The sequence below is a fragment of the Nitrospirillum amazonense genome, from assembly GCF_029594735.1.
In the GTDB taxonomy this organism is placed as follows: domain Bacteria; phylum Pseudomonadota; class Alphaproteobacteria; order Azospirillales; family Azospirillaceae; genus Nitrospirillum; species Nitrospirillum amazonense.
Genome location: NZ_JARPAF010000002.1, coordinates 1 through 452703, shown reverse-complemented (window position 1 = coordinate 452703; position 452703 = coordinate 1). Strand labels below are relative to the sequence as shown.

At 68.1% G+C, this 452703-nt stretch carries 416 protein-coding genes, 7 tRNA genes and 2 riboswitches (1 of these 425 only partly in view); of the genes, 249 read left to right on the top strand and 174 right to left on the bottom strand.

From position 1 onward, the window contains the following. Window positions 1-1018, bottom strand: the 5' portion of a protein-coding gene (locus tag P5F91_RS08160) for a S9 family peptidase (protein ID WP_145611104.1). It extends 959 nt beyond the left edge of the window; only the first 1018 of its 1977 coding nucleotides appear in the window; the start codon lies at window positions 1016-1018; its stop codon lies off the left edge, out of view. Between the two features lie 258 nt (window positions 1019-1276). Between P5F91_RS08160 and P5F91_RS08155 the strand changes: the two genes are divergently transcribed. Next, window positions 1277-2353 carry a lysine-2,3-aminomutase-like protein gene (locus tag P5F91_RS08155; RefSeq protein WP_277906981.1) on the top strand — a complete coding sequence of 359 codons (1077 nt, stop codon included), beginning with the start codon at window positions 1277-1279 and terminating at the stop codon, window positions 2351-2353. 9 nt (window positions 2354-2362) lie between these two features. Here the strand turns inward: P5F91_RS08155 and P5F91_RS08150 are convergent, their stop codons facing one another. The 4 genes from P5F91_RS08150 to P5F91_RS08135 all read right to left on the bottom strand — a co-directional run bounded on the left by P5F91_RS08150 (window position 2363) and on the right by P5F91_RS08135 (window position 5314). Further along, on the bottom strand, window positions 2363-2683 hold the full coding sequence (locus P5F91_RS08150) for a hypothetical protein (RefSeq protein ID WP_145610733.1): 321 nt from the start codon (window positions 2681-2683) through the stop codon (window positions 2363-2365). 2 nt (window positions 2684-2685) lie between these two features. Next, the gene (locus P5F91_RS08145; RefSeq protein WP_277906980.1) at window positions 2686-3432 is read right to left on the bottom strand and encodes a DUF599 domain-containing protein; all 747 of its coding nucleotides are present in this window, start codon (window positions 3430-3432) and stop codon (window positions 2686-2688) included. A 92-nt stretch (window positions 3433-3524) separates the two neighbouring features. Beyond that, window positions 3525-4193 (bottom strand): maleylacetoacetate isomerase, encoded by a 669-nt coding sequence (gene maiA, locus P5F91_RS08140; RefSeq protein ID WP_277906979.1) that lies wholly within the window; start codon window positions 4191-4193, stop codon window positions 3525-3527. A gap of 29 nt (window positions 4194-4222) precedes the next feature. After that, complete coding sequence (locus tag P5F91_RS08135; RefSeq protein ID WP_277906978.1) at window positions 4223-5314, bottom strand: fumarylacetoacetate hydrolase family protein; 1092 nt, start codon at window positions 5312-5314, stop codon at window positions 4223-4225. A gap of 301 nt (window positions 5315-5615) precedes the next feature. On the opposite strand from P5F91_RS08135, the gene P5F91_RS08130 reads away from it, so the two are divergent. Continuing rightward, on the top strand, window positions 5616-6092 hold the full coding sequence (locus P5F91_RS08130; RefSeq protein ID WP_145610736.1) for a MarR family winged helix-turn-helix transcriptional regulator: 477 nt from the start codon (window positions 5616-5618) through the stop codon (window positions 6090-6092). A 166-nt stretch (window positions 6093-6258) separates the two neighbouring features. On the opposite strand, the gene P5F91_RS08125 is transcribed toward P5F91_RS08130, so the two are convergent. Both P5F91_RS08125 and P5F91_RS08120 read right to left on the bottom strand, forming a co-directional pair. After that, window positions 6259-8454 (bottom strand): xanthine dehydrogenase family protein molybdopterin-binding subunit, encoded by a 2196-nt coding sequence (locus P5F91_RS08125; protein WP_277906975.1) that lies wholly within the window; start codon window positions 8452-8454, stop codon window positions 6259-6261. A 2-nt stretch (window positions 8455-8456) separates the two neighbouring features. Continuing rightward, a complete protein-coding gene (locus P5F91_RS08120; protein ID WP_040849287.1) occupies window positions 8457-8921 on the bottom strand; it encodes a (2Fe-2S)-binding protein in 465 nt (154 codons plus the stop codon). A gap of 532 nt (window positions 8922-9453) precedes the next feature. Here P5F91_RS08120 and P5F91_RS08115 point away from each other — a divergent pair. The 3 genes from P5F91_RS08115 to P5F91_RS08105 all read left to right on the top strand — a co-directional run bounded on the left by P5F91_RS08115 (window position 9454) and on the right by P5F91_RS08105 (window position 12578). Beyond that, window positions 9454-10518: an amino acid ABC transporter substrate-binding protein gene (locus tag P5F91_RS08115; protein ID WP_145610738.1), complete on the top strand. Its 1065-nt coding sequence runs from the start codon at window positions 9454-9456 to the stop codon at window positions 10516-10518. Between the two features lie 164 nt (window positions 10519-10682). Next, window positions 10683-11933 (top strand): dicarboxylate/amino acid:cation symporter, encoded by a 1251-nt coding sequence (locus P5F91_RS08110; RefSeq protein WP_145610739.1) that lies wholly within the window; start codon window positions 10683-10685, stop codon window positions 11931-11933. Between the two features lie 444 nt (window positions 11934-12377). Then, the gene (locus P5F91_RS08105; protein ID WP_145610740.1) at window positions 12378-12578 is read left to right on the top strand and encodes a hypothetical protein; all 201 of its coding nucleotides are present in this window, start codon (window positions 12378-12380) and stop codon (window positions 12576-12578) included. A gap of 198 nt (window positions 12579-12776) precedes the next feature. On the opposite strand, the gene P5F91_RS08100 is transcribed toward P5F91_RS08105, so the two are convergent. The 4 genes from P5F91_RS08100 to hslV form a co-directional block, all read right to left on the bottom strand. Further along, entirely contained in the window at window positions 12777-13013 is a 237-nt protein-coding gene (locus P5F91_RS08100) for a hypothetical protein (protein WP_277906974.1), read from the bottom strand. A 365-nt stretch (window positions 13014-13378) separates the two neighbouring features. Further along, the gene (locus P5F91_RS08095; RefSeq protein ID WP_277906973.1) at window positions 13379-16324 is read right to left on the bottom strand and encodes a TonB-dependent receptor plug domain-containing protein; all 2946 of its coding nucleotides are present in this window, start codon (window positions 16322-16324) and stop codon (window positions 13379-13381) included. A 626-nt stretch (window positions 16325-16950) separates the two neighbouring features. Next, entirely contained in the window at window positions 16951-18261 is a 1311-nt protein-coding gene (gene hslU, locus P5F91_RS08090) for an ATP-dependent protease ATPase subunit HslU (RefSeq protein WP_277906972.1), read from the bottom strand. 8 nt (window positions 18262-18269) lie between these two features. Beyond that, window positions 18270-18830: an ATP-dependent protease subunit HslV gene (gene hslV / locus P5F91_RS08085; protein WP_277906971.1), complete on the bottom strand. Its 561-nt coding sequence runs from the start codon at window positions 18828-18830 to the stop codon at window positions 18270-18272. A 139-nt stretch (window positions 18831-18969) separates the two neighbouring features. Here hslV and hisB point away from each other — a divergent pair, with 139 nt between their 5' ends. The 8 genes from hisB (at window position 18970) to hmpA (ending at window position 24741) form a co-directional block, all read left to right on the top strand. Further along, entirely contained in the window at window positions 18970-19593 is a 624-nt protein-coding gene (hisB, locus tag P5F91_RS08080) for an imidazoleglycerol-phosphate dehydratase HisB (protein ID WP_145610744.1), read from the top strand. A gap of 31 nt (window positions 19594-19624) precedes the next feature. Beyond that, window positions 19625-20290, top strand: coding sequence for an imidazole glycerol phosphate synthase subunit HisH (hisH, locus tag P5F91_RS08075; RefSeq protein WP_277906970.1), 666 nt, complete (start codon window positions 19625-19627; stop codon window positions 20288-20290). A 53-nt stretch (window positions 20291-20343) separates the two neighbouring features. Next, on the top strand, window positions 20344-20937 hold the full coding sequence (locus tag P5F91_RS08070) for a GNAT family N-acetyltransferase (protein ID WP_145610746.1): 594 nt from the start codon (window positions 20344-20346) through the stop codon (window positions 20935-20937). An 8-nt stretch (window positions 20938-20945) separates the two neighbouring features. After that, window positions 20946-21686: a 1-(5-phosphoribosyl)-5-[(5-phosphoribosylamino)methylideneamino]imidazole-4-carboxamide isomerase gene (hisA, locus tag P5F91_RS08065; RefSeq protein ID WP_145610747.1), complete on the top strand. Its 741-nt coding sequence runs from the start codon at window positions 20946-20948 to the stop codon at window positions 21684-21686. After that, window positions 21686-22447 carry an imidazole glycerol phosphate synthase subunit HisF gene (gene hisF / locus P5F91_RS08060; RefSeq protein ID WP_277906969.1) on the top strand — a complete coding sequence of 254 codons (762 nt, stop codon included), beginning with the start codon at window positions 21686-21688 and terminating at the stop codon, window positions 22445-22447. Before hisA ends, hisF begins: the two co-directional genes overlap by 1 nt. Window positions 22448-22451: 4 nt before the next feature. Next, the gene (locus tag P5F91_RS08055) at window positions 22452-22808 is read left to right on the top strand and encodes a phosphoribosyl-ATP diphosphatase (protein ID WP_277906968.1); all 357 of its coding nucleotides are present in this window, start codon (window positions 22452-22454) and stop codon (window positions 22806-22808) included. Between the two features lie 124 nt (window positions 22809-22932). Next, window positions 22933-23295 (top strand): histidine triad nucleotide-binding protein, encoded by a 363-nt coding sequence (locus P5F91_RS08050; protein ID WP_277906967.1) that lies wholly within the window; start codon window positions 22933-22935, stop codon window positions 23293-23295. 231 nt (window positions 23296-23526) lie between these two features. Further along, a complete protein-coding gene (hmpA, locus tag P5F91_RS08045) occupies window positions 23527-24741 on the top strand; it encodes an NO-inducible flavohemoprotein (protein WP_277906966.1) in 1215 nt (404 codons plus the stop codon). Between the two features lie 67 nt (window positions 24742-24808). Here the strand turns inward: hmpA and P5F91_RS08040 are convergent, their stop codons facing one another. The 3 genes from P5F91_RS08040 to dnaK all read right to left on the bottom strand — a co-directional run bounded on the left by P5F91_RS08040 (window position 24809) and on the right by dnaK (window position 28708). Further along, on the bottom strand, window positions 24809-25390 hold the full coding sequence (locus tag P5F91_RS08040; protein ID WP_145610752.1) for an LOG family protein: 582 nt from the start codon (window positions 25388-25390) through the stop codon (window positions 24809-24811). Window positions 25391-25472: 82 nt separating this feature from the next. Further along, window positions 25473-26615, bottom strand: coding sequence for a molecular chaperone DnaJ (gene dnaJ, locus P5F91_RS08035; protein ID WP_145610753.1), 1143 nt, complete (start codon window positions 26613-26615; stop codon window positions 25473-25475). Between the two features lie 173 nt (window positions 26616-26788). Next, window positions 26789-28708, bottom strand: a complete 1920-nt coding sequence (gene dnaK, locus P5F91_RS08030; RefSeq protein WP_145610754.1) for a molecular chaperone DnaK — start codon at window positions 28706-28708, stop codon at window positions 26789-26791. 681 nt (window positions 28709-29389) lie between these two features. On the opposite strand from dnaK, the gene P5F91_RS08025 reads away from it, so the two are divergent. Next, window positions 29390-29596 (top strand): hypothetical protein, encoded by a 207-nt coding sequence (locus P5F91_RS08025; RefSeq protein WP_040849273.1) that lies wholly within the window; start codon window positions 29390-29392, stop codon window positions 29594-29596. Window positions 29597-29759: 163 nt separating this feature from the next. On the opposite strand, the gene P5F91_RS08020 is transcribed toward P5F91_RS08025, so the two are convergent. The 3 genes from P5F91_RS08020 to P5F91_RS08010 all read right to left on the bottom strand — a co-directional run bounded on the left by P5F91_RS08020 (window position 29760) and on the right by P5F91_RS08010 (window position 33008). Beyond that, complete coding sequence (locus P5F91_RS08020) at window positions 29760-31154, bottom strand: hypothetical protein (protein WP_145610755.1); 1395 nt, start codon at window positions 31152-31154, stop codon at window positions 29760-29762. Window positions 31155-31315: 161 nt separating this feature from the next. After that, entirely contained in the window at window positions 31316-32164 is an 849-nt protein-coding gene (locus P5F91_RS08015) for an ABC transporter permease (protein WP_145610756.1), read from the bottom strand. A 4-nt stretch (window positions 32165-32168) separates the two neighbouring features. Further along, window positions 32169-33008 carry an ABC transporter permease gene (locus P5F91_RS08010; protein ID WP_246134384.1) on the bottom strand — a complete coding sequence of 280 codons (840 nt, stop codon included), beginning with the start codon at window positions 33006-33008 and terminating at the stop codon, window positions 32169-32171. Between the two features lie 156 nt (window positions 33009-33164). Between P5F91_RS08010 and P5F91_RS08005 the strand changes: the two genes are divergently transcribed. Then, the gene (locus P5F91_RS08005) at window positions 33165-33773 is read left to right on the top strand and encodes a regulatory protein RecX (RefSeq protein WP_145610757.1); all 609 of its coding nucleotides are present in this window, start codon (window positions 33165-33167) and stop codon (window positions 33771-33773) included. A 26-nt stretch (window positions 33774-33799) separates the two neighbouring features. On the opposite strand, the gene P5F91_RS08000 is transcribed toward P5F91_RS08005, so the two are convergent. Next, window positions 33800-36316 (bottom strand): mechanosensitive ion channel domain-containing protein, encoded by a 2517-nt coding sequence (locus tag P5F91_RS08000; protein ID WP_277906965.1) that lies wholly within the window; start codon window positions 36314-36316, stop codon window positions 33800-33802. 327 nt (window positions 36317-36643) lie between these two features. On the opposite strand from P5F91_RS08000, the gene P5F91_RS07995 reads away from it, so the two are divergent. Both P5F91_RS07995 and P5F91_RS07990 read left to right on the top strand, forming a co-directional pair. Then, the gene (locus P5F91_RS07995; protein WP_277906964.1) at window positions 36644-37366 is read left to right on the top strand and encodes a sulfite oxidase-like oxidoreductase; all 723 of its coding nucleotides are present in this window, start codon (window positions 36644-36646) and stop codon (window positions 37364-37366) included. A gap of 111 nt (window positions 37367-37477) precedes the next feature. Then, window positions 37478-37999: a glutathione peroxidase gene (locus P5F91_RS07990; RefSeq protein ID WP_277906963.1), complete on the top strand. Its 522-nt coding sequence runs from the start codon at window positions 37478-37480 to the stop codon at window positions 37997-37999. A 50-nt stretch (window positions 38000-38049) separates the two neighbouring features. On the opposite strand, the gene P5F91_RS07985 is transcribed toward P5F91_RS07990, so the two are convergent. Then, window positions 38050-40077, bottom strand: coding sequence for a sensor histidine kinase (locus P5F91_RS07985; RefSeq protein WP_277906962.1), 2028 nt, complete (start codon window positions 40075-40077; stop codon window positions 38050-38052). 236 nt (window positions 40078-40313) lie between these two features. On the opposite strand from P5F91_RS07985, the gene P5F91_RS07980 reads away from it, so the two are divergent. Next, window positions 40314-40580 (top strand): DUF1289 domain-containing protein, encoded by a 267-nt coding sequence (locus P5F91_RS07980; RefSeq protein ID WP_277906960.1) that lies wholly within the window; start codon window positions 40314-40316, stop codon window positions 40578-40580. Between the two features lie 14 nt (window positions 40581-40594). Here P5F91_RS07980 and P5F91_RS07975 read toward each other — a convergent pair whose 3' ends face one another. The 5 genes from P5F91_RS07975 to rsmI all read right to left on the bottom strand — a co-directional run bounded on the left by P5F91_RS07975 (window position 40595) and on the right by rsmI (window position 44581). Then, window positions 40595-40807, bottom strand: coding sequence for a hypothetical protein (locus P5F91_RS07975; protein ID WP_040848069.1), 213 nt, complete (start codon window positions 40805-40807; stop codon window positions 40595-40597). 277 nt (window positions 40808-41084) lie between these two features. Then, window positions 41085-42035, bottom strand: coding sequence for a glutathione synthase (gene gshB / locus P5F91_RS07970; protein WP_277906959.1), 951 nt, complete (start codon window positions 42033-42035; stop codon window positions 41085-41087). A 118-nt stretch (window positions 42036-42153) separates the two neighbouring features. Next, the gene (locus P5F91_RS07965; protein ID WP_246134386.1) at window positions 42154-43047 is read right to left on the bottom strand and encodes a SirB1 family protein; all 894 of its coding nucleotides are present in this window, start codon (window positions 43045-43047) and stop codon (window positions 42154-42156) included. A gap of 141 nt (window positions 43048-43188) precedes the next feature. Beyond that, entirely contained in the window at window positions 43189-43578 is a 390-nt protein-coding gene (locus P5F91_RS07960; RefSeq protein ID WP_277906958.1) for a YraN family protein, read from the bottom strand. Next, the gene (gene rsmI, locus P5F91_RS07955) at window positions 43565-44581 is read right to left on the bottom strand and encodes a 16S rRNA (cytidine(1402)-2'-O)-methyltransferase (protein ID WP_277906957.1); all 1017 of its coding nucleotides are present in this window, start codon (window positions 44579-44581) and stop codon (window positions 43565-43567) included. Before rsmI ends, P5F91_RS07960 begins: the two co-directional genes overlap by 14 nt. 37 nt (window positions 44582-44618) lie before the next feature. On the opposite strand from rsmI, the gene P5F91_RS07950 reads away from it, so the two are divergent. Further along, window positions 44619-45968 carry a penicillin-binding protein activator gene (locus P5F91_RS07950; RefSeq protein ID WP_145610765.1) on the top strand — a complete coding sequence of 450 codons (1350 nt, stop codon included), beginning with the start codon at window positions 44619-44621 and terminating at the stop codon, window positions 45966-45968. 19 nt (window positions 45969-45987) lie between these two features. Here P5F91_RS07950 and P5F91_RS07945 read toward each other — a convergent pair whose 3' ends face one another. From P5F91_RS07945 to P5F91_RS07935, 3 genes are all read right to left on the bottom strand, one after another. Next, window positions 45988-46284, bottom strand: coding sequence for a hypothetical protein (locus P5F91_RS07945; RefSeq protein WP_145610766.1), 297 nt, complete (start codon window positions 46282-46284; stop codon window positions 45988-45990). Between the two features lie 153 nt (window positions 46285-46437). Continuing rightward, a complete protein-coding gene (gene znuB / locus P5F91_RS07940) occupies window positions 46438-47229 on the bottom strand; it encodes a zinc ABC transporter permease subunit ZnuB (protein ID WP_088870477.1) in 792 nt (263 codons plus the stop codon). Beyond that, window positions 47222-48052, bottom strand: a complete 831-nt coding sequence (locus P5F91_RS07935) for an ATP-binding cassette domain-containing protein (protein WP_277906956.1) — start codon at window positions 48050-48052, stop codon at window positions 47222-47224. The genes znuB and P5F91_RS07935 overlap by 8 nt, the downstream gene beginning before the upstream one ends. A gap of 167 nt (window positions 48053-48219) precedes the next feature. Here P5F91_RS07935 and P5F91_RS07930 point away from each other — a divergent pair, with 167 nt between their 5' ends. The 4 genes from P5F91_RS07930 (at window position 48220) to P5F91_RS07915 (ending at window position 53529) form a co-directional block, all read left to right on the top strand. Beyond that, window positions 48220-49182, top strand: coding sequence for a zinc ABC transporter substrate-binding protein (locus tag P5F91_RS07930; protein ID WP_277906955.1), 963 nt, complete (start codon window positions 48220-48222; stop codon window positions 49180-49182). Window positions 49183-49231: 49 nt separating this feature from the next. Continuing rightward, complete coding sequence (dapB, locus tag P5F91_RS07925) at window positions 49232-50032, top strand: 4-hydroxy-tetrahydrodipicolinate reductase (RefSeq protein WP_277906954.1); 801 nt, start codon at window positions 49232-49234, stop codon at window positions 50030-50032. Then, window positions 50032-50976 carry a DMT family transporter gene (locus P5F91_RS07920; RefSeq protein ID WP_277906953.1) on the top strand — a complete coding sequence of 315 codons (945 nt, stop codon included), beginning with the start codon at window positions 50032-50034 and terminating at the stop codon, window positions 50974-50976. Before dapB ends, P5F91_RS07920 begins: the two co-directional genes overlap by 1 nt. Window positions 50977-51078: 102 nt before the next feature. Next, the gene (locus P5F91_RS07915) at window positions 51079-53529 is read left to right on the top strand and encodes a patatin-like protein (RefSeq protein ID WP_145610770.1); all 2451 of its coding nucleotides are present in this window, start codon (window positions 51079-51081) and stop codon (window positions 53527-53529) included. Window positions 53530-53662: 133 nt separating this feature from the next. Here P5F91_RS07915 and P5F91_RS07910 read toward each other — a convergent pair whose 3' ends face one another. Both P5F91_RS07910 and P5F91_RS07905 read right to left on the bottom strand, forming a co-directional pair. Further along, window positions 53663-54154: a DUF2244 domain-containing protein gene (locus tag P5F91_RS07910; RefSeq protein WP_145610771.1), complete on the bottom strand. Its 492-nt coding sequence runs from the start codon at window positions 54152-54154 to the stop codon at window positions 53663-53665. A 96-nt stretch (window positions 54155-54250) separates the two neighbouring features. Beyond that, window positions 54251-55015, bottom strand: a complete 765-nt coding sequence (locus P5F91_RS07905) for an SDR family oxidoreductase (protein ID WP_145610772.1) — start codon at window positions 55013-55015, stop codon at window positions 54251-54253. A 136-nt stretch (window positions 55016-55151) separates the two neighbouring features. Here P5F91_RS07905 and P5F91_RS07900 point away from each other — a divergent pair, with 136 nt between their 5' ends. Further along, entirely contained in the window at window positions 55152-56063 is a 912-nt protein-coding gene (locus P5F91_RS07900) for a LysR family transcriptional regulator (RefSeq protein ID WP_277906952.1), read from the top strand. A gap of 167 nt (window positions 56064-56230) precedes the next feature. Then, window positions 56231-56872 carry an endonuclease III gene (gene nth / locus P5F91_RS07895; RefSeq protein WP_145610774.1) on the top strand — a complete coding sequence of 214 codons (642 nt, stop codon included), beginning with the start codon at window positions 56231-56233 and terminating at the stop codon, window positions 56870-56872. 70 nt (window positions 56873-56942) lie between these two features. Here nth and P5F91_RS07890 read toward each other — a convergent pair whose 3' ends face one another. Further along, window positions 56943-57782: a bactofilin family protein gene (locus P5F91_RS07890; protein WP_277906951.1), complete on the bottom strand. Its 840-nt coding sequence runs from the start codon at window positions 57780-57782 to the stop codon at window positions 56943-56945. Between the two features lie 81 nt (window positions 57783-57863). Then, window positions 57864-58568: an EI24 domain-containing protein gene (locus P5F91_RS07885; protein WP_145610775.1), complete on the bottom strand. Its 705-nt coding sequence runs from the start codon at window positions 58566-58568 to the stop codon at window positions 57864-57866. 94 nt (window positions 58569-58662) lie between these two features. On the opposite strand from P5F91_RS07885, the gene P5F91_RS07880 reads away from it, so the two are divergent. The 6 genes from P5F91_RS07880 to P5F91_RS07855 all read left to right on the top strand — a co-directional run bounded on the left by P5F91_RS07880 (window position 58663) and on the right by P5F91_RS07855 (window position 64434). Beyond that, window positions 58663-59643: an adenosine kinase gene (locus P5F91_RS07880; protein WP_277906950.1), complete on the top strand. Its 981-nt coding sequence runs from the start codon at window positions 58663-58665 to the stop codon at window positions 59641-59643. A gap of 192 nt (window positions 59644-59835) precedes the next feature. Beyond that, entirely contained in the window at window positions 59836-60369 is a 534-nt protein-coding gene (gene ppa / locus P5F91_RS07875) for an inorganic diphosphatase (RefSeq protein WP_004271346.1), read from the top strand. Window positions 60370-60532: 163 nt separating this feature from the next. Next, window positions 60533-60748, top strand: coding sequence for a hypothetical protein (locus tag P5F91_RS07870; protein WP_145610777.1), 216 nt, complete (start codon window positions 60533-60535; stop codon window positions 60746-60748). A gap of 45 nt (window positions 60749-60793) precedes the next feature. Next, window positions 60794-61084, top strand: coding sequence for a type II toxin-antitoxin system RelE/ParE family toxin (locus P5F91_RS07865; RefSeq protein ID WP_277906949.1), 291 nt, complete (start codon window positions 60794-60796; stop codon window positions 61082-61084). 164 nt (window positions 61085-61248) lie between these two features. After that, window positions 61249-63972 (top strand): bifunctional acetate--CoA ligase family protein/GNAT family N-acetyltransferase, encoded by a 2724-nt coding sequence (locus P5F91_RS07860; protein ID WP_277906948.1) that lies wholly within the window; start codon window positions 61249-61251, stop codon window positions 63970-63972. A 165-nt stretch (window positions 63973-64137) separates the two neighbouring features. Beyond that, window positions 64138-64434, top strand: a complete 297-nt coding sequence (locus P5F91_RS07855) for a hypothetical protein (protein WP_145610780.1) — start codon at window positions 64138-64140, stop codon at window positions 64432-64434. Window positions 64435-64560: 126 nt separating this feature from the next. Here the strand turns inward: P5F91_RS07855 and xth are convergent, their stop codons facing one another. The 6 genes from xth to P5F91_RS07825 form a co-directional block, all read right to left on the bottom strand. Further along, window positions 64561-65361: an exodeoxyribonuclease III gene (gene xth / locus P5F91_RS07850; protein ID WP_277906947.1), complete on the bottom strand. Its 801-nt coding sequence runs from the start codon at window positions 65359-65361 to the stop codon at window positions 64561-64563. Window positions 65362-65429: 68 nt separating this feature from the next. Then, entirely contained in the window at window positions 65430-66200 is a 771-nt protein-coding gene (locus P5F91_RS07845) for a gamma-glutamyl-gamma-aminobutyrate hydrolase family protein (protein WP_277906946.1), read from the bottom strand. Window positions 66201-66413: 213 nt separating this feature from the next. Next, window positions 66414-67055, bottom strand: coding sequence for a LolA family protein (locus P5F91_RS07840; protein WP_277906945.1), 642 nt, complete (start codon window positions 67053-67055; stop codon window positions 66414-66416). A 129-nt stretch (window positions 67056-67184) separates the two neighbouring features. Continuing rightward, on the bottom strand, window positions 67185-69911 hold the full coding sequence (locus tag P5F91_RS07835) for a DNA translocase FtsK (protein WP_145610785.1): 2727 nt from the start codon (window positions 69909-69911) through the stop codon (window positions 67185-67187). Between the two features lie 152 nt (window positions 69912-70063). After that, window positions 70064-71362, bottom strand: a complete 1299-nt coding sequence (locus P5F91_RS07830) for an aminotransferase class I/II-fold pyridoxal phosphate-dependent enzyme (RefSeq protein WP_277906944.1) — start codon at window positions 71360-71362, stop codon at window positions 70064-70066. Between the two features lie 195 nt (window positions 71363-71557). Further along, entirely contained in the window at window positions 71558-71896 is a 339-nt protein-coding gene (locus P5F91_RS07825; RefSeq protein ID WP_004272636.1) for a P-II family nitrogen regulator, read from the bottom strand. 396 nt (window positions 71897-72292) lie between these two features. Here P5F91_RS07825 and P5F91_RS07820 point away from each other — a divergent pair, with 396 nt between their 5' ends. The 4 genes from P5F91_RS07820 (at window position 72293) to P5F91_RS07805 (ending at window position 78225) form a co-directional block, all read left to right on the top strand. Further along, window positions 72293-73543, top strand: a complete 1251-nt coding sequence (locus P5F91_RS07820) for a UbiH/UbiF/VisC/COQ6 family ubiquinone biosynthesis hydroxylase (protein ID WP_145610787.1) — start codon at window positions 72293-72295, stop codon at window positions 73541-73543. A 122-nt stretch (window positions 73544-73665) separates the two neighbouring features. Continuing rightward, the gene (locus P5F91_RS07815) at window positions 73666-76122 is read left to right on the top strand and encodes a penicillin acylase family protein (RefSeq protein WP_186454744.1); all 2457 of its coding nucleotides are present in this window, start codon (window positions 73666-73668) and stop codon (window positions 76120-76122) included. 207 nt (window positions 76123-76329) lie between these two features. Next, window positions 76330-77454 (top strand): hypothetical protein, encoded by a 1125-nt coding sequence (locus tag P5F91_RS07810; protein WP_145610789.1) that lies wholly within the window; start codon window positions 76330-76332, stop codon window positions 77452-77454. A 72-nt stretch (window positions 77455-77526) separates the two neighbouring features. Further along, window positions 77527-78225 carry an RluA family pseudouridine synthase gene (locus tag P5F91_RS07805; protein WP_145610790.1) on the top strand — a complete coding sequence of 233 codons (699 nt, stop codon included), beginning with the start codon at window positions 77527-77529 and terminating at the stop codon, window positions 78223-78225. 4 nt (window positions 78226-78229) lie between these two features. Here P5F91_RS07805 and P5F91_RS07800 read toward each other — a convergent pair whose 3' ends face one another. Genes P5F91_RS07800 through P5F91_RS07770 form a run of 7 tightly spaced genes read right to left on the bottom strand, consistent with a single transcriptional unit; the run spans window position 78230 to window position 83190 of the window. Next, window positions 78230-78526 carry a putative quinol monooxygenase gene (locus P5F91_RS07800; protein ID WP_145610791.1) on the bottom strand — a complete coding sequence of 99 codons (297 nt, stop codon included), beginning with the start codon at window positions 78524-78526 and terminating at the stop codon, window positions 78230-78232. 21 nt (window positions 78527-78547) lie between these two features. Beyond that, entirely contained in the window at window positions 78548-79018 is a 471-nt protein-coding gene (locus P5F91_RS07795; protein WP_277906943.1) for a DUF2269 family protein, read from the bottom strand. Then, window positions 79018-80331 carry an SDR family oxidoreductase gene (locus P5F91_RS07790; RefSeq protein ID WP_277906942.1) on the bottom strand — a complete coding sequence of 438 codons (1314 nt, stop codon included), beginning with the start codon at window positions 80329-80331 and terminating at the stop codon, window positions 79018-79020. The genes P5F91_RS07795 and P5F91_RS07790 overlap by 1 nt, the downstream gene beginning before the upstream one ends. A gap of 37 nt (window positions 80332-80368) precedes the next feature. Then, window positions 80369-80815: a thiol-disulfide oxidoreductase DCC family protein gene (locus tag P5F91_RS07785; protein WP_145610793.1), complete on the bottom strand. Its 447-nt coding sequence runs from the start codon at window positions 80813-80815 to the stop codon at window positions 80369-80371. Between the two features lie 43 nt (window positions 80816-80858). Continuing rightward, on the bottom strand, window positions 80859-81521 hold the full coding sequence (locus P5F91_RS07780) for a phytanoyl-CoA dioxygenase family protein (RefSeq protein ID WP_277907864.1): 663 nt from the start codon (window positions 81519-81521) through the stop codon (window positions 80859-80861). Continuing rightward, window positions 81521-82786: a PQQ-dependent sugar dehydrogenase gene (locus tag P5F91_RS07775; protein ID WP_145610794.1), complete on the bottom strand. Its 1266-nt coding sequence runs from the start codon at window positions 82784-82786 to the stop codon at window positions 81521-81523. Before P5F91_RS07775 ends, P5F91_RS07780 begins: the two co-directional genes overlap by 1 nt. A gap of 50 nt (window positions 82787-82836) precedes the next feature. Next, window positions 82837-83190 (bottom strand): winged helix-turn-helix transcriptional regulator, encoded by a 354-nt coding sequence (locus P5F91_RS07770; RefSeq protein WP_277906941.1) that lies wholly within the window; start codon window positions 83188-83190, stop codon window positions 82837-82839. Between the two features lie 95 nt (window positions 83191-83285). On the opposite strand from P5F91_RS07770, the gene P5F91_RS07765 reads away from it, so the two are divergent. Beyond that, the gene (locus P5F91_RS07765; protein WP_145610795.1) at window positions 83286-83612 is read left to right on the top strand and encodes a nuclear transport factor 2 family protein; all 327 of its coding nucleotides are present in this window, start codon (window positions 83286-83288) and stop codon (window positions 83610-83612) included. After that, window positions 83609-84391 (top strand): SDR family oxidoreductase, encoded by a 783-nt coding sequence (locus P5F91_RS07760; RefSeq protein WP_145610796.1) that lies wholly within the window; start codon window positions 83609-83611, stop codon window positions 84389-84391. Before P5F91_RS07765 ends, P5F91_RS07760 begins: the two co-directional genes overlap by 4 nt. A gap of 4 nt (window positions 84392-84395) precedes the next feature. Here P5F91_RS07760 and P5F91_RS07755 read toward each other — a convergent pair whose 3' ends face one another. Beyond that, window positions 84396-85250, bottom strand: coding sequence for an aldo/keto reductase family oxidoreductase (locus P5F91_RS07755; RefSeq protein ID WP_186454745.1), 855 nt, complete (start codon window positions 85248-85250; stop codon window positions 84396-84398). A gap of 101 nt (window positions 85251-85351) precedes the next feature. Between P5F91_RS07755 and P5F91_RS07750 the strand changes: the two genes are divergently transcribed. Then, complete coding sequence (locus P5F91_RS07750) at window positions 85352-86260, top strand: LysR family transcriptional regulator (protein WP_145610798.1); 909 nt, start codon at window positions 85352-85354, stop codon at window positions 86258-86260. 58 nt (window positions 86261-86318) lie between these two features. Here the strand turns inward: P5F91_RS07750 and P5F91_RS07745 are convergent. Both P5F91_RS07745 and P5F91_RS07740 read right to left on the bottom strand, forming a co-directional pair. Beyond that, window positions 86319-86410, bottom strand: a tRNA-Ser gene (locus P5F91_RS07745). A 93-nt stretch (window positions 86411-86503) separates the two neighbouring features. Further along, window positions 86504-87250 (bottom strand): YggS family pyridoxal phosphate-dependent enzyme, encoded by a 747-nt coding sequence (locus P5F91_RS07740; RefSeq protein ID WP_145610799.1) that lies wholly within the window; start codon window positions 87248-87250, stop codon window positions 86504-86506. A 198-nt stretch (window positions 87251-87448) separates the two neighbouring features. On the opposite strand from P5F91_RS07740, the gene P5F91_RS07735 reads away from it, so the two are divergent. The 5 genes from P5F91_RS07735 to holA all read left to right on the top strand — a co-directional run bounded on the left by P5F91_RS07735 (window position 87449) and on the right by holA (window position 93638). Next, the gene (locus P5F91_RS07735; RefSeq protein ID WP_186454746.1) at window positions 87449-88594 is read left to right on the top strand and encodes a porin; all 1146 of its coding nucleotides are present in this window, start codon (window positions 87449-87451) and stop codon (window positions 88592-88594) included. 109 nt (window positions 88595-88703) lie between these two features. After that, entirely contained in the window at window positions 88704-89246 is a 543-nt protein-coding gene (locus P5F91_RS07730; protein ID WP_246134389.1) for a DUF3576 domain-containing protein, read from the top strand. Window positions 89247-89371: 125 nt separating this feature from the next. Next, on the top strand, window positions 89372-91975 hold the full coding sequence (gene leuS, locus P5F91_RS07725; RefSeq protein WP_277906940.1) for a leucine--tRNA ligase: 2604 nt from the start codon (window positions 89372-89374) through the stop codon (window positions 91973-91975). After that, a complete protein-coding gene (gene lptE / locus P5F91_RS07720) occupies window positions 91968-92534 on the top strand; it encodes an LPS assembly lipoprotein LptE (RefSeq protein WP_277906939.1) in 567 nt (188 codons plus the stop codon). The genes leuS and lptE overlap by 8 nt, the downstream gene beginning before the upstream one ends. A gap of 72 nt (window positions 92535-92606) precedes the next feature. Further along, on the top strand, window positions 92607-93638 hold the full coding sequence (holA, locus tag P5F91_RS07715; RefSeq protein WP_145610803.1) for a DNA polymerase III subunit delta: 1032 nt from the start codon (window positions 92607-92609) through the stop codon (window positions 93636-93638). Window positions 93639-93715: 77 nt separating this feature from the next. Here holA and P5F91_RS07710 read toward each other — a convergent pair whose 3' ends face one another. The 7 genes from P5F91_RS07710 to P5F91_RS07680 form a co-directional block, all read right to left on the bottom strand. Continuing rightward, window positions 93716-94597, bottom strand: coding sequence for a ParB/RepB/Spo0J family partition protein (locus P5F91_RS07710; protein WP_145611118.1), 882 nt, complete (start codon window positions 94595-94597; stop codon window positions 93716-93718). Beyond that, on the bottom strand, window positions 94590-95408 hold the full coding sequence (locus tag P5F91_RS07705) for a ParA family protein (RefSeq protein WP_145610804.1): 819 nt from the start codon (window positions 95406-95408) through the stop codon (window positions 94590-94592). The genes P5F91_RS07710 and P5F91_RS07705 overlap by 8 nt, the downstream gene beginning before the upstream one ends. Then, window positions 95398-96006 (bottom strand): 16S rRNA (guanine(527)-N(7))-methyltransferase RsmG, encoded by a 609-nt coding sequence (gene rsmG / locus P5F91_RS07700; protein WP_145610805.1) that lies wholly within the window; start codon window positions 96004-96006, stop codon window positions 95398-95400. Before rsmG ends, P5F91_RS07705 begins: the two co-directional genes overlap by 11 nt. Further along, entirely contained in the window at window positions 96003-97895 is a 1893-nt protein-coding gene (gene mnmG, locus P5F91_RS07695; protein ID WP_145610806.1) for a tRNA uridine-5-carboxymethylaminomethyl(34) synthesis enzyme MnmG, read from the bottom strand. The genes rsmG and mnmG overlap by 4 nt, the downstream gene beginning before the upstream one ends. A 110-nt stretch (window positions 97896-98005) precedes the next feature. Further along, the gene (gene mnmE, locus P5F91_RS07690; RefSeq protein WP_277906938.1) at window positions 98006-99346 is read right to left on the bottom strand and encodes a tRNA uridine-5-carboxymethylaminomethyl(34) synthesis GTPase MnmE; all 1341 of its coding nucleotides are present in this window, start codon (window positions 99344-99346) and stop codon (window positions 98006-98008) included. Between the two features lie 11 nt (window positions 99347-99357). Continuing rightward, on the bottom strand, window positions 99358-99732 hold the full coding sequence (locus tag P5F91_RS07685; protein ID WP_145610808.1) for a (2Fe-2S) ferredoxin domain-containing protein: 375 nt from the start codon (window positions 99730-99732) through the stop codon (window positions 99358-99360). Continuing rightward, window positions 99729-99983, bottom strand: a complete 255-nt coding sequence (locus P5F91_RS07680) for a DUF6489 family protein (RefSeq protein WP_040843426.1) — start codon at window positions 99981-99983, stop codon at window positions 99729-99731. Before P5F91_RS07680 ends, P5F91_RS07685 begins: the two co-directional genes overlap by 4 nt. Before the next feature lie 181 nt (window positions 99984-100164). Here P5F91_RS07680 and P5F91_RS07675 point away from each other — a divergent pair, with 181 nt between their 5' ends. The 3 genes from P5F91_RS07675 to P5F91_RS07665 all read left to right on the top strand — a co-directional run bounded on the left by P5F91_RS07675 (window position 100165) and on the right by P5F91_RS07665 (window position 104131). Beyond that, window positions 100165-102225 carry a thioredoxin domain-containing protein gene (locus tag P5F91_RS07675; protein ID WP_277906937.1) on the top strand — a complete coding sequence of 687 codons (2061 nt, stop codon included), beginning with the start codon at window positions 100165-100167 and terminating at the stop codon, window positions 102223-102225. A 131-nt stretch (window positions 102226-102356) separates the two neighbouring features. Then, the gene (locus P5F91_RS07670; protein ID WP_277906936.1) at window positions 102357-103052 is read left to right on the top strand and encodes a dienelactone hydrolase family protein; all 696 of its coding nucleotides are present in this window, start codon (window positions 102357-102359) and stop codon (window positions 103050-103052) included. A gap of 104 nt (window positions 103053-103156) precedes the next feature. Further along, entirely contained in the window at window positions 103157-104131 is a 975-nt protein-coding gene (locus P5F91_RS07665; protein WP_145610811.1) for a quinone oxidoreductase family protein, read from the top strand. Window positions 104132-104133: 2 nt separating this feature from the next. Here the strand turns inward: P5F91_RS07665 and dnaQ are convergent, their stop codons facing one another. From dnaQ to P5F91_RS07640, 5 genes are read right to left on the bottom strand one after another with little or no spacing between them, the layout of a single operon-like run. After that, window positions 104134-104847: a DNA polymerase III subunit epsilon gene (gene dnaQ, locus P5F91_RS07660; RefSeq protein ID WP_277906935.1), complete on the bottom strand. Its 714-nt coding sequence runs from the start codon at window positions 104845-104847 to the stop codon at window positions 104134-104136. A gap of 9 nt (window positions 104848-104856) precedes the next feature. After that, window positions 104857-105501 carry a dephospho-CoA kinase gene (coaE, locus tag P5F91_RS07655; protein ID WP_145610814.1) on the bottom strand — a complete coding sequence of 215 codons (645 nt, stop codon included), beginning with the start codon at window positions 105499-105501 and terminating at the stop codon, window positions 104857-104859. A gap of 21 nt (window positions 105502-105522) precedes the next feature. Further along, window positions 105523-106374 (bottom strand): shikimate dehydrogenase, encoded by an 852-nt coding sequence (locus tag P5F91_RS07650; protein WP_277906934.1) that lies wholly within the window; start codon window positions 106372-106374, stop codon window positions 105523-105525. Further along, entirely contained in the window at window positions 106371-107000 is a 630-nt protein-coding gene (locus P5F91_RS07645; protein ID WP_145610816.1) for a Maf family protein, read from the bottom strand. Before P5F91_RS07645 ends, P5F91_RS07650 begins: the two co-directional genes overlap by 4 nt. 9 nt (window positions 107001-107009) lie before the next feature. Further along, complete coding sequence (locus P5F91_RS07640; protein ID WP_050897886.1) at window positions 107010-107942, bottom strand: pyruvate, water dikinase regulatory protein; 933 nt, start codon at window positions 107940-107942, stop codon at window positions 107010-107012. 496 nt (window positions 107943-108438) lie between these two features. Between P5F91_RS07640 and hemE the strand changes: the two genes are divergently transcribed. The 6 genes from hemE to P5F91_RS07610 all read left to right on the top strand — a co-directional run bounded on the left by hemE (window position 108439) and on the right by P5F91_RS07610 (window position 114170). Then, window positions 108439-109500, top strand: coding sequence for a uroporphyrinogen decarboxylase (hemE, locus tag P5F91_RS07635; RefSeq protein ID WP_422394473.1), 1062 nt, complete (start codon window positions 108439-108441; stop codon window positions 109498-109500). 83 nt (window positions 109501-109583) lie between these two features. After that, on the top strand, window positions 109584-110693 hold the full coding sequence (hemH, locus tag P5F91_RS07630; RefSeq protein WP_277906932.1) for a ferrochelatase: 1110 nt from the start codon (window positions 109584-109586) through the stop codon (window positions 110691-110693). A 40-nt stretch (window positions 110694-110733) separates the two neighbouring features. Then, a complete protein-coding gene (gene hemJ, locus P5F91_RS07625; protein WP_145610819.1) occupies window positions 110734-111162 on the top strand; it encodes a protoporphyrinogen oxidase HemJ in 429 nt (142 codons plus the stop codon). Between the two features lie 392 nt (window positions 111163-111554). After that, window positions 111555-112817: a transcription termination factor Rho gene (rho, locus tag P5F91_RS07620; RefSeq protein WP_004271485.1), complete on the top strand. Its 1263-nt coding sequence runs from the start codon at window positions 111555-111557 to the stop codon at window positions 112815-112817. 275 nt (window positions 112818-113092) lie between these two features. Continuing rightward, window positions 113093-113698: a response regulator transcription factor gene (locus P5F91_RS07615; RefSeq protein WP_145610820.1), complete on the top strand. Its 606-nt coding sequence runs from the start codon at window positions 113093-113095 to the stop codon at window positions 113696-113698. After that, window positions 113688-114170 carry a hypothetical protein gene (locus P5F91_RS07610; RefSeq protein WP_277906931.1) on the top strand — a complete coding sequence of 161 codons (483 nt, stop codon included), beginning with the start codon at window positions 113688-113690 and terminating at the stop codon, window positions 114168-114170. Before P5F91_RS07615 ends, P5F91_RS07610 begins: the two co-directional genes overlap by 11 nt. Before the next feature lie 70 nt (window positions 114171-114240). Here the strand turns inward: P5F91_RS07610 and secB are convergent, their stop codons facing one another. Then, the gene (gene secB, locus P5F91_RS07605; RefSeq protein ID WP_050897888.1) at window positions 114241-114768 is read right to left on the bottom strand and encodes a protein-export chaperone SecB; all 528 of its coding nucleotides are present in this window, start codon (window positions 114766-114768) and stop codon (window positions 114241-114243) included. Between the two features lie 265 nt (window positions 114769-115033). Further along, window positions 115034-115111: riboswitch (SAM riboswitch) on the top strand. Between the two features lie 59 nt (window positions 115112-115170). Between secB and metZ the strand changes: the two genes are divergently transcribed. The 11 genes from metZ (at window position 115171) to P5F91_RS07550 (ending at window position 128801) form a co-directional block, all read left to right on the top strand. Further along, on the top strand, window positions 115171-116379 hold the full coding sequence (metZ, locus tag P5F91_RS07600; RefSeq protein ID WP_277906930.1) for an O-succinylhomoserine sulfhydrylase: 1209 nt from the start codon (window positions 115171-115173) through the stop codon (window positions 116377-116379). A gap of 193 nt (window positions 116380-116572) precedes the next feature. After that, window positions 116573-117187 (top strand): hypothetical protein, encoded by a 615-nt coding sequence (locus P5F91_RS07595; RefSeq protein ID WP_050897889.1) that lies wholly within the window; start codon window positions 116573-116575, stop codon window positions 117185-117187. Between the two features lie 360 nt (window positions 117188-117547). Beyond that, window positions 117548-120385 (top strand): [protein-PII] uridylyltransferase, encoded by a 2838-nt coding sequence (locus tag P5F91_RS07590; RefSeq protein ID WP_145610823.1) that lies wholly within the window; start codon window positions 117548-117550, stop codon window positions 120383-120385. Window positions 120386-120562: 177 nt separating this feature from the next. Continuing rightward, window positions 120563-122119 carry a murein biosynthesis integral membrane protein MurJ gene (murJ, locus tag P5F91_RS07585; protein WP_145610824.1) on the top strand — a complete coding sequence of 519 codons (1557 nt, stop codon included), beginning with the start codon at window positions 120563-120565 and terminating at the stop codon, window positions 122117-122119. 114 nt (window positions 122120-122233) lie between these two features. Next, window positions 122234-123232 carry a tryptophan--tRNA ligase gene (gene trpS / locus P5F91_RS07580; protein ID WP_145610825.1) on the top strand — a complete coding sequence of 333 codons (999 nt, stop codon included), beginning with the start codon at window positions 122234-122236 and terminating at the stop codon, window positions 123230-123232. 149 nt (window positions 123233-123381) lie between these two features. After that, the gene (locus P5F91_RS07575; RefSeq protein WP_145610826.1) at window positions 123382-124305 is read left to right on the top strand and encodes a sulfite exporter TauE/SafE family protein; all 924 of its coding nucleotides are present in this window, start codon (window positions 123382-123384) and stop codon (window positions 124303-124305) included. Next, window positions 124302-125048 carry a TIGR02186 family protein gene (locus tag P5F91_RS07570; RefSeq protein WP_246134391.1) on the top strand — a complete coding sequence of 249 codons (747 nt, stop codon included), beginning with the start codon at window positions 124302-124304 and terminating at the stop codon, window positions 125046-125048. Before P5F91_RS07575 ends, P5F91_RS07570 begins: the two co-directional genes overlap by 4 nt. A gap of 42 nt (window positions 125049-125090) precedes the next feature. Further along, entirely contained in the window at window positions 125091-125603 is a 513-nt protein-coding gene (locus P5F91_RS07565) for a universal stress protein (protein ID WP_145610827.1), read from the top strand. Window positions 125604-125975: 372 nt separating this feature from the next. Continuing rightward, window positions 125976-126530 (top strand): NifU family protein, encoded by a 555-nt coding sequence (locus P5F91_RS07560; RefSeq protein WP_004271492.1) that lies wholly within the window; start codon window positions 125976-125978, stop codon window positions 126528-126530. A 465-nt stretch (window positions 126531-126995) separates the two neighbouring features. After that, window positions 126996-128063 carry a glucosaminidase domain-containing protein gene (locus P5F91_RS07555; protein ID WP_145610828.1) on the top strand — a complete coding sequence of 356 codons (1068 nt, stop codon included), beginning with the start codon at window positions 126996-126998 and terminating at the stop codon, window positions 128061-128063. A 147-nt stretch (window positions 128064-128210) separates the two neighbouring features. Then, window positions 128211-128801, top strand: a complete 591-nt coding sequence (locus P5F91_RS07550; RefSeq protein WP_145610829.1) for a malonic semialdehyde reductase — start codon at window positions 128211-128213, stop codon at window positions 128799-128801. Between the two features lie 37 nt (window positions 128802-128838). Here P5F91_RS07550 and ddpX read toward each other — a convergent pair whose 3' ends face one another. Then, window positions 128839-129420, bottom strand: a complete 582-nt coding sequence (ddpX, locus tag P5F91_RS07545; protein WP_277906929.1) for a D-alanyl-D-alanine dipeptidase — start codon at window positions 129418-129420, stop codon at window positions 128839-128841. A 62-nt stretch (window positions 129421-129482) separates the two neighbouring features. Between ddpX and tsaB the strand changes: the two genes are divergently transcribed. Then, window positions 129483-130250 (top strand): tRNA (adenosine(37)-N6)-threonylcarbamoyltransferase complex dimerization subunit type 1 TsaB, encoded by a 768-nt coding sequence (gene tsaB / locus P5F91_RS07540; RefSeq protein WP_277906928.1) that lies wholly within the window; start codon window positions 129483-129485, stop codon window positions 130248-130250. Further along, entirely contained in the window at window positions 130250-130738 is a 489-nt protein-coding gene (locus P5F91_RS07535; protein ID WP_246134392.1) for a GNAT family N-acetyltransferase, read from the top strand. Before tsaB ends, P5F91_RS07535 begins: the two co-directional genes overlap by 1 nt. A 42-nt stretch (window positions 130739-130780) precedes the next feature. Here the strand turns inward: P5F91_RS07535 and P5F91_RS07530 are convergent, their stop codons facing one another. Then, on the bottom strand, window positions 130781-131002 hold the full coding sequence (locus P5F91_RS07530; RefSeq protein WP_277907863.1) for a sulfurtransferase TusA family protein: 222 nt from the start codon (window positions 131000-131002) through the stop codon (window positions 130781-130783). A 120-nt stretch (window positions 131003-131122) separates the two neighbouring features. On the opposite strand from P5F91_RS07530, the gene P5F91_RS07525 reads away from it, so the two are divergent. From P5F91_RS07525 to trmB, 11 genes are all read left to right on the top strand, one after another. Continuing rightward, a complete protein-coding gene (locus P5F91_RS07525) occupies window positions 131123-131536 on the top strand; it encodes a Ros/MucR family transcriptional regulator (RefSeq protein WP_088870415.1) in 414 nt (137 codons plus the stop codon). Window positions 131537-132074: 538 nt separating this feature from the next. Continuing rightward, the gene (locus P5F91_RS07520; protein ID WP_145610832.1) at window positions 132075-132890 is read left to right on the top strand and encodes a GNAT family N-acetyltransferase; all 816 of its coding nucleotides are present in this window, start codon (window positions 132075-132077) and stop codon (window positions 132888-132890) included. A 50-nt stretch (window positions 132891-132940) separates the two neighbouring features. Continuing rightward, a complete protein-coding gene (locus P5F91_RS07515; RefSeq protein ID WP_145610833.1) occupies window positions 132941-133810 on the top strand; it encodes a lysophospholipid acyltransferase family protein in 870 nt (289 codons plus the stop codon). A gap of 179 nt (window positions 133811-133989) precedes the next feature. After that, on the top strand, window positions 133990-135435 hold the full coding sequence (gene miaB, locus P5F91_RS07510; RefSeq protein ID WP_277906927.1) for a tRNA (N6-isopentenyl adenosine(37)-C2)-methylthiotransferase MiaB: 1446 nt from the start codon (window positions 133990-133992) through the stop codon (window positions 135433-135435). A gap of 5 nt (window positions 135436-135440) precedes the next feature. Then, on the top strand, window positions 135441-136466 hold the full coding sequence (locus P5F91_RS07505; RefSeq protein WP_186454768.1) for a PhoH family protein: 1026 nt from the start codon (window positions 135441-135443) through the stop codon (window positions 136464-136466). Beyond that, the gene (ybeY, locus tag P5F91_RS07500) at window positions 136463-137059 is read left to right on the top strand and encodes an rRNA maturation RNase YbeY (protein WP_145610834.1); all 597 of its coding nucleotides are present in this window, start codon (window positions 136463-136465) and stop codon (window positions 137057-137059) included. Before P5F91_RS07505 ends, ybeY begins: the two co-directional genes overlap by 4 nt. Before the next feature lie 3 nt (window positions 137060-137062). Next, a complete protein-coding gene (locus P5F91_RS07495) occupies window positions 137063-137989 on the top strand; it encodes a hemolysin family protein (protein WP_145610835.1) in 927 nt (308 codons plus the stop codon). A gap of 39 nt (window positions 137990-138028) precedes the next feature. Continuing rightward, a complete protein-coding gene (lnt, locus tag P5F91_RS07490; protein ID WP_145610836.1) occupies window positions 138029-139708 on the top strand; it encodes an apolipoprotein N-acyltransferase in 1680 nt (559 codons plus the stop codon). A 251-nt stretch (window positions 139709-139959) separates the two neighbouring features. Beyond that, window positions 139960-140430: a helix-turn-helix domain-containing protein gene (locus tag P5F91_RS07485; RefSeq protein ID WP_040844755.1), complete on the top strand. Its 471-nt coding sequence runs from the start codon at window positions 139960-139962 to the stop codon at window positions 140428-140430. 136 nt (window positions 140431-140566) lie between these two features. After that, window positions 140567-141727, top strand: coding sequence for a methionine adenosyltransferase (metK, locus tag P5F91_RS07480; protein ID WP_277906925.1), 1161 nt, complete (start codon window positions 140567-140569; stop codon window positions 141725-141727). A gap of 91 nt (window positions 141728-141818) precedes the next feature. Next, window positions 141819-142529: a tRNA (guanine(46)-N(7))-methyltransferase TrmB gene (gene trmB, locus P5F91_RS07475; RefSeq protein WP_277906924.1), complete on the top strand. Its 711-nt coding sequence runs from the start codon at window positions 141819-141821 to the stop codon at window positions 142527-142529. Window positions 142530-142673: 144 nt separating this feature from the next. On the opposite strand, the gene P5F91_RS07470 is transcribed toward trmB, so the two are convergent. Together P5F91_RS07470 and P5F91_RS07465 are read right to left on the bottom strand one after the other, a co-directional pair. Then, complete coding sequence (locus P5F91_RS07470; protein ID WP_277906923.1) at window positions 142674-143741, bottom strand: serine hydrolase domain-containing protein; 1068 nt, start codon at window positions 143739-143741, stop codon at window positions 142674-142676. Continuing rightward, the gene (locus tag P5F91_RS07465; protein ID WP_277906922.1) at window positions 143735-144379 is read right to left on the bottom strand and encodes an alpha/beta hydrolase; all 645 of its coding nucleotides are present in this window, start codon (window positions 144377-144379) and stop codon (window positions 143735-143737) included. The genes P5F91_RS07470 and P5F91_RS07465 overlap by 7 nt, the downstream gene beginning before the upstream one ends. Before the next feature lie 126 nt (window positions 144380-144505). Here P5F91_RS07465 and P5F91_RS07460 point away from each other — a divergent pair, with 126 nt between their 5' ends. From P5F91_RS07460 to mtnA, 5 genes are all read left to right on the top strand, one after another. After that, the gene (locus P5F91_RS07460) at window positions 144506-145807 is read left to right on the top strand and encodes a glycosyltransferase family 4 protein (RefSeq protein WP_277906921.1); all 1302 of its coding nucleotides are present in this window, start codon (window positions 144506-144508) and stop codon (window positions 145805-145807) included. Next, window positions 145804-146802 carry a glycosyltransferase family 9 protein gene (locus P5F91_RS07455; protein ID WP_145610842.1) on the top strand — a complete coding sequence of 333 codons (999 nt, stop codon included), beginning with the start codon at window positions 145804-145806 and terminating at the stop codon, window positions 146800-146802. The genes P5F91_RS07460 and P5F91_RS07455 overlap by 4 nt, the downstream gene beginning before the upstream one ends. 159 nt (window positions 146803-146961) lie before the next feature. Continuing rightward, a complete protein-coding gene (gene thrS, locus P5F91_RS07450; protein WP_145610843.1) occupies window positions 146962-148950 on the top strand; it encodes a threonine--tRNA ligase in 1989 nt (662 codons plus the stop codon). Between the two features lie 173 nt (window positions 148951-149123). Beyond that, window positions 149124-149660, top strand: a complete 537-nt coding sequence (infC, locus tag P5F91_RS07445) for a translation initiation factor IF-3 (protein ID WP_322957800.1) — start codon at window positions 149124-149126, stop codon at window positions 149658-149660. A 177-nt stretch (window positions 149661-149837) separates the two neighbouring features. After that, a complete protein-coding gene (mtnA, locus tag P5F91_RS07440; RefSeq protein ID WP_277906920.1) occupies window positions 149838-150962 on the top strand; it encodes an S-methyl-5-thioribose-1-phosphate isomerase in 1125 nt (374 codons plus the stop codon). Window positions 150963-151179: 217 nt separating this feature from the next. Here the strand turns inward: mtnA and mtnK are convergent, their stop codons facing one another. The 3 genes from mtnK to P5F91_RS07425 all read right to left on the bottom strand — a co-directional run bounded on the left by mtnK (window position 151180) and on the right by P5F91_RS07425 (window position 153920). Next, window positions 151180-152517, bottom strand: a complete 1338-nt coding sequence (gene mtnK, locus P5F91_RS07435) for an S-methyl-5-thioribose kinase (protein WP_277906919.1) — start codon at window positions 152515-152517, stop codon at window positions 151180-151182. A 93-nt stretch (window positions 152518-152610) separates the two neighbouring features. Then, window positions 152611-153324, bottom strand: coding sequence for a class II aldolase/adducin family protein (locus P5F91_RS07430; protein WP_277906918.1), 714 nt, complete (start codon window positions 153322-153324; stop codon window positions 152611-152613). Next, window positions 153324-153920 carry an SH3 domain-containing protein gene (locus P5F91_RS07425; RefSeq protein WP_277906917.1) on the bottom strand — a complete coding sequence of 199 codons (597 nt, stop codon included), beginning with the start codon at window positions 153918-153920 and terminating at the stop codon, window positions 153324-153326. The genes P5F91_RS07430 and P5F91_RS07425 overlap by 1 nt, the downstream gene beginning before the upstream one ends. 206 nt (window positions 153921-154126) lie before the next feature. On the opposite strand from P5F91_RS07425, the gene P5F91_RS07420 reads away from it, so the two are divergent. The 10 genes from P5F91_RS07420 to P5F91_RS07375 all read left to right on the top strand — a co-directional run bounded on the left by P5F91_RS07420 (window position 154127) and on the right by P5F91_RS07375 (window position 166605). Further along, window positions 154127-155116 (top strand): 2-hydroxyacid dehydrogenase, encoded by a 990-nt coding sequence (locus tag P5F91_RS07420; protein ID WP_040846616.1) that lies wholly within the window; start codon window positions 154127-154129, stop codon window positions 155114-155116. A gap of 407 nt (window positions 155117-155523) precedes the next feature. Further along, window positions 155524-156018, top strand: coding sequence for a ribosome maturation factor RimP (rimP, locus tag P5F91_RS07415; RefSeq protein WP_040846615.1), 495 nt, complete (start codon window positions 155524-155526; stop codon window positions 156016-156018). Window positions 156019-156095: 77 nt separating this feature from the next. Further along, the gene (gene nusA, locus P5F91_RS07410) at window positions 156096-157595 is read left to right on the top strand and encodes a transcription termination factor NusA (protein ID WP_004272990.1); all 1500 of its coding nucleotides are present in this window, start codon (window positions 156096-156098) and stop codon (window positions 157593-157595) included. Between the two features lie 14 nt (window positions 157596-157609). Continuing rightward, window positions 157610-158287: an RNA-binding protein gene (locus P5F91_RS07405; protein WP_246134394.1), complete on the top strand. Its 678-nt coding sequence runs from the start codon at window positions 157610-157612 to the stop codon at window positions 158285-158287. A 73-nt stretch (window positions 158288-158360) separates the two neighbouring features. Then, window positions 158361-161105, top strand: a complete 2745-nt coding sequence (gene infB, locus P5F91_RS07400) for a translation initiation factor IF-2 (protein WP_277906914.1) — start codon at window positions 158361-158363, stop codon at window positions 161103-161105. Window positions 161106-161299: 194 nt separating this feature from the next. Further along, window positions 161300-161779 carry a 30S ribosome-binding factor RbfA gene (rbfA, locus tag P5F91_RS07395; RefSeq protein ID WP_145610849.1) on the top strand — a complete coding sequence of 160 codons (480 nt, stop codon included), beginning with the start codon at window positions 161300-161302 and terminating at the stop codon, window positions 161777-161779. Beyond that, window positions 161769-162710 (top strand): tRNA pseudouridine(55) synthase TruB, encoded by a 942-nt coding sequence (truB, locus tag P5F91_RS07390; RefSeq protein ID WP_145610850.1) that lies wholly within the window; start codon window positions 161769-161771, stop codon window positions 162708-162710. The genes rbfA and truB overlap by 11 nt, the downstream gene beginning before the upstream one ends. Before the next feature lie 15 nt (window positions 162711-162725). Continuing rightward, window positions 162726-162995, top strand: coding sequence for a 30S ribosomal protein S15 (rpsO, locus tag P5F91_RS07385; protein WP_145610851.1), 270 nt, complete (start codon window positions 162726-162728; stop codon window positions 162993-162995). Between the two features lie 294 nt (window positions 162996-163289). After that, window positions 163290-165419: a polyribonucleotide nucleotidyltransferase gene (pnp, locus tag P5F91_RS07380; RefSeq protein ID WP_277906913.1), complete on the top strand. Its 2130-nt coding sequence runs from the start codon at window positions 163290-163292 to the stop codon at window positions 165417-165419. A 565-nt stretch (window positions 165420-165984) separates the two neighbouring features. Beyond that, entirely contained in the window at window positions 165985-166605 is a 621-nt protein-coding gene (locus tag P5F91_RS07375) for an outer membrane protein (protein WP_186454747.1), read from the top strand. A 100-nt stretch (window positions 166606-166705) separates the two neighbouring features. Here the strand turns inward: P5F91_RS07375 and P5F91_RS07370 are convergent, their stop codons facing one another. From P5F91_RS07370 to P5F91_RS07360, 3 genes are all read right to left on the bottom strand, one after another. Beyond that, window positions 166706-167314 carry a YcbK family protein gene (locus P5F91_RS07370; RefSeq protein ID WP_145610854.1) on the bottom strand — a complete coding sequence of 203 codons (609 nt, stop codon included), beginning with the start codon at window positions 167312-167314 and terminating at the stop codon, window positions 166706-166708. Then, complete coding sequence (locus P5F91_RS07365) at window positions 167311-167982, bottom strand: response regulator transcription factor (protein ID WP_145610855.1); 672 nt, start codon at window positions 167980-167982, stop codon at window positions 167311-167313. The genes P5F91_RS07370 and P5F91_RS07365 overlap by 4 nt, the downstream gene beginning before the upstream one ends. Before the next feature lie 121 nt (window positions 167983-168103). Next, window positions 168104-169000: a hypothetical protein gene (locus P5F91_RS07360; RefSeq protein ID WP_277906912.1), complete on the bottom strand. Its 897-nt coding sequence runs from the start codon at window positions 168998-169000 to the stop codon at window positions 168104-168106. Window positions 169001-169537: 537 nt separating this feature from the next. On the opposite strand from P5F91_RS07360, the gene ribA reads away from it, so the two are divergent. The 9 genes from ribA (at window position 169538) to P5F91_RS07315 (ending at window position 179164) form a co-directional block, all read left to right on the top strand. After that, window positions 169538-170734: a GTP cyclohydrolase II gene (gene ribA / locus P5F91_RS07355; protein ID WP_277906911.1), complete on the top strand. Its 1197-nt coding sequence runs from the start codon at window positions 169538-169540 to the stop codon at window positions 170732-170734. A 164-nt stretch (window positions 170735-170898) separates the two neighbouring features. Beyond that, window positions 170899-172749 carry a hypothetical protein gene (locus P5F91_RS07350; RefSeq protein ID WP_277906910.1) on the top strand — a complete coding sequence of 617 codons (1851 nt, stop codon included), beginning with the start codon at window positions 170899-170901 and terminating at the stop codon, window positions 172747-172749. Window positions 172750-172810: 61 nt separating this feature from the next. Beyond that, window positions 172811-173374: a L,D-transpeptidase family protein gene (locus P5F91_RS07345; RefSeq protein WP_145610859.1), complete on the top strand. Its 564-nt coding sequence runs from the start codon at window positions 172811-172813 to the stop codon at window positions 173372-173374. Continuing rightward, entirely contained in the window at window positions 173371-174123 is a 753-nt protein-coding gene (locus P5F91_RS07340) for a glycerophosphoryl diester phosphodiesterase (RefSeq protein ID WP_277906909.1), read from the top strand. Before P5F91_RS07345 ends, P5F91_RS07340 begins: the two co-directional genes overlap by 4 nt. Window positions 174124-174356: 233 nt before the next feature. Then, window positions 174357-175730 carry an NAD(P)H-dependent flavin oxidoreductase gene (locus tag P5F91_RS07335; protein ID WP_145610860.1) on the top strand — a complete coding sequence of 458 codons (1374 nt, stop codon included), beginning with the start codon at window positions 174357-174359 and terminating at the stop codon, window positions 175728-175730. A gap of 307 nt (window positions 175731-176037) precedes the next feature. Further along, window positions 176038-176442, top strand: coding sequence for an iron response transcriptional regulator IrrA (gene irrA, locus P5F91_RS07330; RefSeq protein WP_145611130.1), 405 nt, complete (start codon window positions 176038-176040; stop codon window positions 176440-176442). A 181-nt stretch (window positions 176443-176623) separates the two neighbouring features. After that, complete coding sequence (locus P5F91_RS07325) at window positions 176624-177043, top strand: rubrerythrin family protein (RefSeq protein ID WP_145610861.1); 420 nt, start codon at window positions 176624-176626, stop codon at window positions 177041-177043. 87 nt (window positions 177044-177130) lie between these two features. After that, window positions 177131-178507, top strand: coding sequence for a (Fe-S)-binding protein (locus P5F91_RS07320; protein ID WP_145610862.1), 1377 nt, complete (start codon window positions 177131-177133; stop codon window positions 178505-178507). Window positions 178508-178549: 42 nt separating this feature from the next. Then, complete coding sequence (locus P5F91_RS07315) at window positions 178550-179164, top strand: DUF3501 family protein (RefSeq protein WP_145610863.1); 615 nt, start codon at window positions 178550-178552, stop codon at window positions 179162-179164. Between the two features lie 64 nt (window positions 179165-179228). Here P5F91_RS07315 and P5F91_RS07310 read toward each other — a convergent pair whose 3' ends face one another. Then, the gene (locus tag P5F91_RS07310) at window positions 179229-179645 is read right to left on the bottom strand and encodes a hypothetical protein (protein ID WP_145610864.1); all 417 of its coding nucleotides are present in this window, start codon (window positions 179643-179645) and stop codon (window positions 179229-179231) included. A 211-nt stretch (window positions 179646-179856) separates the two neighbouring features. On the opposite strand from P5F91_RS07310, the gene P5F91_RS07305 reads away from it, so the two are divergent. Further along, window positions 179857-180534 (top strand): NAD(P)H-binding protein, encoded by a 678-nt coding sequence (locus tag P5F91_RS07305; RefSeq protein ID WP_145610865.1) that lies wholly within the window; start codon window positions 179857-179859, stop codon window positions 180532-180534. A gap of 1 nt (window position 180535) precedes the next feature. On the opposite strand, the gene P5F91_RS07300 is transcribed toward P5F91_RS07305, so the two are convergent. Next, window positions 180536-181054 carry a pyridoxamine 5'-phosphate oxidase family protein gene (locus P5F91_RS07300; RefSeq protein WP_277907862.1) on the bottom strand — a complete coding sequence of 173 codons (519 nt, stop codon included), beginning with the start codon at window positions 181052-181054 and terminating at the stop codon, window positions 180536-180538. Between the two features lie 193 nt (window positions 181055-181247). On the opposite strand from P5F91_RS07300, the gene P5F91_RS07295 reads away from it, so the two are divergent. From P5F91_RS07295 to P5F91_RS07270, 6 genes are all read left to right on the top strand, one after another. Beyond that, window positions 181248-181952, top strand: a complete 705-nt coding sequence (locus tag P5F91_RS07295; RefSeq protein WP_277906908.1) for a response regulator transcription factor — start codon at window positions 181248-181250, stop codon at window positions 181950-181952. Window positions 181953-182101: 149 nt separating this feature from the next. Beyond that, window positions 182102-183895 (top strand): stimulus-sensing domain-containing protein, encoded by a 1794-nt coding sequence (locus tag P5F91_RS07290; protein ID WP_246134395.1) that lies wholly within the window; start codon window positions 182102-182104, stop codon window positions 183893-183895. A gap of 173 nt (window positions 183896-184068) precedes the next feature. After that, window positions 184069-185277 (top strand): tryptophan synthase subunit beta, encoded by a 1209-nt coding sequence (gene trpB, locus P5F91_RS07285; protein ID WP_145610866.1) that lies wholly within the window; start codon window positions 184069-184071, stop codon window positions 185275-185277. After that, on the top strand, window positions 185274-186110 hold the full coding sequence (trpA, locus tag P5F91_RS07280) for a tryptophan synthase subunit alpha (RefSeq protein ID WP_277906906.1): 837 nt from the start codon (window positions 185274-185276) through the stop codon (window positions 186108-186110). The genes trpB and trpA overlap by 4 nt, the downstream gene beginning before the upstream one ends. Before the next feature lie 109 nt (window positions 186111-186219). Then, a complete protein-coding gene (gene accD / locus P5F91_RS07275) occupies window positions 186220-187137 on the top strand; it encodes an acetyl-CoA carboxylase, carboxyltransferase subunit beta (RefSeq protein ID WP_088872364.1) in 918 nt (305 codons plus the stop codon). A 30-nt stretch (window positions 187138-187167) separates the two neighbouring features. Beyond that, the gene (locus P5F91_RS07270) at window positions 187168-188454 is read left to right on the top strand and encodes a bifunctional folylpolyglutamate synthase/dihydrofolate synthase (protein WP_277906905.1); all 1287 of its coding nucleotides are present in this window, start codon (window positions 187168-187170) and stop codon (window positions 188452-188454) included. A gap of 10 nt (window positions 188455-188464) precedes the next feature. Here the strand turns inward: P5F91_RS07270 and P5F91_RS07265 are convergent, their stop codons facing one another. Both P5F91_RS07265 and trxA read right to left on the bottom strand, forming a co-directional pair. Continuing rightward, window positions 188465-190792, bottom strand: a complete 2328-nt coding sequence (locus P5F91_RS07265; RefSeq protein WP_277906904.1) for a TonB-dependent receptor — start codon at window positions 190790-190792, stop codon at window positions 188465-188467. A 213-nt stretch (window positions 190793-191005) separates the two neighbouring features. Then, a complete protein-coding gene (trxA, locus tag P5F91_RS07260; protein WP_088872363.1) occupies window positions 191006-191332 on the bottom strand; it encodes a thioredoxin TrxA in 327 nt (108 codons plus the stop codon). A gap of 745 nt (window positions 191333-192077) precedes the next feature. On the opposite strand from trxA, the gene P5F91_RS07255 reads away from it, so the two are divergent. Together P5F91_RS07255 and P5F91_RS07250 are read left to right on the top strand one after the other, a co-directional pair. Continuing rightward, entirely contained in the window at window positions 192078-193094 is a 1017-nt protein-coding gene (locus tag P5F91_RS07255; RefSeq protein WP_145610869.1) for a hypothetical protein, read from the top strand. After that, a complete protein-coding gene (locus P5F91_RS07250; RefSeq protein WP_277906903.1) occupies window positions 193091-194482 on the top strand; it encodes a hypothetical protein in 1392 nt (463 codons plus the stop codon). Before P5F91_RS07255 ends, P5F91_RS07250 begins: the two co-directional genes overlap by 4 nt. Window positions 194483-194531: 49 nt before the next feature. Here P5F91_RS07250 and P5F91_RS07245 read toward each other — a convergent pair whose 3' ends face one another. From P5F91_RS07245 to tsaE, 6 genes are all read right to left on the bottom strand, one after another. Then, window positions 194532-195233: a glutathione S-transferase gene (locus P5F91_RS07245; RefSeq protein WP_277906902.1), complete on the bottom strand. Its 702-nt coding sequence runs from the start codon at window positions 195231-195233 to the stop codon at window positions 194532-194534. A gap of 81 nt (window positions 195234-195314) precedes the next feature. Further along, entirely contained in the window at window positions 195315-198839 is a 3525-nt protein-coding gene (gene addA, locus P5F91_RS07240; RefSeq protein ID WP_277906901.1) for a double-strand break repair helicase AddA, read from the bottom strand. Further along, entirely contained in the window at window positions 198836-201868 is a 3033-nt protein-coding gene (addB, locus tag P5F91_RS07235; protein WP_277906900.1) for a double-strand break repair protein AddB, read from the bottom strand. The genes addA and addB overlap by 4 nt, the downstream gene beginning before the upstream one ends. A 4-nt stretch (window positions 201869-201872) precedes the next feature. After that, window positions 201873-202670: a nucleotidyltransferase family protein gene (locus P5F91_RS07230; protein ID WP_145610874.1), complete on the bottom strand. Its 798-nt coding sequence runs from the start codon at window positions 202668-202670 to the stop codon at window positions 201873-201875. A 4-nt stretch (window positions 202671-202674) separates the two neighbouring features. Further along, window positions 202675-203718 (bottom strand): aminoglycoside phosphotransferase family protein, encoded by a 1044-nt coding sequence (locus P5F91_RS07225; RefSeq protein ID WP_145610875.1) that lies wholly within the window; start codon window positions 203716-203718, stop codon window positions 202675-202677. Beyond that, window positions 203715-204254 (bottom strand): tRNA (adenosine(37)-N6)-threonylcarbamoyltransferase complex ATPase subunit type 1 TsaE, encoded by a 540-nt coding sequence (tsaE, locus tag P5F91_RS07220; protein ID WP_246134397.1) that lies wholly within the window; start codon window positions 204252-204254, stop codon window positions 203715-203717. Before tsaE ends, P5F91_RS07225 begins: the two co-directional genes overlap by 4 nt. A 268-nt stretch (window positions 204255-204522) precedes the next feature. On the opposite strand from tsaE, the gene P5F91_RS07215 reads away from it, so the two are divergent. Beyond that, entirely contained in the window at window positions 204523-205566 is a 1044-nt protein-coding gene (locus P5F91_RS07215; protein ID WP_145610876.1) for an NAD(P)/FAD-dependent oxidoreductase, read from the top strand. A gap of 140 nt (window positions 205567-205706) precedes the next feature. Here P5F91_RS07215 and P5F91_RS07210 read toward each other — a convergent pair whose 3' ends face one another. From P5F91_RS07210 to P5F91_RS07190, 5 genes are all read right to left on the bottom strand, one after another. Further along, entirely contained in the window at window positions 205707-206054 is a 348-nt protein-coding gene (locus tag P5F91_RS07210) for a HepT-like ribonuclease domain-containing protein (protein WP_145610877.1), read from the bottom strand. A gap of 2 nt (window positions 206055-206056) precedes the next feature. After that, the gene (locus tag P5F91_RS07205; protein WP_145610878.1) at window positions 206057-206344 is read right to left on the bottom strand and encodes a nucleotidyltransferase family protein; all 288 of its coding nucleotides are present in this window, start codon (window positions 206342-206344) and stop codon (window positions 206057-206059) included. A gap of 10 nt (window positions 206345-206354) precedes the next feature. After that, window positions 206355-206636 (bottom strand): BrnA antitoxin family protein, encoded by a 282-nt coding sequence (locus P5F91_RS07200; RefSeq protein ID WP_246134398.1) that lies wholly within the window; start codon window positions 206634-206636, stop codon window positions 206355-206357. Between the two features lie 90 nt (window positions 206637-206726). Then, complete coding sequence (locus tag P5F91_RS07195) at window positions 206727-209288, bottom strand: ABC transporter permease (RefSeq protein ID WP_145610879.1); 2562 nt, start codon at window positions 209286-209288, stop codon at window positions 206727-206729. Window positions 209289-209295: 7 nt separating this feature from the next. Beyond that, window positions 209296-210006, bottom strand: a complete 711-nt coding sequence (locus tag P5F91_RS07190) for an ABC transporter ATP-binding protein (RefSeq protein WP_145610880.1) — start codon at window positions 210004-210006, stop codon at window positions 209296-209298. Between the two features lie 76 nt (window positions 210007-210082). On the opposite strand from P5F91_RS07190, the gene P5F91_RS07185 reads away from it, so the two are divergent. The 5 genes from P5F91_RS07185 (at window position 210083) to P5F91_RS07165 (ending at window position 214027) form a co-directional block, all read left to right on the top strand. Further along, on the top strand, window positions 210083-210742 hold the full coding sequence (locus tag P5F91_RS07185; protein WP_145610881.1) for an arylesterase: 660 nt from the start codon (window positions 210083-210085) through the stop codon (window positions 210740-210742). Between the two features lie 70 nt (window positions 210743-210812). Next, a complete protein-coding gene (locus P5F91_RS07180; protein ID WP_277906899.1) occupies window positions 210813-211850 on the top strand; it encodes an aldo/keto reductase in 1038 nt (345 codons plus the stop codon). Window positions 211851-211875: 25 nt separating this feature from the next. Continuing rightward, window positions 211876-212442: an RNA 2',3'-cyclic phosphodiesterase gene (thpR, locus tag P5F91_RS07175; RefSeq protein WP_145610883.1), complete on the top strand. Its 567-nt coding sequence runs from the start codon at window positions 211876-211878 to the stop codon at window positions 212440-212442. A 96-nt stretch (window positions 212443-212538) separates the two neighbouring features. Next, a complete protein-coding gene (pyrF, locus tag P5F91_RS07170) occupies window positions 212539-213258 on the top strand; it encodes an orotidine-5'-phosphate decarboxylase (RefSeq protein WP_145610884.1) in 720 nt (239 codons plus the stop codon). A gap of 127 nt (window positions 213259-213385) precedes the next feature. Next, window positions 213386-214027, top strand: coding sequence for a phosphoribosylanthranilate isomerase (locus P5F91_RS07165; RefSeq protein ID WP_145610885.1), 642 nt, complete (start codon window positions 213386-213388; stop codon window positions 214025-214027). Between the two features lie 69 nt (window positions 214028-214096). Here P5F91_RS07165 and katG read toward each other — a convergent pair whose 3' ends face one another. The 4 genes from katG to P5F91_RS07145 form a co-directional block, all read right to left on the bottom strand. Then, on the bottom strand, window positions 214097-216340 hold the full coding sequence (gene katG, locus P5F91_RS07160) for a catalase/peroxidase HPI (protein ID WP_145610886.1): 2244 nt from the start codon (window positions 216338-216340) through the stop codon (window positions 214097-214099). A gap of 228 nt (window positions 216341-216568) precedes the next feature. Continuing rightward, a complete protein-coding gene (locus P5F91_RS07155) occupies window positions 216569-217456 on the bottom strand; it encodes a hydrogen peroxide-inducible genes activator (protein ID WP_145610887.1) in 888 nt (295 codons plus the stop codon). Window positions 217457-217696: 240 nt separating this feature from the next. After that, complete coding sequence (locus P5F91_RS07150; protein WP_004274531.1) at window positions 217697-217924, bottom strand: hypothetical protein; 228 nt, start codon at window positions 217922-217924, stop codon at window positions 217697-217699. A gap of 63 nt (window positions 217925-217987) precedes the next feature. Then, a complete protein-coding gene (locus P5F91_RS07145; RefSeq protein ID WP_145610888.1) occupies window positions 217988-219079 on the bottom strand; it encodes a patatin-like phospholipase family protein in 1092 nt (363 codons plus the stop codon). 505 nt (window positions 219080-219584) lie between these two features. Here P5F91_RS07145 and P5F91_RS07140 point away from each other — a divergent pair. From P5F91_RS07140 to P5F91_RS07100, 9 genes are all read left to right on the top strand, one after another. After that, the gene (locus P5F91_RS07140) at window positions 219585-220049 is read left to right on the top strand and encodes an HPr kinase/phosphorylase (RefSeq protein ID WP_277906897.1); all 465 of its coding nucleotides are present in this window, start codon (window positions 219585-219587) and stop codon (window positions 220047-220049) included. Next, a complete protein-coding gene (gene rapZ, locus P5F91_RS07135; RefSeq protein ID WP_145610890.1) occupies window positions 220046-220960 on the top strand; it encodes an RNase adapter RapZ in 915 nt (304 codons plus the stop codon). Before P5F91_RS07140 ends, rapZ begins: the two co-directional genes overlap by 4 nt. Then, on the top strand, window positions 220957-221358 hold the full coding sequence (locus P5F91_RS07130; protein WP_088872337.1) for a PTS sugar transporter subunit IIA: 402 nt from the start codon (window positions 220957-220959) through the stop codon (window positions 221356-221358). The genes rapZ and P5F91_RS07130 overlap by 4 nt, the downstream gene beginning before the upstream one ends. A 3-nt stretch (window positions 221359-221361) precedes the next feature. Then, entirely contained in the window at window positions 221362-221664 is a 303-nt protein-coding gene (locus tag P5F91_RS07125; protein ID WP_145610891.1) for an HPr family phosphocarrier protein, read from the top strand. Between the two features lie 7 nt (window positions 221665-221671). Further along, the gene (gene ptsP / locus P5F91_RS07120) at window positions 221672-223465 is read left to right on the top strand and encodes a phosphoenolpyruvate--protein phosphotransferase (RefSeq protein ID WP_145610892.1); all 1794 of its coding nucleotides are present in this window, start codon (window positions 221672-221674) and stop codon (window positions 223463-223465) included. A 227-nt stretch (window positions 223466-223692) separates the two neighbouring features. Beyond that, window positions 223693-223986: a FitA-like ribbon-helix-helix domain-containing protein gene (locus P5F91_RS07115; RefSeq protein WP_145610893.1), complete on the top strand. Its 294-nt coding sequence runs from the start codon at window positions 223693-223695 to the stop codon at window positions 223984-223986. Further along, window positions 223983-224423 (top strand): type II toxin-antitoxin system VapC family toxin, encoded by a 441-nt coding sequence (locus tag P5F91_RS07110; RefSeq protein ID WP_145610894.1) that lies wholly within the window; start codon window positions 223983-223985, stop codon window positions 224421-224423. The genes P5F91_RS07115 and P5F91_RS07110 overlap by 4 nt, the downstream gene beginning before the upstream one ends. Window positions 224424-224603: 180 nt before the next feature. Further along, the gene (gene ahcY, locus P5F91_RS07105; protein WP_277906896.1) at window positions 224604-225899 is read left to right on the top strand and encodes an adenosylhomocysteinase; all 1296 of its coding nucleotides are present in this window, start codon (window positions 224604-224606) and stop codon (window positions 225897-225899) included. A gap of 182 nt (window positions 225900-226081) precedes the next feature. Further along, a complete protein-coding gene (locus tag P5F91_RS07100; RefSeq protein WP_277906895.1) occupies window positions 226082-228547 on the top strand; it encodes a sensor histidine kinase in 2466 nt (821 codons plus the stop codon). 156 nt (window positions 228548-228703) lie between these two features. On the opposite strand, the gene grpE is transcribed toward P5F91_RS07100, so the two are convergent. Both grpE and hrcA read right to left on the bottom strand, forming a co-directional pair. Further along, a complete protein-coding gene (grpE, locus tag P5F91_RS07095) occupies window positions 228704-229276 on the bottom strand; it encodes a nucleotide exchange factor GrpE (protein WP_145610897.1) in 573 nt (190 codons plus the stop codon). Between the two features lie 162 nt (window positions 229277-229438). Then, window positions 229439-230473 (bottom strand): heat-inducible transcriptional repressor HrcA, encoded by a 1035-nt coding sequence (hrcA, locus tag P5F91_RS07090; protein WP_277906894.1) that lies wholly within the window; start codon window positions 230471-230473, stop codon window positions 229439-229441. Window positions 230474-230647: 174 nt separating this feature from the next. Here hrcA and rph point away from each other — a divergent pair, with 174 nt between their 5' ends. The 4 genes from rph (at window position 230648) to P5F91_RS07070 (ending at window position 234152) form a co-directional block, all read left to right on the top strand. Further along, window positions 230648-231367 carry a ribonuclease PH gene (gene rph / locus P5F91_RS07085; RefSeq protein ID WP_145619820.1) on the top strand — a complete coding sequence of 240 codons (720 nt, stop codon included), beginning with the start codon at window positions 230648-230650 and terminating at the stop codon, window positions 231365-231367. A 156-nt stretch (window positions 231368-231523) separates the two neighbouring features. Then, window positions 231524-232123 (top strand): RdgB/HAM1 family non-canonical purine NTP pyrophosphatase, encoded by a 600-nt coding sequence (gene rdgB, locus P5F91_RS07080; RefSeq protein ID WP_277906893.1) that lies wholly within the window; start codon window positions 231524-231526, stop codon window positions 232121-232123. Then, window positions 232111-233280 carry a radical SAM family heme chaperone HemW gene (hemW, locus tag P5F91_RS07075; protein WP_277906892.1) on the top strand — a complete coding sequence of 390 codons (1170 nt, stop codon included), beginning with the start codon at window positions 232111-232113 and terminating at the stop codon, window positions 233278-233280. The genes rdgB and hemW overlap by 13 nt, the downstream gene beginning before the upstream one ends. A 104-nt stretch (window positions 233281-233384) precedes the next feature. Further along, window positions 233385-234152 carry a hypothetical protein gene (locus tag P5F91_RS07070; RefSeq protein ID WP_277906891.1) on the top strand — a complete coding sequence of 256 codons (768 nt, stop codon included), beginning with the start codon at window positions 233385-233387 and terminating at the stop codon, window positions 234150-234152. Between the two features lie 98 nt (window positions 234153-234250). Here P5F91_RS07070 and P5F91_RS07065 read toward each other — a convergent pair whose 3' ends face one another. The 4 genes from P5F91_RS07065 to P5F91_RS07050 form a co-directional block, all read right to left on the bottom strand. Then, a complete protein-coding gene (locus P5F91_RS07065; protein WP_145610904.1) occupies window positions 234251-234817 on the bottom strand; it encodes a cysteine hydrolase family protein in 567 nt (188 codons plus the stop codon). Continuing rightward, window positions 234814-236340 carry a YifB family Mg chelatase-like AAA ATPase gene (locus P5F91_RS07060; RefSeq protein WP_277907860.1) on the bottom strand — a complete coding sequence of 509 codons (1527 nt, stop codon included), beginning with the start codon at window positions 236338-236340 and terminating at the stop codon, window positions 234814-234816. The genes P5F91_RS07065 and P5F91_RS07060 overlap by 4 nt, the downstream gene beginning before the upstream one ends. 102 nt (window positions 236341-236442) lie before the next feature. After that, window positions 236443-236889, bottom strand: coding sequence for a hypothetical protein (locus P5F91_RS07055; protein WP_277906890.1), 447 nt, complete (start codon window positions 236887-236889; stop codon window positions 236443-236445). Between the two features lie 57 nt (window positions 236890-236946). Beyond that, the gene (locus tag P5F91_RS07050) at window positions 236947-237879 is read right to left on the bottom strand and encodes a replication protein RepA (RefSeq protein ID WP_145610909.1); all 933 of its coding nucleotides are present in this window, start codon (window positions 237877-237879) and stop codon (window positions 236947-236949) included. A gap of 992 nt (window positions 237880-238871) precedes the next feature. Between P5F91_RS07050 and P5F91_RS07045 the strand changes: the two genes are divergently transcribed. Next, window positions 238872-239891, top strand: a complete 1020-nt coding sequence (locus P5F91_RS07045; protein WP_145610910.1) for an RICIN domain-containing protein — start codon at window positions 238872-238874, stop codon at window positions 239889-239891. Between the two features lie 169 nt (window positions 239892-240060). On the opposite strand, the gene P5F91_RS07040 is transcribed toward P5F91_RS07045, so the two are convergent. After that, complete coding sequence (locus tag P5F91_RS07040; protein ID WP_186454751.1) at window positions 240061-241314, bottom strand: histidine-type phosphatase; 1254 nt, start codon at window positions 241312-241314, stop codon at window positions 240061-240063. 41 nt (window positions 241315-241355) lie between these two features. Then, the gene (locus P5F91_RS07035; protein WP_246134399.1) at window positions 241356-243563 is read right to left on the bottom strand and encodes a TonB-dependent receptor; all 2208 of its coding nucleotides are present in this window, start codon (window positions 243561-243563) and stop codon (window positions 241356-241358) included. Between the two features lie 243 nt (window positions 243564-243806). Here P5F91_RS07035 and P5F91_RS07030 point away from each other — a divergent pair, with 243 nt between their 5' ends. Beyond that, window positions 243807-244418 carry a winged helix-turn-helix domain-containing protein gene (locus P5F91_RS07030; protein ID WP_277906889.1) on the top strand — a complete coding sequence of 204 codons (612 nt, stop codon included), beginning with the start codon at window positions 243807-243809 and terminating at the stop codon, window positions 244416-244418. Window positions 244419-244508: 90 nt separating this feature from the next. Continuing rightward, the gene (locus P5F91_RS07025; RefSeq protein ID WP_277906888.1) at window positions 244509-245177 is read left to right on the top strand and encodes a winged helix-turn-helix domain-containing protein; all 669 of its coding nucleotides are present in this window, start codon (window positions 244509-244511) and stop codon (window positions 245175-245177) included. A 47-nt stretch (window positions 245178-245224) separates the two neighbouring features. On the opposite strand, the gene P5F91_RS07020 is transcribed toward P5F91_RS07025, so the two are convergent. From P5F91_RS07020 to P5F91_RS07010, 3 genes are all read right to left on the bottom strand, one after another. Next, the gene (locus tag P5F91_RS07020; protein ID WP_145610914.1) at window positions 245225-245833 is read right to left on the bottom strand and encodes a response regulator transcription factor; all 609 of its coding nucleotides are present in this window, start codon (window positions 245831-245833) and stop codon (window positions 245225-245227) included. Beyond that, window positions 245820-247793 (bottom strand): two-component system sensor histidine kinase NtrB, encoded by a 1974-nt coding sequence (locus P5F91_RS07015; protein ID WP_277906887.1) that lies wholly within the window; start codon window positions 247791-247793, stop codon window positions 245820-245822. Before P5F91_RS07015 ends, P5F91_RS07020 begins: the two co-directional genes overlap by 14 nt. 150 nt (window positions 247794-247943) lie before the next feature. Then, window positions 247944-248495 (bottom strand): thioredoxin family protein, encoded by a 552-nt coding sequence (locus tag P5F91_RS07010; RefSeq protein ID WP_145610916.1) that lies wholly within the window; start codon window positions 248493-248495, stop codon window positions 247944-247946. A gap of 174 nt (window positions 248496-248669) precedes the next feature. Here P5F91_RS07010 and P5F91_RS07005 point away from each other — a divergent pair, with 174 nt between their 5' ends. Beyond that, a complete protein-coding gene (locus P5F91_RS07005) occupies window positions 248670-249785 on the top strand; it encodes a winged helix DNA-binding domain-containing protein (protein ID WP_277906886.1) in 1116 nt (371 codons plus the stop codon). Between the two features lie 49 nt (window positions 249786-249834). Then, a complete protein-coding gene (locus P5F91_RS07000) occupies window positions 249835-251517 on the top strand; it encodes a Na/Pi cotransporter family protein (RefSeq protein WP_277906885.1) in 1683 nt (560 codons plus the stop codon). Here P5F91_RS07000 and P5F91_RS06995 read toward each other — a convergent pair whose 3' ends face one another. From P5F91_RS06995 to P5F91_RS06985, 3 genes are all read right to left on the bottom strand, one after another. Then, complete coding sequence (locus tag P5F91_RS06995; protein WP_145610918.1) at window positions 251518-252771, bottom strand: serine hydrolase domain-containing protein; 1254 nt, start codon at window positions 252769-252771, stop codon at window positions 251518-251520. Then, complete coding sequence (locus tag P5F91_RS06990; protein ID WP_277906884.1) at window positions 252771-253259, bottom strand: MarR family winged helix-turn-helix transcriptional regulator; 489 nt, start codon at window positions 253257-253259, stop codon at window positions 252771-252773. The genes P5F91_RS06995 and P5F91_RS06990 overlap by 1 nt, the downstream gene beginning before the upstream one ends. 80 nt (window positions 253260-253339) lie before the next feature. Continuing rightward, window positions 253340-254056, bottom strand: coding sequence for a helix-turn-helix transcriptional regulator (locus P5F91_RS06985; protein WP_277906883.1), 717 nt, complete (start codon window positions 254054-254056; stop codon window positions 253340-253342). A gap of 113 nt (window positions 254057-254169) precedes the next feature. Between P5F91_RS06985 and P5F91_RS06980 the strand changes: the two genes are divergently transcribed. Together P5F91_RS06980 and P5F91_RS06975 are read left to right on the top strand one after the other, a co-directional pair. Then, window positions 254170-254931, top strand: a complete 762-nt coding sequence (locus P5F91_RS06980) for a glutathione S-transferase family protein (protein WP_277906882.1) — start codon at window positions 254170-254172, stop codon at window positions 254929-254931. Window positions 254932-254996: 65 nt separating this feature from the next. Beyond that, window positions 254997-256796 (top strand): multicopper oxidase domain-containing protein, encoded by a 1800-nt coding sequence (locus P5F91_RS06975; RefSeq protein ID WP_277906881.1) that lies wholly within the window; start codon window positions 254997-254999, stop codon window positions 256794-256796. 70 nt (window positions 256797-256866) lie between these two features. On the opposite strand, the gene P5F91_RS06970 is transcribed toward P5F91_RS06975, so the two are convergent. The 3 genes from P5F91_RS06970 to P5F91_RS06960 are packed head-to-tail and all read right to left on the bottom strand — an operon-like array spanning window position 256867 to window position 258853. Then, on the bottom strand, window positions 256867-257271 hold the full coding sequence (locus P5F91_RS06970) for a VOC family protein (protein WP_277906880.1): 405 nt from the start codon (window positions 257269-257271) through the stop codon (window positions 256867-256869). Window positions 257272-257284: 13 nt separating this feature from the next. Next, window positions 257285-258298: a polysaccharide deacetylase family protein gene (locus P5F91_RS06965; RefSeq protein WP_145610924.1), complete on the bottom strand. Its 1014-nt coding sequence runs from the start codon at window positions 258296-258298 to the stop codon at window positions 257285-257287. A gap of 15 nt (window positions 258299-258313) precedes the next feature. Then, window positions 258314-258853, bottom strand: a complete 540-nt coding sequence (locus P5F91_RS06960) for an ester cyclase (RefSeq protein ID WP_145610925.1) — start codon at window positions 258851-258853, stop codon at window positions 258314-258316. 107 nt (window positions 258854-258960) lie between these two features. Here P5F91_RS06960 and P5F91_RS06955 point away from each other — a divergent pair, with 107 nt between their 5' ends. Next, window positions 258961-259851, top strand: a complete 891-nt coding sequence (locus tag P5F91_RS06955) for a LysR family transcriptional regulator (protein WP_186454752.1) — start codon at window positions 258961-258963, stop codon at window positions 259849-259851. Between the two features lie 88 nt (window positions 259852-259939). Then, a complete protein-coding gene (locus tag P5F91_RS06950) occupies window positions 259940-261136 on the top strand; it encodes a sulfotransferase family protein (protein WP_277906879.1) in 1197 nt (398 codons plus the stop codon). On the opposite strand, the gene P5F91_RS06945 is transcribed toward P5F91_RS06950, so the two are convergent. Together P5F91_RS06945 and P5F91_RS06940 are read right to left on the bottom strand one after the other, a co-directional pair. Then, window positions 261133-263040 carry a glycosyltransferase family 9 protein gene (locus P5F91_RS06945; RefSeq protein ID WP_277906878.1) on the bottom strand — a complete coding sequence of 636 codons (1908 nt, stop codon included), beginning with the start codon at window positions 263038-263040 and terminating at the stop codon, window positions 261133-261135. The genes P5F91_RS06950 and P5F91_RS06945 overlap by 4 nt on opposite strands. Window positions 263041-263629: 589 nt before the next feature. Continuing rightward, window positions 263630-263706, bottom strand: a tRNA-Arg gene (locus P5F91_RS06940). 235 nt (window positions 263707-263941) lie between these two features. Between P5F91_RS06940 and gpt the strand changes: the two genes are divergently transcribed. Further along, complete coding sequence (gene gpt, locus P5F91_RS06935; RefSeq protein WP_040845989.1) at window positions 263942-264430, top strand: xanthine phosphoribosyltransferase; 489 nt, start codon at window positions 263942-263944, stop codon at window positions 264428-264430. A 216-nt stretch (window positions 264431-264646) separates the two neighbouring features. Here the strand turns inward: gpt and P5F91_RS06930 are convergent, their stop codons facing one another. Further along, complete coding sequence (locus tag P5F91_RS06930; RefSeq protein ID WP_277906877.1) at window positions 264647-265066, bottom strand: hypothetical protein; 420 nt, start codon at window positions 265064-265066, stop codon at window positions 264647-264649. A gap of 177 nt (window positions 265067-265243) precedes the next feature. Next, the gene (locus tag P5F91_RS06925) at window positions 265244-265846 is read right to left on the bottom strand and encodes a TrmH family RNA methyltransferase (RefSeq protein WP_342780916.1); all 603 of its coding nucleotides are present in this window, start codon (window positions 265844-265846) and stop codon (window positions 265244-265246) included. 92 nt (window positions 265847-265938) lie between these two features. On the opposite strand from P5F91_RS06925, the gene P5F91_RS06920 reads away from it, so the two are divergent. Continuing rightward, window positions 265939-267072, top strand: a complete 1134-nt coding sequence (locus P5F91_RS06920; protein WP_277906876.1) for an asparaginase — start codon at window positions 265939-265941, stop codon at window positions 267070-267072. An 86-nt stretch (window positions 267073-267158) separates the two neighbouring features. On the opposite strand, the gene P5F91_RS06915 is transcribed toward P5F91_RS06920, so the two are convergent. After that, entirely contained in the window at window positions 267159-268553 is a 1395-nt protein-coding gene (locus P5F91_RS06915) for an ammonium transporter (protein WP_277906875.1), read from the bottom strand. A 498-nt stretch (window positions 268554-269051) separates the two neighbouring features. Continuing rightward, window positions 269052-269291, bottom strand: coding sequence for a hypothetical protein (locus tag P5F91_RS06910; RefSeq protein ID WP_040843696.1), 240 nt, complete (start codon window positions 269289-269291; stop codon window positions 269052-269054). A 156-nt stretch (window positions 269292-269447) separates the two neighbouring features. Between P5F91_RS06910 and P5F91_RS06905 the strand changes: the two genes are divergently transcribed. The 3 genes from P5F91_RS06905 to P5F91_RS06895 all read left to right on the top strand — a co-directional run bounded on the left by P5F91_RS06905 (window position 269448) and on the right by P5F91_RS06895 (window position 271647). Next, complete coding sequence (locus P5F91_RS06905) at window positions 269448-269915, top strand: acyl-CoA thioesterase (RefSeq protein WP_246134400.1); 468 nt, start codon at window positions 269448-269450, stop codon at window positions 269913-269915. Then, complete coding sequence (locus tag P5F91_RS06900) at window positions 269912-271303, top strand: class I SAM-dependent RNA methyltransferase (protein ID WP_145610930.1); 1392 nt, start codon at window positions 269912-269914, stop codon at window positions 271301-271303. The genes P5F91_RS06905 and P5F91_RS06900 overlap by 4 nt, the downstream gene beginning before the upstream one ends. A 152-nt stretch (window positions 271304-271455) precedes the next feature. Then, window positions 271456-271647 carry a hypothetical protein gene (locus tag P5F91_RS06895; RefSeq protein ID WP_040848183.1) on the top strand — a complete coding sequence of 64 codons (192 nt, stop codon included), beginning with the start codon at window positions 271456-271458 and terminating at the stop codon, window positions 271645-271647. 241 nt (window positions 271648-271888) lie between these two features. Here P5F91_RS06895 and P5F91_RS06890 read toward each other — a convergent pair whose 3' ends face one another. After that, on the bottom strand, window positions 271889-272989 hold the full coding sequence (locus P5F91_RS06890; protein WP_338424066.1) for an NUDIX hydrolase: 1101 nt from the start codon (window positions 272987-272989) through the stop codon (window positions 271889-271891). Between the two features lie 282 nt (window positions 272990-273271). Here P5F91_RS06890 and P5F91_RS06885 point away from each other — a divergent pair, with 282 nt between their 5' ends. The 16 genes from P5F91_RS06885 (at window position 273272) to gyrB (ending at window position 293894) form a co-directional block, all read left to right on the top strand. Further along, on the top strand, window positions 273272-278131 hold the full coding sequence (locus P5F91_RS06885) for an NAD-glutamate dehydrogenase (RefSeq protein ID WP_145610931.1): 4860 nt from the start codon (window positions 273272-273274) through the stop codon (window positions 278129-278131). Between the two features lie 291 nt (window positions 278132-278422). After that, window positions 278423-279745 (top strand): bifunctional phosphopantothenoylcysteine decarboxylase/phosphopantothenate--cysteine ligase CoaBC, encoded by a 1323-nt coding sequence (gene coaBC, locus P5F91_RS06880; RefSeq protein WP_277906872.1) that lies wholly within the window; start codon window positions 278423-278425, stop codon window positions 279743-279745. After that, window positions 279745-280224 carry a dUTP diphosphatase gene (dut, locus tag P5F91_RS06875; protein WP_186454754.1) on the top strand — a complete coding sequence of 160 codons (480 nt, stop codon included), beginning with the start codon at window positions 279745-279747 and terminating at the stop codon, window positions 280222-280224. The genes coaBC and dut overlap by 1 nt, the downstream gene beginning before the upstream one ends. Window positions 280225-280241: 17 nt before the next feature. Further along, window positions 280242-280697 carry an RrF2 family transcriptional regulator gene (locus P5F91_RS06870; protein WP_004273531.1) on the top strand — a complete coding sequence of 152 codons (456 nt, stop codon included), beginning with the start codon at window positions 280242-280244 and terminating at the stop codon, window positions 280695-280697. A gap of 15 nt (window positions 280698-280712) precedes the next feature. Continuing rightward, window positions 280713-281684, top strand: coding sequence for a cysteine synthase A (gene cysK / locus P5F91_RS06865; protein WP_145610934.1), 972 nt, complete (start codon window positions 280713-280715; stop codon window positions 281682-281684). Window positions 281685-281858: 174 nt separating this feature from the next. Continuing rightward, window positions 281859-282671: a HesA/MoeB/ThiF family protein gene (locus P5F91_RS06860; protein WP_277906871.1), complete on the top strand. Its 813-nt coding sequence runs from the start codon at window positions 281859-281861 to the stop codon at window positions 282669-282671. Then, window positions 282668-283090, top strand: coding sequence for a DsrE family protein (locus P5F91_RS06855; protein ID WP_277906870.1), 423 nt, complete (start codon window positions 282668-282670; stop codon window positions 283088-283090). Before P5F91_RS06860 ends, P5F91_RS06855 begins: the two co-directional genes overlap by 4 nt. A 26-nt stretch (window positions 283091-283116) precedes the next feature. Continuing rightward, entirely contained in the window at window positions 283117-283974 is an 858-nt protein-coding gene (mutM, locus tag P5F91_RS06850; protein ID WP_277906869.1) for a bifunctional DNA-formamidopyrimidine glycosylase/DNA-(apurinic or apyrimidinic site) lyase, read from the top strand. A gap of 111 nt (window positions 283975-284085) precedes the next feature. Then, the gene (locus P5F91_RS06845) at window positions 284086-284463 is read left to right on the top strand and encodes a hypothetical protein (RefSeq protein ID WP_211106942.1); all 378 of its coding nucleotides are present in this window, start codon (window positions 284086-284088) and stop codon (window positions 284461-284463) included. A 262-nt stretch (window positions 284464-284725) separates the two neighbouring features. Continuing rightward, window positions 284726-284989: a 30S ribosomal protein S20 gene (gene rpsT / locus P5F91_RS06840; protein ID WP_088872298.1), complete on the top strand. Its 264-nt coding sequence runs from the start codon at window positions 284726-284728 to the stop codon at window positions 284987-284989. A 951-nt stretch (window positions 284990-285940) separates the two neighbouring features. Then, window positions 285941-287458 (top strand): chromosomal replication initiator protein DnaA, encoded by a 1518-nt coding sequence (dnaA, locus tag P5F91_RS06835; RefSeq protein WP_277906868.1) that lies wholly within the window; start codon window positions 285941-285943, stop codon window positions 287456-287458. A gap of 159 nt (window positions 287459-287617) precedes the next feature. Beyond that, on the top strand, window positions 287618-287899 hold the full coding sequence (locus P5F91_RS06830) for a DNA glycosylase AlkZ-like family protein (RefSeq protein WP_277906867.1): 282 nt from the start codon (window positions 287618-287620) through the stop codon (window positions 287897-287899). Next, window positions 287854-288663, top strand: a complete 810-nt coding sequence (locus tag P5F91_RS06825; RefSeq protein WP_277906866.1) for a DNA glycosylase AlkZ-like family protein — start codon at window positions 287854-287856, stop codon at window positions 288661-288663. Before P5F91_RS06830 ends, P5F91_RS06825 begins: the two co-directional genes overlap by 46 nt. Window positions 288664-288854: 191 nt before the next feature. Beyond that, a complete protein-coding gene (gene dnaN, locus P5F91_RS06820; protein ID WP_145610940.1) occupies window positions 288855-289979 on the top strand; it encodes a DNA polymerase III subunit beta in 1125 nt (374 codons plus the stop codon). A 52-nt stretch (window positions 289980-290031) separates the two neighbouring features. Next, complete coding sequence (gene recF, locus P5F91_RS06815) at window positions 290032-291270, top strand: DNA replication/repair protein RecF (RefSeq protein WP_277906865.1); 1239 nt, start codon at window positions 290032-290034, stop codon at window positions 291268-291270. A 101-nt stretch (window positions 291271-291371) separates the two neighbouring features. Continuing rightward, window positions 291372-293894, top strand: coding sequence for a DNA topoisomerase (ATP-hydrolyzing) subunit B (gene gyrB, locus P5F91_RS06810; protein ID WP_277906864.1), 2523 nt, complete (start codon window positions 291372-291374; stop codon window positions 293892-293894). Window positions 293895-293973: 79 nt separating this feature from the next. On the opposite strand, the gene P5F91_RS06805 is transcribed toward gyrB, so the two are convergent. The 5 genes from P5F91_RS06805 to P5F91_RS06785 form a co-directional block, all read right to left on the bottom strand. Beyond that, entirely contained in the window at window positions 293974-294390 is a 417-nt protein-coding gene (locus tag P5F91_RS06805; protein WP_145610944.1) for an organic hydroperoxide resistance protein, read from the bottom strand. A gap of 221 nt (window positions 294391-294611) precedes the next feature. Further along, window positions 294612-295697 (bottom strand): NAD(P)H-dependent flavin oxidoreductase, encoded by a 1086-nt coding sequence (locus P5F91_RS06800; RefSeq protein WP_145610945.1) that lies wholly within the window; start codon window positions 295695-295697, stop codon window positions 294612-294614. An 87-nt stretch (window positions 295698-295784) separates the two neighbouring features. Further along, window positions 295785-296018 (bottom strand): tautomerase family protein, encoded by a 234-nt coding sequence (locus P5F91_RS06795; protein ID WP_145610946.1) that lies wholly within the window; start codon window positions 296016-296018, stop codon window positions 295785-295787. Between the two features lie 24 nt (window positions 296019-296042). Continuing rightward, the gene (locus P5F91_RS06790; protein WP_277906863.1) at window positions 296043-296756 is read right to left on the bottom strand and encodes an SDR family NAD(P)-dependent oxidoreductase; all 714 of its coding nucleotides are present in this window, start codon (window positions 296754-296756) and stop codon (window positions 296043-296045) included. Window positions 296757-296905: 149 nt separating this feature from the next. After that, on the bottom strand, window positions 296906-297835 hold the full coding sequence (locus P5F91_RS06785) for a LysR family transcriptional regulator (RefSeq protein ID WP_277906862.1): 930 nt from the start codon (window positions 297833-297835) through the stop codon (window positions 296906-296908). Window positions 297836-297972: 137 nt separating this feature from the next. Between P5F91_RS06785 and P5F91_RS06780 the strand changes: the two genes are divergently transcribed. Together P5F91_RS06780 and P5F91_RS06775 are read left to right on the top strand one after the other, a co-directional pair. Next, a complete protein-coding gene (locus P5F91_RS06780; RefSeq protein WP_211106943.1) occupies window positions 297973-298491 on the top strand; it encodes an isoprenylcysteine carboxyl methyltransferase family protein in 519 nt (172 codons plus the stop codon). Window positions 298492-298583: 92 nt separating this feature from the next. After that, entirely contained in the window at window positions 298584-299237 is a 654-nt protein-coding gene (locus P5F91_RS06775; protein WP_145610950.1) for an exopolysaccharide biosynthesis protein, read from the top strand. 14 nt (window positions 299238-299251) lie between these two features. On the opposite strand, the gene P5F91_RS06770 is transcribed toward P5F91_RS06775, so the two are convergent. Further along, the gene (locus tag P5F91_RS06770; RefSeq protein WP_145610951.1) at window positions 299252-300343 is read right to left on the bottom strand and encodes a hypothetical protein; all 1092 of its coding nucleotides are present in this window, start codon (window positions 300341-300343) and stop codon (window positions 299252-299254) included. 282 nt (window positions 300344-300625) lie between these two features. Between P5F91_RS06770 and P5F91_RS06765 the strand changes: the two genes are divergently transcribed. Then, complete coding sequence (locus P5F91_RS06765; protein WP_277906861.1) at window positions 300626-303076, top strand: ATP-binding protein; 2451 nt, start codon at window positions 300626-300628, stop codon at window positions 303074-303076. A 123-nt stretch (window positions 303077-303199) separates the two neighbouring features. On the opposite strand, the gene P5F91_RS06760 is transcribed toward P5F91_RS06765, so the two are convergent. Next, a complete protein-coding gene (locus P5F91_RS06760; RefSeq protein ID WP_277906860.1) occupies window positions 303200-304330 on the bottom strand; it encodes a type III PLP-dependent enzyme in 1131 nt (376 codons plus the stop codon). A 942-nt stretch (window positions 304331-305272) separates the two neighbouring features. Here P5F91_RS06760 and ccmA point away from each other — a divergent pair. The 11 genes from ccmA to upp all read left to right on the top strand — a co-directional run bounded on the left by ccmA (window position 305273) and on the right by upp (window position 314904). Continuing rightward, a complete protein-coding gene (gene ccmA / locus P5F91_RS06755) occupies window positions 305273-305932 on the top strand; it encodes a heme ABC exporter ATP-binding protein CcmA (protein WP_145610954.1) in 660 nt (219 codons plus the stop codon). Continuing rightward, entirely contained in the window at window positions 305932-306588 is a 657-nt protein-coding gene (ccmB, locus tag P5F91_RS06750; RefSeq protein WP_145610955.1) for a heme exporter protein CcmB, read from the top strand. Before ccmA ends, ccmB begins: the two co-directional genes overlap by 1 nt. Window positions 306589-306715: 127 nt before the next feature. Then, window positions 306716-307432 carry a heme ABC transporter permease gene (locus tag P5F91_RS06745; protein WP_145610956.1) on the top strand — a complete coding sequence of 239 codons (717 nt, stop codon included), beginning with the start codon at window positions 306716-306718 and terminating at the stop codon, window positions 307430-307432. A gap of 112 nt (window positions 307433-307544) precedes the next feature. Then, window positions 307545-307778 (top strand): heme exporter protein CcmD, encoded by a 234-nt coding sequence (gene ccmD, locus P5F91_RS06740; RefSeq protein WP_277906859.1) that lies wholly within the window; start codon window positions 307545-307547, stop codon window positions 307776-307778. After that, complete coding sequence (ccmE, locus tag P5F91_RS06735) at window positions 307775-308266, top strand: cytochrome c maturation protein CcmE (protein ID WP_145610958.1); 492 nt, start codon at window positions 307775-307777, stop codon at window positions 308264-308266. The genes ccmD and ccmE overlap by 4 nt, the downstream gene beginning before the upstream one ends. A 24-nt stretch (window positions 308267-308290) precedes the next feature. Continuing rightward, the gene (locus P5F91_RS06730) at window positions 308291-310291 is read left to right on the top strand and encodes a heme lyase CcmF/NrfE family subunit (RefSeq protein ID WP_277906858.1); all 2001 of its coding nucleotides are present in this window, start codon (window positions 308291-308293) and stop codon (window positions 310289-310291) included. Between the two features lie 10 nt (window positions 310292-310301). Further along, on the top strand, window positions 310302-310847 hold the full coding sequence (locus P5F91_RS06725) for a DsbE family thiol:disulfide interchange protein (RefSeq protein ID WP_044562582.1): 546 nt from the start codon (window positions 310302-310304) through the stop codon (window positions 310845-310847). Beyond that, window positions 310844-311335, top strand: a complete 492-nt coding sequence (locus P5F91_RS06720; protein ID WP_277906857.1) for a cytochrome c-type biogenesis protein — start codon at window positions 310844-310846, stop codon at window positions 311333-311335. The genes P5F91_RS06725 and P5F91_RS06720 overlap by 4 nt, the downstream gene beginning before the upstream one ends. Then, entirely contained in the window at window positions 311332-312957 is a 1626-nt protein-coding gene (gene ccmI / locus P5F91_RS06715; RefSeq protein WP_277906856.1) for a c-type cytochrome biogenesis protein CcmI, read from the top strand. The genes P5F91_RS06720 and ccmI overlap by 4 nt, the downstream gene beginning before the upstream one ends. Window positions 312958-313158: 201 nt before the next feature. Continuing rightward, window positions 313159-314025, top strand: a complete 867-nt coding sequence (locus P5F91_RS06710) for a diguanylate cyclase (RefSeq protein WP_145610963.1) — start codon at window positions 313159-313161, stop codon at window positions 314023-314025. A gap of 228 nt (window positions 314026-314253) precedes the next feature. Next, the gene (upp, locus tag P5F91_RS06705; protein ID WP_040848149.1) at window positions 314254-314904 is read left to right on the top strand and encodes a uracil phosphoribosyltransferase; all 651 of its coding nucleotides are present in this window, start codon (window positions 314254-314256) and stop codon (window positions 314902-314904) included. 163 nt (window positions 314905-315067) lie between these two features. On the opposite strand, the gene P5F91_RS06700 is transcribed toward upp, so the two are convergent. Beyond that, a complete protein-coding gene (locus tag P5F91_RS06700) occupies window positions 315068-316357 on the bottom strand; it encodes a hemolysin family protein (protein WP_145610965.1) in 1290 nt (429 codons plus the stop codon). A gap of 291 nt (window positions 316358-316648) precedes the next feature. On the opposite strand from P5F91_RS06700, the gene groES reads away from it, so the two are divergent. The 3 genes from groES (at window position 316649) to P5F91_RS06685 (ending at window position 319791) form a co-directional block, all read left to right on the top strand. Next, window positions 316649-316936, top strand: a complete 288-nt coding sequence (groES, locus tag P5F91_RS06695) for a co-chaperone GroES (protein WP_040848135.1) — start codon at window positions 316649-316651, stop codon at window positions 316934-316936. 105 nt (window positions 316937-317041) lie between these two features. Continuing rightward, window positions 317042-318673 carry a chaperonin GroEL gene (gene groL, locus P5F91_RS06690; RefSeq protein WP_145610966.1) on the top strand — a complete coding sequence of 544 codons (1632 nt, stop codon included), beginning with the start codon at window positions 317042-317044 and terminating at the stop codon, window positions 318671-318673. A gap of 215 nt (window positions 318674-318888) precedes the next feature. Beyond that, on the top strand, window positions 318889-319791 hold the full coding sequence (locus tag P5F91_RS06685; protein WP_277906855.1) for an alpha/beta fold hydrolase: 903 nt from the start codon (window positions 318889-318891) through the stop codon (window positions 319789-319791). A 144-nt stretch (window positions 319792-319935) separates the two neighbouring features. On the opposite strand, the gene P5F91_RS06680 is transcribed toward P5F91_RS06685, so the two are convergent. Next, a complete protein-coding gene (locus tag P5F91_RS06680; protein WP_145610968.1) occupies window positions 319936-320181 on the bottom strand; it encodes a DUF1150 family protein in 246 nt (81 codons plus the stop codon). 86 nt (window positions 320182-320267) lie between these two features. Then, the gene (locus P5F91_RS06675; protein ID WP_145610969.1) at window positions 320268-320738 is read right to left on the bottom strand and encodes an Hsp20 family protein; all 471 of its coding nucleotides are present in this window, start codon (window positions 320736-320738) and stop codon (window positions 320268-320270) included. 698 nt (window positions 320739-321436) lie between these two features. Between P5F91_RS06675 and P5F91_RS06670 the strand changes: the two genes are divergently transcribed. Then, the gene (locus P5F91_RS06670; protein ID WP_145610970.1) at window positions 321437-322027 is read left to right on the top strand and encodes a hypothetical protein; all 591 of its coding nucleotides are present in this window, start codon (window positions 321437-321439) and stop codon (window positions 322025-322027) included. A gap of 217 nt (window positions 322028-322244) precedes the next feature. On the opposite strand, the gene folE is transcribed toward P5F91_RS06670, so the two are convergent. Beyond that, a complete protein-coding gene (gene folE, locus P5F91_RS06665) occupies window positions 322245-322880 on the bottom strand; it encodes a GTP cyclohydrolase I FolE (protein WP_186454773.1) in 636 nt (211 codons plus the stop codon). Between the two features lie 191 nt (window positions 322881-323071). Continuing rightward, a complete protein-coding gene (apaG, locus tag P5F91_RS06660; protein WP_040848143.1) occupies window positions 323072-323464 on the bottom strand; it encodes a Co2+/Mg2+ efflux protein ApaG in 393 nt (130 codons plus the stop codon). A gap of 482 nt (window positions 323465-323946) precedes the next feature. Here apaG and P5F91_RS06655 point away from each other — a divergent pair, with 482 nt between their 5' ends. The 11 genes from P5F91_RS06655 (at window position 323947) to P5F91_RS06605 (ending at window position 335054) form a co-directional block, all read left to right on the top strand. After that, complete coding sequence (locus P5F91_RS06655; protein ID WP_277906854.1) at window positions 323947-324570, top strand: GNAT family N-acetyltransferase; 624 nt, start codon at window positions 323947-323949, stop codon at window positions 324568-324570. Between the two features lie 142 nt (window positions 324571-324712). Beyond that, a tRNA-Gly gene (locus P5F91_RS06650) sits at window positions 324713-324786 on the top strand. A gap of 213 nt (window positions 324787-324999) precedes the next feature. Continuing rightward, window positions 325000-326178, top strand: a complete 1179-nt coding sequence (locus P5F91_RS06645) for a tyrosine-type recombinase/integrase (protein WP_277906853.1) — start codon at window positions 325000-325002, stop codon at window positions 326176-326178. 18 nt (window positions 326179-326196) lie between these two features. After that, the gene (locus tag P5F91_RS06640) at window positions 326197-326904 is read left to right on the top strand and encodes a transcriptional regulator domain-containing protein (protein WP_277906852.1); all 708 of its coding nucleotides are present in this window, start codon (window positions 326197-326199) and stop codon (window positions 326902-326904) included. A gap of 389 nt (window positions 326905-327293) precedes the next feature. After that, complete coding sequence (locus tag P5F91_RS06635; protein WP_277906851.1) at window positions 327294-327542, top strand: helix-turn-helix transcriptional regulator; 249 nt, start codon at window positions 327294-327296, stop codon at window positions 327540-327542. A gap of 110 nt (window positions 327543-327652) precedes the next feature. After that, window positions 327653-328090, top strand: a complete 438-nt coding sequence (locus tag P5F91_RS06630) for a helix-turn-helix domain-containing protein (RefSeq protein ID WP_422394472.1) — start codon at window positions 327653-327655, stop codon at window positions 328088-328090. A gap of 280 nt (window positions 328091-328370) precedes the next feature. Then, complete coding sequence (locus P5F91_RS06625) at window positions 328371-328652, top strand: hypothetical protein (protein ID WP_277906849.1); 282 nt, start codon at window positions 328371-328373, stop codon at window positions 328650-328652. A gap of 433 nt (window positions 328653-329085) precedes the next feature. Continuing rightward, window positions 329086-329754, top strand: coding sequence for a hypothetical protein (locus tag P5F91_RS06620; RefSeq protein WP_277906848.1), 669 nt, complete (start codon window positions 329086-329088; stop codon window positions 329752-329754). Next, window positions 329751-332924: a DEAD/DEAH box helicase gene (locus P5F91_RS06615; protein ID WP_277906847.1), complete on the top strand. Its 3174-nt coding sequence runs from the start codon at window positions 329751-329753 to the stop codon at window positions 332922-332924. Before P5F91_RS06620 ends, P5F91_RS06615 begins: the two co-directional genes overlap by 4 nt. A gap of 413 nt (window positions 332925-333337) precedes the next feature. Next, complete coding sequence (locus P5F91_RS06610; RefSeq protein WP_004272069.1) at window positions 333338-334060, top strand: Bax inhibitor-1/YccA family protein; 723 nt, start codon at window positions 333338-333340, stop codon at window positions 334058-334060. Window positions 334061-334190: 130 nt separating this feature from the next. Beyond that, window positions 334191-335054, top strand: coding sequence for an SAM hydrolase/SAM-dependent halogenase family protein (locus tag P5F91_RS06605; protein WP_277906846.1), 864 nt, complete (start codon window positions 334191-334193; stop codon window positions 335052-335054). Window positions 335055-335232: 178 nt separating this feature from the next. On the opposite strand, the gene P5F91_RS06600 is transcribed toward P5F91_RS06605, so the two are convergent. Further along, entirely contained in the window at window positions 335233-336018 is a 786-nt protein-coding gene (locus tag P5F91_RS06600; protein ID WP_277906845.1) for an HAD-IB family phosphatase, read from the bottom strand. Window positions 336019-336082: 64 nt separating this feature from the next. On the opposite strand from P5F91_RS06600, the gene P5F91_RS06595 reads away from it, so the two are divergent. Then, window positions 336083-337108, top strand: coding sequence for a nucleoside hydrolase (locus tag P5F91_RS06595; RefSeq protein WP_422394456.1), 1026 nt, complete (start codon window positions 336083-336085; stop codon window positions 337106-337108). 253 nt (window positions 337109-337361) lie between these two features. Beyond that, a complete protein-coding gene (locus P5F91_RS06590; RefSeq protein WP_145610990.1) occupies window positions 337362-337925 on the top strand; it encodes a hypothetical protein in 564 nt (187 codons plus the stop codon). Here the strand turns inward: P5F91_RS06590 and P5F91_RS06585 are convergent. Then, window positions 337922-338506 (bottom strand): helix-turn-helix transcriptional regulator, encoded by a 585-nt coding sequence (locus P5F91_RS06585; protein ID WP_277906844.1) that lies wholly within the window; start codon window positions 338504-338506, stop codon window positions 337922-337924. The two genes, P5F91_RS06590 and P5F91_RS06585, sit on opposite strands and share 4 nt — an antisense overlap. An 88-nt stretch (window positions 338507-338594) precedes the next feature. Continuing rightward, window positions 338595-339008: a bactofilin family protein gene (locus P5F91_RS06580; protein ID WP_145610992.1), complete on the bottom strand. Its 414-nt coding sequence runs from the start codon at window positions 339006-339008 to the stop codon at window positions 338595-338597. Between the two features lie 446 nt (window positions 339009-339454). On the opposite strand from P5F91_RS06580, the gene P5F91_RS06575 reads away from it, so the two are divergent. The 3 genes from P5F91_RS06575 to hslO all read left to right on the top strand — a co-directional run bounded on the left by P5F91_RS06575 (window position 339455) and on the right by hslO (window position 342620). Continuing rightward, entirely contained in the window at window positions 339455-340612 is a 1158-nt protein-coding gene (locus P5F91_RS06575) for an aspartate aminotransferase family protein (protein WP_277906843.1), read from the top strand. 14 nt (window positions 340613-340626) lie between these two features. After that, window positions 340627-341553 (top strand): ornithine carbamoyltransferase, encoded by a 927-nt coding sequence (gene argF / locus P5F91_RS06570; protein WP_145610994.1) that lies wholly within the window; start codon window positions 340627-340629, stop codon window positions 341551-341553. 101 nt (window positions 341554-341654) lie between these two features. Beyond that, window positions 341655-342620: an Hsp33 family molecular chaperone HslO gene (gene hslO / locus P5F91_RS06565; RefSeq protein WP_277906842.1), complete on the top strand. Its 966-nt coding sequence runs from the start codon at window positions 341655-341657 to the stop codon at window positions 342618-342620. Here the strand turns inward: hslO and P5F91_RS06560 are convergent. Then, complete coding sequence (locus P5F91_RS06560) at window positions 342602-343534, bottom strand: DMT family transporter (RefSeq protein ID WP_277907859.1); 933 nt, start codon at window positions 343532-343534, stop codon at window positions 342602-342604. The genes hslO and P5F91_RS06560 overlap by 19 nt on opposite strands. Window positions 343535-343658: 124 nt before the next feature. On the opposite strand from P5F91_RS06560, the gene msrA reads away from it, so the two are divergent. Beyond that, window positions 343659-344168, top strand: a complete 510-nt coding sequence (gene msrA / locus P5F91_RS06555; protein WP_277906841.1) for a peptide-methionine (S)-S-oxide reductase MsrA — start codon at window positions 343659-343661, stop codon at window positions 344166-344168. A 64-nt stretch (window positions 344169-344232) separates the two neighbouring features. Here msrA and P5F91_RS06550 read toward each other — a convergent pair whose 3' ends face one another. The 4 genes from P5F91_RS06550 to P5F91_RS06535 all read right to left on the bottom strand — a co-directional run bounded on the left by P5F91_RS06550 (window position 344233) and on the right by P5F91_RS06535 (window position 347173). Beyond that, window positions 344233-346086, bottom strand: coding sequence for a M14 family metallopeptidase (locus tag P5F91_RS06550; RefSeq protein ID WP_186454756.1), 1854 nt, complete (start codon window positions 346084-346086; stop codon window positions 344233-344235). A 133-nt stretch (window positions 346087-346219) separates the two neighbouring features. After that, window positions 346220-346295 (bottom strand) — tRNA-Ala (locus P5F91_RS06545). Window positions 346296-346545: 250 nt separating this feature from the next. After that, window positions 346546-346621: transfer RNA gene (locus P5F91_RS06540), tRNA-Ala, on the bottom strand. 147 nt (window positions 346622-346768) lie between these two features. Next, entirely contained in the window at window positions 346769-347173 is a 405-nt protein-coding gene (locus P5F91_RS06535; protein WP_145610996.1) for a TIGR02300 family protein, read from the bottom strand. Window positions 347174-347448: 275 nt separating this feature from the next. On the opposite strand from P5F91_RS06535, the gene P5F91_RS06530 reads away from it, so the two are divergent. From P5F91_RS06530 to P5F91_RS06510, 5 genes are all read left to right on the top strand, one after another. Beyond that, window positions 347449-348783, top strand: coding sequence for a 3-phosphoshikimate 1-carboxyvinyltransferase (locus P5F91_RS06530; protein ID WP_277906840.1), 1335 nt, complete (start codon window positions 347449-347451; stop codon window positions 348781-348783). Between the two features lie 96 nt (window positions 348784-348879). After that, window positions 348880-349554, top strand: a complete 675-nt coding sequence (cmk, locus tag P5F91_RS06525; RefSeq protein ID WP_145610998.1) for a (d)CMP kinase — start codon at window positions 348880-348882, stop codon at window positions 349552-349554. Between the two features lie 147 nt (window positions 349555-349701). Then, a complete protein-coding gene (gene rpsA / locus P5F91_RS06520; protein WP_004272478.1) occupies window positions 349702-351426 on the top strand; it encodes a 30S ribosomal protein S1 in 1725 nt (574 codons plus the stop codon). A gap of 429 nt (window positions 351427-351855) precedes the next feature. Continuing rightward, complete coding sequence (ihfB, locus tag P5F91_RS06515; RefSeq protein WP_040845205.1) at window positions 351856-352137, top strand: integration host factor subunit beta; 282 nt, start codon at window positions 351856-351858, stop codon at window positions 352135-352137. A gap of 116 nt (window positions 352138-352253) precedes the next feature. Continuing rightward, window positions 352254-352628 (top strand): lipopolysaccharide assembly protein LapA domain-containing protein, encoded by a 375-nt coding sequence (locus tag P5F91_RS06510; RefSeq protein WP_186291181.1) that lies wholly within the window; start codon window positions 352254-352256, stop codon window positions 352626-352628. A 164-nt stretch (window positions 352629-352792) separates the two neighbouring features. On the opposite strand, the gene bla is transcribed toward P5F91_RS06510, so the two are convergent. Together bla and P5F91_RS06500 are read right to left on the bottom strand one after the other, a co-directional pair. Continuing rightward, entirely contained in the window at window positions 352793-353734 is a 942-nt protein-coding gene (gene bla, locus P5F91_RS06505; RefSeq protein WP_211106945.1) for a subclass B3 metallo-beta-lactamase, read from the bottom strand. A 113-nt stretch (window positions 353735-353847) separates the two neighbouring features. Beyond that, a complete protein-coding gene (locus tag P5F91_RS06500) occupies window positions 353848-354612 on the bottom strand; it encodes a tRNA-uridine aminocarboxypropyltransferase (RefSeq protein WP_277906839.1) in 765 nt (254 codons plus the stop codon). 217 nt (window positions 354613-354829) lie between these two features. Here P5F91_RS06500 and P5F91_RS06495 point away from each other — a divergent pair, with 217 nt between their 5' ends. Together P5F91_RS06495 and P5F91_RS06490 are read left to right on the top strand one after the other, a co-directional pair. Beyond that, window positions 354830-355249, top strand: a complete 420-nt coding sequence (locus tag P5F91_RS06495; protein WP_277906838.1) for a metallopeptidase family protein — start codon at window positions 354830-354832, stop codon at window positions 355247-355249. A 94-nt stretch (window positions 355250-355343) separates the two neighbouring features. Further along, window positions 355344-355742, top strand: coding sequence for an MAPEG family protein (locus P5F91_RS06490; RefSeq protein WP_277906837.1), 399 nt, complete (start codon window positions 355344-355346; stop codon window positions 355740-355742). Here P5F91_RS06490 and P5F91_RS06485 read toward each other — a convergent pair. The 3 genes from P5F91_RS06485 to P5F91_RS06475 all read right to left on the bottom strand — a co-directional run bounded on the left by P5F91_RS06485 (window position 355739) and on the right by P5F91_RS06475 (window position 358241). Continuing rightward, window positions 355739-356281 carry a DUF3299 domain-containing protein gene (locus tag P5F91_RS06485; RefSeq protein ID WP_277906836.1) on the bottom strand — a complete coding sequence of 181 codons (543 nt, stop codon included), beginning with the start codon at window positions 356279-356281 and terminating at the stop codon, window positions 355739-355741. The two genes, P5F91_RS06490 and P5F91_RS06485, sit on opposite strands and share 4 nt — an antisense overlap. An 80-nt stretch (window positions 356282-356361) precedes the next feature. Next, entirely contained in the window at window positions 356362-357582 is a 1221-nt protein-coding gene (locus P5F91_RS06480; protein ID WP_277906835.1) for an ABC transporter permease, read from the bottom strand. Beyond that, a complete protein-coding gene (locus tag P5F91_RS06475; protein WP_145611006.1) occupies window positions 357579-358241 on the bottom strand; it encodes an ABC transporter ATP-binding protein in 663 nt (220 codons plus the stop codon). The genes P5F91_RS06480 and P5F91_RS06475 overlap by 4 nt, the downstream gene beginning before the upstream one ends. A gap of 188 nt (window positions 358242-358429) precedes the next feature. Between P5F91_RS06475 and P5F91_RS06470 the strand changes: the two genes are divergently transcribed. Next, on the top strand, window positions 358430-358963 hold the full coding sequence (locus tag P5F91_RS06470) for a low molecular weight protein-tyrosine-phosphatase (RefSeq protein ID WP_088872233.1): 534 nt from the start codon (window positions 358430-358432) through the stop codon (window positions 358961-358963). Between the two features lie 135 nt (window positions 358964-359098). Beyond that, window positions 359099-361753 carry a DNA mismatch repair protein MutS gene (gene mutS / locus P5F91_RS06465; RefSeq protein ID WP_277907858.1) on the top strand — a complete coding sequence of 885 codons (2655 nt, stop codon included), beginning with the start codon at window positions 359099-359101 and terminating at the stop codon, window positions 361751-361753. A gap of 15 nt (window positions 361754-361768) precedes the next feature. On the opposite strand, the gene P5F91_RS06460 is transcribed toward mutS, so the two are convergent. After that, entirely contained in the window at window positions 361769-362254 is a 486-nt protein-coding gene (locus P5F91_RS06460) for an FxsA family protein (protein WP_145611008.1), read from the bottom strand. A gap of 164 nt (window positions 362255-362418) precedes the next feature. On the opposite strand from P5F91_RS06460, the gene P5F91_RS06455 reads away from it, so the two are divergent. The 8 genes from P5F91_RS06455 to purB all read left to right on the top strand — a co-directional run bounded on the left by P5F91_RS06455 (window position 362419) and on the right by purB (window position 367889). Then, window positions 362419-363150 carry a Tim44/TimA family putative adaptor protein gene (locus P5F91_RS06455; RefSeq protein ID WP_145611009.1) on the top strand — a complete coding sequence of 244 codons (732 nt, stop codon included), beginning with the start codon at window positions 362419-362421 and terminating at the stop codon, window positions 363148-363150. Window positions 363151-363265: 115 nt separating this feature from the next. After that, window positions 363266-364492, top strand: coding sequence for a murein transglycosylase A (gene mltA / locus P5F91_RS06450; RefSeq protein WP_186454757.1), 1227 nt, complete (start codon window positions 363266-363268; stop codon window positions 364490-364492). Continuing rightward, complete coding sequence (locus tag P5F91_RS06445) at window positions 364489-365067, top strand: Smr/MutS family protein (RefSeq protein ID WP_145611010.1); 579 nt, start codon at window positions 364489-364491, stop codon at window positions 365065-365067. The genes mltA and P5F91_RS06445 overlap by 4 nt, the downstream gene beginning before the upstream one ends. Continuing rightward, window positions 365064-365417 (top strand): helix-turn-helix domain-containing protein, encoded by a 354-nt coding sequence (locus tag P5F91_RS06440; RefSeq protein ID WP_004274464.1) that lies wholly within the window; start codon window positions 365064-365066, stop codon window positions 365415-365417. Before P5F91_RS06445 ends, P5F91_RS06440 begins: the two co-directional genes overlap by 4 nt. Before the next feature lie 176 nt (window positions 365418-365593). Next, window positions 365594-366016 carry a Fur family transcriptional regulator gene (locus tag P5F91_RS06435; protein ID WP_004274465.1) on the top strand — a complete coding sequence of 141 codons (423 nt, stop codon included), beginning with the start codon at window positions 365594-365596 and terminating at the stop codon, window positions 366014-366016. An 11-nt stretch (window positions 366017-366027) separates the two neighbouring features. Further along, complete coding sequence (locus P5F91_RS06430) at window positions 366028-366237, top strand: hypothetical protein (protein WP_145611011.1); 210 nt, start codon at window positions 366028-366030, stop codon at window positions 366235-366237. A 16-nt stretch (window positions 366238-366253) separates the two neighbouring features. Next, on the top strand, window positions 366254-366469 hold the full coding sequence (locus tag P5F91_RS06425; RefSeq protein ID WP_145611013.1) for a DUF6434 domain-containing protein: 216 nt from the start codon (window positions 366254-366256) through the stop codon (window positions 366467-366469). Between the two features lie 124 nt (window positions 366470-366593). Next, window positions 366594-367889: an adenylosuccinate lyase gene (gene purB / locus P5F91_RS06420; RefSeq protein ID WP_145611014.1), complete on the top strand. Its 1296-nt coding sequence runs from the start codon at window positions 366594-366596 to the stop codon at window positions 367887-367889. Between the two features lie 204 nt (window positions 367890-368093). Here purB and P5F91_RS06415 read toward each other — a convergent pair whose 3' ends face one another. Next, on the bottom strand, window positions 368094-368414 hold the full coding sequence (locus tag P5F91_RS06415) for a DUF1476 domain-containing protein (protein ID WP_145611015.1): 321 nt from the start codon (window positions 368412-368414) through the stop codon (window positions 368094-368096). Between the two features lie 156 nt (window positions 368415-368570). Between P5F91_RS06415 and P5F91_RS06410 the strand changes: the two genes are divergently transcribed. The 3 genes from P5F91_RS06410 (at window position 368571) to purS (ending at window position 370592) form a co-directional block, all read left to right on the top strand. Next, entirely contained in the window at window positions 368571-369356 is a 786-nt protein-coding gene (locus tag P5F91_RS06410) for an NRDE family protein (RefSeq protein WP_277906834.1), read from the top strand. A 155-nt stretch (window positions 369357-369511) separates the two neighbouring features. Beyond that, window positions 369512-370270 carry a phosphoribosylaminoimidazolesuccinocarboxamide synthase gene (purC, locus tag P5F91_RS06405; RefSeq protein WP_145611017.1) on the top strand — a complete coding sequence of 253 codons (759 nt, stop codon included), beginning with the start codon at window positions 369512-369514 and terminating at the stop codon, window positions 370268-370270. Window positions 370271-370352: 82 nt separating this feature from the next. After that, window positions 370353-370592, top strand: coding sequence for a phosphoribosylformylglycinamidine synthase subunit PurS (gene purS / locus P5F91_RS06400; RefSeq protein ID WP_145611018.1), 240 nt, complete (start codon window positions 370353-370355; stop codon window positions 370590-370592). A gap of 39 nt (window positions 370593-370631) precedes the next feature. Here the strand turns inward: purS and P5F91_RS06395 are convergent, their stop codons facing one another. Then, window positions 370632-371255: a TetR/AcrR family transcriptional regulator C-terminal domain-containing protein gene (locus P5F91_RS06395; protein ID WP_145611019.1), complete on the bottom strand. Its 624-nt coding sequence runs from the start codon at window positions 371253-371255 to the stop codon at window positions 370632-370634. Between the two features lie 85 nt (window positions 371256-371340). Between P5F91_RS06395 and P5F91_RS06390 the strand changes: the two genes are divergently transcribed. Further along, window positions 371341-372555 carry a TCR/Tet family MFS transporter gene (locus P5F91_RS06390; protein ID WP_145611020.1) on the top strand — a complete coding sequence of 405 codons (1215 nt, stop codon included), beginning with the start codon at window positions 371341-371343 and terminating at the stop codon, window positions 372553-372555. 22 nt (window positions 372556-372577) lie between these two features. Here the strand turns inward: P5F91_RS06390 and P5F91_RS06385 are convergent, their stop codons facing one another. Next, window positions 372578-373102 (bottom strand): MarR family winged helix-turn-helix transcriptional regulator, encoded by a 525-nt coding sequence (locus tag P5F91_RS06385; protein WP_277906832.1) that lies wholly within the window; start codon window positions 373100-373102, stop codon window positions 372578-372580. A 156-nt stretch (window positions 373103-373258) separates the two neighbouring features. Between P5F91_RS06385 and P5F91_RS06380 the strand changes: the two genes are divergently transcribed. Continuing rightward, a complete protein-coding gene (locus tag P5F91_RS06380; RefSeq protein ID WP_277906831.1) occupies window positions 373259-375028 on the top strand; it encodes a redoxin family protein in 1770 nt (589 codons plus the stop codon). Between the two features lie 63 nt (window positions 375029-375091). Here P5F91_RS06380 and radC read toward each other — a convergent pair whose 3' ends face one another. After that, window positions 375092-375835, bottom strand: a complete 744-nt coding sequence (gene radC, locus P5F91_RS06375) for a RadC family protein (protein WP_277906830.1) — start codon at window positions 375833-375835, stop codon at window positions 375092-375094. A 270-nt stretch (window positions 375836-376105) separates the two neighbouring features. On the opposite strand from radC, the gene P5F91_RS06370 reads away from it, so the two are divergent. Then, entirely contained in the window at window positions 376106-376591 is a 486-nt protein-coding gene (locus tag P5F91_RS06370) for a hypothetical protein (protein WP_145611025.1), read from the top strand. A gap of 73 nt (window positions 376592-376664) precedes the next feature. Here P5F91_RS06370 and map read toward each other — a convergent pair whose 3' ends face one another. Beyond that, window positions 376665-377510, bottom strand: a complete 846-nt coding sequence (gene map, locus P5F91_RS06365) for a type I methionyl aminopeptidase (protein WP_088872221.1) — start codon at window positions 377508-377510, stop codon at window positions 376665-376667. Window positions 377511-377758: 248 nt separating this feature from the next. Between map and P5F91_RS06360 the strand changes: the two genes are divergently transcribed. Continuing rightward, window positions 377759-378529: a competence/damage-inducible protein A gene (locus tag P5F91_RS06360; RefSeq protein WP_145611026.1), complete on the top strand. Its 771-nt coding sequence runs from the start codon at window positions 377759-377761 to the stop codon at window positions 378527-378529. A gap of 105 nt (window positions 378530-378634) precedes the next feature. Then, window positions 378635-378721, top strand: a tRNA-Leu gene (locus tag P5F91_RS06355). A gap of 23 nt (window positions 378722-378744) precedes the next feature. Here P5F91_RS06355 and P5F91_RS06350 read toward each other — a convergent pair. Beyond that, window positions 378745-379005 (bottom strand): hypothetical protein, encoded by a 261-nt coding sequence (locus P5F91_RS06350; protein WP_145611027.1) that lies wholly within the window; start codon window positions 379003-379005, stop codon window positions 378745-378747. Window positions 379006-379176: 171 nt separating this feature from the next. On the opposite strand from P5F91_RS06350, the gene P5F91_RS06345 reads away from it, so the two are divergent. Continuing rightward, complete coding sequence (locus P5F91_RS06345; protein ID WP_145611028.1) at window positions 379177-380277, top strand: patatin-like phospholipase family protein; 1101 nt, start codon at window positions 379177-379179, stop codon at window positions 380275-380277. 246 nt (window positions 380278-380523) lie between these two features. Here the strand turns inward: P5F91_RS06345 and P5F91_RS06340 are convergent, their stop codons facing one another. Beyond that, on the bottom strand, window positions 380524-380946 hold the full coding sequence (locus P5F91_RS06340) for a YccF domain-containing protein (protein ID WP_145611029.1): 423 nt from the start codon (window positions 380944-380946) through the stop codon (window positions 380524-380526). Between the two features lie 229 nt (window positions 380947-381175). Here P5F91_RS06340 and P5F91_RS06335 point away from each other — a divergent pair, with 229 nt between their 5' ends. Then, window positions 381176-382453, top strand: a complete 1278-nt coding sequence (locus P5F91_RS06335; protein ID WP_145611030.1) for a PQQ-dependent sugar dehydrogenase — start codon at window positions 381176-381178, stop codon at window positions 382451-382453. A gap of 146 nt (window positions 382454-382599) precedes the next feature. Further along, window positions 382600-382887: a hypothetical protein gene (locus tag P5F91_RS06330; protein WP_145611032.1), complete on the top strand. Its 288-nt coding sequence runs from the start codon at window positions 382600-382602 to the stop codon at window positions 382885-382887. Window positions 382888-382989: 102 nt separating this feature from the next. On the opposite strand, the gene P5F91_RS06325 is transcribed toward P5F91_RS06330, so the two are convergent. After that, window positions 382990-383643 (bottom strand): HAD family hydrolase, encoded by a 654-nt coding sequence (locus P5F91_RS06325; protein WP_145611033.1) that lies wholly within the window; start codon window positions 383641-383643, stop codon window positions 382990-382992. 231 nt (window positions 383644-383874) lie between these two features. Here P5F91_RS06325 and P5F91_RS06320 point away from each other — a divergent pair, with 231 nt between their 5' ends. Both P5F91_RS06320 and P5F91_RS06315 read left to right on the top strand, forming a co-directional pair. Then, window positions 383875-385965, top strand: a complete 2091-nt coding sequence (locus P5F91_RS06320; protein WP_277906829.1) for a S9 family peptidase — start codon at window positions 383875-383877, stop codon at window positions 385963-385965. Window positions 385966-386056: 91 nt separating this feature from the next. Next, window positions 386057-387124, top strand: coding sequence for a COX15/CtaA family protein (locus P5F91_RS06315; RefSeq protein ID WP_246134403.1), 1068 nt, complete (start codon window positions 386057-386059; stop codon window positions 387122-387124). Window positions 387125-387201: 77 nt separating this feature from the next. On the opposite strand, the gene P5F91_RS06310 is transcribed toward P5F91_RS06315, so the two are convergent. Both P5F91_RS06310 and motA read right to left on the bottom strand, forming a co-directional pair. After that, window positions 387202-387804, bottom strand: a complete 603-nt coding sequence (locus P5F91_RS06310) for a DJ-1/PfpI family protein (protein ID WP_277906828.1) — start codon at window positions 387802-387804, stop codon at window positions 387202-387204. 360 nt (window positions 387805-388164) lie between these two features. After that, window positions 388165-389025: a flagellar motor stator protein MotA gene (gene motA / locus P5F91_RS06305; protein ID WP_145611036.1), complete on the bottom strand. Its 861-nt coding sequence runs from the start codon at window positions 389023-389025 to the stop codon at window positions 388165-388167. Window positions 389026-389212: 187 nt separating this feature from the next. After that, window positions 389213-389322: riboswitch (TPP riboswitch) on the top strand. On the opposite strand from motA, the gene thiO reads away from it, so the two are divergent. The 4 genes from thiO (at window position 389290) to P5F91_RS06285 (ending at window position 392066) form a co-directional block, all read left to right on the top strand. Continuing rightward, window positions 389290-390510 (top strand): glycine oxidase ThiO, encoded by a 1221-nt coding sequence (gene thiO / locus P5F91_RS06300; protein ID WP_186454758.1) that lies wholly within the window; start codon window positions 389290-389292, stop codon window positions 390508-390510. Its footprint overlaps the riboswitch before it by 33 nt. Next, a complete protein-coding gene (thiS, locus tag P5F91_RS06295; RefSeq protein ID WP_277906827.1) occupies window positions 390507-390710 on the top strand; it encodes a sulfur carrier protein ThiS in 204 nt (67 codons plus the stop codon). Before thiO ends, thiS begins: the two co-directional genes overlap by 4 nt. After that, on the top strand, window positions 390703-391476 hold the full coding sequence (thiG, locus tag P5F91_RS06290; RefSeq protein ID WP_277906826.1) for a thiazole synthase: 774 nt from the start codon (window positions 390703-390705) through the stop codon (window positions 391474-391476). Before thiS ends, thiG begins: the two co-directional genes overlap by 8 nt. An 8-nt stretch (window positions 391477-391484) precedes the next feature. Then, window positions 391485-392066, top strand: coding sequence for a thiamine phosphate synthase (locus P5F91_RS06285; RefSeq protein WP_277906825.1), 582 nt, complete (start codon window positions 391485-391487; stop codon window positions 392064-392066). Between the two features lie 49 nt (window positions 392067-392115). Here P5F91_RS06285 and polA read toward each other — a convergent pair whose 3' ends face one another. The 6 genes from polA to P5F91_RS29860 all read right to left on the bottom strand — a co-directional run bounded on the left by polA (window position 392116) and on the right by P5F91_RS29860 (window position 400086). Then, entirely contained in the window at window positions 392116-395118 is a 3003-nt protein-coding gene (gene polA / locus P5F91_RS06280) for a DNA polymerase I (RefSeq protein WP_277906824.1), read from the bottom strand. Window positions 395119-395276: 158 nt separating this feature from the next. Continuing rightward, window positions 395277-395353, bottom strand: a tRNA-Arg gene (locus P5F91_RS06275). A gap of 100 nt (window positions 395354-395453) precedes the next feature. Continuing rightward, complete coding sequence (locus P5F91_RS06270) at window positions 395454-395822, bottom strand: hypothetical protein (protein ID WP_277906823.1); 369 nt, start codon at window positions 395820-395822, stop codon at window positions 395454-395456. A gap of 193 nt (window positions 395823-396015) precedes the next feature. After that, entirely contained in the window at window positions 396016-396339 is a 324-nt protein-coding gene (locus P5F91_RS06265; protein WP_277906822.1) for a heavy metal-binding domain-containing protein, read from the bottom strand. Window positions 396340-396448: 109 nt separating this feature from the next. Then, window positions 396449-399175: a M1 family metallopeptidase gene (locus P5F91_RS06260; RefSeq protein ID WP_277906821.1), complete on the bottom strand. Its 2727-nt coding sequence runs from the start codon at window positions 399173-399175 to the stop codon at window positions 396449-396451. 665 nt (window positions 399176-399840) lie between these two features. Continuing rightward, window positions 399841-400086 carry a hypothetical protein gene (locus P5F91_RS29860; protein WP_422394455.1) on the bottom strand — a complete coding sequence of 82 codons (246 nt, stop codon included), beginning with the start codon at window positions 400084-400086 and terminating at the stop codon, window positions 399841-399843. On the opposite strand from P5F91_RS29860, the gene P5F91_RS06255 reads away from it, so the two are divergent. Together P5F91_RS06255 and greB are read left to right on the top strand one after the other, a co-directional pair. Beyond that, window positions 399989-402136, top strand: coding sequence for a methyl-accepting chemotaxis protein (locus P5F91_RS06255; RefSeq protein WP_277906820.1), 2148 nt, complete (start codon window positions 399989-399991; stop codon window positions 402134-402136). The genes P5F91_RS29860 and P5F91_RS06255 overlap by 98 nt on opposite strands. A 152-nt stretch (window positions 402137-402288) precedes the next feature. Continuing rightward, window positions 402289-402828, top strand: coding sequence for a transcription elongation factor GreB (greB, locus tag P5F91_RS06250; protein ID WP_277906819.1), 540 nt, complete (start codon window positions 402289-402291; stop codon window positions 402826-402828). 9 nt (window positions 402829-402837) lie between these two features. On the opposite strand, the gene P5F91_RS06245 is transcribed toward greB, so the two are convergent. From P5F91_RS06245 to secA, 3 genes are read right to left on the bottom strand one after another with little or no spacing between them, the layout of a single operon-like run. Next, window positions 402838-403359 (bottom strand): hypothetical protein, encoded by a 522-nt coding sequence (locus P5F91_RS06245; protein WP_277906818.1) that lies wholly within the window; start codon window positions 403357-403359, stop codon window positions 402838-402840. Window positions 403360-403382: 23 nt separating this feature from the next. Continuing rightward, on the bottom strand, window positions 403383-403643 hold the full coding sequence (locus P5F91_RS06240) for a hypothetical protein (RefSeq protein ID WP_088872201.1): 261 nt from the start codon (window positions 403641-403643) through the stop codon (window positions 403383-403385). Window positions 403644-403694: 51 nt separating this feature from the next. Continuing rightward, a complete protein-coding gene (gene secA, locus P5F91_RS06235) occupies window positions 403695-406463 on the bottom strand; it encodes a preprotein translocase subunit SecA (RefSeq protein ID WP_145611160.1) in 2769 nt (922 codons plus the stop codon). 498 nt (window positions 406464-406961) lie between these two features. Here secA and P5F91_RS06230 point away from each other — a divergent pair, with 498 nt between their 5' ends. The 4 genes from P5F91_RS06230 (at window position 406962) to P5F91_RS06215 (ending at window position 412062) form a co-directional block, all read left to right on the top strand. After that, window positions 406962-407909: a peptidylprolyl isomerase gene (locus tag P5F91_RS06230; protein ID WP_246134404.1), complete on the top strand. Its 948-nt coding sequence runs from the start codon at window positions 406962-406964 to the stop codon at window positions 407907-407909. A 238-nt stretch (window positions 407910-408147) separates the two neighbouring features. Then, the gene (argJ, locus tag P5F91_RS06225) at window positions 408148-409380 is read left to right on the top strand and encodes a bifunctional glutamate N-acetyltransferase/amino-acid acetyltransferase ArgJ (protein ID WP_277906817.1); all 1233 of its coding nucleotides are present in this window, start codon (window positions 408148-408150) and stop codon (window positions 409378-409380) included. A 186-nt stretch (window positions 409381-409566) separates the two neighbouring features. Continuing rightward, window positions 409567-410007 carry an 8-oxo-dGTP diphosphatase MutT gene (gene mutT, locus P5F91_RS06220; RefSeq protein ID WP_211106958.1) on the top strand — a complete coding sequence of 147 codons (441 nt, stop codon included), beginning with the start codon at window positions 409567-409569 and terminating at the stop codon, window positions 410005-410007. A 141-nt stretch (window positions 410008-410148) separates the two neighbouring features. Beyond that, a complete protein-coding gene (locus tag P5F91_RS06215; protein ID WP_186454760.1) occupies window positions 410149-412062 on the top strand; it encodes an amidohydrolase in 1914 nt (637 codons plus the stop codon). 70 nt (window positions 412063-412132) lie between these two features. On the opposite strand, the gene P5F91_RS06210 is transcribed toward P5F91_RS06215, so the two are convergent. Further along, window positions 412133-413050: a methyltransferase domain-containing protein gene (locus tag P5F91_RS06210; protein WP_145611051.1), complete on the bottom strand. Its 918-nt coding sequence runs from the start codon at window positions 413048-413050 to the stop codon at window positions 412133-412135. Between the two features lie 101 nt (window positions 413051-413151). Here P5F91_RS06210 and P5F91_RS06205 point away from each other — a divergent pair, with 101 nt between their 5' ends. The 3 genes from P5F91_RS06205 to P5F91_RS06195 all read left to right on the top strand — a co-directional run bounded on the left by P5F91_RS06205 (window position 413152) and on the right by P5F91_RS06195 (window position 415149). After that, window positions 413152-413910: a ComF family protein gene (locus P5F91_RS06205; RefSeq protein WP_246134405.1), complete on the top strand. Its 759-nt coding sequence runs from the start codon at window positions 413152-413154 to the stop codon at window positions 413908-413910. A gap of 100 nt (window positions 413911-414010) precedes the next feature. Continuing rightward, window positions 414011-414292: a glutaredoxin 3 gene (gene grxC, locus P5F91_RS06200; protein WP_088872197.1), complete on the top strand. Its 282-nt coding sequence runs from the start codon at window positions 414011-414013 to the stop codon at window positions 414290-414292. Window positions 414293-414297: 5 nt separating this feature from the next. Further along, window positions 414298-415149, top strand: a complete 852-nt coding sequence (locus P5F91_RS06195) for a carbon-nitrogen hydrolase family protein (protein ID WP_277906814.1) — start codon at window positions 414298-414300, stop codon at window positions 415147-415149. Here the strand turns inward: P5F91_RS06195 and P5F91_RS06190 are convergent. From P5F91_RS06190 to hppD, 3 genes are all read right to left on the bottom strand, one after another. Next, window positions 415137-415595, bottom strand: coding sequence for a PIN-like domain-containing protein (locus P5F91_RS06190; RefSeq protein ID WP_277906812.1), 459 nt, complete (start codon window positions 415593-415595; stop codon window positions 415137-415139). The two genes, P5F91_RS06195 and P5F91_RS06190, sit on opposite strands and share 13 nt — an antisense overlap. Beyond that, the gene (locus P5F91_RS06185) at window positions 415592-416293 is read right to left on the bottom strand and encodes a DUF433 domain-containing protein (protein WP_277906811.1); all 702 of its coding nucleotides are present in this window, start codon (window positions 416291-416293) and stop codon (window positions 415592-415594) included. The genes P5F91_RS06190 and P5F91_RS06185 overlap by 4 nt, the downstream gene beginning before the upstream one ends. A gap of 173 nt (window positions 416294-416466) precedes the next feature. Beyond that, on the bottom strand, window positions 416467-417612 hold the full coding sequence (gene hppD / locus P5F91_RS06180; protein ID WP_277906810.1) for a 4-hydroxyphenylpyruvate dioxygenase: 1146 nt from the start codon (window positions 417610-417612) through the stop codon (window positions 416467-416469). 138 nt (window positions 417613-417750) lie between these two features. Here hppD and P5F91_RS06175 point away from each other — a divergent pair, with 138 nt between their 5' ends. Both P5F91_RS06175 and phhA read left to right on the top strand, forming a co-directional pair. Then, a complete protein-coding gene (locus P5F91_RS06175; protein WP_040848442.1) occupies window positions 417751-418242 on the top strand; it encodes an Lrp/AsnC family transcriptional regulator in 492 nt (163 codons plus the stop codon). Window positions 418243-418389: 147 nt separating this feature from the next. Beyond that, window positions 418390-419262 (top strand): phenylalanine 4-monooxygenase, encoded by an 873-nt coding sequence (gene phhA, locus P5F91_RS06170; protein ID WP_145611054.1) that lies wholly within the window; start codon window positions 418390-418392, stop codon window positions 419260-419262. A 19-nt stretch (window positions 419263-419281) separates the two neighbouring features. Here the strand turns inward: phhA and P5F91_RS06165 are convergent, their stop codons facing one another. After that, on the bottom strand, window positions 419282-419962 hold the full coding sequence (locus P5F91_RS06165) for an SDR family NAD(P)-dependent oxidoreductase (protein WP_186454761.1): 681 nt from the start codon (window positions 419960-419962) through the stop codon (window positions 419282-419284). Window positions 419963-420003: 41 nt separating this feature from the next. Further along, a complete protein-coding gene (locus P5F91_RS06160; RefSeq protein ID WP_277906809.1) occupies window positions 420004-423477 on the bottom strand; it encodes an SIS domain-containing protein in 3474 nt (1157 codons plus the stop codon). 211 nt (window positions 423478-423688) lie between these two features. On the opposite strand from P5F91_RS06160, the gene P5F91_RS06155 reads away from it, so the two are divergent. After that, window positions 423689-424036: an arsenate reductase family protein gene (locus tag P5F91_RS06155; RefSeq protein ID WP_145611056.1), complete on the top strand. Its 348-nt coding sequence runs from the start codon at window positions 423689-423691 to the stop codon at window positions 424034-424036. Window positions 424037-424102: 66 nt separating this feature from the next. Here the strand turns inward: P5F91_RS06155 and P5F91_RS06150 are convergent, their stop codons facing one another. Continuing rightward, window positions 424103-426061: a sensor histidine kinase gene (locus tag P5F91_RS06150; protein ID WP_145611057.1), complete on the bottom strand. Its 1959-nt coding sequence runs from the start codon at window positions 426059-426061 to the stop codon at window positions 424103-424105. Window positions 426062-426423: 362 nt separating this feature from the next. Between P5F91_RS06150 and P5F91_RS06145 the strand changes: the two genes are divergently transcribed. From P5F91_RS06145 to P5F91_RS06135, 3 genes are all read left to right on the top strand, one after another. Beyond that, window positions 426424-428655 carry a sensor histidine kinase gene (locus P5F91_RS06145; protein ID WP_186454762.1) on the top strand — a complete coding sequence of 744 codons (2232 nt, stop codon included), beginning with the start codon at window positions 426424-426426 and terminating at the stop codon, window positions 428653-428655. Window positions 428656-428690: 35 nt separating this feature from the next. After that, window positions 428691-429209, top strand: a complete 519-nt coding sequence (locus P5F91_RS06140; RefSeq protein WP_004273874.1) for a hypothetical protein — start codon at window positions 428691-428693, stop codon at window positions 429207-429209. Between the two features lie 260 nt (window positions 429210-429469). Beyond that, entirely contained in the window at window positions 429470-430744 is a 1275-nt protein-coding gene (locus P5F91_RS06135; RefSeq protein ID WP_145611060.1) for a dicarboxylate/amino acid:cation symporter, read from the top strand. Between the two features lie 110 nt (window positions 430745-430854). Here the strand turns inward: P5F91_RS06135 and P5F91_RS06130 are convergent, their stop codons facing one another. The 4 genes from P5F91_RS06130 to htpG form a co-directional block, all read right to left on the bottom strand. After that, window positions 430855-431292: a hypothetical protein gene (locus P5F91_RS06130; RefSeq protein ID WP_277906808.1), complete on the bottom strand. Its 438-nt coding sequence runs from the start codon at window positions 431290-431292 to the stop codon at window positions 430855-430857. A gap of 101 nt (window positions 431293-431393) precedes the next feature. After that, on the bottom strand, window positions 431394-432143 hold the full coding sequence (gene mepK / locus P5F91_RS06125) for a peptidoglycan L,D-endopeptidase MepK (RefSeq protein ID WP_246134408.1): 750 nt from the start codon (window positions 432141-432143) through the stop codon (window positions 431394-431396). 203 nt (window positions 432144-432346) lie between these two features. Continuing rightward, window positions 432347-434311 (bottom strand): L,D-transpeptidase family protein, encoded by a 1965-nt coding sequence (locus P5F91_RS06120; RefSeq protein ID WP_277906807.1) that lies wholly within the window; start codon window positions 434309-434311, stop codon window positions 432347-432349. 353 nt (window positions 434312-434664) lie between these two features. Then, entirely contained in the window at window positions 434665-436566 is a 1902-nt protein-coding gene (gene htpG, locus P5F91_RS06115; protein ID WP_145611062.1) for a molecular chaperone HtpG, read from the bottom strand. 203 nt (window positions 436567-436769) lie between these two features. Here htpG and P5F91_RS06110 point away from each other — a divergent pair, with 203 nt between their 5' ends. Then, window positions 436770-437480, top strand: coding sequence for a protein-L-isoaspartate(D-aspartate) O-methyltransferase (locus tag P5F91_RS06110; protein WP_211106947.1), 711 nt, complete (start codon window positions 436770-436772; stop codon window positions 437478-437480). Here P5F91_RS06110 and P5F91_RS06105 read toward each other — a convergent pair. Then, a complete protein-coding gene (locus P5F91_RS06105) occupies window positions 437477-438487 on the bottom strand; it encodes a hypothetical protein (RefSeq protein WP_277906806.1) in 1011 nt (336 codons plus the stop codon). The genes P5F91_RS06110 and P5F91_RS06105 overlap by 4 nt on opposite strands. A gap of 161 nt (window positions 438488-438648) precedes the next feature. Next, a complete protein-coding gene (locus tag P5F91_RS06100; protein WP_145611064.1) occupies window positions 438649-440037 on the bottom strand; it encodes a DUF2125 domain-containing protein in 1389 nt (462 codons plus the stop codon). Window positions 440038-440327: 290 nt separating this feature from the next. On the opposite strand from P5F91_RS06100, the gene P5F91_RS06095 reads away from it, so the two are divergent. The 4 genes from P5F91_RS06095 (at window position 440328) to P5F91_RS06080 (ending at window position 445174) form a co-directional block, all read left to right on the top strand. Beyond that, window positions 440328-442964, top strand: a complete 2637-nt coding sequence (locus tag P5F91_RS06095) for a helicase-related protein (protein WP_145611065.1) — start codon at window positions 440328-440330, stop codon at window positions 442962-442964. Window positions 442965-443003: 39 nt separating this feature from the next. Further along, complete coding sequence (locus P5F91_RS06090; RefSeq protein WP_277906804.1) at window positions 443004-443357, top strand: RNA-binding S4 domain-containing protein; 354 nt, start codon at window positions 443004-443006, stop codon at window positions 443355-443357. 123 nt (window positions 443358-443480) lie between these two features. Beyond that, complete coding sequence (locus tag P5F91_RS06085; RefSeq protein WP_186454763.1) at window positions 443481-444776, top strand: M48 family metallopeptidase; 1296 nt, start codon at window positions 443481-443483, stop codon at window positions 444774-444776. Further along, on the top strand, window positions 444773-445174 hold the full coding sequence (locus tag P5F91_RS06080) for an MmcQ/YjbR family DNA-binding protein (protein WP_277906803.1): 402 nt from the start codon (window positions 444773-444775) through the stop codon (window positions 445172-445174). The genes P5F91_RS06085 and P5F91_RS06080 overlap by 4 nt, the downstream gene beginning before the upstream one ends. Here P5F91_RS06080 and P5F91_RS06075 read toward each other — a convergent pair. Continuing rightward, complete coding sequence (locus tag P5F91_RS06075) at window positions 445171-446058, bottom strand: LysR family transcriptional regulator (protein WP_277906801.1); 888 nt, start codon at window positions 446056-446058, stop codon at window positions 445171-445173. The genes P5F91_RS06080 and P5F91_RS06075 overlap by 4 nt on opposite strands. A 208-nt stretch (window positions 446059-446266) precedes the next feature. Between P5F91_RS06075 and maiA (P5F91_RS06070) the strand changes: the two genes are divergently transcribed. Then, the gene (gene maiA / locus P5F91_RS06070; protein WP_277906799.1) at window positions 446267-446905 is read left to right on the top strand and encodes a maleylacetoacetate isomerase; all 639 of its coding nucleotides are present in this window, start codon (window positions 446267-446269) and stop codon (window positions 446903-446905) included. Here maiA (P5F91_RS06070) and P5F91_RS06065 read toward each other — a convergent pair. Then, window positions 446902-447669 carry an MOSC domain-containing protein gene (locus P5F91_RS06065; protein ID WP_277906798.1) on the bottom strand — a complete coding sequence of 256 codons (768 nt, stop codon included), beginning with the start codon at window positions 447667-447669 and terminating at the stop codon, window positions 446902-446904. The two genes, maiA (P5F91_RS06070) and P5F91_RS06065, sit on opposite strands and share 4 nt — an antisense overlap. Before the next feature lie 234 nt (window positions 447670-447903). Here P5F91_RS06065 and clpB point away from each other — a divergent pair, with 234 nt between their 5' ends. Further along, window positions 447904-450546, top strand: a complete 2643-nt coding sequence (gene clpB, locus P5F91_RS06060) for an ATP-dependent chaperone ClpB (protein ID WP_145611072.1) — start codon at window positions 447904-447906, stop codon at window positions 450544-450546. Window positions 450547-450630: 84 nt separating this feature from the next. Here clpB and P5F91_RS06055 read toward each other — a convergent pair whose 3' ends face one another. Further along, window positions 450631-452058 (bottom strand): peptidoglycan DD-metalloendopeptidase family protein, encoded by a 1428-nt coding sequence (locus tag P5F91_RS06055; RefSeq protein WP_145611074.1) that lies wholly within the window; start codon window positions 452056-452058, stop codon window positions 450631-450633. Window positions 452059-452703 lie beyond the last annotated feature (645 nt).

Here is a 452703-nt window from a genome sequence, read left to right as displayed (position 1 = left end):
TGACCGCCTGGTCGGGTCCCAGCAGCCGCACGCCGGTGATGCCGACGAAAGGCAGGTCCAGATCATGCGCCTTGCCCGTCTTCAGCTCGATGACGGCCAGCCTGTCCAGGCCCTGGCTGCTGTAGCGCGCCACCGCCTGGCCCCGGCCCGTCAGGGCATAGGTGGTCAGGCCCAGGTTCCACAGGGGACCACCGAACTCCGCCGTCTTGGCCAAGACGGGGCGGGTGGCGCCGTCGTGCCAGGCGTACAGGTTCCACCAGTCGCTGCGGTCGGAGATGAAGTAGAGGGTGCCGTCGGCATCCCACTGCGGTTCCAGCACCGATTCGTCATGGCCGCCGGCCACCGCCGTCGGGTTGCCCAGACCCTGGGGCGTGACGTCGGCAACGTAGAGCGTGGTGGTGTCCCAAGGCATGTTGGGGTGGGACCAGGCGATCCAGGCCAGGCGCTTGCCATCGGGGCTGGGGCGCGGATACGCCACGAAGTCGGTGCCGCCGAACAGCACGGTACCGGCATCACCCGGCCGGTCCACCGCCAGGCTGACGATGGCGTTCTTGGCCTCCCCCGGGGCGCTGTGGTCCTCGCGGACGCAATAGAGGTGGCCGGGCGCGCCCGCCACGCAATCGGCATAGCGGTAGCCCTCCGGCGTCAGCGGCTGCGGCGCGCCGCCCGCCTCGGGCACGGTGTACAGGCGCTGGTCGGCGAAGTTGCTGAAGTACAAGCGGCCGCCGGCCAGACCACCGCCAACGGCCAGCAGGGCGCCGCCGCCATATTCATGGACGCGGGTGCGGGCGTTGACCTCCGGCCCCGTCAGCTCGCGGATGCCGCCTTGGCCGTCGGGGGTCACGATGGCGTAGCGGCCCTTTTCCGCGGGGCGGCTTTCCAGCCAGTAGGGCACACCGCCGTCCACCATCAGGTCACCCAGGCGGATCTCGCTGCCGGCCAGGCGGGCGGCGGTGATGGGCGAGGCCCAGGTGCCGTAAGCGGCGGTCTTCTTCTCGGCGGCGGTCGCGTCGGTCATGCCAGTCACCAATCCCATCAGCATCGCCGCCACCGCGGCCCGTTTCAGCCCCATGCCCCTTATTTTCATTCGCCCTGGCCCCATCTGCCTGGTTATCAAAGGGATGCCCCCGCATCGCCGGGCAGTGTGCCCCAAGCGCGGCGCCCGCGCCAACGCCGATGCGGGGGGCCCATGCGGGCGGGCCGCTTGACGACGAGGCGCCCAAGGTCGATCTAAGCCCCTGTTCCATCATTCCACGCACCGCCAGGGAGAGGCCCCATGGGCATCGCCGTTCGCCAGCTCGCCCCGCGCAAGGCCCCCATCCGCACGGCGGATGGTCTGGTCCAGGCCGGACTGGCCGAGGCGTCGGCCCTGCCTGTGCTGGAACAGGTGGCGGCCAGCTTCGCCGTCTCCGTCACCGACCAGGTGGCCGGCCTGATCGACCCCACCGACCCGAACGACCCCGTGGCCCGCCAGTTCATCCCGGCGGGGGAGGAGCTGGAAACCACTCCCGGCGAGCTGGCCGACCCGATCGGCGACGGGCCGCACAGCCCGGTGAAGGGCATCGTCCACCGCTATCGCGACCGGGTGCTGCTGAAGGCCGTCAACGTCTGCCCGGTCTATTGCCGCTTCTGCTTCCGGCGGGAGATGGTGGGCCCGGGCAGCGAGACCCTGGATGGCGCGGAGCTGGACGCCGCCCTCGCCTATATCGCCGAACACGAGGAGGTGTGGGAGGTCATCCTGACCGGGGGCGACCCGCTGATCCTGTCGCCCCGCCGCCTGGCCGAGATCGTCACCCGTCTGGATGCCATCCCCCATGTCGGCATCGTCCGCTTTCACACCCGCGTGCCCGTGGTGGACCCCGACCGCGTGACGCCGGAGCTGGTCGCCGCCCTGAAGGGCAAGCGCATCGCCAGCTGGCTGATGCTGCACGCCAACCATTGGCGCGAGCTGGACGACACCGCGCGCGGCGCCATCGCCCGCCTGGTCGACGCCGGCATCCCGCTGCTGTCGCAGACCGTGCTGCTGAAGGGCCTCAACGATGACGCCGAGACCCTGACCCGCACCTTCCGCGCCCTGGTCCAGGCGCGGGTGAAGCCGCACTACCTGCACCAGGGGGACCTGGCCAAGGGGACGGGCCATTTCCGCACGACGATCCAGCGCGGCCGCGCCCTGATGCGCGAGTTACGCGGCGATGTCTCCGGCCTGTGCCAGCCCACCTATGTGCTGGACATCCCCGGCGGCCACGGCAAGGTGCCCCTGACCGCCGACTATCTGGTGCCGGATGGTGAAGGCGGCTGGACCGTCACCGACCCGCGCGGCGGCCGGCACGCCTATAGCGAAGAGGGTGAGTAGGGTCTGGCGCTAACCGGCATCCCCGAATAGCCCCGCATACCACCAAGCTGTGGGCCGGCGGAGCCATTCACGGTTGGCATCCGTCTCGAACTTGGCCAACTGCCGTGCCTTGACACCGTAGCGATGGCATAAGGCGAGCAGCTGCATCAGTTCATCGTCGTTGGGTGCGTGCTTGAGTTGGACGACAAGGCCGCGCGCGCCGTCACCGAAGAACTTCCCCACACAGGTGATGCTGGCCAGCCAGTGAAAGAACACCCGTTCGTCGCTGTCATCCAGGTAATGAACCCCGCTGTCCATTTGGGTCAGGGTCAGGAAATCGTCTTTCATCATCCTCAGCCCCCTTCCGGCGGCTGCGGCTGGCGGCGTTCCGGCAGCACCATGCGCACCGCCGTGCCGAAGCGGCGCACGGCGTGGAAGGCGCGGGAATGGAAGTGGCGGCGGACCAGCACCACGATCACCAGGGTCGTGGAGGCCATGAAGGCCAAGGGGTGGACGAACCAGCCCAGGGCAGCGAAGCCGAAGTAATAGGCCCGCACCCCGGCGTTGAAGCTCTGCACCGCCAGGGACAGCAGGGCCGCCGCCGCGTCCGCCGCCTCTTCCACGTCCACACTGGGCGGATGGTTGGTGGCGTCAGGCATGGCGCCGATCAGGGCGCAGGTATAGTTGTACTGCCGCACCGCCCAGGTGAACTGGAAGAAGGCGTAGACCAGCACGCCCAGCAGCAGGAACAGCTTCACCTCGATCAGGGCGCCGGATGCAGTGCTGGCCACGTGCATCTTGTCCACCAGGGCCGCCAGCCGGTCGGCGTTCACCAGGGCGCTGAGGTCGCCGGCGATCAGCAGCACGGTGGTGGAGGCGAAGAAGGAAACGCTCTGGATCAGATGGCCCAGCAGCTGGCCGTCCAGCAGGCGGGTGTCGCGCGCCTGCATGTTGCGCATCCACACCTCGCGGACCGTGCGCATGTGCAGGTTCAGGCTGGCCGGCGCCCCCGGCAGGCGGAAGATGACATTATAGCCGCCCCACAACACGAAGAAGGTGGTGAGGGCCAGAAGGTCCAGCGGCGCCAGGTCAAAGGGCATGGGCGGGGCTGCGATCGGAGAGGGATGGAAGGCCCCGCATCATGCCTTGAGCCCGCCCGCCAGGCGAGCGGAAGCTTGAGGCCTTCGCGCCGTCAGGCCGCGGGCGGCGCGTCGGCCTGGCGGTCGGGTGCGGCGTCGGCGAAGGCCGGCAGCGCCAGGCAGGCCTGGTCGATGGCCACCAGGGTGGGGCAGGCGGACAGGTCGGCGTTGAAGCGCCGGGCGTTGAACATCTGCGGCACCAGGGTCAGGTCGGCCAGGCCGGGCGTGTCGCCGAAACTGAAGCGGCCGGCATGGGGCTTCACCATCGCCTCCACCGCCGCCAGACCGGTTTCCATCCAGTGGCGCACCCAGCGGCCGGCCCGTTCCTCATCCACGCCCATCTCACCCTTCAGGTACTTCTGGACCCGCAGGTTGTTGATGGGGTGGATGTCGCAGGCAATGGCCAGGGCCACGGCGCGCGCCTGGGCCCGGACGATGGGGTTGGCCGGCAGCAGGGCGGGGGTAGGGTGAACCTCGTCCAGGTATTCCACGATGGCCAGCGACTGGGTCAGCAGGTGGCGGCCGGTCGCGTCGTCCACCGTCAGGGTGGGCAGCTGGCCCTGCGGGTTCAGGGCCAGATAGTCCGGCTTCAGCTGTTCCCCACCGTCGCGCAGCAGGTGCACCGGCACCTGCTCGGCCGTCAGGCCCTTCAGGTTCAGCGCGATGCGCACGCGGTAGGCGGCGGAGGAGCGGAAGTAAGTATAGAGGGCGAGCGAGGCCATGGGGCAGGCGGGTCCTGGAAGGGGAATGGTCAGAGGACGGGGGCCGGAACGGGCTCGGGCGCCACCGGCTGGGGCCGGTATTCCGCCACCGTCTGCTCGATGGCGCCGAAGATGCTGGCGCCGGCGGCGTCCCTCATCTCGATGCGCACGCTGTCGCCGAAGCGCAGGAAGGGCGTCTTGGGCTGCCCCTGCAGCAGGGTTTCCACCGTGCGCACCTCGGCCAGGCAGGAATAACCCACGCCGCCTTCCGTGATGGGCTTGCCCGGGCCGCCGTCCGGCCCCCGGTTGGACACGGTGCCGGAGCCGATGATGGTGCCGGCGACCAGCGGCCGGGTACGCGCGGCGTGCGCGATCAGCTGGCCGAAGTCGAAGGTCATGTCGATCCCGGCGTTGGGCCGGCCGAACGGCTGCCCGTTGATGAAGGACAGCAGGTCCAGGTGCAGCTTGCCATCGCGCCAGGCGTCGCCCAGGGCGTCCGGCGTCACCGCCACGGGGGCGAAGGCGCTGGACGGCTTGGATTGGAAAAAGCCGAAGCCCTTGCCCAATTCCGCCGGAATCAGGCCGCGCAGGGAAACGTCGTTGACCAGCATGACTAGGCGGATCAGGCCGCGCGCATCCGCCGCCGACACGCCCATGGGCACGTCGCCGGTGACCACCGCCACCTCCCCCTCCAGATCGATGCCCCAGGCCTCGTTGGCCATGAGGATGGGATCGCGGGGCCCGAGGAAACTGTCGGACCCGCCCTGGTACATCAGGGGATCGGTCCAGAAGCTGGGCGGCATGTCGGCGCCGCGCGCCTTGCGCACCAGTTCCACATGGTTGACGTAGGCCGAGCCGTCCGCCCACTGATAGGCGCGGGGCAGCGGCGCCATGCAGGCGGCCTCGTCGAAGGCCTCGAACGGGGCGATGCCCTCATCCAATTCGGCCGCCACCTCGGCCAGGCGCGGCGCCACCTCGGCCCAGTCGTCCAGCGCCTGCTGCAGCGTGGCGGCGATGCCCGGCACGGCGCGGCAGCGCGCCAAGTCGGCCGACACGACGACCAGGATACCGTCGCGGCCCACCTTGGCCTGCAAGGCGGCGTCCAGCGTGCGGTCCAGCGATTTCAGGGTAGCCAGCTTCATGGGGGGCCTTTCCTATCGATCCTTTCGCCCTTACGGGGTCGGCAGGAAAAGGGGCGCCCTCAAGGCGGCCGGCCATTCCAGGGGACGGCGGCGCCTTGAGACCACGAAAAACGGGGCTGTTTCCTCCCAACCCGTCTTCCACCCCCGGGGGCGCTGCCCGTTAAGGACAACCCCAATGACAGGATGGACAGCGGTCGGTTTTATCGTTTCAAATGAAACGTTATAAGTACAGTAGGCCGCGCGGGTTTCCCTGTCAAGCCGCCCCGCCACCGCCACCAACCTGTCACAGGGTGAGCCCCCCATGCCCCCCGATCTGCAGCTGAACCGCTTCCTGCCCTACCGGCTGAACATCCTGTCGAAGAAGGTCAGCCTGGCGCTGGCCACGCGGTACCAGGAACGCTTCGGCCTCAGCATTCCGGAATGGCGGGTGTTCGCCACCCTGGGCCAGGAACAGCCGCTGTCGTCCAACGACATCGTGGAGCGCACGGCCATGGACAAGGCCAAGGTCAGCCGGGCGGTGAACCGCCTGGTCGCCGCCGGCCTGCTGGACCGCCAGCCCCACCCCCGCGACCAGCGCCTGCTGCGCCTGTCGTTCAGCCACAAGGGCCGCGACCTTTACGCACAGGTGGCGCCAGAGGCTCTGGCCTGGGAGGGCCAGCTGCTGTCGGTCCTGACCGACGCCGAGCGCGCCCAGCTGTGGGCACTGATGGAAAAGCTGGAACAGCGCGTGGCGCAGGAGATCCCGGAGTCGGTGCCGCTGTCGGATAGTTTGGATTAGTTTTTTGTGTCCTCAGGCGCCGGCAGGCCCATCCGGGCCTTTGGCTGTCCTCAGTTTCCAGTCCACTGCGTTCCCCGGAAACTTCCGGCGGATGCAGTCGCATCCTACAGTGACGTGGGACTAGTCCCACGTCACCGCTTGGCACTTAAGTGTTTGAGAATAGTACTTAGACGCTAACCGACCCGGCGAAGGGCAGGTCGCGGATGCGCTTGCCGGTCAGGGCGGCAATGGCGTTGGCCACCGCCGGCCCCAAGGGCGGCACACCCGGTTCGCCGACACCGGTGGGCGGGTTGGCGCTGGGGACGATATGCACCTCCACCTTGGGCATCTCATCGATGCGCAGGCAGCGGTAGGTGTCGAAGTTGGACTGGTCGACCACGCCGTCCTTCATGGTGATGGCGCCGTACATGATGGCGCCCACGCCATAGCCGATGCCGCCCTCCATCTGGGCCTTGACCACGTCCGGGGTGACGGCAATGCCGCAATCGACGGCGCAGACCACGCGCTCCACCTTGATGCGGCCCTTGTCATCCTGCGACACCTCGGCCACGTGGGCGACGACGGAACGGAAGCTTTCCGCCACCGCCACGCCCCGCGCCCAACCCTTGGGCAGGGGCTTGGTCCACTCGGCCTTTTCCACCGCCAGGTTCAGCACCGCCAGGTGGCGCGGATGCTTTTCCATCAGCTTGCGCCGGAAGGCCACCGGATCCTGCTTGGCCTCCGCCGCCAGTTCGTCCAGGAAGGTTTCCACGGCGAAGGCGGTGTGGGTGGACCCCACCGACCGCCACCACAGCACCGGCACGGGCGAGGTGGTGGTGTGCAGGTCGACCAGGCGGTTGGGGATGGTGTAGGGGATCTCCGCCGCCCCCTCGACCGAGGTGGCGTCGGGCTTGCCCGGCTGCTCGAACGGGCCGCCGGCCATGATGCTCTGACCAACGATGCGGTGCTGCCAGGCCAGTACGCTGCCGTCGGCACCCAGCTTGGCCTCCATGCCGTGGACATACAGGGGGCGGTAGCGGCCGCCGCGGATGTCATCTTCCCGCGACCAGATCAGCTTCACCGGCCGTCCGGCCAGCTTGCCGCCCTGCACCTTGGTGTCCGACAGCGCCTTGGCGATGGCCACGCCCTCGACAATGTAGTCGGACTCGATGTTGGCGCGGCGGCCGAAGCTGCCGCCGGCGTAGACGGTGTGGATGGTCACCTGCTCGGGCTTCAGGCCGGCCGTCTTGGCGGCGTTCATCTGGTCGATGGTCTGGAACTGGTCGCCCGCCCAGATCTCGCAGCCTTCCTTGCCCAGCTTGACCACGCAGGTCAGCGGCTCCATGGGCGCGTGGGCCAGGTAGGGGAAGGTGAATTCCGCCTTCAGGGTCTTGGCACCCTTCACCGCGTCGACATCGCCTTCCTTGGTCACCAGTTGACCGGGCTTGGGCAGCAAGGCCTTGTAATCGGCGATGATGGCGTCGGTGCCGCGCTTCTCGGCGTTGGTTTCGTCCCAGGTGACCTTCAGCGCCTCACGCCCCTGGTGCGCCGCCCAGTAGGAGGTGGCCAGCACGGCCACGCCGCGCGGGATCTCCACCACCTCGACCACGCCCTTCACCGCCTTCGCCGCCTTGGCGTCGATGGCCTGGGCCTTGGCGCCGAAACGGGTCGGGCGCTGCACCACCGCCACCAGCATGCCCGGCTGGACGACGTCGATGGCGAAGATGGCCTTGCCGGTGGTTTTCTCCGCGCTGTCCTTGCGCGGCAGCTTGGTGCCCACCAGGGTGAAGTTCTTCGGATCCTTCAGGGGCACGTCGGCGGGCACGGGCAGGGTGGCTGCCTTGGCCGCCAGTTCACCGAAGCCGGCCTTGTGCGTGCCGGAGGAAACCACGCCCTTGGACACGGTGATGTCCGACGCGGGCACGCCCCAGGTCTGGGCGGCGGCCGCCACCAGCAGGGCGCGCGCCGTGGCGCCGGCCTGGCGCAGCTGGGTCCAGGAATTGTAGACGGAGGTGGACCCGCCGGTGCCCTGGATGGGGCCGAAGGCGGTGTTGTTGTACAGCTTGGCGTTGGCGGGGGCATGTTCCGCCCGCATCTGCGCCCAGTCGGCGTCCATCTCTTCCGCCACGATGGCGGTCAGGCCGGTGAAGACGCCCTGGCCCATCTCCAGATGCTTGATCAGCACGGTGACGGTGCCGTCCGGCGCCACTTTTACGAAAGCATTGGGGACGAAGGCGTTGGTCGCAGCGGCGGCCTGGGCCCGGCGGCTGGTGCCGGTCCAGGTGAAGCCCACCATCAGGCCCACGCCGGCGCCGCCGGTGACCTGAAGGAAACGGCGGCGGGACGTGCCCTCGGGGCTTTGGGTCATGTGTCCATCGGGCATGATCAGATCTCCAGCGCCTTGGCCGCCTCGTGGATGGCGGCGCGGATGCGGACATAGGTAGAGCAGCGGCAGAGGTTGCCGCTCATGGCGCTGTCGATGTCCTGGTCGGTGGGCTTGGCGTTATCGGTCAGCAGGGCGACGGCCGACATGATCTGGCCCGACTGGCAATAGCCGCACTGGACCACGTCCAGCTTGACCCAGGCGTCCTGCACGGCCTTGGCCACCTTGCCCTCGATGCCCTCGATCGTGGTCACCTTGGACCCGGCGATGGACCCGATGGGGGTGGAGCAGGCGCGCACGGGCTGGCCGTCGACATGCATGGTGCAGGCGCCGCACTGGGCGGCGCCGCAACCGAACTTGGAGCCCGTCTTTCCCGCGATCTCGCGCACCGCCCAGAGGAGCGGCATGTCGGGATCGGCGTCAACCGACCAGGGCTTTCCGTTGAGGGTGAGTTTGATGGGCGGCATGGATCTCAATCCCGGGGGTTCGTCGTGTGGGGCATCCCCATTCCGGATGGCTGCACCAGGCGGCACCCGGCACAGTCCCGGTCTATCCGATGCGGGCGGACAGGCGGCAAGACACGCCTTACGGAATACGGACGCGGAACGGCGGGCAACTCCATGCCCGCCGGAAGTCATGGATGTACCACGATCGTGTAGAAATGGCCAACTTGGCCAAATGGTGGACTTGCGAAATCGTCGGTTTCTTCCCATATGGTGGGCTGGCGCGACGCGAGACCGTGTTCATTACTTGTGTCCCTCCGTTATTTCCAGTCAAATATAGCGTCTGTTTCGACGCGACGAATGATCAACCCCATTGTTATGGCCGGCGGAATCCATCGTGGGAGCACTAGGCGCCCGCGCGGGGCTTTTGTATCTTGTGATGACCCGTGACGACCCCTTGGCCACCAAACGGTTAACGCCCAAGGCCGGTCGCGCGGGAGCGGGACTTCGGGGTGACGTGGGGCGGGTCATGGGGCACAGGATGCGGCGCGGCTGGATGCGCCCGGCGAAGACTGTGGTGCTGGGCGTGGCGCTGGGCCTGGCCCTGGCGGCCGGCGTCCTGACAACGCCCGCCCAGGCGGCCACCCCCGGTCCCGCCAAAAGCGGCGGCACGCTGGAGCAGGTGCGCCAGCGCGGCACGCTGCGCTGCGGCGTCAACACCGGCCTGCCGGGATTCGGGGCACCGGACAGCCAGGGGGAATGGACGGGCCTGGACGTGGATATCTGCCGCGCCGTGGCCGCCGCCGTGCTGGGCGACGCCCGTAAGGTGCAGTTCATCCCCCTGAGCGGCCGCCAGCGCTTCAGCAGCCTGCTGTCGGGGGATATCGACCTGCTGTCGCGCAACACCACCTGGACCCTGAGCCGCGATGTGCAGGGCATGGACTTCGCCCCGCCCGTCTATTACGACGGCCAGGCCTTCATGGTGCGGCGGTCCTTCCGGGCGCGCAGCGTGCGCGAGCTGAACGGCGCTACCATCTGCGTGCAGCAAGGCACCACCACCGAACTGAACCTGGCGGATTACTTCCAATCCACGGGCATGAGCTACAGGCCGCTGGCCATCGAGGACTTGAGTGAGTTGGTGGCCGCCTTCTTCAGCGGCCGCTGCGACGCCTATACCACCGACGCCTCAGCCCTGGCCGCCACCCGCGCCGCGCAGACGGTCAGCGCCGACGATTATCTGATCCTGCCGGAGCTGATCTCGAAGGAGCCGCTGGCACCCGCCGTGCGCAAGGGCGACGAGCAATGGTTCGACATCGTGAGATGGACCGTCTTCGCCTTGATCGAAGCGGAGGAGCGGGGCGTCACCAAGGCCAACGTGCGCGACAACCTGGGGTCCGCCGCGCCAGGTGTGCAACGCCTGCTGGGCGTGCAGACAGGGGCCGGCCTGGGCAAGTCGCTGGGCCTGGACGATGAATGGGCCGTGCGTATCGTTTCCCAGGTGGGCAACTATGGCGAAGTGTTCGAGCGCAATGTCGGCCGCAATTCCGTGCTGCGCCTGGACCGCGGGCTGAACGCCCTGTGGAACCAGGGCGGCCTGATGTACGCCATGCCCATACGGTGATGGGAAACATAGCGATTCCGGTAGGGACCGCCCTTCCCGGCGAAAGCCGCCGTTGTATCGGCGCCGGTTTCAAGGCAAGTAGACAGCAACAGAAAATTTGACCGCGCCAAAATCGCCCCGGGTACGTCGGGGCGGCGGCACCGGCCATCGGGGGATAGGTTTCAATGCAGCAAAAGCGCTTCACGCTGTTCGTCCTGGGCGCGATGGTCGCCGGCATCGCGGTGGGCGCCGTGGGGCACAACCTGCCCGCGGCCGACGGGGCCTCGCTGGCCAGCACGCTGTCCATCCTGACGGACATTTTCCTGCGCCTGATCAAGATGATCATCGCGCCCCTGGTTTTCTCCACCTTGGTGGTGGGCATCGCGCATATGGAGGATGTGGCCGCCATCGGCCGCGTGGGTGTGAAGACCCTGGGCTGGTTCCTGCTGGCCGGCATCGTCTCGCTGATCCTGGGCCTAGTCATGGTGCAGATCCTGGAACCTGGCGTGGGCATGGCCCTGCCGGACCCCACGTCCGGCGGCAAGGCGCCCGACGCCGCCGTCTTCACCCTGAAGAACTTCATCGAGCACACGGTGCCGCGCTCGGTGATCGAGGCCATGGCCAACAACGAGATCCTACAGATCGTCGTCTTCTCCATCTTCGCGGGCATCGCCATCGCCTCGGTGAAGGAGAAGGTGCCGGTGGTGGTGCACCTGGTGGAACAGATCGCCACCGTCATGCTGAAGGTGACCAGCTATGTCATGATGTTCGCGCCCGTCGCCATCTTCGCGGCCCTGGCGGCCACGGTGACGACGCAGGGTCTGCAGGTGCTGGGCAGCTACGTGAAGTTCGTGGGCGGCTTCTACCTGGCCATGGCGCTGCTGTGGGTCGTGCTGCTGGCGGCGGCGGTGCCCTTCATCGGCGGCCGGGTTCGCGAGCTGGTCAGCGCCATCCGCCAGCCCGTGCTGCTGGCCTTTTCCACCGCCAGCTCCGAAGCCGCGTACCCGCGCACGCTGGAGCGCATGCAGGCCTTCGGCGCCGCCCGTAAGATCGTCAGCTTCGTCCTGCCGCTGGGGTATTCGTTCAACCTCGACGGATCGATGATCTACTGCACCTTCGCCACCATGTTCATCGCCCAGGCCTACGGCATCCACATCAGCATCGGCCAGCAGGTGGAGATGCTGGGCCTGCTGCTGCTGACCAGCAAGGGCATCGCCGGCGTGCCGCGCGCCTCGCTGGTGGTCATCGCCGCGGCCCTGCCTTTCTTCCACATCCCGTCGGAGGGCATGGTGCTGGTGCTGGCCGTCGATCACCTGCTGGACATGGGCCGCAGCGCCACCAACGTGGTGGGCGTGTCGGTCGCCGCCGCCGTCATCGCCAAGTGGGAGGGCCTGCTGGGCCCCGGTCATTTGGCCGATGGGGAAGAGGACATCTGACGCCGCCGCCATCTCCGAAGCCATGGGCTCCGGACATCATCGGCCCCGGAAATTATGGGGTGGCGGAAGGCCGCACCCCCACCAACGGCGAGCCCCCGGGTCCGCCGTTCGCGTTTGAGGTACCACGGGGCTGTGCGGCTAAGCGCCTGGCACGCCTGCCCTTTCCTTGGCCCCTGCGGCAGGGCGCCCTACCCCCATCGGCGGGCGACGATTCCCAGCTTCCGGCATCGTACAACCCACTGTACGGCAAGGGTATGCCGGATGGCCGCTGACATCGGCGGCCACAAACCCGACATGCCCCTGTCATAGCCGTCTGCCATGCTCATATATGCCCCATGGCGACGGATGGCTCATGCCCCGCCCCTTCTGAAGTGGGGACGGGGCCTGGAACCTCGAAGCCTGGAGCAGGCTTGGACAAAGCCCAAGAAGGGAGGGTGAGACACGATGATGGTGCACCACGAACCCCGCCTGACCGACATGCTGGAGGACCCGGTGGTCCGCCTGGTGATGGAGCGCGACGGCGTCTACCGCGATGATGTCCTGAAACTGATGGCCAGCGTGGCCCGCAAAGCCACCAAGCCCGCCGTGAAGGCGGCCGCACCCAAGGTTTCCGCAGCGGAACCGGCCCTGGCCGGCCACGCGTGAAATCAACCCTGCCGATCGGCCTTTTACATGGTTGATCTGACGATTGCCGCCCCCGGGGAGAAGATGCCGGGGTGCGGCCAGCGGAAATAGATGGAATTGGCAGGCGCCGCCTGTCCCCAAGTCCATGAATAAGATAAGCCACAAATGAAAAAGGCGGCCGCAAGGCCGCCCGGCGAACAATCAAACCCGTTTCAGGCGTTATTGTTCGACCGGGGCCCCTGACATCTGGGCCGGTACCTTGGCCGGGGCGGCGTTGCTTTCGCCTGAGGACGACCAAGCCGCCAGCAGGATCATGCCCACGGCGGTCAACGCCAGCAGCAGCCAGCGGCCGGCGCTCTTGTCGCCGGCGGTCTTATCCCTAGTCTTGATCTGTGGCAGTGGCAGGTCCGCCACCGTCTCCGTTGCATCGCCGTTCATCTTACCCCCGGATGTCATGTTCCTGGGTTGATCCTGTACGGGAACAATAAAGTTACCCGCAGGGGCCATGAAACCCCTCTTAAGGTATAAATAGTCTATCTTTTCATTAAAGGGATTCTCTGTGTCATAGATCACACACTTCGATCCCAAGGGAAATTTAAGTCGAATTATCTGTTAATGGATTAAAAGGACAAGACACCGCTGTCTGATGCCAGGATGGCGATGCCATGGCCCCGGCGATCCGGGCGCGGCATGGGCGGCGGCCAGGCCGAAAAAAAGGCGGCATGCCGGAAACCGGCAGCCGCCTTCAAGTGAGATATTGAGGGAAACATCCATTCCGACGGTGCCGACCCTGGGCGGGGCCGGCATCGCTGGAGCGGTTTTTAGAACTTCACGCGTACACCACCGTAGACGAAGCGGCCGATCACGTCGTACGTGCCGGCAGCTGTCTCGGTGCCCGTAACGTCGCCCGGCAGACCCGAGTAAACGGGGGGCGGCGCCACATCGAGCAGGTTGTGCGCGCCCGCATAGAGTTCGACCGCGCGATCGAACAGGGCATAGCTCACCTGGATATCGTTATAGATCTTGGCGCCGATGCCAGTGGTCAACGGCCAATCGTAGCTCTTCAGGAACTGGTCGTCGAACCGGGCCGGGCCAATGTAGCGGACGGTCCAGTCGAAGTTCAGGTTTTCCCAGCTATAGGTCAGGTCGACGGTGGCGCGGTGGCGCGAAGCCCCGATTTCGCCGGCGAACTGGTCATGGTCGGCGCCCGGCAGCGGAACAGTATAACCCTGGAACAGCATGGTGTAGCTGGCGTGGACACCGGCGGTGCCCGCCAGGCCCAACTTGTCCAGGTCGTAGTTATAGGCGGCGGTGATGTCGATGCCGCTGGTGACCAGTTGTCCGACGTTCTGCAGGTTGGAATTGATGTACTGCAGGGCGCCGTTCTGGTCGCGGGTGATCAGGCCGCAGAACTGGCCGGTGTGGCCATCACCGGTGCGATAGCACTGGTCCAGCGCGAACTGGCGCGGAACCGATTCCACCGCGTTGTCGACAACAATGCCGAAGTAATCCGCGGTCAAGCTGAGGTTGGGGATGAAGCTCGGCGAATAGGCGGCACCGGCGCTGATGTTCTTGCTGCGCTCGGCACCCAGATTGGGATTGCCCGAGTTGAAGCCGCTGACCCCCTGCAGTTCCGCCTGGGTCGGCGTGAAAGAGCCTTGGGCGTTGATGCGGGCCAGGATCGACGGAATGGACCGGCAGGTGGCCCCCAGCGCGCCGCCGCCGCTGGCGGTGATGCCCGAGCAGGGGTCGACCAGACCGGTGGGGAAGGTCTGCGTGCCGGGGTCGTACAGCTCGTTCACGTGCGGCGCGCGCACCGACACGGAGTAATGGCCGCGGAAGTGCAGGTCGCTGATGGGGGCGTATTCGCCGCCGGCGCGCCAGCTGTTGATGTCACCGACGCTGGAGTAGCTGGCCATGCGATCGGCCATGTCGATCGACAGGCTGTGGATCAACGGCAGATCCTTCAGCACCGGGATGTTGGCTTCGGCGTATTCCTCGGTGACGTGGTACGCCCCCTCGACATTAGGCGCCTTGTTGCCGCCATTCAGGCCCTGCTGGGTCAGGACGTCGTTGTCGGACGCACTGGTTTCCACCCGGTGTTCCACACCGAAGGCGACACCCAGGGGACCGGCCGGCAACTGGAACACGTCGCCGGAGATGTTGGCCTGGGCGACCTTCTGCGTGACCCTTGCGTTCAGCGTCTGGTCGGCGCGGACATAATCCGCCGCCGCCTTGCTCATGGAATTGAAGCCGAACAGGTTCAGCGGCACGCAGCCGGCGGCGCGGGCGCTGGCGTTGCGGCACTGGATGGTGCCGTTGCTCAGCTGTTCCACGTCCAGCGCGTTGGCGAAGTTCAGGATGTTGACCTGGCCGGTCGACACCTGCGACTGCGTGGTCTGGCCGTAGTTGTAAGAGGCATCCCACTTGAAGTTGCTGAAGGTCGGGACCAGCGTCTCGATCTTCGGGATCGTGCCCTCAAGGCCCAACACGGCGCGGAAGGTCTGGCGATCGTTCTTGGAGCCGCGGTTGTCAATGTCGGACAGACGCTTGGTGAACTGGATGTCCTTCAAGCCGTCGCCATTGCTGTCCTTGGCGGAGGCCAGGATGGCGGCGGGTACCAGCGGATTGTTCCGGACGACGCCGTTGCTGTCGCGGTACTGCACGTTCCACTGCCCCAGGGCGGTGGGATCGGTGAAGATCTGATTGGACGCCAGGGGAAAAGGCTCAAGCCGCGACTGGGTGTGGGTTTGGGCGTAGTTCAGCTCGGTGAACGCCTTCACCCAATCCGTGATCTCGTAATCCGCGCTGGCGGCGCCGGAATAGCGGGTGGTGGGAATGGCGATGGTGCGGTAGGCGCTGCGGTTGAAACCATCAGGCTGGCGGCCCAGCGCGCTGTTGCCGTTGGTGTAGAAGCCGGTGACCAGGGTGCCGTTGGGCAGGTAGGTATAGGAGGTTTTACCCGCCGTGAAGCGGCCCTGGGGCGCATAGGACGACAGATAGGGGGTGGTGATCTGGAAGGCATGGTCCAGCTCGCCATCCAGCACGCCTGTCGATTCCTGGTCCACGGCGGAGCCGGCGCGGTTGCGGGAATAGACCGCCCCCTCTTCGGAATAGCCGAAGTAGGCCAGGGCATGGCCACGGCTGCCGATCTTGCCGCCCATGGTCAGCGTGGCGTCTTTGGTGATGCTGTCGCTGTGGTCGGAGATGCCGTAGCGGACATCCGCCGCCACGCCCTCGAAATCCTTCTTCATGATGATGTTGACCACGCCGGCGATGGCATCGGAACCGTAAATGGCCGAGGCGCCGTCGGTCAGGACTTCGATGTGGTCGATCAGTGCCGTCGGAATGCTGTTCAAATCGACGGCGGTGCTGCCCGGCTCACCCGCCACGAAACGGCGGCCGTTGACCAGCACCAGGGTGCGGTCCTCGCCCAGATTGCGCAGATCAACCGTGGCGATGCCGGAATTGGCGATGTCGAAGTTGGAGTTGGACCGCGAGAAGGTTGGCGAACCGAAGGTGGGGTTCTGCAGCAGGGCGTCCTGGATGTTGACGATGCCGCGGCTGGCGATGTCCTCGGAGCTGATCACCTGGATGGGCGCGGCTTCCGTATTGACGGAACGCGCGATGCGGGAACCGGTGACGACGATTTCCTGCAAGTCATCATCGGCCGCATGGGCAATGGTCGCCGTCATGGTCAGCGTAGACAAGCCAAGGGCGGCACCCGCCAGCAAGGCCTGGCGGGTCTTAAAATGTAATCCCCTCATTAAATCTATCTCCTGTTCGGATTTGTTATTTGATCTGCCTATGCCGATATGGCGTTTTCCCCCACCAAACGGCAGATATCGCCCCAATCCTTTTGTTCATTGGGGGGCGATAACAGATTGAAACAGTCCGTGAGCGACGCGCCGGGCGTCAATCAGGAAAGATTGCTGTATTGCAACTGATGGCAGTTATGTATCATTTTTGATACAGGTTAGTTATAAAGTTTCGTCAAAGTTTTTGTCTTTATATAAAAATTACATGCCTTGGCCAGCCAAGTGCGGCGGCATCCGGTCCTTACCTATGATATGCCTTTAGACTTAGTTTTACCCCCACCAAAAGGCCGACTCGGAGAGTGCCCTTTTCTGACCGGCCAGTTAGGTTTTTTTCCGCCGAGCTGGCAAGGCCGCGACACTTTGTCGCTCTACACCTTGTTTTTACAATGAAATGCCGATGCCCGACGTCGGCTGTTATTCCTACGCCGCGAGCGACGGCGCCATATCCTGGAGGCCCGGCGGCCGCGGCATCGGCGGCACCCGCCTAGCACTAAATTAGTAGTCGCTGCGCCGCCGGCGCAGCAAAAAGGGCGACCCGCAGGGGGCCGCCCTTCCCTGGTCATCACGGTTGGCACTTACAGGATGAATTTGCTGAGGTCGGCGTTCTTGGCCAGGTCCGACACCTTTTCCCGCACATAGGCGGCGTCGATGGCCACGGCGCTGCCGGCCTGGTCGGCGGCGGTGAAGCTGATCTCCTCCAGCAGGCGTTCCAGCACCGTGTGCAGGCGGCGGGCGCCGATGTTCTCCACCGTGCTGTTGATCTGCACCGCCAGGCGCGCCAGCTCGTCGATGGCGTCGTCGGTGAAGCTGAGAGCCACCTCCTCGGTCTTCAGCAGCGCCACGTACTGCTTGATCAGGCTGGCCTCAGGCTCCGTCAGGATGCGGCGGAAGTCTTCCTCGGTCAGGGGCTTCAGTTCCACGCGGATGGGCAGGCGGCCCTGCAGCTCGGGCAGCAGATCGGACGGCTTGGCCACGTGGAAGGCGCCGGACGCGATGAACAGGATATGATCGGTCTTCACCGCGCCATGCTTGGTGTTGACCGTCGTGCCCTCGATCAGGGGCAGCAGATCGCGCTGCACGCCTTCGCGGCTGACGTCGCCGCCGCCCCGGTTTTCGGAACGGGCGGTGATCTTGTCGATCTCATCCAGGAAGACGATGCCGTTCTGCTCCACGGCGTGGATGGCTTCGGCCACCACCGTCTCGTTGTCCAGCAGCTTGTCGGATTCCTCGGCCATCAGCACGGTGTGGCTTTCGGCCACCGTCATGCGGCGGGCCTTGGTACGGCCGGCGAAGGCTTTGCCGAAGATGTCGCCCAGGTTGATCATGCTCATGCTGCCGCCGGGCATGCCGGGGATGTCGAAGGCCGGGGCGGACGCGGCGTTGTCCTGCACCTGGATTTCGATCTCCTTGTCGTTCAGCTGACCCTCGCGCAGCATCTTGCGGAACTTCTGCCGCGTCTCGGACGACGCCCCCTCGCCCACCAGGGCGTCCAGCACCCGTTCCTCGGCGCGCAGTTCCGCCTTGGCCGCGACCTCCTTGCGCAGGCGCTGGCGGGTCAGGTTGATGGCGATCTCCACCAGGTCGCGGACGATCTGTTCCACGTCGCGACCGACATAGCCGACCTCGGTGAACTTGGTCGCCTCCACCTTCAGGAAGGGGGCCTGGGCCAGCTTGGCCAAGCGGCGCGCGATCTCGGTCTTGCCCACGCCGGTCGGGCCGATCATGAGGATGTTCTTGGGCAGAACCTCCTCCTTCAAGCCGTCCGGCAATTGCTGGCGGCGCCAGCGGTTGCGGAGCGCGATGGCCACGGCGCGCTTGGCGTCCTTCTGGCCGACGATGTAGCGGTCCAGTTCCGAGACGATTTCGCGGGGGGAGAACGAGGTCATCGCCGGGCTCACAGCTTTTCCAGGGTGATGTTGCGGTTGGTGTAGACGCAGATGTCGGCAGCGATGCCCAGCGCCTTGCGGGCGATGGCCTCTGCGTCCATGTCCGGCAGGTCGATCAGGGCGCGGGCGGCGGCCAGGGCGTAGGCGCCGCCGGAGCCGATACCGATGATGCCGTCCTCCGGCTCTAACACATCGCCGTTGCCGGTCAGGATCAGGCTGGCCTGGCGGTCCGCCACCGCCATCATGGCCTCCAGCCGGCGCAGGTAGCGGTCGGTGCGCCAGTCCTTGGCCAGTTCCACGGCGGCGCGGGTCAGCTGGCCCGGATACTGTTCCAGCTTGGCCTCCAACCGTTCGAACAGGGTCATGGCGTCCGCCGTGGCTCCGGCGAAGCCGGCCATGACGCTGCCGCCAGCCAGGGGGCGGACCTTGCGGGCGTTGGATTTCATCACCGTGTTGCCCACCGACACCTGACCGTCGCCGGCCACCACCACCTGCCCGTTCTTGCGAATGGAAAGGATGGTGGTGCCGTGCCACTGGATGGGGTCGTGGGTCTTGCCGTAGTCGGACATGGGAAGAGGTTCCGGTTGGAAACGGGAAATAGGATGAGGGCCCACGGTATGTGGGATGGCGATGATGCGGGTCAAGCCATGCGCCAGAGTCTATGCTCCGCCCCTTTCACGGTAACAGCCTTGCTGCTAAGTAGTGCTTATGGACAGGAACGAACCAGCAGGCGCCCGCAGCAGCACTGTGGAGCGCAAGACCAAGGAAACGCAGATCAGCGTGACCGTGGATCTCGACGGTACCGGCCGTTACGACGTGTCGACCGGCATCGGCTTCCTTGACCATATGCTGGAGCAGCTGTCGCGCCATTCTCTCATCGACCTGACGGTGCGCGCGGTGGGCGACCTGCACATCGATTTCCACCATACGACCGAGGATACCGGCATCGCCATCGGCGAGGCCGTGGCCAAGGCCCTGGGCGACCGGCGCGGCATCAACCGCTATGGCCACGCCTACATCCCCATGGATGAGACGCTGACCCGCGCGGCCATCGACCTGTCCAACCGGCCCTATCTGATCTGGAAGGTTCATTTCACCCGCGACAAGCTGGGCGAGATGGACACGGAACTGTTCAAGGAATGGTTCCAGGCCTTCGCCTTCGCCGCCGGCGCTACCCTGCACATGGAAAACCTGTACGGGGAGAACAACCACCACATCGTGGAGAGTTGTTACAAGGCCCTGGCCCGGGCCCTGCGCGCCGCCATCGAGATCGACCCGCGCAAGGCCGACGCCGTGCCCTCCACCAAGGGTGTGCTGGGCGGTACGCTCTGATCCTTTCTTTCCGTCACAGGGTCCGCCTGCCATGACCGCGACCTCTTCCGCCTCCGTGGCGCTCATCGACTACGGCTCCGGCAACCTGCGCTCCGCCGCCAAGGCGGTGGAACGGGCGGCGCAGGAGGCGGGGCGTCATGGGCTGGCGGTCACCGTCACGGCCGACCCGGACGCCATTGCCCGGGCGGACCGCGTCATCCTGCCGGGCGTGGGCGCCTTCGCCGACTGCATGGGCGGCCTGCTGGCGGTGGACGGGCTCAAGGACGCGCTGGAAGAGGCGGTCATCCGCCGCGGCCAGCCCTTCCTGGGCATTTGCGTCGGCATGCAGCTGATGGCGCGCGAGGGTCGCGAACATGGCGTGCACCCAGGCCTGGGCTGGATCGATGCGGTAGTGGAACGATTGACCCCGGCCGATCCCGCCCTGAAGATTCCGCACATGGGCTGGAACGAGCTGGTGCTGGACCAGGCGGACCATCCGCTGCTGGCCGGCATCGAGGCCGGATCCCATGTCTATTTCGTCCATTCTTACGGCCTGAAGGTGGGCGACCCCGCCCTGCTGAAGGCCCATGCCGACTACGCCGGATCCATTCCCGCGCTGGTGGGCCGCGACAACCTGGCGGGCACCCAGTTCCATCCGGAGAAAAGCCAGGCCACGGGCCTGAAGCTGATCGCCAATTTCCTGGCCTGGACACCCTGATCACCCCCTGTCCTACGCGTTATCGTTCCCGCCGCCACGCTTCGAGGTTCCCCATGTCCGGTGCGCATCAGCCGGCCGCCCCCAGCGCCCAGATCACCGTGGAGGTGGTGGAACGCATCCGCCCCGGCGACATGGACGACCTGTGCGACGCCGCCGACCTGGCCATCCGCGACGGCGGCGGCTTCGGCTGGGTGGCGCCCCCCGTGCGGGAGGCCATGGAGCGTTATTGGAAGGGCGTGATGGTGGTGCCGGAGCGCACCCTGCTGGTGGGCCGCCTGGACGGGGTCATCGCCGGATCGGCCCAGCTGGTGCGCCCCACCCGCAACAATGAGGCGCAGAGCTTCGCCTGCACCCTGACCACCAGCTTCGTCGCTCCGTGGGGGCGCGGCCATGGCCTGGCCCGGGCGCTGACCCTGGCGGTGGAGGAGGAGGCGCGCAAGGCCGGCTTCCGTATCCTGAACCTGGACGTGCGCGCCACCCAGGGTGCCGCCATCGCGCTGTACCGCGCCTTGGGCTACATCGAATGGGGCCACCATCCCCATTATGCGCGGGTGGACGGGCGGGATATCCCGGGCCTGTTCTTCTACAAGGATCTGACGGAACCCAGCCGGCAGGAAGACCGGCCTCAAGACAGCAAGCGGGATTAGGGCGAACCATGATCATTTATCCGGCCATCGACCTTAAGGACGGCGCCTGCGTGCGCCTGGTGCGCGGCGACATGGACCAGGCCACGGTGTTCAACACCGACCCGGCCGACCAGGCGGCGCGCTTCGCGGCGCAGGGCTTCGAGTGGCTGCATCTGGTCGACCTGAACGGCGCCTTCGCCGGCCGGCCGGTCAATGGCGACGCCGTGGCCGCCATCCTGAACCGGGTGAAGCTGCCGGTGCAGCTGGGCGGCGGCATCCGCGACATCGCCACCATCGAGGATTGGCTGAAGCGCGGGGTGGAGCGGGTGATCCTGGGCACCATCGCCGTGCGCGACCCCGAGCTGGTGAAGCAGGCCTGCCGCCTGTTCCCCGGCCGTGTGGCCGTAGGCATCGACGCCCGCGACGGCCGCGTGGCGGTGGAGGGCTGGGCCGAGGCGTCCGACATCACGGCCCTGGACCTGGCGCTGAAGTTCGAAGACGCCGGCGTGGCCGCCATCATCTACACCGACATTGACCGGGACGGCGCCCTGGGCGGGGTGAACGTGGAGGCGACGGCCGACCTGGCCTCCCACCTCACCACGCCGGTGATCGCTTCGGGCGGGGTGTCCAGCATCGCCGACTTGGCCGCGCTGAAGCGGCAGGAGGACACGGGCATCACCGGCGTCATCTGCGGCCGTGCCCTGTATGACGGGCGCATCGATCCCGTGGCGGCGCTGAGCCTGCTGAACCGCCCCAGGGAGATGCTGTAATGCTGAAACGCCGCATCATCCCCTGCCTGGACGTGAAGGACGGACGCGTGGTCAAGGGCGTCAACTTCGTCGACCTGGTGGACGCCGGCGATCCCGTCGAGCAAGCGCGTCTGTATGACGCCGCCGGGGCCGACGAGCTGACCTTCCTGGATATCACCGCCAGCCATGAAGGCCGCGACACCATCTTCGACGTCGTGCGCCGCACGGCGGAACAGGTGTTCATGCCCCTGACGGTGGGCGGCGGCGTGCGCACGGTGGAGGACATCCGCAAGCTGCTGCTGGCCGGCGCCGACAAGGTGTCGATCAACAGCGCCGCCGTCAGCCGGCCCGAATTCGTGCGCGAGGCGGCGCAGAAGTTCGGCGCCCAATGCGTGGTGGTGGGCATCGACGCCAAGCGCGACGCCAACGGCCGCTGGGGCGTGTACACTCACGGCGGCCGCAAGGAAGCGGGGCTGGACGCGGTGGAGTGGGCCCGGCGCATGGCGGAATACGGCGCCGGCGAAATCCTGCTGACCTCCATGGACCGGGACGGCACCAAGAGCGGGTTCGACCTGGAGCTGACGCGCGCCGTGGCCGATGCCGTGCCCGTGCCGGTGATCGCCTCTGGCGGGGTCGGCACGCTCGACCATCTGGTGGACGGCGTCACCCAGGGCCATGCCTCGGCCGTTCTGGCCGCCAGCATCTTCCACTTCGGCACCTATTCCATCGCCCAGGCCAAGGCCCACATGGCCGCCGCCGGCATTCCCATGCGCGGGGTGTGATGCCATGGCGGCCAAGACAAAGAGCGACCCGCCGGCCAGCCACCTGGCCAACCACCTGAAGGATCTGTACGCCACCATCCTGGCCCGCAAGGGCGCCGATCCCGAAACCTCGCACACCGCCCGGCTGTTCAGCCGCGGCACCGCCAAGATCGCCCAGAAGGTGGGGGAAGAGGCGGTGGAGGCGGTGATCGAGGCCATGCGCGGCGACCGCGACAAGCTGGCCTCGGAATCCGCCGACCTGCTCTATCATCTACTGGTGTTGTGGGCCGATGCGGGGCTGACACCGGACGACATCTATGCCGTGCTGGCCGCCCGCCAGGGCATCAGCGGCATCGAGGAAAAGAAGAACCGCAAAGCATAACACGCCATAAAACTGGGCTATATCAGGCTGGCGACCGCCAGCCCCGCAGTGAGCACCGAAGGGCGAGCGAGGATAAGCCAAGGCCAAGGACGTGGCCGCCCGGCGCTTGAGGGAGAAACCAAAAATGTCCTATGACACGAACAATATCTTCGCCCGCATCCTGCGCGGCGAGATCCCGTGCAAGAAGGCCTACGAGGACGATCATGTCCTGGCCTTCCACGACATCCACCCGCAGGCCCCTACCCACATCCTGGTGATTCCGAAGGGGGCTTACGTCAGCGCCGCCGATTTCGGCGCCCAGGCCAGCGATGCCGAGATCGCCGCCTTCACCCGCGCCGTCAGCCGCATCGCCGCCGAGGCGGGGGTTGAGGGCTCGGGCTATCGCCTGATCTCCAACCACGGGCCCGACAGCCACCAGGAAGTGCCGCACTACCACGTCCACATCCTGGGCGGCCGCCCGCTGGGCCGGCTGGTGACACCGCTTTAACCTTTACCACCAGCGATGGTGAAGGCCGCCGGAAGCGATCCGGCGGCCTTTTTCGTATCCGCCCGCGCTGGGTCAGGCCGGGCGCAGCGCTTGCGTTTAAAGATGTATTTGACATGCATTAATAAGACTGGCAGGAATTCATTCATCGAGAATGAATGATTAGTCGCCTTGCCGGCCCGCCACCCCTTGCCTGGGGAAGACCGGCCGCCCTTCCCCAGACAGGAGCACGACATGCTGAAGCCGCTTAGCCCGGAAACCATCACCCTGGTCAAGGCCACGGTGCCGCTGCTGACCGAACACGGCCCCGCCATCACCAAGGCCATGTATCGCCGCCTGTTCCAGGACGACCACATCCGCGCCCTGTTCAACCATGCCAACCAGGGCGAAGACGGCGCCCAGGTGCATGCCCTGGCCGCCGCCATCCTGGCCTACGCCCGCAATATCGAGAACCTGGGCGCGCTGACCCCGGTGGTGGAGCGCATCGCCCACAAGCATGTCGGCTATCACATCCTGCCGGAGCATTACCCCTATGTGGCGACGGCCCTGCTGGCCGCCATCAAGGAGGTGCTGGGCGACGCCGCGACCAACGCGGTGCTGAACGCCTGGGGGGAGGCCTACTGGTTCCTGGCGGAGGTGCTGAAGGCCCGCGAGTCCGTGGTGCGCGACGGGATCGAGTCGCAGCAGGGCGGCTGGAGCGGGTGGCGCAAGTTCACGGTGGCCGACAAGGTGCGGGAAAGCGCGGTCATCACCTCCTTCATCCTGCGGCCGGCCGATGGCGGCGTCGTGCCGCGCCACAAGCCGGGGCAGTACCTGACCTTCCGCTTTCCGCTCGCGGACGGGACCGAGGTTAAGCGCAACTACTCCATCTCCTGCGCGCCGCAGGATCGGCAGTACCGCATCTCCGTGAAGCGGGAGGCCAACGGCAACGGCGGCTCACGCCACCTGCACGACCATGTCCAGGTGGGCGACATCATCGAGGCGACGCCGCCCGCCGGCGACTTCTTCCTCGATGAGGCGCCAGCGCGGCCCGTCATCCTGCTGTCGGGCGGTGTGGGCCTGACCCCCATGGTCAGCATGGTGGAGGAGATCGCGGCCAGGCACCCGGGCCTGGAAACCCACTACATCCACGGCGCACTGAACGGCACCACCCACGCCATGGACGCCCATGTCCGGGCACTCGCCGCCCGCCACCCCACCATCAAGGTCGCCACCTTCTACAGCGATCCGCACCCGCAGGACCGGCTGGGCGTCAGCCACGATGGCGAAGGCTTCATCAGCATCGACTGGCTGCGGGAGAACACGCCCCTGCACCAGGCGGACATCTACCTGTGCGGGCCCAAGCCCTTCCTGCGTACGTATCTCAGCGGCCTGGCCCTGGCCGGCGTCGCCGCCGACCGCGTCCATTACGAATTCTTCGGCCCGGCCGATGACCTGATCGCCGCCTGACGTCGCGGGCAAAAGGAAAAGGCCGCCGGGATCATTTCGTGGCGGCCTTATTCTTTCCCGTGTCCTATCAGCGCTCGTCCGCCTTGATCCATTTGGTCACGGCCGGCGGCTCATAGGCGCGCAGCTTGTCCAGGAGATCCTCCGCCGTGTCGGCCGTTACCAGCATGTCGCGGTGGTTCTGCTTCATGAAGCCGGAGGCCACCACGCCATCCAGGAAGGTGGTCAGGCCATCGTAGAAGCCGGCGACGTTATAGATGGCGCAAGGCTTCTGGTGATGGCCCAGCTGGGCCCAGGTCCAGACCTCGAACAGTTCCTCGAAGGTGCCGATGCCGCCGGGCAGGGCGACGAAGCCGTCCGACAGCTCCGCCATCAGGGCCTTGCGCTCGTGCATGGAGGCGACGACGCGCAGGTCGGTCAGGCCGGCGTGGGCGATTTCCTTCTTCTTCAGCGATTCCGGGATGACGCCGATGACCTGGCCGCCCGCCTCCAGGACGGCATCGGCCACAGCCCCCATGAGGCCGACAGAGGCGCCGCCGTAGACCAGCCCGATGCCGGCGCCGGCCAAAGCCCGGCCCAGGCCGCGCGCGGCCTCAAGATGGCGAGGGTCGAAGCCGGGGCTGGAGCCGCAGAAGACGCACAGACGCTGCATGATTTTCCCCAAAAGAAAACGCCGGCGCGTCACCCCCAAAAACCTGGGACGGAGGCGGCGCGCCGACGCGATTCAACAACCCTTATTCCTTCAGGTCGGCCCACAGCTCCTTCACCTTGGCGAAGAAGCCTTCCGATTCGGGGTGGGTGCCGCCCTTCTCTTCCCCCGCCTTCTCGAACTCGCGCATCAGCTCCTGCTGGCGCTTGGTCAGGTTAACCGGGGTTTCGACCAGGGCCGTCACATACATGTCGCCGCGCTGGGTGCTGCGCAGGACGCTCATGCCCTTGCCCTTCAAGCGGAACTGGTGCCCGCTCTGCGTGCCCGGCGGGATGGAGACGCGGGCGCGGCTGCCATCGATAGTCGGCACCTCGACCGTGCCGCCCAAGGCCGCCGTGGTCATGGGAATGGGCACCCGGCACTGGATGTTGGCGCCGTCGCGGATGAACAGCGCGTGCGGGGCGATGGCCAGGAAGATGTACAGGTCGCCCGGGGGAGCCCCACGGGCCCCGGCCTCGCCCTCGCCCGTCAGGCGGATGCGGGTGCCGTCCTCGACACCGGCCGGGATGTTGACCTGCAGGGTCTTTTCCTTGCGCACGCGGCCGTGGCCGCCGCAGTTGCGGCAAGGATCCTTGATGACGCGGCCGGCGCCGGAGCACGCCGGGCAGGTGCGCTCGATGGTGAAGAAGCCCTGCTGCGCCCGTACCTTGCCAGCACCGTTGCAGGTGGGGCAGGTGACCGGCTGAGTGCCCGACTCGGCGCCGGTGCCGTTGCAGACGTCGCAGGCGACGGAGGTCGGCACGCGCACGTTCGTGGAGGTGCCCTTGAAGGCGTCTTCCAGCGAGATTTCCAGGTTGTATCGCAGGTCGCTGCCACGGCCTGGGCCCTGCCCGCCACCCCGGCGGCCGCCCATGAAGTCGCCGAACATCTCTTCGAAGATGTCTGCGAAGCCGCTGCCGAAATCGAAGCCGCCGGCGCCGCCACCGGCCCGGCCGCCGCCGTTCTCGAAGGCGGCATGGCCGAAGCGGTCGTAGGCCGCCCGCTTCTGCTCGTCCTTCAGGACCTCGTACGCTTCGCTGACTTCCTTGAATTTCTGCTCGGCCGCCTTGTCACCCTGATTGCGATCGGGGTGATATTGCATGGCCAGCTTGCGATACGCCTTTTTCAGGTCGTCGGCCGAGGCGGTCTTCGCCACGCCCAGAAGTTCGTAATAATCCTGCTTCGCCATGTTTGGCCCTAAGCCCTTTCAGGGAATTGCCGGAACCCGGGCCCCACCAGGCCCCGAGGGGCCTGCGGCCTGACGGACAGGCCCCTGATGGGGCTCAGGCCCGCCCCCCGGATTTCACCGGAGAACGGGCCCGATACCTAGTCAGTCATTGCCCGGATCGTCTTAAGAAAGACTTAGGCGGACTTCTTTTTGTCTTCGTCGACTTCCTCGAAGTCGGCGTCGACGACCTTTTCCGACCCTTCGCCATGGGCGGCGCCGTGGTCTTCACCGCCGGCGGCCGAGGCGTCCTGGCCGGACTTGTACAGCTCTTCACCCAGTTTCATGGAGACCTGGGCCAGGGCTTCGGTCTTGGCCTTGATGTCGGCCGCGTCCTCACCCTCCAGCGCCGTCTTCAGCTCGGCGATGGCCTTCTCCGCGGCAGCCTTCTCGGCGGCCGGCAGCTTCTCCGCATTCTCCTTCAGCGTACGCTCGGTGGAGTGCATCAAGCCGTCGGCCTGGTTGCGGGCTTCCACCAGTTCCTTACGCTTCTTGTCCTCGGCGGCGTGGCTCTCGGCTTCCTTGACCATGCGCTGGATGTCGGCGTCCGACAGGCCGCCGGAGGCCTGGATGCGGATCACCTGCTCCTTGCCGGTCGCCTTGTCCTTGGCCTGGACGTTGACGATGCCGTTGGCGTCGATGTCGAAGGTGACCTCGATCTGCGGCACGCCGCGCGGGGCCGACGGGATGCCGACCAGGTCGAACTGGCCCAGCATCTTGTTGTCCGCCGCCATCTCGCGCTCACCCTGGAAGACGCGGATGGTGACGGCCGTCTGGTTGTCCTCGGCCGTGGAGAAGGTCTGGCTCTTCTTGGTCGGGATCGTGGTGTTGCGGTCGATCAGGCGGGTGAACACGCCGCCCAGGGTTTCGATGCCCAGGGACAGCGGGGTCACGTCCAGCAGCAGGACGTCCTTCACCTCACCTTTCAGCACGGCACCCTGGATGGCGGCGCCGACGGCCACCACCTCGTCCGGGTTCACGCCACGGTGCGGCTCGCGGCCGAAGAACTGCTTCACCGTCTCGATGATCTTGGGCATGCGGGTCATGCCGCCGACCAGGATCACCTCGTCGATCTCGCTGGCCTTCAGGCCGGCGTCCTTCAGGGCCGCCTTGCAGGGCTCGACCGTGCGGGCCACCAGATCCTCGACCAGGGCTTCCAGCTTGGCGCGGGTCAGCTTGACGTTCAGGTGCTTCGGACCGGTCTGGTCCGCGGTGATGAACGGCAGGTTGACTTCCGTCTGCATGGCGGAAGACAGCTCGATCTTGGCCTTCTCGGCCGCTTCCTTCAGGCGCTGCAGGGCCAGACGGTCCTTGCGGAGATCGATGCCGTTCTCCTTCTTAAACTCGTCGGCCAGATAGTCGATGATGCGGGCATCGAAGTCCTCGCCACCCAGGAAGGTGTCGCCATTGGTGGACTTCACCTCGAACACGCCGTCGCCGATTTCCAGCACGGAAACGTCGAAGGTGCCGCCGCCCAGGTCGTAGACCGCGACGATGCCGGAACCCTTCTTCTCCATGCCGTAGGCCAGCGCCGCGGCCGTGGGCTCGTTGATGATGCGCAGCACTTCAAGACCGGCGATGCGGCCGGCGTCCTTGGTCGCCTGGCGCTGGCTGTCGTTGAAGTAGGCGGGCACGGTGATGACGGCCTGGGTCACCTTTTCGCCGAGGTAGTTCTCGGCCGTTTCCTTCATCTTCTGCAGGATGAAGGCGGACACCTGGCTGGGGCTGTACTTTTCGCCATGGGCCTCGACCCAGGCGTCACCGTTGTCGCCCGAAATGATCTTGTAGGGCACCAGGCCCTTGTCCTTCTGGGTCAGCGGGTCGTCGTAACGGCGGCCGATCAGGCGCTTGATCGCGAACAGCGTGTTCTCGGGGTTGGTCACCGCCTGGCGCTTCGCCGGCTGGCCGACCAGGCGTTCCCCGCCCTGGGTGAAAGCGGTCATGGACGGCGTGGTGCGCGCGCCCTCGACGTTCTCGATCACCTTGGCCGACGTGCCTTCCATGACGGCCACGCAGGAATTGGTGGTGCCGAGATCGATACCGATGACTTTGCTCATAATTCTAACCCTTCCAATGTGGCAGACGCGCGACGGCCCTTCCGGCACCGGAGCGGTCCCCCTGTTAAAACGGGACACGTTCAACACGATCATGGCGCGGCACCCGGTGGCGCCCGTCATGGCACGGCCCTCCCCATCCTGAAACGGGAGCGACCGCATCGCCACGCAGATATAGGCAGGGCGGCGCCCGGCTGCAACCGGCTTTGCGGCGCCAAGCCCCGCTAAAAGCGCCCATTCCACCCCTGGCATATGTCCCGCTATCCCATAGCGCGTAAGCGGCATCATCCGCCGCCTCGCCAGCCCTGGGGGTGGTGTTGGCTCCCCCCCACCACCGCTTGGCGCGGGAAGGTCGGCTGGCGGCTACCCGATTTTCCATCCATCAAGTTACAATTTGTCAGAAATTGCCGGCGCCAAGTGAATGTCGTGTGAATACCGGCGTAATCCGCCGGATATGGAATTAACATGGGATTAACGAGCCGATTTACAGCCGGTTATTGCTGCAAAATTATAACTTATTGCCTTGTACAACCAGATTGGCAGGGCGCGAGGTAGGATGGTGTATCGCTAGTTGAGATTTTATTCTTCCTGTTGACTTGGCGCCCCAGATCTGTGCTGTAATTACTTCAGGGGTCGCTTGGACCCCCGGGCGAGGGGTCGCCCGCATCCTTGGGGCACAAAGTCATGACCGACACGCGCCGCACTACCGCCATTGCCATCAAGCATTGCCTCGACAATCTGGCGCTGGACGCCCGCCGCAATAACATGGGGGAACTGGTCCACCTCCTGGGCCTGGCCTCCCTGGCCGCGGAAGACGCCGCCAAGGCCGCGGACAGCCGCACCGTGGGCCTGCAATCGCTGCTCGACCGCACCCCCCAGGGGCGCTGCTGACAGAACGCTGCTGACAGGGTCATAAGCCCCCTCTGTGAACGGGGCGGGGCGGATGGATCACGCATGGAACGGATGACCGGAACGACGGCCGTGCGGGCCGCCTTTCGGGTTCATCCGTTTTTTTTTGGCGGAGTTTTGAAAGAATGGCCGCCGACGCGCCGCGTCAGTTCTTGGCGGGGTCGTCGCCCTTGCGGCGGCGATAGCCGTCATCCTCTTCGTCCGAGTCGAGGGGACCATCCCCGTCCTCGTCGAAGTCATCCTCGTCATCCAGCAGGGCGTCGCCCTCATCCCAGCTGCCGGCGTTCCAACCGCCGGCGGGCCAATCCGGCGCCATGCCGGGCGGCAGGCCGTCGTCACCGTTGCCGGAGGCGTCGCCGACGGGTAGCGATTCATAGCCGCCAATCTGGGCGCGGCGGATTTCCCGTTCCAGCATGGCGACCGCATCCGCCGCCAGGGGTGAGCCCTGCAGCCCCTCAGGCAGGCCGTAGGAGAAGACGGCCAGGGTCGCCCGTCCGCCCACCACGGCGCCGCGCAGCCACAGGTGGCAGCGCCGGCGGCGCCCATCCTCCACCGCTGTATGGGTGAAGCGGGCCAGCACCTCGTCATCCGCCAAGGTATCGACGCTGCCCATGCCCACCTGGCCGTCCGGCCCGTCGGCGAACTGGGCGGCGATACGCCGCAGCAGCACGGCCGGGGGCAGGCCGTCACCTTCCTCCGACGTGATGGCTTCCCAGTCCAGGCCGGCGGCGAGCGCCGATTCCAGGGCGGACTCCGGTTCCATGTCGTCAGGCGGCGGATAGTCGTGCACCACGACCCGCAGGGTCTCGTCAGCCTCGGCGTCGTCCGGGCGGCGGAAGTGGCTGGTCTCGGGCCCGCCCAGGTCGTCCTCATCCTCGTCGCTGGTCCGCCAATCCCAGGGAAGGCGGAAGCGCAGGACATCGGCATGCACGATGTTGCGCATGGTGACGGCACTGACGGGGCCCTGGTCGGCGGGTCCGAACTCCATGCGGCCAATCTCGTCGCCGAGGCGGTCCAGCAGGGCGCCGAGGCCGGGCACCCAGAATTCCTCGCCCGGCACGTACAGTTGCAGGGTGGCGACGCGCACCCGGTCGGGCGGACGGAAGTCCGCCATCTTCCACACGAAGATCTGCGCCTCGGGAACGCGGGCGGCGGCGGCCTGCTCCAGTGTCTGGCCCGGCTGCGGCGGCGCCGGCAGGGCGGCGCAGTAGGCGATCCAGCGGCGGTCGCCCGACGCCATGGCGGTCACGCCCGGCGGCAGCAGATGGTCGCGATCCAGGTACTGCAACGCGTCTTCGGCATCCACGCCGTATTCATTGGCGTAGGTGGTGACGGAAACCAGCAGGTCCAGCGGGTGACCGCCCACGGGCCGTCCGTCGGTGGCCGCCCACAGCACCGGCGACTGCAGGGCCAGGCCGCCGTCGTCACGGTAGACGCGGGTCCACGTCGCGGGCAGGCAGATGCGCACGGCCCCGCCATGCACGGCCATCCACTGCCAGTCGCCGCTGGCGAGGTCTATGTCCAAAGTCCGCTGTCCCATGGCGCGGCACTCTAGGCAAGCCGGCCCGTGGTTGCAAACCCTCCGCCAGCAGGCCAGCCAGTACAGTTGCGCCCCTAGCACATGGCTGGAGCGGTCATTCCGCTAAAATCCCCGCCGCGCCAAGGACTTATGGTCCCAGGCCCGTGTTCTTTCGGGGAATATCAATTCCGCAGGCGGTAGCCGCGGTGCAGCAGGGTACCGGCGATGGCCAGCAGCGCGACGTTCACGGCCACCAGCACCAGGACGGCCAGCGCCGCCTGGTCCTGCCCCTGCCCCAGGAAGCCGATACGCACGCCATCGATGGCGTAGTAGATGGGATTGGCCTGGACGATGGCGCGCAGCACCCCCGGCATGCCCGCCACCGGAGCGAACAGGCCGGACAGGAAGATCAAGGGCGTGAAGACGAAGGTCATGGCCGCCGACAGATGGTCCCACTTCACACTGATGAGGCCGGTCAGCACGCCGAAGGTGGCCATCATGGACGAGCCCAGCACCACGAACAGCAGCACCAACGCGGGATCGGCCATGGGCGCCTGCCAGAAGACGAGGAACCCCACCCACACGGCGGCCCCGCTGGCCACACCGGCGGCCATGGCGGAGAGGACATAGGCGGCCAGCATCTCGGCCGCGCCCACCGGCGCCATCAGCTGGTCCAGGATGGCGCCCTCCATCTTCGCGTAAAGGATGGAGAAGGAGGGGATCTGCACCGACTGTGTCAGCAGGGACAGGGTCACCAGGCCGGGCACCAGGAAAGCCAAGATGGCATCGCCCTCGGGCGTGCCGCGCTTGTCGCCCAGGCCGAAGGCGAAGACGGTGAAGTAGAGGGCGGCGGACAGGCCGGGCGCCACCAGGAACAGCATGGCCAGCTTGCGCAGGCGCTTGATCTCCCGCCCCAGCAGGGTCAGGAAGCCCAGGGTGTTGAAACGGCCATGGTGACGGCGGCGGTCGGGCCGGTAGGCCCCGGCCGGCAACGGCGTTTCGGCACCCACCCCGTCCACCGGCATGTCCATGGCGTCAGGCCTTCAGCTTGTAGCCGGTGGAAACCATGCGCAGGGCCACCAGCCAGAGGACGAGGTTGATGCCCAGCATCACGGCGATGCCGGTGCCCAGCGTGCCGTCGGTGCGGCCGATGAAGCCGTAGCGGAACCCGTCGATGAAATAGAAGAAGGGGTTCACATGGGCCACGGTGTGGAAGAAGCGCGGCGCGCTGTCCAGCGTGTAGAAGGTGCCCGACAGGAAGGACAGGGGCGTGATCACGAAGTTGGTGATGGCCGCCATGTGGTCGAACTTATCCGCCCAGATGCCGCCGATGAGGCCCAGCAGCGACAGCAGCATGGAGGCCATCACGGCATGGAACAGGACGTAGAAGGGCGCGTGCAGGCCCAGCGGCACCACCAGCTGGATGACGATCCAAGTAACGAGACCCACCATCAGCCCACGCACGATGCCGCCGGTGACGAAGGCGGACACGAACTCGAACGGCGACAGGGGCGGCATCAACACATCGACGATGTTGCCCTGAACCTTGGACACGAGCACGGAGGACGAGGTGTTGGCGAAGGCGTTCTGCGCCATGCCCATCATGATCAGGCCCGGGCCCAGGAAGCGCAGGAAGGGCACGTCGCCCACCATGCGCACCACGCCGCCCAATGCCAAGGCGAACACGGAATAGAACAGCAGCGTCGTCACCACCGGCGCGGCGATGGTTTGCACCCAGACCTTCAGGAAGCGCCGTATCTCCCGCTTCGTCAGGGTGGTGAAGCCCACCCAGTTGATGGCGCCCAGGGCCCGGGGAGCCGGGACGGGCGTCGCGGCGGCGATGCCGGACAAGGGGGACTGCTGCAGCATGGTCATGGATTTAAGGCGCCCGTGCGGAAGGGTCCGGGGATGTGCCCCGGCAAGGCTGGGCCCGACCTTAACGCCGCGCCCCCCATCCGGCAATATGAGCGGCATCACAGGGGCCGGCACAACGATGGCGTGGCGGCGTTCCTCGGGGCTACCATGGCCGGCATGACCGACGATCTTTTCGACCCGCCCGCCCGCCCTGCCCCTCGCCAGCCCGCCCAGCGCCGGGGCCCGAGGCGGGTCAGCGCCGCCTATCTGGAGCGCGCCGCCCTGCATTACCTGGAGCGCTTCGCCGCCTCCACCGCCGCGCTGCGCCGCGTGCTGATGCGCAAGGTGGACATGTCGGCAGCCGCCCACGGCACAGACCGGGCGCAAGGGGCGGAGTGGGTGGAGGCGCTGATTTCCCGTTACCAGCAGAGCGGCCTGCTGAACGACCGCGTCTACGCCGAGGGCCGCGTGGCCAGCCTGCACCGCCGGGGTGGATCCACCCGCACCATCCGTCAGAAGATGGCGGCCAAGGGCGTGGACGCCGATCTGGTCGATGCCGCCTTGGGCGAACTCGCCCGCGATCTGGGTGATGCCGAGGAAGGCTCGACAGACCTGCGTGCCGCCCACGCCTACGCCCGCCGCCGCCGGCTGGGCCCCTTCCGACCTGAGGCGGAGCGGGAGGCCAGGCGCGACAAGGACCTGGCCACCCTGGCCCGCGCCGGCTTCGATTTCGACACCGCCGCGCGTATCGTGGACGCGGCCGATCCGGACGAAATCCTCGGGTGACGCCGCCCCTCTAACCGGGAAGGGCCTCAGACCGGGAAGGGGATGCCCTCGGCGTCGAAGCGCAGCTTCAGGCGGCGGTTGAACTCGCGGCCCACGGCCAGCTGGCGGCGGGGGCGGGTCTTGATGCGGAACTTGATCTTCACCGCCTTCTCGGCGAATTCGCTGACGCCCAGGATTTCCAGGGGCGCCAGGATGGCGGGGCCGAACAGGCTGTCGCTTTGCAGTTCCTCGCCGATCTCGGTCATGATCTGGGTGGCCCGGTTCAGGTCGGTGGCGTAGGCGATGCCGAAATCGGCGGTGAAGTAGCTGTAGTCCTTGGTCAGGTTGGAGATGCCGGTGACGGCGCTGAACGGCACGGTATGGACCGCACCGCTGTCGTCGCGCAGGCGGATGGTGCGGATGGTCAGTCCTTCCACCGTGCCGGTGTAGCCGGCCAGCGTCACGGAATCGCCGACGGAGATCGTATCCTCGAACAGGATGAACAGGCCGGTGATGACGTCCTTCACCAGGGACTGCGAGCCGAAGCCGATGGCGACGCCGATGACGCCGGCACCGGCCAGCAGCGGGGCGATGTTGACCCCGATCTCCGCCAGCACGGTCAGCCCCACCATGACCAGCAGCATCACCAGCACGGCGTTGCGCACCAGGGGCAGCAGGGTGCGGATGCGGGCGCTGCGCTCCACCAGGCGGCCGTGGCGGTCGGTGGTGTTGAGGTAGCGTTCAATGCCGCCGCTGACCAGTTCCCACACGATCAGCGCGAAGATGACCATGAGGACGATGGTGAGAAGGGAGGCGCTGGCCCGCTGGCCGAAGGGGGTGCTGAGCCAGCCGAAACTGTCCACGCCCCAGGCCTGCAGCACGGTCAGCAATCCCGCCAGCCACACCACCACCTTGGCGCCCCGGTGCAGGATGGGCAGATAGCGGTTGGCGCGGGATTCCAGCAGCGGATACTGGCGCTTCAGATCATCCGGGATGGCGAAGCCGCGCCGGATCAGGCGGTCTATCCCCTCCATCAGGAGGCGGGCCACGATCAGGGTGACGACGCTGATCAGGGTGGCGCGGGAAACGAAGCCGAAGCCGCCCTTCACCTCCAGCGCCCAGATGCCGTAGATGGCCACCAGATAGACGATGGCCAGGATGTGCCAGACCTCCGCCAGGCGGCGCCGGACCAGGCCCCAGGCGGTCGGCGCGGGCGGGGGGGCGGCGACCATGGGGCTGTCGCCGGAGATTTCGGCCGCCAGTTGCGCCTCAAGCGCGCCGTCATCATGCGGGTCTTGCGGCAGCAGGGGGTCCCGGCCCCGGATCCAGTCCGCCACGCTCTGCCGGTTCTGCAGCACCAGGATCACCAGCATGATGCCGACGATCAGGCCCACCACCTTCAGCAAGGCCATGTAGGGGCGGTAGGGCAGGCCCAGCTGATAGGCCACCTGCGCCACGAAGTAGCCATAGACGGCGGTCAGGGCGATGCGGCGCACCCAGATGTAGATGTAGTGCGCCGTCTCATCCCCCACGGGGAGCAAGCGCAGGGAAGGGGCGCCCGGCGACAGCAGGAAGCGGGCCGCCAGCGTCGCGCCCTGCACCAGCAAGCTGGACACGATGATGCCCAGCGCCGCCGTGGAGGCGGGCTTGGGCGGGTGGGTCAGGGTCTGCACGCCATAGGCCGCCAGGGCGAAGGCCACCATGGGCACGATGTCCAGCAGGGTGCGGGTTAGCAGCAGGCCCAGGCGCACGCCCCAGTTCCGGGGCTGGCGATGTTCCAGACCCCGGCGCGGGCGCGCCAGCAGCCAGAATGTCGCCAGACGGGCGACATAGCCGGCGATGACCACCAGCAACACCTCACCCAGCAGGATGCCCCACTGCACACGCAGGCGGGGATCGGACATCTGACGGTCCAGCCAGCGGTAGGCCTTGGGCAGATCCAGCAAGGCCTGGCCGGCGGCCGCGATCTCCTCGCTGAATTCCTCGATGCGGTCTGACAGGGCGTCCAGCATGCGGGCACCCAGCGCTTCCACCTCCGACTCCTGCGCCGGCGCAGCAGGAGTGGCTGCCGCGGCAGGAGCCGTGACGGGGGCCGTGACGGGAGAAGGGGCCGGGGCGGAAGCTGGGGCGGAAGTGGCACCGGGGTTCGCGTCGGCCAACAGCTTCAGCTGGGCGATCAGGGCATCGCGGCGCTGTGGGTCTTGCAGGGTCTGCAGCAGGGCAGCCGCCTGGGAAGAAGCGGCAGCCGAAACGGCATGGCTGGCGGGGGGCGAAACGGGCACCGGCACGGGAACGGCCACCGGCTCCTTGGCCGCTTCCCCTGGCGGGTTCTGCGCGCCATCCCGCGCTTTCCCATCCGCGTCCCCACCCGCATCCGGTGGCCGCTGATCGGTCGGCGGCTGGTGGGCCTGGGCCAAGTCGGTGGAGGATGGGTCGGGCGAAGATGGGTCGGCGGGCGCGGCCGCGGGCGCGCCCTGCGCCGCCCGGGCGGGCGGCATCGCGGGCGACAGCAGCAGGGACGCCAGAAGCGCCAGGGAAACGGCAAAAAGGGCTTTCCGCATCATCCGCAACAATCGGGTGGGTGTATCAAGGGCCGGGGACCAGGGGTCCAAGGATCAGGGAAGGGGCCGAACGTTAACCTTAAAGGGTAGGACTGCCAACGGCCGGACGAGGGATGTTGCCGTAAAGCATAGGTCCCGAAGCACAGTTCCCGCCAAAATTGCCGCTGCATGGTAGGCAGGCGGGGCGGGGCGCACTATCCTTAAGATTGTGGCGGCGGCGCGGCATGTGGACCCGGCGCCCACGATTTGACACAACGTTTCCCCGTGATTCCCGCGGGCACCCGGCCAATTCCCGGCCACCCCCGGCTGATTATGTGAGTAACCCGGCGCATGGCCACGGACAGTCCCGACGACACCATACCGGATGCCGCCCTGGGCGCCGATGACCACAAGCCCCCTGAGAGCAAGCTGGTGGCGACCAAGCGCGCCTGGGCGCGCGACGGCCGGCTGCTGACCGGCGCCCAGGCCGACCCGGACCGGACCGACCCTGCGGCGGCCCGCCCGCGCCTGCCACCGGGACAGCGCCTGGTGACCAACTGGCCGGTGCTGGACCTGGGCATCCTGCCGGACGTGGGCACCGACGACTGGACCCTGACGGTGGACGGCCTGGTAGACCATCCCTTCACCTGGCGCTGGGCGGATTTCCAGGATCAGCCGGCGTTCAGCGACACGTCCGACATCCACTGCGTCACGTCCTGGTCGCGTTATGACAACCAGTGGCGGGGCGTTTCCGCCGGCCACATCGTGGCGCTGGCCCGGCCCCAGGCGGACGCGGCCCATGTCCTGCTGCACAGCTATGACGGCTACACCACCAACCTCAGCCTGGCGGCGTTCAGCGCGCCCGATGTGCTGCTGGCCACCACCTGGCAGGGCCAGCCCCTGACGCGGGAACATGGCGGGCCGGTACGGCTGGTGGTGCCCCAGGCCTATTTCTGGAAGTCGGCCAAGTGGCTGCGCCGCATCCAGTTCGTCAACGACGACACGCCAGGGTTTTGGGAGGTGCGGGGGTACCATAACGAGGGCGATCCCTGGACCGAACAGCGGTACGGTTGAGACCTGTAGATGAGCCAGAACAGTTTTCCCCGCATGGCCCCCCGCGCGGCCGATCGCACAGCCTCTTTCGCGCCGCCCCCGCGCGCCCCTTCCAATTCCCAGGTCAGGCCCATGGAGCAAACGAAGACGCGGGAACGGCTGAACGCCCACAGCTTCACCTTTCCCAGCCTGACCGGGGATGGAACCATACCGCTGGGTGCCTTCAAGGGCCGACCGGTGCTGGTGGTGAACACGGCGTCGGCCTGCGGTTACACCCCGCAATATGCCGAGCTGCAGACGCTGTGGACCCGCCTGCGCGGCCGGGGCCTGGTGGTGATGGGCGTGCCGTCCAACGATTTCGGCGGGCAGGAGCCCGGCAGCCCGGCGGAGATCGCGCAGTTCTGCGCCACTACCTACGGCGTGGATTTCCCCCTGACGGCCAAGCAGACCGTGATCGGCCCCAACGCCCACCCCTTTTTCCAGTGGGTGGTCAGCAGCGTGGGGGAAGCAGCGGGCCGGCCGCGCTGGAACTTTCAGAAGCATCTGATCACGCCCGACGGGCGGCTGGCGGAAATCTGGCCATCCCCCGTGCGCCCCATGGCCGACGTGGTGCTGGAAAGCATTCTCGGTCTGCTGAACAAAGCCGGGCTCTGAGCGCTACGGCCCCCGCCGGTGCGGGTCCCCGGTGACGGGACCGGTGACGGTCAGTTCGCCGCGGCCACCAGCCCGATGTCCGGCCACACCCGGTCGGCGGGCATGATGACACGGGCGATGGTGCCGGTACCGGGCTCGCTCTCGATCTCCAGCTTGCCGTCGTGCAGTTCCACCAGGGCACGCACCAGGGGCAGGCCCAGGCCGGCGCCGCCGGCGGTGCGGGTCAGCGGGTTCTCGATCTGGCGGAAGGGTTCCAGGGCGCGGCCGATGTCTTCCGCCCGCATGCCGATACCCGTATCGGCCACGGTGATGACCAGGCGGCCATCGCCGTCGACCACGGCGCCCAGGGTGACGGTGCCGCCCTTCAGTGTGAATTTCACAGCGTTGGCCAGCAGGTTGGACAGCAACTGCTTCAGCGCCACCTCGTCCGCGCGCAGGCGGGGCAGGAAGTCGGCATAGTCGGTCTGCAGATGGATGCCGCCGCGGATGGCCCGTTCCTTCACCACCCGCAGGCAGGAGGCGAAGACGCGCGGCAGATCCACCATGTGCTCGTTCAGCTCACGCTTTCCGGCCTCGATCTTGGACAGGTCCAGGATGTCGTTGATCAGGTCCAGCAGCATGCGACCGCTGTCGTGGATGTCCTTGGCGTATTCGGCGTAGGCGGGGTTGTCGATGGGGCCCAGCGACTGGCTGCCGATGATCTCGGAAAAACCGATGATGGCGTTCAGGGGCGTGCGCAGCTCATGGCTCATGTTGGCCAGGAATTCGGTCTTGGAGCGGCTGGCGAATTCCGATTGCTCCTTGGCCAGACGCAGCGCCACCTCTGCCCGGCGGCGGTCGGTGATGTCGTCGGCCGTGCCCTGTATGGCGTAGGCGCGGCCCGCCCCGTCCAGCAGCACCCGGGCGGACAGGGATGCCCAGAGGGTGCTGCCATCCCGGCGGCGGATCTCGGCCGCGAAATCCTGGATGGCGCCACGGTCCATGACCTCCCGGGGAAATTCCACCCGGGGGCGCGGATCGACGAACAGCTGCGTCCAGGCGTCGGTCAAGGTGGTCGCCAGATCCTCTTCCGAGGCATAGCCCAGCATGCGCACCAGGGCGGGGTTGGCCGACAGGATGGCGCCCCCGACGGTGATGGTGAACATGCCCTCAACCGCGTTCTCATAGATGTCGCGGTACTTCCGCTCGCTGGCATGCAGCACGGCGTTGGCCTGTTCCAGGCTGCCCATCAGCACGGTGCGGTCATGGGCGCGGCGGCGGCTGACCATCAGCACCAGGCTGACGCCGAAGGTCAACGCGAAGCCGAAGACCAGCACGGCCTCCACCTCCCACGACTGGCGGGCCAGGCCGGCCACCAGGTCGCCCGTCATGTCCAGCCACCATACCCCGTCGCCGATGGAGAGGGCGCGGCTGAATTCGGAGGTGGCGGTGGCGGTATGCCCCGTCTGGACGAAGGCGGCCTCGCCCCCGCGCGACCGCAGGCTGAGCCGGGTCCATAGGGCAGGATCGGCCTGCCCCTCCATGCGCAGGGTCAGCAGGTCGCGCAGGTCGATGCGGGCCACCAGCGCCATCCCACCACTAGACGCGCCGCTGGGCGCCACCCCGGATGTGGACCGCGCCAGCAACAGGTTGGCGCCATCGGCGCTCAGGCGCACGGTGACGCCCTCGGGCGAAAGCGGGAGGTCGGCCATGTCGGCCGGCGCGATTTCGGCCCCTATGGGACCAGTGCGCAGTATGCGACCGCCCGGCCCCACCCAGGACACGGCCCGGATCTCGGGCCGGAGGTCGATCAGCAGGGCCACCTGGCGGTCGAATTCCGCCGGGGAGGGGTTGGCGGTCAGGAAGTCGCCCTCCGCGCCCAGGGTGGCGGCGATGCGGTCCAGGCGTTGCTGCACATGGCGGCTGCGGGCGTCGGCCTCATCCGCCAGCCGGGCCTGGGCCACGCCCGACAGCATGGAATGGACGTAGAATGCGGCCAGGACGGTCAGGACAATACCGGAGAGGGCGGCCAAAATCGGGCCGCGGGTCAGAAAAAAGACGGCCGGGCGGCGACGCCGCGCGGTCTCCAACACCGACATCCTGGCAATACCTCTCCGCTTCCCCTTGGGGCCACATCCCCTGCGTCCCCTGGGCGCCCCCGGCGGCTTCGCAAGCGCGCAGGATAACCCTATTCCTAACCCCAAAGATACAACGGCGGGTTAACATCCTGTCAGAAAGTGTAGGATGGCGTAGGAAACGCGGCGATGGAAAGGGCGACAGGAAACGTCCGCCGCCGCTATATCTGATATTTCCGCAACCGACCGGCGCCGACACCGTGACCGATAGCCCCATCCCCTCCACCGGCCCCGATCCCAGGGTTCCCGATCCGGACGATTACGTGGCCAGCCCCTGCACCCGGGTCTGCCGCATCGACGCGCGCAACGGCTTGTGCGCCGGTTGCCAGCGCACCTTGGAAGAGATCACCTTGTGGGGCGGGATGACGCCGGACCAGCGGCGCGCGGTGCTGGCCACCCTGCCGGAGCGACGCAAGGCCAGGCGCACCATGGTCCGCTGGCGCCACGGCAGCCAGCCGGGGACGTAAACGTAAGGGACGGGTCAGTCCGTCCGGTTATCCGGATCGTCGCCTTCGGCGAAAGCGCGGGCGCCCCACATGAGGCGTTCGATCTCACGGATACGGTCGCCCTGGCGACGCAACCGTTCGGCATTGACGACATTGCCGCCCGGCGCCCCATCGGGGCCCGAGCCCCTGGAAGCCCTGGGTGCCCGCTTGGGGCTATCCTCCCCGCCGAGATCGTCCGCGCCAGCCATCGACCGCCTCATCGACCGGACGCCGATGCCGTGCCACCGGCGCCCTCTGGTTCATGCAAGTATCACGAAGCGTATCATGGCCCTGGGCGACCCGCATCCCGGAAAGCCCGCCAAATCGTTCGGACAGGGTGATAATAAGTAGACGGTGTGACCTGATTTCAACGGTCCCCCGACCCCTATTTCCGCAGTGGGCTGCACCTGGCGTTTCCAGCGGCGGAAATGTCACACCAACGCCGCCGAGCCACCCGCCGCCCGAGCCACCCTGGGCCCCATGGCTTCACCGTGACGCGGCGTACCGCCGCTCGATGGCGTCCCACAGAGTGGACTCGATGGCGCCGCCGTTCAGACGGTTGATCTCCTGGATGCCGGTGGGGCTGGTCACGTTGATCTCGGTCAGGTAGTCGCCGATGACGTCGATGCCCACGAACACCAGGCCCTTGTCGCGCAGCACCCCGCCGATGGTGGCGCAGATTTCGCGTTCGCGCTGAGTCAGGTCGGTCTTGGCGGCGCTGCCGCCGGCGTGGAAGTTGGCGCGCGCCTCGCCCTCCTGCGGCAGGCGGCTGACGGCGCCCACCGGCTCGCCATCCACCAGCAGGATGCGTTTGTCGCCCTGGCGGATTTCCGGCAGGTACTTCTGCACGATGATGGGCTCGCGATAGAGCTGGGTGAAGGTCTCCAGCAGGGCGCCCAGGTTCTCGTCATCCGGCTTCACATGGAAGACACCCGACCCGCCGTTGCCGAACAACGGCTTCACGATGATGTCCCTGTATTCGCGACGGAAGGCCAGGACCTCGTCCTTGGCGCTGGTGATCAGCGTGGGCGGCATCAGGTCCGGGAAGTGGGTGACGAACAGCTTTTCCGGCGCGTTGCGGACGGAGGCTGGGTCGTTCACCACCAGGGTCTTGGGATGGACGTGTTCCAGCAGGTGGGTGGCCGTGATGTAGGCCATGTCGAAGGGCGGATCCTGGCGCATCAGCACCACGTCGACGCTGGCCAGATCCAGCGTCTCGGCCGGGCCGAAGGTGTGATGGTTGCCCCGTTCCCGCCGCACCTGCAGGGGCCGGGCGGTGGCCACCAGGCGGCTGTGGCGGAAGGCCAGATCCTGGGGCAGGTAGTGATAGAGGGTGTGCCCCCGCCGCTGCGCCTCCAGCGCCATCATGAAGGTGCTGTCGGTATCGATGTTGATGGAGTGCATCGGGTCCATCTGAATGGCAACGGACAGGCTCATTCTCTTCTCCCCCACCCCGGCGATCCGGCGGTGCTTGGCTGGCAAAGGATAGGACTGTGTCCCGCATGGATCGGCCCGGCTGCGGCGCCAATCACACGGGGGGTGGATAAAGGTCGGCTCAATTCAGGCGATTGCGCAAATGCTGCACCAAGGTGGCCGCCTGGTCCAGCAACTGGGCGGAGGTGCCGGCGCGGGTTCCCAGGTCCAGGAAGGTCTCGAACGCCGAGATGGCGGTGGTGATATGGCCCAGCTGGGCCTGCAACAGGCCAGATTCGCGCCACAGGGCCACTTGGCCCGGGGCCATCAACAGCATGGCCTCCACCGCCTCGGCCGCCAAATCGGGCCGTTCGCCGCGCATGTGCAGCAGCTTCACATTGTTATGCAGGCGCAGGAGGACATCACGGTTGCCCACAGGGGCGTAATGGTCCGGTTCCAGTTCCGCCGCGGCGCCCGAGGTCTGCTTGATCAGGTCGCGCAGGTCCACCACGCTCAGCACCCGACCGCCGCCGAAGGGATCGATGATGGCGCGGTCGCCACCGTGATCGAGGCGGATGAGGAAATGGCCGGGGAAATTCAGGCCCACCATGTGCCAGCCCTGGGCGCGGGCGGCATGCATGTAAAGGATGCCCAACGCCACCGGCAGGCCCCGGCGCCGATCGATGACCCGCGCCAGGTTGGCGTTCTGCAAATCCTCGTAGGTGGCGCTGTCGCCCTCATAGCCCATGCGGTCCACTAGGGCGCCGCGCAGCGCGTCCAGGCACTCGTCCAGGGTCAGCGCCTCCGGCGCGCGGCCGGCCGTCAGCCTGGCCACGGCGGCCGAGAGAGCGGTGAGATGCCGGCGGTAAGGCGCCAGGGCGGTGTCGCCGCTGGACAGGGTCGCCAGCGCCAGGGCAGTTTCCGCCAGGTCGATATCCTCATCACGCATCTGGCCCACGGCGCGCAGCAGCGCGCGGGCGTGCGCCTGGCCCTTGCCGGCGCGGGTGCTGCGATTCTGGGACCCCTGGCTGGTCACGGATTGGATGCTCCCTCCGGCATCGGCCCTGCGGCGCCGGGCTTTGGGGAGCCAGGCTTTTGGGGAGATAGCGCATCGCCGGGGCCGGTGTCGACCACCAATGCCGCCGGACCCTTCAATGACCCGGTATGGAACGCGCCGTCAGGAGGGCCGCCAGGCGTCCGGCCGATGCAGCGGCCAGCGCCGGGGCCGGACGATCATGAGGTCGAAGCGGATGGCGTGGCGCGCCAGCCGGGGCCGGGCGGCGACGTAGAGGCCGGCGGCCCGTTCCAGCCGGCGCCATTGCGCCAGGCTGACGGCCAGGTGGCCCAAGTCCTCCGTCGGACGCGCCTTGACCTCGACGATGGCCAGCAGCTCGCCCCTGGCCGCCACGATGTCGATCTCCCCCGCCGGGGTGCGGCAGCGGCTGGCCAGCACGCGGTAGCCCTTCAGCCGCAGGGCCAGGCGGCACCACGCCTCCGCCCAGCGGCCCAGGCGCTCGCCGGAGCGGCCCTTCAGCGTCTTTCTTGCCAGCCGCTCAGCCCGCGTCATCTTTCGAAATCTCGAGCGCCCGTTGGTAGACCTGCTTGCGGGGGGCGCCGCTGGCCTCCGCCACCGTGGCGGCGGCGTCGCGGACGCTGAGGGTGCGCAGGGCGGCGCGCAGCAGGCCGTCGATATCGACCTCTTCGCCGGCGGCGTCAAGCGGCGGGCCAATGACCACCACCACCTCGCCCTTGGGCGGGCCGTTCTCGGCATAGTGGGCGGCGAGCCCAGGCAGGGTGCCGCGCCGCACCTCCTCGAACAGCTTGGTCAGTTCGCGCGCCACCGCCACCTCGCGCCCGCCCAGCACCTGGGCGGCGTCGGCCAGCAGATCGGCCAGGCGCTGGGCCGACTCGAACAGCACCAGGGTGACGCGCACCGGCGCCAGTTCCTCCAGCGCGGCCCGGCGGGCGCCGGTCTTGTTGGGCAGGAAGCCCGCGAACAGGAAGCGGTCGGAGGGCAGCCCCGCCAGCACCAGGGCGGTCAGGGTGGCGCTGGCACCCGGCAGATGGGTGACGTAAAGGCCCTGGTCGCGCGCCTCGCGCACCAGCTTGTAGCCGGGGTCGGAGATCAGCGGCGTGCCGGCGTCGGACACCAGGGCGATGGCCTCGCCCGCCGCGATGCGGGCCAGCAGCTGGGGCCGCATGCGGGCGGCGTTGTGCTCGTGATAGGGCAGCAGGGGCTTGCGCACCTGGTACCGGGCCATCAGCTTGGCCGTCACACGGGTGTCCTCGCAGGCGATGGCATCGACGCCCTTCAGCGTTTCCAGCGCGCGCAGGGTGATGTCGCCGGCGTTGCCGATGGGGGTGGCGACGACATGCAGGCCAGGCGGCGGTTTACGCGCGAGGGCGCTGCCGCTAGGCTCTGCCCCGTCCTCGTCCGGCGGGATGTCCCCGTCCGACGGAACGTCATCGTATGGATCGTTGCCGACGTCGACATCATCGACAGGGCCGGCGTCGACATCGTCGACGGGGCCGGCAACGATATCGTCGACAGGCGGTTGCTGCGGTTTCATGGGATCAACGGGTGGGTTTGCGATGAAGTATGCCGGGATGTCCGCCACGACGGCGGCGGCCAGGACCGCAGCGACGCTGCTGACGCTGGCCTTGCTGGCGGGCTGCGCCAGCCAGCCCACGGTAACGGCCCCGCCGCGCGCCGCGCAAGCGCCGCAGCAGGCGCCCCAGCCGCAGGCAGCCCAGCCCCAGCCCGAGGCGGCCCCGGCCCAGACGGAAGCGGCCCCCGCCCCGGCCACGGTGCCCGCGGATGAGACGGTGCGCGTGGCCCTGTTGCTGCCCCTGTCGGGCAAGGCCGCCAGCCTGGGCGAGGCCATGCAGCAGGCGGCGCAGATGGCGCTGTTCGACACGGCCGACAGCCATTTCCAACTGCTGATCCGCGACACCAAGAGCACGCCAGAGGGATCGGTGGCCGCGGCGCAGGACGCGCTGGCCGCCGGCGCCACCCTGCTGATCGGCCCGGTCTACGGCGTGGACGCCAAGGCGGTGACGCCGGCGGTGGGCACGGTGCCGGTGCTGAGCTTTTCCAACGACGCGACGGTGGCCGACACGCGCGCCCCGGCGGGCGGCACCTGGGTGCTGGGCTTCCAGCCGCAGGACCAGGTGGCCCGCGTGGTCAGCTACGCCGCCAGCCGCGGCCTGACCCGCCTGGCGCTGCTGGCCCCGGTGGGCAGCAACGGCGACATGGTGGAGCAGGCCATGCGCGACGCCGCCGCCAAGGCGGGCGCCGACGTCACCCGCGCCGCGCGCTATCAGCCCACGCAGAAGGACGTCAGCGACACCATCAAGCGGCTGTCCAACTTCGATCAGCGCCACGCCCAGATGGCGGCGGCGCGCGAGGCCACCGCCAGCAAGGACGGAAAACCCGGCCCCGCGGTGGAGGATCTTTCCTTCCAGGCCATCCTGATCGCCGAGGGCGGCCAACGACTGAAGGAGGTGGCGCCCCTGTTGCCCTTCTTCGACATCGACCCCGGCCCCGTGCGCTTCCTGGGCACCGGCCAGTGGGATGAGCCCGGCATTGGACGCGAGCCGGCCCTGGTGGGCGGCTGGTACGCGAGCGCCGCCCCCGACGCGCGCCAGGGTTTCGAGAAGCGGTTCAACGACGTGTACGGCCAGCGCCCGCCGCGTCTGGCCACCCTGGCCTATGACGCGACCGCCCTGGCCGCCGTGCTGGCCAAGGGCCACAAGGCCTATGTGCGGGAAAACCTGACCGACCCCAACGGGTTCGCCGGCATCGACGGGGTGTTCCGCCTGCTGCCCACCGGCCAGGTAGAGCGGGGCCTGTCCGTACTGGAGGTGACCAAGACCGGCGTGACCGTCGTGGATCCGGCACCCACCAGCTTCACGCCGGCGGCGGCCCCGGCGCCCAGCCCGAACACCGGGTCATAAATCGCTTACCGGGACGCCTTTACCGGGATGCAGTGCGCGGCGCGTCCATATCCAGGTAAAAGCCGTCCAGGTCGGCGCTGTCCAGATCGGGAAGACCGAGGTCGGCGGCCAAGTCCTGGGCCAGGGATCGTCGGGTGGCGGCGGCGGCCAGTTCGAACCAGGCGAGGCGGGCCACGCGGCTGGCGGCCGAGTGGTCGGTGTCGCGGCGCAGTTCCCCGGCGATGAAGCCTTGGCTCATTGAGCCGGCGGACGCCTGCGCATAACCGGCCTTCATGCCGGCGGGGGAGAACCGATCCAAACCATGCTCCATCGTCATGTCTGCCACACACCAGGTGGGCGTCGGTTCACGTGCTGTTAATTAGATAGTGACCGAAATGACGCGGCGCGGGTAGAAAAATTATGCTTAAAAATTAGTTAAAACGGTGTGCGACCGCGAACACGGCACCACCTGCGGTGGCCGGCGACTTTCTCAACGGGTCCCGCCCCTTGGGAAAAGCTGGGACAGGAGGAACAACGCGGCCGCAGCAACCACCACCGCCGGTCCCGCCGGCAGGTCGGCGCGGAAGGAGGCGCCCAGGCCGCCGCAGACCGACAACGCGCCGATGGCAGCGGCCAGACCGGCCATGATTTCCGGCGTACGGGCGAATCGGCGGGCGCAGGCGGCTGGGATGATCAGCAAGGCGGTGATCAGCAGCACGCCCACCACCTTCATGGCCAGCGCGATGGTGGCGGCCATCAGCATCATGAAGCCCAGCTGCGTGGCCAGCACGGGCACACCCTCCACCCGCGCCAGATCCTCGTTCACCGTCATGGCCAGCAAGGGGCGCCACAGCCAGGCCAGCAGGGCCAGCACTACGGCCCCGCCGCCCCAGATCCAGGCCAGGTCGCCACCGCTGACGGCCAGGATGTCGCCGAACAGATAGGACATGAGGTCCACCCGCACCGTCTGCAGCAGGGCCACGGCGATGAGGCCCAGGCTGAGCGTGGTGTGGCTGAGCAGGCCCAGCAGCGTATCGGTGGCCAGCTTGCGCTGGCGCTGCATCAGCACCAGCACGCCGGCCAGCGCCAGTCCCACCAGCGCCACCGCCAGCATTAGGTTGATGCCGGCGACGAAGCCCAGCGCGATGCCCAGCAGGGCGGCATGGGACAGGGTGTCGCCGAAATAGGCCATGCGCCGCCAGACGACGAAGCAGCCCAGCGGTCCCGCCACCAAAGCGACGCCGACGCCGCCGGCCAGGGCGCGCAACAGGAAATCATCCATGGGGGTGCTGGTCCTTGGGGGGGGACCTGTCCTTGGGTCCGGGCTCGTGCGTGTGCTGGCAGCCGGGCGTGGCGGCGCCATGGCTGTGCGGCCCGGCGGCGGACAGCCAGGCCGGCATGGCCAGCGGATCGATACCGAACAGGGCCTGGAAATCGGGATGGCGGCGCACATCCTCCGGCCGGCCGGCGCAGCAGACGTGGCCGTTCAGGCAGATCAGGCGGTCGGTGCCGGAAATGGCGTAGCTTAGATCATGGCTGACCATCAGCACGCCACAGCCGTGGCGGCGGCGGATGGCGTCGATCAAGGCGTACAGGGTGGCCTGGCCGGCCACGTCCACAGCCTGCGCCGGTTCGTCCAGCACCAGCAGGTCGGGCCGGCGCAGCAGGGCGCGGGCCAGCATAACCCGCTGCGTCTCCCCGCCCGACAGGGCCTGCACCGGGCTGTCGGCCAGGCTGGCGGCGCCCACCTCGCTCAACGTCTCATCCACCGCCGCGTCGGTCACCGGGCCCCAGAGAGCCAGCAGCCGCCGCACGGTCAGGGGCAGGGTGGCGTCCACGGCCAGGCGCTGGGGCATATAACCGATGCGCAGGCCAGGCTTGCGCCACACCGTGCCGCCGCTGGGCCGCTGCAGCCCCAGCACAGCGCGCAGCAGGGTGGACTTGCCGGCGCCATTGGGCCCCACCAGGGTCACGACCTCGCCAGCCGACACTACTAGATCCACCGACTGCAGCACCGTGCGCCGGCCGAACTGCACCGTCAGGCTGGTGGTCTTGATAAGCGCCGCCTCGGGCGACATCTCTGGAAACTCTGCGTCGGACGGCATGGGCCCTTCCTGGCGGGGGAACCGGTCCCAGGTTCCAAGACGCCTGCGACACGGGTATGCGTGCCCCCCGGCTTTACGGCATCCGGACCGACTTGACAAATGTTATAGTATAACATTGCATGTTGGGGCGCTCGTGTCCCCGGCGCCTATCACCCGGTTGGTATTCCATGTTCCCCTTCCGCATCCTGTCCCTGGTCGCCCTGCTGTGGCTGGCGTTCACCGTCCCGTCGCGGGCGGACGCGCCCACGGCGCCCAAGGTGGTGGCGAGCGTGAAGCCGGTGCATTCCCTGGCGGCGGCGTTGATGCAGGGGGTCGGCCAACCCAAGCTGTTGGTCGACGGCACGGCCAGCCCGCACAGCTTCAGCCTGAAGCCGTCGGACGCCAGCGCCCTGTCCCAGGCCGACATCGTGTTCTGGATGGGCCCAACCTTGGAGCCCTTCCTGGTGAAGCCGCTGGCCAGCTTGGCCCGGGGCGCCCACATCGTCACCCTGATCGAGGCGCCGGGCCTGCACCCCCTGGCCCTGCGCAGCGCTGGCGCCTGGGCGGATGGCGAGTCCCACCAGGATGGCCACCCCCACCTGATGCCCGCCGCCGTGGGTGGGGCCGCCGACAACCAGATCGATGGCCACGCCTGGCTGGATCCCGCCAACGCCAAGGCGATGGCCCGCGCCATGGCCGACGCCCTGATCCAGCGCGACCCGGCCGACGCCGCCCGCTATCGCGATAACCTGGCCGCCCTGCTGCGCAGCCTGGATGCCTTGGATGCGGAGATCGGCGCCATCCTGGCGCCCGTGAGCGCCAAGCCCTTCGTCGTCTTCCACGACGCCTTCCATTACCTGGAGGCCCGCTACCGCCTGGACGGCGTGGGCGCCATCACCCTGAACCCGGAGGTGCGGCCGGGTGCCGCGCGCCTGAGCCAGCTGCGCGCCCGCATCCAGGCCTCCGGCGCCACCTGCGTCTTCGCCGAGCCACAGTTCGAGACGGCGCTGATCGGCACCCTGGTCGACGGGACCCAGGCCAAGCGCGGCGTGCTGGACCCCGAAGGCGCCCTGCTGTCCGCCGGGCCGGACCTCTACGCCACCCTGATGCGCGCCAACGCCCATGCCCTGGCGGGGTGCCTGGGCGGGTAAGCTGTGTTAAGACCGCCCCACGTAATTTCTGGCGAGTGGGGATGACATCATGCGGATCGGGATCGTGGGCTGCGGCGGCCGGATGGGCCGCATGCTGATGCGGGAGGTGCTGGGCACCCCCGGCGCCACGCTGTCCGGGGGCACCATGCGCCCCGGCAACCTCGACCTGGGCCGCGACCTGGGCACCCTGGCGGGGCTGGACCCCGCCGGCATCGTCTCCACCAGCGATGTGGACGCCCTGTTCGCCGCCAGCGACGCGGTCATCGACTTCACCACCCCCGCCGGCACGGCCGTGCACGCTGCCCTGGCCGGCCACCACGGCACCGCCCTGGTGGTGGGCACCACCGGCCTGACGCCGGACCAGCAGGCCGCCATCGACACCGCGTCCGAGACGGCCGCCCTGGTGCAGGCGCCCAACATGAGCCTGGGCGTGAACCTGCTGCTGGCCCTGGTGGAGGACGTGGCGCGCACCCTGGGGCCCGATGTCTGGGATATCGAGATCGTGGAGATGCATCACCGCCACAAGGTGGATGCCCCCTCCGGCACCGCGCTGGGCCTGGGCCGCGCGGCGGCGGCCGGTCGCGGCGTCGACCTGGCGGCCGTGTCCGACCGGGTGCGCGATGGCCACACCGGCGCGCGCGAGGCGGGGCACATCGGCTTCGCCACCCTGCGCGGCGGCGATGTGGTGGGCGACCACACCGTCATCTTCGCGGCCGAGGGCGAACGTATCGAGCTGACGCACAAGGCCGGCAGCCGCGCCATCTTCGCCCGAGGTGCGGTGCGCGCCGCGATCTGGGCCGGCGGCAAGGCCCCCGGCCTGTACACCATGCGCGACGTGCTGGGCCTGTAATGACCGACACCGCCGCCGAGCTTTCCGCCCCACCCAGCCGCTGGGCCCACCCCGGCCTGCGAGGGGCGTTGTGGGGGCTCCTGGCGGTGGCGGTGTGGGCGGGGTCCTTCGTCATCACCCGCATGGGCGTGAAGGCCGGCCTGAACGCCTTCGACCTAGTGGCCCTGCGCTTCGCCACCGCCGGCGCCCTGATGGTCCCCATCCTGCGCCGCCGGGGCCTGGCCTTCGACCGGCTGGGCCTGGGCGGCCTGGTCCTACTGGTGGCGGGGTCGGGGGCGCCCTATGCCCTGATGCTGGCGGCCGGCGCCCGCTACGCCCCGGCCTCGCACGCGGCGGCCCTGACCCCCGGCCCCATGGCGGCCATGACCGCCCTGCTGGGCGCCCTGTTCCTGCGCGAGCGCCTGCCGGTCATCGGCTGGGCCGGCGTGGGCCTGATCCTGGGCGGCAGCGCCTTGATCGGCGGGCCCAGCCTGTTCAGCGGGTCGGGTGAAGGGGCGGCCCTGGGCCATGCCCTGTTCCTGGGCGGGGCGCTGGTGTGGGCCATCTACGTCATCGTCCTCAGGCGCAGCGGCGTGGGCCCGCTGCATGCCACCGCCATCGTCGCCACCGGGTCGGCCCTGCTGTACCTGCCGCTCTATCTGCTGGTGTTGCCCAAGGGCGTGGGCCAGGCGGCGATGCCCGACATCGCGTTGCAGGCCATCTACCAGGGCTGCTTCACCACCCTGGTGGGCCTGGCGGCCTTCAACCGCGCCGTGGTCCTGCTGGGCGCCACCGGGGCCGCCGCCCTGCCGGCCCTGATCCCCGTGGTCACGCTGGGCCTGGGCGCCCTGATGCTGGGCGAGGCGCCCAGCCTGGCGGAGACGGCCGCCACCCTGCTGATCGGCGGCGGCGTGCTGGTCACAACGCTGGCGCGCAATCGCCGTCCACCACCCTCAAAAACTTAAAGTCTCAAAGACTTAATTGACCGGCCCGGATCGCGGCGCGACAGTCGGGGCGGGAGAAACCACCGCCTCGGATGCCATGCCGTGAAGGAAAAAGAATTGCGCATGGCCCTCGTCTGCTACGGCGGGGTGTCGCTGGCCGTGTACATGCACGGCGTCACCAAGGAACTGCTGAAGCTGGCCCGCGCCTCGCGCGTTTTCCACGGCACCCACGATCCCCGGCTGCGCAACACCGGCAGCTACCAGGCATTGCAGGACGACCTGGCCCGCCGCATCGGCTACAGCAGCGGCGCCAGCCTGGACGGCGGCGCCCAGACCCCGGACACGGAGGAGGTCTACGTCGCCCTGCTGCAGGAGGTGGGCGCCCATATCGACCTGCGCATCGTCATCGACGTCATCGCCGGATCGTCCGCCGGCGGCATCAACGGCGTGCTGCTGGCCCGCGCCCTGGCCCACGACCTGGACCTGGACGCCCTGACCGAGCTGTGGCTGGACGGCGCCGACGTCACCAACCTGATGGTGGAGGACGGCCGGGCGACGAAATGGAGCAAGTGGTTCCTGAAGCCCTTCCTGGCCTACGGCCTGGGCCGGCTGATGCGGCTGGCGCCGGATGACGAGATGCGCTGGAAGCTGTCCATGTTCGTGCGCTCGCGCTGGTTCAAGCCTCCCTTCGACGGCATGCGGCTGATGGAGATGCTGCTGGACGCGGCCGCCGCCATGGGCCGGCCGGTCAGCCCCTATGCCTCGCTGCTGCCGGCGGGGCAGTCCCTGTCCCTGTTCGTCACCGTCACCGACTTCCACGGCTTCCTGCAGCGCATCCCCGCGCACGACCCGCCTTCGGTGGAGGAGCGGGAGCATCGCCACGTTTTGAAGTTCCACTACCGCCGCTGGCCCGGCGGCCGGGTGGACACGGATTTCGGCGAGGGCGCCATCCCCGGCCTGGTGTTCGCCGCCCGCGCCACCTCCTCCTTCCCCGGCGCCTTCACGCCGGCGCACCTGCGGGCGCTGGACGGGCTGCTGGCCCGGCGGGGGCAGGGCTGGCCGGAGCGGGAACGCTTCCTGAAGCGCAACTTCCGCCGCTACACCGCCGCCGGCGTTGACCCGGGGCGCATCAGCTTCATCGACGGCAGCGTGCTGAACAACAAGCCCTTCGCCGAGGCCCTGCGCGCCATCTCCGGCCGCCCGGCCTATCGCGAGGTCGACCGCCGGCTGATCTACATCGACCCCGACCCCGCCCACCTGAAACGGGTGGCCAAGGCGGAAACGCCGGGCTTTTTCCGCACGCTCAAGGGGGCATTGTCGGACATTCCGCGCAACGAGCCGGTGCGCGACGAGCTGGTGTCCATCGACCGTAACAACGCCCGGGTGCGCCAGCTGCGCTCCGTCATCGATGCCGCCCGCCCCGGCATCACCCAGCTGGTGCATGAGGTGGTGGGGGGTGAGCCCCCGGCCGAACTGACCTATGCCCAAATCCATGACTGGCGGGAAATCGCCAACGGCCGCGCGGCCCAGGAGGCGGGCTTCGCCTATGAGGCCTACGTCCGCCTCAAGCTGACCTCGGTCCTGGACGCCATGGGCCGGCTGGTGGCGGTGGGCTGCGGCTACCAGCCGGGCACGGCCGCCGCCCGCCAGGCCACCGAGGCGCTGCACGCCTGGGCGCGGGCCACCGGCATCACCCCCGACCAGGTGACGACCTGGAGCCTGGAGCGGCGGGAGGACGGCCTGCCGGGTGGCGACGCGCCACCCTGGGTGCGCTTCCTGCTGGCCTTCGACGTGGGCTTCCGCGGCCGGCGCCTGCGCTTCGTCATCCGCGCCCTGAACGAACTGTATGCCCGGCTGGAGGAAGACGAGTTCACCGACGTCGCCGCCCGCGACCTGGATGAGATCAAGGCCAATCTCTACGACTGCCTGGAGCGGCTGCGCGTCTACGAGTCCGGCGCCTTCCTTAGCGCGGACGAGCGCGAGGCCTTGGCCGTGCCCTTCGTCGAGCCCCTGGCCATGGGCCGCCAGCCGGACGTGGCGGCGGTGGACCAGGTGATGTGGGATCTGGCACGGCGCATCGACCTGAACGCCATCAACCAGCAGGTGGACGAGATCTTCGCCCTGATGGGTCTGAACATGCTGGGCGTGGCGGCACGGCGGGAGCTGTTCGTGGCCTATGTCGGCTTCGCCTTTTGGGACGTGCTGACCTTTTCCATCAGCGGCTGGCGCGAGCTGGACGATTTGGAGGAGGTGCGGGTGGACCGCATCAGCCCGGACGACGCCCGCTTCTGCCAGGCCATGGGGGGCGCCATTCCCCTGAAAGGGCGGGAGATCAACCACTTCGGCGCCTTCTTCAGCCGCGTGCACCGCGAGAGCGATTATCTGATGGGCCGCCTGCATGCCGCCGACCGGCTGGTGGATCTGGTCCTGGACGCCGCCGGCCGCCCGCCGGGCGTGGATGGTCCCGGCCTGAAGCGCCGCCTGTTCGCCGCCATCGCCCGGACGGAGCGCCAGCGCCTGGGTGACAAGTCACCGGCGTTGCGCTGGCTGGAGACCATGCTGGCGGAAGGGTGAGGCCACCCACCGCGAAGGAGCGAAGCGACAAGGCCGCGACCGCGGCCGCCGGAGGTTTCCGGGCAGCGGAGCGGACTGGAAACTGAGGATAAGCCCAAGCCAGCGGATGCTGGCGCCCGGCGCCTGAGGGACGCTAAACCAAGCCTTGGCGATGTTTCGCCAGGGCTTGGTTGAGGACGCTGGCCACCTGCACCCGTTCCTCCATGGGGAGGAAACTGCCCACCACCAGACGCCTGCCGTGGCTGGTCAGCACCACCTGGCTGTCGTGTTGGGCGGGATCGTCCATATGGACGCGCAGCCAATAGGGGATGAAGGACCAGCTGCGGCTGGGGCGGCGGGGTTCCACCCGCTCCACCGTCAGGGCCTGGTCGGTCAGTTCCACCCGCTCATACAGCCGGGCGGAGCGGTAGCTGGCGCGGAAGGCCAGGTAGATCACCAGCACATCCACGCCGCAGAAACCGATGACCGGCCAGGCGCCGCGCAGAAAGAAGACCAGGCCCACGCCGAAGCTGACCGCCGCCACCAGCCCCATGAGGATGCGGAACCCCTTCGGCGACAGGCTGCGGTGGGGCCGCAGGATGACGCTGAGCCAGGTCTGCCTCAGGGTGGTTTCGTCATGGATCATGGACAAAACAGTAGGGCGGCCTCACCACCTGGTAAAGGCCGCCCCGTGCGGGGCGTCAGGCCCCGGTCATGCTGTCCGCGCTGGGGTGCGCGCGCCTTAGCTACGGGTGATGGAGATACCGCCGTCCACCAGCTGGGCCGTGCCGGTGACGAAGGACGAGTCGTCCGACGCCAGGTAGAGGACGGCGCGGGCCAGTTCTTCCGGCTGGCCCGCGCGGCGCAGGGCGTGGGCGTTGTTCACCCAGTCACGCTTCTCCGCCGTGTCGTTGGCGGCGTGGTACATCTCGGTCTCCACCGCACCCGGGAGCACGGCGTTGACACGCACGCCCTGTGGGCCGAACTCGGCGGCCAGCGCCTGGGTCAGGCCGATCAGGCCGGACTTGCTGGCGGCGTAGGCGGCCAGGCCGGGGAAGGCGAAAGTGTGGCCAACGAAAGTGGAGGTGAAGACCACCGAACCGCCGCCGTTCTTCACCATCTGGCCGATCTGGTGCTTGGCACCCAGGAAGGGGCCGGTCAGGTTCACGGCCAGGGTGTTGGCCCAGCCGGCCTCGCTCACGCCGGTGCTGGGGCCAGCCTCACCCAGGGTACCGGCGTTGTTGAAGGCGATGTCCAGGCGGCCGAAGTGTTCCACCGCCAGGGCCACCAGGGCCTGGTTATAATCCTCATGCTGGACGTCGCCGGCCAGCGCCACGGCCTGGCCGCCGGCGGCGGTGATCTCAGCCACCAGGCTGTCCAGTTCCGCCTGGCGGCGGGCACCGACCACGACCTTCGCGCCCTCCGCCGCGAACAGCTTGGCGGTGGCGCGACCGATGCCTGAGCTGGCGCCGGTAACGAGGGCGACCTTGTTCTGCAAACGAGCCATTTTCTCTCTCCGATGCTGGGTCGGCGCGACGACCGCGCCGCTGACAGACAAAGATTTACCTTTCAGCAGCACTTGCATCGATGGGGCGAAAGTGAGCTTATGATTCATCTTTCCTGAATAATGGCAAGGCTGCCCCATGGACAGGCTGCGCGCATTCGAGGTGTTTTCCACCGTGGTGGCCCGGGGTGGCTTCGCCAAGGCGGCGGACGCCCTGAACACCTCCCCCGCCAACGTCACCCGCTATGTCAACGAACTGGAGACCTACCTGGGCAGCCGGCTGCTGAACCGCACCTCGCGCCGGTTGTCGCTGACCGAGGCGGGCGAGGCGCTGTATGAGCGCGCGCAGACCATCCTGGAAGAGGTGGCGGAGGCGGAGGCGCTGGCATCCGCCACCACGTTGAAGCCCCGGGGGCGGCTGCGGGTGAACGCGCCGCTGAGCTTCGGCATCCGGCATCTGGCGCCGCTGTGGCCCCGCTTCATGGCGCAGTATCCCGACGTGCTGCTGGACATCGCCCTGACCGACCGGGTGGTGGACATGGTGGAGGAGGGCTTCGACCTGGGCATCCGCATCTCGCGCGGCGGGTCGCCCACTTACGCCGCGCGCAAGCTGGCCACCTCACGCAACGTGCTGTGCGCGGCGCCCGACTACCTGGCCCGCCACGGCGTGCCAAAGACGCCGGACTGCCTGGCCAGCCATGTGCGCATCGCCTACAGCTACACCGGCGTGCCGGAGGACTGGGTGCTGCTGGACCCGGAGGGCAAGCCCGTCACCGTGCGCATTCCCATCCGCCTGGTGACCAACAACGGCGATACCGCCCACGCGGCCGCCCTGGCGGGACAGGGCATCATCTGGCAGCCCACCTTCCTGATTGGCGACGACCTGCGCGCCGGCCGCCTGGTGCCGGTGCTGCCGGAGCATCGCATCCCCGACATCGACATCCTGGCCGTCTATCCCAGCCGCCGCCATGTCAGCGCCAAGGTCCGCGCCTTGATCGACTTCCTGGCCGACGCCTTCCACGGCACCCCGGCTTGGGAGTGCGCCCCTTGATCCGCCCGCCTTGCCACCCGTAGATTTGCCGGCCACATGCCCCGTAGTGCACCCCTCTACCCCAGGCCGCGACCGCGGCCGCCGGAAGTTTCCGGGGAGCGTCAGCGGACTGGAAACTGAGGATAAGCCAAGGGGCGCATGCCCCGCCGGCGCTTGAGGCCCCGAACATGAAACGCGCGAACATCCAGGAATTTTTCCGCAGGCTGGCGGAGCGGGATCCGGAGCCGAAGACAGAACTGGAGTATGTGAACCCCTACACCCTGCTGGTGGCGGTGGTGCTCTCGGCCCAGGCCACGGACGTCGGCGTGAACAAGGCGACCAAGGCGCTGTTCAAGATCGCCGACAACCCGGCGGCCATGGTGGCGCTGGGGGAGGCCACGGTGCGGGACCATGTGAAGACCATCGGCCTGTACAAGACCAAGGCCGCCAACGTCATCCGCCTGTCGGAAATCCTGCTGGAGAAACACGGCGGCCTGGTGCCGCGCAAGCGTGAGGATCTGGAGGAACTGCCGGGCGTGGGCCGCAAGACGGCCAACGTGGTGCTGAACGTGGCCTTCGGGGAGCCGACCATCGCCGTCGACACCCATATCTTCCGCGTGTCCAACCGCACCGGCCTGGCGCCGGGCAAGACGGTGGAGGCGGTGGAGGAGAAGCTGGTGAAGGTGGTGCCCAAGGCCTACCGCCTGCATGCCCACCACTGGCTGATCCTGCACGGCCGCTATATCTGCAAGGCGCGCAAGCCGGATTGCGCCGTGTGCAGCGTCATCGATCTGTGCGCCTATGAGGCCAAGACGGCGCTGACAGCCTAAGTCGTTCCGGAAATGAAATGGGCCAGTCCCGTAAAGGACTGGCCCGTAAAAAACCAGGTGGCGGCGAGGCTTACTCTTCAGTGCCCGTAGCCACCACGGCCTCGACTTCCTTTACCGGTCGGGCGCGGGATTCGCCGGTCAGCGTCTCGATGGTGCCGATCAGCAGGCCACCCTGTTCCACTTCCAGCACGCCGTAGCGGATGTTGCCCTGGATGCGGCCGGTGGAGCGGACGCGCAGGGTGCCGCGCACGGAGATATCGCCTTCGAAACGACCGCCGATGTCGGCCTCGTCGATCTCGACCGAGCCCTTGAACAGGCCGCTGTCGGTCACCTCGATGGCGCGGCCCTCGCGCAGCTTGGCCTCCACCGTGCCTTCCACCACCAGGATGTCGCAGGCGGCGATTTCACCGGACAGGGAAATCTCACGGCCGACGATCAGTTTGCGCATGTCGTTGGTAGGCAAGGGGGCATTTCCTTCAGTACCGGTGGGGGCGACGCGCCGGGGCGGCGTGCCGGGAATTTCCACGACACGACGGGGAATGTCACTACGAAAACCACCGGTGGCCGCGCCGGCCGGTGCCGGGGTCGCGGGCGTGGCCGGCACCGGCGTGGCGCCGGCGCCCAGACCGCCGCCACCCCCAAGGCCGCTGTTCCCCAGGCCAAGCGAAGGCTGACCCGGCGTCGGTGTGGGGCCGGGCGTCGGCGTCTTGAACTGCATATCGATCCCCTTGTCTGAGGGCCCCCTGCTGGCCGCGGCCAGATTGGACGAGGGCTCCGGTTCGGAAACGGGTTCCACGGCCGGGGAGGCCGGGGGCGTGGGCTCAGCCACCGGAACAGGCGTGCGAAGGTCGGCCGGCTTGGCCGGGTCGCCGCCAGCGGGGCCCAGGTTCGGTCGGTTACGTCGGAACATCGGCGTTGTCCCCAAATCTTCGTGTCGCGCGGCCAGCCTGGCCCGTTCGGGGCCTGGACCGGTCGTTGAAGGTCGTTCTTTTTATGAGTTCGCCCGGGGTGCGACCGGCAGCGGACTTCGCGTTCCGCCTGTGGGCAGGAACCCGCCGAACAGGTGGAGCATGAAGGCCGTCGCCAGAACCGGCGCGAACAGATTCACAACAGGCAGCAAGGAAATAAAGGCAATAATGAGGCCCGCGCAAAAAATTCGCCCCCTATAGCGCAGACGGAGTAGGCGCACCTGGTCGGAGGGCATGCGGCGCACCGCCACTTGGTCGAAATACTGGCGTCCCAGCAAGAAACCGTTGGCCAACGGATAGGCCACGGCACCCACCGGCGGCAAAAGCCACAGGGGCAGCACGGCGACGTTGACGATGATCAGCAGGGCTGTGAACCGCAGCGCGATGGCGGCCTCTTCCACCACACCGGCGTCGCGCGGCGGCGGCAGGGTGGGGTACCACCGACGCTCTACAGCGCGGGCCACGGGTTCCAGCAGCATGCCGGCGATGGCCGCCACCACAACCAGGAAGAAGTACCAGGCCAGCGCCACGACACCGAGGGCGCCCGCCACCGTGATCAGGGGATCCAGCCAGGCCTTGCCCGTGGGATGCAGGCGGTCCAGCCCCCAAGAGACGGCGACCCCCAGCACGATGAAGGACAGCAGCGTCAGGATAAAAGAACGCGCCATCACCCGCAGCAGGGCGGGATCGAAGGCCTGGGCAAGGGTGCGGAACAGGGCGCGGATCATCTCAGCATCCTAGGTAGTATGCCCCCGCGCTTGCCGCAAGCGGCCCTATCTCTATACTGCGGCCCCAAGTTTTTGCCGATCCGGAGGATTTTAAGTGACGGCTGAATTGGATGTGGTTGGGATCGGCAACGCGATCGTCGACGTGATCACGCAGACGACCGACGTTTTCCTGGCGGACAACCGCCTGGACAAGAACAGCATGCGCCTGATCGACACGGCCGAAGCCGAGGCGCTGTACGCCAAGATGGGCCAGGGCATGGAGATGTCGGGCGGTTCCGCCGGCAACACCATGGCCGGCATCGCCATGCTGGGCGGCAAGGGCGCCTTCATCGGCAAGGTGGCGGGCGACCAGCTGGGCCAGGTCTACCGCCATGACATCGAGGCGGTGGGCTCGCGCTTCGTCACCACCGACTTGGCCGACGGCACGCCCACCGGCCGCTGCCTGATCCTGGTGACGCCGGACGCCGCGCGCACCATGAACACCTACCTGGGCGCCGCCGTGCGCCTGACCCCGGCCGACATCGACGAGGCGTTGATCGCCTCGGCCCAGGTCACCTACATGGAAGGCTACCTCTGGGATCCGCCGGCCGCCAAGGAGGCCTTCCTGAAGGCGGCGTCGGCCGCCCATGGTGCCGGCCGCAAGGTGTCGCTGTCCCTGTCCGACGCCTTCTGCGTGAACCGCCACCTGGACAGCTTCCGCGACCTGGTGGCCGGCCATGTCGATGTGCTGTTCGCCAATGAGGCGGAAATCACCGCGCTTTACGGCACCGACTTCGACCAGGCGGTGCAGGCGGTGCGCGGCCAGGTGGCCGTGGCGGCGCTGACCCGCAGCGAGAAGGGCGCCGTCATCGTCACGCCGAATGACGTCGTGACCGTGCCGGCCGCCCCGGTGGCCAAGGTCGTGGATACCACCGGCGCGGGCGACCTGTTCGCCTCGGGCTTCCTCTACGGCTACACCCGGGGCCGCGACATGGCCGCCTGTGGCGCCATGGGCGCCATTTGCGCGGCCGAGATCATCAGCCACTACGGCGCGCGCTCGCAGGCCGACCTGCGCCAGCTGGTGGTTGGCATCTAGGCGCCCCCACTTTCCAAGGGAATGGCGGCGCCGGATGGGCGTTCCCGCATGGGCGCCCATCCGGCGCCGCTATCCTTTGCCCGCTTTTTTTCGCAGGTGCACTCGCATAGACTGCGCCGCGCCGGGCACCCCTTCGGGCCCCGAACCCATCATCACGGTTCAACCGTTTGTCGTGACGCAAAGGCAACTTCCATGGACATGAGCAAGATCCCGGTCGGCAAGAACGCCCCGTGGGACATCAACGTCGTCATCGAGATCCCGCAGGGCGGTCAGCCGGTGAAGTACGAGGTGGACAAGGACTCGGGCGCCATCTACGTCGACCGCTTCCTGCACACCGCCATGTACTACCCGGCCAACTACGGCTTCGTGCCCCACACCCTGTCGGGCGACGGCGACCCGGCCGACGTGCTGGTGGTCAGCAACACTCCGGTGGTCCCGGGCGTGGTGCTGCGCTCGCGCCCCATCGGCGTGCTGCTGATGGAGGACGAGGCCGGCATGGATGAGAAGATCCTGGCCGTGCCGGTGGACAAGCTGCACAGCTTCTACACCAACGTGAGCAGCTACAAGGACCTGCCGGAGATCCTGGTGGAGCAGATCGCCCACTTCTTCGAGCACTACAAGGACCTGGAGAAGGGCAAGTGGGTGCGCATCGTCCGCTGGGGCGACGCCGACGAGGCCGCCAAGATGATCAGCGACGCCATGGAGCGCTACAACGCCCAGAAGTAAGCGTTCCACGTCGATCTTCGATCGTGTTTTTGCTGAGCCGCCGGAAGCAATTCCGACGGCTCAGCTGATTCTGGTGCGCTCATTCGCAACCTCGTCACGAGGACATGCACTGGGGTAGTATCCAAGGAAAGACATGCCATATGAGTCCGGTAAGGAGATGACCATGGCTGGCAGCAAGGCAGCGGCATCGCGGACATCACAAGCTGGCGCGACGCAGCGCCAGTTCGCGCATGAGGCTGAGCTGCTGCGCGAAGGTCTCGAGGATATGGCCACCGGTCGCTTTATCGAGGATGATGAAGTGGATGCTTGGCTTGACCGTCTCGTCCAAGGTGAAGACCTGGATATTCAACCGCCACAAAAGCCGCTGAAACGCCGCTAAGGCCGCAGCCTCACCGTGGTGCCTTCTTCCCGAAGAAAACTTATCATGACTTACGCCGCAAATCGGGATTTGGCGGCTGCCCGCGATTGGCTACAGCAGCCGGGAGCCGGTGTCGCAGCCGAGAACCGGCTTATCCGAATCAGCGCCGCCATCAAGGAACTGAAGACCGCTCCCTGCCGATGGCCTGTGGGCGATCACGCTGGCATCCGCGAGCGTCCGGTGGAGGGCTATTTGGTGATGTATCGGGTCGAACCTGATACGGACAACAATCAGACGGCCGGCAACGTTTGGATCCTGCGTGTTTTCGGTCCCTTCCAAAATCGGGAAGCCACCTGACCTATCGCCAAGGAGTGCCGCACCAGCCTTGGTCGGGGGCGCCGTTGCGGCTAGGCTGGCGGAAAGCTTGAGACATGTCATGGCCGTGCCACCGGGCGCTGCTATGGTCGGCCCCCAAGCCCAATCCGGCATCGGGGAACGGCAGAGGACAGAAGGAAGGCCATATGACCATCCGCAACCTGCATCACCTGTTCAAGCCGTCGTCCATCGCCCTGATCGGCGCCAGCCGCCGCCCCCATACCGTGGGCGCGGTGGTGGCCCGCAACCTGTTCGCCGGCGGCTTCGACGGGCCCATCATGCCGGTGAACCCGCAGGAACGCTCCATCGAGGGGGTGCTCACATATCCCGACGTGGCGTCGCTGCCCGTGGTGCCGGATCTGGCCGTCATCTGCACCCCGCCCTCCACCGTGCCGGAGCTGATCCGCCAGTTGGGGGAGCGCGGCACCAAGGCCGCCGTGGTCATCACCGCCGGCTTCGCCGAACTGGGAGAGGCGGGCAAGGCCCTGCAGCAACAGGTGCTGGACGCCGCCAAGCCGCACCTGTTGCGCGTGGTCGGGCCCAACTGCCTGGGCGTGATGGCGCCAGGCAACGGCCTGAACGCCAGCTTCGTCCACGTGCCGCCGCTGCGGGGCGACATCGCCCTGCTGGCGCAGAGCGGCGCCGTCGTCACCTCGGTCGTCGACTGGGCCACGCCGCGCGGCATCGGCTTTTCCCACCTGGTGTCGCTGGGCGGCATGGCCGACGTAGATTTCGGCGACCTGTTGGACTTCATGGCCCAGGACGGGCACACACGGGCCATCCTGCTGTATGTCGAGGCCATCGCGCATGCCCGCAAGTTCATGTCGGCCGCCCGCGCGGCGTCGCGGTCCAAGCCTGTCATCGTCATCAAGGCCGGCCGGTCGGACGAGGCGGCGCGTGCCGCCAGCTCCCACACCGGCTCGCTGGCCGGGGCCGATGCCATCTACGACGCCGCCTTCCGCCGCGCCGGCATGTTGCGCGTGGGGGAATTGAGCGAACTGTTCGACGCGGTGGAGACGCTGGCCACCGGCGTACAGATCAAGGGCGACCGCCTGGCCATCCTGACCAACGGTGGCGGCATGGGCGTGCTGGCCGCCGACAGCCTGATCGAGCAGGGCGGCCGCCTGGCCCAGCTGTCGCCCGAGGCCATCGCCAAGCTGGACAACCTGCTGCCTCCGACCTGGAGCCATGGCAACCCCATCAACCTGTTGGGCGACGCCAACGGCAAGCGCTACGCCGACGCCCTGGCGGTGCTGCTGGAGGAGAAGGGCTGCGACGCCATCCTGGTGATGAACTGCCCCACCGCCGTCGCCGACAGCGGGGAGACGGCACGCGCCGTCATCGAGACCCTGCGCGGCAAGCGCTTCCCCGTGCTGGCCAACTGGCTGGGCGAAGGGGCGGCGGTGGAAGCGCGGCGCCTGTTCGCCGCCAACCGCATCCCCAGCTACCAGACCCCGGACGAGGCCATCCGTGCCTTCATGCACCTGGTGCGCTACCGCCGGAACCAGGATGAGCTGATGGAGGTGCCGTCCACCGTGCCGGACCAGTTCGTGTACGACGGCGTGGCCGCCCGCGTGCCCATCGAGCAGGCCCTGGCCGAGGGCCGCGCCTGGCTGTCGGAGTACGAGGCCAAGCAGGTGCTGCGCGCCTATGGCATCCCGGTGGTGGAGACGGTGACCGCCACCAACCCCGAGGAGGCGGAGGCGGCCGCCCGCCGGCTGGCCATGCCGGGCCGGAACAGCCGGCTGGCCCTGAAGATCCTGTCGCCCGACATCACCCATAAGTCGGACCTGGGCGGCGTGGCCCTGAACCTGGCGCCCGACGAGGTGCGGCTGGAGGCGGAGGCCATGCTAGCCCGCATCCGCGCGGCGGCCCCCGGCACCCGCATCGAGGGCTTCACCGTGCAGCAGATGGCCCACATGCCGGGGGCGGTGGAGCTGATCGTGGGCATGACCGACGACCGGCTGTTCGGACCCGTGCTGGTCTTCGGCCAGGGCGGCACGGAGGTGGAGGTGGTGCAGGACAAGGCGCTGGCCCTGCCGCCGCTGAACATGAACCTGGCGCGCGACATGATGGCCCGCACCCGCGTGCACAAGCTGCTGCAGGGCTATCGCCACCGCCCGCCGGCCGATCTGACGGCCATCGCCCTGACCCTGAACAAGGTGTCGCAGCTGGTCATCGACTTCCCCGAAATCCAGGAACTGGACATCAACCCGCTGTACGCTGGGGCGGACGGCGTCATGGCCCTGGACGCCCGCATCCGCGTGGCGCCCCCGCCGGAGCCAGGGGCGGTGCGCCTGGCCATCCGCGCCTATCCGAAGCGGCTGGAGCAGCATGTCCAAATCCATGACGGGCGTGAATTCCTGATCCGGCCCATCCGGCCGGAGGATGAGCCGCTGATCCATGACATGATCGCCCGCACCGCCATCGAGGACATCCGCCTGCGCTTCTTCGCGCCCATGCGCCGCCTGTCGCGCGCCATGGCCGCCCGCCTGACCCAGATCGACTATGACCGCGAGATGGCCCTGGTGGCCATCGCCCCCGACCCGGCGCCGCCGGTGGCCGAGGGGTCGGACCTGCGCCCGGGCGACGAGGCCATCTTCGGCACCGTGCGCATCACCGCCGACCCGGACAACGAGAAGGCGGAGTACGCCGTGCTGGTGCGCAGCGACATGAAGGGCAAGGGCCTGGGCTATCTGCTGATGACCCGCATCCTGGACTATGCCCGTACCCGGGGCATCCGCGAGGTGTTCGGCGAGGTGCTGCGGGAGAACGTCACCATGCTGCAGATGTGCCGCGACCTGGGCTTCAAGCAGACCGACTATCCGGACGACCCCGGCATTGTCGAGGTGCATTACACATTTGGCTGAAGCGTGACCGCCCGAAGACAAGGAACAGACATCAAATTAAGTAAAATTGTCTGTAGTCCAAGTCGTCGCCACCATAGGACTCGGCGCGCTGCTGCATGACTGCCCGGTTATTTACGCCGTCGGTGCGTATTGACTCATCCTTGAGGAAAGCGTTGAGTCGTTCGCATGATTGTCCCGCCCATCACCGCCCAGGCCGTGCCGACCCCGGTACTGACGCCGCAGCAGCAGTCGCCGACGCAGAACCCGTCGTTCCTGGCGGCTGTCGCGGGCGCGCAAGGGGCGGCCAAGCCGGTGGCGACGCAGACGGCCAACGCGGCCCAGCCCACCGGCAAGTCGGAAGCCGGCAAAGACAACCGCAGTGGCACCGACACCGGCCAGGCGACCGACACCGGTGCCAACGCCGTCCGCGCCCGCAGCAGCGCCCACCCCTGGCGCGGCCAGATGCTGGACGTGACTGTTTAGTTTTTAGTTTTCCGTGTTCCCTCAGGCGCCGGCGCGGCCATCCGGCCGCTTGGCTATCCTCGCTTTCCAGTCCGCCTGCGGCTCCCCAGAAAGCTCCGGCGGCCGCAGTCGCGGCCTACGGCCGTTTTATGCCGCCTCAGACAGATCAATCATCACCGGCACATGGTCCGATGGCTTGGGGCCCCAGCCGCGCGCCTCGCGCAGCACGGTGTAGCCCAGCAGCCTGGGCACCAGGGCTGGCGTGACCCAGATGTGGTCCAGGCGGCGGCCGCGATCGGACAGGCCCCAGTCGGCGGAGCGGTAGGACCACCAGGTGTACAGCCTCTCCGTGGGCGGCAGGAAATGGCGCACGGCGTCCACCCACTCCCCCGCCCGCATCATGGCGTCCATCTTCTCCACCTCGATGGGGGTGTGGGAAATGACGTTCAGCAGGGCGCGGTGGGACCAGACGTCGTTTTCCAAGGGCGCGATGTTCAGGTCCCCCACCAGGATGCGGGGCTTGTGCCGGTCTTCCAGCCCCTCACCCCAGGCGGTCAGCTCATCCAGGAAGCGCAGCTTGTGCCGGAACTTGTCGTTCAGGTCGGGGTCGGGGATGTCGCCGCCGGCGGGAATGTAGAAATTGTGCAACTCGATGCCGCCCGGCAGTTCCGCCTGCACATGGCGGCAGTCCTGCCGTTCACACCACAGTGCACCGCCCGTGCCGGACAGCGGCAGGCGGGAGAGGATGGCGACGCCGTTATAGCTTTTCATCCCCCGCATATGGGTGTGGACATAGCCCCGGTCCGCCAGCGCCTTCAGCGGGAAGGCGTCGTCGATGACCTTGGTTTCCTGCAGGCAGAGGACATCGGGGCCGTAGTCGTCGACTAGGCGCAAGACCATGTCCAGGCGCAGCCGTACCGAGTTGATGTTCCAGGTAACGATGCGCAAGGCGACCTCTTGAGCGACGGGGAAACACAGGGTGTACCCGTCGCCCGCCACTGGAACAAGTGCGGAACTCAGCCCTCGCGGGCCGCAGCCCGTGCCCGCACCGCGTCGCCGAAGGCCTTGAACAGGGCGACGGAGGCCGGGTCTTCCCAGAAGCGCCACTCGGGGTGCCATTGCACCGCCAGGGCGAAGGTGGCCCCCTCCACCCGCACGGCCTCGATCAGGCCGTCGGGGGCTGTCGCTTCCACCACCAGGCCAGGGGCCAGGCGGTCTATGCCCTGCTGGTGCAGGGAGTTGACGGTCATGCGCTCGCGCCCGGTGATGCGGCCCATCAGGCCATCAGGGGTCAGGTCCACGGCGTGGGCGCCGCCGTACTGCACCTCCAGCGGCTGGCTTTCGTCATCGCGATGGTCCATCAGGCCGCGCACGTCCTGCACCTTCTGGTGCAGGGTGCCGCCCAGGGCCACGTTCAGTTCCTGCAAACCGCGGCAGATGGCGAACAGGGGCAGGTCGGCGTCCAGCGCCGCGCGGTACAGGGGCAGGGTGGTGGCGTCACGCGCCAGGTCGTGCAGGGTGCCGGGCTCCGACAGCGGGCCCTGGTAGCGGTCGGGATGGACGTTGCTGGGGCTGCCGGTGAACAGCAGGCCATCCAGGCGGGACACCACCTCCGCCGCGTCGTACCGGTCACCCAGGGCCGGCAGCAACACCGCCAGGGCATGCGCGCCGTCCGATACGGCGCGCACATACTTGTCGCCCACGACATGGAAAGGGTGGCGCCCCAAAGTGCGGTAGTCGGCGGATACGCCGACAATGGGTAATCCAGTACGGGGAAGGCTGGTCATCGCTGAACCCTCCTTTGCTTCAGGGCCGCCGGCGCGGCCTTATGCGAATGGCATTTGATCGTGACCAATCAAATGCCCCCTCACGCGGCGGGCGGACGCATCCGCGTCCTTGCCTCATCCTCGATTTCCAGTCCGCCTTCGGCTTCCCGGAAATCTCCGGCGCCCGCAGTCGCGGGCTACAGTGGCACGAACCAACATCCCGTGCCGCTGATGTCAGTCGCGTTCCTTGCGGCGGCTGGGATCGCGGAAATAGAACTGGTTGTCGTCCAGGCTGACGCCCGTCTGCGGATCCAGCAGCGCCACCTCGGTGGTGGTCCCCTGGGCGTCCAGCACCCGCCACTTCTTCAGGCCGAAGGGCTGTTCCTGGAACATCAGGGTCAGGCGGCCCAGGCCGGGATCCTTGGTCTGGACCAGCGTCACCTCCAGCACGCCGGCGCTGTCGTCCATGGAGGTGACGGTGACGTCACCGGACAGGTGCAGATCGGGCCGCAGGATGAAGTCGGCCATGGTGCTGCCGATGGGGGCGTTCGACTGTTCCTTGGACTCGGCGTCCCAGAAATAGACGAAATGGCCGTCGGCCACGATGAAGTTCTTGTTGGGCGGATCATAGTCGATCCGCATCTTGCCCGGCCGCTTCAGCTGGAAGGTGCCGCGCACCAGGCTGCCGTCGGGGTTCACCTGCTGAAACTGCGACTTCAGCGTCTGGATGCCGTTGAGGTAGGTCTCCACCTGCTTCAGCTTGGTCTTGTCCTCATCGGTGAACTGGGTTGGCGGCTTGGCGGCGGCCGTCCCGGACAGGGCCAGGGGGGCGGCGGCAAGCGCCAATAGGGCGGCGAGGGCGGTGCGGCGGATCATGGTGCCTTCAGGATAGACCGCGCTTTAAGGCGGAATTTTGGTGGCGATAACAAGGTGTTGGAAAATCGGCCCGGAAGGGGAGGGGGCGTACGTCGCGCGTACACCTGCCCCCTCGCACCTTCCCTGGCCTCAGTTCACGCGCTCATGATCATCGATGTTGCGCGCCAGCACCTCGCGCTTGCCGACATGGTTGGCGCGGCTGACCACGCCTTCCTGTTCCATGCGCTCGATCAGGCGGGCGGCGCTGTTGTAGCCGATGCGCAGGTGGCGCTGGATGAAGCTGGTGCTGGCCTTGCCCTCGCGGCAGACCACGGCCACCGCCTGGTCATAGAGGTCGTCGCCCGAGCTGCCGTTGCCACCGGCGCCGCCACCGCCCGACCCGCCATCGTCGTCGAAGGGGCTGGCGTCGTCTTCCTCCGTCACCGCGTCGACGTAGTTGGGCTCACCCTGGGCCTTCAGGAACTTCACCACGTCCTCCACCTCCTGGTCGCGGACGAAGGGACCGTGGACGCGGGTGATGCGGCCGCCGCCGGCCATGTAGAGCATGTCGCCCTGGCCCAGCAGCTGTTCGGCACCCTGTTCGCCCAGGATGGTGCGGCTGTCGATCTTCGAGGTGACCTGGAAGCTGATGCGGGTGGGGAAGTTGGCCTTGATGGTGCCGGTGATGACGTCCACCGAGGGGCGCTGCGTCGCCATGATGATGTGGATGCCGGCGGCGCGGGCCATCTGGGCCAGGCGCTGGATGGCGGCCTCGATGTCCTTGCCGGCCACCAGCATAAGGTCGGCCATCTCATCGACGATGACGACGATATAGGGCAGTTCCGTCAGGTCGATGGGCTGGTCCTCGAACACCGGCTTGCCGGTGTCGGGGTCGAAGCCCGTCTGGATGCGGCGGGTCAGCGTCTCGCCGTTCTGGCGCGCCTCGCGCAGGCGCATGTTGTAGCCGTCGATGTTGCGCACGCCCAGTTTGGACATGGCGCGGTAGCGGTCCTCCATTTCACGCACCGTCCACTTCAGTGCCACCACCGCCTTCTTCGGGTCGGTCACCACCGGCGCCAGCAGGTGGGGGATGCCCTCGTAGATGGACAGTTCCAGCATCTTGGGATCGACCATGATGAAGCGGCATTTCTCCGGCGGCAGCCGGTAGAGCAGCGACAGGATCATGGTGTTGATGGCCACCGACTTGCCCGAACCGGTGGTGCCGGCGACCAGCAGGTGGGGCATGCGGGCGAGATCGGCGATCACCGGCTGGCCGCCGATGTCCTTGCCCAGCACCAGGGCCAGCTTGTGCTGGCTGCGGTCGTAGGTATCCGCCTCCAGCAGTTCGCGCAGGTAGACGGTTTCCCGCTTGGCGTTGGGCAGCTCCACGCCGATGACGTTGCGGCCAGGCACCACCGCCACGCGGACGGACACGGCGCTCATGGACCGGGCGATGTCGTCGGCCAGGCCGATGACGCGGGACGACTTGGTGCCCGGCGCCGGTTCCAGTTCATAGAGGGTGACGACGGGGCCGGGGTGGACCTTGCCGATCTCACCCTTCACGCCGAAGTCGTCCAACACGCCTTCCAGCAGCTGGGCGTTCTGGCGCAGGCCTTCCTCGTTCACGCCCGGGCTGCGCACCGACAGGTCGGGCAACTGCAGCAGGTCCACCGGCGGCAGTTCGTATTCGCTGGGCCCATCGGGTTCCAGGTCCAGGCTGGACTGCACCGGTGCCGGCGCCTTGCGCGCGATCTCCACCGGCTTGGCCTTGGGCGGCACGACGGTCGCCAAGGGCCGGCGGGGGGCGGCCTCGCCTTCGACCGCCAGCTCTCCGTCACGCGGCGGCTCACGGTCGGCGGGGCGATCTAGCGGCGGGATGGACAGACTGGGTTCACGGCGCGTGCCGTCGCCGAAGCCGGGTTCCCGGCGGGGCACCGGCGCGGCCCGCTTGGGCGCCGACAGGCCCCTCAGCGTATCGGCCAAGCCACCCTTGAGACCGCCGGCGATGCCGCTGAGGCCACCGATGCCGCCCCCCAGCGCGGAACCGGCGGCGGCGCGGAGGCGCCCTGCCAAGCCAGCGGCGGGGACGGCCGTTTCCTCCACGTACTCCTCATACGCCTCGTCCTCCGGCTCATAGGTCGGTTCGGGCGCGCGGCGGACGGAGGCGGGCTTGGGCTTCAGGACGGGGCGCCACTGGCCGGCCCGGCGAATGAGGCCATAGGTGGCGCCCACGGCGGCGAAGGCCTGGTAGAAGGGCACGCCCAGGGCCACGACGATCAGCGCCACGGTGGCGAAGGCCATGACCAGGCCCAGCACCACCGGGCTGCTCCACCCCACATGGCTGGCGATGAAGCGATCGACCAGGGTGACGATGACGCGGCCGGCGTTGCCGCCGGCGCCACCGCCGAAGGGGGCAGAGATGCCGCCCAGCGACACGCCGGCCAGGGTGATGGCGAACAGGCCGGCGGCGATGCGTCCGGCCCAGAAGCTGGGCGGGTCGTGGCGCAGGATGCGCACGCCCCAGCCGGCGATGATGACCGCCAGCAGATAGGCCGCCAAGCCGAAGGACTGCACCAGCACGTCGGCGGTGTAGGAGCCGAAGGCCCCCGCCACGTTGTGCACGACCGTGTGCGGGCCGGCCGTGTTCCAGGAGGGGTCGTTGGGGTCGTAGCTGAACAGGATGGCGGCCAGCGCCAGGGCCAGCAGCACGACACACAGGCCGCCCACCTCGGTGGCACGGCGCATCAGGAACTGCGACGCGCCCTCAGGCAAAAGGCTGCCCCGCCGGCGCTTGCCCGGGCCGGTGGGCGCGGGGCCAGAGGACAGGGGATCGCGGTTGCCCCGGGAACCGGGGGTGGAGGCAAGGCGGGTCGTCATGGGCCGTCGCTCGTTCCTGAAAACTTACGGGCGTGGGTCAAATGTCGGAATCGGTGCCGTTACCCGTTCGGGCGGCGGGCCGATTCCAGGAAGTAAACACGGTATCAGGCAACTTTATGTCAGGCCGAAAACCGGGTGTGCCGGGGTGGTGGTCATCCCAACACCCGGGCTATCGTCTCACAGGCGCGGGCCACCGTTTCGGTGTCGTGCACCAGGGCCACGCGGATATAGGGGTGGCCGGCGTTGCTGCCGTCCGGTTCCGATCGCGTGAAGTACGCGCCGGGCAGCACGCGCAGGCCCGCCTCGCCCCACAGCCGGCGGGTGGCGGCTTCGCCGTCGCCCACCTCCAGCCAGAGGAAGAAGCCGCCGGCCGGGCGGTAGAAACCGTAGCGGCCCTTCAGCGCCGCCTCCGCCGCGTCGATCTTCTGGCGGTAGAGGCGCCGGTTCTCCTCCACATGCGCGTCGTCACTCCACAGCGCGGCGGCCGCGGCCAGCGCCGGCAGGGCGTTGCCGGCCAGGGCGTAGCTGCGCAGGCGGGTGAACGCCTGGATCAGGGCGGGATCGCCGGCGATGAAGCCGGACCGCAGGCCGGCGGCGCTGGACCGCTTGGACAGGGAGTTGAACACCAGCAGGTTGGCAGTTCCCTGGCCCGCTTTCCCCTGGCCGGCCCCATCGTTTTCCAGGGCCAATGCCGCCTCGAACCCGCCGGGGGGTGGGGCCTTGTCCCAGATCTCGGCATAGCATTCGTCCAGCGCCAGGACGAAGCCGTAGGCGCGGGCGAGGCCAATGGCCTTCTTCAGGTACGCCAAGTCCGCCACCGCCCCTTGCGGGTTGCTGGGCGTGCACAGATACATCAGCGCCGTGCGGGCCAGCAGGTCGGGCGACAGCGCGTCCAGGTCGGGCAGGAAGCCGGTTTCACGGGTGGCCGGCATGAATACCGGCTCCGCCCCCGCCAGCGCGGCGGCCCCCTCGTACACGGCGTAGAAGGGGTTGGGGATCAGCACCGCGGGCTGGCGACCGTCTTTCCGCTGCGGCGTTGCCAGCAGCGCCACCTGGAACAACGCCTCACGCGTGCCCGTGGCGGGCAGGATGCCCTTGTCCACGTCCACGAAGCCCGCAGGCAGACCGTAGCGGCGGCAGAGCCAGCTGTGCACGGCGGCACGGAAGGGGGCCGTGCCGATGGTGGGCGGATATTTGCCCCAGTCGGCCAGGGGGGCCGCGGCCAGCGCCTGCGCCAGCAGGGCGGGCGGTTCGTGCTGCGGCTCGCCGATGGACAGCATGAGCGGGGTGGTGTTGCTGCGCGGCGTCACGTCCGCCAGCAGCGCGCCCAGCCGGGTGAAGGGATAGTCCGACAGCCCGCCCAGGCGGCCGTTCAGGGACGGCCCCACGGTCGGGCCCCCAACAACCGGGTGCGTCGTGACGGAAAGCCGGGAGTCGGCCGCCAGTTCCATGGGAAAAATCGTGTCCGGACATATCGGGAAGACGGCCCGATATTAGCCGCCGGACCCCGCCCCCACAAGGCCCACAGCGTTTCATCACCCCCAGCCCCGGCCCGGAAAGCGCCTTAGAATCCGTGGATTTGCCCCTAAATGCTTAGAAACCCGATGAAAAGCGGACCAAGGCGCCCCGGGGGCGTCACGGCATATTCATAAGGCGGGCTGGCCCCGCTCGCCCGTACGGATGCGCACCGCGTCGGCGATGGTCATGACGAAGATCTTGCCGTCGCCGATGCGGCCGGTGTTGGCCGTGGCCTGTATCGCCTCGACCACGCTTTCCATCTGGTCGTCGGGCACCGCCACCTCGATCTTCACCTTGGGCAGGAAGTTCATGGCGTATTCCGCCCCCCGGTAAATCTCCGTCCGGCCCTGCTGCCGGCCACAGCCCCGCACCTCGCTGACCGTCACGCCCAGATGCCCCATGTCCGCCAAGGCCTCACGCACTTCATCCAGCTTGAACGGTTTCAACACCGCCACCACGAGCTTCATCGGCAGTCCTCGAAGGCCGGGGCTCCGGAGAACCCCCGTGTAGGGTAGGCGGCGCCGGTCGGCGGGCCCTGTTGGGCGCCCGGTTCTTCAAGAAGCGTGCCGTATTCACAAGATTGTCGCGCCTAACCCCAAAGGAGCGCGCGCATGGAAGGCGGCGGGGCGGTAATCCGCCGTGCCGCCGCCACTTTTTGGCGCACAGCCTGCCAAAGGATGATGCCAAATGCGGTTCACCGCCCACGAAGCGGGGGCAATTGCATAAATTATAGGCAATCCAGGCCTGGTTAAAGGGCATGAGCGTGGCACTGGACAAGCGCCAGTGGGCTCGCGATGCTGCGCCCTTGGTTCCCGCGTGTTCCCCTGTCCCTTGCCTATACCCCCTGCCCCGAGGCATCGCCGATGTCCACCGAAGCGCCAGCGCCCACCACCGACACCGATCTTATCGCTGACGTCGCCATCGTAGGCGGCGGCCTGGCCGGCCTGTCGCTGGCGGCGGCGCTGGGCACGGCCGGCGTGCGCACGCTGTGCATCGACCGCGACAGCCCGGCCCACCAACTGGGCGCCACCTTCGACGGCCGCACCACCGCCATTTCCCACGGCAGCAAGAAGATCCTGGAGGGGGCCGGGGTGTGGGCCCACCTGAACGGCGACGCCGGCCCCATCCTGGACATCCGCGTCACCGACCAGAACCGCCCGACCTTCTTGCATTACGACCACCGGGAGGTGGGCGACCAGCCCTTCGGCTACATCGTCGAGAACATCGTGCTGCGCCGGGCGCAGTTCGCCCGCCTGGCGGAGCTGCCGTCCGTCACCCACCTGGCGCCGGTGGAGGTGACGGCCCTCGATCGCGGCCCCACCATGGCCACCATCACCCTGGCGGACGGCCGGCGCGTACGCGCCCGCCTGGTGGTCGGCGCCGACGGGCGGGGCAGCCTGTGCCGCAAGGACGCCGGCATCGCCCTGGTCGGCGGCAGCTATGACCAGACGGCCATCGCCGTGACGGTGGAGCATGAGTTCCCCCACCACGGTGTGGCAGTGGAAATGTTCCTGCCTAGCGGGCCGTTCGCCATGCTGCCCCTGACCGGCAACCGCACCTCCATCGTCTGGTCGGACAAGAGTGCCGCCGTGCCCCACTACATGGGCCTGGACGAGGTGGCCTTCACCGCCGAGTTGCAAGCCCGCATCGGCGACTGGCTGGGGGCGGTGCGGCCCATCGGCGGGCGCTACATCTTCCCCCTGTCTTGGCAGCATGCCCAGCGCTATATCGACCGCCGCCTGGCGCTGATCAGCGAGACCATCCACGCCATGCACCCCATCGCCGGGCAGGGCCTGAACATGGGCCTGCGGGATCTGGCGGCCCTGGCGGAGGTGATCGTCGACGCCTGGCGCCTGGGCCTGGACGTCGGCGGTACGGCGACGCTGGAGCGCTACCAGCGCTGGCGCCGCTTCGACAACGTCAGCCTGCTGGGCGTGACCGACGGCCTGACCCGCCTGTTCTCCAACGACATCGCCCCCTTGAAGGTGGCGCGCGGCCTGGGCTTGGCGGCCGTCAACTCCGCCCCGCTGATGCCGCTGAAGAAGCTGTTCATGCGCCACGCCATGGGCATCGTCGGCGAGCTGCCGCGCCTGGTGCGGGGGGAACCGCTGTAAACCCGTGACGCCGTTGGACTTGTTGCCATCGGCGGACACATTGGACGAGAATGCGCCGCCGCCAGGGCGGCGGGCCCCAGCGGCCCTGCATCAAGAACAGGGCCTGAGGCATGGGGACAGGAATGGAAGCGAAGACCGACCGCCGCACCGGGCGCCGGGTTCTGGCATGGCTGGGCGGGATCGCCGGCGTGGTGGTGGTCGGGGTCGCGGGGCTGGTCGGCTGGGTGGCATGGAGCCTGAACGCCAGCCTGCCCCAGCTGGAGGGCACCGCCGCCATCCCCGGCCTCTCCGGCCCGGTGACGGTGGAGCGGGATGAGAACGGCGTGCCCACCCTGACGGGCCCCGACCGCGTCAGCCTGATGTACGGCCTTGGCTTCCTGCACGCTCAGGAACGCTATTTCCAGATGGACCTGATGCGCCGCAGCGCCGCCGGCGAATTGTCCAGCCTGTTCGGCCCGCTGGCCGCCAAGTTCGACACGCCGCGCCGCCTGCACCGGTTCCGCGACCGTGCCCACGCCGCCGTGGAACGCTCCAGCCCCGAGCAGCATGCCATGCTGGCGGCCTACACCGCCGGCGTGAACGCCGGGCTGGACGGCCTGAAGTTCGCCCCCTTCGAGTACGCGCTGCTGCGCCAGCACCCCCAGCCTTGGAGCCTGGAGGACACGCTGCTGGTGGTGGACGCCATGTATTTCGACCTGCAGTCTTCCGACGGATGGGATGAGCGCCGCCTGGAGCTGGCCATGGACCAGCTGGGCCCCCTCATGGCCAACTTCCTGTATCCCAGGGGAACGGAACTGGACGCGCCGCTGGACGGCAGCACCCTGCCCGAGCCGCCGATGCCGGCCAGCTACACCCCCGCCATCAAGATGGGCCAGGCGGCGCCGCGGCAGGACGGGGCCTCCGACAGCGAGGCCCCTGGCAGCGAGGCCCCTGACAGCGAGGCGATCCCCGGCAGCAACAACTGGGCGGTCAGCGGGGCCCTGACCGGCACCGGCGCCGCCATGATGGCCAACGACATGCACCTGGGCCTGCGCACACCCAACACCTGGTACCGCGCCCGGCTGGTGGTGAAGCCCGCTGGGTCGGACACGCCCACCCTGGACCTGGTCGGCGTCACCCTGCCCGGCAACCCGCTGCTGGTGGTGGGCAGCAACAGGCACGTGGCCTGGGGCTACACCGACGCCTATGTCGACACCGGCGACGTGGTCATCCTGGAACCGGTGGACGGCGACCCCGACCGCTACAAGACACCGGACGGGCCGAAGACCCTGGAAAAGCACCGGCAGGTACTGTGTCCCGCGCCGACCTGCCCCAGCATCACCATCGAGGACAGCGACTGGGGCCCGGTGATCGGCACCGACGCGCAGGGTCGCAAGCTGGCCTATCGCTGGGTGGCCCATGACGTGGGGGCGGAGGTGATGACGGCGGGCGCCGCCCTGGAGCAGGCGGGGTCGGTGGAGGAGGCGGTGTCTATCGCCCACCGCCTGCCCATTCCCAACGAGAACATGATGGTGGTCGACACCAAGGGCAACCTGGCCTGGACCGTGGTGGGCCTGGTGCCCCGCCGCTTCGGCCACGACGGCACCCTGCCGACCAGCTGGGCCGACGGCAAGGCGGGCTGGAACGGTTATCTGTCCCCGGCGGAGGTGCCGGTCATCGTCAATCCCCAGAATGGCCGCCTGTGGACCGCCAACACCCGGGTGGTGGGCGGCGACGCGCTGGCCAAGCTGGGCTTCGGCGACTATGCCCTGGGCGGCCGAGCCGGCCAGATCCGCGATGATCTGCTGGCCAAGGACGCCTTCACTGAAAAGGACCTGCTGGGCATCCAGCTGGATGACCGCGCACCCATGCTGGATTTCTGGCAGCGCCTGATGTTGCAAGCCCTGGGTGAACGGGCGAGCGACCAGGCGCTGGCCAACCTGGTGGCGCCGGTTGAAAGCTGGGGCGGCCGCGCCGCCATTCCCTCCGTGGGCTATCGCCTGGTGCGCACCTTCCGCAGCGCTCTGGTCGATCGGCTGTATCAGGCCTACACCGCCCCGATGGCGGGGCCCGCCGGCGATCACGCCAATGACCTGGTCAGCCATCAGGCCGAAGGGCCGGCGCGCCGCCTGCTGACCGCCCGGCCCACCGGCCTGGTGCCCCCGGGCTACAAGAGCTGGGACGCCCTGATCGACGCCGCGCTGAAGGACGTGCGCGAGCGTATCGCGCAGAATGGCGGCGACATCGCCCATTTCACCTGGGGCGACCGCAACCGCCTTGCCATCCGCCACCCCATTTCGAACATCCAGCCGCTGCTCAGCCCCTATCTCGACCCGCCAGGGGAACCGGTGGCCGGCGACCTGTACCAGCCGCGCGTGACCGCCCCCAGCTTCGGCGCCTCTGAACGCCTGGTGGTGTCGCCGGGGCATGAGGACACGGGCCTGTTCCACATGCCCACGGGCCAGAGCGGCCACCCCCGTTCCCCCTATTACAACAAGGGGCATGAGGACTGGGTGGAGGGCCGCGCGACGCCGCTGCTGCCGGGCCCGACCCGCTGGCGCATGACGCTCGAGCCAGCCAAGGGGGCACCAGCGCCCTGATGTAAAATGCATGACGTCGCTGCTGTCAGTGCTGTCATGCAATCGGCAATTCCTGCCTGCATTTTGCAAGGAAGTCGGCAGGGTTTTCCAGCGTTGGCTCTTTTCAAATTTGCCGTTGACGCACTAATGCATTGATTCTTCTGTGATCAATGCCTGGCCCGCCTTGTGCTTAGTCAACCCCGGCTTCATTTGCGGGGTGCCTGCATCATGGATGGTGGCGTTGTTTCCGGCCTGAACTCGACCGACCCCATGTCCAGCGGCCTTGGGCTGGAGACGGAGGCGCACACCGGCTCCTTCGCCCGGGCGTACCAGGAGGCGCACGCCGCCGCCGGCATCCAGCGCCTGGCGGTGACGCCGGTGCTGGAGATGATGGACATGGCGGGCGACCCGGATGCACTGGACGCCTACCTGGCCCGCGCCCATGCCGACCTGCCCCTCAGCAGCGACAATGTCGACCGGCTGAAGGGCAACATGCACCTGGTTTTCCTGTTCCGTGACTTCCGCCGCCCCCTGGCCCGCGCCATGGAGCGGATGAAGGACACCGGCTCCGGCCCCTTCGCCGCGCTGCCCACGTGGATGAGCGCGCATCATCGTTTCGGCCTGCTGCGCACCGCCGGCTGCCTGGGCCTGAACAAGGAACTGGACGACTGGATCGCCGATTTGGAGGCGCGCGGCGCACCCGAGGCCCCCATCGCCTGCCCCTTCGGCCGCATGGCCCGCGCCGCCCGCCGCTTCTTCGCCGGATCCGCTCTGTACAAACGCGCCGACCATTCGGTGCTGAGCATCGCCAAGACCGGCAGCAACACCGCCCTGCACGTGTGCTGGAGCCTGGTGGAGGCCGCCTATTACCTGGGCGTGGACCTGCCGCCGGCGGAGTGGCGCGCCATGCTGTGGCGCTCGCGCAAGGAAATCGCCACCCTGGCCTCCGGCAGCCTGGGCATGATCGTCACCTTCCTGGAAGCGGCCCACCTGCATCCCCATGGCGACTCCGCCGTGAACCCCACCACGCATGAGGGGTCGCCCTTCCGCCTGGTGGGCGAGGGCGCGGACCGCCGCCTGGACCTGCGGCTGGACGGCATCACGCCCATGACCACCGGCCACGACCGGCTGTTCACTGGCTGCCCGGCCTTCCATGTCGGCGGCATGATCGACACCTATCTCAGCTGGGTGCTGGACATCGCCCTGCACCACGGTCTGAACCGCCAGCCGGCCGCCGCCCCTGTTCTCGGCAGCATGCTGGGCGCCACGGTTTCCCCGCTGGGTCAGGCCCCCCTGGGCGCCGGCCGCGCCATGGTGCAGCAGGTGGCTGCGGGCCCGGCGCGCGACCCCTGACCTTGATCGGCGGGTCCTGACGGGGTAAGGCCTGGGGCGAGCGCCGCGCGCGCCCTGAAGGACCCTATCGCCATGAAGCCAGAAGACATCCAGGCCCGCGTGCTGTACCGCGACGCGCTGATGCTGATCATCGACAAGCCGGCCGGCCTGCCCGTACACGCCGGCCCCGGTGGCGGCGACAACCTGGAACGCCATTTCGACGCCCTGCGCTTCGGCTTGCCGCGCGCACCCACCCTGGCCCATCGCCTGGACCGCGACACCAGCGGCTGCCTGATCCTGGGCCGGCATCCCAAGGCGCTGCGCAAGCTGGGCAAGCTGTTCCAGGAGGGGCGCGTATCCAAGACCTATTGGGCGGTGGTGGCGGGGTCGCCCCCGGCGGAGGAGGGCCATATCGAGGCCAGCCTGTTCAAACGCACCAACAAGAACGGCTGGAAGATGGAGGTGGTGCCCGACGGCACGCCCGACAGCCAAGCCAGCGTCACCGATTACCGGGTGCGCGGCCGCGCGGAGACGCCGGACGGTCCCATCACCTGGGTGGAGCTGTACCCCCGCACCGGCCGCACCCACCAGATCCGCGTGCACATGGCCCATGTCGGCTGCCCCCTGCTGGGCGACCCGGCCTATGGCGGGCCCGCCGGCCAGCCGCTGCATCTGCATTCCCGCGGAATCACACTGCCGCTTTACCCCAGCCGCGACCCGGTGGGTGCCGAGGCCCCCGTGCCGGCCCATCTGCGCGCGGCGCTGAAACGCTGCGGCTGGACGGGGGAGTAGAGCCTCACAGCCAAAGCGGATCGATGGGGAAACGGGTGCGGACGACCTTGCCTTCCGGCTGGGCCAGCATCCAGGTGCGCCAAGCCTGGAAATAGGCGCCGGCGTAATGGGCGTCCAGGGCGGCCTGATCCTCGAACACCTCCCACACGTAATAGACGCCGGGTTCGTCCTTGGCCGCCGCGAAGTCGAAGCGGCGGCAGCCCGGCTCCAGCCGCGTCTGCTCGACATTGACCTGCTGCAGGGCAAGCGCCTGCGCCCGCAGTTCGGGGGCGATTTCCAGGCGGATCAGCTGGGCGATCATAACGGGGTCCTTTGAGCGGGATCAGAAAGTGGGCTTGGTGACCATCAGCCAGATGATGCCCAGCATGGCGAAGAAGGCAGGAAAGCCGAAGACGAACCAGACCCGGAACAGGCGGAAGTACGCAGGCGGCAGGGGCTGGCCCGCGCGCGCCGCCACCCGCGCCAGATCGCGCAGGCGGATCTGTATCCACACCACCGGCAGCCAGAAGGCGCCGGTGACGCCGTACAGGATCAGGCTGAGGCCGATCCAGCCGCTGAATATCGGGAATCCGGCCAGATGGGCCAGCGTGCCGCCGGTCAGCGGCTGCGCCACCACGGCGGATGCGGTGAAGATCGTGTCGGCCACCACCACGATCTGGGCGGTGTGGGCGACCAGGGCGGGGTCACGCGTCCGGTGGGCCATCAGCATGAAGAAGGCGATGCCGGCGCCGGTGCCGAACAGTACGGCGGCGCCGATGATGTGGGCCACCTTCACCAGGGTGTAGAGATCCATCAGCGCTCGTCCAGCAGGGCCAGGGCGGCCAGCGCCAGCATCGCCGCCGGCAGGGTCTTGAGGAAGGGCCCCATGGGATCCAGCCACAGATCCGGCCGCCATAGCGTGCCCCCCAGCATGTACGCGCCCGACACCGCGACCATGCCCAAAAGGGCCGCCTTGGTCCGCCGACGGAAGACGACGCCCACGCCCAGGGCCAAGTCGATGGCCGACCCCAGCAGCACGAACAAGGTGGCGGGCATCTGCGCCATACCCGCCCTTGTCAGAACGGCGGTGGCCTCCGGCACGCGGCAGAAGCCGACCACGCCTGAGAGAGCCCAAAAGAACGCCAGCATTGCCAGCATCGCTGGCTTCAGGAAATAACTTTTGGCGAACCAGCGCTCCTGCACGCCGGCCGGATAGGCCACCAGCATGTCCGCCACCGACAGGGGCCTGATCGCCAATTCGCGTTCCATCGCCCGGCCGTCGCCGGCGATGCCGCCGCGCAGCTGGTCCAGGGTGGCGGTGCGTAGGGGGCTGCGCCAGCCGGCCCAGGCCAGGGCATCAGCCCCCTTGGCGGCCAGCCGGGCGACGCCCGCAGGCACATGCCACAGGGGGACAGGCGGCAGGCCCAGCCAGCGGCGCAAGGAAAGCACCACACCGGCCAGGGTCACGGGCTCATCATGCACCAGATCGATGGAGCGGCCCGCCGCCGTGCCGGGCAGCACCGCCCTGGCCACCGCCAGGGCCACGTCGGTCGCGGCCACCACCTGCACGGTGGCATCGGCATGGACCACAGGCAGCACGCCGGGAAGGGCGGCCAGGCCGCGCAGCAGGGCGCTGCCGCCATAGGCCGCCGGCGCCAGGACCAGGCCGGGCCGAAGGATGATCCAATCCAGACCGCTGGCGCGCAGCAGCGTCTCGGTCGCCAGTTTGGTGTCGTTGAAGCGGTCGCCCTGGGCGCCCAGGCCACGATCGGCGGCCACCCCCGCAGCGGAAACGTGGACCAGGCGCCGTACGCCGGCCTGTACGCATGCCGCCACAAGGCGGCCAACCCCATCGCGGTGTACCGCCGCCAAGTCGTCGCGCGGGCCGTCCTGCAAGGCGCCGGCGCAGTTCACCACCGCCTGGACATCCGATAGCAGGGGGCGCCAGTCCTCCATCGCCGCCGTGGCCATGTCGAGACGGGCCCAGCGCACCTGAGGCAGCGATCGCGCCGCCGCCGCGACATCACGGCCAACGCCGGTGACGGCGTGCCCCTCGGCCAGCAGCCGCGCCACCACATAACCGCCGATCAGCCCATAAGCCCCGATGACCAGGACGCGCATCCCCATCCCCCCGACGATCCTGTCCCTAGAGGCCCGTCCCCTGTCAGAGGATGAACCGGTCCCGCTGTTCCGGGGCCGGAAGGTAGCAGACCTCCCGTTTGCCGAACCAGCGCAAGCGGTTGCGGGCGACGATCGCATACAGCGCGTCCCGCAGCGGCCGGGGCAGCAGCCGGGCGGCCGCCATCAGCGACCAGGGAAATCCCAGGAGTTCGAACACACGGATGGAGCTGTCGGACTTCACCCGCACCAGGCCGTCCTCAAGCACCAGGTTGGTCTGATAGTCCACCGGATCCAGGCCGTAGTGCCGGTACAGGGCCGCGCCCAGTGGCGTCTGCGCCGCCATCAGGCGAAGGCGCCCGTCACGGTCATGGCGCATGACGAACTGGGCGAAGCCGGAGCAGAGGACGCAATGGCCGTCGAAAATGATGATGGGCCTGTCATCCGGAAACGCCGGCACCGAGGGATCATCACGATAGCTGTACGCGGCCATGGGTATCGTCCTGGCAGGCTGAATGCGCCACTTTAACCGTCTATTAGACCCCAAGCCAACGGAGCCCGCCCGGCAAATCACCCGCGGCGTAATCGACCTGCAGCACCCTGCGGTGGCGGGGCCGGACGGCGGCGGCGGAGGCGTGCAGGATCAAGGTAGCGTAAAGCCAGACATCGCCGGCCTCCGCCAGGCAGGCCACCTCGCCGCAGCGACGCACGACCCCCTCGACGTCGCCCGCCGCCACCCGGCCCAGGCGATGGGATCCCGGCGCTACCAGCAGGGGCGCGTTATCCGCGTCCACAGGGTCGAGATGGAGGCGCACGGTGACCAAGCCGGCCAGTAGCTCAGCCGGCGGCGCCACATGGATCAAGCCGTCCTTCACGCTCCACGGGCCATAGCCGGGCACCTCCACCCGTGCCGTCACTGCGATGGTCCTGTCCTGGTGCCAGCCCAAGGCCCAATTGGCATCGGCGCTTTTGTCGAACAGGATGGCGCGAACGGGCCGGGCGCCGCCGCCCAAGGTGGACACGGCCAAGCATCCCACCGGGCCATCCGGATCGAGGAAAGCATCCAGCCCCTGGAGGCCATGCAGGCGGACACCGGCGCGGGCGGCGGGAACATCCGCCAGCACCTGGGCCAGACGGTCCAGATCTTCCGGCGTCAACACCGCAGGGTGCCGTTCGGCACCGTCGCCGGCGAAGGTCATCACGGCGTCTTGCTTCCCTTCGCCAGGCGCAGGAGGGTCCCGTTGTGATCCTCCGTCACCAGCACGCTGCCGTCGGGCAGGCGGGCCAGGGACACGGGCGTCCCCTGGGGGTGGTCGCCGGTGACGGCGTCCCATCCCCAAATCACGTCCGTGGGCGCGCCCGTGGGACGGCCCTGGGCATCGACGGGCAGGGCCACCACGCGATGGCCGGTATCGCGATAGCCGTGCAGGGTCATCAGCAGGGTGCCGGCTAGGCCGGGCAGCGGGCCGTCGGTATAAGGCAACAGGCTCAAGGGTGCCGCATGGGGCGGCAGCAGCAGGGTGGGCGCCTGCTTGGCCTTGCAGTCCGCATCCTTGTAACGGCTGCGATATTCCGGGCTGGGCACGCCCTGGTCATAGCAATAAGGCCAACCGTAATCGGCGCCCTGCTTGAGGATCAGGTACAGGTCGTGCGGCGCATCCTCGTCCGCCAGGGCCGGGTCGGCGTCGGAGATGTTGTCGCGGGCGTTGGTGGCGGTCACCACCTGGTTGCCCGCCAGCACCGCCAGCGCCACGGCGTTGCGCAGGCCCCGGGCATAAGGCTGCAGACCGGCGACGTTCACGGGTGTCGCACCGGGCGTCACATGCAGGATGACGCCCCGGGGCGTAGCGCCCACGGTTTCAGGGCAGGGGACGTCGGCGCGGGGTGGCGTGTCATCGCCCTTCTTGCCGCCCGGGGTTTCGCAATGGTCGGTGCCGGAGCCCACGTTGATGAACAGCGACCCGTCCGGCACCACCGCCAGCGCCGCCAGGGGGTGCAGCCCTTCCTTGGGCAGGCCCGTGATCACGTCGCGCACGCTGGCCGCCACGTCGGCGGCATTGGGATCCAGGCTGACGATGCGGCCCAGCACGCTCATGTACAGGCGCCCATCCGGGGCCGGCGCCAATGCGTGCGGCTCATCCAGGCCGGTCAACAGCACCTCGGGCGCCGCCCGGCCGCCATCCTTCAGGCGCAGCAGCCGGCCATGGTCGTGGCGCCAGCCGCCGCCCAGGTCGACGACATAGACATCGGTGCCCAGCACCGCCACGCCCCGGGCGAAGCCCAGCTGGCTGGCCACCAGACCCACGCACAGGCCCGGCGCCGTCTTCAGGTTCACCGCCGGGAAGCCATCGCATTGGCCTTGGGTGGTATAGCCTATACGCACCCGGGCCGCGGCCGGCAGGGATGCCACCAGCAGGGCCAGGCCCAACAGTCGGCCAAGCTTGCGGATACGCCCGATGGGCATCGCGCCCTCCCCCCTTGTGATCTATCCGCAGAGACTATAGGCGGGCGGGATCAATCGGCCAGCGGCGGACGCTGTTCCGCCCAGGCGAGCAGGGAGTCCAACGCCGGGCACAGGGCCTGGCCCCAGTCCGTCAGGCCGTATTCCACCTTGGGCGGCACCTGGTGATGGACGATGCGGCGCACGATGCCGTCCCCCTCCATCTGGCGCAGCTGCTGGATCAGCATTTTCTGCGAGATGTCCGGAAGCGCGCGCTCCAGGTCCGAGAAGCGCCGCAATTGGCCGCCGAACAGGTGGAACAGGATCAGCAGCTTCCACCGCCCCTCCAGCATGCGGAAGGCCTGTTCCACGCCCTCGGCCGCCGTGGCGGCGGTATGGTCGGGGCTGCTGAGACGATGACTTACCAAAAGGTGAGTACCTTACTTTTTTGTCGGTTCTTGTCCTTTTATCAGTCTATGGACACCTTCCTTTCAGCGCAACCAAGCTGAAGGAGGGGAACGCCATGTCCCTGACCCTGCCATCCCCCATTGCCGCCTATTTCGCGGCGGACAAGGCCGGCGGCGACGCCGTGGCGGCCTGCTTCACCGACACCGCGGTGGTGAAGGACGAGGGCCACACCCATCGGGGCCGCGCCGCCATCGCCGCATGGAAGACGGCCATCTCGGCCAAATACACCTATACCAGCACGCCCGTCGCCGTGGACCAGGCCGATGGGCGGGTGGTCGTCACCAGCCACGTCGCCGGCAATTTCCCCGGCAGCCCCATAACCCTGCGCTATGCCTTCGCCCTGGAGGGCGACAAGATCAGCGGGCTGGAGATCAGGCCATGAGCTTCGATCTGAACTTGACCGGGCGCCGCGCGCTGGTCACCGGGGGCACCAAGGGCGTGGGCGCCGCCGTCGTCGCCACCCTGCGGGACAACGGCGCCCAAGTATTGACCACCGCCCGGACCGTGCCCGAGACACCGGAGGGGGGCGTGCTGTACGTCGCGGCCGACATCACCACGGCGGCGGGTTGCGCCACGGTGGCCCAGGGCGCGCTCGACCGGCTGGGCGGCGTGGACATCCTGGTCAATGTCGTGGGCGGGTCGACGGCACCGGGCGGCGGCTTCGCCGCCCTGGACGACGACATCTGGATGCGGGAGCTGAACCTGAACCTCATGGCCGCCGTGCGCCTGGACCGGGCGCTGCTGCCCGGCATGATCGCGCGCGGCGATGGCGTCATCATCCACGTCACCTCCATCCAACGCGTCCTGCCCCTGCCGGAATCGACCACAGCCTACGCCGCCGCCAAGGCCGCGCTGTCGACCTACAGCAAGAGCCTGTCGAAGGAGGTGACGCCCAAAGGCGTGCGCGTGGTCCGCGTCTCCCCCGGCTGGGTGGAGACGGAGGCCGCCGTGGCCCTGGCCGAGCGCCTGGCCCACGACGCAGGCACGGATTACGAGGGCGGCAAGGCCATCATCATGAAGGCTCTTGGAGGCATCCCCCTGGGGCGTCCGAGCACGCCGCAGGAGGTGGCCGACCTGATTGCCTTCCTCGTCTCATTCCGTGCCGCCGCAATCAGCGGCACGGAACACGTCATCGACGGCGGCACGGTGCCGACCGCCTGAGGCATCAGCCGGCGATGGCGTCCAACTCGGCCATCACCTCATCCGTCAGCTGCAGTTCCGCCGCGGCCAGATTCTCCCGCAGATGGGCCACCGATGAGGTGCCGGGGATCAGCAGGATGTTGGGCGAGCGGCGCAGCAGCCAGGCCAGGGCCACCTGCATCGGCGTGGCGCCCAGACGGGTCGCCACGTTGGACAGGGCGGAAGACTGCAGCGGGCTGAAGCCACCCAGCGGGAAGAACGGCACATAGGCGGTGCCGTCGCGGGCCAGGTCGTCGATCAGGGCGTCGTCGGCGCGGTGGACCAGGTTGTAAAGGTTCTGCACACAGGCGATGCGGCAGATGCGCCGGCCCTCCGCGACCTGGGCCGCCGTCACGTTGCTGAGCCCGATGTGGCGGATCAAGCCCTGGGCCTGCAACTCGGCCAGCACCGTCAGGGGCGCCTCGATGGAACCCTCGGCGGGACCGTGCACGTCGAACATGGCGCGGAAGTTCACCACCTCCAGCACGTCCAGCCCCAGGTTGCGCAGATTGTCGTGCACCGCCTGGATCAGCTGCTCGCGTGAGAAGGCGGGATTCCAGGAGGCGTCGGCCCCCCGTAGGGCGCCGACCTTGGTGACGATCACCAGATCGTCGGCATAAGGGTGTAACGCCTCGCGGATCAGCTGGTTGGTGACATGGGGGCCGTAGAAGTCGCTGGTGTCGATATGGTTGACGCCGGCGCCCACGGCGGCGCGCAGCACGGCCAGCGCCGCATCACGGTCCTTGGGCGGGCCGAACACGCCGGGCCCAGCCAACTGCATGGTGCCGTAGCCCAGGCGGTTCACGGCGCGGGTACCGAGGGTATAGGTGCTGTTGCTCACGATCGGCATCCTGATTGAGGTGAAGATGCCGTAGAGATAGGCGCCGCTTGCCTGTACGATAATCCAGCATAGTCGGAACAGGTTGTTCGGGAAAGCGAACAATGAAAATCGACCTTGGGGACCTGAACGCCTTCGTCACGGTGGCGCGCGCCCGCGGCTTCCGCGACGGTGCGCGGGCCAGCGGCGCCAGTGCCTCCGGCCTTAGCGAGGCCGTTAGCCGATTGGAGACGCAGCTGGGCGTGCGGCTGCTGAACCGCACGACGCGCAGTGTGGCACCCACCGAAGCAGGACAGCGCCTGCTGGAACGGCTGGGTCCCGCCCTGACCGAGGTGGAAACGGCGCTGGACGTGGTGAACAGCTTCCGCGACCGGCCGGCCGGCACCCTGCGCCTGAACGTGCCCATCAGCGCCGTGCGGCTGGTGCTGCCTGCCATCGTCCCGGGCTTCCTCGCCGCCTATCCCGACATCGAGCTGGAAGTGATCGCGGAGGAGACCTTCGTCGATGTGCTGGCGGCGGGCTGCGACGCCGGCATCCGCTATGGCGAGCGGTTGGAGCAGGACATGATCGCCGTGCCCATAGGGCCTCGCGTGCAGCGCTTCGCCACCGCCGCGTCCCCCGCCTACCTCGACTGCCATGGGCGGCCGGACCATCCCCGCGACTTGTTGAACCACGCCTGCCTGCGTGGCCGCTTCACCCACGGGCCCGCGCCGCTGTGGGAGTTCGAGCGGGAGGGGGAGACCGTGCACGTCGATCCCAAAGGCCCCCTGCTGGTCAGCATGGGCACCGCCACGGATTTGGCCGTTGACGCCGCCGTTGCCGGGGCCGGCGTCATCATGCTGTTCGAGGATTGGCTGCGCCCGCATCTGGACAGCGGCGCCCTGGAAGCGGTGCTGGAGCCTTGGTGGCTGAGCTTTCCCGGGCCGTTTCTGTATTACCCCGGGCGCCGCCTGGTGCCGGCGCCCTTGCGCGCCTTCATCGACCACGTCAAGTCGGCCGAGAAGTGGCCATAACCACGCCGCCGGCATCGGCGGCGGTTTGCATGGTCATGGTCGAATTTTACAGGGAAAATGGCGGAGGGGATGGGATTCGAACCCACGATACGGTTTTGGCCGTATACCCGCTTTCCAGGCGAGCGCCTTCAACCACTCGGCCACCCCTCCGTCCGGAATGGGGCGGGACCATATAGAGACACGCGCCCCTCGGCAAGTGCCTTTTCATACCATCCCGCGCAAGGCTGATTTTCCCGGGATGGCTCAGCCTTCCGCCGCTTCGGCCCCTTCCTGGACCGGCTTCACCCGCTCCCCGAACAGGGCGGTGCCGACGCGCACCTGGGTGGCGCCCATGCGCACCGCCAGGTCGTAATCGCCGCTCATGCCCATGGAAATCTCGGACAGGCCCGCCTTGCGCGCCAGGTCGACCAGGAGCGCAAAGTGCATGGCCGGCTCTTCCTCCGCCGGCGGGATAGCCATCAGGCCGGCGATCTCAAGCCCGTGGGCATCGCGGCACGTGGCCAGGAAGGCGGGCACGTCGGCGGGGGCGATGCCGGCCTTCTGCGGTTCCTCACCCGTGTTCACCTCCACCAGCAGGCGCGGTAGTCGGCCCTGGCGCTTGCCCTCGGCGGCCAGCGCCTCGGCCAGGCGCTCGCGGTCCACGGTCTGGATGACGTCGAACAGGGCCACGGCATCCTTCACCTTGTTGGTCTGCAGCGGGCCGATCAGGTGCAGTTCCACGTCGGGGTACTCGGCCTTGAGGTCGGTCCACTTGGCCTTGGCCTCCTGCACCCGGTTCTCGCCGAATACCCGCTGGCCGGCCTCAAGCGCCGCCCGGATCTTCTCCACCGGCTGCACCTTGGACACAGCCACGAGGCTGACGGCGGCCGGATCGCGGCCCACGCCGCGGGCGGCACCGTCGATGACGCCGCGCACGGTGGCGAGGCGGGTGGCGACGTCGGCATCCACGGGCGGGGCGGGCGGGGCGGGGGGCTTGCTGGCGCGGGTCATGATGGGGCCAAGGTTGTGTATGGGCGGTTGTGCGCGGACGGGATCAACGGTAAAGCGTGCCCAGGCATGATCCAGGGACCGGTCGGGCCCGGGCACGCGCGACTTTCCTGCGCCGCGCCGGCCAAGGCAAGGCTCCCGTGTCGGCAAACGCCGCCTATATCACTTGTCCCCGCCGCATTCAGGACACGGAAGCCATCGATGACCCGCTGCATCCCCGTCGCCCTTGGCATCTCTCTCGGCGTCCCCCTCTGCGCCGCCGTCGCCCTGCTGGCGCCCTTGCACGCGGCCCGGGCCGAAGTCGACTACCACCTGTCGGGCGTGGCCCAGGGCGGCGTGGTCGGCACGGACAGGCCGGCGGCGGGCGACGGCCATTGGGATGCGGTCGGCGCCTATGCCGTCACCGGCAGCGTGGAAACGGTGACTGATAGCGGCGTCACTTATGGCGCCCTGCTGCGCGTCGGCTCCGGCAACACCGGGCGCAGCACGGACCGGCCGGGCAATGCCGACCGCCAGGGGATCGGTATCGACCAGGCCTACGTCTACGCCTCCGGCGGCTGGGGCAAGGTGCGCCTGGGCCAGAGCTGGGGCGCATCGGAGCGGGCGACCGACCTGTTGCCCCTGCTGGTGGGCGGGGAGATGGATGGCTTCTGGACGCAAAGCGCCCGGGTGCGGCCGCCAGGCATGGCCCTGGGCCGCGCCTATGCCGCCCGCGACAGCGACGATGCCGCCAAGGTGGATTACGAGACGCCCCGCCTGTTCGGGGTGAAGGCCGGCTTTTCCTACGCCCCCGAGCGCCGGGCCTTCGGCCAGGACATCGTGGCCGCCAGCGCCGTCCCGGCGGAGACGAACTTCTGGGAAGGGGCGGTCAACTACCGTGGCGATTGGGGACCCACCCAGTATGAGGTGGGCGTGGCCTACAACCACGCCAACGCCGCCCACAGCTGGCTCACGGACACATCGACCGTCACCCTGGCCGGCGGCCTGACCTATGGCGGCTTCACCGTCGGCGCCGTGCTGTTTGACGACGGTGACAGCGGCCTGCCGCACGACCGCGCGGCCAACGCGCCCGGCGAGACCCGGGGCGCCACCCTGCAGGGCACCTATGAGAATGGCCCCTATGGCCTGACCCTGTTCTGGCACGGCAGCGAAACCGAGAATTGGACCACCTATCGCGCCTATGGCCTGGGCCTGTCATGGAAGGTGCGGGGCGACACCACCCTGGGCCTGGACCTCATTCACTGGACGGCCGACCTGGAAAGCGGCAACCAGAGCGCGATGTCGGGCCAGTCCAGCCCCCGCCCGACAGGTAACGTGGCCACCGCCGTGGTAGAATTCCGTTTCTAGGTTTTTCGTCCACCGCCGCCAGTCCTGCCGCGCGCCGATGTTACACTTGGCCGCCCCGTTTGGCCGGCCTTGCGTCCCAGCGGCTTTTTTGATCTAAGGAACCGTTCTCGTGACCCTGGGTGACAATCACATGCCGTCGCGCTCCGCTTTTCTCATTGGCCGCTCCCTCCTGGTTGCCGGACTTCTGCTTTCCACGTCCGCTTGCTCCTGGCTGGGCTGGGGCGATGACGACGACGCGAAGGCCGCGCCCAAGCCCGTCTCGATCCTGATGCGCCAGAACACTTCTGGCCCGGTCGGCACGTCCAACACCGCCGTGCAGGCGGTGGGCCCGACGGTCAACGCCTTCCTGTGGCGCGCGTCGCTGGACACCATCGGCTTCCTGCCGCTGATTTCGGCCGACCCCTACACCGGCGTGATCATCACCGACTGGTACAGCCCACCCAGCACCCCGGGCGAGCGGTTCAAGATCAACCTGTACGTCCTGGACAGCACGCTGCGCGCGGACGGCGTGCGCGTGACCGTGTTCCGCCAGGTCGACCAGAACGGCCAGTGGCGCGACGCCACCGTGGCCGCCGAAACCAACAGCCAGCTTGAGGACACCGTCCTCACCCGGGCGCGGCAGCTGCGCATCCAGCAGGGCCCCTCCAAGTAAGCTGATTCATCGCCGGCGGGCGACTGTCTCCTCTCGCAACGCCCCGGCGCCCGCCGGGAGGGGGTGACGCCCCGGCCCCTTCGGGCTGATGGCCGGCGCGACACCCGAGAGAAGGCGGTTTTTCCATGTCCCGGTACAATGTCAGGGAAAACGAGGCGAAGTGGCAGTCGGCCTGGGCCGACCGGAACAGCTTCGCCGTTTCCGCGGACCCTGCCCGGCCGAAGTATTTCGTCCTGGAGATGTTCCCCTATCCCTCGGGGCGCATCCACATGGGCCACGTCCGCAACTACACCATCGGCGACGTGATCGCCCGCTACAAGCGGGCCAAGGGCTTCAACGTCCTGCACCCCATGGGCTGGGACGCCTTCGGCCTGCCGGCGGAGAACGCGGCGCTGGAGCGCAACGTCCACCCCGGCAAGTGGACGTATGAGAATATCGCCACCATGCGCGGCCAGCTGCAGTCCATGGGTCTGGCCATCGACTGGAACCGCGAAATCGCCACCTGCCGTCCGGAATATTACCGGCACGAGCAGAAGATGTTCCTGGACTTCCTGAAGGCTGGCCTGGCCTACCGCAAGGAAAGCTGGGTCAACTGGGACCCGGTCGATAACACCGTTCTGGCCAACGAGCAGGTGGTGGACGGTCGTGGCTGGCGCACCGGCGCGCTGGTGGAAAAGCGCAAGCTGTCACAGTGGTTCCTGAAGATCACCCACTTCGCCGACGATCTGCTGTCGGCCCTGGCCACGCTGGACCGCTGGCCGGAAAAAGTGCGGATCATGCAGGAGAACTGGATCGGCAAGTCCACCGGCCTGCGTTTCCGCTTCCAGCTGACCGCCCCCGAAGGCGTGACCCCCAACGTGTTTCAGGGCGAGCCTGAGGTCGAGGTGTTCACCACCCGGCCCGACACGCTGTTCGGCGCCAGCTTCGTCGGCATCTCCCCCAACCATCCCATCGCCTTGGCGTTGGCGGAGAAGAACCAGGCCGTGGCCGAGTTCATTGCCGACTGCAACCGCGTTGGCACCTCGGAAGAGGCCATCGAGACGGCGGAGAAGAAGGGCTATGACACCGGCATCACCGCCGAGCACCCCTTCGTGCCCGGGTGGAAACTGCCAGTCTACATCGCCAACTTCGTGCTGATGGAATACGGCACCGGCGCCATCTTCGGCTGCCCGGCCCATGACCAGCGCGACCTGGACTTCGCCCGCAAGTACGGCCTGAAGGTCACCCCCGTGGTGGTGCCCGAGGGTGAGGACCCGGCGACCTTCGACGTGGGCACCGAGGCCTATACCGGCCCGGGCCTGCTGCGCAACTCGCAGTTCCTGGACGGCATGGACGTGGAGGCTGCCAAGCAGGCGGCCGGCGAGCGCATGGAGGCCATGGGCCGTGGCCAGCGCACCACCATCTTTCGCCTGCGCGACTGGGGCGTGTCGCGCCAGCGCTACTGGGGCTGCCCCATCCCGGTCATCCATTGCCCCAGCTGCGGCCTGGTGCACGTGCCGGAGGACCAGCTGCCCGTCACCCTGCCGGACGATGTGACCTTCGACCAGCCGGGCAACCCGCTGGATCGCCACCCGACGTGGAAGCATGTGGCCTGCCCCACCTGCGGCACGGCGGCGGTGCGCGAGACCGACACCTTCGACACCTTCATCGAGTCGAGCTGGTATTTCCTGCGCTTCGCCAGCCCGCGCGTCGAGAACCAGGCCTTCAACCGGGAGGAGGCCGCCTACTGGCTGCCGGTCGACCAGTACATCGGCGGCATCGAGCATGCGGTGCTGCACCTGCTGTACGCCCGCTTCTGGACGCGCGCCCTGGCGCATGTCGGCTACACCGACCTGAAGGAACCATTCGAGGGCCTGTTCACCCAGGGCATGGTGACCCATGCCACCTATCAGGACGCCGAGGGCAAGTGGCTGCTGCCGTCCGACGTGGACGTGGTCGACGGCAAGTCGGTCCAGCGCGAGGGCGGCGGCCCGGTGACCGTCGGCCCCATCATCAAGATGTCGAAGTCCAAGAAGAACGTGGTGGACCCGGCGCACATCATCGACACCTACGGTGCCGACGCCGCCCGCCTGTTCATGCTGTCCGACAGCCCGCCCGACCGCGACCTGGAATGGACCGAAGCCGGCATCGACGGCGCCTGGCGCTTCATCAACCGCCTGTGGCGCCTGGTGACGGAGCCGTCCGTGGCCCTGCCGGCCGCCGGCACGCCCATCCCGGCCGAGCTGTCGCCGATGGCCACCGATGCGCGCCGCATGGTGCACAAGACCGTGGCCGCCATCGGTGAGGATCTGGAACGCTTCCGCTTCAACAAGGCCGTGGCCCGCATCCGCGAGCTGTCCAACGCCCTGGAGAAGCTGGATGCCAAGGCGGGCGCCGACGATAGTGACGCCGCCGTGCTGCGTGAGGGGCTGGAGGTGCTGGTGCGCCTGATCGGTCCGATGATGCCGCACCTGGCTGAGGAGTTGTGGTCCGTGCTGGGTCATGACACCCTGCTGGTCGATTCGGTCTGGCCGGTGGCGGATGAGGCCCTGGCCACCGAGGACACCGCCACCGTGGCGGTGCAGGTCAACGGCAAGCTGCGCGCCACCCTGCACCTGCCCAAGGACATCGCCAAGGAAGAGGCCGAGGCGCTGGCCCTGGCGGAGCCCAACGTGCAGCGCGCCCTGGAGGGAAAGCCCGTGCGCAAGGTCATCGTCGTGCCCAACCGGGTGATCAATGTTGTTGTCTGACGGCGTCCTCAAGACCGCCGTCCGCAAGGCTGTGCTGGGTGCGATCCTGGTGGCGGGGCCCCTGGCCCTGTCCGCCTGCGGTTTCCACACCGTCTATGGCGACCACAGCCTGTCGGGCAAGCCCTCGACGCGCGCGCAGATGGAGTCGGTGTCGATCGACATCATCCCCGACCGCATCGGCCAGGTCCTGCGCAACAACCTGATCGACCGGTTCTACCAGGACGCCGGCCGGCCGGCGAAGCCCGACTACCGCCTGAACGTGCGCCTGAACTCCTATAAGGAAGATCTGGGCATCCAGCGCGACGCCACCGCCACCCGCGCCCGCCTGCACGTCCTGGCCGATTACCAGCTGATCGACAACAAGACGGGCAAGACGCTGTACCGCACCTCCAGCCGGTCCATCGTCAGCTACGACATTTCCGAAGCGCAATACTCCACCATGGTCACCGAGCAGGACGCCTATGACCGCGCCCTGACCGAGGTGGCGGAGGAGATCACCACCCGCCTGGCGCTGTACTTCGACCGCGGGTCGGTGGTGCAATCGGCCAAGGACCAGTAAGTCCCTTAGTCTCGCTCGCGCTTATGGGCCGCCCCCGGCAGGGGCGGCCCTTTTCACTCCCGGGAGGCGCCCGTGAAGGTTCAGCCCCGCAACGCCGATGGCTTCTGCAAAAACCCCACGGCCGGCATCATCGCCGTGCTGGTGTACGGCCCCGACACCGGCCTGGTGCGCGAACGCGGCCAAGCCCTGTCGCGCGCCATCGTCAGCGACCTTCAGGACCCCTTCCGCGTCAGCGAGCTGAAGGCCGACCAGATCAGCGGCGACGGCGCCCGCCTGAACGACGAGATGGCCGCCATGGCCCTGACCGGCGGCCGCCGGCTGGTGCGGGTGCGCGACGCCGACGAGTCGGTCACCGTGGCCTTCCAGTCCCTGCTGAAGCAGCCACCCAGCGGCGACACCCTGTGCGTGGTGGAGGCGGGCGACCTCGGCAAATCCAGCAAGCTGCGCGCGCTGTTCGAGTCGGACGATAAAGCCGCCGCCATCGCCTGCTATGTGGAGGAGGAGGGAGAGCTGGCGGTCACCATCGGCCGCATCCTGGGGGAGCATAAGCTAACCATCGACACCGATGCCCGCGACTGGCTGGCCGCCAACCTGGTGGGCGACCGCGCCGTGGCCCGGGGGGAGGTGGACAAGCTGGCCATCTACATGATGGGCGCCAGCCGCGTGACGCTGGAGGACGTGCGCACCGTCATCGGCGACAGCGCCGCCCTGGACATGGATGAGCCGGCCCTGGCCGCCGCCGACGGCGACATCGCCAGCATCGACCGGGCCCTGGGCCGTTTGTTCGCGGAGGGGACCAGCCCAGTCCCCATCCTTCGCAGCGCCCAGCGCCACTTTCAGCGCCTGCAGATGGCCGTCTACCACACCACCCGGGGCCAGACGGCGCAGCAGGCGGTGAAGGCCCTGCGGCCGCCGGTGTTCTTCAAGATGGAAAACCAGATGACCAATCAGGTCCGGCGCTGGAATCTGCCCAACCTGGCCCTGGCCCTGGACCGCCTGATGGATGCGGAGGCCGACTGCAAGCGCACCAACATGCCGGATGAGACCCTGTGCGCCCGCGCCTTCTTCCAGGTGGCGCAGCTCGCCCGCAGGTCGGGCGGCTGATTGCGATGCCAAAGAAAAAGCGCCGGCAGTGATAGCACTGCTGGCGCTTTTTGTTCCTGGGACCGCCCGCGTGGATGTCAGTGCTGGTGCTTCAGCCGCGCTAGCAGGCCGTCCAGTTGGTCGAGGTTGCTATAGTGCACGGTAAGGCTACCGGCTTGCCCCTTGGCCTTCAACGCCACTTTCAGGCCCAGCTCGGCCGCCAGTTCCTTTTCCAGGGCCAGGGTGTCGGCCGTCTTGGGGGTGGGGGCGGGACGGGCAGCCGGATTGGCGGCGTCCTTCACCAGCTGTTCCGTCTGGCGGACGTTCAGGCCGCGTTTCACCACTTCCCGCGCCAGGGCGAGGGGATCAGCGGCCGTCAACAGGGCGCGGGCATGGCCCATGGTCAGGCTGCCGTCCTGCACCAGCGCCTTCACACCATCGGGCAGGGCCAGCAGGCGCAGCATATTGGCCACGTGGCTGCGGCTCTTGCCCACGGCGCGGGCCAGATCCTCCTGCGTATGCTGGAACTCGTCCATCAGGCGTTGGAAGCCCTCGGCCTCTTCCAGGGGCGTCAGGTCCTGGCGCTGGATGTTTTCCACCAGCGCGATTTCCAGGGCCTCGCGGTCGGTCAGCGACCGCACCACCACCGGCACCTCGTGCAGGCCGGCCAACTGGGCGGCGCGCCAGCGGCGCTCACCCGCGATAATCTCGTAGCGGGCGTTGCCGCCGGGTGCCGCTTCCTCGACTTTGCGCACCAGGATGGGCTGCAGCACGCCGCGCTCGCGGATGCTGTCCACCAGGCTGCGGATGGCCTCTTCATCGAAGTGGCGGCGCGGCTGATAGCGGCCGGGGTGCAGCAGTTCGATGGGCAAAGTCCGGGGCGGACGTCCCTTTTCCACCGGCTCCTGCTCGTCCGCCACCTCGGCAAACAGCGCGGACAGGCCGCGCCCCAGGTTGCTGCGCTTCTTCATCTCATCCATGGACTGACTGCCGGTTACGCTCACGCTTCAAAACCTCTCCCGCCAAATGAATATAGGCCTGGGCACCCGCCGACTTCAGGTCGTAGAGCAGCACGGGCTTGCCGTGGCTGGGCGCCTCGGAGACGCGGACATTGCGGGGAATGACCGTCTCATACACCTTCTCGCCGAAGAAGCCGCGCACGTCGGCGGCCACCATGTCGGACAGGTTGTTGCGCCGGTCGAACATGGTCAGCACCACGCCCTGGATTTCCAGGGCGGGGTTGAAGGTGCGCTTCACCCGCTCTATGGTGCGGATCAGCTGCGACAGGCCCTCCAGCGCGTAGAACTCACATTGCAGCGGCACTAGTACCGAATCGGCCGCCGCCAGGGCGTTCAGGGTCAGCAACCCCAGGGCTGGTGGGCAGTCGATCAAGATGTAGTCATAGTCGGCGGTGGCGCCGACCAGGGCGTCGCGCAGGCGGAACTCCCGCCGCTCCAACTCCACCAATTCCAGCTCCGCGCCCGACAGGTCGGCGGAGGCGGTGACCACGAACAGCTTGGGGATGCTGGTGCCGCGCACCGAAGCCTCCACCGTCGTCTCGCCGAACAGCAGCTCATAGGTCCCTGTGCCGCGTTCGGTACGCCCGATGCCCAGGCCGGTGGAAGCGTTGCCCTGGGGATCGTTGTCCACGATCAGCACGCGCTTGCCGGTGGCCGCCAGGGCCGTGCCCAGGTTGATGGTGGTCGTGGTCTTGCCCACGCCGCCCTTCTGGTTGGCAAGGGCCAGGATGCGCGCACGCTTGGGCGCGGGGGTAGGGGCGTCAGCGGGCACGGGCAATCTCACCAAGGATAAGGATGGTCCCCGACGGATCGGTCATGCTGGGGACTTGGGAGACGGTCATTGTCCAGGATTGGGCGGCGAGGGTCAATTCCTCGGGGGCCGTCCTGCCCTTCAGGAAGAGGCACTTGGCCCCCGGCTTCAGGAAGCGGTAGCCCCAGTCCAGAAGTTCCGGCAGCGCGGCTAGGGCGCGAGCCGTGACCACGTCGGCCGCGATCTCCGGCGCCTGTTCGATGCGCTGGGCATGCACGGTCACCGGCGTTCCCGTCGCCCGGGCGACCTCACGCAGGAAGGTGGCCTTGCGCGTATCGCTCTCTATCAGGTGGATATCGGGCACGCCCAGGATGGCCATGACCAGGCCGGGGAACCCGGCGCCGCTGCCCATGTCCACCTGCGTACGCGTGCCCGGGGGCAGCAGGGCGTACAGCTGGGCGCTGTCCGCCATGTGGCGTTCCCAGACATCCGCCACGGTGGATTTGGCCACCAGGTTGATGGCGGGGTTCCACTTGGCCAGTAACTGGGCATAAACGATGAGCCGGTCCAATGTTTCACGTGAAACACGGAACCGGGCAGCGAAATCGGCTGGGGTCATGCGGCACTCGTGGTGTTGGCGGTGCCAGGGGCCAAGCGGGCAGGGCGCTTCTTTACGTGGCGCAGCAAGGCGGTCAGCGCCGCGGGCGTCATGCCGGGTATACGGGCGGCGGCCCCCAAGGTGGTGGGACGCACCTGGCGCAGCTTGGTGCGGATTTCCGCGGACAGCGAGGCGATAGCGTCCACGTCAAGGTCCGCCGGCAGGGCTAGGGCCTCATCCCGGCGGAAGGCGCGGATGTCAGCCTCCTGCCGATCGAGATAGCCGGCGTAGCGCCCATCGATCTCCACCTGCTCGGCGATCTCCGGCGAAAAGTCGTTCAGTTCCGGCCAGATGGCACCCAGGCGGGGCAAGTCGATGTCGGGATAGCGCAGCAGGTCGGCCACGCTACGGCGGACGCCGTCCTGGTTGATGGTCAGACCGTGCTTGGCCAGTTCATTGGGCGTCGCGGACAGGGTGCCGGCCAGGTCACGGGCATGGTCCAGGGCTGCCAGCTTGGCACCAAAGGCAGCAGCGCGCACCTCACCCACGCAGCCCAGGGACAAGCCGCGCGGCGTCAGGCGCTGATCGGCATTATCGGCCCGCAGCAGCAGGCGGTATTCCGCCCGGCTGGTGAACATGCGGTAGGGCTCCGACGTACCGCGCGTGATCAGGTCGTCGATCATCACGCCGATGTAGGATTCGGCACGGTCCAGCACGAAAGGCGCCGACCCTGATACGGTCAGAGCGGCATTCAGGCCGGCCACCAGGCCTTGGGCCGCCGCCTCCTCATACCCCGTGGTGCCGTTGATCTGGCCCGCCAGGAACAGGCGGGGCAGGCGGCGCGTCTCCAGCGTCGGGCCCAACTCCCGCGGGTCGACGTAATCGTATTCAATGGCATACCCCGGCCGCAGCATGGTGACATGCTCCAGCCCTGGGATTGCCTTCAGGATCTCCAGCTGCACATCACGGGGCAGGGAGGTGGAGATGCCGTTGGGATAGACGGTATCGTCGTCCAGGCCCTCCGGCTCCAGGAAAATCTGGTGCCGTTCCTTGTCGGCGAAGCGGACGATCTTGTCCTCCACCGACGGGCAGTAGCGCGGGCCAATGCCCTCGATCTGCCCGGAATACATGGGCGCGCGGTGCAGGTTGGCGCGGATGACCTCGTGCACGCGGGCGCTGGTCCAGGTGATGTGGCAGGGCACCTGCGGCGTGGTGATCTTATCCGTGAGGTAGGAGAAAGGCGGGGGCGGATCATCGCCCGGCTGCACCTCTAGGCTGGCCCAATCGATGGTACGGCCATCAAGACGCGGCGGCGTGCCGGTCTTGAGTCGACCGAGGGGAAAGCCCACGCGCATCAGCGTATCGGACAGGCCCAGGGCCGGTGCTTCACCCACGCGGCCGGCGGGGATCTTCTCCTCACCGATGTGAATCAGGCCGCGCAGGAAGGTGCCGGTGGTCAGGACCACGGCCCCGGCCATGACCGTCTCACCAGTGGCAGTGACGATGCCGGCCACGCGGCCATGGGCGTCAATCACCAGGTCCTCGACGGCGGCGGCCACCAGCGTCAGGTTTTCTTGCTCGGCCAGGATGGCTTGTATGGCCTGGCGGTACAGCTTGCGGTCCGCCTGGGCCCGCGGACCGCGGACGGCCGGACCCTTGGATTTGTTCAGCACGCGGAACTGGATGCCGGCACGGTCGGTCACCCGGCCCATGACGCCGTCCATGGCATCGATCTCACGGACAAGGTGGCCCTTGCCCAAACCGCCGATGGCCGGGTTGCAGCTCATCTCCCCGACCGTGTCGAGGCGATGGGTGTACAGGGCGGTGCGGGCGCCCAGCCGCGCGGCGGCGGCAGCCGCCTCGCAGCCGGCATGGCCGGCGCCAACCACGATGACGTCATAAGTGTGCATGGCGCCGGACTTTAGGGGCGGGGGCCGGGCGAGTCAAAGGGCACCAGCGGATAACCGCCATGAATCCATGTCCGGCCGATGTTTCACGTGAAACATCGCACCGGTGGCGTTCACTTCCCGATGCAGAAGTCCCGGAAGATGACGTCCAGCAGGTCCTCCACGTCCACCCTGCCGGTGATACGGCCTAGGGCCCGGGCGGCCAGGCGAACATCCTCCGCCGCTAATTCCGGCAGGTCGGCCCTCAGCGCACGGGCCAGGGCGGCGCGGCAATCCTCCAGGGCCTGGCGATGGCGGGCACGGGTGAGGGACGGAGCGGCACCCGGCGTCAGGCGATCGCCAACGATGCGCTCCAGGGCCGCCAACAAATCCGCCAGACCTTCGCCAGTGGCGGCCGACACGGCGATGGCGGTGCGGCCGGCGACCATGGAGGGCACGTAGGTGCACAGGTCGCGCTTGTTCAGCACCACCAGCGCGTCGCCGTCGGCCAGGGCTAGCGTCGCCTCCGCCATGTCGCCGATGTTCCACGTGGAACAATCCAGCACCAGCAGCTTCAGGTCCGCCTTTTCCGCGCGCGCCAGCGCGCGACGGATGCCCTCACGCTCGATCTCATCGGCGGCGTCGCGCAGGCCGGCGGTATCGGCCAGAATGACGGGAAAGCCGCCCAAGTCCAGGTTGACCTCGATGACATCGCGCGTCGTGCCCGCAGTGGAGGAGACGATGGCCGCGTCCCGCCGCGCCAGGGCATTCAGCAGGCTGGACTTGCCGGCATTGGGCGCGCCCAGGATGGCGATGGAAAAGCCGTCGCGCAGCCGCTCCCCCCGATGACCATCGGCCAGGTGGGCGCCGATTTCCTGGTATAGGCCGGTCAGGACCGGGACCACCGCCGGCGCCAGGCCATGAGGCAAATCCTCATCCGGGAAATCAATGTCCGCCTCCAGATGCGCCAACGCCCGCACCAGCCGATGCCGCCAACCCTCGTACAGGGCACCCAGCGCGCCTTCCATCTGGCGCAAGGCCTGGCGCCTCTGGGCCGCGGTCTCGGCATCGACCAGGTCGGCGATGGCTTCCGCCTCGGTCAGGTCCAGCTTACCGGCCTCAAAGGCACGGCGGCTGAATTCCCCCGGTTCCGCCACGCGCAGGCCCTGGCCGGTCAGGGCCTCGCTGGCGGCGGCCAGCACGGCGCGGCCGCCATGCAGATGCAGCTCCGCCACATCCTCACCGGTGAAGCTGTCCGGCGCCGGAAACCACAGCACCAGCGCCTGGTCGAAGACCTCGCCATCCTTGCCCCTCAATCGGGCCAGGGTGGCGCGACGGGCCGGGGGCAGGGGCCGCCCGGTCAGCGCGGACAGCGCCGGCCCCGCCATCGGCCCGGACAGGCGGATGACCTGGACGCCGCCCCGTCCGGGGGCGGAGGCCAGGGCGAAGATGGTATCGGTGCTGTAAAGGGACATGGGGTGCGGAGTCAGTCTGCGGCAGCGGCTTTGCGGGCGCGATGCGCCGGCACTTTCTCATCCGGATATAGCATCAAGCGGTCCACCCGGCCGCCCTCCACCAGGTGAGTCTTCACAATTTCATCGACGTCGCTGGTGGTGGCACAGGTGTACCAGACCCCCTCCGGATAGATGACCAGCGTCGGCCCCAGTTCGCACCGGTCCAGGCAGCCGGCGGCGTTGACCCTGACCTTCTTACCCAGGCCCGCCTCCTTGGCGGCGGCCTTCATGTGGTCGCGCAGGGCCTCGGAACCCTTCTCCTTGCAGCATCCCCGGGGATGGCCCGGCGCGCGCTCATTGGTGCAAAAGAAAACGTGACGGTCGAAATAGGGTGCGGGATCGGTCACTTCGCGTCCTTGCCCCCGCCCATGGCGGAGGTCATCTGGTTCCACATCATTTTCTGCATCTGCTCGAACCCCTGGATGCCCACGGGCAGCCAGGTCTTCAGCAGGGCATCCGGGTCCATGGCGGCCAGGTTGGCGCTCATGCGGTCCTGCATCTGCCGCATTAGGGCGTCCTGCATAGGCTTCACGTCCGGCAGGCCCAGGAAAGCACGGGCCTCTTCCGGGGTGCAATCAACGTCGACGGTGATTTTCATGGGGGCAGACCTTCCTGTTCGGTTGGACTCTAAAGGCGCATGGTGGAGGGGCTAACAGGGGTATACGCCCGAAATAACGCCTCTTTTTTCTGACCTTCACTGTAGCGGAGGCTACAGTGGGGGCAAAGCGGCACTGGACAGTCAACGACCGCATCATTCAGCCAAAAGAGCGTGACCCCCCATGGCGGCATCCGATACGACACAAGCGGCAGCGAACCTGTTGGTTCACGAGACCAGTCCCTACCTGCTGCAGCACAAGGACAACCCCGTGCACTGGCGCGCCTGGGGGCCGGAGGCCTTCGCCGAGGCCCAGGCGGCGGGCAAGCCCATCCTGCTGTCCATCGGCTATGCCGCCTGCCATTGGTGCCACGTCATGGCCCATGAAAGCTTCGAGAATGAGGCCATCGCCGGCCTGATGAACGAGCTGTTCATCAACATCAAGGTAGATCGGGAAGAACGGCCGGACGTGGACCAGGTCTACCAGCAGGCGCTGTCCCTGCTGGGCCAGCAGGGCGGCTGGCCACTGACCATGTTCCTGACACCCAAGGGGGAGCCGTTCTGGGGCGGCACCTATTTCCCCCCCAGTGGCCGCTATGGCCGTCCCGGATTCCCTGATGTGCTGCAGGGCGTGGCCGAGACCTACGCCCAAGACCCCGGCAAGGTCAGCCGCAACGTGAAGGCCCTAGGTGATGCACTCGCCCGCCTGTCGCGCGGCAACCCGGGCGAGGCGGTCACGGTGGGCGCTCTGAACGCCGTGGCCGACCGCCTGGTGCGTGAGGTCGACCCCTTCCTGGGCGGTATCAACGGCGCGCCCAAGTTCCCGCAGCCCAGCATCTTCGACCTGCTGTGGCGGGCGTACCTGCGCACCGGCCGGACCGATCTGCGCGACGCCGTCACCACCACTCTGACCCACATGGCCAACGGCGGCATCTACGACCATCTTGCCGGTGGCTTCGCCCGCTATTCCACGGACGAGCAATGGCTGGTCCCGCATTTCGAGAAGATGCTCTACGACAACGCCCAATTGGTGGCGCTGATGACCCAGGTGTGGCAGGGCACACGGGACCCGCTGCTGGAGGTCCGTGTGCGCGAGACCGTGGGCTGGGTGCTGAACGAGATGAAGGTGCCCGGCGGTGCCTTCGGCGCCACCCTGGACGCCGACAGCGAGGGGGAGGAGGGCCGCTTCTACGTCTGGACCAAGGCCGAAATCGACCGCCTGCTGGGTGAGGATGCAGAGCTGTTCTGTGCCCACTATGACGTGACCGAGCTGGGCAACTGGGAAGGCCATACCATCCTGAACCGGCGCACACCCCTGACACCGGGCAGTGCCGAGGAAAACCGCCTGGCCCATGCTCGCGCCCGCCTGCTGAAGGCCCGGGCGCTGCGTATCCGCCCCGGCTGGGATGACAAGGTGCTGGCCGACTGGAACGGCCTGATGATCGCGGCCTTGGCCCGTGCCGGCTTCGTCTTCGAGCAGCCGGGCTGGATCGAGGCCGCCATCGACGCCTACCGCCATGTTGTAACAAGCCTGGGCCATACTGACCCGGACGGACTGGATCGCCTGTACCACAGCGGTCGCGGCGGCAGGGCCCGCCACGCCGGCCTGCTGGAAGACTACGCCAACATGGGGAAGGCCGCCCTGACCCTGCATGAGATCACCGGTGACGTCGCCTTCCTGGATCAGGCCGCGCGCTGGACGGACACCCTGGACTGTCATTTCTGGGATGAGGCGGACGGCGGCTATTACACCACCGCCGACGACGTGGGCGACCTGCTGATCCGCCCGCGCAACGCCCATGACAACGCCGTGCCCGCCGGCAACGGCACCCAGCTGGGCAATCTCACGCGCCTGTGGCTGCTGACCGGCCAGGATCGCTACCGTGCCCGGGCCGACACTCTGATGTCCGCCTTCAGCGGAGAACTGGGCCGCAACTTCTTCCCGCTCTCCACCTTCCTCAACATGGCCGAGACGCTGCTGAACGGCGTACATGTCGTCCTGGTGGGCGAGGGCGACGACCTGGAACCTTTCAACGCCGTCCTGCGCGCCCAGTCGCGCCCAACACTGGTGGTCAGCCGCCTGGCGCCGGGACAAAATCTGCCGGAACCGCATCCGGCGGCGGGCAAGGCCATGGTGGATGGCCGGGCCACGGCCTATGTCTGTCAGGACATGCGGTGTTCCTTGCCCGTGACCACGCCGGAAGCGCTAGCCGATCTGCTGGCCGCTAGCGCTTCCAGCCAGTGAGGTGCCATAGCGTCCTAGTGACGGACGTCACGGTGACAGGCCCCCGCCCAATCGTTACTATGGGTCGATTAAGAAACGACGCGTGTTTTAACCATAAGCATTCGACAACCAAATCAAAGGGGTAGCGCAGCATGACCACCGTGACGATCAACGCCACCGATGGCGGCAGTTTCGACGCGTACCTGGCGATCCCGGCCGGCGGCAAGGGCCCGGGCCTGGTGCTGATCCAGGAGATCTTTGGCGTCAACGCCAACATGCGTGCGCTGTGCGACCACTACGCCGCCCTGGGCTACACCGCCATCTGTCCCGATCTGTTTTGGCGCCAGGAACCTGGCGTGCAGCTGACTGACCAGACCGAGGCCGAATGGCAGCGGGCCTTCCAGCTGTACAACGGCTTCAGCGAAGCCAGTGGGGTGGAGGACCTGATCGCCACCGTGGACTTCCTGCGCGGGCATGAGGCGACGGGCGGCAAGGTGGGCACCCTTGGCTACTGCCTGGGCGGCAAGCTGGCCTTCCTGATGGCCACCCGGTCCGACGCCGACGCGAACGTCAGCTATTACGGCGTGGGCCTGGACGGTGCCCTGGGTGAAGTCAGCGCCATCACCAAGCCGCTGATGCTGCACACCGCCGGCAAGGACAAATTCTCCTCCGACGAGACCCGGGCCAAGGTGAACGCCGCCATCGAGGGCAACCACCTGATCATCCAGTACGTCTACCCGGAGCAGGATCACGCCTTCGCCCGCGTGGGTGGCGAACACTACGACGCCAAGGCGGCCGACCTGGCCAACCAGCGCACGGCGACCTTCCTGAAGGAAACGCTGTCCTAAGCGGTTCCTTCGTTACCCCTCAGGCGCCGGGCGGCGGCATCCGCCGCCTTGGCTATCCTCGCTTTCCAGTCCACCGCGTTCCGTCCCCTCATCAGGAGCCAACCATGGTCCACGCCATCCGCATCCATCAGACCGGCGGTCCGGAGGTGATGAAGTGGGAGGAGGTGGCGGTGGGGGAGCCGGGCCCCGGCCAGGTTCGGCTGCGCCAGACGGCCGTGGGCCTGAACTACATCGACGTCTATGTCCGCACCGGTCTCTACAAGAACCCGCTGCCCCTAATCCCGGGCATGGAGGCCGCCGGCGTGGTCGAGGCCGTGGGGCCGGATGTTTATGACTTCAAGGTCGGCGACCGTGTCGGCTACTGCACCGGGGGCACCGGCGGCTATGCCGAGGCGCGGCTGTACCCGGCGGAGCGCCTGATCCACCTGCCGGACGGCATCGACGACCAGACGGGTGCGGCCATGCTGCTGCAGGGCCTGACCGCGCACTACCTGCTGCATCGCACCTTCCCGGTGAAGCCTGGGCAGACCATCCTGCTTCACGCCGCCGCCGGCGGGGTGGGGCTGATCGCCTGCCAGTGGGCCAAGGCCCTGGGCGCCACCGTCATCGGCACCGTCGGTTCGGACGAGAAGGCCGAATTGGCCCGTGCCCACGGCTGCGACCACACCATCGTCTACACCCGCGAGAACTTCGTGGAGCGGGTGAAGCAGATCACCGACGGCCAGGGCGTGCCCGTCGTCTACGACAGCATCGGCAAGGACACCTTCTACCAAAGCCTGGATTGCCTCAGCCGCCTGGGCACCATGGTCAGCTTTGGCAACGCCTCCGGCCCCGTGGGTGCCGTCGATATCAGCATCCTGAACACCAAGGGCTCACTGTTCCTGACCCGGCCCTCCTTGGGCGGTTACGTCGCCACCACCAAGGAACTGCGCGACAGCGCCAACGCCCTGTTCACCGCCGTGCTGTCCGGCAAGGTGAAGATCGACGTGCGCCAAACCTATGCGCTGAAGGATGCCGCCCAGGCCCACATCGCGCTGGAAGCCCGCCGCACCACCGGTTCCACGGTGCTGCTGCCGTAAGATCAGCCGGCGGTCGCCGCCGCCGGTTCCTCACCCGCCAGCCAAAGCGGCGACTTGATGGCCTTGAGAAAGGCGGCGTGGGCCTCCAGTTCCTCAGGTGAGGCGGCATGGGGGCGGGGGGCGCGGAAGATTCGGGTCTCCTCGACCACCACCAGGCCCACGTCTGCCGTCTTGGCAACCGTGGCGCCCAGCACCAGGTCGGGCTGCCGGCCGCCCATCAGCTCCAGATAGACTTCGGCCAGCAGTTGGGCGTCGAGAAGCGCGCCGTGGTAGGTGCGGCCGGAATTGTCGATGCCGAAGCGGCGGCACAGGGCGTCCAGGCTGGCCGGCGCGCCGGGGAAGCGCTTGCGCGCCATGGCCACGGTATCGACCGAGCGTGCCATGGGCATGGTCTTCAGGCCCAGGCGCGTGAACTCCGCGTTCAGGAAGCCCATGTCGAAGCTGGCGTTGTGGATGATCAGCGGACTGTCCTGGATGAAATCCAGGAAGTCGCCGGCCACGGCGGCGAACACCGGCTTATCCGATAGGAAGGCGGCCGACAGGCCGTGCACCGCCTCCGCTTCCGCCGGCATGTCCCGTTCCGGGTTGATGTAGGCGTGCCAGCTGTTGCCGGTGGCCACGTGGTTCAGCAGTTCCACGCAGCCGATTTCCACCACGCGGTCACCGCCCAAGGCATTCACGCCGGTGGTTTCGGTATCGAGAACGATTTCACGCATGGGAACGGGTTACCTGGCTCTACGGATCGATGACGGGCGGGGGCGGGGCGGCCACACCCGGCCGCGCTGCCCGGACAGCAGTGTGACGATGGCGGCCAGCCGCCGCAAGGTCAGCGCGCGGCCCAGGCCCGTAGGCACGACGAAATCCGCCCGCCGCCGCTTTTCGGCATCCGGCATCTGCCGGCGCAGAATGGCGTCCAGCTTGCCTGGGCTCATGCCCGGCCGGGCCAGCACCCGGGCGCGCTGCAGGCTGCGGGGGGCGGAGACGACGGCGACACGGTCGCAATGGGCCTGCCCGCCGGTTTCGAACAGCAGGGGCACGTCCAGCACGGCCACCTTGGCGCCGCTGGCGGCGGCACGGCGCAGGAAACGGTCGCGCGCCTGGCCCACCAAGGGATGGACGATGGCCTCCAGCCGCTTCAAGGCCGGGGTGTTGCCCATGACTTCCGCCGACAGCAGCTGCCGGTCCACCGCACCATCACGCACCACGCCCGGGAACGCCCGGCCGATGGGGCCCACCGCCGCGCCACCCTTGGCATACAGGCGATGCACCGTGGCATCGCTGTCGTGCACCGGACAGCCCAGCCGGCGCAGCATCGCCGCCGCCGTGGACTTGCCCATGCCGATTGACCCGGTGAGGCCCAGCACGATCATCGGGACACCGCCATGCGCTGTTCAGTCCCCGAAGACGGCGGCATAGAGGGTGTCGGTCACCTGCGGCACCCGGCCGAACCAGGCCTCGAACCCCGGCCGGCCCTGGTGCAGCAGCATGCCCCGGCCGTCCACCGCGACATGGCCCCGGGCCTTGGCCGCCGCCAACAGGGGGGTTTCCACGGGCGTATAGACGATGTCGGTCACCACCGCCTCGCGCGGCAGGGCGTCGAGCGCCAGGTCCAGAGGCGGGTGCCCCATCATGCCCTGGGTGGTGGCGTTGGCCAGCAGCTGGGCACCGGCCAGGGCCTCCCCCCGCTCCTCCCATGCCACCGCCCTCACCGGGCAGGCGACACCCGGTCCCAGATCCGCCACCAGTTCTTGCGCCCGGGCAAACGTACGATTCACCAGGCGGATTTCCGGCACGCCGGCGTCGGCCAGCGCCACTACCAGCGACCGTGCAGCCCCGCCGGCGCCAACGATGACCGCCGGGCCCTGTCCCGTCGTCCAGGCCGGCGCGCCGGCCTTCAGGTTCTCCAAAAAGCCAAAGCCATCGGTGTTGCGGCCCTCCAGCGTGCCGTCGTCATGGACGATGACGGTGTTGACAGCCCCCATGCGGCGGGCGGTCTGGTCCACCCGGTCCATGATGCGGAACGCCGCCTCCTTATGCGGAACCGTGACGTTGCAACCCACCAGGCCCAGGGCGGGCAGGGCGCGCAAGGCCTGCTCGATACGGTCCGGCGGCACCGCCAACGGCACGTACGCGCCGTCGATGGCGTACTCTGCCAGCCAGTGCCCGTGCAGGCGCGGGCTGCGGCTGTGCCCCACCGGCCAGCCCATGACACCAGCCACACGCGCCTTACCGGTGATGCTCATGATGGCAACACACCCCGCACGCGCAGGAAGCCCAGCAGGGGCAGCAGCGGCAGGCCCAGAATGGTGAAATGGTCGCCTGCCACCCGGGTGAACAGCTGGGCACCCAGGGCCTCCAGCTGATAACCGCCGACGGAGGTCATCACGGCGTCGCCGGCGGCATCCAGATAGCGCTCGATGAAGTCTTCGCTCAGGGATCGCATGGTCAACTTGGCCTGGTCGGTCTGGTGCCAAACACGGCTGTTGTTGTGGAACAGCACGGCGGTGGTCACCAGGCGATGGGTACGGCCGGACAGGGCGCGCAGCTGTTCGGCGGCACCGGCGCGATCCTCCGGCTTGTCGAACCAGCGGCCTTCGCACTCCAGCATCTGGTCGGCGCCGATGACATAGGCGCCCGGCACCTTGGCGGCCACGCGCGATGCCTTCAGCTCCGCCAAGGCCTCCGCCGTTTCTTCCACCGTCAGGCCGCCCGCCTTGCACGACAGCTTGACCTCTTCCTCATCCACGCCGGGCCGGTGGGCCACGACCTCCAGCCCTGCACCGCGCAGCAGGGATAGGCGCGTCCGGCTGCCGGACGCCAGCACCACCGGTTGTGTGGACAAGGCCGGTGGAAAATCTTCAGACGACATGCAGGAAACTCACATTCCGGAATGGGGCGGGCGGGGGGACAGGCGCGGACCTTCCGCGGGCTCCCCCACGGGGTTGATGGGCTCGGCCCCCGCTGGACGCCGGCGCGCCAGCAGCATGAGGATCTCGGCCGCCGTCTCCTCGATCGACCGGCGGGTGACATCGATGACGGGCCAGCCCTTGCGGCTGTACAGCCGCCGCGCTTCCGACAGTTCCGACCGGACCTGCTCGGGATCGACGTAGCTGGTTTCCTCGCCCTGGTTCAACAAGCGCAGGCGGTTGCGGCGGATCTGGATCAGCCGCTCGGGGTCCTTGGTCAGGCCCACCACCAGGGGGCGCGACACCTGGTCCAGTTCAGGGGGCAGGGGGCAACCGGGGACGAAGGGAATGTTGGCCGCCTTGATGCCGCGGTTCGCCAGATAGATGCAGGTCGGCGTCTTTGAGGTGCGTGAAACGCCCACCAGAATGACGTCAGCCTGGTGCAACTCCCACGCCGTCTGACCGTCGTCATGGCCCAGGGCGAAATCCATGGCGTCGATGCGGCTGAAATACTCCGCATCCAGGGCATGCTGACGGCCCGGCTGGCTCTGGCTTTCCAAGCCAAGGTAGGCGGCCAGCGAATTGATCAGATGGTCCAGTACCGGCACGCAGGGAATGCCGATCTCGCGGCAGGTGTCCTGCAGGCGGCGACGCAGGCGCTCGTTCACCAGGGTGAACATGACCAGCCCCGGATTATCGCGGATGCCGTCGATCACCATTTCCAGCTGCCGGTCGGTGCGAACCAGATTCCAGAAATGCTCGATGGGTTCGACATGGTCGAACTGCGAGACGCAGGCGCGCGCCACGGAATTGATGGTCTCGCCGGTGGCGTCGGACACCAGGTGCAGGTGGAATTCCTTGGTTTGGGGCGTCTGGGGCAAGGGCGTCGCTCCGGCAACGGACATGGGGATGGTCTGGGAAGATGCGGACTGGATACCTATGGACTGAATGCCTGTGAACTGAATCTGGGGAAAACCGGCGGACAATCCGGGAAAAATCCGTCGTTCCGGGATCCCATTTCCTTTCCATACAGGCTTCCTGGAATCCCACGCAGAGGGAATCCCGCATCGGGATAAAGGTCCGTCACCTCTTGGAACAACGGGGGGCGATGACCGGCGCCGCCCACTTATCCCCAGGATTCCCAGACCTGATGGAATCTATAACATTCCAAAGGTCTGGCCAGAAACCCCGCAGCATCATCCACATCCTGAAGAGCCGGCGCGGGATCCCGTGAACGCTGTGTATGAAATACGGATGATCTTGAATTCCCGTTATCCACAGGGCCAACTACCACCCCATTCCTTTTTCAAATTAGATCAGAGTAGAAAAAGGGGCCTGTGGGAAAACGTCGGGCCCGGCCGCCATCGCGCCGGCGCCCCTATGGAGACCGCCTTGTCCCAGATCCAGCCCCAAAGCCGGCCGGACCGCCTGCTGCTGCGTACCCTGAAGGGTGAGACCGCCCCCCGTCCGCCCTTCTGGCTGATGCGCCAGGCCGGCCGCTACCTGCCCGAATACCGTGAGGTGCGGGCCCAGGCCGGCGGCTTCCTGGACCTGTGCCTGAAGCCGGATCTGGCGACCGAAGTGACGCTGCAGCCCATCCGGCGCTATGGCATGGATGCCGCCATCCTGTTTTCCGACATCCTGATCCTGCCGCACGCCCTGGGGCAGAAGGTGTGGTTCGCCGAAGGGGAGGGGCCGCGCCTGGATCCCATCCGCGACCAGGCCGGGCTGGATCGCCTGGACGTCGCCCGCCTGGAAGAGTGGGCGGAACCGGTCTATGAGGCTGTCCGGCGTATCCGGGCGGCGTTGCCGGATCCGGTGACGCTCATCGGTTTCGCGGGCAGCCCCTGGACCGTCGCGACCTATATGGTTGAGGGGGCCGGCTCCAAGGAGTTCCTGCACGCCAAGGGCTGGGCTTACCGGGATCCGGCGGGATTTCAGCGCCTGATCGATTTGCTGGTCGAGACCACCGTCACCCACCTGTCTGCCCAGATCCGGGCGGGTGCGGAGGTGGTGCAGCTGTTCGACAGCTGGGCCGGTGCGCTGGCTCCGGCGGAATTCGCCCGCTGGTCCATCGCCCCCACCCGGACCATCGTGCAGGCTCTGAAGGACAGGCATCCGGGGGTGCCCGTCATCGGCTTTCCGCGGGGGGCGGGGATCGGTATCCAGGCGTATGTGGAGCAGACGGGGGTGGACGCCGTCAGCCTCGACACCAGTGTTCCGCCGGACTGGGCCGCCAGCGCCCTGCAGAGCCGCGTGCCCGTCCAGGGCAACCTGGATCCCCTGGCCCTGGTGGCCGGCGGCGACGCGCTGCACCATGCCGCCACGGACATCCTGTCGACACTGGGCAAGGGACCCTTCATCTTCAACCTGGGCCACGGCATTGTGCAGCAGACCCCACCCGAGCATGTCGCGGAACTGGCCCGCTTGATCCAGGAATGGCCGTCCTTAAATCAGGGATGATCTGTTTCGTACGATGATCCGAGGCGCGCGGGCGACCGTATCCGCCCGCGCCGACACGACCCGCCGACCGCTACCGAGCCCCCATGAGCCCGCTGCCCCTTCCTGAGATCACGCCCGACACCCCGGCGGCGCCCAAGGCCGCCCGCGCCCGCCGCATCGCCGTCGTCCTGTTCAATCTCGGCGGGCCGGACAGGCTGGAGGCGGTGCGGCCCTTCCTCTACAACCTGTTCCGCGATCCGGCCATCATTGGTCTGCCCGCCCCTTTCCGCCAGCTGGTGGCGCACCTGATCTCCAGCCGGCGGGACAAGGTTGCCCAGGGCATCTACCAGACCCTAGGTGGCGGTTCGCCCCTGCTGCCCAACACCCTGGCTCAGGCCCAGGCGCTGGAGCAGCAGCTGTGGGACGCGGGCACGGTGCGGGTGTTCGTCAGCATGCGCTATTGGCACCCCTTCAGCGACGCCGTGGCGCATGACGTGAAGGATTGGGAACCGGATGAGCTGGTACTGCTGCCCCTCTACCCCCAGTTCTCCACCACCACCACGGCCTCCAGCCTGAAGGATTGGCAGCGGGCCGCCAAGGCGGCGGGCCTGACGGCACCCTCACGCTCCATCTGCTGCTACCCGGATGAGCCGGGCTTCGTCGCCGCCGTGGCCAAGCTGATCCGCGCCGGCCTGGAAGAGGCCGCCCCCCATGGCAAGCCGCGCGTCCTGTTCTCCGCCCATGGCCTGCCGGAGAAGGTGGTGAAGGGCGGGGATCCCTATCAGTTTCAGTGCGAGCGCACGGCCCAGGCGGTGGTGAAGTCCCTGCGCGTCGAGAACCTCGATTGGGTCTCCTGCTACCAGAGCCGGGTCGGCCCCATGAAGTGGATCGGCCCCTCCACGGATGAGGAGATCCGCCGCGCTGGCCAGGACAGGGTGCCGGTGGTGGTGGTCCCCATCGCCTTCGTTTCCGAACACTCCGAAACCTTGGTGGAGATCGAGCATGAGTACCGCCACCTGGCGAAGGAGGTGGGCGTTCCCTACTTCGTGCGCGTACCGGCGGTGGGCGTGGAACCGTCCTTCATCCTGGGTTTGGCTGGCTTGGTGCGTCAGGCGCTGATCCGCACCGCCGGCGGGCCGGTGATGTGCGGCACCGGCCTGCGCCTCTGTCCGGCCGGCAAAGCCGGTTGCCCCCAGCCCGCCTCGGGGGCATAAGGGGCGCCAAGACCTCAAAGACAGGGCAGGGCGCATCCCCATGTACCTCTGGATCAAGGCCATCCACGTCATCGCCGTCATTTCCTGGATGGCGGGGCTGTTCTACCTGCCCCGGCTGTTCGTCTACCACTGCGACGCGCCCGCCGGATCCGCCCAGTCGGAAACCTTCAAGGTCATGGAGCGGCGTCTGCTGCGTGTCATCATGAACCCGGCCATGATTCTGACCTGGGCTTGCGGCCTGGCCATGATCACCCTGGATCCAGGGCTGCTGAAGGGGGCGGGCTGGCTGCACGCGAAGCTGTCGCTGGTGGTGCTGATGACCGTCATGCACATGGCCATGGCCCGCTGGCGCCGCGCCTTCGCGGAGGATCGCAACACCAAATCCCCGCGCTTCTTCCGCGTGGCCAATGAGGTGCCGACCCTGCTGATGATCCTGATCGTCATCCTGGTCATCGTCAGGCCGTTCTGACCGGCCATGACGGGTGCGGCCCGTTAGCGGCGCGTTTAAGTTCCAGCGTATACCTGGGATATTTAGCCCTAGGTCGAATGCGCCCTGGGGATTCGGGTCTTTTTGCTTTGACTTGGGCTCGGGTCCTGTACTAATCCTGAAACAGGTCAAGGCCCGTAACGTCGGGATGATTTCGAGTCGCCTCGTCATCCGGGCGCCTGACTCGTGAGGCATCCCCGCCCCCCTCCCCGGGATGGGCGCAGTGAGGCCAATTTCCCCGAACTTCCCCTCCCGGTGTCGCCGTCCTTTTTCCCCGGTGATGCCATCCTTCCACCCTACACACCCTATTCCATGAGTCCGGGACCGGCGGCCAAGCCGTCGTCATCATTCCCAGGGCTCTCGACAGGACGAAGATGAATCTCCAAGAGTTAAAGGCCAAGTCGCCCGCCGAGCTGCTGGCGTTCGCGGAAGAGCTGCAGATCGAGAACGCGGGCACCCTGCGCAAGCAGGACATGATGTTCGCCATCCTGAAGCAGCTGGCCGAAAACGACGTCCCGATCTTCGGCGAAGGCGTGCTGGAGGTTCTGCAGGACGGCTTCGGTTTCCTGCGCTCGCCCGAGAGCAACTATCTGCCGGGCCCCGACGACATCTACGTCAGTCCCAGCCAGGTGCGCCGCTTCGGCCTGCGCACCGGCGACACGGTGGAAGGCCAGATCCGCTCGCCCAAGGACGGTGAGCGCTACTTCGCCCTGCTGAAGGTCGGCTCGATCAACTTCGACCACCCCGACAAGGTGCGTCACCGCATCAACTTCGACAACCTGACCCCGCTCTATCCGGAAGAGCGGCTGAAACTGGAAATCGAGGATCCGGTCCGCAACAAGAAGGACATGACCACCCGGGTCATCGACCTGGTGGCCCCGCTGGGCAAGGGCCAGCGCGCCCTGATCGTGGCGCCGCCCCGCACCGGCAAGACGGTGATGTTGCAGAACATCGCCCACTCCATCGCCACCAACCACCCCGAGGTCTACCTCATCGTCCTGCTGATCGATGAGCGTCCGGAAGAAGTGACCGACATGGCCCGCTCCGTCCGGGGCGAGGTCATCAGCTCCACCTTTGACGAGCCGGCGACCCGCCACGTCCAGGTGACGGAAATGGTGCTGGAGAAGGCCAAGCGCTTGGTCGAGCATAAGCGCGACGTTGTCATCCTGCTGGACAGCATCACCCGCCTGGCCCGCGCCTACAACACCGTAGTGCCGTCTTCCGGCAAGGTGCTGACCGGCGGTGTGGACGCAAACGCCTTGCAGCGGCCCAAGCGCTTCTTCGGCGCCGCCCGCAACATCGAGGAAGGTGGCAGCCTGACCATCATCGCCACCGCGTTGATCGACACCGGCTCGCGCATGGACGAGGTCATCTTCGAAGAGTTCAAGGGCACCGGTAACTCGGAAATCGTCCTGGACCGCAAGCTGTCGGACAAGCGCGTCTTCCCGGCTATCGACATCCAGAAGTCGGGCACCCGCAAGGAAGAGCTGCTGGTGGAAAAGGGCACCATGGCCAAGATGTGGATCCTACGCCGTATCTTGAACCCGATGGGTGCCACCGATGCGGTGGAATTCCTGATCGACAAGCTCAAGCAGAGCAAGCAGAATTCCGAATTCTTCGAGAGCATGAACCAGTAAGAAGAATTCCAGTATTGATATCAAGGGTGCCATTGCTGTGCGATGGCACCATTTTTTATTATCAGTAAAAACACTGTTTTGGAAATGAACTGCGCATTAACCAAGATCCACGGTTTTCCGTGGTTTCATCGGCTTAATTGAGAACTGGTCACATTCCATTACGTTCGATAAGAAATTTCTGCTTGCGCAACCCTTGCCGACGCTGAAAAAAGGTTCAAATAGCAGGGGTTATTGGTCTATCCTTTTGGATAGAGCAACCGCGGGGGTCGTCTCACATGCGCTTATTGATTGCCGATGACCATGGTCTGGTGCGCGACGCGTTGTCTTCTCACATCGAAAGACAGGCGCCGGGCGCGGTCGTCGTAGGGGCCGCCAGCGTGGACGAGGCCGTCGCCGCCCTGCGGCAGGACAAGGCCATCGACCTGCTGATCCTGGACCTGCGCATGCCGGGGATGAACGGACTGGACGGCCTGCAGCGCGTGCGCACCGAATTCCCCCTGCTGAAGGTGGCGCTGATGTCGGGCCTGGCCCGGCCGGATGAGATCCGGGGCGCCTTTACCCGGGGTGCCGTCGGTTTCCTGCCCAAGACCCTGAGTGCCACGGAATTGCTGTCCGCCATCCAGACCATGCTGGCGGGAGAGCGCTTCATCCCGGCCGACGTCAACACCGCCGACACGGCCGACGGCGCCAGCTTCACCCGGCGTGAGCGCGAGGTGCTGGACTACCTTCTGCAAGGCCGCTCCAATAAGGAGATCGCGCGTTCGCTGGAACTGGAAGAAGTGACGGTGAAGCTGCACGTGCGGGGCATCTGCCGCAAGCTGGGCGCCAAGAACCGCACCCAGGCGGTGATGCGCGCGGTGGAGATGGGTATTGCCAGCTGACGGCAAGGGGGATGCCGATGGCCGGCTGGTTCCCGCCACCTTCCTGCATGACCTCAACAACCTGCTGACGGCCATCCACGGCTATTCCACCCTGCTGGCGGCGGACCTGCCCGCCGGCGGACAGGAACAGGACTTCGCCGCCCGTATCCTGGCCGCGGCGGAAGAGGCGCGGCAACTGGTGGCCAGGGTGCCGCGCAAGCGCCCCGTCTCCACGCTCCGGGTTCTGCTGGTTGGTGGCGCGCTGGCCCGTCTGGCCGGCGCCTTGGAAACCCTGGGGCTGGAGGTGACGCTGGCCGCCACGGCGCGCGAGGCGCACGGCGCGCTGAAGGCCAGCACCAGCGATTGGGATGTGGTGGCCGGCACGGCCGAAACCCTGTCCAGCCTGGGCGCTTACGGCCTGCCCCTGGTGGCCGTACCCGCCGGCGCCGACGCCGTGACGGTGGACGCGCTTATTCGCGCCGCGCGCGGCTGAAAGCCCAAAAGAAAACCGCCCGGGCCGTGGGGCGCCGGGCGGCTCTCCTGGTCAGTGACTGGCCTTGGGATCAGGCCTGGGCCATGTCTTCCGGCTTCTCCGACGCCAGCACCTGGCGGCGATAGAGATCCACGAAGTCCAGGGGCTGCAGCATCAGCGGCGGGAAGCCGCCATCGCGAACGGCATCCGACACGATGGAACGGGCGAAGGGGAACAGCAGGCGCGGCGCCTCGATCAGCAGCACGGCGCGGGTCTGGTCCAGCGGCATGGGCGGCATGGAGAAGATGCCGGCGTACGACAGCTCGACGATGAAGGCGGTGCGGCCTTCGTGGCTGGCCTCGGCACGGATGTTCAGCGCCACCTCGTGCACGTTCTCCGCCACGTTGCGGGCCTGCACATCGACCTGCAGGTCGACCTTGGGCTGCTGGGCGTTCATCAGGCTGGCGGGGGCGTTCGGGTTCTCGAACGACAGATCCCGGACGTACTGGGCATTGACCACCAGCGGCAGCATGCCGGCGCCTTCAGTGGCGGTGGCGCCATTGCCGCCGTCGGTGCTCCCATTGGGGGCGGCGCCGTTCAGGCTGGTCTCATCGGACATAGGTCTGGGACTCCCGGTAAAAGCAAATCAGCTATTCCGCCGACGCGGACTGACGCGCGCGGGACTAGCACGGAAGCGGCCGGCCGGCAACCGGGCATTATGGCCCCAGTGCCCCCGGGGCGCTTCCAGACGCCCCAGGCAAACCGCGTCCTGCTGGTGTAATCGGCCGCCGCCCCGGCCGTTCCCTGGACCGTGCGCCAAGCCGCCCGGCGCATTGTCGCGATGACAAGGTGGCCGTTGACGCTTGCCCAGAGGCGGGCCTAAAACCGATCCACGTGGTGATTTGCTGACCGGCTTGCAGGCCACGCTAAATAAGCTGCTAAAAGGTCGGGCCGTACATAAGGTACACCGACCACGCTGCCGCCCTTTGCCGGTCGCGGTTGCCTTATCGGAGTGACGGCCATGGGCCAGACGCCTGACAATCCCAGTTCCCCGGCCACCTTGCGCCCCCGTACCCAGTTGGTGCACGGCGGCACCCGCCGCAGCGGCTTCGAGGAAACCTCCGAAGCCCTGTTCCTCACCTCGGGTTTCATCTACGGCAGTGCCGAGGAGGCCGAGGCCGCCTTCGTCAACGACGGCTCGCGCTTCGTCTATTCCCGCTTCCGCAACCCCACCGTGGCCATGCTGGAGGAACGGCTGGCCGGCTATGAGGGGTTTGCCCGCTGTATCGCCACGGCCAGCGGCATGGCGGCCGTCAACCTGGCGGTCATGGGCCTGCTGAAGGCCGGTGACCGGGTGGTGGCGCCGCACGCGCTGTTCGGCTCCTGTCTCTACATCATCAAGGATCTGGCACCGCGCTACGGCATCCAGTGCACCCTCGTGGAGGGCACCGACCTGAAGCAGTGGGAAGAAGCCCTGTCCACCCCGGCCACCGTCGTCTTCCTGGAAAGCCCCAGCAACCCCACCATGCAGGTGGTGGACGTGGCGGCCGTGGCCGACCTGGCGCACAAGGCCGGTGCCCGCGTGGTGGTCGACAACGTCTTCGCCACCCCGGTGCTGCAGCGCCCCAAGGACATGGGCGCCGACGTGGTCGTCTATTCCGCCACCAAGCATATCGATGGCCAGGGCCGCTGCCTGGGCGGTGCCGTGCTGTGCGATGACGAGGTGGCGGCCCTGATCTCCCCCGTCCTGCGTCACACCGGCCCGTCCATGAGCCCCTTCAACGCCTGGGTGCTGCTGAAGGGCCTGGAGACGCTGGAACTGCGCGTCAACGCTCAGGCCGCCTCTGCCCTGGCGCTGGCCCAATTCCTGGAAAGCCACCCGGCGGTGGAGACGGTGCTGTACCCCGGCTTGCCCAGCCACCCGCAGCATGAACTGGCCATGCGCCAGATGAAGGCCGGCGGCACCCTGGTCACCTTCGACGTCAGGGGCGGGAAGGCGGCGGCGTTCCGCCTGCTGAACGCGCTGAAGATCATCAAGATCTCCAACAACCTGGGCGACGCCAAGAGCCTGATCACCCACAACGCCACCACCACCCACCAGCGCCTGACCGATGAGGAAAAGGCCAAGGTGGGCATCAGCCCCGGCACCCTGCGTTTCTCCGTGGGACTGGAGGACGCGGACGACCTGCGCGACGATCTGGCCGCCGGTCTGGCCGCCGCTGTCGGCTGAGGTACTGCCCAAGTGGGCGGCGGTGCGGGTTTTGCCCCGTGCCGCCCTTACACCGGGCGGCCGATACTCTACCCCGTAGCGGTCCTTAGACTTTGGATCGAGGGCCGGTTCCCACTTACTTTATGGACGCGGCGAAGCGTTTCCCATAATGTTGCAGCGCACTATCGCGGCGCAACATAAGGGAGCGCTCACCATGCCGGATCGGCATATCCCTTACCCCACCGCCCCGCGTCCGGCCAAAAGGGCGGGCAAGGGGCGCATCGGCATGGTCATTCCCGGCACGCCGGAGGCCATGCATTTGAAACGGGCCCAGGTGGAACTGGACCGGGTGGCGACCCGGGTGCATGAGACCGCCTTCGCCTCCGCCCACACCATCACCGCGCGGCTGGGCCTGCTGGCCCAGACCGGTGGCGACCCGGTGGCGCTGGGCACCAATCCCGAATTCGAACGCATGGGCCGCGAAAAGGTCGAGGCCTTCACGGACTCCGCCTTGGCCCTGGTGGGGGGCATGCGCGCCTTCCACGACGCATGGTGGCGCTGGCGCGACCATCAGGTCGACGCGCTGGGTGAATTCGCCCGCGCCGCCTGGTCATCCTGGCATCCCGGGGACTGGGTGACGGCGGAGCGCCGCCTGGTCACCTCCACCCTGCGCGCCGCCACCGGCGCCTTCACCCGTTTCAGCCATGCCACCAGTCGCCTGGGCGGTCTGGGCCTCGCGCCCATCCACCGCGCCGCCTCGGCCAACGCCCGCCGTTTGTCGCTGGTGCCGCGACTGCTGCCGCGCCGGGGCATGGAGGGGGCGGGATAAACCGGCGTAAAGCGTGCGCCCGAAGACAGGGAGGGGCGCGCGTCAGGACCAAGTCAGCCTGAAGCCTGAAAACGGAACAACAATATCCGGGAGGCCGCCATGGGACATATGGGCAGGGGTGGGGGCACATCGGGAACCGATGACGCCGCGGTGATCGACGAGAAAAAGGCTGGGCCCGGAAAGGAGTCCGGGGGCAAACGGCTAGCGAAGGCATCGGGCCGCGCATGGGGTGATGCGTGGGAAAAAGTTTGTGCCATACTCCCGGTCCGTCCCGGGAGCCGCGGTGCTGGTACCCCGACCCTGGATGGTGCCCGCCCGGCCGGCCCGAACCGCCGGGCTTTGTCAGAGATTCGCCGCGCCATGTCCCCTGTCGCCAAAACCGCCCCGACCCCGCTGGATGACGCCGCCTTGCCGGAGGCACTGCCCACGGCCGAGGTGCTGACCACTCGTATGGCCAACTTGGCGGATGGCAACCTGCGGCCGGACGCCCTGCGCGCCGGCATCCTGGCCCTGATGCGCCAGACGCTGGACCAGGGCCGTGCCCTCATCCGCCGCCGGCTGGAAAATGGCGGCCGGGGGGAGGTTTGCCTGCGCGAGGCCACGGCCCTGACCGACGCCATCGTCGTGTCGCTGGCCGACTTTGCCCTGCACCGCGTCTTCCCCACCGCCGGCCCGACGCGCGGTGAGCAGTTCGCCGTGGTGGCCACCGGCGGCTACGGCCGCAAGGAGATGGCGCCCTTCTCCGACGTCGACCTGTTGTTCCTGCTGCCCTACAAACGCACGCCGCGCATCGAGCAAGTGGTGGAATACGTCCTCTACCTGCTGTGGGACATGGGGCTGAAGGTCGGCCACGCGGTGCGTTCGGTGGATGAATGCGTGCGCCAGGCCCTGGCCGACATCACCATCCGCACCAGCCTGCTGGAGGCCCGCTTCCTCTACGGTGACGACAAGCTGTACGCGGAGTTTCGCAAGCGCTTCACCAAAGAGGTGGTGGCCAACACCGGTCCCGCCTTCATCGAGGCCAAGCTGGCCGAGCGCGACAGCCGCCACCTGAAGTTCTGCGACAGCCGCTATGTGCTGGAACCGAACGTGAAAGAGGGCAAGGGTGGCCTGCGCGACCTGCAGACCCTGTTCTGGATCGCCAAGTACGTCTATCAGGTCGACAAGGTGAAGGATCTGGTGGCCAACGGCGTGCTGCTGGCCGAGGAGGCGCAGCGCTTCGCCAAGGCGCAGAACTTCCTGTGGACCTGCCGCTGTCACCTGCACTACCTGACCGGCCGGGGCGAGGATCGCTTGACCTTCGACGTGCAGGGTGAGATGGCGCGGCGGCTGGGCTACACCGACCACGCTGGCACCAGCGACGTCGAACGCTTCATGAAGCACTATTTCCTGATGGCCAAGGACGTGGGGGATCTCACCCGCATCCTCTGCGCCACACTGGAACAGGAAAGCCAGCGGCCGCCCCGCTTCGCCTTCCTGCGGCGTCTGAAGCCCAGCGAGCTGGAAGGCTTCGTCATCGACAACGGTCGCCTCAGCATCCGCGACGAGCGACATTTCCGCGACAAGCCGGTGGACATGGTGCGCCTGTTCCGCGTGGCGCAGTGGCACAACCTGGACATCCATCCCAAGGCGTTGCGGGCGCTCGCGCGCTCCATCTCCACCCTGGGCCCCAAGGTGCGCAACGATCCGGAGGCCAACCGGCTGTTCCTGGAAATCCTGGGCTCGCGCAAGGACCCCGAGGTCACGCTGCGCCGCATGAACGAGGCCGGGGTGCTGGGCCGTTTCCTGCCGGATTTCGGCCGGGTCGTGGCGCAGATGCAATACGACATGTACCACATGTTCACCGTGGACGAGCACACGCTGTTTGCCATGGGCATCCTGCACGACATCGACAAAGGCAACCTGAAGGACGAGGTGCCGCTGGCCTGCGAGGTCATCCATACCCTCAGTTCCAAGCGTGCCCTGTCGGTGGCCCTGCTGCTGCACGACGTGGCCAAGGGCCGGGGCGGCGACCATTCCATACTGGGCGCCAAGGTGGCGGAAAAGCTGTGCCCGCGCCTGGGCATGACGGAGGAGGAGACGGAGACGGTGGCCTGGCTGGTGCGCCAGCACCTGACCATGTCCATCGTCGCCTTCAAGCGCGACCTGGATGACGAGAAGACCATCCGCGATTTCGTCGACATCGTGAAGTCGCCGGAACGCCTGAAGCTGCTGTTGGTCCTGACCGTGGCCGACATCCGCGCCGTGGGTCCCGGCCGCTGGAACAACTGGAAGGCCACGCTGCTGCGCCAGCTGTACTGGCGGGCGGAGGAAATGATGTCCGGCGGCGTCGTTGGCGCCGATGGCCGCGAGGCGCGCATCGCGAACGCGCAAGCGGCTCTGCGCGCGCAGCTGCCCGACTGGACCCCGGCCGACATCGACCATCACCTGGCCCTGGGCTATCCCAACTACTGGCTGGCCTTCGACCCGCCCACCCTGGCCCAGCACGCCCGCCTGATCCACGACGCGGAAACCAGGCAGGCGCCGCTGACCATCGAGACCCGTTACGACCCCGGCCGCTCGGTGACCGAGGTGACGATCTACACCGCCGACCATGCCGGCCTGTTCTCCCGCCTGGCGGGGGCCATGGCGCTGGCCGGCGGCGACATCGTCGACGCCCGCATCACCACCATGACCAACGGCATGGCGCTGGATGTCTTCTCCCTGCAGGGGGCCGGGCCCAGCGGCGCCCGCTTCGACAGCGGGGAAAAGCGCACACGGCTGAAGTCTTCGGTGGAAAAGGCGCTGGCCGGCGACATCAAGCTGGCGCCGGAATTGGCCAAACGCGCCTCGCCCCTGCCGTCGCGCACCCGCGTGTTCCGGGTGCCGCCACGCGTGCTGGTCGATAACAAGGCCAGCGCCGGCTACACCGTCATCGAGGTCAACGGCCGTGACCGGCCGGGCCTGCTGTATGACTTGACCCGGGCCCTGACAGCGCTGAACCTGCAGATCGCCTCGGCCAAGATCTCGACCTACGGCAACGCGGCCGTCGACGTCTTCTATGTGAAGGACATCTTCGGCCTGAAGGTGGCGCACGAGGCCAAGCTGACCCAGATCCGTAAGGAACTGCTGGCCGTGCTGGACGACCCCGATCCGGCGGCGGAACAGCCCAAGGCCAAGCCGGCTGCCCGGCGCCGCACCGCGGCGGCGGCTGAGTAAGGCCCTCCAGGCGGTGTCTCTTTTTCCAATAGGCCCCGACCGGGGCCGCCGGAGCTTTTCGGGGAGCGTCAGCGGACTGAAAGGCGAGGAAGCAAAGCCGGCGGGTGCCGCCGCCCGGTGCCTGAGGGAACATGAAAACTGGCGCCTGCGCCTGTTTTCGGATAATGCGCCAGCACCATGAGCTTCGCGCGCGCTACCGCCACCGTCGGCGGCCTCACCCTCATCTCCCGCGTCGGCGGGTTCATCCGTGACCTGCTGACCGCCTGGGTGCTCGGCGCGGGGGTGTCGGCCGACATCTTCATCGTGGCGCAGCGCCTGCCCAACTACTTCCGTTCCATGTTCGCGGAGGGGGCCTTCACGGTGTCCTTCGTGCCCATGTACTCGGCCGACCTCAAGGCGCGGGGGCGGGGGCCGGCGGACCGGTTCGCCGACCAGGCGCTGTCCTTCATGGTGCTGGTGCTGCTGCCCATCACAGCATTGGTGATGATGGCCATGCCCTGGGTGATGCTGGGCTTGGCCAGTGGCTACGCCGACCAGCCGCAGCACTTTTCTCGCTTGGTGGAGCTGGGGCGCATCACCTTCCCCTACCTGATGTTCATCTCCATCACCGCCCTGCAGACCGGCGTGCTGAACGCCCTGGGCCGGTTCGCGCCAGGGGCGGCGGCGCCTATCGCCTTCAACATCTGCATGATCGCGGCCCTGGGCTGCACCGTCTGGCTGCATCTGGAGGCCAACCTGGGCCAGGCCTGGGGCCTCACCATTTCCGGCATGGTGCAGATGATCTGGCTGGCGGTGTCCTGCCATCGGGCGGGGGTGGCGCTGCGCATCACCTGGCCGCGCCTGACGCCGGACCTGAAGCGCCTGTTTCGCCAGATGGTGCCGGGCGCCATCAGCGCCAGCGTCATCCAGATCAACCTGATCATCGGCACGCACGTCGCCTCGCTGCTGCCCTCGGGTTCGATCTCCTACCTTTATTATGCCGACCGCCTGAACCAGCTGCCGCTGGGCGTCATCGGCATCGCCATCGGCACCGCCCTGTTGCCCACCCTGTCCCGGCATGTCCAGGGCGGGGAGCGGGACGCCATCGACCACCATGTCAGCCGGGGCATCGAGTTCGGCCTGTTACTGGCCCTGCCGGCGGCCTTCGCCCTGGGTCTGGTGCCGGAGCCCATCTATAAGGCGCTGTTCCATGGCGGCCGCTTCGGTCTGGCGGAGGCGCACCAGACCGCTCTGGCGCTGGCCGTCTACGCCCCCGGAATCCCGGCCTATGTCGCGTCCAAGGTGCTGACGGCCATTTATTTCGCCCACCAGGACACGCGCACCCCCATGCGCATCGCCATCGCCACCCTGGTGGGCAACATGGTCCTGGCCACGGTGCTGGCGCTGTACACGCCACTGGCCCATGTCGGCATCGCGCTCGCCAGCACCATTACTGCCTGGGGCAACATCAGCCTGCTGGCCCTGTCGCTGGCCCGGCGTGGCTGGCTGCGGCTGGACCGCCAGCTGCTGACCCGGGCGCCGCGCATCCTGGCGGCCAGCCTGGTCATGGCGGGCTGCCTGATCCCCCTGGCGACGGTGCTGGATCCGTATTTCGTGGACAGCGTCTGGGTGCGCGTGCCGGCGCTGGCGGCGCTGGTGACGGCGGGCCTCGTGGTCTACGGCATCGCCGTGGTGGCCCTGCGCGGCGTCGTCATTTCCGACTTCCTGGCGCGCCTGCGGCGTAGACGGAAGTAAGGGGGCGGAAGTGAGGGAGCGGAAGTGAGGGGTCCGCCCGGCCCGGCTTGACCGCCAGGGGGCCGGGGCCCTACTTTCGCCATCCGGTTTTATCTTCCTGCCAAGGCCATATCCATGAACCGCATCTTCTCCGGCATGCAGCCGACCCGCCTGCTCCATCTCGGCAATTACCTGGGCGCGCTGCGGAACTGGGTGGCCTTGCAGGACCAGTATGAATGCATCTTCTGTGTCGTGGATTTGCACGCCCTGACGCTGCCGCAGGACGCGCCGACGCTGACGAAGAACATCCGCGCCGTGGCCGCCGCCTACATCGCCGCCGGCATCGATCCCGACCGTAATCTGATCTACAACCAATCGGCCGTGTCGGGCCATTCCGAATTGGCCTGGATCTTCTCCTGCCACACCCCCATGGGCTGGCTGAACCGCATGACCCAGTTCAAGGAGAAGGCGGGCAAGCAGAAGGACATGGCGGCCCTGGGCCTTTACGCCTATCCCGTGCTGATGGCCGCCGACATCCTGCTGTACAAGGCGACCCACGTGCCGGTGGGCGAGGACCAGAAGCAGCACCTGGAACTGGCCCGCGACATCGCCGGCGCTTTCAACCGCTTCTATGAGAAGGACGTGTTCCCCCTGCCGGAACCGCAAATCCTGGGTGAGGCGACCCGGGTGATGAGCCTGCGCGACGGCACCAAGAAGATGAGCAAGTCGGACGAGTCCGATTACAGCCGCATCAACCTGACGGACGACGCCGACGCCATCGCCCTGAAGATCCGCAAGGCCAAGACCGATCCGGAGCCGCTGCCGGCCACGCTGGAGGAATTGGCCAAGCGGGCCGAGGCCGACAACCTGGTCACCATCTACGCGGCGCTGGAGAACATCTCCAAGCAGGACGCCCTGTCCCGCCACGCCGGTGCCACCTTCTCCGCCTTCAAGGCCGATCTGTGCGACCTGGCGGTGGCCAAGCTGTCACCCATCACGACCAAGATGAACGAGCTGCTGGCCGACCCGGCCGAGCTGGATCGGATCCTGCGCAAGGGGGCCGACAAGGCCAACGAGATCGCGGCCCGGACCATGGCAGAAGTGAAGGACATCGTGGGATTGCTGCGGCCCTAAGCCGCGCAGAGGTTCCGGTGCTTTGAGATCAACGGCATGGGGCCCGTTCCCCCGTGCCGTTTTTCTTTGGGCGCGGCGGCAAGGCCCATGGCCCGCGTGCCGCCGCTCGGGTAGAGTTGGACCCGTGGCCGGCACGCCTTAAGGGTCCCATGCAAATCTATCTGCCGATCGCCGAGATGTCGGTCAACGTCTTCTGGGTCCTGGGCTTGGGGGCCATGGTCGGCTTCCTGTCGGGCCTGTTCGGCGTGGGCGGCGGCTTCCTCATGACGCCGCTCTTGATCTTCATCGGCGTGCCGCCGGCGGTGGCGGTGGGCACCCAGGCCAACCAGCTGGTGGGGGCCGGCGTCTCCGGCGTCATGTACCATTGGCGCAAGCGCAACGTGGATGTGAAGCTGGGCCTGGTGATGCAGGCCGGCGGCATCGTCGGCACCGTGCTGGGCGTCATGCTGTTCGGCATGCTGCAGCGGCTGGGCCATATCGACCTCGTCATCTCCCTGTCCTACGTCATCTTCCTGGGCGGCATCAGCGGGCTGATGCTGATGGAAAGCGTGCGCGCCCTGTTCCGTGGCCGGCGCAAGGGGGCGACGCGGGGCAAGCTGCACCACCATACCTGGCTGCACGGCCTGCCGTTCAAGATGCGCTTCCCCCGCTCGCGCCTGTACATCAGCGTGCTGCTGCCGGTGGGCATCGGCTTCATCGGGGGCGTGCTGGTGGCCATCATGGGCATCGGCGGCGGCTTCCTGCTGGTGCCTGCCATGATCTACATCCTGGGCATGCCCACCACCCTGGTGGCCGGTACCTCGCTATTGCAGATCATCCTGACCACGGGCGTGGCGGCCGTGCTGCAGGCCGCCACCAACCACACGGTCGACATCCTGCTGGCCATGATGCTGCTGATCGGCGGCGTGCTGGGGGCCCAGCTGGGCTCGCGCGCCAGCGGCTATCTCAAGGGTGAACAGGCCCGCGCCCTGCTGGCCCTGACCGTGCTGGGGGTGGCCGTCAAGCTGGCGGTGGACCTGGTGCTGACGCCGGACGACCTCTATTCCATCACCACCACGGCGGGCCCGAAATGAGGGCGCGGCGCTGGGGCGGGGCGATGGCCGTGCTGGCGTTGCTGGCAATTTGGACCCCGGTGCGGGCCCAGACCCTGGTGGCCGACCTGTCCAGCCACTTGATCGCCATCACCACCGGCTTCACCGGCACCGACGTTGTGCTGTTCGGCGCCATCGACCAGCCGGGCGATGTCGCCGTGGTGATCGAGGGGCCGGAAACCTCGCAGACCGTGCGGCGCAAGGACCGCATGGCCGGCATCTGGATCAATAATGAGACCCTGAAATTCTCCCATGTCCCCGGCTTCTACGGCGTCGCCAGCAACAAGCCGCTGGATGCGTTGCTGCCGCCGGCGGTTGCCCAGCGCCACGAAATCGGGCTTGATCATGTGCGCATGCTGCCGCGCGCCGATGTCGACGCGGCCACGGTGGCGGAATTCCGCGCCGCCCTGATCCGCAACAAGCAGCGCGAGGGGCTGTACGGCACCGAGGTGGGGGAGGTGGTCTTCCTGGGCCAGCGCCTGTTCCGCACCTCGATCAGCTTTCCGGCCAACGTGCCGATCGGGTTGTACACCGTCAGCGTCTACCTCATCCGCAACCAGGACGTGGTGGGGGCTCAGACCACGCCGCTGGCCGTCAGCAAGATCGGCTTCTCCGCCGACATCTTCGACTTCGCTCAGCACAACGGCCTGGCCTATGGCCTGCTGGGCGTGCTGTTGGCGGTGGGCGCCGGCTGGCTGGCCGGCAGCGTCTTCCGCAAGGGCTGAGGCCCATTCTTTCAACCGTTGAGCAGAGGGGTGCCGCGTCCCATGTCCACCGAAGATCCCACCTCCGCGCCTAGCGCCGCTCCCGCCGCCTGCCAGACCCGCATCTTCCTGGTGGTGGTGGACGAAACGGAAGAAATGACCGTCGCCCTGCACTACGCCGCCCGGCGGGCCCGCAGCACTGGCGGCCGCGTGGCCCTGATGCACTGCATCGAGCCGGGCGACTTCCAGCACTGGGCCGCGGTGGAGGACCTGATGCGCCAGGAACGGCGGGAGGAGGCGGAGCAGCTGCTGCAGCGCTTGGCCCGCGACGTGGTGGACATCTGCGGCTCCCCCCCGGCGATCTATCTGCGCGAGGGCGACACCCGCGACGAGCTGCTGGCCCTGATCGCGGAGGAACCCACCATCTCCATCCTGGTGCTGGCTGCCGGCACCGGCACCGCCGGGCCCGGCCCCCTCATCACCTATATCGTGGGCAAGATGTCCGGCACGCTGCGCATCCCCATCACCATCGTTCCCGGCTCGCTGAATGACCTGCAGCTGGATTTGATCACCTGAGGCGCGGCCGATATTCTTGCGTTTGCGATATGGGCGGGCGGCCTGTTTTAAAACTGTGACCAGGATTTTTAAAAGCGGTGATGGCGGTCATTCCGCTTTTGAAAATCCGATCTTTTAAAATCCGCCGGCGCTCGCAATCGCGGGCGCGGCCTCGCGTCGCCAGGGGCACTAATTCCGGCCATTTCCGAGGGTTTTCGCGGCTTGTTTTGCGGCCGTGCCAGTCCCGGCGCGGGGTCGCGCAGACCGGGTCTGTGACGGGACGCCTTGATATTGGCGGACAGTCGCCCCATTTTGGCTAAAATGCTGGTGCACATACGGCGCGCTGCCGTATTTTAAATCCGCATTTCCGTGTTGTCTTTCAAGGTTTTCCGAATGTTCATCCAGACCGAGGACACCCCCAATCCGGCCACCCTGAAGTTCATTCCGGGCCGGGAGGTGTTGGCGCGGGGAACGGCCGATTTCGCCGACCGGACGGCCGCCGACCGCTCTCCGCTGGCGCAAGCGCTGTTCGATGTCGACGGCGTGGAACGGGTCTTCCTGGGCGGTGATTTCGTCACCGTCACCAAGGGTGGGAGCCAGGATTGGTTCACGCTGAAGCCCCAGATCCTGGGCCGGATCATGGAACATTTCGCCGCCGAACGCCCCGTCCTGCTGGACGAAGCGGAAGACGGCCACAGCGAAGGCGAAGAAGAAGATTCCGAGATCATCACCCAGATCAAGGAATTGCTGGACACCCGCGTGCGTCCGGCCGTGGCGCAGGATGGTGGCGACATCACTTTCCACGGTTTCGACAAGGGCGTGGTCTACCTGACCATGAAGGGTTCGTGCGCGGGTTGCCCCAGCTCGACCGCGACATTGAAGGCCGGCATCGAAAACATGCTGCGTTACTACATTCCTGAGGTTGTCGAAGTGCGCGCTGCCCGCTAGTATGCGCGCCGCCCACCCCCCGGATCGGAACGGGGAGGATGTTTGGTGGGCGGCACCTGATGGGATTTGGGACCGACAGAGACGCGTCCCCCCGACGGTGTAAGTTGCCGTGCAGCCATGCCGGCCTGGAGAATGGCCCACATAGTGGCGGGCCCATTGGGTATGGCTGAACGGATTATCCCGGATTTGATTTCCGGCAGCACAAACGTCCCATGGACGCGTACCCCGATCGCCCTATGTCCCTGAGCTGTGGACGCGATCGATGGGGCGGGCGTCTGGACGTTCCTCGGTAACTGTTCGGAGCATTCATTAATGGCGAAGGTCGACACTGCGGGGATTCCCGCGCAGCGCTGGCTGGCTATTGGTTCCGTGCTCGTGATGGTTTTCGCGGTGTTCCCGTTAACCCTCGCTGAGCTGGCGTCCGGAAGCGGTCCGCTTCTGGCACCCACCGGTTTTATCATTCCCGTGACCCGCCCGGCCGCCCCGGCCGTGGCCCAGGTGCAGCAGCCCGTGACCGTCCAGCCCAAGCTGGACGCGCAGAATCTGCTGGCGCTGTTCAAGGAAAAGAATTTCACGCTGGACGAGGTGCGCACCGGCGAGCGTCCCGTGCCCCGCATCGTGCTGGCGGGCCTGCCCCGCGACCTGGGCAAGATGGACAGCGTGGATGACCGCAAGCAAATCTTCGTGAACACCATGCTGCCCCTGCTGCTGCTGGTGAATGAGGAGATCGAGCGGGACCGCGCCCGCCTGATGGCGCTGCGCGACAGCATGAAAGGCCTGCCCGCCGATGCCGCCGCCAAGGCGGCCGCGCCCGCCGCTCCGACCCCCGGCCCGACCCCCGGCCCGACTCCGGCCAATGCCCCCGTCGGCGGCACGGTGGTGACCGCCGCCGTTCATACCCCGGCCGCGGGTGTGACGCCCCACGATGCCGGCGACCCGGCCCAAACCGCCGCGACGCCGACCCCCGGCGCCGCCATGTCGCCGCTGGACCAGGTGTGGGTGGCGCGGCTGGCGGCCCGCTACGGCATGGATCCGGCCCGCAAGATCGACCTGGACGCCCTGCTGCGCCGGGTTGATGTGGTGCCGGTGTCCATGGCGCTGGCCCAGGCGGCCGAGGAAAGCGGCTGGGGCACCTCCCGCTTCGCCCAGCACGGCAACGCCCTGTTCGGCCAGCTGACCTGGTCGGAAGAGGAGAAGGAGGGCATCACCCCCCGCAACCGCCACCCCGGCGACACCTCGCGCTTCCGCAAGTTCGAGGATCTGCTGGAGTGCGTGCGCGTCTACATGCAGAACCTGAACACGCACGACGCCTACGCCCAGTTCCGCGCCACCCGCGCCAGCCTGCGCCGGCAGGGCAAGCCGCTGGACACCATGCTGCTGCTGAACACGCTGGATAAGTATTCCGAACTGGGCCCGGTCTATGTGAAGGCGGTGCGCTCCCTCATCCGCACCAACAACCTGCGCGATTTCGACCAGGCGGTTCTGCACAACGAGCCGCAACAGATCGTGGTGCAGGTGAAGCGGGCCAGCTGACGCGCCCACTTGCACGGGCCCGCCCGCTCTCTTGACGGTTTCTTGATTTTCCGGGCGCCGCGAAGCCGGCAGTCTTGCGGCGCCCCGGACCCCCCGGCATGCTTCGGGGTGCCCACCCGGACAATCACAGGCAGGAAACCGGATCCCATGAGCGAACCCTTGACCGAGGCAGGCAAGGACCTGCTGTTCCGTACCGCGCGCACCCAGAACGGCTGGATCGACAAGCCGGTGCCCGAGGCGCTGCTGCGCGAACTCTATGACCTGTTCAAATTCGGCCCCACCAGTGCCAACTGCAGCCCGGGCCGCATCGTCTTCGTGACCTCGGCCGAGGGCAAGGAACGGCTGAAGCCCGCCCTGTCCGGCAACAACACCGAAAAGACCATGAAGGCGCCGGTCACCGCCATCATCGGCCACGACCTGGCCTTCTATGACCAGCTGCCCCGGCTGTTCCCCCATGCCGACGCCCGGTCCTGGTTCACCAGCAGCGAGGAGCTGGCCCGCACCACGGCCTTCCGCAACGGCACCCTGCAGGGCGCCTACCTGATGCTGGCCGCCCGTTCCCTGGGATTGGACTGCGGCCCCATGTCCGGCTTCGACAACGCGAAGGTCGATGCCGAGTTCTTTCCCGACAGCACGGTGAAGTCCAACTTTCTGTGCAACATCGGCTACGGTGATCCGTCCAAGGTCTTCCCCCGCCTGCCGCGGCTGGAGTTCGAAGAAGCGTGCAACATCGTTTGAGGTTTGACCGGATGGCCTGGGCGGCTGGCTCGGGCCGTCACCCCCGGGCTGAAAGGCGGGGTCCCAGCGCGCCGTCGTCCACCAGCGGATAGCGTTGGGCGTCGGGTAGCTGGTAGTGCCACCACTCCGACATGTAGTGCGTCCACCCTGCCACGGCCATTATGCCCAGCAGCAGGGCGCGGTTGCGCTGGACCTCCGCCGGCACCGTGTCGTCGCTGTGGTAGGCACGGGGGCTCATGTCGTCGAAGCCCGTACCCATGTCCAGCGGCGTGCCGTCGCCTTGAGCCAGGGTGAGATCCACCGCCACGCCGCGCGTGTGGTTCGAGCCCTCGCGGGGGTCGGCGATGAATATCGGATCCGGCAGGGCCCCCCACAGCGCCCACTGCGCCTGCGGCGGGCGATAGGCATCAAAGATGCGTAGCCGCAGGCCCAGCGCGCCGGCGCGGATGACGGCCCGGGCCAGGCAGGCGGCGGCGGCCGGATGCAGCAGGCAGGTGGGCCGGCGATACAGAGGGCTTCCCGTCAGGTTGTCGGCCGTGGCATAGCGAAGATCCAGGTCGACGTCGAATCCCGTCCCTGGGGCGATGGTCATGAAATGCGGCTCGCCGTTGGGCGCCATGGTCGCGTGCTGCCTCGTCTTGGTATGTCTTGGGTTCGGGAACGTTCTAGGGAAACCGCCATATGGGCCAAACCAGCGCCAGCTCATCGGCCGACGCCTTCCTGCCGGGGCCCACGATAGCATTGGGCATCGATACCGCCACCAGCGTCTGCGCCGTGGCCCTGTGGCGGGTGGATCCCGCCACAGGGCAGTCCCGCGCCCTGGTGGCCAAGGCGGAGGCGCTGGCCCGGGGCCAGGCCGAGCGCCTGCTGCCCCTGGTCGAAGAGGTGCTGGCCGAGGCCGGACTGGATTACGCCGCCGTAGACCGCTACGGCGTCACCATTGGCCCTGGCGCCTTCACCGGCCTGCGCGTGGGCTTGGCGGCGGCGCGCGGCCTGGCGCTGGCCGCCGGCCGTCCGCTGATGGGCGTCACCGGCCTGCAGGCCTTCGCCCACGCCGCTGTTCATGGCCTGGGGCGCGCCGTGCCCGACCGCCGGCCCCTGCTGGTCGCCATCGACAGCCGGCGCGATGACGTCTACCTGCAGGCGTTCAGCGCTGCCGGCATGCCCCTGTCCGAACCGGAAGCGGTGCTACCGGCCGATGTGCCGGCCTTCGCCGCCCGCCTGGGGGATATGCCACTGCTGCTGGGCGACGCGGCGCCGTCGGTGGCGACGGTGTTGAGCAATGCCGGCTGTGACCATTTGGTGGCCACACTCTCCGCCGAGGGGCCGGCGCTGGCGGTGGCGCGCATGACGGCGCTGGCCATCCCGGCCGTGTTGGCCGCTCATCCGGCCAACCCCCTCTACATCCGGGCGCCCGATGTCACGGTGGCCCCGGGGAAACCGGCCTGATGGCGGCCGCCTGGCGGATCCGCCCCGCGCTGGCGGTCGAGGCCGAGGTGTTGGCGACGGTGCACGCCCTGTGCTTCGCCGATCCCGACGTGGCCGGATCGGCCTGGTCCGCCCAGGCCATTGCCGATCTCATGGGCCTGCCCGGCGTCGCCGCCCTGATCGCCCAGGATGAGCAGGAACCGCTGGGCATGGCCCTGATCCGCACCGTGGTCGACGAGGCCGAAATCCTGACCATCGGGGTTACCCCTCAGGCCCGGGGCCGGGGCCTTGGCGCCGCCCTGACCCGGGCCTGCGTCGATGCGGCCGCCACCGCTGGCGCCGCCGCACTTTATTTGGAAGTGGCGGAGACCAACGCGCCGGCTCGCCGTCTTTACGCCGCCACAGGCTTTGAACCTGTGGGCCGCCGGGCGAATTACTACCACCTGGGCGGCCAGCCGGTGGCGGCGCTGCTGCTGCGCCGCGCAGTGGTTGCCGATGCTGAGCGGTAAAGCCGCGCGTCCCGCCAAGGAAACAAAATAAGCGGGTGTATTTTACTTTGTTACACGTATACGATGTATGCCTTCCGGCTGGTCAATCCGCTCCGGTCCGCGCATCTCCACTGTATAGCCGTGCTCGGTCAATGACCTTGGAACGTTCTGAAGCGGCTCACCGCTGTTAAGCCGAATTTCCAGCGTTTCACCTGGCTTCAGCTTTTCCACCGCAAGCTTGGCTCTCACAAAGGTAATAGGGCAAACCTGCGTCGTTATATCCAAAAGACTGGGTATAGGCGTCTCGGTTATCAATCTGTCCTCACGCGATGGACTTGAACGTTATTGCCATGCCTATGGTTTAGACTTATACAAGTCAGGTACTGAATCCTTGGAGTAAGGAAAATGACCGGTCCGTCCGCGGCGAGTGAGTTGTTATCCCTGACCACGGAAATTGTTTCCGCCCACGTCTCCAATAATACAGTGCCCCCGGCCGACCTGACGGCGCTGATCGAACAGGTCTACAAGACCCTGACCAACATCGGGCAGGATCAGCCGGTGGCGGTGGAGAAGCCCCAGCCCGCCGTTCCGATCAAGCGGTCGGTCACGCCTGAATACATTGTGTGCCTTGAGGATGGAAAAAAGCTGAAAATGCTGAAGCGCCATCTGAAGACGGCCTACAACATGACGCCCGAGGAATACCGCGAGAAGTGGTCACTGCCGACGGATTACCCCATGGTGGCCCCGAACTACGCCAAGCAGCGCTCGCGCCTGGCCAAGGAAATCGGCCTGGGCACCCGGGCGCGCGGCGACGCCTGACACCCCCGCGCGGGCCTCGGCGCGGTCGGCTTGGCCTACTGGCCGAGCCGAAGCGCCGGATCGGGCCGGCCGCAGGGCAGGGCTGCGCCGCGACCGCCCCGCGTTCCTGCGGCTTCCAGAATGATCATGCTGGCCACCTCTCGGCCATGGGCGCGAACTGGGACCCGCGAGGATTGGGGATCGACCGCCCCCGACCCGTTTTCCAAGCGATGCCGCCAGTCGCGGCCCCCTCCACCATCGATTTCTGGCGTGCCGGACAGGCCCCGCCGCGACCCGAGTGCCGGGCGTTTCCGCAGCTTTGGCGAAACCGTGGGAATTGTTTCTTCGACCTAACAGACGCGTGAATCTTTCGTGACCCGGTGGGGTTCACCCGCATGAGTCGGTTGACCGCCCCGCGCCGCTTTGTGGTATGCCAATGTCGGAAGCGTCCTCCCGGGGGGTCGTAAGCCCGGCTTCGAACAGGCCAGGACTTCGAACGGGAACGCGTCACGCAAATCGCGACCGCCTCTGGCGCCGCTCAAGGACCGCGAACGAGAGCATGGCTGACATCACGATCGACGCTCTGACCTCTGGCGATCTTCGCATGGGGAGCCTGGAGGTCCGCCTCGCCGAAACCAAGGCTGAGGTCGAGGCCGCCCAGGCCATCCGCTACCAGGTCTTCTACGAAGAGATGGAAGCGCACCCGACGCCGGAGATGCTGCGCCTGCGCCGCGACTTCGATGATTTCGACCCGCTGTGCGACCACTTGCTGGTCATCGACCACGCCCGTGGGGCCGGGGCCGCCGGGGTGGTGGGGACTTACCGCCTGATCCGCCGCGCCGCCGCCGCCCGCGCCGGCTCCTTCTACTCCAGCGATGAATACGATATCGCGCGCCTGGAGGAATACCGGGGCGAGATCCTGGAACTGGGCCGCTCGTGCGTGGACGCCGCCTACCGCAGCCGGCACGCGATGCAGCTGCTGTGGCGCGGCATCGCGGCTTATGTCGCCGTGCACGACATACACCTGCTGTTCGGTTGCGCCAGCCTGCCCGGCACCGACCCCAAGGCGCTGGCCCTGCCGCTGTCCTACCTGCACTATCATCACCTGGCCCCGCCGGCCCTGCGCCCGGTGGCCCTGCCGCACCGCTACGTCGACATGCGGCTGATGGAAGAGCATGATGTGGACCCGCGCCGCGGCTTGGCCATGGTGCCGCCGCTGATCAAGGGCTACCTGCGTCTGGGCGGTTTCGTGGGCGATGGCGCCGTGGTTGACCATCAGTTCAATACCACCGACGTCTCCATCGTGGTGAAGACTGACATGATCACCGACAAGTACCTGCGCCATTACGAGCGGCGCGGCTCGTCCCTGATCTGATCCTGTCCGCTTCCCCAGCATCCGCAACCTCGTTCGGAGGAGGGCATACCATGGCGATCGGCTCCACCCGTGCCGGTTTCCTGCGCTTGGCCCTCTACATGGCGTGGACCTTCCTGTGCATTCCGGTGCAGGCGGCCCTGGTGTCGCTGAACCTGCCGGGGCAGGCGCGCTTCCCCCGGTTCTACCACCGGGTCTGTTGCCGGCTGATGCTGGCGCTGGACGTGGATGTGGTGGGTGAACCCTCCGTCGGCCGGCCGACGCTGTTCGTCTCCAATCATTCCTCCTACCTGGACATTCCGGTCCTGGGGTCCCTGATCGACTGCTCCTTCGTGGCCAAGTCCGAGGTGGGCTTGTGGCCCCTGTTCGGTTTGCTGGCCAAGCTGCAGCGTACCGTCTTCGTCAACCGCGCCAACAAGCGCGAGGCCGGGAAGCAGCGCGACGACATGGCGGGCCGCCTGATCGGGGGGGATAGCCTGGTGTTGTTCCCCGAGGGCACCAGCAGCGACGGCAACCGCGTCCTGCCGTTTAAGACCGCCCTATTCGCCGTGGCCAACACCCAGGTGGACGGCCATCCGGTGGCGGTGCAGCCAGTCAGCGTGACCTGCACCCACCTGGACGACCTGCCGCTGGGTCATGAGCTGCGCCCCTTGTACGCCTGGTATGGCGACATGGAGCTGCCGCCCCACCTGTGGCAGATGATCGGTGCCGGCCGCCTGCGCATCCGGGTGGAGTTCCACCCCGTGGTGTCGCTGGAGGACTTCTCCTCCCGCAAGGCCCTGGCCGATCATTGCTGGCAGGTGGTGGCCGCCGGTGTGGACCGCGCCGTGTCCGGGCGCTGGTCCCGGGCCCTGGCGCCCGCCCGCCCCGCATCATCCGCACCGGCGGGCATCACGCCGGAAGCGGCGACCGGGGCGGCCTGACCACCGACATGACGGAATCCGCCCCGCTTGCCGCCCAGGCCTGCCCAGGCCGAACCCCGCCTTGACTACTGCCCTCGGCCGCCTAATGTTACGGCCAGCGCGCCAGCCCGGGGCCGGCGCGCCTTTTCCTGTTCGTGCGGTGCCCGCGGCCGGTGATCCGGCGCGGCGAGGAGTTCGGTGTGGCGACGTCGCGTAAGAAGCTGTTCATCAAGACCTACGGCTGCCAGATGAACGTCTATGACAGCGGCCGCATGGCCGACGTTCTGGCGCCGCTGGGCTATGAACCGGCGGAGGAGGCGGAGGGGGCCGACATGGTCATCCTCAACACCTGCCACATCCGGGAAAAGGCGTCGGAGAAGGTTTATTCCGAACTGGGCCGGCTGCGCCTGCAGCAGCAGGAGAAGGCGGCGGCGGGCGAGCGTATGATCATCGCCGTGGCCGGCTGCGTCGCCCAGGCGGAGGGCGCCGAGATCATGGCCCGCGCCCCCCATGTCGACATGGTGTTCGGGCCGCAGACCTATCACCAGCTGCCGGAGATGGTGACCCGCGCCGTGCGCGGCGCCGGCGGCGTCATCAACACCGATTTCCCGGTGGAGAGCAAATTCGACCTGCTGCCTGGCGAGGGCGCCACGCCCCAGGGCCCGTCGGCCTTCGTCTCCGTCCAGGAAGGCTGCGACAAGTTCTGCACCTTCTGCGTCGTGCCCTACACGCGGGGCGCGGAATATTCCCGCTCCGCCGCGCAGATCCTGGAAGAGACGCGCCGCATGGTGGCCAACGGCACGGTGGAGATCACCCTGCTGGGCCAGAACGTCAACGCCTACCACGGCGAAGGGCCGGACGGCCGGACCTGGGGCCTGGGCCGGCTCATCCGCGAACTGGCGGAGATCGATGGGCTGCGGCGGATCCGCTACACCACCTCCCACCCCCGCGACATGGACGACGACCTGATCAGCGCCCACGGCCAGGTGCCACAGCTGATGCCCTTCGTCCATCTGCCGGTGCAAAGCGGGTCGGACCGTATCCTGGCGGCCATGAACCGCAAACACACGGCCGACGACTACCGCCGCATCGTCGACAAGCTGCGCGACGCCCGGCCGGGTCTGGCACTCAGCAGCGACTTCATCGTCGGCTTTCCTGGTGAGACGGCGGAGGATTTCGCCGCCACCCTGCGGCTGATCACCGACGTGACCTACGCCAGCGCCTATTCGTTCAAGTACAGCGCCCGCCCCGGTACCCCCGCCGCCGCCATGGCCGAGGGCCGCCTGACCGAGGACGACAAGTCGGCGCGGCTTGAGGCGGTGCAAAACCTGCTGGCCGAACAGCAACGCGCTTTCAACGCCGGCCTGCTGGGCACGGTGCAGGAGGTGCTGTTCGACCGCCGGGGCAAGCATGCCGGCCAATTGCTGGGCCGCAGTCCCTATATGCAGGCCGTCCACGCCACGGCACCCGACCGCCTGCTGGGCCAGGTGGTGCCCGTGCGCGTCACCGCGGTGTCGGCCAGCAGCTTGGGCGGCGAGGTCGTGACCACCGAAAGCGTGCATGGCGCGGCCCAGCAGGGCGCGGCCGCCCGCCCGCCCTTCATCAGCCCCGATATCAAGGCCAATCATCAGGAGATGACGGCGTGACCCAAGTGTCCGGAACGGACCAGCGTATCGATCTGCAGTTCGATGACAATCGCCTGCTGCCCCTGCTGTTCGGGGAACATGAGCAGTATCTTAGCCGGGTCGAGCGCCAGCTGGGCGTCAACCTGATCAGCCGCGGCAACTGCCTGACGATCACCGGACCCGAGGATGCCACCGGCGCCGCCCGCGCCGCCCTGGACGCCCTGTGGGAACGGCTCAAGCGCGGCATGCCCGTTGGCCCGGCCGAGGTCGATGCCGCCATGCGCATCGCCACTGGCGTAGACGCCGAAAGCCGGGGCCGGGCCTTGGCCTCGATCACCCGGCCGGAGGCGGTGCTGAAGACCCGCCGCCGCGACATCACCCCGCGCTCCCCCACCCAGGCGGCCTATCTGAAGGCGCTGGCGGAGAACGAACTGGTGTTCGGCCTGGGCCCTGCGGGCACGGGCAAGACCTATCTCGCTATGGCGCAGGCCGTGTCGCTGCTGATCACCGGCCGGGTGGACCGTATCGTCCTGTCCCGCCCGGCGGTTGAGGCGGGGGAAAAGCTGGGCTTCCTGCCTGGCGACATGCGCGAGAAGGTCGATCCCTATCTGCGGCCGCTCTACGACGCCCTGCACGATATGCTGCCGGCGGAGCAGGTGGCTAAGCGCCTGGTGTCGGGCGAGATCGAGGTGGCGCCCTTGGCCTTCATGCGTGGCCGCACCCTGGCCAACGCCTTCGTCGTGCTGGACGAGGCGCAGAACACCACGCCCATGCAGATGAAGATGTTCCTGACCCGCCTGGGCGAAGGCAGCCGCATGGCCATCACCGGCGACCTCAGCCAGGTGGACCTGCCCAGCGGCGTGAAGTCCGGCCTGCGCGAGGCGGTGGAGGTGCTGGAGGGTGTGGAGGGGGCGGCCTTCGTCCACTTCTCCGCCGCCGATGTGGTGCGGCACCCCCTGGTCGGCCGCATCGTCGACGCCTATGACCGCGCCGACGCCCGCAGGAAGCGCCTCGCCGACAAGGCCAAGGCACCGGTGGAAGCCGGAGAATGATCATGGGCATGGCTCGGGCCGACACCCTGGAGATCATCGTCGAGATCGAGGCTGGCGGCTGGGAAGCCAGCATTCCCGGCGTGGAGCATCTCGTGACCGCCGCCGCGCGCAAGGCCCTGGCCCGGGCGCTGGCGGTGGATGCCGACGCCCTGCCGGAAGGTGAGGGCGAGGTCTCCATCCTGCTGTCCGACAACGCCGCCGTGCGGGTGCTGAACCACCAGTACCGGGGGAAGGACAAGCCCACCAATGTCCTGTCCTTCCCCATGCTGGACCAGGACGACGACGAGGACGGGTTTGAGCTGCCGGAAGGGATGGAACGCCCGCCCTACCTGCTGGGCGACATCATCCTGGCGTATGAAACCTTGATGACGGAGGCGGCGGAACAGAACAAACCCGTCGCCAACCACTTGACCCACCTTGTGATCCATGGCGTGCTGCACTTATTGGGCTATGATCACATTGAGGACGCCGAGGCCGAGACCATGGAACGGCTGGAGACGGCGATCCTGGCGGACATGGGCATCGCCGATCCCTACCGGGACGGTGCCGGCCCCACCCGCGAAGACCCTCAGAGCGAAGAGACCACGCACTAACCGATGGCCGATCTTTCCGACAGTCGAACGCCCCGTGAAGACGGGGCCGAAGATCACGGGTCACTGACCCAGCAATTCCGGGGCTGGCTGCGGGCCGCCCTGGGCGGGCGCGTGGATCCCACGCTGCGCGACACCATTGAAGAGCTGATCGAGGAGAGCAGCGCGGACGAGACGTCCGTGGGCGGCAATGAGCGCACGCTGCTGGCCAACATCCTGAAGCTCCGGGGGCGCACCGTGGTCGACATCATGGTGCCGCGCGCCGATATCCTGGGCATCGAGGCGTCGATCAGCCTGCCCGACCTCATCCGCCGCTTTTCCGAGGACGCGCACTCGCGCATGCCGGTCTACCGCGAGACCTTGGACGACGTGATCGGCATGGTCCACATCAAGGACATTCTGGCGGTGGTGGCGGACCAGCGGCCCTTCGACCTGGAATCCATCGTGCGCGAGGTGCAGATCGTGGCACCCAGCATGCCGGTGCTGGACCTGCTGCTGCACATGCGCCAGGCGCACCAGCACATGGCCCTGGTGGTGGATGAGTTCGGCGGCATCGACGGTCTGGTGACCATCGAGGATCTGGTGGAGGAGATTGTCGGCGAGATTGAGGACGAACATGACGACGCGGTGCAGCCGCGCATCATGGAACGGCCCGACGGCACCCTGATCGCCGACGCTCGCCTGCCGCTGGAGGATTTCGAGGCGCGCGTCGGCGCCGTCCTGGATGACGAGGAGCGGGAGGAGGTCGATACCCTGGGCGGCCTGGTGTTCTCGCTGGCCGGCCGCATCCCGCGCCGGGGCGAAACGTTGGTCCATCCCTCGGGCATCGAGTTCGAGGTGGTGGACGCCGACCCCCGCCGCATCAAGCGGCTGCGCGTCCGCAATCTGCCCCAGGCGGCCGGCCAGGACATGCCGGTGGCGACCGGCTCCTGAACGTCCCGACGCTGCCCGTAATCGGAGACCATCTCTATCGTGAGCCTGCCTGACCGTCTGGCCCGCCTCGCCACCCGCATGCGCGGGAGCGGACGCTGGCGCCGCCTGGGTTTGGCCGCCCTGCTGGGTGGCCTCGCCACCCTGGCCATGCCGCCCGTCAACGCCGTGCCCGTGCTGTGGCTGGCCTTCCCCGGGCTGATCTGGCTGTTGGACGGGGTGGAGCGCCCGGCCGCCGCCTTCTGGACGGGCCTGGCGTTCGCCTTCGGCCATTTCGTGCTGAGCCTCTACTGGGTGGGCGAGGCGCTGCTGGTCTTCCCACGCTTCTGGGCCTTGCTGCCCTTCGCCGTGGCCGGCCTGCCCTTCCTGCTGGGCTTGTTCGTGGGTACGGGCACGTTGGTGTGGTGGGCGCTGGTGCGTCGCTTTCGGATCGGGGGTGTCGCCCGCTGCCTGCTGTTTGCGGTGCTGTGGACGGTGGTGGAGTATGTGCGCGGCCACGCCTTCACCGGTTTTCCCTGGAACCTCATGGGCTATGTCTGGGTGGGGCTGCCGGGGCCGGCGCAGGTGGGCTCGCTCATCGGCGTCTACGGCCTGTCGCTGCTGACGGTGCTGCCCGCCAGCCTGCCGGCGGTCCTGGCCGATGGCGGGCGGCGGCCCTGGACGGCGCCGGTGATGGGCCTGGGTCTAATCATCCTCATGACCATCTACGGCGTTGTGCGCGTGCCGGCGGGTGAGGCGCCGCTGGTGCCGGGTGTCATGCTGCGCCTGGTGCAGCCCAACATCGCCCAGACAGATAAGTGGAACGCGGATGCGGAACTGGATCATGTCCGCCTGCTGCTGGCGCTGTCACGCCAGCCGCAGCCGCCGGGCCAGGCGCCCGTCACCACCCTGGTCTGGCCGGAGACGGCCGTGCCCTATCTGCTGGAGGACGAGCCGGAGCTGCTGAAGGCCGTGGGCCAAGTGACGCCGCGCGGGGGCCTGACCCTGACGGGCAGCCTGCGCCTGACGCCAGCCGGCACACCCGGCGCGCAGGACGGCACCGACACCTACTGGAACAGCCTGGTGGTGGTGAACGATGAGGGCCAGGCGCTGGGCCATTACGACAAGGCCCACCTGGTGCCGTTCGGCGAATACACCCCCTTCCGCCGCTGGCTGCCCCTGCGCGCGGTGGCGCTGGTGTCGCCGGGCAACTCCATCCTGGGGTCGGGGCCGGGGCCCCGTACCCTGGACCTGCCCGGCCTGCCGCCGGCCAGCCCGCTGATCTGCTACGAGGTCATCTTCCCCGGCATGGTGACGGCGCAGGAGGCGGGGACCGGCCCCGGAGAAAACCAGAACGGAAAGGGGGATGCGACAAAGGATCGCCCCTCACCGGAACGTCCAAGGTGGTTGCTCAATGTCACCAACGACGCCTGGTTCGGCCGCACGGCCGGGCCGCATCAGCACCTGGCCATCGCCACCATGCGCGCCATCGAGGAAGGTTTGCCCCTGGTGCGCGCCGCCAATACCGGTATCTCCGCGGTGGTAGATCCCTATGGGCGCGAACTGGGTCATTTGGCATTGGGCTCCCGGGGAGTTCTGGACCTTCCGCTCCCGCAGTCTACGCCCTGGCCTACACCTTATGCCCGATGGGGTGATGGCCCCTTGGCCGCTTTACTCTTGGCTGTATTGGGCGTTATCTATTTTTTCACGCTTCGGATGTATCAGGGTAGGCAGTGCCCTTGAGATGTCCATGACCGGATGTCCGTAACCGGACGCCGAAGGGACCCGTGGCGGAGCCGTCGGGGTCAATGACCCCGCGATTGTCACCAGGACCAGGCGCCGGCTTGTGGTCGTATGGATCACGCCCCCATATGAGGTTGGCGGACCGAACAAGGGCTCGGGAGCGGGACGGTGGGATGCGGGCGGCGTGCCTTGACCACCCCTGAACGCTTGGCTTAGGGTCGTAATCGATCCGTAACGTGAGGATTTGGATCATGGAGAGTGTAATTGGGGCCCGCCGTTCCACCGGTGGGCGGCCTCGGATCGGAAAGCCCAACCCGATCGACGTTCACGTCGGCAGCCGCGTGCGCCTGCGCCGCACCCTGCTGGGCATGAGCCAGGAGAAGCTGGGCGAGGCCATTGGCCTGACCTTCCAGCAGGTGCAGAAGTACGAGCGCGGCGCCAACCGCATCGGCGCGTCTCGCCTGTTCGACCTGTCGCGCGTGCTGGACGTGCCGGTATCCTTCTTCTTCGACGACATGGCTGGCGACACGCCGAACGACGTCGTGGATGAGGCGCTGTCACCCGATATGGGCTTCGACGCCGACCCGATGGCCAAGCGTGAGACCCTGGAACTGGTCCGCGCCTACTATCGCATCTCCGATCCCGCCGTGCGCAAGCGCCTGTTCGAACTGACCAAGGCCGTCGCCAATTCCGGTGTGGAATCTGTGTCTGACGTGGCGTGATAGGGTCTGCCCCTTGACCGTTCTGTAGAAGCCTGCGAAAAAACGCCGCCTGGCTGCGAAAGCCCGGGCGGCGTTTTTTGTCGATATCACATCACTCCGCCGTAAATAGCCGTCGTTAATTTAGCCGAGGCGTCCCGTGGCCCAGTCCAATTACATCTTCACCAGCGAGTCCGTTTCCGAAGGTCACCCGGATAAGGTCTGCGATCAAATCTCCGATGGCGTGGTCGATCTCTTTCTGGCCCAGGACCCCTACGCCCGCGTGGCGTGCGAGACGCTGGCCACGACCAACCGCATCGTCATCGCCGGTGAGGTGCGCGGGCCCGAAGGCCTGCTGAAGGAGATCGAGGGCGTCGCCCGCGACACGGTGAAGGCCATCGGCTACGAGCAGGAAGGCTTCCACTGGCAGACGGCTGAGGTGCAGTGCTACCTGCACGCCCAGTCCGCCGACATCGCGGTCGGCGTCGACGCCGCCGGCAACAAGGACGAGGGTGCGGGCGACCAGGGCATCATGTTCGGCTACGCCTGCCGCGAGACCGACGACCTGATGCCGGCGCCCATCCACTATTCGCACCGCATCCTGAAGTCGCTGGCTGATGCGCGCCACGGCGGCGTATCGGCGCTGGGCCCCGATGCCAAGAGCCAGGTCAGCCTGCAGTACGTGGACGGCAAGCCCGTCCGTGCGACGTCGGTCGTCGTTTCCACCCAGCATGCCGATGGCCTGGACCAGGAAGCCGTGCGCGAGATCGTGCGCCCGCATGTGCTGAAGGTCCTGCCGGAAGGCTGGATGTGCGACGAGGCCCACTTCTACGTCAACCCGACCGGCCGCTTCGTCATAGGCGGCCCGGATGGCGACGCCGGCCTGACCGGCCGCAAGATCATCGTCGATACCTACGGCGGTGCCGCCCCGCACGGTGGCGGCGCGTTCTCCGGCAAGGACCCGACCAAGGTGGACCGCTCGGCAGCCTACGCCGCGCGCTATCTGGCCAAGAACGTGGTGGGCGCCGGCCTGGCCGACCGCTGCACCATCCAGCTCAGCTACGCCATCGGCGTCTCCCACCCGCTGTCGGTCTACATCGACACCGCCGGCACCGGCCGGGTGGATGAGGAAAAGCTGTCCGACGTGTTGCGCCAGCTGATGAACCTCAGCCCCCGCGGCATCCGCGAGCACCTGAAGCTGAACCGCCCCATCTACGCCCGCACGGCGGCCTACGGCCACTTCGGCCGCACGCCGGACGCCGACGGCGGCTTCTCTTGGGAGAAGCTGGACCTGGTGGACGAGCTGAAGCGCGCGTTCTAAGGTTCCACCGTCCTGACGCCCGGGGCCCTGGCCGATCGACGGATTGGCCAGGGCCCTTGGCTTTTCTGCCCTAGCTGTTTCTGATCGCACCATGACGGACGATACTCCCGCCCAGCACCGCGCCCTGCTTTACGGGCGTCGTCGCGGCCGGCCGCTGCGCCAGCACCGCACCAGCCTGATCGAGGCGCTGTTGCCGCGCCTGCAGCTGGATCCGCCGGCGGCGGGGGGGATCATCGATCCCGCGACCCTGTTCCCCACTCCCAAGCGCGACCTGTGGTTCGAGGTCGGCTTCGGCGGGGGGGAGCATCTGGCCCAACAGGCGGCCGCCAACCCCGAGATCGGCTTCATCGGGTGCGAGCCCTTCATCAACGGCGTCGCCAACCTGCTGCAGCATGTCGAGGCGCAGAACCTGTCCGGCAACATCCGTGTCTGTCCGGATGATGCCCGTCCCATCCTGGACGCCCTGCCCGAGGCCAGCGTGGGCCGCGTCTTCGTGCTGTTCGCCGATCCCTGGCCCAAGCTGCGCCACGCCGAACGCCGTTTCATCGGCCCCGCCAACCTATCCCGCCTGGCCCGCGTGCTGCGCGACGGCGCCGAACTGCGCCTGGCCACCGACGACCAACAGCTGTGCCGCTGGATGCTGGAGCATACCTGGCGCCATCCCGATTTCGAATGGCTGGCCGACAGGGCGTCGGACTGGCGCGTGCCGCCGGCCGACTGGGTCCAGACCCGCTACGAGCAGAAGGCGCTCGAGGCCGGTCGCGTACCGGTATACCTGCGCTTCCGCAGGCGGGATCGTTAGTTCCTCAGGCGCCGGCGTGGCCATCCGGCCACTTGGCTATCCTCAGTTTCCAGTCCGCTTGCGCTCCCCGGAAACTTCCGGCGGCCCCGTCGGGGCCTGCGGCATGAGGTGGTGCCTCATGCCGTCTTTGGCGCGTTGATCGAGTCAGGCGCGAGGGGTCGCGCCCAGCAGTGCGTCGGCGAACTGGTCCATGGTTTTCTGCGACAGGGCGGTGTTGTTCATCAGCACCACGGTGCGCCGGCCGTCCAGCCGATGGCCCAGCACCAGGCGATAGCCCGCCGTGCGGCCCGTTTCCCAACCCGCCGGCACAGTCCGACCCTCGATGGTCAGGCGGCGCACCCGGCCGCCCAGGGCGTAGTCCTCGGCGGGCACCTCCACATGCGTCAACTGGCGGTGGGACTCCCCCGTGAGGAAATCCGTGTCGAACACCAGGTGGGCGGCGCGCATCAGGTCGGGGGCCGTGCTGGCGTAGCCGCCGGAGGCGGCCAGATAGGGCCGGCGATCATTGCGCCAGCGGTCGGGCGGGTTGACGGTGCGATAGGACGGCGCCGCGCCTTCCAGCATCGCGTCGGTGGCCCCCGTCGCCTTCAGGCCCAGCGGGTCCAAGGTGATGGAGCGTACCGCCGCCTGGAAGGGCATGCCGGTCACCCGCTCCACCGCCGCGATCACCACGATCCAGTTCACCGGGTGGTAGTCGAACCGGGCGCCCGGTTCGAACGCCAGGTCGCCCTGGCTGAAGCGGGTCAGGGCCTGGGCGGTGGTCAGGTCGGTCTGCAGCAGGGTGGGGTCGGCCTTGGCCTCGGCGATGAACAGGTTGGGCAGGCCGCTGGCGTTGCACAGCAGGCGCCGCAACGTCAGCCTGGCGCCGGTGTCGGCGCGATAATCGGGCAGGGCCCGCGTCAGCGGCGCGTCCAGGTCCAGCAGGCCGCGCTCCATCAGCTTCAGCACGGTCACCGTGGTCAGCCATTTGCTGATGGAGGCAATGGCGTAGGGGGTGTCGGCCTTGGCCGGCACCTTGGCCTCGATATCGGCATAGCCCACGGTGCGGACGTAATCGGCCTTGCCCGCACGGCCCAGCATGACCACGCCCTGGAATCCGGCATCACGGACGAAGGCATCGACCACCGTGTCCGGATGATGGGCGGCGAAAGCGGACGTGGACAGCAGCGGCAGGCCGGCCCCGGCCCGCAGCACGGCGCGGCGGTTCAGCATGGCAGCAACTCGCCCACCTGGTGGGTGATCAGGTCCAGATCCTGCGGCCGGGACAGGCGGTGGTCGCCGTCCTTCACCAGGGTGATGCGGACATCGTCATGGGTGATGGCTGCCGCCAAATCCAGGCTGGTCTGCCAGGGCACGTCGGGGTCGCGCTGGCCGTGGATCAGGCGCACGGGCACGGGCGGCAGCGCCAGGGGCTGGTCCAGCAGCAGGTGCCGCCGGCCATCCTCGATCAGGGCTTTGGTGATGGGATATCCCGCGTCGTCATAGAGTGAGGGCTGGCGCCATTCGCCGTCACGCTCCAGCGTGGCGCGGGCCTCGGCGTCCATCCGCGCCCACATCAGCCGTTCGGTGAAGTCCGGCGCCGGGGCGATACCCACCAGCGCGCGCACCCGGTCCGGCCGGGCCAGGGCCGCCAGCAGCATGATCCAGCCGCCCATGCTGGACCCCACCAGGATCTGCGGACCCTCCGTCACCGCGTCCAGCACCGCGACGGCATCCTCCGCCCAGGTGCCGATGGTGCCGTCGCGGAAATCGCCGCTTGAGACGCCGTGACCCTGGTAGTCGAACCGGACGAAGGCGTGACCGCGCTCCTGGGCGTAGGCTTCCAGCGCGGTGGCCTTGCTGCCCGTCATGTCGGACTTGAGCCCGCCCAGAAAGACAATTCCGGGGCCGCGGCCGGGGCTCCGTCGATAGGCTATGGTGGCGGGCCCCCGCTGTACGCTATGTATCGACGTCCCCGCCATGCTTGCCTTCCCCAGATGACCCTGATTCACACCCCCGGCACCGTAACGGCCTCGACCGATACCGGCAATCCCGCGCCGGCCCCCGATGGGGCCAGTTCCGATGGGGCCGCCGATGGAACCACCGTCGCCGGCTGGTTCGGCGGCGGTCGGCCCGTGGTACTGCAGGTCATCCCCAACCTGGTCACGGGCGGGGCGGAGCGGGGCTGCGTCGATATGGCGGCGGCCCTGATGCGCGCCGGCGGCACCGCCCTGGTGGCGTCCGGCGGCGGCCCCATGGCGCGGGAGCTGGAACGCTACAAGGCGGAGCACATCACCCTGCCGCTGGCCTCCAAGAACCCCTTCACCATCTGGCGCAACGCCAGCCGGCTGGAAGCCCTGATCCGCGAGCGCGGGGTGGACATCATCCACGCCCGGTCCCGCGCCCCGGCGTGGAGCGCGTGGATCGCCGCGCGGCGCACCGGCATTCCCTTCGTCACCACCTTCCACGCGCCCTATAACTTCAAGGGTGAGCTGAAGCGCCGCTACAACGCGGTCATGGGCAGGGGCGACCGGGTCATCGCCGTCTCCCGTTTCGTGGCGGAGCACGTGGCCAGCCAGTATGGCGTGGGGCCGGAGCGGCTGCGCACCATCCCGCGCGGCGTCGACACCGTGAACCTGGACCCCGAGCGGGTCAGTCAGGAACGGCTGATCAAGCTGGCGCGCGACTGGCGCCTGCCCGAGGATCAGCGCATCGTCCTGCTGCCCGGCCGCCTGACGCGCTGGAAGGGGCAACTGGACCTGATTGAGGCCATCGCCCGGCTGAAGCGCGACGACGTGCGCGCCGTGCTGGTGGGGTCCGACCAGGGCCGCACCGAGTACCGGGCGGAACTGGTGGCGCGCATCCGCGAACTGGGCCTGGAAGGCCAAGTCACCATCGCCGACCACTGCAACGACATGGCCGCGGCCTATCTGCTGTCCGACGTGGTGGTCAGCGCCTCATCCAGGCCGGAGGCTTTCGGCCGCGTGATCGTGGAAGCCCAGGCCATGGGCAAGCCGGTCATCGTCACCAACCACGGCGCCGTGGCGGAAACGGTGATCGATGGCGAAACCGGGCTGGTGGTCCCGCCGGGCGACCCCGCCACCATGGCCGCCGCCATCGCCGAGGCCCTGGCCCTGGACAGCCTGCAGCGCCGGGCGCTGGCGGCCGACGCCCGCCGCTTCGTGCTGCAGAACTACACCCGCGAACGCATGTGCGACGCCACGCTGGCCGTTTATGCCGAGCTCCTGCACCTGCGCGCCACCGTCGGCATGGCGGCCTATCGCAAGGCGGGTTCGTGACCGTCGCGGCGGCCCCAGACGCCCAGCGCGTCCTGGTCATCCGCCTGGGCGCGCTGGGTGACCTGGTGCAATGCTTCGATGCCTTTCAGGCCATCCGCCGCCGTCACCCCCAGGCCCATGTCACCCTGCTGACCGGGCCGGCCTTCGTCGGCTTCGGCCGGGCCATGCCCTGGTTCGACGACGTCTGGGCCGATCCGCGCGGCCGTAGCCCGCTGGCCTATTGGCGCTTGCGCCGCCAGTTGCGCGCCGGCCGCTTCGACACCATCTATGACCTGCAGAACAAGCCGCGCACCGCCCGCTACTACTGGCTGATGGGGCCGGGGCGCCGGCCGCTGTGGTCGGGCGCCGCCCCCGGGGCCGCCTTTCCGCTGCCCGACCTCAAGGGCCTGCACAACCACGACCGCTACCGCGTCCAGCTGGAGGCCGCCGGCATCCCCGACACCGGCCCCGCCGACCTGGGCTGGCTGGCTGGTGATGTGGAGGGGCTGGCGCCGGAGGGGCCTTTCGTCCTGCTGGTGCCGGGTTGCTCACCGCACCTGCCGCACAAGCGCTGGCCTGCCGAGCGCTATGCCATGCTGGGCCGGCGCCTGGCCGACCGGGGCCTGACCCCGGTGGTGGTGGGCACCGAGGCCGACCGCGACGCGGCACGGGCCATCGTGCGCGACTGCCCCTGGGCCGTCGATCTGGTGGGCCGCACCAGCCTGGGCCAGCTGGCCAGCCTGGCGCGGCGGGCCGAGGGGGCGGTGGGCAACGATACGGGCCCCATCTTCCTGACGGCGGCCCTGGGCTGCCCGACGCTGATGATCATGTCGCACCATACCGATCCCGGCCGCTCCGCCCCCTGGGGGCCGGACGCCGCCTGGATCAAGGTGCTGGACCTGGCCGACCTGGGGGTGGACGCGGTTGAGACCGCGCTGCGCCTGCGGCCCAAGCCCGATGTGGCCCCAGAGGGGGAGCCGGATGGGGAGAGGGACGGGGCAAACACCCCGGTTTAGGCCGATTGTTCCACTTGTTGCGCGCGCCTGTGCCCGGGGGGACACAGCCATGCGGCGCTTATGCCCCGCCAGCCGGCTTACCACCGGGCCCAACGCTTGACAGTTCCGCCCCCGCTACCCAAAGTCGCCTTTCTTCAATTTGGACAAACCCTGAACGCCATGACGACCGCTGAAAACCTTGACCAGCCCCAGATCGCGATCACGTTGCCCGACGGCAACGTGCGAACTTACGCGGCGGGCGTCACGGGCTTGGAGATCGCGCAGTCGATCTCCAAGAGCCTGGCCAAGGCGGCGCTGGCCGTTACGGTGGACGGGGAGGAGCGCGACCTGTCGCGCGCCATCGAGCATGACGCCAAGGTCGCCATCCTGACGCGCGACGCGCCGTACGCGCTGGAGCTGATCCGCCACGACTGCGCCCACATCCTGGCGGAGGCGGTGCAGCAGCTGTACCCCGGCACGCAGGTCACCATCGGCCCGGCCATCGCCACGGGCTTCTATTACGACTTCGCCCGGGATGAGCCGTTCACGCCCGACGATCTGGTGAAGATCGAGAAGCGCATGCACGAGATCGTGGATGCGGACAACCCCTTCACGCGTGAGGTTTGGGACCGGGACGAGGCCATCGCCCACTTCAAATCCATCGGCGAGCATTACAAGGCCGAGATCATCGGCGACATCCCGGCGGGTGAGAAGATCACCATCTACCGCCAGGGTGGCTGGTACGACCTCTGCCGCGGCCCGCATCTGCCGTCCACCTCCAAGATCGGCCACGCCTTCAAGCTGATGAAGGTGGCGGGCGCCTACTGGCGCGGCGACAGTCGCAACCCCATGCTCCAGCGCATCTACGGCACCGCCTGGCGCACGGAGAAGGAGCTGGCGGAGCACCTGCACCAGATCGAGGAAGCGGAGAAGCGCGACCATCGCAAGCTGGGCCGCGAGATGGACCTGTTCCATCTGCAGGAAGAGGCGGCGGGCAGCGTCTTCTGGCACCCCAAGGGCTGGACCCTGTGGCAGGCGCTGGAACGCTACATCCGCGCCAAGCTGAAGGAAGCGGGATACCTGGAGGTGCGCACGCCGCAGCTCTACGACAGCAGCCTGTTCAAGGCGTCCGGCCACTGGGACATGTATGGCGACAACATGTTCAAGATCCGGGAGTCGGTGGACGACCAGGGACGTGAGAAGTTCCTGGGCCTCAAGCCCATGAACTGCCCGGCCCACGTCCAGATCTTCCGCCAGGGCCTGAAGAGCTACCGCGACCTGCCCATGCGCCTGGCGGAGTTCGGCGCCTGCCACCGCAACGAGCCCTCGGGCGCGCTGCACGGCATCCTGCGCGTCCGCGCCTTCACCCAGGATGATGCCCACATCTTCTGCACCGAGGACCAGGTGCCGTCGGAGGCGGCGGACTACTTCAAGCTGCAGCTGGGCGTGTACAAGGATCTGGGCTTCGACAAGATCGCCGTGAAGCTGGCGCTGCGCCCCGACGTGCGCGCCGGCAGCGACGAGGTGTGGGACAAGGCCGAGCAGGGGCTGCGCGACGCCCTGACCGCCAACGGCCTGGAGTTCGAGGAACTGCCCGGCGAGGGCGCCTTCTACGGCCCCAAGGTGGAATTCCACCTGACCGACGCCATCGGCCGCACCTGGCAGTGCGGCACCCTGCAGCTGGACTTCGTGCTGCCGGAACGCCTGGACGCCAGCTACATCGGCGCCGATGGCGCGCGCCACCGGCCGGTGATGCTGCACCGGGCCATCCTGGGTTCGTTCGAACGCTTCATCGGCATGATGATCGAGCATTACGCCGGCAAGTTCCCGCTGTGGTTGTCGCCCGTCCAGGCCACGGTCTGCACCATCACGTCCGAGGCTGACGCCTACGCCGAGGACGTGGCCAAGGTGATGGCCAAGGCTGGCCTGCGGGTGGAGGTCGACACCCGCAACGAGAAGATCAACTTCAAGGTTCGCGAGCATTCGCTGGCCAAGGTGCCGGTCCTGGTGGTGGTCGGCGGCCGCGAGGCGGAGAACCGCACCGTGGCCCTGCGCCGCCTGGGCGGCAAGGACCAGGAGCTGCTGTCGCTTGACGACGCGGTGGCGGCGCTTAAGCTTGAGGCACAGGCCCCTGTCCCTTCGGAGGGAGTGACGGAGGCCGCGTTCTGAGGATAATTATGGTCTGACCAGCGCCCAACGGGGCTGTGGAGAGAAATCCGCAGTTGCGCGGCGCTGGCTTTTCTTACAAGTACACATCCACGTCTTTTTATCCGGTGATGCCGCCCGCCCCGTCCCGGGGCACCCACCCACCTCGCGGCCACCGAAACCAGGGAGAAGGTTCCATAGCCAGGCCCAGCCAAGAGTCGGCCCCCACCCGTGAGGGGCCGCGCGTTAACCGGGAGATCAACGCTCGTTCCGTCCGCCTCATCGACGCCGCTGGCGAGATGGTTGGCGTCGTTAGTCTGCGCGATGCACTGATCGCCGCCGAAGAGGCCGGCCTCGACTTGGTCGAGGTCTCGCCCAACGCCGAGCCCCCCGTCTGCAAGATCCTCGACTACGGCAAGTTCAAGTACGAGGCGCAGAAGAAGGCCGCGGAAGCGCGCAAGAAGCAGAAGATCATCGAAGTCAAAGAGATCAAGCTGCGTCCCAACATCGACGACAACGACTACGACGTGAAGATGCGCAGCGCGCGCCGCTTCCTGGAGGAAGGCGACAAGGTGAAGGTCACCATGCGCTTCCGTGGTCGTGAGATGGCCCACCAGGATCTGGGCATGAACGTGCTGGTCCGCGTGAAGGACTTCCTGGAAGACCTGGCCAAGGTCGAGCAGATGCCGAAGCTGGAAGGCAAGCAGATGATCATGATCCTGGCGCCCCGCTGAGCGCTAAGATCGATCTTCTGATTGCGGCGACCGCAACGGACACCATAGGCCCTCGGAACCACCGGTTCCGGGGGCTTTGTTGTTTTTGCATGTCCTCAGGCGCCCAGCCTACGGCACGGGCCAAAGCCCCATGCGACTGGTATAAGGGGCGAAACGGGATGAGAGAGGGGGAGCCTCATGAAGGTGGCGGGCGAGGCGATGCGGACCATCTGGGTGGAGCCGGACGGACGCACCGTCGGCATCATCGACCAGACGCGGCTGCCCTTCCGGTTCGAGACCGTGGCGCTGTCCGACGCGGCGGCCATGGCCACGGCCATCACCACCATGCAGGTGCGGGGCGCCCCCTTGATCGGGGCCGCCGCCGCCTACGGCATGGCGCTGGCGATGAGGGTGGGTCTGGAGGATGGCGATGTGGAACGGGTGCATGCCCTCCTCATGGCCACGCGGCCCACGGCCGTCAACCTGCGCTGGGCCCTGGACCGCATGCGCGAGGTGCTGCTGCTGACCCCGCCGGGTGACAGGCTAGATCGCGCCTATGCCGAGGCCGCCGCCATCGCGGACGAGGATGTGGAGATCTGCCGCGCCATCGGCCGCCACGGCCTTCACCTGATCCGCGCCGCCCACCAGCGCAATCCGGACCGGCCGGTGCGCATCCTGACCCACTGCAACGCCGGCTGGCTGGCCACGGTGGACTGGGGTACCGCCACCGCCCCCATCTACCTGGCGCATGAGGCCGGCATCCCCCTGCACGTCTGGGTGGATGAGACGCGGCCGCGCAACCAGGGCGCCTTCCTCACCGCCTGGGAACTGGGGCAGCACGGGGTGCCCCACGCCGTCATTCCCGACAACACCGGCGGGCATCTGATGCAGCATGGTCTGGTGGACCTGGTCATCGTCGGCACCGACCGCACCACCGCCAAGGGCGACGTGGCCAACAAGATCGGCACCTATCTGAAGGCCCTGGCGGCCAAGGACAACGACGTGCCCTTTTACGTGGCCCTGCCGTCCAGCACCATAGACTGGACGCTGGAGGATGGCGTCGCCGGCATCCCCATCGAGGAACGCTCAGGGTACGAGGTGGCGTGCATCACCGGGCTGGCCAGCCATGGCGACCTGGAAACCGTGCGCCTGGTGCCGGAAGGCAGCCCGGTGGTGAACTACGCTTTCGACGTCACCCCCGCCCGCCTCATCACCGGCCTCATCACCGAACGCGGCGTGTGCAGTCCGCAAGACCTTGCCCAGCTCTTCCCCGACCACCAGCCGCCGGAACGGATGGCCCAGGTGGCGGTGAATGATGAGTAGGGGCGCTTGCGGCCCCGGCGGCAGGCATGCCCGCCGCCGGGGGACATCTGATACGCGCGGCATTTGAACGTGACCGTTCAAATGCTCCCTCAGGCGCCGGGCGGCGGGCATCCATCCGCCTAGGCTTGTCCTCGCTACGCCCTGCGGTGCTCGCTCCGGCGGCCCCGGTCGGGGCCTACAGCGGCACGAGTCACCATCTCGTGCCGCTGGTATGATATTACAGCGCATCCAACCCCAGTCCGCGCTTATCGACCGGGCCCACCGCCGTGATGGTCCGGCGCACGTGGCGGGCGGCTTCGGTCACGGACTTGATGGTGGGATAGCGGCCGGTTTCCACCATCAGCGACCGGGCCAAGGCCAGGCAGCGGGTCTCGCACAGGGCGCGCATGTCGGGGTCGGCGATCTTCTCCAGGTCGATGTTGTGGGCCAGGCCCAGGATGCGGCGGGTGATCTTGGCGCCGGCATAGCCCAGGGCGTCGGTGAACAGCCGATCCAGATAGGCCCGGCGTTCCGTCTCCAGGCAGGCGGTGCCCTCGGGGCCGGCGAACAGCGCGGCGGGGTAGGCGTCGCCCTCGCCGCTGGTGCGCCACAGGTGCAGGAACTTGGCGCGGAACAGGGTCCACAACTCCTCCACCGTTTGCAGCACCCAGTCCTGGTAGGCGTCGCGGGGGTGCTCCTCCGTGGCATGCCCATCCTGGGACAGGTAGTTCAGCAGCAGGTTGCCGATGATGGCGCCGACGTCGAAGCCCATGGGGCCGAAGAAGGCGAACTCCGGATCAATGACCCGCGTATCCGTCTCCGTCACCATGATGGATCCGGTGTGCAGGTCGCCGTGGATCAGCGCCTCGGGGCTGGCCATGAACTTCAGCTTCAGCCGGCTGGCCGCCAGCTTCCATGCCGTATCCGCCTGCACCGCCTTGGCCGCCGCGTCCAGTTGCGGGCTGGTCCAGCGGTTGTGCGGATGGGTCATGTAGGGCTGGGTGAAGATCACATCCTCCGTCAGGCGGCAGAGGGCGTCGTTGGCGGTGAAGGCCGCCACCAGAGGCCGCTTCTTGGAGGCCGGCAGGGCCAGGTCGCTGGTGGCGTAGAGCGTGCCCGCCAGATAGTCGCTGACATGCTCCGCCAGCCGGGGATAGCGGATGCCCTGCACCAGGCCGCGCCGCAGGATGATGTGGGGGGACAGCCGCTCCATCACGATGGCGTACAGCGTGGGGTCGTAGTGCAGCAGGGCGGGCGCCCGGCCGGCGGCGCCGGCGGCATGCAGGGCCATGGCGCGCTGCTCGAACCAGGCGCGGTTGAGATCCAGGGGCCAGCCCTCGCCCACCAGGCGCAGATAGGGCAGGGACTGCTTGACGCACAGGCCGGCGGGTTTGCCGTCGTGGCCCGGCCCTTCCACCAGGAAGACCAGGTTCAGGTTGCCGTCGCCCACCTCGGTCACCCGCCAGTCGGTGGGGGAACCGCCCAGGCGCGTGGCCAGGGCCGGCACGGCGGCCAGGAAATCGGGCAGGGTCGCATCGCTCAGCGGGGCATAGCCCGGCGGCGTCTCCAGGGTCATGAGTGGCGCACTCCCAGTCGTTTCACCGCCGCCTCATCGGGCGGCGCTGGGAGGTAGTGTGAGCCCGAACGGAAGCATCCGTCCAGGCGCGCATCAGGGGAGCTTTTCGGGAAACTCCAGCGCCTGCGGCGTGCCGGGCGGCAGGTCCTTGGGCTGGCGGCCATAGGTCGCGAAGCGGCGCAGCACCTCGGCCATCTCTTCGTCGTCCAGGATGACCGGCGTGCCCATCATGCGCGCGTGCCAATACTGGCGGGCCAGGCTTTCCACCTCTACCGCCAGGTCCAGGGCGCGGCGCAGGTCGGCGCCGAAGGCGATCATGCCGTGGTTGGCCAGCAGGCAGGCGCGGCGGGATCCCAGTGCCGCCATCATGGCATCCGACAGGGCCGCCGTGCCGAAGGTGGCGTAGTCCGCCACCTCGATGCGGGTGCCGCCGGCCACGGCCACCATGTAGTGGAAGGCCGGGATGGGCTCACGCAGGCAGGCCAGGGCCGTGCAAAAGGTGGAATGGGTGTGCACCACCGCACCGGCCTGGGGCCGTTCCTGATAGATGGCCAGATGCATGCGCCATTCACTTGACGGTACCATGATACCGCGATAACGGCCCTGGAGGTCCATGAAGACAATAGCGTCCGGCGTCAGGGCCTCATAAGGCACGCCCGAGGGCGTCACCAGGAAGCCGCCGTCGCAGCGGGCGCTGACGTTGCCGCTCTTGCCCTGATTGATGCCCAGCGTGTTCATGGCCTGGGCGGTGGCGATCACCGCCTGGCGCAGCGCCTGGTCATCCTCCGGCGGCAAGGTCGTGCCCATCACTCGCCCACCTCTTCCTTGGGGTAGACGCCCCAGACCTCGTCGCGCTGCAGCCAGCCGCGGAAGCCGCCCACATCCACCTGGCACCACGGACCCTTGCACTTGCGCAGCTTGGCGATGACGCCGGGATCCAGCTGGGCCACGGCTTCTGAGGCGGACGCGGCGTCGCGCCGCAGGGTGCGCGATTGCTGGCCGGTGACGATGATGCCGCGCCGACCGGACAGGGTGCTCTGATGCACCCAGCCTTGCGTACCCTCCACATCCCGGATGCGGCGCCACGTGTCGAACTCCGCCGTGATCTCCACCGGCATGCCGGCCTTCACGAACACCCACTCCACGGGATAGCGCACGCCGGGGCCGGTGCGGACATTGACCTCGTTGGACCGCAAGGTGACGAAGCGCGGCACGGGCAGGCCGCTGCGCACCACCGCGTCGGGGTGGGCGGCGTCGCTTTGCGGCTCCCCCTCCTGCTGGTCGCTGGCGGCACCGGTGCCGTCGGTGCCGGTGTGGGTGGGTGGGGCGGCCAGGGCGGTGGCGGTGGCGAAGGCGAGGACGATCGCGGCGCAGGGCAGCACCTGCCGGAAAAAGCGGACCATGGGCGACCGTTTCAAAGGCTGTCCCCGTTGATGGGAAAGAAGGATGGGGCGACGTTTCGGTCCCCAATAGAAATCGCCCATCCGCCGGGGTCAAGCGTCGGCCCTGTTACGGTTATCATCGCGCCGGGGGGTGGGCATGCGCCCCTGGGTGGCTGGACAGCGGCGCCCCTCGCTGCTATGGCAAGAACGCTATCTCGGGAGGAACCATGTCCGAGCGGAAAAAGCCCCTCGTCATCGTGACGCGCAAGCTGCCCGATGTCATCGAGACACGGATGATGGAGCTGTTCGATACACGGCTCTCCACCGACGACCATGCCATGACGCCCGCCGAACTGGCGGAGGCGGTCAAGGTCGCCACCGTCGTCGTCCCCACCGTGACCGACCGCCTGGACGCCACCGTCCTGGCCCACGCCGGCCCGCAGCTGAAGCTGATCGCCAACTTCGGCAACGGCGTCGACCACATCGACCTGAAAGCGGCGCGTGAGCGCGGCATCATGGTCACCAACACGCCGGGCGTCCTGACCGAGGACACGGCCGACATGACCATGGCCCTGATCCTGGCGACCGCCCGGCGCGTGGGCGAGGGCGAGCGGCTGATCCGCGCCGGCCAGTGGACGGGCTGGGGCCCCACCCTGATGCTGGGCACGCGCATCTGGGGCAAGCGCCTGGGCATCGTCGGCATGGGACGCATCGGCCAGGCGCTGGCCCGTCGCGCCCGGGGCTTCGGCCTGTCGGTGCACTACCACAACCGGCACCGCGTCCATCCCGAGATCGAGCAGGAGCTGGAGGCGACCTATTGGGAAAGCCTGGACCAGATGCTGGCGCGGATGGACATCATCTCCATCAACTGCCCGCACACGCCGGCGACCTACCATCTGCTGTCCGCCCGCCGGCTGAACCTGCTGCGTCCCAACAGCATCATCGTCAATACCGCGCGCGGCGAGGTGATCGACGAGAACGAGCTGACGCGCAAGCTGGCCAAGGGCGAGATCGGCGCCGCCGGCCTGGACGTGTTCGAGCAGGAACCGGCCATCAACCCCAAGCTGCTGGCCCTTTCCAACGTGGTGCTGCTGCCGCACATGGGCTCCGCCACCATCGAGGGGCGGCAGGACATGGGCGAGAAGGTCATCGTCAACATCAAGACCTTCGTCGACGGCCACAAGCCGCCCGACCGGGTTATCGAATCCATGTTCTGACGCTCGCGAAAAGATGTTCCGGCGGCCTTGATCAGGGGCGCCGGACATCTTGACGGGGGCTCTTTTTCACACCATATGGGGTTGACTGGCGTTTTATGGCACCAGGAATGGTGGGGGCTGTGACAACCGGCGGCGACGCTGGCCTGCATCCCTTCCGGCACATGGCGGATGGCGCATGAAAACCCTTTGCGCAAAACGCCGTGGCGACTATGATCCGCCGCAGCAATCCTCATAACGATCCGGCCATCGACAATCTGGTGGCTGGCTGGAACGCTTTGCGGGTGGGCCATTGGCCCACTTTTTTTATTATCTGGGGTCGGCGATGTCAGGCGGGCAAGTTTCGCCCCATAACCGTCCCCAAGCGAAGGCGGGGACGGCCCGATCGGCCGTTCCCTGGATAGAGATCGATGGACGTACAGGAACGCATCGCCGGTATCATCGCCCCCTCGGTTGAGGCCATGGGCTACGACCTGGTGCGCGTGTCGCTGACGGGCAACGCCCGCCCGACGCTGCAGATCATGGCGGAGCGTGTGGACGGCGCCGCCATGACGGTGGATGACTGCGCGGAGATCAGCCGCGCCGTGTCGGCCCTGCTGGACGTGGAAGACCCCATCGATGTCGCCTACACGCTGGAGGTCAGCAGCCCCGGCATCGACCGGCCGCTGACCCGGCCCAAGGATTTCGAGCGCTTCGCGGGTTTCGAGGTGCGGGTGGAGACGTCGCAGCCGGTGGATGACCGGCGCCGCTTCATCGGCATGCTGAAGGGGATCGAGGACGGCAAGGTGCTGGTGGAAATGCCCACCGGTCCGGCCGCCGTGCCGTTCGACCTGATCCTGCGGGCCAAGTTGGTGATGAACGACGCGCTGCTGAAGGCGGCCGCCGAGGGCAAACACCAGCACTGACCCCGTTTCCCCCTAGTCGCTCCGCATCATACCAACAGTCGTTCTTACTGACGTAACAGAAGGCAAGGTTCGCTTCGATGGAACTTCTTCAAGTCGCTGACGCCGTCGCCCGCGAAAAGAACATCGAGAAAGAGCATGTGCTCGAGGCGATGGAAGAGGCCATCAAGAAGGCTGGCCGGTCCAAGTACGGCCACGAGCACGACATCCGCGCCCGCATCGACCGCAAGACCGGCGACATCCACCTGATGCGCTATCTGGAAGTGGTCGAGACGGTCGAGGACGAGGCGACCCAGGTCTCCGTGGCCCAGGCCAAGCGCAAGCGCCCGGATGCCAAGGTCGGCGACTTCCTGATCGACCCGCTGCCGCCCATCGACTTCGGCCGTATCGCCGCGCAGACCGCCAAGCAGGTGATCGTGCAGAAGGTGCGCGAGGCCGAGCGCGACCGTCAGTATGACGAGTACAAGGATCGCATGGGCGACATCGTCAACGGTCTGGTCAAGCGCGTGGAATACGGCAACGTGACCGTGGACCTGGGCCGCGCCGAGGCGGTGCTGCGCCGCGACGAATGCCTGCCGCGTGAGCACTTCAAGAACGGCGACCGCGTGCGCGCCTACATCTACGACGTGCGGCGCGAGCCGCGCGGCCCGCAAATCTTTCTTTCGCGCACCCATCCGGCCTTCATGGCCGGCCTGTTCAAGCAGGAAGTGCCGGAAATCTACGACGGCATCATCGAGATCAAGGCCGTGGCCCGCGACCCGGGCAGCCGCGCCAAGATCGCCGTCATCAGCAATGACAGCGCCATCGACCCCGTGGGCGCCTGCGTCGGCATGCGCGGCAGCCGCGTCCAGGCCGTGGTCGGCGAGCTGCAGGGCGAGAAGATCGACATCATCCCCTGGAACCGCGACGCCGCCACCTTCGTGGTGAACGCGCTGGCCCCGGCCGAGGTCGCCAAGGTGGTGCTGGACGAGGAGACCAAGCGCATCGAGGTGGTGGTGCCCGACGACCAGCTGTCGCTGGCCATCGGCCGCCGCGGCCAGAATGTCCGCCTGGCGTCCATGCTGACCGGCTGGGACATCGACATCATGACGGAGCAGGAGGAATCCGACCGTCGCACCGAGGAGTTCAAGACCCGGTCGCAGATGTTCATCGAGGCCCTGGACGTTGACGACGTGATCGCCCATCTGCTGGTGGCCGAGGGCTTCAGCTCGGTGGAGGAAATCGCCTACGTCGATACCGAGGAACTGACCTCGATCGATGCCTTCGACGAGGACGTGGCCGAGGAACTGCGGGAACGCGCCCGCAATTTCCTGGAAGAGCAGAACAGCCGCCTGGAAAACCGCCGCAAGGAACTGGGTGTCACCGACGAGGTGGCGGCCATCGAGGCGCTGACGGCCCCCATGCTGGTCAAGCTGGGCGAGAAGGGCGTCAAGACGCTGGACGACTTCGCCGACCTGGCGGGCGACGAGCTCATCGAAATCCTGGGCAAGGACTCGATGAGCGAGGACGAAGCCAATGAGCTGATCATGGCGGCCCGCGCCCACTGGTTCGCGGACGAAGAGTCCGGCGCGGACGCCTGAGGGGGGCCTGGTTCATGGTCTCCCCGCAGGTCTCGGGACCGGCGATGACACCGGACCCCGACGCGCCGCTGCTGCCGGAAGGCGAGGCGGAGGCGGTCGGGGGGGCCAAAAGCCCACTGCGCCGGTGCATCGCCAGCGGGGTGGTGGGAGAGAAGGACGGGATGATCCGTTTTGTCGTCGGACCCGACGGCACGGTCGTCCCCGATGTGGAGGAAACCCTGCCCGGACGCGGGCTGTGGTTGACGGCGGACCCCGCCTTGGTTGAAAAGGCGGTCGCCAAAGGTTTGTTCGCCAAGGCGGCGCGCCGGTCGGTGCGCACCCCGGCGGACTTGGGGGCCCAGGTGTCGGGCCTTCTGCGTCGCCGTTGTCTGGACCTGGTCGGGCTCGCCCGGCGGGGCGGCCAGGCGGTGGCGGGGTTTGAGAAGGTGGCTGCGGCGCTGCGCGCCAAGGCCATCGGTACGCGGTCAGGCATAGGGCTCAGGCTGGAGGCGTCCGATGGGGCTGCCGACGGCCGGTCCAAGCTGGACGCGCTGTCCCCCGGCATCCCGGTGGTCGATATCTTCGACCGGGGGGAGCTGGGCATGGCGCTGGGCCGCGATGACGCGGTGCATGCCGTGGTGGGTGCCGGACCGCTGGTCCAGCGCCTGCAGCGGGAGGCGGACAGGCTACGCGCCCTCTCCAAGGGGCGTTAGGCCCAGCGCTGGGTAAGGGATGGCCTTGGGGCATCGGCCCCGGGGCGACAACGATGAAACAGTCGGAAATCGTATGACTGACACGAGCGACCAGGACCGCAAGAAGTTGAGCCTTACCGGTCGAGGCAAGCTGGAGCTGAAGAAGACGGTGGACGCGGGATCCGTGCGCCAGAGCTTCTCGCACGGCCGCACCAAGACCGTTGCGGTTGAGGTCAAGCGCAAGCGAACCTTTGAACAGGGCGCCCGTCCCGGCGTGGCCGATGGCGGCGCCGCCGCCCGCGCCGCCGCCGAGGGCCGTCCCGCGCAGGGCGGTGGCCGTGGCCAGCCGCCGCGTGGCGGCGCCCCGCGCCAGCTGACCGACAGCGAGCGTGAAGCCCGTCTGCGCGCCTTGCGCGCCATGGGCGAGAACCCTGCCCAGGAGGACGTGGCCGACGAGCTGCTGGACGAGGTGGCCGCCGACGACCTGCCGATGGCCGACGAGGCCCCGGCCGAGGCCGCGCCCGCGCCTGAGCCCGTGGTCGAGGAGCCGGTCAACGACGGTCCCCTGGACGACGAAACCCTGCGTCGCCGCGAGCTGGAAGAGCTGCGGATGATCCAGGAAGAGGAAAAGCGCGTCGCCGCCGAGGCGGAGAAGCGCCGCCAGGAGGAAGAGGCCAAGCGCAAGGAGGCCGAGGCCGCCCGCAAGGCCGAAGAGGCCCCGCGCGCCGCCCGCCCCGCCGCCGGCAACACCGCGTCGACCACGACCGCCGCCACGGACGCCGCAGCCCCGCGTGGCCCCCTGGCCCCGCGCGCCGTCGATGACGAGGATGACGAGGGTGGGCGCCGCCGCGCCGGCCCCGGTGGTGCGGCGAAGACCGCCAGCAAGGTGGCGGCCCCGGCCCCGGCCAAGGCCGCCAAGGGTGGCGAGCGTCGCCGGAACGCCGGCAAGCTCACCATTTCGCAGGCGCTGAGCGACGAGGGCGGTGGCGCCCCGCGTGGCCGCAGCATGGCCGCGCTGCGCCGCGCCCGTGAACGTGAAAAGCAGCGCCTGAGCGGGCGTCAGGATACGCAAAAAGTGACCCGCGACGTCATCATCCCCGAAGTCATCACCGTGCAGGAACTGGCCAACCGTATGGCCGAGCGCGGTGCCGACGTGATCAAGGCGCTGATGCGCATGGGCGTGATGGCCACCATCACCCAGAACATCGACACCGACACCGCCGAGCTGATCGTGACGGAATTCGGCCACCGCGCGCACCGCGTGTCGGAAGCCGACGTCGAGGTGGGTGTGAAGGGCGACCTGGACCGCAGCGAGGACCTGCTGCCGCGTCCGCCGGTCGTCACCGTCATGGGCCACGTCGACCACGGCAAGACCTCGCTGCTGGACGCCCTGCGCCACACCGACGTCGCCAGCCGCGAGGCCGGCGGCATCACGCAGCACATCGGCGCCTACCAGGTGCAGTTGGCGGCGGGTTCGCGCATCACCTTCATCGACACCCCCGGCCACGCCGCCTTCACCGAGATGCGCGCCCGCGGCGCCAACGTCACGGACGTGGTGGTGCTGGTGGTGGCCGCCGATGACGGCGTCATGCCGCAGACGGTCGAGGCCATCCAGCACGCCAAGGCGGCCGAGGTTCCGATCATCATCGCCATCAACAAGTGCGACCTGCCCGGCGCCAAGCCGGACCGGGTGCGGCAGGAACTGCTGCAGCACGGCCTGGTGGTCGAGGCCATGGGCGGCGACGTCCTGGACGTGGAAGTGTCGGCCAAGACGGGCAAGGGCCTGGACAAGCTGGAGGAAAACATCCTCCTGCAGGCCGAAATCCTGGAGCTGAAGGCCAACCCCGACCGCACGGCCGAAGGCGTCGTCGTGGAAGCCAAGCTGGAGCGCGGCCGTGGTTCCGTGGCCACCATGCTGGTGCAGCGCGGCACGCTGAAGGTGGGCGACATCGTCGTCGCGGGCAGCGAGTGGGGCCGCGTGCGCGCCCTGGTCAACGACCGTGGCCAGAATGTCGAGAACGCCGGTCCCGCCACCCCGGTGGAGGTGCTGGGCCTGAATGCCACGCCGCTGGCCGGTGACGAGTTCTCGGTCGTCGAGAGCGAGGCCCGCGCCCGCGAAATCACCGAATTCCGTCAGCGCAAGAAGCGGGAGGCCCAGGTCGCCCAGTCGGCGCGTGGTTCGCTGGAACAGATGTTCAAGCAGATCCAGGCGGGTGAGGTGAAGGAACTGCCGCTGGTCATCAAGGGCGACGTGCAGGGTTCCATCGAGGCGATCTCCGGCACGCTGGAAAAGCTGGCCGGCGACAATGCCGAGGTCAAGGTGCGCGTCCTGCACTCCGGCGTGGGCGCCATCAACGAGAGCGACGTCACGCTGGCCAACGCCTCGCGCGGCATCATCATCGGCTTCAACGTCCGCGCCAACCCGCAGGCCCGTGAAATGGCCAAGCGGGACAACGCGGAGATCCGCTACTACTCGGTCATCTACGACATCATCGACGATGTCCGTGCCCTGCTGACCGGTATGCTGAAGCCCGTCCTGCGCGAACGCTTCCTGGGCAACGCGCAGATCCTGGAGGTGTTCAACATCACCAAGGTCGGCAAGGTCGGCGGCTGCCGCGTGACGGAAGGCATCGTGAAGCGCGGCGCCGGCGTGCGCCTGCTGCGCGACAACGTCGTCATCCATGAGGGCACGCTCAAGACGCTCAAGCGCTTCAAGGACGAAGTCAAGGAAGTGCGCGAAGGTTACGAGTGCGGCATGGCCTTCGAGAACTACGACAATATCCAGGCGGGCGACGTCATCGAAGCCTACGAGATGGAAGAGGTGGCCCGCGCCCTGTAAGGCGCGTGCCACCCGGCCGTCTCGGCTGGATCAGAGTTTCTGCCTGACAACCCGGCCGTCCGGTCCAACCCCGGACGGCCGTTTTGGCTCTTACCCGAGCCCTTTGGGCCCGGCGCCGTTCCCGTGATGGAACGGGCGGGCCGGCCCCACCCCCGACGATGGGTGGCGGAGCCCATTTATTAGGATAACGACCCATGAGCCGACATGGTGACGCCGACCTGCGCGCCGGCAAGGCCCCCTCTCAACGTCAGCTGCGCGTGGGCGAGGAATTGCGCCACGCCCTCGCCGACATCCTGCGCCGGGCCGACTTCCGCGACCCCGACCTGCATGACCTCAACGTGACGGTCAGCGAGGTGCGCATCAGCCCCGACCTGAAGAACGCCACGGCCTTCGTCATGCCGCTGGGTGGCGGCCATCCGGAGCAGATCAAGGCGCTGAACCGCGTTTCGGCCTACCTGCGCAGCCAGGTGGCCAAGGCCATGCGGCTGCAGCACGTGCCACGCCTCAGCTTCCAGGTCGACGTGTCCTTCGACTACGCCCAGCGCATCGACCAACTGCTGCACCGCCCCGACGTGCAGCGCGACCTCGATCATGACCATGACGGTCATGAGGACGCCGACGACGGCGCTGACGAGGGCGCGGAGGAAGGCACGGAGCGCCACGATGGCCCGTAAGCGCAAGGGCCGGCCGCTGCACGGCTGGCTGGTGCTGGACAAGCCGCCGGGCATGACCAGCACCCAGGCCATGGCCAAGGTGCGCTGGCTGATGCAGGCGGAAAAGGCGGGCCACGCCGGCACGCTGGACCCCATCGCCACCGGCATCCTGCCCATCGCCTTCGGCGAGGCCACCAAGACCGTGTCCTACGCCATGGACTGCGGCAAGACCTACCGCTTCACCCTGCGCTTCGGTGAGTCCCGCACCACCGACGATTTGGCGGGGGAGGTGACGGCCACCCACGACCACCGTCCCAGCGACGAGGCCATCGAGGCGGCGCTGGAGAGTTTCCAGGGCGAGATCAGCCAGGTGCCGCCGCAGTTCTCCGCCATCAAGGTGGCGGGCGAGCGGGCCTATGATCTGGCGCGGGAAGGCGAGCGGGTGGACCTGGCGCCGCGCATCGTGCGCGTGGACAGCTTCCTGCTGACCGGCCGCCCGGATGCCGACCACGCCGAGTTCGAGGTGGAGTGCGGCAAGGGCACCTATATGCGCTCCCTGGCACGGGACTTGGCGCTGGCCTTGGGCACGGTGGGGCATGTGTCCGTCCTGCGGCGTTTGCGGGTCGGGCGGTTCACCATGGACCAGGCGATTTCGCTTGACGAATTGGAACGGGTGGCGCAGACACCCACGGTCGAAGGACTTCTGCAACCGATCGAGACCGCGCTGGACGACATCCCGGCGCTGGCCCTGGCGGAAGCGGAAGCGCACCGACTGAGACACGGACAAACGGTGGCGCTGCTGCGCCGTCATGATCTGGAACGGCTGGACGCCATTCACGATCAGTTGGCGGGCGGGGAGCCCATCGCGCTTGCCATTTCAGGTGGCAAGCCGGTGGCGTTGGTCCATGTCGAGGGGGCGGAGGTCCGTCCGGTGCGCGTTTTGAACCTCTAAGTGATGGAGACGACGATGTCGATCACTGCCGAGCGCAAGCAGGCGCTCATTGCCGAGTACAAGACCGCCGAAGGCGACACCGGTTCGCCCGAGGTGCAGGTCGCGATCCTGACGGAACGCATCACCAACCTGACCGACCACATGAAGTCCCACAACAAGGACTTCCACTCCCGCCGTGGCCTGCTGGTCATGGTGAGCCAGCGCCGCAGCCTGCTGGACTACCTGAAGCGCAAGGACGCCGCCCGCTACACGTCGCTGATTCAGCGCCTGGGCCTGCGTCGCTAAGGGTATGGTCCGGACGGCGCCGCCGGCGCAAGCGACCGCAGTGACCGGTGGTACCGGCCACCCGCCTTCCGGCGGGACCGGCGCCCCGACGCTGCCGTTCCGCGCGCAGAACGCGGTCCGGATGATCCAAAAGCGGATGAGTGCGATTATTGAGTAGTGCAGATGGCCAGCCGGGGTGGACCCGGCTGGCCATCTGTCATTTAAAGGTTTCTAATGCGGGTGCTGCCGATAGGGCCCCGGCTCGGCCGTCCAATCCGGGACGTGATCCGAGTATCGGATGGAAGGAAGAAAGATATGTTCAAGGTTTTCCGTAAAGAGATGGAATGGGGCGGCCGCAAGCTGGTCCTCGAGACGGGCAAGGTCGCCCGCCAGGCTGATGGCGCTGTCATTGCCACCTACGGCGACACGGTCGTGCTCTGCACCGCCGTCGGCGCCAAGTCCGTGAAGCCGGGCCAGGACTTTTTCCCCCTGACCGTCAACTACCAGGAAAAGGCGTTCGCCGCCGGCAAGATCCCGGGCGGCTTCTTTAAGCGCGAGGGCCGTCCGACCGAGAAGGAGGTGCTGACCTCCCGCCTCATCGACCGCCCCATCCGCCCGCTGTTCGTCGATGGCTTCCGCAACGAGGTGCAGGTCGTCTGCACCGTGCTGAGCCATGACCTGGAAAACGATCCCGACATCGTCTCCATGATCGGCGCCTCCGCCGCTCTGACGCTGTCCGGCCTGCCCTTCCTGGGCCCCATCGGCGGCGCCCGCGTCGGCTACAAGGATGGCGAGTTCATCCTGAACCCGACGCTGGAGCAGATCGAGACCACCGACCTGGACCTGGTGGTTGCCGGCACGCAGGAAGGCGTGCTGATGGTCGAATCGGAAGCCAAGGAGCTGTCCGAGGAGATCATGCTGAAGGCCGTCATGTTCGGCCACACCGCCTTCCAGCCGGTGATCAACATGATCATCGACCTGGCCGAGCAGGCCGCCAAGGATCCGTGGGATTTGCCGCCGCCGGCCTATGACAAGGCCGCGCTGAAGGCCAAGCTGAACGAACTGGTGGGCGCCGACATCCGCGCCGCCTACACCCTGACCGTGAAGCAGGAACGGTATGAGGCCATCTCCACCGCCAAGAAGAAGGCGGTCGAGGCTCTGACGGTGGACGCGGCCTACACGGCGGAAGCCGTCGGCAGCACCTTCAAGGATCTGGAGGCCGACGTGCTGCGCGGCACGGTCCTGGAGACCGGCAAGCGCATTGACGGCCGCAGCACCGTCGATATCCGTCCCATCGTGGCGGAAGTGGGCGTGCTGCCCCGGGCCCACGGTTCGTCCCTGTTCACCCGCGGCGAGACCCAGGCCCTGGTGGTCGCCACCCTGGGCACCGCCCAGGACGAGCAGATCGTGGACGCGCTGGAAGGCGAATACCGCGAAAACTTCATGCTGCACTACAACTTCCCCCCGTACTCCGTGGGTGAAGCCGGCCGCATGGGCAGCCCGGGCCGCCGCGAGATCGGCCACGGCAAGCTGGCCTGGCGCGCCGTGCACCCGCTGCTGCCGTCCAAGGAAGCCTTCCCCTACACCCTGCGCCTGGTCTCCGAGATCACCGAGTCCAACGGCTCGTCCTCCATGGCCACCGTCTGCGGCACCTCGCTGTCGCTGATGGACGCCGGCGTGCCGCTGCCGCGTCCTGTGGCCGGCATCGCCATGGGTCTGATCAAGGAAGATACCGGCGTCGCCGTGCTGTCCGACATCCTGGGTGATGAGGATCATCTGGGCGACATGGACTTCAAGGTGGCCGGCACCGAGGCGGGCGTGACCGCCCTGCAGATGGACATCAAGATCACCTCGATCACCGAGGACATCATGAAGGTCGCCCTGGCGCAGGCCAAGGACGGCCGTCTGCACATCCTGGGCGAGATGGCCAAGGCCATCGGTGGCGCCCGTGACGCCGTGAACCAGAATGCCCCGCGCATCACCGTGATCAACATCCCGAAGGAGAAGATCCGCGACGTGATCGGCTCCGGCGGCAAGGTGATCCGTGAGATCGTGGAGCAGACCGGCGCCAAGATCGACATCGAGGACGACGGCACCGTGAAGGTGGCGGCCGTGGACAGCAAAGCGTCCGACGCCGCCATCAAGTGGATCAAGGGCATCGTCGCCGAACCCGAGGTGGGTGAGATTTACGTCGGCAAGGTCGTGAAGGTCATGGACTTCGGCGCCTTCGTGAACTTCCTGGGCGCCCGTGACGGCCTGGTCCACATCTCCGAACTGTCGCCGCAGCGCGTGGCCAAGGTGACCGACGTGGTCAACCAGGGCGACGAGGTGAAGGTGAAGGTCCTGGGCTTCGACGATCGCGGCAAGGTGAAGCTGTCGATGAAGGTCGTCGACCAGGCCACCGGCGAGGACCTGAGCAAGAAGGACAAGGCCGAGGAGGCGTAAGCCCCAGGGCCGGACTTTTGCCCCAGCGGCAGGGGGCTCCTTGCCGCTGGTAGCCCGCAAGGGCGGGCGCCAGAGTTTCGCGGGCAGCGTCAGCGGACTGCAAAACGAGGAAGGCCAGCGGGCGGATGCCCGCGCCCGCCGCTTGAGGGGGACCTATAATAAGCCCGAGGCATCCGGCCGCAGCCGATGCCTTTGGTTAAGGATTAAGCCGCCCAGGGTAGCTTGGGCGGCTTTTTCTATGTCCGCCGCGTGCCGACAACGATCCATTTGTGGCGAAGTCTGGGCACTAATTCGGTCTAGCCATGAAATAAGGGCTTAGTATTGATTTCCAGCCGTGCGCTGAGGGCATGGAAAGTGTGACGATCCTCACAGGTTATGACCGTCTCGAGGGCGTAATGAATCGGTCATCCATCAGTAGTTACCCGCAATAGTAGCGCGATGGACTTGAAGGTGATGACGAAACATCGCCGAAACACGCCCAAGTTTTATTGCTTGCAGCAATGAAATTGTGGCGGATTAGGGACCTTGAAGGAGAGTTACCATGTCGCATTTACGGACTATTGTCTTGGCCGCTTCGGCTCTGGTCGCGGTTGCCGCGACGCCGGCCCTGGCGCAGAGCACGTTCGATGGCGGCTATGTTGGTGCCAACGCCGGCTATGACTGGTTCAACGCCCATCAGCGGGCCACCGTCGGCGGCCAGCAGAGCACGCCCAGCCATGAGACCCAGGGTTTCAACGGCGGCCTCTTCGCCGGCTACGGCCAGACCGTTTATGACAACATCTATGTCGGCGCCGAAGGCGAAGCCAATTTCTATACCGGCGACCGGACCTACAGCGACGCCCTGGGCAGCTACCGCGTGCAGCCCAACTACAGCGCCGGCGTCAGCGCCCGCCTGGGCTACGTGGTCCAGCCCGACCTGCTGCTGTTCGGCCGTGTGGGCTATCAGCACACCTCCATCGATACGACCAACGCCCTGACGGGTGGCGCCTCCCGCCAATACGCTCAGGACTATGACGGTGTGAAGTACGGCGTCGGCGCCGATTACGCCATCGATGAGCACCTGTTCACCCGCATCGAGTACGACTACACCGACTACTCGCACTCCACGCGGGATCTGGCCGGCGGCCAGCTGCGCACGACCCCGGACGAAAGCCAGGTCCGCGTCGGCGTCGGCATCCGCTTCTGATAAAAGCGCGCCTCTTGAGGAAAAGGCCCGGGCTCATCCCCGGGCCTTTTTCATGTTCGAACGCCCTTTTCTCAGGATGCGACCGCCTTACGCAAACCAGTCATCGCGTGGAATACGTCGCCCAGGTGCGCACGGGCCCCGTGTCCACATGGGTGTGGCCGCTGCCATCGTAGAAGGCGGCGCCGCCGCGCTGCATGGTCTTTGCGATCTCGGTGATGGCGTCGCCCTTCAGCGCCGGGATGCGGATGTCGGCGGCGCGGCCCTGCATGTGGAAGCTTTCGCGGGCGGCGTTGCGGTTGACCTTGACCAGGGCGGCATTGGTCTCGGGTGAGCGGTAGCCCGACAGGATGTCCACCTGCGTGGTCGGCGGCAGGCTGGATCGCAGGATGACGCCGCTGATGAAGTCCATCAGCGCCGGGTCGATGTCATGGGTCTCGCCGGTATGGCGATCGCGCATGATGTGCGCCACCTCGGCCATGGCGTGGGCGTCATAGGCGCCGTCATGCCAGTAGATGACGTCCACCTTCTCCTTGCTAGGCGGATGCACCAGCACGACGCGGCGGATGGCGGCGGTATTTGCCGGCGGCAAGTCGGCCTCCGCCGGGGGCACGGGGAAGGGCTTGGGCGCGCCGCCGCCGCACGCCGCGACCACGGCCAGCATCAGGGAAAGGGATGCCGCCCGGGCGAACCGGAAAGGGGGTTTTGTCATGGGGCCAGCCGATATCCGCCGGGTTCGGTCACCAGCAGGACGGCGTTGGCCGGGTCCCGCTCTATCTTCTGTCGCAAGCGATAGATATGGGTTTCCAGGGTGTGGGTGGTGACGCCTTCGTTATAGTTCCACACCTGGTCCAGCAACTGCTCCCTGCTGATGACCGCGCCCTCGGCGCGGTGCAGATAGGCCAGGATTTGCGCTTCCTTGTCGGTCAGCCGGGTTTCGGCGCCGGTGCCGTCCTCCCGCAGGGTGCGGGCGACCGCGCGGAACTCATAGGGGCCGATGCGCAGGGCGGGGTCGTCGCCCGTGGGCCGGGCATGCTGGCGCAGCTTGGTCAGCAGCGTGCCGATGCGGAACGGCTTCACCAGCCGGTCGCTGCAGCCCGCCACGTCGGGTTCCCCCTCCGCCGCCATCAGCAGGATGGGGCAGTCCACACCGGCCTGGCGCAAGGCGGCGCAGACGGCGGCCCCGTCCATGTCGGGCAGGCGGCTGGCCAGCAGAATGGCCTCGAACGAAACCTCCTGCGCGGCGGCCAGCGCCGTGGCGCCATGGGCGGCCTGCCGCACGTCGAATTCCTCCAAAGCCGTCAGCTGTTCGGCCAACAGGTGACGCAGGGTTTCGTCATCCTCAACCAGCAACAGTTTCTTGGAGCCTGGGGTCGTCATAGGCCTGGACTAGGGCAACGGGGACGGAGGCGGACGGACAGTCTTGTCGTCTTCTTACCATGGGTGCGGATCGTTCGCACGGGAGTCCATGGGCGCATGCCCCATGGGTTGAGCTTCCTCTCTATCGCCTGGCCAGGATGTCGGCGTGGCCCACGATCAGCTCCACCCGCATGACGGCGGCGCGGCGGCGCTCGCGCCAGGCGCCGACGCGGTCGGCCATGGCGGGATCGCGTGCTTCCGCCTGGGCGGCCAGAATGTCCACCAGGTCCAGGTGTGCCTGTCGGGCGCGCAGGCCAGACAGCCGCCAGTCCGACCGGGCGCCGTCCAGGCGATAGCCCGCGGCCTCCAGCCTTTCCACCAGAACCGGGGAGGCCTGATCGCCCAGCGGCGGGCCGAAGCCATAGTCGCGCTGGGCCGCGGCCGTCGCCAGTTCCACCACCATCCCATCGTCCGGATCCTCTGGCCGCCAGAGCAGCCGGCCATCCTGCACCCCAGTGGCCAATACGGGCGGCAGGCCGCTGGCCGCCAGTTCGACAACGAAATGGTCCAGCCATTCCGCCGATACGCGATCGAAGAAGGCATTGCCGGTAACGCCGTCATGGCGCTGGATGCCCAGGTCGTGCAGGTCGGACGACATGTCCTGTTGGATCAGGGTCAGGCGGCTGCGCATGTCGTCGCCGAACAGGATCAGCTCGCCCACCGCACCCGGTGTCCCGGCTTCCGGCGGGTTGCGGGCCATGCCCCAGCCCAATTCATGCGCCCAGCGCTGCATCCGCTCCGCCACGCCGCCCAGGACCGTGGCGTCGGTGTCCATCAGGGTCCAATCCTGGATCATGCGCCCCAGGCGGGGCAGCAGATGGCGGACGTTGGCGCCCAGGCCGGCGCCCAGATCCAGGACATGGGGGCGCGACGGCACCATGCGGGCGAATTCCCAGGCCAGCTCGATGGCCCGCGCCTTATCGTCCAGCGGCTCGCGCAGGGCCTGCCAGTCGCTGTCGATGATCTGCGGCTGGATCATGCGTCGCCTCCGCGACCACCGCCGGGGGGCGGGCCGGAAGAGGGGGCTGAGGCCGGGGCGAAGGCACGGAACATCCCGTTAGGGTCCTGACGTGACGGGGTCGGCGCAGGGGCCGGAAACAAACGGAAACGGGGCGGGAAACACCGTTGCATCAGCGGGTTACCGGGGTGTCCGCCACACCGTCGGCCCACCGCCCGATGGTCGGATGCGCCACTTACTCTGGTGTTTCCCGCCCGGAAAAGCCATGGCGCGATCGGTCATATCGGCTGGCCGCCCGGCGCGGGGCTGGCGGGGCGAGCGACGCGGCGTGGGATTTATTCCGCACGCCGTCCCACCGCCGGGCTGGGGACCCATGCAACGCTAGCGCTTCGCCCGCGCACCGGGGACCGATACCGTGTGATTTGGGCGGAAGTGGTTGTGCCGGGCGGGCCAAATGACCATTTGCTGCCCATGCGCCGGTGCCCATTTTTCGTGCCGTCCCTCAGCCTAAGTCCCAAGGCCCCGTGCCGTTCTCCCGTGTCGCCTGGATATACCCGCATGTCGCTCGCCGCCGAACCCATCTCGCCCCTGCTGCGGACCGCCAGCCGCTCCGTCCAGCGCGCGGTGTCCGAGCTGCGCCGCGGCGATCTGGTGATGCTGCAGGGCGGTGACGACCGTGTCCTGCTGGTGCGCGCGGCAGAGATGGCGGACGCCCCGGCCCTGGCTCTGTTGCGGCAGGCGGCGACCCAAGCCGGCGGGGGCGAGCCCGCCCTGGTGGTGACCGACAAGCGCGCCATCGCCGCAGGCCTGCTGACCCGGGCGGTGGAGCCGGCGCAGGCCGACCCCATGGGGGCCGGCACCGTGGTCATCGCTCCGGCTCCGGGCCCGTCGAGCCAAGGCACATCGGGTCAAGGCCTGACGCCCGACCTGGTGCGCCTGCTGGCCGACCCCACCCGCCCGGGCCACGCCACCCCCGGCATCACGCCCATCGTCCGCCCCTTCCCCTCCGCCGAGGGCGAGGCCCTGCTGCTGGTCAAGCTGGCGCGCCTGCTTCCGGCCGTCGTGGTGGCCGAGGTGCCGGCCGCCCGCGCCGCCGAGGTGGCGGCGCGCAATGACCTGCTGACGGTGCGGGGCGCCGACGTCCAGGCCTACCAGGCCGCCGGCGAGTCCACTCTGCGCCAGGTGGTGGAGGCTTCCGTCCCCCTGCTGGATGCGGAGGACACGCGCCTGATTGCCTTCCGCGCGCCCGACGGCGGGGTGGAGCATCTGGCCATCCTGATCGGCAATCCCGATCCGGCGCAGCCGGTGCTGGCCCGCCTGCATTCCGAATGCTTCACCGGCGACCTGCTGGGCTCCTTGCGCTGCGACTGCGGCGCCCAGCTGCGCGGCGCCATCCGCGAGATCGCGGCCCAGGGCAGCGGCGTGGTCCTGTACCTGGCGCAGGAGGGCCGCAACATCGGCCTGATGAACAAGCTGCGCGCCTACCGCCTTCAGGACGCCGGCGTCGACACGGTGGACGCCAACCTGATGGTGGGCTTCGAGGCGGACGAGCGCACCTACCTGCCGGCGGCCACCATGCTGAAGGCCCTGGGCTTCACCGCCGTGCGGCTGATGACCAACAACCCGGACAAGCTGTCCCAGCTGGCCCGCTGGGGCGTGCAGGTGGTGGACCGCGTCCCCCACATCTTCCCCGCCAACGGCCACAACATCGCCTACCTGCGCACCAAGGCGGAAAAGGCCGGCCACCTGCTGTGATGGGCAGGGCTGGCCAAGGCCGGCAAGTCCGGCTGGCGCCGCCCGGTTGAATCTGCCGATGGGCGGTTTCGCATGACCGCGGATGCCGGCTAATACACTGAAAATATTAAATATTCAGACTGGCATAGCGCTTGCTTTGGATTGTGGGTGCAGGAGAAAGCCCCATGACCCCCAGCGTCCAGTCTGCCCTGTCGCCGTCCTACCCCGATCCCGCGCTGGTGGGTGGCAACGCCACGGCCGCGACCGCCGGCCAGGCGGGGGTGACGGGTGACTTCCAGGACCAGCTGGGCCAGCAGGTGGCGCAGGACGCGACGCAACAGGCGGGCGCGTCGCCGGGTCAGGTAGGTGCCGCCCCGGTGGGTACTGCGGCTGCGGTCCAGGCCCAGGCGGCTGCCCATAAGGACAGCCACATGTCCTTCTGGGACGTGGTCGACATCATCAATCCCCTGCAGCACATCCCTGTCATCAGCACGATCTATCGGGAGATCACGGGCGACACCATCAAGGCCCCGGCCAAGATCCTGGGCGGCCTGCTCTATGGCGGCCCCATCGGCATGGCGCTGGCCACCGGCGACGCCATCATCGAGGAGGAAACGGGCGAGGACGTGGGCGCCCACGTCATGGACGCCCTGGGCCTGGGGCACCACAAGACCGGCACGGTCACACTGGACCCCGACGAGGATCAGGGCGGCGGCAAGGGACGCCAAGGCGGCCACGGGCGCGGCCAGGGAGACGGCCAGGAGCAGCCGGACCACGCCCCCACCGCTGGCCGCGCGCCCGTGGCCAAGGTCGAGTCCCTGGTGCTGGCGCCCCAGACGGAAGGTGCGGCCCCGGCGGTGGCGCAGGCGGCGCCGGTTCCGGGCCAGATGGTGCGCACCAGCTCGGTTCCCGCCGGCGCCGTGCCCGGCCTGGCCACGCCGGCCACCACGGTCAGGTCCCAGGGCCAGGCCTTCCCCAACCTGGCGGCCGTACCCGCCATGGCCGTGCCCCCCATGGCCGTGAACGCTCCCGCCATGGCGTCCCCGGGGGCCGTGCCCGGCCTGGCCACGCCGGCCACCACGGTCAGGTCCCAGGGCCAGGCCTTCCCCAACCTGGCGGCCGTACCCGCCATGGCCGTGCCCCCCATGGCCGTGAACGCTCCCGCCATGGCGTCCCCGGGGGCCGTGCCCGGCGCCAACCCCACCCAGGCCCTGGCGCAGCAGGCCAGCCAGATCACCAATGCCACGCAGGCGATGGCCCAGGCCGCGAACGCCGCCGCCAACATCGGTGTCGGCACCCAGTCCATGCCCATGGCCGCCGGACCGCAGCTGATGCCGGCCCAGGCCGCCGCCATGGCCAACACCGCCAGCAATGAGGCGGGCGCCCACCTGGGGCAGAAGCAGGCACACGGCCTGACCCTGGCCAACTACCGCGCCATGGCGGGCGCCGGCGCGGGCGCCCCCACCGGCCGCACCCTGGTGGCCCCCAGCTACGTCCAGAACATCAAGTCCGCTACCGCCGGCCCCACGGTGCTCCAGACCGGTGCGGTCCAGGCCAACGCCGCCCAGTCCCAGGCCGCCCAGTCCCAAGCAGTGATGGCCGCCGCCTCCCACCCGGCCATGATCCAGGTGATGGACGGCGGCACGGCCACTACCGCGCAGCCGCAGCGCACCCCAGTGCCCCAGGCCATCCAGGCCTACACCAACGCCATGGGCCAGGACACGGCCACCCTGTTGGCCCAGGCCACCGCCGCGTCGGCCAGCGTCAACGGTAGCCAGGCGCCTGCCGGCGCCCAGCCCGCGATGCCGCAGCAGCCCGCCAGCGGCGGCACCCTGTCCGCCAGCGCCATGCCGCCGGCCGGTGCGACCGACAGCCAGGCCGCGTCCCGGGGTGGCGCCGTCCAAACCGGGGCCGCGGTCATCAGCAATGCCACCGGCGGCCCGCCCCCGCTGCCCAAGCAGTTCATCGCCGACATCATGATGGCCAACCTGGCCAAATATCAGGCCATGAAGGACGCCCAGGGCGCCGCGCACTGACATCGCCCCCGCATTGACGCGGCCCAATTGATCGGGACGCCGGTTGGGGTATAGAGGGGGGATGGACATCCACCTGATCCCAGATGCCACCCTTCCAGCGACGCCCGGTTCCGGTGCCGGCTACCGGCTGCGCTGGCAGGACGGCCAGGGCCGGGCCCATGAGGCCGCCTGCATTATCGGCCGGGGCGGGATCATCGCCGACAAGCGGGAAGGGGACGGGGGTACCCCCGTGGGCCGCTTTCCCCTCCGCCGCGTGCTCTACCGCCCGGATCGCCTGCCGGCGCCGGAGACCGCCCTGCCGGTGGCGGCCCTGGCACCGGATGAGGGCTGGTGCGACGACCCCACCCACCCCGACTACAACCGCCCGGTGACCCTGCCGTTTCCCGCCAGCCATGAGGTGATGTGGCGGGAAGACCACGTCTACGACATCGTCGTGGTGCTGGGGCATAACGATGACCCGCCGGTGCCCGGCCTGGGCAGTGCCATCTTCATGCACCTGACGCGGCCCGACCGCACCGCCACGGCCGGCTGCACCGCCCTGGACCTGGACGATTTGCGCCGCCTGCTGTCCCATTGCCAGCCGGGGGACCGGCTGTGTGTTCCTGATCAAGGACCGATGCCATGAGCGACATCCTGCCGTTGGGCCCTTTGCCCCGCCTGATTGGCCACCGGGGTGCCGCCCGGCACGCGCCGGAGAACACTCTGTCCGGCATCCGGATGGCGGCGACGCAAGGCGCCAAATGGGTGGAGGTGGACGTCAAGCTGACGGCCGATCTGGTGCCGGTGCTGATGCATGACGACGATCTGGACCGCACCACCGACGGCAAGGGGCCGGCCAAGAACCTGACGCTGGACGCCCTGCGCCAGCTCGACGCCGGGTCCTGGTTCTCCCCCGCCTTCCGGGGCGAGAAGGTGCCGACCTTGGTGGAGGTCATCCAACTGGTGCTGGCCCTGAACCTGGGGCTGAACCTGGAGATCAAGCCTTGCCCGGGTCGGGAGGAGGAAACGGCCGGCGTCGCGCTGACCCTGGCCTATTCCCTGTGGCCGGACGACCGGCCGCCGCCCCTGGTCTCCTCCTTCGCCGACGCGTCCCTGGACATGGCGCGCCAGGTGGTGCCGCGCTGGCCCCTGGGCTACCTCATCGACCGGCGGCCGGCCAACTGGCGCCAGCGGGTGGAGCAGTTGAACGTCAGCACCATCAACGTCAACGCCCGCAGGGAGGACGCGGCCAGCATTCGGGAGTATAAGTCCACCGGGCGGCCGGTGCTGGCCTACACGGTCAACACGGTGCCCATGGCGCGGGAGGTGTTGGGCTGGGGCGTTTCATCGGTATTCACCGACACGCCCAGCGGGCTCATGGAAATCGCGGGCTGAAAAGGCGGGCCGGGCGGGCAAAAACATTGGGCGCAGTCCACGTCAAGCGGACGAGGGGCCTTTCGCGCGCCCCGGTTTTCCTATATCCAGCCTGCGATATGTTAGCGGCCGCCCGCCGCCACCCTATATGTATTGGGGACCCGAACCATTCCGGTAACCCCGCATGGGGGCACGGGTTGACGCAAGGTCCGGTTTTCAGGAGACGTGAGTTGAAGGCGCTGCGGCCATTGGTGATGTCCGGTAAGGAAGTGCTGCCCGTCGTCGAGGGTGGCAAAGGCATCTCCGTTTCCAACGGCGAAAGCTCCGGCGCGTGGGCGTCGGCCGGCGGCGTTGGCACCTTCTCCGGCGTCAACGCCGACGCCTACGACGATAAAGGCCAGCTGATCCCCCAAGTCTATCATGGCAAGACTCGCCGTGAGCGGCATGAGGAACTGATCAAGCATTCCATCCGCGGCGGCATCTACCAGGCCCGCGTTGCGCACGAGACGGCGGGCGGCGAAGGCCGCATCCACATGAACGTGCTGTGGGAAATGGCGGCGGCCGAGCAGATCCTGCACGGCGTGCTGGAAGGGGCCCAGGGCCTGATCCACGGCATCACCTGCGGCGCCGGCATGCCTTACCGCGTGGCCGAGATCGCCGTGAAGCACGGCGTGTACTACTACCCCATCGTCTCGTCCGCCCGCGCCTTCCGCGCCCTGTGGCTGCGCGCCTACAACAAGTTCCGGGATTTCCTGGGCGGCGTGGTTTACGAGGATCCGTGGCTGGCGGGCGGCCATAACGGCCTGTCCAACAGCGAAGATCCGCTGAAGCCCGAGGATCCCTATCCGCGCGTGAAGGCCCTGCGCGAGATGATGAACAGCTTCGGCCTGAACGAGACGCCCATCATCATGGCGGGCGGCGTGTGGTGGCTGTCGGAATGGGACCACTGGCTGGACAATCCGGAGATCGGGCCCGTCGGCTTCCAGTTCGGCACCCGTCCGCTGCTGACCAAGGAAAGCCCCATTTCCGACGCATGGAAGCAGCGGCTGTTGACCCTGAAGAAGGGTGACGTCTACCTGAACCACTTCTCCCCCACCGGCTTCTATTCCTCGGCCGTCAGCAACCCCTTCCTGGAAGAGCTGAAGGGCCGGGCCGAGCGGCAGGTGGCCTATTCGGTGGAGCCGGTCGGCGACCTGACCGCCGAGTTCATGGTGGGCCCGCGCGGCCGCCCGGTGTACCTCACCGAACATGATCGCGAGCGGGCGCAGGGCTGGGTGGCCGGCGGCAACAGCGTGGCCCTGAGGACCCCGGACACGACCCTGATCTTCGTCGATCCCGCCCAGGCGGAGGTCATCCGCCAGGACCAGATCGATTGCATGGGCTGCCTGTCGGCCTGCAATTTCTCCAACTGGGCGCAGAACGAGGAAGGGACCACGGGCCGCAAGGCGGATCCGCGGTCCTTCTGCATCCAGAAGACCCTGCAGAACATCAGCCATTCCGAGGATGTGGAGCACCAGCTGATGTTCGCCGGCCACAACGCCTATCGCTTCGCCAGCGACCCCTGGTACCAGAACGGCTTCGTGCCGACGGTGAAGCAGCTGGTGGAGCGGATCGCGACCGGGTACTGAGCGCGGATCGCGACCGGGTGCACGACGCGGGATCATCGCAGGGGAAGGGGGCCGGTTTCGGCCCTCTTTTCGTTTGGCCGGCTGCCCCTTTTTGTTTGGTCGACTGAATGATGGCCGCCATCAACCTTTTCCCCGGGCGCAGTCCAGGCCAGCGCCTTTAAATCTGGATTCATTCCAAATTTCATGGCTGAATAGCGGAAATCCTTGAGGATCGGGTCTTTTCCGGTCCCCCGTTCTTGCCCATATGCAGATCATGACCGACCTCACCCCCGCCCCCCTCACCGCTGAAGACTTCGGCAGCGAAGCGATGGCCATCCAGGCGACGGATCGCCTGGCGCGTGCGGGCCTGCGCCCGACCCGCCAGCGGGTGGCCCTGGCCAAGCTGCTGTTCGACGGCCATGACCGCCACGTGACGGCGGAACAGCTGCATGGCGAGGCGTCGACCGCCGATATGCGGGTGTCCCTGGCCACCGTCTACAACACCCTGCACCAGTTCACCGAGGCGGGCCTGCTGCGCGAGGTGGTGGTGGAGGCCGGGCGGTCCTACTTCGACACCAACGTGTCGGACCATCACCACTTCTTCTTCGAGGGCAACGGCCACCTGATCGACATCCCGGGCGACGCCCTGGCTGTCAGCGGCCTGCCCGACGCGCCCGCCGGCACCCGGGTCGCCCGCGTGGACGTCATCATCCGCCTCAGCGACGGAAACTGAACGGCGGACGGCATCCTCCCCATCCTTCAAACGGTTCCCTTCCGGGCGAAGCGATAGTTTAGAATTTCTCTAGACGAATTGCCCCGCCGGCTTGGGCGTGGCATGATCATCGCCCGCATGAAAGGCCACCGCAGATGGCCGCTGAAGGTTTGCGTGAACCCTGTCGTGGAGGACTGTTGCCATGTCGCTCAAGGGTACCAAGACCGAAAGCAACCTGAAGGAAGCGTTCTCGGGCGAAAGCCAGGCCAATCGCCGCTATCTCTATTTCGCGCAAAAGGCCGACGTCGAAGGCTACAACGACGTCGCGGCCGTGTTCCGCTCCACCGCTGAAGGCGAAACCGGCCATGCCCATGGCCACCTGGAATTCCTGGAAGAGGTCGGCGACCCGGCGACGGGTGAGCCCATCGGCTCCACCGACCTGAACCTGAAGGCCGCCATCGCCGGTGAGACGCACGAATACACCGACATGTATCCCGGTATGGCCCGCACCGCCCGCGATGAAGGTTTTGATGAGATCGCCGACTGGTTCGAGACGCTGGCCAAGGCGGAGAAAAGCCACGCCGGCCGCTTCCAGAAGGCGCTGGACCAGCTGAACAGCTGACCACGGCCCCCGGTAAAGCCTGATCTTCCCCAGCCCTATCCCGACGCCGTTTCTTGGATGCAGGCCGGCGTCGGCGGAGGTGCGCCCATGCGCGAAGGCAGCCTGGAGGCCCCCGTCCGCCACCCGGTGGATTGGCAGAACCCGGACTTTTATGACGAGGCGCTGCTGGATGCGGAGATGCGGCGCGTCTTCGACGTCTGCCATGGCTGCCGCCGCTGCTTCAACCTGTGTGACAGCTTCCCCCGCCTGTTCGACCTGGTGGACCATTCCCCGTCGGAAGAACTGGATACGGTGGAAAGCAAGGATTTCGCCAAGGTCGTGGACGCCTGCACCCTGTGCGACATGTGTTTCCTGACCAAGTGCCCCTATGTGCCGCCGCACCCCTTCAACCTGGATATCCCCCATCTGATGCTGCGCTATCGCGCGGTGCAGGCGCGCAAACACGGCGTCCCCTTCGCGGTGGACCAGATGACCCGCACCGACCGCAACGGCCGTGTCGCGGGCAAGGTGGCATCCCTGGTGAATTGGGCCACAGCCACCGGCAACCGGTTGACGCGCCGCGTGATGGAAAAGGTGGCGGACATCGATGCCGCGGCCAGCCTGCCCAAGTTCCAGGGCCGCAGCTTCGTCGCACGTGCGGCCGACGACCCGCCGGCGGTCAACCCGATGGGTCCGGCCGCAGGGCGCAAGGCGGTGTTCTACGCCACCTGCTTCGTCAACTTCAGCAACCCCGGCATCGGCCAGGCGGCGCAGTCCGTCCTGGCGCACAACGGGGTGGCGACGGACGTGGCCTATCCCGCCTGCTGCGGCATGCCCCAGCTGGAACAGGGGCGTATCGAACAGGTGGTGGAAAACGCCGGCCTGGTCGCCCGTCACTTCAGCCGCTGGATCGACCAGGGCTATGACGTCATCGCCCTGGTGCCGTCCTGCGCCCTGATGCTGAAATTTGAATGGCTGCACCTGGTGCCGGCGGACCATCCCGACCGCGCGGCGGTGGAGCGGTTGTCCAAGGCCACCTTCGACATCGCGGAATACATCGTCGACATCGCCCAGAAGGAAGGGCTGGCCCCTGGCCTGCGCCCGCTGGAGGGCGGTGTGACCCTGCACATCGCCTGCCACGCCCGGGCGCAGAACATGGGGCAGAAGGCGGCGGAGATGCTGCGCCTGATCCCCAGGGACGCCGAGGGCGGGCGGATGGGCCCGGCCGAGCTGAAAGTGGTGGAACGCTGCTCCGGCCATGGCGGCAGCTGGGGCGTCATGAAAGGCAATTTCGAAACGGCGCTGAAGGTGGGCAAGCCGGTGGCCAGCCAGGCCGTCAAGAACGCCAAGCATTACCTGGCATCCGAATGCCCGCTGGCGGGCGAACACATTCGCCAAGGGGTGGAGCGGCTGGATCCGGCGCGGGCGGCATCCCTGGAGCAATTGCACCCCGTCGAAATCTTTGCCCGGGCCTATGGGCTGTAAGACCTTTGGGGCATAGTCCGGGCGCGTTCAGGAGACCCCATCATGACCCAGGCCCCCTCTCCCGTTTCCAGCCGGCGGCACGCCATCGGCCGGGACGACATCATGCCCATGGACGAGTACGGCCGGATACGGGCGGAGCGCCGCCGCGCCCTGGTGGCTGTGAAGCGTAACCGCCGCCTGGCGGTGGGGCCCTACGCCACCTTCCATTTCGAAAGCTATGAGACCATGTGGTCCCAGGTGCATGAGATGCTGTTCATCGAGCGTGGCGGCGAGGCCCAGATCGAGGATGAACTGCGCGCCTACAACCCGCTGATCCCCAAGGGGCGGGAGCTGGTGGCCACCATCATGTTCGAGATCGACGACCCCCTGCGGCGCAAGGCCCTGCTTGGGCGGCTGGGCGGGGTGGAGAACACCCTGTGGCTGGAGTTCGCCGGCGAAAAGGTGCGCGGCCGGCCCGAGGCTGACTTGGACCGCACCTCCGCCGCCGGCAAGGCCTCCAGCGTGCAGTTCGTCCACTTCCCCTTCACCGACGCCCAGGTGGCCCTGTTCCGCCAGCCGAGCACGCGGGTGGTGGTGGGCGTCGACCATGACCAGTACCCGCACATGACGGTGATGCCCGAGGCTGTGCGCGCCGCCCTGGTCGGCGACTTCGATTGACGGGCATGAAAAAGGCCGGCGCCCTGGCGGGGGCCGGCCTTTTGTCCTGATGGGATTGCGTTGCCTACCTGACGGTTTCCAGCGGCCTCACCGGCGCTTTCGCGCCCACAGGTGGATAGGGGCTTTCGGTGTCGAACATGTCGATGCTGTCAGGATCGTAGGGGAACCAGTTGGTGGGCTTGTCGTCCGACCCCGGCGTTCCCGGCGGCACAGGCGCCAGGCTGTGGCCGGAGGGTTTGCCCGGGCCACTCTTCGCCACCACCTGGTGCAGGCCGTAGATGGCGGCCAGGCCCAGGGTGGGCCCCAGGATCATCAGGCTGGCCCCCCAGGCCAGGATGGCGATGTCCATCTTCAGGCCCAGACCGGGCAGCAAGAGCTGGGCGGCGCCGTACACGGCCAGTTCGGACATGCCGAAAACCAGGCCAAGGCCGATCGCGTTGAAAGCAGGCACATCCTGAAGGATCTGAGCGTCCTTTTTCATAGCAGCCTCCCTATTTATTACAGGAATGATGCGCTCACTTTTTCGATTCCGCCACTACCCATTTGGACGTCTGAAAAAGACAGTCCCAGTCTTTCGCAATTGCGAAATAAACCTGGTTCAAACCGGCACCTCTTTCCTTAACGCCCAGATCCCGTGTTAAGGTCCCGCGATTTCGCGGTTTGGGTCGTTCGGCTTTCAAGGATGGGCGGGCATGGATCAGGCGGGTGGTTTGCGGGTTTTGCTGGTCGGGGGGACGGGCCTGGTGGGCGCCCATGCCCTGACCATGCTGCTGGAGTCGCCCAAGGTGGCCCAGGTGGTCAGCCTGGTGCGTACGCCCACCGGCCTGCGGCATGCCAAGCTGCGCGAGCTGGTGGTGGACTTCGCCACCCTGACCGACCTGCCGCCCGACGTGCAGGTGGACGCCCTGCTGTGCGCCCTCGGCACCACCCGCAAGGATGCCGGCAGCGACGCCGCTTTCCAGGATGTGGACCTGAAGTATGTGGTGACGGTGGCCAAGGCGGCGCGCCGTGCCGGTGCCACCTTTTTCGGCGGCGTCTCCTCCGTCGATGCCGACTCGACCTCCCATCGCCTGTATTTGAAGACCAAGGGCATGATGGAGGATTACGTGGCCACCCTGGGCTTCACCTCCCGCCACTTCCTGCGCCCCTCGCTGCTGCTGGGCAAGCGCAGGCAGGACCGGCCGCTGGAACGGTTCTTCCAGCTGCTGGCGCCCGTGGTCGGCCCTTTCCTCAGCGGGCGCCTGGAAAAGTACCGGCCCATCCCGGCCAAGGTGGTGGCGGCGGCCCTGGTCACCACCGCCAGCCAGCCGGCCATCGGCGGCGTGCGCACTCATGAATACAGTGCCATCCGCTCCCTGGCGGGGATGTGACTTAGGCCATCAGATCAGCGGCACTCAGCCAATGGATGCGGCCGAAGCCCGCCACCAGGTGGACCTGGGCTATCTCCAGCCGCCAGAAGCGGAAATCGGGGAAGTCGGCATAGAGCGCGGCGCTGGGATGGCGGTCCAGGTAGACCGCGCGCGCGGCCTCCGCCGCCTCCCCGGCCAGGGCTTCCGCCCGCCCCATGACGGAGAGGCGCGGGCCGGTCAGCGGGTTTTCCCGGCCGGCGGTGTCCTCGAACAGCAGGGCGGCGCGGCCGTCCTGGCGCAGGTTGCGGGTGTGCAGCGCCAGTTCCGACAGCAACAGCAGGGGCCGGCCGCCGCCATCCAGCGCCACCAGCACCAGGGACGGGTAGGGCCAGCCGGCCATGGCCGCGGCGTCATCGGCCGAGCCCGCGACCAGGGTGGTCAGCGTGGCCTGCGGCCGGCTGGCCAACAGGTCCAGGGCGGTTTGCCGCGCCTCGGCCGGGGCGCCGGCGGGGCCCGCTTGCGGGGGTATGTCGGGAGGCATTGTCACCGGCGTCACTCCACCCATTTCTTTGGAACCGCCCCGGCCCTTGCGGACTATTCCTCAAGTGGCAGGGGCGGCTGCATACTTCGCCGTAATCATGCCATAGTGCCAGGCAATCTGGTGAACTGGGGCTGTCCCCCGACTTTGGTCGGGATGGGACGGCCGGGGCAAAGTGGGAAGAGGGGAAAACTCCGTGGTTCAGACCATCGCGCTGGTTGACGATGACCGCAACATCCTGACCTCTGTCTCCATCGCGTTGGAGGCCGAGGGGTACGAGGTGCGCACCTACACCGACGGGGATGAGGCCCACCGCGCGCTCAGCTCGCGGCCGGTGGATCTGGCCGTGCTGGACATCAAGATGCCGCGCATGGACGGCATGGAGCTGCTGCAGCGCATCCGCCAGAACTCGGCCATGCCCGTCATCTTCCTCACCTCCAAGGATGATGAGATCGATGAGTTGCAGGGCCTGCGCATGGGCGCGGACGACTACATCAAGAAGCCCTTTTCCCAACGCCTGCTGATCGAACGCATCAAGGCCCTGCTGCGGCGCGAGGTGTTGAACGCCGGCGGCGGCAAGGGGACGGTGGAGCCGGGCTCCGTCATGGTGCGGGGCGAGCTGGTGCTGGACAACGCCCGCCATTCCTGCACCTGGAAGGGGCAGGAGATCGACCTGACGGTGACGGAATTCCTGCTGGTGAAGGCGCTGGCCCAGCGTCCGGGCCATGTGAAAAGCCGCGACCAGCTGATGGACGCCGCCTATGGCGAGCACATCTACGTCGACGACCGCACCATCGACAGCCACGTGAAACGCCTGCGCAAGAAGTTCAAGGTGGCCGACCCGGACTTCGCCCAGATCGAAACCCTGTACGGCGTGGGCTACAAATACCGCGACGCCTGAGCGACTGAGTTAAGCATATACCTAAAATCCAAGGCCGCGACTGCGGCCGCCGGGACGAGTACCGAAGGGCGCAGCGAGGATGGCCGAGGGGCGGACGCCCCGCTGGCGCCTGAGGAACTCCAAAAACTCCGGCGCCTGAGGAAATTAAGATGCTCAAGGATATGCTGGGACGACGTGCGGCCCCCGCCGGGGGGACCGCGGTGGCGCAGGAGATGGCGGCCGCGCCCCTGCGGCGCGGCGCCCAGGCGGAGGCGGACGGTGACGCCAAGCCGGTGGTGCGCGCCCGCCGGCGCCGGTCCTATGGCGTCATTTCCCCTCTGACGCGCCACATCCTGACCGTCAACCTGCTGGCGTTGGCCTTGCTGCTGTCAGGCCTGCTGTATCTGGAGCGCTATCAGGACTGGCTGGTGCAACGCCAGCTGGACATCCTGACGACCGAGGCGCGCATCTTCTCCGGCGCCCTGGGCGAAGGCGCCATGGAGCCCAGCAGCGATGAGTTCAACGAGCCTGCGGGCACGATCTCCTGGACGCTGGCGGCCCAGATGGTGCGCCGCCTGGGCGACACCACCGACACCCGCTTCCGCCTGTACGATCCCAAGGGCAAGCTGCAGGCCGACAGCCGGGTGCTGAGCCTCGCCAAGGGCACCCGCGTGCAGATCGAGGAACTGCCGCCCCTGCCGGACGGCAATCAGCTGACCCAGCTGGGCATAGACCTCTACAACGCCATCGTGCGGGCCTTGCCCACCCGTGACCATTTGCCGGTCTACGCGGAGAACCGGGCGGCCGACGGCAGCCATTTCCCCGACGTTCAGAAGGCCCTGAACGGCGAGGCGGCCACCCATGTCTGGCGCGTGGCCGGCGATGCCGGCAAGCAGGACATGGTGCTGACCGTGGCCGTGCCCATCCAGCGCTATAAGCAGGTGTTGGGCGCCGTGCTGATCAGCCGCAGCGGGTCTGAGATCGATACCGAGGTGCGCGAATTCCGCGTGAACATCCTGAAGGTGTTCGGCGGCGTCATCGTGCTGACGGTCCTGATGTCCATTTATCTCGCCAGCACCATCGTGCGTCCCATCCGCCGGCTGGCGGCGGCGGCCGACGACGTGCGCTACGGCCATGGCCGCCAGGCGGTACTGCCCGACTTCTCCGGCCGGCATGACGAAATCGGCGACCTGTCGCAATCGCTGCGCGCCATGACATCGGCCCTGTGGGACCGCATGGACGCCATCGAACGCTTCGCCGCCGACGTGGCGCATGAGATCAAGAACCCCCTGACCTCCATGCGCAGTGCTGTGGAGACGGTGCAGCTGGTGAAGGATGAGACGCGGCTGCGCAAGCTGCTGGGCATCATCGCCGACGACGTAGGCCGCCTGGACCGTCTGATCAGCGACATCTCCAACGCCAGCCGCCTGGATGCGGAGCTGAGCCGCGCGGAGGCCAACTCCGTCGACCTGCGCCGCATGCTGACCATGTTCAAGGATATCCATGAGAACACGCTGGGCGCCGCCCCAGACGGGGGGGAGGAGGATGGACCGCCGCCGGTGACGGTGGACGTGGAGCTGCCGCCGGCCAGCCGCAACCTGGTGGTCCCAGGCATCGAGGGCCGCCTGACCCAGGTGTTCCAGAACCTGATCTCCAACGCCCTGTCCTTCTCCCCGCCCGGGGGCAAGGTGGTGCTGGCGGCCAAGGTGGTGGGCGACAGGGTGGAGATCACCTGTACCGACGACGGCCCCGGCATCCCGGCCGGCAAGACCGAGGCCATCTTCGACCGCTTCTATACCGAGCGGCCGGCGGGCGAGAAGTTCGGCACCCATTCGGGCCTGGGCCTCTCCATCTCCAAGCAAATCGTCGAGGCCCACAACGGCCGCATCTTCGCCACCAACCGCACGGACGCGACCGGCAAGGTGTTGGGTGCGGTGTTCACGGTGCAGCTGCCGCGGGGCTGAAATCTCTCGTACGCGCAATTAAGTTGCTGGATCACGGGCCATTGCGCATGGCGGGCATCAGGGCGCGGCGGCGCGGCCGGTCTTGAAATCGCCGCCAGGGCCGGTATCGTCGGCGGCCTACTCGCCCTTGGGTCCAACCGGGGTGAGCCCAGCTGACATGAGAGCGCCGCCCCATGAGCTTGAACACCTACCGCGCCGGTCCAGACGAGCACGGCCATTTCGGTATCTACGGGGGGCGCTTCGTCGCCGAAACCCTGATGCCCCTGATCCTCGACCTGGAAAAGGCGTACACCGCCGCCAAGGACGACCCGGCCTTCAAGGCCGAGATGGGCTATTACCTGAACCAGTATGTCGGCCGGCCCAGCAAGCTGTACTTCGCCGAACGGCTGACCAATGAACTGGGCGGCGCCAAGATCTATCTGAAGCGCGAAGAGCTGAACCACACCGGCGCGCACAAGATCAACAACTGCATCGGCCAGATCCTGCTGGCCAAGCGCATGGGCAAGACCCGCATCATCGCCGAGACCGGCGCCGGCCAGCACGGTGTCGCCACGGCCACCGTCTGCGCCCTGTTCGGCCTGCCCTGCACCATCTACATGGGCGAGGTCGACATCGCCCGCCAGCAGCCCAACGTCTTCCGCATGAAGCTGCTGGGCGCGGAGGTGAAGCCCGTCACCTCCGGCTCGCGCACGCTGAAGGATGCGATGAACGAGGCGCTGCGCGACTGGGTCACCAATGTCGGCGACACCTTCTACATCATCGGCACCACCGCCGGCCCGCACCCCTATCCGGCCCTGGTGCGCGACTTCCAGTCCATCATCGGCCATGAGGTGCGTGAGCAGATGATGGCCATGGAGGGCCGCCTGCCCGACACGCTGGTCGCCTGCATCGGCGGCGGGTCCAACGCCCTGGGCCTGTTCCATCCCTTCCTGGACGATGCCGAGGTCGCCATGGTGGCGGTCGAGGCCGCCGGCCACGGCATCGAGACGGGCGCGCACGCGGCTTCCCTCACCGGTGGGCGGCCCGGCGTGCTGCACGGCAACCGCACCTACCTGCTGCAGGACGGGGATGGGCAGATCCTGGAGGGGCATTCCATCTCCGCCGGCCTGGACTATCCGGGCATCGGGCCGGAGCATTCCTGGCTGCACGATGTCGGCCGCGTCACCTATGTCAGCGCCACGGACACGGAGGCGCTGGGCGCCTTCCAGCGCCTGTCGAAGGTGGAGGGCATCATCCCGGCGTTGGAATCCGCCCACGCGCTGGCCGAGGTCATCCGCCGCGCGCCCACCCTGCCCAAGGACCACCTGATGGTCGTGAACCTCAGCGGCCGGGGCGACAAGGACATCTTCACCGTCGCCCGCGAACTGGGGGTCAGCCTGTGAGCAACACGAATTCCCGCATCGATCGCCGTTTCGCTGCCCTGAAGGCGGAGGGCCGCGCCGGCCTGGTCGCCTTCATCACCGCCGGCGATCCCGACCACGATATCTGCCTGGGCCTGCTGAAGGGTCTGCCGGGCGCCGGCGCCGACCTGATCGAGCTGGGCATGCCCTTCACCGATCCCATGGCGGACGGCCCGGCCATCCAGGCCTCCACCCTGCGGGCGCTGGCCGCCGGCGCCCGCATGACGCGCACGCTGGACCTGGTGAAGGCCTTCCGTGAGGGTGATGCCGACACCCCCATCATCCTCATGGGCTATTACAATCCCGTCTACGCCTACGGCGTGGACCGCTTCCTGGCCGACGCCAAGGCGGCCGGGGTGGACGGCCTGATCGTCGTCGACCTGCCGCCGGAAGAGGATGGCGAGCTGTGCCTGCCGGCCCAGGCCGCGGGCGTCAACTTCATCCGCCTGGCGACGCCGACCACGGACAAGGCCCGCCTGCCGGCTGTGTTGGCCAACACCTCGGGCTTCATCTACTACGTTTCCATCGCCGGCATTACCGGTGCCGGTTCGGCCACCAGCGACGCCATCGCCGCCGCCGTGGCCCATCTGAGGACGGGGACCGACCTGCCCGTGGCGGTGGGTTTCGGCATCACCACCCCGGACGGGGCGGCCGACGTGGCCCGGGTGGCGGACGCCGCCGTGGTGGGCAGCGCCATCGTCCGCCGGCTTGAGGCCAACCTGGACGCGGACGGCAAGGCCAAGCCCGGCCTGGTGCCCGACGTGCTGGGTTTCGTGGGGGAGTTGGCGGCCGGGGTGCGCGGCGCGCGGAAATAGGCTACAAGATCGGCTTTCACCTGTCCCGGGGGCGCGCCATCAGGCGCCGCCCCCGCTGGTGTTTGTCAGCGCCGGCCCTGGCCAGGCGAATGTCTTTAAGGTTAAGCATATGAACTGGCTCACTAATTTCGTCCGCCCCAAGCTTCAGGCCCTGGTGTCCAAGAAAGAGGTGCCGGATAACCTCTGGCACAAGTGCCCATCCTGCGGCGCGATGATCTTCCACCGCGACCTGGAAGAGAACCTGCACGTCTGCCAGCACTGCGGCTTCCACATGCGCCTGGACCCCATGCAGCGCCTGAAGATGACGCTGGACGCCGGCTTCCAGACCATCGAGCTGCCCAAGCCGGTGGTGGACCCGCTGAAGTTCCGTGACCAGAAGCGCTACACCGACCGCCTGAAGGACGCGCAGTCCAAGACCGGCCGCCCCGACGCCATCGTCGTGGCCCACGGCCGCATCGACGGCCGTCCGGCGGTGGTCGCCGCCTTCGACTTCACCTTCATGGGCGGCTCCATGGGCATGGCGGTGGGCGAGGGCCTGCTGGCCGCGGCCAAGCTGGCCGTGCTGCAGCAGGCGCCGCTGATCGTGGTGCCGGCTTCCGGCGGCGCCCGCATGCAGGAAGGCATCCTGTCGCTGATGCAGATGCCGCGCACCATCATCGCCGCCGAGATGGTGAAGGAGGCGGGGCTGCCCTATCTGGTCATCCTGACCGACCCGACCACCGGCGGCGTCACGGCCAGCTTTGCCATGCTGGGCGATATCCACATCGCCGAGCCCGGCGCGCAGATCGGCTTCGCCGGCGCCCGCGTCATCGAAAGCACCATCCGCGAGACCCTGCCGGAAGGCTTCCAGCGGTCGGAATACCTGCTGGAACACGGCATGGTCGACATGGTGGTGCACCGGCGCGAGATGAAGGGCATGCTGTCCCGCCTGATCGACCTGCTGCGCAGCCCCGGCCCCGGTGCCGACGTGGTGCGCATCCCCACCGAGCCGTCGCGCCCGCGCCCGGTGCCGGTGACCAGCCGCTAAGGCTGCGGCTTGAACGGAGGGGGGCATCCCGTGTCGGATCTGGACCAGGTGTTGGCCCGGCTGGGCCAGCTGCATCCCAAGGTCATCGACCTGTCGCTGGACCGGGTGAAGCGCCTGCTGGACCGGCTGGGCCGGCCGCAGGACCGCCTGCCCCCCGTCGTGCATGTCGCGGGCACCAACGGCAAGGGCAGCACCATCGCCTTTCTCCGCGCCATGCTGGAGGCGGCGGGTCATCGGGTGCATGTCTACACCAGCCCCCATCTGGTCCGCTTCAACGAGCGGGTGCGCCTGGCCGGCCGCCTGGTCGATGACGCCGCCCTGGTCACCCTGCTGGAACGGTGCGAAGCCGCCAACCAGGGCGACCCCATCACCATCTTCGAGATCATCACCTGCGCCGCCTTTCTCGCCTATTCCGAGGAGCCGGCCGACGTGCTGCTGCTGGAGACGGGGCTGGGCGGACGGCTGGACGCCACCAACGTGGTGGACCGGCCGGCGGCGGCCGTCGTCACCCGAATCTCTTTCGACCACACCCAGTTCCTGGGCGACACGCTGGCGGCCATCGCGGGCGAGAAGGCCGGCATCTTCAAGGCCGGCTGCCCCGCCGTGGTGGGCCCGCAGGCGCCGGACGTGCCCCTGTCCGTCTTCCGTGACCGCGCCGCCGCGCTGGGCGCGCCGCTGGACATCGCCGGTGCGGACTGGTCGGCCCTACCCACCGCCGTCGGTTTCCGCTTCGAAGGCTTTGGCCGCACGCTGGACCTGCCCATGCCGGGCTTGCTGGGCGCCCATCAGATCGGCAACGCCGGCACCGCCATCGCCGCCTTGCAGCACCTGCCCCTGACGGTGCAGGACGCCGACATCGTCACGGGCCTGGCCACGGTGGAGTGGCCCGGCCGCCTGCAGCGCCTGACGCGCGGGCCCTTGGCCCAGCTGCTGCCCGGCACGGAGCTGTGGCTGGACGGCGGCCACAACGACTCGGCGGGCGAGGTGCTGGGTGTGCAGGCGGGGCGCTGGACCGGCACCGGGGAGGTGCTGGATCTGGTGGTGGGTATGATCACCAGCAAGGTGCCGGCGGACTTCCTGCGGCCCATCGCCCCCTACGTCCGGCGCCTGGCGGCGATAGCCATCCCGGGCGAGGACGCGACCCGTCCCGCCGCCGACATCGCCGCCGCCGCCCGCGCGGTCGGCATCACCGACGTGACCGAGGCCGGCAGCGCCGCCGAGGCCATTGCCGGGCTGGCGTCCCGGGGGGCGGCCCCGCGCACCTTGATCTGCGGGTCGCTCTACCTCGCGGGTTCCATCCTGGCCGACAACGGCTGACGCGCCGCCGTCACCAATGCACCTCCAGCGTGCCGCCGATGGTGCGTGGCGCGCCCAGGATGGCCCTGTTCTGGGACGTCAGGACGTACTGGGCGTAATGCTCGTCCGTGAGGTTGTTCACGAACAGGTAGGCCCCCCAAAGCCCCGCATCGTAGCCCACGCGGGTGTTGGCGATGGTGCGGGCGCCCACACGGTACTGGCCCTGCGTCGTGCCCACGGCGGTGAAGACGGCATCGCGCCAGTTGGCGTTGAGGTTGGCGAGGAAGCCGCCGCCGAAATGCAGGTTCACGCCGCCCGCCACCGTCCAGTGCGGGGCATAGGGGAACTCAGACCCCGTCAGGTCCACGGTGGCGCTGCCGCCATTGGGTATGTGCAACTCATCGAACTTGGTGCGCAGATAGCCGACGGAGGCATACCAGTCCACCACCGGGCTGATCTTGTGCGTGGTTTCAAGCTCAACGCCGTAGAGGTGGGATTTGCCGGCGTTGACGGTGTTGTAGTCGTAGACGTTGTCGCTGAAGCGGGCGGTGACCTGCTGGTCGCTCCAGTCCGTGTAGAAGGCGTTGGCGTTCACGGCCAGCGACCCGTCCAGCCAGGTTGAGCGGACGGAACCCTCATAGTTCCAGCTGTATTCCGGATCATAGGGCACCAATGCCGCGTGGGCGGCGTTCTGGCTGGATCCGCCGGAACGATAGCCCCGCTGCACCGTGAAGGCCGTCACCAGGTCCGGCGTCCAATCCATGGAAACACCCGCCTTGGGCAGGAAGGCGTCGAAGGTGCGCTGGTTGGACGCGGTGGCCGAGGCCGCCTGGGCGACGATGCCGGCTACCCCCCGGTTGATGGCCTGCACGGCCAGGTTCAGCGGCGTCCCGGCGGCGCCGAAGGCGGCGGGGTCGGGATAGGTGCCGGTGAACTGCGTGGCCGTGCCGGCGCCATAGCGGTTCTGCTCATGGTCGTAGCGGAAGCCGGCCAGCAGCGACAGCCGGTCGGTCAGGCGATAGCGCCCGTCGCCGAACAGGGCCGCCGTCTCCACCTGTTGCGGTTGGTGGGCCTGGTAGGACACCGGGATCACGGGCAGGACCTTGCCATAGGCGGCGCTGATGGCGCTGGCGGTGGCGGCTGGGAAGCCGGCGCCCCGCAGCAGGTTGGTGATGGTCGTCAGCGGCGTGGTGACGGTGACGTGGCTGTCGGCGTCGACGGCCAGGTCGCGGTTGTAATACCACCCGCCCAGCAGGCCGCTGAACCGGTCGCCCGCATAGTTCAGGCGCAGTTCCTCGGTGTAGGTGGTGGCCTTGGTCTTGTTGTCGACCACCTCGATGTCCGCCGGGGTGCCGTCGCTGTCCTGGCTGGCGTCCTGGCGCAGCCGGTTCCAGGAGGCGACGTTGGTGATGGTCAGCGCGTCGCTCAGCTTATAGGACAGGTTCAGGGTGGCGATGTCGGTATCCACCTTGCCGATGTTGGGCCGGTTGGAGAACGAGGTGCGGTGGTCGTAATAGTCCGGCACATCGGTGCGGACATATTGGTAGAGATAGCCGCCGTCGCGCCGCGTGCGGTCATAGCTCAGCACCGCCGTCAGGTCCGGCAGGGCCTTGGGCGTCCATTTCAGCTTGCCGCGCAGGTTCAGGGACCGTAGCGCGTCCTCGCGGTCGCCCAGCACCTTGTTCTCAATGATGCCGTCGTTGATGCGCCGCTCCGCCGCCACCCGCAGGCCCAGTTCATCCGCCACCAGCGGTCCGCCGGCCGCGGCGGAGAAGGTGCGCTCCTGCTGGTCGGTCCATTGCACGCGGGCGTCGCCGGCCCAATGGTCGGCGGCAGGGTCGCGGGTGGTGATGACCACGGCGCCGGCCATGGCGTTCAGACCCTGGATGGTGGACTGCGGCCCGCGCAGGATTTCCACCTGCGCCACGTCCCACATGTCCGTCGGCCCGCCGAACAGGGCGGCGCCGGGTATGGGGGCCCCATCGACATAGACGGTGGCCGCGTCGGCGTTGCCGGCGTTGGATACGCCGGTGTTGCCGATGCCGCGGATGGTGAAGCCGGCGGCACCGTAGGTCTGCGCGACGTTGGCCGTGCGGTCGTAGATGTCCTGGATGGTCTGGATGTTTTCCTGGGCGATGCGCGCCGGCGTGGTGACGGCCACGCTGGTCGTCGTCTCCTTCAGCGTGCGGTTGGCCTTTTCACCCGTGATGATGATGTCGTCCAGCGCCTCGCCCTCCGCGAGGGCATCCCCTGGGGTGGCGGCAGGCGTGGCCTCAGCGGCCAGCGCGGCCCCTGAAGGCGGCCATGACAACGCGGTCATGGCCAATAGCAGGAAGGAGTAGGTTGTTTTCGCTCGCATTTTCGTCCCCGTCTTTTGTCGGGACCGTAAATGCTATGAAACTAAGAATCAATATCATTATTAACAAGATTTTTAGACGTGGGTTGATGCGCTTCCCGGGAAGGCGGGCCTCAAGATGTGGCCCCGTGTGAGGCGCAAAGAAGAAGGCGGGCGCCCCGGGGACGCCCGCCTCTCTCTACCCGGCACATCCCGACCCCGGCGGGCCGGTTCAGATCACAGGTTGGACTTGACCCAGTCGGTCAGGGCCTGCTTGGGCAGGGCGCCGACCTTGGTGGCGACCACTTCGCCGTCCTTGAACAGCATCAGGGTCGGCACGCCGCGCACGCCATATTTGCCCGGGACGTTGGGGTTGTCGTCGATGTCCAGCTTGGCCACCGTCAACTGGCCGTTCAGCTCTTCGGCGATGGACTCAAGGGACGGGGCGATCATCTTGCAGGGGCCGCACCAGGTGGCCCAGAAATCGACCAGCACCGGGCCGCCGGCCTTCAGCACGTCGGTCTCGAAGCTGCTGTCCGTCACCTTCACCGTATTCTCGCTCATAACGCTATCCTTGGCTGCTAGGGCCCCAGGGCTTGGGGGTTCCTATGGTGGCCCTACCTAGTGCGGGTAGGTGCGCGGGGATTCCGCGCCCAGTTTCACCGATAAATGTAGGTGCCCTGGGCGGGTATGGTCAAGGCGGGCCCGGATGGGGGTCAGGGCGGTGGCGGGGCCCCCTTGAAAAGCGGCAATACCTTCCCCTCTCGGTCCCAAAACGCAGAAAATGCCCAGTCGAAGACGGTGCGGGCTCAAGGTCATGGTATCGGGCCCGCTCACGCGGGCCGCCAACGGCGGCGGGCCATCCTTGAAGACGGGGACGTTGGGCCATGGCCCGGTTTGTTATGCCATCCTTGCTCGGTCTCTTTTTCGAGTCGTTTGAACTATTTTAACGCGACATCTGTAGGCTTCTTTCCCTGGTGGCATGCAGGACGCACGTCCATCATGGGGGACGTGGCGCTGGCCCGGGATTTGCTTACAGAATTGTCCAGGGCCAGGTCGTGGTCAGACTGGGTGGAATTGGGTTTCATCACGTCCCGTCACAATTAATCATTTGTCTGGCATATTTCCTTTGGATAGGAGAGGCTGGGTTCGCCCCCCCAAAATGGGGGAGCGGGCGGGGCCCGGGGGACAGCGGGGGGCGGCGGTTTCTGGGATGAGCCAAGCGAAAAGTCTGGATATTTCGCCGGGTACGTTTGGTGAGCGGGGAATTTCCATTCCCTTCACCACCCCGATGCTGAGTCAGGCCCGCATGCGGCCCACCCGCCAGGGCGAACCGGAATTCCTGCTGCCCAGCTTCAACGGCGGCAAGGGCATGTACATCATGCCCTGGCGCTCCCTGCCGGCGGTCATGACCGTCACCCTGCATGACAGGCTGTTGTACGACGCCCTGCTGGAACTGAAGCAGTATTCGCCCGACACCGTGCGCCAGGCGGTATTGGCCGTGCAGGCGACGGGCGTGGCCGGCGGCGACGCCTCGCTGGCGGCGGAAAAGACCCTGGCGCTGGATGCGGGTTATCAGGCGCTGACCCAGTTCACCCTGGTTATCGAATTGCTGAAGCTGGCGCGCATGGACCCGGGCGAGCTGCTGGCCACCGGCATGACCGGTTCCGAAAGCCGGCGCCTGATGCGCGCCGCCCTGGGGCAGTTGGGCCAGCGGGCCAGCCTGCCCGTGGAAGAGATGGTATCGCGGGTGGAGGCTCTGGCCACGCTGATTGCCCCCGTGGGCCTGCCGCAGTGCCAGCAGCTGGGACGCCTGCGCATGGCGGTGGGCGAACTGGAGCGCACCCGCGCCAGCCTGCAGCGCTGGGGCGCCACCGACTTTTCCGAGGTCTCGCAGCTGGCCGATTTCGTGGCCGAGACGGCCAAGGCGGCGCTGGACATGTCGCGCGACCGGCTGGCTCGGCTGGACGCCCGCTGCCGCGACCTGGGCGCCATCGCCGGCGATTTTCGTGCACTGCGCACCGCGGTGGCGGAGGATGTGACGCGGCTTGGCTGGCTCATGGACGGCTGGCCCTTCCTCATCCGCCTGTGGGACAGCGTGTCCGACAGCCCGCTGGAGACGCAGCAGTCCACCATGGGTGAGCTGTTCCGCCTGGCCCCCCTGATCCCGGTGGGCGAGGGTGGCAAGGAGCCGTCGGCCTACGACCTTGAGGTGCTGGGGAAGATACAGACGCGCTGGCTGCGGATGGGCGAGGACTGGCGCACCGGCGCCCTCGACATGACGGCGGTGATGCGGATCGAAGCCTTGAAGGCGACGCTGTCATGACCGACGCGGCCATCGCCCAGTGGCAGACCCTGGCGCGTGATGCCACGCGGCTCAGCGACGCCAAGTTCCTGCAAATCTACGCCCTGCTGGAACAGCTGGGGGACAAGCCCGGCATCGCCGGCGCGTTCGACGCCATGCGCCCGCGCCTGACCCAGCTGCGCCCGCCCCGCCGGCCCACCGTCTCGCGCCTGTTCTTTCGACCGGCGGAGGATCTGTTCGACGACCCCGGCGTCTATACCCGCCGGCTGCAGCGGGTATCGCGCGGCACCTTGCCCACCGCGTGGAAGCTGGTGCGGGCACGGCTGGACGGCGGCATGGTGGATGGCGTCGCCCAGGGCATCCTGAAGGCCGACCCGCGCGATCCGCGTGTGATGGCCCGCGTGGCGGCGCCCCTCTGGGAAGCGGGCGCCCAGGCGCTGGCGGCCATCGCCGACGAGGCGGAAAACAACCTGCGCTTCATGGTCGACAATTTCGGCCGCGACGACGACGTGCTGCGGCAGATCCAGACGCTGCGCGACGTTCTGCTGCTGGGCGGCATCATCGAGGATTTGAAGCAGCGCCTGCCGGAACGCCCCATCGGCGACCTGGCGGAAAGCCATGTCGAGGCCATCAAGGGCGTCATGGCGCAACTGGGCGGGGCGGAAAGCCCGCAGGCCGCGGCGCCCGTGTTGCTGGTGCTGACCGCGCGCATGCTGCGCCCCGGCGTGGTCCTGAAGATGCTGACCGACATGCGCGTGACCGGCAACAGCCAGGCGCAGCGCGACGCCCTGACGCGCGACCTGTCGGGCGTGGTCGTGGGCAACCTGCTGCGCCAGACCGGCACCATGGCCAAAGCGCCGGAGCCGACCCCCGGCGCCACTCCGGGCGCCGCCCCGCCTTCCAAGGATCCGGTGCAGCAACTGGGCTCCCTGGCCGCGGTGGCGGAGCGGCTGACCGATGGCCTCACCTCGGTCAACGACAGTGTCGCCATCCTGCGCGACAAGAAGATCGTCGATCGCGTGGCCGCCGCCCGCAGTGAGATCGGCGAATTCGTGCTGACCACTGTGCTGGGCAACGTGGAAAAGACCCTGGCCGGCCTGATGTATTCCGCGGGCGGCGTCTCCACCCCGCCCGACGAGATGAAGAAGGCGGAGGCCACGGTTCTGGCGCTCAAGCGCTCCGCCAAGCTGGCGGGGCACCTGGGCATCCAGCGCGAGGTCGCCGCCAAGATCACGGAAATCCGGCGGGAGATCGAACGCCAGGCTGACCGCATGATGGCCGCGCCCGGCGCCCGGGGCGATCCCGAGGTTCGCCGCCAGATGTTCAACAACCTGCGCCTGGTCGAAATCCTGGCCGGCTCGGACGAGGCGGAGCGGATGTACCGCGAATGGAACCGCCGGTTGACCTGACGCCAGTTGATCTGACGCCAGTTGATCTGACTGGGGCCCGCCGGCCGCCTCAGCCGTTGACCGCCCTCTTCAACGATTTCTCGATCTGGCCGCCGCAATAGCTGTCGCCGTAGCGCCTGACCGATTCCCTGTTCCAGGCGGCCAGGGCCGGCGTCTGCCAGACCCGCCGGCTCAGGGCCGCTATCCCCGGGGCCGTCTCGTCCAGGATCGCGCCGATGCGGGGGAGGACGCGGCGCAGGGTGGACCACAGGGTGGCGGTGACAATGTCGGCGACGCCAATGGCGTCCCCGCCCAGCATCAGGCCATGGTCGCGTTGCAGGCCGTGGCGCTGGCCGGTTGCCTCGAAGATCGACATCCAGCGCCGCAGCCGGTGGACGAAATCCGCCCACGTCGCGGGTGTCCACATCTCCCGCCCGCCGTTCAGGGTGATCTCGTCGATCACGTCGTTGGCGTCGACCACGATCTTGAGGGTCATGGCCCGGCCCTGCGGCGAGGGCGGCAGCAGACCCAAGGTATCGCCCAGGTAAAGGGCGATGGCCGGCATCTGCGACACGGTGAAATCCGCAGCAGCGTCCACCAGCACGGGCGGACCCATGAAGGGCGCCGGTTGTTCACCCGCGGCGTCTTCCATCACCGCCACCAGAGTGCTTACCTCGGGTTCGTCCCAGGTCTTGCCCGCATGGGCCAGGATGGCGCGGATGAACTCCCCCCGAAAGGGGACGGGCCAGTAGTACAGGGTATAGTCAGACATCGTCAGGGCTCCTCCGGTAGGCTGGCGGGCCAATGACCCAGTTATCCCCCCTCTTGGGTAACTCCCGGCGCGCGATAAGGTTCAGCCCAAAATGACGGCGTCCATGCGGGCGGGATCGACCTCGGTGATGAAGGGGCCGTCGGTCCACAGCAGCAGACAGCGGATGGCCAAGTCCGGATAGATGCGCCTCAGGGCATCCCGGTAAGCCGCCATCTGCGAGACGTACAGGCCGGGAATATCCTCCGCCGTGCGGGGCGGCGGGCGGTTGGTCTTGAAGTCGACGATCTTGACTTCCGTCTCCGTCACCACCAGCCGGTCGATCTGGGCCGCCAGGGGGCGCGTGCCCACCGTGCCCACCAGGGGGACTTCCGACCGGCTGTCGGGACCGAACAGGTCGGCGAATTCCGGATGGTCCAGCACGCGCAGGGTTTCCGACCAGATTTCCTCCCGCGCGGCTTCGTCCAGGCCATGGGCCGGACGGTCCAGCCAGCGGCGGGCGGCCCCGGGCCGGGACGCCACCGGCATTTCCGGCAACAGCTGCAGCAGCTTGTGGATCAAGGTGCCGCGCTTGAAGCGGCGGGCCTCTTTCGCCTCGCCATCGCCCAGGGGCGACCGCACCGCCGGTTCCTCCCCATCCGGGCGGGAGGGGGCCAGCGGACGCGACGGTGCGGGCTCGGCCGCCGGCGGGGCCAGCAGCCAGGCGGGGGCGGGGGGCACCGCCTCGGCACCGTCGCGCGCGGCGCGTTGGGGGGGCGGGGGACGAGTCTGCGGCTCCGACAGCACCCGGCCGTCGCCGGCCCATCCCTGGCGTGACACGGCGGTCAGGTCGAAGGCCCGGCTGGGCGCTACGGCGGCCAGCGCCCGTTCCGTCAGCCGGAACCAGGTGTCGTCGCTGGTGGCCGTCTTGCCCTCATAGCCGCAGATATGCAGCCGGTCCTCCGCCCGAGTCAGGGCCACGTACAGTAGGCGGCGATATTCCTGGTCGCGCCGGCGATCGGCGGCGGCCCGGGCGGCCCGAGCTTTGGCGTCCTCCTGCTCCCGCCGGGGGGCGTACAGGGGAACGCCGGGGGCGGAGCCGCTCCCGGCGTCGCCTTCTTCGTTTCCGTGGGGCCACAGGATGCGGGGGCTGGTCACCGGCTTGCGCGTCGTATCGGGCAGGATAACCACCGGCGCCTGCAGGCCCTTGGAACCGTGGACGGTCATGATGCGCACCTGCCCGCCCTCCGGGCCGCGGTCCTTGGCGCCCGTGTCCAGCTCGCGCTTCACTTCCGTCTTTCCGGCGGCCAGCCAGTGCAGGAAGGTCTGCAGGGACGGCGGATGGGCACGGTCAAATCCCAGGCACAGGCTCAGGAACTCATCCACCGGGTCGATGGCCTCCGCCCCCAGGCGGCCCAGCAGGGCGCGCCGGCCGCTGACCGGATCGGCCGGGCAGGGACGGGTCAGCAATCCTGCGAACAGCTCATAGGGGGCGGTGTAGTCGACCTCGCCCAGCAGGCGGCGCAGCCAGGCATAGGCGGGCTGGAAGCGCGGGTCCGTTTCCGCCCGCTTCACCAGGGCCGGCCACAGGCGGCCGCCGCGCCCGTGCGCCAGGGTGAACAGCGCTTCCTCATCCAGGCCGATGAAGGGGCTTTTCAGCACGGTGGCCAGGGTCAGGTCGTCTTCCGGCATCAGCAAGAATTGGCCCACCGCCATCAGGTCCATGACGGCCAGCTGCTCGGTCAGCACCATGCGGTCCACGCCCGCCACCGGCACCCGCCGTTCCTTCAGCGCGCGCACCAGCTGCTGGACGAAGGCGTTGCGGCGGCGGACCAGCACCAGGATGTCGCCGGCGGTCAGGGGCCGGCCGCGCGCCTCCAGCACCTCCCCTTTGGCGATCCAATGCGCAATCTGGTCGGCGATAACGGTGGCCAGGCGGGCCTGGGGCCTGTCCTCCGGCTCATGGTGCAGGGGCGGGGACCAGGCCGGCGTGTCCGCCCCGTCGCCGGGCCGCACGAGGGGCCACAGCTCCACCGTGCCCGCCATGCCCTGGCGGAAGGGACGGTGACGGATGGCCTGGGCCGATACGCCGTCCCGGGCCTCCTGCTGCGCGAACACCGTATCCACCGCCTGCAGCACGGCGCCGACGGACCGGAAGCTGGTTTCCAGGTCAACGATGGCCCAGGGGCGTTCCGCCTGCTGCACCCGCGCCTGGAAGGTGCGGCGCATCCGGGCGAACTCCGCCGGGTCGGCCCCCTGGAAGCTGAAGATGGATTGCTTCTCGTCGCCCACCACGAACAGGGTGCGCCGGGCCTGCGACTGGCCCTCGCCGGCGAAGAACTCCTCCGCCAGGGCGCTCACCACGCGCCATTGCTCCGGGTTGGTGTCCTGCGCCTCATCAATCAAAATGTGGTCCAGGCCGCCGTCCAGCTTGTACAGCACCCAGGCGCAGGCCTGGGCGTCGCCGGTCAGCAGGGAGCTGGCCGCCAGGATCAAATCGTCGAAGTCCAGTTGCGCCCGGCTGTCCTTCCAGCGCTGATAGCCTTCCAGCATGCTGCCGGCCAGCGTCAGCAGGCTGGCGGTGGAATGGGCGACCGTCACGGCGCGCAGGCGCTCCTGCAGCGCCACCAGGCGCTGGCCTTCCTGGGCCAGAATGTCGGCCGTGCGCGGGTTGGCCGCCAGCGCGCCCTTGGTGGCCAGGCGGGAGCGCACCATGCCGTCGGCCGTCAGGAACAACTGGCGATAGGCCGCGATGTCGGTCAGGCGGCGCTCGATCTGGTCCAGCCACAGCTGGATGCCCTGGCCGCGCTCCACATCTGTCGCGGTGCCCATGGCCAAGGCGGAGCAGGCGGCGCGCAGGCCGGGGAGGTCCAGCACCTCGTCCCGGCAACCGGCGGCCAGCACGCTTCCCTCCGTCTCGCCCGGATCGACCTCCAAATGGCGGAACAGGGCGGCGACGGTGCCGTCCAGCCCGCCATGTCCTTCCAGGATGCGGCGGATGCGGCCGCGCTGGGCCACCAGGTCGGCCAGCAGCTCGGCGAAGCTTTCCTCGTTCAGGGCGCCGGCCAGGCGTTTCAGGGCCCGGCCCAGGGGGGTGTCCGGCCGGTCCTGGGCGGATGCCAGCATGTGGGCCTGCGCCTCGGCCAGCGCTTCCGCCGCCGTGCGGTCATCCATGACCTGGAAATTGGGCGGCAGCCGCGCCTCCAGCGGGAAACGGCGCAGCAGGGACTGGCAGAAGGCGTGGATGGTCTGGATCTTCATGCCACCGGCCGTGTCCAGCACGCGGGCGAACAGGCGGCGGGCGGTCAGCACCTCATCCCGCGCGGGCGGGCGGCCGTTCAGCTCGGCCAGGGCCTGCGTCAGGTCGCCGTCCGGCATGACGGCCCAACTTGCAAGGCGTTCTGCAATGCGGTTGGCCATTTCCGCCGCGGCTGCCTTGGTGAAGGTCAGGCACAGGATGCGGCCGGGCTCGGTGCCGGCCAGCATCAACCGCACCACCCGGTCGGTCAGCACCTTGGTCTTGCCGGTACCCGCCGAAGCCCCCACCCAGACCGACGTATCGGGGTCCGAGGCCTGGCGCTGCTTGACCGTGGGGTCGATCGGGCGATCCTGGGGGCGCGCCTCGCTCATGCTTCACCCCCGTCGCCCACCGACCACTCGGCCACGCGCGCCAGGTGCAGATAGTCGGAATAGCGCGGCGCCATGCCGGGCCGGGGCTGGGAGCGGTAGGGGGTGGATTCCTGGTCGAACAGGTCGATCAGCTGGCGCAGGCCTTCCACCGCCTCCGCCGCCAGGCGGGCGGGGTCCAGTTTCAGGGCCACCACCTGCCCGGCGGGCTCACCCCCCGTCAGGCGCCAGAAGGCCAACTGCTCCACCACCGGCGCCCGCAGGCCGAAACCGCCGGACAGGGCGATGGCGGCTTCCAGCGGCAGCTGCGGGGCGAAGCCCAGCTCCACGTCCTTGGCCCGGGGCGGGGTGCCGGTCTTGTAGTCGATGATGGCGACGGACCCGTCGGGGTGGCGGTCGATGCGGTCGGCCTTGGCGATGATCTCGAACGGCTTGTACGCCGTCTCCAGGGTGAGGATGCCCTTGGCCTCGGTCGCCAGGGGCTGGACACCGCCGGCCCGCCGCTCCCGCTCCAGCGCCAGGAACCAGTCGGCGATGCGCTCGAACCTGGGCCACCAGAAGGTCTCCAGGCTGGGCTGACCGCTGTAGGGGGCGAAGGCCAGGCGGCCGAAGCGCAGCAGCTGCTCGCGCGCGTCCTCGGGCAGCAGGGTGCCGGGGTTGGCCTTGATGAAGTCGTCCAGCGCCTTGTGGATCATCGTGCCGCGGTCGGCCGCCCCCGGATCGGCGTCCAGCGGGTCCAGCGCCTCCAGGCGCAGGACGTGGCGGGCGTAAAGGGCGTAGGGGTCGCGCATCCAGGTCTCCACCTGGGTGACCGACAGGCGGCGCGGCCGGGCGGCCACGGGCGGGCGCGGCTCCGGCGGGGCGCAGGGGCGCACGGCCGCCGGCGTGTCCATGGCCTCCGCCCAGGCGGTCCAGCGGCCCATGGTGATGCTTAAAGCGCGGGGGCGGCCCAGCGCCTTCAGCACCGTGTCCAGCCGCAACAGCCAGCGCGAGGGCACGGTGGGCGTGCCCTCCACCCGTTCCGACCGGGTCAGCACCACGGTGGCGGCGCCGCAGGCCTGGGCGAAGTCGTGCGCCGTCTGGCCCAGGTGCCGTTCCGGCGTGGGCAGGCCGAAGCGCTGGCGCATGGGGCGCGACAGCCAGGGGTCGGCCTTGGGCTGCGGCGGCCAGGTGCCCTCGTTCAGGCCGCCCAGGATCATGACGTCGAACTGCTGCAGCCGCGCCTCCAGCAGGCCAAGGATGTAGAGGCGCGGGTGCAGGCCATAGCGGGGGCGCACCGCCCGGCCCACCATCAGGGCGCTGATGACGGCGGCATAGTCCGGCCCGCCCAGCTCGGGGAAATCGTGCCCGGCGTCCTGCAACTCGTCCACGAAGGCCGCGGCGGCCTCGCCATCATCCAGGCGCCACAGGCGCTCGGCGCCCGATTGCGTGTCGCTGGCGGCCAGGGCCTCCGCCGTGCGGGCATGCAGGTCCAGCCAGCCGGCCAGGGCCTTGCCCGTGCCGCTCATGGCCGCCAGCAGGGGCCGCAGGATTTCCTCCAGCCCGTCGATGAAGGCCGACAGGCGGGCGCGATGGGCGTCCGGGTCGCCGTGGCTGTCGAAGCGCCGGGGCTCCGCCTGGGCCAGGGCCAGGCGCAGGCCCTCGAAGCCATCGGCCGGCCGGGGGCCGCGCAGCACGGCCCGTTCCAGGTCGCGCACCTGGGCGCGGAAGAAGGATGGGTTCTGCCCGCCCGCCGCCAGGGGATGCTTCAGCAGGGACAACAGTGCCAGGGGGGCCGGCTCCGCCGCCCAGTCGGCCAGCAGGCGCAGATAGCTGCCCACGGCACTTTGCGTCAGCGGCAGGCCGGCGCTGTCGTTGACGGCGATGTCCCAGCGCTTCAGCGCCAGGGCCACGCGGCGGGCCAGGTCGCGGTCGGGCGTCACCAGGGCCGCCGTACGGCCCGGCGTCTCCAGCACCTCGCGCATCATCAGGGCGATGGCGCCCGCCTCTTCCTGCGGGGTGGCGGCATCCAGGCGCGACAGGCCGGCCAGGGCCTGGTCGGTCACCGCCGCCAGGGCGCTGGCGGACAGGTCCTGCCAGGCCTCCGTCGTGCCGGCGGGGCGCAGGGCCTCCGCCACCAGGCGGGCGCGGGCGGGGGCGCTGCGGCGGTGGGTCATGACCTCCGGCAGCGGGTCGGGCAGAGGCCAGGGCCGCACCGCGCCCCGGCGGATCTCCAGCCGTTCCAGCAGGCGCTTCAGCCCGTATTGCGGGTGGGCCTCGTCCAAATCCTGCCAGGTGGCCTCATCGCAATCGAGGTCCAGGCCGGGCAGGACGACGGCGCCCTGGGGCAAGGCCGCGACCACCGCCAGCAGGTCGGCGGTGGCGGGGATGCTGCCGGTGGAGCCGGCGGCGATGACGGGGCCGGGCGGCGGCTGGGCGCGCCAGGTTTCGGCCAGGGCCTTCAGCCGCAGTTCGCGTTCCTTGGCAGGATCGACACCCCCCTCGTCCGCCAATAGCGCCGGCCAATGCTGGGTGATGATTTCCAGGAAGCGCAGGGTCACCTGCCAGTGCTGGGCGTAGTCGTCCGGCACCAGGCGGGCCAGATCCTCGAATTTGCAGCCCTCGGTCTGCACCTCGTCCAGCAGGCGCGCCAATTCACCCGCCAGGCTCACGGCCTGGGCGGGGGTGGCGGCTAGGTCGGGGGCGCGCATGACCAGGCGGGCCAGCAGCAGCTGCCGGCGCAGGGCGGGCACGGCCTGGGGCAGCTCTGTGCCACCCTGGGTGAACACCACCTCGTCCGTATCCACGTCGCCCAGGGGCGACAGGCGGGGCAGCAGGATGGGCTTGCCGCCCGACAGGCGCAGGAAGGCTTCCCGCAGGGAGCGTACGGCGCGCACCGTGGGCAGCAGGACGGTCAGCCGCGACAGGGCCAGCGGGTCATCGCCCACCCGCGCCAGGATGCCGGCCGCCAGCGCGTCCACGAACGGCAGCCCCGGCGCGATGGTGAACAGGGATGTGCCGGTCTCTTCCCCCGATGCGGCAGGCCACGTCATAGGGTCAGGGCTCGGCCTTGCGCGGCTGGCTCAGCTTGGCGTCGTGCAGGATGGGGTGGCCCAGCAGGGTGTTCACCTCCTCCACCGCGTCGGGCGTGCCGACATGGAACCAGACGCCGTCGTGGCGCATGCCGTACAGGCGCCCCGCCTCCTCCGCCTGTTGCCAGAGCCTGAGGTTGGAGAAACGGTTTTCGGTGATGGCGTGGTACAGCTCCGGCTTCACGATGTGCACGCCGGCGAAGACGAAGGGCGCCAGTTCGCCCTCGGCGCGATAGCGCAGGCGGCCGTCGGCTTCCATGTGGTAATCGCCGGGGCCGTCATAGCCGACGGCGGCCACGGTTGGCATCATCATCAGCAGCACGTCCATGACCGCCGGGTCCCAGGTGGCGGCCAGCCGCTTCAGCGCCGGAATGGGCCCGTCCAGCCACAGGATGTCGGCGTTGACGACGAAGATGGGATCGGCGCCCAGGTGGGGCAGGGCGTGGCGTACGCCGCCGCCCGTCTCCAGCAGGTCCGCTTCGGGCGACAGGGTGATGGCGGGGCTGGACCGGCCCGCCAGATGGCTTTCGATCATGGCGCCCAGGTGATGGGTGTTCACCACCGCGCGTTCCACGCCGCTTTCAGCCAGCCGGTCCAGGGCGTGGTCCAGCAGCGGGGCGCCGCCCACCTCCACCAGCGGCTTGGGCCGCGTCAGGGTCAGCGGTCGCATGCGCAGGCCCAGGCCGGCGGCCAGTACCATGGCGGTGTGGGGGACGGAGGCGGCGGGGGCGGGGTTGGCAGCGGCGGCGATAGAGGCGGACATCGCGTCAGAAACTCCGGACGATGGTATCGGCATCAAGGTTAGCGGGCAGATGGCGTTCCACCCAGTGGGCAATCGGCGACAAGGCGGGGTGGCGGATGGCGCCGGTGAACTGGCCCCACACCCGGGGCAGGAAGGACAGCTGCGGCGCGCCGGTGGTGGCCTGGATCAGTTGCGCCACCCGACCCAGGATGCGGGCGTGGCGCACAGCGCCCAGTATGGCGGCGGACGCCCTGAAGGTCCCCTGGTCGATGTCGGGGAAGGCGGCCAGATAGCGCAGGGTCATGGCCTGGCGCAACGCCTCCGGCACGTCGCGCCGCGCATCCTCCAGCAACGACACCAGATCGTAGGCGCGGGGGCCGATGCCGCCATCCTGGAAATCCAGCAGGCCGCAGGCGGCCACGCCGGCCCGGCCTTTCAGCCGCATCAGGTTGCCGGGGTGGTAGTCGCGCAGCAGCAGGGTGGGGGGTAGCGACAGGGCCGCGGGCAGCACCCCCTCCCACGCCTCGGCCAGCTCGTCCCAGGCGCCGGCCGGCAGGGCGCGGCCGCGCACCACGGGCGCGAAGGCGTCGGCGAACAGCATGACCTGGTCGCGGAACAGGCCGACGTCATAGCGCGACAGATCGGGGGCGGAGGCCGGCACGAAACGCTGGTGCAGGGTGACCAGCACGTCGGTCGCCACCTCATACAGCGGCTGCCACGGCTCTTCCCCGCTGTCCAGCAGGCGGGCGTAGTCGTCGCCGCCCAAATCCTCGATCAGCAACAGGCCCTGCGGCTCGTCGCCGGCCAGGATGACGGGGGCCGACAGGGCACAGTCGCGCAGCAGGCCCGCGATCTGGACGAAGGGCGGCACTTGGCTGGCGGCCACCTCGTCGCGGCAATCCATCAGGATGGCGGTGGCGTCGCGTCCTTCGCCTCCCGGCCGCGTCAGGCGCTCATACCGGCGGGCCGACCAGTCGGCGCCCATGGGCTGGCGCCGGGCCGTACCCCAGCCAGCCTGGTCCAGGAAGCGGCGGATGACCGTCTCGCGGGGCGGGGTGTCGCGTCTCATGGCTCGGCAGCTTTCCCAGTCTCAGGGGCCCCAGTCTCGGGGGGGCCAGTCTCGGGGGGGCCAGTCTCGGGGGTCCAATCAGGAGTATCCAGGCGGCTGGCCCAGGTGCCTTGACCCGTCAGGGTGGCGCGCCGGCTTTCAGGTCCGGTGATGGCAAGGTGCAGGTCAAGCCGGTTGGCAGGCAGCAGCGCGCCCAAGCGCACCGGCCATTCCACCAGCGCCACGCCCTCATGAATAACTTCCTCCCACCCCAGTTCCAGCACCTCATCCGGTTCCGTCAGGCGGTAGAGGTCGAAATGCCACAGGGGGAAGCCGGGCAGGTCATAGGTCTGCACCAGGGTGAAGGTGGGGCTGGGCACCTCTTCCTCGGCATCACCCAGGCTGCGGATCAGGTGGCGGGCGAAGGCGGACTTGCCGGCCCCCAGGTCACCCGACAGGGCCACCACGTCGCCCGGCCGCAACAGCCGGCCCAGCCGCGCCGCCAGGTCGGCCGTCGCCTGCTCATCAGCCAGATCCAATGTCAGCGCGTGGGGCATGGGGCTCCTGAGGGTGGGATGGCGGGGTGGAATGGCGGGGGGCCGCCGGCGGATACTGCGGCGGCGTACGTTACCGGAGCAAGCATCCAGGCGGGACGTATCCCGCAAACTGGGCCCCGCAAACTGGGCAGTTGATTAGCGCATCAATTCGCGTGATGAAAGCAACCCGAACCGCCGACCGGCCGTGCGTACCCCTTTGGGCGCACCCTGCGCCGCCGGTCCCCGCGTGCCGTATGCCCAAGTGCCGTTTCAGGAGTAGACCAGACCCATGTCCAGCCAGCTTGAGACCATCGCCCCCGGCGGCGTCCACCGCACCGACGTCTGCATCATCGGCGCCGGCCCCGTGGGCCTGTTCGCCATCTTCGAATGCGGCATGCTGAAGCTGGACTGCCACGTGGTCGACGCGCTGGACATGGTGGGCGGCCAGTGCACCGCGCTCTACCCCGAAAAGCCCATCTATGACATTCCCGGCTATCCGCAGGTGGAGGCGGCCACCCTGATCGACCGGCTGGCCGAACAGGCCGCGCCCTTCAAGCCCAACTACCATCTGGGCCAGCAGGTCACGACCCTGACCCCGGGCCAGGATGGCCGTTGGCTGGTGGGCACCGATAAGGGCACCACCATCGACTGCCGCGCCGTGCTGGTCGCCGCCGGCTGCGGCGCCTTCGGCCCCAACAAGCCGCCGCTCGACGGCCTGGGCGAGTATGAGGGCAAGTCGGTGCACTATCTGGTGCGCCGCCGCCAGGATTTCGCGGGCAAGCGCGTGGTCATCGCCGGCGGCGGCGACAGCGCCGTGGATTGGGCCATTTCCCTGTCCGAGGTGGCGGAGCGGGTGATGGTGGTGCACCGCCGGGCCAAGTTCCGCGCGGCACCCGAAAGTGCGGCCCGCCTGGACCAGCTGGCCAAGGACGGCGTCATCGACATGGTCGTGCCCTACCAGTTGGCCGGCCTTGAGGGGGAAGGCGGCCGGCTGAGCGGCGTGAAGGTCGCGACGCTGGAGGGGGAGGAGAAGACCCTGCCCGCCGACGCCCTGCTGGCGTTCTTCGGCCTGGCCATGGACCTGGGCCCCATCGCCAGCTGGGGCCTGAACGTGGAACACCACCATGTGGCGGTGAACCCGGCCACCATGGCCACCAACGTGCCGGGCGTCTACGCCATCGGCGACATCGCGACATACCCCGGCAAGGTGAAGCTGATCCTGTGCGGCTTCGCCGAGGCCGCCATGGCCGTGCACGCCATCCACCCCCTGGTCCACCCGGGCGAGGCGCTGCACTTCGAGTACTCCACCAGCCGGGGTGTTCCCGGCAGTTAAGTGTTCCCTCAAGTGCCGGGCGCGGGCATCCACCCGCTGGGCTCATCCTCAGTTTCCAATCCACCGCGTTTCCCGGAAACTTCCCGTGGACGCGGTCGCGTTCTAGAGGGAAGAAAGGGGACTGGGGAAGTGCTCCTGCCCTACCGGCCTTCCTCCCGCACGATCAAGCGGTCGATGGCGTCGGACAGCGGGGGCAGGTGTTCCAGCACACTGTTCCACAGCACGCGGGTAGCCACCCGGCGGTCGGGGGGATGCAGCAGCTGGCCCATGGCCGCGATTTGGCGCCAGGGAATGTCCGGCTCCGCCGCCGTCACGTCGGGCGGCAATTGCCGGACGGCGGCCGACACCATCTCCAGCGAACGTTCCACCGCCCGCTGCAGGCCCCAGCTTTCGGCGAACTCCGGATAGGCGATGCCGGCGGTGATGCCGCTGATCCCATCCAGCATTTCACGCAGGTCGCCCAGGCGCAGAATGACGCTCCGCCGCATCGTCAGAACACGCGCAAGGCGTCGGCCTCGATCCCCGGGCGCAACTGGGGGTGCAGGCCGTCGCGGGTGGTGACTTCGGATTGCCGGCCCAGGATGGCGCGCACCTTGTCCTGGATGTCCGCCAGTTCGATCAGGCTGAAACGGGGGTTGTCGCTGTCCAGGAACAGGTCCACACCGCCTTCGCGCTCCGGCGCCGCCAGGCCACCCACCAGGAACAGATGCGCGACACCGGCCCGGTGCAGTTCGGCCTCATGGGCCCGCAGCTTGCTGACCGCCTGTTCCTGGTTCATCGCCGCCTCTTCAGCCGTTCTTGAGGGAAGCTAACATCTCCCGTCGCAGAATGGCATTGATACGGGATTGGTAGCCCTTGCCCTGGGACCGCAGCCAAGCCAGCACGTCGCTGTCAATCCGCACGGTGGTTGACGTCTTGGTCGGCTTGTAGAAGCGGCCGCGCACGGCGTCCTTCCAGAACTCATCCGGCAGCTCGGGGATGTCACTGGTGTCGATCTCGCTGTCCGGCCGTTCGGCCAGGGCCCGCAATTGGGCTTTTTCCTCCTCGGTCAACGGAGGAAGATCGGCCATTCGCATCCTAACGATCTTCGTGCTCATATTGGTGTCTTTCCATCCGCGTGGCTCTTCGCGCTGAAATGATCCGGACGACGGAAAGGCACCTCACTCCTCCCGCAGCAGCGGGGCCGCCGGTTGGCTGAGCGCCCGCCAGGTGGCGACCAGGCCTAGGGCCAGGGTGATGGCGGTGCTCAGCAGGGCGGTCAGCACCAGGGTCTGGGGCAGGAACACCCACTTCATGTTCATGACCTTTGTAAGCACGGCCCAAGCGGTCAGGGTGCCCAGCGCGCCGGAGATCACGGCCGTTACCAGGCCCAGGGCGCCGTATTCAATGAGGAAGGTGCGCAGAATGGTGGCTCGGACCGCCCCCAGCACCTTCAGCACCACGGCGTCGTAGACGCGGCGGCGGTGGCCGGCGGCGATGGCGCCGGCCAGCACCAGGGTGCCGGCTACCAGGGTCACGGCCGCCACCACCCGCACCGCCATGCCGATGTTGACGATGATGGTGGACACGGTGGCCAGCGCCTCCTTCACCCGAATGGCGGTGATGTTGGGGAAGGCCTGGATGACGGCGCGCTGGATGGCGGCCTCGGCCTCCGCCGGAGCGCGCACGGTGGCCAGGTGCGTCTGCGGCGCGTGCTCCAGCACACCGGGGCTCATCACCAGGGTGAAGTTGATGCCTAGGGTGGTGAAGTCCAGGTCGCGCACCACCGCCACCTCCGCCTCGATCTCGCGGCCCAGGACGGACAGGGTCATGTGGGCGCCGGGGCCGATGCCGAAGGCCTGCGCCACGTCCTTGGAGATGGCCAGCTTGGGCGGCCCGCTGTAGTCCGCCGGCCACCAGGCGCCGGCCACCACCTTGTCGCCGGCGGGGGCGGCGGCCTGGTAGGTCACGCCGCGATCGCCGTTCACCACCCACTTCTTGTCGGGGTCGTGCACCTGCTCCTGCGCTGGCTTGCCCTCCACCCGCACGATGGTGCCGCGCAAGCTGGGCGTGGTTTCCAGATCGTGCGCGCCGGGCACGGCCAGGACCGTCCGGCGGAACTGGTCCAACTGGTCGGGCTGGATGTCGACGAAGAAGAAGCTGGGGGCGTTGGCTGGCAGGCTCTCCCCCACCTCGCGGCGGAAGTTGCCCTCGATCAGGGCCACGGCCACCAGCACGGTCAACCCCAGGCCCAGCGACAGCACCACCATGCCCGACAAATTGCCCGGCCGGTGCAGATTGGTCAGGGCCAGGCGCAGGGCCGGCCGCCGGGGGCGCGGCAGCAGGCGGGCCAGGCGGGTGATGCCGGTGCCCGCGCCTAAGAACAGCAGCAGGGTCGCCGCCGCCCCGACGACGAAGAAGGCCGCCAGCTTTTGGTCGACGGAGGTCAGCACGGCCAGGCTGCCTAGGGCCGCCGCCAGCCAGGCCAGCGCCGCCAGCACCAGGGCCGGCGGCCGGCCCCTGCGCCCCGCCGACCCCTCGCGGAACAGCCGCGCCGCCGGCACGCCCTGCGCCTGCCCCAGCGGCCAGAGGGAGAAGACCAGCGCGGTGGTGAGGCCGAACAGCGCGGCCAGGGCCAGACGGCCGGGATAGACGCCAATCTCCGCCGTGATGGGCAGCAGGCCCGCCAGCGCGCGCCCCGCCGCCAGCGGCAGCACGGCGCCCAGCACCAGGCCGGCGGCGATGCCCAGCCCGGCCAGCGCCAGGATCTGCATCAGGTAGACCTGGAAGATCAGGCGGGCGGGCGCGCCCAGGCATTTCAGGGTGGCGATGGAATGGACGCTGGCGTCCATGTGGCTGCGCACGGCGTTGCCCACGCCTACCCCGCCCACCAGCAGGGCCGTCAGGCCCACCAGGGTCAGGAACTGGGCCAGCCGGTCGATGAAGCGGGTCAACTGCGGGGCGGCGTTGTGGAAGTCGCGCACCCGCCAGCCGGCATCGGGGAAGGTCTGGTCCACGGTCTTGGCCCAGGCGGCGGCGTCCGTCCCCTCCGGCAGGCGCAGCTGGTAGGACCAGTTGACCAGGCTGCCCGGCCGGATCAGCCCGGTGGCCGGCAGGGCGTCCATCGCGATCATCAGGCGGGGCCCCAGCGCGATGCTACCCGACCCTGCCTTGTCCGGCTCATGATCGATGATGCCGCGCACCTCCACCGTCGTGTCGCCGACGGTCAGCCTGTCGCCGGTCTTCAGCGACAGGCGGGTGGCCAGGGTATCGTCGACGAAGGCGCCGAAGACGCCATCGCGCGCCGCTAGGCGGCCCTGCACGTCGCTGCCCCCATCCGTCAGCGTCAGCCGGCCATAGAGGGGATAGCGGCCGTCCACCGCCTTCAGCTCCACCAGGCCGCTGGCGCCTAGATCGGTTTCTCCGCCGGCTGTGTCCGCCGCCTTGCGCGCCATGGCCCGCATGTCGGCGGTGACGGCCACGGTGCCCTGGCCCTCCAGCCACTGGCGCTGCTCCGCCGTCGCTTCGCGGTAGAGGACGCGGACCGACGCGTCGCCGCCCAGGATGGCCCGGCCGTCCTGGGTCAGGGACCGCTGGATGCCGCCTGCCACCGACTGCACGGCGGCGATGGCGCCCACGCCCAGGGCCAGGCACAAGAGGAAGATGCGGAAGCCCCGGATGCCGCCGCGCAGTTCGCGCCGCGCCAGCCGTGCCGCCAGCTTGAGTTCGATGAGGCTGATCATGGCGGCCTCAGTCGGCGAGTGCTGCGCGCGCCACGGCGGTATCCTCCACCACCCGGCCGTCGGCCAGGCGGATGGTGCGATCGCAGCGGGCGGCCAGGCCGGGGTCGTGGGTCACCAGGATCAGGGTGGTGCCGTGGCGGCGCGCCTGGTCGAACATCAGGCGGATGATCTGCTCCCCCGTCTCCTGGTCCAGGTTGCCGGTGGGTTCATCCGCCAGGATCAGGCGCGGCCGGGGGGCGAAGGCGCGGGCCAGCGCCACGCGCTGCTGCTCGCCGCCCGACAGCTGGCCGGGATAATGGTCCAGCCGGTGGGACAGGCCCACGGCCGCCAAACCGTCGCGGGCGCGATCGAAGGCGTCGGCCTCGCCCGCCAGTTCCATGGGCAAGGCCACGTTTTCCAGCGCCGTCATCGCCGCCATGAGGTGGAAGGATTGGAAAACGATCCCCACATGATCGCGGCGGAAGCGGGCCAGCGCATCTTCCGACAGGCGGTTCAGCGTCTGGCCCGCCACGGCGACCGTGCCGCCGGTGGGCCGTTCCAACCCGCCGATGACCATCATCAGCGACGATTTCCCCGACCCGCTGGGCCCGACGATGCTGATCCGTTCCCCCGCCTGGATCGAAAGGTCGATGCCTTTCAGGATGTTGACGCGCCCGGCGGCGCTTTCCAATGTCAGGGTCAGGCCGTTCAATTCCAGGGCGGGCTGGACAGGGGGCATAGGCGCGTGGCTTTCGGGCTGAAGGTCTCCAGCCGATATGGCCCGGGCCCCTTTTATTTCAACAGGAATACCGGCAATGCGACTTTCCTTTCTACTCGCCTCGCTGTTGCTCGCCCCGCTGTTGGCCCTGGGCCTGGCGACGGGCACCGCCCAGGCCCGGCCGCTGAAGGTGGCGGTGCTGGGCGACAGCCTGTCGGCCGGCTACAACCTGCCGCCGGGCCAGGGCCTGACGCGCCAGCTGGAGGCGGCGCTGCGCCAGGACGGCTTCGATGTCACGGTGGGCGACACCGCCGTCTCCGGCCAGACCTCGGCCGGCGGCCTGGCCGGCTTGGACTGGATGCTGGGCGACAAGCCGGACCTGGTGGTGGTGGAACTGGGCGCCAACGACATGCTGCGCGGCATCGATCCCAAATCCACCCGCGCCAACCTGGACAAGATTCTGTCCACCCTGAAGGACCGGCACGTCCCCGCCATCCTGGCCGGCATGAAGGCCCAGCCCAACCTGGGCGCCGACTACGTCGCCGCCTTCGATGCGATCTATCCGGATCTGGCCAAGCAGTACGCGCTGCCCTTCTACCCCTTCATCCTGGACGGTGTGGCGCTGGACCCGAAGCTGACCATCGCCGACCGCATGCATCCCAACGGCGACGGCGTGGCCATCATGGTCCGGGGGCTGAAGCCGCTGGTGGCCAAGGCGCTGACGACGCTGAACGGTAACGCCGCGGCCGGCAAATAACGGTTACACCAGCTCCCAGGCCTGGCGTATGACAGGCATCAACCTCTCCCGTTTAGAAGGACCCGTGCCCATGGAATACCGCCGTCTCGGCCGCACCGACGTCACCGTCAGCGCCATCTGCCTGGGCACGATGACCTGGGGCCGCCAGAATACCGAGGCGGAAGGCCATGCGCAGATGGACTACGCCTTCGACCGGGGCGTCACCTTCTTCGACACGGCGGAGATGTACGCCGTCCCTCCCACGGCCGACACCTACGGCAAGACCGAGGAGATCATCGGCACCTGGTTCCAGGCTACCGGCCGGCGTACCCAGGTCTTCCTGGCCAGCAAGGTCAGCGGCCCTGGTCCCATGCCCTGGGTGCGCGGCGGCCAGCACCGGCTGGACCGCACCAACATCCACGCCGCCGTGGACGCCAGCCTGCGGCGCCTGCGCACCGACTACATCGACCTCTATCAGGTGCACTGGCCGCAGCGGCCCCTGGCCCTGTTCGGCCGGGGCACGCCGGAAGGACTGTACAGCGACGGCGGCGTGCCCATCGAAGAGACGCTGGCGGCGCTGGGTGAGCTGGTGACGGCCGGCAAGGTCCGGCACATCGGCGTGTCGAACGAGACGGCCTGGGGCGTCATGGCCTATCTGCGCGCGGCGGAACGGCAGGGGCTGCCCCGCATCGCCAGCATCCAGAATGTCTACAACCTGCTGTCCCGCGTCTTCGACACCGACCTGGCGGAGGTGGCGGTGCGCGAGCAGGTGGGCCTGCTGGGCTATTCGCCCCTGGCCGGCGGCACCTTGAGCGGCAAGTATCTGAACGGCGCCATGCCGGCGGGCTCGCGCCGCGCCATCGACACCCGCGGGTCCCGCTACGGCGGGCCGGTGGTCGATCCCATCGTGGCGCGCTACCTGGACATCGCGCGCCGCCACGGCCTGAACCCGACCCAGATGGCGATATCCTTCGCCCTGCGCCAGCCCTTCATGACCGCCGTCATCATCGGCGCCACCAGCATGGCCAACCTTGAAAGCAACATCGCCGCGGCCGACGTTACGTTGAGCGACGCGGTGATCGACGAGATCGAGGCCGTGCACCAGTCCAACCCGTCACCCTGCCCGTAAGGACGGGGTCCCGAGGTATAGCGTCATGATCCGCCTGTTCGTGGGCCTGGAAATGCCGGAAGCGGTGCGGGACGCCCTGTCCCGCCTCACCGGCGGCCTGCCGGGGGCCCGCTGGGTCCCACCGGAAAACTATCATCTCACCCTCCGCTTCATCGGCGAGGTGGATGAAGGCGTGGCCCAGGACATCGATGAGGCCCTGGACCTGGTGGTGGCCCCTGCCTTCACCCTGACGCTCGATGGGCTGGGCCAGTTCGGCAAGGGGGAGAAGTCGCGCGTGCTCTGGGCCGGCGTGCGCCCCGAACCGGCGCTGGACCATCTGCAGGCCAAGGTAGAGAGCGCGGTGGTGCGGGCCGGGCTGGGGGCCGAGACGCGCAAGTTCAGCCCGCACGTCACCTTAGCCACCCTGGGGCGCGAGACGCCGGCGGCCCGCGTCGGGCGGCTGATGGAGGAACACGGCCTGTTCCAGGCGGGGCCGTTCCCGATCGACCGCTTCATCCTTTATGAAAGCGTGCTGGGCCGGCAGGGCAGCACCTACCATGCGGTGCGGGATTATCCGCTGGGCGGCTGGCGGCCGGGGGAAGGGGCGCCCTGACGCGCAGGCCCCCTCGCGCATAATTGCGCATGCGCCCGGGGTGCGGATGCCGTATTTCCTCTGGAATCCCCTCGATAGCCGGAGTCGAGCCCCGCCATGATCCAGCCTGCCCGCCGCACCTTCGTCGCCCTGGATATGCCTGAGCCCAAGGCGGCCCGCGCCCTGGCCCAACGGCTGGCCGGGCATGTCGGCGGCGTCAAGCTGGGGCTGGAATTCTTCTGCGCCGCCGGCCCCGACGGCATCCGCACCGTGACCGAGGGCCTGGACATGCCGCTGTTCCTGGACCTGAAGCTGCACGACATCCCCAACACGGTGGCGGGCGCCATCCGCTCCGTCATGCCCCTGGCCCCGGCCTTCATCACCCTGCACACCCTGGGCGGGGCCGCCATGATGCGGGCGGCGGTGGACGCCGCCGCCGACGCGGCGGCCCAGATGGGCGTGCCCCGGCCCAAGCTGCTGGGCGTCACCGTGCTGACCAGCATGAGCCTGTTAGACCTGGCCTCGGTGGGCGTGGACCGGCCGGTGGCGGACCAAGTGGCCCTGCTGGCGGATCTGGCCCATGTCGCCGGCATGGACGGCGTCGTCTGCTCGCCCAATGAATGCGCCGTGCTGCGCCGGCAGCTGGGCCCCGACTTCACCCTGATGGTGCCGGGCATCCGCCCCGTGTGGGCCTCGGCCAACGACCAGAAGCGCATCATGACCCCGGCTGCCGCCGTGACGGCCGGCGCCACCTACCTGGTCATCGGCCGCCCCATCACCGACGCCCAGGACCCCGTCCAAGCCGCGCAGCGCATCGTCACCGAGCTGGCGGCCTGAGAATTTAGCGCATTGCTCTTGGGCCCCGACCGGGGCCGCCGGAAGTTTCCGGGGAGCGTAGCGGACTGGAAACTGAGGACTAGCCAAGCGGCCGCAGGGCCGCGCCGGCGTTTGAGGAGCACGCACCATGCCCGTCAAGGTGAAGATCTGCGGGATCAATCATCCCGAGGCCTTGAGGGCGGCGGTTGACGGTGGCGCCCGCTACATCGGCCTGGTGTTCTTCGCCAAGTCGCCACGCAACGTCTCGCTGCCCCTGGCGGCGGAGCTGGCGCGCATGGTGCCCACCGGCGTGCGCACCGTGGGCCTGTTCGTCGATCCCACGGATGAGTTCCTGGACCAGGCCCTGGCCCAGGTGCCGCTGGACCTGATCCAGTTGCATGGGGAGGAGACGCCGGAACGGGTGGCCGCCATCCGTGCCGCCACCCGCCTGCCGGTGATGAAGGCGCTGAAGGTGGAGACCGCTGCCGACCTGGACGCGGCCTCGGCCTATGAGCCGGTGGCCGATATCCTGCTGTTCGACGCCAAGCCGCCGAAAGGCGCGGTGCTGCCCGGCGGCAACGGCGTCGCCTTCGATTGGACCCTGCTGACCGGCCGGCGCTGGTCCAAGCCCTGGATGCTCTCCGGCGGCTTGACCCCTGACACGGTGGCCGAGGCCATCCGCGTCAGCGGGGCCGAGGCGGTGGACGTGTCCTCGGGCGTGGAGGACAGGCCGGGCCACAAGGACCCCGCCCTCATCCGCGCCTTCCTGGACGCCGTGCGCGGCGCCTGAATGAGAAAAAGGGGCCAGGCGCGATGCCTGGCCCCCGAATGGCGGGTCAATATCGACTGGCCCAAAACCTCAGAACCGATCCAGTTCCATGGTCTTGCTCCAGGCCGCCACGAAGTCCTTCACGAACTTCTCCTTCGCGTCGTCGCTGGCGTAGACCTCCGCCACCGCGCGCAGCTCCGCGTTCGATCCGAAGATCAGGTCGACGGGGCTGGCGGTCCACTTCAGGGCGCCGCTGGCCCGGTCATAGCCCTCGTAGACGCCCTGGGTCTTGGTGGACGGCGTCCATTTGGTGCCCATGTCCAGCAGGTTCACGAAGAACTCGTTGTTCAGCGTGCCCGGATGGGTGGTCAACACGCCGGTCTTGGACTGCCCCTCATTGGCGTTCAGGGCGCGCAGGCCGCCCACCAGCACCGTCATCTCCGGCACCGTCAGGGTCAGGGTGTTGGCCTTGTCCACCAGCGCCTCGGCTGGGGACAGCCGGTTGTGGGGGCCGTAGTAGTTGCGGAAGCCGTCGGCCGCCGGTTCCAGGTAGGCGAAGGAGGCGACATCGGTTTGCGCCTGGGTGGCGTCGGTGCGGCCGGGCTTGAACGGCACCTCGACGGTGTAGCCCGCCTGCTTGGCCGCCTGCTCGATGCCCACGCCGCCGCCCAGCACGATCAGGTCGGCCAGCGACACCTTCTTGCCGCCCTTCGCGGCGCGGTTGAAGTCGGCCTGGATGCCCTCCAGCTTGGCCAGCACCTTCTTCAGCTCCGCCGGGTCGTTGACGGCCCAGTCCTTTTCCGGGGCCAGGCGGATGCGGGCGCCGTTCGCGCCACCGCGCATGTCGGTGCCGCGGAAGCTGGCGGCCGAAGCCCAGGCGGTGCGCACCAGTTCCGGCACGGTCAGGCCCGATCCCTGGATCTTACCCTTCAGCTGCGCCACGTCTTGGGCGTCGATCATGGCGTAGTCGGCGGCCGGGATGGGGTCCTGCCAGCTGAACACCTCCTTCGGCACCTCATTGCCCAGGTAGCGGGCGCGCGGGCCCATGTCGCGGTGGGTCAGCTTGAACCAGGCGCGGGCGAAGGCGGCGGCGAATTCATCCGGGTTCTTCTGGAAGCGCAGGGCGATGGCACGGAAGCCCGGATCCATCTTCAGCGACAGGTCCGTCGTGAACATCATGGGCGGGTGGCGCTTGTTCGGATCATGCGCGTCCGGCACCAGCTCGCCGGCGCCCTTGTCCTTGGGCTCCCACTGGATGGCGCCCGCCGGGCTCTTGGTCTGCACCCAGTCGAAGCCGAACAGATTGTCCAGGTACTGGGTGGTGAAGGCGATGGGGTTGGCGGACCAGGCGCCCTCCAGCCCGCTGCTGACGGTGTCGGCGCCGTTGCCGGTGCCGCACTTGTTCTCCCAGCCCAGGCCTTGCTTCTCGATGCCGGCGCCCGCCGGGTCACTGCCCAGGCACTTGGCCTCATGCGCGCCGTGGGCCTTGCCGAAGGTGTGGCCGCCGGCGATCAGGGCCACCGTCTCCTCGTCATCCATGGCCATGCGGCCAAAGGCCTGGCGGATGTCCTTGGCGGCGGCGATGGGGTCTGGGTTGCCGTTGGGCCCCTCCGGATTCACGTAGATCAGGCCCATCTGGGTGGCGGCCAGGGGGCCCTTCAGCTGGTGCTGGCCGTCGAAGCGCTGGTCGTCCAGCCACTTCTTCTCCGGTCCCCAGAACACCAGGTCGGGTTCCCATTCATCGACGCGGCCGCCGGCGAAGCCCAGGGTCTTGAAGCCCATGTTCTCCAGCGCGACGTTGCCGGCCAGCACCATCAGGTCACCCCAGGACAGCTTGCGTCCGTACTTCTGCTTGATGGGCCATAGCAGGCGGCGCGCCTTGTCCAGGTTGACGTTGTCCGGCCAGCTGTTCAGCGGCTCGAACCGCTGCTCCCCGCCGCCGGAGCCGCCGCGCCCGTCACCCACGCGATAGGTGCCGGCGCTGTGCCAGGCCATGCGGATGAAGAAGGGGCCATAGTTGCCGTAGTCCGCCGGCCACCATGCCTGGGGCGTGGTCAGGACCTTGTCGATGTCCTTCTTCACCGCCTGCAGATCCAGGCTCTTGAACTCGGCCGCGTAGTCGAACTTGTCGCCATAGGGGTTGGACGCGGCCTCGTTCTGGCGCAGCGGGCTGAGATCCAGGCGGTTGGGCCACCAGTCCTGATTGGACATCGGCTTGTCCTGCTGGGGCCTGTCCATTTGGGGCTTGTCCTGGGCATGGGCGGCGCTGGCCAAAGCCAGCGGCGATACCGCCGCCGACAGCAGCAGGGCGAAGGAAAGGGCGCGCGTGTGCATCGAAGTCTCCCTTGTGGGAAAGTCAGAACTCGGATGCATCTGCAGCTAACATGCTGGAAAACACGGAACAAACTAATTGATTCTATAATTCTTATAGGGAAAATCTATAAAGGAAATAAAAATGAAAACGCCGCTAATGGATAAGCGGCATAATTATTAACATAAGGCGGACCGTTGGCGTTAATAATTTGTGCGGCGCGGCAATTCTTCGGCATTGGACATGCCTGCCTAGTGTCGTGCCTCGCGGATCGCCTGCGCCAGGCGCTGGTAGGTGGTGCTGAGCGCGGCACCGCTACGCCAGGCCAGCACGATGCGGCGCTTGGCCTCCGGATCCGGCAGGGTGCGGGTGGTCACGTGCAGGCCATGCAGCAGGCCGGCCTGCACCGCCATTTCCGGCAGCAAGGTGACGCCCAGCCGGTTGTCCACCAGATGCACCAGAGTCTGCAGCGTGGCGGCGGACATGGCCTGGCGTTGCAGGTCGGCGCGGCCGCAGAGCGCCAGGGCATGGTCGCGCAGGCAGTGCCCGTCCGGCAGCAGCAGCAGGCGCTCCGTCCAGTCGGCCTCCTGCGGCGTGGCAAGGCCGCCCACCGGGTCCTCCATATGGAAGGCCAGCATCAGCGGGTCATCGAACAGGAAATCGTAGTCCAGCGCCGTGCAGGGATAGGGCAGGGCCAGGATGGCGCAGTCCAGTTCCCCATGGCCCAGTGCCGCGCACAGGTTGGCGCTGAACTCCTCCCGCACATGCAGTTCCAGCAGGGGATAGCTGCTGGCGAACCTGGGCAGCAGGCGGGGCAGCAGATAGGGGCCCACCGTGGGGATGATGCCCAGCCGCAGCATGCCGGCCAGCGGCCCCTCGCCATGTCCGATATTGCCCAGGTCCTGCGCCACGCGCAGCAGCTCGCGCGCCTTTTCCACCACTTGCTCGCCCACGGCGGTGAAGGCCACCATGCGCCGCGTGCGTTCCACGAGGTGCAGGCGCAGCAGGGACTCCAGCTCTTGGATGCCGGAGGACAGGGCGGCCTGGGTGACGTTGCACGCCGCGGCCGCCCGGCTGAAATTCCGGTGCTCATGCAGGTGCACGAGATAGCGGAGTTGCTTGAGGCTGGGCAGAGTCATTGGTGGCGTCTTCAAGGGGACGGTGGCTACGCCATCTTAACCCCAAAGCGCCATGATTGGAATTATTCTAATTACAAAACCAATCGAAGTGTGTGGCACCGGGACAGATCCACACAAGATCCCTGGGACGCGCCCCTTTACATAGAAGAGGGCGACCGAAAATTTCCGGGGATCATCAGCGGGCTGGAAATCGGGAATAAGCCAGGCGGCCGGATGGCCGCGCCCGGCGCCTGAGGGACCTCAGAGAAGCACGTCCAGAAACATGCCCCGGCGATAGCGCGCGGGCAGGGTCAGGATGCCGTTGACCATCAGGCTGGCCAACTCACGGGCCGAGGGCCAGCGGTTGCCGGGCTTGGCCTTCTGCACGGCGCGCGTGGGCGCCGGCGGCGGCACCAGGATGGAGTGCCGGTCCGAACCGTCGGGGATCAGCCCGCCGAGGCGGGAGGTGGTGGGGCGGGTCTCGACCATGGGGGGATCATATAGCCGGCCAGGGCCGAAGGCCAAGGGGCCTTATGGGCAGCCTCCCAAACCTCATAAATAATCCTGCACGATGTCGACGCTGGTCTCCACGCCCACCTTGTCGAAATTGGCGGCCAGCCAACAGTCGGCCGTCTCCCGCCCCTTGGTGAACAGGTACTGCAGGAATTCCGGCTCGGCGTTCAGCTTGCTGCTGGCGTGCATGTCGGCCAGGGCCTCGTCATTCTCGATGACGTGCATGCGCAGGGCCTTGTACTGGTCGGAGGTGAGGTCGCCGGAGTCGATGAGGCGGGAGACGAAGCGGATGGACCGCATCTCACGCATCAGCGAGGCGTTGAAGGTGATCTCGTTCACCCTGTCGGCGATCTCGAACGGCGTCTTGGGCACGCCCTTGCGCACCAGCGGGTTGATCTGCACGACGATGATGTCGTGGCTCTCGTTCTCGTACGCGATGGGCCACAGCGACGGGTTGCCCATGAAGCCGCCGTCCCAATAATACTCCCCTTTGATCTCCACCGCCTGGAACATCTGGGGCAGGCAGGCCGAGGCCAGCACGGCGTCCACGGTGATGTCGCGATTGCGGAAGATCTTGACCTTGCCCGTCTCCACATTGGTGGCGGACAGGTAGAGGTCGATGCCGGCGGCGAAGCGCACCTGGTCGAAATCGATCAGGTCTTCCAGGATGCGGCGCAGCGGGTTGATGCCCAGCGGATTGCTCTGATAGGGCGAGACCAGCATGTTCATGATGTTGAACCAGGCATAGCCAGGGCTGTCGTCCACCCGCCAGCTGCCGCGCAGGCGTGACAGCAGGCTGCGCTGCAGCGGCGACCCACGCCCGGCCTCGCCCACCTTGGTCCAGAAGGTGCGCAGCGCCTGGCGGGCTCCTTCGCGCCCGTCCTTGCCATAGCCGTCGGCCATGACCACCGCGTTCATGGCGCCGGCGCTGGTGCCGGAGATGGCCTCCACCTCCAGCCGGCCATCCTCCAGCAGACGATCCAGCACGCCCCAGGTGAAGGCGCCGTGCGACCCACCGCCCTGCAGGCCCAGGTTAACCCGCTTGTGCGGCTGGCCGTTGCGCCCCTTCGCCTTGGGGGCGGCGGCCTCGTTGGAACCGGGCGGATTTTGGGGAGGCGTGCTGTCGGGCATCGGGGGACCTTGTCGCTGGGTTGATCCATGATGCGGCGCAACCGAACGGCGGCCGGAACGCGAAGATACCCCTGGGCGGCGGGCCTTGCGGCGCCCCCGGGGCGTCAATGATATGGGGCCGCGCCCCGCAGGTCCAAGAGCGGCAATTCGCGCCGCGCCCGGCCGTTTGCGCAGGCCGTTTGCGCGGAAGGCCGGCCCGGCCTTGGCACTCTATCGCGGTCCGCCGCCACGCGTCGTTACAAATCTCCCCTCGAAATGTTGCGCCGCCAAACCGATGTGCCGCCCCGACTTTGCGCCCACCGGCCGCTTCTGCTAAAACCGACGGCGCGATCGGTATCCCATATCCGCCTTCGGGGGTTGGCGAAGGGGCCGCGACGGCTGGGATCGCAGCGGGGTCTGGAAGGGAAGGCGGGGGGCGATGGTTAGGGCAGGCGGGTCCGGGGGGGCCGCGCATACGCGTCATGCCATTGACAGGGGGGGCCATCGGTCGCACCTTCCCTCGACCATGATCCGCGTCCATGCCACTTGCGTCAGTGTTGGCGGTGCCGGCGTCCTCCTGCGGGGGCCGTCGGGGTCGGGCAAATCCGATTTGGCCCTGCGCCTGGTGGATGCGGGCGGCCTGCTGGTGGCCGACGACCAGGTGGATCTTGCCGCCGATCCCACGCGCACCCTGCTGACCGCCACCGCGCCCGAGCGTCTGGCTGGCCTGATCGAGGTGCGTGGACTGGGCATCCTGCCCGCCCCCGCCACCCCGTCGGCCTTTCTGCGCCTGGTGGTCGATCTGGTCGACCGCGACGCCGTTCCCCGCCTGCCCGTCCCCGCCGCCGTGACCCTGGCCGGCGTGGACGTGCCCCGCATGGCCCTGTGGCCCTTCGCAGCATCCGCCCCCGCCGCCCTGCGCCTGGCTCTGGCGGCCTTGACCGCGGGGGCGCCCTTGATCCCCGCCGCCTTCGACGAGGTGGCCGCATGAGTGAGCTTCCCATGACCCGCCCGCCCGTGGTGGTGGTCACCGGCCTGTCCGGCGCCGGTCTTTCCACGGCGCTGAAGGCGCTGGAGGATTTGGGCTACGAGGCGGTGGATAACCTGCGCCTGTCGCTGCTGACCCATCTGGTGGAGCAGGCCAGCGACAGGCCGCTGGCCATCGGCATCGACAGCCGCACCCGCGATTTCTCCGCCGATGCCGTGGGCGCGGAACTGGACCGGTTGCGCAAGGCCGCGGGCCGAACCGTCAGCCTGCTGTTCATGGAGGCGTCCGACGAGGTGCTGCAGCGGCGCTACACGGAGACCCGCCGGCCCCATCCCTTGGCCACCGACCGGCCCGTGCCCGACGGCATCGCCCGGGAACGCGGCCTGCTGTGGTCCTTGCGTGACAACGCCGACGTGGTGGTCGACACGACCCAGCTTTCCATCCACGATGTCCGCCGTTTGCTGGGCGGGCATTTCCGGTTGGACACGGCGCCGTCGTTGCATGTCTTCGTGACCAGCTTCTCGTTCCGCCACGGCGTCCCGCGTGAGGCCGACCTGGTGTTCGACGTCCGTTTCCTCGACAATCCCCACTGGGTTCCCGATCTCCGGCCGCTGACCGGCAACGATCCGCCCGTGGGTGCCTTCATCGAGAAGGATGGCGACTTCCCCGCCTTCTTCGACAACCTCACCCGCTTGCTGGCCCCCCTGCTGCCCCGCTACCTGAACGAGGGCAAGCGCTACCTCACCATCGCCGTGGGGTGCACCGGGGGCCGCCATCGTTCCGTCTTTGTCGCCAACCGGCTGGCGGCATGGTTGCAAACCCAGGGCTCCCGGGTGGGCGTCGCCCACCGGGAATTGGACCGGTCCGGCGTGTCCCCGGAGCCCGCGCATGTCGTCAATAGGGAGACCCGATGATCGGTATGGTCCTCGTGACCCACGGCCGCCTGGCCGAGGAGTTCATACTGGCCCTCCAGCACGTGGTGGGGGAACAGGCACAAGTGCGCGCGGTCTGCATCGGGCCGGAAGATGACATGGAACAGCGGCGGGAAGATATTCTGGCCAAGGTCGCGGAGTGCGACACCGGCGACGGTGTGGTGGTCCTGACCGACATGTTCGGCGGCACGCCGTCCAACCTGGCCATCAGCACCATGGACCGCGCCAAGGTCGAGGTCATCGCCGGCGTGAACCTGCCCCTGCTGATCAAGCTGGCCTCGGTGCGCAAGACCGAGTCGCTGGAAAGCGCGGTGCAGGCCGCGCGCGAGGCGGGCCGTAAGTACATCAACGTCGCCTCCTCCCTGCTGGCGGATAACTGAGCCATGACGGGCGGGGGGGAAGGAAACGCGGGCGAATTCGGCCCGTCGCGCACGGCGCTGATCCAGAACCGGCGCGGCCTGCACGCCCGGGCGGCGGCCAAGTTCGTGAAGCTGGCGGCGGAGTTCGATGCCGAGGTGGAGGTGGAGCGGGGCGACACCCAGGTCAACGGGCAGTCCATCATGGGCCTGATGATGCTGGCGGCCGCCATCGGCACCTCCATCACGTTACGGGCGCGGGGGCCACAGGGGGAACAGGCGCTGGACGCCCTGGTCGCCCTGGTCGATCGCAAGTTCGATGAGGACTGAACGGCAAATGGCCGATCGCGCATCTGGCCGGGGCCGCACGACGAAGGCGGCGGCCGATCGTCTGCTGCGGGGCGTGGGGGTTTCCTCCGGTATCGCCATCGGGCCGGCGCATGTGGTGGACGCCAGCGCCCTGCTGGCGCCGGAATACGCCATTCCCGAGGCCGAGCTGGAGGCAGAGGTCCAGCGCTTCGCCACCGCCGCCGACAAGGCGCGCCGCCAGGTGCGCAAGCTGAAGACCAAGGCCTCCGGCCTGCCGGACAGCGCCGCGGAGGAGATCGGCTTCCTGCTGGACGCCCATTTCGCCATGCTGTCGGGCTCCCGCCTCATGCGCGGCGTGGAAAAACGCATCCGTCAGGAAAAGGTGAACGCCGAGGCCGCGGTCCAGGCGGAAATCACCAGCATCGCGCAGAGCTTCGCCGATATGGAGGACGCCTACCTGGCGGCCCGCATCGCCGATGTGCGCGAGGTGGGCCAGCGGCTGCTGCGCAACCTGATGCAGCACAAGTACCAGGCCTTCTCCTTCCTGCCGGAGGGCTGCATCGTCCTGGCGGAGGATTTGAGCCCCGCCGACACCGCCCTGATGGACCCGCGCCGCATCGCCGGCTTCGCCACCATGCTGGGCGGGCCGGAAGGCCATACCGCCATCATGGCGCGATCCCTCAGCCTACCGGCCGTGCTGGGCACCCTGGGCCTGCTGCAGGGCGTGCAGAATGGCGACACGGTGGTGGTGGACGGCATCGCCGGCCAGGTCTGCGTCAACCCCAGCCCGGACGTGCTGGACGGCTATCGCCGCCGCCGGGCTGAGCTGCTGGCCGAACGGGCGCAGCTGAAAAGCCTGCGCAAGCTGCCGGCCATCACCCGCGACGGCACCTCCGTCACCCTGAACGCCAACCTGGAACTGCCGCGTGAGCTGGACGGCGCCATCGAGGTGGGGGCGTCGGGCGTGGGGCTGCTGCGCACCGAGTTCCTGTTCATGAACCGCGAGGACCTGCCCGACGAGGATGAGCAGACGGAGATCCTGACCCGCATCGTCACCAGCATGGACGGCAAGCCGGTGACGGCCCGCACCCTGGACATCGGCGGGGAGAAGATCGCGACCGCCCTGCGGGGGTATTTCAGCGAGCCCACGAACCCCGCCCTGGGCTTGCGCGCCATCCGCCTGTCGCTGAAGGAACCCAAGCTGCTGGAAACCCAGCTGGCCGCCATGCTGCGCGCCGGGGCCCATGGCAACCTGCGCATCCTGCTGCCCATGATCAGCTCGGTGGCCGAGGTGCGGCGGGTGCGCGAGATCATGGCCACGGTGGTGCGCCGTCTGCGCCGCCGGGGGGTGAAGATCGCCCACCCCCTGCCCAAGCTGGGCATCATGATCGAGATACCGGGCGCCGCCCTGTCGGCCGACGGCCTGGCGCCCTTCTGCGACTTCTTCGCCATCGGCACCAACGACCTGATCCAGTACACCCTGGCCATCGACCGGGGCGACGAGCAGGTGGCTGACCTGTACGACCCCCTGCACCCTGCCGTGCTGCGCCTGGTGCAGTTCACCACCGAGGCGGCGCTGCGCGCCCGCATCCCCGTGTCCATCTGCGGTGAGATGGCGGGCGACCCGCGTTACACCGCTCTGCTGCTGGGCCTGGGCATTCGCGAGCTGTCCATGGCGCCCAACAACCTGCCCCTGGTGAAGCGCCGCCTGCGCGGGCTGGATCTGATCGAGGCCACCCGCCGCGCCCGCACCATCATGGACCAGACCGACCGGGGCCGCATCGCGGCCCTGCTGGACGACTTCAACGACGCCGCCGCGTGAAGTTCCCTCAGGCGCTGGGCGCCCGCGTCCGCGGGCTTGGCTTCCTCGCCTTTCAGTCCGCCTTCGGCTCCCCAAAAGGCTCCGGCGGACCCGGTCGGGTCCTACAGCGGCATGAATTAAGTTTTCATGCCGCTGAGGGGGGCGAGAATCAGCCGCTTGACGGGGTTCGGGTCTCTGATTCACCTTCAGGCGTGCCAGCATTGCTGGCATTGCCTGGGAGGATCCCGATGCCCACCGCCCTAACCGTCCGTGGCCTGGATGAGGACCTGGTGCGCCGCCTGAAGCTGCGCGCCGCCCGTCACGGCCGTTCCATGGAAGCCGAGTGCCGTGACATCCTGCGCCAGGCGCTGGCCAACGAGCCGCAGGACTTCCGCGCCCTCGCCTCTTCCCTGCGCCAGTCCCTGGCCGACCGCGCCCACCGCCCCGCCGGCGACGTCATGGCCGCCACGCGGGCCGAGACCTGGGCGGCCCTGCCGGAAGCCATTCCGTCGGACATGCCGGGCGAGGGAGAGGGCGCATGACCCTGCAGTTCGTCATCGACGCCTCGGTCGCCCTGCAATGGGTGGTGCCGGAGGCGACCAGCCCGGTGGCCGACCGCCTGCTGGGCCACCGCCTGCTGGCGCCCGACGTGCTGATGGGCGACTTGGCCCAGGTGCTGGGCGCCAAGGTGGCCCTGGGCGACCTGACGGCGGTGGAGGCGGCCACCGCCGCCATGGCCCTGCAAGGGGCGGAGGTGGAGCTGATGCCGTCACGCCCGCTGCTGGCCGATGCCGTGCGCCTGGCGGCGCAGCTGTCCCATCCGGCCCAGGATTGCCTGTACCTGGCCCTGGCCCAGGGCCTGCAGCTGGTCTACGTCACCGCCAACCCGGCCCTGGTGCGGTCCGTGCGCGGACCCCTGGGCGGCCGGCTGGCGGGGCGCGTGGTGCTGGTGCATGAGGTGGAGCGGTTCTTGAGGTAGTTCCCCCAGGCGGCGGGCGCGGCCTAGTGAGGCTACCGCCTCACCAACAAATGCACACATAAAGATGTCTTTATGCTTGCTGGCGAGGCGGCCCGCTGGTACACCCTGGCGCATCATCCCGCCCGGGCCGCCCAGGCTCGCCTCCGTGCGCCGGCGGGGCACCAAAGGAGCATCGTCCCCATGACCGCCTTCACCGATTACAAAGTCCAGGACATCGGCCTCGCCGGCTGGGGTCGCAAGGAAATCACCATCGCCGAGACCGAGATGCCGGGCCTGATGGCCCTGCGCACGGAATATGAGGGCAAGAAGCCGCTGGAAGGCGCCCGCATCGTCGGCTGCCTGCACATGACCATCCAGACCGCCGTGCTGATCGAGACGCTGGTGGACCTGGGCGCCACCGTGCGCTGGTCCTCTTGCAACATCTTTTCCACCCAGGATCACGCCGCCGCCGCCATCGCCGCCGCCAACATCCCGGTCTTCGCCTGGAAGGGCGAGACGGAGGAGGAGTTCTGGTGGTGCATCGAGCAGACGCTGCGCGGCCCCGACGGCTGGACCCCCAACATGATCCTGGACGACGGCGGCGACGTCACCCAGATCCTGCACGACAAGTACCCCGAGATGCTGGCGGACATCCGCGGCCTGTCGGAAGAGACCACCACGGGCGTGCATCGCCTGTATGAGATGATGAAGAAGGGCACGCTGAAGGTTCCGGCCATCAACGTGAACGACAGCGTCACGAAGTCCAAGTTCGACAACCTGTACGGCTGCCGCGAGAGCCTGGTGGACGGCATCAAGCGCGCCACCGACGTCATGATGGCCGGCAAGGTGGCAGTGGTCTGCGGCTACGGCGATGTGGGCAAGGGGTCCGCCGCCTCGCTGCGCAGCCAGGGCGCCCGCGTCATGGTGACCGAGATCGACCCCATCAACGCCCTGCAGGCCGCCATGGAAGGCTATCAGGTCGTCACGATGGAACAGGCCGCCCCCCTGGGCGACATCTTCGTCACCGCCACCGGCAACGTCGACGTCATCACGCTGGACCACATGCGTGAGATGAAGGACCGGGCCATCGTCTGCAACATCGGCCACTTCGACAGCGAAATCCAGATCGACGCCCTGCGCAACTACGTGTGGGAAGAGGTGAAGCCGCAGGTGGACGAGGTGGTGTTCCCCGACGGCAAGCGCCTGATCGTCCTGGCCAAAGGCCGCCTGGTGAACCTGGGCTGCGCCACCGGCCACCCCAGCTTCGTCATGTCCGCCAGCTTCACCAACCAGGTGCTGGCCCAGATCGAGCTGTGGAACAACGCCGACAAGTACGAGAACAAGGTCTATGTGCTGCCCAAGCACCTGGACGAGAAGGTGGCCCGCCTGCACCTGGCCAAGATCGGCGCCAATCTGACGACCTTGACCGACAAGCAGGCGGAGTACATCGCCGTCAGCCCGCAGGGCCCGTTCAAGCCGGATCACTACCGGTATTGAGAAGAACGCGGGGGCCCCGGTCCCAGCGGTTTCAGGGGAAGGCCGGGCCGTCGCGCTCGGCCTTTTCCTTTGGCGGAACGCGATAGCGGGCATCACTGTTTGGATTCCCAAAGGTTTGCCGCGAAAACGTAGCCTTCCGTTGGCTTGGCACCTACCCCGTCATTAACTAAGATTCGCGCGTCATGCCGAAGAACGCCACCACCCTGCCTCTAGCGCTGACTGTCGCCGCCCTGGCCGCGCCCGGGATCCCGTGCCTGCGCCTGGGATTTCCCGACCTGCCGCTGCCCCTGGTGCTGGCGGGGTCGGCCGCCAGCCTGGTGGTGGTGGGTATCTGCCTGACGCGCCTTACCCGCCAGCGCGCCCGGGTCGAGGCCCAGGCGGTGCGGGCCGACGCCTTGCTGGCCGGTTGCCCTGACGAATGGGTGGCCTGGCAGGACGGTCGCGTCATCGGCGCCAGCGCCAGCGCCGGCGCCTGGCTGGGCATCCCCGACCCGCAGCCTGGCAGCCGCCCGGATGAGATCACGCAGGCCTTCACCACGCCGGATGACGAGGCTTTGCGTCAGGCGCTGCGCGCTTTGGACACCGGTGGCACCCCCTTCACCCGCCAGCTGGCCTGCCATCAGGGCCGCCGCAGCCTGCTGGCGATCGGCCGCCGGGTGGCGCCGCCCGTCACCCCCGGCGACGGGGGCGACCCACCGGCGGCGCTCAGCGTGCTGTGGCTGCGCGATGTCACCGCCGCCACGGCGGACGCCAAGGCTCAGGAGCGGCGCCGCCAAGTGGCGGAGGAGGGCTTGGCCCAGTTCCGCGCCGCCCTGGACCTGCTGCCCTTCCCCCTGTGGATGCGGCGTGCCGATGGGGCGCTGGCCTGGTGCAACCAGGCCTACGGCACGGCGGTCGGCGTGCCGCCGGACGAGGTGGTGGCGCAGGGCGTGGAGCTGGTCACCGGTCCCGGCGCCGGCCAGTCACTCGCCGCCCGCGCCCTGTCGGGCCGGGAGCCGGCCTGGGAAAGCCGCTATGTCATCGTCGCCGGCCAGCGCCAGTTGCTGCGCCTGACGGAAACGCCCCTGGAGATGCCGCTGGAGGGGGGCGTCGCGCTGCTGGGCCACGCGCTGGATACCACCCGCGAGCAGGAATTGTCGTCGGAGCTGGAGCGCCACATCGCTGCCCATGCCGACGTGCTGGAGCACCTGGGCTCCGCCATCGCCATCTACGGCGCCGACACCAAGCTGAAGTTCCACAACCGCTCCTACGCCCGGCTGTGGGGCCTGGACGAGAGCTGGCTGGAGACCGAGCCCAGCTATGGCGAGGTGCTGGAGGATTTGCGCAGCCGCCGGCGCCTGCAGGAGGAGGTGGACTTTCCCCGGTGGAAGCGCGCGCAGCTGGCCCAGTTCACCAACCTGACGGAGCCGCGCGAGGACCTGACCCACCTGCCGGACGGCACCACCCTGCGCACCATCGCCGTCCCCCACCCCTTCGGCGGCCTGATGTTCGTGCTGGAGGATGTGACCAACGCGCTGGCCCTGGAATCGTCCTACAACACCCTGATGGCCGTGCAGCAGGAGACGCTGGACAATTTGGCGGAAGGGGTGGCCGTGTTCGGCGGCGACGGCCGGCTGAAGCTGTGGAACCCCTCCTTCGCCCGCATCTGGCGGCTGAAGGGACCGGACCTGAACGGTGAGCCGCACATCACCCAGGTGATCGACAAGCTGCAACCCCTGCTGGACCACGACGGCGACTGGCCGGCCCGCCGGCGCACCATGATCGCCGATCTCCTGGAACGGTCCAGCTACGCCGGCCGGCTGGAACGCACCGACCGGTCCATCGTCGACGTGTCCAACGTGCCGCTGCCCGATGGCGCCGTGCTGATCAGCGTGCTGGACATCACCGACAGCGTGCGGGTGGAAGAGGCGCTGCGCGCCAGCAATGAGGCGCTGGCGACCGCCGACCGCCTGAAATCGGAATTCATCGCCAATGTCTCCTACCAGCTGCGCACGCCCCTGAACGCCATCATGGGCTTCGCCGAAATCCTCAATAACCAGTATTTCGGCGCACTCAATGAACGCCAGGCGGACTACACCAAGGGCGTGCTGGAGGCCAGCCGCCGCCTGCTGGCCCTGATCAACGACATTCTGGATTTGGCCACCATTGAGGCCGGCTTCATGACCCTGGACCGCTCTCCCGTGGATGTCGGCCAGCTGCTGGAGGCGGTGTCGGGCTTGACCCTGGACTGGGCGCGCAAGCAGGACGTGACCCTGCTGGTGCAGGTGCCGTCCGACATCGGCAACCTCGACGCCGACGAGCGCCGGCTGAAGCAGGCGCTGTACAACCTGGTCAGCAACGCCGTGAAGTTCACGCCGCCCGGCGGCCAGGTCACCCTGTCGGCCAGGCGCCAGATGGGGGAGGGGGGGCCGGAGATGGTGCTGTCGGTCAGCGACACCGGCATCGGCATTCCCGCCGCCGACCGCCAGCGCGTTTTCAACAAGTTCGAGCGCGGCGAGGTGCAGAACCATCCCGCCGGCGCCGGCCTGGGCCTGTCACTGGTGAAAAGCTTCGTCGAGCTGCACGGCGGCCATGTGGAGATCAGCGACAGCGATCAGGGCACGCTGATCCAGTGTCATCTGCCGTTGCGGCAGCCTGTATTGGTTTAGTGTTCCTCAGGCGCCGGCAGGCCCGTCCGGGCCTTTGGCTGTCCTCGGTTTTCAGTCCGCTGCCGCTCCCCGAAAACCTGCGGCGGACGCGGTCGCGTCCTAAAGCCTGGCCCAGAAGGGCCAGGCTTGTGGTGCTTCAAGACGCGATTTCGGGAATTACGCGCTGGTATCCACCTTGCCGGGGTTGGCGCCGGCCTTGGCGACGCAGACCATGGCCTCGCGCAGCAGGCGGCCCTGGATGGTGTAGCCGGGCTGCAGGATGGTGACGACGGTGCCGGCGGGCTTGTCCGTGCCGTCGACCTCGGCCACCACCTGGTGGAAGTTGGGGTCGAAGGGCTGGCCCATGGGTTCCAGTTTCACGATGCCGGCGCGGTCGAAGGCGGCGATCAACTGGCGCTCCGTCGCTTCCACGCCGGTCAGCAGGGTGTTGACCTGGTCGTTGCCGGCGCGGGTCTCGGCCGGGACGGCCTCGATGGCGCGGCGCAGGTTGTCGGCCACGGCCAGCAGTTCCTTGGCGAAGCCGGACACGGCGTACTTGGCGGTGTCCTCACGCTCCTTCTGGGCGCGGCGGCGGGTGTTCTCCGCCTCGGCCATGCTGCGCAGCAGCTGGTCCTTCAGGGACGCGACCTCGGCTTCCAGCGCGGCGACGGCGTCCGAGGATGCCGGCGCTTGCTGCTGGGGGGCGGCGTCGGTTTCGGGGGCGGTGGTCGTCTCGTTGTTATCGGTCATCTTAGCGGCAGTCTCAAAAAGGGTGCGGAACAACGGCGGCTCGACACCGCCGGAACGGGCAGAAGATAGGCATCCCGCGTCCGCCGCGCCAGAGGCGATGCGGGGATCCGGCCAGGAATAAAGCGCGGGTGGGCCGAATAGTTCGGCCGACGGTCGACCGGTCTACCCGATCATCCGGCTGATGACCTTGGCGGTGTAGTCCACCATGGGGATGATGCGGGCATAGTTGATGCGCGTGGGCCCGATCACGCCGATGGCGCCCACGATCTGGTCCTTGCCGTTGGTGTAGGGCGAGACGATCAGGGAACAGCCGGCATGGCTGAACAGATTGTTCTCGGCGCCGATGAAGATCTGCACGCCCTCCGCCTGGCCGGTGGCCTCCAGCAGCCGCATCATGGCGTCGCGGGTCTCCAGCGCCTCGAACAGGCTGCGGATGCGTTCCAGGTCCGACAGGGCGCTGACGTCGTCCAGCAGCTTGGCCTGGCCGCGCACGATCAGCACGCCGCTGTTGCGGCTGCCGGCCCAGGTGGCCATGCCGGTGTCCACCACCCGGCGGGTCAGTTCGTCCAGCTGGGTGCGCTGCTCTTCCGCCTCGGCCTGCAGCCGGGTGCGGGCCTCGGCCAGGGTGCGGCCCACCACGCGGGCGTTCAGGTAGTTGCTGGCCATCTGCAGGACGGAGGAGGGGATGCCCATGGGCACCTCCACCACCCGGTTCTCCACCAGGCCGTCCTCCGTCACCAGCACCACCAGGGCGCGGCCGGGCTGCAGGTTCACGAACTCGATATGTTTCAGCGGGCGGTCGGTCTTGGGCGCCATGACCAGCCCGGCGCAGGACGACAGGCCCGACAGCATGGTCGTCGCCTCCTCCAGCGCCTCGGGCAGGGACCGGCCGGAGGCGGCGCACTGGGCGTCGATGCTCTCCCGCTCGTCATCCGACAGGTCGCCCACCTCCAGCAGGCCGTTGACGAACAGGCGCAGGCCCACGTCCGTCGGCACGCGCCCGGCGGAGGTGTGCGGCGCCTTCAGCAGGCCCAGCTCCTCCAGGTCCGCCATGACGTTGCGGATGGTGGCGGGCGACAGCGTGATGCCCAGGCGGCGCGACAGGGTGCGGCTGCCCACAGGCTCCCCGGTTTCGACATAGGCTTCCACGATCTGGCGGAAGATGTCGCGGGAACGCTGGTTCAGCTCGGTGATCATGCCTGCGGGCGGGGCCTGATGGATGGGGAAGGATGCCCTTAAATCTAATGATGGACGGCGGTGTTATCAATCATCGCCGGGGCCGCCCGCCACATCCGGGGTGGACAGGGCGATGGTTCCGTCGCTAGGTAGGGCCTTCAAAACACCCTATGACAGCTACGGGACCGCCCCGCCATGACCCGCCCCTCCGGCCGCGCCGCCGACCAGCTCCGCGCCGTCTCGCTCGAGACCGGCTTCGCCAAGTACGCCGAAGGCTCCTGCCTCGTGCGCTTCGGCGACACCCACGTGCTGTGCACGGCCAGTGTCGAGGAAAAGGTGCCGCCCTTCCTGCGCGGCCAGGGCCTGGGCTGGGTGACGGCGGAATACGGCATGCTGCCCCGCGCCACCCACAGCCGCACCGACCGTGAGGCCGCCAAGGGCAAGCAGTCCGGCCGCACCCAGGAAATCCAGCGCCTGATCGGCCGCGCGCTGCGCGCCGTCACCGACCGCAAGGCCATGGGCGAAATCCAGGTGAAGATCGACTGCGATGTGCTGCAGGCCGACGGCGGCACCCGCACCGCCGCCATCACCGGCAGCTATGTCGCCCTGCACCAGGCCTTCACCCACCTGATGCGCATCGGCGTGCTGAAGCAGATCCCCCTGATCGACAGCGTGGCCGCCATCTCCTGCGGCATCTACAACGGCCAGGCCGTGCTGGACCTGGACTATGCCGAGGACAGCAACGCCCAGGCCGACGCCAACTTCGTCCTGACCGGCGCCGGTGGCATCGTGGAAATCCAGGGCACGGCCGAGGAACGCCCCTTCGACGAGGCGCAGTTCAACGAGCTGCTGCGCCTGGCCCGCCACGGCATCACCCAGCTGACCGCCCTGCAGAAGACGGCCCTGGGCCTCTGACCGCAGCAAACCCAGATGAGTTCCCTAGGGGCTTGGCGTCACAGTCAAGCCCCTAGGCCCCGACCGGGGCCGCCGGAGTTTTCCGGGGAGCGTAGCGGACTGGAAAACGAGGATAAGCCAAGGGGCGGATGCCCCGCCGGCGTCTGAGGCGAACGAATGACAAACCGCAAATTCACCGGCGACACCCTGATCATCGCCACCCACAACAAGGGCAAGGTGAAGGAGATCGCGGCCCTGCTGGGCGATCACGTCGCCCACTTCCCCACGGCGGGGGAGCTGGGCCTGCCCGAGCCGGAGGAGACCGGCCTGACCTTCCGCGAGAACGCGGAGCTGAAGGCTCTGGCGGCGGCCAAGGCGGCGGGCAAGCCGGCGCTGGCGGACGATAGCGGCATGGCGGTGGTGGCGCTGGACGGCGCCCCCGGCATCTATTCCGCCCGCTGGGCCGGGCCGGAAAAGGACTTCGCCGCCGCCATGGCCCGGGTGGAGCGGGAGCTGCCGCCCGGCGCGCCGCGCGACGCCAGCTTCATCTGCGCCCTCACCATCGCCTGGCCGGACGGCCACGTGGAGACGGTGCAGGGCGAGGTGCACGGCCAGCTGGTCAACCCGCCGCGCGGTGACCGGGGCTTCGGCTACGATCCCATGTTCGTCCAGGACGGCTACACCGTGACCTATGGCGAGATGGAACCGCACGAGAAGCACGCCATCAGCCACCGGGCCCAGGCCTTCCGCCAGTTGGTGGAGCGATGCTTCCGCTGACCGACACGGTACCGGGCGGCTTCGGCCTCTACGTGCACTGGCCGTTCTGCGCCAGCAAATGCCCCTATTGCGACTTCAACAGCCATGTCCGCGAGGGCGTGGACCAGGCCCGCTGGCGCGCGGCGATGCTGCGGGAGATGGACCATTTCGCCGCGCGGGTGCCAGCGGGGCGTCGCCTCAGCAGCATCTTCTTCGGCGGCGGCACCCCCTCGCTCATGCCGCCGGAAACGGTGGCGGCCATCCTGGAACGGGCCGATCACCACTGGGGCATCGGCGACGGCGTCGAGGTGACGCTGGAGGCCAATCCGACCTCGTCGGAGGCGGCGCGCTTCGCCGGGTTCCGCGCCGCCGGCGTCAACCGCCTGTCCATGGGCATCCAGGCCCTGAACGATGCCGACCTCAAGGTGCTGGGCCGCAAGCATTCCGCCACCGAGGCGACGGCCGCCATCGCCATGGCCAAGGGTGTCTTCGATCGTTTCAGTTTCGATCTGATCTATGCGCGCCCTGGTCAGACCGTGGCGGCGTGGCAGGATGAGCTGTCGCGCGCGCTGGACATGGCGGTGGGCCATCTGTCGCTCTATCAGCTGACCATCGAGGAAGGCACCCAGTTCCACACCCTGCACCAGCGCGGCGACCTGGTGGTGCCGGACGAGGATCTGGCCGGCGACCTCTATGAGGCAACGCAGGTCCTGCTGAACCAGGCCGGCATGCCGGCCTACGAGGTCTCCAACCACGCCCGCCCCGGTCAGGAAAGCCGGCACAACCTGGTCTACTGGCGCTATGGCGACTATGTCGGCATCGGCCCCGGCGCCCACGGCCGCCTGACGCTGAAGGGTGAGAAGATCGCCACCCGCACCCACCGCGCGCCCGAAATCTGGCTGCAACGGGTGGAGGAGGGCGGCACCGGCGCCCACGCCGATGAGAGGGTGACGCCGGAGCAGCGCGGCCGCGAGGCCCTGATGATGGGCCTGCGCCTGGCCGAGGGCGTCAGCCTGTCGCGCTTGACGGCCGAGGCGGGCGGCATGGTTCCGGTGGACATGGCAGCGGTAGACCGCCTGTCCCGCCACGGCCTGCTGACCCTGGAGGGCGACCGCCTGACCGCCACGGCGGACGGTCGCCAGCGGCTGAACGGCGTGCTGGCGGCGCTGTTGGGATAAGACACCCTTCTGCGTCATATTGCGCTGTCCACCGAGCTTGAGGGCTTGGCCGGCCGGTGCCATGCTTGCGTGTGCCGGACCCTTTGCAACCAGGCCATTCCCCCATGCCCGCGTTATCCCGCCTGCCTGCCGCCGCTCTGCGCCGGATACTTTGCTGCGCCCTGATGACGGGGGCGGCATTCACCCTGAAGCCCGCGGCGGCGGCCGGCATCCCCTTCGTCGGTTGCCCCGCCGATGGCCAGATGGGGCCGCAGGCCGCGCCCCGAAAAGGGACTGTTCCGTCCTTACCCCCCGCGCTGGCCGCCAGGGCGGCGGGGCGTTTGGCCTATTACGCGGGGCCGGCCGAGGCCGGTGGTATTGGCAGCTTCGCGCCCAAGGGCTGGCACTGCTTCGCCCTCTATGGCTCCAACGGTTCCCAACTGCTGGTGACGGCCAACCCCCTCGCCAGCCCCGACCTGATCAAGGCGGCCCAGCAAATTCAGGGTCCGGCCCTGCAAGTGGCCTGGCTGGACGGTGATACGTCGGGCCGGTTCGAGGTGGCCAAGATCGCCGCCCGCCTATTTCCTGTCGCCAAGGATTATGTCCAGGGCGTGATGGACGAAGGGTTGGCGGACAAGTCGGAGTTCGCCTGGGGGCCCTATCCGACGGACACGGTCGTGCGCCACAGCCCCACTTCGGTGGATTTCGTGACGCCCGCCGGACAAAAGGGCCTGGGCACGGCCAGCCATCTCACCCCAGGGCCCCTGCCCATCATCGGCAGCGTCTTGCTGTTCCCGGATGACGACATGGCCTTGCGCCAGCTGGTCGTGCGCCTGCCGCCGGAGATGGCGGACCTGGGCCCCATCATCCAGGCGGCGTTCCGGCCGGAGTAGCGAAGCGCCTTCTGGAATTATGACAATCAGGGTCCTTGTCCTTAAGGCGTCCTGCCCGCGGCGTCATATTGGCTGACGGTCCTCAGCTATGGCCTGGCTTAGCCAGGAAGAAGGGCGGCCAGCACCGCTTCAGTCGTCGCCACGATGGCATACTCGCCGTCCATGTTGGCCAGCGACAGGGCATGCACGTCTTCGGCACTCCACACCCGGCCCCGGCCATCGCGCTTGGCGTAGGTGCAGGTCGCGTCGCTGACGACCGTGGTGGCATAGCCCAGGTTGCCCGCCATGCGCACCGTGGCCTCCACCGAGTTGTTGGTGACGACGCCGGCCACCACCAGGGCGGTGATGCCCCGCCCGCGCAGCAGATCGTCTAGGCCGGTGCCGATGAAGGCGCTGTTGGTGCGCTTGGCCACCACGATCTCCCCGGCAGCCGGAATCGCCTCTTCCTTGAAGGCGTGGCCCGGCGTGCCGGGACGGTAGGTGGAATTGGGCTCCACCGAATCATGCCGCACATGGATGACCGGGTGCCCGGCCGCGCGCCAGGCGGCCAGCAGCCGGGCCACATTGGCCTCGGCCTCCGGGTTGTTGCGCGGCCCCTCCGCCGCCCAGCGCGGATCGTTGATGGCGCGCTGCAGGTCGATGAGGAGAAGGGCGGGAGCGTTCACCGCACCACCACGCGCCGGTAACTCAGCGCCTCGGCGATATGGACGCGGCGCACGGTGTCGCTGCCTTCCATGTCGGCCAGGGTGCGGGCGACGCGCAGGACGCGGTGATAGCCGCGGGCGGACAGGCGCAGGCGGTCGGCGGCCTCGGTCAGCAGGGCGCGGCCGGGGGCCTCGGGGGCGGCCACCTTTTCCAGCAGCTCGCCATCCGCCTCGGCATTGGTGCGGATGGTGGGGTGGCCCGGCTTCACCAGCGCGGCGTAGCGCGCCGCCTGGATGGCGCGGGCCCGGGCCACGCGGGCGGCCACGATGGCGCTGGTCTCGCGCGGCGGCGGCAGCGACAGGTCGGACGCCTTCACCGCCGGCACGTCAACATGCAGGTCGATGCGGTCGAACAGCGGGCCGGAAATCTTGGACTGGTAATCGGCGGCGCATTTGGGGGCGCGGCCGCAGGCCTGGGCGGGGTCGTCCAGGTGGCCGCAGCGGCAGGGGTTCATGGCGGCCACCAGCTGCACCCGCGCGGGGTAGGTGACATGGCCGTTGGCCCGCGCCACCGTGGCCCGCCCCGTCTCCAACGGCTGGCGCAGGGCCTCCAGCGTGGGCCGTGCGAATTCCGGCAGCTCATCCAAGAACAGCACGCCCTGGTGGGCCAGGCTGATTTCCCCCGGCTTGGCGCGCACACCACCCCCGACCAAGGCCGGCAGGCTGGCGCTGTGGTGCGGGTCGCGGAAAGGGCGGCGGCGCATCAGGCGCCCGCCCTCCAGCTTGCCGGCCACGGAATGGATCATGGACAGGTCCAGCGCCTCCGCCGGTTCCAGGGGCGGCAGCAATCCGGGCAGGCGGGCGGCCAGCATGGACTTGCCCGACCCCGGCGGTCCCACCATCAGCAGGTTGTGCGCGCCGCTGGCCGCCACCTCCAGCGCGCGCTTCGCCGTCTCCTGGCCCTTGATGTCGGCCAGGTCCGGCAGGGCGCCCGGCTCATCCTCCTCCATCTTGGGCTGGGGCCGCGACAGCACCTGGGTGCCCTTGAAGTGGTTGATCAGCTCCAGCAGGGTGCGCGGTGCCAGCACCTCCAGCTCCCCGGCCCAGGCGGCCTCACCCCCGCAGGCCGCCGGGCAGATCAGGCCCCGGTCGGTGGCCACGGCGTGGATGGCGGCGGGCAGGGTGCCGGCCACGGCCGTCAAAGCGCCGTCCAGCGCCAGTTCGCCCAGGGCGCAGAAGCCCTTGATGTCCTCATCCGGCAGGATGCCCATGACGGTCAGCAGGGCGATGGCGATGGGCAGGTCATAGTGGCTGCCCTCCTTCTGCACATCGGCCGGCGCCAGGTTCACGGTGATGCGCTTGGGCGGCAGGGCCAGGCCCAGAGCATGCAAGGCCGCCCGCACCCGCTCCCGGCTTTCGGCCACCGCCTTGTCCGGCAGGCCCACCACGGTGAAGGCCACCTGCCCGCCCGACATCTGCACCTGGACGTCGATGTCCAGGACGTCCACCCCCTGGAAGGCCACCGTCGAAACCCGCGCTACCACCGGCCCCATCCTATCCGCTTCCGCACGCCCGGGTAGTGTATGGCTGGGGCTATGGTTGTGCCAGCTCTCAGACGCAGCGGCCTGCGCCTTATCCGATTGGGGTCAAATGCTATTGCAAACGGGGGGAACGCCAAGTTTTTCAATGATGTTCCAGATGATGGCGCGTTCGATGTGCTTGATCAGGAAGCCTGAATGTTCCGCCACATCCCTCGCGACTGGTAGGATGGAGATGTGAAGGTCGCCCGTTGGCAGCTTACTTCCCGTGGAGAGGCGAAGATAGGTCCAGCCCCCAGAATGGCCGCTCTTTTGTTTGTCAGCACTAGTGAAGAATTGATCCAATCGGATGCCAATCGTCTGCTTTGTCGTTTCGCCGACGTAAATTATTTCCGGAATATCTAACTGGGCCGGACCTTCGGGCGGTGTTGCGAAGTGCGCAAGTAGATACAGGCCGGGCTGACGGAAGCTCGGTTCACTCAGCCGGGTTTCCAGAAAGCGCGCTTTGCTGATCCATGGTGAAAAAGAAAGTGCATTCGGCAACGTGTAAGGCACCTGCGGCTCCTCCTAGTGAAATGCCGCAACAGTATAATTGTAGAATCTGTTGTTAGTTCAAGCAATAAGCGCCGCTTCCCTGCGCGCAATGGGCGGCCGCGACGGATGCAGCACGATGCCGTCGTCGGCGATCTCGACCTTGGCTTCGGGGTAGACAGCGGTGGCGAGCGCCAGGGCGTCCAGGAACACCGGCTTGAAGTGGCTGAGCTTGGCGTAGTGCTCGCCGAACTGGCGGCGCAGGGCCGCCCAGCGCACCGGCGTCGCCTGGTTCAGCACATGCAGGCGGTAGGCCAGCCAGATGTAGACGTCGATGGCGGTGCTGCTGGCGCTGATGTGGCGCAAGGCGGCCTCGGAGACGGGGACGGCGTGCTGCTTCAGGCTGTCGTAGAAGCTTTCGTTCAGTTCGATCACGTCCTGGAACAGGGCCACTTGGCGCTGGTCGGGGTTGGATTTGAACAGAATGGAATTGTTGACGAAGCCGGCGTTCTGCCGGGTGACCGAGGCGTCCGTCTCCCACAGGAACTGCAGGCTGCAGGCGGTGATGCGCTGCGCCTGTTCCATCACCAGGCGATAGGTCTTGCCACCGGGGCTCTCCCCCATGGCCTTCAGCCAGGAATGCCAGCTCTTGCCCAGCTCCACCTGGCGGGAGTTGGTCTTCAGCGCCTCCGTCTGCAGGTACAGCAGGATCATGCGTGCCTTGGCACCGTAGGGCACGCCCACCAGGCTGCCGTCGGCATGCCGGCCGCTCTGCACGATCAGGGTGCAGCGCCCCGTTTCCTTGCGGTGGTATTCCGGCTCCGCCGCCTTGTCGATGGAACGGTGGGGCAGGCTGGTGAGGGCGAAGCCGGCATGGGTGATGCCCATGCTGTCCTCTTCCTGGGCCAGCATGGCGGCGGCCACATCCACCAGGGCGCGGCCGCTCTTGCTGGTCGCCATCTCGCGCGCCCGGTCCACGCCATGTTCCAGGATGAGACGGTGAATGTCGGCCATGGCGCCCTTCGCTCCCTGCCAGTCGGTCGGTCGATGTCGGTTGATGGCCGGAGTGTTTCAAAGCCAGATCACTAAATCTAGGTCGGACTTTACCGGCCCCCGCTATTTGTGGGGTATTTGGAGTCTGTTATTTGAGGTGCCGGTTAAGTCCGGGAAATAAACCCGAGTCGGGCCGGTAGAGTCCGGCATCCGGCCGGCAAGGTCCGGGGGAAAACTGTTCTTCCCATGCGCCCCATGGGCGCCGGCGCATCCTGTGGCCGGTAAAGTCCGGGGGAGACGCGCCCCGAGTCTGTGGATAACTCTACCATGGCCGGTAAAGTCCGAGCCGAATCGTGACGAATCACCCCGTCCGGGCGCGCGGGATCGACTCCGGTGGACTCGAAAGCGGTTCCGACTCGCCCTTGGGTTCGGACTTTACCGGCCTTGCCGGTGGGAGTCCGGGCCTTTCCGGTGGGCAGGATGGTTGAGGGAAGGAGGCGGCATGGCCGCGAGCCGCCGCTCAGGCCCAGGGGCGCCCGGTCCACTCGGACTTTACCGGCCCCGACCTTGGAACGGGGCTGTTCTGCTGTGGCGCTTTTTCCTGGACTCGGACTTTACCGGCCCTGGCCGGGCGGGGCACGGACTTTACCGGCGGTCGGGGATGGAGGGCAGGAAACGAAGGTCACAAATCCTAAACATTAAAGATGGCAATAATGAAGTGGCGACATCCTATCAATACGCCGTTAACCAAAATATCCCCTTAAGGTTTACTGACTCAGATACTCTACTATTTAAACGGTGGTGATGACATTGTAAGGCCGCCGGATGGGACCGGGGCGGTTGCCCCTGTCGAGTATCGCAAAGGTCCCCCGGCCATATGCCCTCAGGTCCGGACTATAAGGGGTGCAGGCGCCGCCGGTGTCCGCCCCTGGGCGGCCGTCCCATGCCTCATGAACGACGCACCTGTCCCGCGAGGCAGGAATGGGCCGCCGCAGACAACGGGAGAAAACGACATGAGCGTCAACTCGAACCTTGTCATCCAAGTCGGTGCCCTGCCTGATCTGGTCGTCTCCAACGACCCCGCCAACCCCGGCCGCATCATCATGCGATGGTTGGACGGCACCGACACCAACCAGCAATGGGTGGAGGAGCCGGCGCTGAACGGCTTCTATCTCAAGAACGTGGCCACCGGCACGTATCTGGCCTTCGGCGGCGATGACCAGCCGGTCGGCCTGTCCGGCCATGGCGACGTCTGGCAGAAGACCGGCCCCAACCAGGATTTCACCGCCATCCGATTGGCCCTGCGGACATCCCAAAACCTGAACGCCCTGGGCGGCCACCCGGCGGTGGGCACCGTCGTCGGCACGTGGACCTGGGGCGGGGGCGCCGGCAATGAGATCTGGCAGGTCCAGACCGTCAGCGCCGTGTGGCCGCGGCCCACCCAGACCTTCTCCTTCATTTCGGGCATGGCGCCCTATCTGCAGCTCTGCGTCGACCCCAAGAACACGGCCGGCGCCCTGGTGGTGGATGATAACTACGCCACGCAGGCGCCCGCCGCCTTCGTCTTCACTGCCACCCAGTGGACCAGCGGGTTCTCCATCGTGAACAAGGCGTCGGGCCTGCTGGCCTATGTCAGCGGCGACGGCAACGGTTCGTCCCTGCTGCAGCGGGCGCCCAACCAGTTGAACGTCGATTCCCTGTGGACCTACGGCGGCGGCGGCGCCTTCCAGGCCATCCGGCCCTGGATCGACTCGGGCCAGAACTGGAACGTCTTCGGCAACCCGCATCCCATCCCCAAGGGCCCGCTGGCCATGGGAACCTGGAGCTGGGGCCACGGCCAGGCCAATGAGATCTGGCAGACCGTGGTGCCCGCCACGCAGGCCCGTGCGGCCAGCATCCTATGGACGGGTGAGGCCATCCAGGCCGATGGAGAGGCGGAGCATGACCGGCCGGTGGCGGCCGCCGTCGCCGAGGTCTGGGCCCAGGCCCAGGAAAAGGCCGGTGTCGCCGCCCGGGCCAACGGCCATCACTGACCGTCGACCGGCGGGCGGGATGGCCAGGCTGTCCCGCCCGTCATTCCGGCAGCGGCGATTCGGATCTTGCCGGCTCCCAAAAGACGGAAGGCGGGGCGGTTCCGCAGACCGCCCCGCCTCTCCCTCACGGGCGGCGGATGATGGGAAGGCCGCCCGTCGGTTTCACCCCTCAGCGCCAGCAGGCCGCCGGCACCGCCTTGCGCACCAGGGTGGCGAAGTCCTCCACCGTGCAGCGGTCGCCGCCGCAGGCGGGCAGGGACAGGTCAACCTTACCCGCCGGATGGGCCGGCGTCAGGGCGGCGGCTTGCCGCAGATCCTCCAGGGTCTGGTAGTAAAGCGCCACCCGGACATAACGCTTGCCCGTGGCGGTGTCGCGGCTGACCTCGAACGCCAGGGTGGTGTCGGGGGCGGTCTTGTCCGGCTGGCCGGGAAGGGTCCAGTCCAGGCCCAGCAGGCCGGCCACGTTGGACAGGTTGGTGTCATGCCCCAGGATGGAGATCAGCCTGGCCCCCGCCGGCACGGGCGCCAAGGGGGGCGCCAGGGGTGCGGCCACCGCCCCGCCCGTCACCCCGGCCACGATCTGGCGGGCCAGCAGCGCGCCGTTGTGGCTGGCGATGTAGGGCGTGCGGCGGGTCAGGTCGGCCTGGTAGTCATGCACCGGCAGGATGGCGGCCAGCGCCTGCGGCGTGCCGGCGCGGCCCCAGCCCACCTGGTCGGCGGGCATGCCCTGCACATATTCCAGGAAGATGCTCTCGGCCAGCATGGCGCCCCGCGCCAGGGGCCCGTCCACCTTCACCTCGCCGCCCTTGTCCACCACCTTGGCGGGGCCGGTGGCGAAGCAGGCGCTGGCGGGGGTGGCGCCCGGCGCGCAGGCCTTGGGCGCCACCACCTGCACCAGGGCCGCCAGGGCGGGCGCGACGCTGGCCGGCACGGTGGCGATGTCGCCGCCGTTGGCCGCGATCACCGCCTTGGTGGCCTCATCCGCGTCCATGGGGCAGGCCCCGCCCGACGCGGCGTCGAACAGCACGTCGGGGCTGTCCGGCGCCAGGCCATGGGCCTTCAGGCCGCAGCCGGGGGCTAGCCCCTCGGCCAGGGCCTGGGCGCTGGCGCGGGTGCGCTGGTCGCCGCTGTCGCCCCAGACGAAGATGCTGTTCTCGGCGGGACAGCTGTCGGCAGCCAGCAGGCCGCGCCGGCGGTACTGGGCGCCCAGGTACAGACCCAGCTGGCGGATGGCGTCGGCGCCATGGGGGGTCAGGATGCCCCGGTCCACGGGCCAGGCCGGCCAGTCCTGGTCGGATAGGCGGCGCAACTCCGCCAGGCCTTTGGTCGGGCTGCGCACGCCGTGGCGAGACAGCATGACAACCCGTTCCAGAACTTCGTGGGAGGCGGAGGCGGTGGTGTCGGCCCGGACGGGGCCAGCCATCAGGCTGGCCGCCACTAGGCCAAGAAACAGGCCTTTTTTCATCACCACCCCGTCACCGACAGGTTGAAGAACACGCTGCGGCCCGGCGTGGTCCAGTACAGCGCGTCGCCGGTGGCGGACTGGGTGCCGGCGAAGCCGTTGATGCGGTGGGTGTCGAACAGGTTGCCGATCTTCAGGCTGGGGGTGACATCCACCAGGTGATAGCCCAGGTCCTTCAGGCGCCAGCCCACCGAGACATCGGCGGTGAACACCGGGTGGATGCGATAGGCGTTGGCGAAGTCCGGCTGGCCGGTCTTGGCGTCGGTGGTGTTGTCCTGGCCGTAGAACGGGCCCACCACCTTGCCGATGGCGGAGAAGTACAGGCCCTCGGGGCTGTCATACATGACGCCGGTGGTGGCCATCCATTGCGGCGTGTTCGCCACCCAGACGTAATTGTCCTTGTACTGGGCGTGGTTCAGGCTGGCGTTGGCGTACAGCGACAGGGCGTCCGTCAGGGCGTACTGCGCCTCCATCTCCAGGCCCTTGTAGATGGCGCCGGACCCGTTGACGAAGGTGGTCTCCGTCGTGCCGGGCACCTGGCTGGTGGAGATGTAGTTGCTGAAGTCGATGTAGTAGGCGTCAGCGCCCACCATCCAGCGGCCGTGCTGCACGGCGGTGCCCACCTGGTAGTTCATGGTCTCTTCCGGCTTGATCGAGGCGATCTTGGCCACCTGGAAGACGTCGATGGGCGGCGCCAGGAAGCCCTTGGCCACCTGGGCGTAGGCGGTCCACCCTTCCTGGATGGTGTAGTGCGCGGCGATGGAGGGCTGGGCCTCGGTATAGGTCTCGCTGTAGTTCAGCGGCGCCGGCGGCTTGGTCTTGTTGTACAGCGCGTCGACATCGCGGGTGAAGCTGGTGACCTTCACGCCCGGGATCAGGGTCAGGTCCGGCGTGACCTTCCAGTCGAACTCGGCATAGGGCTGCCAGGTGGTGTTCAGGTCGCGATACTTGTAGGTGTAGGGCGTGCCGTACTTGCCCGTGACCAGAATGTTCTGGGTCCAGTCATAGGATTCGGAATGGCGGTGGTCCAGCTGGCGGTCGTACCAGACGCCGGCCTTGATGTCGCCGAAGGACAGGCTGTCGGTCAGCCGCAAGGTGTCGCCGAAGGTGCGGTAGTTGGCGTTGGCCTCCTTGCCTGGGATGTCGCCGGCATAGGTGGCCACCTTCTTGCCGGCGGCGTTGTAGACGGTGACGCCCACATCCTTGGGGTTGCTGTCGCTGGCGTCCGACGATTCCTTGTAATGGTGGCCGAAGCCGTTGGTGTAGGCGGTGTTGTCCAGCTTGAGGGCGTCCGTCAGTTCCGACTGCACCCGGATGTAGTCGAAGTCCGAGGTATAGCGGCTGGGCTGGTACTTGTAATAGGACTGGGCCTTGGGGTTGTCGCCCAGGCCCCAGTTGTCGCCGTACTTGGCCAAGTCGGCCAGGGTGACGCCCTGCGTCGTGTACTCGAACGAATGGTTCTTGCTGGCCACCAGCGTCACCGTCGTGCGCTCCCCGATGTCCAGCACGTCCTTGAAGAAGTAGTTGGTGCGCTGTTCCTCCGCCCCGGTCAGGTAGCCGTCCGAGGTGGTGCGCTGCACGTCGAAGAACATGCGGCCCAGCACGGTGCGGCCGGTGTCGATCTCGCCGCCGATGCCCTTGGTGTTCCAGCTGCCATAGGTGCCGTAGGCGGTGACGCCCGGATCTTCCGACGGGGTTTTGGACAGGAAGCCCAGGGTGCCGCCGAAGGTGGCCTTGCCGATGGTGGAGGCGGTGCCGGGGCCCCGGTCCACCTCCGCCTGGCCCATGTCATGGGCCACGAACAGGGCGGAGCTGGTGTGGTGCAGGTCGGTGGCGTCGCCGAAGGGGATGCCATCGAAGGTGATGTTGAACTGGCTGTCCTGGAAGCCGCGCAGGCTCAGCGTTTCCGCCTTGCCCAGGCCGGGGCCGTTGGGGCTCTGGGCATAGACGCTGGGCTGGAACTTCACCATGTCGTCGAAACTGGACAGCGGGACGATGTTGTCGCGCAGGAAGCCTTCTGGAACGATGGAAGTGGGCTCCGTTGCCTCCAGCGGCACGTTGGAGGGCGAGACGCGCATGACCTTGGCCACCACGTCGATCTCGGTCATGGGCGCATCGGCGTCGGCTGCGCCAGAGGGGGCAGGGTCCGCCGCGCGGGCAGGCGGGGCGAGGGCGCCCAGCGCCATGGCCACGGCGGCGGCGCCCATCATCAGTCTGGCCCGGTTTGGGCGGGTCTCCGGTTTCGTCGTCATCATCGTCCCCCTTCGTTGATCGCGGCACCTTGGACGGCGCTTTGCAAAATCGCGTGCCGCGCTGGTACAGTCGGGACGGGATGCGGATCTTGACGGCAGCCTGACGGAAATTTCAGGTATCGCCGATCGCTGTGGCGGCATAAGGCCTTAGCCACTGCCCATTTTCTTGTGAATTTCATTTGACCGATACATGACGGGACGATGACGGGCCGCCTTGCCTTGACCGCGCTGGACTGCGACGCCGGGGGACTGATTCAGGAACTGGCGGCGCTGGGGTGGGACGTCATGGCGGACGGCATGCCCGATGTCCGCCTGCTGATCGCCACCGATGCCGGGGCGCTGCCGCGTTATCTCAAGGAAGGATGGCCCACCCTGTGCCTGGCCACCGTGGGGGCGGAGGCCGAGTCCGCCCTGCTGCGGGCCGGCGCGCACATGGTGCTGCCTTTGGATACGGCGGCGACGGCGGTGGCGGCGGCCCTGTCGGCGCTGGCCCGGCTGGCGGCGCCCGGCGACCGCGCCCTGCGGGTGGGCGACCTCGCCCTGCACGTCGGCCGCCGGCTGGCCTGGTGCCGGGGGCGGCCACTGGCCCTGGCGCCCTTGGATTTCGATCTGTTGGTGCTGCTGGCCGAACGGCCCGGGCAGGTGGTGCCGGCGGCGGAACTGCGGGCCCGGCTGTGGCCCGATGCGACGGACAGCGCCGGCCGCCTGACGGCGCACATCCACAGCCTGCGCCGCGCCCTGGGGCCGGCCGTGCCGCTGCACACCCATGGCCACCGGGGCTATGCGCTGGGGGGCGTCGACCCGAAACGATAGGCGGGAGCGTTAGGTAGTATACCGGATATCGGCGCTGGCGGCCGCCGCCTAGGGTAGCCGGCATGGTGTTCCACCAGGCGGGTGATTCCCATGCGCGCCCTTATCATCGGCAAGGCTTCGCCCTGCGTCGCGCGGCTGTCGCGGCTGCTGCGGGAACGCGGCTGGCAGGTCGACATCCTGGCGGCCCTGCCGCCGGCGCCCCGTATGACCGACGTCGTGGTGCTATCCGAGGACACCCGTCAATTGCGCGAGCGCCTGAGCCGCGCACGACGGATCTTCGCCGACGCCCTGGTGGTGACGCTGGCGGCGGAGCAGGCGGACCGCGCCGGCGCTCATGCGCTGGGCGCCGATGACCAGATGGACGCCGCCCTGACCGGCGACCTGGTGGTGGACCGCCTGCTGGCCCTGCTGCGCCTGAAGCGCCAGGGGCCGCGCCTGGCCTATGTCCTGGATGACCTGACCGTGGATGTGCGTCAGCGCCGGGTGCGCCGCGCCGGCCGTGACATCCTGCTGTCCTCGCGCGAGTTCCAGCTGCTGGTCCTGCTGCTGCAGGCGGAAGGGGCGGTGGTGCCGCGTAGCGCCATCCTCGACCGGCTGTGGGCCGGCGACCTGGACGTGGCCGACAATGCCGTGGATGCCCTGGCCTCCCGCCTGCGCCGCCGGCTGGACGGGCCGGGCCAGCCCCGTCTGCTGCACACCCTGCGCGGCGTTGGCTACTGCCTGCTGTCCGCCGTGATGGAGACCCGGGCCGCCGCCTGATGCCGCCACCGGCTGTCCATCATGTAGGCGTCGTCATGTCGGGGCCGTCATGTCGCGGCCATGCTCAGGTGGATCAGGGCGGGTACGTTGTCGCAGCCCGTCTTTTCCATGACCCGCGCGCGATGGTTTTCCACCGTGCGGGCGCTGATGCCCAGCTTCCAGGCGATGACCTTGTTGGGGTGGCCGGCCACCAGCAGGTCCATGACCTCGCGCTCACGGGTGCTCAAGGTCTCCAGCCGGCTTTGCGCCGCCTGGGATTCCGCCTGGTGGCGCAGGGTATGGCCGAAGCGCGCCATGGCCGTCTCCACCGCCCGCACCAGGGCGTCGATGGCGAAGGGCTTCTCGATGAAATCCACCGCCCCAGCCTTCAGGGCCGTCACCGCCTTGGGCACGTCACCCTGGCCGGTCAGGATGATCATCGGCAGGGGACAACCGCGCCGCGCCAACTCCGCCTGCAGCTCCAGGCCCGTCATGCCCGGCATGTTGATATCGGCGATGACGCAGCCGGGCACGCCGTCGGCCCCGGCTTCCAGAAAGCCTATGGCCGAGGGGTATGTCGCCACGGGGTATCCTTCGGCCTGGAACAGGGCGCTCAATGCGTCGCGCACGGCCTCGTCATCATCGACGATGGCCAGGGTCAGCTCAGGCTGCGGCATTGGGCACCTCCTGGGCGGGCAGCACCGAAGGTAGCGGGGCCAAAGGCAGGGAAAACGAGAAGGCGGCGCCGCCCAGCGTGCCGGTGCCGGCCCGCAGGCGGCCGCCATGGGCCTCGACGATGCTGCGGCTGATGCTGAGGCCCAAGCCCATGCCCGTGGGCCGGGTGGTGGTGAAGGGCGCGAACAGGCGGCCCGCCACCTCCTCCGCAATGCCGGGACCGGTATCGGCCACGCGAATGTCGGCCCGGGTCGGGGGGGCCGTCCCGTCTTCCGCCGCCCGCATGTCGATCAGGATGCGGCGGTCGGTGGTGGTCCCGTCGGCCAGGGCGTCCAAGGCGTTGCGCACCAGGTTGATCAGCACCTGTTCCACCTGCACCCGGTCGATGGACAGGATCAAGCCATCCCCCACCACCACGTCCAGCCGCGCGCCGGCGTTGGCGACCTCATCCGCCAGCAGGCGGGCGACGCCGGCCACCAGCTCGTCAGCCGGTACCGGGGCGCTGTCCACCTGGCCGGTGCGGTAGAATTCGCGCAGGTGGCGGATGATGGCGCCGGCCCGCTCCGCCTGGGCGGCGGCCTTGCCCATCAGTTCCAGCGCCTTGGATTGGCTTTCGGATTCCAGGATGCGGCGGCAGGCGCCGGTGTAGCTGACGATGGCCGACAGGGGTTGGTTCAGCTCGTGCGCCAGGGCGGCCGCCAGTTCCTCCGTCAGGTGGCTGCGGCTGGCCTGCTCGGCGGCGGCGCGGTGCTGGCCCAGGGCCGCGGCGGCGCGCTTGCGGGCGGAGATGTCGCGGATGGTCAGCACGCCCATGACCCCGCCCGTCTCCTCGACTATGGACAGGGACGATTCCACCGGCAGGGGGCGGCCGTCGGCGGCCACCAGCCATTCCTCGCCGCCTTCCTCACGGCGCAATAGATTGGCCAGGGGACGGCCGCGCAGGGTGTCGGGTGCCCGTCCCGTCAGGTCGGCCACCAGGCGGTTGACCTCCTCCACCCGGCCGTCGGCGTCCAGGATGACGATGCCGTCTGGCGCCAGCTCGATCAGGGTCTTCAACCGCGCCTCGCCCCTGGCGGCGGCGGCCCGCACCCGCTCGCGTTCCGAGATGACGGCGCCCAGCAGCAGGCCGGTCATGGCCAGCGACAGCATCAGGATTTGCAGCTTCAGCGCCTGATAGGGCTGGATGTCGCACACGGCGATGCCCAGGCTGAGGGCGGCCTCCAGCCCCGCCAGGGCCAGCACGGCGCCGGGCAGGCCGCTGCCGGCCGCCACCCAGACCAGGGGGATGAACACGGGGTAGAAGCGCGAGCCCACCACCCGGGGGAAAATCACCGCCACCGACAGGCAGATGCCGGCGACCTGGCCCAGGGTCTGGGCCCGCAGCAGGCGGGCGGGGTGCAGGTGGCACGCCAGGCGCGGCGCCATCAGGGCCAGGGTCGCGGTCACGGTCACGCCGGCCACGTCGCCCACCCAATGCTGCAGGGCCACGGTCAGCGGGTCGGCGGTCATGGCGCGCCCGTCCCAGCCGGTCAGCGTCCATCCCGCCAGGGGCCAGGCCGGCAGGACCAAGGCCAGGGCCAGCAGCAGCAGGCTCTGCCCCAGCGCCCCGGCCATGGTCAGGCCAGCCAGCCGCATGACGCCGTCCACATCCTCCAGCACGAAGCCCTCGTCATCCTGGCGCAGGCGGCGGGCCAGCAGCAGGGCGGGTAGGGCGAAGACCAACGGTTCGGCCAGGGTGGGGATGGCCATGCTGGCGGCCAGGGGGTGGCTGGCCGGCATCAGGACGGCGCGCAGGGTCAGGCCGATGACGGCCGCCAGCATCACCAGGGGCAGGCGGTGCGCACCCCACAGCATGACCAGCGCCAGGCCGATGCCGGCACGCAGGTTCCACGGTGCCCAGCCGGGCACAGCCGAGACCAGCAGCGGGTCCAGCAGCCCGGCCAGCGGGTACAATGCCAGCAAGGCCCAAGGCCAACGGGAATTTGACGTCGACAGCAAAAGGCCCCATCACGGACAGGATGAAGGCGGTTCCTTCATCTGACTGTGATAGGGCCCTTGCGTTACGGTCTTGTGACGCCACGCCTTATCGGGACGCCGTCTTCGACGCCGCCTTTAACGGGACGCCGTCTTCGACGGCGGGGCCCATTTGGCCAGCCAGTCGACCACGGCCTGCGGGTCCATGTGGCGGGCATCGGTCAGGTCGAAGCTGGCGTCGCCGTTCACCAGGGTGCCGTCGGCCTCCACCACCAGCACGGTGGGCACGCCCTTGAACTTCGGCACGCCGAAGCGCGCGGGCACGTCCATGTTCTTGGTGTAGCGGCCCACGTCCACCGTCACCATGACGTAGTTTTTGTCCAGGAAGCTGTGCACCTGCGGCAGTTCCACCAGGCCGGCCAGCACGCGGCAGTCGCCGCACCAGTTGCCGCCGAAGTCCAGCAGCACGCGCTTGTGCTCCTTCTTCGCCTTGGCTAGGGCGGCGTCCACCTGGGCGTTCACGGCGGCGTTGTCGATGGCCTCGTCATAGGGGTAGGGCAGGGGCTGTTTCAGTTCCACATTGCCCACCTGCGGGGCGGCGACCTGGGCGGTGGCCGCGGTGGGGGCCAACAGGGGCAGGGCCAGCAGGGCGGCGACGCCCAGGGCGGAGAGGGTGGTGCGGACGGTCATCGCAGGCTCCTGGGCTACAAGGGGACAGTCGCACTTTTCCAAGCGCGAATTCAGGTCATTATGCCTGATATGGGCACCAGGGAAAGCCCCGCCAGGGACCTATTCCCACCACCGGCCGCATGACGGCCCGGCATTTGACGAATAATGGGCGTCCGGTTCGGGAGGATTACCACAATGACCAATGTAGATAACAAGGTCATGAGCCGCGCGGACCTGAACCGCGCCTTGCTGGCCCGCCAGATGCTGCTGTCGCGCCATGCCGCCGGCGTGGTCGCGGCGGTGGAGGCGACGGCGGGCCTGCAGGCGCAGGAACCCCGCCCGCCCTTCATCGGCCTGTGGTCCCGCCTGCTGGGCTTCCGGCGCGACGACCTCCTGACCGCCTTGCGTGAACGCCACGTGGTGCGCGCCACCCTGTTGCGCGGCACCCAGCACCTGGTCAGCGCCGCCGACTACGCCGCCTGGCGCGGCCTGATGCAGCCGATGCTGACCGCCGCCTTCTTCGGCTTGGGTGACCGCACCCGCCATATCGACCCACTGCCCATCGCCGCCGTGGCCCGACCCTTCATGTCCCTGCCCCGCACCTTCAACGACCTGCGCGCCCATCTGGCCCAGGCCTTCCCGGATGAGACGGACGACCGCGCCATGGGGCACGCGGTGCGCTGCCACCTGCCGCTGGTGACGGCGCCGGACGGCGGCCCCTGGGGCATCGCCAACGATCCGCTGTACGTGGCGGCGGAGGAATGGCTGGAGCGACCGGTGGATTTGCAAGGCGACCTGCAGGGGCTGGTGCGCCGCTATCTCGCCGCCTTCGGCCCCGCCACCCCCGCCGACATGCAGGCCTGGTGCGGGCTGAAGGGATTGAAGCCGGTGCTGGAGTCCATGGCGGTGGAACTGGTGGTGCTGCGGGATGAGAAGGGCAAGGCGCTGTGGGACCTGCCCGACGCCCCCCGTCCACCGCCGGAGACGCCGGCGCCCGTCCGCTACGTGCCCGCTTTCGACAACCTCATCCTCGCCCACGCCGACCGCACCCGTATCGTGGATGAGGCCTGGCGCCCCCGCATCGTGTCCAAGAACCTGCAGGTCGCCGCCACCTTCCTGGTGGACGGCTTCGTCGCCGGCATCTGGAAGACGGCGCGCAAGGCCAAGCTGGCCACCCTGACGCTGGAGCCCTTCGTTCCCCTCGCCACCGTTGATGAGGCGGCCTTGCGCGAGGAAGGGGAGGCGCTGCTGCGCTTCCTGGAACCGGATGCGCCGGCGGTGGAGGTGAAGGTGGTGCCCCCATCTTCCTAGTCCCATGGTCCGTGTTGCGCCGCGGCGCCTCGGGGCGGACCCTGCCGTCATGGACTTCACCTTCGCCATCGCCGAGTTGGCGGGCGCCGTCGCCCTGCTGCTGTGGGGCGTGCACATGGTGCAAACCGGCGTGCAGCGCGCCTTCGGCGCCCGGCTGCGCGCGGTCCTGGGCCGGGCGCTGGCCAACCGGTTCCAGGCCTTCCTGGTGGGCATGGGCGTCACGGCGCTGCTGCAAAGCAGTACGGCCACCGGCCTGATGGTCTCCGGCTTCGTGGCCGGCGGGCTGGTGGATCTGGTGCCGGCCCTGGCCGTCATGCTGGGCGCCAATGTGGGCACCACCCTGATCGTTCAGGCCCTGTCCTTCAACGTCGACTCCATCGCTCCGGTGCTGATCCTGGTGGGCTTCCTGCTGTTCCGCCGGGGCGTCAGCCCATCGCGCGACATGGGCCGCGCCTTCATCGGCCTGGGCCTCATGCTCATGGCCCTGCACCAGTTGCTGGCGATCATAGCGCCCTATGAGGATGCGCCGAGCCTGCGCATGATCCTGGGCGCCATTGCCACCGAACCGGTGGTGGATGTCATCCTGGCGGCGGCGCTGACCTGGGCCGCCCATTCCAGCGTGGCGGTGGTGCTGCTGACCATGTCGCTGGCGGCGCAGGGGGCCGTGCCGCCCCACGCCGCCTTCGCCCTGGTATTGGGCGCCAACCTGGGTACCGCCATCAACCCGGTGCTGGAGGGGGCCGCCGGCAACGACCCCGCCGCCCGGCGCCTGCCCTTGGGCAACCTGCTGAACCGGGCGGCGGCGGTGCTGCTGGGTCTGGCGGCGCTCGGGCACCTCGGCCCCCTGATGGTGGGGCTGGAGCCGGACGTGACCCGGGCGGTGGCCGATTTCCACACCCTATTCAACCTGGCGGTGGCGCTGCTGTGCTTCCCCTTGCTGCCGTTCTACGCTCGGCTGCTGGCCCGCCTGCTGCCGGCCAGGATGGATGCGGCCGACCCGGGCCGTCCGCTCTACCTCGACCCGTCGGCCCAGGACACGCCGGTGGTGGCCCTGGGCAACGCCGCGCGAGAGGCCCTGCGCCTGGTGGATGTGCTGGAGGCCATGCTGCAGGGCCTGCGCGACGCGCTGGACGACGGTGATCGGCGCCGCATCGCCGAGACCAAGCGCATGGACGACGTGTTGGATCGGCTGAACACTGCCATCAAGGCCTATCTCTCCGCCCTGGACAGCGACGCCCTGTCGGACGCGGATCAGCGTCGGGCGCTGGAAATCCTGACCTTCGCCATGAATATGGAACACGCGGGCGACGTGGTGGACCGCAACCTGATGGGTCTGGCGCGCAAGCGGCTGAAGCGCGGGCTGGTCTTCTCGGCCGAGGGGCAGCGGGACCTGCTGGCCATGGTCGACAGCCTGATCGTCAATCTACGCACGGCGGGCTCGCTGTTCATGACCGGCGACGCCCGCGCCGCTCGCCTGCTGGCCGGCGAGAAAGAGGCGTTCCGCCGGCGCGAGAACGAGGCCACCACCGCCCACTTCGCCCGCCTCAGCGCCGGCCGGGTGGACAGCGCGGAAACCAGCGCCCTGCATCTGGACCTGCTGCGCGACCTGAAACGGGTGAACACCCATCTGGTGGAAGCGGCGGCCTATCCCGTCCTGGAACGCTCCGGCGACCTGCTGCCCAGCCGGCTGAAAGGGCGTCAGCCGGCGGATACGCGGGAGGACGGGGACTGATCACTTATCCCATTCGCGGATTACCGCCAGCCATAGGGCCAGCGTCTCCGAATGTGGGCTGGTCAGGGGCAGGTTGTCGGTTTTGACCGAGGTCTGGACCATGACCAGCTTGGTCTTGGGATCGACGAAGATGTATTGGCCCTCGGCACCTAAAAGCGCGAACAGCCGGCGCCCGTCGGGGCTGACCTTGGGGGGCAGCACCCAGACTTGGTAGCCGTAGCCGTAAAGGTGCGCCGCCGTGCCCGACGCCACCTGCGCATCGGCCGGGTCCAGGGTGGTGGCGGCCAACAGCCAGTCTTTGGGGATCAACTGCTTGCCCTCCCAGGCGCCGTCGTGGGCCAGCAGGCGGCCCAGGCGGCCATAATCGCGCAGGGTGGCGTTGAAGCCGGAACAGCCGATCTCCTGCCCGCTGGCGTCCACCTCCCACCGCGCATCCACCTCCGCCCCCATGGGCTGCCAGACCTTGGCGGTCAGATAATCGGACAGGGACTGGCCGGTGGCGTGACGCACCACCGTGGCCAGCGCCTCACTATCACCGCAGGAATATTGAAAATGGCTGCCGGCAGGGGTGGCACGGCTGTATTTGGCCAGCGCCGTCCCTTCGTCCACCCCGCTGTGTATGTCCTGGAACAGGCCATGCGGATCAGCCTGCTCAAAGGCCACGCCGGATGACATCTGCAGCAGCGCCTTCAGCGGCGTCTGGCCATAGGCGCTGCCCTTCAGGGTGGGGACGTAGGCCTCGGCCGGATCGCCGATACCCTTGACGCGGCCGTCGGCGATGGCGGCCCCCAGCAGCAGGCTGACCAGCGTCTTGGCCATGGATTGCGAGGTGAAGCGGTCCTTGTCCGTGCGGCCGTACTGGTAACGCTCCACCAGGATGGTGTCGTCCTTCAGGATCAGCAGGCCGGTGGCCGGCACCCGCGCCATATAGTCCGCCAGGCCCAGCACCGGCCCGTCCTTCACGTGCAGGATGTCGGGCACGTAGTGCAGTTCCGGTTCCGCCGACGCCCGCTTGAAGGTCCAGGGCTTGGCCGCCGCCGGCAGGGTGTGGGTCTTCACCAGGCTGTCGTAATGGCTGAAGCCCCAGACCATGTGGGGCTTCTCATACCAGTTGTCCCAGGTGCCGGCGGGATAGCCTTCCGCCTGGCCATAGGCGGCGGCGTCGGGGCCGCCGGGCTCGAAGGTCTGGGCCTTTGCGGAAGGGGGCAGCAGTGACGCCGCTAGCGCGGCGAGGATCAATCCGGCACGGCGCATCAGGTATCCCCTTCTTCAGATATCGGGTTGTCGGACCCCGGATCGGCGTCGGCCAGCCTGTCCATCAGGCCGGCCGCCAAGCGCAGCAGCTCGCGCTCCGTTGGGGTCAGGGTGGTGATCATGGCGCGGGCCAGGGCGGTGCGCCGGCCGTGCACATCGCCGAACAGGGCCTGGCGGCCGGTATCGGTGATCTCGATACGCACCTGGCGGCGGTCCACTGCGTCCGGCCGGCGGGCGATGTGGCCCTGGCCTTCCAGATCAGCCAGCAGCCGGGTCAGCGACTGCGGCTGGATGCGCAGATAGGCGGCCAGCGCCGTGGCCGTGGCCGGCCCTTCACGATGCAGTTGGCCCAGGACGCCCAGCTTGGTCGTGCTCATGCCCTCCGCCGGTCGGTTGGCCAGCAGGCGGCGGGACAGGGTGGTGGCGCTGCGGTGCAACCGCCGCGCCGTTTCCAGCGCCGCCGCAAAGACATCGTCGTGCTCGTTCATATACCAAGATATGTCTTAGTATATCACGGTAGTCAACGGGCGATTTCGGCGGTATTATGATGACAGAAAGAAAGATGATCTTATAAATTTTCCGCAACGCCGTTCGCCTGCCAGCGTCGGCGCATGTCCTCCAGCCAGCGGCCGCGCAGGGCGGCGGGGCGGTCGGGATAGCGCTCGTCGAGGAAGTCGGCGGCCGTCACCCGGTCGGTGCGGAAGTGGCGGAAGTCTTGGCGCAGCTCGCACCACGCCACCAGCAGGCGCACGGTCTGGAAATAGGCGACGGTGACGGGCCAGACGGTGCGGTCGCTGGGCCGGCCCAGCTCGTCGGCGTAACTCAGGCGGATCTTACGCCCGGCATGGATCCACGTGCGGGTGCGGGCCATGTCCAGGCTGTCCGGCGTGCTGGCCGGCCGCCGGGGCGGCATGCGCGTCGCCGGCTCCAACACATAGGGGCGCAGGCGATCAGGCACGGCGGCGGCGATCTTGGCGATCAGGTCCTGGGCCGCCCGCGCCAGGGCGGGGTCGGCCTGGGTGCTGACCCATTGCGCGCCCAGCACGGCGGCCTCGATCTCATCCGGGGTCAGCATCAGGGGCGGCAGGTCGTACCCCTCCTCCAGCACATAGCCGATGCCGGCCTCCCCCCGGATGGGCACGCGCTGGGCCATCAGGTCGGCAATGTCGCGATAGACGGTGCGCTTGGACGTCTCCAGTTCCGCCGCGATGGCGTCGGCCGTCAGGGGGCGCCGCGTGCGGCGCAGGATCTGGATGATCTGGAACAGGCGGTCGGCGCGTCTCATAGGGGCATCCTGGTGTCACGCTGCTGACAGCATGTTGGCAGCAGGATGGCAGTAGAACGGGGCCATCCACAAGCCACCGTGCCCCAAGCCACCACCCCTCGAGGAAGACCGCCATGACCGCCACCCAGAGCAACCCCCGCCAGCCGATTTCCCTCTACACCGGCGGCGCCCTGTTCGGCCTGCCCGACGCCAGCCCCTTCTGCATCAAGGCTGAGGTGCAGCTGAAGATGGCCGGCGTGCCCTATGTGAAGGCCCAGGGCATGCCCGACCAGGGCCCCAAGGGACAGATCCCGTATATCGAGGATGAGGGGCGGCGGCTGGGCGACAGCACCTTCATCCGCGCCCATATCGAGAAGACCTACGGCGTGGATCTGGACGCCGGCCTCACGCCCCAGCAGCGGGCCCTGTCCTGGACCATCGAGCGTCTGCTGGAAAACCAGCTGTACTGGACCGTGGTCTACAGCCGCTGGCTGATTCCGGAGAACTTCGCCAAGGGCCCGGCCCAGTTCTTCAACCGCGTGCCGGAAGCCGTGCGGGAAACCCTGCGTCAGCAGGTGCTGGAGCGGGTGACCAACAATGTGCGCGCCGCCGGTCCCGGGCGTCATTCGGATGCGGAGATCGCGGATCTCTGCGACCGCTCCCTATCCGCCCTGTCCCTGCTGCTGGGCGACCAGCCTTATTTCATGGGGGAGCGGGCCACAGCGGTGGACGCCACGGCGCTGGGCGTGCTGGCCAGCCTGCTGACGCCCTACTTCGATACCGAGGTGCGCCGCCGGGTGCTGAAGTATCCCAACCTGCTGGCCTACACCGACCGGCTGATGGCGGAATTCTATCCTGATTTCGCCTGGGAACCGGCGGTCGCGGCGGCGGCGTAAAGGAACCGCCGTCAGCTTCGCCTGTTAGGGCCCTGCCTCCATAACCCCAAGGAAGCAGGGTGCCCATGCTGGTTCAGCCGGTGGATTATTTCCTGGCCGCCTGGTTTGTCCTGGCGCTGGCGTCGGCCGTGTATGTCGGTGTCGACCAATATCGCCACAACCCGGAACCGCCGGTGATGAAGTGGGGCTTCATCCTCATCACCCTCTATCTCGGACCTCTCGGCCTTTTGCTGTACGTGCTGGTCGACAAGGAACCCCGGCCTGGCGCGCATGAGGCGTTCATCCGCCCCCTGTGGAAGCAGGGGGCCGGTTCCACCCTCCACTGCGTGGCGGGGGACGCCACCGGCATCGTACTGGCGGCCGTGGTGACGGCGGCGTTCGGCCTGCCCATGTGGCTGGACCTGATCGTGGAATATCTGTCCGGCTTCGCCATGGGGCTGTTCATCTTCCAGTCGCTGTTCATGCGGTCGGCCATGGGCGGCGGCTATTGGCAGAACGTGCGTGGCAGCTTCCTGCCTGAATTCATCAGCATGAACTTCATGATGGCCGGCATGGCACCGGTCATGTGCTTCCTGATGATGGGGCGCGACATGCGCGCCATGGAACCCGCGGAACTGCTCTTCTGGGGCACCATGGCGTTGGGCGTCGGCGCGGGGTTCGTCACGGCCTATCCCGCCAATGTCTGGATGGTGGCCCGGGGGATGAAGCATGGGCTGATGACCCAGCGGGAAGGAAGCCACCATCATCATGAGATGAAATCAGATGCCACCGCTTCCCAGGTGGCGGCGCTGGGTGGTGTGTCGCTGCTGGCGCTGGTCATCGGCATGGTGGCGCCGGCCAACTGGCTGAACCTGGACGTGTCGGCGCGCGATGTGGGTGGGACCATAATGCCGCCCGGCATGGTCATGGACCGCGACACGCCGGCCGAAGCGATGCGCGACATGGCCGCCGTGGATCCGCGCCGGGTGACGGCGGCTTTTGGTATCGACACCATGGGCGACCGTGAGTTGCCCTACCGGCTGGAGGACGGGGTGAAGGTCTTCGACCTGCGCGCGTCCGTCATCCGCTGGACCATCCTTCCCGGCGTCACCGTTGACGCCTATGCCTATAACGGCCAGGTCCCCGGGCCGCGCATCCATATCCGGCAGGGTGACCGGGTGCGCATCAACGTCACCAACGCCCTGCCGGAACCCACCACCGTCCATTGGCACGGCCTGACGGTTCCCAACGCCATGGATGGGCCAGCCTGGGTGACGCAGCCGCCCATCCCGCCCGGCGGGCGGTTCAGCTACGAATTCACGGCTGGCCAGCACGGCACCTACTTCTACCACCCGCACGCCAACCCCGACCGCACGCAGGCCCTGGGGCTGTACGGCGCGCTGATCATCGACCCCGCCGACCCCAAGGACGAGGTGCCGGCCGACCATGACTATGTGATCCAGCTGCAGGAATGGTTACGGCGCGACGGGCTGACCTTCCCCGCCATGCCCATGGACGGGGGCCACCCCAACTATTTCACCATCAACGGCCGATCCTACCCCGCCACGGAAACGGTGCATATGAAGGTGGGCGAAACGCTGAAGGTGCGTTTCATCGGCACCAACACCGGCTTCATCCACCCCATGCACATCCACGGCGGGCCCTTCCTTGTGGTGGGCCGCGACGGCCAGACCCTGCCCCCGGCAGCCCGGTATGAGGCGGACACCGTGAATGTGGGGCCCGGTCAGCGCTACGACGTCATCTGGACGGCGCGCCTGCCGGGGAAATGGCTGATCCACTGCCATATTCCCCACCACACCACCAACAACAACACCGAATCGCGGGGTGGTGGCGGGTTGATGGTGGTGATCGACGTTCAGCCTTGAGGGCTGGCTTTCTGAGCCCGCGCGGCGGAAACGGGCGCCCCTTGGGGGGAATGGGGCGCCCGCCGTTCGCCTATCCCTCGCGGAACACCAGTTCCAGAAGGATGGCGCCGCCGCCCGCGCTGGGGGGCGTGCGGATGAACAGGCGCCGTTCCCCCAGGTCGGGAAGGTCCATGGTGGAATAGGGGATGGCCAGGCCTTCCAGCTTGGCCCGCATGGCCCAGTAGGCCTCCCCATTTTTGTTATCTCCGGGGTCGTCCATGCGGAAGGCGACGTGGTCCAGCATCTCCCCCGCCCGGCCCACCGCGGCGCCCGATCCGGGGATCAGATGCACGATGGGGGCGTCCCCGGCGTACAGCCAGTACCCGGGGAAGTCGAAGGGTGGGCGGTACCCGGGCTTCAGGTCCAGCACCGCCTCCAGGAAGCCGCGCGTGCCCTCCAGGTCGGCGGTGCGCAGGGTGGCGTGATCGAGATGCATGACCGCGCCTGCCTCAGATCGTCTCGGTTTCGCGCACGGTCAACGGGCTGCCGGCGGCGAAGCGCGCGATCTCATCCTTGCGCAGGAAGGCCACGCCGGGGTGGCTGTTGGCATAGGTCAGGAACTTGTCCCACACCCGCACCATCTGCGGCGTGCCGCTGATGCGGTCGTGCGCGCTGATGGACATCATGCGGCGGCGCTGGCCCGCCTCTTCATACAGCTGGTCGAAGTCCAGGGTGACCTGTTCCAGGAACTGGGCGGGGGTGTAGTTGCGGCCCTCGATCAGGACGATGTCGTTGTTGCGCAGGGTGTAAGGCACGACCACGAAGTCATGGCCGTTCACCTGCTCGATGAAGGGCTCATCCCGGCTGACGTCATCGATGTGATAGAGATAGCCCAGCTCCTGCAACAGCGGCAGGGTATGGGGCCCACGGCGCAGCCAGTTGGCGTTGTAGCCCACGGGCGTCTGGCCGGTGACCTCCGCCACCATGGTGCGGGCGTCGGTCAGGAACTGCCGCTCCTCCTCCCGGCTCATGGCGTATTCGGAACTCCAGCGCGGGCCGTGGCCGGCGGCCTCATGGCCGCGCTTCACGATCTCGCGTGCCAGGTCCGGGTTCTTGCGCACCGCCTCGCCGATCATGTGCGAGGTGACCTTGACGCCGTGCTTGTCCCACAGGTCCAGCATGCGGGGCACGCCCTCGCGATAGCCGTAGGCGAACCAGGTATTGGCGACGGGGTCGCTGGGCACGCTGTCGGGGAAGTCCACCTTGGGGAAGGGGCTGTCGGTGCCCTTCAGTGGCTGGCCGCCGGCTTCGAACTGCATGGAGACGCTGATGACCAGGCGGGTGTCGCCGGGCCAGAAGCCGGCCCCCGGGAATTTAGGGGGCGCCGGCTTGGTGGCCGGGGCCTTGGTCTCGGCGGCGCCGGCGGTGGTGCCGCCCATCGCGATACCGGCGGCCAGCAGGCCGGCACCGGCGCCGGCATGGGTCAGGAAGCCGCGGCGGCTGGCGAAGATGTCTGTGGTCATGGCCGATTGCTCCTCTTACTGGGCCACCGCGCCCAACTGGCGCAGCAGGGTCAGGTTGTCTTCGATGTGCCAGTTCTCGGCGATACGGCCGTCCTGGACGCGGTAGAGGTCGGTGGCGATGAAATCCACCGTCTGGCCCTTGCCCTGCACCTCACCGAAATGGCCGGTGAAATGGCCTTGGAAACGGAAGTGCACGGTCACCCGGTCACCGGCCACCACCAGCTGTTCGGCGCTGGCGGTCAGGTCGGGGATGGCGGCCCGCACGAAGGCGGAGGCGGCCAGCGGCCCCGGCACGCCCTGGGCGCGGCCCGGCGGCAGGGTACGGTCGGTGAAGTCCGGCGCCAAGGCGGCGCGGGCCATGGCCTCGTCGCCGGTGGACCAGAAGGTGGCGTAGCGGCGGGCCGCCAGGATCTCCGCGTCGGCCTGCGCCTTGGGCAGGCTGGCGTCGACGGTCAGGTGCTTGGGCTGGACCAGGGTGTCGGCGGCGAAGGCCACCGGGGCGGTTGCGGACAGCGCCAGGGCCAGGACGGTGCCGCGGACCAGGGAGGGGGACATTTGCGTGCTCCATCAGGGGGTGAATTCGATGACCTGACGGTACGCGCTTTGAATGTTCGCAAGAATTGACCTTACTCTCCAAGGTCTGTTGTGTTATATGCAAGAATATGGCCGACACCTTTTCCGATATGGCGACCTTCGTCCGTGTGGTTGAGGCGGGCAGCCTGTCCGCCGCGGCCCGCGACCTGGGGCAGTCGCTGGCCGTCATCAGCCGCCGCCTCAGCGGGCTGGAGGAACGGCTGGGCGTGCGCCTGCTGAACCGCACCACCCGCACCCTGGCCCTGACGGAGGAGGGGGCGGCCTACCACGCCCGTTGCGTCCGCATCCTGGCGGAGGTGGAGGAGGCGGAGATGGAGGCGACCAAGGGCCGCCACACCGCCAGCGGCCTGCTGCGCCTGACCTCCACCGTGGCCTTTAGCCGCCACCTGGCCCCGCTGCTGCAGGAATTCCAGGCGCTGCACCCCCGCCTGCAGGTCCACCTGCATGCCGCCGACACGCTGTTCAACATCATCGACACCGGTTTCGACCTCGCCATCCGTTTCGGCGCGCTGGCGGACAGCAGCCTGATCGCCCGGCAGCTGGCGCCCAACCGACGGGTCATCTGTGGCGCCCCGTCCTATCTCGACCGCCGGGGCCGGCCGCAGGGGGTGGAGGATCTGCTGGGCCATGACTGCCTGCTGTTCGGCGACCCGCCACCCGACCAATGGACCTTCGCCGACGGGCGCAGCGTCCGCGTGCGCGGCCCTCTCAGCAGCAATGACGGCGAACGGGCCCATGCCTGGGCACGGGGCGGGGCCGGCCTGGTGCTGAAATCCATCTGGGACGTGCATGAGGATATCGCCGCCGGCCGGCTGGAGGTGGTGCTGCCCCATCTGCCGCTGCCGGCCGCCCCACTGCACGCCGTCTATCCCCATAGCCGCCACGCCGCGGCCAAGGTGCGGTTGTGCGTGGATTTCCTGGCCGACCGGCTGCGGCGGATGACTCCGACGGCGGCATGAGTACGCTGTAAGGCCGAAGGACGGGGCCGGGCGGCCTTGATAAGGTCGCCCGGCCCCGTCCCATTTCACGGCTTGCGAGAAGACCCGTATGACCCCGTCCGCGCCCAGCCGTCCTCCCCGTCTCATCGGCTCGTTCGGCTTGCAGGGCAGCGGTTCCACCTGGGTCTACAACGTGATCCACGCGGCGCTGGAGACGACGGGCGTCCGCATCGCCCGCTTCTTCGCCAACGACCTGACACACGAGAACATCCTTCAGATTCGGGACGCCGACGTCGTCCTCGTGAAGGCGCACGAGCCGTCGGCGGCCCTGCTGGCCACCTGCCTGTTCGCGGGCGCGCCGGTCATCGTCACCGTCCGCGATCCGCGCGATGCCGTCGTCTCCCTCATGGAACGGTTCGGCCATTCCTTTCAGGAGGCGGCGGACGAGGTGCGCAACAGCGCCCGCTATCTGATGCGCCTGGTGGCCGACTGCCCGGCGTGGGTGCTGCGCTATGAAGACGACTTCATGGAGACGCCGGCCACCGTGTCCAAGATCGCCGCCCATGTCGGCGTGGAAATCAGCGGCCAGGATGCCGATGCGATCTTCCAGGCTCACGCCAAGGACGAGGTGGCGCGGCGGATCGGCCGCTTCATCCAGGAAGGCCGCATGGGCGACGACAACCCGCGCCTGCAGTTCGACGCGGCGTCCCACTGGCATCCCAACCATGTCGGCGACGGTCAGGTGGGCAAATACGCCAGGAAGCTGACCGCCGACCAGGTCATGGCCGTCGAGATCGCCGGCCGGGACTTCATGGAACGGTTCGGCTACGCCCCCCTGACCAGCGGCTTGCCCTCCGGCTATGCCATCGACTTCGGCCCGTCGGGGTGCGTGAACCGCAGTGTGGCGCATGGCTTCTTTCGTCCGGAAATCTCAGGCGGTGCAGGGGTCATGTGGGCGCGCACGGCGACGGCTACCGTCGATTATCCCCTGGCCGGCGCCGCCACCTGGGCGCTGGGCACGGTCGACCTGGCCCTGGCCCCCGCCTTCCGGCATGGGACCGATGAGGCCGAGGTGGCCGTCGAGATCCGCGGGCGGACGATCGCGATGTTGCGGTCGGATTCGGCGGGCGAGGACGGGGTGCGGTTGAGCTTCGCGCTGGAGCGGAATGAGATACCGGCCGACGGGAATCTGGAGCTGGTGTTCCGCACCAGGGGTGCCGTGAGCGCCGCCGCGCTGGGCCTGTCCCATGATGACCGCAGGCTGGCTGTCGGCGTCCGCCGCTTGGCCATGGAATACGGCGCCTAGCTGTACTCAACCAGGCTGGCGGACAGCGTGGTGGACGCAAGTAGGATTTCGGCGGCGGCGACCACCTCGGCGGGGCTGACCCCGTTTATGCAATGCGCGGTGTGCCGTGACACGCAGCCCTGGGCGCAGGCCGGGTCGGCGGGGGTGGCGGGGCGCACGATGCGGTGCGGCACGCCCACAGGCCCGAAGCGGCGGGGCGCGTTCTCATGATTGTCCGGCGCCGTCAGCGGATGGCAGGAGATTTCGACCACCGGCACGGCCACGGCCGCTGCCATGTGCATCAGGCCGGAATCGTTGCCGATGTACAGGGCCGCGCGCTCCAGCACAGCGGCTGATTCGCGCAGGTCCAGCCGGCCCGCCAGGTTGTGCGCACGGCTGCCCAGGGCCTGCGCAATGGCGGCGGCGTCGCTGGCCACGTCCGTGCCACCCAGCAGCGCGAACATCAGGTCGTGGCGCCCAGCCAGCGTCCGCGCTGCCGTGACCACCTGATCCACCGGCCAGCGCCGGCGGCCGGTGGAGGCGCCCAGGCCCAGCGCCACCAGGATCCGGCCGGCCACGGGCGGCACCGTCGTCCAGGCCGTGGCGCGGTCAACTTCGTCCAGGTGGATGTCGCAGCGCGGCTCCGATGATGTCGGGATCGCCCCGCCGCCGCTGACCGCCCGCATCAGCGCGCCCATCACCTCGACCTCATGGCAGGGGGCGGGAATGGTCACCACATCCGTCATCATGGCGGTGAAGGCGGCGTTGAAACGGGTGAGGTCGGGCATGCGGGGGCTGGTCAGGCCATAGCGGCGCGGTACCCCGGCCAGCACCGCGATATGGTTGGCCAGGTAATAGTCGGGCATCAGGCGGGGGATGATGGTGGCGTCCACCCCCTGCAGGAAGGCGACGGCCTGGTCGATGGTGGCCTCCAGCCAGGCCGTGGCTTCGTCGGGGGCGAGCCAGGGCAGCCGCACCGGCACCAGCAGCGTGCGGTCGATGCGCGGGTCGCGGGTCACCAGGTCGCGCACGCGGGCCCCCGCCATCAACCCGATCTCGCCGCCGAACCAGGGCCGCAGGGTGCGCAGGAAGGATGTCAGCAGGACGCTGTCGCCGATCGAGTCCAGCTTCAGGATGGCCAGCCTGCCTTGCGGCGGCAGGGGACGGGCCCGCTGGTCGGGAGGGATGAAGGGGGCGAGGGCGGCAGCCAGGCGGTTGGTGAGGCGTGACAGGGCGGCGTCGATGGCGCGCTTGGCCGCACGCATCCGATCTTCACCGTCGTCGGGTGCCTCATCCAGGACAGCGAAGGCGTCCGTCTGGGCGTCGCCGGCCAGCGCCAGCAGATCACGCGCGGCCGTCCGGCCCCGGTGCTGGTCGGCGCCGCTGGCCTGGGCCAGCGAGGGCAGGACCAAGCCGCCCGCTGTCAGATTGGCGACAGGCAGACCGGCCGTGACGGCGCGTAGCACGGCATGGTGGCCAATCCAGCGGTCCAGCGGAACGGGGGCGCTGCCGATGCAGGCGGACAGGGCGCCCACGGGCAGCAGCACGGGGCCGAAATAATGCTCCGGCCGGTCCAGCCGGTCGGCCCGGTCCAGCCGGTACAGCGGGCCGATCACGGGCAACAGGCGGACGACCCCGACCACGGCCGACACCGGCGGCAGGGCGGCGGGCAGGGCGATCAGGCCATCGTCACCGCACAGCAGCAGGGCCGGTACCGCCATGTCCTGGGCCAGGGCCGCCAGACCGGCGGCGTCGACGGTGTCCCCCTCCAGGACGCGGCACCGCTCATCCGGAATAACCAGCGCGTGGCCGGGCGCCCGCAGGACGGTGATCGGCACGCCGGCTGGAAGGCGGCGCAGCAGGTGATGCACGACGCGCGAGCCCAGGCGGCCCACGCGCAACACGACGCCGTAAGAATGCGTCAACCCCCATTCCCCCATGGACCAACTGCCCGTCAGTCCGGAGGCGGCTAGCCCCCGGCCGGATCCGTTCGCGGACCGCTGAATTGATACGAGGGGGAGCGTATTTACCCGGTGGTAGAGTCGCAATAATTAGTGCGACAAAATGCGCGCTTTACGTTTACTAAATTGGTAATAGGCATACAACTCTGCAATAAATATAGCAGATATTATATAGTCTTTGAGCATATCAAATTAGTAATAATATTAGCAATTTTACAACTGTTTTTGACTTTGTAGGGCCATTAATCGGTGATCCTGGCATGGTTTCCCAAAGGTGGTGAGATGGTGAAACAAAACGACGGCTTTCTTGGGGAATCCACGGCGGGCCAAAAGATCATGGCCAGCCCTGAGCCCATCAAGCCGATGCGGCGGGCCCTTCACCGGGACCGGCGTGGGCAGGGGCTGGAAAGGATTTTAGGAAATGGTAAGGGCCAGGCGGCGGCCTCGCGCTATTCGCGAAGACTTTAACCGAGACAACAGCCAATTCGTTTGGGATAAGTGGCCGGAAAACTCAACGGCCTGATCCGGCTATTCGTCTGTTACTTGAGACGAATGGCGCGCCCGGAAGGACTCGAACCTCCAACCCCCAGATTCGTAGTCTGGTGCTCTATCCAATTGAGCTACGGGCGCTTTTTCGTCTCACCGGTGTCGGCCGGTGAGGTGGGTGCTTGTAGAGGATGATCGGGGGGGACGCAACAGCTTTTTTGGGGTCCCGTTGCATTTTCTTTTCGATGGCCTCCCCACCCCGCGAGCGGAGCGGGACGCCGGTGCGTCGCGATGCATTGTCCAGACGGCGGGGATGGGCTATCTACCCAATCCTCCACCTTTGTGAACATTTTTGACCGTTTCGCGGAGCGCCGCCCCCATGTCGTCCCATCACGCCGATACCGCCAAGAACTTCCCCGTCACCTGGGAAGAACTGCACCGTCATGCCAAGGCGCTGGCCTGGCGCATCAGCGACAAGGGGCCGTGGAAGGGCATCGTCGCCATCACCCGCGGCGGCCTGGTGCCGGCCGCCATCCTGGCGCGCGAGCTGAACATCCGCCTGATCGACACCATCTGCATCAGCAGCTACGACCACCAGAACCAACGCACCGCCCAGAACCTGAAGGCGCCGGTGGCGGTGGAGGGTGAGGGCGAGGGCTGGCTGATCGTCGACGATCTGGTCGACACCGGCAAGACCGCCGCCATCGTGCGCAACATGATGCCCAAGGCGCACTTCGCCACCATCTACGCCAAGCCCGCCGGCCGCCCGCTGGTCGACACCTTCATCACCGAGGTGTCGCAGGACACCTGGATCCATTTCCCCTGGGATCTGAACCCCATCGCCTACATGCAGATCCGCAACGACTGATCGCGTGTGGTCTCCGGCCAGACGAACGGCCCCGCCGGGTACGCCCAGCGGGGCCGTTCGCGTTTCGAGGGAAGCGTGCACCACCCAGTTTGCCTTTTTCTAGGACGCGACCGCGCCCGCCGGAGGGAGCAGCGCAGGGCGCAGCGAGGACAGCCGAGGGCCGGATGGCCCGCTGGCGCCTGAAGCGAACCAAAAACCCCGCGCCCGCAAGGGAAGCTACTTACTCTCCGGCGCCACCACGTCGCTCAGGTGCGGCGTGTCCGGGTCGGCGATGAGGGCGCGCAGGGCCGAGCGGTCCTGCGGCAGCTTGCCCAGCGGCACGTCCATCAGGGTGTCGGCGCGGGTGCTGATGGGCACGGGCTTGCCGTAGATAGCATTCAGCCGCTCATACTCCGCGCGATGGAAGGCGTCGTCCTCCTCATAGCTGGGGTAGGCGCGCGGGGTGATGATGATGTCTTCCTGCCGCGTCGCCGTCTCGGCCGCGCGGCGCGGGCCCGGCGCCGGCACGGTCACCGTCTGGGTGGTGGCGGTGGGCTGGGCGGTGGTGGTCTGCTGCGCCCCGGCGGGGGCGGCAAGCAAGGCGCCGGACAGCAGCGCAGCGGTCACGGTTGGGAGGTGGGCAAGGCGGGTCGGCATGGCATCGGTCTCCTCTGATGCCGGCCTCGCGTAAGGCCGGACGGTGAAGGAATCCGCGACCGCGAAGGAAGGGCCGCCCGGGACCCGGGCCGGGTCGCGGGAGGGCGGCGGCGGGTAAGCCACTTGAGACCGATAATATAGGGAAGCCCGGGACTTATTCCCAGACGCCCAGGGCGCTTATTCCCAACCGCCTAGCAGGGGGCGCATGCGCTTGCTGTCCACGTTGCGGATCTTCTGCCGGCCGTGAACATGGGTGGGTGCGGGCTCGACCGGGCCGCCGGCGCGCACCGGCCGCTCGGCGAAACGGCCCAGCGAGATCATGCGGTCGTACATGACGATGGCGGCGGCCACGGCCACGTTGACGCAGAACTTGATGGGGATCTTGATGACATGGTCGCAGCGCGCCTGCATGGCCGGCGACAAACTGCCGCGCTCCGGCCCCAGGACATAGGCCGCCCGCAGGGGATGGCGGAAGCTGGGCAGGTCCACGGCGTCGTCCGTCAGTTCCACACCCACCAGGGTGCAGCCCTCCGGCAGGGTCATGGCCGAGACGCTGGGATAGGTGTAGAGCGGGACATGGTCCTGGCCGCCCGAGGTGTCGACCCGGTTCATCTCGTCCAGGTCCAGGGCGGCGTTCACGGTGAACACAAAGCTCGCCCCGAACGCATGGCCGGAGCGCATGATGGTCCCGATGTTGCCCGACTTGCTGATCCCCTCGGCGCCCAGGGCGAAATATCCACGCATGCCGCGCACCTTGCACAAGGCAAGCCGCTTGGGCAAGGTTCCAGCCCCCCGGGAAACAGGATTGCAGTCATGCCCCGGCCGGGGGAGAACGCGGGCATCAACGAACCCCAAGGGCGGAGCGCCTGGTCATGCACGACCACGACGACCATGATCATCACCACGGCGACGGCTGCTGCGGCGGCCACGGCCATCAGCCCGCCGCCCAAGGCGCCCAAGGCCAGGCCACCGTGCGCCAGGTGGACATCCCCGACCGCTCCGATGCGCCCATCCTGGTGGAGGTGACGCGCGGGTCCATGGTGGAATCGCGCCATCGTGGCCGGGTGGTGGTGGTCGATGCCGGCGCCCGCGTGGTGGCCCACTGGGGCGACGTGGATGGGTTGGTTTATCCCCGCTCCTCCAACAAGGCCTTGCAGGCCATCCCCCTGATCGAAAGCGGGGCGGCCGACGCCTATGCCGTAACGGATGAGGAACTGGCGCTCGCCTGCGCCTCCCATCAGGGGGAGGCCATGCACACCGAACGCGTAGCCGCCTGGCTGGACCGGCTGGGCCTGTCGGTGGACGACCTGGAATGCGGCGCCCACCTGCCGACGCATGAGCCGACGGCGGCCGCCCTGCTGGCGACGGGACAGAAGCCGACTGCCCTGCACAACAACTGCTCCGGCAAACACACCGGCTTCCTGGCCGTGGCCAAGCATAAAGGAGAGAAGCTGGCGGGCTATGTCCGGTACCAGCACCCGGTGCAGCAGCGCATTTTGGGCGTCATCGAGCAGGTGACCGGCCATGATCTCAGCCGCGCGCCCTGGGGCGTCGACGGCTGCTCCATCCCCACCATCGGCCTGCCCCTGGGCGCCCTGGCTCTGGGCATGGCCCGGCTGGCCGACCCCGACAGCCTGCCCGACCGGCGGGCGGAGGCGGTGATGCGCCTGCGCCGCGCCTGGGGCAAGCATCCCGAGCTGGTGGGCGGCACCGGCAACTTCGACACCGAGGTCATGCGCGCCGCCAACTCGGCCGTGCTGCTGAAGTCGGGGGCGGAGGGCGTGTGCTGCGCCGTGCTGCCGGAACACGGGCTGGGCATCGCCCTGAAGATCGAGGACGGGGCGCCCCGCGCCGCCGGGCCCGCAATGGCGGCGGTGCTGAAGCGCCTGGGCGTGCTGCCCGATACGGTGTGGGACGGCGTCGCCACCTTGGCCGTCGCCCCGGTCACCAGCCGTAAGGGCGAGACCGTCGGCGAAATCCGCCCCACCGCCGTGGCGGCGGGCTGACCCCTTCCTGATGGATGCACAAATGAAAACCGCCGCCGAGGTAGCCCCCGGCGGCGGTTCCCGTTTCGGGCTGACCCGCCCTTGTATTAGTGGATCGACTCGCCGTGGAGCGCGATGTCCAGGCCGTCGCGCTCGATGTCCTCATCGACGCGCAGGCCGATCACCAGGTCGATGATCTTCAGCAGGATGAAGGTGATGACGGCGCACCAGACGACGGTGAAGGCCACACCTTCCAGCTGGGTCAGCACCTGGCCGACATTGCCCTCGATCAGGCCCAGCTTGGTGTCCGGCGCGTCCTTCAGCGTGGCGGCGAAGGCGCCCTCGCTGTTGGCCACGGCCATCTTGGCGAACACGCCGGTCAGGATGGCGCCCACGATGCCGCCGATGCCGTGCACGCCGAAGGCGTCCAGGCTGTCGTCATAGCCCAGGGCGCGCTTCATGGACGTGGCGGTGAAGAAGCAGATGACGCCGGCGGCGATGCCGATGGCGAAGGCACCGACGGTATCGACGAAGCCGGCGGCCGGGGTGATGGCCACCAGACCGGCGACGGCGCCCGAGATGATGCCCAGGACCGAGGGCTTGCCCTTCAGGGCCCATTCCACGAACACCCAGGCCAGCGCCGCGGCGCCCGTGGCCACCTGGGTCACGGTCATGGCCATGCCGGCGCGCGGGCCGGCGGTCAGGGCCGAACCGGCGTTGAAGCCGAACCAGCCCACCCACAGCAGTGAGGCGCCGATGAGGCTCAGCACCAGGTTGTGCGGGCTGAAGTCGGCGTTGGGATAACCCTTGCGCTTGCCGATGACCAGGCAGGCCACCAGGCCGGCGATGCCGGCGTTGATGTGCACGACGGTGCCGCCGGCGAAGTCCAGCACGCCCAGCTTGGCCATGAAACCGTTGGGATGCCAGACGGTATGGGCCACGGGGGCGTAGACCAGCAGCGACCACAGCGTGATGAAGATCAGCATCGCCGAGAACTTCATGCGGTCGGCGAAGGCGCCGGTGATCAGCGCCGGCGTGATGATCGCGAAGGTCATCTGGTACATCATGAACACCGGCTCCGGGATCGTCGGGGCCAGGCTGTGGGTGCCGGTCGGGTCCATGCCCGCCAGCAGCACGCGGCTGAAGCCGCCGATGAATTCCTTGGCGTCGGCGGCGTCACTGGCGGCGGTGAAGGACAGGCTGTAGCCCACCAGCGCCCAGATGACCGTGACCAGGCAGGTGATGGTGAAGCTCTGCATCACCATGGCCAGCACGTTGAACTTGCGCACCATGCCGCCGTAGAACAGCGCCAGGCCGGGAATGGTCATCATCAGCACCAGGGCCGTGGACATCAGCATCCACGCCGTGTCGCCGCCGCTGATGGTGGGGGCCGCCGTGGCCGCGGCGGGCGCCGCGGCATCCTGCGCCATGGCCAGCGCGGGCAGGCCCGCCGCCAGCACACCTGCGCCCAGTCCCAGGAAACGCTTACCCAAACTGCTCATGCCATACCCCATCCCAATCACCGCGTTATCAGTCACCGCTGGCGGTCCAAAGCCGTCACCGGCCCGGTCCGCTGGCCATCCGCGAACCCGCACCCTGAAAAGCGCGCGGCCCCCTCTTTCAAACTTCGTGCCGCGATACATTCGAAAGCTGTCTGGGCTTTGGGGCGGGGGCGGATGATCAAATTATGGGCGGGATCGGCGGAGGAAGTCGCATGCTGGCGCCCAGCTGCTTAAAGGATAGGCGAAATCCCATCAAAATTCTCACTGCACTGATAGTGGGATCAAGACATTAGGGTAGGACACCATCAAATATCGGCGCCTCTGGCGCCAAACTATGCGGGAATTGCCTATTTTTCGGGCTTCATTCCGGATGTCACCGAATGGGGTGCCCCAAAAGCAACGACGCCGGCGCCACCCCATCGCTACCCCGGGACAGGGGGGAAGGGGCAGGCGCCGGCGCCGCAGCAAACTCTCAATCAGCCGTGAGGAAGGCGATGATTATTCCTCTTCCTCGTCGGCGTCCTGCTCGATCTGGTTGGCCAGGTCGTGCAGCATGTCCACCACGTCCTGGTGGGTGGTCTCTTCCACCGCCTGGTTGACGGCCACTTCGATCATGGCGACCGCCACATAGGCGGCCAGGGGGCCCGCCTCCTTGAGCGCCGCCTCAAGATGCTTTTCCGCGACGCTCAGCGCCTTTTCGAACAGGGCTTCCGCGGTGGAGTTGTTGGTGTCGCTCATGGCAGACCTTCACTGTGATAATAGGGGTGTATGGATCAGATGATGGGCAGCTATAGCACCCTTGCCGGATGTCGTCACGCCGCCCCGCTTGCCAAATCCGGTTCCATACCCCTAATCCCTGGGCGAACCCCGCCCCGTCACAGGAACTTAACGCCAGTGTCCGCCCCGACCCCGCTTCCGTCTGCCTCCAGCGACGCGGCCGACCCGCCCTTCGACCTGGCCGACGCCGGCAGCTACCGTTTCTGGACGGATGAGCACGTGCGTTTCAATGACCTGGACCCGGTGGGCCACGTCAACAACAACGCCTTCGGGGTCTATTTCGAATCGGGCCGCGTGGCGCTGCACCAGGCCCTGCGCGGCCGGGTGGGTTTCGACCGTCATGCCATCGTGATGCGCAAGATCACCATCGATTACCTGGCGGAGATCACCTACCCCAACGCCGTGCGCATCGGCACCCGCCTGGTGCGCCTGGGCCGCACGTCGTGGACGACGGGCAGCGGCCTGTTCGTTGGCGGCCGGTGCCACGCCACCGCCCTGTCCGTCTCCGTTCTGGTGGATGTCGATAGCCATCGCCCCACCCCCATCCCCGATGATCTGCGCCCCGTCATGGAGACCCTGCTGTGAGCCGCCGTTCCTCCCCCGGGCCCACCCCCGCGCGCGGCAAGCCTTCCGCCGGCCGCCACCAGTCCCGCCGTCCTGCCGCCCGTCCGCCGGTGGAGCCGCCCACCAGCGGCCCTATCGAAATCACGGTGGAAAGCGTGGGCGCCCTGGGCGACGGTGTCGCCCACTGGCAGGAGCCGTATGGGCCGAACCACCGCCTGTTCGTGCCCCAGACCCTGGTGGGCGACCGGCTGATGGTGCGCTTCGCCCAGCAGCGCGGCGAGGGCTGGCTGGTGGAACCGGTGTCGCTGCTCGCCGAGGGGCCGGGCCGTGCCGACCCCGCCTGCCGCCACTTCGGCACTTGCGGCGGCTGCACCCTGCAGCATATGGATGCTGAGACCTACGGCGCCTGGAAGGTGGAACAGCTGCGCCACGCCTTGTCGCGCGCCGGCGTCACCAATTTGCCCATGGCTCCGCTGGTGCGCACGCCGCCCCATGCCCGTCGGCGCGCCGTGCTGGCGGCCGCCCGCCGGGGCCGCCGCCTGTGGCTGGGCTTCAATGAGCGCGCCAGCCACCGCTTGGTGGACATCGAGGAGTGCACCGTGCTGGCGCCGCGCCTGATGGCGCTGGTCGCTCCCCTGCGCGCCCTGCTGCTGGATCTGCTCCCGGACGAGCATACGCTGGACGTGGCGCTGACCCTGCTGGACGACGGGCCGGACGTCCTTTTGGTGGGACTGCCGCAGCCCGACCTGAACGCCCTGGAAAAGCTGGGCGCCTTCGCCGAGGCTCATGACCTGGCCCGCCTCACCTGGTCCAAGCGGCCGGGCGCGCCGGCGGAGCCCATCGCGCTCCGCCGCACCGGCGTGGTGCGCTTTGGCCCGGTGGCGGTATCGCCCGCTGCGGGGTCCTTCCTGCAGGCCAGCGCTGAGGGCGAGGCCGCGCTGGTGGCGGAGGCTTTGGCCGGGGCGAAGGGTGCTGCCAGGGTAGCCGACCTGTTCGCCGGCAGCGGCACCCTGACCTTCCCCCTGTCCACCTTGGCGCCCGTGCACGCGGTTGAGGGCGATGGTGTCGCCATCACGGCGCTGGAGGCGGCGGCCCGCATGGCGGGCGGCGGCCATCCCGTGACGGTGGAACGCCGCGACCTGTTCAAGGAACCCTTGTCCCCGGCGGAATTGTCGGCCTACCAGGCGGTGGTGTTCGATCCGCCGCGCGCCGGCGCCGCGTCCCAGGCGGCGGCCCTGGCCGCATCCACCGTGCCGGTGGTGGTCGCCATCTCCTGCAACCCGGTCAGCTTCGCCCGCGACGCCGCCCTGCTGCTGGAGGGCGGCTACGTCCTGGAGCGCCTGGTGCCGGTGGACCAGTTCCTATGGTCCCCCCATCTGGAGGTCGCGGCCCGTTTCCGCCGGCCGTGATGGATGCCGTGAGGAATGGGGGCAGCGTTACCAGTCTGCCGCAGTGGCGCTAAAGGTGACGTGGCCAGGCCGGTGCGGCTGTGCGGGGGGCGCGATGACGTGCTATAACCGCACCCCCGGTGGCGCAATCCAGAAGCGAGTCCGTCAGTCCCATGAGCAAGGCGCTTGAGATCCTGAAGTCCTACGCCCCGGCCACGGTGGCGGAGGAAAACGTGCTGAACGACATCCTGGACCGGCTGGGCCGCCGGACGCTGGACGCCGACACCGCCGTCGAACAGATCATCGACCGTCTGGACTGGCCGCTGGACCGCGCCGCCGCCGAGGTGGATGCGTATCTGGAATAGTTCCTCAAACGCCGGCGTCCCCATCCGGGGACTTGGCTTCCTCGCTGCGCCCTGCGGTGCTCGCTGCGGCGGCCACGGTCGTGGCCTTGTCGCTACGCTCCGTGCCATATTGCTTGTGACGGAACCGGGCTAGGCCGCGACTGCGGCCGCCGGAGCTTTGCGGGGAGCGGCAGCGGACTGCAAAGCGAGGTTTAGCCAAGGGCCTGATGGCCCGCTGGCGTCTGAGGCGGACCAATAAATATTACTCGGTAATGCGTATCGTGGGCAGACCAACCCCGGCGGCGGCGCGTTCCCGCAGGATTTCGCGGCGGAAGCGGTAGAGTTCCGCCGGGCGGCCGCCGGTGCGCACTTCCAGGGCGCCCGTGGGCTCCACCAGGCCGCCGGCGATCAGCAGGCGGCGGAAGTTCTGCTTGTGCAGGCGTACGCCGGACAGCGCCTCCACCAGGCGCTGCAGCTGGAACAGGGTGAACTGCGGCGGCAGCAGGTCGAACACCACCGGCCGGTATTTCAGCTTGCCCCGCACCCGCCCCAGCGCCGCCGCCAGGATGCGGCGGTTGTCCTGGGCCATGGGGATGCCGGTGGCGGCCAGCGCCTCGGGCTGCACCGGGCCGGACCACAGGCCGGCCACGTCGGCTGGCAGCTTGCCGTTCTGCGCCAGGCGGGCCAGCACGGCGCGGTCGCGCGGCGCCTCCGCCACCAAGCCTGCCTCGTACAGCAGCTCATACCGCTCCAGCACCCGTTCATAGTCCCAGGCGTCGTCGTCACGGCTGAAGGTGGTGTGCACCCGGTCGCGGCGTGCGGCCGCCAATTCCGGATCATGCTCGGCCCAGCGCTCCAGCGCCGGCAGCAGGGTGCGGGCGATCATGGCCGGCCGGCCGTCGCGCCAATCCTCCCACGGGAAATAGCTGTACCAGTCGTGCCATTCGGCGGCCCCGGATCCCGACAGCGGCGCCTCGCGCGTCAGGGCGATATAGCCGATGGAGACGACACGGGCGTCGCCGTCCACCTCGCGCAGATCGCGATAGCGGTCGCCAAAGGTGTAGAGCTGCTCAACATAGCCCAGGGGCAGGCCCGTCAGCTCCGTCACCCAGCGGCGCAGCCCCTGTTCCAGGGTGCGGTGGCGCTCCGGCGCGAAGGGGCCGAAGGGCAGGGCGTCCCAGTCGCCGCTGGCCTGCTGCTGTGGCGTCGCCAAGTCATGGGTGAGGCGGCGCACCACCAGCACGCGCGGCACCTCCCGCGTCACCGCCACGATCACGGCGGTCAGACCGATGGAGGCGCGCTCGCCCATGGGCTGTGGGATGGGCTGGCCGGGCTGGGGCTGGGGGGCCTGGGCGCTGGTCACGAGTCTCCCGCCAAATCTGTTTTCGGGGCACCTTTTCCGGACCCGGGGCGGAGGCCCGTCCCGGGGCGCGACAGAATGTGTTGTCCGAGACGCTTTTGACAGCAAGAGAAAGTTCACGGGCACCTGTTAAAAGACGACAATCTGCTTATTGTCCTAAGCCGCAGGATGCCGCTTCGTTTCCCCACCATGATTTGCCTATGGTAGGCCCCGCGAATTAACGGGCCGGCCGCCGTGTGGCGACCACATGTCGTGAGAGAAGGTCCGACTTCGGGAGAGAGACCCATGGCGCTCAAAGCAGAACAGCGCAAATCCGAACTGACCGAGCAGATCGCCGCCAAGGTGCGGGATCGCCTGTCTCGGGAAAAGGCCGCCCCGGCGGAACGTTTCGTCCGGCAGTTCTACGCCAACGTGCCCCCTGACGACATCCTGCGCAGCAGCAGTGATGAGCTGTACGGCGCCGCCATCGCCATGTGGCAGTTTGGCGCCGTGCGCAAGGCCGGCACCGCCCAGGTGCGCGTCTGCAATCCCAAGGTGGAGCAGGACGGCTGGCATGCCCCCCACACGGTGGTGGAGATCGTCAACGACGACATGCCCTTCCTGGTGGACAGCGTTTCGGCGGAACTGAACCGCCACGGCCTGACGGTGCACCTGGTGATCCACCCGGTGGTGAAGGTGAGGCGCGACGCCGACGGCCGCCTGGTCGAGCTGTATGAGCCGCACGCCGCCCCCGCCGACGCCAAGGCCGAAAGCTTCATGCATGTGGAGGTCGATCAGCAGACCTCTCCTGAACTGCTGGAAAAGGTCCGCGCGGGCTTGGTCCATGTCCTGGCGGACGTGCGCGCCGCCGTGGAGGACTTCGAGGCCATGCGCAGCCGCGTGGCCGAAACCATCGACGAGTCGCGGAAGAGCAGCCAGTCCCTGGACGCCGCCGAGGTGGCGGAGGGCGTGGACTTCCTGCGCTGGATCGATGACGACCACTTCATCTTCCTCGGCGTCCGCGAATACCGCTTCGGCAAGGAGGATGGCCAGGACACGCTGGACATCCTGGCCGGCGCCGGCCTGGGCATCCTGCGCGATGACGAGGTCTCGGTCTTCGACGGCCTGCGCTACTTCTCCCAGCTGCCGCCGGACGTGCGCGCCTTCGTGCGCCAGCCGCGCGCCATCATGGTGACCAAGGCCAACAAGGATTCGACCGTCCACCGCCCGGCGCCGCTGGACGCCGTGATGGTGAAGCTGTTCGACGACCAGGGTGTCGAGATCGGCGAGCGGCTGTTCGTCGGCCTCTTCACCTCGGTCGCCTACAACCGCACGGCGCGCGAGATCCCCTACCTGCGTCAGAAGGTGAACCGGGCGCTGGAGCGGGCGGGCTTCGACAAATCCAGCCACGACGGCAAGGCCCTGCTGCACATCCTGGAGACCTATCCCCGGGATGAGCTGTTCCAGACCAGCGATGACGAGCTGTTCGACATCGCCATGGGCGTGCTGCACCTGCAGGACCGTCAGCGCGTGGCCCTGTTCGTGCGCAAAGACCCGTTCGAACGCTTCGTCAGCGCCTTGATCTACGTCCCGCGCGACCGCTACGACACCGACCTGCGGCTGAAGCTGCAGGGCATCCTGGAGACGGCGTTCGAGGGCAAGACGACGCAATACCATGTGATGCTGTCGGAAAGCGCGCTGGCCCGCGCCCACATTATCATCCAGACCACCCCCGGCAAGGTGCCGGACTACGACGTCCGCGACGTCGAGGAGACCCTGATCGAGGCGGCGCGCGGCTGGGGCGAACGCCTGCAGCAGGCCCTGATCGACGCCAAGGGCGAGGAGGTCGGGTTGCGGCTGGCCCGCCGTTACCGCCGCGGCACCCTGGCCGAGGGTTATCGCGAGACCTACAGCCCCGAAGCCGCCGTGATGGACATCGAGCGGCTGGAGACGGTGGCGGCCACCGGCCAGATCGCGCTGAACCTGCACCGTCCTGTGGAGGCCGAGCCGCACGAGCTGTTCTTCAAGGTCTACCACGACGACACGCCGGTGCAGCTGTCCCAGGCCCTGCCCATGCTGGAGGATCTGGGCCTGAAAATCCTCGCGGAAGGCGGCCCGCACGAGGTGCGTCTGCCCGGCCGCGAGAAGTCCATCTGGATCCAGGACTTCGAGATGAAGATGGCCAACGGCCAGGCCGTCGAGCTGGATGCGGTGAAGGAGGCGTTCGAGGACGCCTTCATGCGCGTCTGGACCGGTGAGGCCCAGACCGACGGCTTCAACAAGCTGGTGCTGGGGGCCGGTTTGGCCTGGCGCGACGTTACCATGGTGCGCGCTTACGCCAAGTACCTGCGCCAGGCGCGCTTCGACTTCTCCCAGTCCTACATCGAGGACACGCTGGCGGCCCACGTGGGCATCACCAAGCTGCTGGTGCGCCTGTTCCACTTGGCCCATGATCCGGCCATCCTGGCCAAGCTGGGCCGGGAAGAGGTGGACAGCCGGCGCATGGGCCTGGTGGTGGAGATCGACCACGCCCTGGACCAGGTCACCAACCTGGATGAGGACCGCATCCTGCGGCGGATGCTGAACCTCATCCGCGCCACGCTGCGCACCAACTTCTTCCAGAAGGGCGCCGACGGCCAGCCCAAGGCCTACCTGTCGTTCAAGCTGGACAGCCGGTCCATCGACGATCTGCCGCTGCCCCGGCCCATGGTGGAAATCTGGGTCTACAGCCCCCGGGTCGAGGCCGTGCACCTACGCGGCGGCAAGGTGGCGCGCGGCGGCATCCGCTGGTCCGACCGCAAGGAGGATTTCCGCACCGAGATCCTGGGCCTGATCAAGGCGCAGATGGTGAAGAACGCCGTCATCGTGCCCATGGGCTCCAAGGGCGGCTTCGTGGTGAAGAACCCGCCGCCGGCGTCCGCCGGCCGCGAGGCGGCGCTGGCCGAAGGCATCGAGTGCTACAAGACCATGATGCGCGGCCTGCTGGACATCACCGACAATCTGGTGAAGGGCCAGGTGGTGCCGCCCCAGGACGTGGTGCGCCTGGACGGTGACGATCCCTACTTGGTGGTGGCGGCCGACAAGGGCACGGCCACCTTCTCCGATATCGCCAACGGGGTCAGCCGCGACTACGGCTTCTGGCTGGACGACGCCTTCGCTTCCGGCGGCTCTGCCGGGTACGACCACAAGAAGATGGGCATCACCGCGCGCGGCGCGTGGGAGGCGGTGAAGCGCCACTTCCGTGAGCTGGGCCGGGATTGCCAGACCCAGGACTTCACCGTCGTGGGCGTGGGCGACATGTCGGGCGACGTGTTCGGCAACGGCATGCTGCTGTCCAAGCACATCCGCTTGGTGGCCGCCTTCGACCACCGCCACATCTTCCTGGACCCCAACCCGGATGCGGCCAGCAGCTGGGAAGAGCGCAAGCGCATGTTCGACCTGCCGCGCTCCTCCTGGGCGGACTATGACAAGTCCAAGCTGTCCCAGGGGGGCGGCATCTTCGAGCGTGGGGCCAAGTCGGTCCCGCTGTCGCCGGAGGTCCGGGCGGCCCTGGGGATTACGGCGGAACGCCTGACCCCGGCCGAGCTGATGCAGGCCATCCTGAAGGCGGATGTGGATCTGCTGTGGCTGGGCGGCATCGGCACCTATGTGAAGGCCGGGGGCGAGAGCAACGCCGAGGTGGGCGACAAGGCCAACGACGCCCTGCGCATCGACGGCCGCCAGGTCCGCGCCAAGGTGGTGGGCGAGGGCGCCAACCTGGGCTTCACCCAGCGCGGCCGCATCGAGGCGGCGCAGGCCGGCGTGCGGCTCAACACCGACGCCATCGACAACTCCGCCGGCGTCGACACCTCGGACCATGAGGTCAACATCAAGATCCTGCTGCGCGACGTGATGGACAAGGGCAGCATGACCCTGCCCCAGCGCGACGCGCTGCTGGCCACCATGACCGACGACGTGGCGGAGCTGGTGCTGGCCGATAATTACCAGCAGACCCAGGCCCTTTCCATTGACGAGGCGGTGGCGCCGGACACGCTGGACGACCTGGCCCGCTTCATGCGGCTCATGGAAAAGGCGGGCAAGCTGAACCGCGCCATCGAGTTCCTGCCGACGGATGAGGAGGTATCGCTGCGCGCCCAGGCCCGCCGCGGTCTGACGCGGCCGGAAACGGCGGTGCTGCTGGCCTATGCCAAGATCGACCTGTACGACAAGCTGCTGAATTCCGACCTGCCGGACGATGCCAAGATGGCCGCCGATCTGGTGGAGTATTTCCCGGAGAGCCTGCAGCGGCAGTATCCGCAGGCTGTGGCCGGCCACCAGCTGCGCCGTGAGATCATCGCCACCGTGGCCACCAACAGCATGGTGAACCGCGTCGGTCCCAGCTTCGTGGCCGAGATGGTGGAGCAGACCGGCCTGGGCGAGGCGGATGTCGCCCGCGCCTATCACATCGCCCGCGACGCCTATGGCCTGCCGGCGGTGTGGAAGGCCATCGACGCCCTGGACAACCAGGTCCCGGCGGCCACCCAGGCGGCCATGGGCCTGGCCACGCGCCGCCTGCTGCGCCGCGCCGTGCCCTGGACTCTGCTCAACAACGCCCACCCCCTGGACATGGCGGCCGGCATCGCCCGTCTGGCCCCGGCGGTGAAGGTGCTGTCCAAGGCGCTGGCCGACATCCTGTCGCCCGACGCCGCCGCCGACTTGGCCGCCAAGAAGGAGGAGCTGGAGCAGGCCGGCGTGCCGGCTGAGCTGGCCCACCACGTGGCGGCCCTGTCCGCCCTGGGGGCCGCCACCGACATCAGCCAGATCGCGGTCGAAACCAACCGTGGGGTGGAGACGGTCGCAGCCGTCCACTTCGCGCTGGGCGAACGGCTGGGCTTCGACTGGCTGCGTGGCCGGGCGGAGGCGGTGAAGACCACCACCCACTGGCAGCGCCAGGCCCTGGGCGCCATCATCGACGACCTCTACGGCCTGCAGGGCCGTCTTGCGGCCCGCGTGCTGGCCGGCGAGGGCGACGATGCCACCGCCCTGATCGACGGCTGGCTCGCCGCCAAGTCCGGTCCGCTGGACCGTATCCAGTCCCTGCTGGCCGAACTGCGCGGCGTGGCGCACCTGGACGTGGCCATGCTGGCCGTGGCCACCCGCCAGCTGCGCGGCCTGACGGCCGGCTGATCGGCCTGTACGGCAGAACCAGCGGCATGGGGCGCGTCCCCATGCCGCTGGCGCCGTCCCCGGCGGCCGAGGGAATAAGATCTCAAACCCGGGGAAGTTTTTGCGTGAATTTCAACCCCGATTCTCCGCCATCTGCGCTGTGGGCGATGGCGTCGAACTGTCGCTTGCGCAAAGCCCGGCGACTTCATATTTATTGATTTCACATCACATACCCGTGCATTGCGAAGATTGTCCGGTGGGTGATGTCGTTTCCCTGATATCCCTTGGGGAAACCGGTTCCGAAGGTGCCCCTTGTCCGCGACCCCGGATTACAGCGTTCTGAATGGCAAGCGCTTGCTGCTGGTCATTTCCGGCGGCATCGCGGCGTATAAATGCCTGGAACTGATCCGCCGGCTGAAGGAACGCGGCGTTCGCGTCCGCGCCGTTCTGACCGAGGGCGCGCAGCAATTCGTAACACCCCTGTCCGTGGCCGCCCTGTCGGAGGAAAAGGTCTACACCGACCTGTTCTCCCTGACCGATGAGTCGGAGATGGGGCACATCCGCCTGTCGCGCGAGGCCGACCTGGTGGTGGTAGCCCCGGCCAGCGCCGATATCCTGGCGCGCGTGGCCGCCGGCATGGCCAATGACTTGGCGACCACGGCGCTGCTGGCCACGGACAAGCCGGTGATGGTGGTACCGGCCATGAACGTCATGATGTGGACCAACCCCGCCACCCAGGCCAATGTCCGCACGCTGGAGCAGCGCGGCGTCCGGCGCCTGGGGCCCGCCGCCGGCGACATGGCCTGCGGCGAGGTCGGCTCCGGCCGCATGGTGGAACCGATGGAGATCGTGGCCGGCATCGCCGCCTTCTTCGCGGAACAGTCGGCGCCGAAACCGCCCGTGGGTGATCTGCTGGCGGGGCGCCGCGCGGTGGTGACCAGCGGCCCCACCCATGAACCCATCGACCCCGTGCGCTACATCGCCAACCGGTCCTCCGGCAAGCAGGGCCACGCCGTGGCGGCGGCCCTGGCGGCGCTGGGCGCCGACGTGACCCTGGTCAGCGGCCCTGTGACCCTGGCCGACCCGCCCGGCGTGCGCGTGGTGCGGGTGGAGACGGCGGCCGAGATGCTGGCCGCCAGCCAGTCCGCCCTTCAAACACCCGACGGGCCGGCCGACATCGCCGTCTGCGCTGCCGCCGTGGCCGATTGGCGCGTGGCGACCGCCGCGGGTGACAAGCTGAAGAAGGGCCCGGACGGCCCACCCACCCTGACCCTGGCGGAGAACCCCGACATCCTGGCCACCTTGTCCCAGGCCGGCCCGGCGCGACCCCGCCTGGTGGTGGGCTTCGCCGCCGAGACGCGCGACGTGCTGACCTATGCTGCCGCCAAGCTGGCCAAGAAGGGCTGCGACTGGATCGTCGCCAATGACGTGGCGACCGGAACCGGCACCTTCGGTGGTGACGACAACCAGGTGCATCTGCTGCGCCGGGGCGCGGAACCCGAGGCCCCTCTGATCGAAACCTGGCCGCGTCTGTCCAAGACCGAGGTGGCGGTGCGCCTGGCCCAGGCCATCGCCGACACCCTGCCGCCCCCCATCGCCCTTTCAACAAGCAACAACAGTCCGGAACCCGTTTGATGACCGAAGCCGTTACCGTCGCCGTCACCCGTCTGCCCCATGGCCGGGACCTGGACCTGCCGGCCTATGCCACCGCCCAGGCCGCCGGCCTGGACCTGATGGCGGCCGTGTCGGCCCCGGTGGTGATCCCGCCCCTGGGCCGCGCGCTGGTGCCCACGGGCCTGGCCATTTCCCTGCCGGTGGGCTTCGAGGCGCAGGTGCGCCCGCGGTCGGGCCTGGCGCTGAAGAACGGCGTCACGGTGCTGAACGCCCCGGGCACGGTGGATGCCGATTACCGGGGCGAGGTGGGCGTCATCCTGGTGAACCTGGGGGACCAGCCCTTCACTGTCGAGCGCGGCATGCGCATCGCACAGATGGTGATCGCCCGCCACGAGCGCGCTCAGTGGAAAGAGGTGGACAGCCTGGATGAGACCGCCCGGGGCGCCGGGGGCTTCGGCTCCACCGGCGTCACCGCGACCGCCACCGGCCGGGCGGGCTGATAAAAATGGGGGAAGGGATGCTGCGGATTTCCAAGAAGCTGATGTTCGCCATCGAGGTGGTGCTGGACATCGCCTACAACGCCGGCTCCGAACCCGTGCAGTCGGGTGAGATCACGGCGCGGCAGGGCATCCCCAAGCGTTACCTGGAACAGGTGCTGCAGGCCCTGGTGCGGGCGGGCATACTGGCCGGCGTGCGCGGCCCCCGGGGCGGCTACCGTCTGGCGCGTGAACGCCGCCGCATCACGGTGGGTGAGATCGTACGCATCGTCCGCGCCCTGGAACAGGCCACCGATCCCATGGAAGAGGCGGTGGGGGCCGAGCTGGGCCGGCAGGTGGTGCGCCCGCTGTGGGCCGAACTGCAGGACGACTGCATGCGCCGCCTGGACCAGACCACCATTGAGGATCTGTGCCTGCGCGCCCACCGTGCCGGCATCGAAAGCGAAGCGACCCACAAGCTGGACTTCAGCATCTAAGGAAGGGATCGAACCATGGCTGACACCGCCCCCAGCGCCGCCTTCCGCGGCCGCGTTTACGACAGCATCCTGGAAACCGTGGGCGCCACCCCCCTGGTGCGCCTTAAGCGCCTGGCCGCCGCCCACGGCGTGAAGGCCGACATCATCGGCAAGTGCGAGTTCTTCAATCCGCTGTCCAGCGTGAAGGACCGCATCGGCCTGGCCATGATCGAGGCCGCCGAGGCCGACGGCCGCATCTCTCCCGACCGCACCCTGCTGATCGAGCCCACCTCGGGCAACACCGGCATCGCGCTGGCCTTTGTGGCCGCGGCCAAGGGCTACCGCCTGATCCTGACCATGCCGGAAAGCATGTCGGTGGAACGCCGCCGCATGCTGAAGCTGCTGGGCGCCGAGATCGTGCTGACCCCGCCGGCCCAGGGCATGAAGGGCGCCATCGCCAAGGCGGAGGAGCTGGCGGCCGAGGCCGGCGACGCCTACATCCTGCAGCAGTTCAAGAACCCGGCGAACCCGGAGATCCACCGCCGCACCACGGCCGAGGAGATCTGGACCGACACCGCCGGCGGGGTGGACTTCCTGATTTCCGGCGTGGGCACCGGCGGCACGCTGACCGGTGTGGCCAGCGTGATCAAGGAGCGCAAGCCCAGCTTCAAGGCCGTGGCCGTGGAACCGGAGGACAGCCCCGTGCTGTCCGGCGGCCTGCCGGGCCCGCACAAGATCCAGGGCATCGGCGCCGGCTTCGTGCCCGACATCCTGGACACCCACCTGATCGATGAGGTGCTGCGCATTTCCAACCAGCGCGCCTTCGAGACGGCGCGCGAGGTGGCCAAGCTGGAAGGTGTCGCCGTCGGGATCAGCTCCGGCGCCGCCCTGGCCGCCGCCCTGGAACTGGGCGCCCGCCCGGGGAACGAAGGCAAGCAGATCGTCGTGATCCTGCCCAGCTTCGCCGAGCGTTACCTGTCCACCGGCCTGTTCGACGGCCTGGATTGATCGGCCTGGATCGGCGCTAAGGGGGGACCGGTCACAGCGCCGGTCCCCCTTTTTTCCGCTAGGTTCATTCCTTACTTAATCTAGGCCGCGACTGCGGTCGCCGGAGCGAGCACCGCAGGGCGCTGCGAGGATAGCCAAGCGGCCGGATGGCCGCGCCCGGCGCTTGAGGGCGCGATGGACTTTAATGACTCACAGATCGAGCGCTATTCCCGCCACATCATCCTGAAGGAGGTCGGTGGGGAGGGGCAGGCCAGGCTGCTGGCCAGTTCCGTCCTGGTGGTGGGCGCCGGCGGTCTGGGCGCGCCGCTGTTGCTGTACCTGGCGGCGGCCGGGGTGGGACGCATCGGCATCGTCGACGACGACACGGTCGATCTGTCCAACCTGCAGCGACAGGTGGTGCACGACATGGCCTCGCTGGGCCAGGCCAAGGTGGACAGCGCCGCCGCCCGCTTGCGCGCCATCAACGCCGACGTGGTGGTGGAGGTGCACCGGACGCGCCTGGCCCCCGGCAACGTCCGGCAGTTGATACGGGGTTACGACATCGTGGCCGACGGGTCGGACAATTTCGCCACCCGCTTCCTGCTGAACGACGCCTGCTATTTCGAGCACCGCACGTTGGTGTCGGCCGCCATGCTGCGCTTCGATGGGCAGATTTCCACGTTTAAGGCCCACGAAGGCCACCCCCATCCCTGCTACCGTTGCGTCTTTCCCGAACCGCCGCCGCCGGGCCTGGTGCCCTCCTGTTCCGAGGCGGGGGTGCTGGGTGCGCTGGCCGGTACGGTGGGATCCCTGCAGGCGCTGGAGGTCTTGAAGGAGCTTCTGGGCATCGGCGACAGCCTGTCCGGCCGCCTCATGCTCTATGACAGCCTGGGGGCCTCCTTCCGCACCGTTCGGGTGAAGCCGGACCCCGACTGCCCGCTGTGCGGCAGCCACCCGAGCATCACCGCCCTGCCCGGTGAAACGGGGCCGGGGGAAGAGACAGCATGACGACCACTCAACCGGGGCTTTCCATCGTGCTGCACTCGGGCGGCTTCGACCGGGTGCATTACGCCCTGGTCATGGCCACGGCGGCGGCGGCCATCGGCCGCCCCGCCCTGCTGTTCGTCACCGGTCGCGCCCTGCGCCTGTTGCTGGCGGGCGACGGCTGGATGGGCCTGGACCCGGCGGATGACGGCAGCACCGCCATCGAGCGCGAGCGGCAATTCGCGGAGACCAACGTCGCCACCCTGGCGGAGCTGACCGAGTCGCTGGACCCCCTGGGGGTGCGCGTCATGGCCTGTGAGATGGGCTGGCGCGTGCTGGGGCTGGACAAGCCGGCGCTGCGTCCCGATGTGACGGTGGAAACGGCGGGGGTGGTGACGCTGTTGCAGGCGACCCCGCCAGGCGCCCATCTTATCCACCTGTGATCCGCCCAGCCTGAGAGCGCTCCGCCATGCCTGAATTGCCCGAGGTCGAAACCGTGGCCCGGGGCCTGGCCCTGAAGATGGAGGGCCGCACGCTGGTGCGCGTGGCCCAGCACCGCCCCAACCTGCGCACGCCCTTCCCACCCGGCTTCGTCCAGCGCCTGACGGGCCGCCGCGTGGCCGGCATCGGCCGCCGGGCAAAGTATGTGCTGGTGCGCCTTGAGCCTGGTTCCGGTTCGGGGAATGACACGCTGCTGATCCACCTGGGCATGTCGGGCAGCATGGTGGTCAGCCGGGGGCCTGCCGGCGCGCCCGGGGCGCACGACCATGTGGTCATGGAAACGGACGACGGCGCCGTCGTCACCTTCAACGACCCTCGCCGCTTCGGCCTCATGGACCTGATCGCGGACGGGGAGGTGGACAGCCATCCTCTGCTGGCCAAGCTGGGGCCGGAGCCGCTGGGCAACGCGTTTGACGCGGATACGCTGTCTGCGCGCCTGGCCGGCAAGATGACGCCCATCAAGGCAGCGCTGCTGGACCAGCGCGTGGTGGCCGGGCTGGGCAACATCTATGTCTGCGAGGCGCTGTTCCGCTCCGGCATCAGCCCCGAACGATCGGCCGCCAGCGTGGCGGGCAAGGACGCCCAGCGGCTGGTGCCGGCCATCCGCGACGTGCTGACCGAGGCCATCGCCGCCGGCGGCAGCTCCTTGCGCGATTACGTCCAGTCGGATGGCGAGCTGGGCTACTTCCAGCACTCCTTCGCCGTTTACGGACGGGAGGGCCAGGCCTGCCCCGGTTGCGACTGCGACGTGGCCCGCACGGGTGGCGTGCAACGGTTGGTGCAGGCCGGCCGGTCCAGCTTCTTCTGCGCACGGCGGCAGCGCTGACGCATGCGGCCTTGGCCGTTGATGGGCGGCCCGCCATGCTTCACCTTATCGCCCAGCGAACCTCGCCGGCCGAACTTTGCCGGCCTCCCTGGCCCCCCGCGTGAGCCCTGAATGCGCCTTGTCCTCGCCGCCGCCGTTTCCATCCCCCTGCTCTTGGCCGCTGGGCCGGGCGGCGCTGGACCGGTGGAGCCGGGCTTTGTGCCGGGGGTGGAGGATTTGCCCTTGATGCCGGGGCTGATGGCACCGGCCAACGCGGCGGTGGTTTTCGACCAGCCGGAAGGCCGCATTGTCGAGTCGGCGGCCCAGGGCGACGTCAGCGCCGCCGCCATCACCGCCTTCTACGCCCAGACCCTGCCGCAGCTGGGCTGGCACCCCTCCGGCGACGGCCGCTGGGCGCGCGAGGGGGAGAAGCTGGAGATCACGGCGACCCGCGACGGCATGGGCAGCCGGGCGGAAACCGTGGTGCATTTCATTCTGCGCCCGCAGTAGCCCGCTTTCGAAGTGCGCCCCAAGGGAAAGGGTATGTTTAAAGTAAAAGACGCATGATCTTGGGGTGCGGCGACAGAATCGCCCATATCTGGTTTTAGACTCGTTGAATCCGGGGGGCCGGGATGTCCAAAGCAAGGGCATGTCCGCCGGATTTTGGTCTAGTCTGGCGCGGTTTTTAGGGCCGTGCCGCTTGACGGTTTCGTGGGGAGGGGGTATAAGCCCGGCCTTCCACGGCAAGGGTCGTGTTCGAAAAGGGTTTGTCATGGCTAATCATAAGTCCGCTGAAAAGCGTATCCGTCAGACGGAAGTCCGTACCGAAGTGAACCGGGCCCGCGTGTCCCGTATCCGCACCTTCGTGAAGAAGGTTGAGCTGGCCCTGGAAGCCGGCGACAAGGCCGCCGCCGCCGAGGCGTTCAAGCTGGCCCAGCCGGAAATGATGCGTGGCGTCTCCAAGGGCGTGCTGCACCGCAATACGGTGTCGCGCAAGATTTCCCGTCTGTCTCTCCGCATCAACGCTCTGGGCTGATAAGCCGGCCGCGCCGATCGCGCGGGCCCTCGGGGCCCGGCGCATGAGGCGGGGTCCCAGCTCTTGACCGTGGATTGGATGAGGCCGCGTCCTGCCGGACACAGGCGGGGGCGCGGCCTTTTCCTTGTCCGCTCGTCGTTACTGCGTTCATCCTCACCTATTCTTCCAGAATAGTCCGAAGGGCCGGTGACGGGCGGCGGGTGCGAGCATCATTCGGTCTTTTTTGCTTGTTCCCTTTTCGAGCCTATTGCGAGTCCCGGACGGCCCGACTAGCATCTCCGGATGTGCGGGGTCGTTCTCCTCGATGAAGTAATCAAGCGGCGGAAACGCCCGCGCAGACCGATGGCAGATGTACATTGATGCTGACGCTTGGCGCTCTACATCACTCTGGCGTTGGTAGATTTCTGAATCTTTGAAGAAGATCATGCATCTACGGGAGATTCTTTAAAACGAATCCCGTGAGGTGGGCGGTTTTGTTTGCGTGTGTGGGTTTTGGTCTGCCTGGTGTTTCAGCGGAATGATGCCGGACGGGGCGGGGCGATGCCTCAAACCCAGTGCCGGTAAACGTTCCGGTGGGAGGAAAGGTGGTCACGGAACCAGCCGGGACAGGGCCGACGACAGGGGCTGACGAAGCGGGGTTAGGGCGGCGTTGGAAAGGGTGGGACCTTGCGTGGTCCACCGCCTTTTTCCATCATCATCCATCGTGCCGGCTGTCCAGCCGGCTCCCATGCCTTCGTTCGGCTCCGGGCTCGTCGCCCGGACCTCCGGCCTTCATGAGGCACCTGCCGGGGTGATGCATCCCGGGATGACCTGTCTCATGGGGGAACCGGGCTTTCCCGGCATAAGGTTCCGGTCCGATTTGATCCGGTTGTCAGGCCGGCTATCGATGGCCGGTGTCGTCTTATTTGATTGTCCGGGTCCGGAAGGCGTTGGGGCAGGAGCGAAGCGGGAATGTCGGTTCAGGCATCTCTGGATCAGCAATGGGCGCGCATCAGCGGGCGCCTGAAGGACGAGGTGGGTGAAACCGCGTATCGCAGCTGGCTGAAGCCGCTGACCGTTGAGGATTTCATTGGCGGCCAGGTGCGCATTGTCGTGCCCACGCGCTTCATGCGCGACTGGATCCGCACCCATTACGCCGATCGCATCCGCGCCCTATGGTCGGGCGAGAATCCCGGCGTCCAGTCCGTGGAAATCGTCGTGGCCCCCCCGCGCAACGACGCCTCGCTCGGCGGCGCCCTGACCACAACCCCGCGCGCCGCCGCCAACGCCACCACCGATGCTGGGCCGCTGGCGGAAACCGGCATCGGTCACCTGCCCACATATGACGAGGTCGAGGCGTCCGCGTCCCTCAACGGCGGCTTGCATGGCGGCCTGAACGGGGTTGCCGAGGCGCCGGCCCTGCCCGCCTTCATCGCCGGAAACGGCCTGGGGGAGGAGCGCGACGATGTCTCGGCCCTGCTGGACCCGCGCTTCACCTTCGAGAATTTCGTGGTGGGCAAACCCAACGAGCTGGCGTTCGCCGCCGCCCGCCGCGTGGCCGACGCCAACGCCGTGACCTTCAACCCGCTGTTCCTGTACGGCGGCGTGGGCCTGGGCAAGACCCACCTGATGCACGCCATCGCCTGGCACATCCGCAAGAAGGACCCCGCTCGCCGGGTGATCTACCTGTCGGCGGAAAAGTTCATGTACCAGTTCATCCGGGCGCTTCGGTACAAGGACACGATGGCGTTCAAGGAGCAGTTCCGCTCCGTCGACGTGCTGATGATCGACGACGTGCAGTTCATCAGCGGCAAGGACAGCACCCAGGAAGAGTTCTTCCACACCTTCAACGCCCTGGTGGACCAGAACCGCCAGGTCATCATCTCCGCCGACAAGAGCCCGTCCGACCTGGAAGGCATGGAGGAGCGCCTGCGCTCCCGCCTCGGCTGGGGACTTGTGGCCGACATCCACCCGACGACGTACGAGCTGCGCCTGGGCATCCTGCAGTCCAAGGGCGAGCAGATGCGGGTGCAGATTCCGCAGAAGGTGCTGGAGTTCCTGGCCCACAAGATCACGTCCAACGTGCGTGAGCTGGAAGGCGCCCTCAACCGCATCGTGGCGCATGCTGAGCTGGTGGGCCGCGCCATCACCCTGGAAAGCAGCCAGGAAGTGCTGCACGACCTGCTGCGCGCCAGCAACCGCCGGGTGACCATCGAGGAAATCCAGAAGAAGGTGGCGGAGCATTACAACATCCGCCTGGCGGACATGAGCTCCGCCCGCCGTGCCCGCGCCGTGGCCCGCCCGCGCCAGGTGGCGATGTACCTGTCCAAGCAGCTGACCGCCCGCTCCCTGCCCGAGATCGGCCGCAAGTTCGGCGACCGCGACCACACCACCGTGATGCACGCCGTGCGCAAGGTGGAAGAGTTGTGCGCCACCGACCCGACCTTTTCCGAGGACGTGGAACTGCTGCGGCGCATGCTGGAAGGCTGAGGGGCGGCTTGGCGGAACAGTCAAGGCCCGCCCTAATGTACCCGGTCCGCTCCCTTCCTTGATCGGGGTGCCATCCTGACCTCCCCCCTGGCGATCTCACTGCCCCAGGCGCTGGCCTTCCGCCTGGACCGCCAGCATCTGCTGGCCCCGGCGCCCGACATGCTGACGGCGGCCGGCACGCTGCTGGGCGCCCAGGCCCAGGTGCAGTCCGCCGCCATCCTGCAATTGCGGGCGCGCACGGCCGCCCTGGCCGATGCTGATGTGGCCAGGGCCCTCCATGACAGCCGCAGCTTGGTCAAGCTGTGGGCCCAGCGCTCCACCTTGCATCTGGTGCCTACGGCCGACCTGGGCGACCTTTTGGCCCTGCGCCGCCTGAAGCAGCCGGAGTACCACGCGTGGTACAGCCGCGAGGGCCTGCCCCCGACCGGGTGGCGACGCTGATCGACGCCGTGGTCCGGGCCCTGGCCGATGGGCCGCACAGCCGCATGGACCTGTCCCGCCGGCTGGTGCCGCAGCTGGGTGACTGGGCCCGGCCCTGGTTGGAGCACAGCTGGGGTGGGGTGCTGAAGCTGGCCTGCGCCCTGGGCCATCTGTGCCATGGTCCCCTGCGTCCCGACGATAACGAGGCCGCCTTCGTGGGCCTGCCCGCCTGGCTGGGCCAGGCGGTGGCGCCGGCGGACAGCGCGCGGGGCGTGGCAAATTTCCTGCGCCGCTATCTGGCAGCCTATGGTCCGGCGACGCCGGCCGACTTCCGCAAGTTCGCCGGCATTCCCGCCGGCCCCTGCCGCCAGGCTTTCCAGGACCTGGCGGGCGAACTGCTGGCGGTGGAGATGGACGGCCGTCCCGCTTACATCCTGGCGCAGGACGAGGCGGCGGCGCGCGCCGCCGAGATGCCGGCCGGCCACCTTGCGGTGCTGCCCCTGTTCGATCCCTGGCTGCTGGCCCACGCCGACACCGCCCAGGTGGTGGATGCCAGGCACCGTACCGCCATCTACCGCCAGGCCGGCTGGATCTCGGCCGTGGTGCTGCGCCAGGGGCGGGTGGCGGCGACCTGGACCCATCGCCGCCTGGCCGTCCAAGGCCAGCCGGCGTGGGAGGTGGAATTGGCGCCGCTGGGCCGGCTCACCAAGGCGGAACGGCGGGTCGTCCTGGGCCGCCTGCGCCACCTTTCGGGCGGCCTGGACGCGCGATACGCGGGCGGATGATCCCCCTTTCGGACAGGCGGCGACTCGGCCTTCCGAATGGCTCTGGAATCGGTCGAAAACGCTGTCGCCGCGCGGGGCTTGTGCTATGGTGACCACCCCTTTTTCCAGGCCCTGTGGGGGGGCCTTAGGGGATTCAAGGCAAACAATCGCCGCGCCTCACAGGGGCGACGGGTCAGCACAAGCGGAACGGCATGAAGATCACCATCGAACGCGCGGCTTTGCTCCGGTCTCTCGGTCATGTTCAGAGCGTGGTGGAGCGTCGGAACACCATTCCGATCCTGTCCAACGTCCTGCTGAAGGCGGAAAACGGTGAGCTGGCGCTGACCGCCACCGACATGGATCTGGAGATTGTGGAATCCGTGCCGGCCGACATCGCGCGTCCCGGTTCCGCCACGGCCCCCGCCCACACCCTGTACGACATCGCCCGCAAGCTGCCGGATGGCAGCCAGGTGGAACTGGACTTCACCGCCGACACGCTGACCCTGCGGTCCGGCCGGTCGCAGTTCCGCCTGGGCGCCCTGCCGGTGGAGGATTTCCCCGTCATGGCCGGCGGCGACACCGGCCACCGCTTCAGCCTGTCGGCCAGCGACCTGAAGATGCTGGTGGATCGCACCAAGTTCGCCATCTCCACCGAGGAGACGCGCTACTACCTCAACGGCATCTACCTGCACGCCTCCAAGGCCAAGACCGGTGCCGCTGAAATCCCCGTGCTGCGCGCCGTGGCCACCGACGGCCATCGCCTGGCCCGGGTGGAGATGGCCCTGCCGGACGGCGCCGGCGGCATCCCCGGCGTCATCGTCCCGCGCAAGACCGTGATCGAGGTCCGCAAGCTGCTGGACGAGGCGGCGGACCGCATCGAGGTGCAACTGTCCGACACCAAGGTGCGCTTCGCGTTCGACAGCATCGTGCTGACCAGCAAGCTGATCGACGGCACCTTCCCGGACTATGAGCGTGTCATCCCCACGGGCAACGACAAGGTGATGGAGGTCAACGCCGGCCAGTTCGCCGCCGCCGTCGACCGCGTCGCCACCATCTCCACGGAAAAGAGCCGGGCGGTGAAGCTCAGCCTGGACCGCGGCATCCTGACCCTGTCGGCTTCCAGCCCCGAGGCGGGTTCCGCGACGGAAGAGATCGAGGTCAGCTACGACAACACCGCGCTCGAGATCGGCTTCAACAGCCGCTACCTGCTGGACATCACCCAGCAGATCGAGGGCGAGGGGGTTCGCTTCACCCTGGCCGACGCTGGCTCGCCCACCGTGGTGCGCGACGTGGCCGATGGTTCGGCCCTCTATGTCCTCATGCCAATGCGCGTTTGAGGTCCTGGGGTCCCCGGGGCGGCAGTAGCGGTTGCTGGCCAATATGGGCGCCATGTCCACAGAAGAGCCGCCCCTGACGGGGAAGCCGGAGGGCGCCCCTCATGAGCATGGGGGGGCGGTGCCCGCGCCATTCGCGGCGCTGGCCGTCACGCGGCTGACCGTCACCCGCTTCCGCTCCTACGCCCAGGCCCGCCTGACGCTGGACCGGCGGCCGGTGGCGCTGACCGGTCCCAACGGCGCCGGCAAGACCAACCTGCTGGAGGCCGTCAGCTTTCTGGCCCCCGGGCGCGGCCTGCGCCGCGCCAAGCTGGGCGACGTGGAACGCCTGCAGGCCCCGGGCGAAACCTGGGAGACGCCGGGCTGGGCCGTGGCCGCCGAGGTGCAGACGCCGTTGGGCGCGGTGGAGATCGGCACCGGCCGCGACCCCAACGGCGCCCCGGGCAGCGAGCGCCGCGTGGTGCACATCGATGGCCGCCCGGCCAAAAGCCAGATGGCGCTGGCGCAATATGTTTCCTGCGTCTGGCTGACGCCGCAGATGGACCGCCTGTTCGTGGAGGGGGCGGCCGGCCGCCGCCGCTTCCTGGACCGGCTGGTGTTCGGCTTCCATCCCGAGCATGCCGGCCACCTCAGCCGCTTCGAACAGGCCATGCGCGACCGCATCCGCCTGCTGCGCGAGGGGGGCGACCCCTCCTGGCTGACGGTGCTGGAGGATCAGATGGCGACCAACGGCATCGCCGTGGCCGCCGCCCGCCGCGACGTGACCGCCCGCCTGGCCGCCGCCTGCCGCCGGGGCGTGGGGCCCTTCCCGGCGCCGGGCCTGGCCCTGACCGGCACTCTGGACGGCTGGCTGGCCGACCGGCCGGCGGTGGAGGCGGAGGACACGCTGCGCCGGGCCCTGGCGGAGGCGCGGCGGATCGACGCGCACGCCGGCACCACCACCGTGGGCCCGCACCGCAGCGACCTGGCCGTGACCTACCTGGCCAAGGGCATGCCGGCGGACCTGGGCTCCACCGGGGAGCAGAAGGCCCTGCTGATCGCCATCGTGCTGGCCAACGCCCGGCTGATGGCGGCCGAGGGCGGGGCGCCGCCCCTGCTGCTGCTGGACGAGGTGGCCGCCCACCTGGATGCCGAGCGCCGCACCGCCCTGTTCCAGGAGGTGCTGGCCACGGGGTCCCAGGCGTGGATGACGGGCACCGACGCCGCCACCTTCGCCGAGCTGGGGACCGCCGCCAGCCACGTCCGGGTGGTTCCGGACGAAACCGGCGGCGGCGTGGTGGTGGGCGCCGGATAGGCCCCTGGCGCTTTCGAGAGTCCGCGGAATGGGGGGCTGCGATCCCCCTTGGTTATGACGGTTTTGCCCCTGGGCGACGCGATATCTGGTAGAGTGTATCCATGGCACAAGAAGCTCTGACGACCCCCGACTCCGCCGCCGAGGATTACGGCGCCAGCTCCATCAAAGTGCTGAAAGGCCTTGATGCGGTGCGCAAGCGTCCCGGCATGTACATCGGCGACACCGACGATGGTTCCGGCCTACACCACATGGTGTACGAGGTCGTGGACAACGCCATCGACGAGGCGCTGGCCGGCTATTGCACGCGGGTGGACGTCATCCTGAATCCCGATGGCTCCTGCACCGTGCGCGACGACGGCCGCGGCATCCCCGTGGACATCCATGCGGAGGAAGGCGTGTCGGCGGCCGAGGTCATCATGACCCAGCTGCACGCCGGCGGTAAGTTCGACCAGAACAGCTATAAGGTCTCCGGCGGCCTGCACGGCGTGGGCGTGTCCGTCGTGAACGCCCTGTCAGAAATCCTGGACCTGCGCATCTGGCGCCAGGGCCGGGTGTGGGAGATGCGCTTCGCCCATGGTGAAGCACAGGCGCCGCTGGCCAACACCGGCCCCGCCCCGCTGAAGGCCGACGGCCGCCCTCTGTCCGGGACAGAGGTGACCTTCCTGCCGTCCAAGGCCACCTTCACCAAGACCGAATTCGACTACCAGACGCTGGAACACCGCCTGCGCGAACTGGCGTTCCTGAACTCCGGCGTCACCCTGTTCCTGACCGACGCGCGGGGGGTGGAGCCCAAGTCGTGCGAACTGCATTACGAGGGCGGGCTGGAGGCCTTCGTGCAGTGGCTGGACCGGTCCAAGACGCCGCTGCACAAGCCGGGCATCGCGCTGCGCGCCGAACGGCAGAGCGACCTGGGCGGCACCATCGGCGTGGAAGTGGCGCTGCAGTGGAACGACAGCTATCACGAGAGCACGCTGTGCTTCACCAACAACATCCCCCAGCGTGACGGCGGCACCCATCTGGCGGGATTCCGCGCGGCGCTGACCCGCACGCTGAACAACTACGCCAACGAGAGCGGCATCGCGAAGAAGGAGAAGGTGAACCTCTCCGGCGACGACATGCGCGAGGGCTTGACCTGCGTGCTGTCGGTGAAGGTGCCCGACCCCAAGTTCTCCAGCCAGACCAAGGACAAGCTGGTCTCCTCCGAGGTCCGCCCGGTGGTGGAGGCGGTGGTGGCCGACGCCCTGGCGACCTGGCTGGAAGAGCATCCGGGCGACGCCAAGCGCATCATCGGCAAGGTGGTCGAGGCCGCCGCTGCCCGCGAGGCCGCGCGCAAGGCGCGTGAACTGACGCGGCGCAAGGGCGCCTTGGACATGGCCTCGCTGCCCGGCAAGCTGGCGGATTGCCAGGAACGCGACCCGGCGCTCAGCGAACTGTTCCTGGTCGAGGGTGACTCGGCCGGCGGCTCCGCCAAGCAGGGCCGCTCGCGCCAATTCCAGGCCATCCTGCCCCTGCGCGGCAAGATCCTGAACGTGGAGCGCGCGCGCTTCGACAAGATGCTGTCCTCGGCCGAGATCGGCACCCTGATCGCCGCGCTGGGCACCGGTATCGGGCGTGAGGAGTTCAACGCGGAAAAGGCGCGCTATCACAAGGTCATCATCATGACCGACGCCGACGTGGACGGCGCGCACATCCGCACCCTGTTGCTGACCTTCTTCTATCGCCAGATGCCCGAGCTGATCGAGCGCGGCTACCTCTACATCGCCCAGCCGCCGCTGTACCGCGTGAAGCGCGGCACGGCCAAGGAACGCTACCTGAAGGACGACCGGGCGCTGGACGATTACCTGATCGGCCAGGGGCTGGAGGACGTGACCCTCAGGGCCGCGGATGGCAGCGAGCGCCTGGGTGGGGAGCTGCGCGACGTGGTGGAGCAGGCCCGCTCCGCCCGCCACCAGCTGCAGGCCCTGACCCGCAAGGTGGGCAACGCCTCCGTGGTGGAACAGGCGGCCGTGGCCGGCGCCCTGTCCATGACCCTGCTGACCGACGACGCGCGGGCCGATGAACTGGCCCGCGTGGTGGCGGACCGCCTGAACCGCATCGAGGCCCAGGCCGCCCAGGCGGCCGGCAATGCCGGCGAGGGCGCCACCGTGGGCGTGGGCGCCTGGCAGGGTGAGCGCGCGCGCGAGGGCGGCCTGATGCTGTTCCGCACCAGCCGCGGCGTCACCCACCGCCACATCCTGGACGCCGACGTGCTGAAGAGTGTGGAGGCCCGCCGCCTGGACGCCATGGCCGACTTCCTGAAGACGGTCTTCACCGACGCCGCCACCCTGACTTACCGCGGCCGCACCACCCGCACCATCGTCGGCCCCACCGGCCTGATGGACGCGGTGCTGGAACAGGGCCGCCAGGGCCTGGCCATCCAGCGCTACAAGGGCCTGGGCGAGATGAACCCGGACCAGCTGTGGGAAACCACGCTGGACCCCAAGATCCGCTCGCTGTTGCAGGTCAAGGTCACCCACGTGGACGAGGCGGAAGAGGTGTTCTCCACCCTCATGGGCGACATCGTCGAACCCCGCCGCGACTTCATCCAAGAAAACGCGCTGAAGGTGGCGAACCTGGACGTTTGATCCGCCTTTTACTGTGCAATGAAAGAAAAGCGCCCCGGGACGCGAATCCCGGGGCGCTTTTCTTTGACGCTGTCAGGCGTCATGCCAACTGCAATTCCACGTCGATGTTGCCACGGGTGGCCTTGGAGTAGGGGCAGAGCTGGTGGGCCTGCTCGATCACTTGGCTCGCCACGGCGCGGTCCAGGCCGGGCAGGCTGATGGTCAGGCGGGCCTGCAGGAAGAAGGCGTCGCCGCCCTTGCCCAGGTCGACCTCCGCATCCACGGCGGTCTCGGCCGGCAGGCTGACCTTCAGCACCTGGGCGGCGCGGTTCATGGCGCCGATGAAGCAGGCGGACCAGCCGGCGGCGAACAGCTGTTCCGGGTTGGTGCCGGGGCGGCCGGAACCCGGGGGCGACAGGGTGACGTCCAGCTGGCCGTCGCTGCTGCGGGCATGGCCGTTGCGGCCGCCCTGGGTGTGGGTCTTGCCGGTGTACAGGACGGTGTCGATCTGGCTCATGGTCTGGATTCCTCAGTGTGGGGGTGAAGGGCGGTGAGGGTATTTTAATCGTGTCCGATATAATCGGATGAACGGAAGATGGCCCGGATGGCGCTTATTGTCAATATATCCGATTAGATCGCGTACGACTTTTCATTGGAAAAGAATGCCCCCTCAGATGCGAGCCTTGGCCCGGTCTCAGGGGGCGTTGATCGGAGACGTGAGAGCGGCGGGACGGGGCCTTAGCCGTGGCGGCGGGCGTAGGCCAGTTCCGCCGCCAGTTCGGCGACGATCTGGGCCGCCGGCAGGAAGCGGGCCAATGGGGCGCCCTGGCCGGCCCATTGCGCGCCATAGCCGGTGTCGCCGGCGGCCTTGGCGGCGGCGTTCAGCGCCTTGCCGGCGTCGTAGGCCACCGGGTAGGCGGGCACCGCGTCCGGCGGCAGGCTCTCGCCAAGGCGCGTGAAGGCGTTGGCCAGGCTGCGCGCCGGCCGGCCGGAAATGGCGCGGGTCATGATGGTGTGGTGAGCCGCCGGGCCCTTCAACGCGGCGCGATAGCCGGCGTCGGCCGCCGATTCGTCGGCGCTGACGAAGGCGGTGCCCAACTGCGCCGCGCCGGCACCCAAGGCCAGGACTGCGGCGATGCCGGCGCCGTCCATGATGCCGCCGGCGGCGATGACCGGCACGGCCAGGTCGCGGGCCAGCAGGCGGGTGAGGGCCAGGGTGCCCAGCCGGTCGTCCGGGACGTCCGGATCGAACACACCGCGATGGCCGCCGGCCTCATAGCCCTGGGCCACCACCGCGTCCATGCCCGCCGCCACCGCCTGGCGCGCCTCATCCAGGCTGGTGGCGCTGGCGACCAGGGCGATGCCGGCGGCGCGCAGGGCGCGGACGCGGCCGGCGTCCGGCAGGCCGAAATGGAAGCTGACCACGGCCGGCCGTTCCTCCAGCAGCATGGCCAGCATGGCGTCATCGGTGCGGAAGGTGGGATAGATCTCCCGCAGTTCGGCCGGCGGGGTGGCGCCGAAGCGGTCGAACAGCGGCCGCAGACGGTCGATCCAGGCGGCCTCGCGCGCGGCGTCGCGCTGGGCCGGCTGGTGGACGAACAGGTTGACGCCGAAGGGACGGCTGGTCCGCTCCCGCACCGCGCGGATCATGGCGCGGGCCTGGTCGGGCGTGCTGGCGCCCAGGCCCAGGGAGCCCAGGGCGCCGGCACCCGACACCGCCGCTGCCATGGGCGGAGTGGAAACGCCGGCCATGGGGGCCTGGATGAGGGGGATGTCGATCTTCAGCAGGTCCAGCAGGCGGCCTGCGGCGGCGGGGGTGGACATGGGATGTCTCCTATCCGGAACAGCTGATGAAAGATATACCGGGGATGCATTAATTGGCATCCCCGGCTTCCCGCGATCAGGGCGCGGTCAGGGGACGGCCGCCTTGCGCCGGCGGTACTCCGTCACGGGCAGTCCGCCCCAGCCCCAGTTTTCCAGCGGCACCTCCTCGATGACGACGAAGGTGCTGTCCAGCGGCTTGCCCAGGACCTCAAGCATCAGCGCGCTGGCACCCTTGATCAGGGCTGCCTTCTGTTCCGCTGTGGTGGCGTCGGCGCCCGGCGCCGTGCCTTCGCGGGTGATCTGGATGGTGACGACAGGCATGATGGCTCTCCCGCCTTCCTAGAGTTAGTGACCAGCGCTCTGGCCGCCGTCGACGTGCAGGATCTCACCCGTCACGAAGGGGGCATTATCCAGGTAGAGGATGGCGCTCACGATGTCGGCCATCTCCCCCATGCGGCCCACCGGGTGCTGCTTGCCCAGCCACTCGTGGGTAGACGGGTCGTGCATCGGGGTCTTGATGATGCCGGGGGAGACGGCGTTGACGCGAATGCCCCGGCCGGCGAACTCGATGGCCAGCGACTTGGTGGCGGCGTTCAGCCCGCCCTTGGTCAGCGAGGCCAGGACCGAGGGCACGCCGGAATTGGCGTGGTCCACCAGGCTGGTGGTGACCTGCACCACATGGCCGCCGTTGCCCTGCTTCAGCAGCTGGGCGATGACCAGCTGGGTGATGTGGTGGAAGCCGTTCAGGTTGGTGGACAGGACGCGGGCGTAGTCTTCGTCCGTGTAGTCGGTGTAGGGCTTGGCGATGAAGATGCCGGCGTTGTTGACCAGGCTGTCGATGCGGCCGAAGCGCTCCAGCGCCGTGGCGACCACGCGCTCCGCCGTTTCGCGGCTGCCGATGTCGCCGGCCACGGTAGCTACGTTCGGATCCTGCGAGGGCTGGATGGTGCGCGAGGTGGCGACGACACGATAGCCCTGGGCGATCAGGCCGGCGACGGTGGCGGCGCCGATGCCCTGCGAGGCGCCGGTGACGATGGCGACTTTTCCAGTGGTGCTCATGATGGAAACTCCTTCGGGATCGGTTGCGGGCGATCGTCCTTGTCGACGACGTTGCCCTGTGGATGACCCGAAAGATGCGCTCCGGCTGGTTGCGGGTGAACGCCCGGCCGGCGGCAGACATTCTTGCGCCGCGAGGAAGAGTGCGGTGTTTAAAGGGACTTGAGGGGAGGCGGGCACAGTTGGGCGAAATGGGCCCTTAGGCGCGGCACGGCATAATCGGCGAAGGCGCGCACCTTGGGCACGGACAGGCGCCCCGGCGGCGCGATCAGGTGCACCGGCACCGGCTCATGCTCATCCCGATCCAGGATGACTTTCAGGCTGCCGGCCGCCAGCTCCGCCGCGATGTGGTAGGAAAACAGGCGGGTCACGCCCCGCCCCTCCACCGCCGCGGCGGCGGCCGCGCGAATGGTGTTGACCACCAGGCGGGGGGTGAAGCTGACGGTGCGGGGCACCGCCGACCCGGGCACCGGCGGGAAGCTCCATGTCTCCAGCCCGAAATGGGTCATGGCTACGATGGCATGGCGGGCCAGGTCCGACGGCTGTTCGATGGCCGGATGGCTTTCCAGGTAGCGGGGCGAGGCCGCCACCACCCGCCGCACCTCTCCCACCCGGGTGGCGACCAGGGCCGAGTCCGCCAGGTAGGAGATGCGCAGGGCCAGGTCCATACCCTCATCGATCAGGCTGACCGGGTGGTCGATCATGTTCAGGCGGACGGACACCTCGGGATAGGCGTCCATGAAGCCCGCCACGATGGGGCCCAGCACGTTCTCCCCCGCCGCCACCGGGGCGGTCACGGTCAACAGGCCGCGGGGCGCCGAGCGTTCGCCGGCGGCCAGCATGTCCGCCTCATCCAGTTCCGTCAGCACGCGGCGGCAGGCGATGGCATAGCGCTCCCCGGCCTCGCTCAAATGCAGGGAGCGCGTGGTCCGGTGCAGCAGCGCCGCGCCCACATGCCCCTCCAGGAAGGCGATGGCCCGGCTGACGGCGGCGGCCGAGCGGCGCATGCGGCGGGCGGCGCCAGCTAGGCTGCCCTCATCCACGGCGGCCACGAACACCCTCATCGCGTCGATACGGTCCATTGGGAGAGGCTCTCGCAGGCGGGTGGGGTTGGCTCCCACGATAGAGCCGGAACGCAACGGTTGGAATGGGGCATCGTCCGGGGCGCTTATGCTATGGATGCGCCCGACGCTTTCGTCCCTTGGAGCACCGTGCCGCCGTGACCACCCTGATCCTGTTCATCGTCCTGGCCTTCGCCTACCGCTTCGCCATGCTCGCCGTCTCCATCCGGCATGAAAAGGCGCTGCGCGCCGCCGGTGCTGTGGAGCACGGCGCGCGCAACACCCTGGCGCTGACCATCGCCCACATCGCCTTCTACCTGTCGGCGACGGTGGAGGGGCTGGTGCGCGCCGCGCCCGTCGACGCCGTCAGCGGCTTCGGCTTCGCCATCTACCTGTTCGGCGCCATCATGCTGCTGGTGGTGGTGCGGCTGCTGGGCCGGCTGTGGACGGTGAAGTTGCTGATCGCGCGCGATCACCAGCTGGTGACCCATCCGCTGTTCCGCTTGGTGCGGCACCCCAATTATTTCCTGAACATCCTGCCGGAACTGGTGGGCTTCGCCCTGACGCTGCACGCCTACTGCACCCTGGTCGCCGGTCTGGTCGTCTATCTGGTGCCCCTGACCATCCGCATCCGGCAGGAGGAACGGGCCATGCGCGAGACCTTCGCCGCCTATTGATCCGCCGCGACGGGAAAAATCGCTGGACCCAGGAGGTTGCCGACCCCACCTCAATGGGCGCAAGGCCATAGGGATGGGATCAGAGGGACAGCATGACCGCGGGTGAGGCCACTGACAGTCACGCTGCCGCCGCGATCCCCCGGCCTCACAAGGTTTCCGACATCCTGTCAGCCCTGGCGGCCGACGAACGGCGGGACCGTATCGCCATCGGCGACCTGCTGACGGCGCTGAGCGACCGCGCGGTGGGGGCGCTGATCTTCGTCTTCGCCGTGCCCAACGCCCTGCCCATGCCGCCCGGCACCTCCGCCGTGCTGGGCCTGCCGCTGGTGTTCCTGACGGCGCAGCTGGCCCTGGGGCGCAAGCCCTGGCTGCCCCGCTTCATTTCCAGCCGGTCGCTGGCTCGCAAGGATTTCGCCGCCATGATGGCCAAGGTGGCGCCCTGGCTGGCCAAGGCGGAACGCATGCTGAAGCCCCGCCTGGGCGTGCTGGCCCGCCCGCCGGTGGAACATGCGGTGGGGCTGGTCTGCTTCCTGCTGGCGCTGATCCTGTTCCTGCCCATACCGCTCGGCAACATGCTGCCGGCCGTGGCCATCAGCCTGGTGGCCCTGGGGGTGCTGGAACGGGACGGGGTATGGGTGCTGCTGGGGCTGGGCACGGCGGTGACGTCCGTGGCCGTCGTCTGGGGCGTGCTGGTGGCCCTGCTGAAAAGCGGGCTGTTCCTGCTGGAGCATACGCTGGGCCTGTAGGGCCGACGCCTGCTTCAGTGCGTGCCGGCGGCCGACTTCTCGATACGGTTGATATGGTCCAGGCCGGGCAGGATTTCGGAGCGCACGAATTCCACCCGCTTCATGGGTCCGCCGCCGCCATGGGGAAAGCGGGCCTTCCACAGGGCCATCTTGACCGCCAGGCCGCACAGCACGCCGCCGATGGTGACATGGTGGGCGGACAACTGGGCGCGGACGGAGCGGAAGCTGTCGGCGTTGATGTCGTGCCAGAAATCCTTGCTGCGCCGGTCAAACGCCTCGAACCGCCCGGTGATGGAGGTGGTGATGCCCGTCAGCATGCGCATGACGTCGCCGATCATCTTCATCAGCAGGCGGTCGCGGGTGATCATCTCGCTCTTGGTGGCCTCGTTCACCCAACCCATGAAACGCTGTACCTCCGGCACCAGGCCGTCCAGGCAGCTGCGGAAATAGGCCAGCGACAGGAAGACGTCGCCGTATTCCTCCAGGAAGTTGGGGATGTCCTGCAGCTGCACGTTCAGCTTCTGCGACAACAGGGTCAGGTTGCGCAGCGCCTCTTCCCGGTCGGGGTTGGCCAGCAGCTGGAACAGGTCGGCGATGTCGTTGATGGGGCGCTGTTCCGACCCGTAGACCTGCTGGATCAGCGGCAGGGTGAAGTCGCGCATATAGGTGGTCAGTTCCAGCCGCTTGCCGGCGGACAGGCGCAGGTAGTTGACGTCCTCCACCGGGATACCCAGGCGGCGAAGCTCAATGCGCAGGCTATAGACGTCGTAGCTGTTCAGCTGGGTCAGCCGGTGGATCTGCGCCATGTCGGTGCGCATTTCCTTGGCGTGCGAGGGGTACATGGTGGCCAGGTGTTCCGGGTTCACCTGGCCGCTGCCGGCCGACCGGTCCTGGAACACCTCCACCACCGTCTCCAGCCGCGCGTTCTTGATCAGCCGCGCCCGCTTCAGGCCCGGCGTCTGCACCGGGATCATGCCCAGCGGCAGGATGTGCAGCGCGTCGCGGTCGTCATCGGCGAACAGGCCATCATCGCCCGACGACGAAATCGTGGGCGGGAATTCCTCGGCGGTGGCCTCGCTGTCGGAAGGGGCGGGAGAAGACGTCAACGGGGCGGGATCCGGGAGGCAGCAGGATAGCGGTAACGGCGCCCTATGTCGGCCGCCTCGACCTTGCGTCAGGTATAGACGACGGGGGGTGAGGTCAAGGGTGCCCACGCAAGGATTTAGGTGCCGCCGGACATGCCCGCCTTGTGTCGCATCCACCCTCACTTGGGCGGTACCCCACCCCCCTGGATATTTGCGCGGGGGCCTCGGCCTCGCATACAGTGGGCCACAGGTACAAGGTGTGGGCCTTGGGATCATTTCTCCAATGAGCTGCTTTGTGAACAGATGGGCCGGGTCGGTGCCATGCGCCAGTCGGTGATGGGCGCCCTTGCCGGCTTGGCGGCCCTGCAACTGGGGCTGGCGGTCGTGGACATGCGGACGGCTTGGATCCAGGCGCGTGACGCGCAGAACGGCCATGCCCTGGTGCTGGCCGCTCGGGGGCTGGCGGGCGCGCTGGATATCCAGTCGGCGCAGTGGACGGCCTCATACCTGGCCTTGCAGGCGGCGGGGACGTTGCCTGCGTCCCCAGCCGTCACCACCCCCGCGGCCAGCCCCCCTGCGGTTGCCCCTTCCGCGGATGATCTGGCGGAAAAACGGCGGCAGGCGGACCAGGCGTTGGACGCGGCGCTGGAGGCGCTGCCCGCCAATGCCGCGCTGGACACCGCACGCCAGCGGCTGGCCGGGATACGTCAGGAGCTGGCGGGGCCGCGCCGTGCGGTGGACCAGATGCTGCATCGGGCCGGCGGCGACCGCGATCCGCCTCTGCTACGCAATTGGCTGGCGGGGGAAAGGGCGCTGGCCACGGCCGAGGGCCGCTTGGCGCGCGAGGTCGTGGCCACCGCCGCCCACAGCCTGCCCAGCGCCGACGCCGTCCTGGCCGGCGACGCGCTGGCGGCCCGCCGGGACGCCGACCTGGCGTGGGCGGACGCGTTGATGCAACCATCCGCCGCCACGACCGCCCCCCTGTTGGACTGGCCCGCGTCCTCGCGGCCCGACGATGGCTTGGCCGTGGCCCTGGCTCGTTTCACCGCCGCCTTGAATGGCCGGCGCGCGCCGGAGGAGGTGATGACGGCGCTCACCGGTATCGGCGCCGTGGCGGACGGGGCGTTGGACCGCTGGGCGGCGATGCCCGTCCCCGCCGCCGGCTGGGCGGCGATCAAGGCCGGGGCGCCGCTGACCTTGGCGGCCCTGTTGACGCTGGCCATCCTGGTGACCTTGCGCCAGGGCGTGTTCCTTGCCGTGTCGCGCACCGCCCGGCTGATGCGCGACTTGGCGGAGGGGCAGGTGGCCCAGGCGCCGGCGCTGCTGCCGCGCCTGGGGCGCGATCCCCTGGTGGCGGAGCTGCATTCGGCGCTGGCCCTCTACTGGTCCCACGCCCGCCGCATCGAACGAGAGACCCAGCGCCGGGAACGGGCGGAGCGGCTGCTGACAGTTGAACGCAAGGTGCTGGGCATGACCGCCGGGCGCGCGCCCCTGTCGGCCGTGCTGTCGGCCCTCTGCTCCGGCATGGAGGCGGAGCTGGAGGGCGGGCTTTGCTCCATCGTGCTGGTGGATGCTGAGCGGCGCCACATCCAGACCGGCGCCGCCCCCAGCCTGCCGCCGGCCTTCGTGCGCGCCGTCGACGGGACGGAGGTGGGGGCGTCCGTCGGGTCCTGCGGCACGGCCATCTACCGGGGCGAGCCGGTAATCGTCACCGACATCGCCAGCGACCCGCTGTGGCGGGAGTTCCGGCAGGCAGCAGCAGAGGCCGGCGTTGCCGCCTGCTGGTCCCTGCCCATCCTGGCTGGTGACGGTCATCCCCTGGGCGCCTTCGCCGTCTATTTCCGCACCCCACGGTCGCCCGAGGGCTGGATGCTGGACCTGGCGCGCCGGGCCAGCCGGCTGGCCGCCGTCGCCATATCGGCGGAGCGGGCGGCGGAAGAGGTGGAGCGGGCCAAGGCCGCCGCCGAGCTGGGCAACCGCACCAAGACCGAGTTCCTGGCCAACATGAGCCATGAGCTGCGCACGCCGCTGAACGCCATCATCGGATTCGCCGAGGTGCTGGAGAATGACCTGCGCCGCGTTCCCGACCAGGCGACCAACACCGGTTATGCCGGTGACATCGTGGCCAGCGGTCGCCACCTGTTGGCCATCATCAACGACATCCTGGATGTTTCGAAGATGGAGGCGGGCAAGGTCGAGCTGCGCGAGCGGGTATGCGACGTGGGCGCGCTGGTGGCGGGGTGCGAGCGCATCGCCCGCGCCCGCGCCATGGAAAAGCGCATCGACCTGGTGGTGGCCATGGCGCCCGGGCTGCCCCCGCTGTTGGCTGACGACGTGAAGATCAAGCAGATCCTGCTGAACCTTCTGTCCAACGCCGTGAAGTTCACGGACCCGGGCGGCACCGTGTCGCTGACCGCCACCATCAATCCCGAGGCCCAGCTGGTCATCGCCGTCACCGACACCGGCATCGGCATCGCGGCGGAGGACCTGTCCAAGGTCTTCGTGCCCTTCCAGCAGATCGACAACGTCTACGCCCGCACGACGCAAGGCACCGGCCTAGGCCTGTCCCTGTCCAAGGGCTTGGCCGAACTCCATGGCGGCCGGCTGGACATCGCTTCGCAACTGGGCCAAGGCACCACCGTCTCCCTCATCCTGCCCAGCCAGCGTCTGCTGACAGGCGGCGCCGGCGAGGACGGCCGTCCCAGCTTGTCGCCCGGCGTGATGGCGGCGGCGTTGGGGGACAAGGGCGCCTGACAAGGGCTTGCTCGGCGGCAGACGCCCTCGACAGAGGGAAGGTCAAATGAAAAGGCGCCGAAAGCGCAGTGCTTCCGGGCCTTTCCCCCACCGCTTCCGCGACGGACAAGGTCTCGAAGAAACTTAGATGTAGTAGGACGCCAGCGGCGAGAAGCCGTTGAAGTTCACCGCCGAGTAGGTGGTGGTGTAGGCGCCGGTCGCCAGGATGTCGACCTTGTCGCCGATGCGCAGGTCCACCGGCAGGCGATACTCCGTCTTCTCGTACAGCACGTCGGCGCTGTCGCAGGTGGGGCCGGCCAGGATGACGGGCTCGGCGGCGCCGCCGTCATGGGGCGTCTGGATCTTGTACTTGATGGCCTCGTCCATGGTTTCGGCCAGGCCGCCGAACTTGCCGATGTCCAGGTAGACCCAACGGCGCTCGTCCCGGTGCGACTTGCGCGAGATCAGCACCACTTCCGACCGGATCACGCCGGCGTTGCCCACCATGCTGCGGCCCGGCTCGATGATGGTCTCGGGCAGGCGATTGCCGAAGTGCTTGCGCAGCGAGGCCTCGATGGCGTTGCCATACTCGCCCTCGCTGGGGATGTCCTTCAGGTAGCGGGTGGCGAAGCCGCCGCCCAGGTTCACCATGCGCAGCATCACGCCCTTTTCTTCCAAGGCATGGAAGATCTCGGCTGTCTGGGCCAGGGCCTTGTCCCACTGGGTCAGGTCGCGCTGCTGCGAACCGACGTGGAAGGACACGCCGTAAGGCACGACGTTCATGGTGGAGGCGGCCAGCAGCAGCTCCGTCGCCATCTCCGGCTCGCAGCCGAACTTGCGCGACAGGGGCCAGTCGGCACCCTCGCCCGAGGTCAGGATGCGGCAGAAGACGCGGGCGCCGGGGGCATGCTCCGCGATCTTCTCCAGCTCTTCCATGCTGTCGAAGGCGAACAGGCTGATGCCCAGGGCATGGGCGCAGGCGATGTCCGACGCCTTCTTGATGGTGTTGCCGAAGCTGATGCGGTCAGCGGTGGCGCCGGCGGTCAGGCAGTACTGGATTTCCGGGATGCTGGCGGTGTCGAAGCAGGACCCCCGCTCGACCAGCAGCTTCAGGATTTCCGGCGCCGGGTTGGCCTTCACGGCATAGAAGATCCGGGCCTCGGGCAGGGCGTCGTGCAGGTTGGCGTAATTGTTGGCGACGACGTCCAGGTCGACCACCAGGCAGGGCGTGGCGGGCGTGTTCTCAGCGAAAAAACGAGCGATCTTCTCGGTCATCGATGACTCCGAGGCCAAAAGGCATATCAGGGGATGGATCGGGAATGGGGGCTTAACCGGGCAATGGCCCGGGTCCGTTCAGGCGTGCCAATAAAGCGGCCGGCCCGAACGGGTCAGATACTGGAGATATGCCCAGGCGGCGCCAGAAGCGCGCAAACCACCGGCCCGGTCTGACTGCAGACCGCCTGATCATGGCCCATCCGACTCTGCATCAGAGTGGGGGCGGGGGATCGAGGAAAGGCGGGCGCGTGCCCACCGACAACAACATCAACCATCGTAGCCTCCAATTCGCCGCCTTGCTTAAGGGACGGACGAGGATACGCGTTACGTCGTTGCATAACCCTGAGGTGGAACCATTCCGCCCGGGGCCATAGGCACGTGCGCTGCGACTGAGCGCTATATAAGATGGAAAGCCGGGGTTGCACAGCGATTTTTTTTGGTGAACGTCGCCCCTGCGACTTCATGGCCGAATCTCCCGCACCGCATGGCTTTGACCTCTAATTCCGCTTGGCACCTTGCGGGTTCCAGCCCGGACGCCGGCTCCGCCACAAATCTCATTTTCGCCACTTTTGCGGCCCAAATTGGCCATGTCGCGCTGGCCTTATGCGCATAGAGGACGACGCGACATGATCCCCTGCCGGGGTCGGAAGCACTCCCGCCCGGTCTCCCCCGACCGGCCTACCGGAGGTGTCCTCTCCAGCCTGCCCCGGCTGGTCTACCAAACGGCCACCGCACCTGCCCCCCGCGGTGGCCGTTTTCTTTTTATCGATTCCCTCAGATGTCGGGCGCGGGCATCCGCCCGCTGGGCTTGCCCTGCAATGGTGTGGACGTCTCACGCGATTGATTCCGGGCACGTTGAATTGGGCAATTGATCCAGCGCTTTGTGCCGCCGCCGCCTGCGGCCTATAGTCGGGACCCCTTCGACTCCGGCGCCCAGGGCCCATGACGTCACCTCAGCTTTTCACCGGCCGCGACCTGCTGTGCCTGCGCGGCGGGCGCCTGGTGTTCCAGGACCTGGACTTCCAGCTGGCGGCCGGCGGCTGCCTGACCCTGGTGGGACCCAACGGCAGCGGCAAGTCGACGCTGCTGCGCCTGATGGCCGGCTTGCTGAAGCCCTTGCGCGGCACCATCGCCTGGAACGGTGTGGCCTTGGGCCAGGATCCGGAGGCGCACCGGGCCCGCCTGCATTATGTCGGCCACCTGGACGCGGTGAAGGCCAGCTTCACCTGCCGGGAGATGCTGGCCTTCTGGGCCGGCCTGCGCGGCGGCGTCGGGGTGGACGCGGCCTTGGACGCCTTCGCCATCGACACGATTGCCGACGTGCCCGGACGCTTCCTGTCGGCGGGGCAGCGCCGACGCCTGTCGCTGGCCCGCCTGGTGGCCGCACCGGCGCCCCTATGGCTGTTGGATGAGCCCACCGTGGGCCTGGACCGTGCTTCCGTCGCCCTGCTGGAAGAGGCCATTGCCCGTCATCGCGCCGGTGGCGGCCGGGTGGTGCTATCCACCCATATCGACCTGGCGACTCCGGGTGGCGAGCTTCTGGACCTGGCCACCTTCGCGCCCGTCGAGGATGATCAGGACGGGACGGAGGACGCCGCCTGATGCTCCGCCTCATTCTGCGTGACCTGCGCCTGGTGCTGCGCCAGGGCAGCGACGCCACCGCCGCCCTGATGTTCTTCGTGCTGTGCGTGGTGCTGTTCCCCTTCGGCGTGGGGCCGGAGCCCAACGTGCTGACCCGCATCGCCCCCGGCGTGCTGCTGATCGCGGCCCTGCTGGCGGCGCTCTTGTCCATGGAGCGGCTGTTCCAGGGCGATTTCGAGGACGGCAGCCTGGAGCTGCTGCTGCTCTCGCCCTTGCCGGCGGAGGGCGTGGCCATTGCCAAGGTGGCGGCCCACTGGCTGGTGACGGGCGTGCCCCTGATGATCGTGGCGCCCCTGCTGGCGCTGTTGCTGCGCATGCCGGCAGACCAGCTGGGCCTGCTGGTGGGCACGCTGGCCCTGACGACGCCGCTGCTCAGCCTCATCGGTGCGGTGGGGGCGGCCCTGACCCTGGGCGCCCGGCGCAGCGGCGTGCTGCTGCCCCTGCTGGTGCTGCCGCTCTACATCCCCGTGTTGATCTTCGCTGCCGCCGGCCTGGACGCCGGCCTGTCCGGCCTCTCCCCCCGGCCGCACTTGCTGCTGCTGGGCGGCATGCTGTGCGGCGCGCTGGTGCTGGCGCCGCTGGCCATCGCGGCGGCGCTGCGGGCGGCGCATGAGTAGCCGGCCCCAGGTCTAGGGACGAGCGTTAACCAATCCATTGCCCGGGTACACCATTGGGCCTGATCCATATCAATTTACAGTGTATCCCGATGGCAAAGGCCGGAGGGCGTGATACATAACGGGGGCCATGCATCGCTTCGCCAACCCCGCCCGCTTCCTGAGGATCGCCAACGCCGTGCTGCCGTGGGCGGCGGGCCTGTCGGCGGTCTGTTTTGCGGCCGGGCTGTACCTGGGCCTGTTGGTGTCGCCGCCGGATTACCAGCAGGGCGATACCGTGCGCATCATGTACATCCACGTGCCTGCCGCGTGGATGGGCATGTTCACCTACAGCACTATGGCCGTGGCCGCCGCCGCCGCCCTGGTGTGGAAACATCCCCTGGCCGAGGTCTACGCCAAGGCGGCCGCGCCCCTGGGCGCTGGTTTCACCGCTCTGTGCCTGCTGACCGGGTCGCTGTGGGGGGCGCCGATGTGGGGCACCTGGTGGGTGTGGGACGCGCGGCTGACCAGCGTGCTGGTGCTGTTCTTCCTTTATCTTGGCTACATGGCCCTGGTGGACGCCTTCGACGATCCGGCGCGGGGGAACAAGGCCGGCAACATCCTGTTGCTGGTGGGCGCCGTGAACGTGCCCATCATCAAGTTCTCGGTGGAATGGTGGAACACCTTGCACCAGCCGGCCAGCGTCTTCCGCCTGGGCGGCCCCACCATAGCCGCCAGCATGCTGTGGCCCCTGCTGCTGATGGCCGTGGCCTTCCAGAGCTATTTTTTCGCCGTGGTCATCCTGCGCATCCGCGCCGGCTTGGCCGCGCGCCGGGTGCAGACCCTGCGCCTGGGCCAGGCCAACTGAACCGGCGGTTGGGACAAGAAGACCGAAGGCGGTCGTTCCGGGCGCGTGATAACGTAATGGTCGTGCCAACTTCGCGGTCCTTCCGGACCGTCCGGCAGTGGTTGAGAGTGTGATGGACGGGTTCCTGTCGATGGGCGGATACGCCGCCTATGTCTGGTCATCCTACGGGGCCGCGGCCGTGGTCCTGGTGGGCCTGCTGGTGCTGAGCCTGTCCGGCCTGCGCCGGGTGGAACGCACCCTGGCCACGCTGGAGGCGGCCAAACCCCGCCGCAAGCGTGAGCCCAAGGCCGCCCCAGCCCCCACGGCCACCCCTGCCGCCGAGACCACACCCGGGGGCGCGATATGACCCGCAAACGCCGCCGGCTGATGATCCTGGCGCTGGCCCTGCTGGGCCTAGGCACCGCCACCGCGCTGACCCTGTCGGCCTTCCGCGACAATATCGTCTTCTTCTACAGCCCGTCGGATCTGGCGGCCAAGCCTCCGGGCGGGCGCACGGTGCGTATCGGCGGGCTGGTCGAGGCCGGCAGCCTGAAGCGCGAGGGCGGCATGACCGTCACCTTCCAGGTGACCGACACCGCCAGATCGCTGCCCGTCACCTACACCGGCATCCTGCCGGATCTGTTCCGCGAGGGGCAGGGCGTGGTGGCGGAGGGCAAGCTGGGCGCCGACGGCGTTTTCACCGCGACCGAGCTGCTGGCCAAGCATGACGAGAAGTACATGCCGCCCGACGTGGCCGATGCCCTGAAGCGTGCCGGCCATCCCGGCAAACCCGGCGATGCGCCCGTTGCGGCCGGGGAGGAGCACCAGACCTCCACCCTGCGCACCAATCCCTGACGACAAGACTGCGGACGACGGCCCATGATCCCCGAGCTTGGACACTACGCGCTGGTTCTGGCGCTGGTCGTCGCCCTGGTGCAGTCGGTCATTCCCCTATGGGGCGCGGCGCGGCGCGACGCCGCGATGATGGAGGTGGGACGCACGGCGGCCTACTGCCAGTTCGCGGCGCTGGCGCTGGCTTTTGGCGCCCTGACCTACGCCCATGTCGTGTCGGACTTCAGCGTCCTGAACGTGGTGGAGAACAGCCACACCGACAAGCCCATGCTGTACAAGGTGGCCGGCGTCTGGGGCAACCATGAGGGCTCGCTGGTTCTGTGGGTGTTCATCCTGGCCCTGTTCGGCGCCCTCGTGGCCGCCTTCGGCCGCAATTTGCCGGCCAGCCTGCGGGCCCGTGTTCTGGCGGTGCAGGGCATGATCGGGGTGGGCTTCCTGTGGTTCATGGTCGCCACCAGCAACCCCTTCACCCGCGTGGATCCGGCGCCGCTGAACGGCCATGATCTCAACCCCCTGCTGCAGGATCCAGGGCTGGCCTTCCATCCGCCCTTCCTTTACCTGGGTTATGTCGGTTTCAGCCTCTGCTTCTCCTTCGCCGCCGGCGCGCTGATCGAGGGAAGGGTGGACGCCGCCTGGGCCCGCTGGGTGCGGCCCTGGGCCCTGATCGCCTGGTCGTCGCTGACCCTGGGCATCGCCATGGGCTCATGGTGGTCCTACTACACCCTGGGCTGGGGCGGCTGGTGGTTCTGGGACCCGGTGGAAAACGCCAGCCTGATGCCCTGGCTGGCCGGCACGGCGCTGCTGCACTCCGCCATCGTGGTGGAAAAGCGCGACACGCTGAAAAGCTGGACCATTCTGCTGGCCATCGTCACCTTCACCCTGTCGCTCATGGGCACCTTCCTGGTGCGGTCCGGTGTGTTGACCTCCGTCCACGCCTTCGCCTCCGACCCGGCGCGGGGCGTCTTCATCCTGGCGCTGCTGGTGGTGGCGACGGGCGGCGGCCTGCTGCTCTATGCCCTGCGGGCACCTGTCCTGAAGGCCGGCGGCCTGTTCGCGCCCGTCAGCCGCGAGGGCGGGCTGGTGCTGAACAACCTGCTGCTGTCCACCGCCTGCGCCACCGTCTTCCTGGGCACCCTCTATCCCCTGTTCATGGACGCCGTCGGCGGGGGCAAGATTTCCATCGGCCCGCCCTTCTTCAACGCCACCTTCGTGCCGCTGATGGTGCCGGTGGTGGCGGTCATGGCGTTGGGGCCGCTGCTGTCGTGGAAGCGGGCGGACCTGGCCGGTGTGCTCGGCCGGCTGAAGATCGCGGCGCTTGTGGGCGTGGTGGCCGCCCTCGCCGGGCTGTGGCTGGCGGGCACCAAGCCGGTGCTGGCCGTGCTGGCCCTGGGCCTGGCCGGCTGGGCCGTCATGGGCGCGGTGGTGGACGTGGCCGACCGCATCCGCCTGTTCCGCATGCCCCTGTCCGACAGCATTTCCCGCGCCCGCCATTTGCCGCGGGGCGCCTGGGGCACCGCCATCGCCCATGCCGGGCTGGGCGTGGCCGTGGCTGGCATGGTCGGCACCTCCGCCTGGACGACGGAGGCCATCCAGGTGCTGCACATCGGCCAGTCGGTGGACGTGGCCGGCTACAGCTTCCGCCTGGACAGCGTGGCGGAGGCGCCGGGCCCCAATTACACCGCCCGCCGCGCCGTGCTGACCGTCACCCGTAACGGCGACTTCGTGGCCACCCTGGCGCCGGAGCAGCGCTTTTACCCCGTCACCCGCATGACGACGACGGGCGCCGCCATCCACACCAATTTCTTCAGCGACCTCTATGCCGTGGTGGGCGAGCCGGCGCCCGACGGCACCGGCTACAACACCCGCTTCTACCGCCATCCCCTGGTGCCGTGGATCTGGGTGGGCTCCATCCTGATGATGGCCGGCGGCTTGGTCAGCCTGTCCGACCGCCGCCTGCGCGTGGGCGTGCCGCTGAAGCGCGCCGTGCCGCGCGCCGCCGCCGCCGTTCCGCCGGCCCCCGCCGAATAAGGTTCCCCGCATGCGCCGCCTGATGTTCCTGATCCCCCTGGTGCTGTTCCTGGGCCTGGCCGGCTGGTTCGGCGTGCGCCTGAAGCAAATCGACCGGGGCGACACGCCCGACCGCCTGCCCTCCGTCATGATCGACAAGCCGGTGCCGGCGTTCGACCTGCCGCCCCTGGTGGACGGGCAGCCGGGCGTGGCGTCCACCGGGTTGGCCGACGGGAAAGTCCGTCTCGTGAACTTCTGGGCCAGCTGGTGCGCGCCCTGCCGCTCGGAACACCCAATCCTCATGCGCCTGGCAGGGCAGGGGGTGGACATCCGGGGCATCGACTACAAGGACAAGGCGGCGGACGGCCAGGCCATCCTGGCCCGCGACGGCAACCCCTACGCCGCCGTCGCCCGGGATGAGAGTGGCCGCACCGCCATCGACTTCGGCGTGTACGGCGTGCCCGAGACGTACGTCATCGACCGCCAGGGTCGCATCCGTTACCGCCAGGTGGGGCCCATCACCCCGCAGGATCTGCAGAACCGCATCCTCCCGCTGATCAATGAGTTGTCGAAATGAGGCGGGTGCTTTTTACCCTGGTCCTGGCGGCTACACTGCTGTCCGGCCCCTTGGCGCGCGCCGTGCAGCCGGACGAGATGCTGTCCGACCCGGCCATGGAGGCGCGGGCGCGCGCCATCTCCAAGGACCTGCGCTGCCTGGTCTGCCAGAACCAGTCCATCGACGACAGTGACGCGCCCCTGGCCCGCGACCTGCGACTGCTGCTGCGCGAGCGGCTGGTGAAGGGTGATACGGACGCCCAGGCGGTGGCCTTCCTGACCGACCGCTACGGCGACTATGTCCTGCTGCGCCCGCCGGTGCGGCCGGCCACATATCTGCTGTGGTTCGGGCCCTTCGCCCTGCTGGTCGTGGGGGGGGGCATCCTGCTGTGGCGGGGCCGGCGCGGTCCGGTGGGGGCGGAGGCGGTGGCGCCGCCCCTGACGGCGGAGGAAAAGGCCCATCTGGCCATGCTGATGCGTGATGAGGACGAAGGGAAGGGGCGGCCATGATGGCGTTCTGGATCGCCGCCGCCCTGCTGACGGCGGGCATCCTGCTGGCGCTGCTGCGCCCGCTGATGGTGGCGCGCAAGACGGAGGCCGCCGGTTCGCCCGAGGTTGACATCTACAAGGACCAGTTGGCGGAGATCGAGCGTGACGTGGGGCGCGGCCTCCTAACCGACGACCAGGCCGCCGCGGCGCGGACGGAGGTCGGCCGGCGCCTGCTGGCGGCCGATGCGCGCGCGAAGTCGGCGCCGGTGGCGCCCGCGACGCCGGCGAAGCCCTCCCGCACGCTGGCCACCACGCTGATGGCCGCCGTGCCGCTGCTGGCCATGGGTATCTACCTGCGCCTGGGCAGCCCCGACCTGCCGGGCCAGCCGGCGGGCGGGCGCACCGACCAGACCGCCGGCGTCCAGGCCCAGGCGGTGCTGAAGACCCTGCAGGCCCGGGTCACCGAGAACCCCAAGGATCTGGAGGCGTGGAAGGCCCTGGCCACCGCCCAGGGCATGACCGGCCAGAACGACAAGGCCGCCGCCTCCTGGGCGAAGGCCGTGGAGCTGGCGCCCGACGACGCCAATCTGCAGGCCTCGCGCGCCGAGGCGCTGGTGCTGTCGGCCGACGGTGTGGTGGGGCCGGAGGCGAAGCAGGCCTTGGGGCGGGCTTTGGCCCTGAACCCCAAGGAACCGCGCGCCCGGTATTACGACGGCCTGGCCACGCGTCAGTCGGGCGACCTCAAGGGCGCCATCACCCGCTGGTCCGCCCTGCTGGCTGAAAGCCCGGCCGACGCCCCTTGGGTGCCCTTCCTGCGCGGACAGCTGGGTGAGACGGCGACCGAGGCGGGCATGGATCCGGCGGCGGTGACGCCGCAGCCCCTGCCGCCCGCCAACCCGACACCCGCACCTAATGCTGGTACCCCGGGTCCGACAGCCGACGACATGGCCGCCGCCTCCACCATGTCCAGCGGCGATCGCAACGCCATGATCCAGGGCATGGTCCAGCGTCTGGCCGACCGGCTGAAAACCCAACCCGAGGATGCCGAAGGCTGGTCGCGCCTGGCCCGCGCCTATCGTGTGCTGGGGCAGAACGACAAGGCGGCGGAGGCCGAGGCCAACGCCAAGCGCTACGGCGGCGGCACCGCCGGCGCGCCCGCCGGTGCCGTTCCGCCCGGCATGCCCGACCCCGCCACCATGACGCCGGAACAGCGGTCGGCCACGGTGAAGTCGCTGCTGGCTCAGTTCCAGGCGGCGGCGGAGAAGGAGCCGGACAAGCCCGAGGGCTGGGCCCGTCTGGCCCAGGCCTACGAGGCGACGGGCGACGTGGCCAAGACGCGGGAAGCCTGGGCCAAGGCCGTGGCCGCGGCACCCGACGATGGCGAGATCAATCTGGCTTATGCCCGCGTGCTGCTGCCGGCCGACGGCGGCCATCCGCCGCCGGCCTTCTTCACCGCCCTGCGCGTGGTGCTGAAGTCCTCCCCCAACAATCCCCAGGCCCTGTGGTACCTGGGTTTGGACGCGGCGGAGGGCGGGCGCAAGGCTGAGGCCAAGGACCTCTGGGGTCGCTTGTTGCCTCTGCTGCCCGAGGGATCCGACGACCGCAAGGAACTGGAGGGCCGGCTGAAGGCGCTGGGTTCCTGAGTCGTTTAGCGGCTTGATCCTACAGGGGTAATTCAAAGGTGCGGGACGGGATGCCGCCGGTGTGACATCCTATCCCTCGGGTTGGTGCCAAGGGCGGTGCAAACCGGGGTTGAATGACCTAAAGTGTGGGTATTGCCCCATTTCGCTGGCGCCGCCCTATCCATGCGGCATACGGCCCCGTCTCAGGATCCCCTTTCCGCGATGAACGAGTCGTCCCCCTTGCCTTCCGCCGCCGGTCTGGCCGGCGTGGTGGATGAGCATCTCCGGTGGATCGGTCAGTGGCACCGCGCGGCCTTCTTCAACTTGGGCGACGGCGCCCCCCTGCCCACACCGGTGGCTTTTCCCGCCTGGGTGCGGGGCGCTTCCGGCAGCGAACTGGCGGACCAGCCGGCCATCGACCGGGCGATCTCGCTGCACGACCAGATGCACCGCATGGCCCGGTTGGTGCACATGCGCGCGGCCGAGGGCCAGCCGCCCTCCCTGCAGTCGTACGAGGCGGTGATCGAAAAGTTCGACGAGTTCATGCTGCTGCTGCGCCGTATCGAGCGGGCGTTCAGCGTGGCCGGCAGCGGCATCGACCCGCTGACCGGCCTGCGCAACCGCACCGGCCTGCGCGAGGAGATGGAGCGCGAGGTCAACCGCTACCGCCGTACCGGCCGGCCCTTCTGCGTGGCGCTGTGCGACCTCGACAAGTTCAAGTCGGTCAACGACACCTATGGGCATGAGGCCGGCGACCGTGTGCTGATGGCCGCTGCCGGCGCCGTGAACCAGGGCATCCGCAGCTTCGACGAGGCCTTCCGCCTGGGCGGTGAGGAAATCCTGATTCTGCTGAAGGACGCCACCATCATGGACGGCTATGCCGTGGTGGAACGCCTGCGCCAGGATATGGAGACCCTGTCGGTCGCCATCGGCGGCGGGCGCGCCATCCGCTTCACCGCCAGCTTCGGCCTGGCCGAGGCGCGGCCGGATTGCGATCCGGAGGATCTGGTGGCGGAGGCGGACGCCGCCCTCTACACCGCCAAGCGGCAGGGCCGCAACCAGGTGGTGCGCGCGACCTTGCCGGCGTGAGCCCGGGCCCGGCGGGGCATCTGTGCCCCCGGCGCGCCCTGGCCCGCCACAGGAGCCGCGCACCTGCCATGAGGCTTGACCGCTTGGTCAGGATCACCCGCCTGGGGTAACCGGTCGCCTTATTCGGGCGGTCGGACCTGATTCCGTGCGTCGCCGTGGTGGCGCTCGGCTGCCGGGTCCGCTAGCTTGGAACCAATTCCACCGTTTAAATTCCTGGTCTTGCCGCCCATGCGCACCGTTCCCGAATTTCCCAACCTGTTCGTCGCCGACCACCCGCTGATCCAGCATAAGCTGTCGCATATGCGGGACAAGCGGCGGTCCACCATGGGCTTCCGCCAGCTGCTGCGCGAGATCGCGCTGCTGATGGGGTATGAGCTGACGCGCGACCTGCCGTTGACCACGGAACGGATCGAGACGCCGTTGGTGGAGATGGACGCGCCCGTGATCGAGGGCAAGAAGGTCGCCGTCGTTCCCATCCTGCGCGCCGGCCTGGTGATGGCCGAGGGCCTGCTGGAGCTGATGCCCGGCGCGCGCGAGGGCCATATCGGCCTGTACCGCGACCATGAGACCAAGCAGCCGGTGGAATATCTGGTGAAGCTGCCGGCCGCCGCCGGCCGCACCTTCATCCTGGTCGACCCCATGCTGGCCACCGGCAACTCCGCCGTGCACGCGGTCGACGTGCTGAACCGCCACGGCGTGGCCGACGACCAGATCCGCTTCATGGCCTTGGTGTCGGCGCCGGAAGGCGTGCGCGTTTTCCACGACGCCCACCCCGAGGTGAAGGTCTACACCGCCGCCCTGGACAGCCACCTGACCGACGACGCCTACATCGTTCCCGGCCTGGGTGACGCGGGCGACCGGCTGTTCGGAACCAAATAAGATTGCCTCAGGCGCCGGCGGACCATCCGGCCCTTGGCTATCCTCGCTTTCCAGTCCACTTCGTTTCCCGGAAAGCTCCGGCGGACGCAGTCGCGTCCTAGCCCAGTTCCAAAGGAACTGGGCCTCAAGTGGCGGAACGAGCAGAAGTGGCGCTTGTTGCGCTTCATTCCGCCGGCGGGATCACCAAGATCTTGTCGATGCGGCGGCCGTCCATGTCCACCACCTCGAACCGGTATCCCGCGTGGCTGATGCCTTCGCCCACGCGGGGCAGGTGGCCCAGCTTGAACAGCAGGAAGCCGGCCAGGGTCAGGTAGTCGCCACCATCGCGCAGGCCCGGCAGATCCAGAACGTGCGACGCCTCATCGATGTCCATGCGGCCGTCGATGAGCATGGAACCGTCCTCCCGCCGCACGAACTCATCCTCGTCCACGTCGTGGGCCTCGGGCAGGTCGCCGGCGATGGATTCCAGGATGTCGGTCAGGGTGACGATGCCCTCCGCACTGCCGTACTCGTCCACCACCAGGGCCATCTGCTGGCCGGAGGAGCGGAACAGTTCCAGCAGGCGCATGACCTGGGTGCCGTCGTGGACGATCAGCGCAGGGTTGGCCAGCTTGCCCAGATCCGGCGTTTCGCCCGCCAGGACGGCGTCCAGAACGGCCTTGGCGTGCAGCACGCCCACCACCTCGTCCAGGCTGCCGCGGCAGATGGGGAATCGGCTGTGGTGGCTTTCCTGTATTTCCTTGGTCAGCTGGTCGACGTCGTCGTTCAGGTCCAGCCACATGACGTCCAGGCGCGGTGTCATGATGGCGCGCGCCGGCCGGTCGGACAGGCCCAGCACGCCCTCGATCATGCGCTTCTCCTCCGGCTCGAACACGCCGGCGGCGGTGCCCTCCGCGATCAGGCTCTTCACCTCTTCCTCGGTGACGGCGTTCTCCGGCTTGCCGGCGGCACCGAACAGCTTCAGCACCAGTTCGGTGGCGGCACCCAGGAACCAGGCCACGGGCGACGCGACGCGCGAGAGGCCCAGCAGGAAGGGGGCGGTCAGCACGGCGATGCGCTCGGTCGCGAACAGGGCCAGGCGCTTGGGCACCAGCTCGCCCACGATCAGCGACAGCAGGGTGATGCACACCACCACCAGGGCCACGGCGATGCTGTCGGCGTGTGGCGCCAGCGCCGGGATGGTGGCCAGGCTTTCCGCCAGGGGTCCCGACAGGGTGGCGCTGCCGAAGGCGCCCTCCACGATGGCGATCATGGTGATGCCGATCTGCACCGTGGAGAGGAAGTGCGAGGGGCTGTCCTGCAGGGCAAGGGCCGTGCGGGCCCCGCGTTGCCCCTTCTCCGCCAGCGCGGTCAGCCGGCTGCGCCGGGCGGACAGGACGGCCAGTTCGGACATGGCGAAAAAGCCGTTCAGCAGGATCAGCAGAACAAGGATGGCGACTTGCAGGTAAAGCATCAGGGCGGCGTCGGGGCCTGTCGGGGAAGGAAGGTGCACGCGGCACGATAGCATGGACGGATAGTCTGTCGCGTCCCGCCATCACAGGGGCAGCTAAGTTTTACGGCTTATGCCTTCAAAACGGCGACGGAGCCAGGGGTGCCGCCATGACGTTTTCGCGACCATCGCCCGGTCAGCCGCAAGTGTCTTGATTCCCGTCCGGACTCGTATTATCTCCGCTAGCACTCACCGGGGTTGAGTGCTAACAGCAGGCTCGACCCCACAGCTTTTGCCTTTTAAGGGAGAGATCCTATGAAGTTCCGTCCGCTGCACGACCGCGTGGTGGTGCGCCGCGTCGAGAGTGAGCAGAAGACCGCCGGCGGCATCATCATCCCCGACACCGTCAAGGAAAAGCCCCAGGAGGGCGAGGTCGTCGCCGTGGGCCCCGGCGCCCGTGACGAGCAGGGCAAGCTGATCGCCCTGGACGTGAAGGCTGGTGATCGCGTGCTGTTCGGCAAGTGGTCCGGCACCGAGGTCAAGATCGATGGGGCCGAATACCTCATCATGAAGGAATCCGACATCCTGGGCATCGTCGCCTGATTGGATGACCGGGCAGGCCGACCCTGACGGGTCGCCGCCCTGTCGTGTTCCCCTCAAAGCCATCGCGGGCCTCATGAGGCCCCGGAAATTCAAGGAAGAGAGATCATGGCTGCCAAGGAAGTGAAGTTTGGCGTCGATGCCCGCAACCGCATGCTGCGCGGCGTGGACATCCTGGCCGATGCGGTGAAGGTGACCCTGGGTCCCAAGGGCCGCAACGTCGTCATCGAGAAGAGCTTCGGCGCCCCGCGCATCACCAAGGACGGCGTCAGCGTCGCCAAGGAGATCGAGCTGGCCGACAAGTTCGAGAACATGGGCGCCCAGATGGTGCGCGAAGTGGCCTCGAAGACCAACGACATCGCCGGCGACGGCACCACCACCGCCACCGTGCTGGCCCAGGCCATCGTGCGCGAAGGCGCCAAGGCGGTTGCCGCCGGCCTGAACCCGATGGACGTTAAGCGCGGCATCGACCTGGCCGTCACCGCCGTCATCAACGACATCAAGGGCCGTTCCAAGAAGATCTCGACCAATGCCGAGATCGCCCAGGTCGGCACCATCTCCGCCAACGGCGAGGCCGAGATCGGCGAGATGATCGCCCGCGCCATGGAAAAGGTGGGCAACGAGGGCGTCATCACGGTGGAAGAGGCCAAGAGCTTCGACACCGAGCTGGAAGTCGTCGAGGGCATGCAGTTCGACCGCGGCTACCTGTCGCCCTACTTCGTGACCAACGCCGACAAGATGACGGCCGAGCTGGAAAGCCCGTACATCCTGCTGCACGAGAAGAAGCTGGGCAGCCTGCAGCCCCTGCTGCCGGTCCTGGAGGCCGTCGTGCAGTCCGGCCGTCCGCTGCTGATCGTGTCGGAAGACGTGGAAGGCGAGGCGCTGGCCACCCTGGTGGTGAACAAGCTGCGCGGCGGCCTGAAGATCGCCGCGGTGAAGGCCCCGGGCTTCGGCGACCGCCGCAAGGCGATGCTGGAGGACATGGCCATCCTGACCGGCGGCCAGGTCATCTCCGAAGACCTGGGCATCAAGCTTGAGAACGTGTCGCTGGACATGCTGGGCACCGCCAAGAAGGTGGTGATCACGAAGGACGCGACCACGATCGTGGACGGCGTCGGCGCCAAGGCCGACATCGAGGCGCGCATCGGCCAGATCAAGGCGCAGATCGAGGAGACCACCTCGGACTACGACCGTGAGAAGCTGCAGGAGCGTCTGGCGAAGCTGGCGGGCGGCGTTGCCGTCATCCGCGTCGGCGGCGCCACCGAGGTCGAGGTGAAGGAGCGCAAGGACCGCGTTGACGACGCCATGCACGCCACCCGCGCCGCGGTGGAAGAGGGCGTGGTGGCCGGCGGCGGCACCGCCCTGCTGTACGCGACCAAGGCCCTGGACGGCCTGAAGCCGGCCAATGACGACCAGCGCGTGGGCGTGGACATCATCCGCAAGGCCCTGCAGGCCCCGGTGCGTCAGATCGCCTTCAACGCCGGCACCGACGGTTCCATCGTCGTCGGCAAGCTGCTGGACCAGTCCAGCGCCGACTTCGGCTACAACGCCCAGACCGGTGAGTTCGGTGACATGTTCGCCTTCGGCGTCATCGACCCGACGAAGGTGGTCCGCACCGCCCTGCAGGACGCGGCCTCCGTGTCCGGCCTGCTGATCACCACCGAGGCGATGGTCGCCGAGAAGCCCGAGAAGAAGGCCCCTCCGGCCGGCGCCCCGGGCATGGGTGACATGGACTTCTAATTCGTCCCTAAAGACGAATCGGAAATGAGAGGGCCGGCTTCCTAAAGGGGGCCGGCCTTTTCTTGTGCGCGAACGGGGCCCTGCCGCCGTCCGCGCGTGACGCTCTGGGCGGTACCATCGGCGGGGCATCCTGGCCTTTCGGCGGGCTTGGCAGCGGAGGGGGCAGCAGGGTTTCATCAGAAGGCCCCATCCCCCGCGCGACAGGCGGTGCGCCCATGGCCTTGCTGGACGGTTTCACCCATCATCGCATCGCCACCGGCACGGTGGACGTCCATCTGGCCCAGGGCGGCGAGGGACCGCCCCTGTTGCTGCTGCACGGTTTTCCCGAAACCCACGCCATGTGGCGCACGGTGGCGCCGGATCTGGCCCGGCACTACACCGTGGTGGCGGCCGACCTACGCGGCTATGGCGACAGCGACAAGCCGGCGGACCCGGCCGATTCCGACCACGCGCTCTATTCCAAGCGGGCGATGGCGGCGGACATGGTGGCGGCGATGGCGGCCCTGGGCTATCCCCGCTTCCGCCTGGCGGCGCACGACCGCGGCGCCCGCGTGGCGCATCGCCTGGCGCTGGACCATCCGGAGACGGTGGAGCGGCTGTGCCTCATGGACATCGTGCCCGGCTCCGTCGTCTACGGCACGATGGACCAGCGGGTGGCCACCGCCTATTGGCATTGGTTCTTCCTGATCCAGCCGGCACCGTTTCCCGAGCGGCTGCTGGGCCTGGATGCGGAGTTCGTACTGACCAGCGCGCTTCGTGGCCTGTCGCCCCACGCCGGCCAAGGCGAGGCGTCGCCTTTCCCGCCGGCGGTGATGAAGGAATACCTGCGCTGTTTCCGGGATCCGGCCACCCTGCACGCCATGTGCGAGGACTACCGCGCGGGGGCCGGAATCGACCTGGCGCACGAGGCGGAAGACCGGCGGCTGGGCCGTCGCATCCACTGCCCGACGCTGGTGTTGTGGGGGAAGAAGGGCCTGGTAGGCCGCGCCTACGATCCACTGGCCGTGTGGGGGGAGGTTTGCCGCGATCTCCAGGGAGAGGCCCTGGACTGCGGCCATTTCCTGCCGGAAGAGCGCCCGCAGGATGTCCTGCGCGCGCTCTTGGATTTCATGGGCTAGCTGCTACGCCCCGTTTTCTTTTCCCTGGGCCGCGATTGTGCGGCCGCCGGGGATTACCGGGGAGCGAAGCGGACTGGGAATCGAGGGCAGCCGAGGGCGCGGATGCGCCCGTCCGGCGTTTGAGGATACACGGGTGTATCCGCTTCAATGCACCCGCTGGGCTTCCATGTCGTGCTGGCGGACAGAGGCCAGCGCCACTTCGGGGGAGGCGGCCACAGCCAGCGGCGTGCCGTCGGCGGCGTGGATGGCATAGCCCAGGATGCCCTGGGTCACCACCGGCTTCACATAGGCCAGGACGTTCACGCCGAAGGCGGCGAAATCCTGGGTGGACAGGTGGCGCAGGGCGTCGGGGCTCAATGTCTGGAATTCGGTGTCGAAGCTGTCGGTCATGATGTCACTCGCTTTTCGCAACGTGAGGAAAGACAGGCTTTTGGAAGCCCTGTCAGGGTGAAGGCGGAAAATGGCCCTATCTGGGATCAACCGGGGCTTTTATCGGGCGAAACGTCGATGGTTTGTGGCTCGGGCGTGCCCTCGCCAGCGCCGCTGATCTTGATGGTGCGCACCTTGGGCTCCGGAATGGGGCGGCGCAGGTCGATGTGCAGCAGGCCGTTGTCCAGGCTGGCGCCCAGAACCTCGATGCCGTCGGCCAGGACGAAGCTGCGCTGGAACTGCCGGGCGGCGATGCCGCGGTGCAGATAGATGCGCGATTTGTCGTCCTGCTGGCGGCCGCGGATGATCAGCTGGTTGTCCTCCGTCTGCACCTGCAGGTCGTCGAACGTGAAGCCGGCCACGGCCAGGGAGATGCGCAGACCGTCTTCGCCGACCTGCTCGATATTATAAGGGGGATAGCCCTCGGCGGCGGACTTGGAAATCCGGTCGAGCGTGCGTTCGAACTGGTCGAAACCCAGCAGGAAGGGGCTGTTCAGGAACGAAACGCGGGTATTCATGATAGCGGCAACCTCCTCCAACGAGCGAGTATGCGGGGGCGGCCTCCGCGCCGGGCTCCATCCGAACCCGGTGCCTTCGGCCCGCTGCTTGGCGGCCCGGAACGGCACCGCCTACGGCATACATGGGTACCCCCTCCCACGGTTCAAGACAAGCGCCGGCGCGCGGGGGCGGCTGAACAGCCGCGGAAGATCGTGGCGGGGACGGCCGGGGCGCGCCCCTCCTGTGATCACCATCATGGCGGGGCGCACATGCCTTTCGGCCAGGGGGAGGGGCGGGATTCAGATACCCCCAGAAACTGTGGATAAGTCTGTGAAAGGGTAGTGCCGGGGCCAGGAGTCCCGGGGCTCTGCGCTCTTTGCTCAAGAAATAGGCAATAAAAGCAAGCCATTGAAGTTAAAAGATATTAATAGCAATACGTTTGCGTCGCCTGGGGTATTTCCTTATCGCGAAGGTCCATGGCGGGCCCTGATTCGCCCTTGACAGGCTTGTGGACCGCCGGACGGCAGCGGTCGCGCCGGGCAGTGGGGAGATTCCTTGAGGCTAGGCCCTCCGTCGGGGGATTCGAGTCGCGCCGCCATGCGTCTTCCCTGCCGTTGGTAGGGGTTTATCTCCGGCGTCGCGCTTGATCAGCCGCCGGGGTCATGACACAAGCATTGCCAGCTACCATTCAGGCTTACCGCCTTTTTCGAGGTGACCCATGCGTCGTCTGTTCTTGGCCCTTGTTCTCGGTCTGCTGGTCGTGGCGCCCGCCGGCGTGGGCGTACGATCCGCCTGGGCCCAGTCGGGCGGTTTCGGCTTTGCCGACGAGACGCCCATCACCCTGAACGTGGCTGAGATTGAGGTGGTGAACGATTACGTGTCGCCCATGAAGCCGCCCAACATCGAATACCAGCTGCAGCTGACCCCGGCCGAGGTGGTGCGCCTGTGGGTGCAGGACCGGCTGAAGGCCGCCGGTTCCAGCGGCAAGGCCCGGGTCGTCATCAAGAACGCCAGCATCGTGGAAGTGAACCTGCCCCGCACCACCGGCGTGAAGGGCTGGTTCACGACGGACCAGTCGCAGCGGTATGACGGACGGGTGGAGGTGGAGATCCAGGTCGATATGCCGGCCAAGGGCTATGCCGGCAGTACATCGGTGGTGGTGACCTCCAGCCAGTCGGTGTCCGAGGATGTGACCCTGAACCAGCGGGAAAAGACCTGGTCGCAGCTGGTGCGCGACATGGCCCGCGACATGGACGCCCAGCTGGCCAAGGGTATCCGCGACAACCTGTTCGCGGCGATGATTCTCTGAGTTCCTCAAGCGCCGGCGGGAGTTTTTAGTTTGCCTCAGGCGCCGGCGGGGCATCCGCCCCTAGGCTATCCTCAGTTTCCAGTCCACTGCGTTCCCCGGAAACTTCGGGCGGCCACGGTCGTGGCCTAGGGAAAACGAAGGGATGGGTGGCGTGTGACCAAAGGAAAAGGCCGGTGGCGTTGTCGCCACCGGCCTTTTCCATGGGGCGCTTCCAGCCTTAGAACATACTCCCCGCCGGGCTGGGATTGCCGATCATGGCCAGGAACTCGCGGCGGGTGCTGGGGTCGCTGCGGAAGGCGCCCAGCATGCGGCTGGTGACCATCGATACGCCGGGCTTGTGCACGCCGCGGGTGGTCATGCACTGGTGCGACGCCTCGATCACCACGGCCACGCCCAGGGGCTGCAGCACCTCGTCGATGGTATTGGCGATCTGCGAGGTCATCTTCTCCTGGATCTGCAGGCGCTTGGCGTAGACCTCCACCACCCGCGCCAGCTTGGAGATGCCGACCACGCGCGACCGGGGCAGGTACGCCACGTGGGCCACGCCGATGATGGGCACCATGTGGTGTTCGCAATAGCTTTCGAAGCGGATGTCGCGCAGCACGACCATCTCGTCGTAGCCGTCGGTCTCCTCGAACGTGCGGGCCAGCAGCTCCATGGGGTCGGAGGCATAGCCGGCGAAGAATTCTTCATAGCTGCGGACCACGCGGTCGGGCGTGCCCAGCAGGCCTTCGCGCGTGGGGTCATCGCCGGCCCAGCGCAGCAGGGTGCGGACCGCTTCCTCCGCTTCCTCCCGGCTGGGGCGGCCTTGGGCGACCACGGTGCGGCGCCCGTGGACCGGCCCGGCCACGATCTTGTCGGCAGGGGTGTTTTTGGCGTGGGTCACGGTGTTTCTCCCTCGGGCGGGCTGGCGTGGTTGGTGACGGGGCGTCTAGGCCCGGATTCGGGACCATATGGTCGGGTTCTGTACAAGCACGGGCGCGGGTCCGTCTGTGACAGCGGCCGGCCTGGTCTCGTGTCTTTATCTACGAGCGGGCGGGGCTGTCAGTTCAGCGCCCCACGCTCATGGGGGCTATCCAGGGAGAAAGCCGGGATGCGCACGTCGAAACGGCTACCGTCCGTACGCTCCATCTGATAGCTGCCGACCATGATGCCCGACGGCGTGCTCAGCGGCGTGCCGCTGGTGTATTCGAAGGACTGCCCGGGGCTCAGCACCGGCTGCTCGCCCACCACGCCGGCGCCCCGCACCTCCTGCACCCGGCCGCGGGCGTCGGTGATGTGCCAGTGGCGGCTGCGCAGCTGCACCGTCTCGCCGCCGGTGTTCTCGATTCGCACGGTGTAGGCCCAGACGTAATGACCTTCCCCTGGGGACGATTGGTCCTCCAGGAACTCGGGCCGCACGCTGACCCGGATGGCATGAGTGGTTTCACTGTACATGGGACATGTCTTTCAGGGCGTTCTTCCCGTGTCGCCGGCCGGCGGCTGGTTGGCCCAGCGCCCGGTTGGTCCGCGACAAAATCTCCTGTTCCACCCTTCTTAGGCCTGTTTGCGGCCAATCTCCAGGATCTTGGGCGCGGGGATGGCGGGCAGGGGCCCCGCATAGCGAAGGGGGATGGGCCCCCAGCAATGCCGAGAGCGGGAGGCCGATCCCAACCCAGCGGGGATCAGACCCAAAAAACCCGCTTGCGCCCGGGGGGGCTTGGCCTCATATAGGCCCCCAGGTGCAACTACCGACGGCGCGTTACATGTACGCCAGCCTCCTCCTTCGACGACGATCCTCCGGTCGCCTGCCTTGCGGGCGACAGGGTCGTATCACGGCCGGATGCTGACGCGTCGCCCACTCCTGGCGACGCCCCTCGGTTCCGGTCTCTAGGCGCCCACCGCGCCGCTGTTTTAGAGAACCGGGACACCCCAATCGTATGATCCTGACGACTGAGCTGCCGGCGCACGCCGGCGCCATCGAACGCCTGCTCGACACCGCCTTCGGACCGAAGCGCAAAGCCAAGACCGTTTACCGCCTGCGTCGTGGCGTGGCCCCCGTGGCCGACCTGTGCATGGTGGCGCTGGACGAAGAGGCGCCGGGCTACTCCGCCGCCCAGCCGCGCCTGGTGGCCTCCATCCGCTACTGGCCGGTGATGGCCGCCGACGGTACCATGACCCTGATGCTGGGCCCCATCGCCGTGGCCGAGGATTACCGGTCCGCCGGCCTGGGCGGCCAGCTGATCCGCGCCAGCCTGGCCCGGGCCGAGGCGCTGGGCTATGCCAGCGTCCTGCTGGTGGGCGATGCCCCCTATTATAACCGCTTCGGCTTCACCCGCACCCCTGTGCTGGGCCTGAAGCTGCCGGGCCCGGTGGAACTGGACCGTTTCCTGGGCCTGGAGTTCATCCCCGGCTCGCTCAGCAACGCTCACGGTATGCTGGGTCGTGCCCCGGCCCGTACGGTCGCTCCCGCCGCGACGGCAGAAACCGCGGCAGCCGAGGCCCCCGCGGCCGAGACTGGCGTGGCCAAGCTGGCCCGCCCGCGCCGGAGGGCGGTTCGCTGACCCATCCGGCCCCCCGGCCAATTGCAACGGCCGGGACCCGTGACTGATGTGCCCTTGAGGATCGAGTTTCCTGCGTTTCCAAGCGGCGGCCCTACTGCCGCTTGAACGCCGCCCCGGAAAGCCCTATAAGCTCCTTCCCGGCGCGGGTGTAGCTCAATGGTAGAGCAGAAGCTTCCCAAGCTTACGACGAGGGTTCGATTCCCTTCACCCGCTCCAACAACTTCCCTAGAAAATCAGCCACTTAGCGCCCCGGCGATGTGCCGGGTGGGGCCGCGTTGTGCCTGATTCTGCCCCATGCTAGCTTACACCAGTGCTTACACGGCGGCGGTGTAAGCAGGTCGGAAGCCAGCTCCGCGAATCGCCCTGGTGGCCGATCGACCTCTTGGACCACCCATGTAAGCGCCTTTGTGTAAGCAGGGGTGCCCCGCCATGGCCCGTGTCCGTCTCACCACGACCCTCGTGGATGAGCTGCAGCCGCCGGAGAAGGGGCAGAGCTTCGTCTGGGATAGCGAGGTGGCCGGCTTCGCCGTGCGCGCCACGGCCAGCGGCGCCAAGGCCTGGGTGGTGCAGATGCGGGTGCGCGGCGGCAAAGAGCGGCGCATGGTCATCGGCTTTTGCCACAAGCTGCCGCTGGACAAAGCCCGGCAGGAGGCCCGCAAGGTCATCGCCGCCGCCGACCTGGGCCGCGATCCGGCGCAGGAGCGCCGAGAGGCCCGCGAGGTCAAACCCGACACCAACCCCACCCTGACGGAATTCGCCGAGCGGTGGATGGAGGAGGTGGCGGGCCGCCGCAACCGGGCCGGCACCATCAAGAACCGCCGCCTGCTGCTGAAGAACCACATCCTGCCCCACCTGGGCGAGAAGCGCCTGGGCGAGATCGGACGGCGCGACATCGAGGACATGCACCACCGGGTGTCGCAGAAATACCCCGTGGCCGCCAACCGCGCCGTCTCCCTCTGCTCCGCCCTGTTCGCCACGGCGGAACGCTGGGGCCTGCTGACCGAGAACCCCGCCGCCAAGGTGGAGCGCAACACAGAGGAGGGGCGCGAGCGCTACCTGACCCCGGAGGAGATCGCCCGCCTGCGCACCGCCCTGGACCAGAGCCCGGCCCAGGACTCGGCCGACGTGGTGCGCCTGCTGCTGCTGACCGGCGCCCGGGTGGGCGAGGTGTTGGCCATGCGCTGGGACCAGACCGACCTCGCCGCCGGGGTGTGGAGCAAGCCGGCCGCCACCACCAAGCAGAACAAGACCCACCGCGTTCCCCTGTCGCCGGCGGTGGTGGAGGTGCTGGCCAAGCGACAGCAGGCCGCCAAGACGTCCCCATGGGTGTTCCCAGGGCGGGAGGGCCCGGCGCACCACATGACCACCGTGCGCACCTTCTGGGCGGCGGTGTGCAAGCGGGCGGGCATCCAGGCCGTGCGCATCCACGACCTGCGCCACACCTTCGCCAGCCTGCTGGTGTCGTCCGGCGAAAGCCTGCCCGTGGTGGGCGCCCTGCTGGGTCACACCCAGGCCAAGACCACCAGCCGCTATGCCCACTTGTTGGACGATCCCCTGCGCCGCGCCGCCGAGCGTGTGGCCGCGATCACTAGCGGCGGGAAGCTGTAGGGGGGCGGGGCGCCGGGCATGATCGACCGGACCTTCCTCATCCGCCTGCCCGACCTGGCTGAGGGATTGCCCCAGCACTTCTTTCGCACGGTGCCGTGGCCCGATTGGCGGAAGAAGGAGGATTACCAGGGCATTGAGGAGCAACTGGCCGAGCTGGTGGCGCGTCGCCAGGCGCTGAGCCGTATGGCGGAGTTGCCCGATGCCGTTCGACCGGCTTTGGGGCTGACAGAACCGCTGCGGGGACGGCGTAGCACCAGGGAAGCCTATGACCCGTTGCTGGACCATCGTATCGCGTGGGAATTCCTCCGCCGGAATTCGGACTATCAACTCGACTGGGCCATCTGGAGCCGGGCGCGGGAACGGGCGCGGGGGGACGAGAGGGCGGTGCTGGCGCGGTTCGATGCCGAGGAGGCGATTCGGCGAAAGTACGGCGTCGATATCGCCTTCGATAAGCCCCCTGATCCCTTCGCTGGCGATCTCCCGAAGTTCGTGACCACGGATGAGGAGCGAAGCCGCAAGGCGCGGCGCTCCGTCAGCAACTTTGCCTCGTATCTCAGGGTTGCGGACGGATTGGCCGCCGGCGTGCGGCGGTCGGAAATCGCCGCCGTGGTCTTTCCTGGCGAGGGGGGCAAGAAGCGCCTGGAACGTGCGGTCGCGGCCTGCAAGGCCTTGGTTGGCGGCGACTACCTGCGGATAGCCTCACGGCATGTCGATTGGCTTTCATAGCCCGTGTTCAGCTTGAAATCCGCTGTGATCAGTCATGGTCCTTCCGTGTGCCGGCCCTTTGGGAATGTGTGCCGGCACGGTGTCCATGGTGTGCCATGACGGGTGGTCAAAGGCGCTGAGGCTGGCTATCCAGCTCTCCGGCGTGGTCCAGCGTTTCCCCGGCTTTGCCGTGAAGTGGAAAAAGACGGGAGAGAGGCAGGATACGCATTTTGTCATTACAAAATGCTCCCGCTCACCTGGTGGTGAGCTGCCGCCCAAGGGCGGCAATCCTCCGCTGGCGCGGAGGGGCGGCTGGGGCCCAGCGGTGGGCGTCCTGCATTATTTCGGGGCGGACAGCCCGCGATCCATGTGAACAATGGGGAGCCTCGACCGATAACGAGGCATCCCCGATGGCTTACAAGAAGAAACCGGCCCCACCGCCTGTCGTGACCGCCGGGCCGATCTCCCGCCTGCTGACGCCGGAGGAGGCGGGGCAATTGATGGGTGTAGCGCCGCAGACTTTGGCCCACTGGCGGGCGCGGGGCAGCGGCCCGGCTTATGTCCTGCTCTCGGCGCGCTGCGTGCGCTATGACGAGGCGGTGTTGCGCACCTGGTTGGATGGCCGGGTGCAGGCTTCCACGGCGGAGAACGCGCGATGAGCCGGGCCGGGCCCGTCGCCCTGGAAGGTGTCCAAGGCGAGTTGTTCAAGGCGCGCACCACCTGGTTCCATGTTCTTCACGCCATGATTGAGAACGGGGAATGCGCGACGCTGAAGCCCTATGCCACCGTCGTCTATCTGGTCATCAAGGCCCATGCCAGCTTCCGCGACGGCATGGCCTTCCCCAGCGTGCAAACCATCGCCACCAAGGCGGGGATCAGCCGCCGCCAGGTGGTGAAGTCGCTTCATGCTTTGGAGGCGGCTGGCTATCTCAGCCGGGAGCGGCGGGGCCGGCGCAACCACTACCGGGTGCGGGAAAAGGTGGAGATCCGGAACCCGGCCGGAATGCCAGCGGCGGTCGCCACCTGGGATTACCTGCCCAGCACCTTCATGGACGCGCTGGACCAGCTTCGCGGCATCCTGGCCCAGGGCGTCCACGCGCCGGAGGCCGTGCGCCTGGTGGTGATCAAGAGCCTGAACATGAACGTGCAGATCAATGCCCGTGACGGCGTCCAGACCGTTCATCTCGCGGCTGGTGGCGGCGAATAGGTGCATAGGGTGCACCTATCGCCCTGTGGATAAGGCACTCGATAGGTGCACCATATGCACCTGACACCCCCCGAATCGGTGCACCATATGCCCTCTAACGAGAGTCTTTAACGAGATGCCAAAGGGGGCGGCGCGTAGCGCCATCCCGCGCGCGGCGAAGCGCCGCCCCCTTTGGCTCATCCCCCTATAGTCCCCCTTCGGCGTGGCGGGCCTGTGGGCAATTTGCATTCGGGTGGGCGCGGGTCCGACTCGCATGACCCAACTCCGCTCCGGGGCGCGAATGGAAAGGCTCAAGCGCCTTGCATACGATGCCGGCCCGGCTATCCTCAAACAGTTCCGGCGAACTGACGGTGAGGCGACGATGGCGATGCTGGACGTGGATCGGTATTGGGCGTTACGGGCCATGCGGGTGCCGGAGGCAGCCGCGCTTCAACTGGCGGCGCGGGACAGCCCGTTAGGCGCGCCATCGGTGCGCGTCCTGGCGCGACATCCCGCGAAGTCGCGCCAGGTCGAGTGGATGCTGTATGCCATCCTATGCCTTAGCCTTGCCCTTGCCTTTTAGGCTTTCACACCCGGCCACTGACGCCTACGGTCGCGTGCGACCGTGCGACCGTGCGACCGTGCGACCAGCGCCGCCATAAGGGGCCGCCGCTTCGCCAGCTTCTGAGGGCGCTCCGCGCCGCCTCCTTTAGCTCGGTGCTCTCCCGAAGCAGGCAGCAAAGGGAGGGCGTCGAGTTAGTAGAAATATCCACCAGCACGGGATAATTTCCAGATATTGACTCCTCTTTGGTTGAGATGCTCCATATGCGGTATTGCGTCAGTATGTTCCCCTAGGAAGGGGTATTGTTAAGCTAAGTCCAGGAAGCGAAATGCCGCTAACGCTAGATGTCGAGACGGTTTACCAAGGCCCCCAAACCCCTCTTTGTTGGCAAGGTATAAAGGTATCGTCCATACCTGGCTTTGAGGCGTACCTACAAGGGCCGGTGCGGGATCGCGTGAAAGATGCAGCAGCCAGTATAAACTTTGCTGCAGATATGCAGGCGTTGGTGACAAGTGATATGGCCGCGCAAACGGTATCTGAAATCCTGGAAGCAGACCCCAACACGCTTAATTGGGAAATTGGGGAGGCTTTTGCAGAATGCATACTTGCTGAATCAGATGATGCTACATGGCCATGGCATGAAGGCCGTGATTTGAAGACACCAAAGGCTAGCCTTCCAGGCGCTGATATTGTTGGTTTTGTGGGTGATAATCAAGACGCATGCTTTTTATTTGGGGAAGTTAAGACATCTTCCGATATTAGCACCCCGCCTGGTGTCCTATCTGGAAGATCTGGCCTAATTCATCAAGTTGATACACTCGCCAACAACGCGCGCATAAAATCATGCCTCGTAAAATATCTCTATCACAGGTGTGTCAATACGGGGTTTTGGCCAAAATATCAGGCGGCAGTGAAGAGATATCTTGCCTCCGGCGGAAAGGATATTATGATTGTTGGTGTTTTGTTGAGAGATACGCCTCATAATATCCTGGATTTGCAGTCCCGCGGAATGGCGCTAGCAGCCTCCTTGAATGCGCCTCTGCGCTTTAGGCTTGATGCGTGGTATCTCCCGCGGCCATGCGCGGAATGGCCCGCCATCCTTAACGCAACTGGTGCATCGTGATCGGAAACTCATGGGTCTTAGATGCGCTTGGCGAAGAGCTCCTGAAGGACGCTAAAGCGCTGGCCGCGACCTATTGGGTCCATCGCAGCCTTGGCGAGGTGCCGCCTGACTTAGAGGGGGATGGGCTAAAATTTACCGCGGATACGCTTGAGTTGGCTGCAATTGATACGCTGTCTCGCTTTGACGCCGATGTGGAGCGCGAATCTGAGGATTCGGCCAGAGCTATCTGTGAATGCGCATTCGAGATCATGCGTGTCGTGCCGCGAGCGCCAGAGGCGGTCGAAGAGTTGGAGCGGTTGCTTAAGACGGCTGCTGTTGGGATCCTGGGCGACAGGGGCCCCGACGTTAAACGCTTCCTTCAGATTGCAGAGTGGCCAGTTACTGCCATATCAGATAAAAACTGGGGTGAGACAGCAAAAGTCACCGTTTATGAATGTTGGTTAAAGCTTATTCGTAAAGATGGCTGGTCCGATCTCGATAGTGTTTTGACGAGCGTTGCTTCGTTACGGGAGCTTCAGGCCCAGTTTGAAAATGATTATCTAACTGGGTTGGAAACCGATGCGCGGCAGGCGGCATGGGAGCTGGTTGCTATTTACCATGTAGCCAAGGCTGCGGAGATCGTCGCTACATTTTGTTCTCAAGGCAGTGTCGACGGCCGCTACGATGTTGCTCAGCAGATAGAAGCCCAATTCGATCGAGCTTTCACCGCCTGTGCACGGGCTGAGCTGGTGTTGCTTGAGCCTGTTCTTCGTTTGGTTTCTGGTGCGGCTAATCAATTAATTAGGAATAGCATATGGTCTGTTACAAGAGCGGTTAATAGCAGGGTTACCAAATTTGTTCAGGCAATTACGGCGAGAGAGCACCGCAGGCCCATTTTTGATGTATTGCCGCCACAAAGGAAAATTCTAAGAGAGCAGGGGCTTTTAGGGTCTAGCCATCGGTCTGTAGTAGTGAATCTTCCAACGTCGAGTGGGAAGACTTTTATTTCTATGTTTAGAATATTGCAGGCGCTTAATCAATTCGATTACGAAAAAGGTTGGGTCGCGTATGTTGCCCCAACAAAAGCATTGGTCAATCAGATTGCTAGTCGTTTGCGGGCTGACTTTTCACCATTGGGCGTAGTTGTTGAAAAGGTGAGTCCGGCGCTCGAAGTAGATACTTTGGAATCTGATCTCCTAAATAACAAAAATGGAGATGGGCAATTTAGGGTTTTGATATCAACGCCGGAGAAGCTTGATCTTCTTTTGAGAAGTGGCTGGGAAAAAGAAATTGGTCGGCCTTTGACCCTGGTTGTTGTTGATGAAGCGCATAATATAGCTCAAGCAGAACGGGGAATTCGGCTAGAATTACTGCTTGCGACTATTAATCGTGAGTGTAGATATGCTCAGTTTCTGCTGCTAACGCCGTTTATTCCAAACGCGGAGGATATTGCTAAATGGCTTGATCCGACGAGTTTTAAGGACATAGAGCTGAGTGTTGACTGGAAGCCCAACGATAGGGCTATTGGAATAGTGCGTCCTTATAAAGGACAAAAGGCAGGACATTTCGTTAGTAAATTTAAAACGGTCCATACATCCAAGAGTACGCTCGAGATACCGGAAGCAATCCAAGTTGCTGCTGGAAAGCCTCTCGGCCTGACATGGAGCGGTGTATCTACAAATTCGGGTGCATGTGCCGCATCCACGGCGTTAGCTTTCCGTGATCGTGGGCCAACTATTGTCCTCGCCAACAGAGTAGATCATGTTTGGTCCATCGCTCGTAAGTTTTTGCATGATGATGCGGGCGCTAGTGTGGCTAATGACGATATTTCTTTGGTTCAAAGGTTCATTGCGGATGAGCTCGGTCAGGATTTCGAGCTGATAAATATGCTCGGTAAGGGCGTTGGTGTTCATCATTCAGGAATATCTGATGAGCTGCGCTCTCTTATGGAGTGGCTTCTAGAAAGCCAAAACATAAATGTACTCGTTGCTACTACGACTATAGCACAGGGTGTGAATTTCCCGATATCTTCTGTGATTATGGCCAGCCATCAATATCCTTATGGCGTTGATATGCCTCCGGAAGACTTCTGGAATCTCGCTGGCCGGGTCGGGCGAGCAGATCAGGAGAATATTGGGATTGTCGCTCTGGTGGCGAATGGGGATGAAAAGGAAAGAATTCTCGAGAGTTTTATATCGCGTAATGTCGATGCGCTTAATTCCTGCCTGCTATCGATGATAGATAAGGCCTTTGCCGTTGGTCATGGACTGTCACTCCACAAGTTATTTTTCTTGAAAGAATGGTCATCGTTCTTGCAATATATTGCTCATACTTATCGTCAAGTGGGTCTACATGATAAATTCGTGATTGAAATTGAGCAGATTTTGCGTGGTTCCTATGGGTATCAGGAACTAAGAAGGAAAACTCCCGAAACAGCGGCTCAGCTTTTGTCGGCTACTCGATCTTATGTTGAGCGGCTGCGCGGAAAACCGCTGTCTTTGGTCGATAGCACCGGGTTTTCTTGGGAAAGCGTTAGCATAACTCTTGAGAACATTAATCAGAAGCGCATTAGGGCTGATGTGTGGGATCCCAGCACCTTGTTTAGCACTGGCAATACCAATCTTCAGAGGATCATGGGGGTTCTTTTGGATATTCCGGAATTGCGAGGGGATTTAGCGCAGGTAACAGGAGGCAGTTCTCCTAACGGCAATTTACTAGCGCGAATGATAAAAGACTGGGTGGCTGGTGCTACGATATCGGACATGGCGAGAGAGTATTTTTCTGGTGATGCTGCTGATGAGGACTGGACGGCAGCTGTTAGTTCCTGCGCCAAGAGCGTGTACGGGAAATTGATACAGACATCTGCTTGGGGGCTTGGTGCAATACAGGCTATGACCCTTGAGAAAGAGCTTGAATCCATGGATGAGAATGAACGACGGGAGATCAAAAATTTGCCCTCTCAAGTTCTTTACGGTGTTAGGTCAAGCAATGCCGTCGCTCTGCGTTTAATGGGCGTTCCACGCCGAGCTGCAGAGCCCTTGGCTGCAGCGTGGGGAGGCCAGATAGGCGGGGGGGCTTTGCAGCAAGCACGTCAGTTGTTGGCGTCCGGCAATGGACTCTGGGCCCAGGCATTGGGCGACAAAGGGGCTGACTATAAAAGGGTTTGGTCGATCCTTGAGGGTATCCGGTAGCTGCTATGTCAGCGCTATCCGAGGCAGCTCAATTACTTACCTCTGCGCTTACATGTGTAAATCACGGATAAATTAATCGATTTGTATCAATGTTTTATGCTGAGAGTTCGTAAGCTTCCCAAGCTTACGACGAGGGTTCGATTCCTTTCACCAGCCCCAGCTCCGGCCGGCCGGAGCCCACCGCCTTCTGGCGATGCAATCCTTCCCGGACAGAACCATTTCGCGGCTACCCGACGCCCAGGCCTTCATGCCAGCCGCCCCACTGCCGCCACGGTTCCTCCCCACATTACAAGTGTGTAACCCATCCGGGGCTTGGTCGCTTTCCCGTTGAATCGCTGGGCCAGTGGGACAATATGGAAATCGCGGCCCATGGGGGTCGCCTGGGTTTAACCTGGGATCATTCGAGGAACGTCATGGCTATTGGACCCTACAATCGTTTTGCGTCGAGCACCGGCGCTTACGACCGGGCCCTGTTCGATGAGGGCCTGCGCCAGCACATGCTGCGCGTTTTCAACTACATGACTGTCGGCCTGATCGTCACCGGCCTTGTCGCCTTCTTCGGGGCCCAGTCCCCGGCCCTGGTGGCGGCCATCTTCGGCACGCCCCTGAAGTGGGTGGTCATGCTGGCGCCGATCGGCTTCGTGTTCGCGCTGTCGGCCGGCATCAACCGCATGTCGTCGGGCACGCTGCGCACCGTCTTCTTCGCCTACTGCGCCGTCATGGGCCTGTCGCTCATGAGCCTTTTCCTGGTGTTCACCGGCGCCAGCATCGCCCGCGTGTTCTTCATCTCGGCCGCCACCTTCGCCGGCGCCTCGCTATATGGCTACACCGCCAAGCGCGACCTGACGCAGTTCGGCTCGTTCCTGATCATGGGCGTCATCGGCCTGGTCATCGCCAGCCTGGTCAACATCTTCCTGGCTTCCAGCGCGCTGCAGTTCGCGGTGTCGGTGCTGGGTGTGCTGATCTTCACGGGCCTGACCGCCTATGACAGCCAGCGCATCAAGGAGATGTATGCCGAATCCTGGGGTGTCGAGGCCAACACCAAGCTGGCCGTCATGGGCGCGCTGAGCCTGTATCTTGACTTCATCAACATCTTCATCTCCCTGATGCAGCTGATGGGCGACCGCCGCAACTAAGCGGAACCCACCGGCAGCGGGAAGGTTGTGGGGTCGTCCGGGAAACCGGGCGGCCCTTTCCTTTTGGCGCCGCCGCCGGTCATGATCGGGCAGGTCCCGTTCACTGCGCCGCCCCCAGAGGTTCGCCGCCATGATCTTCCTCTACACCGATTTCGGCTGGTCCGGCCCCTATGTCGGCCAGATGCAGGCGGTGCTGGCGGCCCGCGCGCCGTTGGGTACCCCCATCATCGACCTGATGCACGACGCCCCCGCCTTCGATCCCCTGGCCGCCGGCCGCCTGCTGGCCGCCATCCTGCCGGCCACCCTGGCCGCCCTGCCGCCCACCACGGTGCCAGCCGTTTTCCTGGCCGTAGTCGATCCCGGTGTGGGCACGGCGCGCCGGCCCCTGGCCGTGAGGCTGTCCGGCGGGCAGGGCCGCCCCCAGGGGTGCCCCGTCTGGTTGGTGGGGCCGGACAACGGCCTGTTTCAGCCGCTGATCGCCGATACCACCGCCACCGGTGGCCTGGCCGAGGCGTGGGAGGTCACTTGGCGACCCGAGGCCCTGTCCGTCTCCTTCCATGGCCGCGACCTGTTCGCGCCGGTGGCGGCCCTGGCCGCCGCAGGGCAGGAGCTGGGGGACTGGGCCCGCCCCCTGGCCCTGGCCGACCTTGTCGGTGCCGCCCCCTTGTACGGAACGGGGGATGGCGGGGCGGCCGACAATGGCCGCATCCTTTACATCGACAGCTATGGCAACGGCTGGACCGGCCTGCGGCCCGCCGGGGTGCTGGACGGCGGTGTGGCGCCCGACGCCCGACTGTGGGTGGGCGGTCCCGGTGGCGGCCGGGCGGTGGAACCCGCCCGCACCTTTGGCGCCGTGCCGCCGGGGACGGCCTTCTGGTACGTGAACTCCAGCGGCCTGGTGGAAATCGCGGTGAACCAGGGCCGTGCCGATGCGGCACTGGGCTTCACCCTGGGCTCCCCCATCGGCGTGCGCGCGCCTTACATCAAGCTATAGACGGCAAACGATAGGAGGCGGTATGGGGCTTCGGCTCCCAACGTAAGCCCCGACTGGGTAAGCCCCGACCGGGTAGGCCCTGACTGGGGCCGCCGGAGTTTTGTGGGGAGCGAAGCGGACTGCAAAACGAGGATGAGCCAAGCCGCCGGAAGGCGGCGCCCGGCGGTTGAGGGCGAAACTAATGCGCCGTAGGCACCACCGTCGCCTCGTCCATCAGGGCCAGGAAGGGCAGGTCGCTGGGCTGGTTGCCATAGCCCCAGCGGCGGCCATAGGGCCCCGTCTCCTCCATCCACAGGGCCAGGCGCCGGGCCTTTTCCGCGCGCACGCAGTTGCCGGCCACCATCTCGCCCGTCAGCAGGCCGTCCTCGCCCACCGCCATCTCGGTGCCCAGCAGGTCATGCACCGGCAGGTCGGCCAGCAGGGCCGGCATGTACAGGGTGAGCGCGCCGGTGGCCACCAGGATGCGGTGGCCTTGATCGGCATGGCGCATCAGGGTGTCGCGCAGCGGGGTGTGCCAGCGGACCCAGGCCCCCATCTCCGCCGCCGCTTCCTGTGCCCGCTCCAGCGGCACGCCGGCCAGGCAGCGGCGCAGCAGCCGGCGCTTGAAGGCCGTCTTGAAATCATCATCCGCGTCGCCGGCATCACCGCCTTTCACCAGGGTTTCCCTGCCAGGCAGGTGGCGGCTGGCCAGGGGGCGAACCGGTAACCGGCGCGACGCGGCACCGGCCACGCTGCCGGCCAGGTGGCGGCGCAGGGTTTCGCCCCCGGCCACCCGCGCCAGGAAGGGCAGCAAGCTGTCACCCCGCGCCAGGGTGCCATCGAAGTCGAACACAGCCAGGCCCGGCAAGTCGCTTTCCTGGGAGATGTCGCCCGCGCGGGCGGCCACCACGGGGGCGGCGGTGTTGGGGGCGTTGGACTGGGACATGGTCGGCATGAAGCTCTGCGACAGGCGGATGGGGCGCAACCCCCGGTTCATCCGCGCCATAAAACGGGGTGGGCGGCTTCCTCTCAAGTGGTTTTCGCGTTAAGTGTCGGCCTTTCCGCTCAAGACCGACGGCAGCCCCATGATCACCACCCCCACCACCCTTGCCGCCGCCACCCCAGGTGCGGCCAAGCCCTACAAGATCATCATCGACACCGATCCTGGCCAGGACGATGCCGTGGCCATCCTGCTGGCCTTGGCCAGTCCCGAGGATGTGGAGGTGCTGGGCATCACCGCCGTGGCGGGGAACGCGCCCCTACCATGGACAGAGAAGAACGCCCGCCGCGTGTGTGAGCTGGCGGGCCGGCCGGATGTGAAGGTGTTCGCCGGTTGCGACCGGCCCATGGTTCGCCTGCTGCACACGGCGCCGGAGGTGCACGGCGATACCGGCCTGGATGGCCCGGTCCTGCCAGAGCCCACCATGCCGCTGCAGGCGCAGCACGCCGTGGATTTCATCATCGAGACAGCGATGCGGGAGGAGCCGGGCACCGTCACCCTGTGCCCCCTGGGGCCGCTGACCAATGTCGCCCGCGCCCTGGTGAAGGAACCGGCGATATCCTCCCGCCTGCGCCAGATCGTGCTGATGGGCGGCGCGCAGATGGAGGGCGGCAATTCCACCCCCTGCGCTGAATTCAACATCTACGTCGACCCGCACGCCGCCGACATCGTCTTCAAATCGGGCGTGCCCATCGTCATGTTCCCGCTGGACGTCACCCACCAAGTCCTGACCGCGCGTCGCCACATGGATCGCATCCAGGCCGTGGGCAACCGCGTGGCCCAGGCGACGTACGAGATGCTGGACTTCTACCAGCGGTACGACGAGCACAAGTACGGCACCGACGGCGGTCCGCTGCACGACCCCTGCGTCATCGCCTGGCTGATCCGGCCGGGCATCTTCGAGGGCAAGTCCGTGAATGTGGAGATCGAGACCGGCAGCCCGCTGACCACGGGCCAGACGGTGATCGACCGTTGGAACACCACCGGCCGGCCGCGCAACGCCACCGTCATGCTGAAGGCCGACAGCGACGCCTTCTTCGACCTGCTGGTGGAACGGCTGCGGCGCTTCGGCTGATACCCCGGCGGATCCTGGCGACAATGACAGATCGGCAATAGTTGCCGATCTGTCGGAATCTTTTGCCTGGGTTGGCACAGGGCAGGGGCATGGCTGGCCGGCCTTGGCGCCGGCAAAACCGGCGCATCGCCTGGGTTTTCGCCGGTGACAGCGGCGGCCCGGGCCTTGCTTGGGAATACGGCGTTAACCATGGCTGCCCACGGGCACCATGGGGACCGCGTCGTTCCACCCCAGGGGCCAAGGACCGAAGACCATGTCGTTCCTGAACACCAGCAACCACACCCAGTCCGCGGCCAATGCCTATGGCGGCTTCGGCGCCGCGGGCAGCGGGGGCGTCGGTCCGGCCGGCTCGCAGAGCGCCCTGTCCATCAGCCAGACCGACAGCGCCTTCGCCGACCTGCTGAAGGGTGACGACGATCCGCAAACCATGCTGAAGGACATGACCACTGGCGGCTTCCAGGGGTATTGGTCCTATCAGATCAAGCAGATGAAGCAGAAGATCGCCGAGGACACGCTGCAGTCCAAGGGCCTGACCTCCCAGGACGTGGCCAACATGCCCGCCGATCAGCGCGCCGACCTGGAACGCCAGATCATGCGCGAGGTGGAGCAGAAGGTCCGGCAGATGACCGCCTCCGGCAAGGATGGCAAGAGCGGCTTGGAAGACGCCACCCAGACGGCGGCCGATGGCAGCGGCCAGAACGGTTTCGGCAGCCAGATGGCCGCCAACAGCAACCAGACCGGTGCGCGCAGCGGCGTGCCCATCGCCGGCGGCGATACCCTGCAGGGCATCCTGGCCGCTCAGGAGATGAGTGCTTAGTTTTTCGTCGTTTCCGGGGCGGGCCCGCCCCAGCGCAGGGTGGTGACCAGCCGGCCGGCGGTGCCGTCCTCCAACAGGATGCGTTCCCAGCGCATGCGGCTGCGGCGGATCAGCAGGTCGGGGCGGTGGTTGGTCTCGGTCTCCAGATCCAGCACGCCGTCCGGCCGGTCGTACCAGCCGGCGCCGGCCAGGCCGGCTTCCGCGTCCAAAATCTGCGGCGTGGCATAGGACAGCAAGGGCTGGCCCAGCACCGTGCTGGCCGACACCGTCCATTCCGCCTCGCGCGCTGCGGATGCCGCCAGCAGGCGGTGGCTGCGATCACAGATCAGATGCACCGGATCGCGGGAGCGCTGGACCAGCCGCTTCAGGGCAGCGTCCTGGCCCGCCCGGCCCGGGCTCAGCAACGCGGCGATAGGGGCGGCGTGCGTCTCATCCGGCCAGGCCAAGCCCCGTTCCCAGCGCGACACGGTGGCCTGGGTCACGCCCAGCAGCTCGGCCACATGGCCCTGCTTTAGGCCGCGCAGCCGGCGCAGGCGGCGCAAATCCTGGCCCACGGTGTGGCTGGCCGACCGTCCTTCCATGCCCGCCTCCCAAAAACGAAGGGGCGACCCGAAGGCCGCCCCCGATGACACCAGACTCACGCGTCCCGGACTTGCGCGTCCCGGCCACTCAGTGCGACTTGCCGCTCTGGATGGTGCCGGAGATGGAACCGCCGTCGGCAATGCTGATGCGGCCGTAACGGATGGTGCCGTCGACCTGGCCGGTCTCACCGATGGACAGGGTGCCTGTCACCTCGATGGTGCCGGTGGCGCGGCCGGAAACCTTCATGCTCTCCACCACGGCGGTGCCCTCGAAGTGGCCCCCCTCAGCCACCTCCAGCACCTTCACCTCGTTCAGCGTCACATCGACCAGGCGGCCGGCGACGTGCAGGGTGTGGCAATGGGAGATCTTGGCGCCCTCGATACGGGCTTCGGGCGAGATGGTGGTGACCCCGCCGCCCAGGTCGGGCGTCGATTCCGTCTGCGGTCCGCCGTTCAGGCCCGGCCGCAAAAAGCTGCGCGGATCGAGGATGTCACTGGCCATCGGTCCCCCTCATAGTCCGGCGCAGGCCGGAACCTGGAAATATCCGGCGCGGGGCCGGAAGCTGAAAACACCCGGCGCGCGCCGGAGGTCGGAAATTCCTCGTCCGGGCCGGCGCGCATTCCCCACGATGCACCGCCGCCCCCGCCAAAACGGGCCGGACACTGCAAAACTCTTAAGCGTTTCTGAGGCTTTTCGCAACATCTCCCGGGGCGGCCAGGCGGGGGATGCCCCCTTGGCTTCACCGGCGCGCATGCGTCCCGTACTAGGGGCGCATGGCAGGGGACCTGCAGGATAGGGCGGGTTGCGATTGACGGAGGCCCAGCGGCACACAATAGTCGGCGGTTCCAAACCCCGGTTGGCGCGCCGGGGGTGGCCCTGGTTTTATGATAATTCCGTGTAACGCGCCTCAAGAAATAAAGGAGTGTCTGGCCGTGATTCCTGTCGTGATGCCGACCTATTCCCGGATCGACGTTGTGTTCGAGCGGGGTGAGGGCTGCTTCCTTTACGACACCACCGGCCGACGATTCCTGGATTTCACCAGCGGCATCGCGGTGAACGCCCTCGGTCACGCCCATCCCTACCTGGTGGAGAAGCTGACCGAGCAGGCGCACAAGCTGTGGCACACCTCCAACCTATTCCGCGTGGCAGGGCAGGAGAAGCTGGCCAGCCGCCTGCGGGAACTGACCTTCGCCGACACCATGTTCTTCACCAATTCCGGCGTCGAGGCGTGGGAATGCGGTGTGAAGCTGGTACGCAAGTATCACTATGAGACCGGCCATCCGGAGAAGACGCGTTTCATCGTCGTCGGCGGCAATTTCCACGGTCGTACCATGACGGCCATCGCCGCCAGCGGCCAGGATAAGATGGTGAAGGGCTTCGGCCCTCTGCTGGACGCCTTCGACCGGGTGGCCTACGACAATTTGAACGAGTTGCGCGCCGCCATCACGCCGCAGACGGCCGCCATCCTGGTGGAGCCCATCCTGGGCGAGGGCGGCATGCGTCCGGCCAGCCTGGATTACCTGCGTGCCCTCCGCGCCATCTGCGACGAGTACGGCCTGCTGCTGTACTTCGACGAGATCCAGAGCGGCATGGGCCGTTCCGGCAAGCTGTTCGCCCATGAATGGGCGGGCGTCACCCCGGACGTGATGTGCATCGCCAAGGGCATCGGCGGCGGCTTCCCGCTGGGCGCGTGCCTGGCCACCGAGAAGGCGGCCCAGGGCATGGTCGCCGGCACCCATGGCAGCACCTTCGGTGGCAACCCGCTGGCCATGGCCGTCGGCAACGCCGTGCTGGACGTGATGACGCAGCCGGGCTTCCTGGACAACGTCATCGCCAAGGGCGACCTGCTGCAGGGCAAGCTGGAAGAGCTGGTGGCGCGCCACCCCACCGTGCTGGACAGCGTGCGCGGCAAGGGCCTGATTCTGGGCGTGAAGTGCGTGACGCCGGTGGGCGACCTGGTCACGGCATTGCGCGACAACGGCATGCTGGTGGTCTCCGCCGCCGACAACGTCGTCCGCATCCTGCCGCCGCTGATCGTGGGCGAGGCCGAGATCAACGAGGCCGTAGCCATCCTGGACCGCACCTGCGCGGCCCTGGCGGCTTGAGGGGTACCCACATCATGACCGCGACGACCAAGACGGTCCGGCATTTCCTGGACATCAGCGATTTCGATACGGCCACGCTGCGCGAAATCCTGAAGCGGGGCCGGGACCTGAAGCAGACCAACGGCACGGCCCAGCATCCCCAGCCCTTCCGGGGCCTGACGCTGGCCACCATTTTCGAGAAGCCGTCCACCCGCACCCGCGTTTCGTTCGAGGTGGGGATGCGCCAACTGGGCGGTGATGTCATCACCCTGACGGGGCGCGAGATTCAGCTGGGCCATGGCGAAACCATCGCCGACACGGCCCGGGTGCTGTCGCGCTTCGTCAACGTCATCATGATCCGCACGGACCATGAGACCAAGGTGCATGAGATGGCGGGGGCCGCCAGCATCCCCGTCATCAACGGCCTGACCGACACCTCCCACCCCTGCCAGATCATGGCGGACATCATGACGTTCGAGGAGAAGCGCGGACCCATCGAGGGCCGTGTGGTCTGCTGGAGCGGCGATGCCAACAACGTCTGCCAGAGCTGGATCCATGCCGCCGCCCGCTTCGGCTTCGAAATGCGCGTGGCGGCGCCGGCCAGCCTGCAGCCCACGGCCGACACCATCGCCTGGGCGGCGCGCGAAGGCGCCCGCCTGGTGGTGACGGAAGATCCCAAGGCCGCGGCCGAGGGCGCCGACATCGTGGTGACGGACACCTGGGTATCCATGCATCACAAGGATGCGCCTGCGCGCATGGCATTGCTGGCCCCCTTCCAGGTCAATGACGCGCTGATGAAACTGGCCTCCCCCGACGCCATATTCATGCATTGCCTGCCGGCCCATCGGGAGGAGGAGGTGACCTCCTCCGTCATCGATGGTCCGCAGTCCGTCGTCTGGGACGAGGCGGAAAACCGCCTGCACGCCCAGAAGGGCATCCTGGCCTGGTGCCTGAACGCCTGATCGTTCCGGTACCGGACCAAGCTTGTCCGGCCTTGAGGTTATCCATAAGGCCCCGATCGGTTGACCCCGGTCGGGCGCCTTTGTTTTTGGGGTAAGCGATCATGACCACCGCCGCCGTTTCCACCCTCGCCTCCGCCCTTGATTCCCGGGACATCGACGTGGTGCAGCCCTTCCAGCTGGACCGGTCCAACCTGCGCGGCCGCATGGTGCGCTTAGGCCCCGTGCTGGACGAGATCCTGGGCCGCCACGCCTATCCGGGCCCCGTCGCCCAGATGCTGGCGGAAACGATCACGCTGGCGACCACGCTGGCGGCGGCGCTGAAGTATGAGGGCGTGTTCACCCTGCAGACCAAGGGTGACGGCCCCATCAACCTGATGGTGGCCGACGTCACCAGCGCCGGCGCCGTGCGCGGCTACGCCCAGTTCGATGAGGACAAGCTGAAGGCCGCCCTGACGGATGAGGTCGAGAAGGCGCCCGTGCCCGCCCTGCTGGGCAAGGGCTATCTGGCCTTCACCGTCGACCAGGGCGAGCACACCCAGCGCTACCAGGGCATCGTCGGCCTGGAGGGTGATCGCATGGACGATTGCGTGCGCCACTACTTCACCCAGTCGGAACAGCTGGCCACGGGCATCGTCGTCCATGCCGGCCTATCTGACGGGGGCGCTTGGGGTGGCGGTGCCATCATGCTGCAGGCCCTGCCGGATGAGGATGCCGGCAGCGTGGCGTCGGACGCCAAGCCCAGCGACCTGGAGGACGATTGGCGCCGGGCCATGGCCCTGTTGTCCACCGTCACCCCGGCCGAGGTGCTGGACCCGGCGCTGCCGGTGAACGACGTGCTGTTCCGCCTGTTCCATGAGGAAGAGGTGCGGGCCTACGACCCGCACGGCCTGGCGGCGCAGTGCCGCTGCTCGCGGGAGCGGGTGGTGACGGTGCTGAAGTCCCTGCCGCGTGAGGAAGTGGCCGACCTGAAGGTCGATGGCGCCGTGGACGTCGCGTGCGAGTTCTGCAGCACCCACTACCGCTTCGACGATGCCGAGCTTGAGACCGTTTACGGCTCGGCTTCCTGAGGTCGCGCTGTCGCTGGCCGGTTTCGCCCGGGCATGACGCCCACGGCGATGCCGGCCAGCACGCCCGCCAACCCAAGGGCGTGGGCCAGGGTCGGCCGCTCACCCAACAGGAACAGGGACGGCACCAGCACGGTGACGGGCAGCAGGCCGGTGAACAGGCCGCTACGGCTGGCGGGGATGTGGGCCGCGCCGCGCAGCCAGAACATCACCGCCACCAGGCCGTTGCCCAGCGAGGCTGCGGCGTACAGCGTCCAGGCGCCTGGCGACAGGGCGCCCCACAGCGACTGAAGCGTCATTCCCCGCGCCGTCACGACGGCGAAGGGCAGGGCCAGGACCGCCGCCATCAGATTGGCAAGGAAGGTCACGGCCAGGGGCGACACGCCGCCCAGGCGGCGGGCATAGACGTTGTACAACCCCTCCGACACCACGGCCCCCAGGACCAGGGCGTTGCCGCGCAGCGTGTCGCCGGCGCCGCCGCCACCCTCGTGACCGCCGGACGCCAGGTTCAGGGCGGCGATCCCGGCCATGGCCAAGGCGATGGCCGCGCCATTCCGCAGGGTCAACCGCTCGCGCAGGATGGCGGCGGCGCACAGGGCGGTCACGGCGGGGATGGTGCTGGTCAGGATGCCGGCGGTGGTGGCGCTGGTGCCCCGCAGGCCGTACATCAGGAAGACGTTGAACAGCATCATGCCGAACAGCGACAGCAGGGCCAGGCTGGCCCAGTCGCCGCCCGTGGCCGGCAGGACGCGGCGCGCATGGCGCACGGCCCAGGGGCTGAGCGCCAGGGCCACCAGGGTGAAGCGCACATCAGCGGCCACCAGCGGCGGCACGGATGCGACCGCCATCTTGCTGATGGGCACGGACAGGCCCACCAAGACCATGGCGGCGGTGAGGGAGAGATAGGCGGAACGCATGGGCGCCACTGTAACCGCTCATCGACCCGGCCGACACTCTTTGGGCCAACATCGCTGTTGAAGCGGGACCCGCCAGCGCTTACTTGCAGTGCCTGACTGATTGCCTTTCCCAAGGATGACGACAATGACGACCGAAACCGCGACGCTGGCTGGTGGCTGCTTCTGGGGTATGGAAGATCTGATCCGCAAGGTGCCGGGCGTGGTGGACACCCGCGTGGGCTACATCGGCGGTGAGCTGCGGAACCCGACCTACAAGGACGTGAAGACTGGCACCACCGGCCACGCCGAAGCCATCGAGATCACCTTCGATCCGGCCAGGCTGACCTATCGCCGCCTGATCGAGTTCTTCTTCCAGATCCACGACCCGACGACGGCCAACCGCCAGGGCAACGACATCGGCAGCCAGTATCGCAGCGCCATCTTCTACGCCTCGCCCGAGCAGAAGGCGGCGGCTGAGGAGGTGATGGCCGAGGTTGACGCGTCGGGCCGCTGGCCCGGTAAGGTCGTCACCCAGATCGTTCCGGCCGGCACCTTCTGGGAGGCCGAGGACTATCACCAGGACTATCTGGAAAAGAACATCGGCGGCTACACCTGCCACTGGGTCCGCCCCGACTGGGTGCTGACCGGCAAGTAAACGCTCGCTCGGACGCCGAATTGAAGAAAGGCCGCCTCCCATCCCGGGGGCGGCCTTTTTCGCGTCAGCGCCCCATCTCCCGCCCTACGGGATAGCGCAGGTAGGCGGCATCGCTGTAGGGCGTACGGTCATAGAACCAGGCCAGGCGCTGGTCCGGGTTGGCGGCGAAGCCGGGGTCGGCCTTCAGCTTGGCCTCGAAGGCGGCTTTCAGGGCCGGGTCGGCGGCCAGCATGCGCTCGGCCAGCGGGGCGATGGCGTAGGGTTCGATATATTCCGTGCGTTGCAGGATCTCGGGGAAGAAGCCCCAGGCCAGGAACGACTCGGTGCTCTCCGCCTCCAGCAGCTGGCCGGCCAGGTCGCCCAGAGGCTGGTCGGTGGGTACGCGCACGCTGCCCTTGGGGTACAACACCGTGCGCGTCTCATGCACATACCCGGACGTGTCCAGCATGACATGGCCCTCGTTGGTCTCGGTGGCCAGCTTGGGCTCCGTCAGGCGCACGGCGTCCACCGTGATCTCGCGCGGCTGATCCTGCGTTTCCATCGCCAGGCCGTGCAGGCGCAGCCGCGCGATGATCTCCGGCTTGGTCGCCGGCACCCAATAGGCCTCGGGCCGCGCGACGGTGACGCTGGGGTGATCCAGGAAGACGGGCATGCGCACCGTGGCGCCCGGCCGCCCCAGCCAGCGCACCTCCACCCCGCCCGAGGCGGGGGAGATGTAGCTCTCATGCCGCATGGTCCGGAACTCCACGCTGGCGCTGGGCGTCTTCTCCACCTCGAACGCCACGGGCAGGGTGACGGGGCGGCGGTCACGGTCGGACGCCACGGCCTGACGCAGGGCAGCACCCTGTTCCGCCAGCAGGGTCAGCGACCGCTCGATCAGCACATAGGTGCCCAGCACCCGCTGGCGATAGGGCTTCAGCGAGTGGTTCTCCACCAGCACGGTGGGGATATGCGCCAGGTTGCCGTAGCCGATGGAATAGCGCAGGGGCGTGGTGCCGCCGGCGATGCCGCCCTCCGGCTTGCGGCCGTCGGCCTCCGTCACCAGGGGGCCGGGGACGTGGCCGGCCTTGGCCAGGGCTTGGCCCACCTCCGTCTTGAAGGGGCCCGCCAGCCAGCGGTCTATGGCGGGGGAGAACAGGTCCCCAGCGGCACCCTCGTCGTTGCCGAAGGTGATGTCATAGGCGTAGTCCATGCCGTCGGTGACATGGATGTCCAGGTACAGGTCCGGCTGGTAGCGGCGGATCAGGGCGATCATGGCCCGCATCTCTGGCGTGTCCAGCTTGCCGTAGTCGCGGTTGAGGTTCAGGTTCTGCGCCGTGGTGCGCCAGCCCTGGTTCATGGGGCCGCGCTGGTTGGGCCGGTTGTAGGCGCCGGCGCGCTCATGTCCATCAACGTTGAAGATGGGCACGAACAGCAGGTTCACGCGGTTCAGCAGGCCGTCTTTGCCCCGCTGGGTGATGTCGCGCAGCAGCATCAGCCCGGCGTCCTTGCCGTCGATCTCGCCGGCGTGGATGCCGGCCTGCACCAGCAGCAGAGGCTTGGCCGGGTCCGGCTTGCCGTCGATCAGGCCCTTGGCCGCCAGCACGGCCACCATCTCCCGCCCCTCGGGCGACACACCGAACACCTCCTGCCGCAGCAGGGGTGATGCCGCGACCAGCCGGTCGATGAAGGCGCGGGTCTCATCATAGCTGGGCGTGGCGGTCAGGCCCGTCAGCTCCGCCGGGGTGGCCCAGGGATCAGTCGCCGGCACCACCAGCTTTTCCGACGCGCCGTGCCAGGGAGGCAGCGGCGGCAGGAAGTCCGTGTCCCAGGGGCCGGTCTGGGGCCCGGTCCGGGGGCCGGGCGCGGCCGCCAAGGCGGGGGCGGCGACGGACAGCATCAGGATGGCGCAGAGCGCCAGGCGATGAGGGTGGGGCATGGGCGGGACTCGGGATGGGCGAAGAGATGGGAATCGACCATCACCCGGCGGACCGGGGGCTTTCAAGAATGCTTTTGCCAGAACACCGAAAGCGCAAAAGCCCGGCTGGACAGGCCAGCCGGGCTTTTGGATTTGGTGGAGCTAAGCGGGATCGAACCGCTGACCTCTACAATGCCATTGTAGCGCTCTCCCAGCTGAGCTATAGCCCCGAACCTTGGAATTCGGACACCGCTTCTGGGGGCCCGTGACCTGGGCGGCGGCGGTGAGGCCGGGAATATGCGCAGATGCGGGGCGGAGATCAAGCGCGCAATTTCATCCGCGACCCTGGCATGTCTTTCAGTCATGTGACAGGTGGCACCGCCATCCTCGGCATTGGAAAAGAAAAAGTAGCGGCAGGGCCAGTCAATCGGATCAGAAACACAAAAGGCCGGCTGAGTCGTCAGCCGGCCTTTCGGAATTTGGTGGAGCTAAGCGGGATCGAACCGCTGACCTCTACAATGCCATTGTAGCGCTCTCCCAGCTGAGCTATAGCCCCAAACCATTTTTAACTCGGTCCGCGCCGCCTGGGGGCTGGCGTGGTGTGGGCGGGAATATGCTCAGATGCGCCGGCCGGATCAAGAGAAAAATCGGGGATTTCCAAACTTTTTTCCGGAACGGCCAACGCCCTGAAATTGCTCAGACTTTAGCGGTCCTCGTCGCCACCTTCGACGTCGACCACCTCGCCCATGTCATCCTCGTCGCCCAGTTCCTCGGCGTCCTCCAGCAGGACGTCCTCATCATCGTCGCCGGGCACCTCGTCGGCGGTCTCGGCTTCCTCCAGGTCATCGACCTCCAGGTCGACTTCGGCCTCTTCCAAGGCCTCTTCCTTCTCCTCGTCCTCGACCTCCACGCCGGTGTCCTCGTCATCCAGGACCGGCTTCTTGGTGTCGTCGGCCAGGATGGGACGGGCGCGGCGGGACTTCAGCAGGGCCTCAGGATCGAACACGGTCGAGCACGAGGGGCAAGTCGGCGGATTCTTCCGCATGTCGTAATAGCGGGTGCCGCAGTTCGGGCAGATCCGCTTGGTGCCCCATTCCGGTTTCGCCACGGCAATCCTCCGTCAAAAACACGCGTGACGACGGCCCGGGCCGGCCATGTCCACGCTTCATATAAAAAGGTACAGGAGCGGGCGTTTGCCATGAAGCCCGCCCCCTGTCAAACGTGAATCCTCGAAGACACCCACAAGGGGGCGCTTTCGTCCCATGCGGCGGCGCCCATCGGGGCCCCCTGGGCAGTCCCCGGGCCCCAACGCCTTGCGCGGCGGCGGGGGTAGGGCCATCCTGGACGCTGTTCCGCCCCGCCATTCCAGGGACTCCAATCCCCATGTCCGCGCCCGCCTTGTCCACCTGGATCTCATCCCCCGTCCCGCCGCTGGGCGGCACGGTGGTGGTGCCGGGCGACGCCGCCATCGCGGCGCGCGCCCTGGTGCTGGCGGCGCTGGCCGTGGGGGAGAGCCGGGTGACGGGCGCCCCCGTCGGGCTGGAGCCGCTGGTGCGGGCCCTGTGCACGCTGGGGGCCCATCTTGAGCCACTGGGCGAGGGCGCCTGGCGGGTCCACGGCGTGGGCGTTGGCGGCCTGCGCCAGGCCCCGGGCCTGCTGGACGTCGGCCCCGACGGCCTGGCCTTCGCCTTGCTGGCCGGCCTCTTGGCCACGCAAGGGGGCGAGACCTTCCTCACCACCAGCCATCCTGCCGCCACCACTTTCCTGAAGACGGCATTGCCTCCATTGGCGCGCATGGGGGCGGCCTTCACTCCCGCCGGTGACGGGCTGGGCGGCTTCCATCCCCCGTTGTTGGTGCGCGGCACGGCCCGGCCGGTGCCGGTGGACCACCGGCCGCTGGCCCCGGTGGCGTGCGAGGTGAAGTCCGCCCTGCTGCTGGCCGCGCTCAACGTCGCCGGCCGCACCACGGTGGTGGAGGAAACGCCCACCGCCGACCATACCGAACGCCTGTTGCGCCAGTTCGGCGCCACTGTCACCGCCCGCCACCAGCCGGACGGCGCCTGGGCCGTCAGTATCGACGGCCAGCGGGAACTGCGGCCGGCCAGGGTGGCGGTGCCGGGCGACGCCTCCCTGGCGGGCGCCGCCCTGGTGGCCGCCGCCCTGCGCCCCGGCCCCGGCATCGCGCTGCCCCACGTCGGCGTCAATGAACACCGCATCGCCCTGCTTCCCGTGCTGCGCGACATGGGCGTGGGCGACATGGGCGCCATCCGGGCGGCGGCGGGTCAGGCCGCCAGCGAGGGCGAACCCGTGGCCGACCTGCGGCTGCACCCGCCAGCGCATGCCTTGCACGGGGTTGAGGTCGCGGCCGCATCCCTCAGCACCGGTGAGCTGGCGCTGGTGGCGGTGGCGGCGTCTTGCGCCCGGGGCACGACGGTGCTGCGCGGCCTGCCCCTTCGCCTGGCCCGAATGGTGCCGTCCCTGGTGGCGGCCTTGGGCGCCTGCGGAGTCACGGTGTCGGCAGGGGCGGATGTCCTGACCGTCACCGGCGACGGCCAGCCGCCGCAGGGCGGGGCGACGGTGGAGGTCGATGCCGACCTGGCGCCGGCCTTCCTGGCGCTGGGCACCGCAGCTGCGCACCCCATAGCCGTGCGGTCCAGCCTGGGCCCGGCGGCCGCCTCCTTGCTCAACGCCCTTGGCGCCGCCATCACGCAAGAGTGAGGGGTGGGGCCGGCTTGCCAGGCGGGGCGGGCGGTGTTAGGCCACCGGCCTGTCCCCCTTCCGGTTCCACTTGCTCGGCGAAGGCGCCCCATCCCCATGACTTCTTCCTTCATCGTCGCCATCGACGGCCCGGCCGCCAGCGGCAAGGGCACGCTGGCCCGCCGCCTGGCCGCCACCCTGGGCTTCGCCCACCTGGACACGGGCGCGCTGTACCGCGCGGTGGGGTTGACGCTGTTGCGGGCCGGCCATGCGCCGGACGACACGCAGGCCGCCATCGCCGCCGCCCAGGGCCTCGATCCCGCCACCGTGCTGCCCCTGATGAACGACCCGGCGCTGCGCCAGGACGCGGTGGCGGTCGCTGCCTCCAAGGTCTCGGTGGTGCCCGAGGTGCGGGCGGCCCTGTTGGATTTCCAGCGCAATTTCGCCAACCACCCGCCCGGCGGCGCGAAAGGCGCGGTGCTGGACGGCCGCGATGTCGGCACCGTGGTCTGCCCCGACGCGCCCGCCAAGCTCTATGTGACCGCCGACGTTGAGGTCCGCGCCCGGCGCCGTTTGTCGGAGTTGCGGAATACTGGCGCTGAGGCTATATACGAGGCCGTCCTGGAGGACATGAAAGTTCGTGATGCGCGTGACAGTCAACGGGCGGTGGCACCGCTGAAGCCCGCTGTCGACGCGTTTTTGCTTGATACGTCCATGATGGATGCCGAACAGGCATTCGTCGCCGCCACGGACTTCATCCGCTCCAGACCCGCGTTTCCCGGCTTCCTTTAAAACGGACGGTTAGGCCGCGCGGCCCCCAACTCAACCCAAGTCGCCGGGCATGGTGTCCGACGCCATGGGCCAAGTTAACCTCCTGTCGGCCGGGCGTCTGCCGGGGGGTTGGAACGGGCCTGTGCTGGATCCACTCAAGGAGTTTAAATGGCCCAGGTTTCCGCCGCCAAGTCCCAAGACCGTGGGATGAAGGAAAGTTTCGCCGCCCTTCTGGAAGAGTCGCTCGGCACGAGCGAGAGCCTCGAAGGCACGGTGGTTAAGGGCACCGTTCTCAACATCGAGAACGACATGGTGCTCATCGACGTTGGTCTGAAGTCCGAAGGCCGGGTCGCGCTGAAGGAATTCGCCGTCCCCGGTCAGCCGGTTGAGCTGAAGATCGGCGACACGGTCGAGGTCTACCTCGAGCGCATGGAAGACAAGCACGGCGAAGCCATGCTGTCGCGCGAGAAGGCCAAGCGCGAAGAGGCCTGGACCCAGCTGGAGCGTGCGTTCACCGAACAGCAGCGCGTCACCGGCATCATCTTCGGCCGCGTCAAGGGCGGCTTCACGGTCGACCTGTCGGGCGCCGTGGCCTTCCTGCCGGGCAGCCAGGTGGACATCCGCCCGGTGCGCGACATCTCCCCGCTGATGGGCACCCCGCAGCCCTTCCAGATCCTGAAGATGGACCGCTCGCGCGGCAACATCGTCGTGTCGCGTCGCGCCGTTCTGGAAGAGAGCCGCGCCGAGGCCCGTTCGGAGCTGGTGGCCAACCTCAAGGAAGGCCAGGTTCTGCAGGGTGTGGTCAAGAACATCACCGACTACGGCGCGTTCGTGGATCTGGGTGGTGTCGACGGCCTGCTGCACGTCACCGACATCGCCTGGCGCCGCATCAACCACCCCTCGGAAGCCCTGCAGATCGGCCAGACCGTTACGGTCCAGGTCGTCCGCTTCAACTCCGAAACCCAGCGCATCAGCCTGGGCATGAAGCAGCTTGAGGCTGATCCGTGGGAAGGCGTGGAAGCCAAGTACCCGGTCGGCGCCAAGTTCAAGGGCCGCGTCACCAACATCACCGACTACGGCGCCTTCGTGGAGCTGGAGCCCGGCATCGAGGGTCTGGTGCACGTCTCCGAGATGTCCTGGACCAAGAAGAACGTCCACCCCGGCAAGATCGTCTCCACCTCCCAGGAGGTCGAGGTCATGGTGCTGGACGTGGATCCGCAGAAGCGCCGCATCTCCCTGGGCCTCAAGCAGTGCCTGGACAACCCGTGGGAGACGTTCGTCGACAAGTTCCCGGCCGGCACCGAGCTGGAAGGCGAGGTCAAGAACATCACCGAGTTCGGTCTGTTCGTTGGTCTGCCGGGCGACATCGACGGCATGGTCCACATGTCCGACCTCGACTGGAACAAGTCGGGTGAAGAGGCCATCCAGGACTACAAGAAGGGCGATCACGTCCGCGTGAAGGTCCTGGACGTCGACGTGGAAAAGGAACGCATCAGCCTGGGCATCAAGCAGCTGGCCAGCGATCCGTTCGAAGCCACCGTCGCCGGCGTCAAGAAGAACGACGTCGTCACCTGCACCGTCACCGCCATCACCGAGGGCGGCATCGAGGTGTCGGTCGTCGACGGCTTCACCGGCTTCATCCGCAAGTCCGACCTGTCGCGTGAGCGTTCCGAGCAGCGCCCGGACCGTTTCGCCGTCGGCGAGAAGGTCGACGCCAAGGTCACGCAGATCGATCGCGCCAGCCGCAAGATCGGCCTGTCGATCAAGGCGAAGGAAGTCGAGGAAGAGAAGCAGGCGATGGCCGAGTTCGGTTCGTCCGACTCGGGCGCTTCGCTGGGCGATATCCTGGGCGCCGCGCTGAAGCGCGCCCAGAAGGACAAGGACGAGGCCTGAGACTTGGTCCGTCAGGACTGAGTTTCAGGGCCCATCCGGGTCTTGAGTAGGAAAAGGCCGTCCCCGGGCAACCGGGGGCGGCTTTTTTCTTATCCAGCCGGCTTGGCCGGACGGAGGAGCTCGACGGGGAGGGCCCCCGAAAGGCTGAGTTCAATCAGCGATAATGCAAGAGTATGAAGACCTTACCCTTGCCAGGACGGGTCCGCTCCGGCACAGTTGAGGGAGGACGGGCGGCGACGGAGGCCGTGACCCCGACCCCACGGGGGCCTAGCCGAGGCCTGCCACCAGGGGAAGCGGGGCGCGGTATCAGGACCTGCTAGGCGTGGGTGGATGTACGCCCAGGCCGTCGGCCTGCCGGGAGGCACCAACGACACGATAAAGATAGCGTTCCCGCGAGACCGGGACCGATTGCCCAAGGGGGAATTGCCGATGACCAAGTCGGAACTCATCATGCGGCTGGCGGAACTCAATCCGCACCTCTACCAGCGCGATGTGGAAAAGATCGTCACCACCATCTTCGACGAGATCACCGAGGCTCTGGCCCGGGGTGACCGGGTGGAGTTGCGCGGCTTCGGTGCCTTCTCCGTGAAACGGCGCGACGCCCGCACCGGCCGCAACCCCCGCACGGGCCAGGCGGTGGACGTGGATGAGAAGTTCATTCCCTTCTTCAAGACGGGCAAGCAGCTGCGTGAGCAGTTGAACACCGACTGATAGCCCCCATCTGTGGGACCCGGTCCCGGCGGTTCCGTCGGGACCTTCTCGGCGCCGCCCCAGGGGCCGCCCCATCCGGGGGCGGTCCAGGGCGGCCGTTGCCAGTGGAGCGGCCAGTGCTGCGTTACCTTTCCTGGATCGTGTCCATACCCCTGGCCCTCGTCGCCATCGACTTCGCCATCGTGAATGAGGAGTTGGTGCGCCTGACGCTGTGGCCGCTGGACGGCGCGGTGGTGGCGCCGTCCTTTGCGGTGGTGTTCGTGTCCCTGCTGGTGGGCTTCCTCGCCGGCGGCCTGATTTCCTGGCTGTCGGCCGGCAAGCACCGCCGGGCCCTGCGCAAGGAGCGGGCGCGGGGCGACCAGCTGCAGCGCGACCTGGACGCGGCCCGCTTGCACGCGGCCGATCTGGAAAAGCGCATTGCCGCCGCCGACCGGGCCGCGGGTGCGGCGGCGGCCCCGCCCGCCGACGTGCGGGTGATGTCGCTGCGCTAGTTGGCTTGCCCTCAAGCGCCGGGCGCGGCCATCCGGCCGCTTGGCTTCCTCGTTTTCCAGTCCGCTGACACTCTCCGGAAAACTGTGGCGGATGCGGTCGCATCCTGCAGCGGCATGAAATGATTTCATGCCGCTGGTTTGACGTGTTGGGTTACAGGCGGCTCTCAGCGGCCCGCCTTTTCCTTTTCCGTTTTCGCCGCCTCATCCGCCAGACGCTTGTCCAGGCGGGCGGTCACCGCCTCGCCGTAGCGATGGCAGGCGGTCTCGTCCACCAGGGGCAGGGTGGCGTTGGGGCCCAGGCGCTTCCACATCTGCGAGGCGTCGGGATGGGGCGTCAGCAGGATGTCGCAGGGCAGGGCGGCCATGGTGGCGATGGCTTGGCGGAAGCGGGCCAGCACCCCCGGATGCGCTGCCTCGTCCGAATAGCGGTAGACGTCGTCGGTGTAGGCGCTGAGGCTGTCGGCGTAGACGATGTGGTGGCAGCGGCCATCCTGGCAGCTGTCCCAGGTCCAGGTGGTGGCGCCCGGCGTGTGGCCCGGCGTGGCATGGGCCGTCAGGCGGATGGGGCCCAGGGTCACCTCTTCCCCGTCCTTCAGGCGCTTCACATGCGGGATGGCGGGGAAGGCCTCGATGCTCAGGTACTGCGGGTCGCCCCGGTCGCCCTTGCCGTGCTCCAGCGCGCCGGCCGCGGCCGACAGGGCCATGACCGTGGCACCCGAGTCCCGCTGCAACTGGGCGATGCCCCCGGCGTGGTCCAGGTGCTCATGGCTGTTCAGGATGATGCGCACATCCTCCACCTTGAAACCCAGGGCGCGGATATTGGCCTCGATCAGCGGGGCCGCCTTCTCCGTGGCGCCGTCGATCAGCACATGGCCTTGTGGCGAGGTGATGAGGATGGAGGACAGGCCGCAGGTGCCGACGTACCACGTATCGGCATAGATATGCAGCGGCGCCGCCGGCATGTTCCAGTCCGCCCCCTCCGGACAGGCCGCCGCCGGCTGCGTCATCGTCCGCGGCGTCGGCTCGGCAGCCCCGACCTCGGCAGCCATGACGGGGGCGGCAACGCCGCACAACAGAAGGGCGGCGAGGGCGAGGCGCAGGGTCATGGGAGGCGGTCCGAGGTCTTGGGGAGGGGAAACTTCCGCGTGTGTGACCGCCAATTCTGGCTAAAAAAGGGCCGGTGCGTCACTCGCCACGCACTAGATGGTAGCGTTTTCCGCTACCGGGGCCGGCGCTTGCGGCCGCGCCAGTCGGGCTTGCGGCTGCCCTCGCCGGCCGGCCGGTTGGCAGCGGCCTTGGGCGGGCGGTTTCCGCGCACGGCGCGGTAGCGGGCCACCAGGGCGATAAAGGGTGCGCGCAGCCGCTCCACCAGTGTGTCGTCCCCCTCCAGCTTGGCCAGGGCGAAGGCGCCGGCCTCCAGCGTCGACACGCTTTCGCGCCGGGGCTCGCGGCGCAGGTTGCCGTAGGCGGAAACGAAATCCGGATGGACGATCAGGCGGCGCAGCTTCAGCAGCCAGGCGTTGCGCCACCATAGGGCCTTGGCCTGCGACCAGGACCCGTCCAGCAGGATGATGCCCTCCAGGTCGGCCAGCACGGTGGGGTCCTCCACCGTCTGGCCCTTCCTGTCCACAAGGCGCAGGGTACCGGGCTGTGTGGCGACGGCGTCGTCGCCCGAGCCCATGTACAGCACGGCCCAACGGCGCGGGTCGGCCTCTCTGCCCAAGGCTTTCGCCAAATTGGGCCAGGACAGCCCCACCTTCAGCCGGCCGCGCGCCAGGCCCAGGGTCAGCAGCCGGGCGCTGCCCAGTTCCACGTCCTGTTCCTGGGGATGCTGCAGCACCAGCACCTCCAGCCGGGTCTCGATGGGCGTGATACCTTCGCAAACGCAGAGGTCCAGTGGCTTGGCGCAACGGGGACAGGCGGCCGGGGCGGCGGCGGGCTGGGGGGCGGCGTCTTCCGCCGGCGGCACGGTGTCGTCGGTCATCTCAACCAGCGTTCTCTTCCATGAAACGGGCCATGCGCATGGGCGTCGGGTTCCGCGCCATGGTCCTTCCCGCAGCCGCCTCCCGTGATGGGGTTAAGTCGCCTGCGACGATGACGCCTGAGCGCCGGGGCTTGACGGCGGGACCGACAAGCGTTGACGTGGACCCGGCGGGGCCCTCCCGTCAAGATTCTAGCACAGCCTACCCCGGTATAGAGCCATGGCCACCGTCACCGTCCTGCCCCGCCGCTTCACCTCTCCGCCCACACTGGAGGAGATTGAACGCCTGGCCACCGACGCCATCGCGTCCATCCCGCCCGAGCTGCGGGTGCACATGGGCAACCTGGTGGTCCATGTCGCCGAATTCCCGGATGAGCAGACGGAACGGGAGATGGGGCTGGAAACCCCGTTCGACATTCTGGGCCTCTACCGTGGCGTCTCCCTGCCCCAGCGCGGCGCCAACGACGCCAGCCATGGGCCGGACATGATCTTCCTCTACCGCCGCCCGCTGCTGGACTATTGGTGCGAAACCGGGGAGGATCTGGGCGATCTGGTGCTGAACGTCATGATCCACGAGATCGGCCACCATTTCGGCTTCACGGATGACGACATGTACGGCATCGAGGCCAACGACCCCTGAGTTTAGGGGGTACCGATATCGGGGATCGGCACCGATATAAGAAACGAGGAGCGGGCGGCTTTGGTGCCTCCGGCCGAAAGAAGGGGATGGGGTTATGGCGGCCTTCGTGTGGACCGGCCTGGTCACGCTTCTGGCGTTGTTCGTCTATTTCTGGACCATCGGACAGGTCAGTCGGGCACGCACCCGGCATGGGGTGGAGGCGCCGTCCGTGGATGGCCCGCCGGCCTTCCAGCGGGTGCTGCGCGTTCAGGTGAACACCCTGGAACAGATCGTGCTGTTCCTTCCCAGCCTGTGGCTGTTCGCCAACATCTGGGGCGACCACCAGGCGGCGGTAATCGGCCTGGCATGGCCTATCGGCCGCGTGCTGTACGCCGTGACCTACTACGCCGATGCCAAGAAGCGCGCCGCCGGCTTCGGCCTGGCGCTGTTCGGGACCTCGGTGCTGCTGGTCGGCAGCCTCATCGGCCTGGTGCGCTACCTGCTGGGGATTTAACTGCCCGCCTGCAGCGTGGCGTCCGCCAGGCGGTAGTACAGGCCGTTGTCGTCATCACCCACCATGTGCAGCGTGCCGGTCAGGGTGATGGGCTCGTTGGTCATGGCGATGGGGGCGCTGGTCTTCACCTCCATCAGGTCGGCAGGGCCGGGCGGCGGGCAGAAGGGGCAGCTGGGCGCCATGGCGCTCAACAGGAAATGGCCGGACTTCTCCTTCTGCTCCAGCGGGATGATGAAGCCGGCGATGGTCAGGGGCTTGCCCTCCAGCGCCTGGACCTCCGGCCCGAAGGCGGCACGCACGCGCAGCAGGCCGTTGTCCATGCTGTGCACTTCCTTGACGTCGGCCAGCTTGTCCCAGCCCAGGGTGGCCTTGGGGATGTTGGCCTGCACGGATGCCGCCGTGCCCGGTGCCGGTGCCGTGGGCGTGGCCGACGCCACCTTCTTGTCAGCCGCCAGGGCGGGCGCCCCGGCGACGGCGCCGGTGGCAATGACCGCCATCATCAGGGCGGCGGCGAATGTGCGCTTGGCCTGAACCGTCATGGCGAAATCCTTTCTCTCAACTGCCAAATGCTTTGTTGGCCCCCAATCGTGGCCGATTGAGGGCTGGGTGTGGAGCGGGGTCACCCCCGCGACAGCACCGCCGACACGTCCGTGCGATAGGCCTGGACGGCCGGAACCAGGGCGGCCAGCACCGACAGGCCGGCCGCCAGGACAAGAAGATAGGGTTCGGTGGCCGGAAACTGGAGTCCTGTGATGCCCATGTCGCGGGCCTGGGGCACCAGGCGGCCCGCCAGTTCCACCGCGCCATGGCCCAGCGCCAAGCCCAGCACAGTGCCGGCCGCCCCCATGGCCAGCGCCTCGGTCAGCAGCAGGCAGGAGACGCGCATGCGCGTGGCGCCCAGGGCGCGCATGACCGCCAGGTCATAGCGCCGCGCCTGGGTGGCGTTGTACAGCGCGACAAAGATGCTGAGCGCGGACGAGGCGACCAGCAGAAGGCCGAAACCCCGCACCGTGTCCGTGCCGATGCCCACCAGGGACAGCAGCCGCGTCATCTCCGCCGCCGGCGAGGCCGCCTGCATGGCGCTGCCGGTATTGATGCGCCGGGGCAGCAGCGCGGCCGCGATGGGGGAGCGGTAGCGCAGCAGGACGGACGTCACTTCGCGTTCGGGTGGCGGCTGGGTCCCCTGCTCGTGCTCTTCAGCATCGCCGTCGTGGTGATGATGGTGGGCGTCGTGCACCGCCCACACGCTGTCGATGGGGGTCAGCACCAGGCGGTCCACCACGCCGCCGGTGGGGGCCAGAATGCCCACCACGGTATAGGGCATGCCCTCATGCACCGCCCCGCCGGCCGACAGGCCATGGTTGCCATTGAACTGATCGCCCACCTTCAGGCCGGCGGCCCGCGCCACCTGGGCGCCCACCGTCGCCTCCATGGGCGCCTGCCATAGCCGGCCGGTCGCCACCTGGGCATGGCGCAGGGCGACGAAGGCCGGGTCGGTGCCGACGATGCGGTATCCCCGGAAGCTGTCACCCAGGGCCAGGGGGACGGCCTGGGCCACCAGCGGGTCGGATGCCAGGGCCTGCGCCTGGGACAGCGGGATGTTCCCGGTGGGAATATCGATCTGGTACAGCGCGGACAGGATCAGCTGCAGCGGACTGCCCTTGGCGCCCACCACCAGGTCGACCCCGGCGGCATCCTTGGCCAGGCGGTCCTGCACTTGCGTGCCCACCAGGATCAGCACGACGATGGTGCCGGTACCCAGCGCCAGCAGCGCCACGTTCAGGCAGGTGGTGAGGGCCGCGCGTTTCAGGTACGCCCAGGCCAGGCCGAGGGTGGTCATGCCGCCTCCGTCACGGGGCTGAGCTTGGGCAGGTCCAGCCGGTCGGATATCCGGGCGCGGGTGCGCTCGTCATGGGTGGCCACCAGCAGGGTGGCGCCGCACACCTCCGCCTGTTCCAGCAAAAGGTCCAGCACCAGGGCGCAGTTCTCGTCATCTAGGGCCGATGTCGGCTCATCCGCCAGGATCAGCTTGGGCTGGGTGACCACGGCGCGGGCGATGGCCACGCGCTGCTTTTCCCCCTGGCTCAGATGCTCCGGCTTGGCGGCCAGGCGGTTGCCCAGGCCCACGCGGTCCAGCGCCCGGGCCACGGCCCCCGCGTCGCGCGACAGGCCGGCCAGCCAGCGGGCCAGATGCAGGTTCTGGCCCACGTCCAGCGCCGCGACCAGGTGCAGGGTCTGGAAGACGATGCCGATCAGGCGCCCCCGCAGATGGTCGCGGGCGGCGGCGTCCAGGTCCCACACCGCCTGGCCGTCCAGAAGGATGCGGCCCCCGTCCGGCCGCTTCAGGCCGGCCAGGGCATGGATCAGGGTGGTCTTGCCGCTGCCGCTGGGGCCCAGCAGCAGGCAATGCCGGCCCGCCTCCACCGACCACTGGGGAATATCCAGCACCGGCCGGCCCGCGATGGCGTGGCGCAGACCGGTGACGTCGATAAGGGGCATGGGACCTGTATCCTGCCGCGTTGCCGAACCCCGGCGGCTGCCACCGGCGGGACGGGCGCATCTTGGGCGGCGCCGCGACGTCCGGCAAGCGGGAAGGGGTGGGCCGGATGTCGCGGCCCTACCTTCTTGGAGAGGGGGACCGGGTGAGCATTTGATTCCCGTGTCCGAGGTTGCTACAGTCGCCGCAGATGTCTTGGCACTCCCGGAATAAGGGTAAGGCATTGGAAAATAATCGGAAAATTTCAATCCTGTTCGTTTGCACGGGCAACATCTGCCGTTCCCCCACGGCGGAGGGCGTGATGCGCCGCCGCCTGGCCATGGATGGCCTGGCCGACGATGTGACGGTGGCAAGCGCCGGCACCCACGGCTATCACGTGGGGGAGGCGCCGGACATCCGGGCGGTCGAGGCGGCGCGCCATCGCGGCGTCGACCTGTCGGCGCTGCGGGCCCGCCGCGTGGACGCGGATGATTTTGAGCGGTACGACATGGTTCTGGCCATGGACCGCGATCATCTGGATTTCCTGCGCCGCCTGGCGCCACCCAAGCACCGCGACCGGGTGCAGCTGTTCCTGGACTACGCCCCCGACCATAAGGGTCACGACGTGCCCGATCCCTATTATGGGTCGGAGGACCAGTTCGACACCGTACTGGACATGATCGAGGCCGCGGCCGACGGCCTGCTGGACGAGGTCCACCGCCGGCTGGGGCGCAAGGCGGGCTAGGGAAACGGACTCGGCTTGGCGGGCCGGGGGCGCTATACCTAAGGGCCCCATCGTTCCCGTCCTACCGGATTTAGTGCCGTGCCCGATACCACCGATACCGCATCCCCGGCGTCCTCCGCCCAGGGCGTAACGCCCATGATGGCGCAGTACCTGGAGATCAAGGCCCAGCACCCGGGCGCCCTGCTGTTCTACCGCATGGGTGATTTTTACGAGATGTTCTTCGACGACGCGGTGGCCGCCGCTCGCGCGCTGGACATCACGCTGACCAAGCGCGGCCTGCATCTGGGGGAAGAGATCCCCATGTGCGGCGTGCCGGTGCATTCGCACGAGAACTATCTGTCACGCCTCATCCGCCTGGGCTTCCGCGTCGCCATCTGCGAGCAGACCGAGGACCCGGCGGAGGCGCGCAAGCGCGGTGGCAAGGCGGTGGTGCGGCGCGAGGTGGTGCGCGTCGTCACCCCCGGTACCATCACCGAGGACGGCCTGCTGGACGCCCGGTCCAACAACTACCTGGCGGCATTGGCCGAGGTGGGCGGCGCCCTGGGCCTGGCCTGGCTGGACCTGTCGACCGGGGAGCTGACCCTGCAGCCGGTGGAACGCGCGGCCCTGCCGGCCGCCCTGGCCCGCCTGGCGCCGGGTGAGCTGCTGGTGTCCGAACGCCTGACGCAGCAGCCGGAGCTGTTCGAGCTGTGGGCCGAGTGGCGCGACCAGCTGACGGTGCAGCCTAACGCCCGATTCGACAGCGAGAACGGCCGCCAGCGCCTGCTGGACCTGTATGGCGTGGGCACACTGGACGCCTTCGGCAGCTTCAGCCGGGCGGAGGTGGCGGCCGCCGGCTCCCTGGTCGATTATGTGGAACTGACGCAAAAGGGCCGGGTGCCCCGCCTGGACCGGCCGCGCCGCCTGGCGCTGGGCGCGGTCATGGAGATCGACCCGGCTTCCCGCCGCAACCTGGAACTCAGCCGCACGCTGACGGGGGAAAAGCGCGGCAGCCTCCTGGGCGCTATCGACCGCACGGTCACCGGCGCCGGCGCCCGCCTGCTGGCGGCCCACTTGGCCTCCCCCCTCACCGATCCCATCGCCATCGGCCGGCGCCTGGACACGGTGGCCTATTTCGTGGAGCAGGGCGGTTTGCGGGCCGACATCCGCGCGCACCTGGGCCGGGCGCCGGATATCGAGCGCGCGCTGTCCCGCCTCAGCCTGGGCCGGGGCAGCCCGCGCGACCTGGCGGGGGTGCGCGACGGCCTGGGCCGCGCCCGTGACATCTGCGACACCTTCCCGGCCGAGGCGCTGCGCGGCGCCCTGGAACCGCCGCTGCCCCCAGGCCTTCTCGACGCCCTACACGGCGTGAAGGTGCCGGCCGACCTGGTGTCCATGCTGGCGGCGGCCCTGGGCCCGGACCTGCCGCTGAACGCCCGCGACGGCGGCTTCATCGCCCAGGGCTATTCGGCCCCCCTGGATGAACTGAAGGAGTTGCGCGACGACTCGCGCCGCCTCATCGCCAACCTCCAGGCCCGCTATGCCGGGGATACGGGCATCAGCACCCTGAAGATTCGGCACAACAACGTGCTGGGCTATTACATCGAGGTCACCGCCCAGCACGGCGACAAGCTGATGGCGGCGGAACAGCGCGGCACCTACATCCACCGCCAGACCCTGGCCAACGCCATGCGCTTCACCACGGTGGAGCTGTCGGACCTGGAACGTCGCGTGGCGGAGGCGGGCGACAAGGCGCTGGCCCTGGAACTGGCCCTGTTCGAGGAACTGACCCAGGCGGTCCTGGCCAGGGCCGACGACATCGCCTCCACCGCCCAGGCGCTGGCGTCGCTGGATGTGGCGACCTCGCTGGCCGACATCGCGGTGGAATGCCGCTGGTGCCGCCCGGTGGTGGACGACAGCCGCGAATTCCGCATCGTGCGCGGCCGGCATCCGGTGGTGGAGGCGGCACTGGTGGCCGCCGCCAGCGGGCCCTTCGTCGCCAATGACTGCGACCTGTCGGACGCCAACCGCCTGTGGCTGCTGACCGGCCCCAACATGGCCGGCAAGTCGACCTTCCTGCGCCAGAACGCCCTGGTGGCCGTGCTGGCGCAGATGGGCAGCTTCGTGCCCGCCGATGCCGCCCACATCGGTGCCGTCGACCGGCTGTTCAGCCGCGTGGGTGCCGCCGACGACCTGGCGCGCGGCCGTTCCACCTTCATGGTGGAAATGGTGGAGACGGCGGCCATCCTGAACCAGGCCACGGGGCGCAGCCTTGTCATCCTGGATGAGATCGGGCGCGGTACCGCCACCTTCGACGGCCTGTCCATCGCCTGGGCGGCGGTAGAGCACCTGCATGAGGTCACGCGCTGCCGCGCCCTGTTCGCCACCCACTACCATGAGCTGACGACCCTGTCGTCCAAGCTGCCGTCGCTGGCGTGCCACACCATGCGCATCAAGGAATGGCAGGGCGACGTGGTGTTCCTGCATGAGGTGGCCGCCGGCGCCGCCGACCGCAGCTATGGCATCCACGTGGCCCGCCTGGCCGGGCTGCCGGCCACCGTCATCAGCCGGGCGGAGGAGGTGCTGGCCATCCTGGAGGCGGGCGACCAAGGCAGCGCCGTGACGCGGCTGGCCGACGATCTGCCCCTGTTCAGCGCGCCCGTGCGCCGCGCACCGGAGCCCGCCGCGGCGCCGCCGCCAGAATCGCCGGCGCTGGCGGCGCTGAAGTCCGTTAGCCCGGATGAGCTGACGCCGCGCCAGGCGCTGGAAGAGCTGTACCGGCTGAAGGGGTTGTTGCAGGGCGCCCACTGAGGCGGGGCGGGCGCCTCATTCCTTGGGCAGCGTGGGGCCCTGGTCCGGCTTGGTGACGTCCACGAAGTCGCCGTCGATGACGGTGGTGGGACGGGCGGGGCCGCCATAGCTGCCGCCCCCATTCATTCCGCCCCCGGCTGTCCGCACGGTGAAGCGGGTGCCCGACAGCCGCTGGGCCTGGCCCAGCAGGGCGCGGCGCACCGGCGGGACCAGCAGGGCGACGCCGGCCACATCGCTGATGAAGCCGGGCACGGCGAACAGCACACCGGCGGTGGCCAGGCACAGGCCATCCCAGGCCTCCACCACCGGGGCCTGGCCCGGTGACAGCCCGGCGGCCTTGCGCAGGGCGTCCAGCCCCTGGCGCTGCACCAGCCACAGGCCGACGATGGTGGACAGCACCACCAGGGCCACGGTGCCCAGGACGCCCACCTTCTCCCCCACCCAGGCGAAGGCGGCGATTTCCGCCAGAAGATACGCGATGAGAAAAAGGGGAAGGCGCATAAGCTTGCTCTTTCTTCGGGCGCCGCCTATCTACAGCGAGAGGGCCGCCCGTAATGACAACCGGGTGTTCGGTCTTAACATGGTGGGGCGAGGGCCCCGTATCCAGGTGCCGATTGGGCCTGGAACGCGGGCTTATTTCAAGCGCCGGAGGTTCGAAGTCTGCAATGGGTGACAACTCCTACTTCTTCGAAATCATCATCTTCGCGATGATCGCCGTGTTCCTGGCCTATCAGCTGCACAAGGCGCTGGGCCGCAAGACGGGGGAGGAGCGTGAGCGCCCCAACCCCTTCACCGCCGTCCCTCCCGCGCAAGGGCCGACCACCCAGGGTCAGCAGGGCCAGGGTCAGCAGGGCGTGCGCCCGCCGCCCTTCCAGGGGGTGCAGCCCAAGGTGATCGAGGGCACCGCGCGCGACGTCACCCCGCCCGACTACGACGGCCCGCTGTCGCTGGAAGCTGGCCTCGCCCGCATCCACCAGGCCGATCCCAGCTTTGACGAGCGGCGTTTCCTGAAGGGCGCGGAAGGCGCCTTCGGCATCATCGTCGACGCCTTCGCCCGGGGCGATACCGGCGCCCTGCGCCCGCTGCTGGCCGACGCCGTCTACAACGACTTCGCCAAGGCCATCGAGGCGCGCGCCCGGGCGGGCGAGACGCTGGAGGCGCACATCCAGGCCTTCGACACCGTGGACCTGGTGCAGGCCCGCCTGCTGGAAGGCCAGGCCCTGTGCACGGTGAAGTTCATCACCCACCAGACCAACGTCACGCGCGATGCCCAGGGGCGGGTGGTGGACGGCGACGCCGAGCATCCGGCCGAGGTGGTGGACATCTGGACCTTCGCCCGCGACACCAAGTCGTCCGACCCCAACTGGCGCCTGGTCGAAACCCGCGTTCCGCATTAAGCGGGCGAATGGCGGCGCAAATCGCGATGCGCGCCGCATCCGGTGTTTCCTTCCGGCGGCGATCCGTTTTAAGGTCCGGCTCGACCTGACGATCCAGCCGCCCAGCGAGGAACCATTGCCCATACCGTGCCGGCCCGTTTTCGCCCGCGCGGCGCGCGGCGTGGCGGGCGCCCTGCTGCTGCTGACCACCGCCTGTTCCCTGTTCACCTCCGAAGAGCCGCCGCCGCCGGCCCCGGCGCCGGGGGCCAAGCTGGTGCTGCAGCCGGCCGCCTATGCCGACCTGCCCGGGTGGCAGGCTGACAGGGTGGTTGAGGCCGTGCCCGCCATCCTGCGTTCCTGTGACAAGATGCTGCGCCAGACCTCCGGTGTCGCGGGCAAGCCCCAGGACTGGAACGCCCCCTGCTCGGCCCTGAAGAACCTGCCGCCGGGGAACGAGGCCATGGCCCGCGCCGCGCTGGAACGCTGGTTCCAGCCCTGGCGCGCCACCGACAACGGCAATCCCGAGGGTTTGTTCACCGGGTACTATGAGGCGGAACTGCGCGGCAGCCGCACGCGCCACGGCCGCTACACGGTGCCGCTCTATCGCCGTCCGCCCGACCTGGTGATGGTCGACCTGGGCGAGTTCCGCGACAGCCTGAAGGGCCAGCGCATCGCCGGCCGGGTGACGGACGGCAAGCTGAAGCCCTACGAGGACCGCCGCCGTATCGATGCCGGCGCCCTGACCGGCAAGGGGTTGGAGCTGGTGTGGCTGGACGACGCCGTCGATGCCTTCTTCCTGCACATCCAGGGCTCCGGCCGGGTGGTGCTGGAGGAGGGGGGCGAGATGCGCGTGGCCTATGACGGGCAGAACGGCTGGCCCTATGTCGCCATCGGCCGCCAGATGGCGGCGGATGGCAAGCTGGACCGCGACGCTGTCACCATGCAGTCCATCCGCGCCTGGCTGGCGGCCAACCCGGCGCAGGCCCAGGCCACCATGGAAGGCAACCCGTCCTACGTCTTCTTCAAGCCGCTGGAGGGGGACGGCCCCCTGGGCGCCCAGGGCGTGGCGCTGATCCCCGGCCGCTCGCTGGCGGTGGACCATACCTACGTGCCTTACGGCCTGCCCGTCTGGCTCGACGTCACCGACCCGGAGGACGGGGACAAGCGCCTGTCCCGCCTGATGGTGGCGCAGGACACCGGCGGCGCCATCCAGGGACCTGTGCGCGGCGACGTGTTCTGGGGTCACGGGCGTGAGGCGGAGAGCCGCGCCGGCGTGATGAAAAGCCGGGGCGGCTATTGGCTGCTGCTGCCACGCACGGTGACGCCGGCCAACATTGCCGCCGGGCCCGGACCGTCTTCATGAGCCGCCAGCGCCGCAGTCCGACGTCGGAGGAAATCCGCCTGTGGCGTGAGGTCATGCGCGACGCCGCCCCGCTGCGCCGGGGCGCTCCCCTGCCGCCGCCCCCGCCCGCGCCGGTGGCGGCCGCCACCGCCGTGCCCGCCGCCCCGCCGCTGGCGTCGGCGCCGGCGGCCAAGCCCGTTCCCGCCGCCCCTCTGGTCCATCCCCCGCTGGTCTTCGGCGCCCGCGCCGGCCTGGACCGCCGCACCGACGACCGCTTGCGCCGGGGCCAACTGGTCATCGATGGCCGGCTGGACCTGCACGGCATGACCCAGGCCGAGGCGCACGGCGCCCTGAACGCCTTCGTCGCCCGCGCCCACCGCGAGGGTCGGCGCACCCTCCTGGTCATCACCGGCAAGGGCTCCGGCGGCGGCGTCCACATGGGCACCGACCGGGAAAAGGGCATCCTGCGCGTGGCGGTGCCCCGCTGGCTGGGGGAGGCGCCCTTGCGCCCCCTGGTGCTGGCCATCCGCCAGGCCCAGCCGCAGCATGGTGGTGGCGGCGCGCTCTACGTGCTCCTGAAGCGGCAGCGTCCATGACCCCCTTCGGCCAGCGGATGCGTGAGCTGCGTGAGCAGCACGGCCTGGCCCTGAAGGACATGGCCGCCGCCCTGCACATCTCCTCCGCCTACCTCTCCGCCTTGGAGCACGGTCGCAAGGGCACGCCCTCGCCCATGCTGGTGCGCCAGATTTGCGGTTATTTCGGCATCATCTGGGACGAGGCGGAGGAGATGGAACGCCTGGCGCAAATGTCCGACCCCCGGGTGGTGGTGGACACCAGCGGCCTGCACCCCAAGGCGACCCTGGCCGCCAACCGCTTGGCGCAGCGCATCGGCAAGATGGACGAGGCCACGTTAGATCGGCTGCTGGCGCTGATCGGGCCGGCCTGACCAGATGCCCTCTTTCCCGCCGCTGCTTCATGCGACGAAACGGGCTGCGCGGCGAAACGGGGCAGCCCTGCAGTCGATTCCACTCGAACCGGGCGGGGCGCTCGGTTTAGAATGTTTATAGTTTCCCGTCTTTACCGGCGGCCGGTTCACCATTTCCGTCTTTTGGGAGCGTCCCCATGCCATCGCGTCTTGAACAGCTTTGCATCCAGAAGGGCCTCAAGATGACCGAGCAGCGGCGGGTGATCAGCCGCGTGCTGTCCGAGGCCATGGACCATCCGGATGTGGAGCAGGTGTACCGCCGCGCCGTGGAGATCGATCCCAACATCTCCATCGCCACGGTCTACCGCACCATGCGGCTGTTTGAGGAAGCCAACGTCATCGAGCGGCTGGACTTCGGCGACGGCCGCGCGCGGTACGAGGAAATCCGGGATGAGCACCACCACCACCTGATCGACCTGCAGTCGGGCGAGGTGATCGAGTTCCGCAATGAGGAGCTGGAGCGTCTGAAGGAAAAGGTGGCGGCGGAGCTGGGCTATGAGCTGATCGGCCACCGCCTGGAACTGTATGGCGTGCCGCTGAACCGCGCCAAGCGCTCCTGAGGTTCCATCCCATGGCTTGCCGCGAGGATGCCACGTCCGACTGTTGCCGCCCCGCCGTCGTGCGGGCGTACCAGGAGATGCGCGGCAAAGGCCAGCCGGAGAAGTTCTGCCTGGAGGCGGCGATCACCGTCTACCGCTGGCACCACCCCAGCCCGGACGACCTGCCGCCCGAGGTCATGGCCATGGTGACCGGCTGGGTGCACGACGGCCTGCGGCACTGAGCGGGCAGGGAAGGGCATGGAAACGGTGTTCGACTGGCATGCCGACCCGATCGACCGCTCCACCCCAATCACCGCCGGCTATCGAGCCACCCAGAACGTGCGGCGCTTCTTACGCCGGGAGTGCGGGGAGCATTTTAGGTTCGACCGTCCCTTCATGGCCTGGATGAAGGCCGCCGTGGGGCGGACCATGGGCGATGCCGCCGATGAATGGCTGCGGCGGGACCGGGCCTGACCGGCGTGGGTGACGTCCGTCACCCTGGCAGCACCCTGCCCCTGCGCCCCTTGCACTGGTCAAGGCGTCCGGCCGCCCGTATGGTCCGGCGCCATCAGCAGCCCCCCAGCAGAGGCGACGCCCCATGATTCCGCGCTACAGCCGCCCCCAGATGGTCAAGATTTGGGAACCGGAGAACCGGTTCCGGATCTGGTTCGAGATCGAGGCCCACGCCTGCGACGCGCAGGCCGAGCTGGGCGTCATCCCCAAGGAGGCGGCGGCAGCCGTATGGGAGCGCGCCAAGTGGGACGTGGCCCGCATCGATGAGATCGAGCGCGAGACCAAGCACGACGTCATCGCCTTCCTGACCAACCTGGCGGAGCATGTCGGCCCCGAGGCCCGCTTCGTCCACCAGGGCATGACCTCCAGCGACGTGCTGGACACCTGCCTGGCGGTGCAGCTGAAAGAGGCGACCGACCTGCTGCTGGCGGACATGGATGCCCTGCTGGCCGCCCTGGCACGCCGGGCGCAGGAACACAAGTATACCCCCAGCATCGGCCGCAGCCACGGCATCCATGCCGAGCCGGTGACCTTCGGCCTGAAGCTGGCCGGCCACTACGCCGCCTTCAAGCGCGGCCGTGATCGCCTGGCCGCCGCCCGGGATGAGATCGCCACCTGCGCCATCTCCGGCGCCGTCGGTACCTTCGCCAACATCGACCCCCGGGTCGAGGAGCATGTGGCCGCCAAGCTGGGCCTGACGGTGGAGCCGATGTCCACCCAGGTGATCCCGCGCGACCGTCACGCCATGTACTTCGCCGTCCTGGCGGTCATCGCCGCCAGCATCGACAACCTGGCCACGGAAGTCCGCCACCTGCAGCGCAGCGAAGTGCGTGAGGCCGAGGAATATTTCAGCCCGGGCCAGAAGGGCTCGTCGGCCATGCCGCACAAGCGCAACCCGGTGCTGTCGGAAAACCTGTCGGGCCTGTCCCGCCTGATCCGCAGCCATGTGGTGCCGGCGCTGGAGAACGTGACCCTGTGGCATGAGCGCGACATCAGCCACTCCTCGGTGGAGCGCGTCATCGCCCCCGACGCCACCATCGCCCTGGACTTCGCCCTGTCCCGCCTGACCGGCATGATCGACAAGCTGGTGGTCTATCCGGAAAACATGCAGCGCAACCTGGACATGCTGGGCGGCCTGCACAACAGCCAGCGCGTCCTGCTGGCCCTGACCCAGGCCGGCATGAGCCGCGAGGACGCCTATCGCGCCGTGCAGCGCAACGCCATGCCGGTGTGGCTGGAGGGCAAGGACTTCCGCACCCTGCTGAAGGCGGACGCCGACGTGGCCAAGCACCTGACGGCCGAGCAGATCGACGGCGCCTTCGACCTCGACTACCACACCAAGCACGTCGACACGGTGTTCAAGCGCGTGTTTGGGGAGTAGTTATTGTTCCCTCAGGCGGCGGGCGCGGGCATCCGCCCGCTTGCCTTGTCCTCGTTTTCCAGTCTGCCGATGCTCCCCGGAAAACTCCGGCGGACGCAGTCGCGTCCTACAGCGGCATGGAATGCCGCTGATTAAACATAAACAAAAAAGGGGCGCTCCCGTATGGGGCGCCCCTTTTCCTATTCCCCGTGATCCTGGAGCGGATCAGGCGGTCATCATCTGTTCGCGGGCCACTTCCAGCGTGTGCTCCATCTCCTTCTCCACGCGGTGGGCGGAGATGTCGACGCCCTTGGCGGTGAAGTCGGCCATGATGCGGGCCAGCACGTCCTGGTGGCCGGGCTCGCGCAGGTCTTCCGAGACCATTTCCTTGGCGTAGGCGGCGGCCTCGTCGCCCGTCAGGCCCAGGTGCTGGGCGGCCCACTCACCCATCAGGCGGGCGCGGCGGACGTAGATGCGGAACAGCAGTTCCTCGTCATGCTTGAACTTGGCCTCGAAAGCCTGTTCGCGTTCGTCAAAGGTCGTCATCGCTATTCCTCGAAGCACAGCTCTGGGTGGTTTCGATTTCCCCCGGCAGCCTTATATATCGGGTGGTCGCTTGCGGTCTACAGCCCCCGGGGCAATACGCCGCCCCCGGGGCATTTCCCGAAGCGGCGCCAATACTCTGTCAGGTGCCTTCATCCCATGTGCAGCGTCATCCTTCTCCGCCGTCCCGGCCACGCCTGGCCCCTGATCGTCGCCGCCAACCGCGATGAGATGAACAATCGTCCCTGGCTGCCTCCCGCCCGCCACTGGCCCGACCGGCCGGAGGTGGTGGCCGGCAAGGATGAGCTGGCGGACGGCAGCTGGTGCGGCCTGAACGACACCGCCGTCCTGGCCGCCGTGCTGAACCGCGAGGGCTCGCTGGGCCCGGCGGCCGGCAAGCGGTCGCGCGGGGAACTGGTGCTGGAGGCGCTGGACCATGCCGACGCCCCGGTGGAGGCGCTGTCGGATTTGGACACCCGCGCCTACCGCCCCTTCAACCTGCTGCTGGCTGACAATCGCGACGCCTGGCTGCTGGAACATACGGGGGAGGCGGGGCGCAACCGGGTGCGGGTGACGCCTATCCCCGAGGGCGTCTCCATGATCACCGCCCGCGGCTTGAACGCCGCGGATTGCCCGCGCACCCGGCGCTACCGCCCCCTGTTCGCCGCCGCCCCCGCGCCGGATCCTGAGACCGATCACTGGGCGGAATGGGAGATGCTGCTGGCCAGCCGCGTCAGCGGCGCGGGCGATAATCCGCGCGAGGCGATGTGCATCGTGACTCCACAGGGGTTTGAAACCACCAGCAGCTCCCTCATCGCCCTGCCGGCCATGGACCGCGCCGGGGTGCTTCCCCGCTGGCGCTTCGCCGCCGGCCGGCCGGACGAGGCACCTTTCCTTGATGTGGATCTGGGACGCGGGTTTGGGCCGATAAGTCCGACCGTATAGGCGCCCGGCGTGGGGCGAGGGGTGCCTGACATTGTACAGGACCCCATTGCTTGCTATATCCTCGCCATCAGGGCCGGCCCTCGGGCGCGGGCGTTCCGCTATGCGCACGTCCGCCCGATGCCGCCCGCATCCGTTCGTTCGAAAGAAGTGATCCCATGTCTCGACGCCGGCGGATCTACGAAGGCAAGGCCAAAGACCTGTTTGAAGGGCCTGAGCCCGGCACGCTGGTTCAGTACTTCAAGGATGATACGTCCCATGAGCACAAGAAGGGCGTCATCACCGGCAAGGGCGTGCTGAACAACCGCATCTCCGAATACCTGATGACCCGCCTGGGCGAGATGGGGGTGCCCACCCATTTCGTCCGCCGCCTGAACATGCGCGAGCAGCTGGTGCGCGAGGTGGAGATCATCCCGGTCGAGGTGGTGGTGCGCAATGTCGCCGCCGGCTCGCTCAGCAAGCGCTTCGGCATTCCCGAAGGCACGCAGCTGCCCCGCTCCATCATCGAGTTCTATTACAAGTCCGACGAGCTGGGCTGCCCCATGGTGTCGGAGGAGCACATCACCGCCTTCGGCTGGGCGGGGCCCCAGGACCTGGACGACATGCTGTCGCTCAGCCTGCGCATCAACGACTACCTGTCCGGCCTGTTCCTGGGCACGGGCCTGAAGCTGGTGGACTTCAAGGTGGAGTTCGGCCGGCTGTGGGACAATGACGAGATGCGCATCGTCCTGGCCGATGAGATCAGCCCGGACAATTGCCGCCTGTGGGACATCAAGACCAACGAGAAGCTGGACAAGGACCGCTTCCGCCAGGACCTGGGCAAGGTCGAGGAAGCCTACCAGGAAGTGGCCCGCCGCCTGGGCATCCTGCCCGAGGGCGGCCCCGGCGACGTCAAGGCGCCCAAGCTGATGCAGTGAAGTTCCGGTCCCGGGGGCGATTTCGCCCCCGGGCCTTTTCATATCCCTCGTTTTGCGTAGAACCAACCAGGAAGCATCGATCATGAAGGCCAAGGTTACCGTCACGCTGAAGCACGGCGTCCTCGATCCCCAGGGCAAGGCCATCGGCCACGCCCTGCAGACCCTGGGCTTCGACGGCGTGGGCGAAGTCCGTCAGGGCAAGCTGATCGAGCTGGACCTGGAAGAGACCGACCCCGCCAAGGCCAAGGCGGCGGTGGAGTCGATGTGCCAACGCCTGCTGGCCAACACCGTCATCGAGAACTACGCCATCGAGCTGGTCTGAGTCCCGGTCCGGGGCGGCGCCCGGCCGCCCCGGTGCCCCTTATTCCGTCGGTTTCAGGCCGGCGATGAAATAGCCCAGCGCCCGGTCGAACGCGGCGTCCGGGCTGTCGCTCAGGACGCCGGCCATCGCCGCCGCCATCAGCGGCGCGTCGGGCCCCACCTCCGGCAGGGTCTGGCCGGCGCGGTCGGGCGCGTCCGTGGCCCGCGCCTGTTCCTCCAGCACCCATCCCACGACGAAGCGCGACAGCGCGATCATGATGCACAGCGCGTCCGCCGGGGCGAAGCCGTGCCGGCACAGCAGGCCCACCTGCGCCTCCGCCAGCGGCATCTGTTCCGCCAGCGGGCCGGTGCCGGCGTGCACGCGGGCGCCGTCGCGATAGGCCAGCAGGGCGTGGCGGAAGCTGCGGACGTTGAGCGTCAGCCACGCCCGCCAGTCCGTCTCCCCCTCCGGTGGCCACACATGCTTGTGCTGCGCCAGCATGGCCACGGCCATGGCGTCCAACAGCGCGCGCTTATTACGGAAATGCCAATACAGGGTGGGCGACTGCACGCCCAGGCGCGCCGCCAGCAGGCGGGTGCTGAGCCCGTCCATCCCCACCTCGTTCAGCAGATCCAAGGCCGCGCGCACCACCGTGTCGCGGGTCAGTTTGCCCTCTGGCCGCATGCCATCCTCCATTCGCGCTTGACTCTCTATCATCGATAGGGAAAATGCAACTCTATCAGTGATAGGGATTTGAAGGCGTGGCGTCATGAACAAGGCGTTGTATGTGGTTTTCCTGGCCATGGCGCTGGATGCGGTGGGCATCGGCATCATTATGCCCATCCTGCCGGGACTGTTGCGCGAAGTGACCGGCACGGACGATGTGGCGCCGCTCTATGGCCTGCTGCTGGCGATCTTCGCCCTGATGCAGTTCTTCTGCGCCCCGGTGCTGGGCGCGCTCAGCGACCGCTACGGTCGGCGGCCCATCCTGCTGCTGTCGCTGATCGGCGGGGCACTGGATTATTTGGCCCTGGCGTGGTCGCCCAACATCTGGGTGGTGGCGGGCGGCCGCATCCTGGCCGGCATTACCTCCGCCAACATGGCGGTCATCACCGCCTACATCACCGACACGACGGAAGAGGCGGGGCGGGCCAAGCAATTCGGGCGCATGAGTGCCGCCTTCGGCGTCGGCTTCATCGCCGGCCCGGCCTTGGGCGGCCTGCTGGGCATGGTTTCGCTGCGAGCGCCCTTCCTGCTGGCGGCCGGCTTGAACGGCCTGAACTTCCTGCTGGCGCTGCTGGTGCTGCCGGAGTCGCGGCCGGCGACAACGGAGCGCGCGCCCATCAAGCTTGGCGCCTTGAACGCCTTCGGCTCCCTGCGCTGGGCCGTCGGCGTACCGATCCTGGCGCGGCTGCTGGTGGTTTATGTCCTGGCGGAAGGGGCGGGCCAGCTGGCGGCCTCGCTCTGGGTGCTGAACGGCCAGGACCGATTCGCCTGGGACGCGTCGGTGGTGGGCTGGTCGCTGGCGGCCTTTGGTTTCCTGCACGCCATTGCCCAGACCTTCGTGACGGAACCGGTGACCCGCCGGCTGGGTGAACGGGGCGCCTTCATCCTGGCGGCGGTGGCGGACGGCGTGGCCTATGCCGTCATGGCCTTCGCCACCCATGGCCTGGCCGTCTTCCTCATCATGCCGCTGCTGTCCCTGGGTGGCATCGTCGGGCCGGCCCTTCAGGCGCTTATGTCCTTCCGCGTCGGCCAGGACCGGCAGGGTGAACTGCAGGGCACGCTGGCGGCGCTGGGTAGCCTGGTGGGTATCGGCGGCCCGTTGCTCTTCACCGCCGTCTATGGCGCCACCCGGGCCAGCATGCCGGGTGCCGTCTGGCTGCTGGGCGTGGCGGCCTATGCCATCGCCGTTCCGCTGCTGCCCAGCCGCCGGGCCCTGGCGCCCACTGGGACACCAGCCGGCACGCCGGCGGGGGAATGAGGCGCGCGCTTCGCCCCGCGCGTCAGTCGGCTTTCGGTCCCACCCTTTCCGCCTCGTCCCGGTCCGCCTGGCTGGCGCCGGCGTGGACCAGCAGGTTGTCACGCAGGCGGCTGACCGTCTTCTGGATCACCTTGAACTCTTCCGGTGTCAGGCCGCTGGCCTTCACCAGATTGCGCTGCCCCCCCTTTTCCCGCAGCTGGCGGCCGGCCGGCGTCAGGCTGACCCGCACCTGGCGTTCATCCGCCGGGTCGCGGCGGCGCTGCAGATAGCCCAGCGACTCCAGCTTCTTCAGGATGGGGGTCAGGGTGTTCGATTCCAGGAACAGCTTCTCACCCAGGCTGCTGACCGTCTGGTCGTCCTGCTCCCACAGGGCGACGATCGCGATCCACTGGGTATAAGTCACGCCCAGTTCATCCAAGATCGCCTTGTAGGCGCGGCCGTACGCTAGGTTCGCGGAATAGACGGCGAAGCACAGGAAATCCGCCAGCTTCGGCTGGGGGGCGGAGGGCGCGGGGCTGTCTGGTGCCGGGGCATCAGGGGGTGTCATCGGCGTTCCTTCCGATAAGGGTGTCAAGGGGCCTGCCGGCCTGTCCTGCCCTATATAACACGGATGCGATTAAATCGGGAATTGACGCCGCATCGGAACAGGTCTATTAACAGCGTATACGATCTAAACGGACACGATTAAATAGGAGCCATCGTCATGGCCTCGATCCTTCTGGCGTATCTGGCGGGTGTGTTGACCATCGCCGCCCCCTGCATCCTGCCGCTGCTGCCCATCGTCCTGGCCCCGGCCCTGTCGGACGGGGCCGGCTTCCGCCGCCGGGGGCTACCCCTGCTGATGGGGCTAACGGCGGCCTTCGCCGTGACGGCCAGCCTGGCGGCAGCGGGCGGCTGGGCGGTGGCGGCCAACCAGTACGGCCGGGCGATGGGTCTGGCCTTCGTGGCCCTGTTTGGCCTGGCCATGATGTGGCCGGCGCTGGCCGCCCGGCTGACGGCGCCGCTGGTGGCGGCGGGGGCGCGGCTGGCTGAACGGTTCAGCCCTGGCGCGGCTTCGGGGGTCGACAGGACCGTCGCTTCGTCGCTGGCCCTGGGCCTGGCCACCGGGCTGATGTGGGCGCCCTGCGCCGGGCCCATTCTGGGCCTGATCCTCAGCGCCGCCGCCCTGCATGGGCCCGGCCCCGATACCACGGTGGCGCTGTTCTTCTACGCCCTGGGCGCCGCCACGCCGCTGGCCGTCTTCATGATCGGCGGCGGCCGGCTGGTGCGCGCCCTGCCGCAGGGGGCCCTGCGCTGGGCCGAGGGCGTGCGCCGGGTGGCGGGTGGTGCCGTGGTCGCCACGGCGGCCATCAGCGCCGCCGGCCTGGACACCCGCCTGTTCCTGGGGGTGCCGGCCTTGCCCACCGACCGGGTGGAGCGCGCCCTGGTCAAGGTGTTGAGCGCCCATGACTCCGGCGTGGCCCATGCCGCCACCCTGCCGGCGGCGAACCCATCTCCACAACCCCCGCTGACCGGACCCCTGGCTGACGTGCTGAAGGCCAAGGCCTGGGTCAACACCCCCGGTCTGACATCGGGGGATCTGCGTGGCCATGTGGTGCTGGTGAACTTCTGGACCTATTCCTGCATCAACTGCCTGCGCACCTTACCGCATGTCCGCCAGTGGGCGGCGCAGTACAAGGACCGGGGCCTGGTGGTGGTGGGCGTGCACACCCCGGAGTTCGCCTTCGAACGCGACGTCGACAACATCACCAAGGCCGCCGCCACGCTGGACGTGACCTATCCGGTGGCGGTGGACAACGACTATCGCATCTGGCGCGCCTTCGACAACCAGGCCTGGCCCGCCCTGTACCTGGTGGGCGCCGATGGCCGCGTCATCTACCAGGCCTTTGGCGAGGGCGATTACGACAAGACGGAACGCGTCATCCGCAAGGCGCTGGCGGACGCCCAGGCCACGCCCGCTGCTCCGGGTCCCGCCACCGCAGTCAAGGTTGAGGGCACGCAGGCCGCCGCCGACCTCAACGACCTGGGCTCCTCCGAAACCTATGTCGGCTATGGCGAGGGCCAGCGCTATTCCGGTGGCGATGACATCGTGGCCGACGCCCCCGCCCGCTACCGCCCGGCCGGCAGCCTGCGCCTGAACCGCTGGACCCTGGGCGGCGACTGGACGGTGGGCCGGGAATTCGCCACGGCCGGCCAGGCCGGGGCTCGTATCGCCTACCGCTTCCACGCCCGCGACCTGCACCTGGTGCTGGCGCCAGGCGCCGATGGCCAGCCCGTCCGCTTCCGGGTGCGCATCGACGGTGCCGCCCCCGGCGCCGACCACGGCACTGACGTGGACGCCGACGGCGTGGGCACGGTGCGCGCCGCCAAGCTGTACCAGCTGGTCCGCCAAACCGGCCCGGTGGTCGATCACACTTTCGAGATCGAGTTCCTAGACCCCGGCGCCCGCGCCTACGCCTTCACCTTCGGCTAACACCCTGCCACGGCAGGCGCGCCCCGGGCCCTCCGCGCAGGCGGTGCTGGACGTGGTAACGCTCTAAACCAGCCCCTGGGCGCGGAAGCTGAAGTGCCGGCCCCGGCCGATGACCAGATGGTCATGCACCGATATCTCCAGGGCCTTGGCGGCGTCGGCGATGGCCTTGGTCATCTGGATGTCCGCCCGGCTGGGGCTGGGATCGCCGCTGGGGTGGTTGTGCACCAGGATGATGCCGCTGGCGCCCAGTTCCAGCGCGCGCTTCAGCACCTCGCGCGGGTAGGCCGCCGTCTGGTTGACCGTGCCGCGCTGCTGCACCTCGTCACGCAGCAGCGCGTGCCGGCCGTCCAGGAACAGCACGCGGAACTGCTCTACCGGCTCATGCGCCAGGGCGCCCTGGCAGTAATCCAGCAGCTTCTGCCAGGACGACAGCACGGGGCGGTCCAGCAACTCCCGCCGTGCCATGCGCAGGGCGGCGGCGGCCACCACCTTGATGGCGCCGATGGCGGTGTCGCTCAGCTTGAACTCGTCACGCAAAATGGCCACCGGCGCCGACACCAGCCCCCAGAAGGAACCGAAGCGGTCCAGCAGCTGCTTGGCCAGGGGCTTCACGTCGCGCCGGGGGATGGCCTGGAACAGCAGCAGTTCCACCAGCTCATAATCCTGCAGGGCTTCCGGGCCCTGGCTCAGAAAACGCTCGCGCAGGCGGTCGCGGTGGCCGTGATAGTGGGGCGGCGGTTCCTTCTCGGCGGCCGGCGTGGGCAGGTCCAATTCCAGTACGGCGTTCTTGTCGTGCTCGCGGCCCATGCCCCATCCCCCGTTACCCGCGCAGGCAGTATAGGCGGGGCGCGATGCACCTGCCAGAGGCGGCGCCCAGGATGGGGTGGGGAGACCTGGGTGGGGAAAATCGTCCCGGCAAAACCTGCCCTTCGCACGGCGGGCCGGAGGGGCTTGCCGGGTGGGCCCGGCCCGGCCCCAGCAGCGACTCGCGGGAATCGCTGCTCTATCCGCCCAGCCATTGCCTGGCATATCTATTGCTTTGGGGTTACTTCGCCTGACCAGAGGAGTCCAGCCGCGATGCCCCATCTCATTCCCCTGTCCACCGTCAAGACGGCGCGTGCCGACAAGTCACTGGCCGAGAGGTCCTATGGGTGCGGGGACGAGCGCGGCCTTGAGCCCTTGCCCGGCATTCCCCTGGTGGAGGAGGAGCGGCTGCGCCGCTACGCCCTGTCGCTGGGGGACGGCGCGCTGTCCGAGATTCTGACGCTCTACGCGGAATGCCTGGTGGACGCCGGCGGCGCCTTGGACCTAGCGCTGCAGCGCGGTGCCGTCGACGGCGTGCGCCACTACGCCTATCTGCTGACCGGCACGGCGGCGGAGATGGGGACACCCCGGCTGGCCCACATCAGCCGCTTTCTGGCACGCCGCGCCGGGCAAGGGGTGGCGGAGGCTGGCGCCCTGGCCTCCTTGCGCCAGGTGCTGGCCCAGACCCAGGCAGCGGTGGGCGATGTGCTGGAACATCATCTGCAGGTGGTGCAGGGACCGCAGGTCGCCCGTGCGTGATCCCGAAATCCAAAAGAAAACCCCGCCCGGGGCGACCTGGGCGGGGTTTTCCTTTCCGGCATAGGGCCGGTGATCAGGCCTTGGCCGCGTAGGGCGGCTGGTGGAAACCCGCCGGGGACAGGGTGAAGATCTCACAGCCGTCCTTGGTCACGCCCACCGTGTGCTCGAACTGCGCCGACAGGCTCTTGTCCTTGGTCACGGCGGTCCAGCCATCGGACAGAATCTTTACGTCATAACGGCCGATGTTGATCATGGGCTCGATGGTGAAGATCATGCCTTCCTTCAGCTCCGTGCCCTGGCCCGGCTTGCCGAAATGCAAGACGGACGGGGCGGTGTGGAACACCTTGCCCACGCCGTGGCCGCAGAAGTCACGCACGACGGAGAAGCGGTTGCCCTCGGCGAAGGTCTGGATGGCGTGGCCGATGTCGCCCAGGGTGGCGCCGGGGCGCACCGCCTGGATGCCGCGCATCATGGCCTCATACGTCACGTCCACCAGCTTGCGCGCCTTCAGGGGGATGTCGTCACCCACGAAGAACATGCGGCTGGTGTCGCCGTACCAGCCGTCGACGATGACGGTGACGTCGATGTTGGCGATATCGCCCTTCTGCAGGCGCTTGTCGCTGGGGATGCCGTGGCAGACCACGTGATTGACGGAAATGCAGCAGGACTTGGGATAGCCGCGATAGCCCAGGGTGGCGGACTTGGCACCGTGGGCCTGCGTCCATTCCTCGCACAGCCGGTCGATCTCCTCCGTCGCCACGCCGGGCACGACGAAGGGGGTCAGGTAGTCCAGCAGGGCCGCGGCCGTCTGGCCGGCCTTGCGCATGGCGGCGAAGCCTTCCTCGCCATGGATGACGATGCCGCGATCTTCCAGTTCGTACTCTTCATCCGCGGCGGCGGCCGCTTCGCCTCTGTTCATGCTCTAAAATCCATCTGTCGGGCGGCCAGCCGGCCAAGCCCAGCCAAGTACCAGCGTCCGGCGGTCATGGGGCTGGTGAACAGGCGCCGGCGCATACGGTTCCGAACTTAGGCGCGCCACCGTCCCACGGCAAGGCAATCCGGGGCAGGGCAGGGCTCCGAATCCGCGTCAGGGACGGTTGGCGGCGGGACATTTCCCCCTATAATCGCGCGGCCCATCCCGTCCCGCGACGAAAGAGCCCGCCTCGAATGACCGCCCCTACCGCCGCGCCCACTGGCTGCCTCATCATCATCGGCAATGAGATCCTGTCCGGTCGCACCCAGGACGTGAACCTGAACCACCTGGCCAAGGTGCTGGGCGGCATGGGCGTGCGCCTGAGGGAGGCGCGCGTGGTGGCGGATGACGAGGCCGCGATCATCGAGGCGGTGAACCAGACCCGCGCCCGCTACACCTACGTCTTCACCACCGGCGGCATCGGCCCCACGCACGACGACATCACCGCCGCCTGCGTCGCCAAGGCCTTCGGCGTGCCGCTGGTGCGCGATCCCGAGGCCGTGCGCCGGCTGGAGGCACACTACCAGGGCACGGGGCGGGAGCTGAACGAGGCGCGGCTGCGCATGGCCAACGTGCCGCAAGGCGGCATCCTGATCGACAACCCGGTCTCCGCCGCCCCCGGCTTTCAGATCGGCAACGTCTTCGTCATGGCGGGCGTGCCGGCCATCATGCAGGCCATGCTGGCCGGCCTGACCAACCGCCTGGTGGGCGGCCCGGTGGTGCTGGCCCGCACCGTGCGCTGCCTGGTGGGCGAGGGAGAGCTGGCCGGCGGCCTCAGCGCCATCCAGGACCGCTATGCCGACGTGGACATCGGCAGCTATCCCACCTATCGCGAGGGCCGCTTCGCCACCAGCCTGGTGCTGCGCAGCCCCGACGGATCGCGCCTGGCCGCCGCCACGGAGGAGGTCGCGGCCCTGGTGCGCGGCATGGGGGCGGAGCCGGAGGTGGTGGAGGGAGCGGCCTGACAGCGGCCGGTGACGTTTTGCCCGCGTTACCGGCTTTTGCACGCGTTACTGGCCTTGCCCTGCCGGCCCCACCTTCGCTAGTGTCCAGCGGCCTCGACCCTGGATGCCCGCTTGGCGGAATTGGTAGACGCAAGGGACTTAAAATCCCTCGCCCTCACGGGCGTGCCGGTTCGATCCCGGCAGCGGGCACCACGGGTGGGGCCTTATTTCCTAAATCACTGCTCCCGCTCTTCCGCCATGTCCTCGGCCAGTTCGCTGGCCAGGTCGACGAACAGGCCGGGGTCGACGGTCAGGCCCTGGGCCTCGTTGATGCGCACGAAGATGCGCCAGGCGTGCAGGATGGCCACGTCCAGGATGGTGTCGTCGGCCTCCTCCGAATGCTTGTCGGTGATGCCCCGCTCCTCCAGGGCCGCCTTGATATCCAGGTCGGCGGCTTCCAGCACAGCTTCCATGGCGCGCTTGTGGGGGGTGGACATGATGGCAACTCCTTGAATAACAATCAGATGCTTGGGACATGACATCCGCCGCCGGGCCCGTGCCGGCGGGGGTGTCCGAAATCCATCATAGCGGATGGCGCGGACGCGAAGCCATGCGCGGGTTTGAGCGGTGTTTCAAGCCGAAACTTGAGCGGTTTTAGGGGGAAGGACGTGGCGCCTGCCTTGCGTTTCCTGGCCGGGCCCGAGGCCATGGCCCGCCTGCGCCGCGACGGCGTGTCGGATGAGCTGTTCGGCACGGTGGCGGGGGCCTCCGGCGGGCCGAAATGGCTGGCGCTGACCCGCTTGGACCGGGCCATCCTGTCGCGCTGGTTCCAGGGCCGCACCCGGCCCCTGGCCCTGGTGGGCAGTTCCATCGGCAGCTGGCGCTTCGCCGCGATGGCGCGGCAGGATCCGGCCAGCGTGCTGCGCCGGTTCGAGGAGGCCTACCTGGCCTATGTCCCGTCCGATGCCACCATGCCCACCCTGACGCGGGAAAGCCGCGCCTTCCTGGACATCATCCTGGGCTCCCCCTCCGGCGCCAACGAGGGTGACCGCAAGGGCGCACGGGAGATCCTGTCCCATCCCGCCATGCGCCTGTCGATCCTGGCCGTGCGGGGGCGCGGGCCGCTCAGCGCCCGCCATCCGGCCTGGGTGGGCGCCGGCATCGGGGCGGCGGGCCTGGCCAACCTAGTCAGCCGCCGCAGCCTGCCCCTGTTCTTCCAGCGCACGCTGTTCGCCGACCCGCGCGCGGCCGACCCCTTCGACCTGGCCGCCGGCTTCCCCACACGGCGGGTGGCGCTGACCCCGGCCAACCTGGGCGATGCCCTGATGGCCTCGGGCGCCATCCCTTTCCTGTTCGAACTGGTGCGCGACATCGGCGGGGCCAGGCCCGGCGCCTATATGGACGGCGGTATCATGGACTATCACCTGGACATCCCCTTCGTGGCGGAGACACCGGGCAGCGACCTGGTGCTGTTCCCCCATTTCGGACCCAAGGTGGTGCCGGGATGGTTCGACAAGGCCCTGGCCTGGCGACGCCCGGCGGCGTCCTCGCTGGCCCGCACCCTGCTGCTGTGCCCCTCCGAGGACTTCCTGGCGTCGCTGCCGCACGGCAAGATTCCCGACCGCCGCGATTTCAAGGCGCTGCCGCCCGCCGAGCGCCAGCGCTACTGGCGCCAAGCCGTTGCCGAGACCGACCGCTTGGCCGACGAGTTCCTGGACGCCGTCGACCGCGGCCGCATCCCGGATTTGCTGGAGCCGCTGCGGGGCTGACGCCCTTTCCCCCGCGCCCCCTAAGCGCCCGGCTTCCCTAGAGCGGAACGCGATCAGGTGGAATCACCTGATCGTGTAAATCCGCTCTATCATGAACAGGTTAAGAGCAAGATGCGATCATGACTGATCGCATCTTGCTCTAGGCCGCGACTGCGGCCGCCGGAGCGAGTACCGCCCATTGAGTGTGAAGGAGGGCGCAGCGAGGATGAGCCAAAGGGCCGGATGGCCCGGCCGGCGTTTGAGGAACTAGTAACGCGGCATCCCCATGGTCTCCACCGGCACGATGGCCTTGCCGATGGGGGCCAGCGCCAGCATGGCGAACTTGAAGTGCTGGATGCCGAAAGGGATGCCGATGATGGTCACGAACCAGAACACGCCGGCGAAGACGTGATAGAGGGCCAGCCACCAGCCGGCGAACAGGAACCAGACGACATTGCCCAGGAAGCCCAGGGGGCTGGTGCCCAGGTCTTCCCGGCCGGTCAGGACGCGGCGGTCCACCGCCATCTGGCCGAAGGGCCACAGCACGAACAGGCCCATGTTAAAGGCCGCCCGGGCCCAGGGGATGCCGACGATGCTGACCACCATCAGGATCGCGGCCATGAACCAGGCCAGCGCCCCGGTGAACCCGAACAGCACCACCCACAGGATGTTCATCAGCAGACTGATCATGACGCGCAGGCCCCGCTTGTTGCTTCCAGGATTCGATCATTCCCCAACGGGCCCGCGCCGTCCAGGACCACACCGGCCGGGGTTGGGGGAGCCACCTCGGCATGGGGCTGTGACGGCGGTGACTTGCCGGGCGCGGCATTCCGGCATATGCCAAGCTGTAGCCTTGCGAACGTGGTTAAAGTCACCGACAGTGACAACGTTATCATCCCCCCGCACATCCGAGCGACCCATGCGCCGCAGCAGCCTTGCCGTCCTGTCCGCCGTCAGCCTCAGCCTGGGGGCGCTGGCGCCCGCCTGGTCTTCCGCCGGGGCCGCGACCCCGGCCGGCAATCCCGAGCAGAAGGTGGGCCAGCGCATCCAGATTCGCGCCGCCGACCTTCCCGCCCCCTATGCGACCGAGGGCGTGGGCAATTCGTCGGAAGAGGTGCCGCGCCCCGACGGCGCCAGCCTGAACGTGCCCAAGGGCTTCACCGTTTCCGTCTTCGCCACGGGCCTCAGCCGCGCGCGCAACCTGGCGGTGGCGCCGAACGGCGACGTCTTCCTGGCCCGCCAGGCCACACCGGGTGAGATCACCCTGTTGCGCGACAGCAAGGGCACCGGCACTGCCGACCAGATCATCACCTTCGCCGGCGGTTTCGACCGCCCTTACGGCATCGAGTTCCACGACGGCTACCTCTGGGTGGGCGACATCAAGGCGGTGTGGAAGATCCCGTACAAGGACGGTGACACCAAGCCGGCGGGCGACCGCATCCAGGTGACGCCGGACGGCGCCCTCGGTCAGCCCAAGGGCCACCCCACCCGCACCCTGGAATTCGCCCCCGACGGCAAGAGCTTCTTCGTCGGCATCGGATCCATGAGCAACATTGCCGAGGATCCCAAGCCCCACGCCACCGTGACCGAATTCAACATGGACGGCACGGTGAAGCGCGTCTACGCCTCCGGCACCCGCAACCCGGTGGGCCTGCAGTTCTACCCCGGCAGCGACGACCTCTACGCCGTGGTGAACGAGCGCGACGGCCTGGGCGACGGCCTGGTGCCCGATTACTTCACCCGTCTGCAGCCGGAAGGCTTCTACGGCTGGCCCTATTCCTACACCGGCAGCCACCCGCAACCGGACTTCGCCGACAAGCGGCCGGACCTGGTGGCCAAGGCCATCGTGCCCGACCTGCTGTTTGACGCCCACTCCGCCCCGCTGGGCCTGCTGTTCTACACCGGCCATCAGTTCCCGGCGGATTACCAGGGCGGCGCCTTCGTCACCCTGCACGGCTCGTGGAACAAGGCGAAGCCCACGGGCTATAAGATCGTCTACGTGCCCTTCACCCACGGCCGCCCGGCGGGCCATTACGTGAACTTCGCCACCGGCTTCTGGCTGCCCGGCACCAACCCGGCCCAGGTCTGGGGCCGCCCGGTGGGCCTGGCCATGGCGCACGACGGCAGCCTGCTGGTGGCGGATGACGTCGGCGGGACGGTGTGGCGCATCAGCTATCACGCGAAGGGCAAGTCCTAAGCCTTTCTATTTGCAAGACTCGACGGCCGCCTAGAGTCCAGCAGCAATGAAAGGGGCGGTGGCGGTGGGCAATTTCTGCCGCCGCCACCCTTGTCCAATTTGCAAAATGAGCGTATATGTCGGGGTGGCTAAAGGAGGCCATTCCCATGTCCATCGGCGGCATCAACTTCTACAGCTCTGGTTACGGCGCGACGTTCCTGACCTCCGGTGTCGGTTCGACCAGCGACGTCTCCAACTCGCAGGTGCAGTCCATCTCCCCGGTCAAGACCCAGGGGACGTCGGACCAGGGCACCGACCAGGCCAACACCGACAACAACGCGTCCAACAGCAGCAGCAACAGCTTCACGCAGAACTTCAGCCCGACGCAGGACCAGGTGAAGGCGGCGTCCGACACCGGCCGCACCCGTGGCGCGTTCGTGAACCTGACGGTCTGAGGAAACGCTGATCGCTGGGCACCTTGGGTGTCCCAGGGGAAGGGCCGACAGCATCCGCTGCCGGCCCTTTTTGTTGTGTGCGCGGCGCCTGCGCTGGGTGGGTCAGGCCACCCAGCGGCGAACCTCGTGCAGGTCGGCGGCCACGCGGCACAGGGCCTCGATCTCTTCCGTGGGGGCCAGCAGGTCCGGCACCATCACCGCCATCATGCCGGCGGCGTGCGCCGCGCGGATGCCGTTGTGGCTGTCCTCCAGCGCGATGCAGTGCCGGGGATCGATACCCAGGGCGGCGGCGGCCTTCAGGTAGGGCTCCGGATGCGGCTTGCCCTGGCTGACGTCGTCGCCGCCGATGACGGCGCGGAAGCGCTGGGCGATGCCGGCCTGGGTCAAATGGTGCAGCGCGCGTTCCCGCTGGGTGCTGGTCGCCACCGCCATGGGGATACCGGCGGCGTCCAGATGGTCCAGCAGTTCCACCACCCCGGCCATCAGGGCGATGCCGGCGTCGAAATGCGCTTGGATCGCGCTGCGGTACAGTTCGGTGAAGCGTTCGAACACGGTCTCGCCGCCGAAATGGTCCACCAGCATCTGGCGTACCGCCGGATAGGGCCGACCGATCAGGGTGCCGTAGAACACCTCGGTCAGGGGGCGGCCCACCGTCACGGCGGCGTCCATCATGGCACCGCGCAGGGGGCGCTCGCTGTCGATCAGCAGGCCGTCCATGTCGAAGATCGCGGCCTGGATGGCGTGGGGAAACGGCATGTCCGTGTCTTCATGGTGCGGTGGATGTCATGTTGGGGATAACCCGGTCTTGGCCCCGCCGCCAGTGCCGGGGCGGCATGGCAGGTTCCCCGCCGCTGGCCGTGCCTGGGACATGGCACACCCCCACTCGGGCCCGCTTGCCGGCTCCACACCCCCGACCATATCGTTGCGATCCGTTTCCGCCGCCTGCCATTCCCGACGCGGGCGGCACAACCATTGGTGTCTCCATCCATGTCCGCTTCCGACGTCCCCTTCCGCCAGTCCGCTTTCGCCAAGCCGCCCGTGGCCCGGGTCTGGCCGGTGGAGAAGACGGCCCACGGCGAGGTTCGCGTCGACCCCTACGATTGGTTGCGCGACCCGGCCTTCCCCGAGGTGAAGGACCTGGACATCCTGTCCTACCTTGAGGCGGAGAACGGCTATATCGAGCAGGTGCTGGGCGGGGAGGGGGACCTGCGCCCCGCCCTGGTGGCCGAACTGCGCGCCCGCATCAAGGAGGACGACACCGGCGTTCCCTACCGCCGCGACGGCTATTTCTACCAGTCGCGCTTCGCTGCCGGCCAGAACTACCCCGTCTTCGTGCGCTGGGCCGCCGGCACCTCTGAAGAGGAGGTGGTGCTGGACGTCAACGTCCTGGCGGCGCAGCACGACTTCATGCGCGTGGCGGATTTCGAGACGACGCGCGACGGTCGCTACCTGGCCTACACCGCCGACACCGACGGCTCCGAACGCTACGGCGTGCGGGTGAAGGACCTGTCCACCGGTGACCTGGTGCTGGAGGGGGCGGCCGACGCCACGCCTGGCGTCGCCTGGGCGGCCGACGGCCGGCACCTGTTCTACATCCGCCAGGATGAGTTCCAGCGGCCCAAGACCGTGTGGCGCCACCGCCTGGGCACCGCCCTGACCGAGGACGTGCTGGTCTATGAGGAGGCCGACCCCGCCTGGATGGTCAGCCTGGACCTGACCCTGTCCGGCCGGTTCATCCGCATCGTCGCCCACAACAACGTGTCGACCGAGGTGCGGCTTCTGGACGCCGCGCAGCCGGAGGGTGAGCCCCGCCTGGTCCTGCCCCGCCGCCAGGGTCACGAATACAATGTCGAGGATCAGGGCGACACCGCCTGGATCATCACCAACGACACCCACCGCAACTTCCGCCTGGTGAAGGCGCCGCTGGCCGATACGGCGGAGGCCAACTGGGTGGAGGTCATCGCCCCGGCCGACCGCACCTACCTCACCGGCCACATGGCGTTCCGCGACTGGCTGGTGGTCTATGCCCGGGTGGACGGCGCCCAGGTGGTGCGGGTGCTGGATAAGAAAGGTGGCGCCCACGACATCGCCTTCCCCGACGCGGCGTTCGAGGTCGGCCCCGGCGCCAACTTCGACTATGACGGCGGCCTGCTGCGCCTGCGCTACCAGTCGCTGGCGACGCCGCCCACGGTCTACGACTACGACCTGAACGACCGCACTTTGGCCATCCGCAAGGTCCAGGAAATTCCCAGCGGCTACGACGCCGACCAGTATGTCAGCGCCCGCCTGATGGCCCCGGCGCGCGACGGCACGCTGATCCCCGTCTCCATCGTCCACCGCCGCGACTTTCCCAAGGATGGCTCCGGCGCCCTGCACCTCTACGCCTATGGCGCGTACGGCAACGGCATCGACCCTTATTTTTCGGCCAACCGGCTGGGCCTGCTGGATCGGGGCTTCGCTTTCGCCATCGCCCACATCCGCGGCGGTGATGAACTGGGGCGCGGCTGGTACGAGGACGGCAAGCTGGAGAAGAAGATCAACAGCTTCACCGACTTCATCGATGCCGCGCAGTTCCTGGCGGGCCAGGGCTATGCCAAGGCCGGCAACATCTCGGCCGAGGGCGGCAGCGCCGGCGGCCTGCTGATGGGTGCGGTGGCCAACATGGCGCCCGAGGGCCTGTTCCGCGCCATCGTGGCCCAGGTGCCCTTCGTCGACGTGGTCAACACCATGCTGGACGACAGCCTGCCCCTGACGGTCATCGAGTATGACGAGTGGGGCAATCCCAACGAGCCCGAGGTCTATCAGCGGCTGAAGTCCTACAGCCCCTACGACAACGTGGCGGCCAAGGCCTATCCCCACCTGCTGATCACCGCGGGCCTCAGCGACCCGCGCGTCACCTATTGGGAACCAGCCAAGTGGACGGCCAAGCTGCGGACGCTCAAGACCGACGACCATGTCCTGCTGTCGCGCACCGAGATGGGGGCCGGCCACGCCGGTGCCGCCGGCCGCTTCGACAAGCTGAAGGAGGTGGCCCTGACCCAGGCCTTCCTGCTGCGGGCCTTCGGCAAGGGGCTGTAAGGGCAATTCGTCCAATGCCGGGCATTTGTAAGGGGGGCTGGGGCGGGCTTATAGTCCGCTCCAGCCCTTTACTTTTCAAAGGCCCCATCCCGTGACCGTCACGCCTTTCCCCACCGCCCGCGCCCGTGCCGCCACCCGCGCGCCCTATCGCGCCATCGGCATCTGGCTGCTGGTCTGTGCCGGCTTGGTATTCGCCATGGCCGTCATCGGCGCCATCACCCGCCTGACGGAAAGCGGCTTGTCGATCACGGAATGGAAGCCGGTGACGGGTGCCCTGCCGCCCCTGTCGGACGCCGCCTGGGCGGAGGAGTTCGCCAAGTACCAGGCCACGCCGGAATTCGCGCTGAAGCACAGCGGCATGGACCTGGCGCAGTTCAAGGGCATCTTCTTTTGGGAGTGGTTCCACCGCCTGGTGGGGCGCCTGATCGGCCTCGTCTTCCTGTTGCCCTTCCTGGTCTTTCTCGCCACCCGCCGCGTGCCGCGCAGCCTGGTGCCGCGCCTGGCCGGCCTGTTCGTTCTGGGCGGGCTGCAGGGCGCCTTGGGCTGGTACATGGTCAAGAGCGGCCTGGTGAACCGGCCCGATGTCAGCCACTACCGCCTGGCGGCCCACCTGTCGCTGGCGGTGCTGATCTATGTCGCCATGCTGGCCACGGCCCTGCCGCTGCTGTTCCCTGCCGCCAGTGGCAGCCTGCACCGGGCGCGCGGCAGTTTGCGCCGCCACGCCGGTATTGCCATGGCCCTGGTCGCCACCACCATGGTGTGGGGTGCCTTCACCGCCGGGCTGGACGCGGGCCAGGCCTACAACACCTGGCCGCTGATGAACGGCACCTTCGCGCCGGAGGAGATGTGGAACCTCAGCCCCATCTGGCTGAACATCCTGGAGAACACGGCGGCGGTGCAGTTCACCCACCGCTGGCTGGCCATCCTGACCGGCCTGGTGGTCTGGTCCTACGCCTTCCGCGCCCTGCGTGCTGACGTCCAGGGCCGGGTGCGGACGTTGGCCATCGCCGTGGCCGCGATGGTGCTGGTGCAGATCAGCCTGGGCATCAGCACCCTGCTGATGTTCGTGCCGGTGCACGTGGCCGCTACCCACCAGGCCGGCGCCCTGGTCCTGCTGGGCCTGTTCACCTGGACGGTGGTGGAATACCGGCGGGGGTGAGCGCCTCATCTGGATAAACAAAAAGGGCGCGAAGCTGGATGCCACGCGCCCTTTTTTCATTCCGTATGCCGGCCTGATCAGGCGGCGGCGGCCTTCTCGGCCAGCAGCTGACGGCGGTACTCGATGGCGTCGGCGAAGACGCGCAGCATGGTCTCGATGAACTCCGGCACCACCTCTTCCGGACCGCGGGCGGTCAGCAGCTGGCGGTCGATGTTCATGTTCTGGCCTTCCTCGGCCACCCAGGTGGCGCCGGCGGCCTCGACGGTCTCGCGGATCGCCTCGTTGCCGGTCACGGTGCGGCCCTTCAGACGCTGGGCCACGGCCAGCAGCTGGACGCCGTGGTTGATGGCGGCGACGCCCTTGCCGGCGTCCATGAAGCTGCCGATGATGCGACGGGTGTGCGGGTTAGCGGCCAGCTTGGTCACGCTGCGCTCACCGCCCGGCAGGACCAGCAGGTCGAAGTCGGCGGCCAGCACCTCGCCAATCTGCTTGTCCGTGGGGAAGTAGTGGCCCCAGGACGTACCGTGCCAGCCGTTCACGAGACCCTGCTCGGGCGAGATGATCTTGGGCGCGGCGCCGGCGCGCAGTAGGGCGCGCTGGGCTTCGGTCATTTCCACTTCTTCGAAGCCGTTGGCGATGAGGATGGCAACGGCTTTTCCAGCGAGCGGCTGATCGGTCAAATTACGTCTCCTATGTTGTTTCGGCGGCCCGACACCCGCCCGTCGCCGTTCCCCAGGGGACGGCGCCGTTGGCAAGGCGCGATGGATGCTGCCTCGTGAAAATGGCCGCCCAGGAACAGGCGGCCATGGCAAAGCGTCAGGCGTGGGCGGCTGTCGTGATGCATGCCGGGCCGATGGGATGACGCTCTATTCGCATGGCACCGTAGTTGGCCTCTCCGGCGCCCCAGGTCAATCGCATTAAGACCGAATCGGGGTTGCAGTGCGGCATGGCTGGGTTGCGGGTGCATGGCCGGGCTCTGGCACGCTCGCGCCCGCCTTGACCTAAACTTTGGGATGGGGGGCGCCCGCCGCCTGCCGGCGTCAATTAATCGCCGACAGCGCCTCTTCCAACTCGTTGAAGTCGGGCATGTACTCCGTCGGCACCTTTTTTCGTGCCGCCTCGATGGACACCTGGGGCGCGTAGCCCGCCAGGTGGGATGTGATGGCCGCCCGGATGACGTGGTAGAACTGGTTCTCCTCCTCCGCCACGCCCTTCAGCCGCGAGGCGATGGGGGCGATGATGCAGTAGGACAGGAAGATACCCATGAAGGTGCCGACCAGGGCGCCACCGATCAGCTTGCCCAGCACCTCGGGCGGCTCGGTGATGGACGCCATGGTCTTGATGACGCCCAGCACGGCGGCCACGATGCCCAGGGCGGGCATGGCGTCGGCCATGGTCTGGAAGGCGTGGCTGGAGTGCAGGTCCTCGTGCTTGGCCTTGTCGATCTCCTGCTCCATCAGCGCCTCAAGTTCATGCGGGTTGTCCACGCCGATGGAGAACATGCGCAGGTAGTCCGCGATGAACTTGACCGTGAACGGATCCTTCATGATCGAGGGGTAGGCGTTGAAGATGTTGCTTTCCAGGGGCTTTTCGATGTGCTGCTCGATGGCCAGCACGCCCTTGGTCTTCATCGTCTTCAGGATTTGATAGAGCAGCGACAGCAGCTCCATGTATTCCTTTTTGTGGAACTTCGCGCCGGGGAAGATGCGCTTCACCGCACCCAGCGCCTGCTTGATGGTGTGGGTGCTGTTCGCCACCATGAAGCCGCAGATGGCGGCGCCGCCGATGGTCATGAATTCGCCAGGCAGGGCCTCAAGGATGATGCCGATCTTGCCGCCGAAAATCATGAACGACCCGAACACGCAGATGAACACGCCGAGCAGGCCGATGGCGGCAAACATGAGCAGACCTTGGTAGCTGGACCCCTAAGGTTCGCAGAGTCCAGACAATCGGCCTACTTGTCAAATCCCTGATGGGGTAGGCCGACGGCGCATCGGCGCGCCCGGACGGGGGATGTCGAACGCCGCCCTGTCACCCAGCCATGACGGCAAGACCCTTGAATTCGGACGCCCCGTCCGCCATCGTTCCCGCCATCGACTGGGGTGCCGCCCGCCTGACCACCGGGCCCGCGGCTGAGATCAGACCCATGGAACCTGCTCCGGATCATGCCGGCGAAGGGAGATCGCGAGACCGTGACCTATCATCCGCCTTCGGGCCATTCATTTGCCAAGCCGTCCGTCGCCCCCCGGGTGGTCGTCATCGGTGCCGGCTGCATCGGCCTGTCAATCGCCTGGCGCCTGGCCGCCGCCGGCTGCGCGGTCGACATCTATGATCGGGGGACCGCTGGCCGGGGTGCCACCCATGCCGCCGCCGGTATGCTGGCGGCCGCCGTGGAGACGGAACCGGGGGAGCAGGCGCTGCTGCCCCTGACCCTGGACAGCCAGCGCCGCTGGCCCGCCTTCGCCGCCGAGCTGGAGGCTTACAGCGGCCTGCCCGTCGACCTGCGCACGGACGGCACGGTGCAGGTGGCCCTGACTCGCGACGATGTGGAGGTGCTGCGCAGCGGCTTCGAGTTCCAGCGGTCCTTGGGCCTCAATGTCGCCTGGCTGAATGGCGCGCAGGTGAAGGAGCGTGAGCCGTGGCTGAACCCCCGCGCCGCCGCCGGCGTGCTGGGCGCCGATGACGGCCAGGTGGACAACCGCAAGCTGGCCGTGGCGCTGAAGGCCGCGGCATTGAAGGCGGGCGCCCGCCTGCACGAGGGCGCGGCCGTGGAGGCGCTGTCGCTGACGGCGGGCCGCACCGATGGCGTGGTGGTGGATGGCGCGCTGAAGCCCGCCGACGTGGTGGCGCTGGCGGCCGGCGCCTGGTCGCGCCAGTTGCCAGGCCTGCCGGAAGGCGCGGTGCCGCCGGTGCGGCCGGTGAAGGGCCAGATGCTGGCCCTGCGCATGGACCCGGCCCAGCCGCTGTTGCGCCATGTGGTGTGGCCGCCCAAATGCTATCTGGTGCCCCGTCTGGACGGGCGCCTGATCGTGGGCGCCACGACCGAGGACAAGGGCTGGGACGACCATCTGACGGCCGGCGGCGTGCTGGCCCTGCTGGAGGCCGCGTGGCGGGCCCTGCCCGGGGTGGAGGAACTGCCCATCGAGGAGATGTGGGTGGGCCACCGCCCCGGCAGCCGCGACGACGCCCCCATCCTGGGGCCCGTGCCCGAGGTCGCCGGCCTGGTCATGGCCACCGGCCACCACCGCAACGGCATCCTGCTGACGCCCGGCACGGCCGACCTGGTCGCCGACCACATCCTGACCGGCCGGGTGGACCCGCTGCTGGCGCCCTTCGGCATCGGGCGATTTGGCCAGCGAACTGAGCTTGACGTGAGGCGTGCATGATCACCGTGAACGGCAAGGCCCGCGACCATGCGGACGGCCTGGACCTGCCGGCCCTGTTGGGCGAGGCGGGGGTGGGGCCGGATTCCCGCGGCATCGCCGTGGCCATCAACGGCACCGTGGTGCCGCGTGCCCGCTGGGCGGAGCGTGCCGTCGCCGACGGCGACGCCATCGAAATCGTGAAGGTGCTGCAAGGTGGCTGAAGACCTGTTCCGCATCGCCGGCAAGGCGTTCACCTCCCGCCTGTTCTTGGGCACGGCGGGCTATCCCAACCAGCAGGTGTTCCTGGACAGCTTGGCGGCGTCGGGCGCTGAAGTGGTCACCGTCTCCATCCGCCGGGTGGATATGGAGGGCGGGGCCGAGGGCATCCTGGACCTCGTGCGCGACAGGGCCTGGCTGCTGCCCAACACCGCCGGCTGCGCCACGGTGAAGGACGCCGTGCTGACCGCCCAGCTGGCGCGCGAGGCGCTGGACACCAGCTGGATCAAGCTGGAACTGATCGGCGACCGCGAGACGCTGTACCCGGATGTGGAGCAGTTGGTGACCGCTGCCGCCCAGCTTGTGGACGACGGTTTCACCGTCCTGCCCTATTGCACCGACGACCCCATCGTCTGTCGCCGTCTGGCCGACGTCGGCTGCGCCGCCGTCATGCCCCTGGGGGCGCCCATCGGCACGGGGCTGGGAATCCTCAATCCTTACAATATCGAAATGATATGCGCGCGCAGCACGGTGCCGGTCATCCTGGACGCCGGCATCGGCACCGCCTCTGACGCCGCCCTGGCTATGGAACTGGGCTGCGACGCCGTGCTGCTGAACACCGCCGTGTCCAAGAGCAAGGACCCGGTGCGCATGGCGGCCGCCATGGGCCACGCCGTCATCGCAGGTCGCCTTGCCCGCCTGGCCGGCCGCATCCCGAAGCGCACCCGCGCCGAAGCCTCCAGCCCAGAGCTGGGGCTGATCGGGGGATAGGTGGGGTGGTGTTGCCCGCCCCACCCCTGCTGGTCATCACCGACCGCCGACAGGCGTCCTTGCCGCTGCCCCAAGTGCTGGACCGCGTGTTCGCCGCCGGCTGCCGCTGGGCCAGCGTGCGGGAAAAGAACCTGGCCGCCCAGGACCGGCTGGATCTGGTGCGCCGGCTGGTCCCCATCGCCCGTCACCACGGCGCCCTGCTGACGGTGCACGGCGACCTGGCGGCGGCGATGCTGTGTGACGGCGTGCATCTGGGGGCGGGCGGCGACGTGGCGGCGGCCCGCGCTCGCTTGGGGGCCCAGGCGCTGGTCGGCCTGTCCCGCCACCATCCGGAGGAGGGCCTGGGCGGCGCCGACTACGCCACCCTCAGCCCCATTTTCGAGACGCCATCCAAGCCCGGCTATGGTCCCGCCCTGGGCCCCCAGGCGCTATCCCGCCTGCCCGGTGCCCTGGCGCTCGGCGGCATCACTGCTGTCAACGCGGCGCAGGCCCGCGCGGCTGGCGCCGCTGGCCTGGCCGTCATGGGCACTGTCATGCGCGCGGCCGACCCAGGCGCCGTGGTGCGGGACCTGCTGGCGGCGTGGGGCTAGGCGAGGACAGCCGAGGCAGCGAATGCTGGCGCCGGCGCCTGAAGCGCGCTCAGTGCGCCTCGCCCCAACTCCGCCCCGTGCCGGCCTCGGCCACCAGGGGCACGGACAGGCTGGCGGCGCCCTCCATCACCTGGCGCACCACGGGGACGGTGGCGTCCACCTCCGCCACCGGCACCTCGAACAGCAGTTCGTCGTGCACCTGCAGCAGCATGCGGCCGGTCAGGCCGGCATTCGCCATCGCGGCGGGCACGCGGGCCATGGCGCGGCGGATGATATCGGCGGCGGTGCCCTGGATGGGGGCGTTGATGGCTTGGCGCTCGGCGAAGGCGCGGCGGGCGGCGTTACTTTCCTTGATGCCCTGGATCCAGCACTGGCGGCCGAACAGGGTGGTGACGTAGCCCTTTTCCTTGGCCTCGGCCTTGGTCTTCTCGAAATAGCCGGCCAGTTCGGGGAAGCGTTCGAAGTACTGCTTGATGAAGGCGCCGGCCTCACCGGCGCCGATGCCCAACTGGCGGCCCAGGCCGAAGCCGGAGATGCCGTAGATGATGCCGAAGTTGATGGCCTTGGCCTTGCGGCGGATCTCGCTGGTCATCTGGTCCAGCGGCACGCCGAACACCTGGGACGCCGTCATGGCGTGAATGTCGATGCCCTCGGTGAAGGCCTGCTTCAGGGCCGGCACGCCGGCGATCTCCGCCACCAGGCGCAGCTCGATCTGGCTGTAGTCCACGGACAGCAGCACATGGCCCTCCGGCGCCACGAAGGCGCGGCGGATCTTGCGCCCCTCCTCCGTGCGGATGGGGATGTTCTGCAGGTTGGGATCGGTGGAGCTGAGGCGCCCGGTGGCGGTGGCGGCCAGGGCGAAGCAGGTGTGCACGCGGCCCGTGCCGGCGTTGATCTCCTCCTGCAGGGCGTCGGTGTAGGTGGACTTCAGCTTGGCCAGCTGGCGATGGTCCAGCACCTTCTGCGCTACTTCCACCCCTTGTTCGGCCAGGGGTTCCAGCACGCTGCTGTCGGTGGAATAGGCGCCGGTCTTGCCCTTCTTACCGCCGGGCAGGCCCATCTCGTCGAACAGCACCTCGCCCAGCTGCTTGGGGCTGGCGACGTTGAACGGGTGGCCCACCAGGGTGTGGATTTCCTGTTCCAGTGCGGCCAGGCGGCCGGCGAAATCGCGCGAAAGCTCGGCCAGCATGGCCCGGTCCACCAGGATGCCGGCCTCCTCCATGGTCGCCACCACGGGCGTCAGGGGGCGGTCCAGCGTCTCGTACACCGTCATCAGGTGGCGGCGCAGCACGTCGGCCTTCAGCACCTGGTGCAGGCGCAGGGTGATGTCCGCATCCTCCGCCGCATAGGCGCAGGCTCGGTCCAGGGGCACGCGGTCGAAGGTGATGCGGTTCTTGCCGGTGCCCGTCACCTCGTCGAAGGTGATGCAGGTATGGCCCAGGTGGCGCTGCGCCAGTTCATCCATGCCATGGCCGTGGGCGCCGGCGCCCAGGGCGTAGGACAGCAGCATGGTGTCGTCCACGGGCGCGATGGCGGCCGGGCCGGGGGCGAAGCCGTGGCGGGCCAGCACCCGGATATCGAACTTCAGATTATGGCCCACCTTCAGCACCGACGGGTCGGCCAGCAGCGGCGCCAGCAGGGCGCGGGCCTCGTCCAGCGGAATCTGCGGCGGCGGAGGCGGCGCCTCGCCGAAATCAAAGCCGCCGGCCTGCTCCTTAGGAGCGTCTGGGTTAATGTGGCTAAGGGGCACGTAGCAGGCGCGGCCCGGCGTGTGGGAGAGGGAGAAGCCCACCAGCTTGGCTCGGTCGGGGTACAGCCCGTCGGTCTCGGTATCGATGGCCACCGTGCCGGCCAGGGTCGCCTCATCGATCCAGCGCTTCAGCACGGCGGCGTCCTGCACCAGCTCGTACACGATCTCGGTGGGGGCGGGGATCTTGGGCTCCCCGATGGGGGCGGCCTCGGTACTGTAGAAGCGGCTGTTGTAGGCGGCGCGCACGGCATCGGTGCGTTGCTCCGCCCCGCCGCCGGCCGTGGCCTCCAGCGTCAGGGCCGGGGCGCCGGTGCCGGCGCGGGTGGCACCCCCATTGCCGCCATTGGCCTTCAGGATGTCGTTCTCGACCTTCTGGATGGCGGAGCGGAAGCCCTGCTCGCGCAGCCAGCCGATCAGCTTGTCATGGTCGGGCTTGCGCGCCGTCAGGTTCTCCAGCGGCTCAGGAACCGGCACGTTGGCCTCCAGCTTCACCAGCTGGCGCGAGATGCGGGCCATCTCCGCATGCACGGTCAAGGCTTCGCGCCGCTTGGGCTGCTTGATCTCGTGCGCGCGCTCCAGCAGGGCGTCCAGCCCGCCATACTCCGTGATCAGCTGGGCGGCGGTCTTGATGCCGATGCCGGGCACGCCCGGCACGTTGTCCACGCTGTCGCCGGCCAGGGACTGCACATCCACCACCAGTTCCGGCACCACGCCGAACTTCTCCAGCACCTCGTCCCGGCCGATGCTCTTGTTCTTCATCGGGTCCAGCAGGCCGACGCCGTCGGTGATCAGCTGCATCAGGTCCTTGTCGGACGAGACGATGACGCAGTCGCGCCCCGCCTCCCGCGCCAGGCGGGCGTATGTCGCGATCAGGTCGTCGGCCTCATACCCCTCCAGATGCAGGCAGGGCAGGTTGAAGGCGTCCACCGCCTGGCGGATCAGGTCGAACTGCGGGATCAGGTCTTCCGGGGGCGGCGGCCGGTGGGCCTTGTAGTCCGGATAGATGGCGTTGCGGAAATTCTCCCGCTTGCTGTCGAAGATGACGGCGACGGAATGCACCTTCACGTCGGCCAGCAGCTTCATCAGCATGTTGGTGAAGCCCAGCACCGCGTTCACCGGCGTGCCGTCCGGCCGATTCAGCGGCGGCAGGGCGTGATAGGCGCGGAAGATGAAGCCCGAGCCGTCCACCAGGTACAGCGTCTCCTTCAGCTCGCCCGGCACGGCCGGCACACCGGTCACGGGCGTGGGCGCGTCCGGCGGAACGGGGATGGGGGCGGTTGCGGCGGCGGGCGTGTCGGCCATGGCGGGCATCTTCGGCGTAACGGACGGGAAGGGACGGGCGCATCGACGCAGGCGTCCCGGGACCGCACCATGGCCGATTTGGGGCGGGGCTGTCGAGGGGCGGTGGCGGATGTCAGGCCACGGGCCGGAAGGGCTGTCGACGATATGAAAGGGAAAGGTGGCGGACCCGATACGATTCGAACGTACGACCTCTGCCTTCGGAGGGCAGCGCTCTATCCAGCTGAGCTACGGGTCCATGCCGGGCGACACACCGGGTTTCCGGCGGCGCGGCGCGCACCATACAGGCAAGTTCCGGGCAATGCAAACGCTATGGTGCGTGCCGGCTGGCGCGCCGCTCAGGGCTCCCGGTCCAGACGGACGTAGCGGCGTTCCAGGCAGGTGGGGTTGTAGTAGACGGCGACGGGGGCGCCGGTGCCGGGGTCGGTGAAGCGCTCGCCCGTGTCCTGCCAGCCGGGGCCGGGCAGGCCCGTCAAGGGCTTGTAGGCGACGCGCTCGACACAGGCGGCCAGGCACAGGACGCCGGTGCCGGCCAGCAGGCCGATGGGGAAGACGGTAACCATGCCCATGTACCAGACGGCCAGGGTGGCGGCGAAGGCCAGGGCGCTGCCGATCATCAGCCAGGTGCAGGCGGGCTGGCGCAGGTGGGAGCGGCGTTGCCGGGCGTGGCCGGGACCGGATCCGAAATGGACATGTAGCACGGACATGATGGACGTCTCCTTCCCCTGTTCGGGGGCCCTGGCGGCGGGCGTGCCCGGATCGATGGCGGGGCCGGCGGTCCGTGGCGGGCGTCCGGGGCGTCGGGCCCCTCTGCTTGGTGGTGGTTCGCAGGCTTTCCCTAGGCAGGCTTTCCTTTCCTGAAACTCAAACGGCTCCTGAAACTCAAACGGCTCCTGAAACTCAAACGGCGGCTTCCAGCACCACGGCGGTGCCGTAGGCGACGATCTCGCTCATGGTCTCCCCGATCTCGGAGCTGTCGAAGCGCATCATGACCACGGCGTTGGCCCCCATGGCGCCGGCGTTGGCCACCATGCGGTCGATGGCCTGGCGGCGGCCCTCTTCCAGCATCTGAGTGTATTCGTGGATCTCACCGCCCACCAGGGTGCGCAGGCCGGCCATGAAGTTGCCGGCCAAACCCCGGCTGCGCACCACCACACCGAACACTTGGCCCTTCACGGCCACGACCCGGTGTCCGGGCACGGCCTCCGTCGTCACCACCAGCATGCGGCACTCCTGTCCTGTGAGGGGAAGCTTACGCCCGGGCGCCGTCCCACGCCATGAGCGCGTTCGGTCAGGGTGGCGGCCCTCGCCGCAGGACGGGGGCCGTTCTTAGTCAGTGCGTGGCCGGCAGGGCGGCTAGCCAGCTGTCCACCTGGGGCAGCCGCTCCTGCGCCACCTTGGCCCGGTAGGCGATCTCGCCCGCGGCCTTGGCGACACCCTGGCGGGCGGTGGCCGGCACGTGTGCTTCGGCATAGGCGTTCAGCTCGCCGATGCGCGCCGGATCGGACGAGCGGCGCGCCACGCCGGCGAAGAACTCATAGCGTTGCATCTGGTCCAGCGTGGCCTCCACCGCGTCGATGTGGGCCGTGACGAAGCGCCAGGCCAGGTCGGGGTTGGCGTCGGCCACGGCCAGGATCAACTGCGGCGCGATGGTGGTGCCCACCTCCGGCGTCAGGCTGAGGTCCAGCACCTTCTGCGCCAGGGCGGGGTCGCGCACCGCCCCCAGCGCCCCATACAGCTGGCGGCGGGCCAGCGCGTCGGTGGTGCTGGACGCCAGGGCGTGCAGCCGGTCGAAGGTGGCGGCATCGGCGTGCTGGGCCACAGCGGTGATGACCGCCAGGCGGATGCCGGGGGGCAGGGCCGTGGGGTCGGTGCCGTCGGCCGCCAGGCGCCGCTCCGCCTCCGTCAGCGTTTCGGTGGCATCGAAACTGCTGAGTGCGCGGATCAGGGCGGCGCGGGTCAGACCCACCTTATCGCCCTGGCCCGGCTGCGGGTCCCAGCCGATGGCGGACAGCACCGGCGCCAGCACGCCGCGGGCGAAGGCGCGGAAGGCGGCCTGGCCGGGCTTGCCGGCGTAATAGCCGTCCACGTCGCGCAGGTAATCGGCCGCCTGTTCCCACACCGACGGGTCGGCGTCCGGGCGCAGGGCGCGGATCAGGGACAGGCTGTCGCTCATGGCCATCTGCCCGGCCTCGCCCAGGGCGGCGCTATCATACATCAGGCCCAGCTGGTCGATGGGGGCCAGCCGGTCGACATGATCGACCAGGGCCTTGAACGCCGGCTCGGTATAGGCGGTGCGGAAATAGCCGGTCTGGCCGGCATTGGCCAGCAGGGGGCCGCAGCCGGGCGCGGCGGCCTTGCCCGTCAGGGCCGTCAGCAGCGCGTGCGACGGCGCACTGGCGGCCCTGCCCGTGGCGCCCACCGTGGCCCCACCCACCGTGGCGAGGGGGACGGGGATGGCCCACAGCCGGTCGCTCAGATGGTACTGGTCGGGGATGGTCACCGGCTCGGTGGCGAAGCGCGCCTGGCGCAGGCTGACCTGCGTGCCGCTGCCGGCCATGGCCGGCGCCGTCTCCTTGGCGCCTTTCTTGCCCTTATGCGGCTTGGGGCCGTCGCCGGCGCCGCAGGTGGCGCTGACCGATACCAGGGGGATGCCCGGCTTGGTGATGAAATCGGTGGCGATGCGCAGCGCGTCCTTGGCGCCCGCCTCCTCCACCGCCTTGAACAGGTCGCGGGTGGTGGCGTTGCCGTAGGCGTGGCGCTTCATGTAGCGGCGCACGCCATCACGGAACACCGTCTCGCCCACCGTCGCCTCCACCATGCGGATGACGGCCTGGCCCTTGTCATAGGTGATGTCGTCGAAGGCCTCGTCCGCCTCGGCCACAGAGTTGATGGGCTGCACCACCGGGTGGGTGGCGGCGCGGGCGTCCAGGCGCTTGGCCCGCTCCATCGCCGGCATGGCCACCAGCCAGGGTGACCAGTCGGGATGCAGGGCGTCCATAGCCTTGGCCTCCATCCATGAGGCGAAGCCCTCGTTCAGCCACAGGTCATCCCACCAGGCCATGGTGACCAGGTCGCCGAACCACTGGTGCGCCATTTCGTGCGCCACCACCTGGAACACGCGCTGGCGGGCCTCCTCGGTGGCCAGGGCCGGGTCCAGCAGCATGTCCTTCTCGAACGACATGATGGCGCCCCAGTTCTCCATGGCGCCGAAGCCACCGGCGCCGGGCGTGGCGATGAAGTCCAGCTTGGGCAGGGGATAGGGCGTGCCGAAATAGTCGTTGTAGCGGGCCAGGATGGCGGCGGCCGTCTCCAGGGCGAAGCGCGCCTTGTCCACCGATCCGCGCCGCACGACCACGCCGATCTCCACGTCGCCGGCCTTGGCGGTGGCGCGCTCCAGGTCGCCCACGGCCACGAACAGCAGATAGCTGGACATGCGCGGCGTGGGTTGGAAATGCACCAGGTGGCGGCCGTCGGCCATGGCCTCGTCCGCCTTCACCGGCATGTTGGACACGGCCATCTGGCCCTGGGGCGCCATGACCGACAGGGTGAAGGTGGCCTTGGCCGCGGGCTCGTCCCAACAGGGCAGGAAGCGGCGGGCGTCGCCGGCCTCGAACTGGGTGGACAGCATGCGGGCAGGCACGCCGGCGCCCCCCTTGCCGTTTCCGGGCGCGTCCGTGGCGGTGTAGTCCAGCTGGAACAGGCCGCGCGCCGATTTCTCGATCTGGCCACGGTAGGCGATGTCCACCGTGTGATGGCCGGGCGGCAGGGGGGATGCCGCCGTCAGGGTGGCCGTCTGGCTGTCCTTGTCCAAGGTGACGCCGGTGGCGGGGTTGCCGTCGATGGTCGCGCGGTCCAGGGTCAGGCTTTCCGCGTTCAGCACCACCGTGGGCGTGGCCGTGGCCACGTCGATGTCGATGTGCACCTCACCGGCGAAGGTCGAGGCCTCGATATTGGGGATGACCGTCAGGTCATAGTGCAGGGGTGAAATGTTGCCCGGCAGTCGGCCGTTGGCCGCTAGACTAACCGTGGGGCTGAGGCATAGGGTCGCAGTCGTCACCAGAACAGTTTTGATCACGCCTTTGAAATTAGTCGAGGCCAGGGGCATACAGCCGCTCCTACGCTTGTATTGCGCGGCGCCACTGCGGGGCGCTTTACGCTTTGGCGCTGAGTGTGCCTGCGTCCACCCCGCAGTTCAATTGCGGACTTCCTGACAAATATGTGCGTCTTCGCCAAAGGCGGAGAGGTGAGCACCGTCCGGATATTATATCCAGTTGCGCTCAAGGTAAGCGCTGTCCCCAGGCTGAAATCGCGGCCTCGTGCCGGCAATTTGCCCGGGGATGCGACAGAAGAACGCAGGCTTGACTGGAAACCGTCGCCGGCTGAGACGGCTTCTGGGCGCCGGCTCCGTGCTCTTCGAACAGCTTTTAGCGGCAGCCGTTGGATGACTTATCAACCTCGTCTTCCCCGGACATCGACTTCGGTGTCCGATTAGTTAGGCTGGGGAATCTATTTTCTGCAAATTCACGAAGTATTACTTAGCAGCCAGTGCTGATCTGTCCTGGTAAATGGACAGCAAAACCGCAAAAAGATTATGGGGCGGTGATGAAGCCGAGGGGCGTTTGAAGGAAATTTCAAAAGCTAACGGATCGGCGCGCCATTCGTCCTGATGGTCTAGTCTTCAAAATTCGCATGGGCTTATCCCTGGACTAAATCTCCAGCCGTCTATATTGAAACTCGCCTTCCGAAAGACAGCTCCGCGGTTCGCGGGCCGATCGGGGTCGCCCTAGCCGGCATTTCAAATTTCGCTGTTGTTCTCGCCCGTGCGCGCCCCTCGGCGCCCTCGTGGGCGCTGCATTTGGGAAGTGTTGCCATGTTCCAAGCCCAGTCCTCGACGGCCCGGTCGGCCGCCGGCACCCCCTCCATTTCTGCCCCCTCCATTTCTGCCCCCTCCATTTCTGCCCCCTCCATTTCTGCCCCCTCCATTTCTGCCCCCTCCATTTCTGCCCCCTCCATTTCTGCCAAGGTCCGCAAGGGTTTCGCCGTGTCGGTGGCGGCACGCATCGCCCTGCTGATCGTCGGGGCCGTGACCCTGCTGACGGTGGTCAGCCTGGGCATCAGCCACGTGTTGCTGGCGGGCTTCACCATGGAATTGGCCAAGGACCGGCAGGACGCCAACATGCAGGTGGCGTGGCACGTGCTGGAAGGTTACGGCAAGGGCTACAGTCTCAGGGACGGGCACCTGTACGCCGGCGACACCGCGCTGGAGAACAACGTTGCCGCCGTCGATACGGTGAAGCGCCTGGTGGGCGGCACCGCCACCATCTTCGCCGCCAAGGATGGCGAGATGGTGCGCATCGCCACCAACGTCATGAAGCAGGATGGCAGCCGTGCCGTCGGTACCGCGCTGGCCCGCAACGCCGTCTACGACGCTGTCGTCGGACGGGGCGAGGCCTATCGCGGCGAGGCCGACATCCTGGGTGTGCCCTTCTACACCGCGTACGACCCCATCAAGGACGCCGGTGGCCATATCGTGGGCGTTCTGTACACCGGCATCCAGAAGCGCATCTTCGCCGAGGCGGTGGAGCATCTGAAGACCAGCATCCTGGTGGCCAGCGTCACCCTGGCCGTGGTGCTGGGCCTGGCCGCCTGGTGGCTGGCCAGCCGCTGGGTGGGCCGTCCCGCCCTGCTGGTGGCCCGCCTGCTGGAACGCCTGGCGGCCAACGACACCACGGTGGAGATCCGCCCCACCCAGCGCCGGGATGAGATCGGGCGCATGCTGCGCGCCGCTGGCGCCCTGCGCGGCGTGGTGGCCGACGTCTTCCGCCTGAAGCAGATGGTGGACGACATGCCGCTGAATGTCCTGCTGGCCGATGCCGATCAGGATTTCCGCATCACCTATGCCAACGCCGCCAGCCTGGGCACGCTGAAGACCCTGGGTGCGCCCCTGCCGCGGCCGCTGGCCGGCGGTACGCCGGTGGGCGCCGGGATCGGCCTGTTCCATGCCGATCCGGCCGCGCTGCTGGAGGTGGTGAAGAACCCCGCCCTGCTGCCCTGGCAGGGCCGCCTGACCCTGGAAAACGCCCGTGGCGATAACGAGGAGCTGGAGCTGCGCGTGGCCGCCGTGCGGGATACCGATGGCCGTTATGTCGGCCCCATGATGACCTGGTCGGTGGTGACGCGTCAGGCCCGCCTGGCCGCCGCGTTCGAGACCGATGTGCATGGGGTGGCCGCCGCTGTCACCAGTGCCGCCCACACGCTGGAGGGCGACGCCCGCACCCTGACCGACAACACCGGCAGCGCCTGCACGCAGGCCCAGGACGTGCAGGCCGCCGCCAGCCAGACCTCCAGCAACGTGCAGACGGTGGCCGCCGCGGCGCAGGAGCTGGCGGCCTCGGTGGATGAGGTCGGCCGTCAGGTCGAACGTTCCAAGGCCATCGCCGCCCGCGCGGTGGCGGAGGCGACCACCACGGGGCAGACCATCGGCGGCCTGGCCGAGGCCTCGGACCGCATCGGCGCCGTGGTGCAGATGATCAGCGACATCGCGGGCCAGACCAACCTGCTGGCGCTCAATGCCACCATCGAGGCGGCGCGGGCGGGCGAGGCCGGCAAGGGCTTCGCCGTCGTGGCCTCCGAGGTCAAGACCCTGGCCGGCCAGACGGCCAAGGCCACGGAGGAGATCACCCGCTACGTCCAGGACATCGGCCAGCGGACGGACCTCAGCGTCGCCGCCATGGAACGTATCGGCGCCACCATCCACGAGGTGAATGAGGTCGCCGCCGCCATCGCCGCCGCGGTGGAGGAGCAGGGTGCCGCCACCCGGGAGATCGCCCGCAACGTGGCCGAGGCCGCCGATGGCACCGACCATGTCAGCCGCACCCTATCCTCCCTGACCGATGCCACCGGTGTGGCCGGCAGCACGGCGGGCGAGGTGCTGGACACCGCCGGCAGCCTGACCCGCGAGGCCGGCCGCCTGAACCAGGCGGTGGAAGGCTTCATGAAGGCGCTGCGCGAGATGTAGTGTGCCTCGGGGGTTGGGGGGCACGCGAACTTGGCCATCCTCGGTTCCAGTCCCCTTCCAGTCCCCGAAAACCTGCGGCGGCCCCGGCCGGGCCTTGTCGCCGCGCCCCGGGTGCGGTAGACGGCCGGGGTGCGAGCCCCGTGATGTGACCGATGAACACCAGCCCCGACCGCGACGACGACGATGATGATGACGACCTGCCGCCCCTGCCGGCTGGCGCCAAGAACTATATGACGCCGGAAGGCTTCAACCACATGCGGGATGAGCGCCACCAGCTGCTGCGGGTGGAGCGTCCCAAGGTGGTGGAGGTGGTGTCCTGGGCCGCCGGCAACGGCGACCGGTCGGAGAATGGCGACTATCTGTACGGCAAGAAACGCCTGCGCGAGATCGACCGGCGCATCCGCTTCCTGACCAAGCGCATCGAAAGCGCCGAGGTGGTCGACCCGCAGCTGCAGAAGAACCGGTCCCAGGTCTTCTTCGGCGCCACCGTCACCTATGCCGATGAGGACGATGACCGCATGACCGTCACCATCGTCGGCCGGGACGAGGTGGACATGGACCGCCACCGCATCAGCTGGGTGTCGCCGGTGGCGCGCGCGCTCATGAAGGCCAAGGTGGGCGACGTCGTCACCGTGCGCACGCCCAAGGGGCCGCAAGAGGTGGAGATCCTGGACATTCGCTACCCGGACTGAGCGGGCGGCTCAGCGGTGTTTCTTGCCCGTTGCGCCGTACTCGCTCACCAGCGTGTCTTTCAGCGACCAGGGATGGTCGGCGGCCCCGGCATCGTCCTTCAGGATGATCACGTCGTCGATCAGCCAGCGTCCGCCGGTCCGCGCGAAATGGTAGGCCAGGACGCGGGGCCCGAAGTTGTTGAAGCGCGCCGTCACCGTGGCCGTGTCGTCCGACGCTTCCGCCTGCAGGCCGAAGCCTGACAGGTCCCAGTCCTGGCCGTCGATGATGATGTCGAAGTCCAGGGCGCAAATCCCCTGGGTGCGCTTTTCACAGGCCCGGTCGGCATCGAGCAGGCGCGCCAGTGCCGGGGTGGCGTGGCGTCGGACCTGGGCAACCGAATCGATGGTCGTGTCTTTCTCGGCGTGGGGATCGGCGAGATACGGCCGGTACAGGGCCTCGACGATGGCCTGCGGTGTCGATCCCGGCGGCTCGGCGCCGCCGGCCCGCGCCGCCGGCGGAAGGGCCGCCAAGCTCACGGCCAGCAGGCCCATGGCCGGCAGGAGGGCCCCCCGCGTCATAATTCAGGCCGCATCGCGGCGAGCGACCGCCGGGCGATGTCCTTCAGGGCGGCGCGCAGGCGCTCGATCTCCTGCGCGGCGGCCTCGTAATCCTCGATCAGGCCGCCGACCAGGGTGCCGGGGTCCCCGGCATGGTCGGGATAGCGGTCACGGGCCCGTTCGGCGCGGCGGCGCAGCCGCTCCACGATGTCTTCGTTGACGGGTGGCGCCGGGCGGTGGCTGTCATCCTCCGGCGTCATATCCTCGGCATCCGGCATGGCCCGTGGCTCCCTTCCTTCACGCGTAGGCGGGTCGTCAGGACCGGCCCCTTACGGGGCGCGGCCATGGCAATGCTTGTACTTCAGGCCGCTGCCGCAGGGGCAGGGGGAATTGCGGGGGGTGTTCATCCAGGTGTCCGGGTCCTGGCCGCCCACCTGGGTCGACTGCGGCATGTTCACGGCGCCATAGCCCAGGCCGGCGCTGGCGCGCGCCATGCCCGGGGGCAGGGGCTCGTCGGCCGGCGGCAGGCCAGCGGGCAAGCCAGTGGGCGGGAACGCCGGGTCGACGCGGGTCTCCTGCATCTCCTGGGGCGGGAAATCGTTGGGGTCCAGCGGCGGCTGGGCGACCTGCAGCTGCACGCGCATCAGCACCTGGGTCACCTGCTCGCGCAGGCTGTCCAGCAGCTCCTCGAACAGGTTGAAGGCTTCGCGCTTGTATTCGTTCAGCGGGTCGCGCTGGCCATAGGCGCGCAGGTTGATGCCCTGGCGCAGATGGTCCAGCGACAGCAGGTGGTCCTTCCACGACTGGTCCAGCAGCTGCAGCAGCAGGCTGCGCTCGATGGAGCGCATGATCTCCGGCCCGTAGCTGGCCTCCTTGGCGGCGTAGGCCTCGTCGGCGGCCTTCATCAGGCGCTGCTCGATCTCAAGCTCGGCGATGCCTTCTTCCTTGCCCCATTCCTGCACCGGCACATCCAGCGCCAGGACGCGCACCACGTCCTCGTGCAGCTGGTCCATGTTCCACTGCTCGGCATAGGAATTGGCCGGGATGGCCTTGGCCACCAGGGTGTTGATGGTGTCCTGGCGCATGTCCTCGACGGTTTCCTTGATGTCGTCGACGGCCATGATCTCACGACGCTGCTCATAGACGACCTTGCGCTGGTCGTTCATGACGTTGTCGTACTTCAGCAGGTTCTTGCGGATTTCAAAGTTGTGGGCCTCAACCCGGCTCTGGGCCTTTTCCAGCGCCTTGTTGATCCAGCTGTGGATGATGGCCTCGCCCTCCTGCAGGCCCAGGCGCTGCAGCATGGTGTCCATGCGCTGCGACCCGAAGATGCGCATCAGGTCGTCTTCCAGCGACAGGAAGAACTTCGAGGCGCCGGGGTCGCCCTGGCGGCCCGAGCGGCCGCGCAGCTGGTTGTCGATGCGCCGGCTTTCGTGCCGCTCCGTACCCACGACGTAAAGGCCGCCGGCGGCCAGCGCCACGTCCTTGGCGGCCGCCACCTCCTCCTCGATCTGCTGGATGCGGCGTGCGCGCTCGGCCGGGTCGGTCACATCCCCCAGCTCGTACTCGATGCGCATCTCGACGTTGCCGCCCAGTTTGATGTCGGTGCCGCGGCCCGCCATGTTGGTGGCGATGGTGACGGCGCCCGGCCGGCCGGCCTGGGAGACGATGTAGGCTTCTTGCTCGTGATAGCGGGCGTTCAGCACGTTGTGCGGGATGCCCTGCTTCTTCAGCAGGTCGGACAGCAGTTCCGACTTCTCGATGGAGATGGTGCCGACCAGGATGGGCTGCTGGCGCTCCTGGCACTCCTTCACCAGCTTGACGATGGCGTCGTACTTCTCGCGCGCCGTGCGGTAGACCTCGTCATCATAGTCGATGCGCTGGACGGGCAGGTTGGTCGGCATATCGACCACGTCCAGGTTATAGATCTCCGCGAATTCCGCCGCCTCGGTCATGGCCGTGCCGGTCATGCCGGCCAGCTTGGGGTACAGGCGGAAATAGTTCTGGAAGGTGATGGACGCCAGCGTCTGGTTCTCGCGCTGGATGGTCACATGCTCCTTCGCCTCCAGGGCCTGGTGCAGGCCTTCGGAATAGCGGCGGCCGTCCATCATGCGGCCCGTGAACTCGTCGATGATGACGACCTTGTCGTCCTTGACGATGTAATCCACGTCGCGGGTGAACAGCTTGTGGGCGCGCAGGGCCTGGTTCACGTGGTGGACCAGGGTGATGTTGTGAATGTCGTACAGGTCGCCCTGCTTCAGCAGGTCCATCTCGGTCAGGATCTGGGCGACCTTCTCCGTGCCCTCTTCCGTCAGGTTGACGGACTTGGCCTTCTCATCCTTTTCATAGTCGGTGTCGGCCAGGCGCAGGATGACCGTGTCCACGGCGGCGTACAGCTCGGACCCGTCGGTGGAGGGACCGGAGATGATCAGCGGGGTGCGCGCCTCGTCGATCAGCACGCTGTCCACCTCGTCGACCACGGCGAAGTTGAAGGGCCGCTGGACCATGTCGTCCAGGCGGAACTTCATGTTGTCGCGCAGGTAGTCGAAGCCGAACTCGTTGTTGGTGCCGTAGGTGATGTCGGCGGCGTAGGCGCGGCGGCGCTCGTCGTCATCCAGGCCGTGGACGATGCAGTCGGTGGTCAGGCCCAGGAAACCGTAGATGCGGCTCATCCAGCCGCTGTCGCGCTTGGCCAGGTAGTCGTTCACGGTCACGACGTGCACGCCCTTGCCTTCCAGAGCGTTCAGGTAGACCGCCAGGGTCGCCACCAGGGTCTTGCCTTCGCCGGTGCGCATCTCGGCGATGCGGCCGCGGTGCAGGACGATGCCGCCCATCAGCTGCACGTCGAAATGGCGCTGGCCGATGGCGCGCTTGGCCGCCTCGCGCACGGTGGCGAAGGCGTCGGGCAGGATGTCGTCCAGCGTCTCGCCCTTGGCCAGCCGGTCGCGCAGCCAGTCGGTGCGCATGCGCAGCTCGTCATCGGACAGCGAGACCAGCTTCGGTTCCAGCGCGTTGATGGCGTCGACGTCCTTCCGCAAGCTTTTGACAACGCGCTCGTTGGCGCTGCCGAACAGTTTGCGGGCGATGGAACCGAACATGAAAACCTCGAAGAGAACGAACACGGGGAAACCGGCCGGATCATCCAGCCCGGCCGCGCGGGACATGGGGCCGTTTTGGATAAGGCCCCCCATGCGCCTTGTGAGATAAGGTGGCAGGGCCCGGCGGTCAATGAAGCCCCGCCGTTTCCGGTACCGCGATACCGGTCCTACCTGCCGCGTCAAATCCCCCACACGCGCGGGGCTGGACCATAGCATGATCCGCCTGCTTTCCAACCGCTTTGATGCCCCGGCGGATGCGGTATCCGGCGACCGTTCCCGGGCGTGGCGCGAGGCCCGCGGTTCGGGGGGTGGGGTGCGGCATCAGGACACGTACGGGGTGGGTATCCGGCGCTGTCCCACCTTGCGAGAGGGGCGCCCCCCGTGTTTTATGGCGCGACAGCCGAAGAAGGGCCCGGCAGTGCTACGGCGTGGCCGTCCCTGGTCCCTAGCATCGCGCCGTTTTTTGATGCAGCCCCAGTCCTCGAGGAATTCAGCTCCATGTATGTGAAGATGTTGCGTGCCGCGCTGCTGACCGCGGCTTTCGGGTCCCTGGCCGGCACCGCCCTGGCCGCTGACACCCCGGCCAAGGCTGCCGCTCCCGCCGCGGCGCCGGCCGCCGGCTCGCCGGCCCAGGCCGCGGACGATCCGGTGGTGGCCCGTGTGAACGGCAAGGAAATCCACCGGTCGGAAGTGCTGGCCGAATACAGCCAGCTGCCGGCCCAGACCCAGCAGCAGATTCACCTGAACGAAGCCTACCCGCGCGTTCTGGAGAACCTGGTGACCGCCCGCCTGCTGGCGGATGCCGGCTACAAGGACAAGCTGCAGGACAGCAAGGAAGTGAAGACCGAGCTGAAGCACGCTGAAGAGCGCTTCGTGCAGCAGGCCTACATCCGCAAGCAGGTCGACGCCCGCATGAACGAGGCGCTGCTGAAGAAGAAGTATGACGAGATGGTGAAGGCCATGCCGGCTGAGGACGAGGTCCGCGCCCGGCACATCCTGGTGAAGACCAAGGAAGAGGCCGACGCGCTGATCAAGCAGATCCAGGGCGGCGCCGACTTCGCCAAGCTGGCGTCCGAGCAGCAGATCGACAAGAACTCCGCCGCCTCGGCCGGCGACCTGGGCTACTTCACGAAGGGCGACATGGTCGCCCCCTTCGCCGATGCCGCCTTCGCCATGAAGCCGGGCGAGGTCAGCAAGACCCCGGTGAAGACCGACTTCGGTTGGCACGTGATCAAGGTTGAGGACCGCCGCAAGCGCCAGGCCCCGCCGTTCGAGCAGGTCAAGGGCCAGGTCGCCCAGGCCGAAGCCCAGGATCTGGCCGCCCAGGTGGTGGATGAGCTGCGCAAGGGCGCCAAGGTCGAGGCCTTCGACATCACCGGCAAGCAGGCCATCTCCCTGACCCCGCCGCCGGCCGCCGCCAAGCCGGCCGCCCCCGCCAAGCAGTAAGGCGGGCGGGAAGGCGCGGGATGAGTTCCTTCCCGCGCCGGTACGCTAACGAAGGGCGCAAGCATCGCCGGTGGCGGTCTTGCGCCCTTTTGCTGTCCGCGGTTCGCTTTCGCTTAAGCGCCGAACGCCCGTTTTCGATTTTATTCGTCACGGATTTCGGCCTATTTTCTGCGCCGTTTGCCCGGTTCCTCCGGGCGGCCCCTCATCCGAACCGTTCGCCTTCAACGGAGCGATCCCCATGGCCCTCAAGGTCTCCCCCCTGGCGCCCGACGCTTTCCCCACCCTGTCCCCCGTGGCTGGCGTCCGCCTGGCGGCGTATAACTGCGGCATCCGCTATAAGGGCCGGGATGACCTGATGGTGGCCGAGCTGGCCCCCGGCACCACCGTTGCCGGCGTGCTGACCCGCTCGCTGACCGCCAGCGCGCCCGTGCATTGGTGCCGCAAGGGCCTGACCGGCGGCAGCGCCCGCGCCCTGGTGGTGAACTCCGGCAACTCCAACGCCTTCACCGGTGCCGCCGGCGAATCGCTGGTGTCCGAGACGGTGGCCACGGCCGCCCAGCTGGTGGGCTGCAAGCCGGAAGAGGTCTTCGTCGCCTCCACCGGCGTCATCGGCCAGCCCCTGCCGGCCGACAAGATCGCCCAGCACCTGGGCGCCGCCTGGGCCAAGCTGGACGCCGGCAACTGGGACGCGGCCGCCCGGGCCATCATGACCACCGACACCTTCCCCAAGGGGGCGGTGGCCACCTGCGTCATCGGCGGCAAGACGGTGACCCTGAACGGCTTCGCCAAGGGCAGCGGCATGATCGCCCCTGACATGGCGACCATGCTGGGCTTCCTGTTCACCGACGCGGCCATCGCCGCCCCCGTGCTGCAGAAGCTGCTGTCGCGCGCCACCGACCGCAGCTTCAACTGCGTGACGGTGGACGGCGACACCTCCACCAGCGACACGGTGATCCTGGTGGCCACCGGCCAGGCCGGGAACGCCCCCATCACCGACGCGACCGATCCGCGCCTGCGCCCCTTCGCCAAGGCGCTGGACGCCGTCTGCCTGGACCTGGCGCAGCAGATCGTGCGCGATGGCGAGGGTGCCACCAAGTTCGTGACCCTGACCGTGACCGGTGCGGCCAGCAACCAGGCGGCCAAGCGCATCGCACTGACCGTCGCCAACTCCCCCCTGGTGAAGACTGCCGTGGCGGGTGAGGATGCCAACTGGGGCCGCATCGTCGCCGCCGTGGGCCGCGCCGGCGAAAAGGCCGACCGCGACAAGCTGGTCATCAGCATCGGCGGCGTGCAGATCTGCGCCAACGGGATGGAGGTCCCGGGATATGACGAGGCGCCGGTAGCCGCCCACATGAAGGGGCAGGAGATCGACATCCAGGTCGACCTGGGCCTGGGCCGGGGCAAGGCCACCGTGTGGACCTGCGACCTGACCCACGGCTATATCGACATTAATGGCAGCTACCGCAGCTGAGGCTGCGGTAGCTTCCTTTGTTCCCTCAGGCGCCGGGCGGCGGCATCCGCCGCCTTGGCTTGTCCTCGATTTCCAGTCCGCCTACGGCTCCCCAGAAATCTCCGGCGGCCGCGGTCGCGGCCTACGGCTGCATGAGGGAAATCTCATGCAGCTGATTTATTTGGAGGAAGTGCTGTGGCGGATGAGATGACCGCGTGCTGGGATGGGCGGGTCGAGTCGACGGAACCGGTGCGCACTGTCCTGGTGGCCGCCGTGGCTCTGATCGACGCCGACGGGCGGGTGCTGCTGGCGCAGCGGCCGCCGGGCAAGTCCTTGGCGGGCCTCTGGGAGTTTCCCGGCGGCAAGGTCGACCCCGGCGAGACGCCGGAGGTGGCCCTGGTGCGGGAACTGCGGGAGGAGCTGGGCATCGACACGCGTACCAGCTGCCTGGCGCCCTTCACCTTCGCCAGCCACCGGTATGAGACCTTCCATCTGCTGATGCCGCTTTACGTCTGCCGCGTCTGGCAAGGCACGCCCCAGCCCCTGGAAGGCCAGTCCCTGGCCTGGGCGCGGGTGGATCAGCTGAACGACTATCCCATGCCCCCCGCCGACGTGCCGCTGGTGGCCATGTTGCGGGATTTGCTCTAAGGCCGCCATTCGGTGGCGCAGGTTAAATCACAACTAAGAAGATATGTGATCGAATCAGATAAAACTTTAAGAATTATAATATAGATTTTGATGTTACCCCTACGGGCAATCCATCCGCCACAAATCCCAAAGAGGTTTAGGATGTTGCCCAATTGCGCGTGTTCTCGCTTCGATATCGCCCAGGCTGTGCTGGCCTCCACGGACAACCTGACACCTGAGCAACTGTACAAGGCGATAAAGGCGGCCCTGGAGGTGGTTCGGCAGGATTATGCCGTGCTGCAATCGGCCCCGGCGCCTGAGCCGGTTGACGCGCCGGCCCGGCTGTTCCACGGCGGCGTCATCCGAACCATGCGCGACGATCTGCCCACGGTTGAGGCCCTGGTCATCCGGGGCAAGGACATCCTGGGCGTGGGCACGCTGCAGGCGATGCGGGACCTGGCTCCAGGCGCACGGGAGGTCGATCTGGCCGGGCGGACGCTGATGCCGGGCTTCGTCGATCCCCACATGCACGTCGTGGCCAGCGCCCTGCTGGCTCCTGGCTTGGGCTTGGGGCCGGTAGCGGGGGAGGACTACACCTTCGACAGCGTCAAGGCGAAGCTACGCCAGGCCATCCGGTCGGCCAAGTCGACAGAGGATTGGATCGTCGCCACCGGTTTCGATTCCTCGCGGCTGTCGGATGGTTGGCGGAACATCACGATCGACGACCTGGATGAGTTGTTCGATCATGCTCCCGCGGAAAAGCAGAACCCGGTTTTCATCGCGTCGGGGTCGGGTCACACCACCTACGCCAACCGCCGGGTCCTAGTGATGGCCGGCGTGCCCGAATACAACCCGCCCAAGCTGGAAGGGGGCAAGATCGCCACCTTCTTCGAGGACGGTAAAGATACCGGCCGCACCTCCGGCATCTTCATTGAATATCCCGCCCAGAAATATGTCCTGGGTGCGCTCTCCAGCAGTGGTCACACGGGCTTCCCCGAGGACCCGACCACGCTGGGCGTGAATGTGGCCGAGATTCTGTACACCGCGCTGGCCAACGGCAACACCATGGTGAACGAGGCGGCGCTGGGCATCGCGATGGGCGCCGCCGATATGGAGAAGGCGGCCATCGACGCGGTGTCGCTTTTCACGGCCCGTCCCCGCTTCGCCAGCGCCCGCTATGTCAGCCAGTACCTGGTGGGCGACCATCAGGTGCACTGGCAGCACCCCGACCTGACCGACCCCATGTTCCTGCAGCAGGCCGTCAAGCTGTTCGCCGATGGCTCCAACCAGGGTGTCACCGGGTTGCAGCGCGAACCCTACACCCCCTGGGCCATCCTGCAGACGGAGCGGGACTATCTGGGCTTTGACGTGAAGGGCAACCAGAACCTGCCCGTCAGCGGGTTGGCCGCCTTGGTCGGCCCCGCCAATGACGCCGGCTGGCAGGTCATCACCCACGCCAACGGCGACGCGGCCATCGACAACATCCTGGCGGCTTACCAGAAGTCGAAGGAGGACAATCCAGCGTCCGCCGCCCTGCGCAACCGGGTGGAGCACTGCTCCATCCTGCAGGATGACCAGATCAAGCGCATGAAGGACCTGGACGTGGTGCCGTCCTTCCTCATCCAGCACGTGGCGGAGTGGGGATACGTGCTGAAAAAGCTGCTGGGCGACCGCGCCGACCTGCTGGACCGATGCGCGTCCGTGGAAAAGGCGGGCCTGCGCTTCTCCTTGCACAGCGACTACACCGTCAGCCCGCTGGAGCCGCTGCGCCGGGTCCAGACCGCGGTCACCCGCATCATGGACATGGACCCCGACCACGGGGTGCTGAGCCCCGATGAACGCATCAGCGTGGTATCGGCCCTGAAGGCCCAGACCATCGACGCCGCCTGGCAATGCCATGCCGACCAGTATGTCGGGACGTTGCAGGCGGGGAAGTTGGCTGACCTGGTGATCCTGGACAGCGACCCCTGCACGTGTGAACCGACCCGCATCGGGGACATCAAAGTGAGTGAGACCTGGGTCAACGGTGCCAAGGTCTTCCCGCTGGTCCCGCAAGGCGAGGTTCCGGCGGCGTAAGTCTGACTCAGGAACGGCGGGCCGCGCGCCAACGGTCGGCGCGCGGCCCGTCCGTTCGCGGAGCCCTCAATCAGTTCTTCAGCGGATTGATCTCTTCCGTGCCCAGCGCGTCGGCCAGGCGCAGCTTGGCGCTGCCGCGGCGTAGGGGTTTCTGCTGGCTTTCGTCGGGGGCCCAGCCGGCCAGATACAGCACTTGGAAGCTGGCCTCGATGCCGCCCTCGCCATCGGGATACAGGTCCTGGTAACGCTCTGCGGCCCGGGTGAACAGGTCGCTGGGGCTCACGGCCTTGCGGCTGTCCAGCACGGCGTTGGTCTCGCCCATGCCGCGCAGGTCCTGGATCAGGCGGAAGGCGTGGGGGTAGCTGACGGTCAGCATGTCGCTGTCCACCACCGGCAGGGCGAAGCCGGCGCGCTGCAGCAGGCCGCCGGCGTCGCGCACCTCGGCCATGGGGCTGATGCGGGGCGATAGGCCGCCCAACAGGTCCATCTCGGCCTCCATCAGGCTGCGGCGCAGCTCGAACAGCGTCTCGCCGCCAAGGATGGCGCCCAGGAACAGGCCATCGGGCTTCAACGCGCGGCGCACCTGGATCAGGGCGCCAGGCAGGTCGTTGACCCAATGCAGGCTGAGGGCGCTGACCACCAGGTCGAAGCTGCCCTCGGCGAAGGGCAGGAACTCCTCATCAGCCGCCACGGTCGGTAGGCCGGGCATGCGCTTGGCCGCCTCGGCCGCGAAGCGGGGGGACAGGTCCGTGGCCACCACTTGGGCGATGCTGGGCACGGCTGCCAGGGCCCGCGCCACCTCTCCGCCATGGCAGCCCAGGTCCAGGGCCACGCGGAAGTCGCGCTTGATGTCGGCCAGGCGTTCCACCAGGCGGCCGACCACCTCGGCCTTCAGGAAATCGAAGCCGGTCCACCCGGCGGCGGCCCGGTCGCGATGGGCCCGCACGCGGCGGCGGTTGAAGACGGTCATGCTGTCGGCGTCGCTCATGGGGCCGGTATAGGCCCTTCCTGGGCCGGAGCAACAGGAATTTACGGGGTACGCGCGGCTTTGCGCTATCATGGCGCGTGCTTCTTGGAGGACATGCGCGTATGGGCGATTGGGGGCGGGCGATGGGGGCCAGGGTGCGCGACACCGGCGTGCGCCTGCTCGACCTGGTGCTGCCGCCGCGCTGCCTGGGCTGTGGCGAGGCGGTGGCCGCTGCCGGCACGCTGTGCGGCGCCTGCTGGCGGGGCGTCAGCTTCATCACGGCGCCGCAATGCGCCGCCTGCGGCCGGCCCTTTCCCCATGACATGGGCGCCGACGCCCTGTGCGCCATCTGTGTCGCTGCACCCCTATCCTTCGGCCGGCTGCGCGCCGCCGTGCTGTACGACGATGCCAGCCGCCCCCTGATCCTGGGCTTCAAGCATGGCGACCGGACGGAGGCCGTCCCCCTGTTCGCCGGCTGGATGGCGCGCGCCGGGGGGGAACTGCTGGCCGGGGCCGATCTCGTGGCGCCGGTGCCGCTGCACCGCTGGCGCCTGTTCGCCCGGCGCTACAATCAGGCGGCCCTGCTGGCCGCGCGGCTGGGGACCATCAGCGGGGTGAAAGCGGCGCCCGACCTGCTGGTCCGCCGCCGCCGCACGCCCAGCCAGGGCAGTCTGTCGCGGGGGGGACGGGCGCGCAACGTGGCGGGCGCCTTCGCCCTGCGCCCCGGCCGCTCGGTCAAGGGGCTGCGCGTCGTGCTGGTGGATGACGTCTACACCACCGGCGCCACGGTGGCGGAGTGCGCCCGCGTGCTGCTGCGGGCGGGTGCCGCCGGGGTGGAGGTGCTGGCCCTGGCCCGGGTGCTGAAGGCCGAAGATATTTAGAAACACTCTAACTCAGGGCTGGGTTGCGCACCCACCCTTGGCGCTGCGCCGCCGATGCGCCAATATTTCAGGTAAATCATTTCCTCAGGAGTTTGGGCCCATGCCCCGCGTTGAGATCTACACCAGCCCCTACTGCCCCTATTGCCACCGCGCCAAGCGCCTGCTGGACAGCAAGGGCGTGCAGTATGAGGAGATCGACGTCATCGCCAACCCGTCGCGCAAGCCGGAGATGATCCAGCGCGCGGATGGCCGCACCACAGTGCCCCAGATTTTCGTGGATGGTGAGGGCCTGGGCGGCAGCGACGACATCCACGCCCTGGACCGCGCCGGCAAGCTGAACGCCAAGCTGGGCCTGGACCAGTTGGCCTCCGGCACCGCCTGACGCGCATGACGGCGGCCCCTTCCTCAGGTGTCCTGCGCGCGGCAGTCCTGCAGATGACCGCCGGGCCGGAGATATCGGCCAACATGGATGCGGTGGCCGACCTGCTGCGCCAGGCCAGGGACCAGGGGGCGGCGTTCGCCACCCTGCCGGAAAACGTGGCCCGCATGGTCCAAGGCCGCGAGCGGGTGCTGGCCGGCGCTTATGAGGAAGAGGCGCATCCGGCCCTTGGCCGGTTCCGCGACCTGGCGGTAGAAACCGGGCTGTGGCTCATGACCGGCACCCTGGCCTGTCTGACGGAGGATGGCCGCGCCGCCAACCGCTGCTTCGTCATCGACCCGTCGGGCCAGGTGCTGGCCCGCTACGACAAGCTGCACATGTTCGATGTGGAGCTGGCGAATGGCGAGCGTTATCGCGAAAGCGCCACCTTCCGCCCCGGCGACACCGCGCGCGTGGTCGATACCCCGTGGGGCGGGCTGGGCCTGACCGTCTGCTACGACGTGCGCTTTCCCCAGCTCTACCGCGCCCTGGCCAAGGCCGGCGCCCGCATCATCACCGTACCCAGCGCCTTCACCGTGCCCACGGGCCGCGCCCACTGGCACGTGCTGCTGCGCGCCCGTGCCATCGAGACCGGCTGCTGGGTCCTGGCCCCTGCCCAGGTGGGCACCCACGATGGCGGCCGCCAAACCTACGGCCACGCCCTGATCATCAGCCCTTGGGGTGAGGTAGTGGCTGACGCCGGTGGCGAGGCCTCCGGTGTGCTAGTCGCGGACCTGGACCTATCCAAGGTGGATGAGGCGCGATCCATGGTGCCCAGCCTGTTGCACGACCGGGCCTTTGGTATTAATTACACGGAATGACTTTTGATTCTTTCTTTTGCTCTTTCTGATTTCGGGATCTTCTTAATGTATTGCTTTAAAGAACGATTTCCAAAATCAGGAGGCATTATCCAAATGCTACCGGAAGGGGCTGTATTAATGGTTTCTTCAATTTTTGGCCACCAAAACAGGGTGTGTGCTGCCTGGAAGTGTCGTTTCGCCATCGCCCATTCTTCGGGAAAATATATGGCGATCAATCCAGTTTCCTGAATATGGGTTAAAAGGCTATCTCGTTTCAGCATCTTCCTGTCGCAGGACAGGATGGCGTTGCCACCGTTTCGGGCGAAAGTCGATATCCAATATTCGTCTTCGGTGCCTCTGAATTCTAAATCAGCCACGCCAAATAGAGAAAATGATCGTGAAAGTACAATCTCTTTGACCGCACGGAGGATTTTTGGGGATATGTGTTCGTCAGCACATATCTTCACGCTGGGAGCACCGTTTCGAATTCAACCGCCTGGCGGACAAGTGCTTCGTCGATTTCGTACCAGTCTGCAACAATGCTATAATCATTTCCCTCAGCCTTCCAGGAGCTGAAGAGAGCTGAAGTTGGAATTCGAGCATTGTCAATTACGGGCTGCCCGAAGGCAATTAAAGGATCCAAGACTACGTTGGGAAATTCGATGGGCTTTGGGTGCCATCTTTGAGCCAGGCCCGTAGATGGAGAAAACTCAATACCCCTCGCAAGAGCTTGTTCGATAATTTCGTACATGGTGAATTGACCATGCATGAGGTCGAGCAGCTTCTTGTCCCCAGTCTTTTCGGCAAAGTGCAGAAAAATGCGCTTTCGGTCAGTCATGAAGCGAATGCTAGACATCGCAAAGGGATGTTGCGAGTGGAGTTCCACGCGAGCCGCGTGAGCAGCCTTGCGGATACTCTGAAGGCTAACGCCTTGCTTCCTGAAGTGCTCGATAAAGCGAATTTCGAGAAGGTCCCAAAAACCCACTTCTTGAGAGTCCCCAACAGGGGGATATTGCCGACAGATGATAGGTTCGGCGCGGCCAGCATATCCGCTGAGCCAGCCTCTAATGCGCTGCTGGCTATCTAGGCCCAAGATGCGAGAAGCCTCCTGGATCGTATAAAAGCCACCGATCAGCGGCTTCGGCTCTTGAAGCATCACACCCATCGCAGGCCTCAAACGAAAACGGCTTATAGCTTCCGCACTGGGAATGAGACGATTCTACATTCGTTGCTCTTCAAATGGAATCCACCAAAGCTTTTTTCCAGTGCGAGCACAAGCCAACGAAAAAGGCGGCACCCTCGCGGATGCCGCCCTTCGTTTTGCTACCGGAACAAGCCTTATTCGGCGACCTTCAGCACGCCGCGGCGGATCTGGTCGCGCTCCATGCTGACGAACAGGGCGCGGAAGTTGCCTTCGCCGAAGCCCTCGTCGCCCTTGCGCTGGATGATCTCGAAGAAGATCGGGCCGATGGCCGTCTCGGTGAAGATCTGCAGCAGATAGCGGTTGTCCTTACCGTCCAGCAGGATGCCGCGGCTCTTCAGTTCTTCGACCGGCTGGCCGTGGCCGGGCAGGCGCTCTTCCAGCATCTCGTAGTAGGTGTCGGGCGGCGGCGTCATGAACTTCACGCCGGCGGCCTTCAGCTTGTCCCAGGTGGCGATGATGTCATCGGTCAGCAGGGCGATGTGCTGGATGCCCTCGCCCTTGTAGGCCTCGATGAACTCCTGGATCTGGTCCAGCTTGTCGGCACCCTGCTCGGACTTCGACTCGTTGATCGGAATGCGGATCTTGCCGCAGGGGGCGGTCAGCGCCCGGCTGGTCAGGCCCGTGTACTCACCCGTGATGTCGAAGTAGCGGATCTGGCGGAAGCCGAAGATCTTGCCGTAGAACTCCGAGATCGGGTCCATGCGGCCCTTGCGGACGTTATGGGTCAGGTGGTCGATCAGCTTCAGGCCGGCGCCCACGGGGTTCTGGTCCGCACCCTCGATGGGCACGAAGTCGATGTCGTAGATGCTGGGGCTGTTGTACCGGTCCACCAGGTACAGCAGGCTGCCGCCGATGCCTTCGATGGCCGGGATGTTCAGCTCCATGGGGCCGACCGTGCCCTTCACCTCCTTGGCGCCCTGGGCCACGGCGTGCTTCAGGGCCTCGCCCGCGTCCTTCACGCGGAAGGCCATGGCGCAGGCGCTGGGGCCGTGCTCACGGGCGAAGCGCTGGGCTAGGCTGTCCGGCTCGGCGTTCACGATGAAGTTGATGTCGCCCTGGCGGTACAGCACCACGTTCTTGGAGCGGTGGCGGGCCACCTTGGTGAAGCCCATGGCCTCGAACAGGCGGCCCAGGGCCTCGGTGTCCTCCGCCGTGTATTCCACGAACTCGAAGCCATCGGTGCCCAGCGGGTTCTCCCACAGGTCGCCGCCGGCGACGGCTTCGGCGACGGGCCCAGAGGAGGAGGGGGTGGTCGGGGTGGACGCGGTCGGGGTGGACATGGCGGGTCGCTCTCCCTGTTAGAAGCAACAATCCCCCTGATGATACGCCCGGCGCCCGGGCATTTCCTTGCGAAGTCTGCCGCATTTGTTCAAGATTGAGCAACGTTGTGCTCAAGAAACCCTTAAGGCGGCATCACTATGGGTAAATCCAGTCTGGACGCGGCAGATCTGCGCATCCTGGATACGTTGCAGCGCAACGGGCGCCTATCCAACGTCGACCTGGCGGAAGCCGTGGGCCTGTCGCCCTCGCCCTGCCTGCGTCGGGTGAAGGACCTGGAGGACCAGGGCTACATCCAGGGCTATGCCGCCCTGCTGGACCGGCGCCTGTTGGGCCTGGGGGTCGTCGCCTTCGTCGAGGTCAAGATCGATCAGAACGCGGAAGGCGACGCCGTGTTCCGCCGCCTGGTCAGCCAAATCCCCGAGGTGGTGTCCTGCTTCGTCATGACCGGCACCATGGACTATCTGGTGCAGGTGGTGGTCAGCAACCTGGAGGCCTTCGCCGAGGTCTCCATGAAAAAGCTGCTGCAGATCCCGGGCGTGAAGGACGTACGCTCCAGCTTCGTGCTGGACGTGGTCAAGCACTCCACCGCAGTACCCTTGCCGTCGGTCGCCGAACTGGCGCGGGACTGAAATTTCTTCCCGGCACAAGATTGCTAAACCGGTCGTTCAAACGGCAGGAAGTGGTTTTGAGCTAGGGCTAACGGGGCATGATCGCAAGGAAATGGTGCTGATCCAGCGATAAAATGGTTTCACAAACCCAGCCAGGGAGATGGAGCCATGAGCAGCAGCGCGCCGGTCAACACCACGGGCAAGTCCGACACCCCCCTGCGCGGCGACTACAGCGCCATGGCGGCTGACTACACCGTGCCCCAGGGCTGGGAAAAGATCACGGCGGAGGAGCACGCCCGCTGGCGCACGCTGTATGAGCGTCAGTCGGCCCTGCTGCCCCGCTATGCCGCGCCTGAGTTCATGGAAAGCCTGGCCCGGCTGGACGCCCGCGACGGGGTGCCCCATTTCAATCGCGCCAGCGAGGTGCTGCACAAGGCCACGGGCTGGACCCTGGTGGCCGTGCCCGGCCTGCTGCCCAACGACGTCTTCTTCAACCACCTGGCCGAAAAGCGATTTCCGGTGACCAACTGGATCCGCCGGGCGGATGAGATGGATTACCTGGTGGAACCGGACGTGTTCCACGACTTCTTCGGCCATGTGCCCCTGCTGATGCATCCGGTCTTCGCCGACTATCTGCAGGCCTATGGCAGGAAGGGCGCCGAGGCCGAAGCCCACGGCGGGCTGGAGCGCCTGGCCCGTCTCTACTGGTACATGGTGGAATTCGGCCTGATCAATACGCCCCAGGGCCTGCGCGCCTATGGCGCCGGCATGCTGTCCTCGCGGGGCGAGACGCAGTACTGCATCGAAAGCCCCGAGCCCAACCGCGTGGGCTTTAATCTGGAACGGGTGATGCGCACCCGCTATCGCATCGACGACTACCAGGAAACCTACTTCGTCTTGGACAGCTTCGAACAGCTGTTCCAGGCCACGGCGCAGGATTTCGCCCCGCTCTATGCCAAGCTGGCCGCCCTGCCGGATCTGCCGGCCGACCAGATCCAGCCGGGCGACACCGTGTTTACCGCAGGCCGCAAGGCGGCTTAGGCTTAGCCCAGCAAGTGCCCTAGGGGCTGGGTCGCAGCGTTTGCCCGATCATGGCATAGGCGTCGTCGCTGGCCAGGAAGACGTAGGCGGGTGTGATGCCAGCCCAGTCTTCCTCCTCGCCATCCGCGTCGGGCGGCAGGTGGCCCGGGCACACGCAATTGGCGGTGATGTCGTTGTCGCCGAACTCATGCACCAGGCTGCGGGTGAAGCCCAGCAGGGCGGAGGCCGCGGCGCCGTAGGCGGTCATCCCGCGCGCCCCTTCCATGGCGGTGCTGTCCACCGTGGTGACGATGCGGCCATAGCTGCGCGCCCGCATCAGGGGCAGCAGATGGCGCACCATCAGGAAGGTGCCGCCCATGTTGGCGGCCATGGTGGCCTCGAACAGTTCCAGCGTCATGCCGTCGAAAGGCTGTTTCAGGCGGAAGCCGGCGTTGTTGACCAGGATGTCGACATGGTCGAAGGCAGCGATGGCCGCTTCGGCCACCGTATAGGCGCCGGCCGGCTGGGTGATGTCGGCCTGCACGACGATGCCGGTGCGGCCCAGGGCCTGCACCTGGCGGGCGGTTTCCGTGGCCGCCGCCTGTTCATCGGGCAAAAGGTGGTGGAGGACGACGTTGGCCCCCTCCTGCGCCAGGGCGACCGCGACGGCGCGGCCCAGGCCGGACGCCGCCCCCGTCACCACCGCCGTCCGGTTCGCCAAACGCCCCGCCCGCTGCATCGCCGTTCCCCAAAACCCCGAGTTCAGGCCCGGCGGATCAGCTCCGCGGGCGTGGACAGGATGAGGTCGCGGGGGGCCAGCTTCTCCAGGAAGGCGGCGAAGCCACCGTCCTTACCCCCGCCCCCTGGCTTACCGCCCCCCGGGCCCGCCCCGTCGCCGGCCGCGTCCGCCTGTCCCGTCTCATGGTAGGCATCGAACAGGTCTTCGTACAGGCGCAAATCCTTCAATATTGCAATCTTCTGCTGCAGCGAGGCCTGGCTGACCAGCGCCAGGTGCAGCAGCACGAGGCCGTTCGGTGTCCAGTTGGGCTCGCGCATCAGGGGCAGCAGCGCCAGGGTCTGGGCGCCGCTGGCCCCGCCCGACAGCACGCCCCGGCCCAGGCGCAGGGCGCGGCGCTTGCCGCCCGTGGCCGGCGCCGGCTGGTCGTGGCGCGAGGCGACGCCTTTGGCCCGCCCGCTGCGCTCCACCGCCTGCAGCAGCGGCGTGCCATCCGCGCCCTCGCCTGCAGGCCCGCCGGCTGGGTGATAGCGCACGCCACCCTCCACCCCGATGACCAGGGTCGACAGGGCGATCAGCAGCTGGCGCTCAGGCTCCGCCAGGTCGGCAGGGGTGGCGCCCAGGTCGGCCAGGGCCGCCAGCAGCAGGGGGCTGATCTCACGGCCGGGGCGAGAGATGCCCACGGTCACGGTCTTGGCTTGGTGGCGGATGGTGTCGATGGGGCGCGACGTCTCTTCGAACACCAGGCGCAGCAGGTCCTGGCCTCGCGTGATGACGACCGTCCGCTCCGGCTTGCCGCCTGGCGTGTCCAGCATGGGCAGGGCGGAGGTCAGCTTGGCCAGGCGGGCGGTGTAGCTGGCGGGCAACGCGGCGTCCAGCTGCCCATCGGCGATGCGGTCGATGATGGCGGCCAGGCTGGTGGCCACCGGCGTCACCGGCCGCTCCGGGTCGGCCAGCGCCTGGTCCAGCACCGCCGACACCTCGCGGAAGGGGCGGGATTCGGCGTCGATGGCCAGGGCGGCGTGGAAACCCCACAGGTGGCCCGCCACCGTGGCCATGATGAAGTCCAGGCCGGCGCCGGCGGAGGGCAGGTGCACCACCGCCTCGGCGTAGGGGGCGAAGCAGGTCTCGCCCTTGGCGGCGAAGACGATGGGCTTGCCGTTGTGCGCCTTGAAGATGGCCACTTCCTTGGCGGTGTCCTGGGCCAGCAGGGGGGCCAGGTCGTTGGCCACCACCAGGGTCAGCGGCTCGGTCGACAGGTCGATGTGCTTCTTGTCCTCGGTGTAATCGACCGGGATGGACTTGTAGCAAAGCTCCGACAGCTTGATGCGGATCTCTTCGGCCGCGACCTTGTTGGCGCCGTTGCCCACCACCGCCCAATAGCGGTTGCGGGGGGCATAGGCCCGGGCGCAGGCGGCAATGGCCCCCTCGTCGTCCAGCACCTCCTGGATGCGCTGGGGCAGGGCCTCCAGCGCCACCATCTCGTCATGGATCTGCTGGGCCGGCAGGGTGCCCAGCGCGTCGGCCAGGCACAGGGCGGTCAGCTTGCCCGCCGCCACTTGGCTGTAGAAGGCCTTGGTGGAGGCGACGGCCATCTCGATGTCGCGGCCGTCGCTGGTGAACAGGTGGCTGTCCGACTTGCGCACCAGGGGGCTGTTGCGGCGGTTGACGATGGCGTGGATCCAGGCGCCGGCGGCGCGGGCGAGGTCCACCGTGCGGTTGGTGTCGGTGGTGGTGCCGCTCTGGCTGATGGCGATGACCAGGGCGTCGTCCAGGCTCTTGCCGTCCAGGTTGGTGGACAGTTCCGAGGCCTTGGCGCTGGTCACCGTCACCGGCGCCTTGTCCAGCGCCAGGCGGATCAGGTGCTCGATGCCCATGGCGGCGATGGCGGCGGTACCCTGGCCCGTCACCAGGATGCGGCGGATGGGCGGCTTGGCCGGATCGGCCAGGCGGGCGCGCAGGCCGGCCCACGGCCCCGTGTCGGTGCCCCCGGCGAGGCTGAGGTCGAAGCTGACGCGCCGGTCCTGGCGGCGGTAGCGGCCCGTCAGGGTCTTGCGCACGCTGGCCGGGGCCTCATGCACCTCCTTCTCGAAGAAGTGGTCGTGGCGGCCGCGGAAGATGTCGCGGGAGAAAATCTCGATGGCGTCGGCCTTCAGGCTGGCCGGGGCGCCGTCGTCCACCGTGCGGGCGGTCAACGCCGGCTCGCCCGCCGCCGTCGACAGGACGACGGCCAGGCCGCCGCGCTCTACCTGCGCCAGGGGAATGGACCGCCGGGCGCGCGGCGCCAGGCCGTAATTCTCAGACGCGACGATCAGGCCATCGTTCACCTCGGCCACGAACAGGCTCTGCCCGCTGCCCTTCTGGCCAAGTTGCAGGCGCTCCGGATCGGTCGGGTGCTGCAGGATGATGGCCATGGACCCGTCCAGCCGCCGGAGGGTAGCCAGGAAACGGTCGGCGTTACCGCCGCCGTTACCCGTCGCGCCCTCCAGACGGAACAGCACGGGAATGACCTTGGTGTCGGTGGTGGTGTCGGTAGGCAAGGCGTGGCCGGTGCCCTCGATGGCGCTTTCGGTCAGGGCCCGGTAATTGTCGATGTCGCCGTTCAGGGCCACCATGGCGTCGGCATCGGCGTCCAGTGCCGTGGCGGCCTTGCCGGTGCCCGTCTCATTCAGCAGCCGGGCGTTCAGCGGATGGCAATTGGGCAGGCTGATGGCGCCGTGCGAGGCCCAGCGGGTGTGGGCGATGGCGCTGAAGCCGTCAGCGTGCCGCGCCACGGCCCACAGCACGGCGTCGGCGCGCATGCGGGCGCGCAGGAAGGCGCCGTTGTCGCCCAGGCGGCCGATCAGGGTGGCCACCTTGTAAGTGAAGCGCACGGTGGTGCGGCCGTCGGGCAGGATGTGCAGCGCCAGGCCCTCGTGCCGGTCGCCCACGGCCAGCCGCTCGGCGGCGCCGGCGCGCAGGGCCGCCGGCAGGTCGTCCAGGGTGTAGCGATGGTCGATGGTGATCTGCAGGGCGATGCCGGCGCTGTCCCGCCCGCGCACCTCCAGCCGGTCCAGATTCTCCAGCACCTGTTCGGCGGCCCAGGCCACCGCATGCTGCGGCCGGGTTGCGGCGGCACCGTCCGGCAGCAGGGCCAGGGTGCGGCCGATGTTGCCCAGAACCTCGGTCCGCAACTGCCAGGAATAGTCGCGCAGGCGCTCGGCCGTGCGCTCCACCGCCACGTCGCGGGCAGCCTCGCCGGACCGGAGCATCGTCTCCAGCGCGTCGATGCGATCGGCCACCGCCGTCAGCAGGGCGGTGGCAGCCGTGTCGGCCACGGCGGCCATGTGGGTGGGAAAGGCCATCAGGTCGGTGAAATGCGCCACCAAATCGTCTAAGGCGGCATCGATGGCGGCGGGCTCGCCCGCCTGGGCCAGCCGGTCGGCCACGGCCTTCAGCCACGAAAGGTCCGCCGTGCGGGTCCAGTTGCGATTACCCAGGAAACCGGCGATGCCGCACATCGTTCACCTCACTCAAGCAAGATCGCAGTCATAGTCCAGGCCGGGGCTGGGGTGGAAGGCTGAAAATGTAACGTTACACGTGGCCTGACTTGGGCGTCCGACTTGGGGAGCCGGCCTGGGGGGCCGGCCCTGCCTTTCCGGCGGATGGCCTCTCGCCGGGCGCGCGGCTATGGTGCCCGCTTCCCGCCAACCCACCCTGGAACCATCGCCCATGATCGTGACCCTCTGGCACAACCCCAAATGCTCCACCTCGCGCCGGGTGCTGGCCGATCTGCAGGCCGGCGGACATGAGGTCCAGGTGGTGGAATACCTGAAGACCCCACCCGACCGCGCCGCCCTGGTCGACATGCTGGCCGCCCTGAAGGCCCGCCCGGCCGACATCCTGCGCCGCCGCGGGAATGATGACCTGCTGGCGGGCGAGCCCGCTGGTGGCTTTGGCGACGAGGCCCTGCTGGACCTCATGGTGAAACACCCCATCCTGATCGAACGCCCCATCGCGCGCAGCCCCAAGGGCGCCGTGCTGTGCCGCCCGGTGGAACGGCTGGCCGAGGTGCTCTGATTTCCCCGTCTGCCAGGATGGCCAAGCCAGCGGATGCTGCCGCCCGGCGATCGAGGGCGTGCCAGTTCAACGCGGGGCGGCGGCCAGCGGCACCGTGAAGCTGACGGTGGTGCCCGCGCCCGGCTGGCTGTCGATGGCCAGGACGCCGCCGTGGCGGGCCACCAGGTCGCGCACCAGGGTCAGGCCCAGGCCGGTGCCGACCTCCCCCAGGGTGCCGGGGCGGCTGTCCTGCGCCTCGCGGCGGTACAGCTGGTCCAGCTGTTCGGGATCCATGCCGATGCCCCGGTCGGACACAGCGATCTCCAGCCGGTCGCCCAGCGCCCGCGAGGTCACCTGGACACCCTGGTTGGGGTGGCTGAACTTGATGGCGTTGGCCAGCAGGTTGCGCAGGATGGCCAGCACCATGGTGCGGTCGGCCAGGATGTGGCGGTCGCCCGAGGCGTCGAGGATGCGGATGCCCTTGGCATCGGCCGTGGGGCCCAGGTCATGGATGGCGGCGGCCACAACCTCGCCCAGCGGCATGACCGACGGGCTGAAGGGCGTGCCCGACATCTGCACCCGCGACCAGTTCAGCAGGTTGTCCAGCAGGGTGTGGGCGGTGACCGCGCTCTGGTGCACCGACGCGGCGAAGTCGGCCACATCGGCCGGTGCCATGCGGGTACCATAGTCTGCCAGTTCCTTGGTCATGCCCAGCAGCACGTTGAAAGGACCGCGCAGATCGTGGGAGATCAGCGAGAAGAAGCGCGTCTTCTCCCGGTTCAGGAAGTCCAGCTCATCATGGGCGGCGCGCAGCTCGGCCAGGGCCTGTTCCGTGGCCGCCCGCGCCTCCCGCTCCGCCGCGGCGGAGCGTTCCTGAGAGCGCACCATGCGCCGCACCACCATGTTGAACAGCAGCACCACCGCCAGCAGCACGCTGGAAAACCCCGCCATGGACCCGGCGGTGTGCATGACCAGTGACCAGGTGAGGGCCGCGCGCGGGGCCACGTGCACCAGGCGCCAGGGGGCGTTGGCCAGGGGGCGGGTGGTGATGAGATAGCCCGCATGCTCGGCCGTGGCCGCTGTTTTGCCCATCACCGCCGCCAGACCGACGGGGGTGGGCCGGCCCTGCTGAAACAGGTCGGCGGGCGGGGTGCCGGCAGCCGATAGCAGGCGATCATCCGATCCCAGCAGCAGCACGGCGCCGCCGGCGGCGGTATTGGCCGTGGGCAGGGCCAGCAGGGCGGGATCCAGGTCGAAGGCCACCACGCCCAGGAAACGCCCCTGGTCATCGATGGGGGCGGCGACAGTGGGCAGCGGCTGGGCTGGCGCCTCATCCCGCGCCGCTCCCTGCGGCGGCGGGGCGGGCGTCTCGGTCCACAGCACGCGGCCGGCGGGGTTGGCGGCCAGGGTGGACAGGCGATAGGCGCTGCGCTCGAAGACACCCGTCATCAGCCCATGGGCATTGTCGGCGGCCCGCCAGGGCGCCACCGCCACCAGGCCGGAGGTGGCGATGAAATAGCCGCGCCCCAGGCCTGGCTGGGTGCGCACGTCCAGCGCCAGTTGCTGGGCCAGGGCCACGGCGGTTGCCACCTCGGCCCGCCAATGGGCGCGGTCGGGGCGCGACAAGCCCTCATGCCGAGCCAGGCCCCGGTTGGACAGGGCCAGCAGGGCGGCGGGCAAGGGGCCGTCCAGCGGATTGGCGTCGGCCGGGCCGACGCGATCCAGCATCGGCACCTCATCCGCGCCGGCCTGATCCACCCTGTCCAGAAAGGCATTCAGTTGCGGGGTGTCGGCAGGCGGGGCCAGCAGCGCCCGCCGGGTCCACTCCCGCAGGCGCTCCACCCGGCCGGAGATGGCGGCCAGCGTGCCGTCCAAGGCAATGGCCTGGGTATCCATGGCTTGGCGGATTTCAGCACGGCGGGCATTCAGGCCCCGGGTAAATTCGGCGTGGACGAACACCAGGGACAGCACGATGCCGGCGGCCAGCGAGATATTGATCAGGCGGCCCGGCCCGATGGATTTCATCCACTCCGCCAGCCGTCTCATAACCCGCCGTCCCGCCATGCCATGCCCAAGGGCGCCCCGCCGCCTTGTTCGTCCCGCCCGGTGGGCCCCCGCCCGTCCCGGCATTGCCCGGAAGAGGGCGGGCCCATCCTTCCGCGACGCTTATCATGGGGGCGCGGGCCTGGCAATTGATGGCCGGCTGCGCGCCAGAAACGGAACGGGCGGGGACCGGAACGGGGCGGTTCGCGCGTGACAGGGTGGGCCCCGTTGACGGTTCGCGCGTGCCCGGCGTCATCAGGACACGCAAGGCGTGCCTTTCCAGCTTGGATAGGGCATGGTTGCGCCAGCCACGGGTTAGCGGACGGATGATGGGTGTACGGAGACAGGGCGCGGGACGTGACGGGATGGGCTGCCGCCTACGGGCGGTGCTGGCCGTCCTGCTGTTCCTTGCGTTCGCGCCACTGGCACCCGTGGCGGCCCGCGCGGACACGGTTACGGCGAACACGGTGACGGTGGATGGCCCGGACTTGTCCCTTGGCGGCCATCTGGAGTTGCTGGAGGACAAGGGGCGGGACCTGACCCTGGCCGACGTCACGTCGGGCCCAGCGGCCACCCGCTTCACCCCGGCCACCCGCGATACGCCCGGTTTCGCCCGCACCCATTCCGCCTATTGGGCGCGCATCACTCTGGACAACCCGACCGATGGCACGATCGACCGGCTGCTGGTCTTCGCCTATCCCTATTACCGCAGCCTGGATCTCTACGTGTTTTCCGGCGATGGACAGATCCCGGTGGCGCAGCGGCACGTGGCCGAGGGGGCTGCGGCGCGGGGTACCGACATTCCCCACCGCTACCCTGTTTTCACCTTGGCCCTGCCGCCGGGGCGCACGGTGCTGTACATGCGGGTGGAGCACTACTTCGCCTCCTTCGCGCTCTATCTGCGCAGCAGCGACGCCCAGGCCCAGGTGGACCGCCGCGACATCCTGCTGCACGGCCTGACCTTCGGCGTCCTCATCATCGCCGCCGCCTATCAGTTCGCCCTGGTGGTGATGGCGGGGGTGGAGGTAGGGGTGACCCTGCTGTTCTATGCCCTGATCACCCTGGCCTACATCTACGGCCAGCTGGGCTATCCCTGGGAACACCTGCCGGCCGACTTGGCCAGTCATTATTACCGCGAGGTGGTTGGCACCCTGCCCGTGGCCGTGGGCCAGATCTTCGCCGTGCAGTTCCTGGATCTGAGGCGGCGCCAGCCCTGGATCGCCCGGCTGCTGCTGCTGTCCACCGGCCTGCTGGTCCTGGATACGCCCCTGCATTACCTGGACCCGGCGCGGGGCTCGGGCATCGCGCAGGCGCTGGCGCTGCTGGGCTCGGCCCTGACGCTGACGGCGGCGGTGCGCGACCTGCGGCGTTCCGTCAACGCCCGCTTCTTCCTGCTGGGCTTCCTGCCCATCGTGGGTGTGGCGGTCGTTTGGTCGCTACGCGCCAGCGGCGTCCTGCCGGCCGCCATCTGGACCGAGGCGGCGCTCTACGCCCCCAACGCCATCGGCCTGGTGCTGCTGACCTTCGGCGTCGCCTACCGCATCGGCAAGGAGCGGGAGGAGCGCGAGCGGGCGCTGGAGGCCAGTGAGGCCGCCCTGCGCCGCGCCAATGACGAGCTGGAGGACCGCGTGCGCACCCGCACGGCGGAACTGAGCGACAGCCTGGAAAAGCTGAAGCGGTCGCAGGATGCGCTGGTGCAGGCGGAAAAGCTGGCCTCGTTGGGCCAGCTGGTGGCCGGTGTGGCGCATGAGATCAACACCCCCATCGGCGTGACCCTGACCACCGCCTCCCACGTTTCGGAACGGGTCACTGCCATCGATCACCTGGTGCGCGACGGCCGTTTGCGCCGCAGCGATTTGACTGACTTCATGGGCGAGCTGGCGGAATCCTCCCGCCTCATGCTGTCCAACATCGGCCGGGCCGCCAGCCTGATCCAGAGCTTCAAGCAGGTGTCGGCCGACCAGAGCTCGGAGGAGCGGCGGCGGGTGGAGCTGTGCGCCTACATGGAGGAGGTGCTGTCCAGCCTGGGCCCCAACCTGCGCCGCAGCGGGCACACGGCGGAGGTCGTCTGCCATGGCCCGGTGGAACTGGAGACCTATCCCGGCCTGCTGGCCCAGGTGCTGACCAACTTCGTCTCCAACTCCATCCTCCATGCCTATGAGCCGGGCGTGCGCGGGCGCATCACCATCACCGCCCGCCGCCTGCCGCCGGGGGAGGGCCCGGGAGCCCAGGGGGACGGGCACGCCGGCGGGGCGGAGGTGGTGTACCAGGATGACGGCCGGGGCATCCCAGCGGCCATCCTGCCGCGCATCTTCGACCCCTTCTTCACCACGCGTCGCGGGGCGGGCGGTACGGGTCTGGGCCTCAACATCGTCTACAACCTGGTGACCCACCGCCTGAAGGGCACGGTCACGGCGGCCAGCGAGGCCGGGGCCGGCACCCGCTTCACCCTGGTCCTGCCCGACCTGCGGGGCCGCGACCTGGAGATCGATGACCTGACCGCCCGCGGGGATGCCCGCGGGGATGAGAGGGCGGCGGACGCAGGGGGTCGACCCCATACACCGGATACCCTGGTGGCGACGGGGTTGGCGCGCTAAGCTGAAGCGTCTGGTCCTTACAGGGATATCGCCCCATGCGCATGAAGAAGGAGGTCAACCACGGCGCTCTGCTGCGTGAGCTGGCGGGATCGCTGTCGTCCACGGTGACCTCTTTCGAGCAGATGTCCGGCCGCCCCGCCCAGTCCTTCCCGGACTACAAGAAGGCGCGCGCCGTCTATCACGAAATCCAGGCCATGATCTTCACCATCGGCGACAAGGCCGAGAGCCGTCCCAACGACGCGCCGCGTGAACTGAAGTCCTGGCTCATCCGCATGCGACTGCGGTCCATCGCGGCCTTCACCCGCGTCAGCCTGGCCTTCTTCCGCAATCCGCCGCAGCTGCTGGTCCACGCGCTGGGCGCCTATGAGATCCTGCAGCATGAGCGCGAGGCCTTCACCAAGGTGCTGGCCGACTACGACATGATGCTGTTCGAGGCCGGTATCGACGACAAGACGGCGGACGAGCTGGACCGTGTGCGCGTGAACATGGAAGAGGTGGTGGAGCGGCTGGAGAACCTGCTGAAGACGGCGCCGCCGCAACTGACCGTCTTTTAAAACGACTTTTATTGGGCAAGCAAAAGCGCCAGGGGGAAGGCCAAGAGAAGCGATTGCCGCGACCGGCTGTTGTCGCGGCCGCATCGGTCAAAAAATTTCATGAGGAGCGGCGGACGGAATCCCGCCTTAAGCCTTGATCTCACCTGGCAATTGCTTTCTTGTCGCACCTAACGGCCGTGCTGTGGCCGCGGGTCCCTGGGGCATCGGAAATGGGGGCCCGGCAACACGCCTCGTCACAAGAGGCTAAGGGAGATGTGCCCATGGAACATGTGAAAAAGCCCTGGTATTCGGTCCTCTACTTCCAAGTCATCATCGCCATCATCCTGGGCATCATCGTCGGCAGCATCTGGCCCAATTTCGGCGCCTCGCTGAAGCCGCTGGGCGACGGGTTCATCAAGCTGGTCAAGATGATGATCGCGCCGGTCATCTTCTGCACCGTGGTCAGCGGCATCTCCGCCATGACCGACATGAAGAAGGTCGGCCGCGTAGGCGGCAAGGCCCTGATCTATTTCGAGGTCATCTCCACCTTCGCGCTGGTCATCGGCCTTCTGGTGGGCGAGGTGGTGCGGCCAGGCAACGGCATGAACGTCGACCCCCACACCCTGGACGCCAAGGCGGTGTCGACCTATGTCGACAAGGCCGCCAAGGACACCGTGGCCGACCACATCCTGGGCATCATCCCCGACACCTATCTGGGTGCGCTGGGCGGCGGCGACCTGCTGCAGGTCCTGCTGATCGCCATCCTGACCGGGTTCGCCATCGCCCACCTGGGCGACTACGGCAAGCCGGCCACGGTGGTCATCGAGCGCATGTCGAAGATTTTCTTCCGCATCATCCACATGGTGGTGCGTCTGGCCCCCATCGGCGCTTTCGGCGCCATGGCCTTCACCATCGGCAAGTACGGCATCGCCGCGCTCATCAACCTGGGCATGCTGATCGGCAGCTTCTACCTGACCAGCCTGCTGTTCGTGCTGGTGGTGCTGGGCATCGTCGGCTGGATCTGCGGCTTCTCCATCCTGCGCTTCATCAACTACATCAAGGCCGAGCTGCTGATCGTCCTGGGCACCTCCTCCTCCGAGACGGTGCTGCCCCAGATGATGGAGAAGATGGAACGCCTGGGCTGCGCCCGCCCCGTGGTGGGCCTGGTCATCCCCTCGGGCTACAGCTTCAACCTGGACGGCACCAACATCTACATGACCCTGGCCACCCTGTTCTTGGCCCAGGCGACCAACACCCACCTGACCTTCGGGCATTTGGTCACCATCCTGCTGGTGGCCATGCTGACGTCCAAGGGTGCGAGCGGCGTCACCGGCGCCGGCTTCATCACCTTGGCGGCCACGCTGGCCGTGGTGCCGGACATTCCCATCGCTTCGCTGACCCTGCTCATCGGCATCGACCGCTTCATGAGCGAATGCCGCGCCCTGACCAATCTGGTGGGCAATGGCGTGGCCACCATCGCCGTAAGCAAGTGGGAAAAGGAACTGGATACCGAGGTCCTGCACCGGGAATTGGCGAACGGACCGAGCGCCGCCTGAGCCTTGGAATTCAGCCGGCCCGACTTCAGCCCGGCCGATAGCAAGACAGCATGCCATGAAACGCGACAGGCCCCGGATCGTCCGATCCGGGGCCTGTTCGCTTTCGGGACTCAGGTCCTCACGCAGCTTTCCGTGCCGATGTTCCCGCCCTTGTAGGCGTCTTCGTAATAGAACTTGTCGAAGCGCACCTTGCCGTCCTTGGTCCGGCTCACTTTGGCGATGCCGGTGCCGTAGTCCTGGGTGGCCGGGTCCTCGTGCGCGAAGGTGATGGCCAGGGCGTCGCCATCGGCGGTGGCGACGCCGCGATAGGTGCCGTAGCCCGGCACCTCCATCCTGAAATGATAGCCGGCGCGATTCCCGTGGGATTGCGCCCTGTCCATCTCCAGCGTCACGGTGGAGGTGTAGGCGCCCTCATGCCCATCCACGCCGGTGCAGGCGTAGGTGCCGCTGAGGTCGCGGCCGGTGAAGGGGGCCGGTGCCGGTTGCGCGACGGCCGTGGACGCGATGGTGAAGATTATGGCGGTTGACATCGCCAGACGCACGCGCATGAGCTTGGGTTCCCCTCAAGGTCTTCCGAGGGGTGTTTGTCTCATGTCGGCAAATAGGGGAACAACCCCGTCCTTAGACCCATGGCGTCACGCGCCCGCCGTTACGCCCACTGGCGGACGCGGCCGGTGTCGACGTGGACGAAGTTGGACTTGGGATAGTAGCCGACGCCGCCCTGCTTCAGCTCCACCGCCACTTGGCGGATGCGGGCCAGGGGCTTGCTGGCCAGGTCCAGGTCGATGGCCTTGCCTTCCATGTGCATGCTGTGGCTGGCCACCCCTTCGGAGTTGGCCGCCAGCATGGCATTGGTCTTGGGGCAGCGATAGCCGCAGATGACCTGGATGGTCTCGTTGGTGTGCAGGCGGTGCTGCATCTGGAACATCAGATCCAGCAGCTTGGGATCCATGGCGATGGTCTGGTTGGTCCGCCAGTCGCGCAGGATGGAATTCACGTCGTGCAGGGCGGTCGGCAGGTACTTGCCGTCGGCCCAGTAGGTGACCTTCAGCTTCTCGCCGGTGTGCAGGTGGTTGAAGGCCAGGACGCGGCGGTTGTCCGACAGCGGCCGGGTGGCGGCGCGGGCGTTGGACCAGTCGCCATGCATCAGGTTGCCGTGGGCGGCGCTGTGGCCGTGGCTGGCGCCGCTGTGGTGCTTGGTGGCGGCCTTGGCCAGCGCCGGCAGGGGGCTGGCGATACCACCCACCAGGGCGGCGCCGGTGGCCAGCTTGGCGAAGCCGGCCAGCAGGCCGCGCCGGGTCGGGGCCGGAGCGGAAGAGGCAACCAGGGACGCATCAGAGGCACTGGGGGCGTCGCAGGCAATAGTAAGCAAACGCGCCGCGGCGTGCCGTTCGTCCATTCCGGATGTCCCCATCTGTCTTGCCACAGCCCCGCGTCACCAGCAGGGCAGGGCTGCAGTCTGTGACAACGGGGTGTGAATAAGCAAGCCCCAAATGAGGCAAAAATTTGATGAACGTGTGACCGCTACCGTGCGTCGGCCTGGGCATCCGCCTTTGCAACCGCTTCCGAAACGGTCACAATTGGGCGGGCGGCCCCCATTCGTCAGCGCGCCGGGTTGGCATTCGCCGGGGCGGGGGTGGTGGCTGGCACCGGTGCCGCGGCCGGTGCCGGTGTAGCGCCCGTGCGTGCGCCCTGGACCGAAGGCTTTGGAGTCTCAGGCGCTTTCGGCGCGTCGCCCGACGCGGCCGGCACCGTGTTCGGCGCGGCGTTGGGCGCGCTCCCGGGCGTGGGGGCGGCGGCCGGCACGGCGGCGGGCACCACCGGCTTGCGCGGCCGGGGACCGTTCAGGGCGGCCAGCACGCGGGCGTCGCGGCCATAGACGTCGGTGCGGAAATCGATGCCGCCGTCCGGGTCGGTCACCGTGGTGATGTAGGTGATGTGCACCGGCAGGCGATTCTTCAGGCGAATCGTCTGGTGCTTCAGGCTGTCGCCCCCGATCTCCGCCCGCAGCTTCTCCTCCGGCCAGCCGGGGGTATCGGTCAGGGCCAGGATGGCCAACGCCAGATTGGGCGGGTCCTGCACCCGGATGCAGCCGTGGCTGAAGGACCGCACCGCCCGGTCGAACAGCCGCTTGGACGGCGTGTCGTGCAGGTAGATGTCGAACTTGTTGGGGAACATGAACTTGATGCGGCCCAGCGAATTGTCGTTGCCCGCGTCCTGCCGCACCCGCCAGTGGAAGTTGCGCTCCGTCACGGTCGCCCAGTTGATGCTGCTGGGGTCCACCGGCACGGCGTTGGATGTCCAGTCCGACAGCAGCGTGTAGTGGTTCTTGACGACGTAGCTGTGGTCCTTCTTCTGCTTGGGCAGAATCTCTTCCTTGGCGATCTTGGTCGGCACGTACCAGTAGGGGTTCAGCTCCATATAGCTCATGTTGCCGATGAACACGGGCGTGCGGGTGAAGGGCGCGCCCACCACCACGCGCATGGTCATCTGCACGTCCATGCCGCGCATCAGCGACAGGGTATAGTCGGCCAGGTTGACCACCAGATAGGGCTGGTCCGCCGGCTCCCGCTCCCACCGCCAGCGTTCCATGTTGACGATGATCTGGTTGATGCGCTGATCCACGGTGGCGTTCAGTTCCACCAGGGTGCGCTTGCCGATGGCGCCGTCCGGTTCCTGTCCCTGGCGGCGCTGGAATTCCTTCACGGCCGTGGCCAGGGCGTCGTCGTACAGTTCCGGATTGGTGCCCTTGGGCAGCGGGACGGGCAGGGGCTTGGCCTCACCGGTGGCCACTAGGCGGGCGCGCAGGGCCGGCACGCGCGGGTCGATCATGCCGGGCTTCAGCGCATCGCTGGTCTTTTCCGGCTTGGGCGCAGGCGCCGTGGGATTGGCGGGATCGGCCGGCGGTGGCGGCGGGGCCGGGGGCGCCTTGGGCGCCGGCGGGATGGTGGGCCAGCCACCGGCGGCCTTCATCTGCCGATAGTGGGCCAGCGCGGCCTTCAGCGCCGCGTATTCCGGCCGGTGCGGCGCCAGGCCGCTCAGCAGGGTGCCCAGGTCCGTGGCGGAGGCGACGCCGCCCAGGAACTGCGCCCGGTCGAAGGGCGGCCGGTCGATGACCAGTTCCGGGTCGGCCAGGGTGGGGATGATGCGGCCCACCGACACGTCGCTGGCATAATGCACCAGGCCCAGGGTCAGGTTGGTTTCGAATGCGGCCTGCGCCTCGGGGCTGTCCAGATGGCCCTGCTGCGCCGTCAGGCTGGCGGGCGCGTAGTCGTTGGGGTTCAGCCCATCCTCATCGGCATGACCCAGGACGGTCAGGACGGTGCGGGCGGCGGCGTTGGCCTCGCCGTGTTCCACCCACAAGGGCTTCAGGCCCCGGCCCCGGTAGAACCGCGCCAGCACGGTCTGGTCGCTATCGTCCGGCGTCGCCTCACCCTGCGCCACCGGGAAGCGGTCCTTCATGAGGTCCGCGAGGTCGCGCGCCTGGGCGCCTCCCTGGACGCCCAAAGGAAGCAGGAACAGCACGGTGGCCAGTAGCGCGGCGGTGGAGGCGTTGCGGCGCCGCATCCCGGTCCGCGCCCCATTCCGATCATTCGGGGCGACAGCCCCCATCGACAACCCCATGCAAACCCCGCCTGGCTCACGCCCTTGGACCCCCGGGACGTCCCGGGGGAAACCCATATCAACGACGGCAAGGGTGCCCCCCTGTGCAGCCGCATCCCGACCTGCCAACGATAACAGCCGCATCGTTCGATCGGTTGCGGACTATGCCAGCAGTTAGCGGCAAGAAAAGGGCGAAACCGTTCCATGCGGCGCGGGGCGCCCTTGACACCCACCGGCCGTTGCAAAAACGCCATGCCCCGCATCGGTTTCCCGGGCGGGGCATGAACAGGGTGTAAATAAATGAGGCGATTGACCCTTTAGGCCAGCCCCTTCTCCACGAACGTCGCCAGGCGGCGGCCGAAAGCCACCGGATCCGGCAGCGGCTCGCCCTCCAGGATTCGCGCCTGGTCCAGCAGCAGCCAGGCTGCATCCGCCAGGGCCTCACCCTGGGCGCCGCTGGCGCCATTGGCCTTGGCCAGGTCCGCCAGGCGGCGGATCAAAGGGTGGGTGGGGTTGACTTCCAGGATGCGCTTGGATGTCTCATCCAGGCGCCGGTGGGCCTTCAGCATACGCTCCAGGTGGATGTCCATGTCGCCCTCGTCCGCCACCAGGCAGACAGCACTTTCGCGCAGGCGTTCGGAGGTGCGCACGTCCTTGACCGCGTCGCCCAGGGTCAGCTTGGCCAGCGCCACCAGATCGGCCACGCTGTCCTCCGGCGCCTTGGGCTCCTCCGCCTTGTCCTCAGCCGTAACATTGGCTAGGTCGGCGCCGCCGCGGGTGACGGACTTGAAGGCGTGGTCCTTGTACTGGGTGACGGACTGCAGCCAGAACTCGTCCACCGCGTCGGTCAGGAACAGCACCTCCACCCCCTTGGCGCGGAAGCCTTCCAGGTGCGGGCTGCGGGCCAATGCCGCCTTGTCCTCGCCGGTGATGTAGTAGATGGCGTCCTGGCCCGGCTTCATACGGCCGACATAGTCTTCCAGGCTCACCAGCTCATCGCCGTGGGTGCTCCCATGGGTACTGTATGCGCGCAGCAGCTTCAGCAGGGTGTCGCGCTGCTCCCGCTCCTCATACAGGCCTTCCTTCAGCACGGCGCCGAAGTTTTCCCAGAAGCGCGCGTAGTCCGCCTTGGAGTCGGCGTCGTCGGCTTTGCGGGCCAGATCGCCCAGCACGCGCTTGGCGATGCCGGTGCGCATCTTGGCCAGCATGGGGTTGTGCTGCAGCATCTCGCGGCTGACGTTCAGCGGCAAATCCTCGCTGTCCACCACGCCGCGCAGGAAGCGCAGGTAGGCCGGGATCAGACCTTCCGGACCCTCGGTGATGAAGACGCGGCGGACGTACAGCTTCACCCGGTGCTTGCGCTCCGGCTCGAACAGGTCGAAAGGCTTGGCCTCGGGAATGAACAGCAGGTTGGTGTATTCCAGCACGCCTTCCGCCCGCCAATGCAGGGTCAGCCAGGGATCGTCGAAGGCGTGGCCGACGTGATGATAGAATTCCTTGTACTGCTCGGCCGTGATCTCGCTCTTGGGCCGGGTCCACAGGGCGGAGGCGGCGTTGGCCGGCTTTTCGTCATCGCCCACCAGCACCGGGATGCTGATGTGGTCGCTGTACTTCTTGACGATGCTCTGCAGGCGGTAGGTCTGGAGGTAGTCGTCCTCGCCGTCGCGCAGGTGCAGCACGATGCGGCTGCCGCGCGCCGGGGCATCGTCGCTCTCGCCCACGGTGAACGAGCCCTTGCCGTCCGAGGTCCAGCGCCAGCCCTGGGTTTCACCGGCCTTGCGCGAATAGACCTCGACCTCGCCCGCCACCATGAAGGCGGAATAGAAGCCCACGCCGAACTGGCCGATCAGCGACACGTCCTTCTCGCCGTCCTTCTTGGCCTCGGCCTTCTGGGACAGGGCGGCCATGAAGTTCGCGGTGCCGGAGCGGGCGATGGTGCCCAGGTTTTCCACCAGGTCGTCCCGGTTCATGCCGATGCCGTTGTCGGCGATGGTCAGGGTGCGGGCGGCCGTGTCCGGCGTCAGGGTGATGCGGAAGTTGGCGTCCCCGGCCGTCAGTTCCGGCTGGGTCAGGGAGGCGTAGCGCAGCTTGTCGCAGGCGTCCGAGGCGTTGGAGATCAGCTCCCGCAGGAAGACCTCCTTTTCCGAATAGAGCGAATGCGCGACGATATCCAGCAGCCGGGAAACTTCGGCTTGGAAGCTGAGTTTTTCCTCACTCATGGGCGTGTTCCGTCCTTCTTTCTGGGCGGCCCTGTCGTGGCGCCGCCGACGTGGTGAACCTGGCTCCGACGCGCCGCCCATTAGCGGGCCGGCCGTCGCGCCCCGATATGAGGGGCGGGCGCGACGGACGCAAGCCCCTCCGTTGGGGCAGGGCCTGAATTCGGCATGACCGCGACAGGGGCAAGGGGTACGGGGGCAGGGTGATGGCATGGTTCGGAAAATCCGGCGCCAGCGGCGGCGGCGCGGTGGTCGATCTGGTGGCCCGCCGGGATGAGCGCGAGGCCCTGGTGGCAACCATCGCCCGGCGCATGCGGGCAGACCGGCCCCTGGGCCTGCCGGCCTTGAGCCCGCGCGTGGCCGCCGCCCTGATGGGCACGCCGCGTGAACTGTTCACCCCGGCGGACCAGGCCCCTTACGCCTATCATGACCAGGTGCTGCCCCTGGCGGCGGGCCAGACCCTGTCCCAGCCCTCCCTCGTGGCGCTGATGACGGAACTGCTGGACGTCCACCCGGGCGACCGGGTGCTGGAGGTTGGCGTCGGTTCCGGCTACCAGACGGCGCTGTTGGCCCACCTGGGCGCCACGGTCTTCGGGCTGGAGGTCATCGCCGATCTGGCGCAGGCGGCGGAGCGGCGGCTGGCGGCCCTGGGGATCAGGAACGTCACCTTGCGCATCGGCGACGGCCATGGCGGCTGGCCCGAGGCGGCGCCGTTCGATGCCATCTTGGCCGCCTGCGCCACGCCTGCCGTGCCGCCGGCCCTGGTGAACCAACTGCGGCCGGGTGGGCGCCTGTTGCTGCCGGTGGGGCCGGCAAGGGGCGCGCAGCAATTGTGCCTGGTGGAAAAGGGACGGGACGGCCAGGTGCGGGAGCGGCCGCTGCTGGCGGTCGCCTTCGTTCCCATGGTTGAGGGTTAGGGTGTTACGCGCAGGCGGCGCAGGCCGCCGAAGCCGGACACAGCCTTGCCGAACTTGCCCGCCAGGGCCAGCGTCAGGATGAAGGGCCACAGGTTCAGGCGGATGAAGCGCGACACCCGCTGCGGCAGGCTGGCCGAGGCCATCTGCTCCGCCTCGCGGATGGCCTGTTGCACCTCCGGCGGGGTTTGGTGGCGGGTTTCCTGGATCGACTGCAGCAGGTCGATGTGGCGCTGCTTGGCGGTGGCATCGGTGGGCCGGGTGGCGCAGAAGGACAGCAGGGTGAACAGCTCCTTCGCGAACTCCCCCTCCGAGCCTAGCAGCTTTTCCACCGCGGCGTATTTCTCCGTCGGCACGGCGGACAGGATGCGGTCATGGCTGGTACCGATCGCCTCCGCCAGGGCGGCGGTTTCCAGGGCGGAGGCCTCGTTGCGTTCCACCGCCAGCAGCCGCTGCTTCACCAGGGCGTAATCGTCCGTGCCCACGCCGCTGTTCAGCGCCAGATGGTCCACCAGCTGGTAGGCCCGCTGGCAGAAGTCCTCTTCCTTGCGCGCGCGGTCGGCGGGAACCGCCATGGTGCCGGCGTCGAACTGCTGGAAGTCGCGCTTGATGAAGCTGGCGTGGCTGGTGTGGGGGGCGCAATCCAGGCTGGGCGCCTGGCGGCACAGTTCGCCCAAATCCTGCTCTGCCTTCAGCGCCTCATAGCTTGCCCGCCAGTGGTCGGGGGAGGAGGCGGGCAGCACCGGTATGGCGGGCACGCCCGTGCCGGCGCTGGGAAAGGCCGAGGCCCAGTGCCGCTCGATCTCCCGCTCCTTCTCCTGGATGCGCAGCATGGCACGGTTCAGGTCTTCCGACACGAACAGCAGGATCACGCCGAAGACGCTGAGGGAATAGTAGACGATATCGATCCACTTCCAGACGGGATGGTCATGGAAGAAAATTCCGCAGCCCAGCGCGAACAGGAACGAGCTCACCGCCACGACGACGATGGAAATATCGATTTCCGCCACTTCGCTTCTTTCTTTTGGGCGCCGCCCAGCCCTTCCGGGGGCTTTGCCCGGGCCGGCGCCTGTCCCCCTTCGGGCTGGACAGGAGTTATGAAAGCGGTGCCTTGAAAGGGAAGTGTATTTTTTATGTCATTCGGGGAGCGCCCCGCAACCTGGGGGCGTCCTCAGGGAAGCTTGGCCAAGCCAGTCATCAGCAGGGTGACGTCGCTGCCGTTGAGCTTCACATGGCCATCGGGTCGGAAATCCAGGCTGAAGCGGCGGCCCTGGCTTTCGGGCGCCCCCATCGACTGCAGGGCGAAGAAGCCCAGCATGGCGCCGTTGCCCACGCCATTGGCCGGCAGGTGGTCCAGGCCGCGCATCAGCAGTGACAGGGTGCCGGTCAGGCCGCGCGGGTTGGCGGCGTCGAACACCAGGGCGGCGTTGCCCACCAGGGCCGCGTCGGGCGCCTGGAAGTCCAGCTTGTCGATGGTCAGATGGCTGCCGGCTTGGCCCAGGGCGGTCAGCGTGCGGTCCTTGATGGCGCGGTTACGATGCTTGGCATCGGGCGGCAGGGTGGTCCAGTCGGCCTCCGCCAGGGTGCGCGCCGGCAGATCGCTGATCTTCAGGTGCAGATCGCCCTTTTCCGGGATGGGGTCGGCCTGGCCGTTGACGGTCGGCTTGACCAGGCCCCGGTGGCTATAGTCTAGGGACAGCACGCCGTGATCGCCGTCCATGTTGTCGGCGGTGACGGTGGCGTTCAGGGTCTTCAGGGAATAGGGATGGCCCTCGTCGTCGTGGCTGGCATAGCCGTCCAGGCTGAGGGTGCCCTTCATGCGCGACAGCACGGCGCCGGCGGGGCCGGGATCCGTGCCGCCGCCCACGCGCAGCAGCGCACCTTGGGCCATGTTGAAGTCCGTGACGTCGATGGCCAGCAGACCGCGCAGCAGCCGGGTTTCCTCCGCACCTTCCGGCGTCCTGGTCTCCAGCTTGTTCACCTCCATCCGCAGCGGGCCGCTCCACCGCCCACGCGCCTCGTCCTCCGGCATGAAGCGCACGGTCAGGGCGTCCATGGACACGGCGCCGTGGCCGGGGCGGGGGATGAAACGGATGTCGCCCGCCTTGGCGTCCAGCAGATCCACCGTCTGGAAGTCGGGGGTCCAGCGGGCATGCAGGCTCTGGCTGCCCAGGCGCACTTCGCCGATGCGCATGCCCTGGCCGTCGAACACGCCCATGGGGCTGGGCAGGGCACCGGTGGCGTCCCAGTGGCCGTCGGCCGTGGGGGTGACCGCCAGCACCAGGGTGCCCAGGTCCAGCACGCTGTCGTCGCCCAGGTGCAGCTGCGCGCCCGGCAGGCTCAGGCGGTAATGATCCCCCTCGCGCGTGGCGCTGGCGTGGCCGTTCAGGGTCAGGCGCAGGCTGCCGTCCTTGTGCGGGTTGGCGGGCTTGGTCAGCTGCTGTTCGGCCAGCCGGGCCAGCTTGTCGGCACCTTCCTGCGTCACGGGCGCCGCCAGGGCGGACGTGCCCAGCAGCAGGGGGATCAGCGTCAGGACGGCGAGACGGGGGCGGACGGGCATGGACGGGCCTTCAAGGGGACGGTGTTGCGCCTAGGTGATACGGGAGTATTGGCCGGAATCAAGCGGCGTGCCTGTCGGGCCGGTACCCTATATAAGGATGGCCCCACATTATGTCCGCATTGGGGGCGGGGTTTTTCCAGGGCCACTTGGCCGCGGCCAGCCGGGGGTCCACTGACGGGGGGCCACTGACGGGCTCCACCTCGGAACCGTGCTCCTCGGGCGCGGTTCATGCGGAGGCCCTCAAACACGCCGTCTTGTTTTTGGGGGCCGCCACCCCAACACTGAGTGTCATGAGCGACCGTCCCCGCCCCTCTCCAGCCTCCGCCCTGCCCGCTCCGCGGCGGGCCGCCGACAGCGTGGGCGCCTTGCCGGGCGGGCGGGTCGTGGCGGTGCTGGGGCCCACCAACACCGGCAAGACCTACCTGGCCATGGAACGCATGCTGGCGCATGCCAGCGGCATGATGGGCTTCCCGTTGCGCCTGCTGGCGCGGGAAAACTACGACAAGGTGGTCAAGGCCAAGGGGGCGGGCCAGGTGGCCCTGGTGACGGGGGAGGAGAAGATCATCCCCCCCGGTGCCCGCTATTGGATCTGCACCGTCGAATCCATGCCGCTGGACCATGTGGCGCAATTCCTGGCGGTGGACGAGATCCAGCTGGCCGCCGATCCGGAGCGCGGACACATCTTCACCGACCGCCTGCTGCACGCGCGCGGGACGGAGGAGACGATGTTCCTCGGCTCCGACACCATCAAGCCCCTGCTGCAAAAGCTGATCCCGAAGGCGGAGTTCGTGTCGCGGCCCCGCTTCTCCAGCCTGACCTACAGCGGGCACAAGAAGCTGACCAAGCTGCCGCCCCGCGCCGCCGTGGTGGCCTTCTCCGCCGCCGACGTCTATGGCCTGGCGGAGCTGCTGCGCCGCACGCGCGGCGGCACGGCGGTGGTGCTGGGGGCGCTCAGCCCCCGCACCCGCAACGCCCAGGTGCAGCTTTATCAAGAAGGGGCGGTGGATTACCTGGTGGCGACCGACGCCATCGGCATGGGCCTGAACATGGACGTCGATCATGTGGCCTTCGCCCGCCTGTCCAAGTTCGACGGCCAGCAGCCGCGCCGCCTGCGCGCGCCGGAGGTGGCGCAAATCGCCGGCCGCGCCGGCCGCCACCTGACCGACGGCACCTTCGGCACGACGGATGAGGCGCCGCCGCTGGATCCTGAGCTGATCGACGCGGTGGAGAACCATAAGTTCGAGACGTTGAAGACCCTGATGTGGCGCAACGTCGACCTGGACTTCCGCAGCCCCCAGGCCCTGCTGCGCGCGCTGGAGGAACGGCCGCCGTCGCCTGTGCTGATCCGCGCGCGGGAGGCGGACGACCATCTGGCCTTGCAGGCCCTGGCGCAGGACGCCGACCTCATGCGCCTGGCCAATAATCCCCTGGCGGTGCGCCTGCTGTGGGAGGTCTGCCAGATTCCGGACTTCCGCAAGGTGCTGTCCGACGCCCATACCCGCCTCTTGTCCCAGATCTTCAAGTATCTGCGCGACGGGCCGGCCGGCACGCTGCCGCTGGATTGGGTGGCGGCCCAGGTGGCCCGCCTGGATCGGGGGGAGGGCGACATCGATACGCTGGTGTCGCGCATCGCCCATATCCGCACCTGGACCTACATCTCCCACCGTCCCGGCTGGCTGGACGATGCCGTCCATTGGCAGGAGCGCACCCGCGCCATCGAGGACCGGCTGTCCGACGCCCTGCATGAGCGCCTGACCCAGCGCTTCGTCGACAAGCGTTCGGCCGGCCTGGTGAAGCGCCTGGCCGATGGGCGCGACCTGATGGGGGCGGTGGACCGTGATGGCCGCGTGCTGGTGGAAGGCCACCCGGTGGGCCGGCTGCACGGCGTGGCCTTCCAGTTGGACGCCGACGTGCCGGCGGCCGATGCCAAGGCCATCACCACCGCCGCCCGTCGCGCCCTGGGCGACGTCATCAATCAGCGGGTGCGCGCGCTGGAGGCGGCTCCCGACGCCGCCATCACCCTGGACGGCGGTGGCGAGCTCAGCTGGGATGGCGCCGTCATCGGCGTGCTGGCGCCGGGGCCAACGCCGCTGGCCCCCCTGGTGCGCCTGGTGGGCGACGATTTCCTGCAGACCGGCCAGCGCGAACCGGTGCGGGCCCGCCTGACCCGTTGGGTGGAGGCGCACGTGGCCCGGGTGCTGGCCCCCCTCGCGGCGCTGGCCGCGGCGGCGCGGGGCGGGGAATTGTCCGGCGCCGGCCGGGGCATCGCCTTCCAGGTGGCGGAGGCGCTGGGTGGTCTGCCCCGAGCCGCGCTGGAACCGTTGATCGCCACCTTGACAAAGGAGGATCGGCGGCGCCTGGCGGCCCTCGGCTTGCGCCTGGGCTTCAGCCAGGTGTTCCTGACGGCGCTGACGCGGCCGGCGGCGGTGGCCCTGCGCGGGCTGCTGTGGTCGGTGGCGCACGCCACGCCCGTGGCCGTGCCGCCACCCGGACGTGTGACCTTGGCCGTCGGCGACCTGCCGCCGGATTTCCTGGCCGCCATCGGCTACGTTCCCCTGGGTTCCCGCGCCATGCGCATCGACATGGTGGACCGGCTGGAGAAATCCCTGGCCGGCCGGGCCAAGGCCGGGCCGCTGGTCGCCGTGGATGATCTGGTGCTGAGCCTGGGCGTGCCCCGGTCGGAGGTGCCGTCCCTGATGTCCGCGCTGGGCTACCGTATGGGGCAACCCAAGGCGGAGGGGGAGCCGGCCCCCTGGCTGCGACGGCGACCCAAGCCCAGCCGGGCGCCGGCTGTGTCGCCCTCTGCGGCCCATGCTGCGGCTCCCGGGGCGGCCAAGCCCGGCAGGAAGGCGGCGCCCGCGCCCCAGCCCGTGTCGCCCGGTGACCATCCTTTCAGTATTCTGCGGACCTTGGTGGAGGTGCCCTGATGGGGGGTGTGGCGGTGATGGCAAAGGCGGCGGCGCGACATGGCTAAGGGAAACGGCAAGGGTGTCGGCCCGGATGACGAGGATGCGGCCGACTTGGCCGAAGGCCGGCTGCGACTGGACAAATGGCTGTGGTACGCCCGTTTCCTGAAGTCGCGCAGCCTGGCCGCCAAGCTGTGCGGTTCCGGCGCCATCCGCTGCGGCGGCACCCCCATCACCAAGGCGCACCACACCGTGCGGCCGGGCGATGTGTTGACCTTTCCCCTGGGCAACCATATCCGCGTCATCAAGGTGGTGGCGCTGGGCACCCGCCGCGGCCCGGCACCGGAGGCCCAGGCGCTCTATGAGGATCTGGCGCCGCCCACGCCGGAGTCGCGCCTTCCCAAGGCCCTGTAAGATTTAGGCGAACTGGTTCTATCCAGATCGGCTTCCGCCTTCTACGCTGTCGGTCAATAAGCGCCGCCCAGGGGGCGCGGCGCGCAAGGATCGAGGCTGGTTATGAAGGTTTGGGGACAGGGCATGGGGGCGGCGTTAGCCGTGGGTATTTTAGGCGCGGCGCTGGGGGCCTGCTTGGTCCCGGTGGCGGCGCACGCCGCGGCGTTCGACCCGGTGGCGGCGACGCAGGCTTATCTGGACACGGTGCCTGCCGACGCGCGGGCCAAGTCGAACGCCTATTTCGAGGGCGGTTATTGGCTGCAGCTGTGGCGCTTCCTGGTGTCGCTGGCGGTGGCGGCCATATTCCTGGCCGGCGGCCTGGCGCGGCGCCTGCGGGACCGGCTGGCCGGCCTGGGCCGCTTCGCCACGCCGGTGTTCTTCATCGCCTACACCGTCATCGACTATGTCCTCAGCCTGCCCTATGTCGCGTATGCCGACTGGTACCGTGAACGGCAATACGGCCTGATGAACCAGACCTTTGGCGACTGGTTCGGCGACCAGATGATCCAGCTGGCCATTTCCAGCCTGATCGGCGCCCTGGTCGTCTGGGTGTTGTATGCCATCGTCCGTCGTCTGGGCCGAAGCTGGTGGGTGTGGGCCAGCGCCTTCGGCGTGGTGGTGCTGGTTCTCATGATCGTGGTGACGCCGGTCTTCGTGGCGCCGCTGTTCAATAAATACGAACCGATGAAGCCGGGCCCGGTGCGCGAGGCCCTGCTGTCCATGGCGCGGTCCAATGAGGTACCCGCCACCGACGTCTATGAGTTCAATGCCTCACGTCAGTCCAACAAGATCAGCGCCAATGTCAGCGGCCTGTTCGGCACCACCCGCATCTCCCTGACCGACACGCTGCTGCAGCGCTGCACCCTGGCGGAGATCAAGGCGGTGATGGGGCACGAGATGGGGCATTACGTCCTGAATCACGTCTTTGTCCTTCTGCTCTACCTCTCCCTCCTGGTCTGCTTCGGCTATCTGTTCGTGGACCGTGTCTTCGGCCGTCTGACGCGTGGCGGACGCTGGGGCGTCACCGGCTTAGGCGACGTGGCGGGCCTGCCCCTGGTCGTCATCCTGTTCACCGCCTATTTCTTCGTGCTGACGCCCGTGCTCAACACCATCATCCGCACGCAGGAAGCGGAGGCCGACGCCTTCGGCCTGAACCTGTCGCGCGAGCCGGACGGCTTCGCCACCGTGGCGCTGAAGCTGGCCGAATATCGCAAGCTGCAGCCGGGCGCGTGGGAGGAGATCGTGTTCTACGACCATCCCTCGGGCTACAACCGCATCCTGCGCGCCATGCGCTGGAAGGCGGAGAACCTGCCAGCGGCGGAAGCTCCGGCACCCGCCGAACCCGCGCCCGGTCATGCCCCGGCGGAGCCCAAGCCGTGACCGACGCCTCTTCGCTCCCGGACTCCCCCTTGGCCGATCTGCTGGCCCATGCCCTGACGTATCCCGAGGCGTGGGAGGATTACCCCTGGGGGGAGACGGTGGTGAAGGTGCGGCAGAAGATCTTCGTCTTCCTGGGCCGGGACGGGGCGGCCGGCTGCCACGTGACGGTGAAGCTGCCTCGCTCCGGCCCCTTCGCGCTGGACATGGCCAACTGCGCGCCCACGGGGTATGGCCTGGGGCGCGCGGGTTGGATCACCGCCACATTCGGCGTGGGCGAGGACGTGCCGCTGGATCTGCTGCGGGCCTGGATCAAGGAAAGCTACCAGGCCGTGGCGCCCAAGAAGTTGGGGGCACGGCTTGATGCCCAGGCCGCGACCGGCGTCGAATCCACGCCTTAACCCTTGCCCTCCAGCAGGTCGCGGCGGGCGACCAGACCCTGGCCGACGACGTCGAAGAAGGCGCGAACGCGCGCGGTGTTTCGCAGATCCCGATGCGTGATCAGCCACAGCTCGCGCGTCAACGCACCCTCAGGACCGGCAACGCGCACCAGGTCCGCTTCCGGATCGCCCAGGTAACAGGGCAGAAGGGCCAGCCCAATCCCGGCCTTCACCGCCATCATTTGATTGATGAGGCTGCTGGAGCGATAGACGATGGCGGCCCCCGGCACCATGTCGGTGAGCCAGGTCGCGGCGGCGGCGGTGGCGGCGGTGTCCCAGCCGATGAAGCTGTGTCCCGCGAACCCCGGCGCGACGGGGGTGGGCTTGCCGGCCAGATAGGCCGGACTGGCATACAAGGCCCAGGCGGTGTCCGCGAGGCGCCGGCCGAACAGATCGCCTTCGGCGGGCCGCGTGGCACGGATGGCGATGTCCGCTTCCCGCCGCAGCAGATCCAGCTGCCGGTTGTCGACCAACAGTTCGATCGAAATCCCATCGTGCCGGGCGCGGAACTCGACCAGCAGGTCGTTCAGCAGCCGGTAGGCCAGGCTTTCCGAGCAGGTGATCCTGAGGTTTCCGGACAGGCGGGCATCCCGCCCGGTGATGTCCCGGTCCAGCGCCAGGGCCTCCTCCTCCATGCGTTCGGCCGCCAGCAGCATGCGCTCCCCCGCGTCCGTCGGGCGGTAGGTGCCGGCGTTGCGCTCGAACAACTGGACCTGGAACGTTGCCTCAAGGGCGTTCAGCCAGCGAAAGATGGTCGAATGATCGTGCCCCAGCGTCTTGGCGGCGCCTTTCAGCGATCCCGTCCGGCTGATCGCCAGGATCAACCGGAAGTTGTTCCAGTCCATGGGGCTTGTCCCTGTGCAAGATTGCCCGCCAAAACCCCCGCGTCTTTGCGTGGGTGCAAAATAAGGCGCCTGTGACGGCCCTGGCAACGCCGCCGGATTTGCGTCGGCGCAAGCGCGCCTTGCCAAAGGCCAAGCCGGCTTGGCGCCGGCGAAAGCCTATGGTGCCCGCCGTTGACCTGAGCTGCTGATCTGAAGGGACCCATGCCCCATGTTCAAGATGTACGGCTTCTGGCGCTCGGCCGCCGCCTTCCGTGTGCGTGCGGCGCTGAACCTCAAGGGCCTGGCGGTCGAGGAGACGATGATCGATCTCGACGCCGGGGCGCAGAACGCGCCGGCCTTCCTGGCCGTCAACCCGGCGGCGGCAGTGCCCGCGCTGTTCGTGGATGGCGGGCCGCCGTTGACCCAATCGCTGGCGATCCTGGAATATCTGGAGGAGTTGTACCCCGACCCGCCGCTGCTGCCCGCCGGCGCGCGCGACAGGGCCCGGGTCCGGGCGCTTGCGCTCAGCTTCGCGGCCGACCATCACCCCTTGATCGTGCCGCGGGTGCGGCGCCATCTGGCCGCCGCCTTCGGTGTGGATCACACCGATTGGGTGCGGCACTGGTTTCGCGAGGGGCTGGCACAAGGGGAGGCCCGTCTGGCCGGTGATCCCGCCGTTGGCCGCTTCTGCCATGGCGACAGCCCCACGATCGCGGACCTGTGTCTCATGAGCCACGTGACGGGTGCCCAGGGGTTCCAGGTCTTCTCGGTGGACTATCCGACCATCGACCGGATTTTCAACGCCTGCATGGAGATCGACGCGTTCGCCAGGGCGGTGCCGCTGCGCCAGCCCGGGGCGCCGCGCTAGGCCTCAACCACCGTGACGGTGTCGCCCGGCCGTACCGTCCCGCCCTCGATGACGCGGGCGTAGACGCCGCAATTGACGTGGCCGTAGCCGTTCATCAGGGATTTCAGCACCGGCATGTCGCGCTCGCCCGTCACCGGGTTGACCTCGGTGGCGGCGCAGCGGCGGATGTTCTTGAACACCTCCAACAGGGTTTCGCCCACGCGCAGGCGCTTGCCCACCCAGTGCGCCTCCGCCCAGGGGGCGAGGTCCGAGAGCAGCAGGTTGCCGCGGAAGCGGCGCGGATCCACCGGCGCCTGGGTCACCCGCTCCAGATCTTTGCAACTGGCGAGGTTGATCAGCGACACCGCCTTTTCCTCGATGTCGCTGAACATGTGGCCTGGCGCCTCGATCACCTTGTAGGGCGGCGGCACGGCCGCGTCTTTCATATAGGCGGCCAGGAATTGCTCAATCAGCAGGCGGCCGGTGGGGGTGTCGATGCGCCCCTTGGCCACCTGCCTGCCGTTGCGCAGCAGCACCAGCGTGCAGTTGGCGGCGTCGTAGCGCGCGTCCAGCGTGGCCAGCCGCTCATCCCGCATCAGGGCCAGGAAGTTGCTCTTGGGCCGCCAGGCGGGGCTGACCACGTCGAAGGTGGTGGCGCCGTGGGTGATGGCGAAGCGCCGGTCCTGCGGCATGCCTTGGCCAGGGGCCAGCGTGACCGCCTCCAGGGTCTGGGCGGACAACCCCTTGACGGGGAAATAGTGCAGGATGGAAACGGTCGTCGTCATGGAGCCAGTCTAAGGGATCGCCCCCGCCGCTTGTCAACGAACGGTCGGGGACAAGTTGACGACAATTAGATGTAGGGATGGGGAGATGTAGGGATGGGGGCGGGATCGGGCTTGCGGCTGGCGGGATCAGGCCCCATATCGCTGGTGCATCCTTCGGATCGCACAATTGTCGTGGATCATGGCTGGAACGGGCTGCCTGGCGGACGCTCCGGTCGACACTAGGAGCTTTTTGCGATGGACTTCGAGAAGTTCACAGAGCGCAGCCGTGGCTTCGTGCAGGCGGCGCAGACGCTGGCGTTACGCGGCGGCCACCAGACCTTGAACCCTGAACACCTGCTGAAGGTGCTGCTGGACGACAGTGAAGGCTTGGCGGCCAACCTGTTGCGCTCCTCCGGCGCCGATCCCGCCCGCGCCCTGTCGGGTGTCGAGGCGGCGCTGGCCAAGGTGCCGGTGGTGTCCGGCCCCGGCGCCGGGCAGATCAGCCTCAGCCGTGAGCTGGCCAAGGTGTTCGACAGCGCCCTGCAGCTGGCCCAGAAGGCGGGCGACAGCTTCGTGACGGCGGAACGCCTGCTGTTGGCCCTGACCATGGCCGAGGGCACGACGGCCGCCAAGGTGCTGGCGGAGGCCGGCGCCAAGCCGCAGGCCCTGAACCAGGCCATCAACGCCCTGCGCAAGGGCCGCACCGCCGACAGCGCGTCGGCGGAACAGAGCTATGACGCGCTCAAGAAATATGCCCGCGACCTGACCCAGGCGGCGCGCGACGGCAAGCTCGACCCCGTCATCGGGCGCGATGAGGAAATCCGCCGCACCATCCAGGTGCTGGCGCGCCGCACCAAGAACAACCCCGTCCTGATCGGCGAGCCCGGCGTGGGCAAGACCGCCATCGTGGAAGGGTTGGCCCTGCGCATCGTCAACGGCGACGTGCCGGAAGGCCTGAAGAACAAGCGCCTGATGGCGCTGGATCTGGCTGGCCTGGTGGCAGGCGCCAAGTTCCGGGGTGAATTCGAGGAACGGCTGAAGGCCGTGCTGCAGGAAATCCAGTCGGCGGCGGGCGAGGTCATCGTCTTCGTCGATGAGCTGCACACCCTGGTGGGGGCCGGCAAGGCTGACGGCGCCATGGACGCCTCCAACATGCTGAAGCCGGCGCTGGCGCGCGGCGAGCTGCATTGCGTCGGCGCCACGACCCTGGACGAATACCGCAAGTACATCGAGAAGGACGCGGCCCTGGCCCGGCGTTTCCAGCCCGTCTTCGTGGCCGAGCCGACGGTGGAAGACACCATCTCCATCCTGCGCGGCCTGAAGGAGAAGTACGAGCTGCACCACGGCGTGCGCATCACCGACGGCGCCATCGTGGCCGCCGCCACCCTGTCCAACCGCTACATCACCGACCGCTTCCTGCCCGACAAGGCCATCGACCTGGTGGACGAGGCCGCCAGCCGGCTGCGCATGGTGGTGGACAGCAAGCCCGAGCAGATTGACGAGCTGGACCGCCAGATCATCCGCCTGAAGATCGAGCGCGAGGCGCTGAAGCGCGAGACCGACCAGGGCTCCAAGGACCGGCTGGTCAAGCTGGAGACGGAGCTGGCCGAGCTGGAGGAGCAGTCGGGCAACCTCACCGCCCAGTGGCAGGCGGAGAAGGACACCCTGTCTAGCGCCCAGAAGCTGAAGGAACAGCTGGAACAGGCCCGGGCGGAGCTGGAAAACGCGCAGCGCACCGGCAACTGGGCGCGGGCGGGCGAGCTGACCTACGGCGTCATCCCGGAGACGGAGCGCCGCCTGCGCGAGGCGGAAGAGGCCGGCGGCAACCGCATGCTGAATGAGGAGGTGCGCGACGGCGACATCGCCGCCGTGGTCAGCCGCTGGACCGGCATTCCCGTCGACAAGATGCTGACGGGCGAGCGCGAAAAGCTGCTGCGCATGGAGGAGAAGCTGCACAGCCGCGTGGTGGGCCAGGACGAGGCGGTGGTGGCCGTGTCCAACGCGGTGCGACGCGCCCGCGCGGGCCTGCAGGACCCCAACCGCCCGATCGGCAGCTTCCTGTTCCTGGGCCCCACCGGCGTCGGCAAGACGGAGCTGACCAAGGCTTTGGCCGAATTCCTGTTCGATGACGAGACGGCCATGGTCCGCCTCGACATGTCGGAATACATGGAGAAGCACTCCGTCGCCCGCATGATCGGCGCCCCTCCGGGCTATGTCGGTTATGAGGAGGGCGGGGCCCTGACCGAGGCGGTGCGCCGCCGGCCCTACCAGGTCGTGCTGTTCGACGAGGTGGAGAAGGCCCACCCCGACGTGTTCAACGTGCTGCTGCAGGTGCTGGACGACGGCCGCCTGACCGACGGCCAGGGCCGCACGGTGGACTTCCGCAACACGCTGATCATCATGACGTCCAACCTGGGGTCCGAGGCCTTGGCCTCGCTGGCCGATGGGGCGGACGCGGCGGCGGTGGCCACGGCGCACGCCCATGTGCTGGAGGTGGTGCGCGGGTCCTTCCGGCCGGAGTTTCTGAACCGGCTGGATGAGATCCTGATCTTCAACCGGCTGTCACGGCCGCATATGGCCGGCATCGTCAATATCCAGCTGGGCCGCCTGCGGCGCATGCTGGCGGAGCGCAACATGACGCTGGAGCTGGACGACGCGGCCCTGCGCTGGCTGGCCGACGCCGGCTACGACCCGGCCTATGGCGCCCGGCCCTTGAAGCGGGTGATCCAGCGGGAACTGCAGAACCCCTTGGCCACCCGTATCCTGGAAGGTCGCATCAACGACGGGGAGACCATCACCGTCTCCGCCGGGCCGGAGGGCCTGGTCCTGAACGGTGAGGCCATCAAGGTGCCGCCGGCCGGCGAAAGCCTCTGGGGCCAGCCGCCCACCGTGCATTGAACCGCATTGTTCCGAGCGCTGACAGGCGAAGGGCCGGTCCCCAGGGGGACCGGCCCTGAATTTTATGGATCCGGGCGTTTATGCTCAGTGCCGCTTCACGGCGGCCTGGACCACGTGACCTGTGCCGGGCTTGACGGCGACCAGGGTGCTGCCGTTGCCGCCCTGCAGATCGCGGAAAGCCTCCTGGTCCTCGGCGACGATGGCCTGGAACTGCTTCAAATCCTTCCCGTCCAGCTTGCGGCCGGCCTCGATCTTGGCCTCCTTGCTGTCGGGATTGATCTGCTGGTTGCCGCGCAGCACTTCGAAATGCAGGTGCGGGCCGGTGGCCCGGCCGGTGGCGCCGACATAGCCGATGACGTCGCCCTGGGCCACGCGCATGCCGGCGCGCAAGTTCTTGGCGATACGGCTCATGTGGCCGTAGGCGGTTTCCATCTGGTTGCCGTGGCGCAGCTTGACGTAGTTGCCATAGCTGCTGAAGGGACCCGCCTGCTCCACCACGCCGTCGCCGGCGGCATAGATGGGGGTGCCCACGGGGGCGCCGAAGTCCTTGCCCTTGTGCATCTTGCTGTAGCCCAGCACCGGGTGCATGCGCATCCCATAGCCGGAGGTGACGCGGGCGCCGTCGATGGGGGTGCGCAGGATGGCGCGGCGGATGCTCTCGCCCAGGGCGTTGTAATAGTCGGGCGTGCTGCCGGACGCCTGGTAGCGGTAGATGGCCTTTTCCTTGCCCGACAGGGTCAGCGAGGCGAACTGGATGTCGCCGTCGCGGGCGGGCTGGCCGTCCTCGGTATAGTAACGCTCGAATAGGATTTCAAAGGTGTCGCCCGGCTGCAGGTCGCGCTGGAAGTCGACATCGTAGGCGTAGCGCTTGATGAAGGCGTCCAGCACGGGGTAGGGCACGCCGGCGGCACTGGCCGCCTCCGACAGGCTGCTGGTGATGCGGCCGCGGGCGGCCATCAGCTTCTTCTCCAGCGGCTTGTCCACCTGGCGGGCCTGATAGCGGCCGCCATTGAAGGCGACCGACACGGCGCGCTCGGCGGCCGGCTGGAATTCCAGGCCGATGAACTTGTCACCCTCGCTGTGGTCGAACAGCACGGTGATGCCCTGGCCGGCCTTCATGCGGCGCACGTCATAGACGCCGCTCAGCGCGCTGACGGCGTTCTGGGCGCTGTCGGCCGGCACGCCGCCGTCCATCAGCACCTGCATCAGGGTGTCGCCCCGGCCGACATTGACGTGGCGACGCTCCACCGGGTCGACCGACAGGGGCTTGCCAGCCTGCGGCGCCGGATCGGCGGCGGCAACCGCAGTCTGCTGCGGCACCTGCTGGTCCTTGGGCGCCGCAGCGGCGGCGGCGGCCAGGTCGGGATCCACGTCAGACGGCGGGGCGGGGGGCAGCGCCTGGGGGGCGACGGCCACGCTGCCCGTGTCGTCCAGGGACGCCAGGGAGACGACGCCGCCCAGGGTCAGGGCGACGGCCGATGTCACGGCGATGCGCTTCAGCAAGGCCCCCACTCCCCCAAATCAAACCGCATCGTCAAAACCCTCAACCTCAAAGGCTACATGGGCCCCATCGGGCGCTGTTTCCCGGGCACCTGCTTCCAGGGCGCGGGCACGGTGTCGACGGGCCGCCCGGTTGAACGGCCTTGGCCGTGGTGCCGACGCACCACGAAAATCCTCATCAACCGGTCCCGCCCTTGCGTGACGGGGCCGATGTCGAGGGAGAGGAACTGACGACTGGAAACGCCGAAATCCGGTTCATTGCCCGGGGATCCGGCAGGTCGTAACGCCCCAGCTTCTTCTCGTCCGATGGGCCTAGGTTCACCTGCCAAAAGGCGCGGAAAGCCTGGCCACCGGTTAGGCCAATCCTCGCGTGACGCGATTGCCACTGTCAACGGGAACATCCTACGTACGACACGTTAATAGGACTTGAAAGACGATGGCGTTTGAGTCCGTCCCTGCGGGGGCAGGCTGGGTACCGCCGACGGGCCGCCTCCTATCCGGCGGTGGTGGCGAAATTGGGGCAAGGTGGCGGCGCCCCGTCTCCACTGCAGGCCTGGGGTGGTTAAAGCGCCTGACAGACATCCTGTCTACGCGCGCGCACGAGCATATATAGGGGATGTACGGCGGCAACGGTGGTGCCTCCGGCGGGGTGGTCTT

Excerpts from the sequence above, each read along its gene's own strand:
- P5F91_RS07185 (WP_145610881.1), top strand. The coding sequence starts at position 210,083 with ATGCGACTTTCCTTTCTACTCGCCTCGCTGTTGCTCGCCCCGCTGTTG.
- P5F91_RS06560 (WP_277907859.1), bottom strand. The coding sequence starts at position 343,534 with ATGCGTTCCGCCTATCTCTCCCTCACCGCCGCCATGGTCTTGGTGGGC.
- P5F91_RS06175 (WP_040848442.1), top strand. The coding sequence starts at position 417,751 with ATGGGTAAATCCAGTCTGGACGCGGCAGATCTGCGCATCCTGGATACG.
- gshB (WP_277906959.1), bottom strand. The coding sequence starts at position 42,035 with ATGAGCCTGTCCGTTGCCATTCAGATGGACCCGATGCACTCCATCAAC.
- dnaJ (WP_145610753.1), bottom strand. The coding sequence starts at position 26,615 with ATGGCGAAGCAGGATTATTACGAACTTCTGGGCGTGGCGAAGACCGCC.
- P5F91_RS06475 (WP_145611006.1), bottom strand. The coding sequence starts at position 358,241 with ATGCCCCTTATCGACGTCACCGGTCTGCGCCACGCCATCGCGGGCCGG.
- P5F91_RS06440 (WP_004274464.1), top strand. The coding sequence starts at position 365,064 with ATGACCCCCTTCGGCCAGCGGATGCGTGAGCTGCGTGAGCAGCACGGC.
- P5F91_RS07140 (WP_277906897.1), top strand. The coding sequence starts at position 219,585 with ATGATCCGCGTCCATGCCACTTGCGTCAGTGTTGGCGGTGCCGGCGTC.
- metZ (WP_277906930.1), top strand. The coding sequence starts at position 115,171 with ATGGGCCAGACGCCTGACAATCCCAGTTCCCCGGCCACCTTGCGCCCC.
- P5F91_RS07645 (WP_145610816.1), bottom strand. The coding sequence starts at position 107,000 with ATGTCGTCTGAAGATTTTCCACCGGCCTTGTCCACACAACCGGTGGTG.
- P5F91_RS08010 (WP_246134384.1), bottom strand. The coding sequence starts at position 33,008 with ATGACCATGCTGCAGCAGTCCCCCTTGTCCGGCATCGCCGCCGCGACG.
- P5F91_RS06775 (WP_145610950.1), top strand. The coding sequence starts at position 298,584 with ATGACCGCGGGTGAGGCCACTGACAGTCACGCTGCCGCCGCGATCCCC.
- P5F91_RS07145 (WP_145610888.1), bottom strand. The coding sequence starts at position 219,079 with ATGCCCGACAGCACGCCTCCCCAAAATCCGCCCGGTTCCAACGAGGCC.
- ahcY (WP_277906896.1), top strand. The coding sequence starts at position 224,604 with ATGACCGCCTTCACCGATTACAAAGTCCAGGACATCGGCCTCGCCGGC.
- P5F91_RS06185 (WP_277906811.1), bottom strand. The coding sequence starts at position 416,293 with ATGGGTGTGATGCTTCAAGAGCCGAAGCCGCTGATCGGTGGCTTTTAT.
- rph (WP_145619820.1), top strand. The coding sequence starts at position 230,648 with ATGACCCGCCCCTCCGGCCGCGCCGCCGACCAGCTCCGCGCCGTCTCG.
- P5F91_RS06495 (WP_277906838.1), top strand. The coding sequence starts at position 354,830 with ATGGCCACCGTCACCGTCCTGCCCCGCCGCTTCACCTCTCCGCCCACA.
- P5F91_RS08125 (WP_277906975.1), bottom strand. The coding sequence starts at position 8,454 with ATGCCCGATGGACACATGACCCAAAGCCCCGAGGGCACGTCCCGCCGC.
- P5F91_RS06670 (WP_145610970.1), top strand. The coding sequence starts at position 321,437 with ATGCGTCGTCTGTTCTTGGCCCTTGTTCTCGGTCTGCTGGTCGTGGCG.
- P5F91_RS08105 (WP_145610740.1), top strand. The coding sequence starts at position 12,378 with ATGATGGTGCACCACGAACCCCGCCTGACCGACATGCTGGAGGACCCG.
- P5F91_RS07615 (WP_145610820.1), top strand. The coding sequence starts at position 113,093 with ATGCGCTTATTGATTGCCGATGACCATGGTCTGGTGCGCGACGCGTTG.
- P5F91_RS06385 (WP_277906832.1), bottom strand. The coding sequence starts at position 373,102 with ATGACACCCCCTGATGCCCCGGCACCAGACAGCCCCGCGCCCTCCGCC.
- P5F91_RS06700 (WP_145610965.1), bottom strand. The coding sequence starts at position 316,357 with ATGCTTTACCTGCAAGTCGCCATCCTTGTTCTGCTGATCCTGCTGAAC.
- P5F91_RS07640 (WP_050897886.1), bottom strand. The coding sequence starts at position 107,942 with ATGTCCGTTGCCGGAGCGACGCCCTTGCCCCAGACGCCCCAAACCAAG.
- P5F91_RS08070 (WP_145610746.1), top strand. The coding sequence starts at position 20,344 with ATGTCCGGTGCGCATCAGCCGGCCGCCCCCAGCGCCCAGATCACCGTG.
- secB (WP_050897888.1), bottom strand. The coding sequence starts at position 114,768 with ATGTCCGATGAGACCAGCCTGAACGGCGCCGCCCCCAATGGGAGCACC.
- P5F91_RS07110 (WP_145610894.1), top strand. The coding sequence starts at position 223,983 with ATGACCCTGCAGTTCGTCATCGACGCCTCGGTCGCCCTGCAATGGGTG.
- map (WP_088872221.1), bottom strand. The coding sequence starts at position 377,510 with ATGAACAGAGGCGAAGCGGCCGCCGCCGCGGATGAAGAGTACGAACTG.
- P5F91_RS07365 (WP_145610855.1), bottom strand. The coding sequence starts at position 167,982 with ATGACGACCCCAGGCTCCAAGAAACTGTTGCTGGTTGAGGATGACGAA.
- P5F91_RS06680 (WP_145610968.1), bottom strand. The coding sequence starts at position 320,181 with ATGACCGACAGCTTCGACACCGAATTCCAGACATTGAGCCCCGACGCC.
- P5F91_RS06065 (WP_277906798.1), bottom strand. The coding sequence starts at position 447,669 with ATGACGACGACCGTTTCCATCCTGCACTATTTCCCCGTCAAGGGGTTG.
- P5F91_RS07180 (WP_277906899.1), top strand. The coding sequence starts at position 210,813 with ATGGAATACCGCCGTCTCGGCCGCACCGACGTCACCGTCAGCGCCATC.
- P5F91_RS07975 (WP_040848069.1), bottom strand. The coding sequence starts at position 40,807 with ATGGCTGGCGCGGACGATCTCGGCGGGGAGGATAGCCCCAAGCGGGCA.
- P5F91_RS07150 (WP_004274531.1), bottom strand. The coding sequence starts at position 217,924 with ATGGTCGAGACCCGCCCCACCACCTCCCGCCTCGGCGGGCTGATCCCC.
- argF (WP_145610994.1), top strand. The coding sequence starts at position 340,627 with ATGACCGCGACGACCAAGACGGTCCGGCATTTCCTGGACATCAGCGAT.
- P5F91_RS06135 (WP_145611060.1), top strand. The coding sequence starts at position 429,470 with ATGGAACATGTGAAAAAGCCCTGGTATTCGGTCCTCTACTTCCAAGTC.
- hslU (WP_277906972.1), bottom strand. The coding sequence starts at position 18,261 with ATGACCTCGTTCTCCCCCCGCGAAATCGTCTCGGAACTGGACCGCTAC.
- pnp (WP_277906913.1), top strand. The coding sequence starts at position 163,290 with ATGTTCAAGGTTTTCCGTAAAGAGATGGAATGGGGCGGCCGCAAGCTG.
- P5F91_RS06130 (WP_277906808.1), bottom strand. The coding sequence starts at position 431,292 with ATGCGCGTGCGTCTGGCGATGTCAACCGCCATAATCTTCACCATCGCG.
- P5F91_RS07210 (WP_145610877.1), bottom strand. The coding sequence starts at position 206,054 with ATGCGGCGGAGCGTCATTCTGCGCCTGGGCGACCTGCGTGAAATGCTG.
- P5F91_RS07115 (WP_145610893.1), top strand. The coding sequence starts at position 223,693 with ATGCCCACCGCCCTAACCGTCCGTGGCCTGGATGAGGACCTGGTGCGC.
- P5F91_RS06795 (WP_145610946.1), bottom strand. The coding sequence starts at position 296,018 with ATGCCTGTCGTCACCATCCAGATCACCCGCGAAGGCACGGCGCCGGGC.
- P5F91_RS06635 (WP_277906851.1), top strand. The coding sequence starts at position 327,294 with ATGGCTTACAAGAAGAAACCGGCCCCACCGCCTGTCGTGACCGCCGGG.
- rimP (WP_040846615.1), top strand. The coding sequence starts at position 155,524 with ATGGACGTACAGGAACGCATCGCCGGTATCATCGCCCCCTCGGTTGAG.
- groES (WP_040848135.1), top strand. The coding sequence starts at position 316,649 with ATGAAGTTCCGTCCGCTGCACGACCGCGTGGTGGTGCGCCGCGTCGAG.
- P5F91_RS07935 (WP_277906956.1), bottom strand. The coding sequence starts at position 48,052 with ATGCCGTCCGACGCAGAGTTTCCAGAGATGTCGCCCGAGGCGGCGCTT.
- P5F91_RS07460 (WP_277906921.1), top strand. The coding sequence starts at position 144,506 with ATGACCCTGATTCACACCCCCGGCACCGTAACGGCCTCGACCGATACC.
- P5F91_RS06845 (WP_211106942.1), top strand. The coding sequence starts at position 284,086 with ATGCGCCTTGTCCTCGCCGCCGCCGTTTCCATCCCCCTGCTCTTGGCC.
- P5F91_RS07550 (WP_145610829.1), top strand. The coding sequence starts at position 128,211 with ATGAGCGAACCCTTGACCGAGGCAGGCAAGGACCTGCTGTTCCGTACC.
- mnmE (WP_277906938.1), bottom strand. The coding sequence starts at position 99,346 with ATGTCCCTTTACAGCACCGATACCATCTTCGCCCTGGCCTCCGCCCCC.
- P5F91_RS08005 (WP_145610757.1), top strand. The coding sequence starts at position 33,165 with ATGACCGACGATCTTTTCGACCCGCCCGCCCGCCCTGCCCCTCGCCAG.
- P5F91_RS07590 (WP_145610823.1), top strand. The coding sequence starts at position 117,548 with ATGTCCCCTGTCGCCAAAACCGCCCCGACCCCGCTGGATGACGCCGCC.
- P5F91_RS07535 (WP_246134392.1), top strand. The coding sequence starts at position 130,250 with ATGGCGGCCGCCTGGCGGATCCGCCCCGCGCTGGCGGTCGAGGCCGAG.
- P5F91_RS06765 (WP_277906861.1), top strand. The coding sequence starts at position 300,626 with ATGGGCCGGGTCGGTGCCATGCGCCAGTCGGTGATGGGCGCCCTTGCC.
- hslV (WP_277906971.1), bottom strand. The coding sequence starts at position 18,830 with ATGTCCGACTACGGCAAGACCCACGACCCCATCCAGTGGCACGGCACC.
- msrA (WP_277906841.1), top strand. The coding sequence starts at position 343,659 with ATGACGACCGAAACCGCGACGCTGGCTGGTGGCTGCTTCTGGGGTATG.
- P5F91_RS06240 (WP_088872201.1), bottom strand. The coding sequence starts at position 403,643 with ATGCCGGATGCCGAGGATATGACGCCGGAGGATGACAGCCACCGCCCG.
- P5F91_RS07740 (WP_145610799.1), bottom strand. The coding sequence starts at position 87,250 with ATGACCCGCGCCAGCAAGCCCCCCGCCCCGCCCGCCCCGCCCGTGGAT.
- maiA (WP_277906979.1), bottom strand. The coding sequence starts at position 4,193 with ATGGCCTCGCTCGCCCTCTATACTTACTTCCGCTCCTCCGCCGCCTAC.
- P5F91_RS06675 (WP_145610969.1), bottom strand. The coding sequence starts at position 320,738 with ATGAATACCCGCGTTTCGTTCCTGAACAGCCCCTTCCTGCTGGGTTTC.
- P5F91_RS06590 (WP_145610990.1), top strand. The coding sequence starts at position 337,362 with ATGTCGTTCCTGAACACCAGCAACCACACCCAGTCCGCGGCCAATGCC.
- P5F91_RS08000 (WP_277906965.1), bottom strand. The coding sequence starts at position 36,316 with ATGATGCGGAAAGCCCTTTTTGCCGTTTCCCTGGCGCTTCTGGCGTCC.
- P5F91_RS07750 (WP_145610798.1), top strand. The coding sequence starts at position 85,352 with ATGAAAATCGACCTTGGGGACCTGAACGCCTTCGTCACGGTGGCGCGC.
- P5F91_RS06095 (WP_145611065.1), top strand. The coding sequence starts at position 440,328 with ATGAGCGACCGTCCCCGCCCCTCTCCAGCCTCCGCCCTGCCCGCTCCG.
- P5F91_RS06990 (WP_277906884.1), bottom strand. The coding sequence starts at position 253,259 with ATGAACGAGCACGACGATGTCTTTGCGGCGGCGCTGGAAACGGCGCGG.
- thiO (WP_186454758.1), top strand. The coding sequence starts at position 389,290 with ATGCCGGCGAAGGGAGATCGCGAGACCGTGACCTATCATCCGCCTTCG.
- P5F91_RS07430 (WP_277906918.1), bottom strand. The coding sequence starts at position 153,324 with ATGGGCACGACCTTGCCGCCGGAGGATGACCAGGCGCTGCGCCAGGCG.
- P5F91_RS06140 (WP_004273874.1), top strand. The coding sequence starts at position 428,691 with ATGCGCATGAAGAAGGAGGTCAACCACGGCGCTCTGCTGCGTGAGCTG.
- P5F91_RS07865 (WP_277906949.1), top strand. The coding sequence starts at position 60,794 with ATGACTTACGCCGCAAATCGGGATTTGGCGGCTGCCCGCGATTGGCTA.
- hisF (WP_277906969.1), top strand. The coding sequence starts at position 21,686 with ATGCTGAAACGCCGCATCATCCCCTGCCTGGACGTGAAGGACGGACGC.
- P5F91_RS07345 (WP_145610859.1), top strand. The coding sequence starts at position 172,811 with ATGGACATCCACCTGATCCCAGATGCCACCCTTCCAGCGACGCCCGGT.
- P5F91_RS07255 (WP_145610869.1), top strand. The coding sequence starts at position 192,078 with ATGCGGCCCACCCGCCAGGGCGAACCGGAATTCCTGCTGCCCAGCTTC.
- P5F91_RS06485 (WP_277906836.1), bottom strand. The coding sequence starts at position 356,281 with ATGACGGTTCAGGCCAAGCGCACATTCGCCGCCGCCCTGATGATGGCG.
- P5F91_RS08015 (WP_145610756.1), bottom strand. The coding sequence starts at position 32,164 with ATGGACATGCCGGTGGACGGGGTGGGTGCCGAAACGCCGTTGCCGGCC.
- P5F91_RS06230 (WP_246134404.1), top strand. The coding sequence starts at position 406,962 with ATGTATGTGAAGATGTTGCGTGCCGCGCTGCTGACCGCGGCTTTCGGG.
- hemW (WP_277906892.1), top strand. The coding sequence starts at position 232,111 with ATGCTTCCGCTGACCGACACGGTACCGGGCGGCTTCGGCCTCTACGTG.
- ihfB (WP_040845205.1), top strand. The coding sequence starts at position 351,856 with ATGACCAAGTCGGAACTCATCATGCGGCTGGCGGAACTCAATCCGCAC.
- P5F91_RS06415 (WP_145611015.1), bottom strand. The coding sequence starts at position 368,414 with ATGACGACCTTTGACGAACGCGAACAGGCTTTCGAGGCCAAGTTCAAG.
- maiA (WP_277906799.1), top strand. The coding sequence starts at position 446,267 with ATGTTCAAGATGTACGGCTTCTGGCGCTCGGCCGCCGCCTTCCGTGTG.
- P5F91_RS06720 (WP_277906857.1), top strand. The coding sequence starts at position 310,844 with ATGAGGCGGGTGCTTTTTACCCTGGTCCTGGCGGCTACACTGCTGTCC.
- P5F91_RS07265 (WP_277906904.1), bottom strand. The coding sequence starts at position 190,792 with ATGCGAGCGAAAACAACCTACTCCTTCCTGCTATTGGCCATGACCGCG.
- P5F91_RS07785 (WP_145610793.1), bottom strand. The coding sequence starts at position 80,815 with ATGGCCGCGTACAGCTATCGTGATGATCCCTCGGTGCCGGCGTTTCCG.
- P5F91_RS06155 (WP_145611056.1), top strand. The coding sequence starts at position 423,689 with ATGATCGTGACCCTCTGGCACAACCCCAAATGCTCCACCTCGCGCCGG.
- P5F91_RS08040 (WP_145610752.1), bottom strand. The coding sequence starts at position 25,390 with ATGCAGCGTCTGTGCGTCTTCTGCGGCTCCAGCCCCGGCTTCGACCCT.
- dnaN (WP_145610940.1), top strand. The coding sequence starts at position 288,855 with ATGAAGATCACCATCGAACGCGCGGCTTTGCTCCGGTCTCTCGGTCAT.
- P5F91_RS06120 (WP_277906807.1), bottom strand. The coding sequence starts at position 434,311 with ATGCGGCGCCGCAACGCCTCCACCGCCGCGCTACTGGCCACCGTGCTG.
- P5F91_RS06965 (WP_145610924.1), bottom strand. The coding sequence starts at position 258,298 with ATGACCACAGACATCTTCGCCAGCCGCCGCGGCTTCCTGACCCATGCC.
- mnmG (WP_145610806.1), bottom strand. The coding sequence starts at position 97,895 with ATGCACACTTATGACGTCATCGTGGTTGGCGCCGGCCATGCCGGCTGC.
- groL (WP_145610966.1), top strand. The coding sequence starts at position 317,042 with ATGGCTGCCAAGGAAGTGAAGTTTGGCGTCGATGCCCGCAACCGCATG.
- P5F91_RS06445 (WP_145611010.1), top strand. The coding sequence starts at position 364,489 with ATGAGCCGCCAGCGCCGCAGTCCGACGTCGGAGGAAATCCGCCTGTGG.
- P5F91_RS06460 (WP_145611008.1), bottom strand. The coding sequence starts at position 362,254 with ATGCGCCTTCCCCTTTTTCTCATCGCGTATCTTCTGGCGGAAATCGCC.
- P5F91_RS07570 (WP_246134391.1), top strand. The coding sequence starts at position 124,302 with ATGAGGGCGCGGCGCTGGGGCGGGGCGATGGCCGTGCTGGCGTTGCTG.
- leuS (WP_277906940.1), top strand. The coding sequence starts at position 89,372 with ATGTCCCGGTACAATGTCAGGGAAAACGAGGCGAAGTGGCAGTCGGCC.
- P5F91_RS06335 (WP_145611030.1), top strand. The coding sequence starts at position 381,176 with ATGCGCCGCAGCAGCCTTGCCGTCCTGTCCGCCGTCAGCCTCAGCCTG.
- dut (WP_186454754.1), top strand. The coding sequence starts at position 279,745 with ATGACCGAAGCCGTTACCGTCGCCGTCACCCGTCTGCCCCATGGCCGG.
- trxA (WP_088872363.1), bottom strand. The coding sequence starts at position 191,332 with ATGAGCGAGAATACGGTGAAGGTGACGGACAGCAGCTTCGAGACCGAC.
- accD (WP_088872364.1), top strand. The coding sequence starts at position 186,220 with ATGAACTGGCTCACTAATTTCGTCCGCCCCAAGCTTCAGGCCCTGGTG.
- ribA (WP_277906911.1), top strand. The coding sequence starts at position 169,538 with ATGTCGCTCGCCGCCGAACCCATCTCGCCCCTGCTGCGGACCGCCAGC.
- P5F91_RS06895 (WP_040848183.1), top strand. The coding sequence starts at position 271,456 with ATGAGCAAGGCGCTTGAGATCCTGAAGTCCTACGCCCCGGCCACGGTG.
- rsmI (WP_277906957.1), bottom strand. The coding sequence starts at position 44,581 with ATGAAACCGCAGCAACCGCCTGTCGACGATATCGTTGCCGGCCCCGTC.
- P5F91_RS07515 (WP_145610833.1), top strand. The coding sequence starts at position 132,941 with ATGGCGATCGGCTCCACCCGTGCCGGTTTCCTGCGCTTGGCCCTCTAC.
- P5F91_RS07905 (WP_145610772.1), bottom strand. The coding sequence starts at position 55,015 with ATGGCTCGTTTGCAGAACAAGGTCGCCCTCGTTACCGGCGCCAGCTCA.
- ddpX (WP_277906929.1), bottom strand. The coding sequence starts at position 129,420 with ATGGCGCCCAACGGCGAGCCGCATTTCATGACCATCGCCCCAGGGACG.
- P5F91_RS07315 (WP_145610863.1), top strand. The coding sequence starts at position 178,550 with ATGACCCAGGCCCCCTCTCCCGTTTCCAGCCGGCGGCACGCCATCGGC.
- P5F91_RS06785 (WP_277906862.1), bottom strand. The coding sequence starts at position 297,835 with ATGGACCGTATCGACGCGATGAGGGTGTTCGTGGCCGCCGTGGATGAG.
- P5F91_RS07305 (WP_145610865.1), top strand. The coding sequence starts at position 179,857 with ATGGATCAGGCGGGTGGTTTGCGGGTTTTGCTGGTCGGGGGGACGGGC.
- ccmI (WP_277906856.1), top strand. The coding sequence starts at position 311,332 with ATGATGGCGTTCTGGATCGCCGCCGCCCTGCTGACGGCGGGCATCCTG.
- P5F91_RS06960 (WP_145610925.1), bottom strand. The coding sequence starts at position 258,853 with ATGTCCCCCTCCCTGGTCCGCGGCACCGTCCTGGCCCTGGCGCTGTCC.
- P5F91_RS07675 (WP_277906937.1), top strand. The coding sequence starts at position 100,165 with ATGGCGGCATCCGATACGACACAAGCGGCAGCGAACCTGTTGGTTCAC.
- P5F91_RS08020 (WP_145610755.1), bottom strand. The coding sequence starts at position 31,154 with ATGGGACAGCGGACTTTGGACATAGACCTCGCCAGCGGCGACTGGCAG.
- P5F91_RS06640 (WP_277906852.1), top strand. The coding sequence starts at position 326,197 with ATGATCGACCGGACCTTCCTCATCCGCCTGCCCGACCTGGCTGAGGGA.
- P5F91_RS08095 (WP_277906973.1), bottom strand. The coding sequence starts at position 16,324 with ATGAGGGGATTACATTTTAAGACCCGCCAGGCCTTGCTGGCGGGTGCC.
- P5F91_RS07835 (WP_145610785.1), bottom strand. The coding sequence starts at position 69,911 with ATGACGACCCGCCTTGCCTCCACCCCCGGTTCCCGGGGCAACCGCGAT.
- P5F91_RS06340 (WP_145611029.1), bottom strand. The coding sequence starts at position 380,946 with ATGATCAGTCTGCTGATGAACATCCTGTGGGTGGTGCTGTTCGGGTTC.
- rdgB (WP_277906893.1), top strand. The coding sequence starts at position 231,524 with ATGACAAACCGCAAATTCACCGGCGACACCCTGATCATCGCCACCCAC.
- P5F91_RS06325 (WP_145611033.1), bottom strand. The coding sequence starts at position 383,643 with ATGCCGTTTCCCCACGCCATCCAGGCCGCGATCTTCGACATGGACGGC.
- hisA (WP_145610747.1), top strand. The coding sequence starts at position 20,946 with ATGATCATTTATCCGGCCATCGACCTTAAGGACGGCGCCTGCGTGCGC.
- P5F91_RS08130 (WP_145610736.1), top strand. The coding sequence starts at position 5,616 with ATGCCCCCCGATCTGCAGCTGAACCGCTTCCTGCCCTACCGGCTGAAC.
- P5F91_RS06575 (WP_277906843.1), top strand. The coding sequence starts at position 339,455 with ATGCCGACCTATTCCCGGATCGACGTTGTGTTCGAGCGGGGTGAGGGC.
- P5F91_RS06790 (WP_277906863.1), bottom strand. The coding sequence starts at position 296,756 with ATGAGCACCACTGGAAAAGTCGCCATCGTCACCGGCGCCTCGCAGGGC.
- P5F91_RS06760 (WP_277906860.1), bottom strand. The coding sequence starts at position 304,330 with ATGACCGAGAAGATCGCTCGTTTTTTCGCTGAGAACACGCCCGCCACG.
- P5F91_RS07350 (WP_277906910.1), top strand. The coding sequence starts at position 170,899 with ATGACCCCCAGCGTCCAGTCTGCCCTGTCGCCGTCCTACCCCGATCCC.
- mutM (WP_277906869.1), top strand. The coding sequence starts at position 283,117 with ATGCCTGAATTGCCCGAGGTCGAAACCGTGGCCCGGGGCCTGGCCCTG.
- P5F91_RS07340 (WP_277906909.1), top strand. The coding sequence starts at position 173,371 with ATGAGCGACATCCTGCCGTTGGGCCCTTTGCCCCGCCTGATTGGCCAC.
- mutT (WP_211106958.1), top strand. The coding sequence starts at position 409,567 with ATGACCGCGTGCTGGGATGGGCGGGTCGAGTCGACGGAACCGGTGCGC.
- P5F91_RS06950 (WP_277906879.1), top strand. The coding sequence starts at position 259,940 with ATGACCCCGTCCGCGCCCAGCCGTCCTCCCCGTCTCATCGGCTCGTTC.
- P5F91_RS06090 (WP_277906804.1), top strand. The coding sequence starts at position 443,004 with ATGGCTAAGGGAAACGGCAAGGGTGTCGGCCCGGATGACGAGGATGCG.
- polA (WP_277906824.1), bottom strand. The coding sequence starts at position 395,118 with ATGGCCGACACGCCCGCCGCCGCAACCGCCCCCATCCCCGTTCCGCCG.
- P5F91_RS06885 (WP_145610931.1), top strand. The coding sequence starts at position 273,272 with ATGGCGCTCAAAGCAGAACAGCGCAAATCCGAACTGACCGAGCAGATC.
- P5F91_RS07050 (WP_145610909.1), bottom strand. The coding sequence starts at position 237,879 with ATGGCCGACATTCACCGTCTCATCCTGGAACATGGCGTGGACCGGGCG.
- P5F91_RS06625 (WP_277906849.1), top strand. The coding sequence starts at position 328,371 with ATGGAAAGGCTCAAGCGCCTTGCATACGATGCCGGCCCGGCTATCCTC.
- P5F91_RS07045 (WP_145610910.1), top strand. The coding sequence starts at position 238,872 with ATGAGCGTCAACTCGAACCTTGTCATCCAAGTCGGTGCCCTGCCTGAT.
- P5F91_RS06605 (WP_277906846.1), top strand. The coding sequence starts at position 334,191 with ATGATCTTCCTCTACACCGATTTCGGCTGGTCCGGCCCCTATGTCGGC.
- cmk (WP_145610998.1), top strand. The coding sequence starts at position 348,880 with ATGACTTCTTCCTTCATCGTCGCCATCGACGGCCCGGCCGCCAGCGGC.
- P5F91_RS07470 (WP_277906923.1), bottom strand. The coding sequence starts at position 143,741 with ATGCTGAACCGCCGCGCCGTGCTGCGGGCCGGGGCCGGCCTGCCGCTG.
- P5F91_RS07950 (WP_145610765.1), top strand. The coding sequence starts at position 44,619 with ATGTCCGCCACGACGGCGGCGGCCAGGACCGCAGCGACGCTGCTGACG.
- P5F91_RS07650 (WP_277906934.1), bottom strand. The coding sequence starts at position 106,374 with ATGAGCATCACCGGTAAGGCGCGTGTGGCTGGTGTCATGGGCTGGCCG.
- mutS (WP_277907858.1), top strand. The coding sequence starts at position 359,099 with ATGATGGCGCAGTACCTGGAGATCAAGGCCCAGCACCCGGGCGCCCTG.
- P5F91_RS07810 (WP_145610789.1), top strand. The coding sequence starts at position 76,330 with ATGGATGGTGGCGTTGTTTCCGGCCTGAACTCGACCGACCCCATGTCC.
- P5F91_RS06195 (WP_277906814.1), top strand. The coding sequence starts at position 414,298 with ATGACGGCGGCCCCTTCCTCAGGTGTCCTGCGCGCGGCAGTCCTGCAG.
- purC (WP_145611017.1), top strand. The coding sequence starts at position 369,512 with ATGTCTCGACGCCGGCGGATCTACGAAGGCAAGGCCAAAGACCTGTTT.
- P5F91_RS07525 (WP_088870415.1), top strand. The coding sequence starts at position 131,123 with ATGACCGGTCCGTCCGCGGCGAGTGAGTTGTTATCCCTGACCACGGAA.
- P5F91_RS07520 (WP_145610832.1), top strand. The coding sequence starts at position 132,075 with ATGGCTGACATCACGATCGACGCTCTGACCTCTGGCGATCTTCGCATG.
- P5F91_RS08110 (WP_145610739.1), top strand. The coding sequence starts at position 10,683 with ATGCAGCAAAAGCGCTTCACGCTGTTCGTCCTGGGCGCGATGGTCGCC.
- P5F91_RS07765 (WP_145610795.1), top strand. The coding sequence starts at position 83,286 with ATGTCCCTGACCCTGCCATCCCCCATTGCCGCCTATTTCGCGGCGGAC.
- P5F91_RS07840 (WP_277906945.1), bottom strand. The coding sequence starts at position 67,055 with ATGATCCGCCGCACCGCCCTCGCCGCCCTATTGGCGCTTGCCGCCGCC.
- P5F91_RS07815 (WP_186454744.1), top strand. The coding sequence starts at position 73,666 with ATGGAAGCGAAGACCGACCGCCGCACCGGGCGCCGGGTTCTGGCATGG.
- greB (WP_277906819.1), top strand. The coding sequence starts at position 402,289 with ATGAACACCAGCCCCGACCGCGACGACGACGATGATGATGACGACCTG.
- P5F91_RS06930 (WP_277906877.1), bottom strand. The coding sequence starts at position 265,066 with ATGCCGACCCGCCTTGCCCACCTCCCAACCGTGACCGCTGCGCTGCTG.
- mtnA (WP_277906920.1), top strand. The coding sequence starts at position 149,838 with ATGAAGGTGGCGGGCGAGGCGATGCGGACCATCTGGGTGGAGCCGGAC.
- P5F91_RS07005 (WP_277906886.1), top strand. The coding sequence starts at position 248,670 with ATGACCAATGTAGATAACAAGGTCATGAGCCGCGCGGACCTGAACCGC.
- P5F91_RS06210 (WP_145611051.1), bottom strand. The coding sequence starts at position 413,050 with ATGAGCGACGCCGACAGCATGACCGTCTTCAACCGCCGCCGCGTGCGG.
- P5F91_RS06360 (WP_145611026.1), top strand. The coding sequence starts at position 377,759 with ATGACCGCCCCTACCGCCGCGCCCACTGGCTGCCTCATCATCATCGGC.
- P5F91_RS07900 (WP_277906952.1), top strand. The coding sequence starts at position 55,152 with ATGGACAGGCTGCGCGCATTCGAGGTGTTTTCCACCGTGGTGGCCCGG.
- ppa (WP_004271346.1), top strand. The coding sequence starts at position 59,836 with ATGGACATGAGCAAGATCCCGGTCGGCAAGAACGCCCCGTGGGACATC.
- htpG (WP_145611062.1), bottom strand. The coding sequence starts at position 436,566 with ATGAGTGAGGAAAAACTCAGCTTCCAAGCCGAAGTTTCCCGGCTGCTG.
- P5F91_RS07010 (WP_145610916.1), bottom strand. The coding sequence starts at position 248,495 with ATGACCGTCCGCACCACCCTCTCCGCCCTGGGCGTCGCCGCCCTGCTG.
- recF (WP_277906865.1), top strand. The coding sequence starts at position 290,032 with ATGTCCACAGAAGAGCCGCCCCTGACGGGGAAGCCGGAGGGCGCCCCT.
- hemH (WP_277906932.1), top strand. The coding sequence starts at position 109,584 with ATGAGCCCGCTGCCCCTTCCTGAGATCACGCCCGACACCCCGGCGGCG.
- coaE (WP_145610814.1), bottom strand. The coding sequence starts at position 105,501 with ATGATCGTGCTGGGCCTCACCGGGTCAATCGGCATGGGCAAGTCCACG.
- P5F91_RS06980 (WP_277906882.1), top strand. The coding sequence starts at position 254,170 with ATGACCGCCACCCAGAGCAACCCCCGCCAGCCGATTTCCCTCTACACC.
- P5F91_RS08150 (WP_145610733.1), bottom strand. The coding sequence starts at position 2,683 with ATGATGAAAGACGATTTCCTGACCCTGACCCAAATGGACAGCGGGGTT.
- hisB (WP_145610744.1), top strand. The coding sequence starts at position 18,970 with ATGGACAGGAACGAACCAGCAGGCGCCCGCAGCAGCACTGTGGAGCGC.
- argJ (WP_277906817.1), top strand. The coding sequence starts at position 408,148 with ATGGCCCTCAAGGTCTCCCCCCTGGCGCCCGACGCTTTCCCCACCCTG.
- P5F91_RS06710 (WP_145610963.1), top strand. The coding sequence starts at position 313,159 with ATGAACGAGTCGTCCCCCTTGCCTTCCGCCGCCGGTCTGGCCGGCGTG.
- P5F91_RS06160 (WP_277906809.1), bottom strand. The coding sequence starts at position 423,477 with ATGTGCGGCATCGCCGGTTTCCTGGGTAATCGCAACTGGACCCGCACG.
- P5F91_RS08145 (WP_277906980.1), bottom strand. The coding sequence starts at position 3,432 with ATGCCCTTTGACCTGGCGCCGCTGGACCTTCTGGCCCTCACCACCTTC.
- P5F91_RS07870 (WP_145610777.1), top strand. The coding sequence starts at position 60,533 with ATGGCTGGCAGCAAGGCAGCGGCATCGCGGACATCACAAGCTGGCGCG.
- addB (WP_277906900.1), bottom strand. The coding sequence starts at position 201,868 with ATGACGTGGCCTGCCGCATCGGGGGAAGAGACCGGCACATCCCTGTTC.
- P5F91_RS07465 (WP_277906922.1), bottom strand. The coding sequence starts at position 144,379 with ATGACGGGCAGCAAGGCCACCGCGCTGGAAGCCTACGCCCAGGAGCGC.
- cysK (WP_145610934.1), top strand. The coding sequence starts at position 280,713 with ATGGCTGACACCGCCCCCAGCGCCGCCTTCCGCGGCCGCGTTTACGAC.
- P5F91_RS06320 (WP_277906829.1), top strand. The coding sequence starts at position 383,875 with ATGTCCGCTTCCGACGTCCCCTTCCGCCAGTCCGCTTTCGCCAAGCCG.
- P5F91_RS07915 (WP_145610770.1), top strand. The coding sequence starts at position 51,079 with ATGGCCCTCGTCTGCTACGGCGGGGTGTCGCTGGCCGTGTACATGCAC.
- rbfA (WP_145610849.1), top strand. The coding sequence starts at position 161,300 with ATGAGCCGACATGGTGACGCCGACCTGCGCGCCGGCAAGGCCCCCTCT.
- P5F91_RS06145 (WP_186454762.1), top strand. The coding sequence starts at position 426,424 with ATGGGCTGCCGCCTACGGGCGGTGCTGGCCGTCCTGCTGTTCCTTGCG.
- hslO (WP_277906842.1), top strand. The coding sequence starts at position 341,655 with ATGACCACCGCCGCCGTTTCCACCCTCGCCTCCGCCCTTGATTCCCGG.
- P5F91_RS06995 (WP_145610918.1), bottom strand. The coding sequence starts at position 252,771 with ATGCGCCGTGCCGGATTGATCCTCGCCGCGCTAGCGGCGTCACTGCTG.
- P5F91_RS06955 (WP_186454752.1), top strand. The coding sequence starts at position 258,961 with ATGGCCGACACCTTTTCCGATATGGCGACCTTCGTCCGTGTGGTTGAG.
- murJ (WP_145610824.1), top strand. The coding sequence starts at position 120,563 with ATGAGCTTCGCGCGCGCTACCGCCACCGTCGGCGGCCTCACCCTCATC.
- phhA (WP_145611054.1), top strand. The coding sequence starts at position 418,390 with ATGAGCAGCAGCGCGCCGGTCAACACCACGGGCAAGTCCGACACCCCC.
- gpt (WP_040845989.1), top strand. The coding sequence starts at position 263,942 with ATGTCGTCCCATCACGCCGATACCGCCAAGAACTTCCCCGTCACCTGG.
- P5F91_RS06985 (WP_277906883.1), bottom strand. The coding sequence starts at position 254,056 with ATGAGACGCGCCGACCGCCTGTTCCAGATCATCCAGATCCTGCGCCGC.
- dnaA (WP_277906868.1), top strand. The coding sequence starts at position 285,941 with ATGTCGGTTCAGGCATCTCTGGATCAGCAATGGGCGCGCATCAGCGGG.
- P5F91_RS07190 (WP_145610880.1), bottom strand. The coding sequence starts at position 210,006 with ATGCCCCCTGTCCAGCCCGCCCTGGAATTGAACGGCCTGACCCTGACA.
- P5F91_RS06395 (WP_145611019.1), bottom strand. The coding sequence starts at position 371,255 with ATGCGGCCAGAGGGCAAACTGACCCGCGACACGGTGGTGCGCGCGGCC.
- P5F91_RS07670 (WP_277906936.1), top strand. The coding sequence starts at position 102,357 with ATGACCACCGTGACGATCAACGCCACCGATGGCGGCAGTTTCGACGCG.
- P5F91_RS06270 (WP_277906823.1), bottom strand. The coding sequence starts at position 395,822 with ATGTCCGTGCTACATGTCCATTTCGGATCCGGTCCCGGCCACGCCCGG.
- purS (WP_145611018.1), top strand. The coding sequence starts at position 370,353 with ATGAAGGCCAAGGTTACCGTCACGCTGAAGCACGGCGTCCTCGATCCC.
- P5F91_RS08100 (WP_277906974.1), bottom strand. The coding sequence starts at position 13,013 with ATGACATCCGGGGGTAAGATGAACGGCGATGCAACGGAGACGGTGGCG.
- P5F91_RS06150 (WP_145611057.1), bottom strand. The coding sequence starts at position 426,061 with ATGAGACGGCTGGCGGAGTGGATGAAATCCATCGGGCCGGGCCGCCTG.
- P5F91_RS07910 (WP_145610771.1), bottom strand. The coding sequence starts at position 54,154 with ATGATCCATGACGAAACCACCCTGAGGCAGACCTGGCTCAGCGTCATC.
- P5F91_RS06580 (WP_145610992.1), bottom strand. The coding sequence starts at position 339,008 with ATGGCCAGTGACATCCTCGATCCGCGCAGCTTTTTGCGGCCGGGCCTG.
- P5F91_RS07495 (WP_145610835.1), top strand. The coding sequence starts at position 137,063 with ATGGCCGATCTTTCCGACAGTCGAACGCCCCGTGAAGACGGGGCCGAA.
- hppD (WP_277906810.1), bottom strand. The coding sequence starts at position 417,612 with ATGTCCACCCCGACCGCGTCCACCCCGACCACCCCCTCCTCCTCTGGG.
- P5F91_RS07665 (WP_145610811.1), top strand. The coding sequence starts at position 103,157 with ATGGTCCACGCCATCCGCATCCATCAGACCGGCGGTCCGGAGGTGATG.
- dnaK (WP_145610754.1), bottom strand. The coding sequence starts at position 28,708 with ATGAGCAAAGTCATCGGTATCGATCTCGGCACCACCAATTCCTGCGTG.
- P5F91_RS06730 (WP_277906858.1), top strand. The coding sequence starts at position 308,291 with ATGATCCCCGAGCTTGGACACTACGCGCTGGTTCTGGCGCTGGTCGTC.
- motA (WP_145611036.1), bottom strand. The coding sequence starts at position 389,025 with ATGTTTGCCGCCATCGGCCTGCTCGGCGTGTTCATCTGCGTGTTCGGG.
- P5F91_RS06915 (WP_277906875.1), bottom strand. The coding sequence starts at position 268,553 with ATGAGCAGTTTGGGTAAGCGTTTCCTGGGACTGGGCGCAGGTGTGCTG.
- P5F91_RS06800 (WP_145610945.1), bottom strand. The coding sequence starts at position 295,697 with ATGTCCACCCCCGCCGCCGCAGGCCGCCTGCTGGACCTGCTGAAGATC.
- P5F91_RS07070 (WP_277906891.1), top strand. The coding sequence starts at position 233,385 with ATGCCCGCGTTATCCCGCCTGCCTGCCGCCGCTCTGCGCCGGATACTT.
- P5F91_RS06530 (WP_277906840.1), top strand. The coding sequence starts at position 347,449 with ATGTCCGCGCCCGCCTTGTCCACCTGGATCTCATCCCCCGTCCCGCCG.
- P5F91_RS07195 (WP_145610879.1), bottom strand. The coding sequence starts at position 209,288 with ATGATCAGCCTCATCGAACTCAAGCTGGCGGCACGGCTGGCGCGGCGC.
- P5F91_RS07310 (WP_145610864.1), bottom strand. The coding sequence starts at position 179,645 with ATGAAAAAGGACGCTCAGATCCTTCAGGATGTGCCTGCTTTCAACGCG.
- hemJ (WP_145610819.1), top strand. The coding sequence starts at position 110,734 with ATGTACCTCTGGATCAAGGCCATCCACGTCATCGCCGTCATTTCCTGG.
- mepK (WP_246134408.1), bottom strand. The coding sequence starts at position 432,143 with ATGGACGAACGGCACGCCGCGGCGCGTTTGCTTACTATTGCCTGCGAC.
- P5F91_RS08115 (WP_145610738.1), top strand. The coding sequence starts at position 9,454 with ATGCGCCCGGCGAAGACTGTGGTGCTGGGCGTGGCGCTGGGCCTGGCC.
- P5F91_RS08050 (WP_277906967.1), top strand. The coding sequence starts at position 22,933 with ATGTCCTATGACACGAACAATATCTTCGCCCGCATCCTGCGCGGCGAG.
- P5F91_RS07485 (WP_040844755.1), top strand. The coding sequence starts at position 139,960 with ATGGAGAGTGTAATTGGGGCCCGCCGTTCCACCGGTGGGCGGCCTCGG.
- grxC (WP_088872197.1), top strand. The coding sequence starts at position 414,011 with ATGCCCCGCGTTGAGATCTACACCAGCCCCTACTGCCCCTATTGCCAC.
- trpS (WP_145610825.1), top strand. The coding sequence starts at position 122,234 with ATGAACCGCATCTTCTCCGGCATGCAGCCGACCCGCCTGCTCCATCTC.
- ptsP (WP_145610892.1), top strand. The coding sequence starts at position 221,672 with ATGGCCGATCGCGCATCTGGCCGGGGCCGCACGACGAAGGCGGCGGCC.
- trmB (WP_277906924.1), top strand. The coding sequence starts at position 141,819 with ATGACGGACGATACTCCCGCCCAGCACCGCGCCCTGCTTTACGGGCGT.
- P5F91_RS07800 (WP_145610791.1), bottom strand. The coding sequence starts at position 78,526 with ATGATCGCCCAGCTGATCCGCCTGGAAATCGCCCCCGAACTGCGGGCG.
- P5F91_RS07995 (WP_277906964.1), top strand. The coding sequence starts at position 36,644 with ATGGCCACGGACAGTCCCGACGACACCATACCGGATGCCGCCCTGGGC.
- P5F91_RS07025 (WP_277906888.1), top strand. The coding sequence starts at position 244,509 with ATGCGCGCCCTTATCATCGGCAAGGCTTCGCCCTGCGTCGCGCGGCTG.
- rpsT (WP_088872298.1), top strand. The coding sequence starts at position 284,726 with ATGGCTAATCATAAGTCCGCTGAAAAGCGTATCCGTCAGACGGAAGTC.
- rho (WP_004271485.1), top strand. The coding sequence starts at position 111,555 with ATGAATCTCCAAGAGTTAAAGGCCAAGTCGCCCGCCGAGCTGCTGGCG.
- P5F91_RS06490 (WP_277906837.1), top strand. The coding sequence starts at position 355,344 with ATGGCGGCCTTCGTGTGGACCGGCCTGGTCACGCTTCTGGCGTTGTTC.
- P5F91_RS06910 (WP_040843696.1), bottom strand. The coding sequence starts at position 269,291 with ATGAGCGACACCAACAACTCCACCGCGGAAGCCCTGTTCGAAAAGGCG.
- P5F91_RS07825 (WP_004272636.1), bottom strand. The coding sequence starts at position 71,896 with ATGAAGCTCGTGGTGGCGGTGTTGAAACCGTTCAAGCTGGATGAAGTG.
- P5F91_RS07930 (WP_277906955.1), top strand. The coding sequence starts at position 48,220 with ATGTTCCCCTTCCGCATCCTGTCCCTGGTCGCCCTGCTGTGGCTGGCG.
- secA (WP_145611160.1), bottom strand. The coding sequence starts at position 406,463 with ATGTTCGGTTCCATCGCCCGCAAACTGTTCGGCAGCGCCAACGAGCGC.
- P5F91_RS06725 (WP_044562582.1), top strand. The coding sequence starts at position 310,302 with ATGCGCCGCCTGATGTTCCTGATCCCCCTGGTGCTGTTCCTGGGCCTG.
- P5F91_RS06550 (WP_186454756.1), bottom strand. The coding sequence starts at position 346,086 with ATGCCCCACCCTCATCGCCTGGCGCTCTGCGCCATCCTGATGCTGTCC.
- P5F91_RS06215 (WP_186454760.1), top strand. The coding sequence starts at position 410,149 with ATGTTGCCCAATTGCGCGTGTTCTCGCTTCGATATCGCCCAGGCTGTG.
- P5F91_RS06330 (WP_145611032.1), top strand. The coding sequence starts at position 382,600 with ATGTCCATCGGCGGCATCAACTTCTACAGCTCTGGTTACGGCGCGACG.
- P5F91_RS07020 (WP_145610914.1), bottom strand. The coding sequence starts at position 245,833 with ATGCCGCAGCCTGAGCTGACCCTGGCCATCGTCGATGATGACGAGGCC.
- P5F91_RS06805 (WP_145610944.1), bottom strand. The coding sequence starts at position 294,390 with ATGAGCCAGATCGACACCGTCCTGTACACCGGCAAGACCCACACCCAG.
- P5F91_RS06255 (WP_277906820.1), top strand. The coding sequence starts at position 399,989 with ATGTTCCAAGCCCAGTCCTCGACGGCCCGGTCGGCCGCCGGCACCCCC.
- P5F91_RS07735 (WP_186454746.1), top strand. The coding sequence starts at position 87,449 with ATGACCCGCTGCATCCCCGTCGCCCTTGGCATCTCTCTCGGCGTCCCC.
- tsaB (WP_277906928.1), top strand. The coding sequence starts at position 129,483 with ATGGGCCAAACCAGCGCCAGCTCATCGGCCGACGCCTTCCTGCCGGGG.
- P5F91_RS06435 (WP_004274465.1), top strand. The coding sequence starts at position 365,594 with ATGCCATCGCGTCTTGAACAGCTTTGCATCCAGAAGGGCCTCAAGATG.
- P5F91_RS07370 (WP_145610854.1), bottom strand. The coding sequence starts at position 167,314 with ATGACAAAACCCCCTTTCCGGTTCGCCCGGGCGGCATCCCTTTCCCTG.
- P5F91_RS07290 (WP_246134395.1), top strand. The coding sequence starts at position 182,102 with ATGCTCAAGGATATGCTGGGACGACGTGCGGCCCCCGCCGGGGGGACC.
- P5F91_RS07885 (WP_145610775.1), bottom strand. The coding sequence starts at position 58,568 with ATGATCCGCGCCCTGTTCCGCACCCTTGCCCAGGCCTTCGATCCCGCC.
- P5F91_RS07300 (WP_277907862.1), bottom strand. The coding sequence starts at position 181,054 with ATGCCTCCCGACATACCCCCGCAAGCGGGCCCCGCCGGCGCCCCGGCC.
- hisH (WP_277906970.1), top strand. The coding sequence starts at position 19,625 with ATGACCGCGACCTCTTCCGCCTCCGTGGCGCTCATCGACTACGGCTCC.
- P5F91_RS08155 (WP_277906981.1), top strand. The coding sequence starts at position 1,277 with ATGGGCATCGCCGTTCGCCAGCTCGCCCCGCGCAAGGCCCCCATCCGC.
- P5F91_RS06870 (WP_004273531.1), top strand. The coding sequence starts at position 280,242 with ATGCTGCGGATTTCCAAGAAGCTGATGTTCGCCATCGAGGTGGTGCTG.
- P5F91_RS08135 (WP_277906978.1), bottom strand. The coding sequence starts at position 5,314 with ATGAAGCTGGCTACCCTGAAATCGCTGGACCGCACGCTGGACGCCGCC.
- P5F91_RS06390 (WP_145611020.1), top strand. The coding sequence starts at position 371,341 with ATGAACAAGGCGTTGTATGTGGTTTTCCTGGCCATGGCGCTGGATGCG.
- P5F91_RS07855 (WP_145610780.1), top strand. The coding sequence starts at position 64,138 with ATGATTGTCCCGCCCATCACCGCCCAGGCCGTGCCGACCCCGGTACTG.
- P5F91_RS07780 (WP_277907864.1), bottom strand. The coding sequence starts at position 81,521 with ATGACCTTCGCCGGCGACGGTGCCGAACGGCACCCTGCGGTGTTGACG.
- nth (WP_145610774.1), top strand. The coding sequence starts at position 56,231 with ATGAAACGCGCGAACATCCAGGAATTTTTCCGCAGGCTGGCGGAGCGG.
- gyrB (WP_277906864.1), top strand. The coding sequence starts at position 291,372 with ATGGCACAAGAAGCTCTGACGACCCCCGACTCCGCCGCCGAGGATTAC.
- bla (WP_211106945.1), bottom strand. The coding sequence starts at position 353,734 with ATGACCCTGCGCCTCGCCCTCGCCGCCCTTCTGTTGTGCGGCGTTGCC.
- P5F91_RS07405 (WP_246134394.1), top strand. The coding sequence starts at position 157,610 with ATGGTCTCCCCGCAGGTCTCGGGACCGGCGATGACACCGGACCCCGAC.
- P5F91_RS06350 (WP_145611027.1), bottom strand. The coding sequence starts at position 379,005 with ATGTCCACCCCCCACAAGCGCGCCATGGAAGCTGTGCTGGAAGCCGCC.
- P5F91_RS07960 (WP_277906958.1), bottom strand. The coding sequence starts at position 43,578 with ATGACGCGGGCTGAGCGGCTGGCAAGAAAGACGCTGAAGGGCCGCTCC.
- P5F91_RS07225 (WP_145610875.1), bottom strand. The coding sequence starts at position 203,718 with ATGAGACGCGACACCCCGCCCCGCGAGACGGTCATCCGCCGCTTCCTG.
- P5F91_RS06470 (WP_088872233.1), top strand. The coding sequence starts at position 358,430 with ATGTCTTGGCACTCCCGGAATAAGGGTAAGGCATTGGAAAATAATCGG.
- addA (WP_277906901.1), bottom strand. The coding sequence starts at position 198,839 with ATGAGCGAGGCGCGCCCCCAGGATCGCCCGATCGACCCCACGGTCAAG.
- rpsA (WP_004272478.1), top strand. The coding sequence starts at position 349,702 with ATGGCCCAGGTTTCCGCCGCCAAGTCCCAAGACCGTGGGATGAAGGAA.
- dapB (WP_277906954.1), top strand. The coding sequence starts at position 49,232 with ATGCGGATCGGGATCGTGGGCTGCGGCGGCCGGATGGGCCGCATGCTG.
- P5F91_RS07205 (WP_145610878.1), bottom strand. The coding sequence starts at position 206,344 with ATGAACCAGGAACAGGCGGTCAGCAAGCTGCGGGCCCATGAGGCCGAA.
- P5F91_RS06075 (WP_277906801.1), bottom strand. The coding sequence starts at position 446,058 with ATGGACTGGAACAACTTCCGGTTGATCCTGGCGATCAGCCGGACGGGA.
- P5F91_RS06685 (WP_277906855.1), top strand. The coding sequence starts at position 318,889 with ATGGCCTTGCTGGACGGTTTCACCCATCATCGCATCGCCACCGGCACG.
- P5F91_RS06500 (WP_277906839.1), bottom strand. The coding sequence starts at position 354,612 with ATGACCGACGACACCGTGCCGCCGGCGGAAGACGCCGCCCCCCAGCCC.
- thrS (WP_145610843.1), top strand. The coding sequence starts at position 146,962 with ATGACGACCGCTGAAAACCTTGACCAGCCCCAGATCGCGATCACGTTG.
- P5F91_RS07790 (WP_277906942.1), bottom strand. The coding sequence starts at position 80,331 with ATGGGGATGCGCGTCCTGGTCATCGGGGCTTATGGGCTGATCGGCGGT.
- P5F91_RS07560 (WP_004271492.1), top strand. The coding sequence starts at position 125,976 with ATGTTCATCCAGACCGAGGACACCCCCAATCCGGCCACCCTGAAGTTC.
- P5F91_RS07920 (WP_277906953.1), top strand. The coding sequence starts at position 50,032 with ATGACCGACACCGCCGCCGAGCTTTCCGCCCCACCCAGCCGCTGGGCC.
- P5F91_RS07325 (WP_145610861.1), top strand. The coding sequence starts at position 176,624 with ATGTCGCTCAAGGGTACCAAGACCGAAAGCAACCTGAAGGAAGCGTTC.
- P5F91_RS07250 (WP_277906903.1), top strand. The coding sequence starts at position 193,091 with ATGACCGACGCGGCCATCGCCCAGTGGCAGACCCTGGCGCGTGATGCC.
- P5F91_RS06245 (WP_277906818.1), bottom strand. The coding sequence starts at position 403,359 with ATGGGCCTGCTGGCCGTGAGCTTGGCGGCCCTTCCGCCGGCGGCGCGG.
- hmpA (WP_277906966.1), top strand. The coding sequence starts at position 23,527 with ATGCTGAAGCCGCTTAGCCCGGAAACCATCACCCTGGTCAAGGCCACG.
- P5F91_RS06100 (WP_145611064.1), bottom strand. The coding sequence starts at position 440,037 with ATGCCCGTCCGCCCCCGTCTCGCCGTCCTGACGCTGATCCCCCTGCTG.
- P5F91_RS06860 (WP_277906871.1), top strand. The coding sequence starts at position 281,859 with ATGGACTTTAATGACTCACAGATCGAGCGCTATTCCCGCCACATCATC.
- P5F91_RS06455 (WP_145611009.1), top strand. The coding sequence starts at position 362,419 with ATGGGTGACAACTCCTACTTCTTCGAAATCATCATCTTCGCGATGATC.
- P5F91_RS06970 (WP_277906880.1), bottom strand. The coding sequence starts at position 257,271 with ATGCATCTCGATCACGCCACCCTGCGCACCGCCGACCTGGAGGGCACG.
- ybeY (WP_145610834.1), top strand. The coding sequence starts at position 136,463 with ATGATCATGGGCATGGCTCGGGCCGACACCCTGGAGATCATCGTCGAG.
- katG (WP_145610886.1), bottom strand. The coding sequence starts at position 216,340 with ATGCACACGCGCGCCCTTTCCTTCGCCCTGCTGCTGTCGGCGGCGGTA.
- mtnK (WP_277906919.1), bottom strand. The coding sequence starts at position 152,517 with ATGACCCTGGAGACGCCGCCGGGCTATGCCCCGCTGAGCGATGCGACC.
- P5F91_RS07040 (WP_186454751.1), bottom strand. The coding sequence starts at position 241,314 with ATGGCTGGCCCCGTCCGGGCCGACACCACCGCCTCCGCCTCCCACGAA.
- upp (WP_040848149.1), top strand. The coding sequence starts at position 314,254 with ATGCGCACCGTTCCCGAATTTCCCAACCTGTTCGTCGCCGACCACCCG.
- P5F91_RS06645 (WP_277906853.1), top strand. The coding sequence starts at position 325,000 with ATGGCCCGTGTCCGTCTCACCACGACCCTCGTGGATGAGCTGCAGCCG.
- P5F91_RS29860 (WP_422394455.1), bottom strand. The coding sequence starts at position 400,086 with ATGGAGGGGGCAGAAATGGAGGGGGCAGAAATGGAGGGGGCAGAAATG.
- P5F91_RS07945 (WP_145610766.1), bottom strand. The coding sequence starts at position 46,284 with ATGACGATGGAGCATGGTTTGGATCGGTTCTCCCCCGCCGGCATGAAG.
- P5F91_RS07420 (WP_040846616.1), top strand. The coding sequence starts at position 154,127 with ATGTCCGAGCGGAAAAAGCCCCTCGTCATCGTGACGCGCAAGCTGCCC.
- apaG (WP_040848143.1), bottom strand. The coding sequence starts at position 323,464 with ATGTACAGTGAAACCACTCATGCCATCCGGGTCAGCGTGCGGCCCGAG.
- P5F91_RS07125 (WP_145610891.1), top strand. The coding sequence starts at position 221,362 with ATGACGGGCGGGGGGGAAGGAAACGCGGGCGAATTCGGCCCGTCGCGC.
- P5F91_RS06830 (WP_277906867.1), top strand. The coding sequence starts at position 287,618 with ATGCTGACGGCGGCCGGCACGCTGCTGGGCGCCCAGGCCCAGGTGCAG.
- thpR (WP_145610883.1), top strand. The coding sequence starts at position 211,876 with ATGATCCGCCTGTTCGTGGGCCTGGAAATGCCGGAAGCGGTGCGGGAC.
- P5F91_RS06425 (WP_145611013.1), top strand. The coding sequence starts at position 366,254 with ATGGAAACGGTGTTCGACTGGCATGCCGACCCGATCGACCGCTCCACC.
- P5F91_RS06430 (WP_145611011.1), top strand. The coding sequence starts at position 366,028 with ATGGCTTGCCGCGAGGATGCCACGTCCGACTGTTGCCGCCCCGCCGTC.
- P5F91_RS06585 (WP_277906844.1), bottom strand. The coding sequence starts at position 338,506 with ATGGAAGGACGGTCGGCCAGCCACACCGTGGGCCAGGATTTGCGCCGC.
- P5F91_RS07000 (WP_277906885.1), top strand. The coding sequence starts at position 249,835 with ATGGACTTCACCTTCGCCATCGCCGAGTTGGCGGGCGCCGTCGCCCTG.
- P5F91_RS06205 (WP_246134405.1), top strand. The coding sequence starts at position 413,152 with ATGGGCGATTGGGGGCGGGCGATGGGGGCCAGGGTGCGCGACACCGGC.
- dnaQ (WP_277906935.1), bottom strand. The coding sequence starts at position 104,847 with ATGCGTGAAATCGTTCTCGATACCGAAACCACCGGCGTGAATGCCTTG.
- ccmB (WP_145610955.1), top strand. The coding sequence starts at position 305,932 with ATGCTCCGCCTCATTCTGCGTGACCTGCGCCTGGTGCTGCGCCAGGGC.
- P5F91_RS07320 (WP_145610862.1), top strand. The coding sequence starts at position 177,131 with ATGCGCGAAGGCAGCCTGGAGGCCCCCGTCCGCCACCCGGTGGATTGG.
- P5F91_RS06920 (WP_277906876.1), top strand. The coding sequence starts at position 265,939 with ATGCACGACCACGACGACCATGATCATCACCACGGCGACGGCTGCTGC.
- P5F91_RS07985 (WP_277906962.1), bottom strand. The coding sequence starts at position 40,077 with ATGTCGGTGTTGGAGACCGCGCGGCGTCGCCGCCCGGCCGTCTTTTTT.
- grpE (WP_145610897.1), bottom strand. The coding sequence starts at position 229,276 with ATGACCGATAACAACGAGACGACCACCGCCCCCGAAACCGACGCCGCC.
- tsaE (WP_246134397.1), bottom strand. The coding sequence starts at position 204,254 with ATGCCCCACGCGCTGACATTGGATCTGGCTGATGAGCAGGCGACGGCC.
- P5F91_RS07165 (WP_145610885.1), top strand. The coding sequence starts at position 213,386 with ATGCCCGTCAAGGTGAAGATCTGCGGGATCAATCATCCCGAGGCCTTG.
- P5F91_RS06655 (WP_277906854.1), top strand. The coding sequence starts at position 323,947 with ATGATCCTGACGACTGAGCTGCCGGCGCACGCCGGCGCCATCGAACGC.
- ccmE (WP_145610958.1), top strand. The coding sequence starts at position 307,775 with ATGACCCGCAAACGCCGCCGGCTGATGATCCTGGCGCTGGCCCTGCTG.
- P5F91_RS07595 (WP_050897889.1), top strand. The coding sequence starts at position 116,573 with ATGCCGGATCGGCATATCCCTTACCCCACCGCCCCGCGTCCGGCCAAA.
- thiS (WP_277906827.1), top strand. The coding sequence starts at position 390,507 with ATGATCACCGTGAACGGCAAGGCCCGCGACCATGCGGACGGCCTGGAC.
- P5F91_RS06610 (WP_004272069.1), top strand. The coding sequence starts at position 333,338 with ATGGCTATTGGACCCTACAATCGTTTTGCGTCGAGCACCGGCGCTTAC.
- P5F91_RS06855 (WP_277906870.1), top strand. The coding sequence starts at position 282,668 with ATGACGACCACTCAACCGGGGCTTTCCATCGTGCTGCACTCGGGCGGC.
- P5F91_RS07230 (WP_145610874.1), bottom strand. The coding sequence starts at position 202,670 with ATGTCCGCCTCTATCGCCGCCGCTGCCAACCCCGCCCCCGCCGCCTCC.
- P5F91_RS07200 (WP_246134398.1), bottom strand. The coding sequence starts at position 206,636 with ATGGCCGATCTTCCTCCGTTGACCGAGGAGGAAAAAGCCCAATTGCGG.
- P5F91_RS07030 (WP_277906889.1), top strand. The coding sequence starts at position 243,807 with ATGACGGGCCGCCTTGCCTTGACCGCGCTGGACTGCGACGCCGGGGGA.
- P5F91_RS06265 (WP_277906822.1), bottom strand. The coding sequence starts at position 396,339 with ATGCTGGTGGTGACGACGGAGGCCGTGCCCGGACACCGGGTCGTGGCC.
- P5F91_RS07805 (WP_145610790.1), top strand. The coding sequence starts at position 77,527 with ATGAAGCCAGAAGACATCCAGGCCCGCGTGCTGTACCGCGACGCGCTG.
- P5F91_RS06480 (WP_277906835.1), bottom strand. The coding sequence starts at position 357,582 with ATGACCACCCTCGGCCTGGCCTGGGCGTACCTGAAACGCGCGGCCCTC.
- truB (WP_145610850.1), top strand. The coding sequence starts at position 161,769 with ATGGCCCGTAAGCGCAAGGGCCGGCCGCTGCACGGCTGGCTGGTGCTG.
- P5F91_RS07335 (WP_145610860.1), top strand. The coding sequence starts at position 174,357 with ATGTCCGGTAAGGAAGTGCTGCCCGTCGTCGAGGGTGGCAAAGGCATC.
- P5F91_RS07575 (WP_145610826.1), top strand. The coding sequence starts at position 123,382 with ATGCAAATCTATCTGCCGATCGCCGAGATGTCGGTCAACGTCTTCTGG.
- P5F91_RS07795 (WP_277906943.1), bottom strand. The coding sequence starts at position 79,018 with ATGGATCTCTACACCCTGGTGAAGGTGGCCCACATCATCGGCGCCGCC.
- ccmA (WP_145610954.1), top strand. The coding sequence starts at position 305,273 with ATGACGTCACCTCAGCTTTTCACCGGCCGCGACCTGCTGTGCCTGCGC.
- rapZ (WP_145610890.1), top strand. The coding sequence starts at position 220,046 with ATGAGTGAGCTTCCCATGACCCGCCCGCCCGTGGTGGTGGTCACCGGC.
- P5F91_RS07680 (WP_040843426.1), bottom strand. The coding sequence starts at position 99,983 with ATGAAAATCACCGTCGACGTTGATTGCACCCCGGAAGAGGCCCGTGCT.
- purB (WP_145611014.1), top strand. The coding sequence starts at position 366,594 with ATGATTCCGCGCTACAGCCGCCCCCAGATGGTCAAGATTTGGGAACCG.
- rpsO (WP_145610851.1), top strand. The coding sequence starts at position 162,726 with ATGTCGATCACTGCCGAGCGCAAGCAGGCGCTCATTGCCGAGTACAAG.
- P5F91_RS07035 (WP_246134399.1), bottom strand. The coding sequence starts at position 243,563 with ATGATGGGCGCCGCCGCCGTGGCCATGGCGCTGGGCGCCCTCGCCCCG.
- P5F91_RS07890 (WP_277906951.1), bottom strand. The coding sequence starts at position 57,782 with ATGTTCCGACGTAACCGACCGAACCTGGGCCCCGCTGGCGGCGACCCG.
- P5F91_RS07760 (WP_145610796.1), top strand. The coding sequence starts at position 83,609 with ATGAGCTTCGATCTGAACTTGACCGGGCGCCGCGCGCTGGTCACCGGG.
- nusA (WP_004272990.1), top strand. The coding sequence starts at position 156,096 with ATGGAACTTCTTCAAGTCGCTGACGCCGTCGCCCGCGAAAAGAACATC.
- P5F91_RS07155 (WP_145610887.1), bottom strand. The coding sequence starts at position 217,456 with ATGACTCTGCCCAGCCTCAAGCAACTCCGCTATCTCGTGCACCTGCAT.
- P5F91_RS08120 (WP_040849287.1), bottom strand. The coding sequence starts at position 8,921 with ATGCCGCCCATCAAACTCACCCTCAACGGAAAGCCCTGGTCGGTTGAC.
- hrcA (WP_277906894.1), bottom strand. The coding sequence starts at position 230,473 with ATGATCACCGAGCTGAACCAGCGTTCCCGCGACATCTTCCGCCAGATC.
- P5F91_RS08055 (WP_277906968.1), top strand. The coding sequence starts at position 22,452 with ATGGCGGCCAAGACAAAGAGCGACCCGCCGGCCAGCCACCTGGCCAAC.
- znuB (WP_088870477.1), bottom strand. The coding sequence starts at position 47,229 with ATGGATGATTTCCTGTTGCGCGCCCTGGCCGGCGGCGTCGGCGTCGCT.
- P5F91_RS06975 (WP_277906881.1), top strand. The coding sequence starts at position 254,997 with ATGCTGGTTCAGCCGGTGGATTATTTCCTGGCCGCCTGGTTTGTCCTG.
- P5F91_RS06085 (WP_186454763.1), top strand. The coding sequence starts at position 443,481 with ATGGGGGCGGCGTTAGCCGTGGGTATTTTAGGCGCGGCGCTGGGGGCC.
- P5F91_RS08025 (WP_040849273.1), top strand. The coding sequence starts at position 29,390 with ATGACCGACACGCGCCGCACTACCGCCATTGCCATCAAGCATTGCCTC.
- infB (WP_277906914.1), top strand. The coding sequence starts at position 158,361 with ATGACTGACACGAGCGACCAGGACCGCAAGAAGTTGAGCCTTACCGGT.
- P5F91_RS06410 (WP_277906834.1), top strand. The coding sequence starts at position 368,571 with ATGTGCAGCGTCATCCTTCTCCGCCGTCCCGGCCACGCCTGGCCCCTG.
- pyrF (WP_145610884.1), top strand. The coding sequence starts at position 212,539 with ATGATCCAGCCTGCCCGCCGCACCTTCGTCGCCCTGGATATGCCTGAG.
- P5F91_RS07990 (WP_277906963.1), top strand. The coding sequence starts at position 37,478 with ATGGAGCAAACGAAGACGCGGGAACGGCTGAACGCCCACAGCTTCACC.
- P5F91_RS07565 (WP_145610827.1), top strand. The coding sequence starts at position 125,091 with ATGTCCACCGAAGATCCCACCTCCGCGCCTAGCGCCGCTCCCGCCGCC.
- P5F91_RS07845 (WP_277906946.1), bottom strand. The coding sequence starts at position 66,200 with ATGACCAGCCTTCCCCGTACTGGATTACCCATTGTCGGCGTATCCGCC.
- clpB (WP_145611072.1), top strand. The coding sequence starts at position 447,904 with ATGGACTTCGAGAAGTTCACAGAGCGCAGCCGTGGCTTCGTGCAGGCG.
- P5F91_RS07360 (WP_277906912.1), bottom strand. The coding sequence starts at position 169,000 with ATGATCCAGCCGCAGATCATCGACAGCGACTGGCAGGCCCTGCGCGAG.
- P5F91_RS07710 (WP_145611118.1), bottom strand. The coding sequence starts at position 94,597 with ATGGATGAGATGAAGAAGCGCAGCAACCTGGGGCGCGGCCTGTCCGCG.
- P5F91_RS07775 (WP_145610794.1), bottom strand. The coding sequence starts at position 82,786 with ATGCCCATCGGGCGTATCCGCAAGCTTGGCCGACTGTTGGGCCTGGCC.
- rsmG (WP_145610805.1), bottom strand. The coding sequence starts at position 96,006 with ATGACCCCAGCCGATTTCGCTGCCCGGTTCCGTGTTTCACGTGAAACA.
- P5F91_RS07130 (WP_088872337.1), top strand. The coding sequence starts at position 220,957 with ATGATCGGTATGGTCCTCGTGACCCACGGCCGCCTGGCCGAGGAGTTC.
- P5F91_RS06745 (WP_145610956.1), top strand. The coding sequence starts at position 306,716 with ATGCATCGCTTCGCCAACCCCGCCCGCTTCCTGAGGATCGCCAACGCC.
- P5F91_RS07425 (WP_277906917.1), bottom strand. The coding sequence starts at position 153,920 with ATGGTCCGCTTTTTCCGGCAGGTGCTGCCCTGCGCCGCGATCGTCCTC.
- P5F91_RS07245 (WP_277906902.1), bottom strand. The coding sequence starts at position 195,233 with ATGTCTGACTATACCCTGTACTACTGGCCCGTCCCCTTTCGGGGGGAG.
- P5F91_RS07830 (WP_277906944.1), bottom strand. The coding sequence starts at position 71,362 with ATGGAACTGGCGGCCGACTCCCGGCTTTCCGTCACGACGCACCCGGTT.
- P5F91_RS07860 (WP_277906948.1), top strand. The coding sequence starts at position 61,249 with ATGACCATCCGCAACCTGCATCACCTGTTCAAGCCGTCGTCCATCGCC.
- P5F91_RS07100 (WP_277906895.1), top strand. The coding sequence starts at position 226,082 with ATGCCGAAGAACGCCACCACCCTGCCTCTAGCGCTGACTGTCGCCGCC.
- trpB (WP_145610866.1), top strand. The coding sequence starts at position 184,069 with ATGAGCTTGAACACCTACCGCGCCGGTCCAGACGAGCACGGCCATTTC.
- P5F91_RS06380 (WP_277906831.1), top strand. The coding sequence starts at position 373,259 with ATGGCCTCGATCCTTCTGGCGTATCTGGCGGGTGTGTTGACCATCGCC.
- radC (WP_277906830.1), bottom strand. The coding sequence starts at position 375,835 with ATGGGCCGCGAGCACGACAAGAACGCCGTACTGGAATTGGACCTGCCC.
- P5F91_RS06370 (WP_145611025.1), top strand. The coding sequence starts at position 376,106 with ATGCCCCATCTCATTCCCCTGTCCACCGTCAAGACGGCGCGTGCCGAC.
- P5F91_RS07820 (WP_145610787.1), top strand. The coding sequence starts at position 72,293 with ATGTCCACCGAAGCGCCAGCGCCCACCACCGACACCGATCTTATCGCT.
- P5F91_RS06110 (WP_211106947.1), top strand. The coding sequence starts at position 436,770 with ATGGCATGGTTCGGAAAATCCGGCGCCAGCGGCGGCGGCGCGGTGGTC.
- irrA (WP_145611130.1), top strand. The coding sequence starts at position 176,038 with ATGGCCATCCAGGCGACGGATCGCCTGGCGCGTGCGGGCCTGCGCCCG.
- P5F91_RS07215 (WP_145610876.1), top strand. The coding sequence starts at position 204,523 with ATGTCCAGCCAGCTTGAGACCATCGCCCCCGGCGGCGTCCACCGCACC.
- ccmD (WP_277906859.1), top strand. The coding sequence starts at position 307,545 with ATGGACGGGTTCCTGTCGATGGGCGGATACGCCGCCTATGTCTGGTCA.